The sequence below is a fragment of the Noviherbaspirillum sp. FW303-A3 genome, assembly GCF_058788695.1.
In genome coordinates this window covers 395,543-849,709 of sequence record NZ_JBYTAZ010000001.1, presented here as the reverse complement: position 1 = coordinate 849,709, position 454,167 = coordinate 395,543, and the positions used below count along the sequence as shown (strand labels likewise).

449 protein-coding genes, 7 tRNA genes, 3 rRNA genes and 1 pseudogene (2 of these 460 only partly in view) are annotated in these 454,167 nt (G+C 59.9%); 257 read left to right on the top strand and 203 right to left on the bottom strand.

What is annotated here, in order from left to right; translation table 11 throughout:
- The 5 genes in view from thrC to crcB are tightly spaced (at most 31 nt apart) and all read left to right on the top strand, a layout consistent with a single transcriptional unit that may run on beyond the window.
- Nucleotides 1-40, top strand: the 3' portion of a protein-coding gene (gene thrC, locus AC3WOY_RS04165) for a threonine synthase (RefSeq protein WP_492421097.1). Its footprint begins 1,421 nt before the window's first position; 40 of the gene's 1,461 nt are visible here — the last part of the coding sequence; its start codon lies beyond the left edge, outside the window; the stop codon is at nt 38-40.
- Nucleotides 41-71: 31 nt separating this feature from the next.
- A complete protein-coding gene (locus tag AC3WOY_RS04160; RefSeq protein WP_492421096.1) occupies nt 72-1,298 on the top strand; it encodes a molybdopterin molybdotransferase MoeA in 1,227 nt (408 codons plus the stop codon).
- 2 nt (nt 1,299-1,300) lie between these two features.
- Entirely contained in the window at nt 1,301-1,558 is a 258-nt protein-coding gene (gene moaD / locus AC3WOY_RS04155) for a molybdopterin converting factor subunit 1 (protein ID WP_492421095.1), read from the top strand.
- A 7-nt stretch (nt 1,559-1,565) separates the two neighbouring features.
- Nucleotides 1,566-2,045 carry a molybdopterin synthase catalytic subunit MoaE gene (gene moaE / locus AC3WOY_RS04150; RefSeq protein WP_492421094.1) on the top strand — a complete coding sequence of 160 codons (480 nt, stop codon included), beginning with the start codon at nt 1,566-1,568 and terminating at the stop codon, nt 2,043-2,045.
- A complete protein-coding gene (crcB, locus tag AC3WOY_RS04145) occupies nt 2,042-2,413 on the top strand; it encodes a fluoride efflux transporter CrcB (RefSeq protein WP_492421093.1) in 372 nt (123 codons plus the stop codon). The genes moaE and crcB overlap by 4 nt, the downstream gene beginning before the upstream one ends.
- On the opposite strand, the gene AC3WOY_RS04140 is transcribed toward crcB, so the two are convergent.
- Nucleotides 2,410-2,949 (bottom strand): hypothetical protein, encoded by a 540-nt coding sequence (locus AC3WOY_RS04140; protein WP_492421092.1) that lies wholly within the window; start codon nt 2,947-2,949, stop codon nt 2,410-2,412. The genes crcB and AC3WOY_RS04140 overlap by 4 nt on opposite strands.
- A gap of 97 nt (nt 2,950-3,046) precedes the next feature.
- On the opposite strand from AC3WOY_RS04140, the gene clpB reads away from it, so the two are divergent.
- On the top strand, nt 3,047-5,635 hold the full coding sequence (gene clpB / locus AC3WOY_RS04135; protein ID WP_492421091.1) for an ATP-dependent chaperone ClpB: 2,589 nt from the start codon (nt 3,047-3,049) through the stop codon (nt 5,633-5,635).
- Nucleotides 5,636-5,692: 57 nt separating this feature from the next.
- On the opposite strand, the gene AC3WOY_RS04130 is transcribed toward clpB, so the two are convergent.
- On the bottom strand, nt 5,693-6,484 hold the full coding sequence (locus AC3WOY_RS04130) for an AraC family transcriptional regulator (protein WP_492421090.1): 792 nt from the start codon (nt 6,482-6,484) through the stop codon (nt 5,693-5,695).
- 112 nt (nt 6,485-6,596) lie between these two features.
- Here AC3WOY_RS04130 and AC3WOY_RS04125 point away from each other — a divergent pair, with 112 nt between their 5' ends.
- The 4 genes from AC3WOY_RS04125 to AC3WOY_RS04110 all read left to right on the top strand — a co-directional run bounded on the left by AC3WOY_RS04125 (nt 6,597) and on the right by AC3WOY_RS04110 (nt 9,417).
- Nucleotides 6,597-7,832: an MFS transporter gene (locus AC3WOY_RS04125; RefSeq protein ID WP_492421089.1), complete on the top strand. Its 1,236-nt coding sequence runs from the start codon at nt 6,597-6,599 to the stop codon at nt 7,830-7,832.
- 107 nt (nt 7,833-7,939) lie between these two features.
- Entirely contained in the window at nt 7,940-8,434 is a 495-nt protein-coding gene (gene rraA / locus AC3WOY_RS04120; RefSeq protein ID WP_492429183.1) for a ribonuclease E activity regulator RraA, read from the top strand.
- Nucleotides 8,431-9,141 (top strand): Crp/Fnr family transcriptional regulator, encoded by a 711-nt coding sequence (locus AC3WOY_RS04115; RefSeq protein WP_492421088.1) that lies wholly within the window; start codon nt 8,431-8,433, stop codon nt 9,139-9,141. Before rraA ends, AC3WOY_RS04115 begins: the two co-directional genes overlap by 4 nt.
- An 84-nt stretch (nt 9,142-9,225) precedes the next feature.
- Nucleotides 9,226-9,417, top strand: coding sequence for a YgaP family membrane protein (locus AC3WOY_RS04110; protein WP_492421087.1), 192 nt, complete (start codon nt 9,226-9,228; stop codon nt 9,415-9,417).
- On the opposite strand, the gene AC3WOY_RS04105 is transcribed toward AC3WOY_RS04110, so the two are convergent.
- Complete coding sequence (locus AC3WOY_RS04105) at nt 9,418-10,476, bottom strand: DMT family transporter (protein ID WP_492421086.1); 1,059 nt, start codon at nt 10,474-10,476, stop codon at nt 9,418-9,420. It abuts the gene before it with no gap.
- A gap of 403 nt (nt 10,477-10,879) precedes the next feature.
- Here AC3WOY_RS04105 and aceA point away from each other — a divergent pair, with 403 nt between their 5' ends.
- Nucleotides 10,880-12,196 (top strand): isocitrate lyase, encoded by a 1,317-nt coding sequence (gene aceA / locus AC3WOY_RS04100; RefSeq protein WP_492421085.1) that lies wholly within the window; start codon nt 10,880-10,882, stop codon nt 12,194-12,196.
- An 82-nt stretch (nt 12,197-12,278) separates the two neighbouring features.
- Here the strand turns inward: aceA and AC3WOY_RS04095 are convergent, their stop codons facing one another.
- Entirely contained in the window at nt 12,279-12,938 is a 660-nt protein-coding gene (locus AC3WOY_RS04095) for a cation efflux transmembrane domain-containing protein (protein WP_492421084.1), read from the bottom strand.
- Between the two features lie 80 nt (nt 12,939-13,018).
- Between AC3WOY_RS04095 and cadR (AC3WOY_RS04090) the strand changes: the two genes are divergently transcribed.
- The 5 genes from cadR (AC3WOY_RS04090) to AC3WOY_RS04070 all read left to right on the top strand — a co-directional run bounded on the left by cadR (AC3WOY_RS04090) (nt 13,019) and on the right by AC3WOY_RS04070 (nt 17,974).
- Nucleotides 13,019-13,456 carry a Cd(II)/Pb(II)-responsive transcriptional regulator gene (gene cadR, locus AC3WOY_RS04090; protein WP_492421083.1) on the top strand — a complete coding sequence of 146 codons (438 nt, stop codon included), beginning with the start codon at nt 13,019-13,021 and terminating at the stop codon, nt 13,454-13,456.
- A 49-nt stretch (nt 13,457-13,505) separates the two neighbouring features.
- On the top strand, nt 13,506-14,423 hold the full coding sequence (locus AC3WOY_RS04085; RefSeq protein ID WP_492421082.1) for a 23S rRNA (adenine(2030)-N(6))-methyltransferase RlmJ: 918 nt from the start codon (nt 13,506-13,508) through the stop codon (nt 14,421-14,423).
- A 147-nt stretch (nt 14,424-14,570) separates the two neighbouring features.
- On the top strand, nt 14,571-15,863 hold the full coding sequence (locus tag AC3WOY_RS04080) for an EAL and HDOD domain-containing protein (RefSeq protein WP_492421081.1): 1,293 nt from the start codon (nt 14,571-14,573) through the stop codon (nt 15,861-15,863).
- 78 nt (nt 15,864-15,941) lie between these two features.
- The gene (greB, locus tag AC3WOY_RS04075) at nt 15,942-16,496 is read left to right on the top strand and encodes a transcription elongation factor GreB (RefSeq protein WP_492421080.1); all 555 of its coding nucleotides are present in this window, start codon (nt 15,942-15,944) and stop codon (nt 16,494-16,496) included.
- A gap of 137 nt (nt 16,497-16,633) precedes the next feature.
- Nucleotides 16,634-17,974, top strand: coding sequence for a DUF3422 family protein (locus AC3WOY_RS04070; protein WP_492421079.1), 1,341 nt, complete (start codon nt 16,634-16,636; stop codon nt 17,972-17,974).
- Between the two features lies 1 nt (nt 17,975).
- Here the strand turns inward: AC3WOY_RS04070 and AC3WOY_RS04065 are convergent, their stop codons facing one another.
- The 4 genes from AC3WOY_RS04065 to AC3WOY_RS04050 are packed head-to-tail and all read right to left on the bottom strand — an operon-like array spanning nt 17,976 to nt 22,094.
- Nucleotides 17,976-20,249 (bottom strand): RelA/SpoT family protein, encoded by a 2,274-nt coding sequence (locus AC3WOY_RS04065; protein ID WP_492421078.1) that lies wholly within the window; start codon nt 20,247-20,249, stop codon nt 17,976-17,978.
- 37 nt (nt 20,250-20,286) lie between these two features.
- Nucleotides 20,287-20,490 carry a DNA-directed RNA polymerase subunit omega gene (gene rpoZ / locus AC3WOY_RS04060; RefSeq protein ID WP_420477120.1) on the bottom strand — a complete coding sequence of 68 codons (204 nt, stop codon included), beginning with the start codon at nt 20,488-20,490 and terminating at the stop codon, nt 20,287-20,289.
- Between the two features lie 22 nt (nt 20,491-20,512).
- Entirely contained in the window at nt 20,513-21,157 is a 645-nt protein-coding gene (gmk, locus tag AC3WOY_RS04055; RefSeq protein WP_492421077.1) for a guanylate kinase, read from the bottom strand.
- Between the two features lie 43 nt (nt 21,158-21,200).
- Nucleotides 21,201-22,094: a YicC/YloC family endoribonuclease gene (locus AC3WOY_RS04050; protein WP_492429181.1), complete on the bottom strand. Its 894-nt coding sequence runs from the start codon at nt 22,092-22,094 to the stop codon at nt 21,201-21,203.
- 91 nt (nt 22,095-22,185) lie between these two features.
- Between AC3WOY_RS04050 and AC3WOY_RS04045 the strand changes: the two genes are divergently transcribed.
- The 11 genes from AC3WOY_RS04045 to rrf all read left to right on the top strand — a co-directional run bounded on the left by AC3WOY_RS04045 (nt 22,186) and on the right by rrf (nt 33,165).
- Nucleotides 22,186-23,193 carry a serine/threonine protein kinase gene (locus AC3WOY_RS04045; protein ID WP_492421076.1) on the top strand — a complete coding sequence of 336 codons (1,008 nt, stop codon included), beginning with the start codon at nt 22,186-22,188 and terminating at the stop codon, nt 23,191-23,193.
- Nucleotides 23,194-23,204: 11 nt separating this feature from the next.
- Entirely contained in the window at nt 23,205-24,137 is a 933-nt protein-coding gene (locus AC3WOY_RS04040) for a PP2C family protein-serine/threonine phosphatase (protein ID WP_492421075.1), read from the top strand.
- Nucleotides 24,138-24,148: 11 nt separating this feature from the next.
- Complete coding sequence (rph, locus tag AC3WOY_RS04035; RefSeq protein ID WP_492421074.1) at nt 24,149-24,880, top strand: ribonuclease PH; 732 nt, start codon at nt 24,149-24,151, stop codon at nt 24,878-24,880.
- A gap of 66 nt (nt 24,881-24,946) precedes the next feature.
- A complete protein-coding gene (gene rdgB / locus AC3WOY_RS04030; protein ID WP_492421073.1) occupies nt 24,947-25,531 on the top strand; it encodes an RdgB/HAM1 family non-canonical purine NTP pyrophosphatase in 585 nt (194 codons plus the stop codon).
- Nucleotides 25,528-26,757 (top strand): radical SAM family heme chaperone HemW, encoded by a 1,230-nt coding sequence (gene hemW, locus AC3WOY_RS04025; protein WP_492421072.1) that lies wholly within the window; start codon nt 25,528-25,530, stop codon nt 26,755-26,757. Before rdgB ends, hemW begins: the two co-directional genes overlap by 4 nt.
- Nucleotides 26,758-26,861: 104 nt before the next feature.
- A tRNA-Ser gene (locus tag AC3WOY_RS04020) sits at nt 26,862-26,951 on the top strand.
- Between the two features lie 1,053 nt (nt 26,952-28,004).
- A 16S ribosomal RNA gene (locus AC3WOY_RS04015) occupies nt 28,005-29,535 on the top strand.
- A gap of 63 nt (nt 29,536-29,598) precedes the next feature.
- Nucleotides 29,599-29,675 (top strand) — tRNA-Val (locus AC3WOY_RS04010).
- 31 nt (nt 29,676-29,706) lie between these two features.
- Nucleotides 29,707-29,782 (top strand) — tRNA-Gly (locus tag AC3WOY_RS04005).
- A 243-nt stretch (nt 29,783-30,025) separates the two neighbouring features.
- Nucleotides 30,026-32,900 (top strand): 23S ribosomal RNA (locus AC3WOY_RS04000).
- 152 nt (nt 32,901-33,052) lie between these two features.
- Nucleotides 33,053-33,165: ribosomal RNA gene (rrf, locus tag AC3WOY_RS03995) — 5S ribosomal RNA — on the top strand.
- Together the 16S, 23S and 5S rRNA genes with 2 tRNA genes alongside form the textbook arrangement of a ribosomal RNA operon.
- A 156-nt stretch (nt 33,166-33,321) precedes the next feature.
- Here the strand turns inward: rrf and AC3WOY_RS03990 are convergent.
- On the bottom strand, nt 33,322-34,032 hold the full coding sequence (locus AC3WOY_RS03990; RefSeq protein ID WP_492421071.1) for an IclR family transcriptional regulator: 711 nt from the start codon (nt 34,030-34,032) through the stop codon (nt 33,322-33,324).
- 122 nt (nt 34,033-34,154) lie between these two features.
- Between AC3WOY_RS03990 and AC3WOY_RS03985 the strand changes: the two genes are divergently transcribed.
- From AC3WOY_RS03985 to AC3WOY_RS03965, 5 genes are all read left to right on the top strand, one after another.
- Complete coding sequence (locus tag AC3WOY_RS03985; RefSeq protein ID WP_492429179.1) at nt 34,155-35,357, top strand: CaiB/BaiF CoA transferase family protein; 1,203 nt, start codon at nt 34,155-34,157, stop codon at nt 35,355-35,357.
- Nucleotides 35,354-36,205, top strand: a complete 852-nt coding sequence (locus AC3WOY_RS03980; RefSeq protein ID WP_492421070.1) for a citryl-CoA lyase — start codon at nt 35,354-35,356, stop codon at nt 36,203-36,205. Before AC3WOY_RS03985 ends, AC3WOY_RS03980 begins: the two co-directional genes overlap by 4 nt.
- A gap of 232 nt (nt 36,206-36,437) precedes the next feature.
- The gene (locus AC3WOY_RS03975) at nt 36,438-37,313 is read left to right on the top strand and encodes a LytR C-terminal domain-containing protein (protein ID WP_492421069.1); all 876 of its coding nucleotides are present in this window, start codon (nt 36,438-36,440) and stop codon (nt 37,311-37,313) included.
- A gap of 346 nt (nt 37,314-37,659) precedes the next feature.
- Nucleotides 37,660-40,245, top strand: a complete 2,586-nt coding sequence (locus AC3WOY_RS03970) for a bifunctional aconitate hydratase 2/2-methylisocitrate dehydratase (RefSeq protein WP_492421068.1) — start codon at nt 37,660-37,662, stop codon at nt 40,243-40,245.
- Nucleotides 40,246-40,565: 320 nt separating this feature from the next.
- Entirely contained in the window at nt 40,566-41,348 is a 783-nt protein-coding gene (locus AC3WOY_RS03965; RefSeq protein ID WP_492421067.1) for a PRC-barrel domain-containing protein, read from the top strand.
- A 14-nt stretch (nt 41,349-41,362) separates the two neighbouring features.
- On the opposite strand, the gene AC3WOY_RS03960 is transcribed toward AC3WOY_RS03965, so the two are convergent.
- Nucleotides 41,363-41,569 carry a hypothetical protein gene (locus tag AC3WOY_RS03960; protein ID WP_492421066.1) on the bottom strand — a complete coding sequence of 69 codons (207 nt, stop codon included), beginning with the start codon at nt 41,567-41,569 and terminating at the stop codon, nt 41,363-41,365.
- Nucleotides 41,570-41,711: 142 nt separating this feature from the next.
- Nucleotides 41,712-42,545, bottom strand: coding sequence for an AraC family transcriptional regulator (locus tag AC3WOY_RS03955; RefSeq protein ID WP_492421065.1), 834 nt, complete (start codon nt 42,543-42,545; stop codon nt 41,712-41,714).
- A 176-nt stretch (nt 42,546-42,721) separates the two neighbouring features.
- Between AC3WOY_RS03955 and AC3WOY_RS03950 the strand changes: the two genes are divergently transcribed.
- Nucleotides 42,722-44,341, top strand: a complete 1,620-nt coding sequence (locus AC3WOY_RS03950; protein WP_492421064.1) for a methyl-accepting chemotaxis protein — start codon at nt 42,722-42,724, stop codon at nt 44,339-44,341.
- Nucleotides 44,342-44,598: 257 nt separating this feature from the next.
- Here the strand turns inward: AC3WOY_RS03950 and AC3WOY_RS03945 are convergent, their stop codons facing one another.
- A complete protein-coding gene (locus tag AC3WOY_RS03945; protein WP_492421063.1) occupies nt 44,599-44,877 on the bottom strand; it encodes a winged helix-turn-helix domain-containing protein in 279 nt (92 codons plus the stop codon).
- 236 nt (nt 44,878-45,113) lie between these two features.
- On the opposite strand from AC3WOY_RS03945, the gene AC3WOY_RS03940 reads away from it, so the two are divergent.
- The 15 genes from AC3WOY_RS03940 (at nt 45,114) to AC3WOY_RS03870 (ending at nt 64,745) form a co-directional block, all read left to right on the top strand.
- The gene (locus AC3WOY_RS03940; RefSeq protein ID WP_492421062.1) at nt 45,114-46,139 is read left to right on the top strand and encodes an SDR family oxidoreductase; all 1,026 of its coding nucleotides are present in this window, start codon (nt 45,114-45,116) and stop codon (nt 46,137-46,139) included.
- Nucleotides 46,140-46,197: 58 nt separating this feature from the next.
- Nucleotides 46,198-46,590 (top strand): TraR/DksA family transcriptional regulator, encoded by a 393-nt coding sequence (locus AC3WOY_RS03935; RefSeq protein WP_492421061.1) that lies wholly within the window; start codon nt 46,198-46,200, stop codon nt 46,588-46,590.
- A gap of 102 nt (nt 46,591-46,692) precedes the next feature.
- The gene (locus tag AC3WOY_RS03930; RefSeq protein ID WP_492421060.1) at nt 46,693-47,706 is read left to right on the top strand and encodes an adenosine deaminase; all 1,014 of its coding nucleotides are present in this window, start codon (nt 46,693-46,695) and stop codon (nt 47,704-47,706) included.
- A gap of 105 nt (nt 47,707-47,811) precedes the next feature.
- Nucleotides 47,812-48,396, top strand: coding sequence for a DUF4126 domain-containing protein (locus AC3WOY_RS03925; RefSeq protein ID WP_492421059.1), 585 nt, complete (start codon nt 47,812-47,814; stop codon nt 48,394-48,396).
- Entirely contained in the window at nt 48,396-50,897 is a 2,502-nt protein-coding gene (locus AC3WOY_RS03920; RefSeq protein WP_492429177.1) for an ABC transporter permease, read from the top strand. The genes AC3WOY_RS03925 and AC3WOY_RS03920 overlap by 1 nt, the downstream gene beginning before the upstream one ends.
- Nucleotides 50,898-51,472: 575 nt before the next feature.
- The gene (locus AC3WOY_RS03915; RefSeq protein WP_492421058.1) at nt 51,473-52,600 is read left to right on the top strand and encodes a polysaccharide biosynthesis/export family protein; all 1,128 of its coding nucleotides are present in this window, start codon (nt 51,473-51,475) and stop codon (nt 52,598-52,600) included.
- Nucleotides 52,601-52,742: 142 nt separating this feature from the next.
- Nucleotides 52,743-54,995 (top strand): polysaccharide biosynthesis tyrosine autokinase, encoded by a 2,253-nt coding sequence (locus tag AC3WOY_RS03910; RefSeq protein ID WP_492421057.1) that lies wholly within the window; start codon nt 52,743-52,745, stop codon nt 54,993-54,995.
- A gap of 222 nt (nt 54,996-55,217) precedes the next feature.
- The gene (locus AC3WOY_RS03905; protein WP_492429175.1) at nt 55,218-56,594 is read left to right on the top strand and encodes a phosphomannomutase/phosphoglucomutase; all 1,377 of its coding nucleotides are present in this window, start codon (nt 55,218-55,220) and stop codon (nt 56,592-56,594) included.
- A 162-nt stretch (nt 56,595-56,756) separates the two neighbouring features.
- Nucleotides 56,757-58,406: an FAD-dependent oxidoreductase gene (locus AC3WOY_RS03900; RefSeq protein ID WP_492421056.1), complete on the top strand. Its 1,650-nt coding sequence runs from the start codon at nt 56,757-56,759 to the stop codon at nt 58,404-58,406.
- A 131-nt stretch (nt 58,407-58,537) separates the two neighbouring features.
- Nucleotides 58,538-59,566, top strand: coding sequence for a UDP-glucose 4-epimerase GalE (gene galE / locus AC3WOY_RS03895; RefSeq protein ID WP_492421055.1), 1,029 nt, complete (start codon nt 58,538-58,540; stop codon nt 59,564-59,566).
- Nucleotides 59,567-59,587: 21 nt separating this feature from the next.
- Nucleotides 59,588-60,442: a glycoside hydrolase family 16 protein gene (locus tag AC3WOY_RS03890; RefSeq protein WP_492421054.1), complete on the top strand. Its 855-nt coding sequence runs from the start codon at nt 59,588-59,590 to the stop codon at nt 60,440-60,442.
- 146 nt (nt 60,443-60,588) lie between these two features.
- Nucleotides 60,589-62,430, top strand: coding sequence for a glycoside hydrolase family 16 protein (locus AC3WOY_RS03885; protein WP_492421053.1), 1,842 nt, complete (start codon nt 60,589-60,591; stop codon nt 62,428-62,430).
- Nucleotides 62,431-62,729: 299 nt separating this feature from the next.
- Entirely contained in the window at nt 62,730-63,638 is a 909-nt protein-coding gene (locus tag AC3WOY_RS03880; protein WP_492421026.1) for a glycoside hydrolase family 16 protein, read from the top strand.
- A gap of 152 nt (nt 63,639-63,790) precedes the next feature.
- Complete coding sequence (locus tag AC3WOY_RS03875; protein ID WP_492421052.1) at nt 63,791-63,988, top strand: hypothetical protein; 198 nt, start codon at nt 63,791-63,793, stop codon at nt 63,986-63,988.
- A gap of 64 nt (nt 63,989-64,052) precedes the next feature.
- Nucleotides 64,053-64,745 (top strand): gamma-glutamylcyclotransferase, encoded by a 693-nt coding sequence (locus AC3WOY_RS03870; RefSeq protein WP_492421051.1) that lies wholly within the window; start codon nt 64,053-64,055, stop codon nt 64,743-64,745.
- A gap of 14 nt (nt 64,746-64,759) precedes the next feature.
- Here AC3WOY_RS03870 and AC3WOY_RS03865 read toward each other — a convergent pair whose 3' ends face one another.
- Genes AC3WOY_RS03865 through AC3WOY_RS03855 form a run of 3 tightly spaced genes read right to left on the bottom strand, consistent with a single transcriptional unit; the run spans nt 64,760 to nt 65,968 of the window.
- On the bottom strand, nt 64,760-65,197 hold the full coding sequence (locus tag AC3WOY_RS03865) for a DUF6691 family protein (RefSeq protein ID WP_492421050.1): 438 nt from the start codon (nt 65,195-65,197) through the stop codon (nt 64,760-64,762).
- Between the two features lie 10 nt (nt 65,198-65,207).
- Nucleotides 65,208-65,639 (bottom strand): YeeE/YedE family protein, encoded by a 432-nt coding sequence (locus AC3WOY_RS03860; RefSeq protein WP_492421049.1) that lies wholly within the window; start codon nt 65,637-65,639, stop codon nt 65,208-65,210.
- Nucleotides 65,636-65,968, bottom strand: a complete 333-nt coding sequence (locus tag AC3WOY_RS03855) for a metalloregulator ArsR/SmtB family transcription factor (protein WP_492421048.1) — start codon at nt 65,966-65,968, stop codon at nt 65,636-65,638. Before AC3WOY_RS03855 ends, AC3WOY_RS03860 begins: the two co-directional genes overlap by 4 nt.
- Nucleotides 65,969-66,076: 108 nt before the next feature.
- On the opposite strand from AC3WOY_RS03855, the gene AC3WOY_RS03850 reads away from it, so the two are divergent.
- Nucleotides 66,077-66,826: an MBL fold metallo-hydrolase gene (locus AC3WOY_RS03850; protein ID WP_492421047.1), complete on the top strand. Its 750-nt coding sequence runs from the start codon at nt 66,077-66,079 to the stop codon at nt 66,824-66,826.
- A 120-nt stretch (nt 66,827-66,946) separates the two neighbouring features.
- On the opposite strand, the gene AC3WOY_RS03845 is transcribed toward AC3WOY_RS03850, so the two are convergent.
- The 3 genes from AC3WOY_RS03845 to rhlE1 form a co-directional block, all read right to left on the bottom strand.
- Nucleotides 66,947-67,453 (bottom strand): hypothetical protein, encoded by a 507-nt coding sequence (locus AC3WOY_RS03845; protein WP_492421046.1) that lies wholly within the window; start codon nt 67,451-67,453, stop codon nt 66,947-66,949.
- 201 nt (nt 67,454-67,654) lie between these two features.
- Entirely contained in the window at nt 67,655-68,059 is a 405-nt protein-coding gene (gene arfB, locus AC3WOY_RS03840; RefSeq protein ID WP_492421045.1) for an alternative ribosome rescue aminoacyl-tRNA hydrolase ArfB, read from the bottom strand.
- The gene (gene rhlE1, locus AC3WOY_RS03835; protein WP_492421044.1) at nt 68,056-69,285 is read right to left on the bottom strand and encodes an RNA helicase RhlE1; all 1,230 of its coding nucleotides are present in this window, start codon (nt 69,283-69,285) and stop codon (nt 68,056-68,058) included. Before rhlE1 ends, arfB begins: the two co-directional genes overlap by 4 nt.
- Nucleotides 69,286-69,574: 289 nt before the next feature.
- Here rhlE1 and AC3WOY_RS03830 point away from each other — a divergent pair, with 289 nt between their 5' ends.
- From AC3WOY_RS03830 to AC3WOY_RS03820, 3 genes are all read left to right on the top strand, one after another.
- On the top strand, nt 69,575-69,748 hold the full coding sequence (locus AC3WOY_RS03830) for a hypothetical protein (RefSeq protein ID WP_492421043.1): 174 nt from the start codon (nt 69,575-69,577) through the stop codon (nt 69,746-69,748).
- Between the two features lie 30 nt (nt 69,749-69,778).
- On the top strand, nt 69,779-71,971 hold the full coding sequence (locus tag AC3WOY_RS03825; RefSeq protein ID WP_492421042.1) for a DEAD/DEAH box helicase: 2,193 nt from the start codon (nt 69,779-69,781) through the stop codon (nt 71,969-71,971).
- 442 nt (nt 71,972-72,413) lie between these two features.
- A complete protein-coding gene (locus AC3WOY_RS03820) occupies nt 72,414-72,602 on the top strand; it encodes a hypothetical protein (protein ID WP_492421041.1) in 189 nt (62 codons plus the stop codon).
- 297 nt (nt 72,603-72,899) lie between these two features.
- Here the strand turns inward: AC3WOY_RS03820 and AC3WOY_RS03815 are convergent, their stop codons facing one another.
- Complete coding sequence (locus AC3WOY_RS03815) at nt 72,900-73,271, bottom strand: hypothetical protein (RefSeq protein ID WP_492421040.1); 372 nt, start codon at nt 73,269-73,271, stop codon at nt 72,900-72,902.
- Between the two features lie 371 nt (nt 73,272-73,642).
- Here AC3WOY_RS03815 and AC3WOY_RS03810 point away from each other — a divergent pair, with 371 nt between their 5' ends.
- Nucleotides 73,643-74,416: a BON domain-containing protein gene (locus AC3WOY_RS03810; protein ID WP_492421039.1), complete on the top strand. Its 774-nt coding sequence runs from the start codon at nt 73,643-73,645 to the stop codon at nt 74,414-74,416.
- 46 nt (nt 74,417-74,462) lie between these two features.
- Here AC3WOY_RS03810 and AC3WOY_RS03805 read toward each other — a convergent pair whose 3' ends face one another.
- Entirely contained in the window at nt 74,463-75,182 is a 720-nt protein-coding gene (locus AC3WOY_RS03805) for a Crp/Fnr family transcriptional regulator (protein WP_492421038.1), read from the bottom strand.
- Between the two features lie 172 nt (nt 75,183-75,354).
- Between AC3WOY_RS03805 and AC3WOY_RS03800 the strand changes: the two genes are divergently transcribed.
- Nucleotides 75,355-75,594, top strand: a complete 240-nt coding sequence (locus tag AC3WOY_RS03800; protein WP_492421037.1) for a hypothetical protein — start codon at nt 75,355-75,357, stop codon at nt 75,592-75,594.
- A 307-nt stretch (nt 75,595-75,901) separates the two neighbouring features.
- Here AC3WOY_RS03800 and AC3WOY_RS03795 read toward each other — a convergent pair whose 3' ends face one another.
- Complete coding sequence (locus AC3WOY_RS03795; protein WP_492421036.1) at nt 75,902-76,684, bottom strand: pseudouridine synthase; 783 nt, start codon at nt 76,682-76,684, stop codon at nt 75,902-75,904.
- A 48-nt stretch (nt 76,685-76,732) separates the two neighbouring features.
- Entirely contained in the window at nt 76,733-77,764 is a 1,032-nt protein-coding gene (locus AC3WOY_RS03790; RefSeq protein WP_492421035.1) for an AraC family transcriptional regulator, read from the bottom strand.
- A gap of 162 nt (nt 77,765-77,926) precedes the next feature.
- Here AC3WOY_RS03790 and AC3WOY_RS03785 point away from each other — a divergent pair, with 162 nt between their 5' ends.
- Nucleotides 77,927-78,700, top strand: a complete 774-nt coding sequence (locus AC3WOY_RS03785; RefSeq protein WP_492421034.1) for a crotonase/enoyl-CoA hydratase family protein — start codon at nt 77,927-77,929, stop codon at nt 78,698-78,700.
- A gap of 189 nt (nt 78,701-78,889) precedes the next feature.
- On the opposite strand, the gene AC3WOY_RS03780 is transcribed toward AC3WOY_RS03785, so the two are convergent.
- Together AC3WOY_RS03780 and katG are read right to left on the bottom strand one after the other, a co-directional pair.
- Nucleotides 78,890-80,275, bottom strand: a complete 1,386-nt coding sequence (locus AC3WOY_RS03780) for a KAP family P-loop NTPase fold protein (RefSeq protein WP_492421033.1) — start codon at nt 80,273-80,275, stop codon at nt 78,890-78,892.
- 207 nt (nt 80,276-80,482) lie between these two features.
- The gene (gene katG / locus AC3WOY_RS03775) at nt 80,483-82,741 is read right to left on the bottom strand and encodes a catalase/peroxidase HPI (protein WP_492421032.1); all 2,259 of its coding nucleotides are present in this window, start codon (nt 82,739-82,741) and stop codon (nt 80,483-80,485) included.
- Between the two features lie 182 nt (nt 82,742-82,923).
- Between katG and AC3WOY_RS03770 the strand changes: the two genes are divergently transcribed.
- Nucleotides 82,924-83,256, top strand: coding sequence for a hypothetical protein (locus tag AC3WOY_RS03770; RefSeq protein WP_492421031.1), 333 nt, complete (start codon nt 82,924-82,926; stop codon nt 83,254-83,256).
- Nucleotides 83,257-83,488: 232 nt separating this feature from the next.
- On the opposite strand, the gene AC3WOY_RS03765 is transcribed toward AC3WOY_RS03770, so the two are convergent.
- Nucleotides 83,489-83,968 carry a cache domain-containing protein gene (locus tag AC3WOY_RS03765; RefSeq protein WP_492421030.1) on the bottom strand — a complete coding sequence of 160 codons (480 nt, stop codon included), beginning with the start codon at nt 83,966-83,968 and terminating at the stop codon, nt 83,489-83,491.
- Nucleotides 83,969-84,198: 230 nt separating this feature from the next.
- Here AC3WOY_RS03765 and AC3WOY_RS03760 point away from each other — a divergent pair, with 230 nt between their 5' ends.
- Entirely contained in the window at nt 84,199-85,482 is a 1,284-nt protein-coding gene (locus tag AC3WOY_RS03760; RefSeq protein WP_492421029.1) for a phospholipase D-like domain-containing protein, read from the top strand.
- 98 nt (nt 85,483-85,580) lie between these two features.
- The gene (locus tag AC3WOY_RS03755) at nt 85,581-86,651 is read left to right on the top strand and encodes a flavodoxin family protein (protein WP_492421028.1); all 1,071 of its coding nucleotides are present in this window, start codon (nt 85,581-85,583) and stop codon (nt 86,649-86,651) included.
- Between the two features lie 34 nt (nt 86,652-86,685).
- Here AC3WOY_RS03755 and AC3WOY_RS03750 read toward each other — a convergent pair whose 3' ends face one another.
- Nucleotides 86,686-86,985, bottom strand: a complete 300-nt coding sequence (locus AC3WOY_RS03750) for a DUF504 domain-containing protein (RefSeq protein WP_492421027.1) — start codon at nt 86,983-86,985, stop codon at nt 86,686-86,688.
- 292 nt (nt 86,986-87,277) lie between these two features.
- Here AC3WOY_RS03750 and AC3WOY_RS03745 point away from each other — a divergent pair, with 292 nt between their 5' ends.
- Both AC3WOY_RS03745 and AC3WOY_RS03740 read left to right on the top strand, forming a co-directional pair.
- Complete coding sequence (locus AC3WOY_RS03745) at nt 87,278-88,186, top strand: glycoside hydrolase family 16 protein (RefSeq protein WP_492421026.1); 909 nt, start codon at nt 87,278-87,280, stop codon at nt 88,184-88,186.
- A gap of 267 nt (nt 88,187-88,453) precedes the next feature.
- A complete protein-coding gene (locus AC3WOY_RS03740; RefSeq protein WP_492421025.1) occupies nt 88,454-89,656 on the top strand; it encodes a glycoside hydrolase family 16 protein in 1,203 nt (400 codons plus the stop codon).
- Nucleotides 89,657-89,730: 74 nt separating this feature from the next.
- Here the strand turns inward: AC3WOY_RS03740 and AC3WOY_RS03735 are convergent, their stop codons facing one another.
- Entirely contained in the window at nt 89,731-90,675 is a 945-nt protein-coding gene (locus AC3WOY_RS03735; RefSeq protein ID WP_492421024.1) for a LysR family transcriptional regulator, read from the bottom strand.
- Between the two features lie 98 nt (nt 90,676-90,773).
- Here AC3WOY_RS03735 and AC3WOY_RS03730 point away from each other — a divergent pair, with 98 nt between their 5' ends.
- The 3 genes from AC3WOY_RS03730 (at nt 90,774) to AC3WOY_RS03720 (ending at nt 94,193) form a co-directional block, all read left to right on the top strand.
- Nucleotides 90,774-91,865 (top strand): tartrate dehydrogenase, encoded by a 1,092-nt coding sequence (locus AC3WOY_RS03730; RefSeq protein ID WP_492421023.1) that lies wholly within the window; start codon nt 90,774-90,776, stop codon nt 91,863-91,865.
- Nucleotides 91,866-91,989: 124 nt separating this feature from the next.
- The gene (locus tag AC3WOY_RS03725) at nt 91,990-92,895 is read left to right on the top strand and encodes a Bug family tripartite tricarboxylate transporter substrate binding protein (protein ID WP_492429173.1); all 906 of its coding nucleotides are present in this window, start codon (nt 91,990-91,992) and stop codon (nt 92,893-92,895) included.
- A gap of 14 nt (nt 92,896-92,909) precedes the next feature.
- Entirely contained in the window at nt 92,910-94,193 is a 1,284-nt protein-coding gene (locus AC3WOY_RS03720; protein WP_492421022.1) for a glycerate kinase type-2 family protein, read from the top strand.
- A gap of 58 nt (nt 94,194-94,251) precedes the next feature.
- On the opposite strand, the gene AC3WOY_RS03715 is transcribed toward AC3WOY_RS03720, so the two are convergent.
- Nucleotides 94,252-95,115 (bottom strand): PEP-CTERM sorting domain-containing protein, encoded by an 864-nt coding sequence (locus AC3WOY_RS03715; protein WP_492421021.1) that lies wholly within the window; start codon nt 95,113-95,115, stop codon nt 94,252-94,254.
- 490 nt (nt 95,116-95,605) lie between these two features.
- On the opposite strand from AC3WOY_RS03715, the gene AC3WOY_RS03710 reads away from it, so the two are divergent.
- Nucleotides 95,606-96,730: a glycosyltransferase family 4 protein gene (locus AC3WOY_RS03710; RefSeq protein ID WP_492421020.1), complete on the top strand. Its 1,125-nt coding sequence runs from the start codon at nt 95,606-95,608 to the stop codon at nt 96,728-96,730.
- A gap of 61 nt (nt 96,731-96,791) precedes the next feature.
- The gene (locus AC3WOY_RS03705) at nt 96,792-97,586 is read left to right on the top strand and encodes a polysaccharide deacetylase family protein (RefSeq protein ID WP_492421019.1); all 795 of its coding nucleotides are present in this window, start codon (nt 96,792-96,794) and stop codon (nt 97,584-97,586) included.
- Here the strand turns inward: AC3WOY_RS03705 and AC3WOY_RS03700 are convergent.
- The 13 genes from AC3WOY_RS03700 to AC3WOY_RS03640 all read right to left on the bottom strand — a co-directional run bounded on the left by AC3WOY_RS03700 (nt 97,564) and on the right by AC3WOY_RS03640 (nt 113,603).
- Complete coding sequence (locus AC3WOY_RS03700) at nt 97,564-99,585, bottom strand: acyltransferase family protein (protein ID WP_492421018.1); 2,022 nt, start codon at nt 99,583-99,585, stop codon at nt 97,564-97,566. The two genes, AC3WOY_RS03705 and AC3WOY_RS03700, sit on opposite strands and share 23 nt — an antisense overlap.
- Nucleotides 99,582-100,349, bottom strand: coding sequence for a WecB/TagA/CpsF family glycosyltransferase (locus AC3WOY_RS03695; protein ID WP_492421017.1), 768 nt, complete (start codon nt 100,347-100,349; stop codon nt 99,582-99,584). Before AC3WOY_RS03695 ends, AC3WOY_RS03700 begins: the two co-directional genes overlap by 4 nt.
- Nucleotides 100,339-101,508: a glycosyltransferase gene (locus AC3WOY_RS03690; RefSeq protein WP_492421016.1), complete on the bottom strand. Its 1,170-nt coding sequence runs from the start codon at nt 101,506-101,508 to the stop codon at nt 100,339-100,341. Before AC3WOY_RS03690 ends, AC3WOY_RS03695 begins: the two co-directional genes overlap by 11 nt.
- Before the next feature lie 33 nt (nt 101,509-101,541).
- The gene (locus AC3WOY_RS03685) at nt 101,542-102,756 is read right to left on the bottom strand and encodes a glycosyltransferase family 4 protein (protein ID WP_492421015.1); all 1,215 of its coding nucleotides are present in this window, start codon (nt 102,754-102,756) and stop codon (nt 101,542-101,544) included.
- 178 nt (nt 102,757-102,934) lie between these two features.
- Nucleotides 102,935-103,840, bottom strand: coding sequence for a glycosyltransferase family 2 protein (locus tag AC3WOY_RS03680; protein ID WP_492421014.1), 906 nt, complete (start codon nt 103,838-103,840; stop codon nt 102,935-102,937).
- Complete coding sequence (locus AC3WOY_RS03675; RefSeq protein ID WP_492421013.1) at nt 103,837-104,598, bottom strand: glycosyltransferase family 2 protein; 762 nt, start codon at nt 104,596-104,598, stop codon at nt 103,837-103,839. Before AC3WOY_RS03675 ends, AC3WOY_RS03680 begins: the two co-directional genes overlap by 4 nt.
- A 9-nt stretch (nt 104,599-104,607) precedes the next feature.
- A complete protein-coding gene (locus tag AC3WOY_RS03670; RefSeq protein ID WP_492421012.1) occupies nt 104,608-105,840 on the bottom strand; it encodes a glycosyltransferase family 4 protein in 1,233 nt (410 codons plus the stop codon).
- A gap of 11 nt (nt 105,841-105,851) precedes the next feature.
- On the bottom strand, nt 105,852-107,345 hold the full coding sequence (locus AC3WOY_RS03665) for an oligosaccharide flippase family protein (protein WP_492421011.1): 1,494 nt from the start codon (nt 107,343-107,345) through the stop codon (nt 105,852-105,854).
- Complete coding sequence (locus AC3WOY_RS03660; RefSeq protein ID WP_492421010.1) at nt 107,332-108,750, bottom strand: O-antigen ligase family protein; 1,419 nt, start codon at nt 108,748-108,750, stop codon at nt 107,332-107,334. The genes AC3WOY_RS03665 and AC3WOY_RS03660 overlap by 14 nt, the downstream gene beginning before the upstream one ends.
- Before the next feature lie 185 nt (nt 108,751-108,935).
- Nucleotides 108,936-109,901, bottom strand: a complete 966-nt coding sequence (fcl, locus tag AC3WOY_RS03655) for a GDP-L-fucose synthase (protein WP_492421009.1) — start codon at nt 109,899-109,901, stop codon at nt 108,936-108,938.
- Nucleotides 109,902-109,941: 40 nt separating this feature from the next.
- Nucleotides 109,942-111,111: a GDP-mannose 4,6-dehydratase gene (gene gmd / locus AC3WOY_RS03650; RefSeq protein ID WP_492429171.1), complete on the bottom strand. Its 1,170-nt coding sequence runs from the start codon at nt 111,109-111,111 to the stop codon at nt 109,942-109,944.
- Nucleotides 111,112-111,120: 9 nt separating this feature from the next.
- On the bottom strand, nt 111,121-112,065 hold the full coding sequence (gene galU / locus AC3WOY_RS03645; RefSeq protein ID WP_492421008.1) for a UTP--glucose-1-phosphate uridylyltransferase GalU: 945 nt from the start codon (nt 112,063-112,065) through the stop codon (nt 111,121-111,123).
- 131 nt (nt 112,066-112,196) lie between these two features.
- Nucleotides 112,197-113,603, bottom strand: coding sequence for an undecaprenyl-phosphate glucose phosphotransferase (locus AC3WOY_RS03640; protein ID WP_492421007.1), 1,407 nt, complete (start codon nt 113,601-113,603; stop codon nt 112,197-112,199).
- A gap of 472 nt (nt 113,604-114,075) precedes the next feature.
- Here AC3WOY_RS03640 and AC3WOY_RS03635 point away from each other — a divergent pair, with 472 nt between their 5' ends.
- From AC3WOY_RS03635 to AC3WOY_RS03620, 4 genes are all read left to right on the top strand, one after another.
- Complete coding sequence (locus AC3WOY_RS03635) at nt 114,076-114,477, top strand: group II truncated hemoglobin (protein WP_492421006.1); 402 nt, start codon at nt 114,076-114,078, stop codon at nt 114,475-114,477.
- A gap of 52 nt (nt 114,478-114,529) precedes the next feature.
- Nucleotides 114,530-115,960, top strand: a complete 1,431-nt coding sequence (locus AC3WOY_RS03630; protein ID WP_492421005.1) for a DNA recombination protein RmuC — start codon at nt 114,530-114,532, stop codon at nt 115,958-115,960.
- Between the two features lie 104 nt (nt 115,961-116,064).
- Nucleotides 116,065-117,378 (top strand): hemolysin family protein, encoded by a 1,314-nt coding sequence (locus AC3WOY_RS03625; protein ID WP_492421004.1) that lies wholly within the window; start codon nt 116,065-116,067, stop codon nt 117,376-117,378.
- 203 nt (nt 117,379-117,581) lie between these two features.
- The gene (locus tag AC3WOY_RS03620; RefSeq protein ID WP_492421003.1) at nt 117,582-119,585 is read left to right on the top strand and encodes an acyl CoA:acetate/3-ketoacid CoA transferase; all 2,004 of its coding nucleotides are present in this window, start codon (nt 117,582-117,584) and stop codon (nt 119,583-119,585) included.
- Here AC3WOY_RS03620 and moeA read toward each other — a convergent pair.
- The 5 genes from moeA to AC3WOY_RS03595 form a co-directional block, all read right to left on the bottom strand.
- Nucleotides 119,582-120,859: a molybdopterin molybdotransferase MoeA gene (moeA, locus tag AC3WOY_RS03615; RefSeq protein WP_492421002.1), complete on the bottom strand. Its 1,278-nt coding sequence runs from the start codon at nt 120,857-120,859 to the stop codon at nt 119,582-119,584. The two genes, AC3WOY_RS03620 and moeA, sit on opposite strands and share 4 nt — an antisense overlap.
- A complete protein-coding gene (gene mobA, locus AC3WOY_RS03610; RefSeq protein ID WP_492421001.1) occupies nt 120,856-121,443 on the bottom strand; it encodes a molybdenum cofactor guanylyltransferase MobA in 588 nt (195 codons plus the stop codon). Before mobA ends, moeA begins: the two co-directional genes overlap by 4 nt.
- Before the next feature lie 2 nt (nt 121,444-121,445).
- On the bottom strand, nt 121,446-122,561 hold the full coding sequence (moaA, locus tag AC3WOY_RS03605) for a GTP 3',8-cyclase MoaA (protein ID WP_492421000.1): 1,116 nt from the start codon (nt 122,559-122,561) through the stop codon (nt 121,446-121,448).
- A 30-nt stretch (nt 122,562-122,591) separates the two neighbouring features.
- Nucleotides 122,592-123,923: a chromate efflux transporter gene (gene chrA, locus AC3WOY_RS03600; protein ID WP_492420999.1), complete on the bottom strand. Its 1,332-nt coding sequence runs from the start codon at nt 123,921-123,923 to the stop codon at nt 122,592-122,594.
- 95 nt (nt 123,924-124,018) lie between these two features.
- A complete protein-coding gene (locus AC3WOY_RS03595; RefSeq protein ID WP_492420998.1) occupies nt 124,019-126,778 on the bottom strand; it encodes an Rne/Rng family ribonuclease in 2,760 nt (919 codons plus the stop codon).
- Between the two features lie 287 nt (nt 126,779-127,065).
- Here AC3WOY_RS03595 and AC3WOY_RS03590 point away from each other — a divergent pair, with 287 nt between their 5' ends.
- From AC3WOY_RS03590 to AC3WOY_RS03570, 5 genes are all read left to right on the top strand, one after another.
- Nucleotides 127,066-127,218: a hypothetical protein gene (locus AC3WOY_RS03590; protein ID WP_492420997.1), complete on the top strand. Its 153-nt coding sequence runs from the start codon at nt 127,066-127,068 to the stop codon at nt 127,216-127,218.
- 264 nt (nt 127,219-127,482) lie between these two features.
- A complete protein-coding gene (gene rluC / locus AC3WOY_RS03585) occupies nt 127,483-128,490 on the top strand; it encodes a 23S rRNA pseudouridine(955/2504/2580) synthase RluC (protein WP_492420996.1) in 1,008 nt (335 codons plus the stop codon).
- A 53-nt stretch (nt 128,491-128,543) separates the two neighbouring features.
- On the top strand, nt 128,544-129,203 hold the full coding sequence (locus AC3WOY_RS03580) for an HAD-IA family hydrolase (RefSeq protein WP_492429169.1): 660 nt from the start codon (nt 128,544-128,546) through the stop codon (nt 129,201-129,203).
- A gap of 7 nt (nt 129,204-129,210) precedes the next feature.
- Complete coding sequence (locus AC3WOY_RS03575; RefSeq protein ID WP_492420995.1) at nt 129,211-129,582, top strand: Rieske (2Fe-2S) protein; 372 nt, start codon at nt 129,211-129,213, stop codon at nt 129,580-129,582.
- 29 nt (nt 129,583-129,611) lie between these two features.
- On the top strand, nt 129,612-130,619 hold the full coding sequence (locus AC3WOY_RS03570) for a S49 family peptidase (RefSeq protein WP_492420994.1): 1,008 nt from the start codon (nt 129,612-129,614) through the stop codon (nt 130,617-130,619).
- Between the two features lie 289 nt (nt 130,620-130,908).
- On the opposite strand, the gene AC3WOY_RS03565 is transcribed toward AC3WOY_RS03570, so the two are convergent.
- Both AC3WOY_RS03565 and AC3WOY_RS03560 read right to left on the bottom strand, forming a co-directional pair.
- Complete coding sequence (locus AC3WOY_RS03565; RefSeq protein ID WP_492420993.1) at nt 130,909-131,661, bottom strand: SAM-dependent methyltransferase; 753 nt, start codon at nt 131,659-131,661, stop codon at nt 130,909-130,911.
- Between the two features lie 6 nt (nt 131,662-131,667).
- Entirely contained in the window at nt 131,668-132,282 is a 615-nt protein-coding gene (locus AC3WOY_RS03560; protein ID WP_492420992.1) for a Maf-like protein, read from the bottom strand.
- Nucleotides 132,283-132,387: 105 nt separating this feature from the next.
- Between AC3WOY_RS03560 and AC3WOY_RS03555 the strand changes: the two genes are divergently transcribed.
- The 30 genes from AC3WOY_RS03555 (at nt 132,388) to AC3WOY_RS03410 (ending at nt 155,783) form a co-directional block, all read left to right on the top strand.
- Entirely contained in the window at nt 132,388-132,885 is a 498-nt protein-coding gene (locus AC3WOY_RS03555) for a YceD family protein (RefSeq protein WP_492420991.1), read from the top strand.
- A gap of 81 nt (nt 132,886-132,966) precedes the next feature.
- On the top strand, nt 132,967-133,149 hold the full coding sequence (gene rpmF, locus AC3WOY_RS03550; RefSeq protein ID WP_057293158.1) for a 50S ribosomal protein L32: 183 nt from the start codon (nt 132,967-132,969) through the stop codon (nt 133,147-133,149).
- A 147-nt stretch (nt 133,150-133,296) separates the two neighbouring features.
- Nucleotides 133,297-134,388 carry a phosphate acyltransferase PlsX gene (gene plsX, locus AC3WOY_RS03545; protein ID WP_492420990.1) on the top strand — a complete coding sequence of 364 codons (1,092 nt, stop codon included), beginning with the start codon at nt 133,297-133,299 and terminating at the stop codon, nt 134,386-134,388.
- Entirely contained in the window at nt 134,385-135,371 is a 987-nt protein-coding gene (locus tag AC3WOY_RS03540) for a beta-ketoacyl-ACP synthase III (RefSeq protein ID WP_492420989.1), read from the top strand. Before plsX ends, AC3WOY_RS03540 begins: the two co-directional genes overlap by 4 nt.
- A 24-nt stretch (nt 135,372-135,395) precedes the next feature.
- On the top strand, nt 135,396-136,328 hold the full coding sequence (fabD, locus tag AC3WOY_RS03535) for an ACP S-malonyltransferase (protein ID WP_492420988.1): 933 nt from the start codon (nt 135,396-135,398) through the stop codon (nt 136,326-136,328).
- Nucleotides 136,325-137,071, top strand: a complete 747-nt coding sequence (gene fabG / locus AC3WOY_RS03530) for a 3-oxoacyl-ACP reductase FabG (protein ID WP_492420987.1) — start codon at nt 136,325-136,327, stop codon at nt 137,069-137,071. Before fabD ends, fabG begins: the two co-directional genes overlap by 4 nt.
- A 122-nt stretch (nt 137,072-137,193) precedes the next feature.
- Nucleotides 137,194-137,433 (top strand): acyl carrier protein, encoded by a 240-nt coding sequence (gene acpP, locus AC3WOY_RS03525; RefSeq protein WP_040041346.1) that lies wholly within the window; start codon nt 137,194-137,196, stop codon nt 137,431-137,433.
- A 30-nt stretch (nt 137,434-137,463) separates the two neighbouring features.
- Nucleotides 137,464-138,711, top strand: coding sequence for a beta-ketoacyl-ACP synthase II (gene fabF, locus AC3WOY_RS03520; RefSeq protein ID WP_492420986.1), 1,248 nt, complete (start codon nt 137,464-137,466; stop codon nt 138,709-138,711).
- A 60-nt stretch (nt 138,712-138,771) separates the two neighbouring features.
- Entirely contained in the window at nt 138,772-139,275 is a 504-nt protein-coding gene (locus AC3WOY_RS03515) for a protein YgfX (protein WP_492420985.1), read from the top strand.
- A 91-nt stretch (nt 139,276-139,366) separates the two neighbouring features.
- A complete protein-coding gene (rpoE, locus tag AC3WOY_RS03510; protein ID WP_057293164.1) occupies nt 139,367-139,969 on the top strand; it encodes an RNA polymerase sigma factor RpoE in 603 nt (200 codons plus the stop codon).
- Between the two features lie 70 nt (nt 139,970-140,039).
- Nucleotides 140,040-140,633, top strand: coding sequence for a sigma-E factor negative regulatory protein (locus AC3WOY_RS03505; RefSeq protein WP_492420984.1), 594 nt, complete (start codon nt 140,040-140,042; stop codon nt 140,631-140,633).
- 5 nt (nt 140,634-140,638) lie between these two features.
- Nucleotides 140,639-141,616, top strand: coding sequence for a MucB/RseB C-terminal domain-containing protein (locus tag AC3WOY_RS03500; RefSeq protein WP_492420983.1), 978 nt, complete (start codon nt 140,639-140,641; stop codon nt 141,614-141,616).
- Between the two features lie 18 nt (nt 141,617-141,634).
- The gene (locus tag AC3WOY_RS03495; RefSeq protein WP_492420982.1) at nt 141,635-143,110 is read left to right on the top strand and encodes a DegQ family serine endoprotease; all 1,476 of its coding nucleotides are present in this window, start codon (nt 141,635-141,637) and stop codon (nt 143,108-143,110) included.
- Between the two features lie 162 nt (nt 143,111-143,272).
- On the top strand, nt 143,273-143,527 hold the full coding sequence (locus tag AC3WOY_RS03490; protein ID WP_492420981.1) for a glutaredoxin family protein: 255 nt from the start codon (nt 143,273-143,275) through the stop codon (nt 143,525-143,527).
- A gap of 171 nt (nt 143,528-143,698) precedes the next feature.
- Nucleotides 143,699-145,492, top strand: a complete 1,794-nt coding sequence (gene lepA, locus AC3WOY_RS03485) for a translation elongation factor 4 (RefSeq protein ID WP_492420980.1) — start codon at nt 143,699-143,701, stop codon at nt 145,490-145,492.
- Nucleotides 145,489-146,400, top strand: coding sequence for a signal peptidase I (lepB, locus tag AC3WOY_RS03480; protein WP_492420979.1), 912 nt, complete (start codon nt 145,489-145,491; stop codon nt 146,398-146,400). The genes lepA and lepB overlap by 4 nt, the downstream gene beginning before the upstream one ends.
- A 21-nt stretch (nt 146,401-146,421) precedes the next feature.
- Entirely contained in the window at nt 146,422-146,811 is a 390-nt protein-coding gene (locus AC3WOY_RS03475; RefSeq protein ID WP_492420978.1) for a DUF4845 domain-containing protein, read from the top strand.
- Between the two features lie 24 nt (nt 146,812-146,835).
- Nucleotides 146,836-147,804: a ribonuclease III gene (gene rnc, locus AC3WOY_RS03470; protein WP_492420977.1), complete on the top strand. Its 969-nt coding sequence runs from the start codon at nt 146,836-146,838 to the stop codon at nt 147,802-147,804.
- Nucleotides 147,801-148,703, top strand: a complete 903-nt coding sequence (gene era, locus AC3WOY_RS03465; protein ID WP_492420976.1) for a GTPase Era — start codon at nt 147,801-147,803, stop codon at nt 148,701-148,703. The genes rnc and era overlap by 4 nt, the downstream gene beginning before the upstream one ends.
- A 44-nt stretch (nt 148,704-148,747) precedes the next feature.
- Nucleotides 148,748-149,599: a DNA repair protein RecO gene (recO, locus tag AC3WOY_RS03460; protein WP_492420975.1), complete on the top strand. Its 852-nt coding sequence runs from the start codon at nt 148,748-148,750 to the stop codon at nt 149,597-149,599.
- Between the two features lie 27 nt (nt 149,600-149,626).
- Nucleotides 149,627-150,394 (top strand): pyridoxine 5'-phosphate synthase, encoded by a 768-nt coding sequence (gene pdxJ / locus AC3WOY_RS03455; RefSeq protein WP_492420974.1) that lies wholly within the window; start codon nt 149,627-149,629, stop codon nt 150,392-150,394.
- Nucleotides 150,391-150,783 (top strand): holo-ACP synthase, encoded by a 393-nt coding sequence (acpS, locus tag AC3WOY_RS03450; RefSeq protein ID WP_492420973.1) that lies wholly within the window; start codon nt 150,391-150,393, stop codon nt 150,781-150,783. Before pdxJ ends, acpS begins: the two co-directional genes overlap by 4 nt.
- Nucleotides 150,780-151,838, top strand: coding sequence for a beta-N-acetylhexosaminidase (nagZ, locus tag AC3WOY_RS03445; protein WP_492420972.1), 1,059 nt, complete (start codon nt 150,780-150,782; stop codon nt 151,836-151,838). Before acpS ends, nagZ begins: the two co-directional genes overlap by 4 nt.
- A gap of 9 nt (nt 151,839-151,847) precedes the next feature.
- A complete protein-coding gene (uvrC, locus tag AC3WOY_RS03440; protein WP_492420971.1) occupies nt 151,848-153,713 on the top strand; it encodes an excinuclease ABC subunit UvrC in 1,866 nt (621 codons plus the stop codon).
- 78 nt (nt 153,714-153,791) lie between these two features.
- Complete coding sequence (gene pgsA, locus AC3WOY_RS03435; protein WP_492420970.1) at nt 153,792-154,376, top strand: CDP-diacylglycerol--glycerol-3-phosphate 3-phosphatidyltransferase; 585 nt, start codon at nt 153,792-153,794, stop codon at nt 154,374-154,376.
- A 61-nt stretch (nt 154,377-154,437) separates the two neighbouring features.
- Nucleotides 154,438-154,513: transfer RNA gene (locus tag AC3WOY_RS03430), tRNA-Gly, on the top strand.
- 91 nt (nt 154,514-154,604) lie between these two features.
- Nucleotides 154,605-154,680, top strand: a tRNA-Gly gene (locus AC3WOY_RS03425).
- 107 nt (nt 154,681-154,787) lie between these two features.
- Nucleotides 154,788-154,861, top strand: a tRNA-Cys gene (locus AC3WOY_RS03420).
- A gap of 66 nt (nt 154,862-154,927) precedes the next feature.
- Nucleotides 154,928-155,020 (top strand) — tRNA-Leu (locus tag AC3WOY_RS03415).
- A 163-nt stretch (nt 155,021-155,183) separates the two neighbouring features.
- Nucleotides 155,184-155,783, top strand: a complete 600-nt coding sequence (locus AC3WOY_RS03410; protein WP_492420969.1) for a hypothetical protein — start codon at nt 155,184-155,186, stop codon at nt 155,781-155,783.
- A gap of 143 nt (nt 155,784-155,926) precedes the next feature.
- Here the strand turns inward: AC3WOY_RS03410 and AC3WOY_RS03405 are convergent, their stop codons facing one another.
- From AC3WOY_RS03405 to AC3WOY_RS03380, 6 genes are read right to left on the bottom strand one after another with little or no spacing between them, the layout of a single operon-like run.
- Nucleotides 155,927-157,438, bottom strand: a complete 1,512-nt coding sequence (locus AC3WOY_RS03405) for a terminase large subunit (protein ID WP_492420968.1) — start codon at nt 157,436-157,438, stop codon at nt 155,927-155,929.
- Nucleotides 157,438-157,899: a TerS protein gene (locus AC3WOY_RS03400; protein WP_492420967.1), complete on the bottom strand. Its 462-nt coding sequence runs from the start codon at nt 157,897-157,899 to the stop codon at nt 157,438-157,440. The genes AC3WOY_RS03405 and AC3WOY_RS03400 overlap by 1 nt, the downstream gene beginning before the upstream one ends.
- Nucleotides 157,896-158,303 (bottom strand): HNH endonuclease, encoded by a 408-nt coding sequence (locus AC3WOY_RS03395; protein ID WP_492420966.1) that lies wholly within the window; start codon nt 158,301-158,303, stop codon nt 157,896-157,898. The genes AC3WOY_RS03400 and AC3WOY_RS03395 overlap by 4 nt, the downstream gene beginning before the upstream one ends.
- Nucleotides 158,257-159,498 (bottom strand): phage portal protein, encoded by a 1,242-nt coding sequence (locus tag AC3WOY_RS03390; RefSeq protein ID WP_492420965.1) that lies wholly within the window; start codon nt 159,496-159,498, stop codon nt 158,257-158,259. Before AC3WOY_RS03390 ends, AC3WOY_RS03395 begins: the two co-directional genes overlap by 47 nt.
- Complete coding sequence (locus AC3WOY_RS03385) at nt 159,498-160,043, bottom strand: HK97 family phage prohead protease (protein ID WP_492420964.1); 546 nt, start codon at nt 160,041-160,043, stop codon at nt 159,498-159,500. Before AC3WOY_RS03385 ends, AC3WOY_RS03390 begins: the two co-directional genes overlap by 1 nt.
- 13 nt (nt 160,044-160,056) lie before the next feature.
- On the bottom strand, nt 160,057-161,283 hold the full coding sequence (locus tag AC3WOY_RS03380) for a phage major capsid protein (protein ID WP_492420963.1): 1,227 nt from the start codon (nt 161,281-161,283) through the stop codon (nt 160,057-160,059).
- A 560-nt stretch (nt 161,284-161,843) separates the two neighbouring features.
- Between AC3WOY_RS03380 and AC3WOY_RS03375 the strand changes: the two genes are divergently transcribed.
- Entirely contained in the window at nt 161,844-162,017 is a 174-nt protein-coding gene (locus tag AC3WOY_RS03375; RefSeq protein ID WP_492420962.1) for a hypothetical protein, read from the top strand.
- Nucleotides 162,018-162,195: 178 nt separating this feature from the next.
- Here AC3WOY_RS03375 and AC3WOY_RS03370 read toward each other — a convergent pair whose 3' ends face one another.
- From AC3WOY_RS03370 to AC3WOY_RS03340, 7 genes are all read right to left on the bottom strand, one after another.
- Nucleotides 162,196-162,588, bottom strand: coding sequence for a hypothetical protein (locus tag AC3WOY_RS03370; RefSeq protein ID WP_492420961.1), 393 nt, complete (start codon nt 162,586-162,588; stop codon nt 162,196-162,198).
- Nucleotides 162,575-162,874, bottom strand: a complete 300-nt coding sequence (locus AC3WOY_RS03365; RefSeq protein WP_492420960.1) for a helix-turn-helix domain-containing protein — start codon at nt 162,872-162,874, stop codon at nt 162,575-162,577. Before AC3WOY_RS03365 ends, AC3WOY_RS03370 begins: the two co-directional genes overlap by 14 nt.
- Before the next feature lie 9 nt (nt 162,875-162,883).
- Nucleotides 162,884-163,114 carry a helix-turn-helix transcriptional regulator gene (locus AC3WOY_RS03360; protein WP_492420959.1) on the bottom strand — a complete coding sequence of 77 codons (231 nt, stop codon included), beginning with the start codon at nt 163,112-163,114 and terminating at the stop codon, nt 162,884-162,886.
- A 140-nt stretch (nt 163,115-163,254) separates the two neighbouring features.
- Nucleotides 163,255-163,794, bottom strand: coding sequence for a hypothetical protein (locus AC3WOY_RS03355; RefSeq protein ID WP_492420958.1), 540 nt, complete (start codon nt 163,792-163,794; stop codon nt 163,255-163,257).
- Between the two features lie 46 nt (nt 163,795-163,840).
- Nucleotides 163,841-164,146: a hypothetical protein gene (locus AC3WOY_RS03350; protein ID WP_492420957.1), complete on the bottom strand. Its 306-nt coding sequence runs from the start codon at nt 164,144-164,146 to the stop codon at nt 163,841-163,843.
- 3 nt (nt 164,147-164,149) lie between these two features.
- The gene (locus AC3WOY_RS03345; RefSeq protein WP_492420956.1) at nt 164,150-164,413 is read right to left on the bottom strand and encodes a hypothetical protein; all 264 of its coding nucleotides are present in this window, start codon (nt 164,411-164,413) and stop codon (nt 164,150-164,152) included.
- A gap of 55 nt (nt 164,414-164,468) precedes the next feature.
- Entirely contained in the window at nt 164,469-165,788 is a 1,320-nt protein-coding gene (locus AC3WOY_RS03340; RefSeq protein ID WP_492420955.1) for a tyrosine-type recombinase/integrase, read from the bottom strand.
- Between the two features lie 414 nt (nt 165,789-166,202).
- Between AC3WOY_RS03340 and AC3WOY_RS03335 the strand changes: the two genes are divergently transcribed.
- Nucleotides 166,203-167,423 carry a tyrosine-type recombinase/integrase gene (locus AC3WOY_RS03335; RefSeq protein ID WP_492429167.1) on the top strand — a complete coding sequence of 407 codons (1,221 nt, stop codon included), beginning with the start codon at nt 166,203-166,205 and terminating at the stop codon, nt 167,421-167,423.
- Nucleotides 167,424-167,513: 90 nt separating this feature from the next.
- Here the strand turns inward: AC3WOY_RS03335 and AC3WOY_RS03330 are convergent, their stop codons facing one another.
- From AC3WOY_RS03330 to AC3WOY_RS03320, 3 genes are read right to left on the bottom strand one after another with little or no spacing between them, the layout of a single operon-like run.
- Nucleotides 167,514-168,269 (bottom strand): hypothetical protein, encoded by a 756-nt coding sequence (locus AC3WOY_RS03330; protein ID WP_492420954.1) that lies wholly within the window; start codon nt 168,267-168,269, stop codon nt 167,514-167,516.
- Nucleotides 168,266-168,928 carry a hypothetical protein gene (locus tag AC3WOY_RS03325; RefSeq protein WP_492420953.1) on the bottom strand — a complete coding sequence of 221 codons (663 nt, stop codon included), beginning with the start codon at nt 168,926-168,928 and terminating at the stop codon, nt 168,266-168,268. The genes AC3WOY_RS03330 and AC3WOY_RS03325 overlap by 4 nt, the downstream gene beginning before the upstream one ends.
- Complete coding sequence (locus AC3WOY_RS03320) at nt 168,925-169,488, bottom strand: hypothetical protein (protein ID WP_492420952.1); 564 nt, start codon at nt 169,486-169,488, stop codon at nt 168,925-168,927. Before AC3WOY_RS03320 ends, AC3WOY_RS03325 begins: the two co-directional genes overlap by 4 nt.
- Nucleotides 169,489-169,719: 231 nt before the next feature.
- Here AC3WOY_RS03320 and AC3WOY_RS03315 point away from each other — a divergent pair, with 231 nt between their 5' ends.
- Entirely contained in the window at nt 169,720-170,037 is a 318-nt protein-coding gene (locus tag AC3WOY_RS03315) for a hypothetical protein (protein WP_492420951.1), read from the top strand.
- Nucleotides 170,038-170,048: 11 nt separating this feature from the next.
- Here AC3WOY_RS03315 and AC3WOY_RS03310 read toward each other — a convergent pair whose 3' ends face one another.
- From AC3WOY_RS03310 to AC3WOY_RS03160, 31 genes are all read right to left on the bottom strand, one after another.
- The gene (locus tag AC3WOY_RS03310; protein WP_492420950.1) at nt 170,049-172,823 is read right to left on the bottom strand and encodes a conjugal transfer protein TraG N-terminal domain-containing protein; all 2,775 of its coding nucleotides are present in this window, start codon (nt 172,821-172,823) and stop codon (nt 170,049-170,051) included.
- 31 nt (nt 172,824-172,854) lie between these two features.
- Nucleotides 172,855-174,294 (bottom strand): conjugal transfer protein TraH, encoded by a 1,440-nt coding sequence (locus AC3WOY_RS03305; RefSeq protein ID WP_492420949.1) that lies wholly within the window; start codon nt 174,292-174,294, stop codon nt 172,855-172,857.
- A gap of 11 nt (nt 174,295-174,305) precedes the next feature.
- Nucleotides 174,306-175,160: a conjugal transfer protein TraF gene (gene traF, locus AC3WOY_RS03300; RefSeq protein ID WP_492420948.1), complete on the bottom strand. Its 855-nt coding sequence runs from the start codon at nt 175,158-175,160 to the stop codon at nt 174,306-174,308.
- Between the two features lie 11 nt (nt 175,161-175,171).
- A complete protein-coding gene (locus AC3WOY_RS03295) occupies nt 175,172-175,549 on the bottom strand; it encodes a hypothetical protein (protein ID WP_492420947.1) in 378 nt (125 codons plus the stop codon).
- Nucleotides 175,546-179,376 (bottom strand): type-F conjugative transfer system mating-pair stabilization protein TraN, encoded by a 3,831-nt coding sequence (gene traN, locus AC3WOY_RS03290; RefSeq protein WP_492420946.1) that lies wholly within the window; start codon nt 179,374-179,376, stop codon nt 175,546-175,548. The genes AC3WOY_RS03295 and traN overlap by 4 nt, the downstream gene beginning before the upstream one ends.
- A 2-nt stretch (nt 179,377-179,378) precedes the next feature.
- Nucleotides 179,379-180,149, bottom strand: coding sequence for a type-F conjugative transfer system pilin assembly protein TrbC (gene trbC, locus AC3WOY_RS03285; protein ID WP_492420945.1), 771 nt, complete (start codon nt 180,147-180,149; stop codon nt 179,379-179,381).
- A complete protein-coding gene (traU, locus tag AC3WOY_RS03280) occupies nt 180,136-181,146 on the bottom strand; it encodes a conjugal transfer pilus assembly protein TraU (protein ID WP_492420944.1) in 1,011 nt (336 codons plus the stop codon). The genes trbC and traU overlap by 14 nt, the downstream gene beginning before the upstream one ends.
- On the bottom strand, nt 181,143-181,781 hold the full coding sequence (gene traW / locus AC3WOY_RS03275; RefSeq protein WP_492420943.1) for a type-F conjugative transfer system protein TraW: 639 nt from the start codon (nt 181,779-181,781) through the stop codon (nt 181,143-181,145). The genes traU and traW overlap by 4 nt, the downstream gene beginning before the upstream one ends.
- Nucleotides 181,782-181,784: 3 nt before the next feature.
- The gene (locus AC3WOY_RS03270; RefSeq protein ID WP_492420942.1) at nt 181,785-182,123 is read right to left on the bottom strand and encodes a hypothetical protein; all 339 of its coding nucleotides are present in this window, start codon (nt 182,121-182,123) and stop codon (nt 181,785-181,787) included.
- Nucleotides 182,124-182,134: 11 nt separating this feature from the next.
- Complete coding sequence (traF, locus tag AC3WOY_RS03265; protein ID WP_492420941.1) at nt 182,135-182,740, bottom strand: conjugative transfer signal peptidase TraF; 606 nt, start codon at nt 182,738-182,740, stop codon at nt 182,135-182,137.
- Entirely contained in the window at nt 182,737-183,093 is a 357-nt protein-coding gene (locus AC3WOY_RS03260) for a hypothetical protein (RefSeq protein WP_492420940.1), read from the bottom strand. Before AC3WOY_RS03260 ends, traF (AC3WOY_RS03265) begins: the two co-directional genes overlap by 4 nt.
- Complete coding sequence (gene traC, locus AC3WOY_RS03255) at nt 183,090-185,657, bottom strand: type IV secretion system protein TraC (RefSeq protein ID WP_492420939.1); 2,568 nt, start codon at nt 185,655-185,657, stop codon at nt 183,090-183,092. The genes AC3WOY_RS03260 and traC overlap by 4 nt, the downstream gene beginning before the upstream one ends.
- A gap of 22 nt (nt 185,658-185,679) precedes the next feature.
- Nucleotides 185,680-186,315, bottom strand: coding sequence for a TraV family lipoprotein (locus AC3WOY_RS03250; RefSeq protein ID WP_492420938.1), 636 nt, complete (start codon nt 186,313-186,315; stop codon nt 185,680-185,682).
- A complete protein-coding gene (locus tag AC3WOY_RS03245) occupies nt 186,312-187,142 on the bottom strand; it encodes a DsbC family protein (RefSeq protein WP_492420937.1) in 831 nt (276 codons plus the stop codon). The genes AC3WOY_RS03250 and AC3WOY_RS03245 overlap by 4 nt, the downstream gene beginning before the upstream one ends.
- Nucleotides 187,129-188,502, bottom strand: coding sequence for a TraB/VirB10 family protein (locus AC3WOY_RS03240; RefSeq protein WP_492420936.1), 1,374 nt, complete (start codon nt 188,500-188,502; stop codon nt 187,129-187,131). The genes AC3WOY_RS03245 and AC3WOY_RS03240 overlap by 14 nt, the downstream gene beginning before the upstream one ends.
- A gap of 2 nt (nt 188,503-188,504) precedes the next feature.
- Nucleotides 188,505-189,305: a type-F conjugative transfer system secretin TraK gene (locus tag AC3WOY_RS03235; protein WP_492420935.1), complete on the bottom strand. Its 801-nt coding sequence runs from the start codon at nt 189,303-189,305 to the stop codon at nt 188,505-188,507.
- Nucleotides 189,302-189,859: a type IV conjugative transfer system protein TraE gene (gene traE / locus AC3WOY_RS03230; RefSeq protein ID WP_492420934.1), complete on the bottom strand. Its 558-nt coding sequence runs from the start codon at nt 189,857-189,859 to the stop codon at nt 189,302-189,304. Before traE ends, AC3WOY_RS03235 begins: the two co-directional genes overlap by 4 nt.
- An 18-nt stretch (nt 189,860-189,877) precedes the next feature.
- Nucleotides 189,878-190,177, bottom strand: coding sequence for a type IV conjugative transfer system protein TraL (gene traL / locus AC3WOY_RS03225; RefSeq protein WP_492420933.1), 300 nt, complete (start codon nt 190,175-190,177; stop codon nt 189,878-189,880).
- 33 nt (nt 190,178-190,210) lie between these two features.
- A complete protein-coding gene (locus tag AC3WOY_RS03220) occupies nt 190,211-190,567 on the bottom strand; it encodes a hypothetical protein (RefSeq protein WP_492420932.1) in 357 nt (118 codons plus the stop codon).
- A gap of 68 nt (nt 190,568-190,635) precedes the next feature.
- On the bottom strand, nt 190,636-191,346 hold the full coding sequence (locus tag AC3WOY_RS03215) for an OmpA family protein (RefSeq protein ID WP_492420931.1): 711 nt from the start codon (nt 191,344-191,346) through the stop codon (nt 190,636-190,638).
- Nucleotides 191,343-191,891, bottom strand: a complete 549-nt coding sequence (locus AC3WOY_RS03210; protein ID WP_492420930.1) for a lytic transglycosylase domain-containing protein — start codon at nt 191,889-191,891, stop codon at nt 191,343-191,345. The genes AC3WOY_RS03215 and AC3WOY_RS03210 overlap by 4 nt, the downstream gene beginning before the upstream one ends.
- Before the next feature lie 187 nt (nt 191,892-192,078).
- Nucleotides 192,079-192,582: a hypothetical protein gene (locus AC3WOY_RS03205; protein ID WP_492420929.1), complete on the bottom strand. Its 504-nt coding sequence runs from the start codon at nt 192,580-192,582 to the stop codon at nt 192,079-192,081.
- A gap of 494 nt (nt 192,583-193,076) precedes the next feature.
- Nucleotides 193,077-194,372 (bottom strand): type II restriction enzyme NmeDI-related protein, encoded by a 1,296-nt coding sequence (locus AC3WOY_RS03200; RefSeq protein ID WP_492420928.1) that lies wholly within the window; start codon nt 194,370-194,372, stop codon nt 193,077-193,079.
- Between the two features lie 129 nt (nt 194,373-194,501).
- Nucleotides 194,502-194,858, bottom strand: coding sequence for a PilZ domain-containing protein (locus AC3WOY_RS03195; protein ID WP_492420927.1), 357 nt, complete (start codon nt 194,856-194,858; stop codon nt 194,502-194,504).
- 182 nt (nt 194,859-195,040) lie between these two features.
- On the bottom strand, nt 195,041-195,391 hold the full coding sequence (locus AC3WOY_RS03190) for a copper-binding protein (protein WP_492420926.1): 351 nt from the start codon (nt 195,389-195,391) through the stop codon (nt 195,041-195,043).
- A gap of 22 nt (nt 195,392-195,413) precedes the next feature.
- Nucleotides 195,414-195,854 carry a DUF411 domain-containing protein gene (locus AC3WOY_RS03185; protein WP_492420925.1) on the bottom strand — a complete coding sequence of 147 codons (441 nt, stop codon included), beginning with the start codon at nt 195,852-195,854 and terminating at the stop codon, nt 195,414-195,416.
- Nucleotides 195,855-195,860: 6 nt separating this feature from the next.
- Nucleotides 195,861-196,373: a cupredoxin domain-containing protein gene (locus AC3WOY_RS03180; RefSeq protein WP_492420924.1), complete on the bottom strand. Its 513-nt coding sequence runs from the start codon at nt 196,371-196,373 to the stop codon at nt 195,861-195,863.
- A 40-nt stretch (nt 196,374-196,413) separates the two neighbouring features.
- A complete protein-coding gene (locus AC3WOY_RS03175; protein WP_492420923.1) occupies nt 196,414-197,811 on the bottom strand; it encodes a multicopper oxidase family protein in 1,398 nt (465 codons plus the stop codon).
- A 15-nt stretch (nt 197,812-197,826) separates the two neighbouring features.
- Nucleotides 197,827-199,248 (bottom strand): TolC family protein, encoded by a 1,422-nt coding sequence (locus AC3WOY_RS03170; RefSeq protein ID WP_492420922.1) that lies wholly within the window; start codon nt 199,246-199,248, stop codon nt 197,827-197,829.
- Between the two features lie 2 nt (nt 199,249-199,250).
- On the bottom strand, nt 199,251-199,580 hold the full coding sequence (locus AC3WOY_RS03165; protein ID WP_492420921.1) for a hypothetical protein: 330 nt from the start codon (nt 199,578-199,580) through the stop codon (nt 199,251-199,253).
- A gap of 96 nt (nt 199,581-199,676) precedes the next feature.
- A complete protein-coding gene (locus tag AC3WOY_RS03160) occupies nt 199,677-200,327 on the bottom strand; it encodes a hypothetical protein (RefSeq protein ID WP_492420920.1) in 651 nt (216 codons plus the stop codon).
- 149 nt (nt 200,328-200,476) lie between these two features.
- On the opposite strand from AC3WOY_RS03160, the gene AC3WOY_RS03155 reads away from it, so the two are divergent.
- The 14 genes from AC3WOY_RS03155 to AC3WOY_RS03090 all read left to right on the top strand — a co-directional run bounded on the left by AC3WOY_RS03155 (nt 200,477) and on the right by AC3WOY_RS03090 (nt 209,874).
- Nucleotides 200,477-200,683: a heavy-metal-associated domain-containing protein gene (locus AC3WOY_RS03155; protein WP_492420919.1), complete on the top strand. Its 207-nt coding sequence runs from the start codon at nt 200,477-200,479 to the stop codon at nt 200,681-200,683.
- A gap of 156 nt (nt 200,684-200,839) precedes the next feature.
- A complete protein-coding gene (locus AC3WOY_RS03150; RefSeq protein ID WP_492420918.1) occupies nt 200,840-201,244 on the top strand; it encodes a hypothetical protein in 405 nt (134 codons plus the stop codon).
- A 157-nt stretch (nt 201,245-201,401) separates the two neighbouring features.
- The gene (locus AC3WOY_RS03145) at nt 201,402-201,695 is read left to right on the top strand and encodes a DUF2933 domain-containing protein (protein WP_492420917.1); all 294 of its coding nucleotides are present in this window, start codon (nt 201,402-201,404) and stop codon (nt 201,693-201,695) included.
- The gene (locus AC3WOY_RS03140; RefSeq protein WP_492420916.1) at nt 201,692-202,360 is read left to right on the top strand and encodes a methyltransferase family protein; all 669 of its coding nucleotides are present in this window, start codon (nt 201,692-201,694) and stop codon (nt 202,358-202,360) included. The genes AC3WOY_RS03145 and AC3WOY_RS03140 overlap by 4 nt, the downstream gene beginning before the upstream one ends.
- A 15-nt stretch (nt 202,361-202,375) precedes the next feature.
- The gene (locus tag AC3WOY_RS03135) at nt 202,376-204,754 is read left to right on the top strand and encodes a heavy metal translocating P-type ATPase (protein ID WP_492420915.1); all 2,379 of its coding nucleotides are present in this window, start codon (nt 202,376-202,378) and stop codon (nt 204,752-204,754) included.
- A gap of 30 nt (nt 204,755-204,784) precedes the next feature.
- A complete protein-coding gene (locus AC3WOY_RS03130; protein WP_492420914.1) occupies nt 204,785-205,252 on the top strand; it encodes a hypothetical protein in 468 nt (155 codons plus the stop codon).
- 92 nt (nt 205,253-205,344) lie between these two features.
- On the top strand, nt 205,345-205,638 hold the full coding sequence (locus AC3WOY_RS03125; RefSeq protein ID WP_492420913.1) for a hypothetical protein: 294 nt from the start codon (nt 205,345-205,347) through the stop codon (nt 205,636-205,638).
- A gap of 39 nt (nt 205,639-205,677) precedes the next feature.
- On the top strand, nt 205,678-205,869 hold the full coding sequence (locus tag AC3WOY_RS03120; RefSeq protein ID WP_492420912.1) for a hypothetical protein: 192 nt from the start codon (nt 205,678-205,680) through the stop codon (nt 205,867-205,869).
- On the top strand, nt 205,866-206,369 hold the full coding sequence (locus AC3WOY_RS03115) for an L-2-amino-thiazoline-4-carboxylic acid hydrolase (protein ID WP_492420911.1): 504 nt from the start codon (nt 205,866-205,868) through the stop codon (nt 206,367-206,369). Before AC3WOY_RS03120 ends, AC3WOY_RS03115 begins: the two co-directional genes overlap by 4 nt.
- A gap of 32 nt (nt 206,370-206,401) precedes the next feature.
- Nucleotides 206,402-206,692, top strand: a complete 291-nt coding sequence (locus AC3WOY_RS03110; protein ID WP_492420910.1) for a hypothetical protein — start codon at nt 206,402-206,404, stop codon at nt 206,690-206,692.
- A 134-nt stretch (nt 206,693-206,826) separates the two neighbouring features.
- On the top strand, nt 206,827-208,536 hold the full coding sequence (locus AC3WOY_RS03105; protein WP_492420909.1) for a DUF3141 domain-containing protein: 1,710 nt from the start codon (nt 206,827-206,829) through the stop codon (nt 208,534-208,536).
- Nucleotides 208,537-208,639: 103 nt separating this feature from the next.
- Entirely contained in the window at nt 208,640-209,137 is a 498-nt protein-coding gene (locus tag AC3WOY_RS03100; protein ID WP_492420908.1) for a protein-disulfide reductase DsbD N-terminal domain-containing protein, read from the top strand.
- Between the two features lie 41 nt (nt 209,138-209,178).
- A complete protein-coding gene (locus AC3WOY_RS03095; protein ID WP_492420907.1) occupies nt 209,179-209,595 on the top strand; it encodes a DUF411 domain-containing protein in 417 nt (138 codons plus the stop codon).
- Nucleotides 209,596-209,874: a hypothetical protein gene (locus tag AC3WOY_RS03090; RefSeq protein ID WP_492420906.1), complete on the top strand. Its 279-nt coding sequence runs from the start codon at nt 209,596-209,598 to the stop codon at nt 209,872-209,874. It begins immediately after the preceding gene.
- A gap of 188 nt (nt 209,875-210,062) precedes the next feature.
- Here the strand turns inward: AC3WOY_RS03090 and AC3WOY_RS03085 are convergent, their stop codons facing one another.
- The 8 genes from AC3WOY_RS03085 to AC3WOY_RS03050 form a co-directional block, all read right to left on the bottom strand.
- Nucleotides 210,063-210,275 carry a GDCCVxC domain-containing (seleno)protein gene (locus AC3WOY_RS03085; RefSeq protein ID WP_492420905.1) on the bottom strand — a complete coding sequence of 71 codons (213 nt, stop codon included), beginning with the start codon at nt 210,273-210,275 and terminating at the stop codon, nt 210,063-210,065.
- A 5-nt stretch (nt 210,276-210,280) separates the two neighbouring features.
- Nucleotides 210,281-210,559, bottom strand: coding sequence for a cation transporter (locus tag AC3WOY_RS03080; protein WP_492420904.1), 279 nt, complete (start codon nt 210,557-210,559; stop codon nt 210,281-210,283).
- Nucleotides 210,560-211,091: 532 nt separating this feature from the next.
- Nucleotides 211,092-211,604 carry a DUF2846 domain-containing protein gene (locus AC3WOY_RS03075; RefSeq protein WP_492420903.1) on the bottom strand — a complete coding sequence of 171 codons (513 nt, stop codon included), beginning with the start codon at nt 211,602-211,604 and terminating at the stop codon, nt 211,092-211,094.
- A gap of 68 nt (nt 211,605-211,672) precedes the next feature.
- A complete protein-coding gene (locus tag AC3WOY_RS03070) occupies nt 211,673-212,041 on the bottom strand; it encodes a hypothetical protein (RefSeq protein WP_492420902.1) in 369 nt (122 codons plus the stop codon).
- Nucleotides 212,042-212,097: 56 nt separating this feature from the next.
- Complete coding sequence (locus tag AC3WOY_RS03065; RefSeq protein WP_492420901.1) at nt 212,098-215,202, bottom strand: efflux RND transporter permease subunit; 3,105 nt, start codon at nt 215,200-215,202, stop codon at nt 212,098-212,100.
- Between the two features lie 10 nt (nt 215,203-215,212).
- Nucleotides 215,213-216,334 (bottom strand): efflux RND transporter periplasmic adaptor subunit, encoded by a 1,122-nt coding sequence (locus AC3WOY_RS03060; RefSeq protein WP_492420900.1) that lies wholly within the window; start codon nt 216,332-216,334, stop codon nt 215,213-215,215.
- A 12-nt stretch (nt 216,335-216,346) separates the two neighbouring features.
- The gene (locus tag AC3WOY_RS03055) at nt 216,347-216,913 is read right to left on the bottom strand and encodes a hypothetical protein (protein WP_492420899.1); all 567 of its coding nucleotides are present in this window, start codon (nt 216,911-216,913) and stop codon (nt 216,347-216,349) included.
- A complete protein-coding gene (locus AC3WOY_RS03050) occupies nt 216,910-218,301 on the bottom strand; it encodes a TolC family protein (protein ID WP_492420898.1) in 1,392 nt (463 codons plus the stop codon). Before AC3WOY_RS03050 ends, AC3WOY_RS03055 begins: the two co-directional genes overlap by 4 nt.
- A 133-nt stretch (nt 218,302-218,434) precedes the next feature.
- Here AC3WOY_RS03050 and AC3WOY_RS03045 point away from each other — a divergent pair, with 133 nt between their 5' ends.
- From AC3WOY_RS03045 to AC3WOY_RS03030, 4 genes are all read left to right on the top strand, one after another.
- Nucleotides 218,435-218,614 (top strand): hypothetical protein, encoded by a 180-nt coding sequence (locus AC3WOY_RS03045; RefSeq protein WP_492420897.1) that lies wholly within the window; start codon nt 218,435-218,437, stop codon nt 218,612-218,614.
- 487 nt (nt 218,615-219,101) lie between these two features.
- A complete protein-coding gene (locus tag AC3WOY_RS03040) occupies nt 219,102-219,380 on the top strand; it encodes a metal/formaldehyde-sensitive transcriptional repressor (RefSeq protein ID WP_492429165.1) in 279 nt (92 codons plus the stop codon).
- 18 nt (nt 219,381-219,398) lie between these two features.
- Nucleotides 219,399-220,367 carry a CDF family Co(II)/Ni(II) efflux transporter DmeF gene (dmeF, locus tag AC3WOY_RS03035; RefSeq protein WP_492420896.1) on the top strand — a complete coding sequence of 323 codons (969 nt, stop codon included), beginning with the start codon at nt 219,399-219,401 and terminating at the stop codon, nt 220,365-220,367.
- Between the two features lie 104 nt (nt 220,368-220,471).
- Nucleotides 220,472-221,071 carry an ISAzo13 family transposase gene (locus AC3WOY_RS03030; RefSeq protein WP_492429163.1) on the top strand — a complete coding sequence of 200 codons (600 nt, stop codon included), beginning with the start codon at nt 220,472-220,474 and terminating at the stop codon, nt 221,069-221,071.
- A 6-nt stretch (nt 221,072-221,077) separates the two neighbouring features.
- Here AC3WOY_RS03030 and AC3WOY_RS03025 read toward each other — a convergent pair whose 3' ends face one another.
- The 4 genes from AC3WOY_RS03025 to AC3WOY_RS03010 all read right to left on the bottom strand — a co-directional run bounded on the left by AC3WOY_RS03025 (nt 221,078) and on the right by AC3WOY_RS03010 (nt 223,331).
- Nucleotides 221,078-221,419: a YnfA family protein gene (locus tag AC3WOY_RS03025; RefSeq protein WP_492420895.1), complete on the bottom strand. Its 342-nt coding sequence runs from the start codon at nt 221,417-221,419 to the stop codon at nt 221,078-221,080.
- A 56-nt stretch (nt 221,420-221,475) separates the two neighbouring features.
- Nucleotides 221,476-222,096 (bottom strand): class I SAM-dependent methyltransferase, encoded by a 621-nt coding sequence (locus AC3WOY_RS03020; RefSeq protein WP_492420894.1) that lies wholly within the window; start codon nt 222,094-222,096, stop codon nt 221,476-221,478.
- A 102-nt stretch (nt 222,097-222,198) separates the two neighbouring features.
- Nucleotides 222,199-222,858 carry a DsbA family protein gene (locus AC3WOY_RS03015; RefSeq protein WP_420473665.1) on the bottom strand — a complete coding sequence of 220 codons (660 nt, stop codon included), beginning with the start codon at nt 222,856-222,858 and terminating at the stop codon, nt 222,199-222,201.
- A complete protein-coding gene (locus tag AC3WOY_RS03010) occupies nt 222,855-223,331 on the bottom strand; it encodes a disulfide bond formation protein B (RefSeq protein WP_492420893.1) in 477 nt (158 codons plus the stop codon). The genes AC3WOY_RS03015 and AC3WOY_RS03010 overlap by 4 nt, the downstream gene beginning before the upstream one ends.
- A gap of 138 nt (nt 223,332-223,469) precedes the next feature.
- On the opposite strand from AC3WOY_RS03010, the pseudogene AC3WOY_RS03005 reads away from it, so the two are divergent.
- Nucleotides 223,470-223,568 (top strand): annotated as a pseudogene (locus tag AC3WOY_RS03005) (hypothetical protein); the annotation flags it as partial.
- Between the two features lie 293 nt (nt 223,569-223,861).
- Here the strand turns inward: AC3WOY_RS03005 and AC3WOY_RS03000 are convergent.
- The 10 genes from AC3WOY_RS03000 to AC3WOY_RS02955 form a co-directional block, all read right to left on the bottom strand.
- Nucleotides 223,862-224,026, bottom strand: a complete 165-nt coding sequence (locus tag AC3WOY_RS03000; RefSeq protein ID WP_492420892.1) for a hypothetical protein — start codon at nt 224,024-224,026, stop codon at nt 223,862-223,864.
- Nucleotides 224,027-224,196: 170 nt separating this feature from the next.
- A complete protein-coding gene (locus tag AC3WOY_RS02995) occupies nt 224,197-224,418 on the bottom strand; it encodes a hypothetical protein (protein WP_492420891.1) in 222 nt (73 codons plus the stop codon).
- A gap of 22 nt (nt 224,419-224,440) precedes the next feature.
- Complete coding sequence (locus AC3WOY_RS02990) at nt 224,441-224,836, bottom strand: c-type cytochrome (protein WP_492420890.1); 396 nt, start codon at nt 224,834-224,836, stop codon at nt 224,441-224,443.
- A 29-nt stretch (nt 224,837-224,865) separates the two neighbouring features.
- On the bottom strand, nt 224,866-224,991 hold the full coding sequence (locus AC3WOY_RS02985) for a hypothetical protein (protein ID WP_492420889.1): 126 nt from the start codon (nt 224,989-224,991) through the stop codon (nt 224,866-224,868).
- A gap of 46 nt (nt 224,992-225,037) precedes the next feature.
- Nucleotides 225,038-228,163: an efflux RND transporter permease subunit gene (locus AC3WOY_RS02980; RefSeq protein ID WP_492420888.1), complete on the bottom strand. Its 3,126-nt coding sequence runs from the start codon at nt 228,161-228,163 to the stop codon at nt 225,038-225,040.
- A gap of 12 nt (nt 228,164-228,175) precedes the next feature.
- The gene (locus AC3WOY_RS02975) at nt 228,176-229,804 is read right to left on the bottom strand and encodes an efflux RND transporter periplasmic adaptor subunit (RefSeq protein WP_492420887.1); all 1,629 of its coding nucleotides are present in this window, start codon (nt 229,802-229,804) and stop codon (nt 228,176-228,178) included.
- Nucleotides 229,801-231,072 carry a TolC family protein gene (locus tag AC3WOY_RS02970; RefSeq protein ID WP_492420886.1) on the bottom strand — a complete coding sequence of 424 codons (1,272 nt, stop codon included), beginning with the start codon at nt 231,070-231,072 and terminating at the stop codon, nt 229,801-229,803. The genes AC3WOY_RS02975 and AC3WOY_RS02970 overlap by 4 nt, the downstream gene beginning before the upstream one ends.
- Nucleotides 231,073-231,220: 148 nt before the next feature.
- Nucleotides 231,221-231,631: a hypothetical protein gene (locus AC3WOY_RS02965; protein ID WP_492420885.1), complete on the bottom strand. Its 411-nt coding sequence runs from the start codon at nt 231,629-231,631 to the stop codon at nt 231,221-231,223.
- Between the two features lie 270 nt (nt 231,632-231,901).
- Nucleotides 231,902-232,204: a hypothetical protein gene (locus AC3WOY_RS02960; RefSeq protein ID WP_492420884.1), complete on the bottom strand. Its 303-nt coding sequence runs from the start codon at nt 232,202-232,204 to the stop codon at nt 231,902-231,904.
- Between the two features lie 68 nt (nt 232,205-232,272).
- Entirely contained in the window at nt 232,273-232,521 is a 249-nt protein-coding gene (locus tag AC3WOY_RS02955) for a hypothetical protein (RefSeq protein WP_492420883.1), read from the bottom strand.
- 416 nt (nt 232,522-232,937) lie between these two features.
- Here AC3WOY_RS02955 and AC3WOY_RS02950 point away from each other — a divergent pair, with 416 nt between their 5' ends.
- A complete protein-coding gene (locus tag AC3WOY_RS02950) occupies nt 232,938-233,258 on the top strand; it encodes a DUF4148 domain-containing protein (protein WP_492420882.1) in 321 nt (106 codons plus the stop codon).
- 47 nt (nt 233,259-233,305) lie between these two features.
- On the opposite strand, the gene AC3WOY_RS02945 is transcribed toward AC3WOY_RS02950, so the two are convergent.
- The 5 genes from AC3WOY_RS02945 to cadR (AC3WOY_RS02925) form a co-directional block, all read right to left on the bottom strand.
- Nucleotides 233,306-234,772, bottom strand: coding sequence for a heavy metal sensor histidine kinase (locus AC3WOY_RS02945; RefSeq protein WP_492420881.1), 1,467 nt, complete (start codon nt 234,770-234,772; stop codon nt 233,306-233,308).
- The gene (locus tag AC3WOY_RS02940) at nt 234,769-235,455 is read right to left on the bottom strand and encodes a heavy metal response regulator transcription factor (RefSeq protein ID WP_492420880.1); all 687 of its coding nucleotides are present in this window, start codon (nt 235,453-235,455) and stop codon (nt 234,769-234,771) included. The genes AC3WOY_RS02945 and AC3WOY_RS02940 overlap by 4 nt, the downstream gene beginning before the upstream one ends.
- Before the next feature lie 300 nt (nt 235,456-235,755).
- Nucleotides 235,756-236,097, bottom strand: coding sequence for a CzcE family metal-binding protein (locus AC3WOY_RS02935; RefSeq protein WP_492420879.1), 342 nt, complete (start codon nt 236,095-236,097; stop codon nt 235,756-235,758).
- 865 nt (nt 236,098-236,962) lie between these two features.
- The gene (locus tag AC3WOY_RS02930) at nt 236,963-238,018 is read right to left on the bottom strand and encodes a porin (RefSeq protein ID WP_492420878.1); all 1,056 of its coding nucleotides are present in this window, start codon (nt 238,016-238,018) and stop codon (nt 236,963-236,965) included.
- Nucleotides 238,019-238,357: 339 nt separating this feature from the next.
- On the bottom strand, nt 238,358-238,813 hold the full coding sequence (gene cadR, locus AC3WOY_RS02925) for a Cd(II)/Pb(II)-responsive transcriptional regulator (RefSeq protein ID WP_492420877.1): 456 nt from the start codon (nt 238,811-238,813) through the stop codon (nt 238,358-238,360).
- A gap of 92 nt (nt 238,814-238,905) precedes the next feature.
- Between cadR (AC3WOY_RS02925) and AC3WOY_RS02920 the strand changes: the two genes are divergently transcribed.
- The 8 genes from AC3WOY_RS02920 (at nt 238,906) to AC3WOY_RS02885 (ending at nt 251,045) form a co-directional block, all read left to right on the top strand.
- The gene (locus AC3WOY_RS02920) at nt 238,906-241,386 is read left to right on the top strand and encodes a heavy metal translocating P-type ATPase (protein WP_492420876.1); all 2,481 of its coding nucleotides are present in this window, start codon (nt 238,906-238,908) and stop codon (nt 241,384-241,386) included.
- A 149-nt stretch (nt 241,387-241,535) separates the two neighbouring features.
- Entirely contained in the window at nt 241,536-242,300 is a 765-nt protein-coding gene (locus tag AC3WOY_RS02915) for a transglutaminase-like domain-containing protein (RefSeq protein ID WP_492420875.1), read from the top strand.
- Between the two features lie 13 nt (nt 242,301-242,313).
- Nucleotides 242,314-242,661, top strand: coding sequence for a cation efflux protein, CzcI family (gene czcI / locus AC3WOY_RS02910; RefSeq protein WP_492420874.1), 348 nt, complete (start codon nt 242,314-242,316; stop codon nt 242,659-242,661).
- Between the two features lie 87 nt (nt 242,662-242,748).
- Nucleotides 242,749-244,041, top strand: coding sequence for a TolC family protein (locus tag AC3WOY_RS02905; protein WP_492420873.1), 1,293 nt, complete (start codon nt 242,749-242,751; stop codon nt 244,039-244,041).
- A 9-nt stretch (nt 244,042-244,050) separates the two neighbouring features.
- The gene (locus AC3WOY_RS02900; protein WP_492420872.1) at nt 244,051-245,601 is read left to right on the top strand and encodes an efflux RND transporter periplasmic adaptor subunit; all 1,551 of its coding nucleotides are present in this window, start codon (nt 244,051-244,053) and stop codon (nt 245,599-245,601) included.
- Between the two features lie 18 nt (nt 245,602-245,619).
- A complete protein-coding gene (locus AC3WOY_RS02895; RefSeq protein ID WP_492420871.1) occupies nt 245,620-248,793 on the top strand; it encodes a CusA/CzcA family heavy metal efflux RND transporter in 3,174 nt (1,057 codons plus the stop codon).
- A gap of 77 nt (nt 248,794-248,870) precedes the next feature.
- A complete protein-coding gene (locus tag AC3WOY_RS02890; RefSeq protein WP_492420870.1) occupies nt 248,871-249,302 on the top strand; it encodes a hypothetical protein in 432 nt (143 codons plus the stop codon).
- 156 nt (nt 249,303-249,458) lie between these two features.
- Nucleotides 249,459-251,045: a tetratricopeptide repeat protein gene (locus AC3WOY_RS02885; RefSeq protein WP_492420869.1), complete on the top strand. Its 1,587-nt coding sequence runs from the start codon at nt 249,459-249,461 to the stop codon at nt 251,043-251,045.
- A 151-nt stretch (nt 251,046-251,196) separates the two neighbouring features.
- On the opposite strand, the gene AC3WOY_RS02880 is transcribed toward AC3WOY_RS02885, so the two are convergent.
- From AC3WOY_RS02880 to AC3WOY_RS02850, 7 genes are all read right to left on the bottom strand, one after another.
- On the bottom strand, nt 251,197-252,189 hold the full coding sequence (locus AC3WOY_RS02880) for a porin (RefSeq protein WP_492420868.1): 993 nt from the start codon (nt 252,187-252,189) through the stop codon (nt 251,197-251,199).
- 594 nt (nt 252,190-252,783) lie between these two features.
- Nucleotides 252,784-253,719, bottom strand: coding sequence for a cation diffusion facilitator family transporter (locus AC3WOY_RS02875; RefSeq protein ID WP_492420867.1), 936 nt, complete (start codon nt 253,717-253,719; stop codon nt 252,784-252,786).
- 83 nt (nt 253,720-253,802) lie between these two features.
- Nucleotides 253,803-254,165 (bottom strand): hypothetical protein, encoded by a 363-nt coding sequence (locus AC3WOY_RS02870; protein WP_492420866.1) that lies wholly within the window; start codon nt 254,163-254,165, stop codon nt 253,803-253,805.
- 1,332 nt (nt 254,166-255,497) lie between these two features.
- Nucleotides 255,498-255,761 carry a hypothetical protein gene (locus AC3WOY_RS02865; RefSeq protein WP_492420865.1) on the bottom strand — a complete coding sequence of 88 codons (264 nt, stop codon included), beginning with the start codon at nt 255,759-255,761 and terminating at the stop codon, nt 255,498-255,500.
- Between the two features lie 63 nt (nt 255,762-255,824).
- Complete coding sequence (locus AC3WOY_RS02860; RefSeq protein WP_492420864.1) at nt 255,825-256,103, bottom strand: hypothetical protein; 279 nt, start codon at nt 256,101-256,103, stop codon at nt 255,825-255,827.
- 545 nt (nt 256,104-256,648) lie between these two features.
- Entirely contained in the window at nt 256,649-257,440 is a 792-nt protein-coding gene (locus AC3WOY_RS02855; RefSeq protein WP_492420863.1) for a hypothetical protein, read from the bottom strand.
- A 199-nt stretch (nt 257,441-257,639) separates the two neighbouring features.
- On the bottom strand, nt 257,640-260,012 hold the full coding sequence (locus AC3WOY_RS02850; protein ID WP_492420862.1) for a TonB-dependent receptor: 2,373 nt from the start codon (nt 260,010-260,012) through the stop codon (nt 257,640-257,642).
- Between the two features lie 550 nt (nt 260,013-260,562).
- Here AC3WOY_RS02850 and AC3WOY_RS02845 point away from each other — a divergent pair.
- On the top strand, nt 260,563-260,751 hold the full coding sequence (locus AC3WOY_RS02845; protein ID WP_492420861.1) for a hypothetical protein: 189 nt from the start codon (nt 260,563-260,565) through the stop codon (nt 260,749-260,751).
- 251 nt (nt 260,752-261,002) lie between these two features.
- On the opposite strand, the gene AC3WOY_RS02840 is transcribed toward AC3WOY_RS02845, so the two are convergent.
- From AC3WOY_RS02840 to AC3WOY_RS02830, 3 genes are all read right to left on the bottom strand, one after another.
- Nucleotides 261,003-261,368, bottom strand: a complete 366-nt coding sequence (locus AC3WOY_RS02840) for a hypothetical protein (protein ID WP_492420860.1) — start codon at nt 261,366-261,368, stop codon at nt 261,003-261,005.
- Nucleotides 261,369-261,608: 240 nt separating this feature from the next.
- Nucleotides 261,609-262,001: a bacteriohemerythrin gene (locus AC3WOY_RS02835; RefSeq protein WP_492429161.1), complete on the bottom strand. Its 393-nt coding sequence runs from the start codon at nt 261,999-262,001 to the stop codon at nt 261,609-261,611.
- A 4-nt stretch (nt 262,002-262,005) separates the two neighbouring features.
- Complete coding sequence (locus tag AC3WOY_RS02830) at nt 262,006-262,200, bottom strand: ATP-binding protein (RefSeq protein WP_492420859.1); 195 nt, start codon at nt 262,198-262,200, stop codon at nt 262,006-262,008.
- A gap of 1,010 nt (nt 262,201-263,210) precedes the next feature.
- On the opposite strand from AC3WOY_RS02830, the gene lgt reads away from it, so the two are divergent.
- Nucleotides 263,211-264,008, top strand: coding sequence for a prolipoprotein diacylglyceryl transferase (gene lgt / locus AC3WOY_RS02825; RefSeq protein ID WP_492429159.1), 798 nt, complete (start codon nt 263,211-263,213; stop codon nt 264,006-264,008).
- 102 nt (nt 264,009-264,110) lie between these two features.
- On the opposite strand, the gene dsbG is transcribed toward lgt, so the two are convergent.
- The 5 genes from dsbG to AC3WOY_RS02800 all read right to left on the bottom strand — a co-directional run bounded on the left by dsbG (nt 264,111) and on the right by AC3WOY_RS02800 (nt 270,356).
- Nucleotides 264,111-264,992, bottom strand: a complete 882-nt coding sequence (dsbG, locus tag AC3WOY_RS02820) for a thiol:disulfide interchange protein DsbG (RefSeq protein WP_492420858.1) — start codon at nt 264,990-264,992, stop codon at nt 264,111-264,113.
- A gap of 315 nt (nt 264,993-265,307) precedes the next feature.
- Nucleotides 265,308-266,345, bottom strand: coding sequence for a phosphate ABC transporter substrate-binding protein PstS (gene pstS, locus AC3WOY_RS02815; protein WP_492420857.1), 1,038 nt, complete (start codon nt 266,343-266,345; stop codon nt 265,308-265,310).
- Nucleotides 266,346-266,638: 293 nt separating this feature from the next.
- Entirely contained in the window at nt 266,639-267,151 is a 513-nt protein-coding gene (pal, locus tag AC3WOY_RS02810) for a peptidoglycan-associated lipoprotein Pal (RefSeq protein ID WP_492420856.1), read from the bottom strand.
- Nucleotides 267,152-267,329: 178 nt separating this feature from the next.
- Entirely contained in the window at nt 267,330-269,018 is a 1,689-nt protein-coding gene (locus AC3WOY_RS02805; RefSeq protein WP_492420855.1) for a SulP family inorganic anion transporter, read from the bottom strand.
- Between the two features lie 90 nt (nt 269,019-269,108).
- Nucleotides 269,109-270,356, bottom strand: a complete 1,248-nt coding sequence (locus AC3WOY_RS02800; protein WP_492420854.1) for a peptidase M48 — start codon at nt 270,354-270,356, stop codon at nt 269,109-269,111.
- Between the two features lie 337 nt (nt 270,357-270,693).
- On the opposite strand from AC3WOY_RS02800, the gene AC3WOY_RS02795 reads away from it, so the two are divergent.
- The 5 genes from AC3WOY_RS02795 to pbpG all read left to right on the top strand — a co-directional run bounded on the left by AC3WOY_RS02795 (nt 270,694) and on the right by pbpG (nt 273,742).
- Nucleotides 270,694-271,083, top strand: coding sequence for a hypothetical protein (locus tag AC3WOY_RS02795; protein WP_492420853.1), 390 nt, complete (start codon nt 270,694-270,696; stop codon nt 271,081-271,083).
- A gap of 1 nt (nt 271,084) precedes the next feature.
- Nucleotides 271,085-271,342, top strand: coding sequence for a DUF5985 family protein (locus tag AC3WOY_RS02790; RefSeq protein WP_492420852.1), 258 nt, complete (start codon nt 271,085-271,087; stop codon nt 271,340-271,342).
- Nucleotides 271,343-271,464: 122 nt separating this feature from the next.
- Entirely contained in the window at nt 271,465-271,698 is a 234-nt protein-coding gene (locus AC3WOY_RS02785) for a hypothetical protein (RefSeq protein WP_492420851.1), read from the top strand.
- 121 nt (nt 271,699-271,819) lie between these two features.
- Nucleotides 271,820-272,509 (top strand): hypothetical protein, encoded by a 690-nt coding sequence (locus AC3WOY_RS02780; RefSeq protein WP_492420850.1) that lies wholly within the window; start codon nt 271,820-271,822, stop codon nt 272,507-272,509.
- Between the two features lie 132 nt (nt 272,510-272,641).
- On the top strand, nt 272,642-273,742 hold the full coding sequence (gene pbpG / locus AC3WOY_RS02775) for a D-alanyl-D-alanine endopeptidase (RefSeq protein ID WP_492420849.1): 1,101 nt from the start codon (nt 272,642-272,644) through the stop codon (nt 273,740-273,742).
- Nucleotides 273,743-273,802: 60 nt separating this feature from the next.
- Here pbpG and AC3WOY_RS02770 read toward each other — a convergent pair whose 3' ends face one another.
- Complete coding sequence (locus tag AC3WOY_RS02770) at nt 273,803-274,606, bottom strand: DUF3014 domain-containing protein (protein WP_492420848.1); 804 nt, start codon at nt 274,604-274,606, stop codon at nt 273,803-273,805.
- Nucleotides 274,607-274,991: 385 nt separating this feature from the next.
- On the opposite strand from AC3WOY_RS02770, the gene AC3WOY_RS02765 reads away from it, so the two are divergent.
- From AC3WOY_RS02765 to AC3WOY_RS02745, 5 genes are all read left to right on the top strand, one after another.
- A complete protein-coding gene (locus tag AC3WOY_RS02765) occupies nt 274,992-275,651 on the top strand; it encodes a response regulator transcription factor (protein WP_492420847.1) in 660 nt (219 codons plus the stop codon).
- Nucleotides 275,651-277,039 (top strand): ATP-binding protein, encoded by a 1,389-nt coding sequence (locus AC3WOY_RS02760; RefSeq protein WP_492429157.1) that lies wholly within the window; start codon nt 275,651-275,653, stop codon nt 277,037-277,039. Before AC3WOY_RS02765 ends, AC3WOY_RS02760 begins: the two co-directional genes overlap by 1 nt.
- A gap of 891 nt (nt 277,040-277,930) precedes the next feature.
- On the top strand, nt 277,931-279,118 hold the full coding sequence (locus AC3WOY_RS02755; RefSeq protein WP_492420846.1) for a cation:proton antiporter: 1,188 nt from the start codon (nt 277,931-277,933) through the stop codon (nt 279,116-279,118).
- 4 nt (nt 279,119-279,122) lie between these two features.
- Nucleotides 279,123-280,241 carry a YbdK family carboxylate-amine ligase gene (locus AC3WOY_RS02750; protein ID WP_492420845.1) on the top strand — a complete coding sequence of 373 codons (1,119 nt, stop codon included), beginning with the start codon at nt 279,123-279,125 and terminating at the stop codon, nt 280,239-280,241.
- A gap of 354 nt (nt 280,242-280,595) precedes the next feature.
- Complete coding sequence (locus tag AC3WOY_RS02745) at nt 280,596-281,729, top strand: hypothetical protein (protein WP_492420844.1); 1,134 nt, start codon at nt 280,596-280,598, stop codon at nt 281,727-281,729.
- A gap of 76 nt (nt 281,730-281,805) precedes the next feature.
- Here the strand turns inward: AC3WOY_RS02745 and AC3WOY_RS02740 are convergent, their stop codons facing one another.
- Complete coding sequence (locus AC3WOY_RS02740; protein WP_492420843.1) at nt 281,806-282,846, bottom strand: AI-2E family transporter; 1,041 nt, start codon at nt 282,844-282,846, stop codon at nt 281,806-281,808.
- A 387-nt stretch (nt 282,847-283,233) separates the two neighbouring features.
- Nucleotides 283,234-283,695 carry a fasciclin domain-containing protein gene (locus tag AC3WOY_RS02735; RefSeq protein ID WP_492420842.1) on the bottom strand — a complete coding sequence of 154 codons (462 nt, stop codon included), beginning with the start codon at nt 283,693-283,695 and terminating at the stop codon, nt 283,234-283,236.
- Between the two features lie 158 nt (nt 283,696-283,853).
- On the opposite strand from AC3WOY_RS02735, the gene AC3WOY_RS02730 reads away from it, so the two are divergent.
- A complete protein-coding gene (locus tag AC3WOY_RS02730; protein ID WP_492420841.1) occupies nt 283,854-284,570 on the top strand; it encodes a DUF2062 domain-containing protein in 717 nt (238 codons plus the stop codon).
- 46 nt (nt 284,571-284,616) lie between these two features.
- Here AC3WOY_RS02730 and AC3WOY_RS02725 read toward each other — a convergent pair whose 3' ends face one another.
- The 3 genes from AC3WOY_RS02725 to AC3WOY_RS02715 all read right to left on the bottom strand — a co-directional run bounded on the left by AC3WOY_RS02725 (nt 284,617) and on the right by AC3WOY_RS02715 (nt 287,375).
- On the bottom strand, nt 284,617-285,945 hold the full coding sequence (locus AC3WOY_RS02725; protein WP_492420840.1) for a hemolysin family protein: 1,329 nt from the start codon (nt 285,943-285,945) through the stop codon (nt 284,617-284,619).
- Between the two features lie 244 nt (nt 285,946-286,189).
- On the bottom strand, nt 286,190-286,939 hold the full coding sequence (locus AC3WOY_RS02720) for an MBL fold metallo-hydrolase (protein WP_492420839.1): 750 nt from the start codon (nt 286,937-286,939) through the stop codon (nt 286,190-286,192).
- Nucleotides 286,940-286,958: 19 nt separating this feature from the next.
- Nucleotides 286,959-287,375: a hypothetical protein gene (locus AC3WOY_RS02715; RefSeq protein ID WP_492420838.1), complete on the bottom strand. Its 417-nt coding sequence runs from the start codon at nt 287,373-287,375 to the stop codon at nt 286,959-286,961.
- A 169-nt stretch (nt 287,376-287,544) separates the two neighbouring features.
- Between AC3WOY_RS02715 and AC3WOY_RS02710 the strand changes: the two genes are divergently transcribed.
- Nucleotides 287,545-287,895, top strand: a complete 351-nt coding sequence (locus AC3WOY_RS02710) for a metalloregulator ArsR/SmtB family transcription factor (RefSeq protein ID WP_492429155.1) — start codon at nt 287,545-287,547, stop codon at nt 287,893-287,895.
- Between the two features lie 121 nt (nt 287,896-288,016).
- Here the strand turns inward: AC3WOY_RS02710 and AC3WOY_RS02705 are convergent, their stop codons facing one another.
- Nucleotides 288,017-288,373 carry a carboxymuconolactone decarboxylase family protein gene (locus AC3WOY_RS02705; RefSeq protein ID WP_492420837.1) on the bottom strand — a complete coding sequence of 119 codons (357 nt, stop codon included), beginning with the start codon at nt 288,371-288,373 and terminating at the stop codon, nt 288,017-288,019.
- Complete coding sequence (locus tag AC3WOY_RS02700) at nt 288,370-288,597, bottom strand: YgaP family membrane protein (RefSeq protein WP_492420836.1); 228 nt, start codon at nt 288,595-288,597, stop codon at nt 288,370-288,372. Before AC3WOY_RS02700 ends, AC3WOY_RS02705 begins: the two co-directional genes overlap by 4 nt.
- A gap of 121 nt (nt 288,598-288,718) precedes the next feature.
- Here AC3WOY_RS02700 and AC3WOY_RS02695 point away from each other — a divergent pair, with 121 nt between their 5' ends.
- Genes AC3WOY_RS02695 through AC3WOY_RS02680 form a run of 4 tightly spaced genes read left to right on the top strand, consistent with a single transcriptional unit; the run spans nt 288,719 to nt 290,298 of the window.
- Nucleotides 288,719-289,072 carry a metalloregulator ArsR/SmtB family transcription factor gene (locus AC3WOY_RS02695; protein WP_492420835.1) on the top strand — a complete coding sequence of 118 codons (354 nt, stop codon included), beginning with the start codon at nt 288,719-288,721 and terminating at the stop codon, nt 289,070-289,072.
- Between the two features lie 11 nt (nt 289,073-289,083).
- A complete protein-coding gene (locus AC3WOY_RS02690; protein WP_492420834.1) occupies nt 289,084-289,515 on the top strand; it encodes a YeeE/YedE family protein in 432 nt (143 codons plus the stop codon).
- Between the two features lie 10 nt (nt 289,516-289,525).
- Nucleotides 289,526-289,963: a YeeE/YedE family protein gene (locus AC3WOY_RS02685; RefSeq protein ID WP_492429153.1), complete on the top strand. Its 438-nt coding sequence runs from the start codon at nt 289,526-289,528 to the stop codon at nt 289,961-289,963.
- Nucleotides 289,964-290,007: 44 nt separating this feature from the next.
- Nucleotides 290,008-290,298, top strand: a complete 291-nt coding sequence (locus AC3WOY_RS02680; protein ID WP_492420833.1) for a hypothetical protein — start codon at nt 290,008-290,010, stop codon at nt 290,296-290,298.
- A 170-nt stretch (nt 290,299-290,468) separates the two neighbouring features.
- On the opposite strand, the gene AC3WOY_RS02675 is transcribed toward AC3WOY_RS02680, so the two are convergent.
- Nucleotides 290,469-290,900: a helix-turn-helix domain-containing protein gene (locus tag AC3WOY_RS02675; protein WP_492420832.1), complete on the bottom strand. Its 432-nt coding sequence runs from the start codon at nt 290,898-290,900 to the stop codon at nt 290,469-290,471.
- Between the two features lie 87 nt (nt 290,901-290,987).
- Here AC3WOY_RS02675 and AC3WOY_RS02670 point away from each other — a divergent pair, with 87 nt between their 5' ends.
- Genes AC3WOY_RS02670 through AC3WOY_RS02660 form a run of 3 tightly spaced genes read left to right on the top strand, consistent with a single transcriptional unit; the run spans nt 290,988 to nt 292,353 of the window.
- Nucleotides 290,988-291,482, top strand: coding sequence for a DUF2938 domain-containing protein (locus AC3WOY_RS02670; protein WP_492420831.1), 495 nt, complete (start codon nt 290,988-290,990; stop codon nt 291,480-291,482).
- On the top strand, nt 291,479-292,129 hold the full coding sequence (locus tag AC3WOY_RS02665) for a flavodoxin family protein (RefSeq protein WP_492420830.1): 651 nt from the start codon (nt 291,479-291,481) through the stop codon (nt 292,127-292,129). The genes AC3WOY_RS02670 and AC3WOY_RS02665 overlap by 4 nt, the downstream gene beginning before the upstream one ends.
- Entirely contained in the window at nt 292,126-292,353 is a 228-nt protein-coding gene (locus tag AC3WOY_RS02660; RefSeq protein WP_492420829.1) for a DUF2798 domain-containing protein, read from the top strand. The genes AC3WOY_RS02665 and AC3WOY_RS02660 overlap by 4 nt, the downstream gene beginning before the upstream one ends.
- A 190-nt stretch (nt 292,354-292,543) precedes the next feature.
- Here AC3WOY_RS02660 and AC3WOY_RS02655 read toward each other — a convergent pair whose 3' ends face one another.
- From AC3WOY_RS02655 to AC3WOY_RS02635, 5 genes are all read right to left on the bottom strand, one after another.
- Nucleotides 292,544-293,167 (bottom strand): IncC plasmid conjugative DNA transfer DtrJ family protein, encoded by a 624-nt coding sequence (locus tag AC3WOY_RS02655; protein ID WP_492420828.1) that lies wholly within the window; start codon nt 293,165-293,167, stop codon nt 292,544-292,546.
- On the bottom strand, nt 293,164-295,065 hold the full coding sequence (gene traD, locus AC3WOY_RS02650) for a conjugative transfer system coupling protein TraD (protein WP_492420827.1): 1,902 nt from the start codon (nt 295,063-295,065) through the stop codon (nt 293,164-293,166). The genes AC3WOY_RS02655 and traD overlap by 4 nt, the downstream gene beginning before the upstream one ends.
- The gene (gene mobH / locus AC3WOY_RS02645) at nt 295,059-296,849 is read right to left on the bottom strand and encodes a MobH family relaxase (RefSeq protein ID WP_492420826.1); all 1,791 of its coding nucleotides are present in this window, start codon (nt 296,847-296,849) and stop codon (nt 295,059-295,061) included. The genes traD and mobH overlap by 7 nt, the downstream gene beginning before the upstream one ends.
- Nucleotides 296,850-296,942: 93 nt before the next feature.
- Nucleotides 296,943-297,566, bottom strand: a complete 624-nt coding sequence (locus AC3WOY_RS02640; protein ID WP_492420825.1) for a FlhC family transcriptional regulator — start codon at nt 297,564-297,566, stop codon at nt 296,943-296,945.
- A 12-nt stretch (nt 297,567-297,578) separates the two neighbouring features.
- Nucleotides 297,579-297,881 carry a hypothetical protein gene (locus AC3WOY_RS02635; RefSeq protein WP_492420824.1) on the bottom strand — a complete coding sequence of 101 codons (303 nt, stop codon included), beginning with the start codon at nt 297,879-297,881 and terminating at the stop codon, nt 297,579-297,581.
- A gap of 651 nt (nt 297,882-298,532) precedes the next feature.
- Here AC3WOY_RS02635 and AC3WOY_RS02630 point away from each other — a divergent pair.
- From AC3WOY_RS02630 to AC3WOY_RS02620, 3 genes are read left to right on the top strand one after another with little or no spacing between them, the layout of a single operon-like run.
- Entirely contained in the window at nt 298,533-298,811 is a 279-nt protein-coding gene (locus AC3WOY_RS02630; RefSeq protein ID WP_492420823.1) for a hypothetical protein, read from the top strand.
- Between the two features lie 41 nt (nt 298,812-298,852).
- Nucleotides 298,853-299,575, top strand: a complete 723-nt coding sequence (locus AC3WOY_RS02625; protein ID WP_492420822.1) for an autoinducer binding domain-containing protein — start codon at nt 298,853-298,855, stop codon at nt 299,573-299,575.
- On the top strand, nt 299,572-300,561 hold the full coding sequence (locus tag AC3WOY_RS02620; RefSeq protein WP_492420821.1) for a fatty acid desaturase: 990 nt from the start codon (nt 299,572-299,574) through the stop codon (nt 300,559-300,561). Before AC3WOY_RS02625 ends, AC3WOY_RS02620 begins: the two co-directional genes overlap by 4 nt.
- Nucleotides 300,562-300,592: 31 nt before the next feature.
- Here AC3WOY_RS02620 and mnmH read toward each other — a convergent pair whose 3' ends face one another.
- On the bottom strand, nt 300,593-301,636 hold the full coding sequence (gene mnmH, locus AC3WOY_RS02615) for a tRNA 2-selenouridine(34) synthase MnmH (RefSeq protein WP_492420820.1): 1,044 nt from the start codon (nt 301,634-301,636) through the stop codon (nt 300,593-300,595).
- A 145-nt stretch (nt 301,637-301,781) separates the two neighbouring features.
- On the opposite strand from mnmH, the gene AC3WOY_RS02610 reads away from it, so the two are divergent.
- Complete coding sequence (locus tag AC3WOY_RS02610; RefSeq protein WP_492420819.1) at nt 301,782-302,699, top strand: site-specific integrase; 918 nt, start codon at nt 301,782-301,784, stop codon at nt 302,697-302,699.
- Between the two features lie 159 nt (nt 302,700-302,858).
- Here AC3WOY_RS02610 and AC3WOY_RS02605 read toward each other — a convergent pair whose 3' ends face one another.
- The 5 genes from AC3WOY_RS02605 to AC3WOY_RS02585 form a co-directional block, all read right to left on the bottom strand.
- Nucleotides 302,859-303,923, bottom strand: coding sequence for a DUF932 domain-containing protein (locus tag AC3WOY_RS02605; RefSeq protein ID WP_492420818.1), 1,065 nt, complete (start codon nt 303,921-303,923; stop codon nt 302,859-302,861).
- A gap of 264 nt (nt 303,924-304,187) precedes the next feature.
- Nucleotides 304,188-305,201 carry a DUF7146 domain-containing protein gene (locus AC3WOY_RS02600; RefSeq protein ID WP_492420817.1) on the bottom strand — a complete coding sequence of 338 codons (1,014 nt, stop codon included), beginning with the start codon at nt 305,199-305,201 and terminating at the stop codon, nt 304,188-304,190.
- Nucleotides 305,201-306,817, bottom strand: coding sequence for an ATP-binding protein (locus AC3WOY_RS02595; protein WP_492420816.1), 1,617 nt, complete (start codon nt 306,815-306,817; stop codon nt 305,201-305,203). The genes AC3WOY_RS02600 and AC3WOY_RS02595 overlap by 1 nt, the downstream gene beginning before the upstream one ends.
- 77 nt (nt 306,818-306,894) lie before the next feature.
- The gene (locus AC3WOY_RS02590; RefSeq protein ID WP_492420815.1) at nt 306,895-307,206 is read right to left on the bottom strand and encodes a hypothetical protein; all 312 of its coding nucleotides are present in this window, start codon (nt 307,204-307,206) and stop codon (nt 306,895-306,897) included.
- Between the two features lie 73 nt (nt 307,207-307,279).
- Nucleotides 307,280-307,858 carry a hypothetical protein gene (locus AC3WOY_RS02585; RefSeq protein WP_492420814.1) on the bottom strand — a complete coding sequence of 193 codons (579 nt, stop codon included), beginning with the start codon at nt 307,856-307,858 and terminating at the stop codon, nt 307,280-307,282.
- 469 nt (nt 307,859-308,327) lie between these two features.
- Between AC3WOY_RS02585 and AC3WOY_RS02580 the strand changes: the two genes are divergently transcribed.
- The 14 genes from AC3WOY_RS02580 (at nt 308,328) to AC3WOY_RS02515 (ending at nt 326,515) form a co-directional block, all read left to right on the top strand.
- The gene (locus AC3WOY_RS02580) at nt 308,328-309,113 is read left to right on the top strand and encodes a DUF1845 domain-containing protein (RefSeq protein WP_492420813.1); all 786 of its coding nucleotides are present in this window, start codon (nt 308,328-308,330) and stop codon (nt 309,111-309,113) included.
- Between the two features lie 339 nt (nt 309,114-309,452).
- Nucleotides 309,453-310,520, top strand: a complete 1,068-nt coding sequence (locus tag AC3WOY_RS02575) for an ABC-three component system protein (RefSeq protein ID WP_492420812.1) — start codon at nt 309,453-309,455, stop codon at nt 310,518-310,520.
- A complete protein-coding gene (locus AC3WOY_RS02570; RefSeq protein WP_492420811.1) occupies nt 310,508-311,002 on the top strand; it encodes an ABC-three component system middle component 2 in 495 nt (164 codons plus the stop codon). The genes AC3WOY_RS02575 and AC3WOY_RS02570 overlap by 13 nt, the downstream gene beginning before the upstream one ends.
- Nucleotides 310,999-312,825 carry a hypothetical protein gene (locus AC3WOY_RS02565; protein ID WP_492420810.1) on the top strand — a complete coding sequence of 609 codons (1,827 nt, stop codon included), beginning with the start codon at nt 310,999-311,001 and terminating at the stop codon, nt 312,823-312,825. The genes AC3WOY_RS02570 and AC3WOY_RS02565 overlap by 4 nt, the downstream gene beginning before the upstream one ends.
- A gap of 1,017 nt (nt 312,826-313,842) precedes the next feature.
- On the top strand, nt 313,843-314,094 hold the full coding sequence (locus tag AC3WOY_RS02560; protein WP_492420809.1) for a helix-turn-helix transcriptional regulator: 252 nt from the start codon (nt 313,843-313,845) through the stop codon (nt 314,092-314,094).
- Between the two features lie 221 nt (nt 314,095-314,315).
- Nucleotides 314,316-315,233 (top strand): tyrosine-type recombinase/integrase, encoded by a 918-nt coding sequence (locus tag AC3WOY_RS02555; RefSeq protein WP_492420808.1) that lies wholly within the window; start codon nt 314,316-314,318, stop codon nt 315,231-315,233.
- 37 nt (nt 315,234-315,270) lie between these two features.
- Complete coding sequence (locus tag AC3WOY_RS02550) at nt 315,271-316,548, top strand: DUF1173 family protein (RefSeq protein WP_492420807.1); 1,278 nt, start codon at nt 315,271-315,273, stop codon at nt 316,546-316,548.
- 255 nt (nt 316,549-316,803) lie between these two features.
- Nucleotides 316,804-318,204, top strand: a complete 1,401-nt coding sequence (locus tag AC3WOY_RS02545) for a recombination directionality factor (protein ID WP_492420806.1) — start codon at nt 316,804-316,806, stop codon at nt 318,202-318,204.
- 56 nt (nt 318,205-318,260) lie between these two features.
- Entirely contained in the window at nt 318,261-319,553 is a 1,293-nt protein-coding gene (locus AC3WOY_RS02540; RefSeq protein WP_492420805.1) for a metallophosphoesterase family protein, read from the top strand.
- An 86-nt stretch (nt 319,554-319,639) separates the two neighbouring features.
- On the top strand, nt 319,640-322,096 hold the full coding sequence (locus AC3WOY_RS02535) for a sbcc family protein (protein ID WP_492420804.1): 2,457 nt from the start codon (nt 319,640-319,642) through the stop codon (nt 322,094-322,096).
- 18 nt (nt 322,097-322,114) lie between these two features.
- Complete coding sequence (locus tag AC3WOY_RS02530) at nt 322,115-322,372, top strand: hypothetical protein (RefSeq protein ID WP_492420803.1); 258 nt, start codon at nt 322,115-322,117, stop codon at nt 322,370-322,372.
- A 353-nt stretch (nt 322,373-322,725) separates the two neighbouring features.
- On the top strand, nt 322,726-324,252 hold the full coding sequence (locus AC3WOY_RS02525; RefSeq protein ID WP_492420802.1) for a Fic family protein: 1,527 nt from the start codon (nt 322,726-322,728) through the stop codon (nt 324,250-324,252).
- A 38-nt stretch (nt 324,253-324,290) separates the two neighbouring features.
- Complete coding sequence (locus tag AC3WOY_RS02520) at nt 324,291-324,716, top strand: hypothetical protein (RefSeq protein WP_492420801.1); 426 nt, start codon at nt 324,291-324,293, stop codon at nt 324,714-324,716.
- 95 nt (nt 324,717-324,811) lie between these two features.
- On the top strand, nt 324,812-326,515 hold the full coding sequence (locus tag AC3WOY_RS02515; protein WP_492420800.1) for a hypothetical protein: 1,704 nt from the start codon (nt 324,812-324,814) through the stop codon (nt 326,513-326,515).
- A gap of 400 nt (nt 326,516-326,915) precedes the next feature.
- Here the strand turns inward: AC3WOY_RS02515 and AC3WOY_RS02510 are convergent, their stop codons facing one another.
- On the bottom strand, nt 326,916-327,500 hold the full coding sequence (locus AC3WOY_RS02510) for a JAB domain-containing protein (RefSeq protein WP_492420799.1): 585 nt from the start codon (nt 327,498-327,500) through the stop codon (nt 326,916-326,918).
- Between the two features lie 359 nt (nt 327,501-327,859).
- On the opposite strand from AC3WOY_RS02510, the gene AC3WOY_RS02505 reads away from it, so the two are divergent.
- The 10 genes from AC3WOY_RS02505 (at nt 327,860) to AC3WOY_RS02460 (ending at nt 335,031) form a co-directional block, all read left to right on the top strand.
- Nucleotides 327,860-329,617 (top strand): PRTRC system ParB family protein, encoded by a 1,758-nt coding sequence (locus AC3WOY_RS02505; RefSeq protein ID WP_492420798.1) that lies wholly within the window; start codon nt 327,860-327,862, stop codon nt 329,615-329,617.
- A gap of 79 nt (nt 329,618-329,696) precedes the next feature.
- The gene (locus AC3WOY_RS02500) at nt 329,697-330,155 is read left to right on the top strand and encodes a PRTRC system protein E (RefSeq protein WP_492420797.1); all 459 of its coding nucleotides are present in this window, start codon (nt 329,697-329,699) and stop codon (nt 330,153-330,155) included.
- A 391-nt stretch (nt 330,156-330,546) separates the two neighbouring features.
- Nucleotides 330,547-330,717, top strand: coding sequence for a hypothetical protein (locus AC3WOY_RS02495; RefSeq protein WP_492420796.1), 171 nt, complete (start codon nt 330,547-330,549; stop codon nt 330,715-330,717).
- Between the two features lie 250 nt (nt 330,718-330,967).
- Entirely contained in the window at nt 330,968-331,174 is a 207-nt protein-coding gene (locus AC3WOY_RS02490) for a PRTRC system protein C (RefSeq protein ID WP_492420795.1), read from the top strand.
- Nucleotides 331,125-331,394 carry a hypothetical protein gene (locus AC3WOY_RS02485; RefSeq protein ID WP_492420794.1) on the top strand — a complete coding sequence of 90 codons (270 nt, stop codon included), beginning with the start codon at nt 331,125-331,127 and terminating at the stop codon, nt 331,392-331,394. Before AC3WOY_RS02490 ends, AC3WOY_RS02485 begins: the two co-directional genes overlap by 50 nt.
- Nucleotides 331,391-332,398 carry a PRTRC system protein F gene (locus AC3WOY_RS02480; RefSeq protein ID WP_492420793.1) on the top strand — a complete coding sequence of 336 codons (1,008 nt, stop codon included), beginning with the start codon at nt 331,391-331,393 and terminating at the stop codon, nt 332,396-332,398. Before AC3WOY_RS02485 ends, AC3WOY_RS02480 begins: the two co-directional genes overlap by 4 nt.
- A 15-nt stretch (nt 332,399-332,413) precedes the next feature.
- Nucleotides 332,414-333,157: a PRTRC system protein B gene (locus AC3WOY_RS02475; RefSeq protein WP_492420792.1), complete on the top strand. Its 744-nt coding sequence runs from the start codon at nt 332,414-332,416 to the stop codon at nt 333,155-333,157.
- Nucleotides 333,147-333,845, top strand: a complete 699-nt coding sequence (locus tag AC3WOY_RS02470; RefSeq protein WP_492420791.1) for a PRTRC system protein A — start codon at nt 333,147-333,149, stop codon at nt 333,843-333,845. The genes AC3WOY_RS02475 and AC3WOY_RS02470 overlap by 11 nt, the downstream gene beginning before the upstream one ends.
- Nucleotides 333,833-334,660: a PRTRC system ThiF family protein gene (locus AC3WOY_RS02465; protein WP_492420790.1), complete on the top strand. Its 828-nt coding sequence runs from the start codon at nt 333,833-333,835 to the stop codon at nt 334,658-334,660. The genes AC3WOY_RS02470 and AC3WOY_RS02465 overlap by 13 nt, the downstream gene beginning before the upstream one ends.
- Nucleotides 334,661-334,713: 53 nt before the next feature.
- Nucleotides 334,714-335,031, top strand: coding sequence for a hypothetical protein (locus AC3WOY_RS02460; protein ID WP_492420789.1), 318 nt, complete (start codon nt 334,714-334,716; stop codon nt 335,029-335,031).
- Nucleotides 335,032-335,223: 192 nt separating this feature from the next.
- On the opposite strand, the gene AC3WOY_RS02455 is transcribed toward AC3WOY_RS02460, so the two are convergent.
- The gene (locus AC3WOY_RS02455) at nt 335,224-335,739 is read right to left on the bottom strand and encodes a hypothetical protein (protein ID WP_492420788.1); all 516 of its coding nucleotides are present in this window, start codon (nt 335,737-335,739) and stop codon (nt 335,224-335,226) included.
- 105 nt (nt 335,740-335,844) lie between these two features.
- Between AC3WOY_RS02455 and AC3WOY_RS02450 the strand changes: the two genes are divergently transcribed.
- A complete protein-coding gene (locus AC3WOY_RS02450; RefSeq protein WP_492420787.1) occupies nt 335,845-336,123 on the top strand; it encodes a hypothetical protein in 279 nt (92 codons plus the stop codon).
- On the opposite strand, the gene AC3WOY_RS02445 is transcribed toward AC3WOY_RS02450, so the two are convergent.
- From AC3WOY_RS02445 to AC3WOY_RS02430, 4 genes are all read right to left on the bottom strand, one after another.
- A complete protein-coding gene (locus AC3WOY_RS02445) occupies nt 336,083-336,460 on the bottom strand; it encodes a hypothetical protein (RefSeq protein ID WP_492420786.1) in 378 nt (125 codons plus the stop codon). The genes AC3WOY_RS02450 and AC3WOY_RS02445 overlap by 41 nt on opposite strands.
- A gap of 625 nt (nt 336,461-337,085) precedes the next feature.
- Complete coding sequence (locus AC3WOY_RS02440; RefSeq protein WP_492420785.1) at nt 337,086-340,412, bottom strand: hypothetical protein; 3,327 nt, start codon at nt 340,410-340,412, stop codon at nt 337,086-337,088.
- A 185-nt stretch (nt 340,413-340,597) separates the two neighbouring features.
- Entirely contained in the window at nt 340,598-341,272 is a 675-nt protein-coding gene (locus AC3WOY_RS02435) for a GGDEF domain-containing protein (RefSeq protein ID WP_492420784.1), read from the bottom strand.
- 54 nt (nt 341,273-341,326) lie between these two features.
- Nucleotides 341,327-342,472: an integrase domain-containing protein gene (locus tag AC3WOY_RS02430; RefSeq protein ID WP_492420783.1), complete on the bottom strand. Its 1,146-nt coding sequence runs from the start codon at nt 342,470-342,472 to the stop codon at nt 341,327-341,329.
- A gap of 1,137 nt (nt 342,473-343,609) precedes the next feature.
- Here AC3WOY_RS02430 and AC3WOY_RS02425 point away from each other — a divergent pair.
- From AC3WOY_RS02425 to AC3WOY_RS02355, 15 genes are all read left to right on the top strand, one after another.
- Nucleotides 343,610-344,656 (top strand): PRTRC system protein D, encoded by a 1,047-nt coding sequence (locus AC3WOY_RS02425; RefSeq protein WP_492420782.1) that lies wholly within the window; start codon nt 343,610-343,612, stop codon nt 344,654-344,656.
- Nucleotides 344,653-344,931, top strand: coding sequence for a hypothetical protein (locus tag AC3WOY_RS02420; RefSeq protein WP_492420781.1), 279 nt, complete (start codon nt 344,653-344,655; stop codon nt 344,929-344,931). Before AC3WOY_RS02425 ends, AC3WOY_RS02420 begins: the two co-directional genes overlap by 4 nt.
- 17 nt (nt 344,932-344,948) lie before the next feature.
- Nucleotides 344,949-345,404, top strand: coding sequence for a CFI-box-CTERM domain-containing protein (locus AC3WOY_RS02415; RefSeq protein ID WP_492420780.1), 456 nt, complete (start codon nt 344,949-344,951; stop codon nt 345,402-345,404).
- The gene (locus tag AC3WOY_RS02410) at nt 345,394-345,957 is read left to right on the top strand and encodes a PD-(D/E)XK nuclease family protein (protein ID WP_492420779.1); all 564 of its coding nucleotides are present in this window, start codon (nt 345,394-345,396) and stop codon (nt 345,955-345,957) included. The genes AC3WOY_RS02415 and AC3WOY_RS02410 overlap by 11 nt, the downstream gene beginning before the upstream one ends.
- A 524-nt stretch (nt 345,958-346,481) precedes the next feature.
- Complete coding sequence (gene gcvH, locus AC3WOY_RS02405; RefSeq protein WP_492420778.1) at nt 346,482-346,862, top strand: glycine cleavage system protein GcvH; 381 nt, start codon at nt 346,482-346,484, stop codon at nt 346,860-346,862.
- A 66-nt stretch (nt 346,863-346,928) separates the two neighbouring features.
- Entirely contained in the window at nt 346,929-349,796 is a 2,868-nt protein-coding gene (gene gcvP, locus AC3WOY_RS02400; protein ID WP_492420777.1) for an aminomethyl-transferring glycine dehydrogenase, read from the top strand.
- Between the two features lie 86 nt (nt 349,797-349,882).
- Nucleotides 349,883-351,262 carry an L-serine ammonia-lyase gene (locus AC3WOY_RS02395; RefSeq protein ID WP_492420776.1) on the top strand — a complete coding sequence of 460 codons (1,380 nt, stop codon included), beginning with the start codon at nt 349,883-349,885 and terminating at the stop codon, nt 351,260-351,262.
- A 35-nt stretch (nt 351,263-351,297) separates the two neighbouring features.
- Nucleotides 351,298-352,422: a glycine cleavage system aminomethyltransferase GcvT gene (gene gcvT, locus AC3WOY_RS02390; RefSeq protein ID WP_492420775.1), complete on the top strand. Its 1,125-nt coding sequence runs from the start codon at nt 351,298-351,300 to the stop codon at nt 352,420-352,422.
- Nucleotides 352,423-352,500: 78 nt separating this feature from the next.
- On the top strand, nt 352,501-353,439 hold the full coding sequence (lipA, locus tag AC3WOY_RS02385) for a lipoyl synthase (RefSeq protein ID WP_492429151.1): 939 nt from the start codon (nt 352,501-352,503) through the stop codon (nt 353,437-353,439).
- A 409-nt stretch (nt 353,440-353,848) separates the two neighbouring features.
- Nucleotides 353,849-354,133 (top strand): hypothetical protein, encoded by a 285-nt coding sequence (locus tag AC3WOY_RS02380; protein ID WP_492420774.1) that lies wholly within the window; start codon nt 353,849-353,851, stop codon nt 354,131-354,133.
- A gap of 168 nt (nt 354,134-354,301) precedes the next feature.
- A complete protein-coding gene (locus tag AC3WOY_RS02375) occupies nt 354,302-354,721 on the top strand; it encodes a DUF1178 family protein (protein ID WP_492420773.1) in 420 nt (139 codons plus the stop codon).
- Nucleotides 354,722-354,857: 136 nt separating this feature from the next.
- The gene (locus AC3WOY_RS02370) at nt 354,858-356,054 is read left to right on the top strand and encodes an acyl-CoA dehydrogenase family protein (RefSeq protein ID WP_492420772.1); all 1,197 of its coding nucleotides are present in this window, start codon (nt 354,858-354,860) and stop codon (nt 356,052-356,054) included.
- Between the two features lie 13 nt (nt 356,055-356,067).
- Nucleotides 356,068-357,207, top strand: coding sequence for an acyl-CoA dehydrogenase family protein (locus AC3WOY_RS02365; protein ID WP_492420771.1), 1,140 nt, complete (start codon nt 356,068-356,070; stop codon nt 357,205-357,207).
- Between the two features lie 18 nt (nt 357,208-357,225).
- Entirely contained in the window at nt 357,226-357,681 is a 456-nt protein-coding gene (locus AC3WOY_RS02360) for a MaoC family dehydratase (RefSeq protein ID WP_492420770.1), read from the top strand.
- Between the two features lie 30 nt (nt 357,682-357,711).
- The gene (locus AC3WOY_RS02355; protein ID WP_492420769.1) at nt 357,712-358,167 is read left to right on the top strand and encodes a MaoC family dehydratase; all 456 of its coding nucleotides are present in this window, start codon (nt 357,712-357,714) and stop codon (nt 358,165-358,167) included.
- Nucleotides 358,168-358,224: 57 nt separating this feature from the next.
- On the opposite strand, the gene AC3WOY_RS02350 is transcribed toward AC3WOY_RS02355, so the two are convergent.
- The 5 genes from AC3WOY_RS02350 to AC3WOY_RS02330 all read right to left on the bottom strand — a co-directional run bounded on the left by AC3WOY_RS02350 (nt 358,225) and on the right by AC3WOY_RS02330 (nt 362,940).
- The gene (locus AC3WOY_RS02350) at nt 358,225-358,917 is read right to left on the bottom strand and encodes a glutathione binding-like protein (protein ID WP_492420768.1); all 693 of its coding nucleotides are present in this window, start codon (nt 358,915-358,917) and stop codon (nt 358,225-358,227) included.
- Nucleotides 358,918-358,981: 64 nt separating this feature from the next.
- On the bottom strand, nt 358,982-360,244 hold the full coding sequence (locus tag AC3WOY_RS02345) for an acyl-CoA dehydrogenase family protein (RefSeq protein ID WP_492420767.1): 1,263 nt from the start codon (nt 360,242-360,244) through the stop codon (nt 358,982-358,984).
- Between the two features lie 53 nt (nt 360,245-360,297).
- Nucleotides 360,298-361,356, bottom strand: a complete 1,059-nt coding sequence (locus AC3WOY_RS02340) for a phosphotransferase (RefSeq protein WP_492429149.1) — start codon at nt 361,354-361,356, stop codon at nt 360,298-360,300.
- 103 nt (nt 361,357-361,459) lie between these two features.
- Nucleotides 361,460-362,164, bottom strand: a complete 705-nt coding sequence (locus AC3WOY_RS02335) for a histidine phosphatase family protein (protein WP_492420766.1) — start codon at nt 362,162-362,164, stop codon at nt 361,460-361,462.
- A complete protein-coding gene (locus AC3WOY_RS02330; protein WP_492420765.1) occupies nt 362,161-362,940 on the bottom strand; it encodes an oxepin-CoA hydrolase, alternative type in 780 nt (259 codons plus the stop codon). The genes AC3WOY_RS02335 and AC3WOY_RS02330 overlap by 4 nt, the downstream gene beginning before the upstream one ends.
- Nucleotides 362,941-363,084: 144 nt before the next feature.
- On the opposite strand from AC3WOY_RS02330, the gene AC3WOY_RS02325 reads away from it, so the two are divergent.
- Entirely contained in the window at nt 363,085-363,732 is a 648-nt protein-coding gene (locus tag AC3WOY_RS02325) for a glutathione S-transferase family protein (protein ID WP_492420764.1), read from the top strand.
- Between the two features lie 17 nt (nt 363,733-363,749).
- Here the strand turns inward: AC3WOY_RS02325 and AC3WOY_RS02320 are convergent, their stop codons facing one another.
- The 3 genes from AC3WOY_RS02320 to AC3WOY_RS02310 form a co-directional block, all read right to left on the bottom strand.
- Complete coding sequence (locus tag AC3WOY_RS02320) at nt 363,750-364,901, bottom strand: HD-GYP domain-containing protein (RefSeq protein WP_492420763.1); 1,152 nt, start codon at nt 364,899-364,901, stop codon at nt 363,750-363,752.
- A 181-nt stretch (nt 364,902-365,082) separates the two neighbouring features.
- Nucleotides 365,083-366,264: a pyridoxal phosphate-dependent aminotransferase gene (locus tag AC3WOY_RS02315; protein ID WP_492420762.1), complete on the bottom strand. Its 1,182-nt coding sequence runs from the start codon at nt 366,262-366,264 to the stop codon at nt 365,083-365,085.
- A gap of 42 nt (nt 366,265-366,306) precedes the next feature.
- Nucleotides 366,307-366,756 carry a PIN domain-containing protein gene (locus AC3WOY_RS02310; RefSeq protein ID WP_492420761.1) on the bottom strand — a complete coding sequence of 150 codons (450 nt, stop codon included), beginning with the start codon at nt 366,754-366,756 and terminating at the stop codon, nt 366,307-366,309.
- A gap of 36 nt (nt 366,757-366,792) precedes the next feature.
- Between AC3WOY_RS02310 and yaaA the strand changes: the two genes are divergently transcribed.
- Entirely contained in the window at nt 366,793-367,569 is a 777-nt protein-coding gene (gene yaaA, locus AC3WOY_RS02305) for a peroxide stress protein YaaA (RefSeq protein ID WP_492420760.1), read from the top strand.
- Nucleotides 367,570-367,611: 42 nt separating this feature from the next.
- Here yaaA and AC3WOY_RS02300 read toward each other — a convergent pair whose 3' ends face one another.
- A complete protein-coding gene (locus AC3WOY_RS02300) occupies nt 367,612-368,409 on the bottom strand; it encodes an outer membrane protein assembly factor BamD (protein ID WP_492420759.1) in 798 nt (265 codons plus the stop codon).
- A gap of 84 nt (nt 368,410-368,493) precedes the next feature.
- Between AC3WOY_RS02300 and AC3WOY_RS02295 the strand changes: the two genes are divergently transcribed.
- Together AC3WOY_RS02295 and pgeF are read left to right on the top strand one after the other, a co-directional pair.
- A complete protein-coding gene (locus AC3WOY_RS02295) occupies nt 368,494-369,495 on the top strand; it encodes an RluA family pseudouridine synthase (protein ID WP_492420758.1) in 1,002 nt (333 codons plus the stop codon).
- A gap of 9 nt (nt 369,496-369,504) precedes the next feature.
- On the top strand, nt 369,505-370,260 hold the full coding sequence (gene pgeF, locus AC3WOY_RS02290) for a peptidoglycan editing factor PgeF (protein WP_492420757.1): 756 nt from the start codon (nt 369,505-369,507) through the stop codon (nt 370,258-370,260).
- 41 nt (nt 370,261-370,301) lie between these two features.
- Here the strand turns inward: pgeF and AC3WOY_RS02285 are convergent, their stop codons facing one another.
- Entirely contained in the window at nt 370,302-370,541 is a 240-nt protein-coding gene (locus AC3WOY_RS02285; RefSeq protein WP_492420756.1) for a hypothetical protein, read from the bottom strand.
- Between the two features lie 57 nt (nt 370,542-370,598).
- Here AC3WOY_RS02285 and phaC point away from each other — a divergent pair, with 57 nt between their 5' ends.
- From phaC to AC3WOY_RS02260, 5 genes are all read left to right on the top strand, one after another.
- The gene (phaC, locus tag AC3WOY_RS02280; RefSeq protein ID WP_492420755.1) at nt 370,599-372,320 is read left to right on the top strand and encodes a class I poly(R)-hydroxyalkanoic acid synthase; all 1,722 of its coding nucleotides are present in this window, start codon (nt 370,599-370,601) and stop codon (nt 372,318-372,320) included.
- Nucleotides 372,321-372,569: 249 nt separating this feature from the next.
- Nucleotides 372,570-373,127, top strand: coding sequence for a polyhydroxyalkanoate synthesis repressor PhaR (gene phaR, locus AC3WOY_RS02275; protein ID WP_492420754.1), 558 nt, complete (start codon nt 372,570-372,572; stop codon nt 373,125-373,127).
- Nucleotides 373,128-373,223: 96 nt separating this feature from the next.
- Nucleotides 373,224-374,582, top strand: a complete 1,359-nt coding sequence (gene rimO, locus AC3WOY_RS02270) for a 30S ribosomal protein S12 methylthiotransferase RimO (RefSeq protein ID WP_492420753.1) — start codon at nt 373,224-373,226, stop codon at nt 374,580-374,582.
- The gene (locus tag AC3WOY_RS02265) at nt 374,582-374,980 is read left to right on the top strand and encodes a hypothetical protein (protein WP_492420752.1); all 399 of its coding nucleotides are present in this window, start codon (nt 374,582-374,584) and stop codon (nt 374,978-374,980) included. Before rimO ends, AC3WOY_RS02265 begins: the two co-directional genes overlap by 1 nt.
- A gap of 16 nt (nt 374,981-374,996) precedes the next feature.
- Nucleotides 374,997-376,187, top strand: coding sequence for a cystathionine beta-lyase (locus AC3WOY_RS02260; protein WP_492420751.1), 1,191 nt, complete (start codon nt 374,997-374,999; stop codon nt 376,185-376,187).
- Nucleotide 376,188: 1 nt separating this feature from the next.
- Here the strand turns inward: AC3WOY_RS02260 and AC3WOY_RS02255 are convergent, their stop codons facing one another.
- Genes AC3WOY_RS02255 through mfd form a run of 3 tightly spaced genes read right to left on the bottom strand, consistent with a single transcriptional unit; the run spans nt 376,189 to nt 380,890 of the window.
- Nucleotides 376,189-376,551 carry a DUF4870 family protein gene (locus AC3WOY_RS02255; RefSeq protein ID WP_492420750.1) on the bottom strand — a complete coding sequence of 121 codons (363 nt, stop codon included), beginning with the start codon at nt 376,549-376,551 and terminating at the stop codon, nt 376,189-376,191.
- A gap of 15 nt (nt 376,552-376,566) precedes the next feature.
- Nucleotides 376,567-377,409: a phosphoserine phosphatase SerB gene (gene serB / locus AC3WOY_RS02250; RefSeq protein ID WP_492420749.1), complete on the bottom strand. Its 843-nt coding sequence runs from the start codon at nt 377,407-377,409 to the stop codon at nt 376,567-376,569.
- A gap of 34 nt (nt 377,410-377,443) precedes the next feature.
- Nucleotides 377,444-380,890, bottom strand: coding sequence for a transcription-repair coupling factor (mfd, locus tag AC3WOY_RS02245; RefSeq protein ID WP_492420748.1), 3,447 nt, complete (start codon nt 380,888-380,890; stop codon nt 377,444-377,446).
- A 143-nt stretch (nt 380,891-381,033) separates the two neighbouring features.
- On the opposite strand from mfd, the gene ispD reads away from it, so the two are divergent.
- Together ispD and ispF are read left to right on the top strand one after the other, a co-directional pair.
- Nucleotides 381,034-381,732 (top strand): 2-C-methyl-D-erythritol 4-phosphate cytidylyltransferase, encoded by a 699-nt coding sequence (gene ispD, locus AC3WOY_RS02240; protein ID WP_492420747.1) that lies wholly within the window; start codon nt 381,034-381,036, stop codon nt 381,730-381,732.
- Nucleotides 381,729-382,220, top strand: coding sequence for a 2-C-methyl-D-erythritol 2,4-cyclodiphosphate synthase (ispF, locus tag AC3WOY_RS02235; protein WP_492420746.1), 492 nt, complete (start codon nt 381,729-381,731; stop codon nt 382,218-382,220). Before ispD ends, ispF begins: the two co-directional genes overlap by 4 nt.
- On the opposite strand, the gene AC3WOY_RS02230 is transcribed toward ispF, so the two are convergent.
- Together AC3WOY_RS02230 and AC3WOY_RS02225 are read right to left on the bottom strand one after the other, a co-directional pair.
- Nucleotides 382,217-382,417, bottom strand: coding sequence for a hypothetical protein (locus AC3WOY_RS02230; protein WP_492420745.1), 201 nt, complete (start codon nt 382,415-382,417; stop codon nt 382,217-382,219). The genes ispF and AC3WOY_RS02230 overlap by 4 nt on opposite strands.
- A 119-nt stretch (nt 382,418-382,536) precedes the next feature.
- Nucleotides 382,537-383,694 (bottom strand): iron-containing alcohol dehydrogenase, encoded by a 1,158-nt coding sequence (locus AC3WOY_RS02225; RefSeq protein WP_492420744.1) that lies wholly within the window; start codon nt 383,692-383,694, stop codon nt 382,537-382,539.
- 43 nt (nt 383,695-383,737) lie between these two features.
- On the opposite strand from AC3WOY_RS02225, the gene AC3WOY_RS02220 reads away from it, so the two are divergent.
- From AC3WOY_RS02220 to AC3WOY_RS02200, 5 genes are all read left to right on the top strand, one after another.
- Nucleotides 383,738-383,992 (top strand): hypothetical protein, encoded by a 255-nt coding sequence (locus tag AC3WOY_RS02220; RefSeq protein ID WP_492420743.1) that lies wholly within the window; start codon nt 383,738-383,740, stop codon nt 383,990-383,992.
- Nucleotides 383,979-384,401, top strand: coding sequence for a rubrerythrin family protein (locus AC3WOY_RS02215; protein ID WP_492420742.1), 423 nt, complete (start codon nt 383,979-383,981; stop codon nt 384,399-384,401). The genes AC3WOY_RS02220 and AC3WOY_RS02215 overlap by 14 nt, the downstream gene beginning before the upstream one ends.
- 76 nt (nt 384,402-384,477) lie before the next feature.
- Entirely contained in the window at nt 384,478-385,815 is a 1,338-nt protein-coding gene (locus tag AC3WOY_RS02210) for a heterodisulfide reductase-related iron-sulfur binding cluster (protein ID WP_492420741.1), read from the top strand.
- 8 nt (nt 385,816-385,823) lie between these two features.
- A complete protein-coding gene (locus tag AC3WOY_RS02205; protein WP_492420740.1) occupies nt 385,824-386,126 on the top strand; it encodes an encapsulin-associated ferritin-like protein in 303 nt (100 codons plus the stop codon).
- Between the two features lies 1 nt (nt 386,127).
- On the top strand, nt 386,128-386,706 hold the full coding sequence (locus tag AC3WOY_RS02200; RefSeq protein ID WP_492420739.1) for a DUF3501 family protein: 579 nt from the start codon (nt 386,128-386,130) through the stop codon (nt 386,704-386,706).
- Between the two features lie 2 nt (nt 386,707-386,708).
- Here AC3WOY_RS02200 and AC3WOY_RS02195 read toward each other — a convergent pair whose 3' ends face one another.
- Nucleotides 386,709-387,752, bottom strand: a complete 1,044-nt coding sequence (locus tag AC3WOY_RS02195) for a GlxA family transcriptional regulator (RefSeq protein WP_492420738.1) — start codon at nt 387,750-387,752, stop codon at nt 386,709-386,711.
- Between the two features lie 70 nt (nt 387,753-387,822).
- Between AC3WOY_RS02195 and AC3WOY_RS02190 the strand changes: the two genes are divergently transcribed.
- Together AC3WOY_RS02190 and AC3WOY_RS02185 are read left to right on the top strand one after the other, a co-directional pair.
- Nucleotides 387,823-388,263 (top strand): acyl-CoA thioesterase, encoded by a 441-nt coding sequence (locus tag AC3WOY_RS02190; protein WP_492420737.1) that lies wholly within the window; start codon nt 387,823-387,825, stop codon nt 388,261-388,263.
- A 13-nt stretch (nt 388,264-388,276) separates the two neighbouring features.
- Nucleotides 388,277-388,657: a DUF488 domain-containing protein gene (locus AC3WOY_RS02185; RefSeq protein WP_492420736.1), complete on the top strand. Its 381-nt coding sequence runs from the start codon at nt 388,277-388,279 to the stop codon at nt 388,655-388,657.
- Here AC3WOY_RS02185 and AC3WOY_RS02180 read toward each other — a convergent pair.
- Together AC3WOY_RS02180 and ompR are read right to left on the bottom strand one after the other, a co-directional pair.
- A complete protein-coding gene (locus AC3WOY_RS02180; protein WP_492429147.1) occupies nt 388,650-390,002 on the bottom strand; it encodes an ATP-binding protein in 1,353 nt (450 codons plus the stop codon). The genes AC3WOY_RS02185 and AC3WOY_RS02180 overlap by 8 nt on opposite strands.
- Before the next feature lie 16 nt (nt 390,003-390,018).
- The gene (gene ompR, locus AC3WOY_RS02175) at nt 390,019-390,786 is read right to left on the bottom strand and encodes an osmolarity response regulator transcription factor OmpR (RefSeq protein ID WP_492420735.1); all 768 of its coding nucleotides are present in this window, start codon (nt 390,784-390,786) and stop codon (nt 390,019-390,021) included.
- A 206-nt stretch (nt 390,787-390,992) separates the two neighbouring features.
- Here ompR and AC3WOY_RS02170 point away from each other — a divergent pair, with 206 nt between their 5' ends.
- The gene (locus AC3WOY_RS02170) at nt 390,993-391,352 is read left to right on the top strand and encodes a hypothetical protein (RefSeq protein ID WP_492420734.1); all 360 of its coding nucleotides are present in this window, start codon (nt 390,993-390,995) and stop codon (nt 391,350-391,352) included.
- A 4-nt stretch (nt 391,353-391,356) separates the two neighbouring features.
- Here AC3WOY_RS02170 and AC3WOY_RS02165 read toward each other — a convergent pair whose 3' ends face one another.
- The 11 genes from AC3WOY_RS02165 to dapC all read right to left on the bottom strand — a co-directional run bounded on the left by AC3WOY_RS02165 (nt 391,357) and on the right by dapC (nt 402,207).
- The gene (locus AC3WOY_RS02165) at nt 391,357-391,911 is read right to left on the bottom strand and encodes a gamma carbonic anhydrase family protein (RefSeq protein WP_492420733.1); all 555 of its coding nucleotides are present in this window, start codon (nt 391,909-391,911) and stop codon (nt 391,357-391,359) included.
- 32 nt (nt 391,912-391,943) lie between these two features.
- Nucleotides 391,944-392,786, bottom strand: coding sequence for a Rossmann-like and DUF2520 domain-containing protein (locus AC3WOY_RS02160; RefSeq protein WP_492420732.1), 843 nt, complete (start codon nt 392,784-392,786; stop codon nt 391,944-391,946).
- An 18-nt stretch (nt 392,787-392,804) separates the two neighbouring features.
- Complete coding sequence (locus tag AC3WOY_RS02155; protein WP_492420731.1) at nt 392,805-393,368, bottom strand: GNAT family N-acetyltransferase; 564 nt, start codon at nt 393,366-393,368, stop codon at nt 392,805-392,807.
- 41 nt (nt 393,369-393,409) lie between these two features.
- Complete coding sequence (locus AC3WOY_RS02150; protein ID WP_492420730.1) at nt 393,410-394,498, bottom strand: CaiB/BaiF CoA transferase family protein; 1,089 nt, start codon at nt 394,496-394,498, stop codon at nt 393,410-393,412.
- A gap of 27 nt (nt 394,499-394,525) precedes the next feature.
- Nucleotides 394,526-396,508 carry an ATP-binding cassette domain-containing protein gene (locus tag AC3WOY_RS02145; protein ID WP_492420729.1) on the bottom strand — a complete coding sequence of 661 codons (1,983 nt, stop codon included), beginning with the start codon at nt 396,506-396,508 and terminating at the stop codon, nt 394,526-394,528.
- Complete coding sequence (prmB, locus tag AC3WOY_RS02140) at nt 396,505-397,395, bottom strand: 50S ribosomal protein L3 N(5)-glutamine methyltransferase (RefSeq protein ID WP_492420728.1); 891 nt, start codon at nt 397,393-397,395, stop codon at nt 396,505-396,507. Before prmB ends, AC3WOY_RS02145 begins: the two co-directional genes overlap by 4 nt.
- Before the next feature lie 71 nt (nt 397,396-397,466).
- Nucleotides 397,467-398,594, bottom strand: coding sequence for a succinyl-diaminopimelate desuccinylase (gene dapE / locus AC3WOY_RS02135; protein ID WP_492420727.1), 1,128 nt, complete (start codon nt 398,592-398,594; stop codon nt 397,467-397,469).
- Between the two features lie 3 nt (nt 398,595-398,597).
- A complete protein-coding gene (locus AC3WOY_RS02130; protein WP_492420726.1) occupies nt 398,598-398,951 on the bottom strand; it encodes an ArsC family reductase in 354 nt (117 codons plus the stop codon).
- A 3-nt stretch (nt 398,952-398,954) separates the two neighbouring features.
- Nucleotides 398,955-400,088: a PilT/PilU family type 4a pilus ATPase gene (locus AC3WOY_RS02125; RefSeq protein WP_492420725.1), complete on the bottom strand. Its 1,134-nt coding sequence runs from the start codon at nt 400,086-400,088 to the stop codon at nt 398,955-398,957.
- Between the two features lie 60 nt (nt 400,089-400,148).
- Entirely contained in the window at nt 400,149-400,976 is an 828-nt protein-coding gene (gene dapD / locus AC3WOY_RS02120; protein ID WP_420475082.1) for a 2,3,4,5-tetrahydropyridine-2,6-dicarboxylate N-succinyltransferase, read from the bottom strand.
- Between the two features lie 25 nt (nt 400,977-401,001).
- Entirely contained in the window at nt 401,002-402,207 is a 1,206-nt protein-coding gene (dapC, locus tag AC3WOY_RS02115; RefSeq protein ID WP_492420724.1) for a succinyldiaminopimelate transaminase, read from the bottom strand.
- A gap of 193 nt (nt 402,208-402,400) precedes the next feature.
- Here dapC and smc point away from each other — a divergent pair, with 193 nt between their 5' ends.
- A complete protein-coding gene (gene smc, locus AC3WOY_RS02110; RefSeq protein WP_492420723.1) occupies nt 402,401-405,931 on the top strand; it encodes a chromosome segregation protein SMC in 3,531 nt (1,176 codons plus the stop codon).
- A gap of 57 nt (nt 405,932-405,988) precedes the next feature.
- Here smc and AC3WOY_RS02105 read toward each other — a convergent pair whose 3' ends face one another.
- Nucleotides 405,989-406,339 (bottom strand): hypothetical protein, encoded by a 351-nt coding sequence (locus AC3WOY_RS02105; RefSeq protein ID WP_492420722.1) that lies wholly within the window; start codon nt 406,337-406,339, stop codon nt 405,989-405,991.
- 436 nt (nt 406,340-406,775) lie between these two features.
- Here AC3WOY_RS02105 and AC3WOY_RS02100 point away from each other — a divergent pair, with 436 nt between their 5' ends.
- Genes AC3WOY_RS02100 through def form a run of 4 tightly spaced genes read left to right on the top strand, consistent with a single transcriptional unit; the run spans nt 406,776 to nt 411,642 of the window.
- Nucleotides 406,776-407,840: a cell division protein ZipA C-terminal FtsZ-binding domain-containing protein gene (locus AC3WOY_RS02100; protein WP_492420721.1), complete on the top strand. Its 1,065-nt coding sequence runs from the start codon at nt 406,776-406,778 to the stop codon at nt 407,838-407,840.
- Between the two features lie 3 nt (nt 407,841-407,843).
- Nucleotides 407,844-410,237, top strand: a complete 2,394-nt coding sequence (gene ligA / locus AC3WOY_RS02095) for an NAD-dependent DNA ligase LigA (protein WP_492420720.1) — start codon at nt 407,844-407,846, stop codon at nt 410,235-410,237.
- Entirely contained in the window at nt 410,234-411,109 is an 876-nt protein-coding gene (gene galU, locus AC3WOY_RS02090) for a UTP--glucose-1-phosphate uridylyltransferase GalU (RefSeq protein WP_492420719.1), read from the top strand. Before ligA ends, galU (AC3WOY_RS02090) begins: the two co-directional genes overlap by 4 nt.
- On the top strand, nt 411,106-411,642 hold the full coding sequence (def, locus tag AC3WOY_RS02085) for a peptide deformylase (protein ID WP_492420718.1): 537 nt from the start codon (nt 411,106-411,108) through the stop codon (nt 411,640-411,642). The genes galU (AC3WOY_RS02090) and def overlap by 4 nt, the downstream gene beginning before the upstream one ends.
- Here def and AC3WOY_RS02080 read toward each other — a convergent pair.
- The 3 genes from AC3WOY_RS02080 to map are packed head-to-tail and all read right to left on the bottom strand — an operon-like array spanning nt 411,639 to nt 415,797.
- Nucleotides 411,639-412,385, bottom strand: a complete 747-nt coding sequence (locus tag AC3WOY_RS02080) for a pseudouridine synthase (protein WP_492420717.1) — start codon at nt 412,383-412,385, stop codon at nt 411,639-411,641. The genes def and AC3WOY_RS02080 overlap by 4 nt on opposite strands.
- Before the next feature lie 20 nt (nt 412,386-412,405).
- A complete protein-coding gene (locus AC3WOY_RS02075; RefSeq protein ID WP_492420716.1) occupies nt 412,406-414,958 on the bottom strand; it encodes a [protein-PII] uridylyltransferase in 2,553 nt (850 codons plus the stop codon).
- 5 nt (nt 414,959-414,963) lie between these two features.
- A complete protein-coding gene (map, locus tag AC3WOY_RS02070; protein WP_492420715.1) occupies nt 414,964-415,797 on the bottom strand; it encodes a type I methionyl aminopeptidase in 834 nt (277 codons plus the stop codon).
- A 241-nt stretch (nt 415,798-416,038) separates the two neighbouring features.
- Here map and rpsB point away from each other — a divergent pair, with 241 nt between their 5' ends.
- The 16 genes from rpsB to AC3WOY_RS01990 all read left to right on the top strand — a co-directional run bounded on the left by rpsB (nt 416,039) and on the right by AC3WOY_RS01990 (nt 431,502).
- Nucleotides 416,039-416,788: a 30S ribosomal protein S2 gene (rpsB, locus tag AC3WOY_RS02065; protein WP_492420714.1), complete on the top strand. Its 750-nt coding sequence runs from the start codon at nt 416,039-416,041 to the stop codon at nt 416,786-416,788.
- 128 nt (nt 416,789-416,916) lie between these two features.
- Complete coding sequence (tsf, locus tag AC3WOY_RS02060) at nt 416,917-417,798, top strand: translation elongation factor Ts (protein WP_492420713.1); 882 nt, start codon at nt 416,917-416,919, stop codon at nt 417,796-417,798.
- A 245-nt stretch (nt 417,799-418,043) separates the two neighbouring features.
- Nucleotides 418,044-418,760, top strand: a complete 717-nt coding sequence (gene pyrH, locus AC3WOY_RS02055) for a UMP kinase (protein WP_492420712.1) — start codon at nt 418,044-418,046, stop codon at nt 418,758-418,760.
- A gap of 33 nt (nt 418,761-418,793) precedes the next feature.
- A complete protein-coding gene (frr, locus tag AC3WOY_RS02050) occupies nt 418,794-419,354 on the top strand; it encodes a ribosome recycling factor (RefSeq protein ID WP_492420711.1) in 561 nt (186 codons plus the stop codon).
- A 163-nt stretch (nt 419,355-419,517) separates the two neighbouring features.
- The gene (uppS, locus tag AC3WOY_RS02045) at nt 419,518-420,276 is read left to right on the top strand and encodes a polyprenyl diphosphate synthase (protein ID WP_492429145.1); all 759 of its coding nucleotides are present in this window, start codon (nt 419,518-419,520) and stop codon (nt 420,274-420,276) included.
- Complete coding sequence (locus AC3WOY_RS02040) at nt 420,276-421,094, top strand: phosphatidate cytidylyltransferase (RefSeq protein WP_492420710.1); 819 nt, start codon at nt 420,276-420,278, stop codon at nt 421,092-421,094. The genes uppS and AC3WOY_RS02040 overlap by 1 nt, the downstream gene beginning before the upstream one ends.
- Nucleotides 421,095-421,107: 13 nt before the next feature.
- On the top strand, nt 421,108-422,277 hold the full coding sequence (ispC, locus tag AC3WOY_RS02035; protein ID WP_492420709.1) for a 1-deoxy-D-xylulose-5-phosphate reductoisomerase: 1,170 nt from the start codon (nt 421,108-421,110) through the stop codon (nt 422,275-422,277).
- A 16-nt stretch (nt 422,278-422,293) separates the two neighbouring features.
- Entirely contained in the window at nt 422,294-423,655 is a 1,362-nt protein-coding gene (gene rseP / locus AC3WOY_RS02030; protein WP_492420708.1) for an RIP metalloprotease RseP, read from the top strand.
- A 59-nt stretch (nt 423,656-423,714) separates the two neighbouring features.
- The gene (bamA, locus tag AC3WOY_RS02025; protein WP_492420707.1) at nt 423,715-426,054 is read left to right on the top strand and encodes an outer membrane protein assembly factor BamA; all 2,340 of its coding nucleotides are present in this window, start codon (nt 423,715-423,717) and stop codon (nt 426,052-426,054) included.
- Nucleotides 426,055-426,091: 37 nt separating this feature from the next.
- Complete coding sequence (locus AC3WOY_RS02020) at nt 426,092-426,616, top strand: OmpH/Skp family outer membrane protein (protein ID WP_492420706.1); 525 nt, start codon at nt 426,092-426,094, stop codon at nt 426,614-426,616.
- Nucleotides 426,617-426,633: 17 nt separating this feature from the next.
- A complete protein-coding gene (gene lpxD / locus AC3WOY_RS02015) occupies nt 426,634-427,683 on the top strand; it encodes a UDP-3-O-(3-hydroxymyristoyl)glucosamine N-acyltransferase (protein ID WP_492420705.1) in 1,050 nt (349 codons plus the stop codon).
- Nucleotides 427,683-428,153 carry a 3-hydroxyacyl-ACP dehydratase FabZ gene (fabZ, locus tag AC3WOY_RS02010; RefSeq protein ID WP_088709003.1) on the top strand — a complete coding sequence of 157 codons (471 nt, stop codon included), beginning with the start codon at nt 427,683-427,685 and terminating at the stop codon, nt 428,151-428,153. The genes lpxD and fabZ overlap by 1 nt, the downstream gene beginning before the upstream one ends.
- On the top strand, nt 428,153-428,941 hold the full coding sequence (gene lpxA / locus AC3WOY_RS02005) for an acyl-ACP--UDP-N-acetylglucosamine O-acyltransferase (RefSeq protein ID WP_492420704.1): 789 nt from the start codon (nt 428,153-428,155) through the stop codon (nt 428,939-428,941). The genes fabZ and lpxA overlap by 1 nt, the downstream gene beginning before the upstream one ends.
- A gap of 13 nt (nt 428,942-428,954) precedes the next feature.
- The gene (lpxB, locus tag AC3WOY_RS02000) at nt 428,955-430,091 is read left to right on the top strand and encodes a lipid-A-disaccharide synthase (protein WP_492429143.1); all 1,137 of its coding nucleotides are present in this window, start codon (nt 428,955-428,957) and stop codon (nt 430,089-430,091) included.
- Entirely contained in the window at nt 430,088-430,717 is a 630-nt protein-coding gene (gene rnhB, locus AC3WOY_RS01995; RefSeq protein ID WP_492420703.1) for a ribonuclease HII, read from the top strand. The genes lpxB and rnhB overlap by 4 nt, the downstream gene beginning before the upstream one ends.
- A complete protein-coding gene (locus tag AC3WOY_RS01990; RefSeq protein ID WP_492420702.1) occupies nt 430,714-431,502 on the top strand; it encodes a TrmH family RNA methyltransferase in 789 nt (262 codons plus the stop codon). The genes rnhB and AC3WOY_RS01990 overlap by 4 nt, the downstream gene beginning before the upstream one ends.
- A 4-nt stretch (nt 431,503-431,506) precedes the next feature.
- On the opposite strand, the gene AC3WOY_RS01985 is transcribed toward AC3WOY_RS01990, so the two are convergent.
- Nucleotides 431,507-431,878 (bottom strand): hypothetical protein, encoded by a 372-nt coding sequence (locus tag AC3WOY_RS01985; RefSeq protein ID WP_492420701.1) that lies wholly within the window; start codon nt 431,876-431,878, stop codon nt 431,507-431,509.
- A gap of 162 nt (nt 431,879-432,040) precedes the next feature.
- The gene (ppsR, locus tag AC3WOY_RS01980; RefSeq protein ID WP_492429141.1) at nt 432,041-432,889 is read right to left on the bottom strand and encodes a posphoenolpyruvate synthetase regulatory kinase/phosphorylase PpsR; all 849 of its coding nucleotides are present in this window, start codon (nt 432,887-432,889) and stop codon (nt 432,041-432,043) included.
- Nucleotides 432,890-433,131: 242 nt separating this feature from the next.
- Here ppsR and ppsA point away from each other — a divergent pair, with 242 nt between their 5' ends.
- From ppsA to AC3WOY_RS01965, 3 genes are all read left to right on the top strand, one after another.
- Nucleotides 433,132-435,489: a phosphoenolpyruvate synthase gene (gene ppsA / locus AC3WOY_RS01975; RefSeq protein ID WP_492420700.1), complete on the top strand. Its 2,358-nt coding sequence runs from the start codon at nt 433,132-433,134 to the stop codon at nt 435,487-435,489.
- Between the two features lie 234 nt (nt 435,490-435,723).
- The gene (locus AC3WOY_RS01970; protein WP_492420699.1) at nt 435,724-436,179 is read left to right on the top strand and encodes an NfeD family protein; all 456 of its coding nucleotides are present in this window, start codon (nt 435,724-435,726) and stop codon (nt 436,177-436,179) included.
- 14 nt (nt 436,180-436,193) lie between these two features.
- Nucleotides 436,194-437,120: an SPFH domain-containing protein gene (locus tag AC3WOY_RS01965; RefSeq protein WP_492420698.1), complete on the top strand. Its 927-nt coding sequence runs from the start codon at nt 436,194-436,196 to the stop codon at nt 437,118-437,120.
- Nucleotides 437,121-437,129: 9 nt separating this feature from the next.
- Here the strand turns inward: AC3WOY_RS01965 and smpB are convergent, their stop codons facing one another.
- On the bottom strand, nt 437,130-437,579 hold the full coding sequence (gene smpB / locus AC3WOY_RS01960; RefSeq protein WP_492420697.1) for an SsrA-binding protein SmpB: 450 nt from the start codon (nt 437,577-437,579) through the stop codon (nt 437,130-437,132).
- 67 nt (nt 437,580-437,646) lie between these two features.
- Here smpB and AC3WOY_RS01955 point away from each other — a divergent pair, with 67 nt between their 5' ends.
- On the top strand, nt 437,647-438,078 hold the full coding sequence (locus AC3WOY_RS01955; protein ID WP_492420696.1) for a type II toxin-antitoxin system RatA family toxin: 432 nt from the start codon (nt 437,647-437,649) through the stop codon (nt 438,076-438,078).
- Nucleotides 438,071-438,364: an RnfH family protein gene (locus AC3WOY_RS01950; RefSeq protein WP_492420695.1), complete on the top strand. Its 294-nt coding sequence runs from the start codon at nt 438,071-438,073 to the stop codon at nt 438,362-438,364. The genes AC3WOY_RS01955 and AC3WOY_RS01950 overlap by 8 nt, the downstream gene beginning before the upstream one ends.
- 34 nt (nt 438,365-438,398) lie before the next feature.
- Here AC3WOY_RS01950 and AC3WOY_RS01945 read toward each other — a convergent pair whose 3' ends face one another.
- Nucleotides 438,399-438,902, bottom strand: a complete 504-nt coding sequence (locus AC3WOY_RS01945) for a DUF4124 domain-containing protein (protein WP_492420694.1) — start codon at nt 438,900-438,902, stop codon at nt 438,399-438,401.
- A 152-nt stretch (nt 438,903-439,054) separates the two neighbouring features.
- Between AC3WOY_RS01945 and guaB the strand changes: the two genes are divergently transcribed.
- From guaB to ldcA, 8 genes are all read left to right on the top strand, one after another.
- Nucleotides 439,055-440,515 carry an IMP dehydrogenase gene (gene guaB / locus AC3WOY_RS01940; RefSeq protein ID WP_492420693.1) on the top strand — a complete coding sequence of 487 codons (1,461 nt, stop codon included), beginning with the start codon at nt 439,055-439,057 and terminating at the stop codon, nt 440,513-440,515.
- 33 nt (nt 440,516-440,548) lie between these two features.
- Complete coding sequence (locus AC3WOY_RS01935; protein WP_492420692.1) at nt 440,549-441,568, top strand: sensor domain-containing diguanylate cyclase; 1,020 nt, start codon at nt 440,549-440,551, stop codon at nt 441,566-441,568.
- 16 nt (nt 441,569-441,584) lie between these two features.
- On the top strand, nt 441,585-443,165 hold the full coding sequence (guaA, locus tag AC3WOY_RS01930; protein ID WP_492420691.1) for a glutamine-hydrolyzing GMP synthase: 1,581 nt from the start codon (nt 441,585-441,587) through the stop codon (nt 443,163-443,165).
- Nucleotides 443,166-443,278: 113 nt separating this feature from the next.
- Nucleotides 443,279-443,914: a 7-carboxy-7-deazaguanine synthase gene (gene queE / locus AC3WOY_RS01925; protein WP_492420690.1), complete on the top strand. Its 636-nt coding sequence runs from the start codon at nt 443,279-443,281 to the stop codon at nt 443,912-443,914.
- Between the two features lie 5 nt (nt 443,915-443,919).
- Nucleotides 443,920-444,369, top strand: a complete 450-nt coding sequence (gene queD, locus AC3WOY_RS01920) for a 6-carboxytetrahydropterin synthase QueD (protein ID WP_492420689.1) — start codon at nt 443,920-443,922, stop codon at nt 444,367-444,369.
- Nucleotide 444,370: 1 nt separating this feature from the next.
- Nucleotides 444,371-444,865, top strand: coding sequence for a tRNA adenosine(34) deaminase TadA (tadA, locus tag AC3WOY_RS01915; protein WP_492420688.1), 495 nt, complete (start codon nt 444,371-444,373; stop codon nt 444,863-444,865).
- A gap of 170 nt (nt 444,866-445,035) precedes the next feature.
- Nucleotides 445,036-445,947 carry an alpha/beta fold hydrolase gene (locus tag AC3WOY_RS01910; protein WP_492420687.1) on the top strand — a complete coding sequence of 304 codons (912 nt, stop codon included), beginning with the start codon at nt 445,036-445,038 and terminating at the stop codon, nt 445,945-445,947.
- Between the two features lie 233 nt (nt 445,948-446,180).
- Nucleotides 446,181-447,098: a muramoyltetrapeptide carboxypeptidase gene (gene ldcA / locus AC3WOY_RS01905; protein WP_492420686.1), complete on the top strand. Its 918-nt coding sequence runs from the start codon at nt 446,181-446,183 to the stop codon at nt 447,096-447,098.
- Here the strand turns inward: ldcA and AC3WOY_RS01900 are convergent.
- Genes AC3WOY_RS01900 through AC3WOY_RS01890 form a run of 3 tightly spaced genes read right to left on the bottom strand, consistent with a single transcriptional unit; the run spans nt 447,081 to nt 450,596 of the window.
- Nucleotides 447,081-447,977, bottom strand: coding sequence for an aldose 1-epimerase (locus AC3WOY_RS01900; protein ID WP_492420685.1), 897 nt, complete (start codon nt 447,975-447,977; stop codon nt 447,081-447,083). The genes ldcA and AC3WOY_RS01900 overlap by 18 nt on opposite strands.
- 9 nt (nt 447,978-447,986) lie before the next feature.
- Nucleotides 447,987-448,859, bottom strand: a complete 873-nt coding sequence (locus AC3WOY_RS01895; protein WP_492420684.1) for an SMP-30/gluconolactonase/LRE family protein — start codon at nt 448,857-448,859, stop codon at nt 447,987-447,989.
- A 15-nt stretch (nt 448,860-448,874) separates the two neighbouring features.
- The gene (locus AC3WOY_RS01890; RefSeq protein WP_492420683.1) at nt 448,875-450,596 is read right to left on the bottom strand and encodes an IlvD/Edd family dehydratase; all 1,722 of its coding nucleotides are present in this window, start codon (nt 450,594-450,596) and stop codon (nt 448,875-448,877) included.
- A gap of 94 nt (nt 450,597-450,690) precedes the next feature.
- Between AC3WOY_RS01890 and AC3WOY_RS01885 the strand changes: the two genes are divergently transcribed.
- The 4 genes in view from AC3WOY_RS01885 to AC3WOY_RS01870 are tightly spaced (at most 59 nt apart) and all read left to right on the top strand, a layout consistent with a single transcriptional unit that may run on beyond the window.
- On the top strand, nt 450,691-451,476 hold the full coding sequence (locus tag AC3WOY_RS01885; RefSeq protein WP_492420682.1) for an SDR family NAD(P)-dependent oxidoreductase: 786 nt from the start codon (nt 450,691-450,693) through the stop codon (nt 451,474-451,476).
- A 28-nt stretch (nt 451,477-451,504) separates the two neighbouring features.
- Entirely contained in the window at nt 451,505-452,413 is a 909-nt protein-coding gene (locus AC3WOY_RS01880) for a 2-dehydro-3-deoxygalactonokinase (protein WP_492420681.1), read from the top strand.
- A gap of 6 nt (nt 452,414-452,419) precedes the next feature.
- Nucleotides 452,420-453,052 (top strand): 2-dehydro-3-deoxy-6-phosphogalactonate aldolase, encoded by a 633-nt coding sequence (locus AC3WOY_RS01875; protein WP_492420680.1) that lies wholly within the window; start codon nt 452,420-452,422, stop codon nt 453,050-453,052.
- Nucleotides 453,053-453,111: 59 nt separating this feature from the next.
- Nucleotides 453,112-454,167 carry the 5' portion of an ABC-F family ATPase gene (locus tag AC3WOY_RS01870; RefSeq protein WP_492420679.1) on the top strand. The gene runs 543 nt beyond the window's last position, so the window shows 1,056 of its 1,599 coding nt (coding positions 1-1,056); its start codon is at nt 453,112-453,114; the stop codon falls past the right edge of the window.

The following is a 454,167-nucleotide window of genomic DNA, read 5'->3' as shown; positions in this document are numbered from 1 at the left end:
GAAGATGAAGGCGTTCATCGCAAAACACACCGGTTTGTAACCAGATCCGCGTTTCGAGGCCCCGGTTGAGCATGACTGAAAAGAAACCCATGTTGAGCGCGCCGGAAGCGCTCGATATCCTTCTCTCTGCGGTCCGGCCGATCGCAGGGACGGAAACCCTTCCGACGCTGGAGTCGAACGGCCGCGTGCTGTCGGCAGACCAGACCTCGCAGCTCAACGTTCCGCCGATGGACAACACCCAGATGGACGGCTATGCGGTCCGCGCCGAAGACTGCGCCAGCGGCACTGTGCAGCTGAAGGTGTCGCAGCGTATCCCCGCCGGCCATGTCGGCACGCCGCTGCAACCCGGCACGGCCGCGCGCATCTTTACCGGCGCAATGATCCCGGATGGTGCGGACGCCGTCGTCATGCAGGAGCAGTGCGAGGCGCAGGGCGACTCCGTCATTGTGCGCCATGCGCCCAAGGCGGGCGAGTGGATCCGCCGCGCAGGCGAAGATATCCGGGCGGGCAACATCATCCTTTTCCGGGGAACGCGCTTGCGCGCGCAGGAGCTGGGACTTGCCTCGTCGGTCGGGCTTGCCGAACTGCCTGTGGTGCGCCGTCCCCGCGTGGCCGTCTTTTTTACCGGCGACGAGCTGGCGATGCCCGGCGAACCGCTGAAACCCGGCGCCATCTACAACTCCAATCGCTTCACGCTGCGCGGCCTGCTCGAGAACCTGGGCTGCGAAATCACCGACTACGGCATCGTTCCCGATTCGCTCGACGCCACCCGGACCACCTTGCGCACGGCGGCGGCGGAGCATGACCTGATCATCACCTCGGGCGGCGTGTCGGTCGGAGAAGAGGATCACATCAAGCCGGCGGTCGAGGCGGAAGGCCGCCTGAACATGTGGCAGATCGCGATCAAGCCCGGCAAGCCGCTTGCGTTCGGGGAAGTCGATCGCGGTGAAGGCGGCAGTGCATTTTTCATCGGACTGCCGGGGAATCCGGTTTCCAGCTTCGTGACTTTCCTGCTGTTCGTCCGGCCGTTCATCCTGCGTTTGCAGGGCGTGGCGGAAGTGGCGCCGAAGGCATTTGCGATGCGCGCCGATTTTTCCTTGGCGAAGGGCGACCGGCGCAATGAATTCCTGCGAGCGCGCATCAATCCGGCAGGCGGACTCGACCTGTTCTCCAACCAGGGGTCCGCAGTATTGACTTCGACCGTTTGGGGCGACGGACTGATCGACAATCCGCCCGGGAACGCGATTTCCCCCGGTGACGCTGTACGCTTCCTTCCTTTCAGCGAACTGCTTTTCTGAACATGAACATCCAACTCCGCTTTTTTGCAAGCGTGCGCGAGGCGCTCGGCACCAGCCAGGAAACCGTCGCCTTGCCCGGCAACGTCGTCACGGTGGGCGACGTTCGTGCCTGGCTGCGCGAGCGCGGCGGTGCATGGGCCGAGGCGCTGGCCGAGGGCAGGGCGTTGCGCATGGCCTGCAACCAGCAGATGACCGATGCCGGCACCCGTATCAGCGAGGGCTGCGAAGTCGCCTTTTTCCCGCCAGTGACCGGAGGCTGAGGACAATATGGCGATCCGCGTCCAGACCCAGGATTTCGACCTCGGCGCCGAGGTGGCGGCACTGCGTGCAGGGCAGGCGCAGGTTGGCGCCGTCGTGGCCTTTGTCGGCACCGTGCGCGACATGAATGAAGGCGCCGGCGTCAGCGAGATGGAGCTGGAGCACTATCCCGGCATGACCGAGAAGGCGCTGGGGGACATCGTTGCGGAGGCGAAGACGCGCTGGACCATCCTGGATGCGCTCGTAATCCATCGTGTCGGGCCGTTGAAGCCGCAGGACCAGATTGTCCTCGTCGCCGTGACCTCTGCCCACAGGGGCGAAGCGTTTTCCGCCTGCGAATTCATCATGGATTACCTGAAGACGCAGGCGCCGTTCTGGAAGAAGGAAGTCACGCCGCAGGGCGCGCGCTGGGTCGATGCCCGCGTGACGGACGACGAGGCGCTCGCCAAGTGGGGGATCAAGTCCTCCAACTCCGGCACACCCGCATGAGCTGGCTTGCCGTAGGCCTAGGCGCTGCAATCGGTGCATGGCTGCGGTGGGGACTCGGCATCATGCTGAATGCGCTCCACCCGCAGTTGCCATTGGGAACTATTCTGGCAAACCTCGGCGGAGGCTACCTGATCGGGATCTCGGTCGCATTTTTCTCCGCCTTGCCGAGCATTTCGCCCGAGTGGCGGCTCTTCATCGTGACAGGCTTCCTTGGCGGGCTGACGACCTTTTCCACCTTTTCCGCGGAATCCATGCAGCTCCTGCAGCGGGGTGACTATGCCTGGGCGCTTGGGCATTCCGTCCTGCACCTGATCGGGTCAGTGGTTCTGTGCATCGCGGGTTTCGCGACCTACAAAGCGCTCGCCTAATTCAATACCAACGAGGCCGGGGCAGCCAATGTGCCACCGGGCGGCGCCAGATCCAGCCCCCACTCGGCCTTGGCTGCGGCTTCCTGCAACAGGGAAGTGAACCCATGCAGCACCTGCTGCGCAAAGGCGATCTCGAAACCGTTCCCCTCGTTGGGTGAAAGGCTCAACCGGACAGGCTGGCCAGCGCCGAGGCTGAAATTCGCGTTGGTGATCAGGATGGGCGTTTCCCCAAGCGGAAAGCCGCGGATGTCATCCTGATAGACGCTGTCGAAGCTGCCGCTGTCCCGGATCGCCTCGACACTCGCATGATGTTCCATTTCGACAACATGGCCGCTGGCATGCGCCGCCAACGGGTTGTCCAGCGCGACCTGTCTCTCCATTGCTTCCAGCAGGGTTGGCCACAGCGCCTTGATCATCCGGCGCGTGAACCAGGCTCGGATTTCCTGCAGGTCGCCGTCTTCCGCGACGAAGGAGGCACGGCAAAGAATCCGGTCTTCTTCGGCTTGGTAAGTCACCTGAATTTGATGTAGTTCCATCGTCAATTGATTCTGGAATAACCAGAATCAAACATCCATTCTTGAAATGTGGTTTTGCGTCCCTACTTAATCATCAACTCGAATACTGGAGGGTCCCATGCGCCTCGACAAGCTGACAACCAAATTGCAAGAAGCCCTTGCTGACGCCCAAAGTCTGGCAGTCGGCAATGATAACCAATACATTGACCCGGTGCATATCCTGAGCGCCCTGCTGAGCCAGGACGACGGCAGCGCCAGATCGCTGCTGCAGCGCGCAGGCGTGAACGCCGGCGGGCTGTCATCCGCCCTGAAATCGGCGATCGACCGCCTGCCCAAGGTGTCGGGCACCGGCGGAGAAGTGCAGATCGGGCGTGAGTCCGTTGCCTTGCTGAACCTCGCCGACAAGGAGGCACAGAAGCGCGGCGACCAGTTCATCGCCAGCGAAATGGTCCTGCTTGCCCTGACCGACGACAAGTCCACGGCCGGGCAGCTGGCGCGCGACAACGGCCTGACCCGCAAGGCGCTGGAAGCGGCCATCACGGCGGTGCGTGGCGGCGGCAATGTGAATTCGCAGGATGCCGAAGGCCAGCGCGAAGCATTGAAGAAGTACACGCTCGACCTGACCGAACGCGCACGTTCCGGCAAGCTCGATCCGGTGATCGGCCGCGACGACGAAATCCGCCGCGCGATCCAGGTCCTGCAGCGCCGCTCCAAGAACAATCCGGTGCTGATCGGCGAACCGGGCGTGGGCAAGACCGCCATCGTGGAAGGTCTCGCCCAACGCATCGTCAACGGCGAAGTGCCGGACAGCTTGAAGTCCAAGCGCGTGCTCTCGCTCGACATGGCCGCCCTGCTGGCGGGCGCGAAGTACCGCGGCGAATTCGAGGAACGCCTGAAGGCCGTGCTGAAGGAGATCGCGCAGGACGAAGGCCAGACCATCGTTTTCATCGACGAGCTGCACACCATGGTTGGCGCGGGCAAGGCCGAGGGCGCGATCGATGCCGGCAACATGCTCAAGCCGGCGCTGGCGCGCGGCGAACTGCACTGCATCGGCGCGACCACGCTGGATGAGTACCGCAAGTACGTGGAAAAGGATGCCGCACTGGAGCGCCGCTTCCAGAAGATCCTGGTCGACGAGCCGAGTGTGGAGGCGACCATCGCCATCCTGCGCGGTCTGCAGGAAAAGTATGAAGTGCACCATGGCGTGGACATCACCGACCCGGCCATCGTCGCCGCGGCGGAGCTGTCGCACCGGTACATCACCGACCGCTTCCTGCCGGACAAGGCCATCGACCTGATCGATGAAGCCGCATCGAAGATCAAGATCGAGATCGACTCCAAGCCGGAAGTGATGGACAAGCTCGACCGTCGCCTGATCCAGCTGAAGATCGAGCGCGAGGCGGTGAAGAAGGAAATGGACGAGGCATCGCAGAAGCGCCTGGGCCTGATCGAGGAAGAGATCCACAAGCTCGGGCGTGAATATGCCGACCTCGAAGAAGTGTGGAAATCCGAGAAGGCAGCGGTGCACGGCACACAGCACATCAAGGAAGAGATCGAGAAGATCCGCCTACAGATGGAAGAAGCCAAGCGCAAGGGCGACTGGCAGAAGATGTCCGAACTGCAGTACGGCAAGCTGCCGGAACTGGAAGCGCAGCTCAAGCAGGCAGATATCGGCGACACCAGGGCGGCAGAGCGCAAGCTGCTGCGCACCCAGGTCGGCGCCGAGGAAATCGCCGAGGTGGTGTCGCGCGCGACCGGCATCCCTGTGTCGAAGATGATGCAGGGCGAGCGCGACAAGCTGCTGCACATGGAAGACGAACTGCACAAGCGCGTGGTCGGCCAGCACGAGGCGATCGTCGCGGTGTCGGATGCGATCCGCCGTTCGCGCGCGGGCTTGAGCGACCCGAACCGTCCGTACGGCTCGTTCATGTTCCTCGGCCCGACGGGCGTGGGCAAGACCGAGCTGTGCAAGGCGCTCGCATCCTTCCTGTTCGACACCGAGGAGGCGCTGATCCGGATCGACATGAGCGAGTTCATGGAGAAACATTCCGTGGCCCGCCTGATCGGCGCGCCTCCGGGTTATGTCGGCTATGAAGAGGGCGGCTACCTGACCGAAGCCGTGCGCCGCAAGCCGTACAGCGTGATCCTGCTCGACGAAATCGAGAAGGCGCACTCCGACGTTTTCAACGTGCTGCTGCAGGTGCTGGACGATGGCCGCATGACCGACGGGCAGGGCCGTACCGTGGACTTCAAGAACACGGTGATCGTCATGACGTCGAACCTGGGCTCGCACAAGATCCAGTCGATGGAAGAAAGCGATCCGCAACTGGTGAAGCTGGCGGTGATGGCCGAGGTGAAGACGCATTTCCGTCCGGAGTTCGTCAACCGCATCGACGAGATCGTGGTGTTCCATGGCCTCGACGAGAAGCACATCGGTTCGATCGCGCGCATCCAGTTGCAGGTGCTCGAGAGCCGACTGGCGAAGATGGACATCAAGCTGGAGATTACCGACGGCGCCCTGCAGAAGATTGCGGAAGCGGGATTCGATCCGGTGTATGGCGCGCGTCCGCTGAAGCGTGCGATCCAGCAGGAGATCGAGAATCCGCTGTCCAAGCGCATCCTCGAAGGGACGTTCGGTCCGAAGGACGTGGTGTCCGTCACCGCGCGCAACGGCGAACTGGTGTTCGAAAAGGCCGGCACGTTCTGACGGGTAGGTGTTGGCAAGGGAAAAGGCCGCTTCGCGCGGCCTTTTCCCTTTTCCGGATCAAGGCGCCCGGCGCGCGAAAAATGCGCTGGGCGATTGTCCGAAGGTTTTCTTGAACATCGAAGAGAATGCCGACTGGCTTGCATAGCCGAGTTCGCTGGCAACGTGTGACAGGGGTATGCCGCGTGCAATCAGCGGCGCGGCGTGCGCGAGGCGGACTTGCTGGCGCCACTGTCCGAAGCTCATGCCGAGTTCGCTTTCGAACAGCCGGGCGAGCGTCCGCGCGGACGCGCCGACACGCACAGCCCATTCGTCGAGGGTCAGCGCCGAGGCCGGTTCGGCAATCAGCATCTCGCACAAGACCTTGAGCCGCTTGTCATCGGGGAGGGCGACGCGGATGGGCATCGTTGTGGAGCGTGCAAGTTCGTCCAGCATGAGGGCAGAGATCATCGATTCCCGCGTCCCGCCCGCATCGGCCATGGCCAACGCGACGACGAGTTCGCGCAGCAGGGGCGATACCTCCAGCACTTCGCAATCCGCGCCGGGAAAAGGGGAGGCGTCTGCGTGTACGTAGAGCGCCCGCAGACGCGCCTGTTCCAGCGTCGCAACCTCATGCAAGGCCCTTGGCGGAATCCAGATCGCACGCTGCGGCGGCACGATCCACGTACTTTGTCCCACCGTCACGCGCACCACGCCCTCCAGGGCGTAGGTGACTTGTCCCCACTCGTGGCTGTGCGCCGCTAACAACTCCGACGCCTTGAGATCGCGGGCAACCAGGCGCACCGGTCGGTCCGGGGTTGGGGCGCGGCCGGGAAGATTCAGGCGGGTATGGGTGACGGGGACGGTTGCCATGGGGCCTCTCGGATGCGTTGGCGGGATTTCGATAAAACTTGTCGTTCTATCTTAAAACAGACGATGCGCTTTTGCATACACTCATTCCATCGTTTGTCCCCCGGGGAGTCCCATGAGCACTGCAGTTCCCACTCTTCGCCAGGACGCGCAGGTCATTGGCCTGGTCGGCGTCGCGCACGGCGTTTCGCATTTTTTCCATCTGATCCTTGCGCCGCTGTTTCCGTGGCTGAAGGACGCCTTCAGCCTGTCCTACGCGGAACTGGGGCTGCTGATGACGGTATTCTTTGTCGTGTCCGGGATCGGACAGGCGCTGGCCGGCTTCGTCGTCGACCGCGTGGGAGCGCGCGCCGTGCTGTTCTCCGGCATCGGATTCCTCGGCTTGTCCGCGCTTGTCCTGTCGCAGGCAAACAGCTATGCGATGCTGCTCGCCGGCTCCATGCTCGCGGGCATGGGTAACAGCGTGTTCCATCCGGCCGATTTCACGCTGCTCAACAAACGGGTATCGACGCCGCGCCTTGGGCATGCGTTTTCGGTACACGGCATCTCCGGGAACCTCGGCTGGGCGGCAGCGCCGGTCTTCCTCACGTTGATGGCGGGATTGTTCGACTGGCGCACCGCCTTGCTGGCTGCGGCGCTCATTCCGTTTGCGGTGCTTGCACTGCTCTTTGTGTACCGCGACCTGCTGCGCACGGACGAGGTCAGTGCCGCGGTTGCTGCGCCGAAGAAGGACGATGCCGGCAACGCACATATCCTCGACTTCATGCGTCTGCCTGCCGTCTGGCTGTGCTTTGCCTTCTTCTTCATCACGGCGATGGCGCTTGGCGGTATCCAGAGCTTTTCGTCGCAAAGCCTGCGTGATCTGTACGGCATGTCGCTGGCGTCCGCCACTGCCGGGTACACCGCCTACATGCTGGCGTCGGCTGCCGGCATGGTATGGGGCGGTTTCCTGGCATCGAAAGCCACGCGCCACGACCGCACCATTGCGTTTTCCTTCACCGCTGCCGGCCTGTTTGCCCTTGTGATCGCCGCCGGCATCGTCCCGCCGCTGGTCGCGGTGGCCCTGATGGGGGCGATCGGTTTCGGCGCGGGCGTTGCGGGGCCGTCGCGCGATTTGCTCATCCGCGCCGCTGCACCGAAAAATGCGACCGGACGGGTGTACGGCGTCGTGTATTCGGGGCTGGATATCGGGCTTGCCACCGGGCCGGCGCTGTTCGGCGCGCTGATGGATGCGGGGCATCCGTCCTGGGTGTTCGTCGGCATCGGGATCTTCCAGTGCCTTGCAATCCTGACCGCGGTCAGCGTCGGCAGCAATACGGCCAGGAACGCCGCACGCACGCAGGCGGCATGAGCAGGGCATTGATGTAAACCGGACGCATGGTCGCCGGCGTACGATTTCGCACGGTCGATCGCTTACAATCCTGAGTTATTTGCCTTATTTCATCTCGGGAGGAAATGATGACCTTTGCGACCTGCGACATCTGTGACGCCAACGAAGACAAGATTGCGGCCGGCACGCTTTCCGTGCTGCCGCCGGTATTCCAGAAATTCGGCAAGCGCACGGCATTCTCGGGCCAGGCTGCGACCCTGAAGGTTTTTGAAGACAACGTGCTGGTGCGTTCGGCGCTCGAAACCCCGGGCAACGGCCGCGTGCTCGTTGTCGATGGCGGCGGCAGCCTGCGCTGCGCGCTCGTGGGCGGCAACCTCGGCGTGCTCGCCGAGAAGAACGGCTGGGCCGGCATCATTGTCAATGGCTGCATCCGCGATTCCGAAGAAATCAATGGCTGCGACATCGGCGTGCGCGCGCTGGCCACGCATCCGCAACGCAGCATCCGCAAGGGCGTCGGGGAGCGCGAGCTGCGCGTGACGATCGCCGGTGTCGCGGTCAATCCCGGCGACTGGATCTACGCGGACGCCGACGGCGTTCTGGTATCCGCCCAGAAGCTCGATTGACCACGGGCCCCGCCATGACGGTAGCAGCGGACGACCCATCCTTCTCGACGCAACCGATCCTGCAGTCGCTGCCGCCGTCCGTAGCGAAGCAGCTCGCAACGCTGCCGGTGATGGAACTTCCCGGCGGCATGCAGGTATTCGAAACGCGGATGAAATGCGCGGGCTTCCCGATCATCCTGTCGGGGACGGTGCGCGTGTTCAAGTACCTTGCCAACGGGCGGCGCATCGAACTCTACCGGGTCACGCCGGATGAAGCCTGCATTCTCTCGCTTGGCTGCCTGCTGGGCGACGGGCAGTACCCGGCCACGGGCATCACTGCCGGTCCCACCCGGATCATCGTCATGCCGCCCGCGCTCTTCAACGAATGCCTGGCATCCGACGAGCGTTTCCGGACATCGATCTTCCGCGCGCTTGGCGACCGCCTGGTGAATACGATGGAACTGGTGGAAGAGGTGGCGACCCTGCGCCTCGATGTACGTCTTGCGTCGGCCCTCCTGGTGCACGAAAAGTCGGCCAAACCTGCGCCGGACGGCCGCCGGTTTGTCGCCATTACCCATCAGGAACTTGCCGACGAACTGGGCACGGTGCGGGAAATGATCAGCCGCCTGCTGGATGACTTTGAAGCGCAGGGCATGGTGGAGCTTGGGCGAGGACGTATCTGCATTTGCGACGGTGCGAAGCTGAGATTGCTTGCCGCGACGCGTTAGCGCCAGGTTATGTAACCGGGGTTACATACTTCTGCCGGCGCGGAGGCTAACCTGACACAGTTCATTCAACCAATGGAGAGCGTCATGAATGCAAATGTCGGTTCCGTCGACAAGATCATCCGCCTGGTTCTCGCGGCAATCCTGTTCAGCTTGTTTTTCATTCTTCCAGGCGACCAGAAGTGGTTCGGCCTGATCGGCTTTGTGCCTCTGCTGACCGGACTCGTCAACTGGTGTCCGCTCTACATGATCTTCGGGATCAATACCTGCCGTAGATAACTAATGCCGGTGACGATGGTGTATGTCGGGGAAATGGGGGTGCGCGTGCGTCAGCGGCACGTGCTTGTGCGGATGCACATGCGGCTCCTTCCCGTCCCACGGAAAATCATGTGAATGCTGATGGTGCGCATCATGGTAATGGGGGTGCGCATGCAGCATCTTTTCGTGCGTATGCACATGGTCGTGCGATTCCGTCACGTGCAGCCATATGCCGAGCAGCATCAATGCCGCGGCAATCCAGAATGCCGTTCCCGGCTGCTCGCCGGGCAGTGCCAGTGAAATCGCGGCACCGATGAATGGCGCTGCCGAGAAGTACGCCCCGGTACGCGCCGTGCCCAGGTGGCGCAGCGCAAGGACGAACAAGACCAGGCTCAACCCGTATCCGCAGAATCCGACCAGGCCGGCTGCCACGAGCCGGCTTGCATCCGGCAGTGTCGCGCCAAGCCAGCCGAGCGCGAAAGCCAGGTTGACGCAGCCCGCAACCAGTCCCTTGATCGCCGCGATCTGCGTGGCATCGCTCGCCGATACCTTGCGCGTCAGGTTGTTATCGATCGCCCAGCACAGGCAGGCGGCAACAATGCATAACGCGCCCCACGATATGCCCGTGCCGGACTCTTCAGACGGGCTCATTGAAAGGACGACGCCGCCCGCAATGATCAGCAGCATGCCGATGAAGATACGGCGGTCGAACTGTTCCCGGAAGACGAACCATGCAAGCAGCGCCGTCAGTACGCCCTCCAGGTTGAGCAGCAGGGAGGCAGTCGATGCCGTCGTCAGGCTGAGCCCTGTCATCAGGAATACCGGTCCCAGGATCCCGCCGCTCAATACCGCGCCCGCCAGCCAGGGCAGGTCTCCAGCGGTCAGGGAAGCTTCAGCCTTGATGCCGCGGCGTAACAGTGCCCTCACCACCAGCCAAGCGCCGAGGCCGAGCCCGCTGCCGGCATAAAAAATGCCCGCAAGCAGTACAGGCGGCATGTTGCCGACCAGAAGCTTGGCAAATGGCGTACTGGCTCCAAAAAGGACTGCCGCCAGGAGTGCATGTACGATACCTGTGCGCATTGGGAGGGAACTTGTTACGGTTTCACCATGTTCGCATGGACGAATACGAATTTCGAGCTGGCTGGGACAAAATACCCCGCGTGCCGTTCCCCTTTAAGCCGGGGAGAACGAATGCAAGTGCCAGCGGTCGTTAGCACTAATGATTTGAACAAGCTTTACCCCTCCAAATTCCACATCTCGAAATTTCCGTTTTGCAATGTGAAAAAATCGTGCGATACGCACTGTAATAATTTTTCATTTTGAGAAAAAACATTCCGTATCGCGAAATTTAAATATTAAGTATATGAAAAATAAGGAAATAATTTTACTTATATGTCTTATATAAGACCTTGTTGCCCTGCAAAAAACGGCATATGATTCACCCATCGAGTTTTCTTTTTTCTTCATCGTTTTAACCAGGAGAATGACCATGGCATCTCGCGAACAGCAAATCAAAGACTTGGAAAAGGATTGGGCCGAGAATCCGCGCTGGAAGGGCGTCAAGCGCAACTACACGGCAGAAGACGTTGTCCGTCTTCGCGGCTCGAAGCAAATCGAGTACACCCTGGCCAAGGAAGGTGCAGAGAAGCTGTGGAACAAGGTCAACGGCGCAGCCAAGAAGGGCTACGTGAACGCCTTCGGCGCGATCACCGCAGGCCAGGCAATGCAGCAGGCCAAGGCCGGCCTGGAAGCTGTCTACCTGTCCGGCTGGCAAGTCGCCGCCGACGGCAACACTTCCGAAACCATGTACCCCGACCAGTCGCTGTACGCATACGACTCCGTCCCGACCATGGTTCGCCGCATCAACAACACCTTCAAGCGCGCTGACGAAATCCAGTGGTCCCGCGGCATCAACCCGGGCGACGAAGGCTTCATCGACTACTTCCTGCCGATCGTTGCCGACGCAGAAGCCGGTTTCGGCGGCGTACTGAACGCCTTCGAACTGATGAAGAACATGATCTCCGCCGGCGCGGCAGGCGTGCACTTCGAAGACCAGCTGGCTGCAGTGAAGAAGTGCGGCCACATGGGCGGCAAGGTTCTGGTGCCGACGCAAGAAGCCATCGAGAAGCTGACCGCTGCTCGCTTCGCTGCCGACGTCATGGGCGTGCCCACCATCGTCCTGGCACGTACCGATGCTGAAGCTGCCAACCTGATCACCTCCGACCATGATGCGAACGACAAGCCGTTCCTGACCGGCGAGCGCACCAACGAAGGCTTCTACCGCGTCAAGAACGGTCTGGAGCAAGCCATCAGCCGCGGCGTCGCATACGCTCCGTTCGCTGACCTGGTGTGGTGCGAAACCGGCACGCCGGACCTCGGCTTTGCACGTGAATTCGCGCAAGCCGTCCACGCCAAGTGCCCGGGCAAGCTGCTGTCCTACAACTGCTCGCCGTCGTTCAACTGGAAGAAAAACCTCGACGACAAGACCATCGCCGAATTCCAGGAAAAGCTGTCCGAACTGGGCTACAAGTATCAGTTCATCACCCTGGCCGGTATCCACATCAACTGGTACAACACCTTCCAGTTCGCACACTCCTACGCTCGTGGCGAAGGCATGAAGCACTACGTGAACATGGTGCAGGAGCCGGAATTCGCAGCACGCGAAAAGGGCTACACCTTCGTGTCGCACCAGCAGGAAGTGGGTGCCGGTTACTTCGACGAAGTCACCACCGTCATCCAGGGCGGCACGTCTTCCGTGAAGGCGCTGACTGGTTCCACCGAAGAAGAACAGTTCCACTGATCCGCTTCCGCGGTAGGGAATGGAATGAAAAACCGCACTTTCGGGTGCGGTTTTTTTATGCGCAGAAGGAAATGCCGGATTGTCAGTGATGATGCCCTTCATGCGAGTGCGCATGACGCAATTCCGGGCTTCCCCTCATCTCGCCGCGCGCCTGGCGGATCACGCTGAATGACGCATTCAATGCAAGCGCACCCATGAGCAGCGCAACCAGCCAGTCCGGCCAGCCGCTGCCGGAGCCGAATACACCTGCGGCGGCAAGCATGACCGCGACATTGCCGATCGCATCGTTGCGCGTGCACAGCCATACCGAACGCATGTTGGCGTCGCCGCTGCGGAAGGCATACAGCAGCGCGGCGACACCGAGGTTCGCCGATAGTGCGAGCAGGCCGATTATGCCCATCGTCACCGGTTCAGGCACGACACCGGCCGCGACGCTCCATGCGGTCTTGCCCAGCACGAAAACGCCGAACGCCCCCATGCACAGGCCCTTGAACAGCGCCGCCCGGCTGCGCCAGATGGCGGCCATCGACAGGACCATCAGGGATACGCCGTAATTCGCCGCGTCACCGAAGAAATCCACGGCATCTGCAAGCAAGGAAGTGGAGGCAGACTGCAAACCGCCAAAAATCTCGACCCCGAACATGAGTGCATTGACAACAAGCGCAATCCACAACGCACGCCGGTAGCGCGGGTCCTGTGTGGCCTTCGGGGTGCAGGAATGGGCGCAGCAATGGTCAGACATGAAACTTCTCCTTCATCAATGTTTGCCTATTACAGACCCTGTAGCTACTATAGGGTCAAGCATTGCGTGAAAGGATGAGGATGAAGATCGGCGAACTGGCCAGGCATACCGGTTGCGAAGTGGAAACGATCCGCTACTACGAACGGGAAGGGCTGATCCCGACACCGCCGCGCACCGAGGGCAACTACCGCAGCTACAGCGAGCAGGATGCGGAACGCCTGTTGTTCATCCGGCATTGCCGTTCGCTGGGGATGTCGCTCGACGACATCCGTACCTTGCAGCATTTCCAGGCCAGGCCAGAACTGGCCTGCGATGAAATCAATGCCATGCTTGACCGTCATTTGCTGCAGACCGAGCAGCAGATCGCGTCGTTGCAACGCTTGCAAAAACAGCTGCAGACCTTGCGCAGCACCTGCCATTCCCAGCTTGATGCGCAGCACTGCGGCATCCTGCAGAACCTCCAAAGTGCGGCCAGCAGCAGCGAATGCGTATGCCATGACGGGCATGGGCATAGCTGATGCTTGGTAGAATGGGCACCCTTTTCACCATACTCCCCCGGACATCCCCATGCTGAGTTACCGCCACGCCTTCCACGCGGGCAACCATGCCGACGTGCTGAAACATGTCGTGCTGATCCAGTTGCTGCGTTACCTCGGCCAGAAAGACACGCCGTACATGTACATCGACACCCACTCGGGTGCAGGCGTGTACGCGCTCGATACCGGCTATGCCGACAAGAGCCGCGAATATGAAACCGGCATTGCGCGCCTGTGGGACCGGAAGGACCTGCCGGAACCGGTCGCGGAGTATATGCAGCTGATCAAGGACATGAACCCGAGCGGCAAGATGCGCTATTACCCCGGGTCGCCTTACTGCGCCGATAAAGTTGCACGCGAGCAGGACAGAATTCGGCTGTTCGAACTGCATCCGAGCGATGGCAAGCTGCTGGAAGACAATTTCCGCAAGCTCGAGGCGCACGCTGCGGCCCAAGGTCAACGCGGCGGCGTGCGGGGCAAGCGCGTCATGATCAACAAGGACGACGGTTTCACGGGATTGAAGGCATTGTTGCCTCCGCCATCGCGCCGCGGACTGGTGCTGCTCGATCCGCCCTATGAGGTCAAGGACGATTACCGCAAGGTCAAGGACACGCTGGCCGATGCGCTGACCCGCTTCCCAACGGGGACCTATGCAGTCTGGTATCCCGTCCTGCAACGCATGGAATCGCGCGAGCTGCCGGACAAGCTCAAGCGCCTGCAAGGCAAGGACTGGCTGAATGTCACCCTTTCCATCGGCGGTCCTTCGCCGGATGGATTCGGCCTGCACAGCAGCGGCATGTTCATCATCAATCCTCCATGGACGCTCGAACCGATGCTGCGCGAGATGATGCCTTTCCTCGTCAAGGCGCTGGCGCGTGACGAACAGGCGCGTTTTACATTGGAAACCGGTGCGCCGGTTACCGGCATGGGCAGCACGCGAAGGGCGTAACAGGGCGAGGCGGGAATTCCTCCCGCTATCCACTGTCGCACAAATGTATCAGTTTGAAATCGGTGAATCCGCAGGAGATCGCCGATCGTACAATCATTTGCAGACACGTTCTGCGCGTCGCCGTCTACTGCACAACGGTAAATCGCCATGGAGAATCTCGCCCGCGTTTTCTCGCAAGAGGCTGCCGCCCATGCGCATCGCGCGCGGGACTTCTTTCTTGCGCGTCAGCCGATCCTGGACCGGAACCAGGAGCTGTTCGCCTATGAGCTGCTTTTTCGCGAGGCCGAAGCAGACTCTGCGAATGTCACCAATGACCTGTCCGCTACAGCCTCTGTGATTGCCCACGCGGCCGAACTGGGCATGGCCAATGTGATCGGGAGTTCGCTCGGATTCATCAACGTCGATGCGGCAGTGCTGCTGAGCGACTTCATTCACTTCCTGCCCAGGGACCGGGTTGTCCTCGAAATCCTCGAGACGGTAGAAGTGGACGAACGCATCATTGCGCGTGTCGCAGAACTTGCTGCGGCCGGCTACGCAATCGCGCTCGATGACGTGGTCGCGGAGTCGGCCAATGTGCAGAAGCTGCTGCCGCTGGCGGACATCATCAAGGTCGACATCAGCGAACTCAACCAGGACCGGGTGACCCGCCTCGCAGGAAAATTCAAGCAGGCCGGCAAAAGACTGCTCGCCGAGAAAGTCGAGACGCTCGAGCAGTTCCGGCATTGCCTCGATCAGGATTTCGATTATTTCCAGGGCTATTACTTCGCAAAGCCCACCATCCTGGCGGGCAGGAAGCTGACGCCATCCCAGATCGCAATCATGCGCCTGATGACGCAACTGGCGTCGGACGCCGAACTCACGGCAATCGAAAGCAGCATCAAGCACGATGCATCGCTAGGCATGAGTCTGCTGCGCCTTGTTAATGCGCCAGGCGCCGGCGTTCCCGAACAGATCCATTCCCTTGGGCACGCAATGAAGGTGCTCGGGCGGCAGCAGATCCAGCGCTGGCTGCAGATCCTCCTTTATGCCGAGGCGGAAAAGGGCAGGGCCGCAGCTTCCCCGCTGCTGGCACTTGCGACGACACGCGGCAGGCTGCTCGAACTGATCGCGGACGCAATGCACCCTGGAGACCGCCGGATGGCAGGAATCGCGTTCACGGTCGGCATCCTCTCGCTCATGGATGCGCTGTTCGGCCTTCCGATGGAAGAAATCCTCCGCCATCTCTCCGTCGCGGCCGAGGTGAGGGAGGCTCTGCTGGAGCGCCGCGGCATATATGGCGACATGCTGCGGCTGGTCGAATGCATCGAGAAGATCGACACTGCCTGTCCGCAGCTCGCCCCCTTGCTCGACAAGCTGCATTTGTCATCGGAGCAGCTCTACGCGCTGCAGGTTGCCGCTTTCGAATGGAGCGACGCGGTTTCCGCTGGTGGCGTCAACTGATTTTGTTTCCGGAAGTAAATATCGTGAATCATTCCGGTGTTATTACCGGCACGCGGCGCCACCGCTACAATATGCCTCATGAATAAGGCATTCGTAAAAGAATCGGACGGCGATGACGACGACTTGGAAGGCGCAGTTCCCGCCATTCCGGCCGGTTCGAAAAATTACATGACACCGCAGGGGCACCAGCGCATGAAGGATGAGTTGCTGCGGCTGATCGATGTCGAGCGTCCGGAAGTCGTCAAGGTCGTGTCGTGGGCGGCATCGAACGGCGACCGCTCCGAGAACGGCGATTACATCTACGGCAAGCGCCGGCTGCGCGAGATCGACCGCCGCATCCGCTTCCTGACCAAGCGGCTGGATCTTGCCGAAGTCGTGGACCCCAGCGTGCACCATGGCAGCGACCAGGTCTTTTTTGGTGCGACAGTGACCTACGAAAACCAGGCCGGCGAAGAACATACCGTCACGATCGTCGGCATCGACGAACTCGATCCCCTGCATGGAAAGATCAGCTGGATTGCCCCGGTGGCGCGCGCGCTGACCAAGGCGCGTGAAGGCGATTCCGTCGTGCTCAAGACGCCGGCAGGACTGGATGAACTCACCATCCTCGAAGTCAGCTACCCGGCGAAATAGCTGCTCCGCCGCTTGAATCCGGCCGGAATGTCCGCCGGCCGCGCATCGCTGTCGCAATTCGTCAATGTACCGTCACATTTCCGGTACAAAATTTGCAAGAAGAAAAATATCCTGTAAAAAAAATGCCAGACGATTCCATGCCGATTATCTATTCCAGCCTCAACCATGCGTTGCGCGTTCCCCTTGCCGCCGAAGTGCATTCCCGGCCCTTCCTGCGGCTGGAGGCACCGGAAAGCCTGACCCACATCGCCGTCTATGCACGCGAAGAGGGCGATCCCACGACATCCAACGCGGCCGTGCAGCATGCATTCCTCGCCGCCTTGTGTACGCACTTCGGCGTGACGCCGCCGCTGCAGGAAGCGAAATACTTCTTTCATGACTTCGGACGCTTCCGCCTGAAGTGGGAGTGCCACACCGAGTTCGCCACCTACACCTTTGCGGGACGACATGAAGCCGGTACGGTTGCGGAGGCGTTCGAGCGTGTGCCGCTGTTCCAGTTGCCGCAGGAGTGGCTGCTGGGCCTGAAGAGCAAGATCATGGTGGCGGCGCACGTGGTGCTGGACAAATCGAACGGCTCAGCCGAATCCTTTGCCAATGGTCTGGAACGGGTGTTCGAAGGCAGCATGCTGGTCGGCAGCCATGTGCTGCAGGGCGGTGAAGTGTGGACGGATTTCCTCATCCAGTCCGATGGTTTCAGCCGCTTTGTCGTGCGCGACGTCGGCCTGCATGAACAACAGGCGGGACGTTTGGTACAGCGGGTGCTCGAAATTGAAACATACCGGATGATGGCGCTGCTCGGATTGCCGCATGCGCAGCAGGCGACGCCGGTGCTGAATGCGATCGAAGGAGAGCTGGCAACATTGACCGCGGCGATGGTGAACACCGATACCTCGAACGGCAGCCAGCTTCCCGACACGGACGATGAACAAGTCCTGCTCGGCACGATCACCGGACTGGCCGCGCGCATCGAAAAGCTCTCGCTTGCGAACAGCTATCGTTTTTCTGCGTCGCAGGCCTATTTCAGCCTCGTTCATGCGCGTATCGAGGAGTTGCGCGAGACCCGCATCGAGGGCTTCCCTACTGTAGGTGAATTCATGGATCGCCGCCTCACTCCGGCGATGAACACCTGCCAGGCCATCGCGCGCAGGCAGGAGGCGCTCGCCGAGCGAATCGCTCATTCCAATGATCTGCTTCGTACGCGTGTGGGCATCGTGCAGGAGCGGCAGAACCGTCAGATCCTGCACTCCATGAATACCCGCGCGGCCCAGCAGTTGCGACTGCAGCAGGCTGTCGAAGGCTTGTCGGTCGTGGCGATTTCGTACTACACGGTGGGATTGCTCAGCTATGTGGGCAAGGCTGCCAAGGCGGCAGGATGGCCGGTGAATCCGGACATCGCTACCGGCCTGTTACTGCCTCTGATCGCGGGAGGTGTATGGCTGGGTTTGCGGCGGATGCACAAGAGCATCCATACCGCATGAACTAGCCGCGCTCGCGCAGGATCCGCGCCACGCCGGGGATCTTGCGCACGTTGCGGATCAGGCGCGCAAGGTGGATGCGGTCTTCCACCTGCACGGTGAAATGCAACTGCTTCATCAGGTGGTCGCGGTCGTCGTCCATCCCGACATAGGTGATGTTGGCATCGGACTCGCCGATCTCCGCGGCCACGCGCGCAAGCACACCTTTTTCGTTGTCGACCAGGACCTTGATGCGGCAGTCGAAGCGGCGGGTTAGTTCGGCATCCCATACCAGTTCGATCCAGCGGTCCGGCTCCTTCGCATGCTGGCGCTTCGCCACTTCGCAGTCGGTGGTGTGGACAACGATGCCCTGGTCGCGCTTGAGCTGGCCGGTAATGCCGTCACCCGGGATGGGCTGGCAGCATTGCGCAAGCTGCACCGACACGCCTTCGTTGCCGTTGATGGCAACGGGATCCAGCTTGTTGCTCTTCTTTTCGCTGTCGAGCGGCGGCAGGGCAGCCGTCGGGTCGCTCTCCATCAGCGTACGGATATGGCGCGCGACGAGCGTCGCCATGCGCTTGCCTACACCGATATCGGCGTAAAGCTCATCAAGCGACTTCGCGCTGGACTCGTTCAGCAGTTTTTCCACCAGCTCCTGCGGCAAATTCGGATCGATATGCATCGCCGTCAGCGACTGGGCCAGCAGGCGCTTGCCAAGCTCGGTCGATTCGGCGAGGTTGATGGTGCGCAGATGGTGGCGGATCGCCGAACGCGCCTTGCCGGTTCGGACGAAGGTCAGCCAGTTCGGGCTGGGGCGTGAAGTCGGGGCAGTGACGATTTCCACGATGTCGCCATTGCGCAGTTCAGTACGTAGCGCGGAGTGTTCATGGTTGACGCGGGCACCGATTGCCTGATCGCCGATATCGGTGTGGATCGTGTAAGCGAAGTCGAGTACGGTCGCGCCGCGGGGCAGGGCAATGATCTTCGACTTCGGCGTGAAGACGTAGACCGAATCGGGGAACAGATCCACCTTGACGTGTTCGAGGAATTCGGCGGAATCACCCGTCTGCTTCTGGATGTCGAGCAGGGATTGGAGCCAGGCGTGCGTGCGCTGCTGCAGGTCCGTCAGGCTGGCATCGGAATCCTTGTACAGCCAATGCGCCGCCACACCGGCTTCTGCGACGTGGTGCATGTCCTGGGTGCGGATCTGGAATTCGACCGGTGTGCCGTAGGGGCCGATCAGGGTGGTGTGGAGCGACTGGTAGCCGTTCAGCTTGGGAATGGCGATGTAATCCTTGAACTTGCCCGGCATCGGCTTGTACAGCGCGTGCAGGGTGCCAAGTGCGACGTAACAGTTGGCGAAGCTGTCGACGACGATGCGGAAACCGTAGACGTCGAGCACCTGCGAAAAGGACAGGTGCTTGTTGCGCATCTTGCGGTAGATGCCGTACAGCGTCTTTTCGCGGCCGTACACCTGAGCCTTGATGCCGGTAGCGGCCAGCGTGTTGTTCACTGACTCAAGGATCTTGCTGACCACTTCACGCCGGTTGCCGCGTGCCGCTTTCACGGCCTTGGACAGCGTCTTGTAGCGCACCGGAAAAAGGTGCGAGAACGCCAGGTCCTGCAGTTCGCGGTAGATATTGTTCAGGCCGAGGCGATGCGCGATCGGCACATACACTTCCATCGTCTCGCGCGCGATGCGGCGCTTCTTGTCCGGGCTCATGAAGCCCAGGGTGCGCATGTTGTGCAGGCGGTCGGCGAGCTTGATCAGGATGACGCGCACGTCGCGCGCCATGGCCAGCAACATCTTGCGGAAGTTTTCCGCTTGTGCCTCGATCTGGCTCTGGAATTCGATCTTGTCGAGCTTCGACAAACCGTCCACCAGCGTGGCGACGGGAGCGCCGAAGCGCTCGATCAGCTCTTCCTTCTTGACGTCCTGGTCTTCCATGACGTCGTGGAGCAGGGCGGCCATGATGGCCTGCGCGTCAAGCTTCCAGTCGGCACAGATTTCCGCAACGGCAATCGGGTGCGAGATATAGGGTTCCCCCGACTTGCGGATCTGCCCGAGGTGCATCTCATCCGAAAAGCGATACGCTTCCTTCACCTTCTTCATTTCGGAAGGCGTGAGGTAGTCGCCCAGCTTGTTCATCAGCAGGGTAACGGATGCGACACCCGCGTTCTGCGCGGTGTTCGGGTCGTGCTTCAGAGGGGAATCGGGATTCTTGGATGCCGGGCGATCGGACGATGCCCGGTTATTCGGAGCGATTGATAGTGCTGAATCTGGTTGGGTCAGGTTCATACAATAAGCTTATCAGTCGCATGGCCGGTGGCGCTACTTAGCTCGGGACTTTTTTCAGCATTTCGATACCGACCTTGCCGGCAGCGATTTCGCGCAGCGCGATAACCGTCGGTTTGTCCTTGGCTTCGACTTTCGGGGTATGGCCTTGCAGGAGCTGGCGGGCGCGGTAAGTGGCGGACAAGGTCAGCTGGAAGCGGTTCGGGATCTGTTTGAGGCAATCTTCGATGGTGATACGGGCCATAAGTGCTCCTGAAAATACGGTGTCAGCTTAGATTAGCGTGAATACCCAGTTGGGCAAAAAGGGAAGCGTTGCGCGCGGCCTGTTGCGCGAAGCGGCAACGGGATGCTTTGACGATTGCAGTCAATTCCGACAAAGCAGTCGCAAACTCTTGATTAATAATAACATATTCGGACTCCGGGGCGTGCGCGATTTCTCCGCCGGCCGCCAGAATCCGGCGCGTAATCACATGTGGCTCATCCTGCCCGCGCTTCTTAAGCCGCTCTTCCAGTGCGGCGATGGACGGCGGCAGGATAAAGATCTCGACGGCGGTCGGAAACTGCTTCTTGACCTGCTGCGCGCCCTGCCAGTCGATTTCGAGCAGTACGTCGCGGCCGGCTTTCATCTCCTTTTCGATCATCAGGCGCGATGTTCCATAGTAATTACCGTGGACTTCGGCCGACTCCAAAAATTCCCCGGCTTCGCGCCGCTTGAGGAAATCCTCGGCAGTCGTGAAGTGGTATTCGCGTCCGTCCTGCTCGCCCGGGCGAGGCTGGCGGGTGGTGAAGGAGATCGACAGCTTGATGGCGGGTTCCTGCGCCAGCAGGGCGTTGACCAGAGTGGACTTGCCGGCGCCCGAAGGGGCGACCACCATGAACAGGCTGCCGGAAGGGTTGAAGGCTTCGGTCATAGAAGGGATATTGGGTTATGATGTGAAAAAGACAATGCCGGGGTCATTCGAGATTCTGAACCTGTTCCCGCATCTGCTCAATCAGCAGTTTCATCGCCATGGACGCGTCGGACAGCTCCTTCAGCGCGGCCTTGGAGCCAACCGTGTTCGCTTCGCGGTTCAGTTCCTGCATCATGAAATCGAGGCGCTTGCCGACCTGGCCGCCTTTTTTCAGGATGTAACGTGTTTCGCCGAGGTGCGCGGACAGGCGCGACAGTTCTTCCGCGACGTCGATGCGGATACCGTACAGGGTCACTTCCTGGCGGATACGCTCCAGCGCCTCCTCGCGCGACACGGTGGTCGGACCGCCGTTCGGCGCTGCGATGCCCAAGGCTTCCTTCATGCGGTCGGTCGCTTTTTGCTGGAACTGGGCAATTGCCTGAGGGATGAGCGGGGTGATGCGCTGGACGATTGCATCCATCTCGTCGACGCGCGACAGCAGCATTGCCTGCAGGGCTGCACCTTCGCGTGCGCGGGTTTCGACGAAGGCATTCAGCGCATCGCCAATCAGCGCTTGCACTTCTGTCTGCAAGGCTTCCTGGCCGGCTTCCGCATCGGCGACGACGCCCGGCCAGCGCAGGAGTTCGTTGACCGTTAGGGTGGGCGCGTCGGGGAAGCGCTGGAGCACTTCATGTTGCATCTTCGATAATGTGTCGAGCAGCTCACCGTTCAGGTTCTGAACTCCGCCCGCCGCCGCCTTGCGTCCGAAACTGAGTCGGCACTCTACCTTGCCGCGGCTGATGCGTGCCATGATGGCTTCGCGCAACACCGGTTCGAAGCTGCGGAATTCGTCATTGATGCGGAACTGGAGGTCGAGGAAGCGCGAGTTCACGCTTTTCAGTTCGACGGTCAGGGTGCCCGCATCGGTTTCGCGCGTGGTGACCGCGTAACCGGTCATGCTAGAGATCGTCAAAATGTTTCCTTGCTTTACAAATCAGTGATTTATCCACACAATCCTAAGCAACTCTCAGGGAAGCCGCCTCGAAAATATGGCATCGCAAAACAACGCTCCATTGCCGGATGGACTCGAAATTGCTGGATATCGCATTGTAAAGAAGATTGCGTCCGGCGGGTTCAGTATCGTCTACCTTGCCTATGATGAAGATGGCAACGCGGTGGCGATCAAGGAGTATCTGCCAAGCTCGCTGGCACTGCGCCAGCCCGGCGAACTGGTTCCCGCGATTTCCGCCGAAAACCTGCCCGTATTCCGCATCGGCCTTAAGTGCTTCTTCGAAGAAGGCCGCGCGCTTGCCCGCATCTCCCATCCCAACGTTGTCAGCGTCGTGAATTTCTTCCGCGCAAACGACACCGTCTACATGGTGATGGCCTATGAATCCGGGCGTTCGTTGCAGGATCACATCATCCGTCGCCGCGACAAAGGCGAACGGCCGCTGGTGTCGGAGCGTTTCATCCGCAAGATGTTCAACCAGGTGATGAACGGCCTGCGCGAAGTGCATGCCAACAAGCTGCTGCACCTTGACCTGAAGCCGGCAAATATCTACCTGCGCATGGATGGCACGCCGATCCTGCTCGATTTCGGTGCCGCCAGGCAGACACTCAGGGCCGACCAGCCCAAGCTCTATCCGATGTACACCCCCGGCTTCGCGCCGCCCGAGCTGTATGTCAAGAATGGCAACCTCGGCCCGTGGACAGACATCTACAGCATCGGCGCATCGATGTTCGCCTGCATGGTCGGCGCACCGCCGCAACCGGCGGACCAGCGCAAGACGAACGACCGCATGGAAGACCATTTCCGCAAACTGGAGAGCATGTATTCGCGCGAACTGATCCAGGTAATCCGCTGGTCGCTGCGCCTCGAGCCGCTCGAACGGCCGCAGAGCGTGTTCGCACTCCAGAAAGCCCTGCGCGAACAGGTGGTCGAACAGAAGGAACCCGACCTGATCGAGAAGGTCACTGCAAAGCTGCGCAACATGTTCAGCGGTCTCGGCAAGGGCTCGCAGGTCGGCAACACCACCATCCATAACAACACGCGCTAGGCGACAGTCACATGCGATTTTCCGTCTATCAGGAAAGCCACATCGGCGGCCGCAAGAACAACCAGGACCGCATGGGTTACAGCTTCACCCGTGATGCGCTGCTCCTGCTGCTGGCCGACGGCATGGGCGGACATATCCAGGGCGAGATGGCGGCTACGATTGCCTTGCAGACCATCGGATCGCTGTTCCAGCAGAACGCCAACCCTTACATCAAGAAACCCGAGAAGTTTCTCGAGGACAGTTTCTTCTCCGCACATCGCGAGATTCACCGTTACCGCGCAATCAACAATCTACCAGAGACACCGCGCACGACCATCGTTGCCTGCATCATCCAGCACAACAGCGCCTACTGGGCGCATTGTGGCGATTCGCGCCTCTACTGGATGCGGCAGGGACAGATTCTTGCTCGTACGCGCGACCACTCGCGCATCGAGACACTGATCGCACAAGGCAAGGTTGCACCCTCCGAGCGCGATACCCATCCCGACCGCAACAAGCTGTTCAACTGTCTCGGCGCCCCGAACTTGCCGATAGTGGAACTATCTCGCCGCGCCAGCCTGCAGGCCGGAGACGTCATCCTGCTATGTTCGGACGGCCTCTGGTCGGTATTGCCCGACCACGTGCTCGCGCAAAGCCTGCATACGCAAACCGTCGTACGCGCCGTGCCGGAACTGCTTGCGACCGCGACCGGCATCGCCGGCAAAACAAGCGATAATGTCACCGCCCTTGCCATGATGTGGGAGGGCACCAGCGTGCTGCAGGATTCGCCGTCAACGATCACCACGCACACCTTGCCGATCGGCAGCGTCACGACCACCATCCAGGCGCCACGTCATGCCGATCTCGAGCAGGCCGATGCGTTCAATGACAGCGAAATCGAAAAAGCAATCGAAGAAATCCGCGAAGCGATCGAGAAGACCGCTCGCGTTACCTCCAAAAATTAAGAGCCCATCCTATGCAGTTTGAAAAACGCCCGAGCGGACGTGCCGCCGATGTATTGCGCCCCGTACGCCTGACCCGTAATTACACGAAGCATGCAGAGGGTTCCGTCCTCGTCGAATTCGGCGACACCAAGGTCATCTGCACCGCCAGCATCGAAGAAAAAGTGCCCGGCTTCCTGAAAGGAAAGGGGCAAGGCTGGATGACAGCCGAGTACGGAATGCTGCCCCGCTCCACGCACAGCCGGATGGACCGCGAAGCGGCAAAGGGCAAGCAATCCGGAAGGACGCAGGAAATCCAGCGCCTGATCGGCCGCTCGCTGCGCGCCGCGTTCGACCTGAACGCATTCGGCGAGCGTACGCTGCATCTGGACTGTGACGTCATCCAGGCAGATGGCGGCACGCGTACGGCTTCGATCACCGGTGCGATGGTTGCGGCTTACGATGCTTTTTCGAAACTCGCTGCGGCCCAGGTCATTCCAGCTATCCCGGTAAAGCACTTCGTTGCTGCAATCTCCGTTGGCGTTTTCCAGGGGATGCCGGTGCTCGACCTGGATTATGTCGAGGACTCCGACTGTGATACCGACATGAACGTCGTGATGACGGATGCCGGTCATTTTGTCGAGGTGCAGGGAACGGCCGAAGGCGCCGCATTCGACCGCCCGACAATGAACAGGCTTCTCGATCTCGCGGAAGCGGGAATTGCCGATCTCATCAAGCTGCAGAAGGGCACGCTCGGCCTGGCATAACAGGATTTTTCGCAACATATGCGGCGCGAGCAGCAGTGCTGGCGCCGCTTGTCTTTTCAGTATTCCATGACTCGCAAACTCATACTCGCATCCAACAACGCTGGCAAGCTGAAGGAATTCCGCGAGCTGCTCGCCACCGTCGGCTTCGACGTCCACGCCCAGGGTGAATTCAATGTGCCCGAGGCGGAAGAACCTCACATCACCTTCGTCGAGAATGCGCTCGCCAAGGCGCGTCATGCCGCACGCCTGACCGGCATGCCGGCGCTCGCGGACGATTCAGGCGTGTGCGTTACAGCCTTGGGTGGCGCACCCGGCGTGTACTCGGCACGCTATGCCGGCGAGCCGAAATCCGACGCGCGCAACAATGAAAAATTGATCGCCGACCTGGAACCGCACGTCGACAAGTCAGCCTACTATTACTGCGCGCTCGTATTCGTGCGACACGCCGACGATCCGCAACCGGTGATTGCCGAAGGCCGCTGGGATGGTGAAATCATTGCCGAGGCCCGCGGTGAAGGCGGATTCGGCTACGACCCTTATTTCTGGCTGCCCACTCTCGGCAAGACCGTTGCCGAACTGACTGCAGAAGAAAAGAATGGCCTGTCGCACCGGGGCAAGGCACTACGCTCGCTCGTTGAAAAATTTCGATGATTCCAATCAAGCCCATCCATTCCGGCAGTAGCGCAGCAACGCCTGTGGACGCCGCAAGCGCCTTCCTCAAGCCAGGCGCGCTGCACCTGACGGCCTTGCCTCCGTTGTCCCTCTACATCCATTTTCCCTGGTGCGTGAGGAAGTGCCCGTACTGCGATTTCAATTCGCACGAGGTCAAGAACGGTTTTCCGGAAGACGAATATCTGGCCGCATTGCGCAGCGACCTGGAAAGTGCATTGCCGCTGATCTGGGGGCGCAAGGTCTATACGGTGTTCATCGGCGGCGGCACACCCAGCCTCATGTCGGCAGCGGGGCTCGACCGGCTGATGTCGGATATCCGCACATTGCTTCCGCTCGACGGCGCAGCCGAGATAACGATGGAAGCGAATCCGGGCACATTCGAAGCCGAGAAGTTCAAGTCTTACCGTGCAAGCGGCATCAACAGGTTGTCGATCGGCATCCAGAGTTTCAATTCCCGCCATCTTCAAGCACTTGGCCGCATCCATGACGACAGCGAGGCCAGGCGTGCCGTCGAGATCGCGCATGCCAATTTCGACAATTTCAACCTCGACCTCATGTATGCATTGCCGACGCAATCTCTCGACGAGGCTCGCAAGGATGTCTCCACCGCGATCGGCTTCGCACCGCCGCACCTGTCGCTCTACCACCTGACGCTCGAGCCAAACACCTATTTCGCGAAGTATCCGCCGGTAGTTCCCGATGACGATGCAAGTGCCGAGATGCAGGACATGATCCAGCAGATCACGGAGGAGGCGGGCTATCAGCATTACGAGGTATCTGCATACGCGAAGCCCAGGCGGCATGCGCGGCATAACCTCAATTACTGGGAGTTTGGCGACTATCTGGGCATCGGCGCAGGCGCGCATTCCAAGATTTCCTTCCCTCATCGCATCGTGCGCCAGATGCGCTACAAGCAGCCGAAGGCTTATCTGGAGCAGGTGAAACTTGGAGGCCAGATTCAGGAGGAATTCGAGATCGGACGTGGCGACCTCGGATTCGAGTTCATGCTCAATGCGCTGCGACTGAATGGCGGGTTCGAGCCGAATCTGTTTGCAGAGCGCACCGGCCTGACGCTCAACGCAATTGAAAAGTCGCTCAACGAAGCCGAGGCAAAAGGATTGCTGTATCGCGATCACAAAATCATCCGTCCAACGGAACTGGGCCGACGTTTCCTGAACGACTTGCAGCAGATGTTCCTCAACTAAATTTCCCGGCGGGCAGGGCAGTGCAGGGGGAGTCAGGTATAATCCGGTCTGCATCGATCAAGGCAAGTTCTTTGCCGCCCCGCATATCGATGCATTCCCAGACCGGAGGTGTGGCCGAGTGGTTTAAGGCACTGGTCTTGAAAACCAGCGAGGGTTTACGCCCTCCGTGAGTTCGAATCTCACCGCCTCCGCCAAATCTTTTCCAAGCACCGATCGACTTGGCTCTCTTCGTTCTCAAGGTGAAAGCAGCATGCTTCGCCTGAAACTGCACTTTTCATGGCATCTCACGTTGTTCCGGCAACTCGAAGTTGAAATCTTTCCCTCGCAAGCCCTTGTTCGTCATGAATGTGGCCATACATGTGTTCGTATAGTTTGGGGGTAAAAGTTATGGGAAACAACGTCACACATCGAGCCAAGGTGTCACCAGGAACTTGGAGCACCGATGAATACATTCGGCGCTGGGCGCGCAACCATGGAATGTCGTCTGGAGAGTGCGTCGTCCCACTGCAAAGTCTGCATGGCCTATGGGTGGCACGGATTAACTTTGGCCAAGCAGGAGAACCTGTGGAGCGCGTTGCCCCGGACGCATTATGCGATAGTCGTCCGTAACGATCTTTGCGGAGTGAGTTGTGCGAGTGAAAGTGGAAACTGGCCAATCGTTTCATTGATCGCAAGTCCCCATTCAGAAGCCGTTCAGAAGCCGTTCAATAAAGGCTGAGCATTCACGACATGCAGACTGTAGGGGCAAGTTATGTTCCTTCATAGGGGACTATTGCAGTGCATACATGGTCGAGAGGGCATCGTATGTCTTGTTTTGCAATCGATGGGCGCGGATTTTCTGAGTTGTCTTTATGGAATTTAATTTGGGTGACAGAAAAAAACCTTGCACACTCCCGAACGGCTTGCTATAGTTCGCCTCCCGTTGAGCAACACGCAGCAACGAAGCGATTCAGACGAGTCGGTTCCGAGAGCGAAAACGGTCTTGAATTACCGCCGCATAGTGATTAATCACAACGCATTAATCAGGTGGAGAAAATGGTAAGGCAAGTGAAATGAGTTCTTTAAAAAATAACAGCCGATAAGTGTGGGCGCTTGGTGGAAGTGCGGCGCTGGGGTGACTCAGCGTAGAACTTAAAACATTAAGTGCTCACAAAAAAAATATAGGTAAGTTCACAAGAACATACCTGTCAGTATTTTGAGTGAGCGACGGTTCTTCGGAACCTGGCAGCAATGCCACAACAGAGATTGAACTGAAGAGTTTGATCCTGGCTCAGATTGAACGCTGGCGGCATGCCTTACACATGCAAGTCGAACGGCAGCGCGGGAGCAATCCTGGCGGCGAGTGGCGAACGGGTGAGTAATATATCGGAACGTGCCCTGGAGTGGGGGATAACTAGTCGAAAGACTAGCTAATACCGCATACGATCTACGGATGAAAGTGGGGGATCGCAAGACCTCATGCTCCTGGAGCGGCCGATATCTGATTAGCTAGTTGGTGGGGTAAAAGCCTACCAAGGCGACGATCAGTAGCTGGTCTGAGAGGACGACCAGCCACACTGGGACTGAGACACGGCCCAGACTCCTACGGGAGGCAGCAGTGGGGAATTTTGGACAATGGGGGCAACCCTGATCCAGCAATGCCGCGTGTGTGAAGAAGGCCTTCGGGTTGTAAAGCACTTTTGTTCGGAAAGAAATCGCCTGGGCTAATACCCTGGGTGGATGACGGTACCGGAAGAATAAGCACCGGCTAACTACGTGCCAGCAGCCGCGGTAATACGTAGGGTGCAAGCGTTAATCGGAATTACTGGGCGTAAAGCGTGCGCAGGCGGTTGTGCAAGACAGATGTGAAATCCCCGGGCTTAACCTGGGAACTGCATTTGTGACTGCACGGCTAGAGTGTGTCAGAGGGGGGTAGAATTCCACGTGTAGCAGTGAAATGCGTAGATATGTGGAGGAATACCGATGGCGAAGGCAGCCCCCTGGGATAACACTGACGCTCATGCACGAAAGCGTGGGGAGCAAACAGGATTAGATACCCTGGTAGTCCACGCCCTAAACGATGTCAACTAGTTGTCGGGTCTTAATTGACTTGGTAACGCAGCTAACGCGTGAAGTTGACCGCCTGGGGAGTACGGTCGCAAGATTAAAACTCAAAGGAATTGACGGGGACCCGCACAAGCGGTGGATGATGTGGATTAATTCGATGCAACGCGAAAAACCTTACCTACCCTTGACATGGTCGGAATCCTGGAGAGATCTGGGAGTGCTCGAAAGAGAACCGGCGCACAGGTGCTGCATGGCTGTCGTCAGCTCGTGTCGTGAGATGTTGGGTTAAGTCCCGCAACGAGCGCAACCCTTGTCATTAGTTGCTACGAAAGGGCACTCTAATGAGACTGCCGGTGACAAACCGGAGGAAGGTGGGGATGACGTCAAGTCCTCATGGCCCTTATGGGTAGGGCTTCACACGTCATACAATGGTACATACAGAGGGCCGCCAACCCGCGAGGGGGAGCTAATCCCAGAAAGTGTATCGTAGTCCGGATTGTAGTCTGCAACTCGACTGCATGAAGTTGGAATCGCTAGTAATCGCGGATCAGCATGTCGCGGTGAATACGTTCCCGGGTCTTGTACACACCGCCCGTCACACCATGGGAGCGGGTTTTACCAGAAGTAGGTAGCCTAACCGCAAGGAGGGCGCTTACCACGGTAGGATTCGTGACTGGGGTGAAGTCGTAACAAGGTAGCCGTATCGGAAGGTGCGGCTGGATCACCTCCTTTCTAGAGTTCGCATCCAAATCAAGCGTTCACACTTATCGGTGTGTTATCAAAGACAGCCGCAGTAGGTCTGTAGCTCAGCTGGTTAGAGCACTACCTTGACATGGTAGGGGTCGTTGGTTCGAGTCCAATCAGACCTACCACTTCGCGGAAAAATCAAACCTAAGTTTCAATGCGGGAATAGCTCAGTTGGTAGAGCGCAACCTTGCCAAGGTTGAGGTCGAGAGTTCGAGACTCTTTTCCCGCTCCATTAATTTAGGTTTGATCTTTTACGATCAATAGGCTGTTTTGTTCTTTAACAATCTGGAAGAAGTAGTAAAGAATTTATCAGTTGTAGCTGATGCGTTGTGATGACGTGTTGGTTGCGACTGGTGGGTTGTGATTGTATCAATCATATGTATGAAAGAGTTCTCGCAGCAATGCGAGTAGTCTGGAATACGGCACGCAAACTCAAGCTCTATAGCGTTTCTCGCAAGAGAAGCTAACGTTATAGGGACAAGCGAATAAGTGCACATGGTGGATGCCTTGGCGATATCAGGCGATGAAGGACGTAGTAGCTTGCGATAAGCTGCGGGGAGTGAGCAAACACACTTTGATCCGCAGATTTCCGAATGGGGAAACCCGGCCCTTTGGGTCATCCCACACTGAATACATAGGTGTGTGGAAGCGAACGCGGCGAACTGAAACATCTAAGTAGCTGCAGGAAAAGAAATCAACCGAGATTCCCAAAGTAGTGGCGAGCGAAATGGGAACAGCCTGCAAGATTTAGCATCAGCGATAGTGGAACGCTCTGGAAAGTGCGGCCATAGAGGGTGATAGCCCCTTACACGAAATCCCTGGTGTGGAACTAAGCTTGCGACAAGTAGGGCGGGGCACGTGAAACCCTGTCTGAACATGGGGGGACCATCCTCCAAGGCTAAATACTCGATATCGACCGATAGTGAACCAGTACCGTGAGGGAAAGGCGAAAAGAACCCCGGAAGGGGAGTGAAATAGAACCTGAAACCGTGTGCATACAAACAGTAGGAGCCTCGCAAGGGGTGACTGCGTACCTTTTGTATAATGGGTCAGCGACTTACATTCAGTGGCAAGGTTAACCGCATAGGGAAGCCGTAGAGAAATCGAGTCCGAATAGGGCGTTCAGTCGCTGGGTGTAGACCCGAAACCAAGTGATCTACCCATGGCCAGGATGAAGGTGCCGTAACAGGTACTGGAGGTCCGAACCCACTAACGTTGAAAAGTTAGGGGATGAGCTGTGGGTAGGGGTGAAAGGCTAAACAAACTTGGAAATAGCTGGTTCTCTCCGAAAACTATTTAGGTAGTGCCTCAAGTATCACCATCGGGGGTAGAGCACTGTTATGGCTAGGGGGTCATCGCGACTTACCAAACCATTGCAAACTCCGAATACCGATGAGTGCGAGCTTGGGAGACAGACGCCGGGTGCTAACGTCCGACGTCAAGAGGGAAACAACCCAGACCGCCAGCTAAGGTCCCAAAGATTGGCTAAGTGGAAAACGAAGTGGGAAGGCTAAAACAGTCAGGAGGTTGGCTTAGAAGCAGCCATCCTTTAAAGAAAGCGTAATAGCTCACTGATCGAGTCGTCCTGCGCGGAAGATGTAACGGGGCTAAGCCAGTCACCGAAGCTGCGGATATGCGTAAGCATATGGTAGGAGAGCGTTCTGTAAGCCTGCGAAGGTGTCTTGTAAAGGATGCTGGAGGTATCAGAAGTGCGAATGCTGACATGAGTAGCGATAATGCGGGTGAAAGGCCCGCACGCCGTAAGCCCAAGGTTTCCTGTTCAACGTTCATCGGAGCAGGGTGAGTCGGCCCCTAAGGCGAGGCAGAGATGCGTAGCTGATGGGAAGCAGGTTAATATTCCTGCACCGTCGTTAGATGCGATGGGGGGACGGATCGCGGAAGGTTGTCCGGGTGTTGGATGTCCCGGTTCCTAACTCAAAGAAGGCGCTTAGGCAAATCCGGGCGCGTAATTCAAGGGGTTGGGACGAGCGGCTTTATGCCGCGAAGCAATCGGAAGTGGTTCCAAGAAAAGCCTCTAAGCTTCAGTCTAACGAGACCGTACCGCAAACCGACACAGGTGGGCGAGATGAGTATTCTAAGGCGCTTGAGAGAACTCGGGAGAAGGAACTCGGCAAATTGGTACCGTAACTTCGGGATAAGGTACGCCCTTGTAGCTTGACTGGCCTGCGCCAGGAGGGTGAAGGGGTTGCAATAAACTGGTGGCTGCGACTGTTTAATAAAAACACAGCACTCTGCAAACACGAAAGTGGACGTATAGGGTGTGACGCCTGCCCGGTGCTGGAAGATTAAATGATGGGGTGCAAGCTCTTGATTGAAGTCCCAGTAAACGGCGGCCGTAACTATAACGGTCCTAAGGTAGCGAAATTCCTTGTCGGGTAAGTTCCGACCTGCACGAATGGCGTAACGATGGCCACACTGTCTCCTCCCGAGACTCAGCGAAGTTGAAGTGTTTGTGATGATGCAATCTACCCGCGGCTAGACGGAAAGACCCCATGAACCTTTACTGTAGCTTTGCATTGGACTTTGAACCAATCTGTGTAGGATAGGTGGGAGGCTTTGAAGCGGTGACGCCAGTTGCCGTGGAGCCAACCTTGAAATACCACCCTGGTTTGTTTGAGGTTCTAACCTTGGTCCGTTATCCGGATCGGGGACAGTGCATGGTAGGCAGTTTGACTGGGGCGGTCTCCTCCCAAAGTGTAACGGAGGAGTTCGAAGGTACGCTAGGTACGGTCGGACATCGTGCTAATAGTGCAATGGCATAAGCGTGCTTAACTGCGAGACTGACAAGTCGAGCAGGTACGAAAGTAGGACATAGTGATCCGGTGGTTCTGTATGGAAGGGCCATCGCTCAACGGATAAAAGGTACTCTGGGGATAACAGGCTGATTCCTCCCAAGAGTTCATATCGACGGGGGAGTTTGGCACCTCGATGTCGGCTCATCACATCCTGGGGCTGTAGCCGGTCCCAAGGGTATGGCTGTTCGCCATTTAAAGTGGTACGTGAGCTGGGTTTAAAACGTCGTGAGACAGTTTGGTCCCTATCTGCCGTGGGCGTTGGAAGTTTGAGGGGGGCTGCTCCTAGTACGAGAGGACCGGAGTGGACGAACCTCTGGTGTACCGGTTGTCACGCCAGTGGCATTGCCGGGTAGCTAAGTTCGGAAGAGATAACCGCTGAAAGCATCTAAGCGGGAAACTTGCCTCAAGATGAGACTTCCCGGAGACTTGATCTCCCTAAAGGGTCGTTCGAGACCAGGACGTTGATAGGTCAGGTGTGGAAGCGCAGTAATGCGTTAAGCTAACTGATACTAATTGCCCGTGCGGCTTGTCCCTATAACCTTAGCAAGGTATAGGCAAGTAAGCGTGTGAATGACTGTTCAATCACACCCGCCAATTTGTAGTACCCCTAACTACTGCTTCTTCCCAGATTGAGTTGTTTGTATCCGCCAGCAGCAACGGCAATACATGCAACGCTACAAGTTATGCCTGATGACCATAGCGCGTTGGTCCCACCCCTTCCCATCCCGAACAGGACCGTGAAACGACGTCGCGCCGATGATAGTGCTGCAACCAGTGTGAAAGTAGGTAATCGTCAGGCTTGTTATTCGCATGAGCCCCTCCTTCGAACGAAGGCGGGGCTTTTTGCTTTGCAGCGATGAAATTTATTTCCGCCATTCCACGATGGCGAAATCATCGCTCTGCCGCCAAGGGGCGCACGGGTTTGTGCCTCTTCAATGCTACCTTGGTTGTGTGACTACACTTGCTCGGCTGGGTACACGCCGGGGTTGCCACCGAACTGACGCGTCAGGTCGCGTGCATGCTTGTAGAGGACTGGCAGAATTTCTTCCACCGTCATTTCTTCGATGCGATAGCGCGGGCCGGACACTGTGAGCGCTCCCGCAAATTCCTGGTGAATGCCAAACACGGGGCATGAGACCGCTGCTGTTTCCGGGTCGCGCTCTCCGTATGATGCGGCGTGCAGGGTCTGCCGGATCTCGTCGTAACGTCGTCCTGAGTGGCCGCCAAAGGCAAGGATCACATGCCCCGATGCACCTACGTCGATTGGCAATCGGTCTCCTTCGCTGATCGCATCGCGCACCGCCCGCGGCGCATCCACGCGGTGCAGGCACACGCGCTTGTCGCCATCCCGGACAAAAAAAGAGGCGCTTTCACGCAGTTCCCCTGCAATTTCCCTAAGTGCCTTCGGCACGCAGTCGGCGGTGCGGAATTGGCGCTGGTAGAGCGTGCCGAGATAGAGCGGCTTAGCCCCAAGCTTGTAGTACCCCTCGTCGTCACGGCGCAGGTAACCGAATTTTTCCAGCGACTCGGCCAAGCGCAGGGCGGTGCTCTTGTACAGGCCGGTACGGCGCGATATTTCGCTCAAGGTCAGGCCACGGTCATCGGCTGTAAAGGCGTCGAGGATCGTCAGCGCCCGGTCGACGGCCGCAACACCGTCATTATTCATCGGATCTCCATCTCGTTTCGTCCATTGTTCGTGTCGTAGTGGCAACCGGTTGAAGTCGCCAGACCGATGGTGAATAATAGAACACTGTTCTGTTAGACGCTACATTTTTGGAGGTTTCCTTGATGACGAACGCAATGCAGGGAATACGCGTGCTGGACCTGACCAACGTCCTGGCCGGGCCATTCTGCGCATACCAGCTGGCGCTGCAGGGCGCGGATGTGATCAAGGTCGAGATGCCACTTGACGGAGACCTCGCGCGCCAGCTGGGTGCTGACACGACGCTGAATGCAGAGCGGATGGGAGCCTCCTTCCTCGCACAGAACGCTGGCAAGAGGTCGATGACCATCGACCTGAAATCGGAATCCGGAAAGGAAGTATTGCGCCGACTAGTCGCTACGGCCGACGTGCTTGTCGAGAACTTTCGGCCCGGCGTCATGGCAAGACTTGGGCTCGGATATGAAGCGTTGAAGAGGCAGAATCCGCGGCTGGTCTACTGTGCGATATCCGGTTTTGGCCAGGATGGCCCACTCAAGGATGCGCCGGCCTACGACCAGATCGTTCAGGGCTTGTCAGGCGCCATGAGCATCACCGGCGACGAGGACAGTGCACCGCTGCGGGTGGGGTATCCGGTCGCCGATTCGATTGGTGGCCTGACGGGGGCGTTTGCCATCGCGTCGGCGCTGCTTCGGCGGGCAACGACGGGCGAGGGGGCGTTTATCGATGTGGCCATGCTGGACGCGACTATTGTGACAATGGGATGGGTCGTGTCGAATTACCTGGTGGCGGGGCAAGTGCCACGTCCGTTTGGCAATGACAATTTCACTGCCGCACCTTCCGGCGCCTTCCGCACTGGGGAGGGCTTGCTCAACATTGCTGCCAACAAGCAGGAGCAGTTCGTGGCGCTGGCGAAAGCGATTGGTCGGGAGGATCTCGTTTCCGATGCGCGCTTTTCCGAACGAGAGGACCGCAAGCGCTATCGGGCTGCACTTACCGAAGAGATCGAACAAGGATTGGCTAAGCGGACGGCCGAGGAGTGGGAGGCGGTGCTCAATCAGGCGGGCGTGCCTGCTGGCCGCGTGCTGACCGTGCCGCAAGCCCTTGCGCATCCCCAGGTGCAGCACCGGAGGCTGCTGCGCACATTCGAGGAGGTACCGGGAGTCGGACGTCCGGTGACCCTGGCGCGCGCCGGGTTCAGGATGGATGGGATGGATTCCGGCTCGGCACTTCCGCCGCCGCGCCTGGGCGAACATACCGAGACGTTACTGAAGGAGCTCGGCTATTCCATCGACGAGATCGAAACATTGAAAAAGGCAGGTGCGGTATGAGTGCGAAGACAGCCGAACAATTGTTGCAGGAAGCATCGTCCTGGTGGACGACCGGGATCATCGACATCCATCCTGGCAAGATCAACATCCGCGGCTATCTGATCGAGGACCTCATTGGGGAAATTCGCTTTCCGGAAATGATCTGGCTGATGCTGCGCGGGGACCTGCCTACGCGGGCACAGGCGGCGCTGCTGGAAGCGGCATTGGTCGCAAGCGTGGATCACGGGCCGCAAGCACCGTCGATCGCGATTTCGCGCATGGCGGTCACTTGCGGGCTGCCCCTGAATGGCGCGATGGCGTCGGCCATCAATGCGCTCGACGACGTGCACGGCGGGGCAGGGCAGCAGTGCATGCAGATTTACCAGCAGATAGGCGCCTTGACCGAGAGTGGGATCGACCTTGCCGCTGCGGTCGATTCCGTACTCGACGGCTACATCGCCGAACATGGCAAGATCATTCCCGGCTTCGGCCACCGTTTCCATCCCATCGACCCGCGTACTCCGAAGCTGCTGCACCTGGTAGAGAATGCGCGTAACGATGGAGCGGTCGGCGGACATTACGCTCGCATCGGGTTGGCGGTGGAAGAGGCGCTGGCTCGGCGGACCGGCAAGCGTATCCCGATGAACATCGATGGTGCGACCGCGGTTGTCTTCTCCGAACTTGGCTTTGCCGCTGAGCTCGGGCGCGGGCTGTTCGTCCTGTCGCGTGCCGTCGGCATCCTCGCCCATGCCTGGGAACAACGGATGCAGGGCGGGCGGATCAAGGGACCGATGCCACCTGCTATTCCTTATGCCTATACCGGCATGGACAGGCGCAGCTTGGGGCCGGGAGAGCGTGACGGCGGCTGACTCCGCGCTTGCCAGCCATTTCCGAATTCCTTGATTCCGGCTATTGTAATGTTGCAGTACGGCATCCATAATGGCCGGCGCCAGGCGTTTCCTCCGTCCCGCCACAGGGGAAGCGATCCCCGCATCGCGCGTTGCCTGATAACCGCAACGCACGGCTCCTTCTATTGACTTCAGTCCGGATGCTGTCACCCTAGCCAGGGACGGCGTTCGCCGGCAGGGCAAACAGGTACGCATGTTCGACGACCGATTGACCGCGACGCGCCGTGTCGGCTATACGCCGGCGGCAGGCCGTATCCTGCTGCGCCGGCGGTTCAACAGCATGTTCGGCGACCGGATAGCCCGAACACTTTCAACAACAGGTGTAACCATGAAATCGACGACCGCAACGGCGAGTGCCAAACAGAACTGGACAGCCTTCGAGCTGCTCATGCTCGCACCTTTCGGGCTCCTGCTCTGGTATGTCGGCACCCAGCCGCTTGTTTTACCCGCTGCGCCTCCAGCAAGTGCACTCGTGCCGGTCGCCGCGGCTGCTGTCCCGGCCGAACAAGCCGTCACTACGCCTGTCGCGACCGTAGCCGATCCGGATGCCCCGGTTTTTGTCACGGCTGGCTCAACTGTCCTCCAGCGCATTGCTCCAGTTGCCAGGCTGACGCTCGAAGTGCAGGAAGCGGCGGCTGCGCTTCAGGATGCGGCACCGATGCAGGTTTCCGAAGCTCCGCCAGCGGCCGCGCCGGCTGCAGCTCCCGTCGAGCAGGCGCCGGTGGCACCTCAGGCTGCGGCAACCATGCGTATCGAGATTACGGACGGCACAGGCGTTGAGGGATTTGTCAAAGACGTTACTTCGCAACTGGAGAAATCCGGCGTGACCGTGTCCAGGACTACAATCATGACGCCCGGTGCGCAGCGCCGTACCGTCATCCTGTACCGCGACGGTTTCGAGCAAGATGCCGAACGTCTGAGCAAGCTGTTCGCGCATCCGCCCGCGCTGGTCAACAATTCGCGGTCGCGCAATGCGTCCGATGCATCGGACGTAAGGCTCGTGCTCGGCAGCGCAGCGGTGCGCGAAAAGGGATTCCAGGCGCCACGGGTCGCGGCATCCGGCATGTAACTCATCCATTTCCCCGCGCCGCGATCCTGCGGCGCATTCTCGTCATTCCCCGTTCAAACTGATCGAATTCCGCCCCAGCACAATAGGCTGGAGGCGGCTTTGCCATTTACGCTTCAAAAGTGTTGATGCCTGGAACTTTCCCGGCTGCGCGAATCGAACATGGCCGTTGCGAGGAGCCGGCAAATTGCCGCTTTGGCAATGCTTGGTCCGATCTTCGAAAAAAATTCCCGACTTTCTTGTTAAGTCTTATGTCTTATAGAAGAGTTGTTCGAGTACAATAACGCCAGAACAGGCAGGTCAGGATTTTTCCTTATCTTTTCAATAACCAAACTGGAAGAGCACACACATGCTAGCAGCGTACCGTAACCATGTCGCCGAACGGGCGGCCCTCGGCATTCCTCCGCTCCCGCTATCCGCGGCGCAGACCAAGGATCTGGTGGAACTCCTGAAGAACCCGCCGGCAGGCGAAGAGCAGTTCCTCGTTGACCTGCTGACCAACCGCGTCCCCGCCGGTGTGGACGATGCCGCCAAGGTCAAGGCTGCCTTCCTCGAAGCGGTTGCCAAGGGCACCGAGAAGAGCCCGCTGGTTTCGCGCGAACTGGCTACCAAGCTGCTGGGCACCATGCTCGGCGGTTTCAACATCAAGCCGATGATCGACCTGCTGGGTGATGCAGCTGTCGGCGGCGTCGCTGCCGAGGGCCTGAAGAAGACCCTGCTGATGTTCGACTACTTCCACGACGTCAAGGAACTGGCCGACAAGGGCAATGCCAACGCCAAGGCCGTGCTGCAATCCTGGGCCGACGCCGAATGGTTCACCTCCCGTCCGGAAGTCCCGCAGAGCATGACCCTGACCGTGTTCAAGGTCTCCGGCGAAACCAACACCGACGACCTGTCGCCCGCTCCGGACGCGACTACCCGTCCCGACATCCCGATGCACGCGCTGGCGATGCTGAAGAACGCACGCCCCGGCATCAACCCGGACGAGCCGGGCAAGGTCGGCCCCATCAAGCAACTCGAAGCACTGAAGACCAAGGGCAACCTGGTCGCCTACGTCGGCGACGTGGTCGGCACCGGTTCTTCCCGCAAGTCCGCGACCAACTCCGTGCTCTGGTTCACCGGTGAAGACATCCCCTTCATCCCCAACAAGCGCTTTGGCGGCGTCTGCCTCGGCAGCAAGATCGCTCCGATCTTCTACAACACGATGGAAGATGCCGGCGCGCTGCCGATCGAACTCGACGTCAACAAGATGGAAATGGGCGACGTCATCGAACTGCGTCCGTACGAAGGCAAGGCCCTGAAGAACGGTGAAGTCATTGCCGAATTCAAGGTCAAGTCCGACGTGATCTTCGATGAAGTCCGTGCCGGCGGCCGTATTCCCCTTATCATCGGCCGTGGCCTGACCGCCAAGGCGCGCGAATCGCTCGGCCTGCCGCCGTCCACGCTGTTCCGCCTGCCGCAGAACCCGGCCGATTCCGGCAAGGGCTTCTCGCTGGCGCAGAAGATGGTCGGCCGCGCATGCGGTCTGCCGGAAGGCAAGGGCGTGCGTCCAGGCACCTACTGCGAACCGAAGATGACCACCGTCGGCTCCCAGGACACCACCGGCCCGATGACCCGCGACGAGCTGAAGGACCTGGCTTGCCTGGGCTTCTCCGCCGACCTCGTGATGCAGTCCTTCTGCCACACCGCAGCCTATCCGAAGATCGTCGACGTCAAGATGCACCAGTCGCTGCCGAACTTCATCTCGACCCGTGGCGGCGTTGCGCTGCGTCCGGGCGACGGCGTGATCCACTCTTGGCTGAACCGCCTGCTGCTGCCCGACACCGTCGGCACCGGCGGCGACTCGCACACCCGCTTCCCGATCGGCATCTCCTTCCCGGCAGGTTCCGGCCTGGTGGCGTTTGCTGCCGCGACCGGCGTCATGCCGCTCGACATGCCGGAATCGGTGCTGGTCCGCTTCAAGGGCGACCTGCAGCCGGGCGTCACCCTGCGTGACCTTGTCAACGCGATCCCGCTGTACGCGATCCGCCAGGGCCTGCTGACTGTCGAGAAGAAGGGCAAGAAGAACATCTTCTCCGGCCGCATCCTCGAAATCGAAGGCCTGCCGAAGCTGAAGGTCGAACAGGCGTTCGAACTGTCCGACGCGTCCGCCGAGCGTTCCGCTGCCGGTTGCACGGTCCACCTCGACAAGGAGCCGATCGCCGAATACATGACGTCCAACATCACCCTGATGAAGTGGATGATCGCCAACGGCTACCAGGACAAGCGCACCCTCGAGCGCCGCATCAAGGCCATGGAAGCATGGCTGGCCAAGCCGGAACTGCTGAAGGGCGACGCCGATGCCGAGTACGCTGCCGTCATCGAAATCGACCTGGCCGACATCAAGGAGCCGATCGTTGCCTGCCCGAACGACCCGGACGATGTGAAGACCCTGTCCGAAGTCGCCGGCGACAAGATCGACGAAGTGTTCGTCGGTTCCTGCATGACCAACATCGGCCACTTCCGCGCGGCGTCCAAGCTGCTGGAAGGCAAGAGCGACATCCCGGTTCGTCTGTGGATCGCTCCGCCGACCAAGATGGACCAGCAGGTGCTGACCGCCGAAGGCCATTACGGCAACCTCGGCCGCACAGGCGCCCGCATGGAAATGCCGGGCTGCTCGCTGTGCATGGGCAACCAGGCACAGATCCGCAAGGGTTCCACCGCGATGTCGACCTCGACGCGTAACTTCCCGAACCGTCTCGGCCTGGATACGCGCGTCTACCTCGGCTCGGCTGAACTTGCGGCGGTCTGCGCGATGCTCGGCAAGATCCCGACCAAGGAAGAGTACATGGCGAATATCGGCGTGATCGACAAGAACGCGTCCGACATCTACCGCTACATGAACTTCGATCAGATTGCCGAGTTCCGCGAAGTGGCGGACGGCGTGCAGGTGTAAACGCTACCTTGCGCGGTCCTGCCGCGCAGTCGGCGAGAAGGGGCTTCCTCACGGGGACGCCCCTTTGTTTTTCGTCGCCTTTCAGTTCACCAACGGAATTGTTGATGAATCTCAATACCATTGAGATTTCAGCTTATTAACATCGCGGCATACATACTTTTCTAAGAAGAACAAGATGTAAGTACCGGAGCCGGCGGTAGATAAAGGTACCGGCACCAATTCCAGGCCCTCCCGATGCGGAGGGCTTTTCATTTGCAGCTGGAACCTTTGAATTGGCCGGGAACCTAATTTCTTATCCATAGCACACGCTCGAGGTCATCATGCTGCACAGTGCCAATGCGCTTCGCGGTTTCGCCATTGCCGCCACCGACGGGGAACTGGGCAGCATCCGCGATGTGTACTTTGATGATGCCGAGTGGGTGATCCGCTACCTGGTCGTCAATACGGGCGGCTGGCCCAACGGCTTCGATGTCCTGCTGTCGCCAATGTCGGTGCTGGACGAGGAGTGGGACCGTCGCGCGCTGCGCGTCGACCTGACAATGCAGCAGATCCGGAACAGCCCGAGCATCGATACTGCCAAGCCCGTCGAGCGCCAGCACGAGGAAGAATTCAATACCTACTACGGCTTCCCGTTCTACTGGGCGGGGCCGCATCGCGGTTCAGCCGTGTATCCCGGTGTGATCGAGAAAAAGCCAATGGAGCCGGCCGATGTGCTGGCGATCCGGAAGCGGCTGGAGGAGGAGCATACCCGCGCTGATCCGCACCTGCGCAGTTGCAGCGAAGTGGTCGGCTACCACATCCATGCCACGGACAAGCAGATCGGGCATGTCGAAGACTTCTTGTTCGACCACATCGACTGGTCTATCCAGCTTATGGCGGTAGATACGCGCAAATGGCTGTTGGGCAAACATGTGCTGATTGCGCCGAACCAGATCGACCGTGTCAGCTGGGAAGACCGGACAGTGTTCGTGAACGCCTCGAAGGACCAGATCGAACACAGCCCGGAATACGATGAGATGCACCCGCCGGAAAGCGGAGCGGAACTGGAGTTGTATCGCATCACCGGGCAGAGTGCGAAACCGCCAACACGGCCCGCCCGGTAATCCCGGAGCATCCGTCAGTTCTTCATTGGCTTGACGTCATGCAGGTAGGAAAAACGCGGACGCTGTTCTTCCTCCGTCGGTCGGCGATCGGCATATTCTTGCTCTTCAACCACATCGATGTACTGGCTGCCGTCAAGCGGACGGCCGGCAAACGGACTGGCGGGGACATCCTTCTGGACGGCCTTTTTCACATCGCCCTTGCGGGAGGCTTGGCGTTTCATGACTGGTCCTTTCCGGTTCCGTAAGTGACTGGAAGCGGCAGATGCGACAGCGAAGCACGTCTTGCCTGCAGACAACGCAGCGGCCGTCGCGCCTTGCCCTTGATTGCCATGAGACCAGTATAGACAGATTTCCTCGCGGCGCTCAGGCCGGAGCGGTTGCCTGTTTCATCCACTCCGTTGGCGCCACGCCGAATCGCGCGGCGAAAGCGCGCGTGAACGCGGGCTGGTTGGCATAGCCGATCGCACGCGCGACATCCTTTACCGAGCGCCGATCTTTCAGGTACGTCTGCGCCAGGTCCAGTCGCCAGTTCTGCACGTAGTCCGCCGGCGTTGTGCCTACGACCGCCCGAAACCGGGTGATAAAGCCAGTTCGCGAAAGACCGGCCAGCCTGGCCATCGCCTCTACCGTCCACGGACGGGCGGGATTGGCGTGCACTGCCTGCAATGCCGCTGCAAGCCTGGGTTCGGACAGGCCTGCCAGCGTTCCGGTCTTGACGTGCCCGGATTCCAGCGCATGACGGATGACATGAATGACCAGCACGTCGCACAACCGGTCGAGGATGAAGTGCCGGCCGAGCGCGTTCTCGCCCGCGCTTTCCTCGAACATCATCAGCAGCGTGGGGCCGAGTCCCTTGATGGCGTCCAGCGGAATCCGGATGACGTCGGGCAGCGAGGTAGCAAGGGGATTCCGTTGTGGATGGCGGAACACCAGGTTGGCGCACAGCAGTTCGGCGCGGGAGTCCGGCGGCACGACCAGCCGGTGGTCGAGCGGCCTGGGATAGAAAACGAGGGCAGGCGTATCGACTTCGATCGGCGGGCGATCTCCGTGGTGCATGATGACGCGTCCGCCGCGCACGAGGTGGAGCTGGCCGTAGCCATCGGAAGCGCGGAATTCGTTGGCACCGCAGAACTCGCCGCGAAAGAACAGTGTCGCGGTGAAGCCGAACTGCGTGAGCAGCGGGGAAAAATGGTCCATGTCCTTGATCGGAATGCGACTTGTACGAAGGGATACGTGTTTTGTCCGATTTAGTATCGCTTTTGAACAACACATATCGAAACGTACCGGAAGGCAGTTTAGCATTTCTCATCGGAAAACGTTTTTTCGCCAGTTTTTTCCTGGGCATCGCCCGGTCAACTTTTAACGACATCATCATGCCCTTTCATTCGAACATGCAGATAGGAACCAAGCTGGCGCTTGGTTTTGGCTCGGTCGTGCTGTTTATCCTGGCCCTGGCCATTCTTGCCGTCGTGCAGACGGAACAGGTCGCCGGCGTCATCCGCGCGCAGAACGCGGTGCGGGTCGAAAAGCTGGAGCGTCTGTACGTTGCCCGCGAAGCCCTTGCGCAGACAGGCCTGGCAGCGCGCAACGCCCTGGTCTTCACCAACGAGGCCGATGCTCGCCGGGAGCTGGACATCCTCGACCAGCAAAAGGCGGTCTACCTCGACGCGCTGGCTGTGCTGGCGCCGCACTTCCAGGGCAACGCCGACTTCGAGCGGACCCGCGACGGCCTGTTGAAAATGGCCGAGGAGCTGAAGCGTCCGCGGCTCTATCGCGAGGCGCAGAAGATGCAGGAGTTCGGAGAATTCCTCGTCAACGAATGCAGCCCGCTGCGGCGGAAAATCGTCGCCGACATCGACATCGTTCTCAAGTCGGCGCAGAAGGATGTGGACGAGCAAAGCAAGCGTGCGGAGGAATTCGCCGCGCGTTCGGAAGTGGTCGTGGCGGCGGTTGCGGGGATTGCCATCCTGATCGGTGCCGTCATCGGCATCCTCATCACGCGCGGCCTCCTGGCGCAACTGGGCGGCGAACCGCATGCGGTGCGCGACATTGCGCGCCGCATCGCCGGACGCGACCTCATGGTGGACGTCGTCACGAAGCCGGGCGACCGCGACAGCCTGATGGCGGCGATGAAGGACATGCGCGACAGCCTCGTCGAGATCGTCAGCCAGGTCCGCGCCGGCACGGACGCCATCGCAACGGCCTCCGGCGAGATCGCGAACGGCAACCGCGACCTGTCGGAGCGCACCGAGCAGCAGGCCGGTTCGCTGGAGCAGACCGCGTCCTCCGTGGAGCAGCTCACCGCAACGGTGAAACAGAATGCCGACAACGCCCGTCAGGCCGACGTCCTTGCCGCGTCGGCCTCGGAGGTTGCGATCAAAGGTGGCAGTGTCGTGGCGCAGGTGGTCGATACCATGGATGCCATCCAGGGGGCATCGCGCAAGGTGGTCGAGATCATCAGCGTGATCGACGGAATCGCCTTCCAGACCAATATCCTCGCGCTCAATGCCGCTGTCGAGGCTGCCCGGGCGGGAGAGCAGGGCAAGGGGTTTGCGGTCGTCGCGGCGGAAGTCCGCTCGCTTGCCCAGCGTTCGGCGAACGCGGCGAAGGAAATCGCGGCGCTGATCGGCGAGTCGGTGGAGCAGGTGGAGTCGGGCTCGAAACTGGTGACGGAGGCCGGCGATACGATGCGGGAAATCGTCGACAGCATCAAGCGGGTCACCGACATCATGGGAGAAATTGCTGCCGCCAGCCAGGAGCAGACGCTCGGCATCGGCCAGATCAACGGCGCGATTTCCGCCATGGACAAGGGAACGCAGCAGAACGCGGTGCTCGTCGAAGAGGCCGCCGCCGCTGCGCAAAGCCTGCAGGATCAGGCCGCGAAGCTGGCAGGGCTGGTTGGCATGTTCAGGATCGAGGGCGCAGCAGCCGGCGTGGCACCATTGATATCGGTCAACTCAGGCCGCTTCCGCCGCCTCGGTGAGGCGGCCTAGGTATAGCGCAGCGATCAGGCTTCCTCGAGTTCTGTGTCGAATTCGACGGTGACGATCGCGCGGCATTGTTGAACACGAAGGCGACTGCCAGCAGGCGCGTACGCGTTCGATGCCGCTGACGGCCATGGGACGGGGCAGGACGCCCCGTAGTACATCGAAAAACCTGGTCAATCAGTACTCCGTTGACGAAAGCTGGCCAAAGGAGGCGAGTCTACACGAAATGCACTTTTTTGGTGCGCGGCGGGTGGGGCTTGGCGTCAGGCCTTGAGATAGCGTTTGACGCCGTTCTTCTTCAGCACCTCGCCCCAGGATTCGATGCGGTAAATGTCGCCCACCTTGTGCAGGACGACACCGAACTCTTCCCGCAAGCGTTGAACCTCGGCGTCGATGGTTTCCCGGTCATGGCCGGTCAGGTCGGCGATGGCGGAGACGGTCGGTCGTTCGAGGAGGTCGATGGCGGACAGGAGGACGAAAAGGCGGCGCGCATCGTGGCCGGGGTATTGCGGTACGCCGAAATGATTTCTCGGAAAGTTCATTGCGATTCTCCTGCCTTATGCCGGAAACGGTCCGGATGGGGCTTCTTATTGCATTGCGCTTGCCGTACTGACTGATTGTAGTACCGAATCGGGAAGACGGGTGGCGATGAAAAATCGCGCATGCACGCGGTAAAAATTGCAGCGGCAAGGCCGGTTTTCCGTGCTTGCACCGGGAGCAACCAGCCTGCGATGCAGGCATGTTTTTCGCTGTGGCGATAGCGGAAAGGAGCGCCGACATGAAATTGCAGCTGAAAAGGATTGCAGAACAGGTCATCGTGATCACCGGTGCCACGAGCGGCATCGGACTGACGACCGCGCGCAAGGCAGCCCGGCGCGGCGCAAAGCTGGTGCTCGTGGCGCGTAACGAGGATGCATTGCGGCAGCTCGCGTTCGAACTCACCAGGCGCGGCACCGAGGTGGTCCATGTCGTTGCCGATGTCGGGATCGAGGAGGATATGCACAAGGTGGCGCAGGCGGCGATTGATCGCTTCGGCGGATTCGATACCTGGGTGAACAATGCCGGCATCTCGATCTTCGGCAGGACCGAGGATATTTCCATGGAGGACCAGCGGCGCCTGTTCCAGACCAATTTCTGGGGTGTGGTGCATGGCTCGCTGATTGCGGCCAGACATCTCCGGCAGCACGGCGGGGCGATCATCAATATCGGCAGCGAAGTGTCCGACCATGCCTTGCCGCTGCAGGGCATGTACGCTGCTTCCAAGCATGCGGTCAAGGGCTTCACGGATTCCCTGCGGCTGGAGCTGGAAGAGGACAAGGCACCGGTGGCAGTGACGCTCATCAAGCCGGCAGCCCTGGATACGATGTTCGTCGAGCATGCGAAGAACTACATGGAAGTCGAGCCGCGCCTGCCGCCGCCAGTGTATGCCCCCGACATCGCCGCCGACGCGATCCTGTATGCCGCCGAGAATTTCAAGCGCGATATTTTTGTCGGCGGGACCGCCCGGCTGGCGTCCTCGACGGCGCACTACGCACCGCGCACGATGGACAGCTACATGAAGCGCTTCATGTTCCGCCAGCAAAAGAGCGGAACGCCGGCGAGGGATCGTACCCAGAACAGCCTGCACCACCCGGGGCCGGATCTGCTGGAACGCCAAGGCCTTCCCGGCCCGGTTTTCGAATCAAGCCTGTACACGAGCGCTGCAATCCGGCCGCGTATCGTCACCGCCATCATGTTCGGCGTCGGCCTTGCCCTTGCGGCATGGTGGCGCCTGAGGCAGCAGCCCGGTATGCGGCCCGGCTGAAAGGACCATGCGCCGCCCCCGGCGGCATTGATCAATTCGTCATTCCAAGAGGCACGCCATGTCAAACCTGAGCAATGGGCAACTTGCCGAACTTAAACAGATGCTGAATGAGCGCTTCAAGGAACTCAGCGCAGAGCTGGATCGCGAGGTGAGCGACCAGGACGATTACCTCGATGTCGCGACGGAAGCGCCGGACCCCGGCGACTCGTCCTTCGCCAACCTCGCGGTCGATCTTGGCAATGCGGCGATCACGCGCGACATCGTCGAGCTGCGAGCGATCGAGGCGGCACGCATCCGCCTGGAAAACGGCACCTACGGCGATTGCGTTACCTGCGAAACGGAAATTCCGTACGAGCGGCTGAAGGTGCAGCCGACCGCCGAACGCTGCGCGCCGTGCCAGGAGGCATGGGAGAAGACGCACGCAGACGGAGGCCGGGGCGCGACCATGTAAGGGCATCCGTGTGGCATTGCTGCGCGCTATTGGCAGTTCCCGCATCCGGCCTGTGTTACCGTACAATCGCAGCATAATTCACGGTAAAAGGAGGACGGGAAAATGGATGCTGTACTACGCGAGATCCTCAAGCAGATGCCCAAGGCCGAGCTGCACATGCATATCGAAGGCTCGCTCGAACCTGAACTGATTTTCGCCCTGGCCGAGCGCAACCAGGTGAAGCTGAACTACACCTCGGTCGAGGATCTGCGGCGCGCCTATGCGTTCACCGACCTGCAATCTTTCCTCGACATTTACTATGCGGGCGCGAGCGTGCTGCTGAAGGAGCAGGATTTCTACGACATGACATGGGCTTATCTGCAACGCGCGCGTGCCGACAATGTCCGCCACACCGAAATCTTTTTCGATCCGCAGACGCATACCGACCGCGGCGTTCCCTTCGCGACCGCCGTCAACGGTATCCATCGTGCGCTCAAGGATGCACAGGCCGAATGGGGAATGAGTTCGGCGCTGATCATGTGTTTCCTGCGCCACCTGTCGGAAGAGGCGGCATTCGAAACGCTGGAGCAATCCATGCCGCACCGCGACAAGTTCATCGGTGTGGGACTGGATTCTTCCGAGCGCGGCCATCCGCCGGAAAAATTTGCGCGTGTCTTCGCACGCTGCAAGGAACTCGGGCTGCGCCTGGTAGCGCACGCGGGCGAGGAGGGACCGCCGGAGTACATCCGGACGGCGCTCGACCTGCTTAAGGTCGAACGCATCGACCACGGCGTGCGCTGCCTGGAAGACCAGGCACTGACGCAGCGCCTGGCGCGCGAGAAAATGCCGCTGACCGTTTGCCCGCTGTCCAACATCAAGCTGCGCGTGTTCGACAAGGTTGCCGACCACAATATGCTGAAGCTGCTGGATGCCGGTCTTGTTGTCACCGTCAATTCCGACGATCCGGCATATTTCGGCGGTTATGTGAACGAGAATTTCCTGCAGATGTTCGAGGCTTTGCCGTTGGACAAGAATCATGCGTACCAGCTGGCGCGCAACAGCTTTGCGGCGTCTTTCCTCGACGCGCAGGCCAAGCAGAAATTCCTGGATGAAGTGGACGCATTCTTCGAGCAGTAACCTACCCTGAAGAGGGTTCGATGAAAGATGCCGCATTGCTTGTTGTATTCCGGCTGCCGGGGATTTCCCGGCGGCGGATCTTCCTGTGTTGCGACAGGAGGGGCAATGGCTGAGACGCTTTCCGCCGCTGCGCTGGCCAGCGGCCTTTCCTGGGCCAGCGGCATCCGGTTGTACATGACACTGTTCGTCGCGGGCTGGTTCGGCCGCGCGGGGTGGATCGATTTACCGCCGGCGCTGGAAGTGCTGCAATCGCCATGGGTCATGGCGGTCACCGGCGCGCTGCTGCTGGTGGAGTTCCTCGCCGACAAGGTGCCTGGCATCGATTCCGCGTGGGACGCAATCCAGACCTTCATCCGCGTGCCCGCGGGCGCAGTGATCGGCGCTGCCGCGCTGGGCGAAATGGGCACGGAGTGGACCGCCATCGCAGCACTTCTCGGCGGCACCTTCGCCGCGGGCGCGCACGTGACCAAGGCGGGGAGCCGTGCGCTGATCAATACCTCGCCTGAACCGTTCAGTAACTGGGCGGCCTCCTTCACGGAAGATGTTGCCGTGCTTGGCGGCTTGTGGATGGCCTTCTTCCACCCGCTCTTGCTGTTCGCCTTCCTGATTGTATTTTTCCTCATTGCATTGTGGCTGATGCCGAAGCTGTGGCGCGGCCTGCGATGGCTTTTCAGAAAGTTGAGTACCTGATGCTGAAACAGGCATTGCTGATGACCCGCCGCGACTGGCGGGCGGGAGAGCTTCGTTTCCTGCTGGTGGCGATGATCGTGGCGGTTGCCTCGCTGTCGTCGGTGGGATTCTTCGTCGATCGCATGCGCGCAGGCCTGAGCCGCGATGCGCACCGCCTGCTGGGCGCGGATCTCGTCATCAACGCCGACCAGCCGGTCCATCCTGCATGGCGCGAGGAGGCGCAGAAGCGCGGCCTCACGCTGGCCGACACGGTAACCTTTCCCAGCATGGCGCTCGCAGGCGAAGGAGACAATACCCGTTCGCAGCTCGCCTCGGTGAAGGCGGTTTCTCCGGGATACCCGCTGCGCGGCGCGCTCAGGATCGCGGACGAGCAGGAAGCGCCGGATGCCGAAACGCGCGATATTCCCGTTCCAGATACGGTATGGGTCGATGCGGGAGTATTGCAGGCGCTCGATGCCGGTATGGGGGAAGCCATCAGGCTCGGCGACAAGACCTTCCGCATCGCCAAAATCATCGCAATCGAACCGGATCGCGGTGCTGGCTTCATCAACTTTGCGCCGCGCGTCATGCTGCCGCTTGCGGACCTTCCGGCCACCAACCTGATCCAGTTCGGATCGCGCGTCATCTATCGCTTGCAGGTGGCGGGCGATGCGGCGAAGGTGACGGCGTTCCAGCGCTGGGTGCAGGACCGGATCGAAAGCGATGCCGTCAAGGGCGTGCGTATCGAGTCGCTGGAGTCGGGACGGCCGGAAATGCGGACAACGCTGGATCGTGCCGAGCAATTCCTGTCGCTCGTCGGCCTGCTTTCCGCGATGCTCGCGGCTATCGCCGTCGCCATGGCAGCGCGCCGCTTCATGCTGCGCCACATCGATGCCTGCGCGATGCTGCGCTGCCTCGGCCTGACGCAGAACCAGGTGACGACGATGTACCTGATCGAATTCGTGACGGTCGGTCTTGTCGGCAGCCTGCTGGGTGCGGTGGTGGGATTTGCCGCGCATTTCGTGCTGCTGGAGTGGCTGGCCCGCCTGGTGACCAACACGTTGCCGTCGGCGAGCATCATCCCGGCGGTGCAGGGCGTGGTGACCGGCCTGGTGCTGCTGGTCGGATTTGCCATCCCGCCCATCCTGCAATTGCGCAATGTGCCGCACAACCGCGTGATCCGGCGCGAGCAGGATGCGCCGCAACCGGTGACGGTGGCAACGTATGCGCTTGGACTCACCGCATTCATCGGATTGCTGCTCTGGCAATCGGGCGATCCGAAACTCGGCCTGCTGACGGCAGCGGGCTTTCTTGGCGGATTCGCGGCGTTTGCGCTTGTCGGTTTCCTTGGCCTGAAGTCCCTGCGCTTCCTGCGTCCCGCGCTCAACCACCCGGGCTGGCGTTTTGCCGTGACCGCATTGCAGCGCCGCACCGGCGCAACCGTGGTGCAGGTCGTGGCCTTGTCGCTCGGCCTGATGGCATTGCTGCTGCTGACCGTGATCCGCGGCGACCTGGTGAACGCCTGGCGCGACTCCACGCCGCCCGATGCGCCGAACCGCTTCATCATCAACATCCAGCCCGAGCAGAAATCCGATATCGAAAAACAGATCGCGGAAAACAGTCGCGGACGCAGCATGCTCTATCCGATGATCCGCGGACGCCTCGTGCAGGTGAACGACAGGGCGGTCACGGTGGACAGCTACGCGGAGGACCGCGCGCGCCGCCTGGTGGACCGCGAGTTCAACCTTTCCACGATGAGGGACATCCCTGAGCAGAACCAGGTATCCGCCGGCCGCTGGTTCGACGACAGCAGGCCCGAGGCATCGGTGGAAGAGGGGCTGGCGAAGACGCTCGGCCTGAAACTCGGCGACCGCCTGCAGTTCGATATCGGCGGCCAGCGCGTCGAAGCCACCATCACCAGCCTGCGCAAGCTCGAATGGGGATCGATGCGCGTCAACTTCTTCGTGATCCTCAATCCGTCGATCATGAAGAACATGCCGCAGACATGGATCACCGCCTTCCACTTGCCCGCCGACAAGATGGGGTTCGTCAACCGGCTCACGCGCGACTATCCGAACCTGACGGTGGTCGATGTCGGCAGCATGATCAGGCAGGTGCAGGGTGTGGTAGACCAGGTGATCTCGGCGGTCGAATTCCTGTTCCTGTTCACGCTGGCGTCGGGTGTGCTCGTGCTGTATGCGGCGCTCGTCGGCTCTCAGGACGAGCGCATCCGCGAATCGGGGTTGCTGCGCGCGCTCGGTGCGACACGTACGCAACTGTCGCAGTCACAGTGGATCGAGTTCGCGCTCGTTGGCGGTCTTGCCGGCATGCTCGCTGCGAGCGGCGCTGCAGCGGTCGGCTGGGCGCTGGCGAAATTCGTGTTCAACTTCGAGTGGACGTTCAGTCCTGTGGTATGGCTTGCCGGATTGTTCGTCGGTTCGCTGTGCGCCTTTGTCGGCGGCTGGGTCGGACTGCGTAATGTATTGAGCCAGCCTCCGCTGCAAACCTTGCGCGGAACCTGATCCCCGCTTGCCGCCGGAAAACTTCCGGCGTGTTCCCCAATGGCATCTCCTCCAAGTGAAGGGACTTAATTTCGATTAAGTCCCTTCGCGTTTCTGCGTGCTTTTTCGCAAGGTTGCATGTGCGCCTTGCTCCTATCTTCATTGCTGTAGAGGTGGTGCATCAATGTAACGAAACCTTTCAGTATTCTGTATTGATTCGCATGCATGTCACGCGACGCTCGCTATGAAAAACGCATCGATGAGAACAAAACAACGCTTTGATTCATGCGCATTTCATATGTGGGTCGCCGTTGATGAGTGTCAAAACAGGCAGGAAGGGTAAACGTAAAGTTGTACATAAGATAAGCCTAGTCAACCGGCAATGAAAGAGATGGAGCGAGCCACTCACCACGTGCCAGCGCGGCAAGTACTTGCCGGTGAATGTCGAAGACAGCGGCCCGCACGACGCCATCTCGAAGACGCATCTCTCAGCAATAGCCAAACGGTCTTCATGGCCGGATCGTACTACTCAGTGGGGTAATCATATGCACTTCAAGTCCAAGGCATCTCTCAAGAGATGGAGTATGGTTGTTGTCATGCCATGGATCGCGGCGGGCTGCGCTTCCGTCGCACCGGGTCTGCACTTCAACGGATCGAATTACAGTTCGGGCAGCAGCGCGCCCGATTCGACTGCCGCTTCCGGCGCCGAAAACATCAATCCTGTCTTGCGGCAAATCACGCCGCAACTCGTGAAGACCGAACGCGAGACACGCGAAAAGCAGGTGACCCAGGACATCAGCAAGCTCCTCGGCAAGCCGGGCCCGTACACCATCGAGAGCGGCGACGTGCTGTCCATCGTCGTCTGGGACCACCCCGAGCTGTCGAACAGCGCCACCGTGGCAGCGGGCGGCCCGGTGGGCCTCGGCTCCGATGCATCGACTTCGGCCACTACTGCGCCGCCGGCGGGCTTCATGGTCGACCATGAGGGCATGATCCAGTTTCCGTACGCAGGCCCGCTGAAAGTCGCCGGCCTGACGCAGGACCAGGCGCGCAACCTGCTGTCGAACAAGCTGTCCAAGTACCTGAAGCAGCCGAAGGTCACGCTGCGCGTGCAATCTTTCCGCAGCAAGCGCGTGTATGTCGATGGCGAAGTGAAGAACCCCGGCCTGCAGGCGATCAACGATATCCCGATGACCCTGGTCGAGGCCATCAACCGTGCGGGCGGCGTGCTCCCGACCGGCGACCAGAGTCAGATCATCGTCAACCGCAACGGCACCAATTACTTCATCAACCTGCCGCAGCTCGTGCAGCGCGGCGTCAATCCCTCCAGCATCATGCTGACCAGCGGCGATGTCGTCCGCGTGCGCTCGCGGGACGAGAGCAAGGTCTTCGTCTCCGGAGAAGTGGTCAGCCCGCGTGCGCTGCCGATGCATAACGGCCGCCTGACGCTGAACGAGGCGCTCGGCGAATCCGGCGGCATCAACCCGACCAGCGGCGACGGCAGCCAGATCTATGTGATCCGCAAGCAGGGCACCGAACAGGTGGTCTACCAGCTTGACGGGCGGTCTCCCGGCGCACTTGCCATGGCCGAGGGCTTCGAGCTGTCGCCCAAGGACGTCGTCTTCGTCGCGGCCACGCCGCTGGCGAACTGGCACCGTTCCATCAGCCTGATCCTGCCGGGCGCGTTGTCCTCGGCAGTCGGCGCGGTCGGTCCCGCGCGTTAGCAGTGATGCCGTGCCGAGGGTGAAGGATGCCCGCCGGATGAATCGGGCATCCAGCCCGGATCGTGCCAAGGCTGCGACGGTTCGACAGGAAAGTTCAATCCCGCTCAGCAAGTCACCGTACTAACAACAAGCGAAGAATCCTATGATGAATCAATCCATACCACTGCTGACCGGCCCGGCCCGTCCGCAAGAAAACGAAGCCGAGCTCTCGACGTATCTCGACGTCCTGTGGGAGAACCGCTGGCTGATCGCGACCATCACGCTGGTCGCCACCTTGCTGGGTGCAGCATACGCCTTCCTCACGACGCCGGTCTACCAGGCGAACATGCTGATCCACGTCGAGGAAGAGGGACCGTCCAAGTCGCAGAACATCGTCGGCGACCTGCAGTCGATGTTCGACGTCAAGACCTCGGCGCTGGCGGAGATGGAACTGCTGCAGTCGCGCCTCGTGGTGTCCCGCGCGACGGATAACCTGCGCCTGTACATCAACGCCGGACCCAAGCGCCTCCCGGTGATCGGCAACTGGCTGGCGGAGCGCAACAAGCAGCTCTCCACGCCGGGCCTGTTCGGCTGGGGCGGCTATACCTGGGGTTCCGAGAAGATCGACGTGGCCGTGTTCAACGTGCCGGAATCGTTGCTGAACCGCGAATTCTCGCTGATCGTGCAGCCCAACAACGAATTCCGCCTGCTGCAGAAGGAGCAGGGGATCGACCTCAAGGCGCGTGTCGGCGAGACTGCGATCTTCGAACTGCCGAAGGGCACCATCGAGATTCGCGTCAACCAGCTTGAAGGCAAGCCCGGCGCAGAATTCCTGATGTCGCGCAGCTCGCGCCTGGCCACCATCGAAGGCATCCAGAATGCGATGAAGGTGGAAGAGCTCGGCGGCAAGCAGTCCGGCGTGATCGGCGCCAGCCTGCGCGGCGACGACCCGCGCATGGTGCATACCGTGCTCAATGAGGTCAGCAAGGAGTATGTACGCCAGAATTCCGCGCGCAAGACCGAAGAAGCCGAGAAGTCGCTCGCCTACCTGAACAAGCAGCTGCCCGAGATCAAGGGCCAGCTCGAGCAGGCCGAGGCGAAGTACAACGCCTTCCGCAACCAGAACGGCACGGTGGACCTGGGCGAAGAGTCCAAGCTGACGCTGCAACAGTCTTCCGCCGCAAAGCTGAAGAAGATGGAACTGCAGCAGAAGAAGATCGAACTGCTGGCACGCTACACCGACGAGCATCCGGCAGTGCAGGGCATCGATGGCCAGCTCAAGGAAATCAACGGCCAGATCGCTGCGATGAATGACCACATCAAGCAGCTGCCGTCGCTCGAGCAGAACCTGCTGCGCCTGCAACGTGAAGTGAAAGTGAATACCGAGCTGTACACCGCGCTGCTGAACACCTCGCAGCAACTGCGCCTGATCACGGTGGGCAAGGTCAGTAACGTGCGCCTGGTCGACTCGCCGATGCTGCCGGAAAAACCGGTCAAGCCGAACCGCCCGGTGGTCTTGGCGCTGTCGCTACTGGCAGGTCTGTTCCTCGGTGTGGTTGCCGCATTCTTCCGCAAGTCCCTGGCTGGTGCTGTCGATTCGCCGGAGGAAGTGGAGCAGATCGCGGGCATTCCGGTCTATGCAACCATCCCGCACAGCAAGAAGCAGCGCGAGCTTTACCAGCAGGTCAATGCCAAGCACCAGAAGGTGCCGCTGCTGGCGAACGTGTCGTCCACCGACGTCGCGGTCGAGAGCCTGCGCAACTTCCGCACGGCGCTGCAGTTCTCCATGCCGCAGTTCAAGAACAACATCGTGCTGATCACCGGCGCCACGCCGGGCATGGGCAAGTCCTTCGTCTCCGCCAACCTTGCGGCAATCATGGCGGCCACCGGCAAGAAGGTGCTGCTGATCGACGCCGACCTGCGCAACGGCCTGCTGCACCTGTACTTCGGCTTCGGCCGCCATGACGGCCTGTCGGATGCGATCGCCGGTGCGCGCCGCCTCGACCAGGTGATCCACCATGGCGTGATCGAGAACATGGATTTCATCACCACCGGCACCTTGCCGCAGCATCCGTCCGAGCTGCTGCTGCGCCCGAACTTCGGTGCCTTCCTGCAGGAGCTGTCGGCACGCTACGACCTCGTGCTGATCGACGCACCGCCGATCCTGGCGGTCGCCGACACCATGATCATCGGCGCGCATTGCGGCGCGATCTACATCATGACCCGCGCCGGCGTCACGACACCGGGCGAGATCAACGAGTCGATGAAGCGACTTGCACAGGCGGGGCTGGAAGCGAAGGGTGTGCTGTTCAATGACCTGAAGGTGCGGCCTGGCCGATATGGATACGGCTATACCTATGGTAAGTACGGCTACAACCAGCGGCCGGGGAATACGCCGTTGATCGAGGCGTCGTGACGTTCCATAGCGGTATGCGGGCGAGCGTCTGAAGTGATGCTCATCCGGACGTAATTCGTCATCTCCGCGCAGGCGGGAATCCATGGTGAGGCAGTGATAGCCGACTCCCTATGGGTTCCCGCCTGCGCGGAAACGACGGGGAAAGCGCGTTTCGACTTCGAATCCGGAACCCGCCAGCAAGCAATTCCAAACATTTCCCAGTTCATCTTCAGCCTACCCATCGTGCTCCCCATCTCCCCCAGCATCTTCAAGGCCTACGACATCCGCGGCATCGTCGGCAAGACCCTCGACATCGGCGTTGCGCGCCAGATCGGCCAGGCCTTCGGCACCGCCGCCCGCATCAAGGGTGAGCAGACCGTCATCATCGGCCGCGACGGCCGCCTGTCCGGGCCGGAACTGTCCGCCGCGCTCGCCGCCGGCCTGCAGCGCGCCGGCATCAATGTGATCGACCTCGGCGTGGTCGCCACCCCGATGGTCTATTTCGCCACCCAGGTGCTCGACGCGAAGTCCGGCATCATGGTCACCGGCAGCCACAACCCGCCCGATTACAACGGCTTCAAGATGGTGCTGGCCGGTGAAGCGATCTACGGCGACGCCATCCAGGGCCTGTACCAGACCATCGTGCGCGGCGACTTCGCCACCGGCAACGGCAGCTACGGCACGCACGACATCAGGCAGGCCTATATCGAGCGCATCGCCGGCGATGTGAAGACCAGCCGCAAGATGAAGATTGCGGTCGATTGCGGCAACGGCGTGGCCGGCGCCTTCGCGCCCGAGTTGTACCGCGCGATGGGCTGCGAGGTGATCGAACTGTTCTGCGAAGTCGACGGCAATTTCCCCAACCACCATCCCGACCCGGCGCATCCGGAAAACCTGCAGGACCTGATCCGCTGCCTGAAGGAAACCGACGCCGAGATCGGCCTGGCCTTCGACGGCGACGGCGATCGTCTCGGTGTGGTGACCAAGGATGGCCAGATCATTTACCCGGACCGCCAGCTGATGCTGTTTGCGAAGGACGTGCTCACGCGCCATCCGGGCAAGGAAATCCTGTACGACGTCAAATGCACGCGCCACATCGGTCCGTGGGTGAAGCAGCATGGCGGCGTGCCGCTGATGTGGAAGACCGGGCATTCGCTGGTGAAGGCCAAGCTGCGCGAGACGGGCGCGCCGTTGGGCGGCGAGATGAGCGGGCACGTCTTCTTCAAGGATCGCTGGTACGGCTTCGACGATGGCCTGTATGCCGGTGCGCGCCTGCTGGAACTGCTCACGCGCATGGACGATCCGTCGGCGGAACTGAATGCCTTGCCGCAGGCATCGAGCACGCCGGAGCTGCACCTGCACCTGGAAGAGGGCGAGAACGTAGCGCTGATCGGCAAGCTGCAGAAGGAAGCGAAGTTCCCGGATGCGGAGCAGATCGTGACGATCGACGGATTGCGCGTGGAGTATGCGGACGGCTTCGGCCTGGCGCGTTCGTCGAACACGACGCCGGTGGTGGTGATGCGATTCGAGGGCGAATCGCCCGAGGCGCTCAAGCGCATCCAGGACGATTTCAAGAGAGCGATCCTTGCCGCCAAACCAGATGCGGCGCTGACGTTCTGAAGGCGAAATGCGTTGTTTATGCGCGGCATTGTGACGGCTTTCTAATGCACATCAAAACGGCGTAAGCATTTGCCAACTATCTTCAATACATCTGGTTGCGTGCTGTACATGCGCATTGGTAAATGAGGATGACTTTTCTCACTGTAGGGAAGCAGAAGAATAATGTTTATTGACACTCGAAGGGTCGAACAGGGGTCCGTCGTTCAATCGACGGTGTGCATCATCGGCGGGGGCGTCGCAGGCATCACCCTCGCGATGGAGCTGGATAAACAGGGGATCGATGTCTGCCTCCTCGAAAGCGGCGGCTTCGCACCCGACGACGGCACGCGCGATCTCTACCGCGGCGAGGATGTGGGCGAGTGGCGCTACAACTTCGCCGACGGCAGTCGCAGCCGCTTCCTCGGGGGCAGCAGCAACTGCTGGGGCGGATGGTGCAGGCCGCTCGACCCGTGGGACTTCGAGAAGCGCGACTGGGTCGACCACAGCGGCTGGCCCTTCGGCCTGAGCGAACTGGCGCCCTACTACGACCGCACCCATGCGCTGCTCAAACTGGGGCCGAACAACTTCGACCCGGATTTTTGGGAGCGATCGATCGGGCGGTCCGACGTCCGCCGGATGCCGCTTGTGACCGGGAAAATCCGCGACACCATTTCCCAGTTCAGTCCGCCGGCACGCTTCGGAAAACTGTACCGCGAGACGCTCAAGCACTCCCAGCGCATCCGCGTCTACCTGTATGCGAACGCCACCAATATCGACACCGATCGCTCGGGCCAGAACGTGACGCGCATCCAGGTTGCCACCCTGACGGGCAGGTACATAGAAGTCGTCGCAAAGCACTATGTGCTTGCCACCGGCGGCATCGAGAACGCGCGCCTGCTGCTTGCTTCGAACAAGGTCCTGCCGTGTGGGCTGGGCAACGGCAACGACCTCGTCGGCCGCTTCTTCATGGACCATCCTCGCCTGATCACGGGCAGCATCCGCTTCTCCGATGAATGGGCGCGCAACAAGCTGTCCGACGTGAAGTACCACTACATGAATGCCGCCGTCGCCGCGCATGGTACGCACGTCGCGCACCAGTTCGCGCTGACGCCCGAGGTGCTGCAGGAGGAGGGCATCCTCAATGCCCGCGTCTGGTTCAACTCCATCTTCCCGGGCGAGGGCAGCGAAGGCGCGCAGGCGCTGTTCCGCATCAAGCAGGCAATGCTGCAGAAGGACCAGGAAGACTGGAACCTGGGCAAGGACATCCTGACCATGGTGACCCATCCGCTGGATACGCTGGGTTACGGCTACACGCGCCTGTTCCAGCCGCGCTGGCTGATCAAGGGCGTCAAGTTCCAGCTCATCGTGGAACCGGAACCGGATCCGAACAGCCGCGTCATGCTGTCGCCGTCGCAGAAGGACCAGCTCGGCATGAACCGCGTGCGCGTCGACTGGAGGCTGACTTCGAAGGTGAAACGCACCTTCGACCGCACGCTGGCATTGCTGGCCGAAGACATGCGCAAGAGCGGCGTCGCCCAGGTGGAGCTCGACACAGCGTTCGAAGGCCGCAAGTGGCCGTCCGACCTGGAAGGCACCTGGCATCACATGGGCACCACGCGCATGCACGATTCGCCGAAATACGGCGTGGTCGATCGCAACTGCCAGGTGCATGGGATGTCCAACCTGTTCGTCGCCGGCAGCTCCGTCTTCCCGACGGCCGGCGCGAACTTCCCGACCATCACGCTTGCCGCGCTTGCGTTCCGCCTTTCCGAACACCTGGTCAGGGAGATCCGCAACTCCAGCAGCAGTCCTTTGGCGATGGAGGCGGCATGACGATAGCCGGATAGGACACCGGGCGCGACAACGGAGCCAGCAACGGGCAGCGGCAATGGTCTGCTGCCTGCGGAGCCGTTCATCCTTTCGGGAAGCGCCGCATCCACCTCTTATGACCGGAGCACCGTCGCATGACCATTCCCAAGACCATCCTCGTGACCGGCGCCGCCGGCTATATCGGCTCGCATACCTGCGTCGAGTTGCTGTCGTCGGGTTATGCCGTCGTCGCGCTCGACAATCTCTGCAACAGTTCGATGGAATCTCTGGCGCGGGTGGAACGCATCACCGGGCATGTGATCCCGTTCTATGAAGCCGACGTGCGCGACAGTGCGGCATTGACCGCCATCCTGAAAACGCACCGCATCGATGCAGCCATTCATTTCGCCGGACTGAAAGCCGTCGGCGAATCGGTCGCGCGGCCGCTCGATTATTTCGAAAACAATGTGGGCGGCTCGGTGACGCTGCTGCAGGCGCTTGGCGAAGCCGGGGTGAAGAAATTCCTGTTCAGCTCTTCCGCCACTGTATACGGCGATCCGGAAACGGTACCGATCACGGAATCGGCTCGCCTGTCAGTCACCAATCCCTACGGACGCTCCAAGCTGATGGTCGAGCAGGTGCTGGAAGACCTCGGCCAGTCCGACCCGGAATGGGCGATCGGCGCGCTGCGCTATTTCAATCCGGCGGGTGCGCATCCCAGCGGCCTGATCGGAGAAGACCCGCGCGGCATTCCCAACAACCTGATGCCCTACATTGCGCAGGTGGCCGTCGGGCGGCGGGAGCGGCTCTCGGTCTTCGGCAACGACTACCCGACGCCGGACGGTACCGGCGTGCGCGACTACATCCACGTGGTCGACCTTGCGCGCGGGCACCTTGCGGCGCTGGCCGAATTGTTCCGCTCTGGGCGCGGTTTCACGCTCAACCTCGGCACCGGCCGCGGCTACAGCGTGCTGGAAATGGTGCGTGCGTTCGAAGGGGCAAGCGGACGCAGGATTCCGTACCAGATCACGGCGCGCAGGCCGGGAGATATCGCGGTGTGCTATGCGGACCCCGGCAATGCCTTCCGCGTGCTCGACTGGCGCGCGCGCCTCGGACTGGCGGAAATGTGCGCGGACCATTGGCGCTGGCAGAGCATGAATCCCGACGGTTTCCATTCATCCTGATCGACGCAGGATTGCACGCACATGAAGCGATTACTCCATCTCGTGTTGACATGTACCTTCGCCGTGGCCGGCTTCTCGGCCTGCGGCGAAGAGCCCGCCTTCGACGCACAAAAGGTAGCGGCGCTGGCGGCGAAGTCCAAACGCGGCGAGCCCGCTGCGGCGAAGACACCGTACGGGCAGAAAGCTTCCGACTACGTGCTGACCTTTGCGGAGGAATTCGACAGCTTCAATCCGGCTATCTGGAACGACCACATCTGGTACGAGAAGCCGAACCCGACCCGGAACTTCACGGTCGAGAAGGGCGTGCTGAAGATCTGGCCGCAACGCGACGCAACCGGAAAGTTCTTCAACCGCACGCTCGATACCGATGGCAAGTTCGAACAGAAATACGGCTATTTCGAAATGGAGGCAAAACTGCCGCGCGGGAAGGGGACATGGCCGGCGTTCTGGCTGTTTGCCCACCCCGGCAACCGCCGGCCGGAAATCGACATCATGGAGGCCTATCCGGGCGGCATCGATCCGTGGGGGTATACGGACGATGCCGGCGTATCGCGCCCGACCGCTTATGGCGCGACCGTGTGGCTGGATGAAGGCGTCTCGGCGGGGACACGGCAGTTCGACGCCCGCACGGACCTCTCCGCGAAATTCCACAAGTACGCCGCGAAATGGGAACCGGGCAAGGTTACGTTCTACCTCGACGGCAAGGAAACCTATTTCGTGGAAGCCAACATGAACGACCGGATGTACATCCTTGTCGATCTCTGGTTCGGCAGCTCCAGCGGAGAGCCCGATGAAAGCACGCCAACGGGGAAGGGAAATTCCTTCGAGGTGAACTACATCCGCGCCTGGCAATTCAAGAATCGCGAACCAGGCTGATTACATGTTTGCATGCCATTCCGCAAACGAAGAAATACGCCCGGAAAATCCCCTACTTCCTGAGGAACCATTTCCGAAGGGCAATGCTCTTAAGAAACTCTTGCCGCCCATAAACAGTGGCGGTAATCGTTTCCTTAGGGGCTATCGTGTCGAACTATTCACATCACCACTTTCCCGTGGCCGCGCTGTCGAGCGCCTGCGCCGCGGTGCTTCTTGCCGCCTGTGGCGGCGGCTCCACCGAACCTGCCGGCAGCGTCATGTCCGCCGAGGCGGGGGCCGGCATCATGATGCCGGACACAACGGTCGTTACCGATTGGACCCGTTGTGCGGTCGAATATGGCACATGCAACTTCACCGGCACGCGCGAGGTGCGCTACGGCCTCGGCGACCGCTGGGCGACGCGCACTGCCACCGATTCCATTGCATGCAACAACTCTGTCTTCGGCGATCCGTACGTCGGCGCGAGCAAGGTGTGCGAGTATGCGACGACTACCACTGTGCCGGCCCCGGCACCTGCTCCGGCACCTGCTCCGGCACCCGCGCCGTCGACGTCCTGGCAACGCTGCGCGTCCGAGTACGGCACATGCAGCGTCCCCGGCACTACCCAGGTTCGTTATGGCCTCGATACGCGCTGGGCAACGCGCACGGTGACCGGCTCTGTCGCCTGCAATAACACAGTCTTCGGCGACCCGTATCCGGGCGCGAACAAGGTGTGCGACTACGAGGTAACAACCACCGCACCTGCACCTGCACCGTCCTCCTGGACACGCTGCGCGAGCGAGTACGGTACCTGCACGTTCACCGGTACTCGCACGGTGCGCTACGGCCTCGGCGACCGCTGGGCGACCCGCACCGCGACCGGTTCGATCGCCTGCAACAACACCGTATTCGGCGATCCGTATCCGGGCGCAAACAAGGTGTGCGAATACGGCAATACGACCACCACCCCTGCACCCGCACCGGCTCCCGCACCGGCGCCTGCTCCTGCGCCGGCACCGTCCTCCTGGACCCGTTGCGCCTCCGAGTATGGCACCTGCACCTTCTCCGGCACCCGCACGGTGCGCTACGGCCTCGGCGACCGCTGGGCAACGCGTACGGCGACCGGTTCGATCGCCTGCAACAACACCGTCTTCGGCGACCCGTACCCGGGCGCAAACAAGGTGTGCGAATACTCCAGCACCACGACGACGGCACCCGCACCCGCACCGGCACCGGCACCGGCACCGGCTCCTGCACCGGCTCCTGCACCGGCTCCTGCACCGGCTCCTGCACCTGCACCCGCGACTGTGAGCCCGTATGGACAGGATGCCAATGCCTATACGCTGACATTTGCCGACGAGTTCAACAGCGGCTTCAACACCAGCATGTGGAACGACCACATCTGGTACGAGACCTCCAACCCGACCAAGAACTACACGGTCGAAGACGGCAAGCTGAAGATCTGGCCGCAGCGTGATGGAAGCGGCAGGTTCTTCAACCGTACCATCGACACCGACGGCAAGTATTACCAGACCTACGGCTACTTCGAGATCGAAGCCAAGCTCCCGATCGGCAAGGGTACCTGGCCCGCGTTCTGGCTGTTCAACCACATCGGCGATCGCCGTCCCGAGATGGACGTGATGGAAGCGTATGCAGGCGGCGCAGCGCCGTGGGGTTTCAACGATGCCAACGGCATCCCGCATCCGCAGGCATACGCACCGACAGTGTGGAAGGGCCCGGACGAGCTGGTCGGCACCCGCCAGTACGACACCGGCCTGGACCTGTCCGCCGGCTTCCACAAATATGCAGTGAAGTGGGAACCGAACAAGCAGACCTATTACTTCGATGGCAAGGAAGTGCTGGTGCTGAACACCACCTTCAGCGATCCGATGTACCTGATGCTGGACCTGTGGTTCGGGTCTGCTTCCGGCACGCCTGACAATACGACCCCGCAAGGCAAGTCGAACTCTTACGAGGTCAACTACATTCGTGCGTGGCGATTCAAGTAATCAAGCATGACGCGGGCCTCGCCGGTATGGCGAGGTTCGCAAGGTTCGAGCCTCCGCCTTGTGCGGGGTGTGTTTGAGGTCAGCGGAAACGCTGGCCTTTTTTTTTTGTTCTTTCGCTACTGCATTTTTCCGGTTTCATGCACGAACGCCAACGAAACCGTTAACCCTTGCACCACAGAACGAAAAAACTCTCCTGAATTTCGGTGATTTCCGGAACCATTTTCCGAAGCGCAAGCTCCTACCCCCGCTTGCCATGAAGAACGATTGGCTACCATCAATACGAAACAGGAGAAACAATTTTGGCTAACATCGCTTTCCACCGATTCGCTATTTCCACACTGTGTTGCGCCTCCGCGACGGTCTTGATCGCCTGCGGCGGCGGGGGCGGCGGCACCGACACCACGGCAGCCGCGCAAACGACCGCAGCCGCCCATGCCGGCGCCCAGGCCGGCGCCACTCCCGCAACCACCATTCCCGAGGCTGTTCAGGCACCGGCGGCAGACAGCAAGACGCCGTTCGGCCAGGATGCCAGCCAGTATGCGTTGACCTTCACGGAAGAGTTCGACAGCTTCAACAGCAGCCTCTGGAATGACGCCATGTGGTACGAGACCTCCAATGCGACCAAGAACTACGCGGTCGAGGAAGGCAAGCTCAAGATCTGGCCGCAGCGCGATGCATCGGGCAAGTTCTTCAACCGCACGCTCGACACCGACGGCAAGTATTACCAGACCTACGGTTACTTCGAGATCGAGGCGAAGCTGCCGGTGGGCAAGGGCACCTGGCCCGCGTTTTGGCTGTTCAACCATATCAACGAACGCCGTCCGGAGATGGACGTGATGGAAGCGTACGCCGGCGGCGCAGCGCCGTGGGGCGTGAACAAGAATGGCGTGGCGCACCCGACCGCGTATGCACCGACGGTATGGAAGGGCGACCGCGAAGGCCAACTGGTGGGCACGCGCCAGTACGACACCGGGATGGACCTGTCGGAAGGCTTCCACAAGTATGCGGTGAAGTGGGAACCGAACAAGCAGACCTACTACTTCGACGGCAAGGAAGTGCTGGTGGTGAACACGACGATGGGCGATCCGATGTACCTGATGCTGGACCTGTGGTACGGCAGCGCGTCGGGCACGCCGGACGATTCGACGCCGCAGGGCAAGCAGAACTCGTTCGAGGTCAACTACGTGCGTGCATGGAAGTTCAAGTGATGCAGCGCATGTGAAGCACAGCCTTCACGCACCTGCAGGGGCCGGCAGCGATGCCGGCCTTTTTGCATTTGCGCAGGAGAACTGGAAATGGTCATGTGCCCGGAGAAATCTGATTTATGATGACCATTCACGCAGGCTGAAAGGGGAATGTGATGGCAAAGAAAGAAAAACTGGATCCGGAAACCGAAGCGCTTATCCAGTGGTGCACGGCAGTGGAAGGGTTTCTGGTTGCAGGTGGCGCGACACTTGCGCAGGCGCAGGAACATATCGAGGAACATGTCGAGTGGTTTACTGACATGTTCTATGATGGATTGACTCCGGAGCAGGCCGCGAAAGAGGCGTTGGCCTGAAAAGACAGCGGGAATGGATTTCACCGTGCACTTTCAAGCGGAAGGCTGATTGCCGATGCGACGCATGACATTGACCTCCGAACTGGTCTCCCTGGTTCACCGGCCCGTTGATGATCCCGGCCCGCTGCTGGGCGTGGACTACCAGACGGACGGCGATTACGACCGGATGGTCGACGGACTACTGAGCACGCACCCTTCCGGAGAAGACGCGTGGCTGTTCGCGTTCGGCTCGCTGATATGGAAGCCGGAATGTGAACACACGGAGGAGCAGGCGGGCATCGCACCCGGATGGCATCGTTCCTTCTGTTACCGCATCCGGCGCTATCGTGGCACGGAGGATTGCCCGGGCCTGATGATGTCGCTCGACAGGGGAGGGCAGTGCAAGGGCATGCTGTACCGGCTGCCTGGCACTACGCTGCATCAGCAGTTGCATAAACTCTGCAGGCGCGAAATCACGGTCAAACCGCAGAACACCCAGGCCCGCTGGATTACTGTCGTCAGCAATGGCGTGCCGTGCCGCGCGATCGCGTTCGTGATGAACCGGCAGTCGCGTGCATACGTCGGCAGGCTTTCCCCCGAAGAAGTCGCAGGTACCCTGTCAAAAGCATGCGGCCATTGGGGATCGGGGGCCGAGTATCTTTTCAATACGGTGCAAAAACTCGAAGAGCGCGGGATTCACGACCGGTATTTGTGGAAGCTGCAGCAACTGGTGGCGGAACGCATTGTGCTCGACAATCGCTTGTCCCGCCAGGAGTAAGTGCCGCATCTGCATCATCCGGCAGGAATTTTCAGCCGTCGCCGGCTTCGCTCGATGGCTGAGAACAATGCCATGCCGGCCAGCATGGATGCGACAAACAGCCAGGCAGCGCCTCCGCCGTGGAACAACGCCGTCAAGGCAGGCCCCGGGCAGAATCCGACAAGTCCCCAGCCCATGCCGAATGCAAGACTTCCCATCACCAGCCGCCGGTCGATATGGCGTGCAGTCGGAAGCCGCATCGCCTCACCGAGAACAGCCTTGGGACGCGCCACAATGAAAGGGAAGGCAATGACGCCGATGAGCAATGCGCCACCCATGACAAATGCCAGGGACGGATCCCAGTTCCCGGCCAGGTCGAGGAAGCCAAGCACCTTCGCTGGGTTGGCCATGCCGGAAACGAGCAGTCCGATACCAAACAGCAAACCGGACAACAGTGCAATCAATAGTCTCATTGCGTCTCCTTCACGCAGCGACATGGCGAATAAGGTACACGGTGAGAAACCCGGCAATCATGAATGCGGTAGTGGCCGCGAGCGATCGTGGCGATCGTCGCGACAGGCCGCAGACACCATGGCCACTGGTGCAGCCGGAACCGTAGCGGGTACCCAGTCCGACCAGCAACCCGGCGATCGCAATGACCGGCGCGCTGGCATCCACCTGCACTGGCGGCAGGGATGCGAACAGTCCGTAGACGATCGGCGACGCAATCAGGCCAACCAGGAACAGCGTCCGCCAGGCAATATCGCCCTTGAGCGGTTCCATCAATCCGCCGACAATGCCGCTAATGCCGGCGATCCTTCCGTTAAAGAGCAGGAGCATGACACTGGCAAGGCCGATGAGCAGACCGCCGGCCAGGGAAAGCCACGGGGTAAAGTGGAGCCAGTCGATCGTCATTTGATGTATCTCCCTTCCTTGGGGCAGTAGAGCCCATACAGCACTTGCAGAACCGCCAGTGCTTCCTGGCTGGCGATACTGTAGAAAATCTGCTTTCCGTCGCGCCGCGTATTCACCATCTTCTCTTCGCGCAGCACTGTCAGTTGCTGTGACAGCGTCGGTTGCCTGATGCCGGTGAGGCTTTCCAGTTCGCCGACCGAAAACTCGCCCTGGGTCATCTGGCACAGCAATAGCAGGCGGTCCGGGTTGGCCAGCGCCCTCAACAAGCCGCAGGCCCGGCCCGCTGCGGCTTTCAATACGTCCAGATCAATTTGCTGTGCAGCTTCCATCTCGCTTTCCTGAAAAACGCCTTTACATCTATATTATATTAAAACATAATATGTGAATCAATATTATTTGACCCGTACATTGTGCAGTTAGCGTTGGAGGAGGACGTCATGATTTTTCGTCAGCTTTTCGAGCCGCTATCCAGTACCTATACCTACTTGCTGGGCTGTGAGCAGACCGGCCAGGCCGTGCTGATCGATCCGGTAGTCAATTCCATGGACCGTGACCGGGCCGAGATCGCGCGCCTCGGCCTGACGCTGGCCTATACGATCGATACCCACATCCATGCCGACCACATCACCGCCGCGCGCGAACTCAAGCAGGCCGCCGGCAGCAAGATTGCAACGCCGGCGCATGACAGGCTTCCCTGCACGGATATCGGGATCGAGGAGGGCAAGCCTTTTCAGATGGGAAGCATTGTGCTGCAGCCGTTGCATACGCCCGGGCATACCGACGGCCATTTCTCCTACCTGTTGAATGACCGGGTCTTTACCGGGGATGCGCTGCTGATCGAAGGATGTGGCCGCACCGATTTCCAGAATGGCGATACCGATGCCTTGTACAAGAGCGTGCGGGAAAAGCTGTTCGCTTTACCTGACGATGTGCTGGTCTATCCCGGGCACGACTACAAGGACCGGCGCGTGTCGTCCATCGGTCAGGAAAAGAAGCGGAATCCACGCCTGGGCGGTGACCGGACGCTGGAAGAGTTTCGGGAAATCATGGCCAACCTGGACCTGGCGTATCCAAAATTCATTGACTACGCCGTGCCCGGCAACCGGCAGTGCGGAGTCTGTCCGCCCCACTTGCCGGAAAACCTTGAAAACTACTGCCGCCAAATGACCGAAAGCCCGCAAGGCTGAATCTCTTTGTCCCCAGCGCAGCAAGCCGGGATGGGCTTTCAACGGAAGCAGCCGGCCAGTCCCTGACGCACCCGAAATGCCTGGTGCAAAGCCGGCCCTTCCTGGATAAAGCCGCCTTGATTATTGTTTGCTGCCGGTCGCGTTGTGCGCCTGGTTATTGCCGCCGCCGAGCGTGCCGGAGCAGGTAAGAACCGTTCCTCCACCCGAAGCAATGATCAGGCTGACAGTGTCCGGACGCCCAGGCTCCGCGACATCTGTGATAGTGAAACTCACCGTCGCCGGCTGGGCATTAAAGCGCCCGTCGCCGCTACCCGTGATGCTGCTGATGCTTGCTGTCGGTGTAGTGGTTGGCGGCGGGAAGCATTGCGCGGCAGTCAGGTCGGTCAGGTGGAAATGGTCTCCATGTGAAAAATTGATCTGCAGGTTGTTCGGCTCTGGTGGTGACGTTGCTCCATCTGTCTTGCAATGCAATGTATATCCGAAGGTTACTTTGTAGGTGGCGCCGCCGTAATCGCAAGTCAGGAAACCTCCGCCTGTGAATCGGCCAGGTGGATGCGCGCTCACTGAAGTTGCAAATGCGGAAAGCAGCGCAATCGCAACGAGTCGTTTTGTTGCTCTCGGTACCATGATCAAGACTCCTTGAAATGAGACACTGCCATGCAGCAGTGTCACTCTCATTATCTAAACGCCCATAGGGGAAACAGGCGAAGCTTAAGGAGGTTTGTGGGAGATCAAACGCTTCGTTGCGTTTATGTTCTGGCTGGCAGATCCGGGATGCAGGGCGCAGGCCGGTCCGATTCGGCAACGGCGCCCGCCGGCATGCAGCGTTCAATCCGGGATTTTTCCCCGCAGCGCCTTGATTTGTCCACGCATGCTCTTCTTCTCAAGGCGCTTGCGCTGTGAACTGCGGGTTGGCTTTGTCGCACGTCGCGCGCGCGGGACCACAGAGACACCGGCCACCATGTCCTGCAAACGCTGCATCGCCTCTTCCTTGTTCTTTTCCTGGCTGCGGTGCGTCTGCACCTTGATGACGACGACGCCGTCCTGCGTCACGCGCTGATCGCTCACTCCGAGCAGCCGCTCCTTGATATGCTCCGGCAGCGACGATGCGCGGATGTCGAAGCGCAAGTGGACGGCGCTCGACACCTTGTTGACGTTCTGCCCGCCCGCGCCTTGCGCGCGAATCGCCGTGAACTCGACCTCGTGCGCAGGAATGACCGGAACGCGGTTCATGTCGCAGTTGCCGCCTTCGCAAGCTTCGACTTCTTCGGTTTCTTGGGTTTCTTCAGCACCTGCCCGCGCGCGTCCGTCATGGGAACGCGATGCTCGGGTTCGAACCCGGGTTCTTCAACGCGGGACAAGGTCTTCTGCAGCAATCCCTCGATGGCCGACAGCAATTGCACTTCGTCCGCGCACACCAGCGATACCGCTTCACCCGTTGCCCCGGCGCGGCCGGTGCGGCCTGTGCGATGGATGTAGTCCTCGGCGACGATTGGCAGGTCGAAGTTGACGACATGCGGCAGGTCGTCGATGTCGAGACCGCGAGCCGCCACATCGGTCGCCACGAGGATGTCCACTTCACCCGCCTTGAAACGGTCCAGCGCACGCAGGCGTGCCGGCTGCGGCTTGTCGCCGTGGATGGAGTCGGCCTGATAGCCGCGCGCCATCAAAGTTTCAACCAGTTGATCCACACCGTTGCGGGTCTTGACGAAGACCAGTACCTGCCGCCACCCGTGCTTCTTCAGCAGATGGATGAACAGATCGGTCTTGCGCTTCTTGTCGACGGTGACCAGCCACTGCTCGATGCTTGCCGCAGTGGTATTGCGCGGGCTGGCATCGATGCTCAAGGGGTCGGAAAGCAGGTTGGCCGCGAGTGCGCGAATCGGGTCGGAGAACGTGGCAGAGAACAACAGGGTCTGCCGGCGCTTGGGGAACAGCGCGAGCAGCGCGTCGAGTTCGCGCGAGAACCCGAGGTCGAGCATGCGGTCGGCTTCGTCCAGCACCAGTGCCTGAAGCTGCGTGAACTTCACCGCATTCTTGCTGTGCAGGTCCAGCAGGCGGCCCGGCGTGGCGACCAGGATGTCGAGGCCCTTGCGCAGCTTCATCATCTGCGGATTGATGCTGACGCCACCGTAGGCCACATGCGTCCGCAACGGCAAGTGGCGACCGTACGCCATGATGCTCTCGTGCACTTGCACGGCCAGCTCGCGGGTGGGAACGAGCACGACGGCGCGCACCGCATTGCTCGCCACCTGCGGACCTTCGGTAACCAGCCGCTGCAGCAGGGGCAGTGCAAAACCGGCGGTCTTTCCGGTGCCTGTCTGCGCCGCCGCCATCAGGTCCCGCCCGGCGAGGATTGCGGGTATGGCTTGCGCCTGCACGGGCGTGGGTGTCTTGTAATCGAGTTCGTCCAGCGCGCGCAGCAGGGGAGCGGCCAGACCGAGGGAAGAAAACGTCATGGGAATACCAAAGCTTGAAATAAGTGCAAAGTGTAACGTCTTGCAGAGCGGACGGATGGATCTATCCAGCGCCAAGAGAAAAGCATGACATTTCGATAACTTTCCGTGCTCTTGCGCAATAAGCCTGTATGCTTCGCCTGCGCCTTCACATGGCGCACGATTTAACCATCCCGAGTGACGCGATCCGCTCCTCCCTGGCGTCCGCTCATCAAACACTGCAGTCGCCCGGATCCATCATTTCAACGATCTGGCACCGTCCCGCCGACTGGTGTACCGTTGCATAGAAAGCATGCTGAATGTCGACGATGTGGCGGACTACCGCCGCTCGCTGGCGCTGCTGTATGGCGCCGGCATGCAGGGCAGTGCAATGCACCGACGTTGCTGGCGGCGTACGACAGGCTGTTCGCGCCGTCCGTCGAAATGGCGGCCTGATCCGCCTGATGCAGCAATTCGTGTCGCGTAGCGCGAAGCGAAATCAATAGTGAGAGATACCATGCCCGAAACTTCCTTTCCCTCTTTTTCCGACCTGAAGCTGGGCGCGGCCTTGCTGCGCGTCCTCACGGAGCTCGGCTATGAAGCGCCGTCGCCCATCCAGGCGGCGACGATTCCGCTCCTGCTGCAGGGGCGCGACGTGCTCGGCCAGGCGCAGACGGGGACCGGCAAGACGGCCGCCTTCGCGCTGCCCATCCTTGCGGGAATCGACATACGGCCAGGGGCGCCGCAAGCACTGGTGCTGGCGCCGACGCGCGAGCTGGCGATCCAGGTTGCCGAAGCCTTCCAGCGCTACGCCACGCACATCCCCGGATTCCACGTGCTGCCGATCTATGGCGGGCAGAGCTACGGCCCGCAACTGAGCGCGCTGCGAAGGGGCGTGCATGTGGTCGTGGGCACGCCCGGTCGCGTGATCGACCATCTGGAAAAGGGCTCGCTCGACCTGTCGCAACTCAAGTCACTGGTGCTGGACGAAGCGGACGAAATGCTGCGCATGGGTTTCATCGACGATGTCGAGGCCATCCTGCAGAAGACGCCGGAAGAACGCCAGACTGCGCTGTTCTCCGCCACCATGCCTTCCGTCATCCGGCGCATCGCCCAGACCTACCTGCGCGATCCTGCCGAGGTCACCATTGCCGCAAAGACCGGCACGGCGGAGAACATCCGCCAGCGGTACTGGGTCGTCAGCGGCATGCACAAGCTCGATGCGCTCACCCGCATCCTGGAAGCGGAACCCTTCGACGGCATGATCATTTTCACGCGCACCAAGCTGGGCACCGAAGAACTGGCCGGCAAACTGGAGGCGCGCGGATTTTCCGCCGCAGCGATCAACGGCGACATGGCGCAGCAGCAGCGCGAGCGCACTGTCCAGATGCTCAAGGACGGCAAGATCGACATCCTCGTCGCGACCGATGTCGCCGCGCGCGGCCTTGACGTGGAACGGATCAGCCACGTGATCAACTACGATGTGCCCTATGATCCGGAGAGCTATACGCACCGCATCGGCCGGACCGGGCGGGCAGGGCGGAGCGGCGAAGCGATCCTGTTCATCACCCCGCGCGAAAGGAACCTGCTCAAGGCTATCGAGCGCGCCACGCGCCAGCCGGTGTCGACCTTGACGCTGCCCAGCATCCAGGAGGTCAACGATGTGCGCATCGCCAGGTTCAAGGACCAGATCACCGACACGCTGGCGGCCGGAGGGCTGGAATCCTTCCAGTCGCTGATTGAAGACTACGAAAGAGAGAAAAACATCCCCGCGATTGAAATCGCCGCCGCACTCGCGAAGCTGGCGCGTGGCGACGTGCCGCTCCTGCTGGAGAAAAAACACAGGGAGCCGCAGGAGGATGTCCGGCCCGACGCAAGACCGCTTCGTCCGGAGCGCAGCAACCGTACGTTCGAACCGCAGGAGCGGTTTGAACGCCACGAGCGCAAGGAGCGCATCGACCGCGCGCCGGAGTCAGGCATGCAGACCTTCCGCATCGAAGTGGGGCATGTCCACGGCGTCAAACCAGGCAACATCGTGGGCGCGATTGCCAATGAGGCCGGACTGGAAGCGAAGTACATCGGCCGGATCGATATCCACGACGACTACAGCATGATCGACCTGCCCGACACCATGCCGGACGACATCCTGGGCCACTTGAAGAAGGTATGGGTCGCGGGGCAGCAGCTGCGCATTCGACGCGAAGGCGAGAGCGATGCGGTGCATGGCGGCCATGCCGGCCTGAACGAGCGTCCCGCTGCAGCCAGGAAGGACAAGGGCCAGCGCAAGCCCGATCTCGGCATGCGGATGTACAGGATCGAAGTCGGACGCGTGCACGGCGTCAAGCCCGCCAATATCGTCGGTGCGATTGCAAATGAAGCCGCGCTCGATGCCAAGTACATCGGCCGCATCGACATTCACGACGACTACAGCACCGTGGACCTGCCTGACGGCATGCCGAAAGACGTATTCGAACAATTGAAATCGACGGTCGTTTCCGGCCAGCCCTTGCGCATCAGTGTCGCCGGAGATGGCGATCATGGCGCCGGTGGTTTTGCTGGAAAGGGCGTGCCCCTGTCGGCACCGAAAAGGGGCGGCGACAGGCGGGTGGAGGAGAAGCAACGCGCGGACAGAAAACCGTTCAAGGGAGACGCCGGCTTCGGGGCGGCCAAGCCGAAGCCGCACCGGAAAGGACCGGGCGGGAAGAAGTAGCGATAGCTCTCCAACCGCTTCACGAAGGTTTCCAGCAGAGCATCCAGATGAGTTTGATAGGCTGGCGCTGGCATGCTGAACCGTTTCCTCCCCCTGCAAGGGGGAGGAACCTGGTAGCGACGTTTCGAATTCCCCGTGCGTATTTCAGTGTTTGGCGGCAGCGTGTTCAACGTCTCCCGCAGTCAGTCCGGTGCTTATCATCGCCGGTTGAATGGATTGTTATGCAGATCCGGTCGTCTTCCTCCTTTACCGATCCCGCGCATGATTCGACAATCCGACCTGGCAGAAACTGCATGATCAACGATGGAAAGTGGGTCCCGCAGCCTTCAATGTATGCTTGCGCACAGACAGAACAGGCACATGGGGAGATGCTATAGAGGCGTGAAACCGAGACCGGTTCGCGCGAGGTGTCACAACGACACCAATCGAAAGGAAGTTCACCATGGACACTCTACTCAAACCAGATACTAGGTCCGCGACGACGGGCAAGGCATGGAAATTCATGAATATTCGCGAAAAAATGCTTTTCGCAACGAAAGTCGGAATTATGATCGCCAGCTTCGGATGGATTTACGGAAACGCGATTGCGCCCGATGTAGTAAAGCGGCAAACGGATCAGAACACAGTGTAGATGCGTGCGAGTTAGGCAATCAACGCGATGACCGCGGCACCGCTCTTGCTCCGTACTTAGAGCAAGAGCGTGCGGCGCGGTGATAAAGTCGGTTTTATTTTGCCATCAGATGGTGACGCGATCTGCGGCGATCTGCGTACAAGATCTGCGTACAAGATGTCAAACCGATTCATCTTCTGTTTCCAGTCGTGCGCCATACGACGCCACTCCGCCATAATGTTGCGCAGGGCAGACCGACTTGATGGCTGCGTCATCGCTGGGGACGTGACTGCGGGTCTTGACGATCCTGCGGAAAATTCAAGACAGGTTCGACTGAAATGAATGAGTCGAACCATTGTCACGGTTTCGCAACTTTGCATAGTTCACTGCGTCAGCACAGCGTTCATACCGATAGCTTTCATAGCGAAAGTATCTTCCATCGAAACCAATCCCTAACGCCGCCATCTCGCACTGCTCCTGGTCCGTCGGTTCGACCGTCTTTTCCCAGGCAGAGCCATTGATCACCTTCGCCTGATATTGCGGCTTTACTCGATCCAACTTTGCGTAATTGACCGCATCGCTGCATCGTTCGTAGCGAAACGTCCTGTACCGATAAAAGTGTCCGTCAAATCCGACACCCATTGAAGCGCGCAACTCGTTCCCTTTGTATTCGAGTGTAGGAATGGACATGATGAATCCTCCGCATTGGAATGTCGGATGATTGACTCATCCCGGCGAAAGCCGAGCCCTAGAATCCAGCCATGTGACGAAGGATATATCGCTCCTTTCAATGATCTGTCACAACGGACCTGTTATCGGTGCGGAAGCGAACATAGCCGCAAAATGAACGCGGCGGGAAGGCAAAATGGCCCGTCGCAATGTCTCGTCGCTAGCGAACGTTCCCGTCTGCCACGCCGCTATGTTCGCTGACACACAGACGCGGACCTGCTACCGGACCATGCTGCTTTAATGGCGCTGCGCACCCTGCTCGGGGCGCTCCAGTTGCTATTGATCTTTGTTGCGCCAACAGTCTCACTGAAGTCCACAACGGAAAGAGATGTATGTACCACTATCAAACGGCCTTTTGGCCCCAAAGCAACCCGTATTTCGCAGCCTTTAAGAAATCGGCCAAATCGCCGGACGACTCTCCTGTCGTTGTTGATCCGGGCGCAAAGCCTGCAATCGTCACTCGAACGGATATGCAGATTGAGCAGGACGTGAGGGACGAGTTGGAAATGGAGTCTTCGGTTCGCGCCGCAGCGATTGACGTTCAGGTCATTGACGGCGTGGTGACATTATCCGGTCTCGTTGATGGAGAGGGGGAGCGGTGGTTGATCGAAGCCGCAGCAAAACGCATTGCCGGGGTGCGAAAGATATTGACGCGGATGACGGTTTTCGCTCCTGATATCACTCCTGCCGACGACGATATTGCGCATGACTGCGAACGCGTGCTGAGTCATTTGACGCCGAAGGCCGATTACACCATCGCGGTGCAGGTGTCAAAAGGCTGGGTGACATTGTCAGGGGAGGTTGCCGAAGGCTATGAGCGCCGCATTGCAGAAACAGAGGTTAGCAGCTTGCTGAGCGTGCTCGGAGTCAACAGCCAGATTAGAGTACGGTCATCCATTGCAGCGGGCGATACTGCGGCGAATGGCGTCTCATCCATAAGGAAGCCATACGAATTGAAATCGGGCAGCTATGAGTTCTCTCCCGATAACGATCGCGTTACCTGGGCCAGCACGGTGCTCTCATGGAATCAACATCGGGACAGGCTTTCCGCAGCCTGGTCATCATCAAGCACGAAACGTGCAATTTACGGCATTCGGTTCACCTGATTATCCGGAACGCCAGAGAGGGCACTTCCTTGATGACGGAAGCTGCTCATACCGCCATAAGATTGGGCAATAACCGCTCAAATTCTTTTTTTACGACTTGATAGCATTCACAGGCTCGCGCTTCCAGTCCGGCCCGATCAACCACGGTGATGTGTCCGCGACGATAGTGAATCAATCCGGCGCTTTGCAGTTTTCCTGCCGCCTCGGTTACGCCCTCACGGCGTACACCGAGCATGTTGGCAATCAGCTCCTGCGTCATGAACAACTCGTTCGTCGATAGTCGGTCAAGGCTCATTAGCAGCCAGCGGCAGAGCTGTTGATCGACACTATGGTGACGATTGCACACGGCGGTCTGTGCCATCTGCGTAATCAGGGCCTGCGTATAGCGAAGCAACAAGTGCAGCATCGGACCGGCTCGGTTGAATTCGTTCCTGAGCAACGCGCCCTGCAGCCGGAAACCGTGTCCGGCACTTTGCACGACGGCGCGACTTGGTGTTGTTCCCCCTCCCATGAACAGCGCAATGCCCAGTATCCCTTCATTTCCGACCACGGCAATTTCCGCGGAAGCGCCATCCTCCATAACGTAGAGCAAGGACACGATGCTGGTTGTCGGAAAGTAGACGTGCTTCATGTGGCTGCCCGACTCGTAAAGAACTTCTCCAAGGGGCATTGAGACCAGTTCCAGATGCGGCTCCAGGCGACCGAACTCCTCCGGAGGCAGGGCCGCCAAAAGATGATTCTGCTGTGGAGTATGCAAGACAGGCATTCTACTTTCTGTAGCGTCACAAGCTGGTGCAGGGTTGGGTCATTATGTGCGTCTGGACACAGACAAGACCACTGGTTTGATCAATGATTAGTGTGTTGGTCATCATTGATGCATCCCGCCAGCATCTGTCGATCATGCGGGAGGCTCAATGATTTTACGAAGGAATGTCATCATGAACAAATACTATTTAGCGGATCCCCGCGAGGAAGCAAGCTTGCAGCAACGCAAGGAAAGCATGCGCGAGCAGGAGCGTCGTGATACCGCCCTGGACGAAGCATTGGGCTTCACTTTTCCTGCCAGTGATCCAGTCGCGCTCAACTGTTCGGCTACCGCATTTCTCGCCCCAAAGCAGGAGCAACTTCGAGTAACCATTGACTTCTTTAAGCACGCCTGGGCGAAGAGGCGGATGTAAATTAGCATTCGATATCGGGACAAGGTCACCCTCCGTTTATTGACGATCAGTCGGCGAAAGAGGACGGTCAACGCTGAGCGGCGGTTCGCTTTAATCAACGTTTTTTCGATCAACGCTCGGCTGCAATAAGCGTAGCGGTGTTGATAGTGGTGACCAAGTGATTGCGGTGTCGAAATGGTACTGATGTCGTCAGAATCACCACCTGCGCACGATGTTGGAATTGGTAAAGGTGAAGACGAAGTAGTGGAATGGCTGCGGGACTAATCTGACTGGGTGATGACAACGGACCGTTACATGCACCCCGCAATCATCTGAACGTTCTGCTACCCGAAAAGCCATTCCCAAACACAGACAGCACCTGCAGAAAACTCGCTTCCGGCTCCGCGTTCAGCTGCAACAGCTCACCAGTGGCCGGATGCGGGAACGCGATGCCGATGGCTGCAAGCATCAACCGCCCCTGCCCGAAGCGTTCCGCAAAATAGCGATTGTGACGGCCTCTCCCGTGATTGGCATCGCCGATGATCGGGTGGTTGATATGCTTCATGTGCCGTCGCAACTGGTGCTTGCGTCCCGTCTCGGGATACAGCTCGACCAGGCTGTAGCGGCTGGTCGGATGGCCTTCGATCTCCACCGGGATTTCCGTTGTTGCGAGGCGGCGGTACCGCGTGCGTGCATCACGCACAGCTTGAGGCTCGTCCTTGCGGCGTTTATCCTCCGGCTCGTCACGCAGCGGATGATCGATGATGCCCTGTTCCGGCGTCCACCCGCGCACCATCGCGAGATAGGTTTTACTCACTTCTCCAGCCATCATCGTCTTGCCCAATGCACTCGCGGTGTGCGGATCGCGCGCAAAGACCAGCAAGCCGGAGGTGGGGCGATCAAGCCGGTGTACCGCGTACACATGCCCGCCGCCGTTCATCGCCCGCGCGTATTGCAGCGCGAACTCGGTTTCATGCGGGTCGATCGGGCTGCGGTGCACCAACAATCCTGCCGGTTTGTGCACGACGAGCAGGCACTCGTCGCGATAGATCAGCGTGAGCGGATTCTTCGCCGGCAGCGAAAGGGGATCGGGCTGAGGGCCGTTTGACATCGGATATTCTTTCCTTGTGGCCTGCCATTATGCATGGCAATTCCAGGCCTATCCCGGACGGGCTCCCTTTCGGTAAGCCGTCGGCGTGCTTCCGGTCCAATCCTTGAACGCACGGCAAAAGGCTGCGGGGTTGGAGAACCCAAGGTCGAGGGCCAAGCTGGTCACCGGAATGTCTGAATGCGTCAGCCGATGGATGGCGATGTCGCGTCGTAGCGCATCCTTGACCAGCTGGAAATGCGTCCCTTCTTCCTCGAATTTCCTGTTGAGTGTCCGCACCGAGAGATGCAGGCTCTCACCGAGCTCCCTGATCGTCGGCGCCTGGTCCAGGTGCTGTTCGAGATACTCGCGCGCCCTCGCGCTCATGGAGCCGCGATTGAAGGAACTGAAGGTCCAGTCTTCCGGCGCTCTCTTCAGGAACGACCATAGCTGGTGCCGCTGGCGCTCGAAGGAAGACGCACAGTCGCGGTCGGAAAGATAGATGCAGCTTTCGCTCGCGTCGAAACTGACCTCCGCCGGATAGAGAAAAACATAATCGTCCGCATGCCGGGGCCGCGGAAAGGCAAGTTCGACACGGAGGATGGCGATCTCGCGTCCGAGCAGCCACGAGGCAATACCGTGGACAAGTTTCATCATGAGCTCATGGCCGAGCTGCCTGACCGCGACGTCCGGCTTCCTCTTCACCAGCGCAATCCTGACCCATTCGTTCCTGCGAGACATGTGGAGCCGGTAGTCGTCGAGCAGCAGGTTCCAGAACCTGACGAAACGGTTGAGTGCGATCAGGATCGTCGGCGCGTCCAGCAGGCTGAGCATCAGGTATTTCAGCGTTCCGCCTCGGATGGGCCGCGACCAGAGTCCGAGCATTTCGTCATCCAGCGCCGCGGCGACGCTCTTGTACAAGGCAACGAACTGGGGACGCGTGATCCGGGCATCGGGCTGGACAAGCAAGGAGGCCGGAATGCCGGCATCCGCAAGCGCCGCGTCGACAGCACTCATGCCGTGCCGGCTTTTCATGAAGGCCAGCATTTCATGAATGAAATGGCTGGAGACGGTAATGGAAGCTTGCGGAGCGGCTTTGGGCATGCCGCAAATTATGGCGCATTTTGCATATCTCTTGGCGCAATCGGCCAACTTTGGCCGAAGGTGCAATCTACACTTCCTCTGGCAGCGCATATCTTTTCATTCATCAGGGAAAAGGTGTTGACGCATTTTGGCAAATTGACAGACAACGGCATGGAGCGAGCAATGACCTATCAAACATTGGAAACGCGGATGGATGGACCTGTTGCAGTCGTGTTTTTGAACCGTCCGGAACGCCGCAATGCACTGGACGAACTCGCGGTGGCCGAGATCGAACGCTACTTTTCCTCACCGCCCGCGGAAGCGCGTGTCATTCTTCTCGCTGCCAAGGGGCCGCATTTCTGTGCCGGGCTGGACCTGAAAGAGCACCATGTCAAGGAGCGCAGCCCTGCCGAATTCATGCGGGTATGCCAAGGCTGGCATCGCGCGTTCGACCGGATCCAGCACGGCGGCATTCCGGTCGTTGCCGCGCTGCAGGGGGCGGTCGTCGGCGGCGGGCTGGAACTGGCGAGCGCGGCGCATGTCCGCGTCGGCGACAAGACCACGTATTTCGCGCTTCCGGAAGGACAATGGGGGATCTTCACCGGTGGCGGCGCCACGGTACGGACGTCGCGGCTCGTCACCCCGAACCGGATGATCGAGATGATGCTGACCGGGCGCGTGATGGATGGCGAAGAGGGCATGCAAAACGGTCTGCTGAATTACCTGACGGAAGAAGGGGGCGCGTTCGACCAGGCCATGTCGCTTGCACGCAGGATCGCCGGCAATGCCCCGCTCTCTAACTACTCCATCGTTGCTGGCATCAACAAGATATGGGACATGTCGGCAACCGACGGGCTTTTTGCCGAGTCGCTCCTGGCCGCCCTTGTCCAGACCAGTCCGGAAGTGCAGACCCGGCTCAGCGCGTTTGTGGAAAAGCGCGCGGCAAAAGTCGCGTAGGGATCGCTATCGGTGTTGCGGACAAACCTCAGGCAGCGCATCTTTGCATCAAGACGCGGCCCGGCTGCAGTCGGGCTGCTTGCAGAATGGCCGCCTCTGTTTGCACGTGGGTTGGCCGGAATCGCCGAGTGAACTGGTCGAACGAGCCCATGGCGTCTGTATTACGTTGGATTAAATTTGATTGGCAAGTCAATTCGTTCCGTCAATTCTTTCCGCCAACAATTGAAACAATCTCCGCTGTGCATCCCACAACTCTTCGTACTGCAAGTCGCGCCCCAAGAGTGGCTCTCCTGACCTTTGGTTATACTCCCTTAGCAGAAGAGTGAACGTTTCACCGATCATTGAAAATCCATTGATATGCCCTTCATGCCATTCCATTAAAAGCGCCAGATAACGGTACGGCTGCGAAATCGTGGTTCTTGCGCGTATCGATTTAAGATAATCCAGCGCTTCCCGATGCGCGTTGAGGTCTTCCCCGTTTCGCAGGCGCCGAAAGAGGTCTGGTTTTCCGATTTTCAGCGTGATCACGTAGGCCAACAGGTAGTTGTGCTGTTCGACCGGATACGCGAAGGCGTACAACGCGACCGCTCGTTCAATGTCGCGCATAGACAAGTTGAACCAAGCGGCCGTCCAAGTGAAGAAGGTCTTGAAAATTGCCGGGCCGCCGGAATCGTCAAAGTCGTAGCGATTCAAGACATGTTCTACATATTCTGCAACGTGGTTGCTGCCCAGGGCGTCGCCGTAGATCCTCTTCGGCAGGGCAAAGAAAAAGTTAACGAATTTACCCAGGTAAGTCGCCGCGTCGGTATCGAGGCCATACATTCCACCGATCGCCTGGTGCAGTTGATCCCGACTGATCAACAACACGAAGACCAGGTTCGGCACGTCGAAAAAGTGCTTCAGCCGCTCGATGAGCTTGAGCGCGAACATCGGCGGGCACCTATCCAGTTCGTCGATGAACAACACCACCGATTTTGGCTGACTTGCAGCAAACGCTGCCAGTTCGGTTCGGAAATGCTGAAATGACGCCTTTTCATTCGCATGATTTTCCAGTTTCTTTTCGATCCATTTGCCCGCTTCGTCCGCTGCGCTCTCACCAGCGACCTCGGCTGCTTCCTGAATATCCGCAGACAAGTCGGCCGATCCCGGCATCCATCGCCCGGCAATATTGATTACGGTCCTGGTCTCGACGGGCAAAATCGCCTTCATCACGCTGGCCGCTTTCTCGCGTAGCCCTCGGACGGACCCTGGACCGTTATCCAGTACATCGGCAATTTCCGCCGCCATGAGCAAAAATGGATCCTCGACGTCGTCTTGCTCAAACGCGTCGATAAACGCGACCTGATGTCCCGCCTCTTGGAGATAGGCTGCCCAATTCCGGCCGAACCAGGTTTTTCCATCGCCCCAGGGCGCATCAATCGCTAACACAGCACCTTCTCGCAGCCGCTCAAGATAACCAGTCAAGCGTTCGGCATGCTGCTTTCGCTGGAACAAATCGCCCGCAAATGCTTGCCCATTGACGAAGTCGGTTCTTGGAAGTGCTACTGGCGGCGACGTCTTGATTTGCTTGTCCATCGATGTCTCGCTCATTCGACAAACCTGATGCGGCCGCAGGTCGCCAGGCGAACCGTCGCAGGAACATGGCGAGAGGCGCCCGGCGGCATAGGGGACACCGCACCGGATGTTCTGTTCGTCGTTCCACTTCCGTGTTCCCGCGCAAGCAGGCGCAGGCGCCCCTCGAGAGGATCGCCTGCGTTTGTGGCTGCGGTACTGGTAACGCGTTCAGCAGATCGCCTTGGCCGCAGCCGCGCGTCGGCTGTTCCCCCGGATCAGGTCGAAGCGATCAAGCTCCATGACCTTGTTCCATGCCGCCGCGAAGTCGCGCACGAACTTCTCCTTCGCGTCGTCGCACGCATAGACCTCGGCCAGCGCGCGCAGTTGAGAATGCGCGCCGAAGACGAGATCAGCGGCGGTCGCGGTCCACTTCGGCTTGCCCGTAGCGCGATCGCTGCCCTCGTACACATTCTCGTCCGAGGCGGAGGGTCTCCATGCCGTGCCGATGTCGAGCAGGTTCACAAAGAAGTCGTTGGTTAACGTGCCGGGCCGGTCGGTGAACACGCCGTGCTTCGTTTGCCCGTGGTTCGCATCGAGCACGCGCATGCCGCCTACGAGAACCGTCATCTGGGGCGCGGTCAGCTTCAGGAGGTTGGCCCGGTCCAGGAGACGGGTCTCCGGCGATAGCGGGTCTTCCGCTCGGAAATAGTTGCGGAACCCATCGCCGGTCGGTTCGAGCACATCAAAGATATTCTCATCCGTCTGCTCCTGCGAGGCATCGGTGCGGCCCGGCGCGAACGGCACGGTAATGTTGTATCCCGCCTTTCTGGCCGCTTCCTCGACGGCAGCGCACCCGCCGAGGACGATCAGATCGGCAAGCGAAACCTTCTTGCCGCCGCCGGATTGCGCGCCGTTGAAGTCCTTCCGGATCTGTTCGAGGGTTGTCAGCACCTTGGCCAGCCGGGGTGGCTCGTTGGACTCCCAATCCTTTTGCGGAGCCAGGCGGATCCGCGCGCCGTTGGCGCCGCCACGTTTATCGGTGTCACGGAAGCAGGCAGCGGCTCCCCAGGCCGTGGAAACCAGCTCGGGGACAGACAGACCCGATTTGAGGACCGTGCCCTTGAGGGCGGCGATATCCTGCTCGTTGATCAGCTCATGATCGACAGGTGGTACCGGGTCTTGCCAAAGCTGCGGCTCCGGAACCCAGGGGCCCAGATAGCGTGAGCGGGGACCCATGTCGCGGTGAAGCAGCTTGAACCAGGCTTTGGCAAACGCGTCCTCGAGCTGGTCCGGGTTGTCGTGGAAGCGCTTCGCAATCGGCCCGTAGATCGGATCCATACGCAGCGACAGGTCTGTCGTCAGCATCGTCGGCGTATGCCGCTTCGACGGGTCGTGCGCATCCGGCACGGTGTCTTTCGCCTCAGGATTCTTGGGTTTCCACTGCTTCGCGCCCGCGGGGCTCGTCGTCAACTCCCACTCGTACTTGAACAGGTTCTCGAGGAATCCATTGTCCCACCTGGTCGGATTGTTGGTCCATGCGCCTTCGAGGCCGCTGGTGATCGCATGCGGTCCCTTGCCGCTGCCGAACTTGTTCTTCCAGCCCAGGCCCTGCTCCTCGATGGGAGCGCCCTCGGGTTCCGGGCCGACATTCTCAGCCGCCGGCGCAGCACCATGTGTCTTGCCGACCGTATGGCCGCCGATGATGAGCGCAACAGTCTCTTCATCGTTCATCGCCATACGGCTGAAGGTCTCGCGGATATCCCTGGCGGCAGCGAGCGGATCGGGGTTGCCCGCAGGCCCTTCCGGATTCACGTAAATCAGGCCCATTTGCACGTTGGCGAGTGGTTTGGCGAGTTCCCGGTCGCCGCTGTAGCGCTCGTCGCCCAGCCAGGTGTCCTCGGGGCCCCAGAAGATGTCCTCGGGCTCCCAGGCGTCGGGCCGGCCGAAACCGAAGCCGAACGTCTTGAAGCCCATCGATTCATAAGCCACGTTGCCGGCCAGGATCAGCAGATCCGCCCAGGAGATTTTCTGGCCGTACTTCTGCTTGATAGGCCAGAGCAGCCGGCGCGCCTTGTCGAGATTGGCGTTGTCCGGCCAGCTGTTAAGCGGAGCAAACCGCTGCTGGCCTTCACCGCCGCCGCCGCGGCCATCGGCGATGCGATAGGTGCCGGCGGCATGCCACGTCATGCGGATGAGCAACGGCCCGTAGTGGCCGTAGTCGGCCGGCCACCAATCCTGGGACGTGGTCATTGCCTTGATGAGATCCTGCTTCAGCGCCTCGACGTCAAGGCTCTTGAACTGTTCGGCATAGTCGAAGTCCTCTTCCAATGGGCAAGACAAGTGCGAGTGCGTGTGAAGCATCGAAAGGTCCAGCTGGTTCGGCCACCAGTCCCTGACCGTCCTCGGCCGGCTGACCTTTGGCGTTGGGGCGGGGATGGCCGGGTTTTCGCTTTCGCTGACACTTCGGGTGTGTTGTTTGTCGGACATATTGATTCTCCATCGGTTACGCGGCACTTCTTTGGAGTAGTTTCTGCCGGAAGAAAGTCAAGCATAGGCTGCAGTAAATTCAAGCGTAGGCAAGCGCAGGCTGCTGTCAATGACTGCCCAATAAATTTTTTTCAATTGACGTGATAGCGCGAGTAACTGAAGGCATCCCAAACCGATTGCACGTGACGAGCGCGACTCGCGCCCATGATTCACAGACCGACATTGTCCGGCGACATTATCTGTTTCCGGAACGGTTGCAGCGAGCATTGAAACAGACGGAAGTGCAAGCAGGCAGTGGCAAGCAAGTCAGTATTCATACCTTGCGGCATAGCGTCGCTACTCATTTACTGCAAGCTAATCGAGTAGGCTGTCATTCGTCGATTTTCACCATGCAAGCATATGCGTCGGAGGCTGTGAAAAAGCTTTTTGCCGTCATTCCCGCGAAGGCAGGAATGACGAGGGAGGGTTTTAGACGCCAACTTGTCTTCCCGCATGTGGGCGTCGACGAAAAATAAAGAGTGACAGACCACTAGACATCCGTACCGTCCAAGAGCAATTGGGCCACAGCGATGTGAGCACCACGATGGCCTGCATCCAAAAAGAACAAAGCCACGTGACCGTGGCTTTGTTCTGCTATTCGTGGCGATTGCCCTTAAATCGTCAACGCGCCCCCTAATCGCCCCGCGATGTAACGGGCCGTTTTGCGGGAGCGATAGCCGACGATGGTCACTACACCTTCGACCGAAATTACTTGTACACGCCGCAGCTGAGGACCAGCGGTTCGATTCGCTTGGTGAACGTGGTCTTCGGCTCGATCGCCTTGGTCACCGGGTTGGGCCACTTGTAATCGGTCCAGCCTTCGCCCGACTTGCTCGATGCGATTTCGGCCATGCGCTTGACGAAGGCGAAGCCGTCCGCATCCTTCAGGTCGGTCATGTCCTTGCCGACCAGTTTCGGATTGGCGCCGTGGGCGAGGGTGATGGTGCGGTCCTTGTTCGAATCCCAGTTCGGAACGTGGTCGCTGGCGAAGAGGTAGATCTCGCCGTGGGAGAACTGGCCTTTGGGATTGTTGATTTCGGCGAGGGTTTTGTCCTTGCCGTTGGCGGCGAGGAATTCACCCGCCTTTTTCACCATGCTCACGCATTCCTGCTTGTTGTCCGCCGCGCCGGCGCTGCCGAATGCAATAGCCAGGGCCGCCGTCACTGCTGCTTTCATCAATGTTGCCATGTGTGTCTCCGAGTGTGGATAAAAACGAACGAGCGTATTTTTATTGCTTTAAGGAAAGGTATCAGCGCGGGGCGAAATCCGTCAAGGTTTGTTTCCCCCGGTGTTGCGGGATCTTGACTGTGGATAATTCCGGCGTCCGGCGATGGCACGGCCTTTTGCTTTTCGACAGGGCTTTCCCTTGCGCGATGCCTATACTTTTTTCATTTCGCCAATGTTGACGGAGTCGCATCGTGAACTCTTCGTTCTGGGACATGCTGGCATCCGTGCTCTGGCTGCCGCTGCTGGCCGTCGTCGTCTTGCTGGCGCTCAGCATCTGGTCGATCCGCCGCCATCGCAATCCCAGACTCAACATCGACTGCGACACGCCGATCGAGGAGATGATCGCCTCGCTGGCCGGCCTGACGCACGGCACGGCCCTTGATGGCAATGCGGTCGAGATCCTGGAGAACGAAGACTTCTTCGACGCGCTCATTGCGGAGATCCGCTCCGCGAGGAAAACGGTGCACTTCGAAACCTTCCTCTGGCAGGAGGGCGTGCTCGGGCAACGTGTCGCCGACGCCCTGTCGGATGCCGCGCGCCGGGGGCGGACGGTGCGCGTCATACTCGACGCGATCGGCGCCAGGAAGGTGGGACGCAGCGTGCGCCGGCAGATGGAAGAGGCGGGATGCAGCGTCGTGTTCTTTCATCGCAAGGGCTTCCACAACATTGGCGTGCTGAACGACCGCGACCACCGCAAGCTGGCCATCATCGACGGCCGGGTTGCCTTCGTCGGCGGTCACTGCGTCAAGGACGAGTGGCTGGGCAGTCCGGACGACGGCAAGCACTATGGCGACATCAGTGTCCGCTTGCACGGGCCGATCGTGCGCAACATCCAGTCCGCTTTCGCCGAGAACTGGATCGCCGAAACGGGCATGCTGTTCGTGGGCGACGAGGTCTTCCCGCCGCTGGAGCCCGCCGGCGATGTGCTGATCCACGCGGCCTTCGTCAAGCCGGAAGGCTCTGCGCCGGCCGTGAAGATCCTGCACCACGCCGCGATCTGCGTCGCGCGAAAACGCATCTGGATCCAGAATCCGTATTTCATCCCCGAACCGGAAACGATCGACGCATTCGGAGACGCCGTGCGGCGCGGTGTGGATGTGCGCGTCATCCTTCCGGCGACCAGCGCTTCCGACAATCCGCTGGTGCAGCATGCCAGCCACCGCAATTTCGAAAAGCTGCTGAAGAACGGCGTTCGCCTGTTCGAGTACCCGGATACGCTGCTGCACCAGAAGGTGATGACGATAGACGGCGTGTGGAGCGCGGTGGGCTCCAGCAACTTCGACGATCGTTCGTTTGAAACGAATGACGAGATCACGCTGGGCATCTGCGATGCGGCGACGGCGCAGCGGCTGGACGCCATCTTCGAACGGTATGCGCAGCGATGCAGGGAGATCGGCCTCGACCAGTGGCGCAAGCGCAGTCCCTGGCACAAGCTGGTCGACCATGCCTGTTACCTGCTGAATGAAGTCCTCTGAGCGGGAACCTTTTGCCGGAATGCCAATCCTCTATTCATCCTGTCAACATCGCTTCGCATTGCATGCGCGCAACCACTGCCGCAGGAAGGACGACCGGCATGACCAAGCCACGCAAGGGCCAGTATGGCGGAATGCTGTCCCGCGACGAGTTCCGCCTGCGTTTTTACGGATCGTTCGGGCATCCCGGCTTCGAGTCAATCAGCGATGCCGTCGCCCAGGTGGAGGAAGTGGCCTGGGACATCTACATCAATACGAAGAAGACGGCCCATACCATCAAGGCGGGAAATGAATTCGCGGATCCCGCGTACGATTTGTCTTTGGACTGGAAGCATGCGCGCGACAGGCTGATCGCCGCCGAGGCGCGGCAGAAAGATCCGGGCACGCCTTCACGCGTTCTCCTGATCTGCGGCGCCGACCGCAACGACGGAACCTGTCCCGGCGAGATGTCGAAGAGTTTCCGGCTGATGCACATCGCGCGCGAGGTTCTCGATACCTCCAAGTTGGAAGTGGATGTCCTTGACCTGAGCATGCTCGTGTCCGACTACGACAGGCACATCTACCCATGCAAGGGATGTGTGTCCACCGCCATGCCCTTGTGCCATTGGCCCTGCAGCTGCTATCCCAATCATGCCCTGCGACAGACCAACGACTGGATGGGGGAGATCTACGAAAAGTGGGTTGCGGCCCATGGTGTCATCATTTTCGCCCCTGTGTACTGGTACCAGTCGCCGAGCGCGCTGAAGCTCATGATCGACCGCCTGGTCTGCGCAGATGGCGGCAATCCCGATCCCACCATGACATCGGGGAAGGATGCCGAAAAGGCGAAGGCTCTCGAAGAGGCGGGATGGTCTTATCCCAAGCACCTCGCCGGACGCACGTACGGCCTCGTCATCCATGGGGATGTGGCGGGCATCGAAGGGACGCGGCGTGCCCTGTCGGACTGGCTCGACTGGATGGGCCTGATCGATGCAGGCACCCAGGCACGGCTGGACCGCTATATCGGCTATTACGAATCCTATGCCAACAGCCACGAGACGCTCGACCGCGATGTGGCTGTGCAGGAAGAGGTGCGCAATGTCGCCCGTGCGGTCAAGCGCGCCATCGACGAGGTTCGGCTGAACAGCTTATCCGCGCCCGATCGCGGCCTGCAACGTCCGCGTCCGAAATAATCCGCACACTTCCCTTCAATGGAGCGGCACCTATCTATATAGGACCGCTCCGTTTTTCTTTTGCCGGGCTTGCATCCCGGTCCACCTGTCGCTGCCAGATCAGTTCACCGTTGCGCCAGACTTCGCGCACACGATGGAAGGGGACCATGTGCATCGTGCCATCTTCTGCTTCCACATCGAATGAAAAGTGCTCGCCGCGCGCGAGATGCACTTTGCGAAATGGCACGCGCAGGATCTCCCTGGCCACGCGATCGTAATAACCGATCATGAATGCGCCCTTGCCAAATTCCTCATCCCACTGGATGCGATGAAGGATGTCCTGGATCGGTGTCACGGCGACGCGCTTGCTTCCTTGTTTGAATTGCCTCTTGCTTGCTCCGTTGTTTGACATGGCTTCGGCGGAATCCGCACGCGAGGCGATTGCCGTTTCTTCAATGGCATAAAGAAAAGCGATGGGGCGTCTTTTGCACGAACGCCAACGAAACCGTTAACCCTTGCACCACAGAACGAAAAAACTCTCCTGAATTTCGGTGATTTCCGGAACCATTTTCCGAAGCGCAAGCTCCTACCCCCGCTTGCCATGAAGAACGATTGGCTACCATCAATACGAAACAGGAGAAACAATTTTGGCTAACATCGCTTTCCACCGATTCGCTATTTCCACACTGTGTTGCGCCTCCGCGACGGTCTTGATCGCCTGCGGCGGCGGGGGCGGCGGCACCGACACCACGGCAGCCGCGCAAACGACCGCAGCCGCCCATGCCGGCGCCCAGGCCGGCGCCACTCCCGCAACCACCATTCCCGAGGCTGTTCAGGCACCGGCGGCAGACAGCAAGACGCCGTTCGGCCAGGATGCCAGCCAGTATGCGTTGACCTTCACGGAAGAGTTCGACAGCTTCAACAGCAGCCTCTGGAATGACGCCATGTGGTACGAGACCTCCAATGCGACCAAGAACTACGCGGTCGAGGAAGGCAAGCTCAAGATCTGGCCGCAGCGCGATGCATCGGGCAAGTTCTTCAACCGCACGCTCGACACCGACGGCAAGTATTACCAGACCTACGGTTACTTCGAGATCGAAGCCAAGCTGCCGGTGGGCAAGGGCACCTGGCCCGCGTTCTGGCTGTTCAACCACATCAACGAGCGCCGTCCGGAGATGGACGTGATGGAAGCGTACGCCGGCGGCGCAGCGCCGTGGGGCGTGAACAAGAATGGCGTGGCGCACCCGACCGCGTATGCACCGACGGTATGGAAGGGCGACCGCGAAGGCCAACTGGTGGGCACGCGCCAGTACGACACCGGGATGGACCTGTCGGAAGGCTTCCACAAGTATGCGGTGAAGTGGGAACCGAACAAGCAGACCTACTACTTCGACGGCAAGGAAGTGCTGGTGGTGAACACGACGATGGGCGATCCGATGTACCTGATGCTGGACCTGTGGTACGGCAGCGCGTCGGGCACGCCGGACGATTCGACGCCGCAGGGCAAGCAGAACTCGTTCGAGGTCAACTACGTGCGTGCATGGAAGTTCAAGTGATGCAGCGCATGTGAAGCACAGCCTTCACGCATATGCAGGGGCCGGCAGCAATGCCGGCCTTTTTGCATTGTGGATTCCACTCTTGCATCGATAGCGCCTTGCATGTTGCGAAGTGCGTATTCCAAATGCATACCGCATGCAAGTGATCACAAGAAATATTTCCCCATGTGTAGTTTTTTTGCGGAACCATTTCTGAGGGGCAATGCTCTGATGAAAGCTTGCCGATGAGAATGATCGGCCCAACTTTCCGAATAAGGAGATCCCCACATGCAAACCTTGTCACTCCAGCGCTTCTCGATGTCCGCACTTTCCTGCGCAGCTGCCGCAGTCCTTCTCGCCGCATGCGGCGGTGGCGGCTCCGGCACCGATGCCGGCACGGGTACGTCCACCAACTCCGCAGGCGTAGAAGCGTCGGCAGCACAAGGCACCGGCACGACCTCCGTAGACGGCACCAATAGCACAGGCTCCAGCTCGTCCTCCTCGACGACCACTACCACGACTGGCACCTCGACCGTGGCACCGGCATCCGCCTGGTCGCAGTGCGCGACAGAGAACAGCACCTGTACGTTCGAGGGTACGAAGGAAGTGCGTTACGGCGCCGGCGACAAGTGGGCCACGCGTACCGCGACCGGTTCGATCGCCTGCAACAACACCGTCTTCGGCGATCCCGCATTCGGCACCCAGAAGACGTGCGAAGTGTCGGGCGCCGCATCCACGCAGCAGCAGGCAGCAACCACCCCGGCAGAAGCACCGGCCAGCGGCACATCTCCGACGCCTTTCGGGCAGAGCGCGAGCGCCTATGAGCTGACTTTCGCTGACGAATTCAACAGCGGCTTCAACACCAGCGTGTGGAATGACCACATCTGGTACGAGACCTCCAACGCGACCAAGAACTACACGGTCGAAGACGGCAAGCTGAAGATCTGGCCGCAGCGCGATGCATCCGGCAACTTCTTCAACCGCACCATCGACACCGACGGCAAGTACTACCAGACCTACGGCTACTTCGAGATCGAAGCCAAGCTCCCGGTCGGCAAGGGCACCTGGCCCGCGTTCTGGCTGTTCAACCACATCGGTGCAGAGCGCCCCGAGATGGACGTGATGGAAGCGTACGCAGGCGGTGCAGCACCGTGGGGCTTCAACGACTCCAATGGCGTCGCTCATCCTACCGCGTATGCGCCGACGGTCTGGAAGGGCCCGAACGAGCTGGTCGGCACCCGCCAGTACGACACCGGCATGGACCTGTCGGAAGGCTTCCACAAGTACGCAGTGAAGTGGGAGCCGAACAAGCAGACCTACTACTTCGACGGCAAGGAAGTCCTGGTGCTGAACACCACCTTCAGCGACCCGATGTACCTGATGCTGGACCTGTGGTACGGCTCCGCCTCCGGCAACCCGGACGATTCGACCCCGCAAGGCAAGTCGAACTCCTACGAGGTGAACTACATCCGCGCATGGCGCTTCAAGTAATCATCGCGTGATGCTGTAGGAAGCAAGGCCACCGGGCACAACCGGTGGCCTTGTCGTTTCCGGGTACTGCCTGTTCATCCGCTCCAGGACCACTTCGCCACTTCCTTGCTGAGCGGCGTCGACTCGGAAAAGGCCGCCGCCACGAAATCGACGAACGCGCGCACACGCGCCGCAGTCTGCACCTGGTACGGAAACACCGCATAAATGTCCGCGGGCGGCGTCTGCCAGTTGGGCAGGACCTGCCGCAGCCTTCCACTCTCGAGATACTTCGCGATATCCCATTCGGCGCGCATCAGGAGCCCGTGTCCTTCGAGCGCCCATTGCACGGCGATGCCGCCATCGTTGGTGCTGAGTCCGCCGCGCACCTTCACCGTTTCCGTCCGCTGGCCCGCCGTCAGGTGCCAGATGCCATAGCCTTCCTCGCCCTGGCGGATGCCGATGCAATTGTGCTGCGCCAGGTCATTGGGCACGCGCGGCGTGCCGTGCCGCTCGAGATAGGCGGGGGCGCCGCAGATGAGGCGGCGGTTCGATGCGATGCGGCGGGCGATCACGCGGGTATCGGGCGGCTCCCCGAACCGGATGCAGACGTCGTACGCATCCTCGACCAGCAGCGGCGGATCGACGGTGAGCTGGAGCTGCACCTGCACGTCCGGATGACGCTTGATGAAGGCGGACACCAGCGGGGCGATGTGGCTGCGGCCGAAACCCAGCGTGGCGTTCACGCGCAGCAATCCCTTCGGCGCTTTCACCGCGCCGCTGATCATCTGCTCCATGTCGTCGATCTCGGCCAGGATGCGGCGCGCATTGGCGAGATACATCTCGCCTTCGGGCGTGAGGCCGATGCGCCGCGTCGTCCGGTGAAGCAGCTGGGCGCCCAGCCGCGCCTCCATCTGGCTCATCCGCTTGCTGACGGCGGCGGTCGTCACATTCATCTCCCGGGCAGCCGCGGAGAAGCTGCCGGCGCGCACCAGCAGGCTGAAAAAGGCCATCTCGGAAGGGGCGGTCGCGGGCGTGGACATTGTTAATCCAAAGTTAAATATGGCTCAACTTTATGTCCATTTATTTCTCCGTGCAAGTCTTATAGTGGGCTCCACTTCAACCTCACTGAGACGACACCATGAAGACCTACAAGATTGCATGCATCCCCGGCGACGGCATCGGCAAGGAAGTGATTCCCGCCGGGCAAGCCGTACTGGAGGCGCTGGCTTCCACGCAGAATGCCTACCGTTTCGAGTTCACTTCCTATGGCTGGGGCGGGGACTGGTACCGCAAGCACGGCGAGATGATGCCGGCGAACGGCCTGGATGCCTTGCGCGACAAGGATGCGATTCTCTTCGGTTCCGCCGGCGATCCGGATATCCCCGACCACATCACGCTCTGGGGACTGCGCCTGAAGATCTGCCAGGGCTTCGACCAGTACGCCAACGTGCGCCCGACGCGTATCCTGCCCGGCATCGATGCACCGTTGAAACGTTGCAAGCCGGAAGACCTGAACTGGGTCATCGTGCGCGAAAACTCCGAGGGCGAATATGCCGGCGTCGGCGGCCGCGCCCACCAGGGACATCCGATTGAAGTCGCCACCGACCTCTCGGTGATGACGCGTGCGGGCGTCGAGCGCATCATGCGCTACGCATTCAGGCTCGCGCAGTCCCGTCCGCGCAAGCTGCTGACGGTCGTCACCAAGTCGAATGCGCAGCGCCATGCGATGGTGATGTGGGACGAGGTCGCGCTCCAGGTTTCCAAAGAGTTCCCCGATGTGAAGTGGGACAAGGAACTCGTCGATGCCGCCACCGCGCGCATGGTCAACCGTCCCGCGTCGCTGGATACGCTGGTCGCCACGAACCTGCATGCGGACATCCTCAGCGACCTCGCCGCCGCGCTGGCCGGCAGCCTCGGCATCGCCCCCACCGGCAACATCGACCCGGAGCGCCGCTACCCGAGCATGTTCGAGCCTATCCACGGTTCCGCCTTCGACATCATGGGCAAGGGCCTCGCCAATCCCGTCGGCACGTTCTGGAGCTGCGTGATGCTGCTGGAACACCTGGGCGAAGCGCAGGCTGCACGCATGCTGATGGACGCCGTCGAGCAGGTCACGGCCAACCCGTCGCTCCATACCGGCGACCTCGGCGGCAAGGCCACGACGGCACAGGTGACAGAAGCAGTGTGCAACCGCATCCGTGCCAGCGCCCCGGGCGCCAAGGCAGCGTGAGAGCAACCTGAGCCAGAGAGCTCAACGACCAAACCAGGAGACAAGCATGCGCAAGACTATTCCCCAGATCACTTCCATTCTTCAGGCAAGCATCCTCGCCATCGGCCTGGCCGGCGGCAGCGCCATGGCGCAAACCTGGCCGGCCAAGCCGATCAATATCATCGTTCCGTTCGCGACCGGCGGCACGACCGACGTGCTGGCACGCGCGGTCGGCCAGGAATTGTCCAAGGCGATCGGACAACCGGTGATCGTGGAAAACAAGGGTGGCGCGGGGGCAACCCTGGGTGCGGACTACGTGGCCAAGGCGAAGCCGGACGGCTACACGCTGCTGGTCGGCGCGGTCCATCACACGATTGCGACCAGCGTCTACAAAAAGCTGCCCTACGATTTCCAGAAAGACCTGACACCCGTGACGCTGCTGGCATTGGTACCCAATGTCCTCGTGGTGAATCCGAACATGCCGGCCAAGAACGTGACGGACCTGCTGGCGGCGGCCAAAGCTTCTCCCGGAAAGTTCACCTACGGATCGAACGGCAACGGCACCGGCCAGCACCTGATCGGTGCGCAGTTCGAACGCATGGGCGGCGTGCAGCTGCTGCACGTGCCCTACAAGGGCAGCGCGCCCCTGACCATCGATTTGCTGGGTGGGCAAGTGGATATGTCGTTCGACACGATTCCGCCGGTGCTGTCGCACATCAAGGCGGGCAAGCTGCGTCCGCTGGCGGTCACCACGGCCAAGCGTTCTGCCGCTCTGCCCGATGTACCGACGCTGGACGAGGCGGGCCTCAAGGGATTCGACCTCGGTACCTGGTTCGGCGTGCTGGCGCCTGCGGCGACGCCCAAGGACATCGTCACGCGCCTGAACACCGAGATCGTGAAGATCGTCAAGTCGCCGGAGTTCAAGAAGAAGATGGAGGAGATGGGCGCAGAACCGATCGGCAGCACGCCGGCGCAGATGGCTACCCAGATCAAGGATGACACGGACCGCTTTGCGAAACTGGTCAAGGAAGCCAAGGTCACGATCGAATAAAGCGATCAACAGTGATGGAGATCTCGTCCCAACAAGCCCGGAAGCAGCTGCGCGCCATGTTCGATGCGGCGATCGCAGCGGCACAGCCGGCCCGCTGCCTGCCGCAGCATCTGCCGGCGCGTCCGGCAGGGCGTGTCATCGTCGTCGGCGCCGGCAAGGCATCCGCGGAAATGGCGAGGGTCGTCGAGCAGCACTGGGACGGCGAGCTATCCGGGCTGGTCGTCACGCGTTATGGCCACGGTGCGCGGTGCAGCCGCATTGAAGTCGTGGAAGCTGCGCATCCCGTGCCCGACCAGGCCGGCCATCGCGCGGCCGAACGCATGCTGGAGATGGTGCGCGGGCTCAGCCCGGAAGACCTCGTGCTATGCCTGATCTCCGGTGGTGGCTCGGCGCTGCTGTCGCTTCCCGCTCCAGGCATCAGCTTCGCGGACAAGCAGGCAGTCAACCGGGCGCTGCTGGCGAGCGGCGCCACCATCTCGGAAATGAATTGCGTACGGCGCCACCTGTCCGCCATCAAGGGCGGACGCCTGGCTGCGGCGTGTTATCCGGCGAAAGTCGTGACGCTGCTCGTTTCCGACGTGCCGGGAGACGATCCGGTCGATATCGCGTCGGGGCCGACAGTCGGCGATCCGACAACATGCGCGGATGCGCTCGCCATCATTCATCGCTATGGCATCGAGGTCCCGGCCAGCGTGCTGGCGCTGCTGCACAGCGGAGACGCGGAAACGGTCAAGCCCGGCGATGCGCGTCTGGCCGGCATACAGACACGCATCATCACGAATCCGCAGATTGCACTGCAGGCCGCCGCGGCGGTGGCGCAAAGCGCCGGGCTGCCGGTGCATATCCTGGGCGACAGCATCGAGGGAGAGGCACGCGATGTCGCGAAGGTCATGGCCGGCATTGCGCATCAGGTCGTCCGTCACGGCCAGCCGTTTTCCGCGCCGTGCATTTTGCTGTCGGGAGGCGAAACGACCGTAACCGTGCGCGGTGCCGGACGCGGAGGACGCAACGTCGAATTCCTGCTCGCTCTGGCGCAGGCCCTCAATGGTCAGCCAGGGGTGTATGCGCTGGCCGGCGACACCGACGGCGTGGACGGTCAGGAAGAGATTGCCGGCGCGATCATCGGTCCTGACACGCTGGCTCGCGGCTGGGAAATGGGCATGCGTCCATCCGAGCGCCTCGCGCAAAACGATGGGCACGGATATTTCGAGGCGCTTGGAGATTCGGTCATCACCGGGCCGACCCTCACGAATGTGAACGATTTTCGAGCCATTATCATCACCGCCGGCCAGTTCTGAGGGCGGAAAAAACAAACCCGCCATGAAGGCGGGTTGAATTGGACGAGGGGAAAAAACCTTACTGGTATTTTCTCCGCATGAAGCCGAGTGCCAGCAGGCCGATGCCGAGCAACAGTACCGTTCCCGGCACGGGCACCACGGTGGTGGTGTTGAGCGGGTCGCGTGCCCACAGGCTCATATGCGAAATGGCTTTGCCGTCGAAGTCATCCGTGTTCCACGTCCCTGTGAAGGAGTAGGGCTGCGTCAGGTCGAATGCTCCCGGAAACGCGTTCAACAGTGTGTTGAAGTTGAAGTCATAGATGGCCCAGCCGCCGTCCTTGTCGTTGGCGCCGCTGCCTGCCTTGAAGACGAATGCAAGCTGGTCGAAGAAGCTGCGGTCGAACAGGCCGGCGTTGGTCAGCGTATCGACGATATCGGCGTCGATCTGCAACGACCAGGTGCCATTGAGATTCATGTTGAACGTCAGCACGGAATCGATATCCAGCGTCGTGCTGCCGTTGGTGACGGTGTAGCCGTTCATCGTCCCGAGGCTGCTTTCCATCTTGCCCAGCATGATCCAGCCCGGGTCGACAGCGCTGTTGGGATCCTGCAGCGGCTGGTAGGTCGATCCGTCGACCAGGAAGACGCCGGGGTCGACATACTTCTGGACGTTTCCATCCTTGATGATGCCGCCGTTGAGAAGACCGTCGCCGAGGTAGCCCAGGTTGGGGCTCGGGGAGTTGGTTCCGCCCTGTGCATCATTGCCGGCAATGACGCCAAAGCAATGTGTCGAGTTGATGCCGCCCGGCGGAAGCGGGACGGCCGTATTGGTGATGCTGCTGGTCATGGTGCTGATCACGACCGAATCCAGCGTACACGTTCCCGTGTTGGTAATGGGGGTGGGGGACGATGGCGGCGGCGGTGCTGCATGGGCGGATGCCACGGAAAGCCCCAAGGCCAGAGCTGGAAATAATTTATACAGAGTGTTCATAATTGTTCTTCCTGAAAGTCGGTTTTCCAGCAAGCATTTTCCGGGCCTGTAATGGAAACTTGTTTTATTTCAATCCCTTATGTTTCTTATGGGCGATTTTTCGGGACCAAGTGTTAAATTTTCCGACAAGATGTCTAACTGGAAATAGGGGTGTTGCATAAGAGAAATGTTACTTCCGGTTTCGTTGTGGCGGCATTTTTCGACTTGGCGCAGGCGGCTGCGAAAACATGACTTGCGTCAGCACCCCTTGTTTCGCCACCTATACACTTCCTGAAGAAGGAGGCCTGCGAAACGTTGGCCCGAGGTAACTTGCCGCCGATGATGCTGCGCAGGCGCGACACTCCTTGTTCGCCATGACCGTTCCGGCTCCTGTTTGACTGCGTTCCGGGCCTTTTATGATTTTCGTCATCTTTCGGCCGGCTGCACCCAATAAGATTAGCCCATGACAAGACTCGCTATCGTCACGAATGAGCCGCCGCCGTATCGTATTCCCGTATTCCAGAGAGTGGGGCACATGCCCGGGATTACCTTGCAGGTCATTTTCTGCGCGCGGCGCGAGCCGAACCGGAAATGGGACCTGCCACCGTTCGACTTCGACCACTGCTTCCTGCGCGAGCGCATTTCCACCGTCAAGGGGCGCTACATCCACAACAACCCGGATGTCGTCCTGGCGCTGAAGCGATTCGCCCCGGACGTGATCGTCAATGATGGATTGAATCCGACGCAGCTGTATGCGTTTGCCTATGCATGGTTCAAGGGGATTCCGCATGTGCCGTTGACCGACGGCACCTATCAGTCGGAGTTGCGCTTGAGCAGGGTGCACAAGCTGGTGCGCCGCATGGTGTATGGACGGTCGGCCGCGTTCCTTTCCGCCAGCATGGGAGGACAGGCGCTGTTCGAGAGCTATGGCGTGCCGGCGGAGCGGTGCTTCAAGTCCTACCTGTGCATCGACAACGATGCCTACCAGGATGCGGAGGGACCGGCCGGCGCGAAGTTCGACTTCATCTTTTCGGGCCGCATCGTTCCAGAGAAAGGACCGATGTTCGCGCTGGAAGTGGCGCGGGCGACGGCACGCAGGCTGGGACGGAAGACCAGCATCCTCTTCGCCGGCTCCGGCAGCGAAGAGGAACAGGTCAGGGAAGCGGCGGCGCGGATGGCCGGTGCGGTGGATGCGCATTTCCACGGCTTTGCCCTGCAGAAGGAATTGCCGGGGCTGTACCGTTCGGCGCGCATCTTCCTTTTTCCGACCCATGCCGATGTGTGGGGCGTGGTCGCAAACGAAGCATGCGCCGCCGGACTGCCGGTGCTCGTGACGCCGCATGCCGGCGTGGCCGGCGAACTGGTGGTCGATGGCGAGAACGGCCATGTCTGCCCGCTGGAGGCGGACCTCTGGGCGGAACATGCGGCGGCACTGCTGTCGCAGCCGGACAAGTGGGATCGTTTTTCGCGGCGCAGCCTTGCGCTCGTCCGGAAATACACCTTCGATAACGCGGCGCAAGGCGTGGTGGATGCCTGCCGCTTCGCGCTCGCCCCGGGCGAGCAGGGAAAGATCCGCGAAGCAGCCTGATGCCGATGCTCAGGCATGGACTGCGCCGACAAGACGGATACCAGGAACAAGAGTGGAGTGAATGATGGGCCCAGTATTTACGTGCTCGATCGACGATGGTCACCCTTCGGACATGCAGACCGCCGACCTGCTGCACAAGCACGGGCTCAATGGCACGTTCTTCATTCCGATCCGCAATTGCGAAGGCGACGCGGTCATCAGCGACGCGCAGATTCGCGAACTCGGCCGGCGCTTCGAGGTCGGCTCGCACACCTATGACCATCGCTACCTGAAGAAGGTCGATATCTGGCAGGCCTACCACCAGATCGCCGACGGCAAGCGGCGGCTGGAAGATCTGCTTGGCAGCCATGTGAACGGCTTCTGCTATCCAGGCGGCCGCTACAGCCGCCGCGACGTCGAACTGGTCAAGGCCTGCGGCTTCGGCTATGCGCGCACGACGATGAATCTCTGCTTCGATGCCGGCAGCAAGCCGTTCGAGATGCCGACCACGTTGCAGTTCTATCCGCATGATCGCGCGGTCTACATCCGAAATTTTGCCGGCTCAGGCTGCTGGCACCGGCGGATCGAAGGGTTGCGTCTCGCGATGGCGCACGACAACTGGATCCAGCGCATGTACGCGATGTTCGATTACGCCTGCCGGCACGGCGGGACGTTCCACCTGTGGGGCCACTCGAAGCAGATCGATGAACTCAATGCCTGGCATGACCTCGATGCCTTCTTTCGCCATGTCGCAAGCCGGATCCCGATGCCGGACCGGCTGAACAACGAGCAGCTTGCCGCGCGAACGCTGTGGGCGCCGGGGCCGCTGCATCATCGCAACTACGGCCAGGCGTTTACCGGCTCGGACGCTCGCTGACGAAGGGATTGCCCACGCGGGAGACATACCAGTCGCCGAGCATGTGCGAGGCGCGCGTATTGAGGTGGTTGGCGTCCTTGTACAGCGCCGTGTTCCCGGTGTAGGTCATGCATTCCTTCTCGTTGCACATCACGCGCCTGGGATCGATGATGATCGTCTTCGGATGCGCGGCCTTCATGCGCTCGATGATCGCATCGTATTCGGCTTGCGCGTCCGCTGCGATCCGGTAAGGGATATGGCAGTCGGCGCCGGCTTCCATCCAGCCGCGCTTGCGGTAGAGGATGCAGCGCGATAGGTCGGGTTCATGGAACGGGTTGTCCTTGAAAATGACCGGTGTCGCACCGGCAGCGACAATCGCGTCGACTACGTAGCGCAACTCCTTTTCCAGTTCGCGTTCCGGTTCGGACGCCCAGAATCCGGCCAGGACGACGTAATCGAAATGGCCCGCCAGTTTGAGCAGGTCCGCGTTGCGCCGCTGGCAGGTGTCGGGGCCGCGTTCCGGTTGCCTGTCCGTGACCTGCAGTTCCGTCGGGAAGCAGCCACCCTGCACGTGGTACACCGCCTTCAGCCCCGCATCGCTGGCCAGCTGTTCCACGAAGGGCCTGAAGTGGTGCGCGTGGGAATCGCCCATCAGCATGACGCTGGCTTTTTCCGGAGCGGTTGCGCCAAATGCGCAGTGGGCATGCAGGTAATCCAGCGTCACTTCCTTGTAGTCCTCGGCGCGTATCGAGCAGGAGCGCGTCAGGTCGCGTTCGAAGGAGTAGCTCGAAATCAATGCGCGAAGATCGCCGGAAAAGCGTTGCGGCGCACCTTCGGTCACATAGGAAAACAGCCCAATACCCATGAACAGTGCCGCCGGCAGCACATACAGGCGCAGCAAGGCCGGACGGAAGCCGAGGGCGGCATTGTGGCGGGGCGGGGTTTCGATGAACTTCCACGTGACGTAGGCCAGCGAAAACGCCAGCGCCATCGCTGCCGCGCCGACCGGAAGCGTCATCTCCACCTGCCGGTATTTCAGGTAGGCGAAGATCGGCCAGTGCCAGAGATAAAGCGAGTACGAGAGAAGCCCGACCGCCACCAGCGGCTTCGCGCGCAGGGCCGCGGACACCATGTTGTCGCCCCTGCAGCCGGCGATCAGCAGCGCGGTTCCCATACACGGAAACAGCGAGTTGATGCCGGGGAAAGGCAACTCCTTGTTGATGAACAGGAAGGAGCCAAGCACCAGGAGCATTCCCGAAATTGCGAGGGTTGCCGGGACAAGGCCGGGCAGTAACGGATAGCGCCGCAGGACGAAGAACGTGAGGGCGCCGATGATCAATTCATGCGCCCGCGAACCGAGAAGGAAATATGACTTGATCTCCCCGGTCTTCATTTGGGAAAAGATGGCAAGGCCGATTCCGGCAATTGTCAGTGCTGCGGCCATGTGCCTGCGGCAGTAACGGTACAGGCCGATCAGCACCAGGGGAAAGAGAAAGTAGAACTGCTCTTCCACGGACAGCGACCAGGTGTGCAGGAGGGGAAACTCCTCCGTCCGCTGGCCGAAGTAGCCCCAGCTCAGCATCGAAAAGAAGATGTTGGAGACGAAGGCCCAGGACGCCGCCAGCGAGGTTGTGTAAAAGATGTAGTCGTTCGGAATCAGCAGCCACGAAGACACGGCCAGCGTCGCCAGGGATACGGCGATGTAGGCAGGGAAGATGCGCTTGATCCGACGGCTGTAGAAATCGGCGAAGCTGAAGGTGCCGTTCTCCAGTGCATTCAGGATCAGGCCGGTGATGAGGTAGCCCGAGATGACGAAGAACACGTCGACGCCTGCGAACCCGCCCGGCACGAGCTGTGCGTTGGCATGGAAGGCGATGACGGCCAGCACGGCAACGGCGCGCAAGCCGTCGATGTCTTCACGGTAGCGTTGCACCGCGCGGTGCGGCACCAGGCGCAGGGCAGGCGCTTCGCCGCTGCCCTCCGGAGTCCGGTCGCGGGCCGGCGCCTGACTCGTGCTCATGCTTCGCTGAGGGCCAGCTTCGTGTTGACGATTTGCCGGAGAAACCCGACCACGAAGAGGGTGTTCGTCACCATGTAGCGCTTGAACAGCCGGCGCGGCTCGGAACCCAGCCGGTACAGCCATTCGAGCCCGTTGCGTTGCCACCAGAGCGGCGCCCGCTTGACGACGCCGGCATGGTAGTCGAATGCCGCACCCACTCCTACCATGACGGCGCGGACGCGGCCGCGGTGCTCGGCCATCCATTTTTCCTGCTTGGGGCAGCCCAGTCCGACGAAGACCACGTTGGCGCCCGAGGCGTTGATCATGTCCACGGTCTGGTCGTCCTCCTCGCGCGACAGCGGACGGAAGGGCGGCGAATGCATCCCGGCGATGCGCAAGGCGGGAAACTGCCCGTTCAGGGCAACACGCAGGCGTGCCAGCGTGCTCTCCGTACTGCCATGGAAGAAGACGGACTGGCCGAGGCGTTCGGCCTCCGCAAGGTACTTCATCATCAGGTCCGGACCGTTGATGCGTTCCTGGGCGGGATGTCCCAGCCGCCGCAATGCCCATGCGATGGGAGCGCCGTCCGGCGTGGCCATGTCCGCATTGTTCACCGCGATCTTGAACTCCACGTCATTCGTTGTCGTGACGACGGAATGCACGTTGCAGATGCACACGTAACGCGACTCGCGCGCAGCAGCCCACTGCGTGATCTGCCCGAGCGCATCCTCCCACGTCAAGGCATCGATGAAGGCTTCGAGAACGGCCTCGCCCTTACGCGGCATGACGTTCTCTGTGTAGGGTTGCAATTGCGTCATCATATATGTCCATCAGCATTTCATAGTTGCGTTCGGGGGTGTATTCCGCTTCATACTCGGCGCGCGCCGCCTGTCCCATGCGCACCATCTGCTCGGGATGCGCCTCGGCCCAGACGATTTTCTCCGCCAGGTCGGCCGGGTCGCCCGGCTGGAACAGCAGCCCGGTCACGCCGTCCCGCACGAGGTCGGCAAGGGCGCCCAGCCTGCTGGCGATCACCGGCAGGCCGCAGGAAAAGGCCTCCACGATGGTGCGCGGGGAATTCTCGTAGCAGATGCTCGGCAGCACCAGGTATTGCGCGCGCGCCATGCGCGCCATGATTTCTTCCAGCGGGCGGAAGCCGAGATAGCGTTGGCCAAAGCTGTCTTGCGCGAGCATTTCCAGGGGGCCGCTGCCGATGACGTCGACATTCGGCGCAGCGCCATTGCGCGCTGCCGCCGCCAGCACTTCCAGTCCCTTTTCCGACGACAGCCGGCCGACATACATGCCGCCCCGGCGGCCGCTCCATTCCGGGATGCTTGTTGACGCAACAAAGTTCGGCTTGATCCGGAACCGCTCGGCGGGCAGGCCGCCCTCGATGTACTTGCTCCGGGCGAAGCGATTGAGCGCGATGTAGCGCGTGACGCGGTCGCGGTAAGTGCCGATGGCGCGGTGCGTGGCGAGCATGGTGGTGATGACGGCCGACTGCACCGCCGATTCGCGATAGCATTTGCGTGTGACGGAACGCCACGGCAGCTTGCCCACGCAGTCCTCGCAGATCTTGCCGTCGCGCAGGAAGATGGCTTGCGGGCACAGCAGGCGGAAGTTGTGCAACGTCTGCACGACCGGCACGCGCAGTGCATCGGCCATCCAGTACAGCGACGGCGAAATCAGCGGGAAGGTGTTGTGGACGTGGATCACGTCCGGATGGAAGCGATTGCACAATTCCTCCACGTCGACGGCCGCGTCCTGCGACCAGATCGCCGACACGGCGGCCTTTGCGCGGGACATGTGGTGCAGCGCATCGTTGTGCTGGCGATAGACCTTCACGTCGTGTCCGTAGCGGCGCAGGAGGTCGACTTCGGCCTCGACGACGATATCTTCGCCGCCGCGGTGCTGGTAGGCATTGTGTGCGATAAGGATCTTCATTTCCCGCGGCTCTCGTGATGGATGATCATGCGGCTATCCCCATTTCCGCCCTGCTGGGTCCAGCTTTCCCGAATCATGCTCGCCAACCGCATGGCGGCAGGCATCGATGATGCCCCCGGCAGCCTGCTTGAAAGTGTAGTTGCCGACGATGGAGAGGCTGCGGCGGGAGAATCGTTCATACAGCCGGTCGTTGGTCAGCAGCAGGGCCACGCGGTCCGTCCAGGTCTTCAGGTCGAGTTCGCAGACGAAGCCGTTCTCGCCGTCCACGACAAGTTCGCCGGCGACGCCGGCACGGGGCGACACGATGGTGGGCAGCCCGGCCGCGCTTGCCTCATTGGCTACCACGCCCCAGGCATCGTGCACCGTGGGGAACATGAAGATGCGGGCCGAGGCGTACAGCGCGGGCAGTTCCTGTTGCGACGCATGGCCGTGGAAGGTCGCTTCCACCAGGTCGGACCTGCGTGCTGCCTCCCGCCGCACTTTCTCTTCCTGCTCGCCCGTGCCGACATAGAGCAGCCGTACGCGGCGTCCGAGACGATGGGCTACCGCTTCCGCAACGTCGAGCGTGAAGACGGGATTCTTTTCCTGGACGATACGTCCGCAAAAAATCAGGTCGTAGCGCTTCTCCGCATTACGCGCGGTGAAGGCGTCGTTGTCCGTGCAGAGGCAGGACTGGAAGCAGCTCGCCGCATCGATGCCGTAATTGTCGTACAGACGCAATCCCCCGTAACTGGCGGCGATGAAGGCCTGCGAGCGTGCATACACAAACTTCCGGATCGTCTTGTGCAGGCCAGAGAGCACCTGCTCCGACACGTCGGTGCCGTCAGTCATCGGCACATGCGGAATGCCGCGCAGCTGCGCGTAGCCGAATGCATACAGGTGTGTCGGATTGAAGCCGGTCGTGACGATGACATCCGGCCGCATCTGCCTGAGCGTGCCGAAAACATCCGGATTGTTGTGGATGAAGTTCGAGCCGCGCTGCACGAACCGTTCCTTCAGGAAGGCGTGCGGAAACCGCATGGGAGGAAGGTCCCACTGGCGGTTCGGCTCGCGCGGGCTGCAGAAGATGGCATGGAGTTCGACCCCCGGCGTCTTCGCCACCTCGTTGTAGATCGGAATCCGGAACGGAGGCGGATGGTTGGTGACGAGTGCAATGCGCAACATCGGCGTACCTTTTTCCCAGCCGTCACACGGCCGAAGCGGCATGACGGGTGCGAGGGGGCGATTCTTGTTTGTCGGTTGGTTCATCGTGTCGGTTCAGCTTCTGTCGGGCGGCGCGCATGTTCCCGTTCCCTTGGTGAGGAAATTGTGAATGCTGCACCGTGCCGCATTCCGTGCTAGATCAAAGGAAGGGAAGGTCGGACGTGCAGTTTTGTAACAATTGTTGTCGGCCTTCCGCGTCACTGCCGGCATATGCCGGCAGGACTTACATTTCCTTGATCGCTTCGCTCGCGGCCGGTGCCTTGGCATGTCCCGCCGCATGCTTGCGCCGCCAGGCGATAAAGCCGTCCAGCCGTCCGCGCAAGGTGGCATAGCCAAGGATGAGTTCGGCGCCGAACGATCCCTTGAGCAAGGGCCGCAGCATCGGCGCCGCCAGTCCGCGCAGGATGACCCAGCCGGGAAGGCGATGCTTGGCGTAGAGCGCACCCGTGCCTCGTGCCCTGTGCCGTACGGCGGTACAGGTGGCGGTGTCGGCGCGCGGCTTCTCTGCGTTGACTGCGTGATGCACTTCACCGAGCGGTTCGTAGGTGATGCGTGCGCCGGCTCGCAGGGCGCGCAGAGCAAGGTCGGTTTCCTCTCCCGCACCGAACCACTGCCCGACCCCCAGCCGTCCGTCGAATCCGCCGATCGTCTTGAACAGGTCGCGGCGGCAGAACAGGGTGATCGAGCTGACCGGGATGTCGCGGAAGGCGCGCGATCGTTCCCATGACAGGTCGGCGGCGGATGTCGGCTGCTCATCCTGTTCCACCCATCGCACGATGACGCCGCTCGGCTTGTCGGACCTGGAAAAGCGCGCAACGACGCGCTCCAGCAGGCGGGGGGCGTACCAGCAGTCGTCGTCGGGGAACCCGATCCACTTGCCGCGCGCAGCCTCGATGCCGGCGTTGCGGGCATTGGCCAGGTTGGGCGGGTTGTGCTTCAGGTGACGCACGGTGACCCCCAGGTAGCGCGCGCGCTCCAGGTGCGGCAGCAGGCGGTCGTCGCTGTTCTGGTCCACCACGATCACTTCGAACCGCACGAAGGTCTGTGCCGCGAGGGAGTCGAACAGGCGGCCGAGTTCATCGGTGCGTCCGACAGTAGCCAGGATGAGGGAGACGTCGGGTTTCCTCATGCATGCCCTTTCGCCTGGATGACGCGGCGGCGGCGCACGAAGTAGCGCGCATAGTGCCCGAGACGTTCGATCGGATTGCTGCCTGCATAGGCCAGGCGCACCCGGAAGTCCTCGGCCATCGCGGCCAGCCGCGTGCGGGAAGAGCTCGACAGGCTGCCTTCATGCTCGCGGAAGGCAGCGAGCGGCTCGTCCAGCTGGACAGGCGGTCCTATCTTCGCCAGTTTCAGCCAGAGGTCGTAATCCATCGCGTACTTGAGCGAGGTATTGAAGCCGCCGGCCTTCAGCATCAGGTCGCGCCGCACGAAGGTCGCGGGATGGGGAATGAAGTTCCCTCGCAGCAGGCTGGCGTAGCTGAATCGCGGAGCGACGTAGTTGTCCGGATGGAGCTTGCCGTCGACCAGCGCCATCGTGCGGCCGAACAGCCAACCCCTGCCGCTGGTTTCCAGGTGGCGGGCGACGCGCGAGAGAACGTCCGGATACAGGTAGTAATCGTCGGAGTGAAGGTAGGCAATGACGTCCCCGCGCGCCGCGCGCAGGCCTTCATTCATTGCCCGGCTGACGCCGCCGCGCACGTTCTCCAGCAGCTGAAATGGGCGCTGAATCCCCCGGATCTGATCGAGCGTGCCGTCCGTGGAGCCGCCATCGACAAAGATGTATTCGATGTCCGGATGGTCTTGCGTCAGCACGGACGCAACGGATTCGGGCAGGTAGGTTGCACTGTTCCAGGTACAGGTAATGACAGATATCGTAAGAGCCATGGCTAGGTCCTAAATGCGATGGTGGCCGCCCGGAGGCGAGCGGTAGATGCCGAGCAGCTGTTGTGCCGCCCGGTCGGCGCAGCCGAGGCCTTCAGCGGCAAAGCCGAAGCGTGTTTCTGGGTTGAAGGTAACGAGGTCGGAAACCAGGGACGCCATGTCGTCGTGCAGGCGCAGCTGCCCGGGGCCAGCCTCATAGATGGCCAGTTCGGGCGTGCCGCCGCGGCGCAGCGCGAAGGTCGGTTTGCCAAGGAAAAGGCCTTCGAGCACGGTCGTCGCGCACGGTTCTTCCCATACAGAAGGAACGACAATGGCATTTGCCACCGAGGCCAGTTTCAATGTCCTGTCCGGATCGCACCAGCCGAGAAATTCGATTTGCCTGCCAGCGAACCGCTCGCGCATGCGCTTCTCGTCGGGCCCGTCTCCTGCGATCGTCACGACCATGTCCTTCGGCAGGCGCGGGGCAAGCGCATGCAGGAACTGCTCGACGCCCTTGGCGGGGTAGAGCTTGGCCGCGATGAACACATGGAAGCCCTGGCGCGGAGGCAGGAGCGAGGCGGCATGCCGGACCTTCTCCAGCGCATTGCGGTCGACGAAGTTGTGCACCGTCGTTCCCCACGGACCAGGACCTGCGCAGCGCGCAAAATTGCGGGCGAGCAGGTCGGAAACGAACACTGTCTTGTGCGCACGGAAGCTTTGCGCCACGTCGCGGCGGAAGCGGACGACGGCGGCTTTGGATACCGCCCGCTGGACCGCGTTGGGCGCCGGGTTGATGCATTTTGCGCATTCCGCCGGGTCGACCGAATCGCAGATTTCTCCATCGCGGAAGCGCGTGTGGCGGAAGCAGTCGCCGCCCTGGTCATGCCGTGTCTGCACGAAGTTGATGTCCGGCGGCAGATAGCGCGCGACGTTCGGAATATGTCCGTGGTAATGGATGACGTCGTAATTGGGCGCATGCCGCATGATGATCTTCGCAAAGTTGCGGGCGATGGCGGGGCGCTTGGGCGGCATGAACATGCCGAAGCTGATTTCCTTCCATCCGGCGTGATGGCCGTTCAGTTCGCCGATGAAGCGTCCGCCGAACTTGCCTTCTTCGCCGCAGACATCGATTGGATGCTCGTCGCAGCCAAGCAGGTCCACCTGGTGTCCCGCGCGCACCAGCGCCCGGGCGAGGTTGAGCGCGTGTTTGGCGAGTCCGCCCATGTTGGGATACGGAATGTCTTCACTGACAATGAGTATGCGCATGAAAGTTCTCCTCAAGGCCGCAGGCGGCGCGCCATTGCCATCATTGCGTTCCGCTCGTCGACGCCGACGATGAAGAACAGGCCGGCCAGGCCCAGCGACAGGACCGCCGCCGATACCACTGCAACGGTTCCGACCAGGCCTGCCGGGATCAGCCATTTCACCGGCAGCAGGATGCAGATGACGAGGAAGCCGACACCGAGGCTGCGGCCGAAGCCCTTGCGCAAGGTTTCGCTGAAGGCGATGGGAACCGTGCGCCCATGCACGAAAAGAAGAAAACTGACACCGAGCACGAGCGAGGACAGCAGGTGTCCCGCCGCCGCACCCACGATGCCGCCCATGGTCGTGCCAAGGTAGACCATGGCCACGCCGCCCAGGCCGTTGGCAAGCGCAAACCGCCCCGTGATGCGCGGATGGCCGAGCGCGTCGTTGACCAGCGAAGGAATGTTGGTCAGCGAATCCGCGAGCAGGGCCAGCGTCATCAGGACCAGCACCGGATAGCCCTGCTGCACGAATTCCTGCCCCACCCAGCGGCGCAGGAACTCGTCGCCGGCGAGCACGATGATGCCCAATGCGGCAAGGTTGATGTAGGTGACGTAGCGCATCACGCCCAGATACACCGGATGCAGTTCGGCAATCTTGCCGGCGCCGGCCAGTGCGGAGGCGCGGGGGTAGATGACGCTCGACAGGCGATAGGTCAAGCCGAGGATGCGTCCCGCCAGCGTGACCGGAACGGTATAGAAGGTCAGGGCGACCGGACCGGCGATGGCGCCGACGATCAGCTTGTCCGCATGCTGGTGCAGCGTGGAGGCAATCTTGCTCAGGTAGGCATAGGCGCTGAACGAGGTGAGCGCAGCACGCACGTCCTTGCCGGGACGGCATGGCGCGAGGCCGAGGCCGAAACTGTGGATCATCCAGGCGAGGTAGAGGACATTGGCCGCGGAAACGCAAAGGCGGGCAACGATCACGCCGATGATGCCGGTGCCGGCAAGCGCCGCGGCCACGGATGCGAGGTTGACGACCACGCCGAAGAAGGCTTCGCTCTGCGCCGACCGGTCGTAGCGTTGCAGCGCTTGCGGTACGACCAGCAGGTAGCTTTGTGCCTGTGTCAGCGCGAAGCCGAGTGCACCCAGCTGGAAGGCGGTGACGGTCGCTTCGCGCATTTCTTCGGACACTTCGAAGAATCGTCCGACCAGCATCCCGGATGCGAAAAAGATCGCAGTGGCGCCGAGCAGCCCGAGCGCGCCATAGAACATCGCCCCGAACCAGAACGTCTCGGAAAAGCGTCGACGGTCGCCCGAAGCATGATGCTCCGCCAGGTACTTGATCGCGCCGGAGCTAAGATTGATGTCGAGCACGCCGAAGTAACCGATCACCGAGCTGACCATGGTGACGATGCCGAAACCTTCGACGCCGAGCGCGCCGATCAGCAGCGGGACCGTCGCCAGCGCGACGACCATGGGGATGGCGGAACCGCTCAGGTTCCAGAGCGAATTACGCAACAGCATAGTTCTGATCGTATTGAGTACGGCGTACCTGGTAGCTGCGGATGCCGACAGCGATGAACGGCATGGCCAGCGTCAGGCCGAGCAGGAGCATGGTGCGAAACTCGATGATCGGCGTGCCGATGAGCAGCGTCGGAACCCAGAACAGGAAGCCGGCGAAGCCCGCGTCGGCAAGGAGCCTGGATTCCCCGGCCAGATAATTTCGGTGCCGCATGTAAAAGGCGACGTAGGCGGCGAGCAGGCCGCAGAAGATCAGCAGTCCGACGATGCCTGTTTTCAACAGCACATGGCCGAATCCGCTGTGCACGAAACTGAAGTCGTCGCCATGGTAGGACAGGCGGTCCCGGTCTCCGGTGAAGGTGCCCCAGCTCCCGCGCCCGAAGAGCCAGTTGCCGTCCATGCTTTGCGCCGCTGCATACAGTTCGTAGAAGCGGCTGTTGCGGATGCCGCGGTCGGGCGCGATGTCATAGATCAGCGATGACAACATGCTTTCGTTGTTGTTGAACTGCAGCCTGTGTTCATAGAAGACCGATGCCACCACCGCCAGCAAGGCCGCGCCGAGAATGGCGAAGAGGAACTTCCGTTTTCCCGGCAGGCGCAGGAAGAGAAAGACGAACATCAGTCCCAGTCCGATCAGCGAAGAGCGCCGGAAGGAGAGGGCGACCGCGGCGATTTCCAGCACCAGGAAGCCGAACAGCAGGCTGCGCTTGAACCAGGACTGGTTCGATTCGGGCGCCGTCAGCAGCCAGGCCGCACAGAAGGCGCCGAGGCTGGCCACAAAATTGTCGCTGATGTCGAAGTAGAAGATCTTGATGTTCAGGCCTTCGAAATTGCGGTACGGATTAGCGGTGTCGCCGTCGAACATGAAGTAGCGCACCGCGCCGAAGATGCCGCGGATGGCGGCGAGGATGATGATTGTCCACAACAGCTTGCGCGACTCCTTCTCGCTGTCGAATGCCATGATGGCGAGGTACATGAACACCATCATGTTGATCACATTGAGGATCCCGTTGTAGCCGAGGATGACGTTGAGGTCGATGCCTTCCATCAATCCGATCACGATGTGGCCGGCGACCAGGAACACGAAGGCGGCAAAGTATTTCGCCATCGGCGGTGCGAGCTGTACGGCCTGCGGATTCGCGAGGCGCTTGAGCAGCGCGGCAAAGCCCGCCGTCAGCAGCACGAGGTTGAGCAGGGAAAAGTAGAACATGCCGGAGCCGCGCGAATAGATCGTGGTCTCGGTGGTCAACTGTCCCCAGGTGGAATCCGAAAACGAAAACAGGACGCCGATGAAACCGAGGGCGACCAGCTGCGGCGCCTTGATGACGAAGCCGAAGACGATCGGGATCAGGAACAGTGCAGCCAGAAGATTGGTCGTCACTTCGGCAGGTGTCAGGGCAGGTGTCATGGCTTTGCTCGAAGAAAAAACACGGACTCAGGAGACCGACATGGGGGATGCTGTCCGGGAAGAGGCTGCCGGCGCGTCATTGCGCCGGTGTGCGCTTCAGGGTGCGCTGCACCCCTTCCAGGTTCAGACAGTGGAATGCGCCACTGGTATCCAGCGGCGCCAATCGAAAGGATCGAACTGCCGCGTCAGGACTGATACTCCGCCTTGAAACATTCATAGGTTTCCTTGATGCCTTCGCCGAGGCGCATCCCCGGGCGCCATCCCAGCGAAGTCAGCTTGGCGGTGTTCATCAGCTTGCGCGGTGTGCCATCGGGCTTGCTCGAATCAAATTCGATGTTGCCGCCGAAACCAACCACTTTCCTGATAATTTCGGCAACTTCCCTTATTGTGACGTCCTCGCCTGTGCCTACATTGATATGGGACAACATGGGTGTCGTGTGCTTTTCATAGATGGACCGTTCGAGGTTCATGACATGCACGCAGGCATCGGCCATGTCGTCGACGTAGAGGAACTCGCGGCGCGGCGTTCCCGTTCCCCAGATGACGACCTTGTCTGCACCGCTCAGTTTTGCCTCGTGGAAGCGCCGGATGAGTGCAGGGATGACATGGCTGTTTTCAGGATGGTAGTTGTCTCCCGGTCCATACAAATTGGTCGGCATGACGCTGCGGAAATCCGTGCCGTACTGGCGGTTGTAGCTCTCGCACATCTTGATGCCTGCGATCTTGGCGATGGCGTAGGGCTCGTTGGTCGGTTCCAGCGCGCCATTCATCAGGTACTCCTCGCGGATCGGTTGCTCCGCAAGGCGGGGGTAGATGCAGGACGAGCCGAGGAACAGCAGCTTTTTCACGCCGGCGCGCCACGCCTCGTGGATCACGTTCGACTGCACCATCAGGTTGTCGTAGATGAATTCGGCGGGATAGGTATTGTTCGCATGGATGCCGCCCACGCGTGCCGCTGCAAGGTATACCTCGTCGATCTGTTCGGCCGCGAAGAAATCGCGAACCTGCTGCTGGTCCGTCAGCTCCAGCTCCGAATGGGTGCGGGTGACAATGTTCGTGTAATCGCGCTTGCGCAGCGAGCGGACGATGGCGGAACCGACCAGACCGCGATGGCCGGCGACATAGATACGTTTATTCAGGTTAGCTTTCATGTGCATCCTCTGTGATGATGGGAGCCGTCCGGCTGGCCGGTTATTCGTGATAGGCGTGCGGCGCGCAATCGTGCTGCTGGAACATGTGGTCGCGCGCCGCTGCGTCCAGGTCGCACTGCACCATCTCGCGCACCAGTTCCTCGAATGACACCTTGGGCTGCCAGCCAAGCTTGTCGCGCGCCTTGCTCGCATCGCCCACCATGCAGTCGATATCCGTCGGACGGAAATAGCGCGGATCGACACGGACGATCACCTGGCCTTCGCGAACATTGTTCTGGGGACCGGGATCGGCAACGGTCGCGGTTTCGTCGACGCCGTGGCCGGCCCAGCGCAGCGTCATCCCGAGTTCGGCAGCGGCCGCATTGACGAAGTCACGCACGCTGCGCTCGATGCCCGTTGCGATGACGAAGTCTTCCGGCGTCTCCTGCTGCAGCATGCGCCATTGCATTTCGACGTAATCGCGTGCATGGCCCCAGTCGCGTCGCGCATCGAGGTTGCCGAGGTAGATGCAGTCCTGGTGCTCCAGCACGATGCGGGCAAGGCCGCGCGTGATCTTCCGGGTGACGAAGGTTTCTCCGCGCAGGGGCGACTCGTGGTTGAAGAGAATGCCGTTGCAGGCGTACATGCCATAGGCTTCGCGGTAGTTCACCGTGATCCAGTAGGCATAGAGCTTCGCAATCGCGTACGGACTGCGCGGCCGGAAAGGCGCGTCTTCCGTCAGCGGCAGCGTCTGCGATTGCCCGAACATCTCGGCGGTCGACGCCTGGTAGAAGCGCGTCTTCTTTTCCATGCCGAGCTGGCGTACTGTTTCGAGGATGCGCAGCGGCCCGAGCGCATCCGAATTGGCCGTGTATTCCGGCTCGTCGAACGACACGGCAACATGGCTTTGCGCCGCGAGGTTGTAGATCTCGTCCGGCTGCGTTTCCTGCAGGATGCGCATGATCGACGCCGAATCGGTCATGTCGCCGTGGTACAGGATGAAACGGCGTTCGTCTTCCTGCGGCCCCTGGTAAAGATGGTCGATGCGCTCGGTGTTGAAGCGCGACGAGCGGCGTTTCAGGCCGTGCACGATATAACCTTTGTTCAGGAGGAATTCGGCAAGGTAGGCACCGTCCTGTCCACTGACGCCGGTAATCAGTGCAACCTTGCGGACAGATCCTCCCGCCGGCTTCTCTTGAGCCGGACTCTGCCTGGTCGAAAATTCCTTCATGTTCATGTCTCAGCTCGCGAGTGCAACACGTTCGGTAGCGACGGGAATCGCCGGGGTGGACTGACGCTGGCGGCCGGAATGGCCGAACGGCAGGTTCTGCAGGAAGGCGCGGAATTCATCCCGTACTTCCGGATGCCGCAAGGCAAACTGCACGGTGGCCTGCAGATAGCCGAGCTTGCTTCCGCAGTCGTAGCGGATACCTTCGAACTGGTAGGCGAGGACGGTTTCCTGGGCAAGCAACGACGCAATGCCGTCGGTCAGCTGAATCTCGCCGCCGGTGCCCGGCTGCAGTTCGCGCAGGTGCTGGAAGATGGCGGGTGTGAGTACGTAACGGCCGACGACGCCGAGGGTGGACGGCGCCTTTTCCGGCGCAGGCTTTTCGACGATGCCGTTCAGCTTGATCAGGCGTTCTGCATAGGAGGCACCTGCAACGACGCCGTAGGAGCGGCTCTGCTCGCGGGCGATGGTCTCCACGCCGATCACGCTGTAACCATGCTCCTCGTAGAGCTCGGTCATTTGCTGCATGACCGGCGTCTGGCCGTCGAGCAGGTCGTCGGCCAGCATCACCGCGAAGGGTTCGCCGTTGACCAGGCGTTCCGCGCACAGCACGGCGTGACCAAGGCCGAGGGCTTCCGCCTGGCGCACATAAAAGCATTCCACGTTGTCGGGCTTGATGCTGCGGATGACATCGAGCAGCGCGGTCTTGTTGCGCGCCTCCAGTTCCGCTTCAAGTTCATATGCCTTGTCGAAATGGTCCTCGATGGCGCGCTTGTTGCGCCCCGTGACGAAGATCATTTCGGTAATGCCCGCGGCGACGGCTTCTTCCACTGCGTACTGGATCAGCGGCTTGTCGACGATGGAAAGCATTTCCTTCGGGCTGGCCTTGGTCGCGGGGAGGAAACGAGTGCCGAGGCCAGCTACCGGAAAGACGGCTTTGGTGATTTTCTTGCGCATGGTTTTCTTTTCAGGTTTCGGTTAAGAAAGCAAGTCAGCCCGGCATGGATACACCGGCGGCGGTCCTTGCGCATGTGGCCTTATTCGGCCCTGGGAAAAGGCGTTCGTGGTTTCATCGCCATGTCCGCATCTCAGTAAGCGTTTGTGCCGGTCCAGCCCCGGAAGGCGGTCCAGAGGATGATCCGCACGTCCATCCAGAGCGACCAGTTCTGGATGTAGTGGAGGTCGAACTGGACGCGCTTGGCCATCTTGTCGACGGTGTCGGTCTCGCCCCGGTAGCCGTGGATCTGGGCCCAGCCGGTGATGCCCGGCTTCACGCGATGGCGCAGCATGTACATTTCCAGGAGGTCCTTGTACATCTCGTTGTGCTGGAGCGCGTGCGGACGCGGGCCGACAACGGACATGTCGCCCAGCAGCACGTTGATGAACTGCGGCAGTTCGTCCAGGCTGGTACGGCGGATGAAGGCGCCGATCGGCGTGACGCGCGGATCGTTGCGCGTGGCTTGCGTCACCTGGTCCGGTTCCTGGTGCACCTTCATTGAGCGGAACTTGTAGACGTTGAACTGCCGTCCATTCAGTCCGAGCCGTGGCTGCTTGAAGAGCACCGGCCCCGGCGACGATTGCTTGATCAGGATGGCGAGAACCAGGAACAGCGGCGCGAGGAGAATCAACGCGACGATGGCGAATGCCTTGTCGAAGATGTCCTTGATGATGCCGTTGAAGCCGCTGGAGATCGGCTGGTTCAGGTCCACTACCGGAAGGCCGAGGAAGTTACCCATCTTGTTGCTCAACATCTGCAGGCCGAGGATGTCCGGCACCCACCGGATATCGACCAGCGTGTTGCGCAGGATGTACTGAAGTTCCTGCAGGCGCGGCGACGCCATCAGCGGTAGCGTGATCCAGATTTCGTGGATGTGGTTCTTCACCACATAGTCGTGGATTTCCTGCAGGTTGCCGATGCGCGCGATGGACGGGTCCTGGATCTTCGCGGCATCGTCGCCTTCGGCATACACGGCCTTGACGTCATAACCGGTCCAGTCCTGCTGCAACGCGCGACGATGCATCTCCTGTCCCGTGCTGCCGTATCCGACGAGCACCACGCGCTTGTTGTTCAGTCCTTTCGCTCGCAGGTAACGCAAACCGTAGTAAACACCGATGCGGTAGACAGCGAGGATAGTGACGCCGCTCGCATACCAGTAGAACATCCACAGCCGCGACACATTGCCGACATGATGGATGAGGAAGCTGAAGAACAGTCCGACAAGCAGCACGAGACCCCAGGATGCTGCAAGCCGCAGGAACATGTCGGCCAGCGAACGTCCGCGCCACGAACCGTACAGCTCGAGTTGCGGGAAGAGGAGGAAGGCAAGCGCGCTGCAGAAATGCAGCAGTACCGTGTGGATAGGAGGCGTCTCGCTCAGCGGTATCTGAAAGTGAATCAGGCCGGCAAGACCACCGGCAAGTTCGAGCGCAAGGACATCCATGACGCGCATCGAGAATTCCAGCCGGGATGAATTTGTAATGATCAAGTCTCGCATGGCATCTCTGCGTGTGGTCGTATGCACCAGGTTCAAGCTGACGACGCACGATTGCGCTATGCTTTCGTGATGTCGTCCTGCTGCATCGAATGCATCGCGTTGCAGCGCTTGGGTAACAACAACTCTTGCACTTCTCCGGTCTGTTTTCGTTGTCGCATTGCGACTGAAAACCGTGCTTCGCAGGCCAAATTTGTTATTACCTTTTAGGCAATAGTAATCATTAAAGAACAACAGAATTTGCTAAGTAGTGTTTGCTTGCGACCGCTCAAACAGCGAATTGCATCGAGTCAAACTTGCTGTTGTGTAGAATCCACCGCCCGCTGAAACAGCATGAAATCCCCCTCTGATTTCCGAGTGTCATCGAGTTCGTTCGAACGTGTTGAACGGTTGCCGATGCATTGATCGACATGGTCGATGCATGAGGTCTGCAACTTGATTCCGTGCGGACATTCGATGCGCTATCATTCGTTTCATGACAGCAAACGACACACCACAGCAGACTGCATTCGAGCTTGTCGGAGGGGAAGAAAAACTCCGCACGCTCGTCGATCGTTTCTATGACCTGATGGAACTCGAACCCGAGTTCGCCGGGATTCGCGCAATGCATCCCGAGTCCACAGACGGATCGCGCGACAAACTATTCTGGTTTCTGTGCGGATGGATGGGCGGCCCTGATTATTTTGTCGAGCGCTTCGGACATCCGCGCTTGCGCGCACGGCATCTTCCCTATGCGATCGCATCCGATGAAAGGGATCAGTGGCTGCGTTGCATGGCATGGGCGATGCAAGACGTCGGTATCCCGGAGGAATTGCAGCAGCGCCTGATGCAATCTTTCTACCAGACTGCGGACTGGATGCGTAATCAGGCAGGCTGAATGCGCCCTTGCTTCCTGCGGAAATAATTTCTCCAGGCAACCCGGGAGGATCATGAACACCATCGAACTCGTCATGCTGCTGCTTGCCCTTGCAGTAGTCCTCTTGCAGATCGTCATTCTCTTGCGTGGACGCAGGATCGACACAGCGGAATTGCAACGTCAGTTGCAGCAGGGAAGCGAACGCGTTGAACGCGAACTGCGTGCCGAAGTGCAATCCAGCGCGCGAGGAACGCGACAGGAATTGAGCGGGAGCCTGGGCCAGTTCCAGCAGGCACTTGTTGCCCAGCTGACCAGCGTGGCGACCATACAGAACAACCAGATCGATTCTTTTGCGCAGCAGCTTGCCAAGCTGAACGAGGCCAATGCACAGCAACTCGAATCGATGCGGCTTGCCATCGCGACGCAAGCACAGGCGGGCAGGGAAGAGCAGGCGGTTGCGCTGAAAAGGTTCGGCGATACGCTCAACCAGGCGCTGACGGCGCTGAGCGAATCGAATGCGCAACGCATGGGCGAAGTGCGCGGCACCCTGGAAGCGAAGATACGCGACCTGCAGGAAGACAACGGCAAACGGCTCGAGGAAATGCGCAGGACAGTGGATGAAAAGCTCCACGCGACGCTGGAGCAGCGGCTCGGCGAATCCTTCAAGCTGGTTTCCGATCGTCTTGAGAAAGTGCACCAGGGGTTGGGCGAGATGCAGCAGCTCGCGATCGGCGTCGGCGACCTCAAGCGCGTGCTCACCAATGTGAAGACGCGCGGCACCTGGGGCGAGGTGCAGCTCGAGATACTGCTCGAGCAGGTGCTGACGCCCGACCAGTACGCGAAGAATGTGGAAACCGTGCCGGGCAGCGGCGAGCGTGTCGAGTTCGCGATCAAGCTTCCAGGACAGGAGGATGGCGGCCGTCCGGTATGGATGCCGATCGATGCCAAATTCCCGAAAGAGCAGTATGAACGTCTCGTTGAAGCTGCCGAACTTGCCGACAGCGATGGTGTCGCAGCGGCCGGCAAGGCGCTCGAACGCGCGGTGCATGCCGAGGCCAGGACCATCGCCGAAAAATATTTGTCGCCGCCCCTGACGACCGACTTCGCCATCCTCTTCCTGCCAACGGAAGGCTTGTATGCCGAGGTCATGCGCCGCCCGGGTCTGGCCGACGAGATTCAGCGCGTTTGCCGCGTCACCATTGCCGGCCCTTCGACCTTGTCCGCGCTGCTCAACAGCCTGCAGATGGGGTTCCGCACACTGGCGCTGGAAAAACGCTCGTCCGAAGTCTGGCAAGTGCTCGGCGCCGTCAAGACCGAGTTCGGCAAGTTCGGCGATGTGCTGGCTGCGACAAAGACTACGCTGGAGCGTGCCGCCAAGAATATCGAGCAGGCCGAAACCCGCACGCGCCAGATGACGCGCAAATTGAAGTCCGTCGAAGCACTCCCGTCGGAAACGGCACAACTCCTGCTCGGTGCGGATGCGCCCGAACCGGGAGAGGAATGAACGAACGCCGGCCATCTTCCGGCGGCACTGCGCTGCATTTGTGATAACTTGTCCGGATGATTCACTGTTCCGACAACACTCACGGCTCCCGGTCTGCGTAAACTATGGAAATTGCGATACTGCTTGGCTTGATCATCCTGAACGGCGTGTTCGCCATGTCGGAGATTGCATTGGTGACCGCGCGCAAGGCGCGGCTGCAAAAACTGGCGGAAGCAGGCGACTCTGCTGCGGAGGCGGCGATCAAGCTGGGGGAAGATCCGAACCGATTCCTCTCCACGGTCCAGATCGGCATTACCTCCATTGGCGTGCTCAACGGTATCGTGGGCGAAGCGACGCTGGCGCATCCGTTCGGCGTATGGCTCCACCGCGTCGGCGTCGACAGCCCCTGGGCCGAATACACCGCCACCGGCCTCGTCGTCGTCAGCATCACCTATTGCACCATCGTGCTGGGCGAACTGGTTCCCAAGCGCCTTGGCCAGATGAACCCCGAGGCCATTGCAAGGCTGGTGGCGCGGCCGATGCTCTGGCTCGCAGCACTTACCAAGCCCTTTGTCCGCCTGCTGTCCGGTTCGACGCAGCTTGTCCTGCGCAGCTTTGGCGTCAGCGAACGGATAGAGCCGAGCGTCACGCAGGAAGAAATCAACCTGATGCTCGCCGAGGGGTCGAGCGCCGGCGTGATCGAGCAGCATGAGCACCAGATGGTGCGGAACGTGTTCCGTCTCGACGACCGCCAGATCGCCTCGCTGATGGTGCCGCGCAGCGACGTCGTCTATTTCGATGTCAACGAGCCGCTGGAGGAAAATCTCAAACGCTTCGAGGAAAGCGACCATTCGCGCTTCCCCGTCGTGCGGGGCGGCTGGGAAGAAGTGCTGGGCGTGGCCAATGCGCGCCAGCTGCTGGCGCAGTCCCTGCGTGGAGAGAAGCCGGACCTGATGCAGCATCTGCAGCCGGCCGTGTTCGTGCCCGAATCCTTGACCGGCATGGAACTGCTCGAAAATTTCAAGACCTCGGGTGTGCAGCTGGCATTCATCATCGACGAGTACGGCGAGGTGCAGGGCATCGTCACGCTGCAGGACGTGATGGAGGCCATCACCGGCGAGTTCAAGACGCACCGTGCAGAAGACGCATGGGCGGTGCAGCGCGAAGACGGTTCATGGCTGCTCGACGGCCTGATTCCGGTGCCGGAACTGAAGGACCGTCTCGGCCTGCGCGGCGTACCCGAAGAGGAGCGCGGCCGCTACAACACCCTGAGCGGCATGCTCATGCTGATCCTGGGCCGCCTGCCGCAGACGACCGATATGTGCCATTGGGAAGGCTGGACTTTCGAGATCGTCGACCTCGATGGCAAACGCATCGACAAGGTGCTGGCGACACCGAAAGTTGCCGAGGCGCCGGATGCTTCTTCCGAACCGGCATGACGACGGAAATGCCATCCTTCCGTCACATCCTTTGACCAGCGTCATTGCGCTACGTATCCGTGGACGAGGCCTGCAACGTATTGTCGCGTCGATAGTCCGAGGATGATCCCGAAGGGCGGCGGCATCTTTAAAAAAACGGTGCCGCGACTTCGGGCATAATTTCCGCCACGCAGCATGTGCAAGGCTCAGTCACGGAGGAAGTCATGGTGCATCGCATTCCCGATCCAATGGCGGGCGGGTCCCGTCCGTCGCATCGCCACAAGATCGTCACTGCCGCCGAGGCGGTTCGCCTCATTCATGACGGCGACACCATCGCCACCGGTGGCTTTGTCGGCATAGGATTCGCGGAAAACATTGCCGTCGCCCTTGAGAAGCGATTTCTCGAAAGCGAGGAAGAAATGCTCGGCAAGGGCTCGCCCTCCAACCTCACGCTCATCTATGCGGCCGGGCAGGGCGACGGCAAGGAACGCGGCCTCAATCATCTCGGCCACGAAGGCCTCATCAAGCGCGTCATCGGCGGACATTGGGGGCTGGTGCCCAAGCTGCAGCAACTGGCAATCGCCAACAAGATCGAAGCCTACAACCTGCCGCAGGGCGTCATCACCCACCTGTTCCGTGACATTGCCGCCGGCAAGCCCGGACTACTGTCCAACGTCGGCCTCGGCACCTTCGTCGACCCGCGCCATGGCGGCGGCAAGATCAACGAGAGGACGAAGGAAGAGCTTGTCGAGCTGCTGACGGTCGGCGGCAAGGAATACCTGTTCTACAAGGCGCTGCCCATCAATGTCGGCATCATCCGCGGTACGACTGCCGATCCGGAAGGCAACGTGACGATGGAAAAGGAAGCGCTGACGCTGGAGGCGCTCGCTATCGCCATGGCCGCCCACAATTCCGGCGGCATCGTCATCGTGCAGGTCGAGCGCATCGCCGAGAGCGGTTCGCTCAATCCCCGGCAAGTGAAGATCCCCGGCATCCTCGTCGATTGCGTGGTGGTGGCGGAAAAGCCGGAATACCAGATGCAAACCTTCATCGAGCCCTACAGCCCGGCATTCGCAGGCGAGATGCGCGTGCCGATGTCCTCCATCCAGCCGATGGAAATGAGCGAGCGCAAGATCATCGCGCGCCGCGCGCTGCTGGAAATCAAGCCGAACAACGTGGTCAACCTCGGCATCGGCATGCCGGAAGGCGTGGCCAGCGTGGCGGCGGAGGAGAAGGTGCTGGACCTTGTGACCTTGACTGCCGAGCCGGGCGTGGTGGGAGGCATCCCCGCGGGCGGCCTCAACTTCGGTGCGGCGACGAATGCGGCGGCGATCATCGACCAGCCTTACCAGTTCGATTTCTATGACGGCGGCGGGCTGGACGTGGCCTTCCTCGGCCTGGCGCAGGCCGATAGGCACGGCAACCTGAACGTCAGCAAGTTCGGCCCGCGGCTGGCAGGCGCCGGTGGCTTCATCAACATCAGCCAGAATGCGAAGAAGGTCGTGTTCGTCGGCACCTTCACGGCAGGGAACCTTGAAGTGGCGATCACGCAGGGCAAGCTGCACATCAAACGCGAGGGATCGGCGCAGAAGTTCGTCGACGCGGTCGAGCATCGCACCTTCAGCGGCGAGTACGCGATGCAGCGCGCGCAGACCGTGCTCTATATCACGGAACGGTGTGTCTTCAGATTGATTCTCGAAGGCCTGGAAGTGATCGAGATCGCGCCGGGCATCGATCTCGAGCGCGACATCCTCGGCCAGATGCGATTCCGTCCCGAGGTGAGCCCGCAGCTCAAGCTGATGGATGAGCGGATCTTCCGTCCCGGACCAATGGGCCTGCGCAACGACATCCTGTACTTGCCGCTGGAACAGCGGCTCACCTACAACGCCAAGCGCAATGTCTTCTTCGTGAACTTCGAGGGTTTCGAGGTGAAAAACGTGGCGGATATCGAAGCCATTCGCGACCAGGTGGAAGCGATCCTGCAGCCGCTGGGGAGGAAGGTGCCTGCCGTGGTCAACTACGACAACTTCTCGATCACGCCGGAATTGCTCGACTCCTACGTGGACATGGTGCACGACCTCGCGGAACGCTTCTACGTCCGGGTAACGCGCTATACGAGCAGCGCATTCATGCGCAGCTATTTCGGAACCGCCTTCCGGCGGCATCAGACGGAGCCGGCCTTATATGCGAGCAGGGAAGAAGCATTTTCCCACCTGGGCGATCACTAGCAGAGACCTTCGAACAGCACGATACCCACTTCATCGCCGGCATCGACGTTGCCCTGTCCATGCGGCAGGACGATCATGCAGTTTGCCTCGGACATGGAGCGCAGGATTCCCGAGCCCTGCGATCCTGTCACGCGTACTTGTGCCCGGCCATCCGCACCGTGCGACAGGATGCCGCGCTGGTATTCCGTGCGCCCGGGTTTCTTGCGTATCGACGATTGCGATGTGACATGCAGTAGCGGCAGCGGTTCGCTTTGCGCGCCCATCATCTGCAGCAGCGCCTCGCGGGCAAAGAAGTAGAAACTCACCATCACGGCAACCGGATTGCCGGGCAGGCCGAACAGGTACGCACTCTTGCCGTTCGAAGCGATCTTCCCGAAGGCCATGGGGCGGCCGGGGCGCATTGCAAGCTTCCAGAAATGCACGTCGCCAAGCTTTTCCATCATTGTCGTCGTGTAGTCGGCATCGCCGGCCGACACACCACCCGAGGTCACGATCGCATCCGCACTCTCGCAAGCCGTGCGCAGGGCTGCTTCAAGCGAAACGGGATCGTCGCGCACGACACCTATATCGATGACCTCGCATCCCAGGCGCGCGAGCATGCCGAACACGGTGTAGCGGTTGCTGTCGTAGATGCAGCCTTCATCCAGCGTTTCGCCGATGGAACGCAGTTCATCGCCCGTGGAAAAGAAAGCGACGCGCAGCCGGCGCATCACGGGTACTTCGCCGATCCCGAGCGATGCCAGCAGTCCGAGATCCGCCGGACGCAGGATTTTTCCCTTGCGCAGCGCGGGCGTCCCAGCAGCGAGGTCTTCGCCTTGCCGGCGGCGATTGTCTCCCGCCTTGATAATGCCGGGCGGGATGGTCACCGACGTATCGGTGTGCACGGCGACAAGCTCGTGCGGAATGACGGTATCGCAACCGGACGGCATGACGGCGCCCGTCATGACGCGTACGCATTCTCCCGCGCTGACTTCACCTGCGAAGGGATGTCCTGCGAAAGCAGTGCCGGCGACTTTCAGTGCGACCGTCTCTGTCCCGAGCTCGCTGCCCTTGAAGGCATAGCCGTCCATCGCAGAATTGTCGTGCGCGGGCACATCGATGGGGGAGATGACGTCGGCCGCGAGCACCCGTCCGAGCGCCGCTGCAAGCGTTTGCGTTTCGACACCGTCGACAGGCGCGACATACCCGCGGATGATTTCCTGTGCCTGTCCTGCTTCCAGTGCATCCGGATTGAATCTGGCGATCCGTCCTGCGATATCGTCGAGCTTGGTCATGGGGTATCGAGCTGGTTCAGTTCTTCGCGTGTATTGATGTTGCGGAACGCGGATTCGTCGGGAAAATGGACTTCAACCGCATCCTGAGAACGCATCCATGCCTCCATCCGCCGTCCGCCTTCTTCCAGGTAGCGGACCAGGGGCTCCAGGCACGTCTCGACCTTGAGGATGCAGAAAACGGGATGCGCCTGCTGCGTTTCACCGTGCCCGGTCGCTGCAAAAGCGACATGCGCGCCGCGCTCCTCGAGAGCATCCTTCAGACGCGCTACCAGGTCCATAGGCAAAAAGGGGGAGTCGCAGGGGGCCGTGACAAGGTAGGTGGTGTTGCACCCAAGCAGTCCGGTGTGCAGCCCCGCCAAAGGGCCCGGAAAGGCCTCCATCCGGTCCGGCCAGACCGGATGGCCGAAAGCGCGATAGATGTCGTGGTTCTGGTTGGCGTTGATCGCCAGCTTGTCCACCTGCGGTGACAGGCGCTCAAGGACATGGGCTGCCATCGGTTCGCCGCGAAATGTCTGCAGCCCCTTGTCGACGTTTCCCATGCGGGAGCCACGGCCGCCGGCCAGGATGAGTCCGGTAACGCTCAAGTTCAGCCTCCGATATAGGACATTTCGACCTTGCGCACCGCCATGTCCGGCATTGAGGTGTTTGCGGTTCTCAGCTCCGAGTATCGATCCGTGCGGCGGCGCCAGATATGTGCAATGGCGGTCGCCAGTTCGGCATCGTTTCGTCCGCCGCGGATCAGCGCACGCAGGTCGTGTCCGCTCGTGGCGAACAGGCAGGTGTAGAGCTTGCCCTCGGTGGAAAGCCTCGCGCGGGTACAGTCGCGGCAGAACGCGCGGGTAACGCTCGAAATGACGCCGATCTCGCTGCTGTCGTCCTTGTAGCGCCAGCGTTCGGCGGTTTCGCCGGTGTAGTTGGGTTCGATTTCCTCCAGCGGCATTTCGGCGCCGATGCGGCGGATGACTTCGGCGGACGGCACGACTTCGTCCATTTTCCAGCCGTTGCTGGCACCGACATCCATGTATTCGATGAAACGCAAGATGAAAGGAGAGCCCTTGAAATACCGCGCCATGGGCAGGATTTCCTGATCGTTCATGCCGCCCTTGACCACCATGTTGACCTTGATCGGACCCAACCCCGCTGCATGCGCGGCATCGAGCCCCTTCAGGACATCCGAAACCGGGAAGTCAACATCGTTCATGCGTTTGAATACGGCGTCGTCGAGCGCATCGAGGGATACGGTCACCCGGCGCAGGCCGGCGTCCTTCAGTGCACGCGCCTTCCTTGCGAGGAGAGAGCCGTTCGTGGTCAGCGTGAGGTCGACGGATTCGCCTTCCGGTGTCGTCAGCGCAGCCAGCATCTCGATCAGGCGCTCGACATCCTTGCGCAGCAGCGGCTCGCCGCCGGTCAGGCGGATCTTGCGCACGCCGTGTGCCACGAAAACCTTCGCTATCCGTGTGATTTCCTCGAAGGAAAGCAGCGAGGAATGCGGCAGGAAGGCGTAGTTTTTGTCGAACACTTCCTTCGGCATGCAGTACACACAGCGGAAATTGCAGCGGTCTGTGACCGAAATCCGCAGGTCATGCAGAGGACGCGCGAGGGTGTCCTGCAGGAGGCCGTCCGGCTCCTCAAGTGCATCGGGAATGTCTGGAGCGGCGGCAAGCAGTCGGTGGTCCGCAACGGGGATGATTCTTTCGGCCATGCTGATGGTGCGGTCGATATGGTGTGAGTTCTAAGATACCACGAGACCAATCAGCGCACAGGCGCCGATCAGTGCAATTGTGCCGGCCTTGAAACGGAGCAGGGCAATGGCTGCCGCAACGGCAATCGCCATCGACAGGAGATCCCATTCGGCAGCCGGTCTCTCGAGGCGGAAGACATGTTCGGCGAAGAAGACTGCGAGACTGACAATGACCCCGACGACGGCGGCGGAAATGGCGGTAAGTGGTGCGGTCAGCTTGATGTTTCCCCGGGTGGACTCCACCATCGGCCCACCGGCCAGGATGAAGATGAATGACGGCAGGAAGGTGAAGAAGGTTGCCGTACATGCGCCGGCAATGCCGGCAAGCAGGAGGGAATCCGGCCCGAACACCGCCTTCGCCCACGCCCCGACAAAGCCGACGAAGGCAACGATCATGATCAGCGGGCCCGGCGTCGTTTCTCCCAGCGCAAGGCCGTCGATCATCTGCGCGGGCGTCACCCACTGGAAGTGCTCGACCGCGCCCTGGTACACGTAAGGCAATACCGCATAGGCGCCACCGAATGTCAGCATTGCCGCTTTCGTAAAGAACCACCCCATCTGCCCCAGAGGGCTGGATGCGCCATAAAGCGCCGCCAGCGCCACCCACACGATCCCGCCCAGCGCAATACCCGCCACACTGACGATCACCAGTTTTGGCCACGAAAAGCGGGCATGAACGGGTGTCGGCGTGTCGTCATCGATTAGGGCGGGGCCGTAGGACTTTTTTCCGGCGCTCGAATGCGCGCCGCCGATATGGAATTTTGCAGGAACAATCCTGCTGCCGAGCAGGCCGATGGCACCGGCTGACAGCACGATGAGCGGGAAGGGAACGTCAAGGAACGTGATTGCCATGAACGCCGCAACAGCAATGCCGACGAGCAATTCGTTCTTCAACGACCGGCTTCCTATGCGCCACGCGGCGGCGAGCACGATCGCGACGACCGCGGGCTTGATTCCATACAGCAGCCCGGCGACCACCGGTGTGTTTCCGAATACGACATATACCCAGGACAGGCCGATCAGGATCAGCAGCGAAGGCAGGACGAACAGGGTGCCGGCGATAATTCCACCCCATGTCCGATGCATGAGCCAACCGATATAAACCGCAAGCTGGGTCGCTTCCGGGCCGGGCAAGAGCATGCAGTAATTGAGCGCATGCAGGAAGCGGTGCTCGGAAATCCAGCGGCGCTTCTCGACGAGATCGGCGTGCATGATCGCAATCTGTCCGGCCGGACCGCCGAAGCTGATGAAGCCCAGTGTGAGCCAGTACCAGAACGCCTCGCTCAGGTGCACAGTCTTCGGTGGTTGCAGTTCGGTTTTCATGCGTAAATGGATGTCGGGGAAACAAAAAGGGAGCATATGCTCCCTTTTTGCATTATTGCCATGAAACCCTGTTCAGGTCATGGCGCCCCAGGCGCCTACCGGCGGGTTTCCACCTGGATCAGCGGTTCGTTCGACACCGGAGGCAGCGGCTTGCGAACGCGCGGCACGCGTGGTGGCGGCACGATACGTTCAGCGGCTTCCTGGGCTGCGCGCAGCTTTTCAGGATCGGTCACGGCCAATGTCAGGCCGGCTGCAGCCAGCACGTCACGCAGTTGATCCAACGGCATCGGAGCAGGCGCAACGGATGCAGACGGTGCGGCAACAGGCGCTGCCGGGGCGCGCGGCGTTTCCACGGCGGTGAAAACAGGCACGACGGCAGGAACGGGTTCAACCACGGTTTCCGCAACGGGGGCGGTATCGATGGCAGCCTCAGCCACTACTGCTTCCGCAACTGCCGGCACTTCCGCCGGAGCGGCGACTTCCGCGATTTCCAGTTGTACGGCCTGTTGCACCGCTACACCTTCTTCAGTCGTGTCCTGTTCGGAATCGGCAATGGCCTCGCCGGTTTCGCGATCGCGGCGGTTGCGATTGCGCCCACCGCGACGACGGCGGCGACGGCGCTCTTCGCCTTGCTGTTCGCCTTCACCTTCCGTGCCGGGAGCGGCATCCAGTGCGGTCTCTTCCTCTGCGACAGGAACCTGTTCTTGCGCAACCAGCGCAGGTACCGCGGCAACGGCCGGAATTGCCTTCAGCAAATCTTCTGCCGGTGCGGCTTCCTTGCGCTCTTCGCGCTGACGCTGCTGGCGCTCGCGGCGCGATTCGTTGCCTTCGCGAGGTTCGCGCGGCTCACGTGTCTCGCGTGCTTCACGCGGTTCGCGCGGTTCCCTGGTCTCGCGCGGCTCACGAGGCTCGCGCGGAGGACGGGGCGGACGCTGCGGTTGCGGTGCATCTGCAGCCGGTGTTGCCGCCTGCTTCACGGTCTCTTCGCGGGCGGCGGTATCACGCTCTTCACCACGGTCGCGGCCGCCTCGGCCACGGCGGCTGCGGCCACGGCCATTGCGGTCGCCGCGCTCGCGTGCCTGAACCGGCTTTTCTTCCACTACCGGTGCTGCCGGGGCGACAGGCGCCACAGGCTTCTTGCGGAAGAAACCGAATACGCGGCTGAGGAAACCTTCTTCCACGACGGGAGCGGCCACCGGAGCGGGGGCGGGAGCAGGTTCGACCGGCTTGCGTTCCACGATCGGCGCCGGTTGGTCCGGGGTAATGCCCTTGACCACCGCTTCCTGGCGCGGACGCACTTCTTCCTTCTGGCGCTTGTTGTAGCTGATGTCGGTATCCGCTTCCTCGGCCATGTCGTAGCTGGCTTGCGGTTCTTCCAGGCGCGGATCGTCGTGTTTGATGCGCTCGAGCTTGTAATGCGGCGTCTCGAGGTGCTTGTTCGGGATCAGGATGACCGTCACGCGGTGGCGCGTTTCAATCTTCAGGATTTCGCCGCGCTTTTCGTTCAGCAGGAAGGCGGCCACGTCGACCGGTGCCTGCACGTGGATGGCGGCGGAGTTTTCCTTCATCGACTCTTCCTGGATGATGCGCAGGACTTGCAGTGCGGAGGATTCGGTATCGCGGATGTGGCCGGTGCCGTTGCAGCGCGGGCAGGTCACATGGCTGCCTTCGGACAGCGACGGACGCAGGCGCTGGCGGGACAACTCCATCAGGCCGAAGCGGGAAATCTTGCCCATCTGCACGCGGGCGCGGTCGTAGCGCAGCGCATCCTTCAGGCGGGTCTCGACTTCACGCTGGTTCTTCGCGTTCTCCATGTCGATGAAGTCGATCACGATCAGACCGCCCAAGTCGCGCAGGCGCAACTGGCGGGCCACTTCGTCGGCGGCTTCGAGGTTGGTATGGAGCGCGGTGGTTTCGATGTCGCTGCCGCGGGTGGCGCGGGCGGAGTTGACGTCGATGGAAACGAGGGCTTCGGTGTGGTCGATGACGATGGCGCCACCGGAGGGCAGGGGGACGGTGCGGGAGTAGGCGGTTTCGATCTGGTGTTCGATCTGGAAACGCGAGAACAGCGGCACGTCGTCGCGGTAGCGCTTGACCCGGTGCACCATGTCCGGCATCACGTGGCTCATGAACTGCTGGGCCTGTTCGTAGATGTCGTCGGTGTCGATCAGGATTTCGCCGATGTCAGGCTGGAAATAGTCGCGGATCGCGCGGATGACCAGCGAGGACTCCTGGTAAATCAGGAAGGCGCCCGGTGCTGACTTGCCGGCACCTTCAATGGCGCGCCACAGTTGCAGCAGATAGTTCAGGTCCCACTGCAGCTCTTCCACGTTGCGGCCGATGCCTGCAGTACGGGCAATGACGGACATGCCGGACGGGATTTCCAGCTTGTCCATGGTTTCGCGCAGTTCCTGACGGTCTTCGCCCTCGACGCGGCGGGAAACGCCGCCTCCGCGCGGATTGTTCGGCATCAGGACCAGATAGCGGCCGGCCAGAGAAATGAAGGAGGTCAGTGCCGCGCCTTTGTTGCCGCGCTCTTCCTTCTCGACCTGGACCATGATTTCCTGGCCCTCGCGCAATGCGTCCTTGATGGAGGCGTTACGGACGTCGATGCCTTCCTTGAAGTAGCTGCGCGCCACTTCCTTGAAAGGAAGGAAGCCGTGACGTTCTTCGCCGTAATTGACGAAGCAGGCTTCCAGCGACGGCTCGATGCGGGTAATGACACCCTTGTAGATATTCGACTTGCGCTGTTCGCGGCCGGTCGTTTCGATGTCGATGTCGATGAGTTTCTGCCCATCAACAATGGCCACGCGCAACTCTTCCTGCTGCGTGGCATTGAACAACATACGTTTCATTTTTATTTACTCCGTGACTCTTGGGTCAACTAGACCGCGAACGACGGGCTTCGCCGCCGCGGCAACTGGTACAGGGATGTACGCGAGGTCGGAGTGCTTGAGGGAGGGAATTGCCTTAGTGTGCGGAAGCGCAGTACATCAGCGCGGGAACCGCAACGGGGCGCGGACGTGACTGAAACGGATGCCGAGTGCGCGCAGCATCCGCATCGCGCATTCCGACCGGGGCGTTATGGGCCGGGTCGGGCGCAGCGTCAGGCAGCGAGCATTGTGATGGAGCCAGGTGAATCATGGCATTCAGCGAAATCGGCAAACAGGGGTCAATCACATCAACCAGCGAGCAACCTTATTCAGGCATGCTCGCCAGACATATCCTTGGTATTCAAGCAATCTTGTCCAGCGTCGATGCGCGCTATCCGATTGCAACTGCGGTGCAACCCTGACTCGCACAAGGACGATGCATACACGTCTTTCGGGTACCTGGAAAACAACCGGGCGCCCGGACCGGGATTGGCGGGGCGCGACGCACTCCTGTGCATCTTCGCTCCTCTGACCCTGGTCCTGGGCACTCTTGTCATTTTCGTGGCGCCCTGTCCATCGAATTTGCAATTCGGCGAGGCTGATGGACACGCCCCTGTGTAGAATGTGCTTTTTATTCTCACACGCGCGCCGGTTTGTAACCGACACGAAACAATTATATCTGCAAAATGAAGGACTTAGCGAGATTTTCTGGAGGGCGGACTGATTCGGCTCCAATTGAACAGTCCACTCAGGCATCCGCTCAGGTTCGCCTCGTGACCATTTCCGAAGATGAAGCAGACCAGCGCATCGATAATTTCCTGCTACGTGTTTGCAAAGGCGTCCCGAAAAGCCATATTTACCGCGTGCTTCGGTCCGGCGAGGTGCGGGTCAACAAGGGGCGAATCGACCAGACGTACCGCCTGAAGGAAGGCGACGTCGTGCGCATCCCGCCGATCCGGGTTGCCGAAAAGTCAACGCAATCGGTGCCGGGGGCGGAGTTCAGCATCCTGCTCGAAGATGCCCATCTGCTGGTGATCGACAAGCCTGCCGGGGTCGCCGTCCATGGCGGTTCGGGTGTCAGCTATGGAGTCATCGAGCAGCTTCGCGCTGCTCGCCCCGAGGCCAAGTTCCTCGAACTGGTCCACCGCTTGGACAGGGAAACGTCCGGCGTATTGCTTTTGGCCAAAAAACGTTCTGCCCTGACCGATCTCCATGAGCAGATTCGAGAGGGGGAGTTGGACAAGCGTTACCTGGCACTGGTGCAAGGTGAGTGGAAAAACGCCCGCCAGCACGTCAAGTTGCCGCTATTTAAATACACGACCCCCGATGGCGAGCGCCGCGTTCGCGTGCAGGCCGATGGCCAGGCTTCTCACACGGTCTTTAACCTCGTTCGGCGGTACGGCGACTTCGTCCTTCTGGAGGCGGAGCTGAAAACTGGGAGAACCCATCAGATCCGCGTCCATCTCGCCTCCAGCGGTTTTCCGATCGTTGGCGACGACAAGTACGGTGATTTTGGCCTTAACAAGGCATTGCAAAAGGCAGATGGCGACCGCGTCGCGCTCAAGCGCATGTTCCTCCACGCATACCAGGTGACGTTTCGCCATCCCGGTACCGGGGCGCAAGTCACGCTCAAGGCACAGCTTCCCCAGGAATGCGAACGCTTCCTGAAAAGCATCGAGAAGAAAGCCGCTTGAGCCGCCCCCTCGATTCCGAATTCAATAAAACTCGCAGCAGTGCTGCCCTGATAATGGCAAAAAAGAAATTTGACCTGATCGTATTTGACTGGGATGGAACATTAATGGATAGCACGGGCACCATCGTGACGTGCATCCAGGCTGCGGCAAAAGACCTCGGACTACCCGTCCCCGACGACAAGCAGGCCGCCTACGTTATCGGCCTTGCCTTGCCCGAAGCGATGCAGGCGGTCATTCCCGGGTTGGAGCCCAGGCATTATCCGCATATGGTGGAACGTTACCGTTACCACTACCTCGCCAAGGACCAGGGGCTGACACTGTTCGGCGGCGTCAGGGAAATGCTGGCCGATCTTGCCCAGGATGGGTACTTCCTTGCAGTGGCGACCGGGAAGAGCCGGGTAGGCCTGAATCGTGCCCTTGATGCGGCCAATCTGCTGTCTGTCTTCGATGCGACGCGCTGCGCCGATGAAACCTTTTCAAAACCCCATCCGGCAATGCTCCAGGAGTTGACGCGCGAACTGGGTCAGGACATGCGGCGTACGCTGATGATCGGCGACACCACGCACGACCTGCAAATGGCGGCCAATGCCGGTGCGGCGGGCGTGGGCGTGCATTACGGAGCGCATTCGGCACCGGAGTTGCAAGCATTGGAGCCTTTGTTTATCGCAAGTTCCGTAGCAGAACTGCACACATGGTTGCGCGAAAATGCATAATCCCCCCATGGATGAGATCGCAATTCCGGTTTGCGCATCCTCGGCGCTGCAAGAGGGCGGAAAAGGCGTTCGGTTTCCCGTCACCGCAGGCGGCGAAGATAGTACAGGGTTTGTGGTTCGCTACGACAGCGCTGTCTATGCCTACCTGAACCGCTGTGCCCATGTGCCCATCGAGCTCGACTGGAATGAGGGCGAATTCTTCGAGTCCAGCGGGTTGTACCTGATGTGTTCGACGCACGGCGCGCTGTACACGCCGGAAACCGGGCGCTGTGCCGGCGGGCCTTGCCGGGGAGGTCGCCTGCGGGTGATCAACGTGTTCGAGCAAGATGGCCAGGTCTTTTGGCGCCCCGACGACTACATCAGGCCGGCGAGGGCCTGACGGAAATGAAAAACAGTGAGTAATGAGCGATGATTGAAGATAACTTCGAAGAGCAGAACCAGATACGCAACTCGGTGCCGTCGCCCGAACCTTCCCGCAGTGCCGGTTGGGAGCGGGAGGTCCTCGAGAAACTGGCGTTCGCCACCTTGCGGGAGCAGCGCGCTGCGCGGCGGTGGAATATCTTCTTCCGCTTCATCACGCTTGGCCTGATCGGATTCGGCATGTGGATCGCATTCGGTTATGGCCCGCAGGATACGGAGGTTGTCGGTCCGCATACGGCGCTGATCGAGATCGAGGGCACGATTGAATCCGGCTCAACCGGATCCGCGGATGCAGTGATCCAGGCGCTCAACAGGGCTTATTCGGATGACAGCTCTGTCGGCGTCATCCTGCGCATCAACAGTCCGGGCGGCAGTCCCGTGCAAGCGGGGATGATCAATGACGAAATCATCCGCCTGCGCCAGGAATTCCCGAAGAAGCCGTTGTTCGTCGTGGTGGATGAGATATGCGCCTCAGGGGGGTATTACATCGCTGCGGCTGCCGACAAGATATTCGTCAACAAGGCGAGCATTGTCGGCTCCATCGGTGTGCTGATGGATGGTTTTGGCTTTACCGGCCTGATGGACAAGGCAGGTATCGAGCGCAGGCTGATGACCGCCGGCGAAAACAAGGGGTTCCTCGATCCGTTCAGCCCGCAAAGTGCCAAGCATCGCAACTATGCGCAGGACATGCTCAATGAGGTGCACCAGCAGTTCATCGACGTCGTGCGCCAGGGGCGCGGCAGCAGGCTGAAAGAAACGCCGGAAACCTTCTCTGGCCTTTTCTGGAGCGGATCGAAGGCGGTCGAAATTGGCCTGGCGGATGGTTTCGGCACCGTCGATTCCGTTGCGCGCGACGAGCTCAAGGTGGAGGATATTGTCGACTATACCCAGCACGAGGGCCTGTCCGAGAAGTTGCTGAAAAAGTTCGGCGGGGCAGTTGGAACCGCTGCGATGAATTCGCTCTGGAGCAGTTCGGCACGTCCTGCGTTCCGATAAGTTTTGCTCGTAAGCCGGCCTATTGTGCTGCTTTGCGCCATAGGGATTTTTCAAGACGCAGAGCCGCACCAGGCCTTGAATCCTGCCCCTTGCGGCTTATACTGCAGATGTCTGGTGCCGGTTTCGATCCTGTATCGCACAAGAAGCACGCTACAGGAAAAACTCTCGGACCAGATGTCAGGCGCCGCGTCTCGGACGCGGCTTTGAGAGGCTTGATGGCCTTCTCAATAACTGCCCGATAGGGCATGCAAAACGGCGGCGCAATACCGCCGTTTTGCGCGTTTACGGTCTACTGCGCCAGCATGAGGAATACGGTCGGGCGCTTGTGAAGATGGTCGGTTTTCCCTGCTGCAATGTCATTTTTCCACTTCGCGGCGGTCTGGGTCCGGATCGTTTCGGAGGGGAGCGACAAGTCGGTCGCGCAGCACACCAGCGTGCTTGCCTGACACGTTGTCGTGATCGCCTCCAGCAAGGCGGAATTCCGGTAAGGCGTCTCAATGAACAGCTGTGTCTGCCTTTCCTGGCGCGAACGCTCCTCCAGAGACTTGATCCGCTTCGTTCGTTGCGCCGCGTCGGTTGGCAGGTAGCCATTGAATGCAAAGCTTTGGCCGTTCAGCCCGCTTGCCATGACAGCGAGAAGCAGGGATGACGGACCGACGAGCGGTCGCACCAATATGCCCTCGGCATGTGCAAGCCGGACAAGATTGGCGCCGGGATCGGCAACCGCCGGAACGCCGGCCTCCGAAATCAGTCCGCCATCCCGGCCTTCCTTCAGCGGTGCGAGAAGCAAGGGCAGCGACTTTTCATCAGTATTGACGTTCAGCTCGCTGATCTGGATTTCCTGGATCGGTTTGCATAGAGGGTGCCCTGATCCGATGCGCTTCAGGTGCGCGCGCGTTGTTTTTGCATTTTCGGCGATGAAGTAGTCGAGGCGTGATGTGATTGCCCGGACCTCGTCAGGGATGACAAGATCCAGCGCCACTTCCTGGTCGCTGCTCAGTGCGCCAAGTGTATTGGGAATCAGGTAAAGAATGCCGGTCATGCGGAGTCACGCGCGAAAGAAGGGTACGCCTGCCTGGCGCAACATTGAACACAAGGCGATCATTGGCAGGCCTGTCAAAGCGGTAGGGTCGGTGCTTTCAATGCTTTCGATGATGGCAATACCCAGCCCCTCATTCTTTGCGCTCCCGGCACAGTCGTAGGGTTGCTCGATTCGAAGGTATGCATCGAGTTCGTGGTCGGGAAGGTCGCGAAACGAGACGAAGGTCCGGACGTTCTCGATTTGCATCTGTTCTCCGGCGTTCGAAGTGCGGCTATCCCACAGGCACAAGGCGGTATGGAAAACAACTTTCCGGCCGCGCATTTTTCTCAGCTGGTTCAACGCATTTTCGTGCGTCCCAGGCTTGCCGATCTGTTCTCCATCCAGGGTCGCCACCTGATCGGAGCCGATGACAAGGGCATCCGAGGTGCCGGCAGCGATCGAAAAAGCTTTCTCCTTTGCAAGGCGGAGTGCAGTCTGTTCCGGTGCTTCATCGGACAGCGGCGTCTCGTCGATATCCGGCACGGCGGTCTCGAAAGGCAAATGCAAGCGCGACAACAATTCCTTTCGATACCGGGAACTGGATGCCAGGATCAGGCGGGGGAAGGCGGCTGGGGAGGGCATTTGGAAATCTTTTTTGAATGATCGCTCAACAAAAGCGGCCTAACACTTTGACGAATAAGGGAAAAGCCTGTTATTATCGCAGGTTTTCCGGGTTCGGCTCGACGTATGAATGCTTTTGTGATCGACGCCTTTGAATTTTGTCGGCTCAAAGAGCGTCGCGAGGGGGAAATCCCCGTCGCCGACTTGCCCAGGTTGGCAGAAGAGTCGGTCGACAAGTCCGGCGCCATCCGCTGGGTCTTGCAGGGTGGCAGCGACATGCGCGGGCATCCGCAGTTGAATCTGGCGGTGTCCGGTGCATTGAATCTGATGTGTCAGCGCTGCCTGACGCCGTTCGCGTTTCAAGTCGAGTCTGACGCAACGCTCATACTTGCGCAGGACGAGAGCAGTGCAGATGAAATTGACGCGCAACTCGCTGATGAATCCGTCGAAGTCATCGTGGGTAGCCACAGTTTCGATGTGGCGCAAGTCATCGAGGATGAAGCGTTGCTGACGATCCCGTTGTCGCCGAAACACGATGTCTGTCCGGATTTGGCGGGGAAGGCGGTGCCGCAAGAGGTCGAGAAGGAATCGCCGTTCGCGGTGCTGAAGAAACTCAAGCAGTAGAAGTACACAAGGATTCCCGGGGTGCAAGAGTTTGCAGGCCGGATATGTTAAAATTTCAGATCTTAAGGTTTAGGAGTCATCATGGCCGTTCAACAGAATAAGAAGTCCCCGTCCAAGCGTGGTATGCACCGCTCGCACGATCACCTGAGCGTTCCGCCGCTGGCAGTCGAGCCGACCACCGGCGAAACCCATCTGCGTCACCACATCAGCCCGAATGGCTACTACCGTGGTCGCAAGGTCCTCAAGACCAAGAACGACGAGTAATTGCAGTCATTGTTCGAAGGCGAAAAGCGGCGCGACGAGTTTGACTTGGCGCCGTTTTTTCATATGCTGAAAAAGTGCATCGCGTCATTTTGAATCACGCCGGATCTGGCCCGCTAGTTGGTTAGAGCGAGGTACTGAGTCAAAACAATGACAATCAAAATTTCCATCGACTGCATGGGTGGCGATCACGGCCCATCGGTTACGATTCCCGCAGCCGTCTCCTTCGCTAATCACGAACCTGGCGCCGAATTGATCTTGGTCGGTCTTGAGGATGTCATTCGAGCCGAACTGAAAAAGCTTCACGCTTCCTCGAATCCACGTCTCTCCGTTGTCAATGCAACAGAAGTCGTCACCATGGACGACCCTGTTGAAGTGGCGTTGCGCCGGAAGAAGGATTCTTCCATGCGCGTGGCCGTCAACCTTGTCAAGGAAGGCAAGGCCGATGCGTGCGTATCCGCTGGCAATACCGGCGCACTCATGGCCGTCTCGCGCTATGTCCTGAAGACGATTCCCGGAGTCGACCGTCCTGCAATTTGTTTCCCGATGCCGAACCAGACCGAGACGCCGACCTACATGCTGGACCTCGGTGCCAACGTCGACTGTGAGCCGCAGCATCTTCACCAGTTTGCATTGATGGGCTCCGCGCTGGTATCGGCCCTCGAGGACAAGGCCAAGCCGACAGTGGGCTTGCTGAATATCGGCGAAGAGGACATCAAGGGCAACGAAGTCGTCAAACAGACCGCTGCACTGCTGCGTGCCGACCACGAGAAGGGGATCATCAACTTCTATGGGAACGTGGAAGGCAATGACATCTTCCTGGGTACCACGGATGTTGTCGTCTGCGACGGCTTCGTCGGAAACGTCGTGCTGAAGGCTTCCGAAGGTCTTGGGCGCTTCCTGAAGACCGTATTCAAGAACGAGTTCAAGAGCAATCCGGTTAACATGCTTGGCGCCTTCATTGCGCAAGGCGCCCTCAAGGCCATTTCTCAACGCATGAATCCATCCCGCTATAACGGCGCGAGCTTCCTCGGTCTACGCGGCCTGGTGTTCAAGAGCCATGGCGGCGAGGATGCCTACGGCTACGAATGGGCGATCAAGCGTGCGTACGATGCTGCAAGCCACGACCTGCTGTCGCGCATTACGAAAACGATTGCGGAGCTGATGCCGCAACAGGAGGCGGCGAAGGCAGTTGCAGCGCCGGGCGACGTCACAGAACTAACTCACCAGAAGACGGCATGACGCTCTATAGCAAAATTATCGGCACCGGAAGTTATCTGCCTCCCAAGCGCGTAACAAACCAGGAGTTGGCAGTCCAGTTGGCAGAGAAGGGGATCGAGACCTCTGACGAATGGATCGTCTCTCGCAGCGGTATCTCGGCACGTCACTATGCCGAGCCAACAGTGCAGTCCAGCGATCTTGCGGTTGAGGCTGCAAAGCGCGCGCTGCAGGCGGCCTGCCTGACTCCGGGCGATATCGATCTGATCATTCTTGCGACATCCACGCCCGATCATTTCGGTGGATTTCCTAGCACGGCCTGTGTCGTGCAGCGCAAGCTTGGCATCACCAACGGCGGCGCTGCCTTCGATGTGCAGGCAGTGTGCAGCGGCTTCGTCTACGCGATGTCCGTCGCCGACAGCTTCATCAAGTCCGGCGCGCACAAGAACGTGCTCGTCATCGGCGCCGAAGTATTCTCGCGCATCCTGAATTTCGACGACCGCACGACCTGCGTGCTCTTCGGTGACGGCGCGGGCGCCATTGTCATGTCCGGCTCGAACGAGCCCGGCATTCTTGCAACCAGGCTTCACGCTGACGGCAGTCATGGCGATATCCTGTGCGTTCCCGGCAGCGTCACTGGTGGCGCCATCGAAGGAAGCGCCTTCCTGTACATGGATGGACAGGCCGTATTCAAGCTTGCCGTGTCGGTTCTGGAAAAGGTTGCCAATGAGGCGCTTGAGGCTGGCGGCCTGGAGTCGAGCCAGATCGATTGGCTGGTACCGCATCAGGCCAACATCCGAATCATGCAGGGCACGGCAAAGAAGCTCGGATTGCCTCTCGAAAAAATGATCGTTACTGTCGACCAGCATGGCAACACATCGGCAGCCTCCATCCCTCTTGCGCTGGATACCGCAGTACGCGACGGCCGTATCAAGCCAGGACAGAATGTCATGATGGAAGGCGTCGGTGGCGGATTCACCTGGGGTGCGGTCCTCGCACGCATGTAACTACCTAAAAAATCAAGATAGCGCATGACCAAATTTGCATTTGTATTTCCCGGGCAGGGATCGCAAGCCATCGGCATGTTGAATGGATTTGCCGATAATCCCGTTGTTCAGCAAACCGTTGCCGAGGCATCGGATGCGCTGCAATTCGACTTGGGCAAGCTGATTGCCGAAGGCCCGAAGGATGAGCTCGACTTGACGACGAACACCCAGCCCGTCATGTTGACCGCAGCGGTAGCCTGCTATCGCGCCTGGATCGCTGCCGGCGGCAAAGTGCCTGCGATTGTCGCCGGTCACAGCCTTGGCGAGTACTCGGCGCTGGTCGCTTCCGGCGTCATTCTGTTCAAGGACGCTGTTCCCCTTGTGCGTTTCCGCGCCCGGGCAATGCAGGAAGCCGTGCCCGTGGGGCAGGGGGGCATGGCTGCGATTCTCGGCTTGTCGGACGATGATGTGCGTGCCGCATGTGCCGAGGCGGCGCAAGGCGAAGTGGTCGAAGCGGTCAATTTCAACGCCCCCGCGCAAGTTGTGATTGCAGGCCACAAGGCCGCAGTGGAGCGGGCATGTGAAGCGGCGAAGGCAAAAGGTGCAAAGCGCGCGCTTCCGCTGCCGGTCTCGGCGCCGTTCCACTCCTCGTTGCTGAAACCCGCTTCCGATCGTCTCCGTGACTATATGTCCGGTCTCACGTTCTCTGCTCCCAAGTTGCCTTTGATTAACAACGTAGACGTTGCCATTCTGCAGGATGTCTCAGCTATCAAGGACGCTCTGGTGCGCCAGGCCGCCAGCCCTGTCCGGTGGGTCGAAACCGTTCAGAAAATGGCCGCCGAAGGTGTCTCGCATGTTGTCGAGTGCGGCCCCGGCAAAGTCCTGGCCGGTCTGACCAAACGCATCAACGGTGATCTGGTTGGCGAAGCGATATTCGATCAGCCTTCTTTGGATAAAGTACTGGAGCTTCTCAAGTGAATCTGAACAATCAAGTAGCCTTGGTAACCGGGGCATCGCGCGGTATCGGTCGAGCGATCGCGCAGGAACTCGCCAGGCAAGGTGCCAAGGTCGTGGGTACTGCAACCAGCGAATCGGGAGCGGCAGCGATTTCGGAATACCTAGCGGCGATCCGTCCTGAATGTGGCAAGGGCGCAGTGCTCAACGTCACCGATTCCGATGCATGCAATGGCGTGATCGAAATGGTGCAGAAGGAATTTGGCGGACTATCCGTTCTCGTCAATAACGCCGGCATCACTATGGATCAGCTGGCGATGCGGATGAGAGACGAGGAGTGGGACGCCGTTATCGCCACCAACCTGACTGCCGTCGGCCGTCTCTCCCGCGGTGTTCTGCGCGGCATGATGAAGGCGAAGTACGGACGCATCATCAATATCACGTCCGTGGTTGGCTCCTCCGGAAATGCGGGGCAAATGAATTACGCCGCGGCAAAGGCGGGCGTGGCCGGCATGAGCCGTGCGCTTGCGCGCGAGATTGGCAGCCGCAACATCACCGTCAACTGCGTCGCTCCGGGGTTCATCGACACCGACATGACCCGCGAACTCGGCGAGCAGCAGACGGCTGCGCTGATGCAGCAGATTCCGCTCGGGCGCTTCGGCCAGCCTGAAGATATCGCCACCGCAGTTGCGTTCCTTGCCTCGCCACAAGCCGGTTACATCACGGGCACAACGCTGCACGTGAATGGCGGAATGTACATGAGTTAAGTAGCTCTTGGGCGCTTTTGGCCGAAGATCAAGCATTATTGAAAACAAAAGCCAAAAGTGAATTTTCACTGCGCAAACCTGATAAAATGCGCGCACTTTCTGTAATCCACTGGAGGGATAATATGTCCGATATCGAACAACGCGTTAAGAAGATCGTCGCCGAACAACTGGGCGTCGCCGAAGCCGACATCAAGAATGAGTCGTCTTTCGTTGATGACCTCGGTGCCGACTCGCTTGACACGGTTGAACTCGTGATGGCACTCGAAGACGAATTCGAAATGGAAATCCCTGACGAGCAGGCCGAAAAGATCACGACGGTGCAACAGGCGATCGATTACGCCAAGGCACACGTCAAGGCTTGATGCTGTTTTGATTCAAACCAGGAGTACCGCTTGAGCCGCTCTCGTGAACGTCGAGTCGTAGTGACCGGCCTCGGTTGCGTTTCTCCCGTCGGCAATTCGATTGCCGATGCGTGGGGGGCGCTGATCGAAGGCAAGTCAGGCATTGCGACCATCACCAAGTTTGACGCCACGCCTTTTTCGACCCGCTTCGCCGGCGAGGTCAAGGGCTTCAATATCGAGGACTACATCCCCGGTAAGGAAGCGCGTCACATGGATGACTTTATCCACTACGGGATGGCTGCTGGCATCCAGGCGATTCAGGACAGCGGCCTGACCGCGACCGAGGAAAATGCCGAGCGTATCGGCGTCATCGTCGGTTCGGGTATCGGCGGGCTTCCGATGATCGAGGAAACGCACGCAGAACTGACCAACCGCGGCCCGCGCCGCATCAGTCCGTTCTTCGTGCCGGCGTCGATCATCAACATGATCTCCGGCCATCTCTCGATCAAGTACGGTTTCAAGGGGCCCAATCTCGCATTGGTGACCGCTTGTACGACCGGCTTGCATTGCATTGGTGCAGCTGCCCGCATGATCGAATACGGCGACGCAGACGTCATGGTTGCTGGCGGTGCGGAGTCGACTGTATCGCCTCTCGGCGTCGGCGGCTTTGCCGCAGCGCGCGCACTTTCAGCACGTAACGATGATCCGGCAACAGCGTCCCGCCCATGGGACAAGGATCGTGACGGCTTCGTGCTGGGCGAGGGAGCCGGCGTGATGGTGCTGGAAGAGTACGAGCACGCCAAGGCACGCGGCGCAAAGATTTATGCGGAAGTTCTTGGCTTCGGCATGAGTGCCGATGCGTACCACATGACTGCTCCGCGCGAGGACGGTGACGGTGCACGCCGCTGCATGGTCGCCGCGTTGAAGAACGCGGAGATTAATCCGGAGCAGGTGGATTACGTGAATGCCCACGGCACCTCGACGCCACTCGGCGATCTCGCCGAGACGGTCGCCATCAAACGCGCACTGGGCGAGCACGCGGGCAAGGTGGTTGTGAATTCGACCAAATCCATGACTGGTCACCTGCTTGGCGGTGCCGGTGGTCTGGAGTCGGTATTCACGGTGCTGGCAGTGCACAACCAGGTATCACCGCCCACAATCAATATCTTCAACCAGGATCCGGAGTGCGATCTGGATTACTGCGCCAACACCGCACGGCAAATGCCGATCAATATCGCGGTCAAGAATTCGTTCGGCTTTGGCGGCACGAACGGAACACTCGTTTTCGGCAAAGTCTGAATCGGCGTTCCCCTCTCATCGCAGAGGGGAACGTCAGGCACTCGCCAACTTCCCAATTCCATGTCCATTGCGGTATCAACCGTCGTGCATCCATCGCGCGTTCTTTTCGCGCTTAATGGCGCGATGGCGTCGATTGCTGTAGGCGTCGCGATTGCCATCGGCGCAGGGTATATCGGCGACCTGCCTATCCCTGTCCGTGCACTCCTTTCCTCGCTGGTGTTTTTCCTCGCCTCCTTTGGGTTTTATCATGGCATGCGGAGCCGAAAAACCATACAACTTGATATCTCCGGCACAGGTCAGATCCGGCTGCTGAAGGCAGTGGGACAGCCCTCTTGTACTGCCGCGATCAGGCCGCATGTAAAGGAGATAGGCGAGGTTGTTCGTCTGATGAAGGACTCAACGATCTGGCCGCATATGCTTGTGCTTCGCCTGCAGTCGGAAAGTGGACGAACGACAGTTGTGCCGGTTTTCCCTGACAGCGTCGATCGGGAGGCCTTTCGGGCCCTGTCGGTTGCATGCCGGTGGATTTCTGTGCAGAACGAAACGCACCCGGAAATTTTCTGAAAAATTGTTCGACTCAAATTGAACTTATTGCATTTCCCACAGTCAACTACTCTAGCCGCGTGTATGTTGCAAAGGGACAAGGGATCGGGGATTGACGACAGAACGCGACATTGATCAACTGCTTGTCGAGCGTGTTCAGCGCGGCGATAAAAAAGCGTTCGAGCTATTGGTGTCCAAGTATCAACGGAAACTGATGAGGCTCGTATCGCGGCTCGTGCGCGACCAGGCCGAGGCCGAGGACGTCGTGCAGGAAGCGTTTATCAAGGCGTACCGGGCGCTGCCGCAGTTCCGCGGCGACTCCGCGTTTTATACCTGGCTGTATCGGATCGGTATCAATACTGCGAAGAACTACCTAGTGACGCAGGGAAGGCGCGCGCCGACGTCGACGGAAGCAGATGCTGAAGAAGCGGAAACATTTGATGACGGCGAGCATCTAAGGGACATCAATACCCCTGAATCGATGCTGGCCACGAAGCAGATTGCGGAAACAGTGAATGTGGCGATGGATGCACTGCCGGATGAGTTGCGGATAGCAATTACATTGCGTGAAATCGAGGGCTTGAGCTACGATGAAATAGCGGAAGCGATGGGATGTCCGATAGGCACCGTACGCAGCCGTATCTTCCGCGCTCGTGAAGCTATCGCAGAAAAACTGAGACCGTTGCTGGGCACTGCGATCGACAAGCGCTGGTAGGTGCAGGGATAGGTGGAACGAGGCTTTTCAAGCAAAAAACAGGGTGTGGCGCATCCTGAACGAGGTAGTTATGAATACGAAAGACATGACCCGGGAACAGATTTCCGCACTGGCAGATGGCGAGTTGCCGGGCGAGCACATCGACGTTGCGCTTGCCGCACTGCGCAATAAAGAGGGGAAGGCGGACTGGGACATTTATCACCAGATTGGAGATTTGTTGCGGTCCGACGACATGGATGTGAACTTGAGTCCCGGTTTTGCCAGTCGCCTTTTCGCGCGTCTTGATGCCGAGCCAACGGTCATGGCACCAGTTCTTGCGCCCCTTGGAGAGCGCACTGCCTCAGCCGCATCTGCTGGCAAGGCGAGGCGCTGGGCTCTGCCGAGCATGGCCGCCGCCACTGCGATGGCGACTGTCGCCTTCTTTACCACTCCTCAATTAATGGTCGCTTTGAACGGAGAGGCCGAGTTGTCCGAACCGGCAATCAAGATGGCATCCGGTACGGAATCTGCAGGGATGGTGGCGGCGTCTGCGCCGGACGGAGTTGTGCTCCGCGATCCCCGCATCGATGATTACCTGATGGCGCACCAGCGCATTTCTCCCTCGGTATACAGCACGGCACAATTTGCGCGATCTGCGAATTTCGCCACCGATTCGAATAAATGATTCATATGCGGCAAACACTCGCTTTACTCAAGTTTGTCGTTGCCACGTCGTTTTTTTTCCTTGGATGTTCTGCCTCGGCTGAAACTTCCGACGCTCAGTCGTGGTTGAAAAAAATCCAGTCAGCGGCACAGAAACTCAACTATTCCGGTACGTTCGTCTATCAGCAAGGAAGCCAGATGCGCACTTCCCGCATCACGCATTTGCTGGAAGGCCGAAACGAGATTGAAAAGCTCGAGGTACTCGATGGCAAACCGCGCGAGTACATCCGGACCAACGAAGAGGTCATCTGCTACGTCCCTGAGGCCAAAACGCTGCTGGTCGAAAAGCGCGTGACCAATGACGTTTTTCCGGCAATCCTTGCGGCGAACCCGGCGGACATCGGCGAGTTTTACAATGTGCGGATGGATGCCGTCGGCCGGGTGGCAGGCCGCGATTGCCAGGCAATCGTTCTCGAACCGAAAGACAACATGCGGTATGGCTACCGTCTGTGGGCCGACAAGGCGACGGGGCTGCTCTTGAGGGCGCAGACGCTGGATGACAATCGGCGCGTGATCGAGCAGATCGCGTTCACTCAGATTGCTATTGGAAGCGTTGACCGGGCACGCGCACGACCAAGCTATGGCGATACAAGCGGCTGGCGCGTCGAAAATGCGGTCATGAGCCAGGCAAGCCTGTCGGGCTGGTCCGTGAAGTCACTGCCGCCGGGCTTCCGCAAGATTCGTGAAGTGAGGCGCCTGGTATCCGATACGGCGGGGCAGTCCGCTCAGCGCGAAGTCTCGCATATGGTTTTTTCTGACGGGCTCGCAGCAATTTCCGTTTTCATCGAACCCGGCTCGCAAAGCAGAACGGAGGGTTCGATGCAGCAGGGGGCATTGAATATCGTTGGTAAGCGGCATGGCGATTTTTGGCTTACCATCGTAGGGGAAGTACCATCGGCGGCAATCAGGCAAGTCGCCAATTCGATTGAATTCAAGTCCAAATAGCTAGAATAATCAGACGATATGAAAACAATCCGTTTCGCTCGAAATCTCATTCTTGCATTTGCCGTCAGCACGCTGAGCGCAAGTCTGCTTCACTATTCCGGGATTGCCGGTGTCGCGCACGCTGCATCCGTTGCCGGCTTGCCCGATTTTGCTGATCTGGTCGAAAAAACCGGCCCTGCGGTTGTCAATATCCGGACTACCGAACGGATCAAGCCGGGACAGGGCGGAGGAGTTCCCGGCGCCGAAGACGAGGAGATGCAAGAGTTCTTCCGCCGGTTTTTCGGCGTACCCATGCCACGCCAGCAACCGGCCCCGAGGGGGCGGCGTCCTGCGCCGCAGCAGGAAGAGGAAGTGCCGCGCGGTGTCGGATCGGGATTCATCATTTCCGCGGACGGATTCGTATTGACCAATGCGCATGTGGTTGACGGCGCTGACGACGTTTATGTGACGCTGACCGACAAGCGCGAATACAAGGCCAAGATTATCGGCGTGGACAAGCGGACCGATGTCGCCGTCGTCAAGATTGAAGGCAGCAACCTTCCACGCCTGACCATTGGCGATCCGAACAAGCTGCGCGTCGGCGAGTGGGTCATTGCCATCGGCTCTCCGTTCGGCCTGGAAAATACAGTGACAGCGGGGATCATTTCGGCCAAGGCGCGCGACACGGGTGATTACCTCCCGCTGATCCAGACCGACGTCGCGGTCAATCCCGGCAATTCCGGCGGACCGTTGATCAATATGCGCGGCGAAGTCATCGGCATCAATTCCCAGATATACAGCCGCTCCGGCGGTTATATGGGAATTTCGTTCGCTGTCCCGATCGATGAAGCCATGCGTGTCGGCGAACAGCTCCGTGCGACCGGTCGGGTTACCCGCGGCCGTATCGGAGTGCAGATTGGCGAGGTGACCAAGGATGTCGCCGAATCGCTTGGGCTGGCACGCGCGCAAGGCGCCCTTGTCCAACGCGTTGAGCCGGGCGGCCCTGCCGAAAAGGGCGGGCTGGAAGCCGGCGACATCATCCTCAAATTCAATGGCGCAAACATCGAAAAATCGAGCGATCTTCCGCGTCTCGTTGGCGCAACCCGGCCAGGGACGAAGGGCACGCTTACGGTATGGCGCAAGGGGGCGGCGAAGGAAGTTGTGTTGACGATTGCCGAACTGGAGCCGGAAAAACTGGTACGAAAGGACGAGAAGAAAGGCAAGCCGGAGCAGCCTCCCAACTCGCTTGGCCTCGTTGTCAGCGACCTGTCCGAGACGCAGAAGAAAGAGCTGAAAGTTGACGGCGGTGTCATCGTCGACGCGGCTGAGGGCGCTGCCGCGCGGGCAGGACTGCGTGCGGGCGACGTGATACTTCGGCTGAACAACAATGATGTCAGGGATGCAAAGCAATTTAACGCCCTTGTCGCCAAGCTCGAGCCGAAAAAGCTTGCGGTCGTACTTGTGCGTCGCGGAGATGCGTCGCAATTTGTGCCTATCCGGCCCAACGGGCAGTAAGCAGCCGGAATGATTCGGCCGGAAGCCTGCCGGTGCAGCTTCCGGCGCATGCTGTAACGCCTTGGTCGATTGAAAATAAGACACTATACTGATCGAGGTGCTGTTGCCGGTCGGCTCAGTCCCTGACGCCGAATCAGAAAAACTTACCGTTGGCGGCTTGCCGTGGTCCATTTCACCCTCTATACACGATCCTACTGCCATTTGTGTGACGACATGCTTGAAGCCTTGCAGGCATTGAGCGGTGAATATCCGTTTACCGTCGAGATGATGGATGTCGATGCTGACGAAGCGCTGGTGGCGCAGTTTGACGAACTGGTGCCCGTCCTGTTCGGAAAGAAAGGCAATGCTGACTCGGTTCAGCTATGCAATTATTTTCTGGATGACGCAAAAGTTCGCACATTCCTCGAGGCTGCATAGCGAAGCCATTTCTGTCACCATGCCGGCATAGCATCAAACCGAGGCGATTTTACGGGCTTTCCCCTCTGAAATCCGGTAAAATGCCGCCTATCGAATAACCTTCAGTCTATAAGGCGCTCGTTGGGGGAACCCCCTGTTCAGAGCGCCTTTTTTGTAATTGCATCTTAGCTAATGGACAACATTCGGAATTTTTCCATCATTGCCCATATCGACCACGGCAAATCCACGCTGGCTGATCGCATCATCCAGATCTGCGGCGGGCTGTCGGACCGCGAAATGGAAGCACAAGTGCTGGACTCGATGGATCTTGAGCGCGAGCGCGGCATCACGATCAAGGCACAGACGGCCGCCCTGTCGTACAAGGCGCGCGACGGCAAGATCTATAACCTCAATCTCATCGATACCCCTGGTCACGTTGACTTCAGCTACGAAGTCAGCCGGTCGCTTTCTGCATGCGAAGGCGCATTGCTGGTAGTCGATGCATCCCAGGGCGTCGAGGCGCAAACGGTCGCAAACTGCTATACCGCGCTCGACCTGAACGTGGAAGTCGTCCCTGTCCTGAACAAGATTGACCTGCCTTCCGCCGATCCCGAGAATGCCATTAGTGAGATCGAGGATGTGATCGGTATCGATGCCGGTGACGCCGTGCGTTGCTCCGCCAAGACCGGCCTGGGGGTCGAGGACGTGCTGGAAGCATTGATCGCCAAGGTTCCGCCGCCGAAGGGCGATCCCGATGGACTGCTGCAAGGCCTGATCATCGATTCCTGGTTCGATAACTACGTCGGCGTTGTCATGCTGGTTCGCGTCGTCAATGGTACGTTGCGTCCGAAGGACAAGATCTCGCTGATGGCAACCGATTCACAATACCTGACTGAAAGCGTTGGCGTATTCACGCCGAAATCTCAGGCGCGTGAAGCGCTTTCGGCCGGTCAGGTCGGCTTCGTCATTGCCGGCATCAAAGAATTGAAGGCCGCGCGCGTCGGCGACACCATTACGCTCGCAGCAAAGCCCGCCGCCGAGCCGTTGCCGGGGTTCAAGGAAGTGCAACCGCAGGTGTTTGCCGGCCTGTTCCCCGTTGAGGCAAACCAGTACGACGCACTGCGCGACTCGCTGGAAAAGCTGAAGCTCAACGACGCTGCACTACAGTATGAGCCTGAAGTGTCTCAAGCGCTCGGCTTTGGCTTCCGCTGCGGCTTCCTCGGGTTGCTGCATATGGAAATCGTGCAGGAACGCCTCGAGCGCGAGTTCGACATGGACCTTATCACGACGGCGCCGACAGTCGTGTACGAAGTCGTGCAGCGCGACGGCTCGGTGATCATGGTCGACAATCCGTCGAAGATGCCGGACCCCGCGAAGATCGACGAAATTCGCGAGCCGATCGTGACCGTCAATCTGTATATGCCACAGGAGTATGTCGGCTCTGTGATCACCCTCTGTACACAGAAGCGCGGGGTGCAGATCAACATGACCTACCACGGCAAGCAGGTGATGCTTACCTATGAGATGCCGATGGCTGAAATTGTGCTCGATTTCTTCGACAAGCTGAAATCGACTTCGCGCGGCTATGCATCGATGGACTATGAATTCAAGGAGTATCGTGCGGCGGATGTCGTCAAGGTCGATATGCTGATCAACAGCGAAAAAGTCGACGCACTTGCGATCATCGTGCACCGTGCGAACAGCCAGTACCGCGGCAGGGCAGTGGCGGCGAAAATGCGCGAACTGATTCCGCGCCAGATGTTCGATGTGGCCATCCAGGCGGCCATCGGTGCGAATATCATCGCGCGCGAGAACGTCAAGGCGATGCGTAAGAACGTGCTGGCCAAGTGCTATGGCGGCGATATCTCGCGCAAGCGCAAGCTGCTTGAGAAGCAGAAGGCGGGCAAGAAGCGCATGAAACAGGTGGGTTCGGTTGAGGTGCCCCAAGAGGCATTCCTGGCGATTTTACAAGTGGACGATAAATGAGTTTGCAAGCGATTCTCGGCAACTTCGCATTAATCCTTTTCATTCTCACCGTCGGCACCGGAATCATCTGGTTTCTGGATGTCTTTCACTTTGCAAGGCAGCGCAGGGCGCGAGCCGATGCGGCACTCGCCGAGTATGACGCCCGGCGTGCTCGCTTGCAGGCGGATGGCCTCAAGGTCGACGAGGTCGATCGGACAAAGATCGAGGCAGACATCCTCAGGCAGCCGACATGGATCGAGTACTCGGGCAGCTTTTTCCCCGTAATTGCCCTGGTCTTCTTCCTGCGTTCCTTCCTGTACGAGCCATTCAAGATCCCGTCCAGTTCCATGGTCCCGACGCTTGTCATTGGCGACCTCATCCTTGTTAACAAGTTTACATACGGGGTTCGCCTGCCCATCATTAACAAGAAGATCATCGACATCAATGATCCGCAGCGTGGCGACGTCATGGTCTTCAAATATCCGAAAGATCCTTCGCTCGACTACATCAAGCGTGTTATTGGTGTTCCTGGTGATAAAATCGTCTATAAAAACAAACGTTTAACGGTAAATGATAAAGAAGTTTCTTATGAGTCGCTGCCGGATTACCTTGATGAGGAGCACCTGAGCTATTCAAAGCAGTACCGGGAAGGCCTAGCAGCGGTTCCGCACAGAATTCTGAACGATGAAAAGGCTCCGGCCTATGTCCAGAATCCGGACCCGTTCCCGAAGCGGGAGTTGTGCAGCTATAACCTCGAGGGTTTCAGTTGCACCGTCCCCTCTGGACATTACTTCATGATGGGGGATAATCGGGATAACAGCCTCGATAGCCGCTATTGGGGATTTGTTCCTGATGAAAATATTGTTGGAAAGGCATTTTTTGTCTGGATGAACTTGGGCAATCTGAGACGCATTGGCGGTTTTCAATAATTAGAAATAGGGAGTGTGCGCATGAAGTTGCGGAATTGTTCCGGAAACAGTCAGCGTGGTCTTTCAATGGTGGGGTTCTTGTTTGGCATCATCATTGTCGCGTTGCTTGCGGTACTCGGGATGAAGGTTGTGCCGACGGTTGTTGAGTATTCGGCAATCAAAAAAGCGATTGTCAATGCGAAGAACTCGGGAACAACAGTCAAGGAAATCCAGGTTTCCTTCGACCGGCAGCGTGAAACAAACTATGTCGAGTCAGTTAGCAGCAAGGATCTCGAAATCACCAAGACCGGTGATGGCTTTGATGTGAGCGTGTCGTACGAAAAGAAGATCGCACTGTTTGGCCCCGCCAGCCTGTTGCTCGAATACCATGCAACGACGGCAAGCGGCTTTGCAAATAAATCGAAACCTTGATGGTGTGGCAAGGCGCGAAACAAGATGGATTTCAAGTTATTACAGGATCGGCTGAGTCATACGTTCAAGGATGCTGCATTGCTGCAGCAAGCCTTGACGCATCGCAGCCATAGCAGCCTGCATAACGAACGTCTCGAATTCCTTGGCGATTCCGTCTTGAACTGCGTCGTGGCTTCGCTATTGTTTGAACGCTACAACAAGATCGACGAGGGCGATCTTTCCCGTTTGCGTGCGAACCTCGTAAAGCAGCAATCCTTGTACGAAATCGCCCAACGCCTCGAGCTTTCCCAATTCCTTCGGCTTGGGGAGGGAGAGTTGAAGTCAGGCGGATTTCGCCGGCCCTCCATCCTGGCCGATACCCTTGAGGCCCTGTTCGGAGCCATTTTCCTGGACGCAGGATTCAATGCTGCACGGGACGTCATCCGTTCCCTGTATATTCCGATTCTCGATACGGTCGATCCAAAAACGCTCGGCAAGGATGCGAAAACCCTGTTGCAGGAGTTTTTGCAGGGCAAGAAAATTGCCTTGCCTCAGTACAACGTCGTTGCCACCCACGGCGCTGCGCACAATCAGGAATTCGAAGTCGAATGCCTGGTGCCCAAATTAGACATCCAGGTCTTTGGCACCGGCGGCAGCCGGCGGGCTGGTGAACAGGCAGCAGCCAAACTGGCTCTCGAGGCCGTACAAACTGCATTATCAAAATCGTCTTCATCGAGCAGGAAGAGCCGTCCTCGTGCCTCCCAGCTCAAGCTTGCCGGTATCGCCACCATCCAGCAGGATGTTCCTGCCGAAGATGAGCCCAAGAAAACGGCCAAATCCTCAAAAGACGATGGCAAGCAGGAGGGCAAAACCGATTCTGCCCAGACCAGACTGGACTTGAAACCCGAGCAGCAACAAGCTCCGGAAGCGCCATCAAAGACAACCGGCGGAGCCGCCCCGGTGGCGGAAGCTGCTGGGCAGGCAGCAACTTCCACCCACTCGAAAACTGCATGACCTCACCAGACTCCAGCGAAGAATTTCGCTGCGGATACATCGCAATCGTCGGCCGTCCCAATGTCGGAAAATCGACTTTGATGAACGCGCTTATCGGCGCCAAGGTAAGTATCACTTCTCGCAAGGCGCAGACCACGCGTCATCGTATTACCGGAATTCAGACGACTGAACACGCCCAGTATGTCTATGTCGATACGCCCGGATTCCAGACCAGGCACTCGAACGCACTCAACAAGACGCTGAACCGGACGGTCACAAACACACTTACTGCCGCAGACGTCATCCTTTTCGTGATCGAGTCCGGCACATTTGGCCCGGCGGACAAGCAGGTGCTTGACCTGATTCCGAAGAACGTTCCTTGCATCCTGGTGATCAACAAGGCCGACCGAACGAAGGACAAGGCCATCATGATGCCGTTCGCCCAGAAGGTCGCCGCTGAACATGATTTCGCGTCAATTGTTCCGGTGTCGGCAAAGCAGGGTTTTCAGCTCGAAGCTCTCGAATCGGAGATCCGGAAATTCCTTCCCGTGAATCCGCCGATGTTCGAAGAAGACGACATTACTGACCGCAGCGAGCGTTTCCTGGCTTCCGAAATTGTCAGGGAAAAAGTCTTCAGGTACGTTGGTGACGAGTTGCCGTACACCAGCACTGTCGTGATCGAACAGTTCGAGCAGGAGGGCAACCTGCGTCGTGTTTTCGCCGCTATCCTCGTGGACCGCGACAGCCACAAGGCCATGGTGATCGGGCAGAAGGGGGCGAAGCTCAAGGAGATTTCTACCCAGGCTCGCCTCGACATGGAAAAATTGTTCGGTGGTCCGGTCTATCTGGAGATCTGGGTCAAGGTCAAGTCCGGCTGGGCGGACAATGAAGCCGGTCTGCGCGCCTACGGCTACGAATAGAACGGGCCTCGGGTCCGGGCTTTACGAGGGCGACACGTTCCTACATGGCGTTTCCGCTGACTAATGAAGAGCAAGGGCTGGCAGACAGCCCTGTGCTGCCGCCGGCTGATACCGGCGCTGTCACGCCCCGTCCGCCCAAAGGACCGCACAGGCGTGGAAATTCCCAATCCACTCTCACGGAGAAGGACTACAGGGTTTCCTCGCAGCCCGCCTTCGTCCTGCACAGCTATCCGTACAAGGAAACCAGCCTGATCGTGGACGTGTTTTCGCGGGACTATGGGCGCATTGCCCTTGTCGCAAAGGGAGCGAAACGCCCGCATTCCAAATTGCGTGCCGTGCTCCAGACGTTCCAGCCATTGACGGTGAACTGGAGCGGTAAGGCGGAAGTGCGCACCCTGACGTCGGCGGAATGGATCGGAGGGTTGTTGCCTCTAGAGAAATCCGCGCTGCTCTGCGGCTTCTACCTGAACGAGTTGCTCGTGAAACTCCTCGCGCGCGATGATGCCCATCCCGCCTTGTTTGATCATTACATCGCTACGCTTAACCAGCTCGCACATGATGAGCCGCCGCCGATTGTCCTGCGGAAGTTCGAGCGCGCACTGCTGAAGGAAACAGGGGTCGGAGGCAATTTTTCGGTATGCACAGCGACAGGATCGGCTGTGGAGCCGGAACAGATCTATGTCGTTGACCCGGAGCGCGGCCCCCGTCCGGCTCACCCCGCGGACAATACGCCACGCGTGCATGGCAAGACGCTACTGGACATGGAACGGGAGGACTACGGCGACAGCACGACCCAGATGCAGAGCAAATTCCTGATGCGGTTCCTGCTCGCGCATCATTTGGGCGGAACACCGCTCAATACCCGGCAGATTCTGATAGATTTGATGCAGTTATAAGCCATTTCGCGACCAATACAAAAAGCCATGAGCCTCCTACATCCAAATACTCCGGTTATCGACCTTGGCGTCAACATCGACCATGTGGCCACCCTGAGAAATGCGAGGGGCACGATTTACCCCGACCCGGTGCAGGCCGCATTGCTGGCGGAAGAGGCTGGCGCGGATTGCATCACCTTGCATTTGCGCGAAGACCGCCGGCACATCAGGGATGCGGATGTGGAGGCCATTCGTCCGCAGCTCCGTACGCGGATGAACCTGGAGTCGGCGGTGACGCGCGAAATGCTCGATTTCGCATGCCGTATCCGCCCTCAGGATGTTTGCCTCGTCCCGGAGCGCCGCAATGAGGTGACGACGGAAGGCGGACTCGACGTCGCGGGGCATTTTTCCGATGTCCAGGCGGCGGTACGGCAGTTACAGGCGGAAGGCATCCGCGTCAGCCTTTTCATTGACGCCGATCCGGTGCAGATCCGTGCGGCGGCCGAAGCAGGTGCACCGGTGGTTGAAATCCATACCGGGCGCTATGCCGACGCCGTGAACGAGAGTGAGCAGCAGCAGGAGCTGGCCCGCGTCCAGGCTGGCGTCCTCGAGGGCGTGAAACTTGGACTGAAAGTGAATGCCGGCCACGGCCTGCATTACACGAATGTGCAGGCCATTGCCGCCATTCCGGAAATTGCCGAGCTCAACATCGGTCATGCGATCGTTTCCGAGGCTGTCTTCGTCGGCTGGAAGAACGCCGTGAAGGAAATGAAGGCGATCATGGTCGCTGCGCGCCTGGGACTCCACAAGAAATGATCTACGGCATCGGCACCGACATCATCCAGATTTCGCGAATTGAAGAGGCGCTCGCACGTCATGGAGACCGGTTCGCCGAGAAGATTCTCGGCCAGGAAGAACTGGATAAATATCATCGCCGCAAGTCAAAGGTAGAGGCACGAGGTATCCGTTTCCTCGCCTCGCGTTTTGCAGCGAAAGAAGCATTTTCCAAGGCCATCGGATTGGGCATGCGCATGCCCATGACATGGCGTGCCATGCAGACACTGAACGCGCCAAGCGGCAAGCCGGTCGTGGCGACCAGTGGAGCACTGAAAGAATTCATGGAACAGAACGGGCTCGCTGCGCAGGTTTCGATTACCGATGAAGCCGACTACGCGGTGGCCTTTGTGATAGTGGAGAAAAAATGAACAACGTGGCGGTCAACGCTAGGCAGCAACTCGGTCCGGTGATGCTGGACGTGGTAGGAAAGACCTTGTCGGATGACGATATCAGGCGGATTCGGCATCCGCTGACCGGTGGCGTCATCCTCTTTGCGCGGAACTATGAAAACCGCAAACAGCTTGTGGAATTGACCAGAGCGATCCACGACGTGCGGCCGGGTGTTCTGATCGCAGTCGATCACGAGGGGGGCCGTGTGCAGCGTTTCAAGACAGATGGGTTTACCCGTTTGCCAGCCATGCGAAAGCTCGGTGAGCTGTGGGACAGCGATGTGCTTCAGTCGATCAAGGCGGCGACGGATATCGGCTTCGTCCTTGCGGCAGAACTGCGTGCTTGCGGCGTCGACCTGTCTTTTACCCCTGTGCTCGACCTCGACTATGGCGAGTCAGGCGTCATTGGCGACCGCGCGTTCCACCGCGATCCGCGCGTGGTGAGTGTGCTGGCCAAGAGTCTCAACCATGGCCTGGCGCTCGCGGGCATGGCGAATTGCGGCAAGCATTTTCCGGGGCACGGATTTGTCAAGGCCGATTCCCACGTCGATATCCCGGTCGACGAGCGCAGCCTGAAGGAAATTCTTGCCGACGATGCGGCACCATATGGCTGGCTCGGACTCGGGTTGGCTGGCGTCATGCCCGCGCACGTGATCTACCCCAAGGTCGACAAGAGCCCGGCCGGTTTTTCCAAGAAATGGTTGACCATCCTCAGGCGCGACTATGGCTTCCAGGGAGTGATCTTCAGTGACGACCTGAGCATGGAAGGGGCCAGTGTTGCAGGCGGTGTGGTCGACGGCGCAAACGCCGCCCTTGCTGCCGGCTGCGACATGGTGTTGATCTGCAATTCGCCCGATAAGGCCGACGAGCTGCTGCAAGGCTTGAAAGTCAAGATGACTCCTGCTTCGAAGGCTTCGGCTTTGCGTGTTGCCGCGCTCGTGCCGCAATCTCTTCCCATGGCGTGGGAGGAGTTGCAGGACGATCCACGATATTGCGCGGCAAAGGCAACGGCAGAGTCGTTCGCGGGAACGTAAAGACGCAAGATGTCCGAAACCGTTGTTACAGAAGCGCCGGATCCGCGCGCGGCCATTCTTGAAACCGTCGCAAAGCTTCCGCACCTGCCAGGTGTCTATCGCTATTTCGACGCCGACGGCAAGCTCCTGTATGTAGGCAAGGCACGCGATCTCAAGAAACGCGTCTCCAGCTATTTCCAGAAAACGCTCACCAGCCCGCGTACGGCGATGATGGTGGAACGGATTGCGCGCCTGGAAACAACGGTCACCCGCAGCGAGGCGGAGGCGCTGCTGCTCGAGAACAATCTCATCAAGACGCAGCAGCCGCGCTTCAATATTCTCTTCCGTGACGACAAGTCGTATCCCTACCTGAAAATCACAGGACAGGACGTACCGCGCATGGCTTATTACCGGGGCGCGGTCGACAAGAAGAGCCAGTACTTCGGTCCGTTCCCGAGCGCCTGGGCGGTAAAGGAGTCGATCCAGATCCTGCAGAAGGTATTCCAGCTGCGGACATGCGAAGACACCGTGTTCGCGAACAGGACGCGCCCCTGCCTGCTGCACCAGATTCACCGCTGCAGCGCGCCATGCGTCAATGCCATCAGCCGCGAAGATTATGCGCACGATGTCGAGAACGCGGCCAAATTCCTGCGCGGCCGCCAGAAGGAAGTGCTCGACGAGCTCGAGGGCAAGATGCATGCGTTTGCCGCGGAGCTCAAGTTCGAGCAGGCGGCGGCCGTGCGCAACCAGATTTCGGCACTGTCGCGCGTCCTCCATCAGCAGGCCATGGAGACGGTGGGAGACGCGGATATCGATGTCATCGCCGTCGTTGTTCAGGGCGGTCGTGCCTGCGTCAACCTCGCGATGGTCCGGGGAGGACGTCATCTCGGAGACCGTGCCTATTTCCCCTCGCACGTCGACGATGCACTTGCCGAAACGCAGGCAGGTGTCGAGGCCGAGGTCCTGAAGGCATTCCTCGCGCAGCATTACATCGAAACCTTCGTGCCGTCGATCATCATCCTCAACGTGGAGCTGGACGAGCCTGCGCTGATGATGGCGCTGATGGAGCAGTGCGGCCATCGCATCTCGCTGGTGTTCCAGCCGCAGGGGCAGCGCCGCCAATGGCTCGAAATGGCCCAGAAGGGCGCCGAAATCGCACTGGCGCGCCTCTTGTCCGAACAAGGTTCGCAGAAGGCACGTACGCGTGCGCTGGTGGACGCGCTGGCGCTGGATGCCGCCGACATCGACGCGCTGCGCATCGAATGCTTCGACATCAGCCATACGCAAGGCGAGGCAACCCAGGCATCCTGTGTCGTGTTCCATCATCACGCGATGCAGAACGGAGAATACCGGCGCTACAACATCAACGACATCACGCCAGGCGATGATTATGCGGCGATGCGCCAGGTGCTGACACGCCGTTACGAGAAGGTGGCGAACGGCGAGGGTGTCATGCCTGACATCGTGCTGGTTGACGGCGGCAAGGGGCAGGTAGAAATGGCCCGGCAGGTTTTCAGCGAACTTGGCCTGGATATCGGCCTGATTGTCGGGGTGGCCAAGGGCGAGGGCCGCAAGGTTGGGCTTGAGACGCTGATTTTCGCCGACGATAGAGCGCCTCTTGAACTGGGCAAGGAGTCGGCGGCACTGATGCTGGTTGCACAGATTCGGGACGAGGCCCATCGCTTCGCAATCACTGGAATGCGGGCCAAACGCGCAAAGGCGCGCCAGAGTTCCAGGCTGGAGGACATCGAAGGCATTGGCGCCAAGCGTCGCCAAAAGCTTCTCGCACGCTTCGGCGGGCTGCGTGGAGTGGCTGATGCAAGCATCGAGGAGCTGGCCTCCGTGGAAGGCATTTCGCGCAAGCTTGCAGAAGAAATTTACAAGCAACTGCATTAACAGCAGTCTGCATTGCACCACGATTTGCGGGGAATGCAGTTTCCACGCGATAATCGGGATTATTCTCAGGCGCCGACTATGCCCTTCAATATCCCAATCCTGCTTACCTGGCTGCGCGTGGCACTCATACCGCTTGTGGTAGGAGTGTTCTACCTGCCGGACACCTGGCTGTCTCCTTACTCGAAAGGGATGGCGTCCACGGCGATTTTCATCGTCGCGGCGGTGACAGATTGGTTTGACGGTTTCCTGGCGCGCCGCTGGAACGAAACGTCTGCATTCGGTGCATTCCTGGACCCGGTGGCCGATAAGCTGATGGTGGCTGGCGCCTTGCTGGTTCTCGTCGAATTCGACCGCGTCAACGCCGTCATCGCTTTCATCATCATCGGCCGCGAAATCGCCATCTCTGCATTGCGCGAGTGGATGGCGCAGATCGGAGCGTCGAAATCGGTTGCGGTCAGTTCTATCGGCAAGATCAAGACGACCGCGCAAATGATCGCTATCCCCATGCTGTTGTATAGCGATACGCTGTTTGGCGTGATCGATACCCGCATGTGGGGCTCCTGGTTGCTGGTGATCGCCGCAGTACTGACGGTCTGGTCCATGTTTTACTATCTCCAGAAGGCTTGGCCGCTGATCAAGGAGAAGGCTGGATCTCGTGCCTGAAAGGCATCTGCGCTTGACAAAGAATCGCAGGTGTCTATAATGTGCGTCTGTTGTGAACGACGCGGGAATAGCTCAGTTGGTAGAGCGCAACCTTGCCAAGGTTGAGGTCGAGGGTTCGAGACCCTTTTCCCGCTCCAAGATTCTGAAAGGAAGCTTACACAAGCTTCCTTTTTTATTTCGCCAATTTGGTGTTGTTCGCCGGGTTTGTGAAAACGCATGCAGGATAGTGCGGGAATAGCTCAGTTGGTAGAGCGCAACCTTGCCAAGGTTGAGGTCGAGGGTTCGAGACCCTTTTCCCGCTCCAGTTTCAGTTGGAAGCGTCTCTGCTTTTAGGCTGGTCCGGTGTGAGGCTGAATCGTCGAACGACGGACGCAGCACTGTTTCAGTTTTGTGGTTAAAATACCCTCCCGTGGCGGGGTAGCAAAGTGGTTATGCAGCGGCCTGCAAAGCCGTCTACGCCGGTTCAATTCCGACCCCCGCCTCCAGTTTTCCAAAAAAAGCGCCGCGTGCGCTTTTTTTACTTGTGCGACCGGTCTATCGATACCGCACAGGCCCGAGTGGTGAAATTGGTAGACACAGCGGACTTAAAATCCGCCGCTTACCCGAGAGGGGGCGTACCGGTTCGATTCCGGTCTCGGGCACCAGTAAGACTTTCCGACGAAGTGCTCACTAATTTTTGGCTGAATTTCCAAAAATAAGTATTTTCTTGGTGGCTGGTGCGGTGGCAGTTCGAGTTGCGCCGGATGAATCCGCCGAACTGAGCAGTTTCGGTTACGATTTCCCAGTGTAACCAACTCCCTTTCCAACATGAAGAAATTGACGGCTCTCGTCAAATGGATCCTGCGCGCGTGGCCAATTCTTGTGCCGATGTTCTTCGGCCTGATTCACTGGCTGCTTTTTTCCATTGCCAAGCATCCGGATACGAATAAATTTTTCGCCGCGGCCCTCCAGGTAATTGGTGGAGCCATCGTCCTGTTTTCGATTAACGACAACATGGGCCTTTTCCGCAAGCATGGGCTTCCGACAGCAATCAAGAACTATTTCCTGGAATTTCCGCTACTAAAACGCAAGCCGATTTCGGCCACAGTCAGTGCCGAGTTAGGAGCGGCGTACGCTATTGGCTGCGCGGCCACGATCAGCAATCCGGCTTCCAGTATCGAGGACCGAGTTGCGGCATTGGAAAAGGCACTTTCGGAATTGCGCCATCAAATCGAAGAAAGGGAAAAGGCTCTGAACCTCCGAATTGATTCGGTACAGTCGGAGGCGCGAAAGGACAGCGAAGAACATCGACGGGGAATAAGAGAACTGGCGGACAGGCTCGAACGCACGGTGGTAGGCGGCGTAAAGCTGCAAGCGTTCGGCGCGATACTTGTCGCATACGGCGCAGTCCTGAGCGTTTATCTGTGACAGTATGAAACGCCGGCCGCGCAGGTGGAAAGAATTGCAAAGGAGTCGCCTGCCGCCGGCTGTCGGTGTTTTTCGATGAACGGGCACTTTCCGACTTATCCCGCGAGCACTATCCCTTTCGGGCCGGGTGCTCTCCGGTCCCGCTAAACAAACATAAATTCGCCGCTCTCGTATGCGCTCGCTGTTACCTCTTCCGCGCGCGCAGCTACACCGATAGCCATTGCAAGAGCTTGCATGCCGTCTATGCGCCCCGTGGCGCGGCTTTTGTCCAGCTTCCGCGCGCCGGTCGGGTCTTTCGTTACGACGGCGTTAGCGGCGCAAATCGTTAGAACCGGGTGCATCCCATGTGCGATCCGGCCATTCAGTAATTCCGCTTCCAGGGCATCGAGGGAAGGAGCCATGTCCTTGTATCCTTGGCCCCATTCCACCAGGGGAAGGTCTGCGCCGATTTTCTCCAGCTCCTTGCGCAGCAGGTCGATGCGCCAGCGGTCATAGGCAACCGCCTCAATTCTGAGGCCGTCAAGAATGGTCGCCATGTCATGCGCAACGTGCTCATAGTCGACGGTCGCGCCTGGTGTCGTCCGCAGGTAGCCCTTCGAATGCCACATGTCATACGGCGCGCGATCGCGCTTTGAACGCTCCGCCAGTCCTTGTGCCGGCGTCCAGAAGTGCGAGGCAACCTGCCACACTCCGTCGACCTTGCCGACGAGCACAAGGGCGGTTAGGTCGGTGCGCGCCGATAGATCCAGGCCGGCATATATCGGGCAGTCGTCATCAAAGGGCAGGACCGCGGCGCCGCAGGACTTCCACACTTCCGGCGACACGAACGGGCTTTCAGTCGATACCCGCTGATTCAGCAGCAGATTGCGCGCGGTGTTCTCCATGCTCGGCATGCGCTTCGCCTGTGTCATCTGCTCGCGCAAGTCGTCCTCGCTGCGGAACAAACCCAGCGCCGGATTAGCGGCTTGCCATGCTTCACGGTCGAGCAATTCGCAGCCTTCAGGCGCGGCGTACAGGTGAGACACGATGCGCGGATCATTACTGACCTTCGCATCGTCCAGCCAGACGGATAGCAGGTCGGCGTCGCTGGCTGCCTGGGTGGAAATGGCAATCAGGAGCGGTTCCGCGTGCGCGCCTTGGCTGGTGGTGATCGCGTCGACAAAATCCGATTGCGGTCCTCGAACTTGGCCGATTTCGTCCAGGATGGCCAGGACAGGGGAAAGGCCGTGCGCAGTCTTTCCATCGGCGGCCAGTGCCTTGTATTCGGTATTCAGGGGTAGTCCCAGCAGACGCTTGCCGCTCGGGATGATGCGCACGATTTCCGACAGTCGGGGCGATAGCTGCACCATCTTGGCCGCGAGATTGAAGACGAGCGCCGCCTGGTCTCGGCTCATTGCGCCGGATACGATCTGGCTGTTTTGCTTCGCCTCCGGTCCTACCAGGTGCGCCAGCAGCAGGCCGGCAATCAGACCGGATTTACCGTTCTTCCTTGCGATGGACAGGTATGCGCGCCGCGTGCCGGCCGGGTTGTCGTAGACCTCGCGAATAAACTGCTTCTGAAACTCGGCCAGCACAATGGGCTTGCCAACATGCGCGCCGTCAGGCGTCAGGCAGTATTTCTCAATGAAGGCAATGACAAGGGCGGCACGGCTCATCACTTCACCATGCGCAAGGTCGGAATCAGATCATCGTCGTCCTGGTCGCGCGCATTGCGCTCGAGCTCCAAGGCCTTGGCCGCGTCTTCAGACTTGCCGACGGTTGCTTCCGCATGGACATGGAGCACACGCTTGAGAGCCACCGCGCGCCGGCTCAACGTCTCCACGATGGCGGCGAGCGGGTGCGGTTTATCGCCCAGCATATAGCCGGCGGCGTCGAGTTGGCCGTATAGTTGCTCAATGTCGGCTTGAGTGCGTGCCAGGGTGGCGGCTGTAACCAAGTCAACTTCGGTCCAGGTGTCACGCGCGCGGGCCAGCATAATCGCGTTCCAGAAGGGGCGATCGATCTCCCGCAGGGTGACATGGGCAGGCGGTTCTAACGGCCCCATAGCGGCGGCTTTCGCGGCTTCTATGGCCGCTGCCGCGCTGTCGGATCGCTTTCGGCGCGGGGTCACTTTCATGGCTCGTTTTTTCGGTTAGCGTTTGCGCGAGGGGAACCGGTCGGTTTGTGCGGCTCAGCTTCTGGTGATTTTTCGAGGTTCCAAGGATGGCGCGGATCGAGCGGCATTCCGTCGTCGTCGCAGCCGTAGGTCACGCGTCGCCCCATGTCGGCATTGGTTTTGCGCGAATGACATTCATGACACAACGACTGGAGATTTTCCCGGCTGTTGTCGCTCGGGTCGTCGTTGATATGGTCGACGTCAGTGGCGGGAGTGAGCTGGTTAGCTGCCCGGCAATGACGGCAGAGCGGCTCTTCAGATAGTACGGAGGCGCGCAGCTTGCGCCACGCAGCACCATCGAGCGCAAGAGTGCGCCCGTTACTTTCCCGCTTTTGCTTGAGGGTCTTGATCCCTCGTGCCTTCATCGGGTCCAGCACCTGCAGCCTTGGCTTGAGGGGCTGGAGCTTCGGTCGTTTGTTTGCGTTGGTCATCTGTCATCCTCGGTAAGTTTTCAAGTTTCCGGACCTCGTCAGGGAACAGCCAGCCATCGGCAATCCCCTTGCTGTAGAAGTCCGCCCGGTTGGTGCTGTCGCCGCGTAGCAGCGCCTCAGTCAGATGCTCGGCGAAGTAGATACGCCGTCCTGCTTCGGTCAACAGTGAGCGGCTGATTGCTTGTTCCCACATCGCCATGTGTCGGCGCAGGGTGTGGACCACGAACACACGGTTCATCTCCACGCTGTTGCTGTAGTTGCCGTGTCTCAGATCCCCGATGATGGTCGGCGGTACCCGAAACAGTCGGGCTATCTCTTCGACAGAGAACTGCCTTGCTTCGAGCCATTGCGCATCCTCCATGCTCATCGATACGGTCTGATACTCCACACCTTCGGACAGGATCGCGGTCTTACCCGCATTCGCGCCGCCGGCGTGCTGGCTGTTCCAGCTCTCGCGCAGTTTGTTGGTCTGCTCGACATTTAGCTTTGCGGGAAACTTCAGAATCCCGGACAGTCGGGCCCCATTGGTGAACGTACTGTTGCCGTGGTCGCGTTCAGCCAAGGCAAGTTGTACCGTCTCCCGGCTTGCCGTAATAGGTGCCACGCCCACCAATCCATTCTCGGAGCGGTGCCGCAGGTGGAACACTTCCTCTTGCAGCAGGCGTCGGACCTTGCCTTTACCGTCTGATACGTCATAGGCCATGCGGCCGTTCTCGAGCTGGAGCGTGGTGATGCGATCGCCAGGGATGGGGATCAGCGCGCGCACTTGGCCGTCATAGCCACGCTTGATTTCAGCGTGAGCATTGCCGCGCAATAGCACCATGGCCGTCATCATTTCGCGGAACTCCAGCGCCGTTTGCAATTCGTTCGGCTGATCGTGGAGCACCTTGTAAAGCGGATGATCGCTGGCACGCTCGCGGCCTTCATCATCGGTCCTGCGATAGAGGATCAGGGGCAGGGAGGCGATGGTCTCCGAGATGGCAGAGACGCAGGCATAGACCGCTGAAAGACTTTCCGCGCGGCCTGGAGTGAATCCGCCAGAGCGCAGATACTGCGCGCCTTGCCATGATGGGTCAGCAGCGCGTTTTTCGATGCCGATCAGGCTGAGAGCTCGGGCAATGATGTTCATTAGACCGTCTCCAGCCAGAGGGATTGCAAGGAGCGGTCAGCGGCGAAGTTCGGCATGTTCCGCTTTGCCACGGTGGTGTCCATGTAGGCCGGGTCATCGGTCAGCGTGATCTCGACCAGTTCAACGTCCAGCAGCTCGCGCACCAGGCTTGCGCCGCGCTGTTCCCAGCGGTCGCCGCCGTCGCGCACGCGGAACCCGAATGAGCAGCCGGCCACATCGCCGCGGTCCACCAGGATGGAGAGATCCTTGCCGATGCTCGTGCCCGGCAGATCCAGCTCAAACCCCAGGCCTTTACGGTCTTCCCACAGGCGCAGGGTGCCGGCTTGGGTGGTGCCCAGCAAGGCCTTACCGTCATGCTGCCAAAGCGCCCGGATGTTGTTTCCGGCCGCAAGTGATGCCTTGAACGCGCCACGCCGGATGATTTCGACGAAGCCGCCCAAATCCCGGCTTTCCGAGTTGAACACTGCGGAATAGCCGGTCAGGACATTGGCGGAGGTGGCGCGCAGATCGCCGCCCGATCGTATCTCGAAAGTATTGGTCTTCATGCGCGCCGCTCCATTAGATCGCTACGTCGTCAGCCACCACGAAGGCGTTCGGGTGGCGGATCGCTACGTCACAGGTAGCCATCGCGCGGACCAGCACGCCGCCACGAGCGTAGGCGGTGGAGTCGTAGGGGTTGACCAGGATGTCCAGCTCACTCCAGATGCCCAGCAGAACCTGCGTGAAGTCGCCCAGGATCAGGCGACCGGTGTCAGGCGTCGGGGTGGTGTTGAGCGGAACCTGGTTGGTGCTGTACAGCGGCAGCTCTGCCATGCGTCCGCCTTCGGACATGTAGCCAGCAATACCGGACGCCTTCAGGGTGCCGGTCAGCTTGGTTTTGACTTGCGGGGAGGTCAGCCATGCGCCGGCGGTCCCGTTGACGAGTTCGACCTTTTCCAGCATTGCCAGGATGTTTGCCCAGCTGAGAGTCGCGAGGTTCGCCGTCTGGATGCCAGTCGTTGCAAGGATGCCGGTCGGCTCGTTCGTGCCGCCGCCCAGAATCATTGCGCTGTCGATCGCCTTGGCGAGAGCGTAGGCCATGTCATCGCGCAGCAGTTGCTCGATGTCAGGCGAGGATTGCTGGATCAATTGGCGGGACATTTCAGCCAGGGAGCCGACGTGCTTCGGGCTAAGAGTCTTTTGTCCGAAGGTCATGCCGGAAGGGGTAAGGGAGCCGTTCTCTGCCACCCATCCCGAAGACACACCGGAACCATACGCAGGAATCGACACGTCGCCGGACAGGCCGGTCAGCACGCGCGCGCCGAGTTGACGGGCAAGCAGCTTGTTGCGGAAGGGTTCGATGTACTGATCCGCGCGGTGATCAGTCGGAACGAGCTCGCCAGCGGTCGAGGTGGTGTTCACGCGCTTTTCGAGAGCAGCCAGCGGAACGAACACGCCAGCAGCTTTGCGGCCGGTGCGGCGCTCGGTCTCCTTGCTGTATTCAGCAGCGGCGCCGGTGAGGGAGCGGCCTTCCATGCCAGCTTGGAGGACTTCCAGCAGCGACACGTTGCTTTCAAGTTCGGCGTGGGCCTTGTCGACCGGGGTGCCGGTCATGCGGCGTTCAGCTTCGGCCAGGAACGCGGCGCGCTGCTCTTGCGCTTCGAGGTCCGTTACCTTGGCTTTCAGTTGATCGAACTTTGCCGTCTCTTCAGCGGAGAGGGAACGCTTCTCTGCTTGGGCCTTTTCGACCATGCTGCGCATTTCGGCCACTGCCAGAGCGCGCTGCTCTTTGATGTTGTGGATCATGTTTTTCCTTGCAAGGAAGTGGATGTAAAACCACTTATAGCAATGGAAAAACCCGAAGGGCGAGCGCAGAGAAAGATAAAACTGCCATGAACAATCATGGACAAATGATGTGGCTCAGGAGGGCCTTAGAAGGGGCTTGCAAGGGCCTCGCGAGGAGTCGCGAGCACTCGCGAATATTCTCGAACGCGAACAGGAAACCCGTGGGTTTCGTTTGGGTTTGCGGTGGGTTAGCACTGGGTTTCGAAAGGCTTTCGGTAAGGCTTTCGAAAGGGTTACCGAAACGGTAACCGGGGTTACTGAATCGGTAACGGTGAAGTAACGCCGTGAGCGTTACAGGTGCTGTTGCTGGCGGCACCTGTGGCATGGTCTGTGACAGAGTCTGTGAGGACTGCCGCGACGCGTCAAGCGCGCGCCAAGGCTCTCCAAAAGTGGGGCGTCCGGATTCTGTCCGCATTTTGTCCGCAAGCGATGCGGACATGCGCGCCGGCACGTCCATACTGGACCGTGGTAATTCAATGCCTTAGGGCATAATGAAATTCCGTCACCACTAAGGAAACGAAATGAGACAGGAATTTCTGACGCCGGCCGCGATACTCGCACAGTCCATCCTTAAGTCAGTTGAGAAGCACCACAGTACCTTTACAGCTGACATTGTGGCGTCCGCATTCTTGGAGGCCTATCGCGCTGTTGAGCAAGCCGAACTGGAAGAAAAGAAGACCAAGGGCAAGCCTTGATTCAGGCATATGGTTACTTCTATAAAGGACTACAGAATCTGAAGTAGAGAAACGGGAAAAACGGCCAGCATAGCTACAAAAACTGTAGCTATAGCGAATTAATGACTTCAGAAACTGTAGCTATGCGGTGCGCCCTTACTACAAAAACTGTAGTAAGGGGCTCAATTTGAAAAGGGCGTCATGCTACTTCCAGACGCGCCCATGCGCCATAGGGGAAGCCGCCGGGCCCGACGTCAAGCTTCGGATCCGGATTGAGCGGTTGCCAGGTCAGGCCGTAGAGGCTGCAAAGATTCGGCCGCTTTCCCTTGCGAGTTTCGGCAATGAAGCCGGCGGCCAGCAGCTCCTTTTTCGCTTTGTCCAGTGTCGCTTCTGAGTTCCATCCCTTTGGGTGCATCACCTTCCAAGCGGCGCACAGGTCGCCATTGTTCTTGCCGTTGTATTGGCTTCCAATGTCGATCAAGAGCTTTACGCCGCTTGGTGAGAGCGCCCGAAATTTCGGACTGTTCAGCAGGGCATTGGGCAGAAGCAAAAACCCGCCGGCGAAGGCGGGTTTCGACTTAGCTCTGCGCATGCGATAGACCGATGTAGCGGTAGCGCTTTACGTGAACCTCTTTTCCAAAACGAGTCGGAACCCACTCCCACTCGTCATGGAAAAGATGCCCCTTGTTGCGCAGGGTGGCGATTGTCGAATGCAAGCAATGATCGCCCAGGCGCTCGGCTTCAAACCTGTTCAGACTTTGGCCGGCCCGAAGGATTGCGAGGATCATCGATTCCTTGGTATCCTTTGCTTGCTGCATTTTGGAAGGCGCACTCTCTTGGTCGGGGGCTGCGCCTTTCGTCATATTGAGGTTGTCCATTAGAGCACCTCACAGCGCGACAAAGCCTTGATCGTGCTCCCAGAACGATTTTCCGTTCTGCGCCGTCTCCGCTTCCATCTTCGCGCGCCATTCGGCAGCCGCTTCGGCGCTGATAAGGGTGCGGCGTCCGATTTTCATCAGACGCGGACCTTTTCCTTCTTTGATGAGTTTGTAGAGGAAGGCTTTCGACAGGTGGTGGTCGCTGCAAAAGCCTGGGATGGTGTAAGCCGGTTTGTTCATATAAGCCCTTTCCATTTGTGCTTTGTTGGGCTTCGGTGGATTACCGTCGCCGTGGAAAGAAGCTTATTTGTCCGACCTCGTTAAATCTTTATGAATCTTTGGGGCTGGATTTATTCTTAAAATGCCAGCCTTGAATGATTCTAAGATTCGCCTCGGTTACTTAGAAACTTGCGCGGAAGGCCGGTTTTTGATTCGATCGCTTTTTTGATCTCGTAATAGTCAGAACGCGCGGTCTCGTATGAGACGTTGTGCTTTTGAGCCATTTCGGCAATTAGGCTTGTCGTGTTGGCTTCGGAGTCCGTATTCAGAGCATTCGTAATTCCGCAATATATGTCCATTGCACGTTCCCCCTTGGGAGTGAAAAAAGGAGCCTCTTCCACATCCCAAGGAAGGCGCATGATGTCGGGCCACGGAACTCCGCCAAGTGCTTGAAGCAGCTTCTCAGCTACGTAGTTTGCAGCCCAGAAGGAAATTTTTGACGGGTCGCCGCCGCTCTTGAATACTGACTGACAGAAGAGGCCGTACACGCGAGCGGAAAATTCTTCCTTCTCCTCGTCGCTCATATCTCCCGAGTCGAAGCGCGCGAAGTAGTCCTCAAAATCGAAGGACATATCTGATAGATGAATCAGCTCATCTTCCGGGAGGCCTTTGGTCATGCGCAGTTGTCGTTCCTTGTCCATTGCTTTCCTTTCGCCGCCGGTTTCCCGGCGGTGGTTGAAATGGTTATTATTCGGCCTCGTCCGCCATGGGAAGAGCCCAAGCCTGGTCGTACAGACGATCTTTCGCCGCCATTACTTCACTGAGATATTTTTTCGCGGCGTGGATCAATGACTGGGCCATGCCGGAATCAGCCTGAGCTTGGTCGACTGAATAACCCTCGCCTCCAATGTCGTCTAGCTTTTCCCAGGTAAGGTCAAGCATCGATTTCAAATGAAAGGTGGCGGCTTCCAGTTCGGTCGCAATATCGGCCAACGAACTGCGGGTAACCGTTGTTTCAACAGGGTCGGGGCGGGTGGCGGTTTTCGCGTCCATGATTTAAGCCGCCTCCACATTGAAGCCAGCCTTCATGGCACGCTCGCGGATAACGTCGATTTCGTTTCCTTGAAGTTCGGCTTGTAGCGCGCCGTGCTCGCAAAGTTTTCTTACGTCCGGATCGTCCGTGAGACGTGCAATTGCGCGAAAGAGCGCGCGCATCGCGTCAGCCTGCTCGTACGTGATATTTGCAGCATCCTCAATATCGGCAACGGCTACCGGTTCGAAGCCGTTGATTATCTTGCGTGTAGAATCGCTTTTAGCCATGGCTACTGGTCCTTTCAGTGGTTGTGGTTAGGCCGGCAAGGATGCTGCAACATCCTTACTGGCCGCTTTCCGCGGGTTGCGCCGGGTCGGTTTGCTGCTTAATCCCTACTTGCTCGCTCAGGTAGATTTCCCAGATCGAAAGCGCCTCGCGTTTCTCCGGAAGATACGCCCACATGTCGTAATGCCTCCTTTGGACGCCGGATTTCCGGCCATGGGAAAGCAGGTGGGCCCGGATTTCTTCCTTCAATCCGAGAGAGGCTAAGCGCGTCTCCGCTGTCCTCCGCAAATCGCCCAAGCGGTAATCGCTGCCGTTGGGGCGGGCAATATTGCGGACGACGCCGGAAAGGTGCTCCACCGTGATCGGAACTCCCCAGCCGTTCGAAAAAATGTAATCGTGCTCGTGGTCGATTTCATCGATGAGAGATGCTACCCAGTCGCTGATTGGCAGGATGTGTGTCCTGGGCCCGCCAATGCCTTTGGTGTCAGTCAGGAAGAGTATCCGCTGATCTTTGTCGTAGGCGCTCCATCGCGCCATGGTCAACTGCGTAATCCGCTGGCCGCCCAAGAGGATCGCAGCGTGGAGTGCGTTGCGGATGGTGGTCGAGTGACGCCGGGTGACCTCATTCCAGAGGTGGAGCAATTCGTCATCCGTGAGAATGCGCGTGTCGGCTGTATCGAAATGGGTTTGTCTGGGAACGATTGACACGGGATTTGTCAAGAGGCCGAATTTCACGCTTTCAGTAGCGACACGGGCAGGATCTAGGTCACCGCTCGCCCCGTAGGCGAAAGCCGCATGCAACATGGCGCGAATAATATTCGTGCGGCGGGTAATGCCTTTCCGGATCATCTTCGCCAAGATCCGGGAAATGTCATCCGGTGTTATTTCTTTGGCCTTCAACTTGACGAGGTCCGGCCATTCATTTGTCACGTGAAGTTCGAGACTGTCTTTCGTGTCCTTGGCTGAAGCTTTCTCGTCTTTCTCGAGCTGTTCGACATATGCGTCGATCAACTGTTGGAACGTCCCTTGCCGACTTTCGATCTCGAATTTCCGGCGATTTTCCTTGTTTTTTTGCTCTTGTTCGAGCTGCTTCAGTTTCGGATCGCCATGTTCGCGCTTGTCGTCCTTGAACTCAGCCGCCTTTTGGCGGGCGTCCTTCAGGGTAATTCCGCCGTCGTCCGGGCGCTGCTGGTGCCGGCCGATCTGGAGATAAGTGCGTTTGCCCTCGACAAAATACCGGTAGAAGAACCAGCGGGAGCCGTTGGGCTTTACCCGGACCACAAGCGCTCCTTCTCCGCGCTTGTTGGCGTCCGTCAGCTCATATACCTTGTCCTTCGGCAGGGCGGCCCGTAAAGAGCTCTCCGTCAGCATCGTCATCCTATCCCCTAAGCCCAAATTAGTGGCAGTTGTGGTGGCAGTTCATTGATGGAGAAAAGTGTAGCTTAGCGGACGTGGAAAGACAATAAAAGAATTAAATCATTGATTTTTAAAGGGGTGGATGTGCCACTTATCGCATTTCTGCCCTACGGCTTAGCGGACTTAAAATCCGCCGCTTACCCGAGAGGGGGCGTACCGGTTCGATTCCGGTCTCGGGCACCAGTTCTCGGATTCAACAAGTCCCATACCGTCTCAAAACCCGCATGGCACCTAGCTTTGTGGGTTTTTTATTGTCTTGTCACGTTTCTCGCAGTAGCATGAGATACCAACAAATTGATGGTATTTTTGTTGGTACTTTTAGCCCTGTTGGTACTTTCTTCAAACCAACCGCAAACAGCGACACCGGAGGGTGGCATGGGACTGACCGATACCTTCGTTCGACAGGTAAAGCACAGCGGCGCCGCGGCCGGCGACAAGCACACCGATGGGCAAGGCCTTTTTCTGCTGGTGAAGGCTGCCGGCAAATACTGGCGCCTCAGTTACCGCTTTGGCGGCAAGCAGAAAACGTTGGCGCTGGGCGTGTATCCGACCGTGTCGCTGGCCAAGGCCAGAAAGCGGCGCGATGCGGCGCGCGAGCAGTTGGCAGAAGGCATCGATCCGGGGCAGGCCAAGCGCGACGGCAAACAGTCCCAAGCCGTCGCAGCCACACAAACGTTTGAAGCGGTCGCGCGGCAATGGTTGAAAAAAACGGCGGCAAATCGTGCTGCCAGTACGCAGGAAAAGGTCTCGACCTGGCTCGAAAAAGACGTGTTTCCGCTCCTCGGCGGCAGGTCGATTTCCGCCATTGGACCACGCGACGTGCTGGTGACCGTGCAAAAAATGGAGTCGCGTGGCGCGATCGACTCCGCCCACCGGGTCAAGCAGATATGCGGGCAGGTTTTCCGGTATGCAGTGGCGACCGGATTGGCGGAACGCGATGTTACCGCGGACCTGAAGGGGGCCTTGTCGGCGATTCCGAAATCGAATTACGCCGCGATTATCGAGCCGAAGCGGGTTGGTGACTTGATGCGCTCCATTCATGCCTATAGCGGACATGCTTACGCGGCAGCGGCACTGAAGCTGTCCCCGCTGGTATTTGTGCGGCCCGGTGAATTGCGTTCGGCTGAGTGGGCGGAAATTGACCTGGACGCGGCAGCATGGCGCATCCCCGGCAGCAAAATGAAGATGGGGGTGGATCACATGGTGCCGCTTTCGACACAGGCAGTTGAGATCCTGCGTGCGATGCAGGCGCTGACCGGGCACGGCAAATATGTCTTTCCCAGCATCCGCACCAGCGAACGCTGCATGAGCGAAAACACGGTCAACGCCGCGCTGCGCGGCATGGGCTACAGCAAGGAGGTCATGACTGCGCATGGATTCCGCGCGATGGCGCGGACCATCCTGGATGAAGTGCTGGGCGAGCGCGTCGACTTGATCGAGCATCAACTCGCGCACGCGGTGAAAGACCCGAACGGCCGCGCCTATAACCGCACGGCGCACCTGCCCGCACGGAGGGAAATGATGCAGCGCTGGGCGGATTATCTGGACAAGCTGCGCAAGGGCGCAGACGTGGTACCGTTTCGGGCAGCGGATTGAAATGACTATGACGTCTTTCACTGGACGCGACGGCCCCACTTGTTGCGGGGCCGTCAACAGCACTTGCCAACGAGGACTTCACCAATTCGGTTAGACAGGACGCACGGGGAACGCCAACGCCTCGCGTGCCGCCGCAATCACGTCCAGCTCCTCTTCCACTGCGTCCCCCATTCCTTCCTGTCCTGTTGCGGCCGTCGGTTGCGCGCGGAGTAATACTTCGTGGATGTCCAAGGCGAGTGCCGCCGCCCGCCGGTATAACGGTTCGTCCAGGTGCGCCAGGTCTTGCCAATTGACTCGGAACGTCGCGCGCAGCAGGCGCGGGAGGTAGGTGTTGCGTCGTTTCCATTGACCAACCGGGGCGGCCACCATGCCCGGTTGATGTGCAGAGGAGGCGAATTTTTTCAATTTGGCTTGAAAGGCTTTGGCGCAAAATACGGCGGCGAGCCATTGTCGTGCATCGTGTTCCCTGTCCAAACTCGTATGTATGCTCGCCACAGCAAAGCCGTCACCGGGATCGACGGCCAGCCACATCGGCGCCCGTGACCGAATCAAGGAAACGATCGTAGGGGAAACGTCCATATTCGGGTTGCGGACATCGCTGACCCGCTGCCACAGCGCCGGCAAGTACAGCGACCAACGCGCGCGCAACGGGAGAGAGCGCTTGACGGCAAGGTGTTCCATCAGATACGCGTGCTCGAACATATAGCCCCGGGAACGGGCGACCTGCTCACGGAGCGACGCGAGGTAATCCGCAGGCACGCCAGCTGCCGATAACGAGGCGACGGCAGCGTAGGAAAAGACAAACCGATCGCATTCGGCATTCACGACTTTTCTGGATTCGGTCATGATTTTCCGTCCATTGAGGGAATCACGGGCCTCTTCTCGAGGACGAGTATGCGCGCCAGTGCCGCCGACTTCAACAGCCGCAAGAGCGGCGGCAAGCGCTGCCGCAGGAAATCGTCTTCGATCCATCGCACCAGGGCCGCGCCATTCGCGTCTGTGATCCGGTGCGGCCAGAATGTGCACAGATCGTGCGGCAGCGTGCGTTCCAGGCACCCGTAAGGCAGGTCGGAAGTCCAGTACTCTTCAAAAAGCCAGGGACCGAACGGGCTATGGGCGGCCTGTGCGATGCAATCGAATACCGGAATCGCCGCTACCTGCAGCAACTTGGGCACGGATTCGAGCAGGCGTTGCGCCTGCGCGAACTCCTGCCACAGCGCGACCGGTACGAAGCGCCAGGCGACCGGAGCACTCTTGCCCTCGTCGATGTACCAGCGCGGCATGGACGGGATGACCCAGCCCCAATCGAAACGATAGCCGGCCGCCTCCTGAAACTCGTTCTGCAGCGTCACTGAGAAGGGGCCGTTATCGGTCCAGCTCTCGCCGATCGGATCGGCAACCGACTTGCCGTGCAGGGCAAGCAGTTGCGCTAACACTCCCGGCACGCCACAGGCCGACAGCGGTTGGCTCATCAACGTCGCGGGCAAATGCAGGGTCGCGATCATGGGATGCCTCCTTCCGGATGCGGCTCGATAAGCCACCGTTCGCGCCGCCATTCCAGGAGCGCGGTCAGATAACCCTGGTAGGAAGCCAAAACGTGCGGCAAGTCGTGCGGCAGGAATTGCCGTGCGATCCAGGCACGCGCTTGCCGCGCATCTTCGATGCACAGGGTGGTGAGGGTGGCCAGTTCGACGCGCGAGCTGCCCTGGATATAGACCGATGCCGGAACCGGTGTGTCGAGGCATTGCACCGTGTAATGCCAGAGATTGTCCAGCAGATGGTACAGATGCCAGCCGCTGGCACGAACGCGCGGCAAGAGATCGCGCCAGACGCTCGAAGGAATGATCGTCCAGGATAGCCCGGTGTATCGCTCCGTGGCCGGATCGAGCAAAGGGCTGGCCGATTCCAGCAACCGGCCCCACGAGAAGGAATAGACGACGGGCGTACCGTAGGCGTCATAGAGAGACGTCGTCAGCTCGCGCTGACGGCGCAATGGCTGCGCGGCGCCGGCGCAAAAGCCGGCAAGCGTTTGCACGTCGGCGGAAGACGGAAACGGTAATAACATGGTGAGGTTCCTTTGCATGGCAAATGCTCCGTTGCAGTCAAACGGAGCGCAATCAATGCGGTCATCCTTGTTATCCACGGCAGCCAGACCGGAACGGCTGCCCTGTGCGGGCCGACGTGTCGCTCCGGTGCTACCCGCCAAGCGAATGCCAGAGCCCGACAAGCCGAACGTTTCATCCGCCTTGATGTCACAATGGCAGTAACGCCCCTGCTTTGCAGAACGGGATTTCGAATGAAAAAACTACCTCTTTTGGTCGGAATGGCAGTCGGTGCGCTCATCGGTCTGTTCACGTCAATCCCTGATGGGGTGGGCCTGAAGATCGTCATGATGTCCATTGGCGCGCTTGCTGGAGCGGCAGTTGGAGGCGCTATCGCTCGCATTGGCAAGAAGGGCCGCGCACTTAAAACCGCCGATGATGCGCTCGCCGGTCTTGGCGTCACACCAGAAGATCTCGCGCGGAATTACTGGCGGGATAAAGGCCGCCCACCGCTGACGAGCCCGCTGGAGCCGGAGCATGGGCATCACCAATTCGATCCAGATAAGCTGTAGTGTCGGGCCTCCTACTTTTTATCCAACAAATCCTTCACAGCGTCTTTGGCATTGTCGAAGGTAGCGCCGGCATCTTGTGCTAATTGCTTCCCCGATCGCTTAAGCAATGACTTCCTTGACGCGAGTGTTCCGTCAGGAGTCTCGACAATTTCCGCTTTTGCATCAAATTTTTGACTGTCGGAATCAGTCTGCTTTCGAATTTCCACGCCGTGCGCTTGGATATCGCCACGAGTTTCAGAGGGCTGTGTTGAGCCGGGAATACTCGCAATGGATGTGTTGAAGCGCGAGATTTGTCTGCGATGTTCGCGATCGATCGCCGCCGTATCGGGATTCAAGTGCGGATCATTAGCGTCTTGGCCGTGCCGTGCGCGTATGTCATCGAACGAAGTCGGTAGCGCGGTGCCATCCGAGAAAACGCGATTCGGACGCAAGCCCTGGCGTGCCAGTTCCGCATCGAACAGCGCAAATGCCGCAGCACTATTGCCGCCGTATTGTTCTGCATAGCGCATGAACATCTCGACATTATGCGGATCTTGCGCCATGTCGATCGAAATCGTCTCCCCACGTTCACGAGCAGAAACAAGCCGTTCAGCAAACGCCGTCCGTTGGGCGAGCGTAGCATCCGCACGTTCGGACCTCGAGATTGCGGTAGCAAGACGCGCTGACATATCCTTCGCCTCCCTGGAGTCGAATCCGATGGCATTGATGAAGCTCGTATCCCGGGATACGCGGTCACCAAATTGCTTGAATTCAGCGACCTGATCGGCGCTCATTGATCCCAGTACCTTTTGCTGTTCGCCCGAGAGCGTGGACAGATACGTCTTTCCGGCGCTCGCCTTGATTTCCGCTCCCGCGAAAGTACCTGACGCTCCGACATGGCCCGCTGCGCCAAATGCAATCTGGGCAACTTGTGACTGCGATAGCCCGGTTTTCTCGGCGACTCCTTTGGTAATCTGATCCAGGCGATTCAGATGTTCACCCACCTGCTCGAAACTGCTCGACGACGTTCCGCCACTGGTGCGTGACGACCGGACCTTGGCGATGCCCTTGTTCAGCGCATCCGCCAACACGGCCGAGCTTTCTGTGTTGGCAGCGATCGCTTCGCTGCGCGCGGAATTGGCCTCTTTGTTGGCTTCGGTTACATCCTGTTCCGATACCCGCATCGATACCACGCGAGAAGCAAAGCCCTGGTTGCGCAACAAACTGACTGCAGTGCGGCCATTGAGCGCATTCGACGTGACGGTATTTCCGGTGAGATCGCTTTGCATGCTGCTCATGAATGCCGAGGTGCGGTTGGGCGCGAGTTGCATTTGGTCCATCGCAACGTTGCCCATATTGACGTTACCGACGGCTGAAGAACTCGTCGACGAGGTAATCGCGGATTGCAATCCTGATAGTCCGCCGACAATGCTGGTGCCGAAGTTCTCCATGCGCTTCAATGCCGCCCAGGCAATAAAGGGAATGCTGATGGTCATGTAGCCGACCACCGCTTCGGAAGAAATGGCGTTCGCGTAAATGGAGGAGGCCGTCAGCAGCGACAACGTTTTCAATCCACCGCCCACATTGGCTGCGGCCGACAGCTCGGAGGCGGCATAAATGCTCGCCATATAGTTGAGGATCGCGTACAGGGGCGGCCACATCTGAATCCATATCAGCACCGCAATGTAGTTCTTGAGCGCCATCATCGTTTCGCGGCCGCTGGTGAGAAACAATAGGAGTACCACGATCGGGAACATCGCATAGGCAAGGGCCTCAACGACGTTCCGCACCACCGGCAACGCTTGTTCGGCAATTTTGCCGTTGTTGATCCATGCCGCATTGGTCTGGGCGACTGCCTGCGCACGGCCGACCGCCAGCATCATCGACGCCGGATCGTTGGTCTTTTGGCCGATGATCCGGCTGGTATCGTTGATCGCATTGATCACGGCATTCTGCCGAATGATGTCGGCGGCAGTCGCCGCGGCGCTGGCAATGCCGTTCTTCAGGTACGCCTGCTGGATTTGCGTGGCGATCACGGCGGCGGCTGCGGCGCTAGGCAGGGTCGGATTCAACTGGCCCGCGAGCTTGTCCTGGATGCTGTTGATCTGTGCCGGAATCCGGCCGTTCAGATCGTTGTAGGCGTTGGGGCAGGTATCGATGTCTACCGTGCCGCCGGCTCTAGTCAGCGTGGTAAAGCGAGCGGGGTTCGGGTTGGACATCATGCTCCAGACATCATCGGAGCGCGAAAAGACCGTCGGGTCGATCGTGCCGTCGATCAGGTCATACATCGTGCAGTTATGGATGAAATTGATCAGATCGGTGCGGAAATTCGGGTCCTGGAAGACCACGTTGCCTGACTCCCGGATCAGGCGATTCCCGAACATCAAGCCGTTCTTTTGATAGGCCAGTTCGGTGGGCAGGCTGCCGCTACCAGGAATCACCTGGAATGCCATCTCGAATAATTCGGTGAGCGTATTGCCGATGGTGCTGGTGAGACCGCCGAACAGGGCGAGGCCAAAGGGAACGTTATCCACGATCCTCACCGGCGCGCCGCCGGTCTTGTCGACAATGCCGATGGTCACGCGCGGCACGAACAGGATCGAGTACACGAGCACGACGGAAGCCAGCCATTGCCAGCCTTGCAGCTTTTGCGGTGCGAATGCGTAAGCGAGGAGGGCGGCGATGAATCCGCAAAACACCACTCCGGCAATGGCGCTGAGGTAGGTGTCCGCGCCCCGAATGGCGGCGATCGCATTGAAGATGCCAAACAGACTGTCCGAATTTTGGTAGGCAAAGATTTCCCACATGATGTCGCCCCATGCGATGCGATCACAGCGTTCACCGGCCGATTGCGGCCGCCTGTTGCCCCAACAGGTCCATCACGTGCTGCGGCATGCTGCTGCGGAGCTGACGCTCCAATTGTTCGAGATGCGATGTCACCGCGCGGAACGAGCCGACCTTTTGGTAGAGCAGGTTCTTTTCCTGCGCGATCTGAAGGAGCAGCGCTTGTGCGCGTTTGCGGATGTTGGCGGACTGCTCGCGCTGCGTGTTGGCCAGCAGGTAGTCCTTGTCCAAGGCCGCCATACCGACGCGCAGATTGCGTTCCAAGAAGACATACGCGTAGTCGGCGGCGATGACGTCCCGGTATTGCGTAATGAGGCTATCCGCCAAGCCCGAACCCGGAATGGTGGATCCGATCGAGAGCATCTTGTAGACGGGTTCCGTGGTCTGGTTGACGAAGCCGACCTCGGCGGAGTTGTTGGGGATCGGGGACCGTGTCGCGATCCGCGAGGCGATGGAACGCATCATGTTCTCGACCCGCGTCGTAAACGGCGTGTGCACGTACGTGGTGTCGATGGTCACAGCATCGCAGTCGGTGTAGTTGTTGCACCTGAGCAGGTGCTGGGTGACGTTGCCAGCGGCGGCAGTCGCCTGGCCATACAAGAGGTGGCTGATGGAGGTCAGGGTGGGCGCGATCGGTGCGGGCGCCTGGCCGGATTCGTCTGGATAGAAAATGACCGTGCCGACCAGGCTCATGATGAGTTCGCGTTCCGCGTCGTCGAGGTAAGTCCCGGTCAGTTGCAGCGCTTTCCAGGTCAGGTTGCCGACGAAGGGCGCCTTGTTCCGGACATTCGGATCGGTCGATGCGCGTGCGCCGGCCAGGATGGCGGCGCGGTCGGAGGCGCAGCGCCGCCTGGCGGCATCGCGGTCGGTTTCCAGGCCCATCTCGATGGCGATGTCGGCACACGCTTCCTGCGAGCTGTACCCGATCGATTCGGCAGCGGTGCTGACCAGCGCCTTCGCTGTCTCGCACGAATTGATGCGCGCGTTGTTGATCCAGGTTTCCAGCCCTTTCGCCCACTTCGTCAGCCCGCCGAGCAAGGGCGATACCGATTCCAGCGCGAGCTGGAACGCGATGCCCGGCAGTGCAGCGGTAATGTTGCGCAACATGTTCCTGAACTCGGTCGCGGAGATGTGCGAGAACGAACCGCCGAATACGTCGATGCCGCCGCAGCCGGCCTTGGCGCTGGGGAACTGGATCGCGGCCAATTGGTACACCTTGTTGGGTGCCCGCAGGAACAGACTGCCGCCCGCATAGGTGTTGAACGTCTGGCCCCGGAAAGCGCCGGGCACCGTGTAATTGCCGATCGCGCCAAGGCTGTTGAACATATTGTCGACTTCTCCATTCAGATCGGCGGCACGTAGCGATGGCCGCGCCAGCATCAACGACCAGGCGGTGATGATGGCGACAGCATTTCTGGCGGGCTTGGTGGACATGGTGTGGCTCCTCAATGCGGCGGACTCTGCAACGGGATTTGTTTGGCGGTATGCGGCGCCATGGCGTCGGATGACGGATTCGACACCACGGCAATCCGCTCGAGCAGTTGTGACTCCGACAGCACGCCAAAGCCGATCGGTGAAATCTTTCCGGTGAATGGCTGGGCCAGGAACACGGCCGGCACTTGGGTGACATGCAGCGTGCGCGCGATGCCGTTGTCGCGCCGCGGGTTGGGGAAGCCCGGAATGCCGCCGCCGTCCATGGTGATGGGGACGACGGTAATGCCGTGCCTCGCCTGAAAGGCTTCCAGCGTCGGCGCGAAGGCGTGGCAATACGGGCAGTCGCTTCGGAAGAAAAAGAACAGGACGTGATCCTTGGCCAACACAGCGACCGAGCGTGAACGCGCCTCCAGTTGGCCCAGCTCGAAGACTTCCAGCGCCTTCGCGTTGACTGGGCGACCGTGCAGCGTCGGGTCGAGCTCTGGCGTCGCCCAGGCCACCCGTTGTGCGACGTCGGCGAAGCGCGAGGCCTGGCTCACGATCCGCGCTTCCAGTTCCATGTAGCGGCGCACGTTCGCTTCGCTCGGGTTGATGATTGCGACGTGGCGGTATTCCTCCAATGATTTTTGGAGGTGCTCGAACTGGACGATTTCCGGCGGCTTGTGCGGTTCGGCCCTCGCCGGCGCCGCCTTTGGCAGGGGCGGTGCAACGGGTTCCGGCTCCGGATCTTCGTAGAAATGCCATCCACGCTGTCTATCGGCCCAGTACGAGGATGTTGGCGCGCGGACAGCGGTCTGCGGAGCCAGAGTTTGCGCGGTCGCGGCAGCAGCGCATACCGCCGTTACCGCCGCTACGAGCGTTTTCACCGCGTTCACTTTCATGACAAGGAACGCGGGGGCTGTCCGTCGCGGCAATAATTGATGCCGAACTCGATCGTCTGCGTACGCGGCGTTGTGGCGCCGGGAAGGTGTACAGCGTCTTGCCAGAACCGCAGCTTCAGGCGGCTGCAGCCAGCCTGCGCAAAGCGCTTTTCGGTGGTCACGTCGATCAGGATCGGCGTGGTGGCGTTGAATTTCCGGTTGATCACGTCGGCGGTGTCGCCCGTCAGCACCCCATGCGCTTCACCGGTGGGCGAATCGATGGCGGCGACGAGCAAGGGGCGCGGATCCGTCACCGGTGTGCGCAGGACGGCGGAGGCCTGGGCGTTGGCAGCGAGCGCGACAACGAAGGAGGCGGCGACATAGCGTGGCTTCATTTGAAACTCCAGGCTCTGACGTAGTTGATCTCGTAGGAATTCGCTTTTCCGGTCGGCGTCGAGTCGTCCGGCTCGCCGCTCTCGCTGCCGTACCAGAGATCCAGCATCAGATACATTGGATCGGGCATGGCGACGTCGAGCGTCAGCACTTCCTGGCCGTCGAAATAAAAGGTTTGCTTGTTCGGCTCCCACTTCACCGCGTACTTGTGGAAGCCGGTCGACAGGTCCATGCCCGTGTCGTATTGACGCGAACCGACCAGTTGGCCGTCGTAGTCGCCCTTCCACACCGTCGGTGCATACGCTTGCGGATGCACCACGCCATTGCTGTCGATGAAACCCCAAGGGGGCCTGCCGCCGGGGTAGGCTTCCATCACGTCGATTTCCGGACGGCGGTCACCGATATGATTGAACAACCAGAACGCTGGCCACGTTCCTTTGCCCAGCGGCAGCTTCGCCTCGATTTCGAAGTAGCCATAGGTCTGGACATATTTTCCGTCGGTATCGATGGTGCGATTGAAGAAGCGTCCGCTGGCGTCGCGTTCCGGCCAGATTTTCAACACGCCATCCTCGACCGCGTAGTTTCTCGTCGGATTCGACGCTTCGTACCAGATCGTGTCGTTCCAGAGACCGGGATCCAGGCCGTTTTCGAATTCCTCCGCGAAGGTCGACGTATAGAGCGACGGGTCTTGCCCATACGGCGACACATTGCCGTTCGTGGGCGGTGGTGATGGGCGCGGTCCGGGCGTCTGTCCAGGCGGAAGCGGTGTCGGTCCTACCGGTGGCGGGGGCGTTTCGACACGCGGCGGCGCGGCCGGCCGCATGTGACGGGGATCCGCGACAAACTGGGCGACGCGGGTGGCAGCCGACGAGCGAATGCGCGCGATATCGGGCGTGTCGGGAACGATGGACGCATAGAACTCGGACAAATCCATCGCCGCAAAATCGAGCGTTTGCAGTTGCGCTACCGTGAATCCGGAGCAATCGGGACTTTCCGCGCTGCCCCAATCCTTGCCGACCTGGATGCGGCCTTGCTCGTTGACGATGCGCGACAACACGGAGTTGAAGCAGCATTTGGATGTCGTGCGCGTGATGCAGGACACGCATCGCCCGAGGACGCGCAGGCAGGAGGAGCAATAGGTGCCGACCGCATGGCACAGGCGCGCGCCTTCTTTCATCGCAAGCTTGCCTTCCTCCTCGTCGCAGGAGATCGCCGACGTGACGGCAACCATGATGGCTGTGACCGCCAGCGACCAAGGATCGAACGCGATGGCGATGCTGTCGCCGGTAAAGAGGGTGACGGAACCGGCGGGCAGTGCGGTACCGTTGACCGCGACCGTCACCCCGTACGAGCTGAAACTGCCATTGAAGCCGGCGTCGGTCAGCAGCGCCCGGATGCCTTGGTAGAGGAATTGCCGGTTGTCCGAGTTCATCAGCACGTCGTAGACCAGGCGGGATCCCATGCCGAATACCGAACGGTTGGTCATGCCGGCGCCCGCGCTGTCCGACGTGCAGCAATTGGTCAGCAGGCGGTCCCGGCAGCGGTTGCGTTCGCCTTTGAAGACTTGCATGCGGTCGGTGTCGAGATACACGCCGGCTTCGCGCGCCGCTTCCATGTACGTCATCGAACGGGCGAAGTCGGCATCGCTGGTATAAGCGGTATTGAAACAACTGTCGCCGAGGCAAAACACGTTGCTGGGACAATTGCTCGCCGATGTTGTCGTCTGCGCCGGAACCGGGCAGTGGTAGGTGTCCTGGAACACTTCGCACACGCCGGTCGCTGCATTCATCTGCTGGCAGGACGACGCGGCGGGCGTGCATCCGGATGCGGCCAGCGGCGCGCATTCGTTGATCGGCATGCCGTCGTTGCACGATAGCGTACGCTCGTAGCGCCAGCACGGGCGAGTCACGTCCCGGCCGTCGATGCGCTTGGTCGACGGTCCATCGGCACACACATCGGCGGTCGCCAGCGTACAGCGTCCGCCGGAGGCCAGTATCGGGCATTGATCTTCCCAGCGATCGCCTTCCGTGACCTGCATGGCAGGCTTGGTGTAGCTGAGCGTCATCTCGGGAATCGGCAGCGGAAATGCTGGATTCCTTTGCCAGCCGGTTACGGCGCGCTGGCCCGCGGCAATCCAGTACGAAGCCGAAAATGTTCCGGTCGTGTCGGTGCCGGCGAGCGCGGTCGGGGTGGACGATGGCAGGTAGCATCTTGATTCGTCCAGCGTGGCGGTCGTGGAGCCGGAACCGGATAGGTTGGGGAACAGGCTGGCAAACGTCTCGGCGGCGTACTTGCCTTTCATCTCGTAGACGGCATCGGAGGGGTGCAGCCCGTCCGGCGCAATCGTGTAAGGGCTGCGGCCCGCCAGATAGCTGGTCAGATAGGCGTACTGGTCAATCACCGGCACTTGCTCCTGCGAGGCGACGTCTCGCATCGCCTGCACGTAGATGTCCAGGCCGCCCGGGCCGCTATCCCTGGTCGGATTCGGCGTTTCGAAGATGACTTGCTTGCCGTGTTGTTTCGCGACTTGCGCGAGCTGGGCGAGACACGAGCGGTAATCGGCCAGGCTGTCTTTCCACTGATCGTTGATGGCGTGGTTGATGATCACGAATGACGCGGTGGACGCGGCCATTTGCCGGTCCCACTGCTGGTGCCTGCCGTCGGCGCCGCGCAGCAGTTCGCAGGCGGTGGAACCGCTGACGCCTTCGTTGCGTACGTCGAATTGTGCGGTGGCTGGCAGTTCATCGACGAACACGGCCGGCGCGGGCCGAGCCACCTGGCCGCCGCTGCCGCTCGCATAGCCCCATACCGTCGAGTCGCCGTAGTAGTCGATCACGATGGGCGTCGCCGTGGGAACGGGCTGCGCTTCGGGTGACCCTGACGTGCGCCGGATCGCTCCCCCGTGCTGTTGCCCGGACGGACATGCGGCAAAGACGCGGTTGAAGGGTTCCGTTGTGCTGCAGGTCGATCCGGAATCGCCGCCGCCCGTGCATGCTTCATGGCGGTCGGGCGCGATGAGTGCGGTTGCCGTGCATGTCGTCGACGTGCACGAAGTCCCGGCGATCCATACCCAATTGTGGGCGGGCGCTCCCGTCGTACCGGCGCCGCCGATAGCCCCAAGGTCGGCCACGCGTTCCGGGAACACTCGGGGCACCGTCAAATCGGCATCAAAAAAGACGACGGGGTCGCCTGCCTGCGTAATGCGGAAATGCTGTGCCGTGTCAGGCCGCTCGGGCAGGCACTGGACGTCAAAGCCGGAGTTGCCGGCGCCGGCATGGGCAAACCAGTCGCCCGGACTGCAATTCGCATTGCGTTCCATGCCGACGGTCAATGTCCGCGCGCATTGATAGGTGCTGACGCCGGCGGTGCGACGGCAAATGCGGGGCTGGGTTGTTGCCGGGGCGGTGACATCGGTGGTGGTGCAGCCGGCGTAGTACGCCGCGAGACTGCCGAGCGCGAGGGAAGGATTGCGCGCGATGTCCTTCGCAGTCGCAATGCCAGGATCGTAAGCGGTGATGGCCTCCCTGGGCGTATTGGCGGAACGGATCGCCCCTAGCTGTGCTTCGCACACGGGATCGCCCGGCGTCAGCGCGCAATTGGCAATACCCGAATTCGCCTGCCCAGACAAGTTCGGCTGGCCGTAATACGTTCTTTCCGGCGGCGTGGCGGTGTAGCCCGGTACCACGCTCTCCGCGCTGGCACCGCCAACGGTGCCGCGACTGAAGGCATTGGCCGCATTGCCGGCGGCGATGCCGTCTTCGTGCGGACCGGCGAACGCCGGCGGCTGCGCGCAGTACAGGAGGACGAGGGTGACGATCAATCGGCGCATGGCTAACCCCGGATTTTTTTCAGATAGCGGCGAGCATCCTTGGCGAAGGGCGGCGCCTGGCGCGCGATGAATTCGAGCGCATAGTCCAGGCTCACGTCGCCGGAGGTCGTGGCGAAGGCACCAGCAGGAAAGCACAGGCCGGAATCGCAGGCTTGGCCCTGAGCGCCGTCGCGCACCAGCACGAAGGTCGGCGTCTTCACGACCGCGAAGCGGTCGAAAGCTTGCGGATCAATGTGGACGGCGACCTGCCGGTTGCCGATTAATCCCTGCGCGTGCGCCACGGTTTTCTGCAACGATCCGTTGACGAAACCGCGGACGATCAATGACGCTTGCGCCTTCTCAGCCTGATCGACGAGTCGCCGCAACGTCGGTTCAGGCATCGAGAAGCTGACAAAGACCAGCAATCCGGGGCCGGATTGGATTGCCCTTGCCGCAGCCATGCGGTCGGCATTGGCTTGATAGCCTCTTGCCAGGGATTCCAGGTCGATCGCACGGGATGAACCGGGCGCTGGAAGCACGTCGAGCATAGGTGATGCTATGGCAGGGCCCTGAAGAAGCTCACCGTCGGACGGCATCCGGTGCTTCTTCTGCGCCCGCTCGATGTCGTCGTCGGTAATTACCGGCTGGATGCGAGCCGCCCGCTCGACATCGGTATCGGTGATGACGGGGCTGGCTTGCGCCAACGCGTCTGGAATGCAAGCGGTAGTCGTCATGAGCGCAAGCGCACAAAGCGCGGCGCGAAACCCGTGTGAGAAGTGGTTAGTAGCCGACACAGCAATTCCTTTTTCTGAACAACATGAATGCGAAGTCTTCGCCGCGCACCGGATATTCCTTGCCGGCGCCCCACAGCACGGTGGTGCGACCGAACGGCTGGCAGCATTTGCCGTCGATCTTGTCGGTGTTGGGAATGGGATAGGTCAGCTGTGTCTTGTACGCGGTCTTGTCCATCACGGGCTGGAAGTACGGCCCGCATAGCCCGGCCCTGCCATGCCAGCCCCACGCCAGCAGTTCGCGGTGCAGCTTGGCGGTCAGCCGTTGCGTCAGCAGCGCCGCGGTACGCACGCCCCCCATGTGGTAGGGGACGTGGCCATCGAGCGGATAGATGCTGCCCTGGCAGCCGGCACACCAGAACAGGTCGCGGATGCCAAAGCCGACGGATGCGGCGACGCAATCGGCGGCACAGGCGGCGATTGCGACCGGATTGGCGAACAGCACCGCATCCGGGTTCAGAATCAGCGTCAGTTCATCGTCGTTCCACAGCGGATCGACCTCGGTCAGGTAGGCCAGGTCGAACGAGCCTTGCTCCATGCACGGAAAATCCGTGATCACGCCCAGCCAGTACATCACCGGATTCACGTAGTAGTGCGCCTGGTAGAAGCTGCCGCCGTCGCCATCGCCTTCGGAGCGGGTGAAGCGGGCTGCTTCCGGCGCCGGGATGCCGGGGTCGAGGTCGATGCCGCCGAGCGATACCAGGCAGAACGGCTTGCGGACCACCTCGACATGGCGCGCCGGCTCCCAGTAGCCGATCGACAAGCCGATGGTCGGATTCACGCCGCAGCTGCAGACGGGGCTGGACGGGTTGTCGATGTCTTCCTGTCCGCCGAAGTTGGCGATGCGGGCGCCGCCGATGGAAATCGGCAGGATGCAGCTCCAGCAAATGTCGGTGATCGGGTTCGGGAACTTGCCGGTGCAGGTCGCGATTTGCGCGTGTACGCCGCCAAACGGCAGCACCAGGACAAGGGCGAGAAGGAGGTGGGCATATGTTTTCATGGCAGAACCAATTCATCGATACGAAGGCGCAGGCCGTCCTGCGAGACGATGGCGGGCACCCGCGTGATGCCCAGGCGACGCGTCAGCAAGCCTTGCTGGTCGTAGTACACCGGCGTGCGCCAGGATTGCATCAGGTCGAGGTAGGAGCCGCCCACCAGGATGGGTTTCACGTGCACCTTGCGGCCCCGGTAGAACGCGATCAGCTCTCTGGCTCGCGTCACCTGCCGCTGGTCGCGCGCATCGTAAAACAGCAGGTGCTTGGAAAGCGCGATGACTTCGAGCGGGTTCTTGCGCGTCCCGGCAGCGAACAGCAGGCTCCCCTTGTCGTCAAGAACATTGCGGTCCAGCGTGAACGTCGGATCGAAATAGAAGGTGCGGGCCGCTTCCGCCGGCTTGATGCCCGCGACCGGTTTCGGATGGGCGACGGCGTCGGCACCGCGTGCGCGCGCTTGTTCTTCCAATTTCTTCAGTTCGCCGCTGCGTTCCTTCTCCTGCAGGCGCTGCCGGATGAAATCGAGCAGATGGGGCTCCGCGATCGGGTAGACCGGGCCGATCACGCCCAGATCGGTGGCTTGCGCAAGACCGCAGACGGCAAGTGCACCGGCGAGCATGAACAGGGAGACGCGATGCGCCATGGTTCACATCCTCCGTGCACACGAAATGCCGTCGGCCAAGCGCCGAAGCTTCAGGGTGTCGCGCTGGAAGGCGGCAAGTACCATCGCCATCAGCACCGGATCGCCAGATCCATCCGCGAATGCCCTGCGCAATTCGACCGTCTTCAGGGGCCGTCCGCAGCGCTGCCGGAACGCAGCCAGGTAGACGTCGGCCCCCTCGCGCGCCGCCGGTGCGATCCGTTCCAGCGCGTCCAGATAGGCGGCCAGCGGGATATCGTCTTGCATTGGCGCCGCTGCCCCGCTCCCGGCCAGCGCGGCAGCAGCGGGGAAGAACAGCGCGATCAGATGGAATGTCCTGCGCATGATGGGCTCCGTTAGAACAGAGGAAGAACCTTGCCGATGACCTGATCCGCACGCACGAGGCCGCTTTCGCGATAGCGCGAATCGAAGCTGTCGGGATGGGTGCCCTGCACGTAGAAGTAACCCGGTGGAATCACCGTTTCTGCGATTGGAGCGAGCGGGCGGCGATCGAAGGTGACGGTTTTCGCGAAGCCCACAGGCACGCCGTTCACGAATACCTGGCGGTCGACGACGGTCACGCGCTCCCCCGGCATGCCGCGGATCCGCTTGAAGAACGGCTGCGCGCGCAATCCCGGATACATGCGCTGCGCTGTGCCGTCGAACTGGTAGACGATGAAATCGCCGCGCTTGAGCGGTTGCTGCTGTCGGTACTGCACCAGCGCGACCGTGTAGGGAACGCTGGCCGTCCAGTTGAAGAGAATTGGCACGCGCGGCATCGGATCGACGAACACGCGCACGAACGCCAGTCCCCAAATGGCGAACACCAGCGTATAAAGAACCCAGTGGCGACGCGCGTGGCGCAGGGAATCTTCGAACAAGCGGGCAAATGCGCGGAACGTGCAGCGCAACGGATTGCCGCCCGCCGTCCGCGGTCCGAGCGTGGAGGGATCGACGATCATGGCAGACTCACCTTGCGCTTCAACAGCGCGGTCAGATCGACCGAGTGCGGCGGCGTGCCGGCAACCGAGGTGCGCACGAGCACCAGGCAGCGGCAGTCGCGCGGCAGCTCCTCCAATGCCAGGGGAAGCCGTTGCGCAAACCGGCGCGCCATCTCCAACGCTTTCTGACGCTCATCGTCCGTTGCGGTCTTGGTGAGCTGCTGCGTGAACTCGGCTTCCTTGTCCCGGTAGACCTCGCCCACATCGACGATACCGACCAGCTGCGCCGGGCGCGCCACCAGACGGTCGTATGCGAGCAGCGCGACCGCAACCAGGAACAGGGTGGCAGCGGAATGGATGATGAGCGTCCTCATAGCGTATGCCCCCGTTGACGCAGCAGTTCAGTGATCGCGTCATCGATGCTGTAGCCCTGTGCGCGCAGCTCGTCGATCGGCGCGTTGTCTTCCAGCTTGTTCGAGAACAGCAAATGGGTGGCCGGATCGAGGATATTGCGGGCCACGCCTTCACCCACGGGCGACGAGATATAGACTTCGGAGAACACGCCGGGCTCGGTGCGCAGGGAATTGAGCAGGCGCTTTTTCGATTCGTCCATCGTCAGCCGGCCCTTGCGGTCCAGCATCTCGATCGATTCCTTTTTCTGCCGTAGCAGGAACACCCAGTCGGAGCAGTTGAACGCGGCTTCCATTTGCGCCGAGCCGTAGTAGTCGTCGGCGCTTTGCGTCGCGGTGCCCAGAGCGCCGCCATATTTGCGGGCGCGGCGTGCCGCTTCCTCGACCACCGCCGCCTTGACCGGATCGTTGGCGCCGATGTCGCCGAGCTGCTGTTTCAGTTCGTCGATGAACAGCACTTTCTTGCGGTTGCGCGTCAGGTACATTTCGCCGGTGATCTGGTACAGCAGCAGGATGTTGACCACCGCGTGCAAGTCCGGCCTGCGCTTCAATTCCTCGTTCTCTATGACGATGAAGTCGTTGGAGAAATCGATGCTGCTCCTGCCTTCGAAGAAGCGCTCGTACTGGCCGCCCTTCGCGTAAGGGTTCAGCATGATCGCCAGATCGCGAATCCGCGGATCGTTGACGACGCCGAGTTCGGCGATCGTGCCGGTCTTGAACGCGTCGCGCAGGGCGGTCACCGTCAGGTCGCGACCGTATTCGCGGTACAGCTTCAGGCTCATTGCCGAGATGGCCTTGTATTGCACTTCTTCGAGCGTGTGCTGCATCGACGCCATCTTGGCGATCGCCGGCACCAGCATGTCGATGTCCTCGTTGATGTCCTGCACGGTCGAGAACGGGTTGAGGCAAATGTCATTATCCGGTCGGAATTCGATATAGGTGCCTTTCGCCTTGCGGCACAGTTTCTCGAACGAGCGCCCCAGGTCCAGCATCCAGATCTTGGCGCCGATCGCCCGGTACGACCACGCCATCTCGTTCATCAGCACCGACTTGCCGGAACCGGGCGCGCCGATGATCGCGAAGTTGTAATTGCCCAGGTCGTTGTCGTACAGGTCCAGCGTCATCAACTGGCCGCGCCGTCCGCCGAAGACGAGCGTGGGCGTGCGCGTGCCGCGCCATTCGGCGATCAGGGGCGCAAGGTGGATTGCGTTCGCCATGGTCTTGCGCGTGACGCGCCGCATCTTCTTCAGGTCCCGATGGAACCGTTCCGACAAGGTCATCGGCAGGCTGGCGATCAATGCCTGGCGGTGCATGTATACATCGGCGTTCAGTTCGAATCCGCGCGCGCGCCAGATCGCTTTCGCGGTTTCCTCGACCGCGACCGCCTTGCCGGGCGGCGTGAAGAGCGCAAGCTGGTGATACATACTGACCAGCGCTCCGCCGACATCGATCGCGTCGGCCGCGGCGTTCCAGTCTTTCAGCTTCTTATTGACGTCGGGCATGACCGCCGCCATCTTGCTCTGCGCATTCTGCGTCGCCCGCACGTGGTTGGCGGTGACCGCGGTTTTTGTGAGGTTGGGGTCGAGCACATGGACGCCCATGGTCAACAGGAATGGTGCGTTGTATTGCAGCGCCGGCTGCATCAGGTCGCCGATCAGCGCACCCATCTGCCATAGCGCGAAGCGCTCCGGGAAGGATTTGATCGAATAGAACCGCGCTTCCAGCGCACAGGAGTCGCCTTCCTTCCACAGGCGCAGTCCGTTGGCATGGGCATCCTGGATCGTGTCGAAATCGACGAGCTGGTCGCGGATCTCGCGGCCGTCGTCGTAGTGCAGCTCCGGCGTGCCGGTGCGCGAGATGCGGTCCGGATTGGTAAACAGCGAGCACCAGTTGATCAGGTCCGCCGCGTCGCAGGTGCGGTTGGGCAGCGACGCCGCGCGCAAGGTGGTGGCCATGGCTTCGCGCAGCGCGATCAGTTCGTCGCGCCGGTTCATGTCTTCGGAGTTGCCGGGCAGCGCGACGCTCATCATCAGCCGGAAATCGCGAACGGTGTAATGGAATCCGGCGGTCATCGACGTTTGCGCGCCGTGAAGCAGATGGGCGACGCGCTGGCGCGCGAGCCGGCGAAACAGGTTGTCGTTGCGTGCCGGGCGGCCCCAATGCCTGGCTTTGTCGGCCTGGTCCTCGTCTTCCGTGCGCAGGTTGGCGTAGCGGCGCAGCAGGTTGCGCACGTGCGGCGCGGCGAACAGGTGGAACTGGATGCCCGCGCCCTTGGGGCAGGTCGCGTACAGTGAAATCAGCACTTCGACCATGCGTTCGTCCGCGCCGGACTGCGGCATGATCTCCAGCATGAAGCCGAGGCTGTCGCGGTTGACGAAGATGGCCTCGTCACCGATATAGGCCGAATATGGCAGCCAACTGGCGAATTGCTCGGCCGGCGATTCGTCGCGCTCGTCCAGCCCGAATAAACTGCCGATGTGCGCGCCGCCGGCGGCGTCGAGCAATCCTGCGCGAAGGGATTCGAACATGGTGATTTCCTCGCTCGTGGAGTCATTGGCCGTCGCTGTCGGGCAAGTTGGCTGTCCCGGGCAGTGGCTTTGGTGCAGTGGCGGACGGGCCGGAATGGCTGCCGGGCGTACCGCTGCCGGAAAGACGGGGATCGGCTGGCTTGGTTGGCGCGGCGGATGGCAGCGCCGCCGAGCGCGGCGGCAGAATCGGCGCATAGGCATCGCGGATGCGCTGCTGCACATGGTCGATCAGCCAGCGGCCGTTATCGATCTGCACGTATACAAAGCCCTGGTCATACAAATCCCGGTCGGCGTCTTCCCACGGTTTGAACCAGAGCCGCAGCACGCGGGCCTGGGCGCGCAAGGGAGAGGCGGTGTCCGTCGTCGTTTTCCCGAGCGTTGGGGCATTCGTCGCTGCCGCAGATTCCGCATGCACTGCCGGCGTGCGTGGGTTGAGATTCGATGCGGCATGCGCCTCGCGACGTTCACGTTGCGACGGCAGATTGTTCTTGAGCGCGTTGTAATAGTTGCCGGAGACCGATTCGCAGCGGACGCCTTGCGGAGCCTTGCAGCCATACTCGCTGCTGCCGCCCAAACCGCTGATGTTGGCGCATGCCGAGATCGACAAGCAGGCCATCAGCATGCTGATGGCGCGTGTTGAATAGAAGGGGCGTGTCATGGCTGCACCTCGTTCGATTGCGCGTTGGCGGCCGGCGCGGGCGCATGCACGAGCGCGAGGCGGGCTTCGATGTCGGCGGCAGGAGCGTAGCCGGCGCTGCGGCGGCCGTCCGCGTAGAAAATCGTCGGCGTGCCGCGCACTTTCAGCCGCTGCGCGAGTGCGAGATTGCGTTCGAGCGGATGGGCACAGGGAGCGGTAGACGGGGGCGACGAGGCTGCAAGCAAGCTCTGGTCGCCTTGCACCATGACCCGATGCCAGGCTTTCTGCCGGTCCGCCGCGCACCAGATGGCGGCGGGCAGCGCAGCGCCTTGAAACGGCACCAGGAACGTGTAGATCGTGACGTTGTCGAGCTTGTCGAGTTCGGGTTCCAGCCGCTTGCAGTGGGGGCAGGCCGGATCGCTGAAGACAGCCAGGAGGCGCTCGCCGTTGCCGCGCACGGTCTTGATGGCGTCAGCCAGCGGCAACCGCTCGATCGGGATGGCCAGCGCGGCGTTTTCCCGTTCTTCGGTTTCCTCGTGCACGCGTTCCGCTTCCGCGAGTTTCGGCCCGGTCAGATCGGTCATGGTCTTCGTATCGAACACGCGGCCGAAGACCAGGTAGCGCAGGTTGTTTCTGGAGACGAAGGCCAGGTTCGGGCCCATCCACACTTCATACAGCGCCGGGATGGGGGTGCGGGACACGCCGGTGAACTGCGTGCCGGGATGGGCTTTCCGCAGGGCCGCCAGCAAGCGCGTTTCGTCGGCCGTCGACGGGGAAGCCGCGGCGTTGAAGCAGGCGCCCATGCAGGCAAAAGCGGCGACAAGCAGTGCGCGATCAATAGTCTTCATCGTTGACTCCTTTCAGGGTGCGTTCTTCGGACGAAGGCCGTAGCGAGGCGACATTCGCTGTCCCACGGGATGGGGCAGGGCCGTCGATGCGCACGCCCTTGGTGATGACGACGTCGATCTCGCGCCCGGCGTCGATCTCGACCACCGGAAAGGTCTGTTCGGCGAGCTTGATGTAGTACTGGGCCAGCCGGTCCAGCGCGCGGCCGACGCCGCTGCCGAGCCCGGAGCGATAGGCGTCGCCGCCCGAGGTATGGGCGACGGTGCCGAGCGCCGACGTGCTGTAGTCGGTGGAGGACGAAGACAAGCCTTGGCCGATGCCGCTGGCGATGCCAGAGAGCAAGGCGTTGGCCAGCATCTGACCCTGTTTGGTGACCAGGCGGCCGCGCAGGCCGACCTTGCCGTCTTCGCCGTACACGCTGCCCTGGATCTTGACTTCGAGGGTGGAACCGTCGTCGCGCACGCAGGACAGGTTTTCGGTGCGCAGATACGCGCGCTCGGAGCCGATGTCGCCGTAGCCGGCTGCGACCACAAAACACTCCCGGTATTCGCCACGGAACTTGTTGGGCAGCACGGCGTTATCGGACAACCGGATCAGCACCGGGTGCGGGTTCGACTGCGACTGGCCGCCGGTCGGCGCGTCCAATCCACCCAGCAAAACACCGCGGGTAAAGCTGACCGGCAGATAGCTGGCGATCGTGTCGGGACGACCGCCACTATCCGGCGCAGGCTCTGAAGAAGAGCTTGGGGATTGCCGGGTTTTGCCAGGTTCGGCCATGGATACGTGCACCAACCCCGAGGCCATTGTTTCCGTGCTCGCGCCGGCAGGCATGGCTCCTGCCGTACCGGAGCGACCGGGCGGCGGAGGCAGGTCGCCAGGCAGCGCGCTGGAAGGCGGATACTGCGTCGGCGCGGGTGGAGGTGCTGGGGGCGCGGCCGGCGCCGGCTGCGGTTTCACAGGCTCGGGTTGCGTCTTTCCTGCAGCGGTGAGCCGTTGCTCCAGTTCGCCGAAGCGCTGCATGGTCTTGTCTTCGAATTCCTTGCGCTCTCGGTTGATGCGGGATTGTTCCTCGCGCTCGTGCTCGTAGTGCGCGAGCTTGCGGCCGGCGGTGCCGACCCATTGATCGACCGGATTGACCTGCTGACCCGGTGCCATCACGCCGATGTTGGTCGGGGCGGCAGCGCCGGTGGAGGCGGACTGCGGGGAATGGGAAATCTTCGTCCCGCTATCGGTGAAGGCAAACACGGCCCACAAGGCGCCGACACCGGCTGCCATGATCGCCGCGAAGGTCGCGACCTGCCGTTGTTTCGGCGTCAGGCGTTCGACCATGCCCTTGACTTGCGATGTGTCGAATGCAGCCATGATCAGCTCCCCAGCCGGATGACATAGACGCTGGTGGACTCACCGGGGCGCAGATTCAGGTTCTCGATGGCCACGCCGACGACACCGCCATCGGCTCGGTCGAATTCCTGTTCCGCCAGCACCATCGTTTGATCGCTGACATTGGTCAGCAGGTACTTTTCGCCAACCAGGCCGCGCCCTTCGACGATCCGCATCAGCGAGAACCTGGCTTCGTTCCAGAGCGGGATCGGGCGGTTGATGTCTTCCACGCGCATGTCGGGCGCGGCGCGGTCGGTCGCCATGGCCACCAGCAGCGCTTTCATGCCGCGGATATGGTTGGCCGACGGCCCGAGCGGACTTCGGCGAGAGGCCGACAGGTCGGCTTGCGTGCTCCGGTCGCGAATGACGATGGTGTCGGACGGCGTGTCCGAACGTCGCAGCAGCAGTGTGTAGGTGGCGTTTGCCGACGAGACGAACAAATTGACCGGTTTGGCCGAGGCGCCGACGGGGCGGACATAAATTTCACCCTTGTCCCGGTCGCATTCCAGGATGATTTCACCGGTCGGATTGACGGCGGGGGCCGGAGGAGCGGTGGCGCCTGGCCCTGCTGCAGCGGCAGGCTGGCCGCAATTGCTCGAATGGATATTCCCGAAGACATCGGTAATCGGTGCGTTCTCGATGCGGATGCGGGTCGGCTCCTTGAGCGAGATCACCGCTTCGACAGCGACCCCATCGCGCGCTTCGACCATCTGCAGCGCATGGGAAGGCAGGTAGACGAGTGCGAACGGCGCCGCTAGCAGCGGCAAAAGCCATGGCTTGTTCATTGGGAAGTCTCCTTGAAGGCTTTCAGATGCATGCGGCCGCCGGCGTACCGGAACTCGGCGAGGTAGGCCTTGGTTTCCGTGGCCGTGTCCTGGCCGTTCACCTGCGTGCGCAGGCGGCCGCGGATGACGACGGTCTGTTTGTCTTCGTGCGGCACGAGCTGCTGCGGCAAAAAGGAGGTGCTGGCATTGATGCGGCGGATCCGCTCCGCTTCGATTTCCTGGCGTGACTTCATCGCGCCATGCTCTTCAGGGGCGACGTAATTGAGCAGGATGTCTTTCTTCCAATCGATTGATGCCGGTGACACATCCAGGATCAGCCAGGCGATGAAGCTGCCCATCTGCTCCAGATACTCGCGGCTGGCGCGGTCCTTGGTAACCCAGAACGTCTTCTCGATCGACGGCGGCACGACGATCGTGCGTTCCGAGCCGATCAGGTTGAGGATGATCACCAGGCAGAGCAGCAACGCGAAGATCAGGCTACTGACGGTCAGGCCCAGGCTCCGGTTGCGCTTGCGCATCTCCTTCAGATCGTTATCGAGCTTGGTAAAGTCCATAGCAGGCTCCTGTGCGCTTCAGCCGACCATGCGGCGCAAGTGGGAAGGCGGCGTGACCCGCATCGCCGTGAGCGGGTTGGGCGGCAGGCACCAATAGACCCAGTGCATGGCGAACGCCGGGTGCTTGTCCGCCTTGATGCGGGAGAGCCAGCGAGAGAGGAAAATGCCGATCGCCATGCAGGCGGCGAACGAAGCCTTGGTGCCGGCGAGATAGCCCACGAAAAAGAAGAACAGCACCGGGGCGGCGACATCGATGTCCCAGAATCCGATCTTCCACTGGTCGTCAAGGCGCCGGGGAATGTAGGTGTCCGCTTGCATGGCACGCTCCCGCTGGTGACAGAGGGCCGATGCTCAGAGAACCGCGCCCATGATCGCGCCGGCGATCACGAGGCCGACCGCGGCAAAGATCGCCAGGCCGACGTAGAACAGCACGGGACCGAAGTTGCGCAATGCGGACAGCGAAATCAGGGCGACGACGAAGCCGACGAACCCGACCAGCGCCTTGATGCCCGGCCCCAGTGCGGAAATTTGGGTGAGCGCCGACGTCAGCGGACCGGTGATGCCGGTGAAGGCCACGAGGTCGAGCGCATAGCCCGGGAAGGCGACGCACAAGCCGGCCAGGAGCAAGAGGATCAGGATTGCTGCCGCCAGTGGTTTGCGGTGCGGGGAACGGCGGATCGGGGCGACAGTGATCAGGGCGGTGTTCATGAATTTCTCCATAAAAGTGGAAGGGGATATGCGTTGGCGTGACGGGCGAGCAGGTTGGAAATCAAGCGTCATGGCACCACCTGCCCGGAAGCGCTGAAGACGACCTCGACACGCCGGTTCTGCCGTCGGCCCTTGGGCGTGTCGTTGGATACGGTGAAGCAGCAAGCGCCCTGCGCATCGAGCGTGAAGGCGTGGCTGGGATGAGAGGTCAGCTTGGTGCGCAGGTAATCGCGCACAGTGCGAGCACGCGCCAGCGCAAGGGTCTGGTTGGCGCGCTTGCTACCTACGTTGTCGGTGCGGCCGATGACGACGATGCGGTCGCTTGCGCGCGCGCTGGAAGCGGCTTGGTCGAGCGCAGCGCGGGCGGCATTTGAGAGCGTTGCGCTGCCGGAGGCGAAATACACGATGACCGACACGCGATGGTTCTCGGCCGGCGAGACCACTGGCTCGCTGGTGCTGCGCTGGACTTTCAACACCACTTCGCCGGGATCCAATGTTGTCGCGATATCGACGGATGGCGGGGCGGCATTGGCGGCGGCCATCGGTTGTATGGGCAGCGTTTTGCGGGTGACGGCGGGGCAGGCCGGTTCGATGCAAACGGCAAACGACGCGTCGCGACCGAAATGGAGCTGCGCGATCTTCCTGGCAGGACGAACTTGCTTCGACTTGGGGAGATCACCTTGTTCGACCTGCAGGGGCAGGCTGCATGCCGTCGCGAGCAGCGCGGTTCCCGCTGCGATGCTGACCGCGGAAAGGAATCGGATCGCCTGCGACATCATGGCGACACCCGCGCGGAAAACGCGAACGGCGGCAAACCTTGCGTGGTCGATCGAGAATGTGCGTCCTTCGTCGATGCCGTTTGCCGTTGCAAGGCTTGTTGCGACGGGAGCTGGCGATAGACTAGCCATGCATATTTGGCGCGGGCCTTCTGGCAGGCCGCTCCTTTGAGTCGGCTGCACGCAGCGTTGTAGGCGCCGACTCCTTCCCACGTGGTGCCGTGGCGCGCAAAGCTGTGCGCAAGTAGCCAGGCGCCGACATGGATGCTAGTGCACGGCTGATAGAGATCGCGTTCGTGGATGTCGTGCCGCGCAAGCGTGCGCAAATTCGAGCTGTTGATTTGCATCAGTCCGATGTCGTATGAGCCGGTCCGCTGACGGTGCGAGAGGTTGATCGCCTGCGGATTGCCACGTGACTCGACCCGCGCAATCGCGTAGAGCAGTTCGGCTGAGACGCCGTAGCGTTGCGCGGCTTGCTCCCAGCAAGCCTTCGCATACGCGGGAGCGCATAGCAGAAGAAGCAATCCAGCGGTTGGAAGACGTCGCATCGCTCACCCCAATGAAGACAGCGCCCCGCGCACCATGCACGGGCATGTCGGTCGAGACCGGATATCCGGCCGTGGTCGGGTTCGGGTGAGCCTTGGCGACGAGGGCCCAGACGGGGTGGTACAGCAGCGGGTGTATTAGCGGGTGAGGGTGGCTGGCACCGTTACAGATTTCGCTTGCCAACCGGATTCAACCGGTCAGATGCGATTCCTTTCTTTGGGAAATGCGTTCCGCCGTGTTGATGCGCGCCTGCCGCAGGACATTCGCGCCAGACGGATCGGCCTGACGGCTCAACGCGACACAGGCGGTCGTGAACTGGTCGAGTTGAAACCGTGGATGCGGATGCATATTCGCCGGCGACTGTTGCACTGCCAGCAGCAGTTCGTACTGTGCCATCCACATGGATTCGCGGCGGCGTGGATTGTGCGGCATGCGCAATACGAGCTCGGTGCCGAGGAATTTGAAGATGCGTAGCGCCGCATTTTCTTCGGCGAACACCAGGGAGACGCAGGCGCTGATCAGGTCGGGGAGGCGGAACGTTGGCGAGACATTCTGTTCGCTCTTGAATAACGCATACAGCCAATCGTGTTCTTCTAAACACAGCCGGGTTTCGATGATGTCGCCCGTGTAGTCGACGACGAACTGCGTTGCGAACGGGATGGCATGTTGCTCGGTCAAGATAGCGGTTTGCATTGACATTTTCTTCCTTCAATCAGTGTGTGCCGTAGTGAGTGCAACTGATGAGTGAAGAATATCGATCCAAAGTGTGGAAGTCTCCGAGGATTAAGCTGCTTTATATGGCTTTTTCGCGATTGGCATGAATGGTTACGAGCTGTCGCCATCCAAGTTAAACCGGCAGCCGGCTTTTGGATAACCTCTGCCCGGCACAATGCCAAGCCGACCGTTCCAGATAGGCATAACTCCATCTATTGCTCACGACCAAAAACCGGGTGCCAGCCCTGTTGTTCTACTTCGAACAGGCTCGTTAAATCTGTTGGGACGAGTCCGTTGTTTGGCGGCGTTGTGCCGCATCGCCTGCTCATCTCACGCACTAGCGTTTTTCGCTATGAATTATTGGCCACGCAATTCCTGAAGGCGCATAAGGTCGGATGTGCCTGCGCGTTGGTCGCATTTATGCGGTTAAGGGAAGCGAGCCGGTTTCGGTTGGCGTCTCGTATATTAACTGATTAGACCTGCTGTCCGGGGGCCGCGCCTTTCCTCCGCAACTCCAGTGAAATCTCAAGTAATGGCTTGGTTCCAGAACCGAATCTGGCAATAGCGTTTCGATGTTCCTTCAACCCGCTGTAGGGGAGGTAGCGGATGTTCAACTCGGCGACCCGGGAAAACGCTGGACGGCAAAGCTGCTGCTCCACCTCGCCGCGGCGATTGTCGGGCGCGACGAGGAACAGCGTGCTCTTTTCTCCCACTTGAGTTCCGAGGGCCAGATCCAGCATGCGCACGATGCCGGAATAAATGGAGGTTGAGTGCTCGACCTCGAAGGCTGCTGCAACTTCATGCGAACCTGGCGTAATCCATACGACATCGATGAGGCGGACAGAATCCATGCCAGCGGTGATACCCTCGGGGAGCTGGGAAAGGCATCTGTCGCCCAGCTTTCCAGAACCATATTCTCTCCCGCGATCATTCGCAGCGATCCACACGTCGAAGCCCAACGCGGTTCCCAAATCTCGCAGCCAGCCCTGGATTTCTGTATGCGTCGCGTCACTTTCGCGCGCGGCTTCCAATTGCCGTTGCGCTGCGGCCGACTCTTCCCGTACACGTTGCAGGTCACTTTCCCAGGAAGAGACAGCGCTGGGGTCGTCCGCGCGCGGTGGCGGGGCATAGCGCCCAGTCCCGACGTCGAACATCAAGCCGGCAATTGCGCCAAGATCGTTCGAAAGAGCAGTCCTGTATTCGGCGTTCAGACGGATCAAGCCTTCACGCATGGACAGGTAATGATCCCATCGCCCGAGTTTTACGTTGCTGCCCGTGACGGCATTGAAGCCTTTCACGATGGCCGTGTTGAACGGCGGCACAAGGGTCGGATGGATAAAATACAGAAGGTTCGCGACGGCCGGCCCCAGTCCTTTGATTGCCAGCGCATCGATACGGTGGATCGCGGCAATGATGTCCTCCGCAGAGTCGCAGCAGTCGCAGTGGTGAAGCAAGCGTGCGAAGGCAGCCTGGTTGGCCGGATTTTCGTAAATATCCGGAATCCGCAGTTTCGGCTTCCACAGGAATGCGTGGTCGGCCCCCTTGAAGATCTGCCGTTGCTCGGCAATCGAGCCAACGACTGTTTCCAGCGACGATCCCCGATACGCATTGCCAAATGTGCCGGATTCAATGTCGCGCACCACTTGCCCGATGCCACGGCGGATTGAGCGGAAGTTCTTCAGCCGCTCTTCCCACAGGAACCACGTGTTGTAAGTGCTATTCGTGTCCGCCTTCCAGTGCGCAATCAGCCGTCCCAGTGCTTCACCCATATCGTCCGTTCGGTTGTGATGTTTGTCTTGATGATATTTTAATTACTCACGAGCAAGATGAAAACAACACAGGCACAACTGTCAGGATGGCCCGCAGGACCAGTGAGTTGGGCGTGCCATGCGGCGGCCTCAATGCATCAGCGTTATCGGCAAACCCGCACGTTGCAGTCGTCTTAAATGAAAGGAACTGCAGGAATCCATGTCGACGAAGACGAGACCGACATAAAAGTTGCCCTGGTCTTGTCGGCAGTAGACGACCTTGCCCCACGCATTGATTCGAGCCGGATGGCTAGACGCAGGAAGGGCGATCGACAGCATGCGTTCGTCGCCGGCCTGCAGCAAATGTGGAACGTGCAGTGCAATGCCCGCTGCAGAAACATTCAACGATGCAGCCTTTATGGTGCTTCCGTCCAGTGCCAGTATTTTGCATTCTGCTTTGACCGCAATGCGTTCGAAGCGCCGACGATCTTGTCGTCCGCCTTCCATATTTATATCCTCCATCGATGATTGCCGGGGCACTGGCACTTGCCGTACTTAATTGAACACCGCAGGGCGGCAGTCCTATTCTCGGGCAACGCATGCACGGAACGGCCGCGTGCATGCGCTACCAGAGTCTGGCACTACTCACGGATGTCGACAAGGCGTGCAGGGCTAGCAGCGAGCAGACATTATTTCCTCATTTCAATCGACGTTACCGTCAACTGGCCGCCGACCTTATCTGCGATAAAGCTGATCTTGTCGCCGGCCTTGACCTGGTCGAGCATCGCCGGATCCTTTACCTGGAAAACCATGGTCATCGGCGGCATGCCGAGGTTTTTCAGGTCCCCGTGCTTGATCGTGATTTTCTTGGCGTCCTTATCGACCTTGCGCACTTCGCCATCCGTCATTTGGGCGGCAGCATCCGCCGAAGTCATCTGCATGCCTCCGTGATGCGAGTCATGCGATGACGCCGCTTGTACAGTGAAGGGCATCACGATCAGGCAAGTCGAGGCCAGGGTGAGTTTGGCAAGTGTGTTCATTTGAGCTCCTTTCAATTCAGTTTCAGTTGTAATGCCGGTAGACCGAGTAACGGTCATCGGCGTGGACCAGTAGTACGTCGAACGGGTCTTTGCGCGGTCCTTCCATGCCGGGCGAACCCAGCGGCATCGACGGAACGGCCAGTCCCTTGGCCTTCGGTTTCTCCGCCAGCAGGCGCTTGATGTCGTCGGCGGGGATATGCCCCTCCAGCGCGTAGCCGGCAACCATGCCGGTATGGCAGGAGCCGAGCGCCTGCGGCAGACCGAACTTTTCACGGTAGTCGGAGGGGTTCGCGACGTTCTGCGCCTTCACCGTGAACCCGTTGCGCGCCAGATGCTTGACCCATTCGATGCAGCACCCGCAGCTCGCGCTCTTGTAGACGTCAATGACAGGAGCAGCCGCGCCGGCAGCCAGATGGACGCCGAGGGCTCCGGTCAGGAGGGACTGCACCAACATGCGTTTCATCTTCATTTATCCTTTCAAAACCTTGATTTTTCCGAGCATCCCCGCCTCGAAATGACCGGGGATCAGGCAGGCAAAGTAGAACTCGCCGCCCTTGGTAAACTGCCAAACCAGTTCCTGCTTCTTGCCCGCGCCAACGTGCGCCATATAGGGTTCGTCATGCTCCATCCCGGGATGCTTCTTCATCATTTCGGCGTGTGCCTTCAGCTCATCCATGGTGCCGATCACCATTTCGTGCAGCATTTTTCCCTTGTTGGTAACCACGAAACGGATGGTTTCTCCTTCCTTGACGGTGATTTCAGACGGGCCGAAGCGCATCCTGTCGCTCATGTCGATGGCGATGGTGCGGGTTACATTCTTCGGATCGCCTTGCTTGCCGAATCCGTGCTCTTCGGCCGAAATTTCCGCGTTCGCCTTGGCTACGGAATCGGTCTCACCGTGGGCTTGCACTGCAGCGGGCAGGGCTGCAGACAACGCGACGAAGATGGCGGCGGCAAAAATGTGGGTAGATGCTTTCTTCAATTGGGTCCTCCAAAATGTGTATTTCTTTCCGATTCGGCAATTAATGGCCGCCGTGGCCGGAAGGCTTGCGTGCCTTCAGTTCAACGCCGTCCGGTTTGTTCGTCGGTGCCGTCAACTGACCGCCTGGTGACTTGCTGCGTGTCGGCTCGGGTACGGGGCCTTTCCACTCGTACGCCACAGTCCCGGCCGGATGCTTGTACCAGCCCGGATCCTTGTAATCCCCGGGCTTCTGGTCCTTGCGCACCTTCACCACCGTGAACATGCCGCCCATTTCGACGCCGCCGAACGGCCCCTGGCCGCCCATCATCGGCAGCGTGTTGTCCGGTAGCGGCATTTCCATCTCGCCCATGTCGGCCATGCCGCGCTCGCCCATCACCATGTAATCAGGGACCAGCTTGTTGATCTTTTCCACGACGCCGCGATGGTCCACGCCGATCATCGTCGGCACATCGTGGCCCATTGCATTCATTGTGTGATGCGACTTGTGGCAGTGGAAGGCCCAGTCACCGAGATCGGTGGCATCAAACTCGATGGCGCGCATCTGGCCGACGGCGACATCGACCGTCACCTCCGGCCAGCGCGAAGCCGGATTCGTCCAGCCGCCGTCAGTGCCGGCGACAACGAATTCATGACCGTGCAGGTGGATCGGGTGGTTCGTCATCGTCAGGTTGCCGAAACGGATGCGCACCCGATCCTTCTGGCGCACGACCATTGGATCGATGCCGGGGAAGACGCGGCTGTTGAAGGCAAACAGGTTGAAGTCGAGCATTGTGTTCACGCGCGGCGTGGCGCTGCCAGGCTCGATGTCAAAGTTGTTGAGCAAGAAGACGAAGTCCCGGTCGACCTTCATGAAGTTGGGGTTCTTCGGGTGCGTGACCCAGAAGCCCATCATCCCCATCGCCATCTGCACCATTTCATCGGCATGCGGGTGGTACATAAAGGTGCCGGGACGCTTGGCGATGAACTCGTAGACGAAGGTTTTGCCGGACGGGATACCGGGCTGCGTGAGGCCGGTGACGCCATCCATGCCGTTGGGCAGGCGCTGTCCGTGCCAATGGATGCTGGTGTGTTCCGGCAGCTTGTTCGTCACAAAGATGCGCACGCGGTCGCCTTCGACCACTTCGATCGTCGGCCCCGGGGACTGGCCGTTATAGCCCCACAAATGCGCCTTCATCCCGGGCGCCAGTTCGCGCACCACGGGTTCTGCGACCAGGTGGAATTCCTTGACGCCGTTGTTCATGCGCCAGGGCAGGGACCAGCCGTTGAGCGTGACGACTGGGTTGTACGGCCGCCCGGTGGACGGCATCAGTGGCGGCTGCGTGGTCGCATCGCTCATCAGCGGCGCTTCCGGCAGCGAGGCGGCGCCGGCCTTGCTGACCAGGCCGGCTCCCAATGCCACCGCACCGGCGCCCATAAAGAAATCTCTACGTGAAACCATTCCTGTTCCTTTCCTTCAATGTCCGCCGCCGGCCTCGGCAGTCGCGGCACTGCCGCGCATTGGCGCGGGCGCGCCGCCATTGCCGTTGATCGCCATCTGCAGGTCGGTGTCGGCTATCCAGTAGTCGCGCTGGGCTTCGATCGCGGCATTGACGCTGTTGACCTGGGTGCGCGCATCGGCTAGCAGCTCGAAGACGCCGGCGAGCATGCCGTTGTAGCGCAGCAGCATCTCATCCGAGATCTTCTTTCGCAGGGGCACGATTTCATCGCGATAGTGCTTGGCAAGGTCATACGAGGTCCGGTAGGCGGAGTAGGCTTCCCGTACTTCAGAACGCGCGCGGATCGCCGTGTCGGCGGTGCGGTGCACCGATTGCATGTAGATTGCTTCCGCCTTCGCGGTCCTGGAACGTCCCCAGTCGAAAATGGGCAGTTCCAGTTCGATCTCGTAGCCGTTCGCGCGCGGCGCGTCGGTCTCGCTCTTGTTGGCGTAGCCGGCGTGCAGCACGTTGATAAACCCGGTTGCCTTTGATAGGCCGAGCGCCGCCGCGGTCATCTCCGCGTCGCGCTTGGCCATCTGGACATCCAGCCGCTGCTGCATCGCCTGTGCCTCGATATCGGACACGTCCTTCGATGCCTTCGGCAAATCTGGCAAGCGATCGGGCAGTTGGTAGGCGGTTCTGTTTCCCGACAATCCCAGCAGGCGTGTCAGCTGCTCCCTGGCCGCGGTCGCATTGTGGCGCGCGCGGGCGGACTGCGCGACCGCATCGGCATAGAACGCCTGTTCGCGTGCCTGATCCAGCTTGCTCCAGTTCCCAACCTTGGCCATGCGCTTGGCCAGCTCGGCGCCGGCCTCGGCTGCGGTCAGCACCTGTTCCATGTACTGCACTGTTTGCTGTGCCGCGACCGCATTGAAGTATGCCTTGCGGGCATCGGCGGCCAGCCGTACCGCCTGCGACGCGGCCTGTAGTTTGGCTTGCTCGAACCGGCGGCTCTCGATATTGGTGCGCAGCGGGATCGTCAACAATCCGACCAGGTCGAACATGATGCTGCGCTCGATCTCGACGTCATGTCCTTCCCGCAGCCGACTGAACGAAAAGCTGGGATTGCGCATGCGACCGGCTTGTACCAGGTCGGCTTCGGCGATTCCCAGCTCCGCCAGGGAGGACTGGAAACCCTTGTTGTTCAACAATGCAACTTGCACGGCCCCGTCGGGCGTCAAGGGCTTGCCGAGCAGCTCGGTGAGGGGCTTATCGATTGCGGTCGTATCGGCATCCGTCTTTGCCTGGAGCACGCTTTGACCCGTGCGCTCTTTGGTGAGCGCGGAGACGGTATCGAGGCCGCCATCGCTGGAAAACGTCGCGCAGCCGCTCAATAGCACCGCCGCCAAGGCGAGCACGACCGGCTTCAGGCGCTGTGTGTGTATACCGGGTAGGCGCATCCTTACTTTCCTTTATTCTGATGGTCCATGCCGTGGTGTGCTTGCCCGGGTGGCGCGGGGTTGACGCGATCCGCCGCAGCCTCGGTACCTTCCAGGTGGCCTGCGTGACCGCCGAGCTTTCCCATCTCATCGTTGGCGGCACGCCATGCTTGTGCCGGAGATTCTTCCGTCTCCAGCATCGGTTGGTAGCAGCTGAATGCCGATTCGTAGCGATAAGGGGCAGCGGCGGCAGTCGGGTCGGCCGGATCCGCTGCACGGGAGTTTTCTTGCGCGGTCGCAGCGACAGATGCGGCAACCAGCATGGCAATCGCCATCCAGCGTCCAAGTGACATGGTTTCCTTTGAATCTCAAACAGGCGCGAGATTGCGCGGTTCATCAATACGCCGAGCGACAGCCACTGCAGGCTTTGGCCAGGGCAAACCTAGAGATCAGACGGCGATGGGGCGGGGTGGCCGTTCGGGGCCGGGGGGAATGAAGCCGTTAAATGAAGAAACAGATGCGATGACGGGTGCAAACGCGCTACTGCTAGACGGCGTCCACTCGAGCACCGCCGGTGTGACGGCGGCACCGATGCAACAGGCAGCACAGGCGCTGCAATAGGAACTCTTGAACTTGCTGGCCACGTCCGCGGAGTCCGAACTGGACATCTCCTCGCTCGCACCAGCCATATCGTGATGATGACGCGCATGATCAGCGTCAGGCTCGTGATGGGAATGTGGTAACTCGGCCGTACTCTGCGACGGGGTGTGCGAACCGGGGCCGCAAGTCATCTTGACCGAGGACGCAATAACCTGGGCCGGGAGCATGACGGCCAGCATCCATATCAAAAATGTCTTGAGGAAACGGTTCATTAATTTGATCCAGCAGACGATCGGAAGCTGGGCCTGCAGGTAAGACGAAATCTCTACGGGTTTATGGGGTTCGACAGCCTTCCGGCGTGGGAAGGTTCCGACGTGCTCAAGGCATTTGCTTTCCCTAAAGTGTATCGAAAGAACACGTCCGTAACCTGACAGTTTGATTACATCTTTGTAATGTTGGGCTGAACCGGGAAAAATGCGGATAGTGTAGCGGTCGTTCAAGGCACTCTCGTGGGCGTAGCACGATGACGGAATGCTTGGCGGAAGGACTGCGCGCACCAGCACATCTCAAGAAAGGTCTTGACCTTCCTTGACCTTCCCATAGCGGGAAGGTCTAACGTATAGATACAGTCAACAAGGGAGAACCTGCGATGTATGAACTTCAAGTGGAAAAAATGACGTGCGGAGGCTGTGCTTCGCGTGTGAGGAGGGCAGTGCTCGCTGTCGACGATACTGCGAAGGTGAACGTCGACCTCAGAAACAAGACCGTACATGTGGAAAGCGATCTTGACGTCGACGCGGTCGCATCGGCCATCACGCAAGCCGGCTATCCGGCGCGTGCTTGCGTTCGAGATTAACCTGACGCCATCGACACAACAATTGCCGGCCGCGCTGGGTAAGCCAGACCGGCAACGTCTGGAAGGTACAGGGCATTTGGAGAACCTTGATGCAAGTCAAACAACTTTTCGAATGCAATCCGTAGCATAAACACGAGGACAACCGGTACATACACCATGCTCGCCTTCGCAAAAATCCGCCAGTATCGTTCCGCTGCAGTATTCGTACTGCTGGGCTGGATTTTTGCTCTCACCGTTGGCAGCGCTTACGGATGCATCCCGGCCGCTATGGACCACCACGCAGGCGGCGCCGTCATGGCAATGGACAGCGACGGCGACGGGCACGTAGCGGGGCATGCCGGCGACGGCCATGAGCCATGCCAGGCTGCTTGCGACTTGCAGGCTTCCCCTATGGTCAAGGAAGCATCCGGCCAGGCGCCGGACATGCAGTTCCTGACGTACTTTATCGCCGCCTATTTTCCAGTCTTCTATCCTCCTGACGAGCACGCGCTGCCCGTCTCCAAAGACGAACGTCTTCCCGTCCAGGCGCAATCCCTGCGCACCACACGTCTGACCCTATAGCACGCGAATCGCCACCGGAGCGCCGTGCAAAGGGGGGTATCCGTACCCGCCATTACACGACGAATCCGGGCCACGGCAATCGTCGTTCCTCGCCGCCCTGTCATGCACATGCATTGCGCAAACAGGGCAGACCTGAACCGTGCAACGGGAGCGTCACATGGCACACCACGACCAACACGAAGGCAAACCGGGGCTTTCAAGCCGGACGAAATGGATACTGATCGGCTTTCTTGCGGTCGGCGGTTTCTTTCTGATTACTGAGCATCGCGCGCATCTGTACGGCGCACTTCCATACCTGCTGATTCTTACGTGCCCATTGATGCATCTGTTCCACGGGCATGGCGGCCATGGTGGCTCGCACCGGCACGGTGATACGCGCACGGATCCGGGAGCGGCAAACGTCAGCAGCTTCCCCTCCGATAAGCATGATCATGGAAAGGAGCAATCATGAACGCCGCCCATGACGCAGCACCAGCCTACGGATTGTGGACGCTGGTCATCCTCAATTCTCTGGTCTTCATCATCTTTGCCTTCAGTTTTGCCAAGCCGCAGAGCCCGCGTGACTGGCGTTCGTTCGGCGCGTTCTCGGCATTCCTGGTGGCCTTGTTCACGGAAATGTACGGCTTTCCGCTGACCATCTACCTGCTGATGCCATGGCTGACAAAAACCTTCCCAGGTATCGACTTCCTCTCGCACGACGCTGGCCACCTGCTGGAAACCATGTTGGGGTGGAACGTCAATCCGCACTTCGGGCCGTTCCACCTCGCCAGCAACATTCTGATCGCGGCAGGCTTCCTGCTGTTGGCAGCTTCCTGGGACGTGCTGTACAAGGCGCAACGCGCGCATCAATTGGCTGTTGCCGGCCCCTATACGCGGATCCGCCACCCGCAATACATCGCCTTTGTGATGATCATGTTCGGTTTCCTGCTGCAATGGCCGACGCTGGTGACCCTGATCATGTTCCCGATCCTGCTGGTTGTATACGCGCGCCTTGCCAAACGGGAGGAGCAGGATATGGTCGCGGAATTCGGCAGGGAGTATGAAGCGTATCGGCAGCGCACGCCGGCATTCATCCCGGCCATCGGGAGGACGGGCACGAACGTCAGCCCTCGGTAAAAAATGGAGAACAACATGGACGACAGGACCCGCCCGCATGATGCTCACCACGAACATCATCACGACCACCATGTGCATGGTGAAGCCTGCGACGCCGCAGCGCCGGTGAAGGCCGACAAGCCATACACCGATCCGGTGTGCGGCATGAAGGTGGCCGCCAACCCGGAAAAGACCATTGAGCACGACGGCGCCTCGTATCACTTTTGTAGTGCCAAGTGCATGGACACATTCCGCGCCAACCCGCAGGCATACATTGCCCCGGCCCCGGTGGCGCATCCCGAGCCCGTTCCCGAGGGAACGATCTATACCTGCCCGATGCACCCGGAAATCCGCCAACCGACGCCGGGCAACTGTCCGAAATGCGGGATGACGCTGGAGCCAGTGATGCCGGCATTGGACGAAGAAGAAAATCCCGAGCTGACCGATTTCCGCCGGCGCTTCTGGTGGACGCTGCCGCTGACAATTCTGACCGTAATCATTGCGATGTTCGGCCACAAGCTGATGCATGGCGGCTTGCCTGCGCAAAGCTGGATCGAGTTCGTCATCGCCTCACCGGTCGTGGTCTGGGCGGCGTGGCCGTTCTACGTGCGCTGGCTGGCATCGCTGAAAAACCGCAGCCCGAACATGTGGACATTGATCGGTACCGGCGTGGGCGCCGCGTACGCGTACAGCGTCGCCGCAACCATTGCGCCTGATCTGTTCCCGTCCGTTTATGCCGCTGAAGGACGGATTGGGGTGTACTACGAAGCGGCAGCCGTAATCGTGTCGCTGACCCTGCTCGGGCAAATCCTGGAGCTGAAGGCGCGCTCCCAGACGTCGGCAGCGATCAAGGCGTTGCTTGGCTTGGCGCCAAAGACCGCGCGGCGGATCAACAGCGACGGCAGCGAGGAAGACGTGCCGCTTACGCACGTGCATATTGGCGACACCCTGCGCGTGCGCCCGGGTGAAAAAGTGCCGGTCGACGGCGCCGTGCTCGAGGGGGAAAGTGCGGTCGACGAATCGATGCTGACCGGCGAACCCGTTCCGGTTACCAAGCGTGCGGACGACAAGCTGATCGGCGCGACCATCAACACCAGCGGCAGCCTCATCATGTGTGCGGAAAAGGTCGGTTCGCAGACCATGCTGTCGCAGATCGTGCAGATGGTTGCCAACGCGCAGCGCTCGCGTGCACCGATGCAGCGCTTGGCCGATGTCGTTGCTGGCTACTTCGTGGTCGTCGTGGTCGGTATCGCGCTATTGACGCTGGTCGTCTGGGGGCTGTTCGGTGGGCAATCCGGCTGGCTGTTTGGTTTCCTGAACGCTGTAGCGGTCCTGATCATTGCCTGCCCGTGCGCGCTCGGACTGGCCACGCCAATGTCGATCATGGCCGCCACCGGCCGCGCGGCAACGCAAGGCGTGCTGTTCCGCGACGCCGCCGCGATCGAGGGGATGCGCAAGATCGATACCCTGATCGTGGACAAGACTGGCACGCTGACAGAAGGAAAACCCGCATTTGACCGCGTGGTCGCCGCGCTCGGCTACCGCGACGAAGACGTGTTGCAAATTGCGGCCAGCATCGACCAGGGCAGTGAGCATCCGCTGGCGCATGCGATCGTCGACGAAGCACGCCGGCGCGGCATTGCCCTCGACAAGCCAGATACTTTCGAGTCATCGAGCGGCATCGGGGTGCGCGGGATGGTAGCCGGCCGCCGCATTGCGCTGGGTAACACCGCCTTGATGGACACTGAGAAAGTCGACTGGCGCATGCTGGTAAAGCAGGCGGAGACGCTGCGCAATGAGGGCGCCAGCGTGATGTACCTCGCCGCTGACGGGAAACTGGTCGGGCTCATCGCGGTGTCGGATCCGGTCAAAACCACCACTCCGGAGGCTTTGCGCGTGTTGAAGGAAGCCGGCCTGCGGGTGGTCATGGCGACCGGTGACGGCGTCACCACCGCAAAATCGGTCGCCATGCGCCTCGGCATCGACGAGGTGCATGGCGAAGTGAAACCGCAGGACAAGCTGGTGCTGGTGGAACGCCTGCAGAAGGAAGGGAAAGTGGTGGCGATGGCTGGCGACGGCATCAATGATGCGCCGGCGCTGGCCAAGGCGAACGTCGGCATTGCGATGGGAACCGGCACCGATGTGGCGATCAACAGTGCCCATGTCACGCTAGTCAAGGGCGACCTGCGGGCGATCGCTCGCGCGCGCAACCTGTCGGTCGAGACGGTGCGCAATATGCGGCAGAACCTCGGCTTTGCTTTCGTCTACAACGCGCTCGGGATTCCGCTTGCCGCCGGCTTGCTGTACCCGTTCACCGGGCAGTTGCTGTCGCCCATCGTGGCGGCGCTGGCCATGAGCTTGAGTTCGGTGTCGGTCATCGCCAACGCGCTTCGTTTGCGTGGCACCAAAGAGTAGGGAAGGTCAACGCGACACAAGGAGAGGATCATGGCTATGCACACATTACGTGGTTCCGGCCGTCCAGTTGCGCTCGGTGTCGGTGTCGGTGCCCTGTTACTTGCCGTGTACTTCGGCACGCTGTCGATCCTGTCCGGCTGGGATTTTGCCATCGATCAGTTCGGGCAGTTCTGGTTCTACGTTTTGCCGCTTGCCGCCGGTTTTGCGCTCCAGGTGGCACTTTTCATTCGGTTGCGCGAAATCGTGAACCTGTCCAAGGATGCCGGTGCCGTCGTCGCCACCTCGGGAACCACGTCGACGGCCGCGATGATTTCCTGTTGCGCACACTATCTCGCCAATGTCGCGCCGGTCTTGGGTGCAAGCGGGCTGGTCGCGTTCGCCGCACAGTATCAGGTGGAGTTTTTCTGGATTGGCCTGCTGCTGAACCTGGCCGGCATTGGCTATATCGGAAGCAAGGTTTTCAAGGCAACCAAGGAGCATGAACAATGTCTCGCATAATTCGCGTAATCGTCCTATCCACCGCAATCGCGGCATGCGCTTCCGTGTTGGCGGCACCTCCGCTTCCGATGTTGAGCAGTACCCAATCTGCAGTGACGGTCAAGGCGACGCCACGCGGCCTGCAGGGCGACGTATGGGAGTTCGACGTGGTGTTCGACACGCACTCGCAAGAATTGAAGGATGACCTGATGAAGAGTGCCGTCCTTGTTCCGGCCGGAGGAACGAGTGTCAGCCCGCTTGAATGGAAGGGAGATCCGCCAGGCGGCCATCATCGGGAGGGCGTATTGCGGTTTAACGCAATTCAACCGATACCTGCGGGCCTCGAATTGCGCATAGACCGGGCGGGCGAATCAAAGCCGCGCTCGTTCAACTGGTCGCTGAAATAGGGCGTTCTGGACAGTACACCGGTGACAGGACAACCAGCCATGCAAGCGGCGATGGCACACGTAAAACTCGATCCCTGGCGGGAAAAACGGCGCCGGCTGATGATTCTTGCCGGTGTTGTGCCACGTCTGCTCAGCGATGTCCTTGGACCTTTGCTTGGCTGGCGCCGCGTGCCGTTTATCGTCGGCATGCTGGTTGCCGCGCCCCATTACCGGAAGCAGTTTGCGCGGTGACCGACGACGACGGGTTGCGAGAGGTGAAACGGACGTTCCTGCTGGTTGGCGTACTGTACAACCGCCTGCGCGATCGATTCGGGGAAGAGGTCGCATACCGGGCAGCGCACGATTTCATTTACGGTCTCGGTAATGCCGTGCAACGGCAAGCATACTTTCCGCCGGCGGGCGTACCGCGCAAATGGGAGTGGTTTCATCAGGAGCATGAAGCCCAGATCCGTGAGGGCTTTATCCGGAACAACGAGAACGACGGAATCCTGTACAGCGAGAACCAGGTATCGCTGCATATCACGCGCTGCCGGTTTTTCGAGGCGTTTCGCGACATGGGGAATGCAAAGCTGGCGGAGGCATTCTGCGCGTCCGACGAAACGGTTTTCAATGAATATTCACCGGAAATGCGGTTTCACCGCGGGACTGAGGTGCCGAATACGATTGCGCGCGGTGCCCGCCGGTGCACGTTCGTCTATGACCGCAGGTTGCAGGACGGTGGCAGGCGATAACAGGGGATTGAACAAGAATGAGGGAATCGAATGTGAATCAGGACCGAATCAAGCGGATGGACTTGCTGGGCGGGCTGGGGGCGGGGATTCTCGGAGGCGGGCTCGCGTTGCTGTTCGCCCGCTGGCTCGAATCGTTTGCCGTGCCGGCGCTGCTACTCGGCATCGCAACGCATGGATGGGCAATGTACCAGAAAGGCCGACTTGAGCGGACCGAGGGGCTGGACGAACCGCGATGGGCGATCGTGGCGGAGGGCGTGTGCTGGGTCTTGCTCGCGATTCTGGTTCTTTACATCGGCTACCGGATCGTGGTGCCGGCAAGGTAGGGCATGCCAGGAATGGCATGCCGCAGCGAGACAGGAGGTCACTAATGCGAACCGATAGCCGGCCGGCGGACGGCACGACAAAGCGCAGCGTGAGCAGGCTGCGGGCAACTGTGCGGCCGCGTGATGCCGTGCGGATGGCAGCACGCCGCACAGATGCGCAAACTGCCCCTCTCGACAAACAGGCTCAACCGCAACCTCAACCCCTGTGGGAGCAGGCGTGGCGCTATCAGATCGACCGCTGGCAGCGAAGCGTCTTGTTCCTGGAAACACTGCGCGAACGCGCCAACAACATGCTCGCGCACGAGGAGGCCGGCATGCCGCCGCTGCTCGACTTCGACTATGAAACGATCCTCGATGCGCGCCGGTTTTCGAGGCCGGCGAACTATGCGTTGCTACGTATTACTGGCTGCCACGGTAACAGAGCGGCCGATTGCATTGACGACAAAAAGCCGCCAGTGGTCATCGTCGATCCTCGCGCCGGCCATGGCCCCGGCATTGGGGGATTCAAGCGCGAATCCGAGGTGGGCATGGCGTTGCACGAGGGGCACGCGACGTACTTTGTGGTTTTCTTCCCAATGCCGGAGGCTGGCCAAACGCTGGCCGACGTGCTTTACGCATTACGCCGCTTTGTCGAAGCGGTCAGCGAACGCCATGGCGGAAAAGCCCCGGTCCTTTACGGCAATTGCCAGGCCGGTTGGGCGGTCATGTTGCTGGCGGCCGGCTGCGAGGGCCTGGCTGGCCCAGCGGTGCTCAATGGATCGCCATTGTCGTACTGGGCAGGGCAGTCCGACGTGAATCCGATGCGGCTGGCGGGCGGCCTGACCGGTGGCGGATGGCTTGCCCATCTACTGGCCGATCTCGGAAACGGACGGCTGGACGGTGCCTGGCTCGTCCAGAACTTCGAGAACCTGAATCCGGCAAATACGCTGTGGGATAAGAATTACCAGGTGTTTACGCATATCGACACCGAGCGCGAACGTTTCCTTGAATTCGAGCGATGGTGGTCCGGGTATTACTTCCTGAGCCGGGACGAGATCCTGGCCATCGTCGAGAATCTTTTTATCGGCAACAAGCTGGAACGCGGTCTGATGAAGATTTGCCACGGGTGCTATGTGGACCTGAAGCGGGTGCGCAATCCGCTGGTGATCTTTGCGTCCGGCGGCGACAACATCGCGCCGCCGCACCAGGCCCTGAACTGGATTCCGACCGTCTACCCGACGACAGCTGAGCTGGAGGCCGCCGGCCAGCGCATCGTCTACCTGCTCAATCCTCACGTCGGGCATCTGGGCATCTTCGTTTCCGCGGCGGTCGCGCGGCTGGAACACCGGGCAATACTCGAGAGTATTGGGGAACTGGAGGCGCTGCCGCCGGGCTTGTACGAGATGAAGATCGAGAACCCGACCGGAGATCCGGACTGCCGCAAACCACAATACTCGGTGCGATTCGAGGAGCGGCAGGTCGAGCAGATCCGCTTCCCTTATCCGGTGCATGCGTTTGAAAATGTCTACGCCGTCGCGCAATGGAATGAATTCTGGTACCGCCTGATGCTCAGTCCCTGGATCACGGCGGCCGCCAATCCCCTGAGTGCCGAAATGCTCAAATGGATGCATCCGATGCGCACGCGCGTCCTCATGTTCTCCGAAAAACTCAATCCCGCAATGCAGCTCGTCAGGTTAATGGCACCCTTAGTTGAAGCTGCCCGAAATACGGCCGATGAGGACAATTCGTTCGTTACGATGGAGGGCAGGGCGAGCGAAGCGATTTCCCAATCTCTGGACAGCTATCGACGCTTGAGGGATGCAGTCTCCGAACAAATGTTTACGATCGTCTATGGACGCGACTGAAAGGAGTACGCTTTACTGACATCCTCAACCTTGCCCATATGGAGACGGCATGCTTATTGCATGACCGTAATATGTAGCCTGAATAGCTATCGGAGTTCTCAGAATGAAGAAACCATTTGCGATTGCCACCCTGTCCGTACTGATGCTGGCGCAAGTCTCATTGACGCATGCGCAGCAAACTAACGCTCCTGCAACGAACAAGGGGCTGGCCTCCTTGTTCTCCAGTGCTAGCGAGGAGGAATTGATTGAGCCGGACCTGGCGTTTCAGATGAAGGTGACGGTCAAGGGACCGAATACGGTGTTTGCCGAACTGGTACCGGCCAAGGGATATTACCTGTACAAGGAAAAAATCCGCTTCTCGTTCAAGAATAGCAGCGGCGTGTCGGTGAATTCGGTGAAGCTGCCCAGCGGTGAAATGAAGAATGACCAGATATTCGGCAAGACTGAAGTCTACAGAAAGGCCGTGCCGGTCGAACTCACCGTGAACCGCCCGCCGAAGACAGGCAGTGTCACGTTGGTCGCTGCGTACCAAGGGTGCCATGAAAAACTGGGCGTTTGTTATCCGCCTATCGAAAAGACGGTGAACCTCGCGTTGCCCTGAAGGTCAGTGAGGTGAGGTATTTGATTTTTTTAGGAGCTGAAATGAAGAAGTGGATGTTGACTGCACTGCTGGCCGCGACTTACGGCGTCGCCTATGGCGCAGGCGAAGCGATCACGGTTTACAAGGACAAGAATTGCGGTTGCTGCGAAGGCTGGGTGGACCACCTGCGCGCATCGGGTTTCCAAGTCAAGGCGATCAATGCGGACGACATGTCTGCAGTCAAGAAGCGGCTGGGTGTTCCTGAGTCGATGGGCTCGTGCCATACCGCGGTGGTGGACAAGACCGGGCAGGTAATCGAAGGGCACGTCCCAGCCAACGCAATCAACAAGCTGATCGCGCGCCGCGATGTCAAAGGCGTTGCAGCGCCGGGCATGCCAATGAATTCTCCTGGCATGGGCAAGCTGGACGGTACGTTGATTACCTATGATTTCGCGGGGAAGTCGTTCTCAAGAGATTGATTGCAGCGCTTTCCTCGGGCTTGGAATTCCCGTGACGGCATTGCCGACACCATTCTGGCCAGAGTAACGAGTGGATCGGTACGTCGCATCCGTAAGCTTTACGGAATCTGCGCCTCTGTATCCGGCTGTATTTTGGTTTCGACCTCGGCCGCCAGCTTATGCTGGCGCGAGCTTTACTTCCAGCTTATCGCCGGTCGGCAGCAACAGCAACAGCAACAGCAACAGCAACAGCAACAGCAACAGCAACAGCAACAGCAACAGCAACAGCAACAGCAGTGAGGCGGAAGCATCCGCCCGAGGGATACGCAAACATCACGTTGTCTTGAAGACTCCAACGGCCACCGCGTGGCGGATAGCCAGCGCGAACAGGTTAATTGCTTCGTCCGCGTAAGGTCCAAGGCAATGCGCGCCTGGTACTTGGTCGATCGTCTCATCGACCATCATCCCGGCGGGCTGCAACGGCTAACTTAACTGCAACATCCTCGTTGTTCCTGAATCGGCGGGCACTTCACTGAACCATAGGAACAGTATACGCAACAGTCGCCGGATAGCGGGCGAAGCACCTTTTTGCAGTTCTCGCATTGGTAGTAGAACTGACAAGCGTCGGTTGGCATGGTTTCCTTCTTGGCGAATCCACAATGGGGGCAGGTCAGGACCGATTCGAGAGTCACTGTTGTCATGACGATTACCTGCGAGGCGTGGATAGGAAGCCGGCATCCGTTTTCGCTTCAACCAGGGCGGCCACTTTTGTCTTGTAAGCATCATATTTCACCGGGACGGTCTTGGAGGAGTAGTCGATCACGGCATCATCGACGCCCGGCACCTTTTGGAGTGCTTTCTTTACGGTCATCCCACAAAGCGAGCATGTCATGTTCTGAAGGGCCAGAACGGCAGACTGCGTGACAGCAAACGCCGTTGCCACAGGAAGAAGTGTAAGAGCCACCAGTTTGCAAATCCGTCGCATCGAGTTTCCTTTACATAAAAAGAGGTACGGCTATCGGAACCGCGAGGAGGCACATCATAAACACAGCCACTGGCCAAAAAATGAGACGCTAGCGCGACAGCACAACCGGTTCGGTACAGACGGAACCAGGTGTGCAGACTTGCTTGGCGACGTATAAGCGGCGGAACGCCAGTCCGAAAAACAGCAGGCTTGGACAGGCAGTGCGAAATTGGGAATCAACAAGGCAACTGCCCAATTAATCGGTCCCTCTTGCAGGGCGACATTTAGCTTCAGGTTCAGATGTTCCTGCTTGAGTGTGAACGGCAGATTTAGAGCGCGAGGCTGGCCGTTTGATTTTGGTCGTTGTGAGTCTGTTTGGTTATCCGCGTTACCTGTAGCTATAGGTCGCCTTTCGGTTAATCACCACTGATGAAGCAAACGGAACACTCACTCACAAGCCGGCGCACAACCGTCCGCAAAGCGGACATTCTCGATTCTGAAAGCGAGTCTTTTTTACCTCACCTGAAGGTAACCGGTAAGTTGGAGCATTCGTTCAAGGCGACAATGCGACCCGCTTCGTTGCCATCACTTTTTGCTGGCCCGCATTCTCATCGAGAAGCTTCATCTCGCCGGTTACCGTGTTAAACAGAAGGTTTAACTGGTACTGGACATAGTGAATCTCGCCCTTCCGGACATTCAGTTCAAAATCAGAATTTACGTCCGTGTTTACGGAAAGCCGATGCTTACCAGGGCTCACGTCTATCACCGCATAAGTCAGAGGGCCAAGTTGCGCGACTGGTTTGCCGTCAACGAATACTTCGGCTTTGTCCTTCTGCGAAGCAGTGTATGGGCGGACGAGATAAATACGCGACGTTCCGTCGGACGGCGGAAGAAATGCTTTCGCGCTTTTGTCTTCTTCGACGGACGCCATGGGCACGGCAACGCATTCTTGCATACGGGTGAAGCGCCGGCACGCTATGGTGTCACTGTTGCTCGGCACAGCACTACACCCGATTGCCGCAAGCGGTAGCAGTACGACGATTAGTGCCTTTTCATATGTCTTCATACCTACCCCCAGATTGGAATTGGCGGCGACGTTTGCACGTGGCATCTGTCGCCGCAATTAAAGGAAATTTACTTTACCGAGAAGCGCACATTGACGGTTTTCTTGTCAGCAAACGTCATGAATGCCACTGCCTTGGAGCCCTTTACAAGCTTAGCGTCGCCATTGGCTACCATCGTATTTTCTCCAGCAGCCTCCAGCACTACCTCCGTTTTTTCTGCACCGTTCAAGACCGTCAGCTTTCCGGTCGCGCCACTCGTTGCCTTCGGTTTGCCATGGTCTTCAACGTAAATCGCCGCTTTGCCATCCTTGGTGACCAGTTCAAAGTTCAAATCGCTTGCGCTGCTCATGACGCCGCCATGCTTCGGCTTGTCACCGTGCGCCAGGGCATTTCCCGATACTGCTACTGCCATTGCCACGAGGGCCATCAGTCTTTTCATTGCTTTCTCCATATGGGCAGCGGCTCTGTTTTGGGCGCCGCTGCAACAGCCCATGCTTAATAAGCTTCCTTCGATTCGCCTGCAACAAGTGCGTCCAGCGGCCTGCGTCCCACCAGCCAGAAAATCAGCGGCGTCAACAGCGAATCAAGTATCGTCGAGCTGACCAGCCCGCCGAAAATCACCACAGCCACCGGATGCAGGATTTCCTTGCCGGGTGCATCGGCGGCCAGCAGCAACGGCACCAGCGCAAACGCGGCAACCAGTGCCGTCATGAGCACAGGGGTCAGCCGCTCCAGCGAACCGCGCACGATCATCGGCATGCCGAAGGTTTCGCCTTCGAACTTGCACAGGTTGATGTAATGGCTGACCTTCAGGATGCCGTTGCGCGTCGCAATGCCGGCCAGTGTAATGAAGCCGACCATCGATGCGACGGAAAGCGACACGCCTGCAATCCACATGGCAATGACGCTGCCGATCAATGCAAATGGAATGTTCCCCATGATGACCAGGGCAAGGACAGCGGACTTGTAGCGGGAGAACAGCACCAGGAAGATCATTGCCAGCGAGACCAGCGACAGGCTGATAATGAGCTTTGTCGCCTGCTCCTGCGCCTGGAACTGTCCCTCGATACTGACGAAGTAGCTTCCCGGAAGCCGGGTCGCGGCAATCGCCTTGCGGACGTCCCCGATGATGCGGGACATGTCGGAACCATCCGTGTTGGCATAGACCACGATGCGCCTGCGGCCGTTCTCGCGTCCGATCTGGTTCGGGCCATCGCCTTCTTCGACGGTGGCAACCTGCGACAGCGGAATTCTTCCTGCGGGAGTGTCGAGCATGACCCTGGCCAGATCCTGCGGAGAGCGGCTCTCGTCCGGCATGCGCACCAACAAGTCGAAGCGGCGTGGACCGTCGACCACCTGGGTCACGCGCTCGCCTTCCGACAAGGTCTGCAAGGCACTCAACACCTGTCCCGGCGCGAGTCCAAACTGGGCAGCCTTTCGATAATCGACACGCACCTTGACCTGCGGGATAAGCACTTGGCGTTCGACCGACAGGTCGACCAGTCCTGGAACGGTTGCCAGCCTGCCGCGCAGGCTTTCGGCGAGGCCGCGCAGGGTATCGAGGTCGTCGCCATAGATTTTCAGCGCGATCTGCGCCCTCACGCCAGAAAGCAGGTGGTCGAGCCGGTGTGAAATTGGCTGGCCAATCGCAATCGATGCAGGAATTACAGCAAGGCGGGAGCGGATGTCCGCCATGATTTGTTCGCGGTCGCGCTCGGAACGCTTCAAGTCGACGTCGATTTCCGCTGAATGGACACCTTCCGCATGCTCGTCAAGTTCCGCGCGGCCGGTGCGGCGGCCGACTTTTTTCACTTCCGGCACTTCCTGGATCAGCGTTTCGGCCAGCGCGCCCATACGGTTCGCCTCCGCCAGCGAGGTTCCCGGGGTGAAAGTCATCCCCATCACCAGCGAACCTTCGTTGAAGGCTGGAAGGAACGCACGCGGAAAGAACGGCACGCTGGCTGCGGCCGCAACCACCGCCACGGCGGCAACTGCCAGAATGCCTTTCGCCCTCGGGAAGGACCATTCCAGGATGCGGGTATCCCATGCCTTCAGCCGTTGCACGACGGGGCTGTCGCCGTGCGCAAGCTGCTTCATGTCGGGCAGCAGGTAGTACGCAAGGACCGGAGTGACCGTCATGGACACCAGCATCGAGGCCAGGATGGAGACAATGTAAGCCACGCCAAGCGGAGCGAACAGCCGGCCCTCGATACCGGGCAAGGCAAACAGCGGCACGAACACCAGCACCACGATGATAGTGGCATAGACGATGCCGGACCGCACCTCGACGGAAGCTTTCCAGATTGTTTCGAGCACCGATAAAGGATTGGCTTCACTACGCCGCTGCTTCAGGCGGCGCAGGATGTTCTCCACATCCACGACCGCGTCATCGACCAGTTCGCCGATCGCAATCGCCAGCCCGCCCAGGGTCATGACGTTGATCGACTGCCCGAGCAGGTGAAAGGCGACTGCGGTCACCGCCAGCGACAGGGGAATCGCAATCAGAGAAATCGCCGTGGTGCGGAAGTTCAGCAGGAACGCGAACAGGACGATGGCAACCAGGATCGCGCCGTCGCGCAATGCTTCCACCACGTTGTCGATGGACGCCGCGATGAAGTCTGCCTGCCGGAACAGGACTTCGGGCGTCGACAGGCCGGCGGGAAGTCCCTGCTTGAGTTCCGCCAATGCATTCTCGATGTCGCGCGTCAGCTTCACAGTGTCCGCGGCCGGCTGCTTCTGCACGCTGACAATGACCGCTGGCTTGCCGTTCATGCCTGCATCGCCCCGCTTGAATGCCGGCGCGTACCTGACGGAAGCGACCTGCTCGAGCAGGATGGGCGTGCCGTTGCGGAACGCCACAGCCAGTCCCTTCACGTCATCGAGCCTGTTGGTCCGGCCAAGATTGCGGATCAGGTATTCCCGGCTGTTCAGGTCGATGAAGCCGCCGCTGGTGTTGCCGGCGAAGCCGCGTACCGATGCCTCCACCTGGTCGAGCGTCACGTTGAACTGCGCCATGCGTGCGGTATCGGGCTCGATGCGCAATTGCCGTACGTCGCCGCCGATCGGAATGACTTGCGAGACGCCGGAAATAGACAGCAGACGCGGGCGCAGGACAAAGTCCGCGTATTCCCGCGCCTGCATCGGGCTGGCTTTCGACACGTCGATCGGCAGCGCAATCAGCATGATCTCGCCCATGATGGACGACACCGGCCCCATGACAGGCGTGATGCCGCCGGGGAGCTGCTCCCTGACCAGGGTAAGGCGTTCCGACACCTGCTGGCGATTGCGGTAGATGTCGGTGCCCCAGTCGAATTCGGCGTACACGATCGACAGGCCGACACCGGACACCGACCGCACGCGGGTCACGCCGGGCATGCCGTTGAGCGATGTCTCGATCGGGAATGACACCAGTTGCTCGACTTCTTCCGGCGCCATGCCTCCGGCTTCCGTCAGGATGGTGACCAGCGGCTTGTTCAGGTCCGGGAAGACATCGACCGGCGTGCGGGTCGCCATCAGCGCGCCGTAGACCACCAGCATCGCTGCCGCCGCCAGCACGAACAGCCGGCTGGTCAGGCTGAAACGAACTATCCAATTGAACATGTGTGCGCCCCTATCTGATCTGGTTGACCAGCGAGGCGCCGGAGACGACAACGCGGTTGTCCGGTCCCAAACCCTTGACGACGACGATCGTTTTCGCGTCCAGCGGCTTGACCTCGACCGGTTGCGCAATGAAGCGTTCCGCACCGGACTTGATCCACACGACGGGCTCGTTGTTCGGGTTGCGGACCAGTGCCTCCGCGGGCAGCGCGATGCCCTTCACCTTCTCGTTCAACCTGGCGACCACCGTCACAGGCTGCCCGACGGCAAGCGCGGCATCCTTCAGGTTTGCCCTGAAAGTGAGGGGCAAGGCGCCGTCACGCAGGCTTCGTCCACCGCCGATGAAGGACAGCTCGGCGCCCGGGTAGCCGGCCAGTCCCGCATTGGCGATCCTGCCCGTGAGCGATGCGTCCGGGGTTGCCGCTTCAACCACCATGCGGGCCGGGTCAACGATGTCGAACAGCACATCGCGCGCTTCCACGATCTGCCCCGCCAGGATGTTTGCGCTGGCAATGACGCCGGAGGCCGACGCGGTGACGGCTTCATTTCCGCTTACGCTTGCCGCCACCGCCCGTTCACGGCCGATCAGGCTGTTCAGCTCCGCATGCGCCGCTTCGATTTCCTTTTGCGGCACGGTTCCTTCCAGCGCCTCGAGACGCTTCACGCGTTGTTCTGCCAACTGGCGGTTGGCACGGATATCGACCAGCTGCGCCTGCTGGTTGCCGCGCTCGACGGCGCTGGCAATCGGCAGCACGTACGCAAGGACCTGGCCTTTTTCGACCCGCTGGCCCGCAACCGGGAGCCCTTTGGGTCCGGCTTCGATCCGTCCGGAAAACGGCGCCTGCACCCGGCCGCCTGCGTTCGGGTCGATGCCGACGCGCCCGTTCAATTCAACCGTGAACGGGTGCTCGTCTTCATGGCCCTTCACCGTACGGATGGCCATGCGGCGCTGTGCCTGCTTCGGCACATTGACGCTGCCGTCCGGGAGACGCGCGAGGCCGGTGGCGTTGCCGGATGCAGGGGCATCGAGGTGTTCGCCGTTGGGGCCGTGGGCGCCCGGTGCGGCAAGGGCGACAGGCGAGAGCGCACCTGCCATCAAAAGAGAGAAAACAATGGTCTTGTATTTGTTCAGCATGATTTTTTCCTGTCAGGGCTTGCGACGCAACTGGCGAATGACGATGGCGACAAGCAGTACCGCCAGCAGCACGCCGGCGATCACCCAAGTGGTCAAGTTGGTGTGCGAATGGCCGTGTTCGTCTTCGTGAGAGTGACCGTGTGTGCCGGCGTCGGCTTTCACTTCCAGTGTTCCTTCGAGAAGGTCGCTGTCGGCTTCCGCAGTCAATGTGAACAGGAGCGCGTGTTTCCCAGGTTTGGCCAGGGCTTTCAGGAAGTTTTCATCATCGACGGCATAGTCGCCATGGTCGGCGTGGAACCTGGCAGGCGCCTTCATGCCGTTGAACTCGACTTCGAGCTTGCCGTTCAGGACAGGCTCGTTGGTGTCGTAGCGGTCAATCAACATGGACAGCTCGCCATCCTGCAGATGGCCGACCAGCTCGAATGATTCCGTGAAAGTTTCAATGCGCGGTCCGGCATCGCTGTGGACATGGCCACCGGGTACATCCAGATGTTCGCCGTTCGGGCCGTGCGCACCGGGCGCCGCAAGGGCTGCCGACATCGTCACTACGTAAAAGAGGAAGATTTTGAGGACGTTCATGGAGTGATTCCTAAAGCTTGATTCAGTCGGGCGTGCGCAAGGCCTACTGCCACACGCTGTTGGCTTTCAGCGAACTCGGCGTCGTGCAACTGGCTTTGCGAGCGCAGCAACTCCGCCAGTCCTCGCTCGCCAAGGCGGAACGCCTTTTCAATGAGTGTCATGTGCTCGCGTGCCAACGCCAGGCGGGACGTGGCTGCCTCCAGCGCCTGCTGGGAAGCGGTGAGCTGCAGCTTTGCCATGTTGATGTCCACCTGAAGTGTTGCCTCGGCTTGCGCTAACTCGGCGGTAGCGGACGCGATCTGCGTTTGTGCTGCCGTTTCCAGCGGACGGTTTCGGGCATTGGTGCCAATCGGGATTTGGACGACCAGACCCACGCTTGACGCGGCACTGGTTGCACTATCCTTCTCCCGTCGCATCAGCAGACCAACTGTTGGCGGTTCGCTTCGCGTGCGATTCACCACGTCCAGCGATGCCTGCGAGCGCTTGAGGGCCGTGCGAGCGGCCAGTATCCGCGGATGCGGGTCGCGCATCCCGGCGGCGATCGGTTCCGGCTCAGTGGAAGGGATATCCGGTTGGCCAGTCAAGGTCGTGTACCGTGCCTGCGTTTCCTGCAGCTTTGCCCGGGCAGACGCCACTGCTCCCCTGGCTGCCAATACTTCCTGCTGCGCAAGGATGCCGTCAATCCGCGCCAGGTCGCCGGCCGCGACCCGACGCATCACTTCGTCAGCAATGGATTCGAGGTGGTCTTCGTGATCCTCGGCCTCGTCAAGTACTGCGCGCGCTGCGGCGACTGCCCAAAGCCGCTCGCGCACTTCGCCGGCAATAGCCAGCCGGGCATTGGCGACCTGCGCTTCCAAATCCTCTGAACTGCTTTCGGCCAGGCTCTGCCGCGCGGCTTTCTGGCCAGGCAGCCAGACTGGTGCGGAAAGCGACACCTCCGTTTCCCTGATGCCGTTTTGGTCGGTCCAGCGATCACTCCTCTGCGCAAGGCCAACGGTTGGCGAACCGGCAATCCAGGTATCCGCTGCATCACGGCCGGCAAGCATCTCGTTGCGGCGAGCTTCCAGAGTGCGGCCTTGTGACGACCGCTGCCAGGCCGCGTCAAACGCAGCGTTCAAGCCGGGCGGACCGGCTTGTGACAACGCCATGGGCGATACCAACGCCACGGCGGAAAACAAAATACTTAAATAATATGCACGCATGCAATCTCCATTCGGTATGAAAAAGCCAAAACCGAAGGCAAATACAGCCGGCGCGACAGGTCGCGCGGACGGACTCAGTGAAAGTGAGGATGAGTGCTGAAGTGCCCTCGGTGGATTAACCGAGGGATTGAGGCGGCCGTTGTGGCCGTTCAGGAACAGGATTGGGAATAAAGTGACCGAGGTCACCACGGGCGACCTTGAACGGCTCGTTCGTCAGAAATGGGACTGCAACGGACGGCAATGCAACGCAAGGGTGAGACGCGGAATGCTCAGCGAAATGCTTTGCCGACTCCCCCGAGTCGTCATAGTGTGTTGCGCCATGCTCATCATGGTGATGGCTCACCCCGTCGACATGTTCAACTTCGTGGGCGATGTTAAACATTTCCTCAAGCCCAAACGTGCCGCCTTGCGCAGCAAAACTGTGCAAGGGAAGCAGGAGCATCAGGAAAATGCAGAGAAAGCGACGCACGGGGAAGTCGTTAAACGGGTTGGGCAATGATTATACCAATGACGCCATGCTTAGCGGGAAACCATTGTCGTTCCGGGAACCCTATCGAATACGGTTGACTTGAAACAAGGTTTTTATTGGTTGTTAAAACGATAGTGAATCTCGCAACGTATGAAATGAAACTGCGGGAATTGGGCTGCTGGCATTTCTGAAGACTCCCGCACCTCGCGGCCCATACATCGTCCCGGTTTGATGGTCGATGATTGGCGGAGAGGCATCGTTTCTGCAAGGAGCGCCGCCGCCTAATTGCAGCCGGACTCTTTGGCGTAGCCATGTTGGTGCGGCGGCAGCCGCGAAGGTCTCGAACTGCTACGGTCTATGGAGGCAATTCAAGTCGGTCAAATCCGGGCTAAAGCCGCCCGCACGTGGACGGTTGGTTATGCACTACAGGACTGGGCACGACTTGAACGGCTTTCTTCTCGCGCGCCGGCCTCGTGGTACTATACCGGGGTATAGTATTTTGATTCTCAAGGCAAAGATGGGACACACTGTTCGAGATAAGGGCAAGTTGCTCAATCGCGTGCGCAGGATCAAGGGCCAAGTTGACGCAATAGAGCGTGCGCTCGAAGGTGAACAAGGCTGTGCAGAAGTCATGCAATTGATCGCCGCAACGCGTGGCGCAATGAACGGATTGATGGCGGAAATCATCGAAGGCCACGTTCGGGACCATGTCGCGAGCCCGGACATCAGCAGCGCCGCGGCCCGAGAGGAAGGTGCTGACAAGCTGGTCGAGGTCCTTCGCACCTACCTGCGCTAATCAAGTCAAGGAATTTTCATGTCACTTCATCACGCCCACGAGGATCGCTCCGCCTGGATGCATGATCACGTCTTTGACGAAGGCAATCAATCGGCTCAACGCGGCACGCGTGTAGTCATGTGGATTACCGCAGCGATGATGATTGTCGAGATTGCCGCCGGATGGTGGTTTAACTCGATGGCACTGCTTGCCGACGGCTGGCATATGAGTTCTCACGCGCTGGCCATCGGACTTTCGGCATTTGCCTATGCTGCAGCACGTCGGTATGCCCGTGACCCGCGTTTTGCCTTCGGCACCTGGAAGATTGAAGTGTTGGCGGGCTTTACAAGCGCCGTACTGCTGATGGCTATCGCGGCGCTGATGATCTTCGGTTCGGTAGAGCGTTTTTTCGCGCCGGAGCCGATCCACTATCAGGAGGCGATTCTCGTTGCGGTTACCGGACTTGTTGTCAATGTTGTTTGCGCATTCATTCTCGGAGGAGCACACCATCGCCACGGGCATGACCAGCCTCACCATGAGGTTCATGACCATCACCACAGCCATGAACATCATCACGACTTGAATCTCAAGTCGGCCTATGTCCATGTAGTCGCCGACGCTGCGACCTCTGTTCTGGCCATCGTCGCCTTGTTTGGTGGATGGCTTTACGGCTGGTCCTGGCTTGACCCAGCGATGGGACTTGTAGGAGCAGTGTTGGTTGGGGTATGGGCGAAAAACCTTATTCGTGACACTGGAAAGGTATTGCTGGACCGGGAAATGGACCATCCGGTGGTCGAGGAAATCCGGGAAGCAATCGAATCAACTGAAGAGAATAAGCGCACGAGGATCACAGACTTGCATGTGTGGCGAGTCGGAAAGCAGCATTTTTCCTGCGCCGTCTCCGTTGTCACATCGGACCCATCGCTAACTGCGGCCGACTTGCGCAGCAAGATTGGCGTCCATGAGGAGATTGTCCATACTACGATTGAGGTGGTTCACGCGCACTGAGGCGATTGCTACCGCAGCCTGCTCTTGGCCGCCAAGCGTCCAATAACAAGAGGGCAGAATGCGATCCTTGCCGAGTTACGGCCGTCAGTGCCTTCATATTGCTGGTGCACGACTGGCCGCAGGACGCCGTCGCTCAGGCGGTGCCGTATGGCGTCTATGATGTCGGCGCCAACCGCGGCTACGTCTGCGTGAGTGACTGCTTTGACATACCGCGCTTTGCCGTTGATGCCATTGGCCACTGGTGGTGCGACGGAGACTGCCGGCGCTATCGCCAGGCGCAGCGGTTATTGATCTTGGCGGATGCGGGCGGGTTCAACAGTTGCCGTTCGCGGGTATGGAAGGCGCAGTTGCAGGAGCAATTGTGCGATCGATGCGGTCTGGACGTGACAGTATGCCATTACCCGACGGGCTGTTCGAAATGGAATCCGATCGAGCATCGGCTGTTCAGTCAGATCAGTCTGAATTGGGCTGGTGTGCCGCTGCGTTCGTTCGAAACCGTGACGCGCTATATCGAAGGCACTGAAACGGCCACTGGACTGCGCGTGAAGGCGGTGCTCAAACGCGGCGGCAATGAGCTTGGCGAGCGGGTTTCGGATGAGGAGATGCAGCACCTGCGCATCCAGCCGCACGCCATCCGTCCAGCGTGCAATTACACGCTGCATCCGCACGAGGACTGCGCGACAAATCACCAGCTTATTTCGTGACAAATCCTAAGCCGGACGATGTCCAAGTGCGATGACACCCGCCCCGACGAGAGCAAGGCCGACACCAACATAATCATTCCAGGTCGGACTGACTCCGTCGACAATCCATAGCCATCCAAGCGCCGTGGCAATGTAGATCGCACCGTAGGTCGCATATACCCGTCCGCTCGCTGTGGGATGGAGCGTTAGCAACCAAACGAAGATAATCAAGCTGCACGCTGCCGGAATCAGGAGCCACGCAGCGCCTTTTCCAGTCATCCAGAGAAGTGGCAGATAACACCCGACCAGTTCGGCAATCGCGGTTACAACAAATAATGCAAAGGCGCGGGGCAAATCGGACCAGTCCATTCTCAGTCCTGTTTCAACTCAGTTGCGAGATTTTCTCGTGTGCACGATCAGTTCGTTCAGGAGGCGATACGGCGGCAGTAGCAGTAGACAAACTTCTGAACCGTGCCAAACGGGGTGTGATGCTCTTCGCGTTCGTGCTTGAGCAACGTGAATGGTGTACCGAACTCGGCGTGAAGTTCAGGCGCCGAATAGCGCCGAACCGGCAGGCCACTGCACTGAAGCGGGCCGTCTTCTGCAAACGTGGCGACGATGACGTGGCCACCCGGCTTCACCGAACGCAGCACGGTCTGCACGTAGGCTTTGCGATCCTCCTCCGAAGTCAGGAAGTGGAATACAGCGCGGTCGTGCCACACATCGTAAGCATGCACCGGAAGGTTGGCGGAAGTGATATTTGCCTCAAGCCATGTCACGTTCCAGGCTTGATCGCCAAGGCGAGCTTGGGCGGCCGCAAGTGCTGCGTGGGAAATATCGAGTACCGTGAGCGAACTATAGCCTTTGCTAAGCAGGTCGTCGACGAGTGTCGAGGCGCCGCCACCGACATCGATGATCGACGCATTCAATGGGACGCCGGTTCCGCCAATCAGTTCCAGCGACCGATCCGCGTGCTCCTGGTACCAGCTCACGCCGTCAGTCGGCTTCGTGGAATACACTGTTTCCCAATGATCTTTCTGCTGCATGCATCCCCTCCGGAAGAAAGCTGTGGCTCGATCGTATTTTGAAAAAGATTATGCCACTGATATTCCTTGGTGCCGGCGACAGCATTCCTCTATCTCACTCCCTTATCCGCCTTTTGACGTTTTCTCCAGTTCTTCCCGAACAAGCTTCAGCAGTTCCTGATCGCCAAACGAAGGCAGGGGACGGCCATTGACAAAGAACTCAGGCGTCTTCTTCACATTCAGCGTCTGCAGGTCCGCCATATCCTGCTGGACTATACGGGCAATTTCTGGAGACTGCATATCGGTCTTCAGCCGTTCCACATCGAGGCCAAGAGGTGCGAGGTACTGCCAGACGAGCTCAACTCGTGCGGTATGGTGCTCAGTCCAGCCTGATTGCGCAGCGAATAGCGCTTCCAAGGCTTGCCAATACTTGCCTTGCTTGCGGGTCGCCTCGAGCACCTTGACTACGTCTTCCGACCCCTTATGGAATGGTGCGTACCGCACCGAGAGGCGGATCTTTCCCGGGTGGGAGGCCATGATGTCCTTGACGAACGGGTAAAACGCGGCACAGCCTTCGCACGCTGGATCCAGGAACTCAACGATATGGACCGGTGCTTCCGCGTTCCCGGTGGTGGGCGAGTGGAAGCGGACAAGGGCCTCCCGATTTTGAGTGACGACTTGCGTTGCCTGTTCTGTTTGATTGCCGCGGTACAGCTGCGTAGCAGCGCCGAACGCCACTGCCAAAATCACGATGGCCGCGATAAAAATGGTCTTCTGTTTCATTTCCGGGTCTTCAAATAGGTAGTAATCAGCAAGGCATTTATCACAGAAAAGGCCGCGACGGAGAGTAGCGGGATCGTCACAAACCCCAACCATTCCACCTCTACCTGTGAACACGGAACACCTTGCTGGCAAGGTGTCATGGTTTCCGGGATAACGCCTTCAATAAGCAGCAGGTGATATGCCGCGACGAGCCAGCCCGCGATCGACAGTGGAAGTGCATAGCGCACCCCCTTCACGTCCAGAGGAAAAAGCCCGACGGCGAGCACAAAGGCCAACGGGAACATGAATATCCGCTGGTACCAGCACAGTACACACGGTGCGAATCCCATGACCTCGCCAAGGAACAACGCGCCGAGCGATGAACTTGCGGCGACGAGCCAGGCCACGAATACCACCGCCCAAATGTTCTCGTGTGTGCCTCTACCGCTATTGAGACGGCCAAATGCGGGTCTGCCTGTTTCAATCTTGTTCATTGTCGTGATTCCCATGTTGGCCGGGTAACCGTTATATACAGTTACTCGCAGCCGAGCGTCGCCGGCAGCGAGCATCCGTGAGACGACACGTGATCAATACTGCCCTCTCTGGCGGTATTCAGCTAATTTGACAAGCAAGAAGCTGAAGGAAGTGGGCTATGTGGCGAGATGACAGTCGCAGCAATAGCCGGTGTGCCCGCACTGACAGCGGTTAATGATAGTTTGCAAAAACCTTAGTCAGCTTTTACTGGCGGCGAGTTTGTAGAAGTTCCTTGTTCGGCCGAAGCGGTAATAGCATGGTGGGCCACCTTGGCGACATAAGTTCTTGGAGGCGTATGATCGAGGCGGTAAATTTAGGGTTTCGGAAAAACTATTTGCTGCAACGGGTATTTGCCGCCCGAAATTTACGAGTCGATACGTTACTTATTTTGCGTCACGCGGGCTGTATGTGCCTATGTAATGCACGTTCGGCTCGGTGCTCTTTTCTCCCAGTTATACGGACAGTGCTAAAGGAGACGGGGAGGGCAGTACTAGCTATTCCAGAACGCTCCGACAATGCCGGAAATGGCAACCAGTACACCTAGTCCGCTCGCGACAATTCCATAGGTGGTGATCTCGATAAACAGGAGCACAGCACCGAGGAGCGCCGCTCCAATCCCGATGCAGACCATCACCAAGTACTCACTGTATTCCATCAATTTGACCCGATAGTTTCAACGGCTGGAATTAAACACTAAATAGTGGCAAATTAACTCCCATACTCATGGGAAATTACTGCAAATCCGAGGACACACTTACGATCAAGCGAATCGACGTATCTCTTGCCTGGCTAGCTCCCTGTAGTTAGTCTCCAGAGAAACGACTACTACCGCATCTTTTTGCTGCCACGACTTTTTGCAACCTTCTGGTTTCGGCGCTCTGGCGGCAACTGCTTCGCCTTTGCCCGCATCCGATACAGCAAGAGGCCAATAAAGACGGCGGCGATCAACCATAGCACCAGGATCAGGTTCATGAGTTCCGGGGGAACCCAGCGTCCGTTAAAGTTCATCACCGCCGTCCTTGCGTACTGCACGTGTTCGTCGGCCACGCCTTCGCAGTGGCCTTGCTGTCTACTGAATCCCTACCTTGCGCTGCTCAGCTCGGATGAATGCGGTAATGTGCGCAACATCATCGGGGGTGACCGCTGGCACCGGAGCCATGTCACCGAATTGCCAGTGATGGGCGCGCACCCCGCGTGCCGCCGCAAGCTGGAAGGCGACGTCGCCGTGGTGGGACGGCTCGTAGACCTTGTGCAGCATCGGAGGCCCCTTGTCGCCGCCTTTCAGATCGGCACCATGGCACGACGCGCAATGCGTGGCGAACAGTCCTTTTCCTCTACCGGGGTTGGGCATCAAGCCTTCGCTCGGCTTCGGAATTTTCATGGATTGGGCCTGCGCAGCGGCGCCAATGGACAGCATCAGAAATGCCGCCGTTGCTGCGAAGGTATGCACCCTTACTCGTTTCATGTCAGGTTTCCTTAAGGGTTTCACTATTCTCAGTGCTGGTGAATGTGCGCGCTGCTTCCGCGTGCGGGTACGCTTCCCTTCGTCGCTTCGCATCCTGTTAACGAGACGGCGACGACGGTAAGCGCAATTGCGGCGATGGCTTTCAACGTCCACATACAAGTCTCCAGATGAAGTTGAAAAGCAGTGGCGTTCAGGTCCTCGTCATGACTCGCGCCCCTTGTTCAGTCGCCATTGCTTGACCAGCGCGTACAAAGCTGGAATCACGCCGAGCGTAAGAACCGTCGACGAGATCATGCCGCCGACCATCGGCGCGGCAATGCGGCTCATTACCTCGGACCCGGTGCCGGTGCTCCACATGATTGGCAGCAGGCCGGCCATGATCGCGACCACGGTCATCATCTTTGGACGGACCCGCTCGACCGCCCCTTCCATCACTGCCTCATACAGGTCGGCTGCGGTTGGCTGTCGACCTTCGCTGCGGGTCTTTCTCTTCACGTCTTCCCATGCATGGTCGAGGTAAATCAGCATCACCACGCCAGTCTCCGCGGCCACGCCGGCAAGTGCGATAAAGCCGACCGCCACGGCGACCGACATGTTGTAGCCGAGCAGCCACATCAGCCAGACACCGCCGACGAGGGCAAACGGTACCGACAGCATCACGATCAGTGTCTCGGTCAGCCGCTTGAAATTCAGGTACAGCAGCAGGAAGATGATCAGCAGCGTCACTGGAACGACGACCTTCATCTTCTCGATCGCGCGTTCCATCGCCTCGAACTGACCGCTCCAGGTTGCGTAGTAGCCCGGGGGGAACTTGGCCTGCTCGTTGACTGCCTTACGCGCATCGGCTACGTAGCCACCAATGTCCCGGTCGCGGATGTCGACATAGATGTAGGCCGACAGCAGAGCGTTCTCGGTACGAATGCCCGGTGTGCCCTTGGCAATCTCGATGCGGGCCAATTGGCCGAGCGGGATCATTGGGCCGTCCATGGTTGGTACCAGCACTTCGCGCGCGATCAGTTGCGGGTCGCTGCGCATCTCGCGCGGATAGCGTACGGTCACTGCAAAGCGCTCCCGGCCTTCCACTGTCGTCGTTGCCATTTCGGCACCAAGCGCGGTGGCGATCACATCCTGCACCTCGCCGACAGTCAGGCCGTAGCGCGCGAGCTGCGCGCGGTCCGGTTCGATGTTGAGGTAGAAGCCGCCGGTAATCCGCTCGGCGAAGGCCGACGTCGTTCCCGGGACGGTCTTGACCACTGCCTCGATCTGTTTGGCCAGCTTTTCCATCTCGTCCAGGTCCTTGCCGAACACCTTGATGCCAATCGGTGTGCGAATGCCGGTCGACAGCATGTCAATGCGCGCCTTGATCGGCATGGTCCAGGCGTTGGAGACGCCGGGGAACTGAAGCGCCTTGTCCATTTCGGCAATCAGCGCATCCATCGTCAGGCCGGCCCGCCATTCGGATTCCGGCTTCAGGTTGATGACAGTCTCGAACATCTCGGTCGGCGCCGGATCGGTGGCGGTGTTGGCACGTCCTGCCTTGCCGTAGACCGATGCGACTTCCGGGAACGACTTGATGATCTTGTTCTGCGTCTGCACCAGTTCAGCCGCCTTGGTCATCGTCATGCCCGGCAGGCTGGACGGCATGTAGAGCAGGGTACCTTCGTTCAACGTCGGCATGAACTCGCTGCCGATCCGGGAGGCTGGATAGATGGTGACAGCAAGGACCACCAGCGAAAGGAAGACCGTGGTCTTCTTCCAGCGCATCACGCCCTTGATGATCGGGCGGTAGATCCAGATCAGGAAGCGGTTCACCGGGTTTTTCGCTTCGGGCATGATCTTGCCGCGGATGAACAGCATCATCAGCACCGGCACCAGCGTGATCGACAGGATCGCCGCGCCGGCCATCGCGAAGGTCTTGGTGTATGCCAGCGGCGAGAACAGGCGGCCTTCCTGCGATTCCAGCGTGAACACGGGGAGGAATGACACTGTGATAATCAGCAGCGAGAAGAACAGCGACGGGCCGACTTCCTTGCAGGCAGCAAGCATCGCGTCGACGCGCGATTCACCTTCCTTCAGCCGTTCGAGATGCTTGTGTGCATTCTCGATCATTACAATCGCCGCATCGACCATGGCACCGATGGCGATCGCAATGCCGCCCAGGCTCATCAGGTTCGAATTCATCCCCAGCACGCGCATCGCGATGAAGGCCATCAGCACGCCGACCGGCAGCATCAAAATCGCCACCAGCGCGCTGCGCACATGCAGCAGGAACACGATGCAGACCAGGGCGACAATGATGCTTTCCTCGATCAGCGTATGCTTCAGCGTGTCGATCGCGCGATGGATCAGCTCGGAGCGGTCGTACACCGCTTCAATGCTGACGCCTTCCGGCAGGCCAGCGCTGATTTCGGTGATCTTGGTCTTGACGTTGTGGATGACCTCAAGTGCGTTCTGGCCGTAGCGCGACATCGCAATGCCGGAAACAACTTCGCCTTCGCCGTTCAACTCGGTCATGCCGCGCCGCTCGTCGGGGGCCAGCTCAACGCGAGCGATATCGCGCACCAGCACTGGCGTGCCGCGTTCGGATTTCACTACCAGGCCTTCCAGGTCAGCCTTGCCGCGCAGATAACCTTTGCCACGCACCATGTACTCGGTCTCGGCCATCTCGACCACGCGGCCGCCGACGTCCCGGTTCGACTCGCGGATCACTTGCGCCACCTTCATCAGCGGAATGCCGTACGCGCGCAGCTTGACCGGGTCGACGGTGACTTGGTAGGTCTGCACGAAGCCGCCCACCGACGCCACTTCGGCCACACCGGGTGCTTTGGCCAGCTGGTAGCGCAGATACCAGTCCTGCAGCGTACGTAGTTCGGCCAGCGTCTTGTCCTTGGCCAGCACCACGTACTGGTAGACCCAACCCACGCCGGTCGCGTCCGGACCGATCTGCGGGGTGACGCCCTTGGGCATGCGTCCCGCGGCAAAATTCAAGTATTCCAGGACGCGCGAGCGCGCCCAGTAGATGTCGGTGCCATCTTCGAAAATGACGTAGACGAAGGACGCGCCGAAGAAGGAAAAGCCGCGCACCACCTTGGACTTCGGCACCGACAGCATGGCCGACGTGAGCGGATAGGTCACCTGGTCTTCAACCACCTGTGGCGCTTGCCCCGGATACTCGGTATAGACGATGACTTGCACGTCCGACAGATCGGGCAGCGCATCAATCGGGGTCTTGATCACCGCATAGACGCCGGCGACCGTGACGAAGAGCGTGGCCAGCAGGACCAGGAAGACGTTCCTGCCGGACCATTCAATGAACTTGTTCAGCATGATGGCTTCCTGTTAACGATGGCCGGCGTGCGGATCAGCAACCGGAGCGGGCGCCTTCCTGACTGTCGCTGGAGCCGGCTGGAATCCGGTGATCACCCACTCCCCCGGTTGGCGCTCGACGAACTCAAAGGTCACCGGGTCACCCGGCTTCATGTTTTTGAGCAATGCGTTGTTGGCGACCTTGAACTCCATGGTCATTGCCGGCCATTTGAGGCTGGCGACTGGACCATGGTTGACGCTGACCGTGCCCGATTTCGCATCGATCTCATCGATCGTGCCTTCCGCCTTGTGGCCCGCGCCAGTCGATTTTGCAGCGCCAGCATCCTGACCAGACGGCTGCGCGCCGTGCCCGGCGTGGCCGCCGAAGCCGCCGACAGCCGCCTTGAGGTTGCTTTCCGCATCGATCAGGAAGTTGGCTGCAACGACTACGTCCTCGCCATCCTGGACACCCTCCAGCACCTCGACGTAGTTGTCACTACGCGCACCCAGCTTGACTTCGCGCGGCTCGAACCGGCCTTCCTTGAGCTGCACCAGCACGATGCGGCGCGTGCCGCTATCGATCACCGCCGACAACGGTACCGTGACTGCTGTGCTGCGCGGGGCCGCCGCCAGTTCGACATTGGCAAACATGCCCGGCTTGAGCAGCTGGCCCGGATTGGCAAGTTCGACGCGAACCTGTGCGGTGCGCGTGTCGGCATTCAGGGTTGGGTACACATACGTGACGTTGCCGTCGAATTCCTTGTCTACGTACGCGTTGATCCGGACTTTGGCTTTAGTGCCCGGCTTGACCAGGCTGATATCCTGCTCAAATACATCGGCAAACACCCAGACCGTGGAAAGATCGGAAATCTGGTACAGCATTTCGCCCGGCATGAAGCGCATGCCCTGGATGGCTTTCTTTTCGGTCACGATACCCGATACCGGCGAGCGGAAGGTCATCGTGCGTTTCGCGTCACCGGACTTCGTCAGTGCCTTGATCTGTTCGTCGGAGATATCCCAGTTCCGCAGACGAAGCAGGCTGGAATCGGCCAATTGCTTCATTCCCGACTGCACATCGCCATCGGCTCCCTTGAGCGACTGCAATCCTTGTGCGGCGATCGCGTATTCCCGTTGCGCCGAGACCAGTTCAGGGCTATAGACTTCGAACAGCGGCTGTCCCTTGCCGACCAGCTGTCCGGTTGCGTTCACATGCAGACGCTCGACATAGCCTTCGAATTTCGGCGAAATGACGAACACGCGCCGCTCATCCGGTTCGATACGGCCGGCCGCGCGCACGACCTTGTCGATTGCCCGCTGCGCCGCTTTCTCGGTACGCACGCCGAGCTTTTGCACCTTCTCGGTACTGATCTTGATCTGGTTGCCGGAAGACGCATCGGCCTCTTCCTCGCCTTCATAGACCGCTATGTAATCCATGCCCATCGGGTCCTTTTTCGGCACCGGTGAGGTATCGGGCAGTCCCATCGGGTTGCGGTAGTACAGCAGCTTGCGCTCTTTTTTCACCGTGCCTTCGGCTTGTCCGGCTGCGGGCACGCTTGCGGTAACCCCGCCAGCCGTTTTTTGCGAACCGACCAGGTAGCCGCCGCCAGCGGCGACGACGGCCGCGACGACGGCCACGATCGCAATGTTTGCGGACTGTTTCATAGTTCTTCTCCTAAAAGTCGTTCGATTTCCGCCAGGCGGGTCTGGGCGTCAGCCTGCGCCTTGATCTGGCCTTGTCTTGCCTGGCGAATCTGGCGCTGGGCATCGAGCAAGGTCGCGAAATCAACCTTGCCGTTTTCATAGCTGGCCAGGGCTGCCTTGTAGGTCAGCTCCGCCTGGGGCAGCAAGCTGCTGGTGATGATGGATTCGGTGCGACGGGCGGCTTCCAGGGCGGAAAGGCTCTCGGCCAGTTCCGATAACACCTCATTGGCGGTGGCCTCCTTGCGCGCGCGCGCGGTGGACAGCATCGCTTCGGACTCACGCTCCATCGCGCGGCGCGACGATTGCTGGATCGGAATGTTCATCTCGAACATGACTTCCCATTCCTTCACCGATTTGCCGCTCTGCATAGGCGCAAAGCCGACAGCGAAATCCGGATAGCGGTTCTTGTACGTCAGGTCCCGGCTTTTTTCCGCGGCGCGCACGCGTGCGTCGTCGGACGACAGCCGTGGGTTGCGGCCGCGCACGCGATCGGCAAGGGCGGCGTACTCGAGGTGTGCAGGGGGCGGCAACTGGCGCAGGCGTTCCGGATCGGCCAAGGGCGCGTTGGGCGGACGGGCGATCAACATGTTCAGCCGCGCATGCAGCATGCGCTTTTCGTTGTCGAGCATCACGAGCTCGTTTTTCATATTGGTCAGCTCGACCTGGGCGCGGATGGCGTCCGATTGTGCGGCCAGGCCGCCGGCATAGCGAACCTGGGTGACGCGCTCCAGGCGTGTCATCAGGTCCAGGATTTCCTTGGTCAGGCGCTCGTTTTCGTGGATGTAATAGAGCTGCGCGTAGCCGGCCTTGATACGTGAGGCAAGATCGGCCCACATCGCGTACGCCTTGCCCTTGGCCCCTTCGGCCTCCAGCGTGGCGACCTCGCGTTGCAGGTCGCGCTTTCCGAACCAGGGCAGTTCTTGCATGATCTGGTACTTCGCCTGGCCAACCCGGCTGGGCGACAAGGTGGGATTCTGTTCACCCATCTTCGTGATGTCTTCGAGTTCGACCCGGAGTTTCGGGTCGGGCAGGGCGCCGGCCGATGCCGACCGCTCGCCTGCCGCTTCGGCTTCATAACGCATGGACGCATACTCGGGATTCCGTTCTCGGGCGAATTCGAGAAGGCTTTCGACCGAGGCGCCGATTTTTTGGTCATCGAGAGCGTTCGCCAAAGGCGCACCCAGCGTTAGCGCGACCGCCAGAGCGCAGGCACGTAATGTGAATTGCATTGCTGTCTCCGAAGAGAAAATGAAGTATCGGAATTGCTTACCGCAGAGGCGCGCGACGCTGACCTACGGATCTACGCAACGATTGCGAAGGCGTAACGGCATGCCGGCGCGCACCGGCGGGAGCGCGGTTCAGGCAACAGGCGTGGGGTCAAATCCGGAAGCAGCAGTTCCGAATCGACAGGGGAGGGGAAGAAGTGCGGGTCAGCCAGAAGCTGGCGGCTTGTGCGTGGATGGGACGGTAGGCAACATCCGCGTTGCCCACTTCGGGGACCAGGATGATCGCAACCGATGGCGTCAGGTTCGGCGGCTGCGGCCGGTCCCCCGACTGATTGTCTCCCTGGCAGTGCGTGCGGCACAGCGACGACTGCATGTCATCCATGTCCTCGCAATCCGAAGCGTTATGGTGCTCGCTCATGGCTTGCATCATGGCCAGCGGTGGCTGTCCCTGCCCATCAGCGACGCTTGGGCAGACATAGGCCGCGACGGCGAGCTGGCTGAAAAGCACGCTCACCATCACAAGCAAGGCTGCAATAAAGCGAAGATGTTTAGGCAGTTTCATTACGCGTTTAGGGTTTGCGGCGCCAGTGCGTTGAGATGCACCCATAGTGACGCTTTTATTCTACGCAATCAAGGCACGCATTTTTATTGACTCAGATCAATCGAATCAAGATCGGTCCCTGAGTGACAGACGTAATGATAAACAGTTGCAGGCCGAAGTTCCGTAGATTACAGACATGTAATCTTGACGACGGTGGTCCGCAAGGATGCTTTCAAAGGGGGAAGCCCGGCGTGAAGACTAAGGGGCTGCACGCCGGACTGACTACGAACGTCAGAAGTTAATGTTGTTGTTTGCGGTCTGCGTCGGATTTACGGTAGACGTGATGCCACTGGCGAAAGCGACGTTGTTCCCGTTATTGTTCTCGACGTTCTGCACCTGGCCGATGGATTGGGCCGCGTTGAATTTGAAGTCGCCGTAGGGCAGGCCGACTTGGGGCTTACCGTAGGATGGCGAGCAGTATGCCGGCATGTAGCTGGACGGCGGTGTGTAGCAGGTGCCGCCGCGGACAGCGGACATTGCTACGGCGTCCAGTTCGGTTTCGGCGGAAAGGTCTTTGATCAGTAGTGCGGTCATGATGGATCTCCTGAAGTGGAATGTGCAGTTCGACGGATGCCGGTTTTGGGCCCTTGTCGATTTTGGTGTTACACGGTTGGGACGCCTCCGAGTGCCGGAACGCCGACGAACGCGGCATTGTTGCCGTTGTTGTTGACCACGCTCTGGCTCTGGCCAATGAATTGGGAAGGATTCAAGGCAACGTCGGTTTGCGGCAAGCCCAGAAAGGGCATCCAGAAGGCCGGCATGCCTTTGAACATGCCGCCGTGGACTGCCGACATGGCAGCGCCGTCGAGGTCCTTGGCATGGGATAGATCGATGATCGTTAATGTAGTCATGGTGTGTTCCTGAAAAGTCGGTTGGTTGGATGAGCGGTTTGTCGGGCTCGCCAGATCTACAGCAGGGACCGTACCAGTATCGAGACGGATTGAGCGACAAGTCGCTAACTACTTGAAAAACAAGGAAAATACGCGCGGGTGGCGGAGCGTGCCAGTCGCGAAGTGAAGGCCGCTGCCGCTGAAGTGACGGCACCCACCCCACACCTAGATGCATGGTGTTGTCATGGCCGCGACAGAGGCCGTAGATCAGGTAGCACCTCTGCATGTACAGAGCGACTACCGCATCGTTCTATATAACGCGCCTGTAATTTCTCTGTCACGTTTCTGTCGGGCAGCCCATCCTAGACTGCAAGCATGGATCAGCGATGTCGCGATCCGATTGCAACGACGCTCAGTCACTCATCAAGGGGTACATCATGAAAGCACGCAAACTTATTCTTCTGGCCGCAACGACTATGGTGGCCATGTCTGCAACGATCGCTTCAGCAAACGACAAATGGTTGGGAGATCGTGGCGACAATTGGCAAGAGCACATCAAGTCGACCAAGACACGGGCCGAAGTGATCGCGGAGTTGAACGAGGCACGCGCGCAAGGCTTGATCCGGGGGGGCGCGGAGCACGATTATCCGCACCAGCCGGTGGCGAAAAGCACACGTACGCGTGACGAAGTGCGCGCCGAGATGATCGACGCCGCGAAAAATGGCACACGGACGGTGGATTACACCAGCGGTCGATAACGCAAATACACTGGCGGCGCAGCGACGAACCGCTGTGCCGCCAAGCGCTATTCACTGGCGCCCGTGGAGACTGCAGGAATTCTTGATTGAATTGAATGAGGCGCGGTCCAGTTGCCGTCCTGAACGCGATTCGGCGGCAAGCGCAGCTCGAAGCACGTCACGCTGTCCCGGGACTCGACACTGATCGATCCACCATGCAGCAAGAAGATTGACTTTGTGATGGCCAGTCCGAGCCCGGCGCCTTCGGCGGAGCCATGCCTTGAACTATCGGCACGGTAAAAGCGGTCGAACAACCGCGGGATATGCTCTTGTGCGATGGTATCTCCGCGGTTCGTAATGCGGATGGCAAGGGCGCCATCGTCCAAGCGTTTCAAGTTCACGACGACTTCGCCCTCCGCACTCGAATGTCGGATGGCATTTGACAAGACATTGCTGATCGCGCGACGCAGCAGCATCCGGTCACCGTGGACATGACCTTCGCCGCCCAGTACGAGCGCGAGGTTCTTGCCGTCGGCGAGCACTTCAAAAAAGGAAAACAGGTCGCGGACTTCCTGGCCAATGTCAACGGTTTCATTGAACGGTGCGACCAAGCCATGCTCCGACTTTGCTAGAAAGAGCATATCGGCGATCATCCTCGACAGGCGCGTGAACTCTTCCATGTTCGAATACAGGATCTCTCGGTATTCGTCCGCGCTTCGCTCCTTCGAAAGGATGACTTGCGTTTGCATCAGCATGTTGCTGACTGGCGTGCGCAGCTCATGTGCAAGATCCGAGGAATAGTCGGACAGTCGCTGGAACGACTCTTCCAGGCGCCCCAGCATCATGTTCAGGGTATGAACCAGCTCCTCCAGTTCGACGGGTACCGTATCTGCCCGCAGGCGCTGATCCAGGCGGTTTGCGGTTATCGCGGACGCGGCATGGTTGATTGCGCGTAGCGGCTCCAATCCCTTCCTGACCGCGAAGCGTCCCAGGATCCCGCTGACCACTGCCGCGAGAATGACGATGAGCCATAGTGCGAACTGAAAGTTCGAGATGAAATGCTCGTGATGCGAAATATCGAGCGCGATATCGACAATTGCCGGTGGCGCTTCGGAGAACCCAAGGGGGGCGGTCGCAGCCATCCGCAGATACGGCTTGTCGTCGTTACCCGATTGCCATACGGGCGTGGCGTCGTCACGCACCCGGGTCTGCATGAGCTGCTTGGCCGGGGAGTCCTCGCCGCTGACGGTAATCAATGTCGCCGCATCCGGCCACCGGATCACCAACGCCATGCCAGGGTGGCCAACCAGTGCAGCATTCAATTGCTGCGGCAACGTCTTCATGTCGGCTCTCGATCGGACTTTGGCGAGCGTATTGCGCGCAAGTTCAAGCTTTCCGGTCAATGCCTCAGTGTCGAGTTCGGCAAAATGGCGCTCGACAAGGGAGTTGACCACCAGTCCGAGTCCGAGCAACATCGCGGCCGATGTGAGGGCGAACAACAAGGTCAGTCGATTGGTCAGGGAGAGGCGTTTCATCGATCCCGCCCATCCGAATCCAGCACATACCCCATGCCGCGTACTGTGTGAATCAGTTTCACCGGGAAGTCGTCATCGACCTTCGCCCGCAGCCGGCGTACCGCGACTTCGATCACGTTGGTGTCGCTGTCGAAGTTCATATCCCAGACCTGGGACGCAATGAGGGAGCGGGGTAGCACTTCACCCTGGCGCCGTAGGAGCAGCTCAAGCAGCGAGTATTCCTTGGCCGTCAAGTCGATGCGCGTGCCACCGCGGGTAACCCGGCGTCGCAGAAGGTCCATTTCAAGGTTGGCCGCCTGCAGGATTTCCGGTCCCCGGCTCTTGCTTCCACGCCGTAACAGCGTCCGTACCCGGGCCAGCAGTTCGGAGAAAGCGAACGGTTTGACCAGGTAGTCGTCGGCGCCCATTTCGAGTCCCTTGACGCGGTCGTCTACGTGGTCGCGCGCGGTCAGGAATAACACGGGGATTTCCTTGCCGGCCCTGCGCATCGATTGCAGGATCTGCCAGCCATCCATTCCGGGCAACATGACATCCAGGATTGCCAGGTCGTATTCCCCGTTCAATCCCTGATGCAAGCCGTCAATCCCGTCGCGGACCAGGTCGACCACGAAACCGGCTTCATCGAGCCCCTGTTTCAGGTAGTCACCCATCTTGCGTTCGTCCTCGACAACCAGGATCTTCATTTTCTTTCCTCATGCGTGGCGGTCGAGTCAGGATTATCCGTGAGCCGCCTGCCGACGCCAACAACATTACAAAAATGTAATCGTTGCCAATTGAGATCGTGCGGACGCGGCTCTAACGCGATTCTGCATATGGACGCGCATCGCGCAATCAAGTGGCTGCCCATTAAACAAAGCAAGGGCGCCTGTACAGCGCGGCGCCCTTGACTGGGGTGTCCACTTGCAGGCAGACGTCGACGCGGAGGGGAGTGACGCTACCCGCTGTTAGTGACATCTATCCGAAGTGGAGCAAGGCCAATGCTGCTAGTTTGCGCCTCCCGCATACGTTCTGTCCGGGCTTATATACACCCTGACATTGCCGACATCCACGTCTTTCGGTGCAATATCGGACAGGTTGAAGACCGGAAGTCCAAACGTGTCAAAATTCCACGCGAAGGCCTTGCCTTTCGCGACAAACTTTAATGTCTGCCCCTGCTCAATGTTGAGATAGCGTGTTCCCGGTTGCAGTTCGATGGTCTGTTGCGATCCCGAAACAGGGACCGGGTTGCCTAGCGGCGCAGCCTGATTTGCTGCCAGTGTGGACGCGCTGGCAGATGTAAGGAGTGCAGCCAGCATTAAGGCGTGGAGTCGTGGTGTCAAGTTCATGATTCAATCCTGATTGAAGTAATTACAGTTACTAGGGATGCGTGGTCTACGGCGCCGCCTTTTCACGGGGCGCGCCGAGTGAGCAATCTATTCAGGCGCGCGGAACCTGGTGCGCATTGCCTGCAGCCGCGCGTAGGCGCGGAGCGAGTCAGTGTGGGAGCAATGCGGGGTCGCGACGTCCGGCACAGATGCCAGTTGGATCAGACGCGGTGTGCCCATTTCGGGCGTTCAGGCGGAGGCAAGGGAGAATCCGGGAGAAACGCTAACGGGGTCGCGAACTGTGGGCTCGCGCTATTGGGAACGTGAGTAGATAACTCGGCGGGGGCAATCAACGATGTGCCGACTTGGCACATTCCGCAGTCGGCATGCGCTGCCTTGGGCAGGGATGTTTTATCGGAACCCGGCCCATCCCCTTCCAGATGTTGATGCAGGTGATGGCCGAAATGACGGGCCGACTGGTCAATTTCGTGCCGGCAGTACGTTCCCACTGCCGCCCATGAGAGCTGCAGCGATATCAGTACCAGCAAGAAGAATGCGAAGACTCTGCGCATGTGCGGAATTCTAGCAGCTTCGATGCCGCGTTGCGTCGGCGGGGCGACGTTCAATGATGTGCGCGGCAAAAAAATTGCGCACGGTAGCAGTATCGATCACTTGATCCCGGTCTAGGTGAGATGAAGTCCCCGCAGGTCCGACCAGACGTACCGCACCCAGCAAATGGTGAGTGTTTCGATTGCGTCGAACAACCGGATATCATGCGGACGGCCGGCATCATCACGCATGACGACAATGGCGCGCGAGTCTTGCGCCGTGCGCGGTGGAAAAGCAAAGGCGACGGTTGGCGCCTTTGCTGCAGGGTTGGGGGCGATTAGAAGCGGTGCTGGACGCCGAGCGCAACACCGGTCTGGCTGGTGCCGAAGCCGGCATCGTCACGCGACAAGCTGACCAGCCGGTCGTTCTTGCCGCGTACATGGCCAGTGGTCGCGTACAGGAAGGTACGCTTGGATAATGCGTACTTGGCTTGCAGCACGAGCATGGTCGGATCGGCGTCGGTGCCGCTGGGGACATTTTTGATGTTCTGGTGGTACAGTGCCGCCGTCAATGTCACGGTCGGTGTCGCACTATAGTTCACGCCGCCCCAGTACAGGTCGCTGCGCAAATCGGCTGCGCCGGAGGCGAGCGATCGCTTGTAGTTGCGGTAGCCGCCTTTCAGATTGATGCTTTTCGACAGTTCATACGCGGCACCGAGATGCACGGTATCCGTCTTGTCATAGGCGCCACCGGCGACAATCGTACCGTTCGCGCGGTCAACGACGGCCGCGACGCTGAAGGGGCCGGTCGCGTAGCCGGCACCCAGTACCAGGCGCGCACTGTCGGTCGTGCTCCCGGCGGCTTCGCCGAAACCATAGCTGGCACCCAGCTTGACGCCGTTGAACGTGCCCTGGTACTTGATCAGGTTCGACACGCCGGTCAGCATGCCATCCCTGCGGCCGCCGGTGGCGTTGCTCGAGGTCGCCCATGAGTACAGCGGCGCATAGCCCATCGGGTCGAACGGCAACAGGAAATCGTAGGTCGTGCTGTAGGAGCGGCCGGCAATCACGCGGCCGAAGCCGCCTTCCAGTCCGACGTTTGCCTGGCGGCCGAACAGCGCGCCGTCCGACGCACCGGTGTCGAGCAGGATGCCGCCTTCCAGCTGAAACAGCGCCTTCAGCCCGCCGCCCAGATCTTCGGTGCCGCGAAAGCCGATGCGCGAGGTGTTGGTGCCTCCGGAGCTTTGTCGGAGCAGGCTGTCGCCGGCCGCATTGGCATCGCTGACATATTCAACGCCCGCGTCGAGCAAGCCGTACACCGTGACGTTCGATTGCGCGTGCGCGGCGGTGGCGGCCATGGCCGACAGCGCGAGCGTAAAGGCGGTTTTTTTCATGTAATCCTCCAACTGATTTTGTTTGATGATGGCGGCAGTGACGCGCGTGACGCCGCGCCGCGGTTCGAGCGAAAATGGCGTGCATGGTCGCTGCCCGAAGCTTGACGGATGGAGGCTGTCAGTTAGCTTTCAGTGACAGACAGCTGAGCGGCGCAGTCTGCGTCTTGTTGTTAATTTGCAACGCGGAGAGCAGTGTCGCGTTGGCCACGGTGTACACGGCGCACGACGTATGGATGGAAGGATCAGTCGCATTTTCCGAGCAAGCCGGGCCGGCGATGCTCGATCACGTATGCTCAACTGTAAAGGGGCGCACTGATGCTGCCCGACGCGGACCTGCCGTCAATGACAACCGCCGCCGTGGGTGCCGAGCTTGGCCGCGGCGGCGGGTTCCCCATGTGCCAATCCTTGCAGGATCCCGCAGTCCTTCGCCGCCTGCGCTGTCTGGCACTGGTTGCGCAGTTCAGTCAGTTGCCGTTGCAGTGCCGTCAATTCTTCGATACGGTGCGCCACGTGCTCGATATGTTTGTCGAGCAGCATGTTGACCTCGCCGCAATTCGTTTCCGGTGCATCGCGGAAGCTGAGCAGGCTGCGGATTTCGTCCAGCGTCATGTCCAGCGAACGGCAGTGACGGATGAATTGCAGACGCTCCACATGTGTATCGTTGTATAAGCGAAAGTTACCTTCGGACCGCGCCGGCGTGGGCAACAAGCCCTGTTGCTCGTAATAGCGAATTGTCTCAACCAGGCAAGAAGTTTTTTTTGCCAAGTCGCCGATTTTCAATGGCGATGTCGTCATATTTCCTTAATTGCAATCAAATCCAGGCCTTGACTCTATAGTTGCTATAGGGTGTGTAATACGCATTATAGAAATCCTGACCGGAGTTCGCCATGAGCAATTGTTCTAACCTGGCGTGCGGCTGCAGCAGCCAACCGACGGCCGTCGCCAAGGCTGTGCCGGCCGTCGATGTGCTGACACTGAGAATCGACAAGATGAATTGCCCAACCGAAGAGGCGCTGATCCGGAACAAGCTCGGCGGGATGGCCGGCATCGACCAGTTAAGTTTTAACCTGATGCAACGACGTTTGGTCGTGCAGCACCGACTGCCCGATCCGACACCGATCATGGCCGCGATCGAGGCGCTGGACCTGGCGCCGGTGGTCGAAGGGCGCACCGCAGAAGCGTCCGCGCAGCGCGCAGTGTTCCGCATTGAGAACATGGATTGCCCGACCGAGGAAGCGCTGATTCGCAACAAGCTCGCCGCGCTGCCCGGGATCACTGGGCTGGAATTCAATCTGATGCAGCGAAAACTCGCGGTCAACCACAGTTTCGATGACGCGGCGCCGATCTTGGCGGCCTTACAGGCGATCGGGATGAATGCGGTACCGGACGCGTTGCCCGGGGGCGCCAAGCAAGAAACGGTTGCGCCTGGTGTGTCGCGCAAGCAGTGGTGGCTGATGGGCGCTGCCGGCGTGGCTTCGCTGGCGGCGGAAGCGCTCGCGTTCGCCACCGGCGATGACGCGTCGCTGCCGGTCGTTGCGCTGGCGCTGATCGCAATTGGGACAAGCGGTCTAGACACCTACCGCAAAGGCTGGATCGCGCTCAAGAACCGCAACCTCAATATCAATGCGCTGATGTCGATTGCGGTGACCGGTGCGGTATTGATCGGGCAGTGGCCGGAAGCGGCGATGGTGATGTTCCTGTTTGCGCTGGCCGAGCTGATCGAAGTGCTGTCACTGGACCGTGCCCGCAATGCGATTCGCGGCTTGATGGCGATGGCGCCGGACAAGGCCACCGTGCGACAGGCGGACGGTAGCTGGCGCGAGGTCGACGCCAAGCAGGTGGCAGTCGGCAGCGTGGTGCGTGTGCGGCCGGGCGAGCGCATCCCGCTCGATGGCGTGCTGGTGGCCGGCCAGTCGGCGGTGAACCAGGCACCAATTACCGGCGAAAGCATCCCGGTGGCCAAGGCGGTGGGCGATAACGTGTTCGCCGGCACCATCAATGAAAGCGGATCGTTTGAATTCCGCGTGAGTGCGGAAGCGACGCAGTCGACCATTGCGCGCATCATCCACGCCGTCGAGGAAGCGCAGGGCAGCCGGGCACCGACGCAGCGCTTCGTGGACCAGTTTGCGAAGGTCTATACGCCGGCCGTATTCGCGGTTGCGCTGCTCGTGGCCGTCGTGCCACCCGTGGTGTTCGGCCAGCCGTGGTCGGACTGGGTCTATAAGGCACTGGTGTTGCTGGTAATCGCCTGCCCGTGCGCACTGGTGATTTCGACGCCGGTCACCATCGTCAGCGGGTTGGCGGCTGCGGCACGGCGCGGCATCCTGATCAAGGGCGGCGCTTACCTGGAACAGGGCCGCCTGCTGAAGGCGCTGGCACTGGACAAGACCGGCACCATCACGCAGGGCAGGCCGGTGGTGACGGACGTCATTCCGCTGCGGTCCGCCGGCACCGAACCCTTGGCGCTGGCAGCGAGCCTGGCCGGACGCTCCGACCATCCGGTGTCCGGGGCCATCACTGCTCACTGGAACGAGCAGCAGTCCACAGCGCGTATCGTCGAGGTCGCCGATTTTGAAGCGATTACGGGACGCGGTGTCAAGGGGCGCATCGACGGTCGCTGGTTCTACCTGGGCAACCACCGTCTGGTGGAAGAACTGGGTATCTGCAATGCAAAAACAGAAGCGGTGCTGTTCCGGCTGGAAGGAGAGGGCAAGACCGCGGTGGTGCTGTGTGACGACGTGTCGCCGATCGCCGTTGTCGGCGTTGCCGATACCGTGCGCGAGACCAGCCGGCAGGCGATTGCGGACTTGCACGCGCTCGGCGTGCGCACCGTGATGCTCACCGGTGACAACCAGAAAACCGCGTCCGTCATTGCGCAGAATGTCGGCATCGATGATGCACGCGGCAACCTGCTCCCGGAGGACAAGCTGGCGGCGATCGAAGCCGAACTGGCCGCACACGGCACCGTCGGCATGGTCGGCGACGGTATCAATGACGCGCCGGCGCTGGCCAAGTCGAGTATCGGCTTGGCGATGGGGGCGGCGGGTACCGACACCGCAATCGAAACCGCCGACGTCGCGCTGATGGACGACGACCTGCGCAAGATTCCGCAATTCATTCGCTTGAGCCGCCGGACGGCGACCATCCTCCAGCAGAACATTGCGCTGGCGCTTGGCATCAAGGGCGTGTTTTTCGTGCTGGCGTTCATGGGCAAGGCAAGCCTGTGGATGGCGGTGTTCGCCGACATGGGCGCGAGCCTGATCGTGGTCGCCAACGGCCTGCGCTTGTTGAAAGCCGGTGCCACAAGCGCAAGCGATGCCGGCGCCGCTGCGGCACCGGCGGTGCAGGGGGCGCCGGCACGGCGCTGACAGGACGACGGCCGGTCGGCGAGGTGTTGTCATTTTGCTCAACGACTCAGAGCGGTACGTCCTTGACGCGATGGCGGCGACAGCGCTTTCAGCGGGAGTCAACGCCCAGCAATTCATATCGACGAGATAAATGCGGCAAGCAACCCAACATGGAAAAATACCTAGAACCCACACCGTTAATGGACTATGAAGTGCCGGCGATCCGCACGCTGCTGGCGGCGCGCGGCTGGGATGCGATGCCGTCGGAATTTGAAAAAATACGTGCTGCCTATGACTTCGTGCGCAATGAGATCCGGTTCGGCTATAACGCGTTGGATGACCTGCCGGCGTCGCGCGTACTGGTCGATGGTTACGGGCAATGCAATACCAAGACGACTTTACTGATGGCGCTGCTGCGGGCACTCGGGATTCCGTGCCGCTTCCACGGAGCGACCATCGACAAGGAATTGCAGCGCGGCGCGGTCACCGGTCTCTGGTTTACGCTGGCACCTGCCGAAATCCTGCACAGCTGGGCCGAGATCTGGTTCAACGGGAAATGGGTCAAGCTGGAAGGGGTGATTCTGGACAATGACTACCTCGGTGTTGTCCAGCAAGCAGCATCCAGGTCGTCGGTGCCGGTGACCGGATTCACGGGTTACGCCATCGCAACGAGAAACATTGCGCAGCCCGACGTTGAATGGAAAGGCTGCGATACCGCGATCCAGCAGGAAGGCCTTGCGCGAGATCTTGGCATCTATGATTCGCCGGACGAATTTTACGCCGCGGACGGCGTCAACATGACGCCGCTAAAACGGTGGCTTTTTTCAAAGTTTATTCGTCACCGGCTCAATGCACGCGTGGAACAAATTCGCAGAGGTGAAGTAACTTTTGATCAGGGAACAGGGTGCGCCGCAAAAAACGCGCGCGTTCAATGATATGATTCCGCCCGTGAAACGACTCTTGCTCATCTTCCTGCTTGCATTGCTGCCGCTCCAGTTCTCCTGGGCTGCGGCCGCTGCGTATTGTCAGCACGAGGGCGAGAACACGGCACAGCATTTCGGCCATCACTCGCATCAGCATGACGCGCAACCCGATTCGCCGGACGACGCTGATCCGACCGCCAAAGTCCATGCAGACTGCGCGTACTGCCATTTGGCGTGCCAGGCATCGTTCCTGACCACGGCGCCCGACATCGTTGTGCCGCATGGCTCGACCTATGCCGAGCTGCCCGCTCGACCCTATTCCTCCCATATCCCCGACGGCCTGCAGCGGCCCGACTGGTGCATCGTCGCATAGCACGACGAGACGCTCGCGCCTTTTTTGTAATCCTATAATTTCTGACGTCGTCTCGTCGAATTCTTTTCCATTCATCAGGAGAATTCGATGTACCGTTTGTTATTGTCGCTGAGTCTGGCGACAGTCATCGTACCCGCGGCCGCGCAAACCGCTGCCGCGCCCGGACACACGGCCTTGCCGGCCGCGTCCGGCCAGCCTACCCGCATGATCGAAGGCACCGGAGCACTCTCGCTGTCAGCGGCACTGCGCATGGCGCTCGATACCAATGCCGAGTTATCTGCCGCCAGGCACGAACTGCAAGCAGTCGAAGCAACCGTCCTGCAAGCCGGCGTCTTGCCGAATCCTGCGCTGGAAATGTCGGTGGAAGACCGCCGCCGCGAGGCGCGCGAAACGACGTTCGTGCTCAACCAGCCGATCGAGCTGGGCGGCAAGCGCGGTGCCCGTATAACTGCGGCGGAGCGCGGCAAGGATGCCGCCGTTGCCGAATTCCAGGCCAAGCGTGCGGAGGTACGCGGCGCCGTCATCACCGCATTCTTTGATGTACTTGCTGCCCAGGAGCGCCTGCGTTTGGCGGAAGAATCGGCTCAGCTCGCGCAACGCGGGACCGACGTCGCAGCCCGCCGCGTGACTGCCGGCAAGGTCTCGCCGGTAGAAGAAACCAGGGCGCGGGTCGCTGAATCAAGCGTGAGACTGGAACTGAGTCAGGCCAAGGTGGAACTGGCAACTGCACGCAAACGACTGGCGTCAACCTGGGGCAACCCGGTTCCGCAGTTCGAGCGCGCCGACGGCCGGCTCGATGCATTGCCCGAATTGCCAGACCTGAAGGATCTGACAGGACGGGCGGCGTCAGCCCCGGCGATGCTGCGAGCCCGTTCCGAACTGGACCGCCGCCACGCGTTGGCACAGCTTGAAAGCAGCCGCCGTATTCCCGACCTGACCGTTAGCTTAGGCGTCAAGCGCTCCGAAGAGCTGGGCCGCAACCAGGCGATTGTCGGTGTCTCCATTCCCCTGCCACTGTTCGATACCAACCGCGGCAATGTACTGGAAGCCCTGCGTCGCACCGACAAGGCGCGTGACGAGCTGTCGGCGACCGAGGTCCGACTGGACGGCGAGATCGCACAAGCCTACGAGCGTCTGAACATTGCGCGCCAGGAGGCCGAGGCCTTGCAAAAGGAAATCCTGCCTGGCGCGCAAAGCGCGTACGAAGCGGCGACCAAGGGTTTCGAGTACGGCAAATTCGGTTTCCTCGACGTGCTTGATGCACAACGCACCTTGCTCCAAGCGCAAGCCCAATACCTGCGCACTCTGTCCGAAGCGCACCGTGCCGCCGCTGACATCGACCGCATTCTCGGCGAACCTCTGCACGCCACAAAGCAATAAGAGTTACCCATGAAAATCAACCTGACCAAGAAACAAACCCTTTCCATCGCCACCATTGTCATCATTGGCGCGCTGCTGGGCTCCCTGATCCTGACTATGGACAACGCCAAGCCGGCAGGCGATGGCCACGGTGGCCACGGGGACTCCCATGCCGAAGCAGGTCATAGCGAAGACAAGCACGGCCACGATGAGCACGAAGGCCATGAAGATGAACATCAAGCGAAAGGCCCGCATGGCGGCAAGCTGTTTGCCGAGGAAGACTTTGGCTTGGAGATCCTGCTGGCCGAGGAAGGCGGTGAACCACGCTTCCACGTCTACCTGTTCAACAAGGACAAGCCCGTGCCACCCAATAGCGCCACGGTATCGGTGACATTGACCCGTCCGGACGGCGAGCAGCAGGAAATCGCGTTCAAGCCGGAAAAGGACTACCTGAAGAGCACCACGCCGGTCGCCGAGCCTCATGTTTTTGAGGCGACAGTAGCGGCACAGACGGCGAGCGAACCGTTCCTGTTCAGCTTTGCGGAACAGGAAGGCAAGATCGAGCTGGGTGACGCGCAGGTCAAAGCGGCCGGTGTAACGATCCAGACGGCCGGTGCTGCAAAGATCAAGAGCGCACTGACTCTGCCGGGTGAAATCCATTTCAACGAAGACCGCACCGCTCACGTCGTGCCGCGTCTCGCCGGCGTTGTCGAGAAGGTCCATGCGGATCTCGGGCAGAAAGTGAAAAAGGGGCAGGTACTGGCCGTGATCGCCAGCACCGACCTGTCGGAACAGCGCAGCGAGTTGTTGGCCGCGCAAAAGCGCCTCGCACTGGCAAAGACGACCTACGAACGCGAAAAGAAGCTCTGGCAAGACAAGATTTCGGCAGAACAGGACTACCTGCACGCGGAGCAAGCGATGCAGGAAGCCGAGATCTCGGTACGCAACGCACAGCAGAAGCTGACCGCCCTCGGCGCAAGTGCCGGTGGTTCTGGTGCGCTCAACAGCTACGAAATCCGGGCGCCGTTTGATGGCATTGTGGTGGAAAAGCACATCTCGCTCGGCGAAGCGGTGAAGGAAGACGCGAGCATCTTTACGATTTCCGACCTGTCCACCGTCTGGGCCGAACTTGCCGTGCCGCCGAAAGACCTAGGTTTGGTGCGCGTCGGCGAGAAAGTAACTGTGAGGGCTACCGCGTTCGATGCCAAGGCACCGGGAACAATCAGCTACGTCGGCTCGCTGCTCGGTGAGCAGACTCGGACCGCGAAGGCCCGCGTGACGCTGAACAATCCGCAGATGGCGTGGCGTCCCGGCCTGTTCGTCAATGTCGAGGTGGTATCGAACGAAGCCGACGTGCCGGTTGCCGTCTCCACCGAAGCGATCCACACCGTCAATGACAAGCCCACCGTATTCGTCCAGGTGCCAGGCGGCTTCCTCCCTACACCGGTGACGCTTGGCCGCAGCGACGGCAAGCTGGTCGAGGTGGTGAACGGCATGAAGGCAAGCAGCCGGTATGCAGGCCAGGGTAGTTTTGTCATCAAGTCGGAGCTGGGCAAGGCCAGCGCCGAACATACCCACTGATGCGAGAGGCACAACATCATGTTTGAACGCATCATACGTTTTGCCATCGAGCAGCGATGGCTGGTTATGCTGGCCGTGTTCGGCATGGCAGCGATTGGTATCTTCAGCTACCAGAAGCTGCCGATCGACGCTGTGCCGGACATTACCAATGTGCAGGTCCAAATCAACAGTGAAGCGCCCGGCTATTCGCCACTGGAAACCGAGCAGCGCATTACGTTTCCGCTTGAAACCGTGATGTCGGGCTTGCCGCATCTTGAACAGACCCGCTCGCTGTCGCGCTACGGCTTGTCGCAGGTAACGGTGATCTTCAAGGATGGCACCGATATTTACTTCGCCCGCCAACTGGTGAATGAGCGGATTCAGGAAGCGAAGGAACGCTTGCCGGCCGGTATTACGCCTGCAATGGGGCCGATTTCAACCGGTCTAGGCGAAATCTACATGTGGACGGTGGAAGCCAAGGAAGGTGCGAAGAAACCGGACGGCACGCCGTACACGTCGACCGATTTGCGCGAAATCCAGGATTGGATCATCAAGCCGCAACTGCGCAACGTTCCCGGTGTCACCGAAATCAATACCATCGGTGGCTATGCCAAGGAATACCAAGTCGCACCGAGCCCGGAACGGCTCGCCTCGTATGCCTTGACCTTGCAAGACATCGTCACCGCGCTGGACCGCAATAACAACAATACCGGCGCAGGCTATATCGAAAAGCGTGGCGAGCAGTTGCTGATCCGCGCACCCGGCCAGGTGCAGTCGATGGAAGACATCCGCAACGTCATCCTCAGCAATGTGCAGGGGGTGCCGATCCGTATCCGCGATGTGGCCGACGTCGAGATCGGACGCGAGTTGCGCACTGGTGCCGCCACCGAAAACGGCCGCGAAGTCGTGCTCGGCACGGTTTTCATGCTGATTGGCCAGAACAGCCGCACGGTGTCGCAGGCGGTCGACAAGAAAATGGTGGAGATTAACCGCACCTTGCCAGAGGGCGTGCAGGCCATTACCGTCTACGACCGGACGATCCTGGTCGACAAGGCAATCAGCACGGTGAAAAAGAACCTGCTGGAGGGCGCGGTGCTGGTCATTGCGATCCTGTTCCTCTTTCTGGGCAATATCCGGGCGGCAGTCATCACCGCGCTGGTGATTCCGTTGTCGATGCTGTTCACCTTCACCGGGATGGTCGGCAACAAGGTCAGCGCCAATCTGATGAGCCTGGGTGCGCTCGACTTCGGCATCATTATCGACGGCGCAGTCGTGATCGTGGAGAACTGCGTGCGCCGCCTGGCCCATGCGCAAGCGCTGCACGGCCGGCCGCTGACGCGGGCGGAGCGCTTCCACGAGGTGTTCGCGGCGTCGCAGGAGGCGCGGCGGCCATTGCTGTACGGCCAGCTCATCATCATGGTCGTCTATCTGCCGATCTTTGCGCTGTCCGGGGTCGAAGGCAAGATGTTCCATCCGATGGCGTTCACCGTCGTCATTGCGTTGATCGGCGCGATGATCCTGTCGATGACCTTCATTCCGGCGGCCGTGGCTCTGTTCATCCGTGGCAAGGTCGCGGAAAAGGAAAACATTCTGATGCAGGGCGCCAAGCGCTGGTATGCACCGGCGCTCGACATGGTTATGGGGAACAAGTCGGTCGTGCTGACCTTCACGGCTGTCGCCGTGATCCTGTCCGCCTTGCTTGCCACCCGCATGGGCAGCGAGTTTATCCCGAGTCTGAACGAAGGGGATATTGCGCTGCACGCTTTGCGTATTCCGGGAACCAGTTTGTCTCAATCGGTGACGATGCAAAGCGAGCTTGAGCGGGCGATCAAGCAATTTCCGGAAGTGGAGCGCGTGTTCGCGAAGATCGGGACCCCGGAAATTGCTTCCGACCCCATGCCGCCCAACGTTGCCGACAATTTTGTGATGCTCAAGCCGGAGTCGGAATGGCCGGTGCCTAAACGCAGCAAAGCCGAGCTCACAGCGGCCATTCAAGCGGCGGTCGCCAAAGTGCCTGGCAGTAATTACGAGTTCACGCAGCCTATTCAGATGCGTTTCAACGAATTGATTTCCGGTGTGCGTAGCGACGTCGCAGTCAAGTTGTTTGGCGACGACATGGACGCATTGAACGACACTGCCGCGAAGATTGCTGTGGTCCTCGGACGGATTCCCGGTGCCGATGCGGTCAAGGTAGAACAAACCACCGGACTGCCGATGCTGACCGTGAACATCGACCGCGACAAGACTTCACGTTATGGCTTGAATGTCGCCGATGTACAGGAAACCGTGGCGACAGCGATCGGCGGCAAGGACGCCGGCGCATTATTCGAAGGGGACCGCCGTTTCGACATTATCGTGCGTATGCCGGAACGCCTGCGCACTGATCTCGAAGCAATCAAGCGCCTGCCCATCTCGCTGCCGCGTGGGGAAAACGGCAATGGTCGTACCGCCTTCATCCCGCTGGGTGAAATTGCCAGCCTGGAACTGGCGCCTGGCCCGAACCAGATAAGTCGGGAGGATGGCAAGCGCCGCATCGTCATCAGCGCCAATGTGCGCGGGCGCGACATCGGTTCGTTCGTGTCGGAGGCCGAAGCGCAGATCCGGCAGCAGGTGAAAATCCCAGCCGGCTACTGGACCACCTGGGGCGGCCAGTTCGAGCAGTTGCAGTCGGCCACCCAGCGTCTGCAGGTTGTGGTGCCGGTCGCGTTGCTGCTGGTCTTTACCTTGCTGTTTGCGATGTTCGGCAACATCAAGGACGGCCTTCTCGTCTTCAGCGGCATCCCGTTCGCGCTGACTGGGGGCATTGTCGCGCTCTGGCTGCGCGGCATCCCGCTGTCGATTTCTGCCGCGGTCGGCTTCATTGCGCTGTCCGGCGTGGCAGTGCTGAACGGCCTCGTGATGATCTCGTTCATCCGCACCTTGCGTGAGGAAGGTCGGTCACTGGAGCAGGCGATTCGGGAAGGTGCGCTGACGCGCCTGCGCCCGGTGTTGATGACCGCATTGGTCGCGTCGCTAGGCTTCGTGCCGATGGCAATTGCCACGGGAACCGGCGCCGAGGTTCAGCGTCCTCTGGCCACGGTTGTCATCGGCGGCATTCTGTCGTCGACGGCGCTGACGCTCCTGGTGCTGCCGCTGCTGTATGGGCTCGCCTATCGGAAAGACGAAGAGGCAGAAATCGCTTTAGAAGAAAAGCCAGTTTCCGTGCCTGCTTGACCATAGCCACGTGTGCTCGAGAGCTCACATGGCTTCATCAAATTTCCGTTATTGCTATCTAACCTGAAGGAGAAACCATGAAATTGTCGAAGCTTTCCGCTGCACTGTTCGCTGCCCTCGCTCTATCTGTATCGCACGCCGCTTTCGCTGCCGATGACCACAAGGGACACAACCACGACGACAAGAAGGGCGGCGAGCATGCGCACGATGTCAAGCCGCAGTACGGGGGCGTAGTCTCGGTCGTGAAGGACGTGAACTACGAGCTGGTCGCCAAGCCGGACAGCATCACGCTGTACGTCAATGACCACGGCAAGCCTGTCGACACCAAGGATGCGTCGGCGGCACTGACACTGTTGTCGGCCTCCGGAAAGACCGATGTGAAACTGGCACCCGTCGGCGAGAACAAGCTGGAGGCCAAGGGGAATTTCAAGGTGCAGCCGGGTACCAAGGTGGCCGGCAGCGTGAAACTCGCTGGCAAGACGCAGAACGTGAAGTTCACGCTGAAGTGACGATGGCCGGCGCCGCCACGCATGGCCGGCAGCAACACGTAGCGCCGCTGATGTTGGCCTGCGTGCTGACCGTGAGATGGGCCGCCGGTGCATCATCATCGAGAGCGGTAGCCGAAATGGAATGACCACGTAGAGGATATGGCAACAAGAAAAGAAATGGCCTTGATCCAGGCCGCGCGTGCGGGCGATGCGGCCGCCCAGCTGGCGCTGGGCAAAGAGTATCTGGGCGGCGGTGTGAGCTTGCCGCGTAATCTGACGACTGCGCTGTACTGGCTCGAACGCGCCGCACCGCATGAATCGGAAGCCGCCGCGCTGATTGCCGACCGCATTCCGTTTGAGGTTGCGCTGCAGGCGCAGCAACCCGTGCATGTGCGGCAATGGTATGAACGGGCATTCGATGCCGGTCACCTACAGGCCGGCGTCGTGTTTGCCAAACTGGCGTTTAGCGAGCGTGGCGGCGCGCAGGATCCGCTGGTACGCAGCAAGGCGGTCGCCGCGCTCGAGGCCGCCGCGCGTGGCGGCATCGTCGAGGCGCAGTTGCTGCTGATGCAGCAGCTAGGCGTGAACAGTTACTTTCCGTCTGGCGCACCGGCAGCAGCTGGTGCGCCGCCAGTGTCGGCCAATGAGCGGCAGGCCGCACTTGACTGGGCTGCGCGCGCTGCTGAAAATGGCGCGGTGCAGGCGCAGCGCGCGCTGGCCGTGCACGCATGGTCGACCGGCGACCGGGGGACTTTCCTGCGGTGGGCGCTGCCAGTGGCGCGTACTATTGCCGCGGGCATTCGCGGCACAGCATCCGCGGCACCGCTTGCCGCCGAAGACGTACTGCTGCTTTCGCGCTGTGCGCAGGCGCTGCACGCCAGCGGCGCATTCCAGCCGGAAGAAGTGGAACGCTTCTGGACCTTGGCCGCGCGCGGTGGCGACAGGGAGGCGCAGTTTGCTTTGGGCCTCTGGCTGGCGCGCGCGGACGCCAGTGGCAACTGGGCCGAGAATGCTCCCAAGTACAGTGATTACAAGCAGGCGATCCACTGGCTGACCCAGGCCGGCGAGCAGGGGGTGACGACTGCCTGGACAGCGTTGGCAAAGATCCTGCGCCGTCCAAATGCCGGGCAGCATGGCTGGAAGGAAGTGCAGCACTACCTTGAGCGGGCTGCCGAAGCGGGCGACTGCGCCGCGCAACTGGAACTGGGCACACACGCATGGCGCGCACGCACGGAGGACGAAGAGAATGATGTGCGGGCCGCGTACTGGCTGCACAAGGCGGCGGCCCAGGATAGCGCAGAGGCACACCGGCTGTTGCGCAAGATCGCGTCGCTGCCGGTGCCGGCACCGTGGGCGGTGAGTGCACAACGCCAGCTCGACGCCGACGTGATCAGAAACCACCCTTTCCTGGTCGCCCGGATTGAACTGGCAACACTGTTCGGTCTCTCGTTTCCGGAGGCGATCCTGCTCGACGTCAACACCGCGGACCGGCGTCACTGCCTGCTAGTCGATATCCGCGGCACCTACGGGCGCAGCACGCGGCGCCTGGTACTGCTGCAGACCATCGATGAACGCCGCGCGCTGTCGCGGATCGTCCGCCTGTTTGCGAACATCGACTGCAGCGCGAGCGGCCCGGAGGGGGCGTATCAGAAGCGGCTTTACCTGTTCCGCAAGCTGGTGGCGCTGAGCGAAGAAGACGCGGAGGCCATGTTCCGCCCGCAGATCCGGCGGCTCCCAACGGCTGCCCATCTCGTGCGGGGATAATACAAGCGGTGAACTGGCAGCCGGTGTGACGGGTCACGGGCAAGAAAAAAGCCGCATCGTTGCCGATGCGGCTTCTTTTATCCTGCCCACGCCACGATGTAGCGCAGGAGGGAGATGCATCTACAGCAGGGAGCTTACGCCCCCCAGCTGATTAGAAGCGGTGCTGAACGCCAACGTTGAATGCCTTGTTGGTGGTGCCGCCTTCGGTTGCGTTACCGACGGTGAAGCCTGCGCCATTGTCGTTCTCGATACGGGCGATCGAGGTGTACAGGTTGGTACGCTTGGACAGGTTGTGCACGTAGCCCAGAGCGATCTGGTCTGCGTCGCGGTTCAGCGCGGAGCGGTCGTTGCGGCGGAGGTAGGAAGCCATGAAGCTGCCGCTGCCCACCGGAGCGGAGGCGCCCAGCATCCAGTCACGTGCGTCCAGTGCTGCGTTGTCCTTTTCGGACTGGAACCCAGCGTGCAGCTTGGCAACGCCGAAATCGAACGTGCCGCCCAGCAGGGAGAGCTTGGTCTTGTTGGTGTCGGTTGCGTTGTTCGCGTTGTTGTGTGCGAAGGTAACCATCACCGGGCCGTTCGCGTAGTTCAGGCCGAGGCCGAGGGTGCGCGATGCGGAGGTGTTACCGGCAACTTCACCCAGACCATACAGCACGTCGGCATTGAAGCCAGCGATATTGGCGCTGCTGTACTTGATCGAGTTGTTCACACGCACGGTGGTGCCAACCAGGTTGGTCAGAGCGCCAGCCAGGCCGGTGCCGAACGGATCGATCGAGTCTTGCGCAACGAAGATCGGTGCATACTGACGACCGAAGGTGACCGAACCAGCAGTCTTGCTGGACAGACCGACGTACGCCTGACGACCGAACAGCAGGCCGCCTTGGCCCAGTGCACCGGTGTCAGTGGTGAAACCGTTTTCCAGTTGGAAGACGGCGGACAGGCCGCCACCGAGGTCTTCCGAACCCTTGAAGCCCAGGCGGGAACCGTTGCGCACGCCGCTGGTCAGCTTCCAGGTTGTGCCAGCACCGGTGCCGAATTCGCGCACGAGGCCGGCATCGACGATACCGTAGATCGTGACGTTGGTTTGTGCATTAGCAGCACCTGCGAACGCACCCAGAACTGCCAGTGCCAAAAGCGATTTTTTCATTGAATAATCCCCAAAGGTTATCGAGCTAAATTGTTTTTAGACCCTTGGCGCTGCGCAGGTAAGCGTCGCGCCAAACAGCTTCTTGCGTAATTTGCTAAGAAGCTAGGCGTAATTTCATCAAAGTCCGGCGTGGACGACAAAGTAATTTTCGTGTTTTCACCGAATAACGCAGATTTTGTCTCGTCCTTACAACGATTCGGCGACTTTGTCCGGCTCACTAATTGAGCGGCGGAAAATTTAGCCGGCGGGCGGTAACGGGGCCAAAAAACATCGCATGTGACGGGGGCAAAATGCATATGGTCATCGTGTCGGGTGGTTAAGCAAGGTAATGGCAATGCGGGAGATGAGATGAAACGACTGCTTGTGGTTATTTTGGCAATAACCTTTGCCGGTGGTTGTGCCGGGCTGCGTATGGGCGGGACGGACGACTCGGCTGCCGCCCGCGCCGAGTGACAAAAAGAGCGCGAAATGTACGGCGGAGGCGCGCGTTGACAGCGTTGCTTTGGCACGAGTCGGCTTTCCAAAGGACGGTGTCGTGTAGCCGTTTGCGGCGCATGCCGCAACGCCGTTGCTGTTCGGGCAACCAGCGTGCGGTCAGTGCGGGTGAGCGGGCTGTGCCTCGGCAGAATGGTGAGCGGGGCCGATTACGCACAACTCGCCTTCCAGTTCGACATCGACCGTCACGTGTTCGAACACGTCCGCATCCAGGAGGCTACGTACCAGGCTTTTGGCGGCGATCATTTCCTCTCGGGTTGCGCTACGGTCTAGCACCAGGTGGGTGGTCAACACATGCACCTCGCCGTCGACGGTCCAACAGTGCGTGTGGTGGATGGACAGCACTTTGGGGTGGGTCAGCACTGTGCGTTCAAATGCATCAAGGTGAAACGCTTCTGGCACCATCTGGATAAACACATTAAAGACCTTGCGCAGGTTGCGAACGACGTTCCACAGGACGAAGAGGGAAATTCCGACCGAAAGCAAGGGGTCGATGAGCGGCAAGTCCCACACCGCCATTACGCCTGCGCCGATAAGCACCGCAATCCATCCGAGCGTATCTTCCAGGAGATGCCAACTGACCACCTGTTCGGTCAGCGAGGAGCCGCGCCTGACCTTGAGCACGGCGGCACCGTTAAACAGTACGCCGACTACAGCCAGCACCATCATTCCCGGCGCGTTCACCTGTTGCGGTGCGATTAGGCGGGCAACGGCATTCCACAGGATGAACCCCAGGCCCACGATCAGGACAAGTCCGGTGATTAAGCCGCCCAGCAGTGCGTAGCGTCGGTACCCATAGGTATGCCTGGCGGTTCGCTCGCGCCGTGACAGGCGGTCGAAGTACCACGCCAAGCCGAGCGACATCGAGTCGCCGAGGTCGTGGACTGCGTCGCTCAAGATGGCAACGCTGTTGGTCCACAGCCCCCCAACCACCTCGATCACGGTAAAGGCGAGATTGAGCAGGAAGGCGACCTGCAGGTTGCCGCTGCTGCCGTGCGCGTGGGCGTGGTCTCCATGTCGATCACCGTCGGTCATGGGCGCTCTCTAGGTGGTCACGCCGCCGACTGCGTCATGCGTCACGCGTGTTACCCTGCATTGTCGACGCTTGTTTGGTATAACTAGGTTCCGGCCGGGAGAGCGACTTTGCGCGACTGCCGTACGCTTGCCTGGGCGGTGTCCGCCGGGACGACGGAAAGCTTGCCCGTTGTCGTATTGAACAGCAGGTCTAGCTGGTAGCTCAGATAGATGGTGTCAGTGGCGTTCACGTCGAGCGCCGCTTCCCGGCTGTCGCCGGTTTGCACCTGCAGCTGGTGCCGGCCCGGCGCGACATCGAGGACCGCGAAGGTAAGCGGCGCCAGTTCCGCTACGGGTTTCCCATCCAGTACAACACGGGACACTTTAGTGGGTTCCTGGGTGTACGGGCGCACAAGGTAGATGCGGATCTTCCCAGCCGGCGCAGGTGCAAACCGTTTTGCGTCCACATCTTCCTCCGGTGAGGCCAGCGGAACCACAACGCACTCGTGCATCCTGCCTAGCCGTTTGCAAGGCTGAAACCCTTCTGCTACTTTCGGCGGTCACAGGCGCTGAGCGCGCCGATCACGGAAAGCAGGAGTATCCCCAAGGTGACGACTCTTGGCGCTCGCGGGGACCGTTTGGGGGCATGAGGGATGCAAGTAGGCATGATCATCGAAGGGGGCGTGCGGAAAGTCGCATAAACAAGTATATCTCGCCCGCGGACTTGTTACACCCTTATTCGGATGTCGGTGCCGCACTCTGCCTACCCGCGTGCTAGCCGCGGTCGTCGAGCGATGCACCACGATGTATGCGCGGAATAAGCTGGACACTGAATACATGCAGCACGCTTCATGCGAGGTCGATGCCGTTGCAGCAGATTGAGTTTTTAGGCGGGGCAGCGCACCGACACCGCGCAATCATGCATGCTCACCACTTGGCACCAAGGTTCCGACAGCGACCTGCAGTGTGCACGAATGGTTGCGGTCATTGCTCGTCCGAAGGCCGCTGCCAGAAAAAAGCCCGCGGCGCATGCACGGCGGGCCAACTCCGCACTAGGATTTGCGAGGAGATGACTACAGTGTAGCGCGTGGGCGCGGCATTACCATGACAACTAGGGGGCAGCTGCAACTTTCCTTACGAATGAGTGCCGCCAGCCTCAAGTGTGCAGTCTGAGACGGTTATTGCCACGGCGACATTATCTCCCACTGCCCTGTTTATACAGGTTGTCTTGCCCGCTGGCATGGGAGCCCGTGTTACCCGTTCCACTGGAACCCGTTGTATCCATGCCGGCGCAGCCAGCTAGGACGACGATCACTGCAGCCAATACGACTTTGCTCATTTCGTTTCTCCTGATATCTGTAACTCAGGCAATGCGGGCCAATGCTGTGCACTGCATTTCCACCCGACTCCCCCACCTGTTCTTGGCAAGTCACCTACGTCAGCCTGAAGGCGAACGATTGACGACCTATGGATGGGACGATTCATGATGCCACATTCTGACTGCGGCCTGCACTTACTGACTTATCATGGCCGCAAATGTTCCAGTCAAAGCTCTGATTGCTTCCAATAACAGAGGACGGATTGGGGACTGGTGTCAACTGGTTGATGCCGGATGTTCGTGGTTCGGGACAGGAACAACGTTCACCGTGAGGGCTGCACAGGCCGGCAATACGGCCGCTGCCTAAAGAATATCGAGGCCGGTCCACCTGCGGACTCATATTGTGCACGGCCTTGCAGGCGTGCGCCGGTGTCCGACGCAACTTCTATCTGGGGCGACGAGCCGCCATTGCTCGCAGGGGTCAGAGGAAGGTGCCGGTGTTTGCCCATTGACTGGGACTGACATCCAGCTTGAGCGGACCGAAGCCGGCGCCGATGATGCCGACGTTGTTCAGGGCATTGACTTCGACGTTCTGCAGTTGCGTGATGTTCTGGTTGACACCGACGTTGATATTGGCAATCGGGCCGAGACCTTGGAGCCAGGAATTGCCGCCGCGGATGCTGGCCAGCGCCGTGCGGTCGAGTTCGACATTATGCGTAAGGTCGTGAATCATGATGGTCGACATAGTGAGGTTCCTTGTGTTCGTTTATGGCAGGTGGGGGCGGCACCGCCCCCAACCGTGTGCTGGTTAGATGCCGAAGTTGATGGTGTTGGCGCCGGTCTGTGTCGGCGAGACCGTGGAGCTGATGCCGCTGGCGAACGCGACATTGTTGCCGTTGTTGTTCAGGACGTTTTGGGTCTGGCCAAGCATCTGCGATGCGTCGAACGAAACGGCGGACGGTTTGGCGTAGGGCTTCGGCATGCCATAGGTCGGGGCGCAGGACGAGCAGCCGCCGCGCACGGCAGCCATCGCCTTGCCGTCAAGTTCTTCGGTCATTGCCAGGTCTTTAATCATCAGGGTAGTCATTGCAGTATTCCTTATGGGTGAAGTAGGGGGTGGATTGCGAGCTTTTCTTTGGGGCTCGACAGACCTATTGCAGGGGGCGTGCCAGCGCGCAGTCCCGGCCATGCGAAATCTCGTAACGCGTTGAATTTAAACGTTGTTTTTACGGTGTTGAGACGCAACCCGGTATGGGTCTAACGACGCGCTGGGCGTGCAAGTGATGGGGGCGTTCCAACAGGTTTAAGCTGCTGTACGCGGCAGTCCGACAGTACGTACAAGTGGACTGCGGTCGTGTGTCTACCAGACAGAGTCCGGGCGTATGCTGGTAATCGAACCGCCGGGCATGCGTTGCACTGCGAACTTGGAGTGCCCGGCACATCGCACGTCGCCTGCGAAAGGGGCGTGACAACCATCGCCGTGCGCTGGCTCAACCACGATGGTTAAGTGCGACGCGCGGTCGCGCATGCAGCGCGCCGCGTGCGTCATCTTATCCATGTTCTCCACGTCGTCCGGGGACGTTGGCGGTACACGGTTGTAGCCGGTGTGGGCGCCGGCGGTACTTGCGATCGCTACTTGAACGGATGCTCGATGGACAGATAGAGAAGGACGTTGCGCTCGCCGGAGGAAGACCCAATACCGCGCGGGAAGGAAAGTCCTGACACCACCTGCATGCCCGACGCGAAATTGCTTGCAAAGCGGACGCCCGGATTAATCAGCGTCGTTCTTTCACGCTGCCGGCTGCCGTCCGCCTGCACGACGCCCGCCGAAGTTCGCACGGCTTCAAGCAATAGGTTCAGATTTGCCGTTGCCAGAAAAACCACGCTTGCGCCGACATTGGTTGCAGTCGTGTCTGCCTTCGTGCCGCCGGGCTCCCGGCTTCCCGGTGTGTAGGTCGCGCCCAGATTGAAATGCGAGACGAATGTGTCTGATAGCTCAACGCTGAGCGGAAGATTGATTTGGTAGCCGAGCGCGCCGCTTCCCAACCCCTTCTTGTATTCGCCGGTTGGCAAGATTACCGAAAAGCGTGGCGCAAACGCGATCTGCTCCCGCAAGATCGCCTGATACCGATAGTTCAGTGCGAGGTCGCCCATGCCGGTCGTGCCAACATGGGTCACCGGCAGCGTATAGGAGAGCTGGTGCGTTTCGTCCGGCACCGGCCATTCCTGCGTGAATGTGTAGAACCAGTCCTTGCTGCGACGGTTATACATGGCGCTTTGAATGTGCTGGACGACGCCAGCCTCCTGGTTGTACGCCTCTTCCAACAGAAAGGAATTGTCCTGAATTTTTTTTACGTCTTGCGCGCCACTGGTCGCTGGAACAAGCGTTGCAAGTAGCAGCGCCCACGTCATTTTGTTGAACATATTGTTTCTCCCTGGATATATCACCCTGTATTCTAGTACGTGGCACGCTGATATTCGCGCGATGCGCGTAGCGAAATTAATCGGGATGATGAAGGCTGGCTTGGATGGCTAGACTTGCAAGTCTGTCGCCGAACGAATCGGTATCACGTGGTCGGCGGTGGATCAGAGAGTGAGGACATTGGCCTTGGCGAATGTCCACTCAGAAGCTGTATCTCACTCCAAGGAACACCGACCGCGACGCGCCAGGCGCAACGAAACGCGTGTTTTCAGGAGCACCTGTTGCTACATGCGGCTGAACCAGTTCGCCATTGGGGAAAAAGCTTTCAGCCAGCACGCCATAGGTTTCGTATTCCCGATTCAGCGCATTGTTCATCCGGACGAAGAACTCAAACTGCCTGGTCGGCTTGTAGCTTGCACGGAGGTGGAGCAAGGCATAGCCGCTTATCTTGGCGTTACCGGTTTCCAGCGGCGCACCCCGCTCGGGGTCTTCAAGCAAGCCATCCTCGTTGCCTTGTGTGAACAGACTTGAGACGGCGACGATATCGCCGCCAAGGCTCCACTGCGGCGCAAACTTCCAGTCCATGCCGAGTTTTAACGTATGTTTCGGCAACCCCGCAATGCGCATACCGGGTGTGACTGCGATCGTCCGTTCACCCGCAAACAGGTTTCCTGTCGCCTCGTATGTCGCCTTGAGATAGCTGTAATTCAGCCGCAGGGCGAGATTGCCGATGTCGCGACGGCCGGACAAGTCCACGCCCTGATGCCTGGTTCGGTCGAAGTTGGAAAAATAGCCGAGTTGAGTGGCTCCTGCTCGCAGGAAAAGGATGTCGTTCTTGTTGATGGACTGATATATCGACGCGGTGTACGCGCTGTTATTGGCACCTCTGTAGCTCACTCCGGCTTCAGCCGTACGCGAGACGACTTGCTCAAGGAAAGGATCCGCCTGCAAGCCCGTCGGCAGTGCGCACGGTTGCAATGGATCTGCACAGCCCAACTCGATCACCGTCGGCACGCGGGTACTTTGCGACACGTTACCGAACATGCGGAACCCATTCGCCAGCTTGTGGGTCACTCCCACCGCCGGATTGAGCTTTTTATAGTCGAACGATTCGGTGGGCTGCTGGCCGCGATTATTGGTCAGGGTATTGGTGACCTTTGCCAGGTTATACCGGGTCGATGCAGTCAGGTGCGTACTTGAGGACAGTGCAAAGGTGTCTGATCCGTACAGTGCGATGTTCCAGGAACTGCCAGTAACAGCCGCGTCGAGTTGACGCGACGATGCAGGATCGGCGATGACGCCACGGCTCGCATCAAAGGCGCCGAATTGCGACATCTGTGCATAGTCGGCTTTGCTTCGGTCGGCAGTGATACCGAAATCCAGTTTGTGTCCATCAGCTTCGTGCGACAGATTCATTCCTACGCCATAAGCAGTCTGCCTGCTGTGCGTTTGGTTCAGCACGGCAGGGGATATTGCAAAGCCTTCATCTCGCGTCACGGAGCAATCATCGTCAAGCGAGTTGCCGGTTGCGTTAAACCCATCTTCACAAGCTTCCGCATAACTTTCGTAATCCGGATTCATGTCGCCATTGACGGTATTGCGCTTGCTCTTGCGGATGTAGGCAAGCGCGGATAGTTCGGTGTCGCCGCTTAACGCATGTAACAGATTGACCGAAACCTGCTGTACTTCATTCTTCGTCTGGTCCGGATGCGTGTACACCGAGCGGCGATTGCTTTCATACAGGTCGTCCGGAAGCAGACCATTGCCGATCAATGTGCTCGATCCTGACAACAAGGACATGTCCAGGGTGGTTCGTCCAAGATCGCGTCCGAATTTGGCGAACACATTGCCAAGTCGGCCGCTGGAAGAGTCGCGCCATCCGTCTTCGTTAAACTTCGTGCCCGCGACGAACGCATGCCATCCGTCATTCAGACGCTTGCCCAAGGCGATATCCAGCCGCCTGCGGCCAAAGCTGCCTACGGTGAGCTCAGACGTGAAGCCGGGATGTGTCTGACCTGATTTTGTCGTGAACGCAAGTGCGCCGCCCAAGGTATTCAATCCGTAAATAGGATTGGATCCGGGCACTAATGTGATATTGGCGATCGCTGCTTCCGGCAGCATGTCCCAGTTGATGACGTCGCCGAATCCTTCGTTGATGCGCACACCATCCAGGAATACCGAGACACCTTGCGGTGTGCCAAGTAACGAGGAAGCACGGTAGCCGCGAAAGGTGATGTCGCTTTGAAACGGACTGCCTTGCACTTCATTGATATTGACGCCGGTGAGGTTCTGCGACATGAAATCGCTGATGTTGGCGCTATTGGACTGCTTGATCACCCTGTCATTTGTCGTCTGGACCGGATATGGCAACAAATCGCGCGAAACGCCTAGGCCGGGTAGCGGAGTCGTGCCGACGACTTCGACAACCGGCAGCGTCTTGGCTTCTTGGGCCGCAACGGGCGCTGCGATGGCAAGTGCAAATGCAGCTTGCGCCAATGTTGTCACTTTACCGACGTCTACCTTAGGCTTGTTCGGTGTAGTAGACTGAAAATCCGAGACTGTCAGGTGAATCATGCATGTGTCTCCTTGTATTCTGTAATTCGGTGCATTGCAAAGCAGCAAGGAGCATGCCAATTGGTACGTACCAGTATTTCAAGTCCAAGTGCTTTGCTAGTGACGGCACTGCTCAACTGCGCCGATTCGCACAATCAACGACGGCCATGTTTTGGATGCCTTCACTGTGTCACAAAAATTTCATTAATGAGACACATCTGTTCAATAATGGAGCAGGTGGATAGGGTGTAATCTGCTTCAATATGCTGAAAATGAGCAAGAGATCAGTCAATTTGAGATTTGCTCAGGTTTTCAGCACCAGCTCCAAGGCGGATCACTCCAAGCTGTTGATCGCTTCCTGTCACTACTGTCCGGTGATTGTCGGTTGCTCCTGACTCTTGGTGACAGCAGAAATCCAGGCATCCAGCGGCTGTTCGCCAGCCAAACACCGGGTGCCGTGACAGTCGATGCAGTTGATCTACATGATCCGGTAGTTTTTGCGCAGTCCCTGAGATTGGCCAACGCGACCCATTTCGATGCATCGCTGACTGTGTGCAGGAACTAATGACTAATGAGCAACGTCGGCGCCGCCGATCTCATTCGGGTGTCGGCATCACAATGCCCGTCGCGACGTGGCGCGGCGCGAAACGAGCCGTTTGACATCGAAATGGTCATCTTCACGTTCCAGGCAGAGCGCCGTTATCAGTGCGGGCAATCAGCAAGGATTAAAGTGTCAGAGTTTTCCGTCCGTTCCCCCTGATTACCATACCGCGTGGGTTGACCTTACTTGGCAATACATCGATCCTTTGGTCTGGACGTGGAGCGGCTACAGACAGACGTGTAATCGCCAGACATTGCCCGCATCGTCCAGCAGGATGTCGCAGATTTGAACGGCCTGAGTGTAAGCAAGACGCCGGAGTTCTTCCTCAATGGCCGGCCTTTGCTCAAGTTCGGAGACCAGGAGCTGTTGAAGCTCGTGAGGGAAGCGCTGGAAAAATCGCCCCAAAAGAATTAACGGCAAATCACCGGTGCATGTACTGCGCATGCAAATACATGGCATGCTTGAAAAATGACGGCGTCGCCTATCCACATGTCACGGTACATCCCTCTCCTGGAGCCGAAGTCGATGATCTCGCCTACGAACAGCCCTGCATCAGCCTCTGCGCCGACTTTCACCGTCAACGTTTCCTCGTCTCGTCTCAATGTGACGACGTCGCCAACCTCGATTTCGCGTCGTAAGCACGCGCGTGACGCAGGAAGAGAGGGTTGAAATTCGATGTCCACATGCTTGTTTCGCTCGCAGAGGGTAAGCGCGTTATGTACTGTCTGCTCGCGGCGATTGTCGCCGGGCTCGGTGATGATGCTGTTTGCGGTCATGGCGGCACGGTGTCCACGCGTGCATTGTGCAGCACAAGGACTGTTTTCTTCAACTAGGGAAGGTGTCCGGAAGCGGAAAAAGCAAAGCCCGCACGAGTGTCAGGGAAGTATGCACGGGCCTTTCGCGACGTCATCGGGGGAAACGGGCTAGCGTGATTATAGGCCGTTCGGACTATGCTTGCAGTGCGTAGATTTACGGTATTCCAACAGTTAAAGGCTTGCAGCCCTATGGATCCGTTCCTACCTGCACTTGCGTACAAAGTAAACGAAAGCCATGTCTGTCGTCGTGATGTGATTTCGCAGCCAGCGGCGCAGGAAATACGAAACATTGCTTCGTTTTATGGGACGGCCATCCATAAACTCGCGGTGCATGCTCCGCACGTGTTGAAGCAATATGGCGTGCTCTAGCTGGTGCTCCTTGATCGCCGGAAAATCGAGGCTGCGCATGAGTTCTTCCTCCCTCTGAAAGTGCTTTTCTGCATAGATGAGCAGCTCGGTTATAGTACGCCCTACGACGATTGCTTCCCGTCCCAATATGCTGGCGTTGCGTAGCTCCTCAGCTAAAGAAAATATGTGCATGTGGTCTGCATCAATCGCTTTGTGGCTGCAATGCCTCACCTTTGGCGGAGTCATGTCTTCAACTGTTGTCACGATAAAAGCGGTCGAACAACCGCGGGATATGCTCTTGTGTGAAGGTATCTCCGCTGTTCGTAATGCGGACGGCAAGGGCGCCATCGTCCGTGCGTTTTAAGTTCACGGCTACTTCGCCCTCCGCACTCGAATGTCGGATGACATTCGACAAGACATTGCTGATCACGCGGCGCAGAAGCATCCGGTCACCATGGACATGACTTTCGCCGTCCAGTGCGAGGTTCTTGCCCTCGGCGAGGACATCAAAAAAAGGGAAAACAGGTCGCGGACTTCCTGGCCGATGTCGATCGTTTCATAGAACGGTGCGACCAGCCCGTGCGTATGCCCTAGCCCAAGGACTGTCGCAACAGCGTCGCCGCAAAGTTGGCTTCTTCGGAGAAACTCGACTCCCAACGAAGGGGAGTCTGTATGTCACCCTAGGCATGCGGCAATTAAAAGGGAGTGCTAGATGGGCACTGCACCTGAGTGGAAGTCCCTGGATTTTAAACGGCGATGGCCCATAAGGTGAAAACGGGCACGACGGCTGCGCAGGGAAGAACTGTTGTTGATGATGGATGCGGTCATAGATCGTACGCGAGCCGCGCGGTGGCCCGACCAGCGCACATCCTGCCACACTTGTTTGTGTGAGCACCCTGAGCGAGTATATCCAATTCTCTCGCGGTTCACGTTTCTTCTAGGCCTGCAATCTCAAGCTTGTGGGCGGGAGATACTTCAGCAGCGTGCAGCAGTTGTTGGGAGCAATTCACGCGTATGCATTTCCTTTCATCTGTAGGGGCGGCGTACGCAATCCTCGGGAGGGTCACAACCGGTCAGGAAGCAGTAGCGCCAGTCTTATGTTCCGCGTTAAATAGGATGTCTGGTTGAGTGATCGAGTCCATGTGATGGCGGACGCGGTGGAATTGCTATTCGTAGCAACACGCTAATCGCGTACGGCAGCATCGTTGTTGACCTCTAGCAAACTGGCGTCCTGAGTCGGGCAGCGTTGCGATCGAAACACCTTTCATGCCACTGTGCTTGTGTACAGTGCGAAGTCCCCTACGGGCATATATTTCTCGTTGACCTCGATGTACATAGATTACCCTTGTACAACAGTCTGTTTCTAACTGGAAGCGTTCTCGCGCCGTGTGCAGGACGCCAACGGACCCTGCGGCGACACCCGCACTCCTCGACCTTTCTTGAATGAAAAAAACGATGCTGATTCACCCCCTTCCTGATCCGATTGCGTTTTCGCTTGGCCCCGTGTCGGTGCACTGGTACGGCCTGATGTATCTGGTTGCCTTTGTACAGTTCCTGATGCTCGGATGTGTACGGATCCGGCAACCGCACATCGCCGCCGCCAGCTGGACTGTGGCGGACCTGGACGACATGCTGTTTTATGGGGTGCTGGGCGTGGTGGTGGGTGGAAGGCTGGGCGAAGTACTGTTTTACATGCCTGACTATTACTTCTCGCATCCGCTGGAAATCATAGCGGTATGGAAGGGCGGGATGTCGTTTCATGGCGGCTTCCTCGGCGTGATGCTCGCGATGGCACTGTGGGCACGTAAGAAGCAGCGCAGAGTCATGGAAGTGCTCGATTTCATCGCGCCACTGGTGCCACTCGGGTATGCCGCCGGCCGCATTGGAAACTTCATCAATGGCGAATTACCTGGTCGCGTCGCCGACGCGGGCTTGCCTTGGGCGATGATCTGGCCGAACGTGGACCTGCTGCCGCGTCATCCGTCGCCCATCTATCAGGCATTGGTTGACGGCGTTCTGCTGTTCTGTGTCCTCTGGCTGTATGCACGCAAGGCGCGGCCGATGATGGCAGTGAGTGGCGTTTTTACGCTTGGCTATGGGTGCGCACGCTTTTTTACCGAATACTTCCGCACGCCAGACTACACCGTATCGCTGGCAGGGCTGACGATCTCAGCTGGCCAGATGCTGTCACTACCCATGATTGCCCTAGGGACTATCGTGTTACTGGCCGGATACCGGCAAAGGAGTCGTTAGCGCCGTGCTGATCTGTAGCGACCAGCGGTACATAAGCTGGCCGCTCGCAGCGCTTACCGAGTAACGTTGCCAGTCGATGCAGGGAACGACTGCATGTTGCCTTCACTTAAAGCGAGCGAGGTCCGGATCGGTGATCGGCTGACGCGGCAAGCCGGTAATCGTCGCCAACGCCGTTAGTCGCGGCATCCCGCTCTGGACGTGCACTTTCCCTGTGCGGTCTAGCCACACAATCCCCGGTACGCTGTTGATAGAAAACGCATCCATTAACGCAGTATTCTTCCTGATCTTTTGCACCGAGTCGGCATCGGCATCGATCGAATCTGACAAGGATTGCGCGAAGGCGCGCAATCTGCCACTTGCAACGTCCTCCTTGAGGAACACGCTGGTGCCTGTATCGTCGAGCATGGCCACGGCCTTGGGCATTCCGGTGGAACCCGGCGGAACCACTGGGATCCAGCGCACCTGCAGGCCGACCCTTTGGTAGGGCTGCAATGCTTTCCACAGCAAGTAACTATTTGTTTGGGCGGGATCTGCAAAGACGTACAACACGCTTTTGGGGGCCTTGGCGACCCCTTCGATGACGTAGGCGGAGTGCCCCAACTGATCGAATAGTGTGGCGCGGTTTGGTCTCGGGAAATACTTCTCCGCGTAGCGGTCGGTGAGGTTTTCGCCCTTCTCGTTGATTAGGGTGCCGATGATAAGCGTGCGCTTATCCGGCGTGGTGTACGCGACAGAATAGGTCCCATGCTCGTTGAGTATCCAACCAGTCAGGCCTGACGCCGCCGCAAACGTCTTCTCGACCTTGACCCCGTTGACGACCGCATCCCGGATTACTTTCGGCAGAGCAGGGCGCCCGGCATGCGCATGCGGCAGGAGAGCCAGTAAGAGAATGCCGCCAAATGCATGGTAGATGGCATGGGTCGAAATGGTCATGAGGCGTGAAGCAAAATCAAACATGTGAATATCGGGCTCAGCGAGAAACAATGGGCGTGCTGGACTTGGAAGCAATCAGTCAGCTGGAAGTAAGGATACGACAAATTGACGCGAGATTCTGGACAAAAAAGCGAGTTACTCGATTGATAGTGGCAGCAACCCGTGGGAGGTAAATGCGGCGCGCGCGCCAGTGGTGCTTGCGACGCCGAGGCACTGAACTTCGGACGCCGGGCCAGCGCTGCGCGTGCATCGGCGTGTGGGAGGGAAAGGGGTGTTGAATGCAAAACAGGAGGCGTGCGCCTCCTGTATCTCAGTCAGTCCGTGTGACGCGCGCATGGGGCGCGAGCACGGAGGATGGTGGAGGGGTTACCACACCGCCTTGCCGGCCCCATCCTTGAGCTGTGCTTTCCAGGCATCCTGCACCAACTTTACGACAGGTGCAGGCATCGCCACATACTCGAGTTCGGTCGCCATCGCTGCCCCATTCTTGTACGCCCAATCAAAGAACATCAGCGCTTCCTTTGCCTTCATGGCATCAAGCTGCGCTTTGTGCATCAGGATGAACGAGGCGCCGGTGATCGGCCAGCTCCCCTTTCCGGGCTGGTTGGTGAGAATGACAGCAAAGCCGGGTGCCTTGGCCCAGTCAGCTCCCTCGGCCGCCGCCTTGAAACTGTCATCGTCCGGTTGCACAAAGTGGCCGTCGCGATTCTGCATCTGCGTATGCTGCATGTTGTTCCGCTTTGCGTACGCATATTCGACATAGCCGATTGCGCCCTTGATACGTTGTACATTGGCGGCCACGCCTTCGTTGCCCTTGCCACCGACACCAACCGGCCATTTCACCGCAGTGCCGGAGCCGACGGTGGTCTTGAACTCCGGGCTGACCTTGGACAGATAGTCAGTCCACAGGAACGATGTGCCGGAGCCATCTGCGCGGTGTACCACCGTAATATCGTCAGCCGGCAGCACGACGCCCGGGTTCTGCGCGGCGATATCCGGGTGCGACCACTTGGCGATCTTGCCAAGATAGATGTCGGCAATCACACGGCCTGTCAGTTTCAGCTGTCCGGGCTTCACGCCATCCAGGTTCACCACCGGAACCACACCACCCATGACTGCAGGGAACTGCATTAGGCCATCCTTTTCCAAGTCGTCGGCACTCAGGGGCATGTCAGATGCGCCGAAATCGACAGTCTTGGCCTTGATCTGCTTGATTCCGCCGCCGGAGCCAATGGATTGGTAGTTCATGCCGGTACCGGTCGCCTTCTTGTAGGCATCCGCCCATTTCGCATAGATCGGATAGGGAAACGTTGCCCCAGCCCCAGTGATATCCGCAGCTACCGCGGCGGTCCCAACGATTGCGACGCCAGCGGCGACGGCCAGTGATGTGAGAAAGCGCTTCATTCGTACAACCCCTCCCTTGTGGTTTATTGTTCAAGAAGGTCGACTGTAGCGAACGTTTGTGACGCCGACGTGACACTGCGGTCAGCAGTCAGCGATCGGAAGGCGTGAGTGGTGCGGCAGAACAAAACAAACGGCAACGCTCGGGTAGAGCGTTATTGAAGAGTGCGGATTTTTCGTCTCGCACGCAGTTTTCATGCCGCGAAAGCGTATGTAGTCGGGACACCTATTTCGGCACGGTGCATCCATTGTGCCGAAATAGGCAGCGGCCGGTCTCACCGGCAAGCTTCATGCGTTCAATAGGCAATATCGGCACGGCGGTTTTCCGCCCATGCGGCTTCATCATGTCCGGTAGCCTTCGGCTTTTCCTTGCCGAACGACACTGCTTCCATCTGCACGTCGGGAACGCCCAGAAGCGACATCGATTTGCGCACCGCTTCGGCACGCTTCTGGCCGAGGGCCAGGTTGTACTCGCTGCCGCCGCGCTCGTCGGTATTGCCTTGGATGACGATCTTGCGGTTCTTGTTGGCCGTCAAGTACTTGCCGTGCGTTTCCAGCACCGGCTTGCCATCATTGCGCACAATATAACTGTCGTAGTCAAAGTACACGCTTCGCTTGGCCAATGCACCTTTCGGGTCGTTCAGCGGATCGCTGCTTGCTGTAACGGTGGCGACCGAACGGGCGTCAGCCGTCGGAGTTGCAGCCGGGGCAGCTGCACCGGCTGCCTTGTCATTCAGCGGGGTGGACGAGCAAGCGCTCAGGAGGATGGCGCCAAACGAAACGGAGGCAAACAATTTCAAGGACTGCATGGTTGATTTTCCTTACAAATTAAAAGGGCGAACGAAATGCTGATTGGTTTTGGTTTGAACGCCAGCGCGTTCAAGTTGCGTATGGTGCCGTATGGATTTCCTATTTTCAATGTCCTCCTGATCTACTTATCGTTGCTCGTTTTTAAAAAGACAACAGAACATCCGGTGTATCGGCACGCTAGCTATGGGCAGCTTGAAAGGCAGCAATTGCCGCCGCGTCGGTCGCGAAGAACCTCTCCTTGCCAATCATTGCGACCAGGTCGGCGCGCTCGAGCATGTCCCAGACTTGAATCTTCACGGCCGACAAGTGCAGTGCGACACCCTCGTGCTTCAGGTTGCTGTGCATCCGCTCCAGGCAATCGATGCCGGTACCGTCAACATCGTTAATGCCGCTGCAGCAGAGCAGCACGTTTTTGATGTGCGAGCCGCGACGGCACTGATCGATGATGAAATGTTCGAGCGCGACCGCGGTCAGGAAGTTGAGCGCCGCATCCATCCGCACCGCAAGCAAGTCCGGGGCGATCGGCGGCAGGTCGAAGCGGGCGCGGTCTCGCAGTGTGCCATCGGGATGCTGGCCCACTTCGATTACGCGCGGCGCGGTGCGGCGATACAGGAAGGCCGCCATCGTGAGGCCAACGCCGGCGACGATGCCCCAGTGCAGTCGCGGGATGGAAAACAAGGTGATCGCAAACGTGACCGCGGCAATCACGCCGTCGATCCTCGAAATGCGGAACAATTTGCGAAACGCGTTGACGTCGAGCAGGCTCAGTACTGGCACGATCACGAGCGCGGCCAGTACCGAGCGCGGAAGGGCGGCGAGCAGGTCGGTCAGGTAGAGCAGGCTGATGAGCACGCATACTACGGTCACCAATGTCGACCAGGCGCTGGTGGCTCCTGCGTAGAGATTCAGGGCCGAGCGGGAAAAGGAGCCGCTGACGGGGAATGCGCCACTGAAGCCGCTAGCGACCTTGGCCAGTCCTTGCCCAATCAGCTCCTGGTTTTCATCCCATCGCTGATTGGTCTTGCGTGCCAGCACGCGGCAACTGGACATCGCTTCGGTAAAGCTAATCAGCGCAAGCACAATGGCTGCCGGCCATAGCTCCTGATGGCTGGACAACGGAATGGCCGGCGGCAGCACGAACTGTGGCAATCCGGCCTGCACCGTGCCAACGGTCACCCCACCAAGACCTGCATAATCAATAAAGGTGCTGAGCGCGATGGCACCGAGGGTCACGATCAGGACGCCCGGTGCGCGAGGCAGATAGCGCTTGACCGCGACGAGCAACAACAGCGCGGCACATCCGACTGCACCCGGCAACACTGCGGCAAACGGTGCCTGCACCCATCTCTCGCCAAATGCAGCGACCGCGCCGAGCGAGAGCTCCTCGACCCCGACCAGGTCCGGTAACTGCGAAACGATGATAATGAACGCTGCGGCATTGATGAACCCGGTCATGACTGGTTGCGAAACCAGATTCGCGATACGCCCCAACCGGAACGCGCCGAGGGCGAACTGAATAATTCCGGCGTAGATCGCCAACCAGATTGCAAGTCCAACCCAGGACGTACTTCCAGGTATGGCGAGTGGCGACAGTGATCCGAACGTGAGCAGGCTGGTCAGCGCCACTGGCCCCACCGCTAGAAGTGCCGACGAACCCCACAGCACCCCGACCACACTCGGCACCAATGCTGCGTATAGCCCAGTGACTGGCGGCATCCCGGCAAGACTGGCATAGGCGATTGCTTGCGGGATGAGCACCAGGCCGACGCTCATCCCTGCCCACACGTCGCGGCTGGCTGACTGCCAAGTCGGTCGCGGCCAGTTTAGGAACGGCAGCAGGCGGACGATGGTGACTGGAAATCGCATAGGTGAAAGAAGAATCGTGTAGTCAGCGCGAAGGCACAATTGCCCCGCGACATATACGCCGAGTCGGCACCGGTGCACTAGCATTGATGGCTAAGGGATTAATGGCCGTCGCAGCTTCCTTTGATAAGCAATGTTTTCGGTAATCCGCTGCATGACCGACAAACGATATGCGGTGGCGGGATGTAATGCAGTGTGATCGTCTTTGCGCTCAGCGGGATATTGCGTTGCCAGCCGTTTCCAGAATACGGTGGCGCCATCGACGTCATATCCGGCCCGGGCAAGCAGGTAGAGCGACAACTTGTCGGCCGTTGCGTCCAGCACGGGAGTGTAGGGGGACGGTGCATCGAGGTGGCTCGGCGATGCCGACCCGGGCAGTCGAATGTGGTCAATACGCGCTGCCATCCGGGGCCGGGCACCTCGAGCGAGTACGTTGTGCGCGATCTCCTTCGCAATCACATAGGCGATTTCCTGGTCGGTGCGCGCAAAGCCAAGCATGCCTTGGGTTAGCATCACCCGGTATCCGTCCGCAAAACTGTTCACAGTTAGGCTATGGCCAAGCTCAATGACAAATGCGCACGCGCGCGTGAGCGGAACGAGGACATCTAGTTGTTCCTTGTCACGCTGCAAGGACAGGCGTACGCTGCTGCGGCCATTCATTGCCGCAGCAATCATGGCGACAGCCCTGTGCTCCGCCCGTCGCCCTTCGGGGACTCGCTTGCCCTCCACTGCGACGAGAATATCACCAGCAGTAATACCGCTTTGCACGGCACCGCTTCCGGGAAGAACGTCCATCACCTGCAATGCATTCCCCAGTCCAAGCGCCAACTCCGCAGCGTCGACAAAATCGTCGCCAAACGAAAACCTGTTCTTGGCAGTGAGACCGAGCAGGTGTCCTGCCTTCTTTTGGCAAAGGTCCGCATTCTTAAGTAAAAGTGGTGCTGCCACTGCATACAGTCGCCGCTGCTGCTCGACCGCAGCATGCAGGCTGACCGCCCGCTCCCGAACCACCTCGGGTGGTAGTGCAAGCTCCGTCTGGGGCGCGGCGGGTTGGATGGATGGCTCGTCAGTCTGCACGACAGAATGGCTGGCAATCGGTTCTCCAGCTCTGGTTGGCGGTGCCGCGGGCGGGGGGGCGCTGCAGGCGGCCAGAATAACCGCCGGCACGAGGAGCGTGGCGCGCCCCAGGTAACGCATGCGACGATGGAGTCGAGATGGATGCGCCGCATATGGCCAAACGATGGAAATGGCAAGGTAAAGAATGACGAGTGTGACCAGGAGGCTCATGCAATAGCAGGCAAATGCACTGACATGATTGGTCAGTGGCGGTGTGTGGATCAAAGGCGACCGCGCAGTGTAACGAAGTTACCTTAGAACAAGCTTAAACGGGCGAAACGCCATGTCGAAGACCCGTTGTGAAAATCAGACACTGTCGCTGATTTCTGCGTTTCGACGCTGGCGACCCTTGTTTAAGGTTCTTCTAAGCTATGTCGTGCATCATGACGGCAATTTTCGGCGCAGACCACCGAGGCTTGTGTTCGCACTGTTCGGATCGACTGATTCAGCCAACATGTTGCCAGCGGATGGTCAACTTGATGAGTCGCATCATTAAGAGATCCACGGACAGTCGGTAGTTGACGTTGGCGCCAGCAGCGAATCGTACAAGTAGCAGAAAGTGATGGGTTTGGAACACCTCGCCGATGATGTAAAACGCTTCCTCCTGACCAGCGTGCCATCGGTGCCGTTTTTGGAAGCGATGCTGTTAATGGACCGTGAGCCATCCGTGGAGTGGGACAGCACTCGACTCGCCAAGCGCCTCTACATGAGTGAGAAAGCGGCGAGCAAAGTGTTGCTCGAACTGCGCGACGCGGCAATGCTCCTCCCAGTGGAAGGCGCGGGTACGCGCTACCACTATGCACCGGCATCTTCGTCGTTGCGCGAACTGATTCCCCGCATCGCCGACGCCTACGTGCACCACCTGGTGGCGGTTACGAACCTGATCCATAGCTCCACCCGCATTCATGAAATCAAGCAGTCTCGCCCACTCGACGGAACGCGAAAGGAATGAAATGGCTGCGGTGATCTATACATTCTGCACATTCTCGGCTTTCGTTTGTAGCATGCTCTTGTTACGCGGGTACGCCCGGCGCGGACACGAGATCTTGCTGTGGAGTGGCTTGTCGTTCGTCGGGTTGACCGGCAGTTATCTCTTGCTGGTTGTCGACCGGCTGGTGTTTCTGCAGGTGGACATATCCGTCTGGCCGGCGCTCAGCGCAATGCTTGGGCTATTACCGCTGCTATATGGCTTGATTTGGGCCGAGCATTAACCTGTGTGCCGAAAGAAAATGGGGCGGGCAGCATTAACCCTCCGGTACGGACTGTGTCCGCACCGTGGCTACACGTCCCGAGATGGGCTATATAACGTAGCGGCCTGAGATTTGGGGGTGGAATGGAAGCAGTGTTGTGGGGCTTGGCTTGGTTTGGACTCGCGTTTGGCGGCACGGCTGCCGCACTTGCAGGCGGTGCGCTGGCACTCCGCGCGCTGCTCCCCGAGCATCATCCCGGTCGCGTTCGCCTGCTGTCCCTGGCACACAAGGCACCTGATATCGCGGCAACGATTCTGAATGTCGTGCTGTGGGGCCTTATGGCCGCGTTCGGCGTGCTAACAGTTGTGCTTTCCTAATACGCGGCTGGTCCGGTATGAAGGGAGGGCGCAGGCTGTGCACCGGCTGCATAGAGGTGGTACTGCATGGCAAATATAAACGTGAGATTGAGGGTGGCGCAGGTCGCGTCGCAAACATGGAATGAGTTCAGATAACGAAAGAGAAGCGGGTAATAACGGACGCTATGACGTTCCTCGCGAACGGCGCCAATGGCTGCCGTTCAGCCTCGCGGTGCTGGTCCATGCAGGCCTCGCCGCGGCGTTCTGGTGGGGCGCGCACGGACATGCGGACGCGACTGACTGGAGCTTGGCGCCGACGATCGGTCAGGACATGAAGACGAAGGCTGTGCCTGCAGTACAGCCTGCGATCAAGCTATCGACATCTGACATGCCGGCTATTGACACCCTACAGTTCCGTGCGCAAGTGCCGCAACCCGCACAGACATTGCAGACGGCGCTAGCCGCCCCTGAACCCACTGTCGAACGTGCTCTCGCGCCCAAACCTGCAACTGCGGTCAAGCGGTACGCTTCAACGCGACCACAGGAAACCATGAGGAGTGCGGTAAAGCCATCCGCAGGCAAAAAGCAGTTAGCTCAGAAAGCACAAGCTGCCCCTAAGAGGGAGCGCACCCAGTTGGCCAAACGCGATAGGGAGGCGACGAGCAAGTTGACGGTCGCAGACAAGAAGCGACAACAGCGAACGACTGCGAACGCACGGCAATTAGAGCAATTACGTGAGGCGGAAATGCGACGTATCACCTCCGGCAGCGTAAGCGCCGGATCCGGCCACTCGAGAGCGGTCCCGCGCACCGATCGTCAGGCAGCAGGATAAAAAAAGGCGGCTTCCAAGGCTAGAATAAACATTAATTAATTATTGTAAGTCATTAATTTTACTTGATAATGAGCATGATTTTGCTACACTGCAAGCCTGAGATTTTCAGGTGTAAAACAGGAGTAGTTATTCATGCTCGGGTACGTGCTCGCAATTGTGATTGTGCTGGCGCAGGTGCTGCTAACGCCTACTGAAGCGTGGAGCAAAAGCGCTACTAGGGACGGTGCGACGGCACGCTCCGTCAAGGCACAAAAGGCAGTTGCGACCAAGCGGGCTTCCATTCGGCGCGTCCCTAGGAAAGCCGTGCGCGAGAACCCGGCGCCGCGCGTGAAGGCGACAAGGGCAAAAACCGGCAGAACTGTCGCGGTGAAGACAAAAGCCGTGCGCGTACAGCGTCAAACAGTTCATCGGCATGCGACGCGCGCAACACTTGCCCGACCTTGGCGATCGCAAGTGGTTGTGCGTCCAAGGGCTACCATGAGTGCGACGGACCCACCGAATCTCAGTTCAAACTCCGCATTTATTTTCGATCCCCAGCGTTCCGAAGTCCTATTCGAAAAGAATGCGGACGAAGTCATGCCTATCGCGTCGATTACGAAACTGATGACAGCACTGGTCGTGGTCGAAGCCGGGCAAGATATGGATGAAGTGTTGACCGTGACCGCAGCCGATGTCGACCGTCTTAAGCACACGTCGTCGCGCCTACGCGTTGGCGCGCGGCTGACACGCGCCAACATGCTACAGATCGCATTGATGAGCTCGGAGAACCGTGCGGCATCCGCATTGGGGCGTCATTATCCGGGCGGATTGCCGGCGTTTGTTGCAGCCATGAACGCAAAGACGAAGGCGCTAGGCATGCTCCATACGCGGTATGTGGAACCGACCGGACTGTCTAGCCAGAACGTATCTACCGCCAACGACCTGGCAAAACTAGTGATGGCGGCACAGGCGTATCCGGTTATCCGCCGCTATTCTACCCAGCGCGAATATGCGGTGGCTCCGGGCGGCCCGATACTACAGTATCGGAACTCCAACCGACTTGTCGCAAGCTCACAGTGGGACATTCTTCTGCAGAAAACCGGTTATATCGCCGAGGCAGGGCGCTGCCTGGTAATGAACGCGAGAATCGATGGACGTGCGATCGTGATGGTGTTTCTTGACGCTAAGGGCAAGTTTTCACGGGCAACTGACGCCGGGCGCGTCCGTCAATGGCTGGAACGCCCGCAGATGTGAGATTACAGACGGCCGGAGACAACGCGGGAATGCGTCTTCCTCTCGCCGGCTATGCTACCGTCAGCGGACTTCGGGCGATGAGCCTGCTTGTTTTGACACGGCGATTAGGCGGGTGCGTACCTTCTCTAACTGTGTCTTCACGCGTTTTGCGTTTTCCGGCCCCATGCGCATCATCAGCTTATGGCCGGCCGATGCCTGTTGCAACTCACGGTCGGCAAACTCATACAGCACGCGCGGTTGCACCACGCTTATCCGGGCGTCCGGTTCCGGCGCGGCAAGCAGGTGATCGATTACATTGACTAGGCGATCATTGAAGTATTGCGTCGGATATCCGAGTTCCTGGTACGCCTTCTGAAACAATGGGTAAAACTGGAGGTAGATGGCGACCAGGCGATCCGGATCGATAGTTTCAAGCGCACGTAAATAGGAGTGGTAGCGTCGCTCGTTGTTCGCCGAGATGCTGAGCTGCTGTCCTTGTGTCGCTGTTTGGAACGCGCCTGGCACTGGCTTGATCGGACGCATCCGTTCAGATACCTCTTCTCTGGGCAGATTGTCGACTGTCACGACGATGTTCCTGACAATCCGTTCCGCGCGCATTATTTGTCCTAGACTTTGTTGCAGCGTCAATACCTCGGTCCAAAAGCTGTCATCGCTCTGGTCCAATTCCGGCAGGGTGACCGCAGGGGCGGCAGGTACCGGCAACGGGTACGCAATCGCGGGACCAGTCCTTTTCTCCGGTTCGCTGACAGGTTCGGAAGTCACCGATTCTAGTAATTGCGGTGGAATGTTTTGCTCCCAAAGCAGCGCAATTGCCCCAATTGCAATTATGCTCAGGCTGATAATCCAAAGAAAGACACGTTTCATGGTGGTCCCACTGTCCGGTAACGCGATTAAATCCCTGCTTTCTGCTTATGCCGGGTGGACGATCTGTCGAGGACAGCGGCACCAGGTGTGCTTGCGGCAAAATGTGCACCGAGCCAAAGTTGCATTCCAGTCGGAATCATCTGCCAAGACTACATGCCCTAAACCGACTTTCGGATGTTGTGAATGAGCCAATACCATAGCGTAGCGGAGCCTTCTTAGAGGAACCTTAATTTGCCGAATAACAAAGCGGCCGCTTGGAATGCGCGGGGCCGACCTGCGTATGCGCGGAAGTTCTTCCAGCTTGCAGCGCCATGCGTCCAGCGTACAATCCCCACACCTTAAGGCCGCCTGGCGGACACCCAATCCTTACACAACGTGACTGGTGATGAAGATCTTATTGGTTGAAGACGATCAGATGATTGGCGAGAACATTCAAATTGCCTTGGAGCGAGAGGGTGTCGATGTGCATTGGGTAGAGGACGGCGTTGCGGCAGAAGATGCATTAAGCGCCGGAAGCTATGAGGCAATGCTGCTCGATCTTGGACTGCCATCGAAGGATGGACTGGAAGTATTGCAAGGCGTGCGTGCGCGCGGAAGCAATATCCCAGTCCTGATTATTACCGCACGCGACAGCGTGGCCCATCGAGTGCTTGGGCTCCGAAGTGGAGCGGACGACTATCTGGTCAAGCCATTCGACTTCGAGGAGCTGGACGCCCGGTTGCAGGCATTAATCCGGCGCGCGCGAGGTGGCGGTGACCTAATTTTTCGTGCAGGAAACGTTGTAGTTAACGCGATCACGCGGGAAGTCATGGCCGATGGCCGCCAAGTAATTCTTTCCGGACGCGAATGGGCATTGCTCGACGCACTCATTGCACGTCCTGGGGCCGTTCTGTCGCGGCAGCAGCTCGAGGAAAAGTTGTATGGTTGGTCTGCCGAGGTGGAAAGCAATGCGGTCGAAGTGTATGTGCACGGTCTGCGCAAGAAACTCGGCACACAGTTCGTGGTCACTGTGCGCGGCGTCGGCTACAAGGTCGACAAGTCGTGATGCCGTCACTGCGGCTGCGGCTGCTGTTGCTACTCGGGACTGCCATTCTCGCTGCCACAGCGCTTCAGTTTATTGTTTCGCTGCGTGCAGCCACACAGCAGGCTGACAAGTTATTTGATTACCACATGCAGCAAATCGCGTTTGCGTTGCAAGACAGTGGTTTCGACCAACGCAGCGCGTACGCTGTACAAGGCGCCGAACAAATCGGATTCGATTTCGTGATTCAGATATGGACCGAGGATGGTGCACGCGTGTACCAGTCACGGCCATACCGCGCGCTGCCGACACAAGGGCAGCTCGGCTATTCGAACGTACTGCTCGACAACGGGGAGTGGCGTGTCTATGGCACCAAGAACGACAAACGAGTGATCCAGGTCGCGCAAAAGCTTGATACGCGGAGGCAGCGCGCGGTGTCGATCGCACTTAGTTCAGCTTGGCCAATTGTGCCCATCGCGTCACTGCTCGTCATGGCTGTATGGTGGGTGATTACCTCTGCGCTGCAACCACTGAACAGGATCGGTCGTGAGCTTGCGGGCCGTGATCCGCGTTCTCTCGCACCCATTTCAACCGATGGAGTGCCGCGGGAGGTGACCTCGTTAGTTGCGGAACTGAACTCACTGTTGGAACGGACCGGGCAAGCGCTACGGTCACAACAGGAATTTGTGACCGATGCCGCGCATGAACTTCGCTCGCCGCTGACCGCACTGAAATTGCAGTTGCGAACTTTGGCGACTTCCCGAAACGACATTGAACGAGAACAAGCGATTCTACGGTTGCAAGGCGGGACCGAACGCGCAGCACGGCTGGTTGAACAACTGCTGACGCTGGCGCGCCAGGATCCGCTTGCCGAGCCAATCAGTCATGCCCCAATCCAGCTGCAGCGCTGCGTTGGATTGGCCCTTGCTGACGTATCGGCGCTTGCGGCGGCTAAAGGTGTGCAAATTGCCTACGCACCCGGACCAGACGCAGAGGTACTGGCCGAGGTGGAGGATTTGCGTGTGCTCGTGCGTAACCTTGTCGACAACGCCGTACGCTACAGCCCGACGAATAGCACGGTACGCATCGACGTCGATCGTGATGAAAGTCACGCGACATTGCGCGTCACCGACGCCGGTCCCGGGATTCCTGCTCAGTGGCGGCCGCGCGTCTTTGATCGATTTTTTCGGGTCCCCGGTACTGCGCCAACGGGCAGTGGGCTAGGGCTGGCGATCGCAAGAGCGATCGCGGAGAGACATCGATCGACGTTAGCGTTGTACGATGCGCGCGGCGGCGGCCTGGAAGTACGGGTTACTTTGCCACTGTATCGGCACGCTGCGCATCTTCAAGTCGTTGCCGCTAATCTCGTGACCGAGGCAGGGAAAAAACACCACCCGCGAGAAAGCTCTTAAGGTTTATCTAAGGAAACTAGGGCATCATGGGATGCATAATCTACGGGAAGCGGACTTGGAGCGCGTTCGCGCTGATGCAAGTCAGAGTCACCGGTATCGTCAACGCTGGTTGATGCAGTCAGCGACGCCGATTTGCTAGTGCGCCCGGTTGGCATCTCGTTTCCCGAGGCTTGGTTCTCCCTGGGGTCCATTCCTATTTACCCGCCGGGAGTGGACCCCGTTTTTGGGGGGGGGGCAGCGCAAAGTTGTTCAGGTGATAGGAATCGCTGTTCGGCCCCGCGCCCGGACGGCGTTGTTGTAAGTCGTGCGCGCGGATTTCACTGAAGCCTCAAAGTCGTAACGTGGTCACGATCAGACCTTTTTCAGCCCCCATACCAATGGGGGCGTTTTTTTATGCGTCGCGTTTGTACTTGGCCCAGGGTTGGTTGGAGGCGGTGCCGCGCCTATTCTCAGTAAAGCAGTGAAAAAAAGCCCGCGCCAAAAAATGGCGCGGGCTTCGCTTGTCTCCCCCCACGTCAAAAGGGTTGGATTCTTCTTTTTTATTGCCAGTGCATTTTGCAACAATTAACCAAAGATGGGAAGGGTTGCACGTTGCCGAATGCGGTACTGCATACCGCGGACGAACCGTTCACTGTGCTGGGGACCCGCTTCCATATGCCATTTAAGCGGTCATTAAGTTTGACCGGGCATTATGCTCCCCGCTCCGTGTTCGTCGGGTTCCGTCGCGCGCTGTGCCGCTGAACTCACGAGTTCGTAGTGAACTTCGATCTGCGTCACGATCTCCGCTGGCGAATGTGGTTTGATCAACACGGCGCATGCATTCTTGTTTCTGCCGTGCTGTCACGTGGCAGCATGCCCAAGCAAGAACAATGATTAAGTAATGGAGTGCGAATGCCTGATTTTTACCGTGACGCCGAACTTCTTGTCTGGCCACTTGCGATTGCACTTGCATGGGCGATCGGAGAAGTAGGACACCGCTGGAGCGGCGTGCCACGCATTAGTATCTATAGTTTGGTCGGTTTCATGTTCTCTCACGCGCAAACCGGCGTTCTGCCGCGGCCAAGTGATGCAACGGTCAGTCTGCTTGCCAACATTGCATTCGGACTGATCCTGTTCGAGTTCGGATACCGCATCAATCTCAAGTGGCTTCGATTGAATCCGTGGATAGGTATTACTGCTGCTGTTCAAGCAGCGGCGATTTTTTGCGCAGTGTACTTCTCTGCCAGCGCAATGGGAGTGGCGCCGCTAATCGCGATGCTGCTTGCGTCCCTGGCAATCGCGTCGTCGCCGGCCGAGTTGCTGCGCGTCGTGAATGAACAGCGCAGCGGGGGGCAGGCTACCGAACGGACGCTGCATCTTGCAGCGATCAGTTGTTTTGCAGCGACCTTCGCATTCAATATCGTCGTTGGACTGTGGACCTTCCAGACTTCGGGAAGCCTGTGGCAAGCGGTATCGAGCAGCCTGCTCGTGCTCATACTGTCGGCGGCAGCCGGCATCCTGTTTGGGATGGCAGTGCCTGCGGCGCTGCGTCAGCTTGGTGCGATCGAGCACAACGGAACGATCGCGTTCGCGCTGGCCGTGATACTGCTTACCGCGGTTACCCATACGCTTAAGGGGGCGCCGATCCTCGCTGCATTGACCTTTGGCGTCGTCGCTCGTCACCGCCGTCTCTTACTTGGGCAAACACAGAGAAACTTCGGCGTTCTCGGCGACATTCTCGCTGTCCTGCTGTTCGTCTTTATTGGCGCCAGTCTGTCGTGGACACGCATCGCAAGCGGATTGGACATAGCGCTGGTATTGCTAGGCGTGCGGTTTCTGGTGCAGGTAGCAGGCGTGACACTGTTTGCGCGAATCGGAGGCACCACCTGGCGCAAGGGGGCACTGACAGGACTTGCACTATCGCCGATGTCGGTGTTTGCAGTGGCGATACTGGTGCAAACCCGGCATGCAGGCATCAACTTGATGGATCAGCTGGCGCCGCTCGCCGCAGCCACGTTTCTATCTGCAGTCGCCGGCCCGGTTCTGGCGCAATGGGCGTTCAAGCTGAGCGGCGAGACTACCACTACCACCACACACTGACGCGATGCCACTACAACCTTTTTCTCAGTCGCGGCCGCTGACACTCGGTGTCGAGCTGGAATTGCAGCTAGTTAGCCTAAGCGATTTCGACCTGGTCGAAGCAAGCCCGGACATGCTCGATCTCCTGGGCCGGAAACCTTTTCCTGGCAATGTCGTCCCCGAAATTACGGAGAGCATGATCGAGGTGTCGACCGGGATCCATGAGAGTCACGCCGGTCTGCTTCAGCAACTGCACGATATCCGTGACGCTTTGGTGCGCGCGGGCGATTTGTTGAACGTTGCGGTATGCGGCGGCGGCACCCATCCATTTCAGCAGTGGTCCGAGCGCAGGATCTTTTCCAAACCACGCTTTCAGCAGGTGTCGGCCTTGTATGGCTACCTGGCCAAGCAATTCACTATCTTCGGGCAGCACGTGCACGTGGGTTGCGCGTCTGGCGACGAGGCACTGTTCCTCCTGCATGCCTTGAATCGCTTCGTACCGCACTTCATTGCACTGTCTGCGTCATCGCCTTACGTCCAGGGGCGCGACACGCTTTTCAATTCGGCTCGGCTTAATTCCGTCTTCGCTTTTCCACTAAGTGGGCGTGCGCCATTTCTGTTGCGCTGGGACGCGTTCGACCAAGGGTATTTCAGCCGAATGGAAGACACCGGGATCGTGAAAAGCATGAAGGACTTCTATTGGGATATCCGACCCAAGCCGGAATTCGGAACCATTGAACTGCGGGTGTGCGACACGCCACTCACAGTGGACCGCGCTGCGGCACTCGCCGGTTACCTTCAGACACTGTGCGCGTATCTGCTTGATCGCATGGAGCCGATGCCGGAAGAAGATGACTATCTCGTCTACAACTACAACCGGTTCCAGGCTTGCCGTTTCGGCCTCGAGGGCAGCGTGGTGCATCCGAAGAGCCATGAAGGCATCCTGATTCGCGACGATATACAGCGCACAATAGCCTGCCTGGAGCCGACAGCAGCCCGGCTTGGCAATGAAGCTGCTCTTGAGCAGATACGCGCGATCTGCGCGATTGGCTGTGATGCCACCTTGCTACGCGACGCACAACTCGAGACCGGCAGCGCTGAAGGTATGGTAGCGGTTGCGATCGAACGCTTTCGTACTAGCTAATGAGCGGGCATGCAAGGGAGGACCGCCGTCCTAAGTTTCCGCTAAGTTCAGGCTAAGCTTACTCTAAGCCAACGACGGTATATTGACTGCGACGTGCGAGCAATATTGAGTTCCACGGAGGAGCCTTATGTTTCAGTACATTGTAGCGACCGTTGCATGCCTTGTTTGTGGTTCAGTCCATGCGGATGCGCCGGAGCGCAGTACGAGGGTGTACTACACGTATGCAGCGCCAAAGAAGCCAGAACCTGTGGCAGCGGAAAGGGCGGTTGCAAAGCAAAGCGGCAATCGCCAACCGGCACGCACGAAGCAATCCGCACCTAAGCCGGGTGGTACGCTGCAGCCACGCTGACGGCCATGACTGTGCATGCACTTCGTGCCATAGCACCGTTAAGGAAAGCAGGAGCTTTTCTGAGCGGTGCGTGTTTTCGAAAAATCGCCGTGGGCGGCGCTGCCGCCGTGCTATCGGTGTCCTGCTGGTGTTCGTCATCCGTTGATTCGGTCGACCATGAACGTAACCTGGCGCGATCATTGCCATCGCTGGCGGAGCCCGATTCGGCATCGCAAGACAGCCAGTTTATCTTGAACGAGAATCAACTGGAACTGGAACTGGAACACAGCACCGATATCGGTATATGGAGTGCTGCTTTCGCCTTTGCTGACCCGAATGCCTATGTTGTCGAGGGAAATTACGGCTTCACGCTTTCCCACAGGCGCGCCCGCGGGTTGCACTTTGCGTACGGACAGCATCGTCAGGAAATTGTGCTCAGCGAAGCATTTTCCCTTGGACGTACAACAATGCTTCGGCTAATGCTCGGGCATGCTCGGGAGGCGGATGAACTTGGAGGCGACCGTTCAGCGGAACCTTCCGTGCGCCAGATCCGCGCTGTGGAGGCAAAGCGATGGATGGCGATTGGGACGCACGCTTTGGTTGCGACATTGGCAGCACATGGCGGCGAAACTATGTCATACGTTCAAGAGCTAACGGACGGCATGCCGTCACTCTTGGAGCCCGCGTCGCCGGATACACTGGCAAGCCCGCGCCAGGGAGCCGCGGCGACGTTGTCCTTCGTACCGCGCACGCAGGCATTCCGGGTGGATGTCGGACTAGCTCGTCAGAAATACGAGGATCTCGACGGGCATGATGGCCGGTTTTCAACAAATATCTACTACTTGCGCGCGGCGAAAACGCTGCGTCAGTGCCGAAGCCTTGACATTGAGTTTCGCAGAAGAGAAGGTCATCATGACTTCGCAGTCCTGTTTAATACTCAGGGCTGGCGCCTCGGCCTAACCACTGCCCAGGCCGCGGGACAGTCGCGTCCGGATATGGCAGTCATGGTGGCGGTCGAGCTTCCGCTCGATCAGAAAGAACACGTGGCCACTTGCGAAGAGCGACAGCCAATACAACTTGAAAGAAGGGATTTGATCGATGCGGTGCGGGTGTCACCGGTTTCTTTTTCTCTTATCCGGCATTCACAGTCGACTGCCTAAACGCGGCAGGGAACACGTCGTCCAGTCTGGATATTTAAACACGCTACGATGCAAATCCTTGTTTCGTCCTTCCGACTTAGGCGTCATCTACGTTTTTGTCCTGCAAAATGTCCTCGACATACCACATCTTTGTCATGACCATGACGGCTGCCGTCAGGGGCGTTGCCATAATGACGCCGAGTGCACCGGCCAGAAATCCAAAGAGTACTTGGGCGGCGACGGTCAAGGCGGGGGGCAAGTCGACCAACCGTTTTTGCAATAACGGAGTGAGGATATAGCTTTCCAGAGTTTGGATTGCTGCATAGAGGCCGAGCACAAGCATGACTTGATCAAATCCGCCAACCAACGCAATGAGCACCGCAGGAATGACGGAGATGATTGGGCCGAAGTTCGGAATGAAGGATAGGAGCGCGGCAATAATCCCTAACACCAGCGCAAGGTCAATGCCGATTAGCCAAAGGCCAATCGTCGTCAGAACGCCTATGGCAAGCATTTCGACCAGTTTTGCAATGAGCCAGGATGCGAGAGTTGAACGGGTCGTCTCAAGAACTTCCTTCGCTCGGGTACGCCCTTGTGGCGGAACAAGATAGACCAATCCACTTACATAAACGCGAGGAGTGATTGCGAGAAATATCCCGAGTGCCAATGCAAACACAAGGTTGCCTATCGCGCCGAAGGTCGAAGAAAAGAGCTTGCCAAACACACTCACAGCTTTTGAACCGGATGGAAGGGCATCCTCCAACTGTTTTTTCTGGTCAAGAACTCTGTTTGCCCATTCGTGCTGAAGTAACTGTTGCTGAAGGTCGCGAATTGCCTTAGGAACCCGTTCCGCCAATTCGCTGGCCTGATTCGATACATCGGGTGCGACCAGCCAGATAAACACGCCGAGCAGCAGGAAGGGTGAAATAATTGCAGTGGCTCTCGACCACTTCTTTGATAATCCAGTCTTGTCATGAAGCCATTCGCTCATTGCATGAAACAGAATGGCGAGTAGCAGACCGGCAAATATCAGCAAAAAGACCTCGGCAGCATAGAGAATCAGAAGCACAAGCAAAACGACTACGGCGACGACGCTGGTCTGAATCAGTGTCTTAACGGCGAGGTCCCTTCCGTTCACTGCATGCCTCCTTTTCGATATGCACGAAACAATACGATAGTGGTCTGTTCGATGTGCGCTCTACTAGCCTTGATACTTTAATGTTCTCCCGCAAAAACATTGGTTGCTAGCACCATTCGCCGTTTTCTCCTTACAGTCGGAGACTATGCTTTATGTTCTGGCTATACACCATTTGATATTCAATTAAAGAGATTTGAGCGCGCGCTGAGCATGGTCGGTGCGGAGTGATTGTGCAAACATCTAAAGTCCGCAAACCAATGATGCTGAGGCGGCTCTCGTCCTTCACAAGCAACTCTTTTCTTGTCGCAGTTCTGGCTCGCTAGAAGGCTTTTTGCCTGCTCAGCGACCAGAACAAATCCTGCTAGGCTTGACGACCAGGGATCAGCCTTATCTGGACGGCTTGACCAACGCGTCGACCACATGGATAACTCCATTATCCGCTGCAATGTCGCTGAGGATGACAGAAGCGTTTTCCACTTTCACCAGACCGTTGTCGGACTCCAAGGAGATCTCGCTGCCGTCAATGGTTTCTGTTTTTCCCGGCTTGATTTCAGAGACGACGAGTTTGCCAGGCACGACATGGTCGGATACGGTATGCCTTGCGGTTATCTTGTCGGACATCAGCCGATCTCGTTCTTCGCCCGAAAGCGACAGAAAGGCGGAGTTCGTCGGGGCAAATACGGTGTACGGGCCTCCTTCTTTCAGCACATCGTCCATTTCGGCTGTCTGGACGACTTGCAAAAACGTGTGTATTTCTCTGGAGTCCCCTGCGACGTCGACCAGGTCCTGGGCAGTGGCAGAATTCAGGCCGGCGACCAGAATGAGAAAAAGTGAAATCGTGAACTTCATGGCTACTCCATGTCGTCAAGTCGCAGAAAGAGAACCAAAAGCAAGGTTGCAAGTTTTGGATCCAAAGTACTAGCCGGTACATTGAAGAAGGTCGTTCGTTTTTGAACGAGCTTAAGCTCCTTCGTTCCCCCAACCTTGCAAAATGACAAGAAGGCACGTTGACTTTCCGCGCCAAGAGCCAATTTGTTGAAGCCGTCGCAGCCACTTGGCACGCTTTTGTTGCAATGATTTCTGAGCAATCCGGTCAAACAGACTCATCACACGTATTTGTGAAGAATCGGGAGATGAAGCAACGACGAGTACATCATTGGTGGACCAAGTATCTGCCGACACAGGAAAGTCTTGTCACCTACCGTTTCCTGAGTCCGTTCCGCCACGTTCTCGACCATGAAGGACTCTGGCAGTTCAATCAGCGTTCGGTCGCCGGTGGTGTGGCGATCGGGTTGTTCTTTTCCGTCGCCTCTCCGGTCGCACAGATACTGCTAGCGGCGATCACCGCGGCTTTACTCAAGGTAAATCTTCCGGTTGCCGTGTTCGGAACATTTTTTTCGAATCCCCTGACGACGCCTGCGATTCTGTTTTTCGCATTTCATCTTGGCGCACGCCTTGTCGGCCACGAAGCGCCTGCCGAGGAAGTCGTCGCCACGACTGACATTTCATCGTCCGAAACAGGTTACCTGGAAGGAGTCGCAGAGTGGGTGCTCCATTCCTTTGCGTGGATTCAGTCGGCAGGATGGCCGCTCGTGGTTGGCCTGGGTATCTTGTCCGTCTTGCTGAGTGCAGCCGGGTACATTCTCGTCAGTGCCGTGTGGCGAATACAGGCAGCGTTACGCTGGCGTGCCCGATGCAAGGCGCGCAACGACAAACGGGGCTAGGCAAACGTAGCGTTCACCCAGTTCTGTCCTCTCGAGCACAAAACGTCTATTCAGTCGCCGCCCCCGGTTCTGCGACGGTTTCCAACCTTGCAACAAGCAACCGGTCGATTCTGTGCCGATCCATATCCATCACCTCGAACCGGTATCCGTTCCACGCAAAATGCTCGGATACCGTAGGGATATGGCCTAGCTGGGTGAGTACAAAACCCGCCAGGGTATGGTACGCGCCCGCGGCTTCCTCGGGAAACTGGAGGTCCGTGTTAAACAGATCGCGGAAGCGGTCAAGGGAGATGCCGCCATCAATGAGCCAGGACCCGTCTTCGCGCTGCACCGCATCGGCTTCATGCGCTTCATCATCGACCATCGATACATCGCCTACCAGCGCGCCCATCACGTCGCTCAAGGTGACCATACCTTCGATCTCCCCGTACTCGTCAACGACAAGGGCAAGTTCGGCACGGTTCTTCTTCAGTGTCTCCAGCAGGTCCATCGCACTGACAGACTCCGGTACGTAAAGTGCCGGCTTTACCGCTTTTTCGATATCGACGCTGGAAATGGATTGTCCGCGAATCGCTTGTTCAAAGAGGTCGCCCGTGTGAACAATGCCGATCACATTGGAACGGTCGACGCGATAGACGGGCAATCGGCTAAAGGGGCTGTCTGCGATCCTCGTCAAGGTCTGTTCGAGCGAATCATCCAGATCAATGAACTCCAGATCTGTGCGTGGCGTCATCAGCGCGCCCAGGCGCTGGTCATCCAGGCGCAACGCACGTGTAACGATGTCATGCTCGGTGCGCTCGAACACGCCTGCATCCGTTCCTTCCCGGATCATGCCGGTGATTTCTTCCTCGGTCACCGAAGCATCCTTCGGCTGATGCAAGCCGAGCAGGCGCATGATCGCTTCGGTTGTGACCGTCAGGACCTTGACGAAGGGCGATACGATGCGCGACAGCCACTGCATGGGCGCAGCGATCATGGTCGCTACTGTTTCGGGATACTGCATCGCAATCCGCTTCGGTACCAGCTCGCCGAGGACGATGGAAGCAAAGGTAATTCCGATGACAACTACACCAAGCGCGATCTCTCTGGCGAATTCGGCCAGCATCGGAACAGTCTCGATTTGCGGGGCCAAACGGGCAACCAGGGAGGCTTCGCCGAAAGCACCGTTAAAAATGCCAATCAGCGTGATGCCGACTTGTACCGTGGAGAGGAACCGGCTCGGGTGGTCGGCGAGCTGGAGTGCGGCAGTTGCGCCACGACTCCCATTATCGGAAAGGTTTTGCAGTCGGATGCGCTTGGACGAGACAACCGCCAACTCGGACATGGCGAACACGCCATTGAGGAGAATAAGTCCAAGGATAATTAATATATCCACTCTTGCAGAACGACACGGTTTTCCCGTCGGTTCCTGTAGTTAGAGGACCAATATTGTACTCCGGGCAAAGCGATGGAAGGCGATTGGGACGCATACGCTGGTCGCGACGTTGGCAGCCCATGTTGACGACGCCATTTCATACCATCAAGAGCTAATGGACAGTATGCCGTCACACTTAAAGCCCATGTGTCGGGTGCACTAGTACAGCTGCGGCGGGGGCATAGGTGCCATCTTGTCGCTAACTTCAGCCCTGTGGGCTTTCCGTCATTTGCTGGCAGTATTTCTCCAAATTCTCCAGTAGGTCACTTGGGCAAACACCACATTGTTTGTTGCCGGGAACCGCAAAATCTATAAACTTCGGATATGGAAGGTTCAGGTTTTTCATGATCTCCCTGAACTCGTCAATCGTTTTGTCGCCTCCGAGACGGGGATTGCGCTTTTTTTCCTGCGCAATCGTCGACACGAAGCGATCTTTGTAGTCGTGACCCGGGTACACAAGTGTGTCCGACGGCAAAGTGAACAGCTTTTCCCGTACGCTCTTGTACAGGGCATCGGCATCACCCTGCTGGAAATCGGTTCGTCCACAACCTTCTATCAGCAACGCATCGCCAGTAAATACACGATCCTGGAACACATACGCGAAATGTCCTGCAGTATGGCCCGGTGTATGGAGCGGATGTATAGCGATGCCCCCGACCTGCAGCGGTTTGCCTTCTTCCAGATGGAGGTCTGCACAGGGCACTTGTTCCGCCGACGGTACCGCAATCCTGCTTCCGACCCGGTTTTTCAGTTCTCTTGCCGCGGTAATATGGTCAGCATGCACGTGGGTATCGACACTGTAGGCCAGTGTCAATCCTAGCCTGTGCAACTCCGTCAGGTCGCGTTCCATCGAGGCAATCACGGGGTCGATCAAGATCGCCTGGCGTGTTTCATCGCATCCCAACAAATAGGTATAGGTGCTGGACAGCGGTTCGAACAACTGTCGGAATATCATTCCTGTCCTTCCAGAACTGTCATCTGTGTTCCAATAAGTCCTTCAGCGCATACTTCTCACGATCGATCTCGCCGCGAGTGCGCACGCCAAAACGGCGCAGTACCGGTAACGGCGGACACCATCCTTGCAACCCGTGTTGCAAAAGAAACGGGAGAACCACGCCAGGCAGGAAGAACCACTTGCGGTTGACGGCCAACCCCATTACCAGGCCGGTCAAGGCGAGCGAGGACGCATTCACCTCCAGCACGCGCTCCACATCCCACTCTTTGTCCAACGCCTCGATCCGCCGAATAATATCTTCTCGGCTCCGGTGGCAATGCTGAGTGATACTGGCATCAATTTCGCTGTCGATCTTCTGGTTGAGCTCAAACGCCGTTGAACGGCGGACCCGGTCGGCGCTGGCGCTGGTGGGATCCTCTGCGTATGCAACACCCATTTCAGGCTCCAATCTGGCCTAGTTGATGTTAAATTCCATATAATATTTTTTGTTTATCTGATGAGGCACCCTGACAAAAGTTCAGGCCAATCCGATCCTGTAAATATTGCGCAACCTGATTACAGGCGCATTCCTCATCCGCAATTTGCCAGCCAATAAGTTAACCAAAATGAATACCGTATTGCCCGACGAGCAGATCGACCTTGAAGCCTTGCAAAAAGCAGCGGGAAAGGCCTGCGCACTATTGAAGATCCTGGCCAATCCTGATCGCCTGTTGTTGCTTTGCCAGATGAGCCAGGGAGAATATGCGGTCGCCGAACTGGAAGCACTGACTGGCATCCGTCAACCGACCCTGTCTCAGCAATTGACGGTACTGCGTCAGGAACAGCTGGTCGCGACTCGCAGGGAAGGCAAGCAAATCTTTTATCGCATCGACAGCATGGAGGCGCTGGCGGTAATGAAAACCCTGTACGAGCTGTACTGCGGCGATAAGGGGAGCCGCAAGGGCCGCCGAATCTAACAGCGCAACTGCCCCTCCGGCTCACCTGATCCCTCATTGCTTGGCGTTGCAAAAACAGCCCCCTTCATCCCACTCAGCGATAACGCAGGTTGACGCAATCGCAATTAGAGGCTGCAATTCGCTAGCTGGCGGACGAGAACTGGTCAAATGCAGCAATCGCATTGGCCGAGTACATCAGCGACGGTCCGCCGCCCATATAGACGGCCATCCCGAGCGCCTCTTCCACTTCCGCCTTGCTCGCGCCGAGTTGGACCAGCGCTTTGGCGTGGAATCCAATACAGGCGTCGCAATGCGCGGCCACACCAAGGGCAAGCGCGATCAGTTCCTTGGTCTTTTTATCCAAGGCTCCATCCTTGGTCGCCGCACGCGCCAGTTCATTGAATCCTTTCATTACGTCCGGAATGTCGCTGCGCAAGGTGGCGAGGTTCTGCGAGACCGACTGGGTCAGTTCGCGGTAGTTTGGAGGAAATGTGCTCATGTTTTTCTTTCTCGATGTACGTCTAAGACTACTTTAGTTGCGTGTTTTGCAAGTGCGAATGCCAAACGGCAATACGCCGGGCAAAAGCGGAAGAGACCGGTTGCTAATGGAATGGCACCGATCCAACCCCAAGGGCCAATTTGCTCCAGCAGTGTCGCGACGATCAGACCTGCGCCAACGGTAATGCGAGCAACACGGTCGATGCTGCCGACATTGGTTTTCATAATTTTCCTTTCATAAAAGAGATATTTGTCCGTGTGTTGAGTGGCTCAACAACGCGCCAGTCATTTCGGTGTGCCAAACGCTCTATTGAATTATATATTCAATAAATATATAATGTAAAGCATGAACACGAAGATGGCGCAGGAAATGATTTCTGACACTGAACAAACCAATATCAAGGATCTGCAGGACACGGCAGAGAAGGCATCTCGCCTCCTAAAGGTGCTGTCCAACTCGGACCGGTTGCTGTTGCTATGCAGGCTGAACCAGGGAGAGCTGTGCGTAGGGACGCTCGAGACGGAAACAGGTATCCGTCAGCCGACGCTATCGCAACAGTTGACGGTGCTCCGCGAGGAGCAGCTTGTGGCCACACGGCGCGCCGGGAAGCAGATTTTCTACCGTATCGAAAGTGAAGAGACGCTGGCCGTCATACAGGTGTTGCACCGGCTGTATTGCGGCGACAGTGAAAAGGCGTAAGGAGGCAGGAAATGACGATTGACTGGACAAACTTCACACCGTGGTCTTCCCTTGCTGGCGGACTGCTGATCGGGTTGGCCTCAGCCATGTTCCTCCTGTTCAACGGCCGGATTGCGGGCATTAGCGGCGTTCTTGGGGGATTGCTGCGGCCGGCTTCAAAGGACGTGGGATGGCGGGTTGCGTTCCTGCTCGGCCTGGTTGTTGCGCCATTCGCATTCACCCAAATTGGCACCTTGCCCGACGTGCAGGTGGACGCAAGCTCCGGACTCCTGGTGGTAGCGGGGCTATTGGTCGGGCTCGGCACGCGGTATGGTTCCGGCTGCACCAGTGGGCATGGCGTTTGTGGACTGTCACGGCGCTCGCCCCGTTCCTTAGTCGCCACCGCGGCGTTCATGCTGACTGGATTCGTGACGGTCTATGTGACGCGTCACCTGATTGGATGAGGAGAACAGAATGCACATTGTGACGTCTTTTGCCGCCGGCCTGGTCTTCGGTCTTGGCCTGATACTTTCCGGCATGACGAATCCGGCCAAAGTGCTTGGTTTTTTAGACCTGGCCGGGAGCTGGGATCCTTCGCTTGCCTTTGTCATGGGCGGTGCGCTCCTGGTTGGGAGCATTGCCTTCTACTTTGCACAGGGGCGCGGCAAAACATGGATTGGTGAAACGATGCGCCTGCCAACAGCGATGCAGATCGATCGCCGTCTTGTCTTGGGCGGCCTGACGTTCGGCATCGGTTGGGGACTAGCTGGCTATTGCCCGGGGCCCGCATTGGCATCCATCGCCCAGGGCGGTGCCAAGCCGATGATTTTCTTCGGCGCCATGCTTGCCGGGATGGCGGCATATGAACTGCTGGAGCGAACTGGCGACTCGCGTTTGCACAAGGCAAACTGAACCATGCTGCACGGAGCATTCGGTTCGTACATGGAGTTGGAACGATGATCGAGGCGGTATTGGGGATTGCGATCGGCATCATCATGGCGTTTACCGGGACAGGCGGCGGCATCCTTGTTGTTCCTTTGCTCGTTCTCGGCGCACAACTCTCTTTTCCGGAGGCGGCGCCGGTCAAGCGTCTAACCCTTGGCATCGGTGCAGCAATGGGAGCGATATTGGTCTTAATGCCGGCATCGTTCGCTGCAAGGCTGAAATGGTCATGCCTGCCGCAGGAGTACTGTTCGTCTTGCTCAGAGTCGACTGGGCCAAATCAAGCCGTCCAGTCGACAGTCTGAGCGAGCCAAACGCGCGGTTCCCCGTAGCCACTATTCCTGGCGGGTTTGGCAAAGAGAAGACGTTGGCGAGAATATCTTGAGTGGCTTCTGACGTCACGCAGAGTCATGTCGCAGCTAGCGTGACTTTGCAAGAGCGCTATCGCGTCGCGTTCTGACAAACATACTGGCATCTATACACCGGTCCGCTGAATGTTCTTGCTCTGCCGCCGGCTATCTAGAGCGCCCGACGCTGCCGCCCTGAGCAGCCGCTGAAAGGTCGGACACTCCGCGTGGCTGGGCGCCCCGCATGCCGCGGCGTGCCGTAGTCCTCGACTCACCGCTCGCAGCTGCTTGATGGTCTGGTCGATATCATCGGCCTTGGCTGTGAGCAGTTGCCGATTGATTGCCGGCCTGCCATTGGGCGACAGCATGGAGCCGATTTCGTCCAGCGACAAGCCGGCGGCTTGGCCAAGGGCGATCAATGCCAGCTGATCCATTACACCCGGGGCAAAGCGGCGCCGCGCGCCTTGCCGGCCAACTGACGCGATCAACCCCTTCTTTTCGTAGTAGCGCAATGTCGAAGCAGGAACGCCCGTGCGCTTGGCGACTTCAGCAATATCCATGGCAGTAATCACCCCTTGACTTGAAGTTGACTTCAACTTCTATAGTGTGCTCATGAACATCATTAGTCAACCAAAAGGAGTGCTGTCATGTCAGTCGCTGAAACCATTGCACGGGTCGTTCTCGTTGGAGTCGGAGCCACCGTTGTCATGGATGCCTGGCTCATGCTGTTGAAGCGAATGGGTGTCCAGACGCTCAATTTCGCGTTCATCGGCCGATGGGTGGGACATCTCTTTTGCGGCACGTTCGCCCATCATTCTATTGCGAAGGCTCAATCCATTCCTGGTGAACTCGCTTTGGGCTGGATGACCCATTATGCGGTCGGTGTTGCGTTCGCAGGCATGCTCGTCGGACTGAATGGTGTCACGTGGATGCAGAATCCGTCGGTTCTGCCTGCCCTCGCCGTGGGCTTGTGCACGGTTGCCGTCCCATTGTTCGTGATGCAGCCGGCCATGGGCCTGGGCTTCGCGGCATCCAGAACGCCGGCCCCTTTGAGGAGTTGCATGCGCAGTTTGACCAATCACATGGTCTTTGGCCTAGGCCTCTATCTCTCCGCGGTCGTCATTGAATGGATTTCCCGATGACGACGCTGGCCCCTTTCATGGAAATCGAAACCTTGCATGGAACTGGAACAATGAAAAAACTCGCCATCATCTACCATAGCGCCCACGGGCATACCGAACACATTGCAGCGCACGTCTTCGAGGGGGCGACGAGCGTCTCGAACACCGAAGTGCACCTGCTGAAGGCCGAAGAACTTGTGAAGGCGCCCGAGACGTTGCTCGACTACGACGGCTACTTGTTGGGATCACCGACCTACCTGGGGGGCGTATCAAGCCAATTTAAGGCATTCATGGACGCTACCGGCCGTCTATGGCGCTTGCAACAACTCAAGGGCAAGCTGGCAGCCGGCTTTACCGTATCTTCGCTGCCGGCCGGAGACAAGCAGTCGACACTGTTATCGATGTTCGTGTTTTGCATGCAGCATGGCATGCTCTGGGTAGGCAACCCCATCCTCCCGGAGCAGCATTCCGGCGTTCCGTACGACGAAGCCGCCAATCGGCTCGGTTCGTGGTCGGGCCTGATGGCGCAGGCTGGGCACGGCGCCTCTGCCGACTCTTTCGTCGCGGGCGACACCAAGACGGCGCGGATGTTTGGGAAGAATTTCGCGGAAACACTGCACCGGGTTGCCGTTGTCGCCACCTACGAGCCCCGGGAGGTCTTCGCATGATCCCCGAGAAGTATGGTCCTGTGCTGTTCGGAGCGATTCTTTCCGGACTCATGTCCCTGCTGGTTTCCGGCATCTCGACGTACCGTGCTATCGGTCCGGCAACCAGCTTCCTGCCGCTTTGGGTTAGTGTGTGGCTGTCCGCCTGGCTAGTGGCGTTTCCGGCCGTCCTACTTATTGCACCGCTTGCCAGAAAGGTGGTGCAAAGCTTGACCGCAAAAGATTGACGGAAGTCCGGCAGTCTTGAAGACTCGCTTTCGAGCATTTCAATGTTTGTCGTGGGCAAATGGCGGCCGACTGAATCCGGTAGCGCGTCGGGTTTCGGCTGTTTGTATTCGTTTAACCAGGAGCCGTCTATGGTCGCTCCTCTTTTGTTTCAACCGTGCGGTGCCCGCGCAAATGGTTCGATATGCGAATTTAATCGCGGCGATGAAAATCGGCGAGTGCCCGGCTGGCGAACATGCTGATCATCACCGGTGCGGCCGACAACATTAGCGGATGCAGCGTGACGGGGAGTACGAGCGCCAGCACCGCCGCGCAGGCGGTCATGATGGCGGCGCAGATATGCAAGGCAAACACTTCCGGGTTGTGCTGCACGAACACCTTGGACTTGACGATGCGCATCAGGTAGCCATCGAATAGGGCCGCCAGCATGAACACCAGCAGCGCCGGCAGCGACTCGACCAATACGGCCAAGCGGTAGGTCGCCAGCGCAAGCAAGGTATCGATCGAGCGAAAGTAGGGATTGTTGAACAGACGATGGTTGACGTCTGCCATCTGATTTGCCACCGTCACGTCGACCGGACCGGGCGCGGGTGCATCCGTTGCAATGGGGATCGGACTGGCCTGTTTTGCCGTCGCTTGCCAATCGAGCATGCGGGACAGGATACGCAGCGCATGGTCGTGCCCCCAGAATTCGACCGTCAATGCATGTTCCGCGCGCAAGCGATCGATGAAACTTTCCGACGGATACTCAGATGGCAGGTACAGCACCAGGAAGAGCAGCGCCACCAGCGACGCGGTCGAGACAATGCGGATCATGCCGGCACTCCGCCAATTGGTTTATCGTGATCGGGATCCAGGATCGGAAAGCGTCCCTTGATGATGCGCCCGCCCGATACCGACGCGAAGTATTGCAGGTTCGGCAGCTTTCCCAGGATGTCGGCCGGGATGAGTTCTTCCATGCTTTCTGTCAGCTGCGATGAGTAAGCAGCGGTAAAGTCGCCCAGATGCGCATCCGACGCATTGTTCAAGCCGACACGCAGCGTATGGATCGCGGTTTTGCCGAAAGTCTCGACAATGAAATCCTGCGTAGGGCGATCCTTGGAACGCAACGCGATCAGGTTGTTAAGGTTGCCCAAGGCCATGCGCGCAGCATCCTCGCTGCCTAGCCGCTTGGCCAGGTCGGCCAGCGTCTGCATTGCGCAGGTGGTGAAGATTCCGCCTTCCGCGCCCTTGTTGAGGATCTCGATCAGCGGCTGGTTGATCACGTTCGACACCTCGTCGACAAACAGCGCAATGCGCCGGTAGCCGCCCAGGTTGTAGCGCATGCCGGCACGCGCGGCCAGGTCTGCCAGAGACAGCGCGCCGATCGCCGACGCCACTGACGGATCAGGAAGCGAGTCGAGGCACATGTAGAGCACATGGCCGCCGCGCTCGATCTTCTCGAAATTCATGATCGCCCGCGCATCGCCGGCATCGAACGGATCGGGAGACAAGCTCATGCCCAGATCGCCGGAGGTCAGCATCGACAGGATCGGCAGCAGGTTGGCGGTGATCTTCTGGTAATGCTCGCGGTTGTGGCGGAACGTGCGCACTTGCGAGTCGATGACCTTGTTGCGCTGGTTTTGCGGCACATGGTGTTCATAGAATGCGACGAAGGCAAGCAGGTCGATGCTGGCCGCTTCCGACGGGCGCTTGAGATTGCCGCGTTGCGCATCGCTCAGCAATTTCTTCATGTCCGGCTGATCGCGCCAGGCCGACCCGATGATGGCGTCGAAAAAGCGGCGCAACGAGGCTTCCAGCACCGGCTCGATGCCGCCTTCGATGTATTTTGTCAGCTTCATCAGATTCGGCCGCTGCTCCAGTTCGACCAGTCCCTGGACAACGACGTTGACCGCGTCCCAGCCGAATGCGGAAAACGCGCCGGCGGTGTCGGGCGGCATGATCGACTGAATGCGCGACGCGATCTCGGTCGGCTTTTGCCAGTTGAAGGTGAAGTCCAGGCGCACGCCCATCTCAGGGAACGCCGGGTGGAATTCCAGGAAGGCATGCGGATCCCGGTAATCTTCACAGGCCCGGATGACCGCGCGTTTCAGGCGACGGCTGTTCTTCGGGTCGATCACGACCACGACATCGCCGCGGCGGACCGCTTGCGTGATCAGATTGGCGAGCGCGACGCCCTTGCCGGATTGGGTCGTGCCGACCAGGAGCGTGCCGCCTTCGAAGTTCTGCAATGGGCGGTAGAGCGCTCGCTCTCTCGGCTCGACGCCGTGGATGTAGGGCAGGCCGATCTCGCTGTCGGGTTGCGGATTGACTTCGATACCCAGGCAGCGCAGCAAGGCGGGCGATACGGCATAGTCGCGGTAATTCACCTTGGCAAGTTCATACAGGCGCTGCGAATGGAGCGGCGTCCATTCGAAGCCGAATCCCAGAAACACTTGTTCGGGCTGCTTGCACAGCTTGTTCAATTCCCTCGTGGTGACGACCTGCATTGCCCGTCCCGACAGCGAGGCGTGCACGATCAATATCCGCAATGCCTGGTGCATGCGCAGACCGGCCATCCACAAGCACAGCATCGCCACGGGACCGGTGAAGCGCCATGGTAGTTCATCCCGGACCGCGACGATAACGAACACGATCAGGGCGATCAACCAGGCGGCACTGGCGTAGGACTCGTACGCGCGGCGCCAGGGCATCTCGTATTTGCGGATCAGCATGTCGCACCGTCGGCGTCTGGCACGTCGAAATTGGCGGGATCGAGTCCAGCGACGAAGCAGGGGTTGAGCAGCAGGCCGACCTTCTGTTCGCCGCCGAAATCGCGGGTCATGGTGTGCGACTGGGTGCCGGCAGGTCGCACCAGCATCCTCACCTCGGTTAGCGCGCGCAGTGCCAGCGAAGGTTCGATGTTGCGCCGCTCGAACTCGGCGAGCGGGATAAACAGGCCGGAGGAAACCGTGCAGGTAGCGATGTCGGGGCCGACTCGATTGAGCGTGTCGACGATTTGTATCAGCGCATCGCGCACCATAGGGTTCAGCCGCATGGGGGCATCGAGCCTGAATTCGGGTATCGCTAACGCCAGTTGGGCAGGCGCAGCGTCATTGGCGGTCGGAACACGGGTTGCGGCGTTGTCCGCGTCACGTGGCGGCGGCGCTGCGGCAGCTTGCTCGGTCATACCGGGTTCCGCCTGCGGCTCCGGATTTTGTTCGATGGGCAGCGAAAGTTGTGGCGACGTGGAGGGTTTCCGGCTAGTGGTGGCCGGCGGCTTCGCCGGCTCAAGCGGACGACACAACGCGATGGCAAGCGGTAGCGGGACCGGATCGAGACCGGCGAACAGGATCGCGGACGACGACAGCTTGACGGCCTCGATCGTCGCCTTGCTTTCCGGCGGAACGATCTGCCACGTCGCTTGGGCAGCATCCTTGGGCTCGAACACGCCGGCCGCCACCAGAATTTCCAGCATCGTTTCAGGCGCTTTCGGAATTCCGGGCAACTGGTCGGATTCCAGAAGCTGGCGGATTTCCGCTGCCGCGTTCGGCCAGACCAGGAACACGCCGTCGCTGCCGAACCAGACGCGCGAGCGTTCTGCGTTGGGGCGCCAGGCCGAGTTGCTGACAACCAGCCGGCGCACTGCGTCGACCAGGTAGCGCTCCAGATGCGAACCGAGTTGCGGTGTGCCGTAACGGTCGGCGCTTGCCTGCAGATAGCGATCGATGACGAGTGCCACCGAGCGGCGCACCAGCTCGTCGAGGATATTGTGTTCCCGATAGAGCGGCATGCCGGAAATGCTCGCCATCATGTGCGGCACGATGACGGAATTACCGGTGGCAAGGTGCTGCAATACCTCGCTCGGGACCACATGCGGCAAGGCGAATAGCCCCACGGTGCGGGTTTCGTGGACGTTGGGCCGCCACTTCAGAAAATAGCGTGCGACCTGGTGCCGGGCCAGCCAACCCGACAGCGGCAGCAGGTAGGGCTGCCATTCATCGCCGTGCTCATTGGTGACGATGACGTGGCACAGGGTCCGATGGATTTCGCAGCATAGCCCGGCAATGAAGGTGGCATGCCGCCAGCGCGGCTCCAGGTGGCGGCGCGTCGTGATCGTGGAGCGGCCGGAAAAGATATGGCCGTCCGTGCCCTGCAGGCTGAAGAACGCCACTTCCAGGCCCATGCGAAGCAGTCCCCCGGGCGCGTTGAAGTAGTTATCCGGCGTGGCGGGAAGCAGGTGGACGAATGCCGCATAGCGGCGGATCAGGGAAAGGAGATCCTCCTCAAAGTTGGCGCGGTCCATGCCGTAGCACACCTTGATACGGTCGATCAGCTCTTGATGCGCGCCGAGCACTTCATCGATTGGCTGGGCAGGAATGCCGGGATCGACCGGCGGATAGGCGGCAACGTGCGCGTGCGCGCGGTTATCCGCGGAAGGCGGCGGGTTGGCGTTCGCAACGGGCCCGGCCATGCGCTGCAGGCCGAGGCGGCCCAGAAGGAAATCGAAACCATGCATGCGTGCCCCGGAGCCTGATGGAAGTTCCGATTCTTGCGCGGAGCAGACCGGGCGTCCAACAGAAATGGGCCGCTTGCAATGCCCTTTTCGTCATCAGTCTTGTTTCATGTGCTTCGACAGCGCGAACACGCACGATGGAATGGTAGTGATGTCGGGTAGCGCGCTGACTGGAAACGAGGTCTGGAGCCGCGGATCGCGCCGGAAACGGTGGACCAGTTTGCAAAACGGGCAATCGTGATTCGTCGTCGGACGGACGCTGACGGCGGCGACATACTGGCTGGTGCACGCCGGGCATGTGACGAGCGAGAAGCTCGGCATTCTTACAGTCCACAATCCATCCATATGCGAAGCCAGGTCAAAGGCGCGATCGAAATGGACGCGCGGATGAGCGTGGCACACTGTCAGATAGTGCCGGTAACCTGTGACGAGTGCGTCGGTCGGGCCGAAGCCAAGTTCTCGAATGCGCCGGTAGATCGAGAGGAAGATCGAGGCTTCCGTCCGGTTGAGCAGATTGGCGCTGTGATACCACTCCGGCGAATCCGGCGCCCGACCGCGTTGCGCCAAGGTGCAATCAGAATAAAACAGATGGGTGAGTTGCCCGTGCGGCAAGCCGGTCACGTAGCCAACGGTACGGATGCGCGCGCCGAGTGCGACGCATTCCTTGGCCAGGGCCAAGGCACGTATATGACGCTCGGCATGGCTGAGTCTGGTCACCATGGTGTCGCGTCTTCAATGCGAGGAGGCCGCCCTGTGCGGCGGATGGACCGACGCAATCGGCCCGGCCAGCGGTGCCGGCAGTTCAAGAAGCCTCAGCAGGTCCTGCCGTGGCAAGAGCAGGCACTCCTGGCCGACATGGACTACGGTGACGAGGATCTGATCGAGTGACAGCCCGCTGATGGAATACGCCTGATCTGCCGACAAGCCGAACTTGCAGCAGGCAGCGGTCAAATCATGCTGGATGCTGTCGCGGATGGTGAGCAATGCAGAGAGGTTGAGAAGCTGTACATCGGAAAGCTGAACATTGCGCATCATTACTCCTCACTGTATGTCCAATAGGGGGGCATCGCTTGGCGCAAGCGCGACCACCGTCCCTATGAAAAGCAACCACAACTTGGGGTAGGGTGCTTCGCTTGCCGATATCAATCCTAGAGATATCGAATCGAAACGCAATCGGCAATGTCAGACACTGGTCGAGTGTCGCAAGAAAGGATGCCGATTTCGGATGATTTTCAGGGGGCGGTGTATCTCGTCCTCGACATAAAGGGCGAATCCCGCGTCATTACGCGTCCGGCAAACGCTCGCGCAATGCAGTGCGCTTCTTCCGGAATCTCGTTTCCCTGCAGGCGGTATACGTCCTCATGCGCGAATGCCTGCCACCCAGTCCAAGCGATGGATGTAGTTGCTTTTCAGAATCGTGGTTAAAAATGCAACATCGCTGTACACTTATCCCGCCTGTCGTTGACGGGCCGGTCACATATGCCCCGGCTATATCGTGTCTGGGTGTGCGCCGTGTGGACGGTTCTGCGCTTAATCGGGTTTTTTTGCATCCGATGTGGATCCGTCCACTATTTTTAATTCGCAGGGGCAGGTTGTTTTCCGGCAAGGGATGGCCAACGCAGATGCTGCAATGTGTTTGCGATTGTTCGGTGCGCGTTGCCGGCTCCTATTGGTCAATGGGCGGCGATGAAAATTACTACAGCGACGGTCATGGAAACGCATCTGCACGTCGGGCGAGAACGACTCGCGCTACGCCTTGTTGCAGAAGGGGACGGATTACTGTTGGAGCGGACACTGCAGGATCCGTTGCAGCGCACGCAAACGCAGGTCTTGTGTATTGCAAATCTGCAAGAACTCCATGAGTTCATGGCAAGCGATCCCTATTATCCGCGCTTTCGCGGGGATTTCGATCGTGTCTTCCGCCGTGCTGCCGAACTGTACGCAAAGCGGGGGCAGGCAGAATGACCGCAAAGCACGGAAGTCGGGGAGACGTCGACGTCATGGCTATGATCGAGGCCATCAAGACCTTGAAGAGCGAATCCGAGGTGATCGCGTTGACACGACAGTGCGTCGAGGCATTGAGCGCGAAGTATTTCGTCTATACGTCGTTTGTGAGCGATCATGCGCAGCCGGTGCAGGAAAGCCGGCGCTTTTTCATTGGCTGCTCGCCTGCCTGGTGCCAGCTCTACAATGCCCGAAAATGGTTCGAGACGGACCCGTTCGTCCTGTACGCCCAGAACAATAATACGGCCCCGGTACTGGGCTCCGAAATCGCACTGCAATCGGCGGGGCAGTCGGAAATGCTCCAGACCGCCGGCGAATACGGCTTCAAGTCATGCATGGTCATTCCTGTGCACACGGGGAATGTTTGTCATATGGGACTCCTCTATGTCGGATCGCCGGAAGCGCCCTGTGTCGGCGAGCCCAAGCTGATGCGAAACCGGGGTTACTATCGGCTGCTTGCTGCGGAACTGCTCGACTGGTGGGTGCGCCGTATCCGCGAGGAGGCGCTTGAGATATACAAGCTTGACCCGCTTGAAGTGGCGGTGCTGCAGCTCGAACTGGAAGGGTTTGCGGCCAAAGAGAAGGCCAGCGAGTTAGGGATCCCCCTCCATTCCGTGTACGCGATGTATCGCAAGATCAAGGCAAGATTCGACGTCGATAGCGTCCGAGATGCGGCACGCATCGCGCAATCTCGCGGCATTCTGCACAACACGGGGATGGCATGATGTGGTCGTATCTACTTGCCTTGTCCGTGCCGGTTGGCGCTGCGTTGGCTGCCGCTTGGGGGCAAACGGGATGGTTCTTGCTCGGGTTTGCGTTGGGGGTGCCAATGCTTGATGCTCTCATCGGGCGAGAAGGTGATGCTGCGCGTCCTCTGCAAACCAATGTGGTCGTGCTTTACCTACCCTATGTCTATATTCCGCTGTGGCTTCTGGCAATCTGGATCATTGGCCGCAGCTTGCATTCGGCCGGTGTCGCGGACTTCGCGCTGTTGAGCATCAATGTCGGCTTGATGGGCGCGTTTGCCGCTGTTCATGGGCACGAACTCATGCATCGAGGTTCGAATGGGGCACATTGGCTTGCCGACCTCATTTTCTCGATGATCGGCTATGGTCACTATACGACGTCCCACCTGCTGCACCACGCGCATACTGGGGATATGACGTTCGGTTCTGCCGCCCACAAGGCGCAACCCCTATGGGCGTATTTGCCTGCATCGGTGACCAATGGACTGGTGGAGGCGTGGCGGGTGGAGCGAGACAGGCATGGGGTGAATCCCGGCCGGAACCGCGTGTTGCGGCAGGCGCTGATGACGCTGGCCGGCGTTATGGTATTCGCGTTGCTGTGGGGGCCACGAGGAGTTGTACTGTTTGCTGCACAATCGATCATTGCCATACTGCTGATTGAAACGGTCGGGTATATCCAGCATTACGGCTTCACCCGTGCTCCGGGGAAGCCGACGGCCGAGGAATTGTCCTGGGATGGCGACTTCTGGCTATCGAATCGGCTGTTGATCAACAACCCCTGTCATGTCGAGCATCACCGACGGCCGGCAAAGGTGTTCAGCGAATTGTCGCCTGCGGGGCAGTCCTTGCCGGCAGGTTACTTCGTGTTGCTCTGGATGGCGATGATACCACCGCTCTGGTTTTCGATCATGGACCCAAAATTGGAGCAGGCCAAGGTATCGACGAGTGGTGCGGATCGGGGGTGACGTGACGGCAGTCGCGCGCAAGTGCGTCGTTTCAGACTGGGCGCTCGTCTGGATGTTGGGCAATTAATGCTTGTGCCGCGGCTTGCAGCGCAACGGGGGATAGATCGGGCAAGTCAATGGTCGGGGCGTCGACCAGCTTGGGATAGTGGTGCGCCGTCGAACGAATATAGGTCGGATCGTAATGGACGACCATGATGCGTTCAAACAATTCAGGCATGCGGCGTTGCGCCGCCATTTCCTTCCATGCGTCAAACTCCTGGTTGCCTATGTGCTTGCGCAAATGCTCAAGGCGGGCAACAAATGCCTCCGGATCTTCTTCGAAATGCTTGTAATCCTCACGCCAGAGGATCACACGTTGCTCCATCGGAGCATTGATTCGGAGAATTTTTCCGCGCACATGCATGGTTTCAAGCAGCGCATCCGGCAAGCGCACATTGCCGATCTTCTTGGACTCGGCTTCCACCCATACCGGCTTGTCGGGACTGACGGTCGACAGTTTCTGCAACAGCAAGCTGTCGAAGGATTTTTGTGTCGGCTGCATTTTGCCGGGCAGCGCGCCGATGACTGATCCGCGATGCGACGCCAGCGCCTCGAGGTCAAGGACTTGCGCGCCCAGCGCATCGAGTTGGGTCAGCAGGCGTGTTTTTCCGCATCCGGTCGGTCCCGAAAGAACGATATAGGTAAACCGGCGCGGAAAGACGGTCAGTTCGTCATTCACCCAGCGGCGATAGCCTTTCCAGCCGCCATCGAGTTTCTCCACCTTGAAGCCGATGGTATCCAGTGCGTCAAACCACAAGCGGCTTCGCTTTCCCCCGCGAAAACAGTAAACCAGGATCCGGGTGCTTTTCGGAAGGCCGGCAATGACCGTATCAAGATGGCGCGCAATATTCTTGAGGGAATAGGACACGCCAATGAGGTATGCGCGCATCTTGTCAGTCCGGTGCAGGGTCCCGACTTCGGCATATTCATCGTTCGTGGCAACCGGGAGGTTAATTGCTCCAGGGATATGATCCTCGGCGTACTCACGCTCGCTCCGCGCGTCGATGATCAAATCGTAATGGGCGAAGCGTTCCATGAGGCAAGGTTGATGAAGGAAAGCTTGATATTTTCGCACAGATGCACGCAGCCGAGTTCGCTAAAAATTGCCGAGATTTAGCACCTGTTGATGATTAAGATTGTGCGAGGAAACATCGAAACGATCATCAGAGGAAGGCATAGCGATGGACGCAGACTCGACCCTGGTTTCGATTGCCATGCTCGACAAGATCGCGGCTGGCGAAACCTATGATGCCGTGGCCGCACAGTATGGCGTAACCCGCAGCACTGTCGAACGGCGTATCAAGGCGATGGCGCTGCGGCTCTATCGGGAAATCGGCATTGACGGCATCAACGAAGAGGGACTGGCGTTCGCCTGCAGACTCAGGGCATGCCGATCGGCGATCAACGCGGCGGCCGAGCAGTACCAGACACGGCGGTCGCAGGACCGGCGTGGCGATCGCATCTTGACTGACAACGATATTCAGCTTGCCGTCTATCGAACACGGACCCGCAGTCCCTGTCCCCAACGCGATGTCGCATTGCTTTACGTACTGTTGACAACCGGCGCGCGGCCATTGGAAATCGCGCGTCTGGAGGTGGGGGACTACCTGCATGTAGATGGCCGGATCCGGGAAGAGTCGGAGTTTCGCGCCGACGCGGCGGTCAATCGAAAGAATCGGCCTTTATTGTTCACCAATGCCAGGACGAATGCATCGCTCGATGGCTATCTTGCCGAACGTCTGCGCAAGGGCTTCGGCGTCACCGGGCATAGCGAGTTCCGCGGGCTCGACCCGCGCAGCCGGCTGTTCTTGACCGAGGCGGGTGCACCGTTCGAGATCGTGAGCCATGGCGCACAGGGGCAGCGACGCTTTCTTTGCCGGGGCATCCTCGGCACCTATCACAAGATATTCCAGCGGATCGGCATTCCTGGTGTGTGCGCATTGAGTGTGCGGCGTACGGTGGCCGCGCGCATGTTCAGACAGGGGGCCAGAGAGGAACAGATCGGCAAGATACTGGGTATCAGCGAGAAGAAAACGGTACGCGACCTGCTGCCTAACCGCGATCCCCACCTGCCATCGGTCGTGCGCGAACTGGTATGAGCTTGTCGCAGCGATGGCGGGCTTCGCGATGGCACGGCGAGCAATGCTGCCGTCACCGGTAAAATCGGGGCCATCCGCGGTACGGATGGCCCGATATACCGGAGCGGGACGACAGAGCATCGTCCCGCTGTCCGCGTATGACAAGCGGTGCCTGATGGATTAGACCGCTTCCACAAGTCCTTTCCATTCACCGGCGGCCAGTTCGATCAACTTGCCGCCCAGTGCTTCAAACTCGGTCGCCCGGTCGTAATCCTCAATTTCCTGCGAGTAATGGGTGACCGCATTGACCAGACCATAGCCCGACAGGTCGCCTTCGACGATCAGGTGCCGCAGTACGCCGGCGCGTTCGGTGTCGTTGAGCGCATAGCGGTTGGCCAGCACCTCGACGGTCTTGACCGGATCGCCGGTCAGCGTGATCCCGATCGTCCGCCGCATCTTCTCGGCGACCTGACGAAAACTTGACTCCGATACTGCCGCTTGCACCACATCCCGCACCTTCAGGAAGAAGGCCTGGTCGTCCGCCGCCAGCGTATCGTCATGGAAGAGGGTGATCGCCTCCTCGTCCGACGGCAGGAGGCGCCCGACGTGCGTCTTGCGCAATCCATGGTCGAACGCGATCAAGCCGTTCTTACAGAGCAGGCGGTAGAGCAACGGCTGCACCGACAGCGTACCATGGCCGACCTCGGAATTCATGATCACGATGCCGGCCTGCAGCAGATCGCCCGGCGCCATCTCGGCCTGGATGCGCGGCGTGACCGCCTTGATGTACATCTTCGTCTCGGTCAATTCGACCGACTCGAAGCGCACATCCGGCAGCCGCTGCAGGATCGGCAGCACCGCTTCCGCCAGATTGACGTTATCCAGCCGCCGGTAGCGGTCCGACAGCACGGCCCGCACCTTGCCGTCGAGCGTGCGGATCATGCGCCGCTCGCGATCGTCCTGCAGCCAGGTGTTGATATTCTGGTCGAGCAGGCCTGGTTGCTCTTCGCGCATGCGTTCAAAGTACGCGAACGGGATCTTCAGCTTTTCAGCCAGTTGGCGGCGTGCCAGGCTGGTGATGCCATACTTGCCGATGCCGTCATGTTCTTCGATGAACAGCTTGCAACTACCGAGCTCATCGGTATGGCAGCGCATCATGGGCGAGGGCACAATCATGTCCCGCTTGCTGGCGAGCTGCCGCTCGAGTTCTTGCGCCAAATTCACGAGAGAACGTCCGTATTTCATGGGAAACCTCCAAAGAAGTGCGGGGACGGCATGACCCCTTGGCGGGATGTACGTCCCCGCGGGGTCAATGACTGGCTCGACACGACGAGCCGGCTCAGTGCGACGGATGTCGCGTGGTGAGGCAAGGGCTGCCTTCGATGCGCGTGGAACGCGGATCCTGGTATGGCAGCGACCAGTGGTGAAACCTTGTCCCCGGCGCTTTGGATAAAGGGCCGTGGAAAAGGCGGGTGCGATCGCCGACCTTGCGCGATCGCACCCCAAGCACTATGCCGCTTGCTGCATGTTCTCGAGTCGGGAACACCAGACATCGGCCCAGTCGCATCCCGCCTGCCGCGGCACGAAAACCTCGACGCGCCGCTGCCCGGTTCTTTTGTCTTCCTTCTTCAAGCGCCGCGCCAGCGCAAATGCGCAGGCCTGCCCGTCGTACTCGGCGTGGGCGTCGTTGTCGCTATAGATGCAGATGCGGCGTACCGTGTCCGGCAGCCACAGCTTCTCCATGTTGCCCGCGTTGAGCGCCGCCCATACCGGCTTGCCGGTGGACAGGTGGATGGCGAGCGCGGTTTCGATGCCTTCCGCGATCGCCAATTCCTCGGTAGCCTCGAACAGCCTGGCCGCCGCACCGATGATCCCGGCCGACAGCACTTTCTTTGCATCGCGTTGCTGCAACTTCTGACCGCCTTCCAGATAAGTGCGATGCAGCGTGACCGCGTGCCCGTCGCTGCCCTGGATGCAGGCCAGCATGGCCGGATACTCGGCCACCTTGCGCGATGTGCCGGAACCGTCCTTTTCGTAATAGCCAAGCGCCGGATGAAACCGCAATACCCTGGGATACGCGGCGAGCGACAGGCCGCGACGGCACAAATAGCGATCGACTTCATCGCCCGGCGTCACCGGGCGCGCTTCCTCCCAGATCCGCTTTGCCAGCTTCTTCATCCTGTCGGGGGGCGGTTCGTGCGACCACAGGTGCGCTTGTGCCGGTATCGGCATGCTGCCAACGCATTCCTCGATGCGCTTCAATATCGTCACGAAATCCCAACCGTGCACGCCCTGCAGCAGCTTGAGGCCGCCGCCCGGGCCGCAGCCACGGCAATGGTAGTTGCCTTCGCCATACTTGTCGGAGTACTGGAAACGGTCCGTTCCACCACACAGCGGGCAAGGCTGGTTGCGCTTGTTGAGAATTTTCTCGTCGACGCCAAGCGACAGCAGCAGCTCGGTCCAGCGGCCATGGGCGCGCCGCTTGATTTCGGCGACACGCGCTTCGAACGCATGGCTGTCCATCACGACCTCCCTGCAGCCGGTGCCGCATGTGCCGCGATGAGTTCGACCGCATGCTCGCCACGACCGCGTCCCACCGTCAACTGGAACGTCTTGCCGTGCAACAGTGGGTATTTTTCCAGCTTCAACTCCCGCAACAGCGAGTCGAGTGTCGCCTGGGGATCGACCGAACGCAGCCGGGGGATCAAATCCGCCAGCGCGTCGCGATCGAGGTCGCAGTCTTCTTCCAGAAACCGATCGTTCGAATCGATGAAGTCCGAGGCCTGCCGCACCGGCTCGCCGGAACATTCGCCGATGGGTACGAAGATCATGTCGTCGTGATAGACACCTTCGTCTTTGAGAGTGACGCCATCGTCGCCAGCCGTGATCGCCACGGCATCGCACAGAATGACCCAGGGCCAGATCCAGCGCCCTTCGAGCTTCACCCGGCATTGTTCGCCGACAGCAAGGACACCGATCGCTTCGTCATCGATGGTGCGCACATAGGGCTGGACCCAGTGATCGCGATGCAGCGAGGCCGGCGAAAAGACCAGGTAGCCCTTCGCTTTGGCCAGCATCCAGCAGGCGGCGTTCTCGCTGTTCACGGCATCGAGACTGACCAGGACGACACTACCGTCCTCAATCGCGCGGCGCGACAGGGAATGTTCTATGGGGGCCAGATAGTCGCACTCTTCGTAACCCTCTTGAATCGGATAGCCGACGATGCGCTCGCACACCTTTGTCGGTAAGAGCGGAATGGCATTGAGCAGGTCGAGATGACCCCACCCGCGCATCGCATCGAAGTAGGTGTCGACGAACGTTTCCGCGTCCATCCTTTCTTTTGCTTCGAGCAAGACCTGCCGCCATAGCGACTTCAGGCAGGCATCGATGCGCCTCTTCTGATCGTCCTCGTCGATCAGCTTGTCGCGGTCGGGCAGGCGTGCCACGAATTGCCTCGAATCCAGATGCACGACATTGACATGGCCGTCATCGAAATACGATGGCCGCATCACGCACAAGCCTTGCAGGAAGACCAGCGTCTGCGAAGCGTGCTTGCCGTTGCCCGTGCCGGACAGGTAAACCAGCCCGATATCGGTCGGCAGGAACGGCAACTGACCGATCGCGTGCATTCTTGGCAGCGCGCTGCCGTTGAACCAGACCGCGACCGGAAAGCCGCTGCACATCGTTTGCAGGCGATGCGCCAAACCCGGCAAGCGGACATCGTGCAGTTCGACGGCCGTATGCAGGTGGTGTTCGAACTCCACGACCTCAATCGGCTTGCGCGCGAGCGCGTCCCCGGTCAAAAAGTCGATCTTCCGGTGGCGTGACGCGACGATGCAGCGCGACGCGGAATACAGGCATTTCGAAAAGCCGATCCCGAACGGGCGCTCTTCGTCGCACGTATCCGGGTCCCAGCCGGACTCGTTGAACGTCAGCAGCTTCTGAAAATCCGTGATGCCGCAGCCGTCGTCGACGACGCGCAGCATGCCGGGCGCTTCGTCGTAAGTGATCTCGATGCGCCGCGCGCCGGCGCGCCGGGCGTTTTGCATCAGCTCGGAGATGAGCGTGAATCTGTCGGTGAAGGCATAGCGCTGATTGCGCAGCGCGCCTTCCTCATGGATGCGCACTTGTACTTGCATGTCTGTGCTCCTTGAATGCGGGCGGAGCACTGCCCCAAGCGGGACCATGCCCGCCTCGGGTTGAACTAGGGGCAACCTCAGGGGTTGACCGGGGATGTAAACAGCTGTCCCGCACGCAGCGCTTCGCCCAAACTGTGCGCATCGAACTCCGCTGGGAGCATGGTCAGCGTGCAGATGGGGTTGCCCTCGCGGTCGAGACGTTGGACCTGGTAGCCGTCCGGATGCCATAGAATCAGGTAGACGAGCCGGTCGGCGCTGGTGATGACGAACTTGCGTCCGAACCGGCCAGTCATGACCTCGCTTTCCTTGACCAGGAATTCAATGTCTTCGGCCGCCCGCACGGGGACCATCGCGCCAAGCTGTTGGCTGTTGTGTATTGCAGTGGACATGACGACCTCCTTGAAAGGCGCGCCCAAGCGGGCTCGCAGGGAAAGGTGACGCCGATAAATCGGGCGACGCCGGTTACGCAAACAAGTCGCCTTGCGCGGACAGCTTCTTGATTTGCTCGTTGATCCACTGCGGGTTTTTCGCCAACCGGCTTTCGACCCACTCGGGATGGTGGAGAACGGCGTCGCGCACCCAAGGCGGATAGCGCTTGAGCGTGGCGTTGAGCCAAGCCTTGACCTGGCTGCGGATCGCGTCGCGGATTTCCTCGGCATCGACGCGCCCGAAATAGGGTGTGGGCGACAAGGGACTGCAACCCACGACTTTCAGGCAATTGACGAACGAGAACGGCCGACTCTCTTTCTCGCGCTCGGTAAAGATCCAACGCAGGGTGTCGAGCTTTTCTTCGAGCGGCGTTTCCGGATCGGCGAGATCGCTCACTTCCTTGAGAAGACGCCAGTGCAGAAACACGATGTCTTCTTCGTCCCATTCGACGGCTGAGTCGTCATCGAGCGTGCCGGGCAGGGCTATGCTTTCGGGACCGGGCCGGATCGGCTGCAACGGGGTCGCATGGCCGCACTCGGACCATGCCCTTCCGCAGAGCACTTCCGGGAAGGCGGCCGATGGCGTTGGGAATGAACTCGCGTTCAACATCATTACCTCCAGAAAAAAATGGAGGCAATCCGCGCCACGGACGGGGGAGAAATGCCCCCGTGGGGTGGAACGACCGGTTGGAACCGGTGCTAACAGGACTGGCTTGACGACAGGGCGGGTGGACCCGCTTGACCGGTGTGCCAGCGACCGATCGGAGAAAACTTTCGGCGCGAGAGGGTTTTCCCGCTGCGAAAGGCATCTTCGACGACGGCGCAAGGCTGCGCGCGGCGGGTGCCGACAACGCATGCTTACATCACAACGAGTTGGACTCCAGGGCTTGCCTGACTACTTGCAGGGCCAGCTGCTGCATAAGGTCAAGTTAATTCGCTGTTCAGGGCACGTCAATGCCATATTGATGACGATCCCGGGCTGATGCCGAAATGGCGCTTGCCGGCGCCCGTTTTCTCGTGGCGGATGCGATGACGGCATCCGAAGATGGGCTTCAATCACGATTAACCGGTGGAGTTCCAACATGGCAGAGTCCCCCATCGTCCGCATGGATGAAGGCGCCGTCAATGCGCGTATTCTGGCCAAGGAGGTCAAGGTTGATTTCCGGCGCGTCGAGGCAGCCAGCGTGAAAATGATGGCGCGCTTGACGAGCGCCGAAGCGAAACGGCAGTTCGTACGCTATTTCAGCACCTTGCAACTCAATGCCCATTTTGTCTCGGTCATTGCCCGCACCAGGCTGCAACCCGAGGACATCGCGCGCGTCGAAGCCTTGCTGCGAGAACAACTCGTAACAGTGGCCGACGAGCTGAACAAGGGAATCGACGGTGCCGAAGCCTTGTTCAAGGCGCACGGCATTACCCGCGTGGCGACCTACGATACGCTGCCGCTCGAACTGGAAGTGGGCATTATTTCGTCCACCGGCAGGCGCTATTTCGAGATCATCAACAAGCTGGACCAAGTGATGCCGATGCTGCAAACGCTGGAGGTCCATGAAGTGATCACGACGGAGGAAGTCGATATTCAGCGCGCCCATTTCAAGCGCTTGATTCGCAATCTGGCGAGGAGCGCGCGCAATTTGGCGAGCGGATTGCGGCGGCGCATGAATGAGCTCGACGCCTTGAAGGCGCAACGGGAGCGCTTGCCGAGCGCGCAGGGCAATGACGTTGCGGATTCGATGGGGGATTCAGCGGTCACGGCCGCCGGCGCCGAACCGGATCGCGGCAACGAAGCAGTGCCGGCGTTGGCCGGTGCTGCTGTCGGTGCAAACGTGTTTCATGCAAGCGCGAGAGAACCGGAACATCTGGATTGAAAAATGGGCAAAGTCTGCAGGTGCTGGTGCAATTTGACCGCCGAGCCGGGCCATCCTAACTTTATTGCAGTCCGACATTGACCAATGCTGCCGGTGTTTCCCAGTCAAGGAGTTGACGAAAGGCTGTCCACGGCTCTTTGTCGGCTATTAGGTCGCATATTACTTCGTCCAGACGTGGGAATCCGTATTGTGATGAAGGATAAACCCCTTGCCTGGTCGCACGTTTATTGCGACACAGAAATATAATATTATGTAATTATGTGCAACGAACTAAGTGGGGCGCGCCTCTACCCGACCCATTAGGTTCCGAATTCCTCTACAACGTCCAACAAATACGGAATGTCTGTCCAAGCGAAGCTTAGAAAACCAAAGGCCAATCGCCTGGTAGTGAAGCGAGGTACGGTTCCACCGTCCGTCTTCCTGCACACGGTCTCCGACAAGGAGTGGGAGGAGTTCATCGCAGCTGCATGTCGCCAGCGGACGATCGGTTCCGCCAAGTACGTCTCCGTCAAAGTGCTTGGAAACGCCGGCGATAAAGGGCGCGACGTCGAAGCGCGGCTGCAAGCCGCTTTGGTTGCCGACGGCTGGGACTTGTATCAGGCCAAGCACTATGAACATCGCCTGACGCCAGGCAATGCCTATCCTGAGCTCGTGAAGTTCTTCGGCCATCTGCTGGCCGGGAGCTTCCCTGTGCCCAGAAAATACTACTTCTGTACACCGAAAAACGTCGGCCCCGAGTTGCACGACCTCCTGGCCAACTCTAACAATCTGCGTACGTGCCTTCTTCGCGCCTGGAAGGACGGCACCCATGGCCTTAAAGACCATGTCGCTAAGCTGACACCCGCAATGGAAGCGTTCATCAATGCGTTCGACTTCAAGCGTTTCGAGGAGTGCCAGGTTGTGGATCTGCTGGATTGGCACGCGCAAGACTCCATTGCTCACTGTGGTCTGTTCGGGATCGAGCCGGAACGTGGCGACGATCCGGCCGTGCCGGCGCAGGCCCAGCTTCATGAGATGACCTACGTCGAGGAGCTCATTCGTGCATACGTAGAGACTGAAAGCGCGCCGACGGATCTGGCCAAGGTGCTAGAAAATGAGGTTTATCGCGAGCATCTCGCCGCAGCTCGTGAAGCCTTCTATGCGGCTGAAGGACTTAAGCGCTTTAGCCGCGACATTTATGTTGAGGACGAGTTCGCGAAGTTGCTCGAGATGGTCAGAAAAGGGATCAGGCTCAAGGTCAACAGCCCGCTCCTGAAGACCGGTCTTCAGCGGCATGACGCAGCCATCGACGCTGCCCAGGGAATCACTGTGACGGACAGCGTGTTGCACACTCGACTGCGTGGCGGCGATTTGCCGGGCACCTGCCATCACCTAGTCAACGAGAAACACTTCACATGGGTTCGATGAGCCGCAAGCATCCGGAGCTGTTCAATACCTCGTTCGAGCTCGGGTTACGCATGGTCTACCTGCTGTTCGCGCTCAGGCCGGGTGGCGCAGACCTACAAAAGCTCGTGCTGCTTGACTATGCGATCGTCTACTCCCAAGACGTTGGCGGCCCCGCCAGCCTTCACACACCGGTGCCATACCGAAACGCAGAGCTGTTCAGCAGGCGTGAACGGATTGAGCAGGGCCTTTACATCATGAGCACACGTGGTCTGGTCGACGTTGTCCTTGACGATAGAGGTATGACGTACATCGCCGGCTCGAGCAGCTTCACTATGGTCGGTTCTTTGTCGTCGAAGTACTGGCGCGATTTGCAAGAGCGCTGTGTCTGGGTGGCCAAGCAGTTCGGCCGGGCCAGCTCGACCGAACTTCTGAGCCTCTTTTCCGAAAGCGGGCACCTTTGGGGCGCGGAATTGGAAACCGTTAAGCAGCCGTATCTCCTATGACAGTCAAGCTCGTTTCGCTGGCCGCTACTGGCCCTGATAAGCCCGAGGCTCGGGTCGATTTCCGTGATCCTGCGATGCTCGTGCGCGGTCCAAGCGACACGGGAAAGTCGTATATCCGCGACTGCCTGTGGTACCTACTCGGGGGAGACAAGCTGCCAAAGAAGATTCCCGAGGCGTCTGGCTACGACCTGCTCACACTGGAGCTTGAAGTCGATGGCGGCAAATACGAAGTACGTCGCGCTCATGCGGGAGGCGATTCGAGCCTGATCAAGATCCGCGTGGGTGAAGATGGCGAGCCAGTGCGCGAGATCATTGAGGAAGATATCGGCGACTTCCTTGTGCGTCACGCCGGTGCGGCTGGCAAGCAATTGCTCAGATCGCGCTCCAAGCGCGGCGTTGTTACCGGGGGGGATCTGCGCCATTGGTTCCTGCTGTCCCAGCCAGCCATGATCAGCGAAGACGCGACTGCCGGTCAGGTCGCTAATGCGACCCAGCGGATCGCGGCCTTCCACATGTTCCTCACCGGCACGGACGACTCCGCCATCGAACTGGTCAAAACGTCGAAAGAGCTGGATCGCATCGCTGGACAGATCCTCGGAGTCGAAGAAGCGCTGCGACGCGTCCGTGCAGATCTGCCCGACGACCAGACCAAGGAAGATGTTGCCGATGCCCTCGAGCGCGTAGACGTTGCGCTGGGCGCGATGACGAGTCACTACGAGACCCGGGCCAGCTCGCTCAAAAACGTCCGCTACGACATCCTGAGAAAGAGCGCTGAGCTCCAAGCTGTCGAGCAAGAACGGAATCACAGCCTCTCCATGATTGAGCGGTTTGATTTGCTCAATGCGAAGTACGAGAGCGACAGCGAACGTCTTGGGGCCACTTGGGAAGGCGTTGCGATGTTCCAGGCGCTTGAGGAGGTTCCATGTCCGCTATGCGGGACTCCTGCCGAGGCGCAGGTCGATCCGCGGCAACTGCGCCAGGGCGCTCAGGACAGCTACCGAAAAGCATTGAAGGCCGAGCTTGAGAAGATCGTCGTGTTGCGACAAGGGCTCGCCGGGGCGCTTGCTCGCGAGCAGGACCGTTCCGCTCGCTTAGGGCAGGCCGTCCGGGATATCCGTGCGGAGCTCAATGAGCTTGAGGCGACCGAGAAGGCGCGTGTGAACGAAACGCGCTACGAGTTCTCCGGCGATCCCAAATCCCTCGCCGTCCGCCGCAGCGCCCTATCCGAGCAACTGGCCAAGTTCGACGACGAAGCTCAGCTCATAGCTGAGCTTACCCGGCTGACCAACGCCAAGAAGCAAAAGAAAATCCCGCTAAGTCGAAATGTTGGCGACGCGGCAACCCAGGTCGCGGCGCACGCCCATCGCTACCTGCATGCCTGGGGCTTCACCGGCATCCAGTCGGTGCTGCTCGACGCCGATGCCTGTGACCTCATCCTCGACAGCCGTGCTCGCCTAGACTTTGGTGCTGGTAAGCGTGCGATCTTTCTAGCGGCGTTGACGATTGCTGTCATGGAGCATGCCGTCGGCAATGGTTACCCGCACCTGGGCTTCGTCGTCATCGATTCGCCACTCAAGTCCTATGCCGACCCGAAGAGCAAGGAGCAGCGGGACGTCGAGGTGTCGACCGTCACAGATCGATTCTATGCATGGCTTGCCCAGTGGGAGGGCCCTGGTCAGCTCATCATTCTGGAGAATCAAGAAATCAAGATCGAATCGAAGGCGTTGTTGAAGCCACTCGAGTTCGTCGGGGATGGTGATGATGAAGGTCGTCGAGGCTTCTACCCCGGAATGCCCAAGGACACCAACGAGGCTTCGGCCTAGTACGCTAACGGCGGCCGTTTCGCCAGCGTTGATCATCGCGCCACTGTTGGCGACGACAAATCGCACCATTTCCGATCAGTCCGAACAGCATCAATAGGACAGCTCCAGACTCGGGCACTGAGGCAATCTCGGATGTACTGAATGAGGGCTTCAGTCGCGCAGAGCCGCTGATTGTAACTGTCAGGAACCCTCCAACCCCGAAATTGGCGTTCCTTATTAGAGGGACGCACCCGCGCGATCGTCAGCCACGACAATTGTCGTGAGTGACCGCTCGTGGACGGGGCTGGCATGTCGGTCGCGAAACCTTTCTGTCAGCTCCCGCCGCAGAGCAGCTTGTCATTCGAAAGTCTTCTCTGTCCACCCCAAGCCGATTTTTTCCGGTGGTCGAAGTGGTCAACGCCGGCGAGGTATCGAAAAATCAGTGGAAGAGTGCCGAAATAGGTGATCATGTGACCCGATTGCGCACTCCACCGTAGAGCAGCATGGGCCAGCCGAATGGACTACGCGCTGGATCTGTCATGTCATGCGGGCGGGGCGAAGACATTGCAACACTTCGCATGGTTGCTCCTCTGAACGACGTACGCAGCAATTGAATTCCGGGGGCGTGATGCGCAGCCAGTCGAAATGCACTCAAGCGTGCAGTGCTTTTGCCATTGCACCGAGCATTGTCCATTTCGGATATTGAATTTGTCTTACGTCTGATTTACCGTGTCAGCAAGTCGCATGCAGTCGCGGCCTCGTCGCAGTCGTTACCTGCCCATTCATCGCCTCCGGTCCGCGCCTGTACCAAGCCGGTACAGGCTGAGGGGCGCGACTAGTCGCCTAGAGCGCTGCTTTCATTGATCGTGCCGTTCGCATGGCTTTTTCATGTGGGTACGCACGCCATTTTCCATTCACACCGATCGGCCGGGAATGCCCTGGTGTGATATCGCGTTTATTTATCCCTAGCGGCCCTGCGAACCTGACCTAGCATGGCCGCGACCGAGCGGGTCACCTTTATTCATCCGGCGCATGCCGATGAAAGGTTTGATCATGTCTACAACGCTTTCGACCAGCATTACCCTTCCTGCAACCGGCTTTCTGCGGCAGCCGCAGGTATTGGCCTTCATTCCCATTTCAAAATCAACCCTATGGCGACGCGTGGATGCCGGGACATTTCCGTCGCCGGTCAAGCTTTCGCCGCGTGTGACGGTGTGGCGGGTGGAAGACGTGCGGCGCTGGATTGCGGAGCAGGGCAATAGCAAGGGCATCCATATGGATAGCGAATGACCGGTGCAGACCAAGGCTATCCACGCATGCGCATAGTTCCGAGCCATCGCGCAAATTTTGATCACGGTGTGTTGAAGACTGGTCCGATGTTTTCGAGGCCGTCACGCGGCGGATGCCATGACTAATGCCGAAATCACCGCATTTAACGATCGATTATGCTTGGCAGGTAAGGCGCCGACCCGCGAACATGGGGCGTACCGTTTGCAAGGAGGGCGCCCAACATGGAACCAGACACCACTTTGATATCGATAGCGATGCTCAAGGCCGTCATCGCCGGAAAAACCTACGATGCCGTAGCAAACGACTATGGTGTCACTCGATCTGCCGTGGAACGGCGCATCAAGCTTCTTGCACGGAAATTGGCCAAGGAAGTCGGCATCGACGGGATCAATGAAGGCGGGCTCGCCTTCGTTCAGCGCCTGAGAAACTGTCAGGCGGCCGTGACCGCCGCGCTCGAACGGTACACGCCCGACATGGCGCGCGAGCGGCGCGCCGCACGGATCTTGACCAACGACGACATCGCGTTCCTGGTGCAGCGGACACGCGCGCGCAGCACTTGTCCCGGCCGGGATGTGGCGCTGCTGTACGTCTTGTTAAGCACGGGCGCGCGGCCGCTGGAAATCGCCCGCCTCGAGGTGCGCGACTATCTGAACGAAGACGGCAGCGTGCGGGAACAATCGGAAATGCGCGCGGAAGTCGCCGTCGGTGGCAAGGCCAGGCCGCTGTTTTTCGCCAGCACCAAGGCACAAGAGGCGATCGATCGCTATCTGGACGAGCGGGTGCGCGGTCACGCGGGCATGGAAAAATTCGCCGATTTTCGGGGGCTCGATCCGTGCGGCCGGCTGTTCCTGACGGAGGCGGGAGAACCGTTTGAGATCGTGCGTCACGGCGCGACCGGACAGACGCGCTTTCTGTGCCGGGGCATTCTGCATGCGTACCGCAAGATATTCCGGCGCACGGGGCTGGAAGGCGTGTCCGCGCTCAACGTGCGGCGCACGGTGGCCGCTCGGCTGTTCGAACGCGGTGCCGAAGAGGACCAGATCGGCGAGGTATTGGGAATTGGCGAGATGAAGTCGGTGCGGGAATTGCTGCCTAAAGTCCGCCAACCGCTGCAGGCGGTGGTGCGCGAACTGGTGTGAGGACGGTCTTGGCGTGTGACCGCGCGAAAGGCGAAAGATGGAAGAACAGCGCTTTTTCATCAAGGGAGCCACTTACTCTGCGACGGATGCACGCTTGCAGGAGGCGCTCGCGCGGATCTACGAGACGCCGGAACGGCCGCGCTGCCTGTGCATTCGCGGCGGCGTCGACATGTATGTCGCCAGGCATCGGCTGTATGTGGTCAAGCGCATGCCGGGTACAGGCAGCCGGCACCATCCGGCCTGCACGTCCTTTGATCCCGAGTTTGGGCAATCCGGGCTGGGCGAGCTGATGGGCGACGCCGTGATCGAGCGCTCGCCGGATTCGGTCGAGTTGCGGGTGGATTTCCCGTTGGCCAGGGTGCCGGGGAGGGCCATTCTGCGCGGGGAACCGGTACCGCCTGCGGAAATCAGTGCGCCGCGGCATCGAATGAGCCTGCGGGCAGTGATGCACTACCTGTTTGAGCGCGCCGGGTTCCATCGCTGGAGCCCGGCGATGGAAGGCAAGCGCACCCAGGCGGTAATCCACAAATACCTGATGGAAGCGGCGGCGGAGATCGAGATGAAGGGCGCGCGACTGTCGGAGCGGTTGTACGTGCCGGAACAGTTCAGCGAGGAGCGCAAGGCCGAGATCGCCGAGCGGCGCCGCGCCAAGCTGTCGATCCTGCTGTCGCCGGCTGAAGAGGCGCAATTCAAGATGGCGCTGGTGCTGGGCGAACTCAAGGGGACCGAAGCGGCGCCCTTCGGCAGAAAGGTGTGGATCAAGCATATGCCCGATGCGCCGCTATTCATCGACAACAAGGCGTGGGAGCGCATCGAGAGAGCGTTCGGCGCCCTGCTTGAGGCGCGCGACGCGGATACGAAATCCAGGCTGCGGGTCGTGATTGGCGCACTGGTGTATGCGAAGCGGGAGCGTACGTATCAGATCGATACCGCCAGCCTCATGCTGGCAACCGAACACTGGATTCCGATCGAGGGCATGCACGAAGTGGGCTTGCTGGAAGCGCTGACCGGAGAGAAGCGGCGGTTCTTGAAACCGCTGCGCTATGATGCGCGTAGCGCGGCGCCATTTGCCAATGCCTTGTTGCTCGACACGGGCGACACGCCCACCCCGCTGCATGTCGTCAGCAGCTTCATGGATGCCAAAGAGCGGGCGGCAAAGGAAAAGGCGGTTAAAGCCAACAACGCCGACGTTTGGGTATGGTACACGGACGAGCCCATGCCGGCGTTCGCCAGACCGTACCAGCGGGACGAAGCGCAGCTTGCACGGCGAGGCGTTGACGAAGGTCTTGGAACTGCTTCCACGGACAACCGATGAACGCATTGAGAAGCGGTCACGTGCGGCGTTTTGCGCGTGCACAGGTTTGCGTCCGCAGCAGCATCCTTACTACAGGTCAGATGCTTCGCCAATGATAGGGGCGTTCTGCGGGGTTGGCTCGAAGAGGACTAATCTACGCATTCCGCGCAAGTTGATGTAGCAGGCCGAGCCGACTACTGACTACTGACTTGAAAGAGCGGAGTCAAGCGAGATCCTGGTAATGCGAAATACATCGCATTGCATAGGAGCCTCGGCATGACAAACGCCATCGTTACCATCAACGGATCAAGACCGTCCGTACCGTCGATTCTCGGAAGCCGGACCGTTCGCATCCCGACCGCCGGCAAAATCCGGGCCGGCATCAAGGTTCTCACGAAGCGAGCGGCGGACAATCCCACTGCCAGGGATATTTACGAACGCGGCGTCGCCCAGAACCATTCGTTCGACGAGATCGAGCATGCCATCACCCAGGCGGTGCCGGACCTGAAAACGCCGCTCGTTCCAAAAAACGTCGCCTGGTTCACGGTCCGGCCCGGGGACTTTCCCAATCCCGAGATCGCCAGACAGATCATCGATAACTTCGGCGAGGACAGGGGCGACGGCATCCGGCGCCTGTATCGCTTTCCCGTGATCTTCCCCGCCGATCACTGGCAGGCAGTGATGCCGCACGAACTCGTCGTCTGGGGCGCGCACGAAAAGAAGTTCTGGAGCGAATATGCGCCGGATGGGCAGGTTCGCTACTGCAAATGTTACGCACCGGTGCCGATGGATCAGAGCGGCAAGCGCGCCGTGCGCCTGTTCGGCGGGCGCAAGACCATGCTGCGGCAGGAGAACGGCGGCACTTGCAATCCCGAAAGCTGCCCTGAATTCCAGAACAGAAAATGCAACTTGGCGGGGCGGTTCATTTTCTTCATTCCCGGCATCAAGTCGATCGATGCCTTCGAGCTGCAGACCAACAGCTTCTACGCGATGAGCCGCGCCATCGAGCAATTCAAGACACTGGCATTTCTGCGCGGTGGCCGGATTTCCGGGTTCCTGGACGGGAAGCAGACACCGTTCTATCTCACCAAAACGCTGCGCGAAGTCCCGCATCTCGACGACGAAGGCCGGGCCGTGCGATCCGCGCATTGGATCATCGAACTGGAAGCGCCGATCGACATCACGGCCTTATTGCGTGCGCAGGACGATGAAACGGCATTCGTGAACGCACGAGCTGCCGCGCATGTGCTGGAAGGTGCAACCATCGACAGGGACGTGGCAGAGGAGCGTTCCGATCCGCTCGGCGCGCCGGCGAGCGATGCGGTTGCAGCGAGTCAAAGCGGAAGTGATGTCGAGACGCCAGCACCGATGCCGCAATCCCGCTCAACATGGGTTGCGGCAGGAAGTCTGGCCGCCGGCGCCACGCACGGCAGAGCGACGCGGTCGCCAGGCGCGAATGACGTCAGCGAGGAGCAGGTGATCGCGGCCGTCGGCGAGTTCGGACTCGAGGCGACGCGCTACGCAGCCTACGCCGCCAAGCGCTGGGGGCCTGGCTGGAAGTTGAATGCCAACGGCCGGCGCCGTGCGCTGGATGAGCTCGATCGCTACCGGAACGACCCGGAGGGCTTGGCCGACAAGATCGACACCGAATTGCGCACCTCCCACACCGACACTTGAACAGCCGCCGTCACCGGCGATGCTGGTCTGACAGCGAGCGAAAGGAGAAATCGAACATGATTTGCGGAGCCCATTTTTCAGACATCCATTACGCGGGTGCGACATTGGAAGAGGTGGACCGGTGCTTCAGCTTCGCGGTCGATGCCGCGATCGGCAGGGGTGTCGAGTTCGCGGTGATTTCGGGCGATTCGACCGATCACGCACTCGATATCCATACGCCGGCGGTCGATGCCTTGGCGCGCAACATCCGGCGGCTGGCGGATCATTGCCCGGTGCTGATGCTGCAGGGGACGTTTTCCCACGAACCGCCGGGCACGCTGAACCTGTTTCGGCTGCTGGGCGGCCAGTACCCGGTTCACGTCGTCGATCGCCTGCAGCAGGTGGCGCTGCTGCCGGACGGCGTTTGGCAGGCTTCGGACGACTGGCGCTTCGACGCCGTGCCGGAAGGTGCCCGGGCGCTGTTTTCCTGTGTGCCGGTCGTCAACAAGGCAGTGATCGCCGCTGCGGTCGGCGCCACCGAAGCGGCGCGTGCGGTGGGCGAGCAACTGTCGCTGCTGTTGCGGGGTCTTGCGGCGAGCAATGAGGCGGCGCGCAGGCGCGGCATCGCGACCATTGGGGTGTCGCACGGCACCGTGTACGGGTGTCTGACCGAACACGATGTGCCGATGGCTGGCTTCGACCATGAATTCACGACGGGAGCGCTGTTTGCCGCCGGAGCTACCGCATTCATGCTTGGCCACATCCACAAGCACCAGGCATGGATCGGTAACGGCAGGGTGATTGCCTATGCGGGATCGATCGGCCGCTTGCATTACGGGGAACAGGGCGACAAAGGGTTTCTGTTCTGGGAAGTAGGCGCCGATGCCGCGAGTTATGCGCTGGTGCAGACGCCGGCCAGGCGCACCATCGACATCACGTTCGACGGCATGCCGGATCTCGAGCGCCTGCGGCAAATCGTGCGCGAGACCGAGCTGGCCGGCGCGTTCGTGCGGGTGCGCTGGACAATGCCGGAAGAGGATAGCGATGGCGTCGACCGCGCCGCGATCGAGCGCCTGTTTGCCGACGCAGCGCAGGTCAAGCTGGTCGCTCGCGTGATCCCGGTGATGCGCACGCGCGCGGCCGGGATTTCGCACCTGGCCAGCATGGCGGCGAAAGTGCGCGCCTGGGCGGACGTCACCGACGCGCAGGCGGCGCCGCTGCTGGCGTGCCTGGAGGCGTTGCAGATGCACACGCCCGAGGAAATTGCCGCCGCGATCCTGGCACCGTCGGCGCCAGCCGCTCCCGCACCGCCGACGAACAAGACGGAACCGGCTGGCGTTGCCGATCGGGCCGTGAGCGCACCGTGTTAGGGGCCGGCTTGACCGGTGTGCCCGCCCCGCGATACTGAGCGTGGTGCATGGGTGATACCCGTCAATCAATGAAATGGAGGCGGACGATGAAACCGATATTATTGACGTTGAAGGGATTTCGCGGCATCCGGGACGGCTTGGGGCGCGACGAATTGACGCTTGATTTCGAGCAGCTTGGCGGCAATGCGCAGTTGATCGCGATCGTGGGCAAGAACGGGCGCGGCAAGACCACGGTGATGGACAACATGACGCCGTACCCGGTCATGCCGTCGCGCGCCGGGGCCGACGGATTGGGGGGCTTTTCGTATTACGAGCACGTCTTTCTGCCGGAAAGCGTCAAGGACCTGGTGTGGGAGCACGACGGCGCGCGCTACCGATCGCAGATGGTGGTCAGGCTCAACGGCAAGAAAAGAACGGAAGCCTACCTGCACGCGTCGAAGGCGGACGGATGGGTACCGGTGACCCTGCCGGACGGGACGGTATCGGATGGCAAGCTGGACACCTATCTGCGCTGCGTCGAAGCGATCCTCGGCAGCGCCCAAACCTTCTTCACATCGGTGTTCGCCGCGCAAGGTCGGCGCCAGTTGTCGGCATACCGGAATGCGGAAATCAAGACCCTGCTGGCCGATCTGCTGGGACTGGAAGAAATCCGCGCGTTGGGCGCCAGGGCGTGCGAGACCGCCAAACTGTTGAAAGCCGGGCTGGCCACTATCCGCCAGGATCGCATGGGACTGCAGACGGACGCCGGCCAGATTGCCAGCGAGATCGCGCGGCTTGGCAATGCGCCGCAACGGATCGCGGTGGCGCAGGCAGCCAGAACCGCGTGCCAGGGCGCGGTCGATGCGGCGAAGGATGCCTTGGCCAAGGTCATGGCGAACCAGGAAGTGGCGACGCATGCCGAGGCGCGGCGCGCCCAGCTGCAAACGGAGCGGCGCGTCATCATCGAGGACGGCAAGGCCGCATTGGCGGCGCTGGATCAGCAGGACCAACGCGAAGCCGACCGGACTACTTCGCTCGAAAGACGCATTGCGCAGCGCGCGTCGGAGCGGCAAAGGAAGCGATCGGCGCTCGTGCAGCAGCGCAACGGATATTTGGAGGTCATCCGGGACGACAGGCGGATCGAATGCGCGACGCGCCGCCTGCCATGGGCGCAGCAGATCGCGTCGGCGCGGGAGGCCGGGATGCTGCCGCTGCGCGGCGCGGTCGAACGATGGAACGCGCTGCTGGCTAGCGAAACGCTGGTGCAGGAAAAGATGGCGGGAATCGAGCGTGCGGCGGGGCAGGCGGCGCTGAAAGCGCAGGAACTCGCGCGGCGCGTTGGATTGACGGCAGCCGTGCCGTGCGCCGGCAGCGACTTGCAGCGCCAGTGCAAGCTGCTGGGCGATGCGCGCGAGGCGAAAAGCCTGATGCCATCCGCGGATCGGCAACTGTGGCAGCTCGAAGAGGATCGCCGGCAGTTGGCGCAGCGCTTGGCAGAAATACGGGAACAGGCGACGCAATTGGCGGACACGCCCGCGCAGTTGGCGAGGGCGGAGGAAAAACTCCAGCGGTCCAGGACGGCGGCGTCGGCCCTGGCGATGCGGGCCGCGCGGCGGGGCGAATTGCAGCAGGCGAGAGCGGCACTCGCCGCCATCGAGGCCCAAATCGCCGCATTGCAGGCAGTCGGGGAGGGCGACACCGAGGAAGAACGGGCGGAGCGCGCCGCGATGGCCGCCGCCGTACAACAAATTGCGGCACAGCGAGCCGCCCAGTCGCGGCGCTACCGGGAAGCGCTGGATCGGGTCGAGATGGCGCTGGCGGGATTGCCAGCGCCCTTCGACGCGTCGCACGTCGCCCAGGCGCAGCAGGCGGTGGCTCAGACACAGCGGGCCATGGCCGACGCGGAGACGGCATACATGGCAGCGGTGCGCGATCAGCAGCGGATGGAAGAATTCCTTGAACGTCAAGACGCCGTGGCGCACAAGCTCGCCCAATGGGACGCCCGTTGTACGGACATCGAGCAGGCGCTGGGCGCTTGGATGCTGTTTGCCCGCTGCATGAGCAACGACGGATTGATTGCCTTGTCGATCGACGATGCCGGGCCCACGCTGTCGCGGCTGGCAAACGACTTGCTGCTGGCCTGCTACGGGCCGCGTTTCACGGTGGCGATCAAGACGCAGGTGGAAACCGGCAAGGGCGAAGCGCGGGAAGGCTTCGATATCGTCGTGCACGACGCGGACGCCGGCGGCAGCAAGAGCGTGACGGCGATGAGCGGCGGCGAGCGCGTGATGATCAATGAATGCCTGACGCGCGCCATCGCGCTCTACCTCACGCATAATTCCGGCCGGCGCTATGAGACGCTGTTTTCGGACGAGGCCGACGGCGCGCTTGATCCGGAGCGCAAGCGGATGTTCATCGCGATGAAGCGTGCAGTCCTGCGCATCGGGCGCTATGCCCGTGAATACTTTGTGTCGCAGACGCCGGAATTGACCGCGATGGCCGATGCGGTAATCGATCTGGGACAGTACGGCGCGCGTGAAATGGGCGTGGAATGTGCCGCATAGCCTGTCGAGAGGAAAAACATGAAGGGCATTTCTTTTGATCAGCTTCCGGTGGGGACCGACTTTTACTGCTTCGGGGGCAAGTGGAACAAGGTATCGGACGAGGCGGCCCGTCTGGTGCGCGCCAAGCGGCGGCCGCGGAAGCCGCGCCGTTTCGCTGCCGACGAACAGGTATTGCCGGTTGGTGGGGTGAAGGAATTTATGCTACGCCAGATCCCTCTTGATCCTATCGACGATGATGAAAGCATGGACCGCGCCGGTGAGCGCGTCTGGTCCTAGGATTGGGGAAACCATGAGCGGAGGGTAGGGATTGTGCCAGCGCCGTGGAAATGACAAGCCAACACTCCCAGGAATGCCTGAGGCGCCTCGAGGATTGGGGCGCAGGTCAAGACCCGTCAAAAGACGAACCGGGCGAATCGCGTAGGTAACGGGCCACAGTTTGCGGGCGTGATTTCGCTCGAACGGAACACCGCGCAGATTGGCGCCGCTATTCAATCCAAGGAAAATGCCACAACGGCGACGCTTCCGTCAGTTGTAAATGAGAACTTGTAATCGTTTTATTGACGATTTCGCCAATTCTAATCAAAATCTCTGAGAATTAATCAAATTTGATCACTCTCACGGGATTCTACATGGCCGATTGGATCGGGTATCGGTGGCTGGCGCAGCACTATGGGGTTGCGCCGGTGCAGCCTTTCCGCATCGACAGTCAGGTGGCAAGGTCGCGCGCGACCGTGCGCGAGCATGGCCATGTCCATGAATTTTACCTGCCCAGCGCGCGTCCGGCCGACACCTTGGCCGGACACCTGACTTTCGCGCTCAAGCATGAAGGCATCCATCTGGAGTTTCTGGCGCGCCTGTTCGCGCAGCTGCCGGCCGATGAACTGGAGCGCTGGATCGCGTCCGAGCCGACCGGCCAATATGCACGTCGCGCGGGATTTTTTTACGAGTTTCTCACCGGACGGCAGCTTGCCTTTCCTGGCGTTACTGCTGGCAATTATGTCAATGCCCTCGATGAAGACGCGTATCTGACGTCTGCCATTTCTGATAATAGCCCGCGCTGGCGGATTCGAAACAATTTGCCGGGACCGCGGGAATACTGCCCGATGGTGGCGCGCACGGACAGCGTGCGTAGTGCCGAGCAGTACGATTGCACGCAACGTCTGCACGCCCTCGAAACCGAATTCGGCGCGGATCTGCTGTTACGCAGCGCGGTTTGGCTGACGGTCAAGGAAAGCCGCGCCAGTTTCGCCATCGAGCACGAGGAACAACAGGTCGAGCGGGTCAGGCGCTTCGCGGCGGTCATGGAACAGCGCTGCGGCCATTATGACAGCCCGCTGGACGAGGCGTCGATCACCGCGCTGCAGCGGGAGATTCTTGGGCCGCGCGCGACCCGCTACGGCATGCGCCGCTCGCCGGTCTTCGTCGGCGAAGTCGACGGCTTCATGCAGGTCGTGCATTACATCGCGCCGCACTGGAACGACGCCCCCGGCCTGCTGGCGGGATTGCGCGAATTCGCTGCCCGGACGGCGGGCCGCTCCTCGCTGGTGCGGGCGGCGGTGCTGTCGTTCGGATTTGTCTATATCCATCCGATGGCTGACGGTAATGGGCGCATCTCCCGCTTTCTGATCAACGACGTGCTGCGCCGCGATCGCGCGGTACCCGAACCCTTCATCTTGCCGGTGTCGGCGACCATCACCAGCACCACGGTCAACCGCCGCGGCTACGACCAGGTGCTCGAATTGTTTTCCAGGCCGTTCATGCGGCACTATGCGAACGCGTACCGCTTTGTGGACGAGCGCATCGCGGACGATGGCGTGCCCTACAACCTGGAATTCGATGCCTACGACGACGCCTTGGCCGCATGGCGCTATCCGGACCTGACCGAGCATGCGGAATATCTCGCCCATGTGGTAGAGGTGACCATCGAACAGGAGATGCGCAAGGAAGCCGGCTATCTGCGCAGCCTGCGTGCGGCGCGTGAACGCGTGAAACAGGTGATCGAAGGGCCCGACGCCGACATCGATCGCATCATCCGCTCGGTACGGGAGAACGGCGGGCAGCTGTCGAACAAGCTGAAGAAAGCCTATCCGCAACTGGTCGACGCCGACGTCGGTGCCGAAGTCATTGCGGCCATCCATGCGGCCTTCCAGCCCTGATCAACTAGGAAACCTGAGAACCGATGCCAATGAATCGATTGCATACCGCTTCCACCGGCGCTGATGAGGACGCCTTGCGCAGCGCATTCCAGTGCTGCGGGACCTTGCTGCAGTCGCGCGGCAGCACGGTGATGGGCTTGGCCATCCATAGCAAAAACAATCTGGATGGCGTGTTGCGGGATGTGTTTGGCGTCGACGTCATTCGCGTGCTGGATCGCGACAACAAGCTGGATTTGAAAGGCATCACGCTGCATTTGCTCACCGAGAAGATCCAGATGCGCAAACTGGAGGGGCCCGTGCTCGCCGCCTTTGTCAATCCCGACAAGCTCGACAAGATCGTTGCTTGCGCTGGGGTGACTGACGTTGTGTTCGTGCCTTGGGTTGCGGAGGAGCTGGGCGCCTATCTGACCAAGCACCCGTCGTCGACGGAGATTTTCCGGTCGCCGACTCTTGATGTCCCATAACAGAAACGTGCATGGCGCAGAGGCGCAGACCGGCATTGGCTGGCGGGATGCCGGCTTAACCAAACCACCGCCGCCCGATGTTGTGGGAGGGGAAAGTGGCTGAGCATTCTGTGCTATCGACAATACCTTGCGTGCGCTACCTCGACCAGGCACAACAGCAGTTTGATGGCCTGGTGCGCAGACATCCCGCACCGTTTTCCGGCAGCGGGTCGATCGATGATCTGTTGAAAGGGAGGTTCGCCGAGCAATATGCAGAGCTGCTGGAGCGGGGCGCACAGGCGAAGCGCACGATTCGCGTCGTTAGCCAGGAGCATGCGCGGCGGCTGGCACTGCCGTGGTGGCGGCGCCTTTTCACGTATTGGGAAATCCGGGCGCTTGCCAAGACGATCGACGACGCGTCGCAGGTTGATCAGGCAGTGCAAGCGGAGCAGCAACGCGCATGGACGTTGTTCTCGGAGAATTCGCAACACCGCGAAGCGGCACAGCACACGCTCGACCTCCAGCGTCAGCAGAGGCAGAAACATGTTGCCGCGACTGCGTTCCGGGAACGGGCCACCGCGCTGAAGCAGCAGCTTGCGATGAAAGTGGGGCGATACGCAGCCATCATCGACCGCCATGCGCCGCGAGCCGATCATGCGCCTTCAATTGACACCAAAGCCGGACTGGCAGCGGTCCTTCACTATTTCGACCAGCTGGAATCCTTCCTGAAGGATCGGCTCCCCGCGTTGGTCGCGCGCTATGCGGCGCTGGCCGAGGCAGAAAATGTGCTGCGGGAACTATTGGACGATACTCCCAATCCCATCGGTGATGCAGCGCAAACGTTTGAACTGGCGACAGCGAGGGCACTGCACGCACTGTTGACTGCCTCACCGTACCCGCAATTGGAACCGCTGACGGCCTTGTTGACGCGCTGCACCGATCCGCACGCGTTTCAGCGTCATGAAGCATGGCTCATTTTCTGGACCGCGGTATCCGCCATCACCGGGTATGCGCGCAAGAGCCTGGACAGCGCCAGCGCCGAGGATCCGAAGGCCGACTGGTGGTGCGCGCAATGGGAGGCGCAGATCAAGGCATGGGGGGCGACAACGCTGTCTGCGCTGGGTCTTGACCGGCAGGCGATCCGGACTGCGCGGCTGCATCTGCAAAATACCAAGGCGGAGACGGCTATCGGCGGCGACGTGCTGCTGATGCTGTGGGTGGTGCTACCGGATCGACAGTACTGCCGTGTTGCCAATATCCAGTTCAAGCGCGCGATGCATGACGAAAAGACGGTCGATGTCTTTCAACATGGCTGGCGCCAGTTCGATACGCTGGTCAGCCTGCATCGGGAATCCACGGGGCGCTGGCTGGGCTTGCATGCGTTGTTGCGCAAGCAGCTCGATGGCTTGGCGTCCGTGCCGGCGCTGTTGGCGCCGATTTCGCTGGACGTGCTGGGACGGCAGGTCAGCCAAGGCAACGACGCCAGCGGAAGGCAGGCTCGAAGCGGATCTTCCGCGATCAACTGGGAGTCGTACGGCGAGTCTCTGGCGACAGCGTTGGCTGGTGGCCTGTGTGGGACGACCGGGACAGCGTTCGCCAGTTTCCAGGACGCGTTCGACTGGGTGGAAAGCCAGGGCAGCGTGGGACTCACCGAATACATGCTGATTCAGTCGGTTGGCGGCGATGCAGACCACTTGAATTATGCGATGCGGCGGGCGCAGGAATGGGCGCGCCGGCACGGACATGACTATTCTCGTTCCGCCGGCTTGAAGCACTTTCTCGGTCGAGAGGCGGAACACGACCATGGACCTAGTCTCTGAGAAAAAATCGAGAAGGTGCGTGAGAGCGGGGCGAGCCGCTCCCACGCATGCGCTTACTTGAACTTCACTTTCGCCACAAGTTCTTTCAGCGCCGGCGCCGGGCGGGGAGCGCGAACGAAATCTTCCCGGCGCAACAGGCATGGAACGGCATTAACCTGGATGACGTTCCCGAGCTGATTCAGTCGATGAGGTTCGTTGGACTCTCCAACGGCGCGTGCGGTGAAAATCGATGCCGCAATCGCGGCAACGGAACCAGTTCAGGCCGCCAAGACTACCGAGTAATCGACCGAATCCTGGACAGGCAGGACAACGAGGCGCATTCATTTCATCTCCTTTCGGAAAAACGGAAGGGAGCCGCCCGCAAGAGTGGCCCCCTCGGGGTTAGCAATGGATAACTCGCCTACAACAGACCCTGTTGTGCGAAGGACAGGATGCTGTCGCCTGCGACAATGAAATGGTCCAGCACGCGGACATCCACCAAGGCCAGCGCCTGTTTCAGCGCTTGGGTCAATGCGCGGTCGGCGGTGCTGGGCTCCGGGCTGCCTGAAGGATGGTTGTGCGCGAGCAGCAGCGCGGCCGAATTCCGGGCCAGTGCGGACTTCACCACTTCACGCGGATAGACGCTGGTGTGGGTGAGCGTCCCCCTGAAAATTTCTTCGTCCCCGATCAGGCAGTTGCGCACGTCGAGGTGCAGCACGATAAATACCTCGTGTTCCAGCACGGCGTAGTGCAATTTGAGCCAGGCGCGGACCACATCGGGCGAGTTCAAGGCCGGACCGGACTGCATCTGATTGACCAAGTCGCGCAGCAGGATCTCGCGCGCCACCGCAAGCTTTTGGCGGACAAGCGTGGCGCTGGGGGCAAGCGTCGGTGAACCGTTGGGTGACAGGTATGCCGCCGACGCATCTGCAACGGCCGCCGCAGGAGGCGGCGCGAGCAGTTCGCAAATGAGTTCGGCGCGCGACATGACTGAGAGTTTGCTCATGGCGTTCTCCAAATAAAAAAAGCGGGAACGCCGCGCCCGAGGGGAACGAGGTTCCCGCACGGGATGCACGCATGGCGCGTGCGTAGCTAGAGGGCAGGTAACGACTGCGACGTCTGACCGTGGTCAGAACCTCCTGACGGAGGGGATCGATCGGCGGATCGGGAATGCAGCTTCAGTGTCGCATCCGCCGCAGCTGGTCGCAACCATCCACGGCACTCGCCATGTCAATGCGCCGCTGCGGCGGTCCTGTTTCGGTGGCGGTCACATCGGTGAAACGGAAACAGCGGGGTTGAGAGCGTAAACGCCGTTGAGACCATGTTCTTACGCCTGGCGAAGGCACACAGAACATGGAGGCTTTTATGCAAGAGACGTTACCGCTCTCGCGGATCGTGCAAGGCAAGAATCCGCGCGAATATTTCGACCCGCAGGAAATGGCGGAATTGGAAGAGGGCATCCGCGCCTATGGTGTACTGCAAGCGATCCTGGTCCGCCCCATCGATGGCTCCGACCTGTACGAAATCGTCGCCGGTGAACGGCGTTGGCGCGCAGCCAAAAACGTTTTTGGCGACGACTACGACATGCCGGTGAAAATCCTTGAAGTGGGCGACACCGACGCCGATGCGATCGCGCTCATCGAGAATTTCCACCGCGCCGACATATCGGTCGCGGAGGAAGCCAAGGCCGCGCAGCGCCAGCTTTACCGCAACAACGGCGACAAGGAAGAGACGGCGCGGCAGATTGGCTGGAACGTCACGCTGCTGGAACGCCGCCTCGCGCTGCTCGCCTGTACGCCCGCCGTGCTGGTGGCATTGACCAAGCGGCAGATTCTGGTCGGCCACGCCGAACTGCTCGCCGGGGTGCCGCCCGCCACGCAAGACAAGGTGCTGACCGGCGTCGTCGCCCATCGGGTGCCGGTCGCGGTATTGAAGAAGCAGCTTGGGCAATATGCGCGGCGGCTCGCCGACGCGATCTTCGATACGGCGCAATGCGCGGGATGCATCCACAATTCGGCGCGGCAGGCCGGATTGTTTGCCGAATCGCTCGGTGAGGGCTATTGCCAGCACCCGACGCATTTCGACGAACTGACCATGCAGGTGATCGAGGCCAAGGCCGTGGCGCTCAAGGAGGAATATCAAGTCATCCGGATCGTGAAGCCGAGTGACGGTTTTCAAGCGTTGCACGTGACGGCCGAGGGCGAACTTGGCGTCGGCGCGCAACAGTATTCCGCCTGCGAGGGGTGCCGCTCGTTCGGATGCGCCGTATCGGCGATGCCGGGTTCGTATGGGTATGTGACCAAATCCCTCTGCTTCGACGCCGTATGCAATACGAAGAAAGTGGCCGACTGGCGAAAGGCGGCGCGCAAGGACGTGCAGGCCGTGGCCGCGTCCGCCAGCGGCAGCACACCAGCCAACGCGAACCGATCCAAGACCGTCAATCCGAAGCCGTCGAATCAGACACCGCAGCGGGTTTTGCAGTATCGCGTCGAACAATGGCGGCGCTGGGCGGCGAACGAATTAATGGCGCACCCGGAACGCAACCAGCGGGCGCTGATTGCACTGACCTTGGCCGGGCGCGGGGCAGACATGCGCGCCGCGCAGTATGAAAAAGCGGTCGGCAAGGTGATCGGGAACGAACGGTCGAATGCCACCGGATTCCACGGCCATCTCGAACGGGTTGTCGGCTTCAGCACGGATCAGCTTCCCTGCCTGGTGCAGGCGGTCGCCGCGTCGGCGGCCTTCGGCGTGGACGAAACCAATCTCGGCGTGCTGCTGAACTATCTGCAAGTCGAAGAAGAGCGGCACTTTCAACTGAATAAAGCCTTCCTCGACCTGTTCACGATGAGCGAGTTGGAAAGTTTGGCCACGGAACTCGGCTTGCGCAAGGCGATGGGCGAGCGTTTCAAGACGGCGCGTGCCGGAAAAAAGGACGCTTTCATCGATGCGCTGCTTTCGGTTAAAAATTTCGCGTATCAGGGCGCTGTCCCGCAGGTGATGCGCTATCCGCGCAAGCCGCTACGCCGTGCGGCGGTGACGCAAGAGGCAGAAGGCATCGTGAATGGAAGCGGATCGGAACACGAGGCGCACTCTCAAGAACGCGAAGAATCGGTTTCGGCGTAATCGCCGGATAGGAGCCTGGACAGGCGATAGAACACCCGTAACATGGCTCATAGGGCTTCCCTCGAAAGGAGAATCAACGATGACGATGTTTACAGAACTGTATGCGCTGGCGACGACCGCCACGCTGACGATGGTCGTGAATGCGGACGAGAAGGGCGGGCGGCTGACCATCAGCGTATTGCCGAAGCCGAAGAAGGATGTGGGCGAACCGGCGCTCGCCAAAGACCTGACCTTGACGGCAACGCCGGAGGAATTCGATGCCGGATTCATCGCGGCGCTGCGCGGGTATCGGGAAAAGCGCGCAAGCCTGATGGAACAGGCCGAGGCGACCAGCGAGGTATTGGAAGCGGCCAAGTCCCACCACGCGAAGAAGGCGACCGAGGTGATGACGACGGTCGCCAAGCCACCGCAGGCCGCAGAATCGCCGTCCGCCTCTACCGCACCGGAGGAAACAGGCACTGACGGCACGGCAGAACAGGGCGGCGGCAACGCAGCCTCGCATCCTGCGCCCGGTGAATCACTGGCTTTGTTTGGATAACGAGTGAATTGGAAATAATCCAATCGTCCGTGGCGGCCTCGGGTGGCCATGGGCGTATCCGATAGCGCGTGACAATTTCACGTGACGCCGATGCCGTCATGTGCAGCGGCTATATTACAGATCACCACGTAGCGGCAATCTTGGACGGCCCTCCTTGTCAGGCCGCTGCGTTCTTCATCCCCCCTCACATTCCGGTGTTTTCAAAACCATATTCCGTGCAATCGTGCCGGAATTTGTCAAATTTGACATATATGACCCCGCGAAGTTACTGGCAGGATAGCGATACGCCTTGCAACTGGCACGCTCGGAATTACGGCAGTTTGCCCGGTTTATCGCGACGTCGAATTGCCGTTGCTCGACGATACTTCGGTTATCGCCCATTGCGGAGTTCATGATGCAGTCGAAAAAACATGTCTTGGAATTTTTTCGGAAAGATCCGTGGCCCGTTCGCTTGGGCGTGCTGGTCATTTGGTTGATCTTTTTGCTGGCGCTGGCGGGTTTGATCATGGAGTCCGTTGGTAAATGGCCGTTACTGTCGTTTTTCCTAAAGAGATTTGGTTGACTTGCTAAGCACCATGCATATGCGGCGCAGCTCTGCCACCAATTGTTGGGCAAGCGCTATTCGCTCCTTTTTTGGGGCATAGGAGTCCCGCCGAACCCTGTCCTTGCATTTCAAGCAAGCCAATCTTTTGTGCCCATAAAGACCTGGCGCTGGTTCGTTGCCGCTCCAGTTGAAGGCAGGTCTGTCGCCGGGAGAATGGTTCCTATCGATGCCGGAACGGATTCCGGCGATTGTTGAAAAGGAGCGGCCAATGGCGATCGAAGTGAGCGAAGTGCAACGGTCATACCGTTACAACGGCATCCAACTACCCGACGTGCCGGGGCTGGATGCGCGGGAAATCCGCGACTTGTACAGTGCGCAGTACCCGGAATTGGTGAGCGCGGAAATCGAGATAGGAGAAATTCGCAATGGCGTCCAGCAAATCACCTTCAAGCGGGCGGTCGGCACCAAAGGATAAGCACCGGCTCGCGGCGTTTTCGGCGTATGTCGAGACGCTCGCGAACGGTGAAACCCCGGCCACCGACATGGCGCTGGTGCGCGCTTTGAACAAACGGAACGTGATGCAATGCTCGACGCTATGGAAAATCTTCTGTCAACAGGTGAGCGGGGCGACCGATCGTCAACAGTCGTCGGCTCGGGTATTGCCGCCGTCGCAGGCGCTGCCGCCTCTGCCGTGAATCATGCGCTGCCATTGCCGCGCTTGGCAGGGGCCATTCCGCTGTCGGTGGTGCCGTGCCAGCTTGCGGCGGCGAACGCAGCCGTGGCGCGCTTCCTGATCCAGGCGGGAGCGGTGCGCGAGGGCGACATTCCGCAGGCATGGGACGACGCGTTGGAGGTATGCGAACGGGCGCTTGATGCCTGGGTCAAGCGCGAACTCGGCACGTTGCATTGCTTGCGGCCGTATTTCAGCTTGGTGGCGGTGGACGAAGCGGGCGGTTATCCGTCCGTCTCGCGCAAGGAGCCGGTGCGCTATCACAAGGTCGATATCAGCTGGGGCGAGTGCCGCGAGCGGCAATGGGTGGTCGGCGACACCTTGGAGGCTTTGGAGCGGCAGCAGGCCGGATTCGGTGCGGCGGTGCTCGATGTGTTGCGCGAGAAGAGCCGTTTCGTCTATCCGCTGTTCACGCCCGATCTTGCGTGCGATGTCGCTTCGTATATCTATTGGTGCGGGGACGAGAATGAAGAAGTCGCGCTCGACATGGAATGCGGCGACGACGAAGAAGAGCGGGAAGCGATGCGCGAGGACATGGTGACGCGCAAAAAGCTGGACGAGGCATTCCCGGCATGGGCCATCGCCACGCCGCGCAAGCGTTTCTTGTCGCGTGCCGCACTGGCACGGCTGGCGCAGGGGGCATCCGATTCCTTGGGACGTGACATTGCGGCCGACGTGCTGGCGCTGGCCACATTGCGCATCGAGGACGAATTTCGCTCCGATGTCGATGGCGAATATATCGGCTTTGGCGCGGTGCTGTCGTGGCGCGAGGATGACCCGACCGTGCGCATCTACGACGACTTGCTGCAATTGGCGCATCAGTCCGAGTTTTGCGACCGCATGGGGGAGTTGGAGATCGCCCTCGACGCACCGCAAGCCATGCGGGGATGGCAGTGCGCGATGCGCGTGCGGTTCAGGGCGATCCGGCTGCTCGACCGCTTGATCGACCGGCTATCGGCGGGAAACTGAAGCTGGAGGTGAACCATGAATCAGGCGGAATTTCGGATTCGAACGCAGACCGATGGCATCTTGCGGCTCGATTCTGCGGTATTGATCTACCGCGGCGCGTCGGACAGTGCATTGGCAACGGTACATCAGGTGGAACACGTGGATGGCGAGCCGGTCATCCTGGCCGGGCAGGCGATGACGCCGCGAGCGGCCATTCAACTGGCACGCGCCTTGGCCAAGGGCGTCGCGCATGGCGGCTTTTTGCCGGAAACGGTGCTGTACATGGATGGCGATCTGCTGCTGTGGTGGGTGCCGCCCGGCAAGCGCCATATCGTCTTTCGTGCGCCGGAGTTGGGCGCACCGGAGCGCGGCGAGGCCGTGCCGCATCCGGGATTGGTGTTTGCCGCATCGAGCAGCATCTGGAAGGTATGGGCGGTCAAGGGCAAGCGTCGCCCGACGCTGGGGACGGCGCTGTTCCAGTCCCCGTATTTCAACGTATGGGAGGGTGGCAACATTTGCCGGGGCAATGTGCAGGTGCCGGATGGAACGACCGCCGAGAAGATCGATGCCTGGAATGCCGCCTTTTTCGGGTCGTTCTTTACGCATCCGAATGCCAAGGGCAGGCTGGTGCGCTACCGGGGCCATGATGGCGGCGGCGCGCATGCCTTCTGGCGCGACATGTTGGACGGCAAATTCAAGACCTTTCCCGAGCGCGTCTTGGTGAACGCCAACACGACGCTCGGTCAATTGCTGGGAATGGGAGAGCCGCATGATCAGTGACCCGCGAGACAGCGCATTGCAGAGTGCCTGCCCGGTATTGGCGGCGCCTCGCTTCGGCGCGTTGCCCGATATGCAAAACGGACAGCGGATCGTGATCGCGGTCAACGGCGTGTTCGTGCAGGTGAAGCTCGACTGGCTGGATTGCATGCTGCTCATTGCCGAACTGCCTTCGGTTCCACCGTTGCCGTACGGGACCGTTGAGGCACGTATTGCCTTCGCGTTCGGCGTCATCCCGGTGCGGCTGCTAGAAGCATTCGTCGAGGCCGGGCGAATGAAATTGCCGGACGAGATTGCGGGCGGGCTGATTTACTCGCGTCGTACCGGGAAATTACGCATGCAGGTGTATGACGCATTGCAGGCGGCGCCGGACGGCATCGCGTACCGGATGCCGCAACTGGAGGAAGACGAAACCATCGCCATCGACCTGCATACCCATGGCCGGTCCCGCGCCTTTTGGTCGCCCATCGACAACGGCGACGACCTGGGTATCAAGGTTGCCGGCGTATTCGGGCATCTTCATCTCGGCAAGCCGAGCGCCGCCTTCCGATTGGCGGTGAACGGCTTCTACCAACCGTTGCGCCATCCGTGGGAACAGTCAGAGCTGACGAGCGGCGGTCTTGCAGCGGGGCCACGGCGGTCGATACTGAGCTGGTTGGGTTGGGAAAGAGGGCGGATATGGAACATGTGATCGATGCAGGCCTGCTGAACAAGCGGATAGTGGTGCATTTGATTGGCGTCGGCGGCAATGGTGCGCAGATGGCGGCATGCCTGGCGCGGCTCGATATTGCGATGAAGGCACTGGGGCATCCCTATGGGCTGCATGTGACGGCGTTCGACGGCGACCGCGTCGCCGAGGCGAACGTTGGCCGCCAGCTTTACAGTCCGGCCGATGTCGGGCGGTTCAAGGCGGTCGTGACGATCCATCGCCTGAATCAGTTTTACGGTCTGGACTGGATTGCGCAGCCTTACCGGTACCAGGATTGCCAGCGCCCTACCTTGCTTGGTTCCCACGCCGATCTGGTTGTCAGTTGCGTCGATAGCAGGGCGGCGCGACGGGAGATCCATGCTTGGATGTTCGACAGTAATAACAACTACCACTATTGGCTCGACCTCGGCAATACCGACGCCACGGCGCAAGTGGTGCTGGGCGAAGTGCCGTCATGCAGGCGGCAGCACCCATCCCCGCGCCTGCCGTGCGTGACCGAACTGTTTCCTGAACTGCTGGATGAGTCGGTGCCGGACGACAATGCGCCTTCATGCTCGGTGCGCATGTCGTTGGCTGCGCAGGGCTTGTTCATCAACGACGTGGCGGTGCGCTATGCAGTCCAACTGCTGTATGAACTGTTTTCCAAGGGGCGGCTCACGCAGCATGGCGTGCTGGTCAACCTTGCTTCCAAGCGCAGCGGTCCAATCGATATCGATCCGGTGGCATGGCGCCGATTCGGTTATGTGTTTGATGACACGGAGAAGGGGGCTGTTGCGGAATTGCCGCACGCCGCGTGATTGACCGTTGAAAATGTCAGCGCAGTGACACTCTGATGTGATTGGAGAAACGGGTGAAAATGTTCTTGAAAACAGCGCGAAGAGGTGAAGACAAACGGATAAAACAGCGCGAAAATCGTTGGTGCATCAGCATGTTGACATGGACGACGATGATCCGCCTCGGCAACCACATTCGACTAACCGGAACCGAAATCGCACGGTTCACCAAGATCACCGGGTTTGCTCCCGGTGACGTGAAAACGCTCGATGACCTGGACGCGTACATCCAGCAATGCAAGCGGCATTATTGGGGTGTTTCGAAAGAAACCCGATTTCTACACTGGCTGATGGATCGCGAACGTGCGCGTTGCTGTGGCAGCAAGTCGGTGTGATTTGGACTCAATGCTAGCGGGGACATGAAGTACGTCGAGGGGAGGCGCTTTTGAAGCGTGACTAAAACTTGCGGGGGCGTCGATGGTTACGAAAGACCGCATCCCGGATACCTGGGACGGAGCCGCAGGTATCGCTATGGGATACGGTTAAAAACCTTCGGTCTGCCTCTATTCGAGGGAGTGACCTGCGCATCATCCTGCATTGCCTGTTTTCGAGGCAGGCGAGGATGGTTTCACCGTGCTTTCAGTGTTGGGCTGCCGCGATGCGGACGCCGCCGTCTGACTGTCGAACGCCGATTGCGCTTGCGCGAATTCGGTTTCTTGCGCCAAGCCCCGGACTTGCCGTACGGCCGGCTCCTTGCGCACCTCGGGCAGACATTCGACGGCGAGTTCGCCGCTTTGACGCAACAACTTTCGGATCGCGATGACCGGCGTCACAAACAGGGCGGCGGATAGCATGCGAACGAATTGACCGATGCGTTTGTGACGCGCCTGCCGCGCTTTCTGCGCGCGCAAGGTTTCCTTGCAGCGCAGATAGAGGGCGAGGTGCGCGCGCTTCATTTCCGGATCGGATTCAAGTTGGTTCATCACTTCGGTGGCAATGGCGGGATGGCCGACACGGCGGTAGAAGCTGATCCAGGCTTTCTCCTCCTCGACATCGACGCCACTGCGCCGGGCACGGGAACGATGAATTTTCTCTTGGGACATGGGGTTCTCCAAATAAAAAGGGGAACGCCATCCCCAATGGGGAAACGGCGAAGTTTCCCCTGGGTTGCGGCGACGGTAAGCGCTGCTACACTACTCTGCACTTACATGGAAGCCATCACGATGCTCCGTTCAGGCAACTCACTCCGGTTCACGGCCAGGGAAATCGAAGAACACCATGGGCTGGGTGTCGATCTCACTTGCGTGAAAACGCTGGGCGATTTCGCCGATGCGCTCGTTCCTTGGATCGAAGCGTTGGGCGAAGTACGACCGGATCTTCTGGACAAGCTGGCGCAGGATCTGGCAAGGGCGAAGGGGGTGAAACTGCCGCCCCGGCTCGACCTCGTCAACGTTGACCCTTCTTCAAATTGTCCCGAGCAATCTTGATCCATTGGCGGGCGATGCGATCGATGTGAACCAATTCATCGGGCGCGATCTCGCCTGACCGCGTCAACTGCCCGATCTTCTCCAGAACGAGTTCCGGATCGTCCTTTGCCATCTCGACGACGAGGGCCGACACCCGTGTGTGATACAGGTCATGGCGATCGGCCTCCCACGGCGCAGCGGCCACCTCCATCGGCGTCGACCGCGATGCACAGAGGCCGTCGGGCTTCAACAGGACGCCGACATCCGGCTTAATCTGCTCGACGATGCGGCGCATGCCGGAACCGCCCAGCAGCACACTGATGGGACGTGCCTGATTACTCAGACTTGCTGCGAACATGGTGTTCTCCTTCCATAAAGAAGGGGAACACCCCTCCCCGGCAGGGAACGATGTCCCCCGCTAGGGATGCCTGTGGCTATGGCGGACCAAAGGCGCTTGGTGAGCGCACGCGCATGGTAAGCATCGTGCGCAAACACAAAAGGTCCGCAGTCCTTGCGAACTGGGGCCGGCTTCTAACACACATCTCAATGACGAACATCGGCCACGCACCAGGCGCAGACGAACGCTCGGCATCCGACACCGGCAGACCCGAAGGTCGTCCGGCATGCTTCATGTTCAGTGTATGAAACTGAACGGATACGACGAGCCACTTGCGTGACTGGATCGGAACGGGTTCCGATAACTCCGGGGCAGGTAACGACTGCGACGCCGACATGGATGGCCGGACTTCACGCAAGGCCTGACGACAGGACAGCGTGAAGGCTGTGTAGGTTCGATACCCACAATAAGCGATTTGAGTATTGCACTTGGTGCAGTCGCGTTCAAGGGGGCGACGCGGATTGTGGCGTTATACCATGCGAAAATCCGTGCTCGTGGAGGTGTTTCGGATGGCCGTATGGAGGCGAGCAATCACGTCTGATACTTCGATGAAAAGTGTTTTCGCCCTGTCGTCGCGAAGGCACGGTTACGCGTCAGAGTGTCTCCGTTGCCTTAACGTCCTGATCCGTTCCAGTGCATTTTTTACCGGCGGGTCCGACACGGTCGCCGGGACAATCGGATCATCATCTTCCTGCAAGACCATCATATCGAGATCATTTTCAGTGATTTGCCAAGCTGGCCGGATGTCGAGCTGGCGCCTGAATAGGCAGAGGTTGTAATCGGGTGTAGGTGGCGAACCTGCTTGCGCCGAAACGAGAAAGAATCCGCCGTATCGGCGATAAGCTGCAAGAAAGCGTTCGAGATTGTGCGACGTCATTGGCTCCATGCGATTGATGCGGGAGACTGCCACAAATGTCTTTGCATGAGATTGCTCGAACTGGGTTAGGTTCGGCCCCACCGTGACGGCATAGTGAGCAGGGTTTCTGGCCGAAACGCCGGTAATAATCGCCACACGCAAGGCATCGTCCACACCTCCCTTTGCCCAACGGTCGCGCCATGCACTGAAGATGGCTTGGCCAGCCTGGCCATTTTCAAACATGATGCCCAGAATGGGCGGCGTTCCCTCTGCTTCGGCGAAAAGCGTTCCACACCATTTTGCGCGGTCCCATAGTTCAATATCGATGGGTGATCCAATGTGCCGATCGGTGTGCTTGAGTCGGCTCGTATCCACGAGGTCGGGAGGCGGCGGGCCAGAACCGAATTTAAGGGGGTGACCCGAATCCGGGAACGCTACAGTGTCCGCTACCTTGGTGTCGCGCCAAGGCCGAGGCCGCAGTCGTTCATAGACCTTGTCGTTATCGTCTATCCAGTCGGCAAGTTGGAATTTGAACTGCTCGCCGAAAATATTGCGATCGAGCGTCAACGCATCGCCAAGTATCAACGCACGGGAAAAGGCGCGTTCCTGTCCGGCGATTTTGTCGAGCCAAGTCTGGATGTCGCGAATGACGAATATCCGGGCGAGGAGGGTAATGATCGCCTCCTGTAACCAATTCGAAAAATTGTGGAAGTCTTCCGGACCCGAGAAGCGCAGGTCGACTGGGTGCAGAATTTCGATGCGAGTGATGCCGTCATCCGAGAAATGAATCTCCGGTATGCCCACGACATGGTTGGAGGCTTGGATAACGATAGTGGTAAGTTCTCGATGCGGAAGCAGATCGCCTTCGTCGCTCGTGGCTGCGAAAGCCTCAAGCGCCCCCAGCAGGGATTCGGCGACGCCAAAGGAGACGGGATTGCTGGGCGTTTCGAGCACAATTTTCGAGCCGAGAATGGTCGACCTCAAGAAACTCGTCGATCCATCCACTAATACCGGATACGCTGAAATGTCCTTTGCCGCGGGCTGATCGTGCCACCGTTCAAAAAAGGACTGGAGTTTGTCTTCGTTTTCGTCGGCAGGAAAGTAATGTTCGTCGTAAATTGCCTGTACTTGTCCCAAGGCATAAAGCAATGGCAGTCGGGCGTTTGTTAGGCCAAGCCGTTCGAGAACATCCGGGAGTCGCGATACTGAAGGTAAGTCACCATAGGGAATATTGAGAAGATGGATGCCAAGCACCGCTTCTTGCATCATCACTTCGTCTTGGTGGGCGGCTTGGCGCTCTTCGGAAAGCTTGAGATGCGCGGCAACAACTGCCGCCATGGTCATGACGTTCAGAACATGAGGAATACGCCCGAGTTGAAGTTCGGTCCATACTAGCTGCTGAAGTGCTCGCAGCGCTGGTAGGATAAATTCCCCTTCTTGCAACAAAACTGCGGTACTACGTTCTACGGCGACCAGGATCTTATTGCGCGCTGCCCAGATCAAACCGACACGTTCGTAGGCGCAACTGCTGCCAGCCAGCGCCAGGACGAGTTCGGCACGGTACTCTTGTTTGATCAGAAGCTCTTCGGCCCGGCCAAACCATTGGATGGCCTCATACGGCTTGTCTTGCTGGAGCTTTTGCGTGCCGCGCGTACTATAAGCTTTCCCTGCTTCGCCTTCGCTCCGGCGTTGTCGGACGACATCAACTACCTTTTCATACAAGGCGTCGAATGCCGCGCTATCGACGTGTTTGCCGATTACTTGGAGCAAATCCGATAGGCGCTCGATCGGATAGATTCCCAATCCGGTTGACGCGTCCACGATTTGAGAAAACTCGTCCCAAACGGCATCCCGCTGCCCGCCTGCGCCATCGCGATAGGCTTGAGCGGCCTTGATTAAGGCAAGGCTAGTGCGGGCTTCCAGGGCATTGTTCGGTCTGGCAGAGTCGGCGGCAATGGCCAGCAGCATTGCCTCCAACCGCGCGCGACGATCTTCGACCTTGGCATCTTGTGCACTGAGCCGGCCGGCCGCCACGGCAGGCGGCAGGAGTTGCCAAAGATTCAGCAGGCGTTCGACTTCTCCGGCTTGAGAGGAATCTTCGAGGTACCGTTCGACTTCATCGTAGAACCGATTGAAGGAAGGGAAGTCGTTGTACCACCAATGAGCGGTCCATGCCAGATTGTAGGCGACCCGCATCTGCTGTTGGCGGAAGCCCAACTGCTGAGCGATCCGCTCGGCTTGCGCAAACCGGTTTTCTACTTCGTCGCGAGAGCGCTCCAGGCTCCGCGCCAAGATCGCACCACGCAGACAATCCTCGACCAACTGGTAGCGAGCGCAGTGATATCGATTCTGGTCGGTGATCTGCCTATCGAGCTCTTCCAGTTCTGCCAATCTGGCTGCATCGCGGGGGCCAGGCGCGCGGAGGCTTTCGCTACCTGCGCCCTCGATCGCGAGGGTTGAGGCGGCCAAATCCAGGTGCCCATTCTCGTAGACCTTCTCGACAATCCAGGCTCGATCGACAATGTGCACAGGAATGCCGGCTTGCTTGGCGAGCCCGTCTTCCTGTTTGGACCGCTCCTTATCGCTGATGAACTGGTTTGAAAAAAAGTAAATACGCTTGTAGTCACGGCCGGTGGAGAGAATGTTGGCGATGTCGGCCTTAATCTTCGCCTTCCAAGCTTTTTTTGCACTGAAGGCAAACGCCCAGCGTTCAGCCCCAGCGTTCGCATCTCCAACCCACCATCGTTCAGCGATCTCTGCTGCAACTGGATAGGTTTCCGTATCCACTTTACTATCGCCGCCGCCGGTCGGCCCGGTCTGTACTCGCAAATTGGGACAGATTTCCTTCTCTGCAAGCTTCCGGCAGAAGTGCTCGAACTCATATTCCTGTTTGCGGCTTGTGAGCGTCTCTAAGTGGTATTCGAAAACGGCTCGCGGAAGGAGGGGGGCTTCGCTGGCACGGGTATCCGAAAACAAGTCCGGATGCATGGTGCGCATCAATTCGCTTGGACTCGGAATGTGATGCATGTTGCGGGGCTGGTCGTTCGTCTGATTCATTACCGGGACATGTTCGGAGACGCGAATGATGTCCGATTATGCCAGCATGTCGTGAGGAAATGATCGACAACAGGCCGAATTTGACTCGCTTTCTCAAGTGCCGACGACGTCCCGAACGGACATTGAAACGCCACGTGGGCCGCGTCCGTTCGCCGCGACTTGCCCCGTGACCGGAATTTGTCGCTTCAAGGAGAGAGCAATACCTTGCTTTTCCCGTTGCGCTTAGCATGGAGCAGGATGGCGTCAGCGCGGCCGAGCTGCTCGTGCACGGATTCCGCGGGACGCAACTGGGCGACGCCGGCCGAGAAATGCAAAATGTGGAGTTCGGTGTCCGTGACCAGCGGACGCGCCGCCAGCGCGGCGAGGAGCCGGGTGAGGATATCCATCGCATCGGCTGCCGTCGCATCGGGCAGGAGGAGGGCGAACTCGTCGCCGCCGACCCGTGCGGCCTGATCGACCGGGCGCAGGTTCATGCGCAGTACGTCGGCGAACTGGCAGAGCGCACGGTCTCCAGTCGCGTGACCATGCCGGTCGTTGATGGTCTTGAAATTGTCGAGGTCGATCATCGCGCACGCAATGGCGACGCCATGCCCGGTGGCGCCTGCCGACAGGAGCGTGCACGCCTGCTGAAAACCGCGCCGGTTGAGCAGGCCGGTCAGGCTATCTTCATGCAGCAGCGAGGTGGCATGCAGCAGGTCGCACTCGAGTTCCCGAATGCGGCGCTCGTAGAGGGCAATCTGCTGGCGGATGGTATCGGGTGTGCGCATCGCGATGCTCCTGGGAGAACAGGATTCCAGCCTAGCGGTCGGCACGCCGCTCCACCATGAAAAATGCGGTGCGATCACGCCGCTTTTTGTCATCAGCTCCCGATCCATCCTGCCGTTCCGTGGTTGATAACCGGAATTATGTCGCGCTCATTTTTCGGTAGGGGGCGCATCGCCCTGTTTTCGCCGATGGGCGATGACGCCGCCGAGGTAGGCATTGGAGGCACGTTTCCTGGAATGACCGGCAAGCGTCGCCACTTCCCGCCGTGCCGGCGCGTCGATCTCCTGCGGCAGCTTGGCGCCCCCTCTCACTGGCGCCGCCTGCCCGGTCATCGCCTCGAACTGTTCGATCAGCACTTCGTGCCGCAGCCCGTGCGCGGTTACGCCCAATGCATTCTGGGTGACGCCGAATTTCTCCAGCACATAGTTGAACCGCCGCAGCGCCTGTTGCAGGCTGTGCGCCGGATGCCCCATGTGGCCGTCGGCGGCGCTCACCACGGTCTGTGCATGCTCGATCGCGGCAAGACGTTCCGCAGTGTCCAGTGCGACAAAGCGTTCGCGCCCGCCCTTGCTGCCGGCCTTGATGCGCGCATAGCGGTCGGCGCGCCGTTTGTGCAGCGGTAGCCCGGTCGCCTCGAAGGCAATGACGCACAGGTGCGGCCGGAACATGACCGCCTCCTTGCGGCGCAGACCCAGCGCACGCACCAGGCGCATGGCCGCGCCCACATGCTGATCGAAGCGGCAGATCTCCCCGATCAGGCCATCGATGTCGATGCCTTGCGCGGACCAGCTCTTGTCGCGCTGCGCCGCTTCATGGCGTTGGTACTCCTCGGGTTGCAATCCGTAATACTGGGGCAGCCGCACCAGGCCGGGCTTGCCGATCCAGTTGGCAAACCCGCGCAGGAAACTGAGATACGTCTGGATCGTCGCCGGCGCCAGCCCCTGAGCTTGCCAATACTTCACACCCGCCTTGATGTGACGCTCACCCACGTTGCGCGGATCGGGCGGGGGGATGAACGCCAGCTCGTTTTCCAGGACGCCGAAGAAGCGGTGCAGGAACTCCGCGCGCTCCTCGCGCGTCTTGAACGACACTTCCTTGTGTTTGGCCGTGTGCTGCTTGTTGAACAGGGCGAGCAAGACGTCGAGCACGTCGTGCGGCGGCGTCTTCCAAGCCGGATACAGGGCTAGGATTTCCCGTGCGGAGAGGCCGTTCCAATCCTGGCGGCGGCGCGGTTGATGGACGAGCGAGGTCGCCGCACGCCGGGTGCAGGAGCGTTTCTTTGCTTTGGACATCATGTCCTCCGTGATCGACCGTCCGCGGCTCGATAGGCGGGCGGGGTGTCAAACGTGGAATCGCTTGCGGATGGACCGGGCGGCGGATTCCGTTGCCGCACCCGTCCTGTGGTCAATGCAAACCGCAGCGCGCGGCCACGAGCGTCGCTGCGTTTACCCAAAGATGCGCCGGCGCTCTTTCTGAGCGCCGGCTCGGTCAGCCTTAAAAACGTTTCAGTGGATCCGCCCCGCTGTGCATTTCTGCGCCGCGCGGGGTTGGGGGATGCTGCCCGACCTCCTGGGTCGGGGCAGGGCATCAGCGTCGAGATCGAGTCTCGCGCTCTTGGGGATCCGTTTCTGGATGTCGTCGCCCCACCAGCATGGGTCCGCCCCTCACCGAAAGTCCGGGGCAGTGTCAGGTGTTCGAGCGAAAGCGCATGGGGAGCCGAAATTGGCCAACACAGCCATGCGTTGCGGGAGCCGCGTGCTCAGAACGGGCGACGAAAAGCGGTGGCCTGGCATCGGGTGCCGGCCAGATCAACTGCGGTGCCTTGCGGCTTTCTCGAGGAAAGCCGGCGTCATCGCTGACGCGTCACAAGGCGAATTGCACTGCGAGGGTGATACCACGGGCGCGACCTCGGGGGGCGCGCCAACACCGATTCAGGATCGGCAACGTCAGGGGCAGGTAACGACTGCGACGCCTTTTCGTTCCCCGAGATGGGAACAGGGCAAGGAGCCTTCGAGCATGATCAGTTGACACCAGTCGGCGCTGGGCGTCAAGCGCTTTCCGGCGTTTACGGGTGGCGTCGGAAAGCGCGCTTGATGCGCGTTTATCTTCCGGTCCGGACGCAAAGCACGGTCGCATGCGGGCTTGAAGGCTGCAAAAGTGGCCTCTGGTTCCCGTTCTGAATCGACCGGCTGCGGCATGCCCTTGACGCGCGCATTTCTGGTGTGACTGTCGTGATACGCAACTCAGCGTCGAACCACATGCGCGCCTATCGATGTGATTCCAGTGACACCGGCGTGATACCGGAGTCGCCATGGGACGGGGCCTGATGTCGAAATGCGGCCGCCATCATGGGCATTGCGCGTGGCGCGGCGGTGTCGCATCGCCGATGCTGGTGGTCAGCTATCGACTTGAACTTCATGAAGGAGGGAAATATGGAAATAATCGTCAGAGCGGTAGATGTGGGATTTGGCAACACCAAGTACGTGACGGGTGGGGCGGGCGATGACATCCGTTGCGCCTGCTTTCCATCGGTGGCGTATCCGAGCGCGCGGGATCTCTCCACGGTCCCGGCCGCCGAGCGGCGCAAGACGATCGCCGTGCCGATCGACGGCTTGTTCTACGAAGTCGGCCCCGAGGTCAGCCTGGCGGCGGAGTCGTTTCGCGCGACGCAACTGCATGACCGCTACACCGAGACGCCCGAGTATGCCGCCTTGCTGCGCGGCGCGCTCGGCATGATGAAGGTTGCCGCCATCGATTTGCTGGTGGTCGGGTTGCCGGTGGCCGCGTTGGCCGCGAAAAAGGCGGTATTGGAAAAGGCGATGACCGGTAGGCATGAGGTCGGCGGCGGGCGCACGGTGACGGTGCGCAAGGCGCTGGCCATCGCCCAGCCGCAGGGTGCGCTCGTGTACTACGCATCGCTGCACCAGAAACTGAAAGCGATCGAGCAGGAGCAAAGCCTGATCATCGATCCCGGCGCGCGGACCTTCGACTGGCTGGTCGCCAAAGGCATGCGCCTGGTGCAAAAGAAAAGCCATTCGCTCAACCGCGGCATGTTCGATGTGCTGCAGGCGATCGCCAACGAGATCAGCGCGGACATCGGCACGCCGTATCGGGATTTCGATGCGATCGATCTCGCGCTGCGTACTGGCAGGAGCCCGATGATTTACCAGAGGCCGTACGACATCGCGCCGCTGATGCCGATGGCCAGGACCATTGCGCAGCAGGCGGTGTCGTCGATGATGCAGTGGATCGATGCGTCCTACAGCTTCCAGAACATCATCCTGGTTGGCGGCGGCGCCTTCGTGTTCAAGAAGGCGGTCAAGGAGGCTTTTCCGAAGCACAAGATCCATGAGGTCAAGGAGCCGATGTATGCCAATGTCAAAGGGTTTCAGATCGCCGGCATGAACTATGCCGCCAGCATGCTCGACAAGGCGCCGCGCGCCGACGACGACGGCCGCGCTGCGGGAGAGACGGCATGAACGATCCGACTTCCGTTTCGTTTGAGCCGATCCGGCTCGTCTTCCAGTTGGAGCGCGCCGATAATCCGCGCCTGTACGATGACCTGATCCGTTTCAAGAAGGGAGCGAAACGGGTGAATCGGTTGCGCACGCTGGCGCAGGAGGGCTTGCTGGCTCAGCAGTGGTCGATTGGGTTGGGCAACCCGATGATGCAGACCAGGGAGGATGCGATGCCCCGCGATGTGGGTGACGCTGCCATTACAAACCAGGTGTTTGATGCGCCGATCGCGGAATAGCGATCAGCGACAAGGCCATGAAAAGAAAATTCCGGAACAAGGCAAAGGCCGTGCGTGCCTCCGAACTGGCGCAGATGGGGGTGTGCGAACGGCTCGTCGTGTTTGAGCATCGCTATGGAAAACGCCATACCGCCGCGCAGCGTACGGCGATCCGGTGCGGATTGCAAGCGCATGAGCGGTTTTTCCGGGACGGCATCCGGATGACCGAGACGAGGGGGCGCTGCTGCCTTGCGACGCTGGTGTTCGGCGCGGGGCCTGAGACGGTCGTGCTCCGGGAGTTCCGTGACCGGATATTGCGTTCGCATGCAACGGGACGGTGCTTGATCCTGGTGTATTACAAGACCGCGACCGCGGTCTGCGCGGTGTTGACGCGCTGGCCATGGCTGCGGCCGTTGGCGCGGACGCTATTGCGGCCGATGGTGTGGCTGGCCGGTCGCGCCCGCCATGATGAGGAAAGCGGTCATGTCGATTAGCGCACTGGTGCTATCGGGGCTCGCCGCCGTCGCGCTGCTGTGCCTGATTCGTTGGGGATACCGCCTTCGTCTCGTCGATGTGGACAAGGCATGGCTGCCGGTGGAATTGCGACACGCCAAACTGGTGTATATAGAGCGGGTATTCCGGGCAAGGGCGCCAGTGCCGATCGTGGCCAGGCTGGATCGCGGCTATCGGAATGCGGACGGCGTCATTATTCTGGTCGAACTCAAGACGCGGCGCCTGAGCCGCTCCTATCGTTCCGACGTCATCGAGTTGTCCGCGCAGCGCTTCGCGGTGCGGGCGCAAACCGGGGAACGGGTTGCCGACTATGGGTATGTGGTGCTCCAACAGCCTGGACGCCAGCGCAAGACCGTGTATCGTGTTGAATTGTTGCCATATGAGCAAATTATGACATTGGTGCGCAGACGGGAGGCGATATTGATGGGAGAGGCGTTGCCGCAGTACGCGGCGACCGAACGTGTGTGTACGCGGTGCGCGTTTCAACGCCAGTGCGATCGGCCCGACAGTGCGCAGCGGGGATCGAACCGGTGACATTTCTGTATTTGTTGGTACTTTTGTTGGTACTTTTTAGTTTCCAACAAGAAAGGCCGATATTTTATAAGGCCTCCGGGCTAGTATTCGATTCCGGTCTCGGGCACCAGTTACGACCCATCTTTACTTCCTTTCGGAACGTCCTGCCTTGCCTGCGTGTCTCACGCAGGTGTATTCGCTTCGCCTTCCAAATCGCTTCCATATTTCCCCGATTTTCAGATCAAAAATTCGCAGGTGGGCTGTGCTTTTTATATTGAAAATTTCAGCTTTCAAATTTTTATAAATAATCAAAAACACTCGCAAAAATTGAAAAGTTAAATGTTTGACGTGTTCAATTGAATACAATAAAAACAGGGAAGCCTCTAGAATTTTGCCGCAAGAACAAGCTGCTCCGATAGCGGCCGCGGCGCTCCTGAAGGAGGACGGTATGCGGCCTCGGAAAGCGGCGTACCATCGCTGCAGGAGACCGATTTTCCCCTATTGCCCCTGGCATTTTGATCAATCAATTTTGAGGAGATAAAAAGATGAGCAAGACCATGTACACGCAGGAACACGAGTGGCTGCGCATTGAGGAGGATGGTCTGGTTACCGTCGGGATCACCGACTACGCTCAGGATCATCTTGGCGACCTGGTGTTCGTGCAGTTGCCGGAAGCCGGCAAGGAGCTGGCCAAGGGTGAAGAAGCGGCTGTCATCGAATCGGTGAAGGCTGCGGGCGAAATCAACATGCCGGTCACAGGCGTCGTGGCCGAAGTGAACGCCATCCTGGCGGACGAGCCGGGCAAGGTCAACGAAGACCCGATGGGCGCCGGCTGGTTCTTCAAGTTCAAGGTCAGCCAGGCAAGCGACCTGGACGGTTTCATGGATGAAGCCGGCTACAAGGCTTACGTCGAGTCACAGGGCTAACGGCCACTGGCGACCGCGCCGCGTTGTGACGCGGCACATCACATTTTTTCGTATTGAGAGGTAACCATGGTTCAGAAACGGGCTGCTTACGAGGATTTGCAGCAGCATACGGATTTCATCGACAGGCACATCGGACCCGGCGAGGCTGACAGGAATGCCATGCTGGCAACGCTGGGCTTTGAGTCGATGGACGCCTTCATCCGGAAGGTGATTCCCGACGCGATTCACTCCGAAGTCCCGCTGAACCTGGCCGGCGCGCGCAGCGAGCCGGAAGTGCTCGATGAGTTGCAGAAAATCGCTTCGAAGAACAAGGTCTTCAAGTCGTACATCGGCATGGGGTACTACAACACGTACACACCGACCGTCATCTTGCGCAACCTGCTTGAAAATCCGGCCTGGTACACGGCGTACACGCCTTACCAGCCCGAGATTTCGCAGGGACGCCTCGAAGCGTTGCTGAACTTCCAGACCATGATTTCCGATTTGACGGGGCTGGAGATCGCCAATGCGTCGCTGCTCGACGAAGCAACCGCGGCGGCGGAAGCGATGACCTTCTGCCAGCGCCTGTCGAAGAGCAAGAGCAAGGTCTTCTTCGTATCGCAGGACTGCTTCCCGCAGACGATTGACGTGGTGCGCACCCGCGCTGAGCCGATCGGCGTGGAAGTTGTCGTCGGCGATCATCGCAAGGACCTGGACCAGATCGAATGCTTCGGCGTATTGCTGCAATACCCGGCACTGAATGGCGAGATCAACGACTACGCCGATACGGTAGCGAAGGCGCATGCGAAGAACTCGCTCGTCGTCGTCGCGGCCGACCTCCTGGCACTCACCGTGCTGAAACCGCCCGGTGAATTCGGCGCCGACGTGGCGATCGGTTCGGCACAGCGTTTCGGCGTGCCGCTTGGCTACGGTGGCCCGCACGCCGCGTACTTCGCGACCAAGGATGAGAACAAGCGCGTGATGCCCGGCCGTGTGGTCGGCGTTTCCATCGACAGCCATGGCGACAAGGCATACCGCCTCGCAATGCAGACGCGCGAACAGCATATCCGCCGCGAAAAGGCGACCAGCAACATCTGCACCGCGCAGGTCTTGCTCGCAAACATCGCCAGCATGTACGCCGTCTACCACGGCCCGCAAGGCCTGAAGACGATCGCACAACGCGTGCATCGCGTCGCCGCGACCCTGGTTGAAGGCTTGCGCAAGCTGGACCTCGAAGTGCCAACCGCTTCGTTCTTCGACACCATCACCGTCCGTACCGGCGCGCGCACGCAAGAGATCCATGCCGCTGCACGCGGCTGTTCGATCAACCTGCGTGAAGTCGATACGACTACCGTTGGCGTTTCCGTCGATGAGACGACCACGCGCGAAGACATCGAAACCCTGTGGACGATTTTCGCCGGCGGCAAGCCTGCGCCTTCCTTCGCCACCTGCGAAGCGGATGCTGCGGAGCGCATTCCGGCGGCTCTCGCGCGTACCAGCGAATACCTCGCGCACCCGGTCTTCAACAGCCATCATTCCGAAACCCAGATGTTGCGCTACCTGCGCACACTGGCCGACAAGGATCTCGCGCTCGACCGCACGATGATTCCGCTCGGTTCCTGCACGATGAAGCTGAATGCGACGACCGAGATGATCCCGGTGACCTGGAAGGAATTCGGCGACCTCCATCCGTTCGCGCCACGCGACCAGGCACAGGGCTACCAGCAACTGATCACCGAACTGGAGCAGATGCTCGTGGCCTGCACCGGCTATGACGCCGTCTCGCTGCAGCCGAATGCCGGTTCGCAAGGCGAATACGCCGGCCTGCTCGCGATCCGCGCCTATCACAAGAGCCGCGGGGAAGGACACCGCAACGTCTGCCTGATTCCGAGTTCCGCGCACGGTACCAATCCGGCGACTGCGCAGATGGTCGGCATGCAGGTCGTTGTCGTCGCTTGCGACGAACGCGGCAATGTCGATGTCTCGGACCTGAAGGCAAAGGCCGAGAAGCATGCGTCCGACCTCGCCGCGATCATGATCACCTATCCTTCGACGCACGGTGTGTTTGAAGAAGCAGTGCGTGAAATCTGCGAGATCGTGCACACGCACGGCGGCCAGGTGTATATCGACGGCGCAAACATGAACGCGATGGTGGGCCTGTGTGCGCCTGGGAAGTTCGGTGGCGACGTGTCGCACCTGAACCTGCACAAGACCTTCTGCATTCCGCACGGCGGTGGCGGTCCGGGCGTCGGCCCGGTCGCAGTGAAGTCGCATCTTGCGCCTTTCCTGCCAGGCCATCGCGCGATGGAAAACCACGTGGCACCAGTTTCCGCTGCGCCCTGGGGCAGCGCCAGCATTCTGCCGATCAGCTGGACCTACATCAAGCTGATGGGCCGCCAGGGCCTGAAGGAAGCGAGCCAGGTGGCGATCCTCAACGCCAACTACATCGCCAAGCGCCTCGCGCCGCATTACCCGATCCTGTACGCAGGCGAGAACGGTATCGTTGCGCACGAGTGCATCGTCGACCTGCGTCCGCTGAAGGATGCGACGGGAGTCACCGTGGATGACGTTGCCAAGCGCCTGATGGACTTCGGCTTCCATGCGCCGACCATGTCGTTCCCGGTTCCGGGCACGCTCATGATCGAGCCGACCGAAAGCGAAGCCAAGGATGAGCTGGATCGCTTCTGCGACGCGATGATCGCGATCCGCGAGGAAATCCGCGAAGTCGAAAACGGTATGGTGACGGCGGAAGAGAGCGTGCTGCGCTACGCACCGCATACTGCGGCCGACATCATCTCCGGCGAGTGGAATCGCAAGTATTCGCGCGAACAGGCGGCATTCCCGGTTGCTTCGCTGCGCGACAACAAGTACTGGCCGCCGGTCGGACGCGTCGACAACGTCTATGGCGACCGCAATCTCGTCTGCTCCTGCCCGCCGATGGCGGATTACGAGTAAGGCCGGGACGGGCTGCCGCACAAGTTCGACGGCCCGTATTTGAACGGTATTTACTGCTGTGCCCGCGGGCCGGCAAGGCGGTTGAAATGGCCATCAGTGTTTTCGAGTTGTTCAAGATTGGCATCGGGCCGTCGAGTTCTCATACCGTGGGACCGATGCGCGCCGCGTTGCAGTTCACCACCGGCCTGAAGGAAACCGGTCGGCTGGAGCAGGTCGCGCAGGTCAAGGCGGAGCTGTACGGCTCCCTTGGCGCAACGGGCAAGGGGCACGGCAGCGACAAGGCTGTCATCCTTGGCCTGCTGGGCGAGGCGCCCGACCTTGTCGATACCGACACGATCGATGCGAGACTGGCGCAGGTCAGGGGCGCGAAGCGGATTGCCCTGCTGGGTGAAGTCGAGATTTCCTTCGTCGAAAGCGATCACCTGCTGCTCTACAAGCGGCAATCCCTGCCGCATCACCCGAACGGCATGCGTTTCACCGCCTATGACGGCAGCGGCACCGAGATCGAGAGCAAGGTGTATTACTCGGTCGGCGGCGGATTCGTCGTCAATGAGGATGCGGTCGGCGCAGACCGCATCGTGCCCGATACCACGCCTGTCCCATATCCCTTCAAGAGCGCGGAACAGTTGCTTGCGACGTGCCGCGACAAGGGGATGTCGATCAGCCAGTTGATGCTGGAGAACGAAAAGGCCTGGCGCCCCGAGGAAGAGACTCGGCGTGGCTTGCTGCGCATCTGGCAGGTGATGCAGGAGTGCGTCAGGCGCGGATGCGAGAAGGAAGGTACGCTGCCCGGTGGACTGAAGGTCAGCCGGCGTGCGGCGGAGCTGTACCGGAAGCTGTCGAGCCAGCCGGAAGCCAACCTGCGCGATCCGCTGACGACCTTGGACTGGGTCAACCTCTACGCCCTTGCCGTCAATGAAGAGAATGCGGCTGGCGGACGCGTCGTCACCGCGCCGACGAATGGCGCCGCGGGCATCGTTCCCGCGGTGTTGCACTACTACCATCGCTTTGTGCCGGGGGCGAGCGAAGAAGGCGTGATCCGCTTCCTGCTGACAGCCGCCGCCATCGGCATTCTGTACAAGGAAAATGCGTCGATTTCCGGTGCCGAGGTCGGCTGCCAGGGAGAGGTCGGCGTGGCGTGTTCGATGGCTGCAGGTGCGCTGGCCGAAGTCATGGGCGGCACGCCCGAGCAGGTCGAGAATGCGGCGGAAATCGGCATGGAACACAACCTCGGCCTGACCTGCGATCCGATCGGCGGCCTGGTGCAGGTGCCGTGCATCGAGCGCAATGCGATGGGCTCGATCAAGGCGATCAATGCGGCAAGGATGGCATTGCGCGGCGACGGACACCATTTTGTCTCGCTCGACAAGGTCATCAAGACCATGCGCGAGACCGGCGCCGACATGAAGATCAAGTACAAGGAGACTGCGCGCGGTGGGCTCGCGGTCAATGTGATCGAGTGCTGATTCGATCTTTTGCGATTCAATAAAAAAGGAATGGAATGATGGAAACCACGCAAGCTCTTGCCCGTACGCCGTTGTACAACCTGCATGTCGAACTCGGCGCGCGCATGGTTCCGTTCGCAGGGTATGAAATGCCGGTCCAGTACCCGACAGGCGTGCTGAAGGAGCATGCGCATACCCGTACGCAAGCAGGCTTGTTCGACGTGTCGCACATGGGCCAGGTCCGCTTGTCCGGGCCGGATGCCGCAGCGGCTCTGGAGTCGCTGATGCCGGTCGATATCGTCGACCTTCCGGTCGGGATGCAGCGTTATGCGGTGTTCACTAATGAACAGGGCGGCATCCTGGATGACCTGATGGTATCCAATGGTGGCGACTACCTGTTCGTCGTCGTCAATGCGGCGTGCAAGCAGCAGGATGTGGCGCACCTCAAGAAGCATATCGGCAACCGCTGCAAGGTCGAGGAGCTGGCCGACCGTGCGCTGCTGGCGCTGCAGGGACCAGCAGCCGGCGCGGTCATGGCGCGGCTTGCGCCCGAGACAGCGAAGATGGTCTTCATGAACACGGGCACGGTGAACCTCGTTGGCGTTGAATGCTTCATCAGCCGATCCGGTTATACCGGCGAGGACGGTTTCGAAATCTCGGTGCCCAACGACAAGGCGGAGGAATTGGCGCGCCTGCTTCTCGCACAGCCGGAAGTGGCGGCTATTGGTTTGGGTGCACGTGATTCGCTGCGCCTGGAAGCAGGACTGTGCCTTTACGGGCACGATATGGACACCGGTACGACGCCTGTCGAAGCCAGCCTCGGCTGGGCCTTGTCGAAGGCTCGCCGCGCGGACGGTACCCGTCCCGGCGGTTATCCGGGGGCTGACATCATCATGCGCCAGCTGGCAGAAGGTATTGCGCGCAAACGCGTTGGCCTTCTCGTCAAGGACAGGATGCCCGTGCGCGAAGGCGCCGACCTGGTCGATGGCGAAGGTCGCACGATCGGCAAAGTCACCAGCGGCGGATTCGGTCCGACCGTTGGCGGCCCCATCACCATGGGATATGTGGAGACCGCGCATGCGAAGATCGGTACTGCACTGCAGGCGATCGTGCGTGGCAAACCGGTTCCGGTGGAAGTGGCGAAGACGCCGTTCACGCCGCAACGTTACTACCGCGGCTGAGTAAGTGCGATGAGCGATCCGAAGACCTTGGCGGACACCCAGCCCGCGCAGCAACGCAGCGTGAAGACTGGCGAGAAAATGCGCGGCGCCGACAAGATGGCCCGCATCCCGATCAAGATTGTTCCCACGGAGCCGTCGCAGTATTTGCGCAAGCCGAAGTGGATTCGCGCGGAGTTCACCGGCTCGCGCGAAGTGCAGCGTCTCAAGGCAGTGCTGCGCGAGAACAAGCTGCATACGGTATGCGAGGAAGCGAACTGCCCGAACCTCGGCGAATGCTTCAAGAGCGGGACGGCGACCTTCATGATCATGGGCGATATCTGCACGCGGCGCTGCCCGTTCTGCGACGTGGGCCACGGCCGTCCCAATCCGCTGGATCCGGACGAGCCGAAGAACATGGCGGAGACGATCAAGGCAATGGGTCTCAAGTACGTCGTGATCACGTCTGTCGATCGCGATGACCTGCGTGACGGCGGTGCGGCGCATTTCGCTGCCTGCATCACGGAGACGCGTCGCCTGAATCCGGGGATCGTGATCGAGATCCTTACGCCGGATTTCAGGGGGCGGGTCGATACCGCGCTCGCCATCCTCGACGAGGTGCCGCCCGATGTCTTCAACCACAACCTCGAAACGGTGCCGCGCCTCTACAAGCAGGCGCGCCCGGGAGCGGATTACGATACGTCTCTCGATTTGCTGGAGCAGTTCAAGCAGCGGCATCCGTCAGTGCCGACCAAATCGGGCCTGATGCTTGGGCTTGGCGAGACGATGGAAGAAGTGGAAGCAGTCATGCGCGATATGCGCGCGCATGGCATCAACATGCTGACACTCGGACAATACCTGCAACCGAGCGCGCACCATTTGCCGGTGTCCCGCTATGTCACACCGGAGGAGTTCGAGCAGCTGCGGGTGACCGGGGAGAAGATGGGTTTTACCCATGTTGCGTCGGGACCGATGGTGCGCTCCTCCTATCACGCCGATCTGCAAGCGAAGGGAGAGTTTTCTCCGGCGGTTCGTGACTAAGAAGCAGATGTCGGGTGAACTTGCCTATTGGAATCGCCCTTGAGTTTTTTTGTTTGAAATCAGGAGGATGCGAGACTATCAACAGGGTTATCAACAAAGTTCTTCACAGTTGCCGTGGATAACTTTTGATCGATCCTGTACCTGATGTTTTTTCCGGTGAAGATCATTGCGTAATCGCAAATACGCGGCCCCTCGGCGTAACTATGATGAAACCGGTCCCTTAAGCCTCCCAGGAAGTATTTGCCCGCCTTGTCGCGGGCATTTTTTTGTCATTCCTGACAAGAACCTTTCTTCGTTACACCTTCTTACATGTGCGTTGAGATTTCTCAATCATTCCCTGTCGCAAATTCAGCATACTTGCAACTCAGAAAATTCCTACCTCCCTCCACCCACGAGTAAGCGCCAGGCCATGAAAAAGAAGCTTGATACCGACGACGTCATTGAGAACTTGATCGCTGCCACTCTTGATGAAGATGCAACATCGCGACAGCGGCATCTCTTTCGCGAAAGCCTGCGAAGCCTCGTCCGCCTTGCGAAGTCAGAACAGGTTGTTGAAATCAAGACAAACGTACGCCGCTTGACCGGTGCATTGGAAGTGCATTCCGCGCGCCGGCGAGCAAAGGCAGTACTGCTGGCGCAGCGGTTGCCTGGACTGCTTGACCAAGGGCAACAGCAGTTCGAATTCAAGCAGTAAGATTGCCGCTGCCGCAGTGCGAATTGCGGCAGTGGAATTGCCTCCTCGTACCGACTGCCATGTCGGTATGCCGAGCGGATAGAATTGGAAGGCAGTAGAATGTATTCAACGATTGTCCGCGCGTCAGCGGCAATCGCAGGCACTGTTCCCATTTATTCGCTGCACAGCATGAAAGTCTATAACCTCATTTGCGAGCACGATCACCGTTTCGAAGGCTGGTTTTCCTCGGAAGACGACTTCAAGGCCCAGAGTGATGCGCATATGATCCAGTGCCCGGTGTGCGAAAACCACGTCGTACGAAAGCTGCCGTCGGCGCCGCGTCTCAATCTCTCCGGTGCGCAGGAAAGCAAATCCGACGTCGAGCAGGTCCAGAAGCAGTTCCTTGAAATGGTCCGCAAGATCGTCGCCAACACCGAGGATGTCGGAGAGCGATTTGCCGAGGAAGCCCGCCGCATCCATTACAACGAAGTGCCGGAACGCGCCATCCGCGGTGTTGCATCGGTGAAGGAATTCGCAGAGCTTTCGGAGGAAGGAATCGATGTTCTTCCGCTGCCTGTTTCCGACACACTGAAGCGGCCGCTCCAGTAGCTCCTCGACTTCCACTGCATTGACAAGTCGTCAATGCATTTCCCTATACAAGTTTTATTCGCCACATATTGCAAAAATCCGCTGTATAATATTTTTCGAACGGTCGTGCTATTAGCCGGGACAACAAGGAGACAGCATGGATTTGAACTATTCTGCGGAAGATTTGGCCTTCCGCGACACGGTTCGCGCCTTCCTCGAAGCGAACCTTCCCAAAGACCTGCAGCAGAAGGTCCTCAACCACAAGCGTTTGTCGAAAGAAGACTTCGTTCGCTGGCACAAGATTGTGGCCAAGCAGGGATGGGTCGGTACCGGATGGCCGGTCGAGTACGGTGGAACGGGATGGACGCCGGTGCAGCGTCATATCTGGGAAGAGGAGTGTGCGCATGCCGGTACCCCGGCGATCCTGCCCTTCGGCGTGAACATGGTTGCGCCGGTCATCATGGCCTTCGGCAATGATGCGCAAAAGCGCCATTACCTGCCGCGCATCCTCAACTGCGACGACTGGTGGTGCCAGGGGTACTCCGAGCCGGGTTCCGGTTCCGACCTCGCATCGCTCAAGACCCGCGCAGAACGCCAGGGCGATCACTACATCGTCAACGGCCAGAAGACCTGGACCACGCTGGCGCAGCATGCCGACATGATCTTTTGCCTCGTGCGCACTGATTCGAATGCACGCAAACAGGAAGGCATTTCCTTCCTCCTGATCGACATGCATACGCCGGGCATTACCGTGCGTCCGATCATTATGCTCGACGAAGAGCATGAGGTGAACGAAGTCTTCTTTGACAACGTAAAGGTGCCGGTGCAGAACCTGATCGGAGAGGAAAACAAGGGCTGGACCTACGCGAAATACCTGCTCGGCCACGAGCGCACGAACATCGCCGCGGTTGGCCGCGCCAAGCGTGAACTGGTATTCCTGAAGCGTCTCGCCGCCAAACAGATGAAGGGTGGCAAGTCCTTGCTGGAAGATCCGGTGTACGCCGCTAAGGTCGCGAGCCTGGAAATCGAAATCATGGCGCTCGAGATGACCGTCCTGCGCGTGCTATCCCAGGAAAGCTCCAAGCGCGGCCCGGGCCCGGAAGCATCCATGCTGAAGGTGAAAGGCACCGAGGTGCAGCAGACGTTGACCGAATTGATGGTGGAGGCAGTCGGCCCGTACGCGATGCCGTTCGACCCTGCCTATCTCGAAGGCGAGCAAGAACACAGCATCACGCAGGACGATGACGCCGCACCGCTGGCGCCATACTACTTCAATTTCCGCAAGACATCGATCTATGGCGGTTCCAACGAAATTCAGAAAAACATCATCTCCCAGATGATCCTGGGACTGTGAGGCGGAGACGACAATGGACTTCAACTACACACCAGAGCAGCAACAATTCCGCGATGCGCTGCGCCGATTCATCGACAAGGATTACACCTTCGAGCATCGCAACAAGATCGTCCGTTCCGAGCAGGGCGTTTCCGACGAGGCATGGGCAACGCTGACCGAACTTGGCATGACGGCGTTGCCGGTCCCGGAAGAGCAGGGCGGCTTCAACGGATCCGCCGTGGACATGATGGTGGTGATGCAGGAGCTGGGGCGTGGCATTGTGATCGAGCCGTATTTTGCTACCGTACTGGGCGCGCAATTCCTGAAACTCGCCGGCGGCAATGGCGAATTGCTGGAGCAGGTGGCCGGCGGCGCATTGAAGCTGGCAGCTGCGCTGGGTGAAAAGCAATCACGGCACGAACTGTTCGACATCGCTACTAGCGCCAAGGCGGATGGCGACGGCTACGTCCTCAACGGGACAAAGACCGTGGTGATCCACGGCGCGCAGGCGGACAAGCTCGTGGTGTCTGCTCGTACCGGCGGAGGCCAGCGCGATACGGACGGCATTTCGCTGTTCCTTGTGGATGGCAATGCCGCTGGCGTGACGCGCAAGGACTATCGCACCATTGATTGCCAGCATGCTGCAGACATTGCTTTTGCCAACGTACGAGTTCCTGCGTCCGCCCTGCTGGGCAAGGCCGGCGCCGGCTGGGAAATCCTCGACGCTGCGACCGACTACGGTGCCGCACTCCTGTGCGCGGAAGCCGTCGGCGCGATGGACGCGCTGAATGCCGCCACGCTTGAATACCTGAAAACCCGCCAGCAGTTCGGCGTGCCGATCGGGAAATTCCAGGCGCTGCAGCACCGCATGGCGGAAATGTTCATGCAGGCCGAGCAGGCGCGCTCGATGGCAACGCTGGCAGCGGTCAAGGTTTCCTCATCCGACGCGAACGAACGCCGCCGTAACGTGTCCGCCGCAAAGGCGCGCGTGGGCCAGGCATTGAAGTATGTCGGCCAGCAGGCAGTGCAGTTGCATGGCGGCATGGGCGTGACCAACGAACTGCCGGCGGCGCATCATTTCAAGCGCCTGACCATGATCGAACTGACCCTGGGCGATACCGACTATCACCTGGCACGGTTCGCTTCTTTGCCTGATTTCCGGAAGGCGGCTTGACTCAAGAGGGGGGCGACCATGTCGCAACTGAAGTGGTACTTTGAAGATTTCGAAGTTGGCAAGACCATCGATGTGGGATCGCGAACAGTATCCGAAGAAGAGATCGTCGAGTTCGCAACGAAGTATGACCCCCAGCCTTTCCACGTCGACAAGGCGGCGGCGGAAAAGTCGATGTATGGCGGCATCATTGCCAGCGGCTGGCATACCTGCGGGATGATCATGCGGCTGATGGTCGATGGTTTCCTCAAGGAAGCAGCCAGCCTCGGTTCGCCGGGCGTCGACGAGATCCGATGGATCAAGCCGGTGCGTGGCGGCGACACGCTGCATGTGACGACTACCGCGCTGGAGGTGAAACCCTCCGCCAGCAAGCCGGATCGCGGTGTCGTCGTGACGCAGTGGCAGGCCAGGAACCAGCACGGCGAACTCGTGGCGACGATCAAGGGCATGGGCATGTTCCATCGCCGTCCGAAGTAAGCCGCAACATATAACAAGTATGGAGACAGCATGCGACATATCGCATCGGTAGCAGAACTCAGGGAGCTGGTCGGCAAGGAAGTCGCCGTGACCGAGTGGTTCACCGTCAATCAGGAGCGCGTCAACCAGTTCGCCGACGCAACCGGGGACCATCAATGGATCCATCTCGACGTCGAGCGCAGCAAGAAAGAATCGCCGTATGGAACGACCATCGCGCACGGATTCCTGACCTTGTCCTTGCTGCCCATGATCATGCAAAGCGCCGTGTCCATGCCGGAGGCGAAGCTGAGCGTGAACTACGGGCTCAACAAGGTGCGTTTCCCGGCACCGGTACCCGTGGGCAGCAGGGTGCGCGGGCGAATGGCGCTGAAAGATGTCGAGGATATCGAAGGCGGCGTTCAGGTCACGTGGGCGGTGACGATCGAACGTGAAGGCGGCGACAAGCCGGTGTGCGTAGCGGAGTCGATTGCACGGCGCTACGAATAAGCCCGCCTCGAAAAAAATGCGCCTCCCCACCTTGCCGGTGGCGGAGGCTTTTTTACGTCAGTGGCGCTGGTATTGCGTGGCGCCGAAGAGCATTTCACGCGCCTTGTCGTCCGTGATCGGTTTGTTGTCCGAGGCCAGCACGGCTACACCGCGCTCGACAGCAGGGCGGGCTGCGATTTCATCAAACCAGCGTTTCGCATGCGGATAGTCAGCCCAGTCGATTCCCTGGTTCTTCCACGAACGCAGCCACGGGAAAGTCGCGATATCGGCGATCGTGTATTCGTCACCGGCGAGGTAGGCGCTATGCGAGAGCTGCTTGTCGATCACGCCATACAGGCGCTTCGCTTCGTTCGTGTAGCGATTGACCGCGTAGTCGATCTTCTCTGGCGCGTAGATGCGGAAATGGTGGGTCTGGCCAAGCATGGGGCCGACACCACCCATCTGGAACATCAGCCACTGCAATGTGGTGAACTTTTCGCGATCCGTCCTGCCGAGGAATTTGCCAACCTTGCTGGCGAGGTAGACCAGGATCGCGCCGGATTCGAACAGCGAGATTGGTTTGCCGTCAGGACCATCCGCATCGACGATGGCGGGAATCTTGTTGTTCGGCGAGATCGCGAGGAAGTCCGGGTTGAACTGGCCGCCTTCACGGATATTGACGTGGCGGATGCGGTAGGGGAGGCCGCATTCCTCCAGCATGATATGGACCTTGTGGCCGTTGGGCGTCGCGGCCGAATAAACATCGATCATTATTGTTCTCCTGAGCTGGGTTCAAAACCGCTGCACGATTATGCAGCGGTTTTGATTTCCATGCTCAGGAACGCGTGATCGGCAGTTCCAGGTCTTTCTTCGGGATCGGGATGTGCTTGGCCAGTTCCAGTTTGGCGATGGCGTTGCGGTGTACTTCATCCGGACCGTCGGCGAGACGCAGCGTGCGGTTGCCGGCCCACTGGCCGGCCAGCGGGAAGTCGTCGCAGACGCCGCCGGCGCCGTAGGCCTGGATCGCCCAGTCGAGCACCTTCTGCGTGACGTTGGGGGCCAGCACCTTGATCATGGCGATCTCTGCCTTCGCATGCTTGTTGCCGACCGTGTCCATCATGTACGCGGCTTTCAGCGTCAGCAGGCGCGCGGTGTCGATCATGATGCGCGATTCGGCGATGCGCTCGTGCCAGACGCTTTGTTCCGACACGCGCTTGCCGAAGGCGACGCGGCTGTTCAGGCGCTTGCACATCAGTTCGAGCGCACGCTCGGCCACGCCGATGGCGCGCATGCAATGGTGGATGCGGCCGGGGCCGAGGCGGCCCTGCGCGATCTCGAAACCGCGGCCTTCACCGAGGAGAATGTTCGATGCCGGCACGCGCACATCTTCGTACAGGATCTCGCAATGGCCGTGCGGCGCATCGTCATAACCAAAGACCGGAAGCGGACGCTTGATCGTCACGCCCTTCGTATCGGTGGGAACGAGGATCATCGACTGCTGCGAATGGCGGGGCGCCTCCGGATCGGTCTTTCCCATCAGGATGAAGACCTTGCAGCGCGGATCGCCGGCGCCGGAGATCCACCATTTGCGGCCGTTGATCACGTACTCGTCGCCGTCGCGCTGGATGCGGGTTTCGATGTTGGTGGCGTCGGAGGAGGCGACGGCCGGTTCGGTCATCGCGAAGGCCGATCGGATTTCACCGCGCAGCAGCGGCTCGAGCCACTGGCGCTTGTGCTCTTCCGTGCCGTAGCGTTCGATCGTTTCCATGTTGCCGGTGTCCGGTGCGGAGCAGTTGAACACCTCGGGCGCCCAAGGTACGCGTCCCATGATTTCGCACAGCGGAGCATAGTCGAGATTGGACAGCCCTTCCGGTGCACGGGCGGACTTGGGCAGGAACAGGTTCCACAGGCCTTTGGCGCGCGCCTTGGGCTTGAGGTCTTCGACGATCCTGGTCGGAATCCAGCGGTTGCCTTTTTCGCGGCCGTTGCGGTCGACTTCTTCCTCGAAGGCTTTCTCGTTCGGATAAACGTGCTCATCCATGAACTTGAGCAGCTTTTCCTGGAGTTGCTTGCAGCGGTCTGAGTATTCGAATTCCATGTTGTCTCCTCGTACTGTCGGCAATGCGTTCTAGTGGTTGCCCTGCGATCGTTCTATTCGCCGGAAGCGTATTTCCAGCCCATCTCCGCCATCGGTCGCGCCGCCTTGCCAGCCTTAAGCGCCTGCTCGCTGGATGCGGTGCCGTCGACATAACGCTTCATGATGCCCTGCAGGATGCCGGCCATGCGGAACATGTTGTAGGCGAGATAGAAGTTGAAGTCTTCCTTGCGAATCGTCTTGCCGGTGCGCTCGCAGTATTTCGCGATGTATTCCTCTTCGCTCGGAATGCCTAGGGATTTCCAGTCGAGTCCGCCGATGCCGCGGAACTGGCCCGGAGGAATGTGCCAGCTCATGCAGTGATAGGAGAAATCGGCCAACGGATGGCCCAGCGTCGACAGTTCCCAGTCCAGCACCGCGAGCACGCGCGGCTCGGTCGGGTGGAAGATCATGTTGTCGAGGCGGTAGTCGCCGTGGACGATACTCGTGTCGTCGCCGGGAGGAATATTGTTCGGCAGCCATTCGATCAGGTTATCCATCGCCTCGATCTTCTCGGTCTCGGAGGCCTTGTACTGCTTGGTCCAGCGGTCGATCTGGCGGACGAAGTAGTTGCCCGGCTTGCCGTAATCGGAGAGTCCGATGGCGTTGTAGTCGATGGTGTGCAGTTGCGAAATGACGCGGTTCATCTCGTCGTAATGCGCGGCCCGCTCGGCTTGCGTCATGCCCGGCATAGATTGGTCCCACAGGACGCGGCCCTGCACAAACTCCATGATGTAGAAAGCGCGGCCGATGATGGATTCGTCGAGGCAGAGGGAATACTGTTTCGCTGCAGGGAATCCTGCCTTGTTGAGCGCGTCCATCACGCGGAATTCGCGGTCGATCGCATGGGCGGAGGCGAGCAGCTTGGCGGCGGGACCCGGCTTGGTGCGCAGCACATAGCTCTTGCCGTCGGCCGTCAGCTTGAAGGTCGGGTTGGACTGGCCGCCGTTGAACTGCTCGACAGCCAGCTCGCCGCTGAAGCCTTCGACATGCTGGCGCATGTAGTCCTGCATTGCGCCGACATCAAACTTCTGGCGATCCGATACCGGACGCGTGCCCATGAATTCTTCGAACATCATGTCTCCTTTGCGAAAACGAGCGAAATAGTTATCGCCACATTCTACAACAGAAAAACGTACGGTCGTGCGATTCTATGGGTTTTATGCGTTCCGGCCAGGGTTACAGTCCGCGGGACTTCTTGTACTGGTCGAGCAGCACTTCCATGGTGGTGTGCCGCGTCTCGCCCTGGAGCTCCGAAATCGGCGAATAGTTGACGATCCGGACGACCCAGTCGGCATGCGCCTCGCCCACGTCAATGGCATTGATGCAACCCGCAGTCTGGGCGAGGTTGCCAAGGAAAAGCCGCTGATTGGTGAGCGCATACGACAGGATGGCGCGATTGACGCCGCCATGCAGCACGAGCAGCACCGTGTCCCACGATTTGTCCTCGCGGAGACGGTCGATGCATGGGTGGACACGATCCATCAACTGTCCGATGGTTTCGCCTCCCAGGAATTGACGCTCCTCCGGTACGAGGCCGTCGAAGGCGCCGACAAATGCTTCTTTCAGGCTTTCATCGGGGATCGCCGACAGCTTGCCGCCGCGAAGTTCTTCCAGGTCTTTCCAGCGTTCGAGTTCGATATGCTGGCCGGTTTCGGCAAGCACGCGCGTTGCTGTCTCCACCGTGCGCGGCAGTCCCGATACGATGACGCGGTCGAACTTCAATCCAGCCTGTGCGAAGACTTTGCCCGCGGCTGTCGCTTGTGCACGACCGAGTTCGTTCAGCGGGACTTGTTCGGGAAGGAAGGGTTTGCCCTGGTCGTCGAAATAGGTGACGCTGCCATGGCGCATCAGGTAGACGCGCCGTCTCTTGTGTTCTGTCATTTGTATTGCGGTTTTCTTTTCTCAAGGAATGCCGAGATGCCCTCGAGGGCATCCCGGTCGTGAAGGCTTTCGACGAAGTGCCGCTTTTCCGATTCGAAATGCTGTGCCAGCGAATTCATCTGTGCCTCATTTGTCAGAGACTTGATTCGCTCCACGGCGTTCGGTGAAAGCGCGGCAAGGTCGTCCGCCCAGGCGAGCGCACTGTCGAGCGCGGCACCGTCGGCGACAACACGGTTGACGATGCCGAGGTCGTGCAGGCGCGGTGCAAGGACAGGCCTGCCTTCAAGCAGGATCTCGGTAGCGAGTTGCCGGGGAAGGGCGCGGGTGATGAACCAGGAGGCGCCACCGTCCGGTGTGAGGCCGACCTTGACGTAGGACATCACAAATTTCGACGAAGCGCCGGCAACGATCAGGTCGCAGGCCAGCGCGAGGGAAAAGCCGGCACCGGCGGCGGTGTCTTCCACTGCGGCGATCACGGGCTTCGGACAGTCGCGGATGGCCTCGATCCAGCCATGCAGGTTGTCGATCGATTCCGCCTGGACGGCTGGAGGTTTGCTGCGGTTTTCCAGCAGGCGATTCAGGTTGCCTCCCGAGCAGAACACCTGGTCGGCGCCGGTGATGACGACGGCACGTACCGACTCGTCGCGTTCCGCGGTCGAAAGCGTTTCGATTGCTGCGGCATACATGTCGGGGTGCAGGGCATTCCTCGCACCGGGATTGGACATCGTCAGGATCAGCGTGGCGTCCTGGCGTGACGCTTGGAGTTCGGCGGACATGGTCTGGTTATGTAAATGGAATCAACCCCTATTATTGCCGAAATGCGTCGTGGAGGTTGTGCATTGCGCATTTCCTTGTGCTGCGCCACTTCGCTTCCTGCGGTAAGCTTTCGCCACCACAAGCATAAAATCACAGGAGACAGCATGCTCAAACTTTGCGGATTCGCCGGAAGCAACTACTACAACAAGGCCAAGCTTGCCTTGATGGAAAAGGGCGTGGCGTTTGAAGAAGAACTGGTCTGGACAGATCGCTCGCCGGAACTGCTGGCACGTTCGCCGCTCGGAAAGGTGCCGTTCATCGAAACCGAACAGGGCTACCTGTGCGAGTCGCAAGTCATCATGGATTACATCGAGTCCGCTTATCCGGACAAGCCCTTGCTGCCCAAGGATCCGTTTGCCGCTGCCAAGGTGCATGAACTGATCACCTTCATGGAGCTTCACCTCGAACTGGTGGCGCGTGAACTGTATGCGGAAGCATTCTTCGGCGGGAAGGTGTCCGACGAGATCAAGACGCGCACGCATAAGCTCTTGTCGCGCAACGCGAAGGCGTTTGCGAAGCTGGCGAAATTTTCTCCGTATGTTGGCGGTGCGGAGTTCACGATGGCCGATTGCGCCGCGCTGGTCCATCTGCCGGTGGTCAGCCTGACCTCCAAAGCCATTTACGGGGAAGATGTGCTCGCCGACCTCCCGGTGCGCGAGTACACGAAGATGCTGGGCGAGCGAGCGACGGTGCAACGCATCAACGCTGACCGCAAGGCAAATCAGGAATTGATGATGAAGCGGATGAAGTAAGGCATCACGCCTAAGGATCAGAGCGCGGCTTCTTCGCCCCAGAGCTGCTGCATGCTGAACGGAAGCATCGCCTGGTCACTCGCGAGGGCTTCCCTGATGGCATACAGTTCCTTGCTTGTATCGCGCTGGATGGGAAATGACAGCGGCGCACCGCGCGGACCGATAAAGGCGTGCACGACCGGCGTGGCAGGTGCCGTGCCGCGTCGTGTCACAACGCCGATTTCACCATTCTGCAGCCGTACGCAGGATCCCGGCGGTGTTGGTCCGAGTTCCTTGATGAAGTAGGCGGCGAGCAGCGGATCGGCCGGTTTTCCTCCCGTGATCAGGACATCGCGCAATGCGGCGCTCGGGAGCAGCGACTTGCGGTATTTGCGAGTCGATACGGAAGCGCTGTAGCGGTCGGCATAAGCAAGGATGCGGGCATTCTGCGGGATCTCCTTCACTTCCTTGCCGAGCGGGTAGCCGGAACCGTCTTCGTTTTCATGGTGCAGAAGGATGTAGGAGAGCCAGTCCGGATTGGCGATACCGACTTGTTTCAACACCTCGATCCCCTGCGCCGGATGCGACCGGATCAATTCGGTTTCCCGTTCGGACAGCGGCTCCTGCTTGGTCAGCAGCACGTCCTGCTGGCGCAGCATGGCGATATTCATCGTCAGGGCTGCTGCCATGATGATTTGCGTTTCCTCGGGAGCCTTTTTCATCGCCCGCGCGATCAGGGATGCCACCAGCGCGGAATCGATGCAATGCCGGACCGCATACTTTCCCGCAGCCTGGTTCAGGAAGAGGCTCGCCAGGACGACATCGGAATTGATGTTGGCGGCATACTCCAGTGCCTTCACGACTTCCAGTATCTTGGCTTCTGCCTCGGGTTCATTTCCAAGGTTGTACAGCAGGCGCTCAAGCCGTTTGTTGGCGAGATTGATGAAGCGAAGGGCAGAGGGGATTTCGCGCGTTGCCGCATGTTGAGCCTCCCTTTTTGCCTGGGCGGCACGTTCGGCCTGGCTGGCGTCAATGAAAAGGCCGCGCTCGACGAGCTCTTCAGCCTGGCGTGTCGACGCCACTATCTGTCCGCGTCGTAGCAACAGCTTGTTGCCTGCCCCATACACATCCCAAGGCAACGGCTCGCCAATGACAATGTCTGCAATGCTCAGGCGCCGCTGATCAACCATGCTGCCTCTCTCCTCTAACAGGCCTGCAATGATGGGCGTTGCTTGAATTGTTGCTGTTATGTTATCGGGCGCTCACGCTCGCCCGAATTGCATCCAGATTGCGGCGATGCAGTCGCCGTCGACGTATAGATTGGATATCGGTTGCGCCGTCTGAAACCTTGAATTCAGGATAAGAAAGTTTTCAAAGTGTTGCAAGTCTTTCAATTGCCTTGCGTAGCGTCTCGTCCTTCTTGGCGAAGCAGAAGCGTACAATGCCGGACTCCTTCGGCTGGTTGTAGAACGCGGAAACAGGAATGGCGGCCACGCCCATTTCTGTCGTCAGCCATTTCGCGAACTCAGCTTCAGGCAGGGATGAAATCGCCGAGTAGTCGACGCACTGGAAGTAGGTGCCGTCGGAGGGCAGCAGCTTGAACTTCGTTCCTGCCAACCCTTTGCGGAACAGGTCGCGCTTGTGCTGGTAGAAGGCGGGCAGTTCGGTGTACGGCGCCGGGTTCGTCATGTACCTGGCAATGCCATGCTGCACTGGCGTGTTGACGGTGAAGACATTGAACTGGTGGACCTTGCGGAATTCCGCAGCCAGCGACGCAGGCGCGGCGACATAGCCGATCTTCCATCCGGTGACGTGGTAGGTCTTGCCGAAGCTCGAAATCACGAAGGAACGCGAAGCGAGTTCCGGATAGCGGCACACGGATTCGTGGCGCGCACCGTCATACACCATGTGTTCGTAGACTTCATCGGAGACGATGAGGATGTCCGTCCCGCGCACGATGTTTTCGAGGGCATGGATATCGGCTTCCCGCAGCACCGAGCCGGTCGGATTGTGCGGCGAGTTGATCATGATGAGGCGGGTCTTCGGCGTGACTGCTGCGGCGACTTTCTGCCACGGCACCGAGTAGCCTTGCGGGCCGACTTCCATCTGTACGAACACGGGTGTGCCGCCTGCCAGTTCGATCGACGGGACGTAGCTGTCGTACACCGGCTCGATGACGATCACTTCATCTCCAGGATGCACGCAGCAGAGGATGGCGGTGAGGATGGCTTGCGTGGCGCCGGCCGTGACGGTGATTTCCGTGTTCGGATTGTAGGCATGGCCGTAGATCGCCGCGACCTTGGCGGCGATCGCTTCGCGCAGGGCCGGAACGCCCGTCATCGGCGGATACTGGTTGAATCCATCCTTCATCGCCTGGGTGACTGCGTCCACCAGCAGCGGATCGCAATCGAAGTCAGGGAAACCTTGTCCGAGATTCACCGCTCCTTTTTCGGCAGCCAGCGCGGACATGACTGTGAAAATCGTCGTGCCGACGTTGGGCAGGCGGGATGGGAGCGCAGCCAGTTGCGCGGCGGTGGAAAGAGCAGGGGACATGGGCGTATTCATGCGCGATGAAATCGGGACAAAAAAATCATTTTATACAAGCCCGGGGTCGGGTGCCCATTTGTCCGGCGGAATGATGGAGAACAGGCCGGCCCGGGCAGTTTTCCGCGCCAGTTTCAGCAAAGCCTTGTCCTTCGTGATGAGGAAAAGCGCGCCGGCGTCGCGGGAGAGTTCGAGGAATTTCTGGTCGTCGGGATCCTTGCACACTGGCAGAGGAATGTCGCCGCGCGGCAGCAGGCTTTCGGGAGGGAGACATTCGACCAGCGCATCGAACTCCGCTTGCACGCGCGGCCTTGAATCTTCATCCAGCGGCAGGTGCGGGTAGCCGAGCACGATCAGCCATTCCGTCCGGCAGTCGTGGCGCGTGACGGCTTTGACGCTGCCATCCCTTAACGCGGCGAGCAGCGCCGTCCAGCGTGGATCGCGAAAGACGAACAGGTCCAGGCAGACGTTCGTGTCGATGACGATGCGTTTCGGTATCATTGCCGCAAATTTTCTTTCTGCCGGACTGCTCCTGACATGCTGATTGTTCTTTCACCCGCGAAAACGCTCGACTATGACACACCTTTGACGACCGACGAACATACGCTTCCGGATTTTATCGAGGACTCCGCCGAACTGGTTGGCGGGCTGAAACAGCTCTCGCCGGCGGACTTGTCGAACCTGATGGGCATTTCGGACGCGCTGGCCGTCCTGAACGTGACCCGCTTCGCGGAATGGTCGAAGAAGTTCACGAAAAAGAACGCAAGACAGGCCATCCTTGCCTTTAACGGCGACGTTTACGAGGGCTTCGATGCCGGCTCGCTCACGGCGAAGCAGCTTGCGTACACGCAGTCGCATGTGCGCATCCTTTCGGGGCTGTACGGTGTCCTCCGTCCGCTCGACCTGATGCAGCCATATCGTCTTGAAATGGGTACCCGGTTCGTCAATGCACGGGGCAAGGATTTGTACGCATTCTGGGGCGGGCAGGTGACCGAGGCGCTGAACAAGGCGCTGGCTGCGCACAAGCGCAAGGTACTGGTCAACCTGGCATCGGAAGAGTACTTCAAGGTGGTGCGGCCGAAGCTGCTGGATGCCGAGGTGATCACGCCGGTGTTCGAGGACTGGAAAGGTGGCCGGTACAAGGTGATCTCGTTCCATGCAAAACGCGCCCGGGGGATGATGGCGCGCTTTGCGGCGGCAAAGGGCATCACCCAAGTCGAGAAGCTGAAGGAATTCGAAGTCGAAGGCTATGCTTACGATGAGCGGGCCTCTACGGAAAACCACTGGGTTTTCCGCCGCAAACTCGAAGCCTGAAAAGTAAAAAGCCTCCGTGTTCCGGAGGCTTTCTTTCTGGATTTACCAGATCTTCCACCACGGCGTGCTGGCCTGCGGGCCGCCCCTGAAATAGGCGCTGTTCGGGAAAGTCGCCTTCAAGACGCGTTCGGCGTCGTTGCGCAGGTCGGGCAGGCCCATTGCGTCATACGACTTCACCATCACGTACAGTGCTTCTTCAATTGCCGGGGCATCACGGTAGTCGGCAACTGCCTGTTGCGCCCGGTTGGCGGCGGCAACGTAGGCTCCGCGACGGAAGTAATAATTGGCGACGTGCACCTCGTACTGGGCCAGCGCGTTCACCAGATACTTCATGCGCTCGATCGCATCCTTGGTATAGATGCTGTCCGGGAACCGTTCAGCCAGCTGCTTGAACGAGTCAAATGCGTCGCGCGCCGCCTTCGGGTCACGCTCGGCGGGGTCCTGTTTGGACAGGAAATCCAGGAAGCTGATCTTGTCGTTGAAGTTGATCAGGCCGCGCAGGTAGTACATGTAGTCCACGTGCGGGTGGTTCGGGTGCAGCTTGATGAAGCGTTCCACCGCTGCCAGCGCCTGCGGAGCGTCTCCCTGGCGATAGTGAGCGTAGGCAATTTCCATCTGCGCCTGCTGCGCATAGGTGCCGAACGGATAGCGGGATTCCAGCTTTTCGAAGTACTGGATCGCCTTTTCGTATCCGCCGGCCGCCATTTCATCGCGTGCCTCCGAGTATAATTTCGACGCTGACCAATCCTTGGTTTCGTCGACCTTCTCGGGGAACAGGCCGCACCCGGACAGGGACAAAGCAAGGGCGATGGCAGCCAACTTCAACGAACTTTTTTGCATGACGTTTGCGCGAGCACTTCGGGACAAGGCCACGATTATAGCCGATGGTGCATTGCTGCAGCGATACCACACGAAACGCCTATTTTGACCACCACCCTGCCAGAAACCGATATCGACGACGGCGACGAATACGAAGGCGCCCCGGCCGATTCGTCACCGCTCACCCTGAAACTCACGCCTGAATTTTGCGGCGTGCGCCTGGACAAGGCATTGTCGCAGCTGTTGCCGGAGTTCTCCCGCAGCCGCCTGCAGCAATGGATCGACTCCGGCCACGTCACCGTGGACGGACAGCCTGCACGCGGGAAGAACACCATGCTGGGCGATGAAACCATCGTCGTCGAACCGCAGGCGGTCCCGGAAGAGCAGGCCTTCAAGCCTGAGGAAATGACGCTGGCGATCGTCCACGAGGACAAGGCCATTGTCGTTCTCGACAAGCCGGCCGGCCTTGTCGTGCATCCGGCCGCCGGAAACTGGACGGGCACGCTGCTGAATGGCTTGCTGCATCATGCGCCGGCACTGGCCAGCGTGCCTCGTGCGGGTATTGTCCATCGGCTGGACAAGGAAACCAGCGGATTGATGGTCGTGGCAAAGACATTGCAGGCGCAGACCGACCTTGTCCGCCAGTTGCAGGCGCGGACGGTCAAGCGCGAATACCTTGCCCTTGTCTGGGGGCAGCCCCAGGTAAGCGGCCGGATCGAGGCTGCGATCGGACGGCATCCGCGCGACCGCATCAAGATGGCGGTGTCGCATCACGAAAGCGCCAAGCCGGCGGTCACCCACTACAACCGGCTCGCGACGGGCACGCTCGACGGCCGTCCGGTCAGCCTGATCAAATGCAGGCTGGAAACGGGGCGCACGCACCAGATCCGCGTGCACATGCAATCGATCGGGTTCAGCCTGGTCGGCGACCCTCTGTACGGAAAGCCGCATCTCGCGTCGGCTTTTCCGCGGCAAGCCTTGCATGCTTTCCGGTTGGGGTTGGTGCATCCGGCGTCGGGAAAGGAACTTGAATGGATGGCCGACCTGCCGGCCGATTTCGCCGGCCTGCTCGATCGGGCGGGATTCGGCGGTGTTAACCTGGACTAGGGAGGCGGTGTGGAACTGATCGTTCCCGAATGGACCGGTGCCCCGGACAACATCGGTGCGCTTTCCACCACGCGTCGCGGTGGCCGGAGCGACAGTCCCTACGGTGATGGCGATGGCGGCGGCGGCCTGAACCTGGGTGTCCATGTGGGCGACGATCCGGAAAACGTTCGTCGCAACCGGGCATTGCTGAAAACGATCCTGCCATCGGCGCCTGCCTGGCTATCCCAGGTGCATGGCGCCCGGGTGGTCGATGCGGCGTCAGTGGGCGGCGTGCCGCCGGAGGCCGATGCGAGCATTTCGGCGGTGCCCGGCATCGTCTGCGCGATCCAGACCGCGGACTGCCTTCCCGTCCTGTTCTGCGATAGCGGAGGCCGTGTGGTCGGGGCCGCCCATGCCGGCTGGCGTGGATTGGCCGGCGGCGTTCTCGAAAATACGGTGGCGGCCATGCGCCATGCCGGCGCATCCGACATCCTCGCCTGGCTCGGACCGGCTATCGGCCCGCAGTGCTTTGAAGTCGGGCAGGACGTGTTCGATGCGTTTGCCGCGAAAGATGGGGAAATGGCCGCGGCCTTTACCCCGATTGCCGGGAGTGCAGGGAAGTATTTCGCCGATATCTGTGCGCTGGCTCGCCGGACGCTGGTCCTTGCAGGTGTCACGCAGGTATCGGGCGGGGGGATGTGCACCGTCACGGAGCAAAAGCGTTTTTACTCCTACCGCAGGGACAAGGTAACCGGCCGTATGGCCTCGTTGATTTGGCTCAAGTAAGCCCGGGCGCTAATCGGCGATGATTTGCGTCAACATCGCCATTAGCCTGCCTCACTGTCTTTCACCGATGCTGCCGCCTCTTCCTTTGCCGCCTCCGAACGCCGCATTTTTTCGGCCTGCTGCCGGTTCCTTTTGCGTTGGGGCGCGCCCATCAAGTATAGAATGATTGTCAGAGGCAACACGCCATACAGCAGGAAGGTCATGACCCCGGCCACAACAGAGTCCTCGGTGATCGACATCATGAGGACGACATAAATCCATGCGATGGCGACGATGTACATAAGAAATCTCGAATTCCGATCCAACCCGTAACCTTACGCGAAAACAGAGAGTCCAGCATGAATATGTTCCCGCCTCAGACCGGCGCTAGTGCCGCGTGGATGAACCAGTTCGTCGATCCCAACGCATGGCAGGCATGGCTGATCAAGAAGCCGCCGATCGATACCAAACCGATTACCAATACGGTGAAGGAGTTCGGCGCCACGATCGATCCCACAGTCGTCGCCCAGCTGCAGAACGACTACATGCAGCAGATGACGACGCTCTGGCAGGAAATGCTTGGATCGAAGACGCCGGCGGTTGCGGACAAGCGATTTGCAGCACCCGAATGGCAGTCCAATCCGCTGCACGCGTTCAATGCGGCGGCCTACCTGCTCAACGCCAGGTTCCTCATGTCCATGGCGGATGCGGTCGAAGCGACGCCGCGCGCCAAGCAGAAGATCCGTTTTGCCGTCCAGCAAATGGTCGATGCCCTGTCGCCGGCAAACTTCCTCGTGTCCAACCCGGAAGCGCTCCAGAAGATCATTGACACCAAGGGCGAGAGCCTGACCAAGGGCATCACCCACATGCTGGAGGACATGCAGAAGGGGCATATCTCGCAGACCGACGAGTCGGCATTCGAAGTCGGCCGGAACGTCGCGACGTCGGAAGGCGCGGTGGTGTTCGAGAATGAACTGTTCCAACTGATCCAGTACAAGCCGCTGACCGACAAGGTCTACCAGCGCCCGCTGCTGCTGGTGCCGCCCTGCATCAACAAGTACTACATCCTCGACCTGCAGCCGGAAAACTCGCTTGTGCGCTATGCCGTCGAGCAGGGGCATACGGTGTTCCTCGTCTCGTGGTGCAATCCGGACGAGTCGCTCGGCCAGGCGAGCTGGGACGACTACATCCTGAATGGCGCCGTCAAGGCGATCAACGTGGTGCAGGAAATCTCCGGACAGGACCAGATCAATGCGCTCGGTTTCTGCGTCGGCGGCACCATCATCTCGACTGCTCTTTCCTTGCTGTATGGCAAGGGCGAAAACCCTGTCGCCAGCCTGACCCTGCTGACGACATTGCTGGACTTTTCCGATACCGGTGTCATCGACGTGTTCATCGACGAAGCCCAGGTGGCAATGCGCGAGCAGTCCATCGGGAAGGGGGGGCTTATGCCCGGTCGCGATTTTGCATCAGCATTCTCGAGCCTCCGTCCGAACGACCTGGTCTGGAACTATGTGAAATCCAACTACCTGAAAGGCGAGGACCCGCCGCCGTTCGACCTGCTGTACTGGAATGCCGACAGCACGAACCTCCCGGGACCGATGTTCTGCTACTACCTGCGCAATATGTACCTCGAGAACAACCTGGTATCGCCGGGCAAGGTGAAGGTGGCGGGCGAGAAGATCGACCTCGGCAAGGTGGATGCGCCGGTATTCATCTACGGCTCCCGGGAAGACCACATTGTCCCGTGGAAGGCCGCTTACGAATCGACCGGACTGCTCAATCCGAAAAAGCGCAACCGTAACCGCTTCGTCCTTGGTGCTTCCGGCCACATTGCAGGCGTTATCAATCCTCCGGCGAAGAAGAAGCGCAGCTACTGGACGAATGACAAGGCGGTGGGCGATGCCGAGGAATGGCTCGCGGGCGCAAAGGAAAATCCCGGCAGCTGGTGGCCCGAGTGGGCGGAATTCCTTGCGGCGAATGCCGGCAAGCAGGTGGCGGCACCGCGCAAGTACGGCAGCACGAAGTACAAGGAAATCGAACCCGCGCCGGGACGTTACGTGAAGGTGAAGGCGGAATAACAGGGAGCGAAATCGGACGGGAAAGCCGTGCCGGTTTTTCTAGGCAACCAACTATTACTTTGTCAATAAAACGGGAAAATCGAATCTCGGTTTTCCCGTTTGCATTGCAAAACACCTATAAAAAGCCTCTTAAAAGTTGCGTAAATCTTTGTTTTCTCGCACTATAATAAGTGGAGGAGACGGCGAACGTGCGTTCGCTTTTTTACAAATCGGCACATATGCGTTGCGACGCAATAACTGGAATATTCGATGAATAGTGCAAAAAAGAATTCAGAGCGCTTGATCAAGAAGTATCCGAACCGCCGCCTTTACGATACGCAGACAAGCTCTTACATCACGTTGTCGGACGTCAAGCAACTGGTACTCGATAACGAAGAGTTCACCGTCGTCGACGCAAAGACCGATGAAGACCTGACCCGCAGCATCCTGCTGCAGATCATTCTCGAAGAGGAAGCGAACGGCACGCCGATGTTCTCCAGCAGCGCGCTGTCCCAGATCATTCGTTACTATGGCCATGCCATGCAGGGCATGATGGGTTCGTACCTGGAAAAGAACATCCAGGCGTTCATCGACATCCAGAACAAACTCGCCGAAAGCTCGAAGGGCTTCTACGAAGGCAAGCCGTTCAGCCAGGAGATGTGGACCCAGTTCATGAACGTGCAGGGCCCGATGATGCAGGGCATGATGAGCAACTACATCGAGCAGAGCAAGAATCTGTTCATGCAGATGCAGGAGCAGATGCAGAGCCAGACCAAGAACATGTTCGGCACTTTCCCGTTCACCCAGAACGACAAGAACAAGAAGTAAGGCCGTGTCATAACGACAATGCTTCCCTCCGGCGTGCCGGAAGGAAGCACAATGAGAGGTACAATAGCGGATTCAGCTTTTGTACCTCTTTTTGTTATGTCCAACGCTTCACAAAATCCCAAAGTCGGCTTCGTTTCGCTCGGCTGTCCCAAGGCCCTGGTCGACTCGGAACAGATTCTTACCCAGCTGCGCGCGGAAGGTTACGAGACCGCCAAGTCCTACGACGGCGCAGACCTCGTCATCGTCAATACCTGCGGTTTCATCGACGCCGCTGTGCAGGAGTCGCTGGATGCGATCGGCGAGGCGTTGAAGGAAAACGGCAAGGTGATCGTCACCGGCTGCCTCGGCGCCAAGAAAGACGCGGCCGGCAACGACCTGATCCAGGGCATCCACCCGAAAGTGCTGGAAGTGACCGGGCCCCACGCCCTTGGCGAAGTCATGACCGCCGTCCACAAGCACCTGCCCAAGCCGCACGATCCATTCATGGACCTGGTGCCGGCGCAGGGCGTGAAGCTGACGCCCAAGCACTTTGCGTATCTGAAGATTTCCGAAGGCTGCAACCATCGCTGCAGCTTCTGCATCATTCCCTCGATGCGCGGTGATCTCGTGTCCCGCCCGATCGCCGACGTCATGCTGGAAGCGGAAAACCTGTTCAAGGCCGGCGTGAAGGAATTGCTGGTGATTTCCCAGGACACGAGTGCGTATGGCGTGGACGTCAAATTCCGCACCGGCTTCTGGAACGGCAAGCCGGTCAAGACCCACATGACCCAGCTATCCACCGCCCTCGGCGAACTGGCCTCTCAGTACGGGGCATGGGTGCGTCTGCATTACGTCTACCCGTATCCGCATGTCGACGACGTCATTCCCCTGATGGCGGAGGGCAAGATCCTGCCGTACCTCGACGTGCCGCTGCAGCATGCCCACCCCGATGTGCTCAAGCGCATGAAGCGTCCGGCGAGTGGCGAAAAGAACATCGAGCGTATCCAGGCCTGGCGCAAGCTCTGCCCGGACATCACTATCCGCTCGTCCTTCATTTCCGGTTTCCCCGGCGAGACGGAAGCCGAATTCCAGTATCTGCTCGACTTCCTGAAGGAAGCGGAGATCGACCGCCTCGGCTGCTTCGCCTATTCGCCGGTTGAAGGCGCGACGGCCAACGAGCTGCCGGATGCTGTTCCCGAAGAGGTGCGCGAGGAACGTCGTGCGCGCGTGATGGAGCTGCAGGAGGAAATCTCGAAGAAGCGCCTGCAGGCCAAGGTCGGCAGGACCATCCGCGTCCTGCTCGACGAAGTCAGCCCTAGCGGCGGTGTTGGCCGGTCGATGGCCGATGCACCGGAAATCGACGGCGTCGTGTATGTGAAACCGCCGTACGAGCCGCATCGCAAGCTGAAGGTTGGCGAATTCGTCGATGTGAAAGTCACGGCGGCCGACGCGCACGACCTGTGGGCGGAAGCGTAATGCTGCGGTTCGCCGCGGCAGCCATGCTCTCCCTGTCGCTTGTGACCGGCGCCCATGCCGCCGGCAAGATGCTGTTCGTGAAGCCGGTGGCCCTGCGCGGCACGCTGGGCAGCGATCAGATCCAGATGAACTTGCGGACCAAAGAGGAATTCGAGGACGGCATCGAAGGCGATTACTTCCTTTTCGGCAGTTCGCAGAAGGTGTTGCTGGCGGGAGAAATCGAGGGCGAGGATCTGTTTCTCGAGGAGTCGGTGAACGGCACCGATGTATCCGGCCAGTGGGAGGGCAAAATGGCTGGCGACGTGATCAGCGGCGAGTGGCAATCGGCGGACGGCAAGGTCAGCAAACCGTTCCAGGTCCGCATCGTCCCTCCTGCCGGAAAGCCGTCCAAACAATAATCGCGCGGAGGCCTGCGTGTCCGACAGCAAATCGCTTCAAACTTCGCTTATCCATTTCGACTACACGCCGCCCGAGGGCTTCGGCGCATTTCCGGTCCCGGTGCATCGCGCATCCACTATCGTCTTCAAGAACGTCGAGGCGATGCGTTCACGCGACTGGCGCGAAAAGACGGGCTACACCTACGGGTTGCACGGGACGCCGACCAGCTTCACGCTGGAAGCGCGCCTCGCGGCCATCGAAGGCGGTGACCATTGCCTGCTGGCGCCAAGCGGGCTGGCGGCGATCTCCATGGTCAATTTCGGATTGCTCAAAGCCGGCGACGACCTGCTGATTCCCGACAATGCCTACAACCCGAACCGCGAACTGGGACGCTGGCTGGCGCAGGATTACGGCATTTCGACGCGGTTCTACGATCCCCTGATCGGCGAAGGGATTGCCGCACTGATCCAGCCGAATACGCGCCTGGTGTGGACGGAAGCGCCCGGCTCGGTGACGATGGAAGTGCCCGACATCCCCGCCATCTGCAAGGCGGTCAGGGACCGTCGCGCAGCGGGGCAGGACATCCATGTCGCGCTGGACAATACCTGGGCCGCCGGCCTTGCCTTCCGCGGTTTCGAACATGGTGTAGACATCGTGATGCAAGCCCTCACCAAGTACCATTCGGGCGGCTCGGATGTACTGATGGGGGCCGTGATCACGCGCGACAAGGAACTCAACCATCGCATCGGCATGGCCCATATGCGCATCGGCTTTGGCGTCGGCATGGATGATGCCTATCTCGTGCTTCGCGGCCTGCCAACGATGAAACTGCGGTTTGACGCACATGATGCGAGCGCGCGCAAGGTGGCATCCTGGCTGAAAGCGCGACCGGAGATTGTACGAGTGCTGCATCCGGCATTCGAGGATTGCCCCGGCCATGCGACATGGAAGCGTGACTTCACGGGGGCGGGTGGCCTGTTCTCGGTGGTATTCGACGACCGCTTCACGCAAGCGCAAACGGATCGCTTTGTCGACAGCCTCAAACTGTTCAGCATCGGGTTCAGCTGGGGCGGGGCGCACAGTCTATGCGTCCCTTACCATGTTCAGGGAATGCGCAAGAACTGGGCCGGCAAGGGGCAGTTGGTCCGCTTTAATATCGGCCTGGAAGACCCGGACGACCTGATCGCGGATATAGGGCAGGCGCTGAACGTATTGTCTCAGGCCTGAATCAAACCGGCATCGGCTTGTTGTCGTTCAGGTCCAGCAGGCCTTTCAGCAGGCGGTAAGCCTTCCACACCCAAGCGCCCATCCAGACAAGCCAGGCCAGCGGGATGCCGATCACGGTCAGGAACAGGATACCTCCGATCACCATCCAGAACAGGTACCACCAGAAGGAGCGGATCTGCCAGCGGTGGTGGCTGTAGACGAAGGTGCCGGTGGCATCGTCTTTCTTGATGTAATTGATGATCAGTGGAATGAAGGAAAACGCCCCCAGCGAAAACAGGAAACTGAGGCCGTGCATGATGTAAAGCCACCAGGCAAGACTCTTGGTGATTTGCAACCTCGGATCAAGTACGAGTTCCTGTGCCATTCCGCCTCCTTGTGGTCACGACAACAAAGGTAGGACTCCGTCGAGGCCGACAAAATTCAGTGCGACATCGGCTTGCGCCCGCACCACAGGCTTGGCGCGGAAGGCGACCGACAGGCCGGAGATGCCCATCATCTTCAGGTCGTTGGCGCCGTCGCCCATCACGATCGCTTGCTTTGTGGAAATTCCGATCTCCGCGCACACGCGTTCCACCGTGGCCTTCTTTTCATCCGCATCGACGATGACACCGGTGACGCGTCCGGTCAGTTTGCCGTTTTCGATTTCAAGCACATTGGAATGGGTGAAATCGAGACCGAGGCGCGCTTTCATGCGGTCGGTGAAATAGGTGAAGCCGCCGGAGACCAGCAGGGTCTTCAAACCGGCCGCCTGGACTGCAGTCAGCATCTTTTCGGCACCGAGGGACAATTTCAGGCGCTCGTCGTAAACCCGCTGCAGTGCGGAGGCATCGAGGCCCTTCAGCAGCGCGACGCGGCGGGCCAGGCTTTCGCGGAACTCGATCTCGCCGCGCATTGCTGCCTCGGTGATTTCCGCCACTTGCGGCTTCAGGCCCTGCATGTCGGCGATCTCGTCGATGCACTCGATGGTGATGAGCGTCGAGTCCATGTCCATGGCCACGAGTTTGAAGTCGGCCAGCTTGCGCGTGCCGTCAATGAATGTGTAATCCAGTTGCGCTGCAAGGCATTCGGCATCGACGCGCGCCGCGATCTCGCCGGATTGCTGCACGCCTTCACAACGATAGGCATTGGCGTGGATGGGGACAACGCGTTCCGCGTGCGCCAGGGCGGCGATGCGGTCGATGGCGTTGCGGTCGGTGGTCAGGCCTTGCAGGATCAGGTTCATGTCGTGCTGCGATGTGCAGGATTGTGATAAAGGATTACGGTACGAGGGAGCGGATCGTTGCCTTGACTTGGGACACGCGCGCCCCCAGGTCGGGCATGCTGGCCGTGATGCGCAGTTTGTCTTGCCCATGCAGCTTGATATGCCGGTTCTTCTGGATCAGTTCGATGATGCGCATGGCGTCAATCGGCGGATTCGGCTGGAATTGCAAGACCGCCGATTCCGCATGGGCATCGATTTTAACAATGCCCACCGGCATCGCGGCAATTCTCAGGCGATGCGTTTCAATCAGGGCACGTGCGGCGTCCGGCATCTTGCCGAAGCGGTCGATAAGCTCTTCCTGCAGGTCGTCAATCGCGGTCTGCGATTCGCAGTTCGCGAGCCGCTTGTACAGCGACAGGCGTTCGTGCACGTCGCCGCAGTAATCCTGCGGCAGCAAGGCGGGGACGTGCAGGTTGATTTCGGTGGTGGTCGACAGCGGTGCGGCAAGATCAGGCTCCTTGCCGTTCTTCAGCGCCCGCACCGCTTCGTTCAGCATGTCGGAATAGAGCTGGAAGCCGATTTCCTGCATTTCGCCGGACTGGTTCTCGCCAAGGACTTCGCCGGCGCCGCGGATCTCCAGGTCGTGCATCGCCAGATAGAAGCCGCTGCCGAGCTCTTCCATCTGCTGAATCGCTTCAAGGCGGCGCTGGGCCTGCTTGGTCAGTCCATGCACATCGGTCACGAGCAGGTAGGCGTAGGCCTGGTGGTGCGAGCGGCCGACGCGGCCGCGCAACTGGTGCAACTGCGCCAGTCCGAACTTGTCGGCGCGGTGCATGATGATCGTGTTGGCGGTCGGCACGTCGATGCCGGTTTCGATGATCGTCGTGCAGAGCAGGATGTTGAATCGCTGCGAGACAAAATCGCGCATGACCTTTTCCAGGTCGCGCTCGTGCATTTGGCCGTGGGCGACGGCGATGCGCGCTTCAGGCAGCAACTCTTCCAGCATCGCCTTGCGGTTGAGGATCGTCTCGACCTCGTTGTGCAGGAAGTACACCTGTCCGCCGCGCTTGAGTTCGCGCAGGCATGCCTCGCGAATGACCGACGATTCCTCGGTGCGCACAAAGGTCTTGATCGCGAGGCGTTTCTGCGGCGCGGTAGCGATGACTGAAAAATCGCGCAGCCCTTCGAGAGCCATGCCCAGCGTACGCGGGATGGGCGTCGCGGTCAGCGTCAGCACGTCGACTTCCGCGCGCAAGGCCTTCAGCGCCTCTTTCTGGCGTACCCCGAAGCGGTGCTCTTCGTCGATGATGACGAGCCCGAGGCGCGAGAACTTCACGTCATTCGACAGGAGCTTGTGCGTGCCGATGACAATGTCGATCGTGCCCTCGGCCATTCCCTTGACGGCTTGCGTGATTTCCTTTCCGGTCCGGAAGCGCGAAAGCTCGGCGATCTTGACCGGCCAGTCGGCGAACCGGTCCGCGAACGTTTGCGCATGCTGTTCGGCCAGCAGCGTGGTCGGTGCGAGGATCGCCACCTGCTTGCCGCCCATGACGGCGACGAATGCGGCGCGCAATGCCACCTCGGTCTTGCCGAAGCCGACGTCGCCGCAGATCAGGCGGTCCATGGGCTTGCCGCCGGTCATGTCCTTGATGACGGCGTTGATGGCGGCGCTCTGGTCGGGCGTTTCCTCGAAACCGAAACTCTCGGCAAAGGTTTCGTAGTCGCGCGCGGAATACTCGAAGGAGTGGCCCTGGCGCGCGGCGCGGCGCGCGTACAGGTTGAGCAGTTCGGCGGCGGTGTCACGGATCTGCTGGGCAGCTTTCTTTTTGGCCTTTTCCCACTGGCCGGAGCCGAGCGTGTGCAGCGGCGCATCTTCAGGCGAAGCGCCGGAATAGCGTGAGATCACATGGAGCTGCGACACCGGGACGTAGAGTTTCGTTTCCTTCGCATATTCGAGATGCAGGAACTCCGTCTCGCCCTCGCCGAGGTCCATGCTGAGCAGGCCCATGTAGCGGCCGATGCCGTGGTTGACGTGCACCACCGGGTCGCCGACCTTCAGCTCCGACAGGTCGCGTACCATCGACTCGACCTGGGTAACCGCTTCCTGCTTGCGGCGGCCGGCGCGGCGGCCGGTGCCTGCGTACAGTTCTGTCTCGGTGATGAAGGCGAGCCCGCCAAGCTCGGGCGACAGCTCGAATCCCGCATGCAGCGGCGCTACGCCGAGCATTACCTTGGCCGATGCCGCGGCAAAGTCCGCGAAGCCCTCGCATGGAGCGAGCGGCAGGTCATACTCATTGAAATACTGCTGCAGCGTTTCGCGCCGGCCGCTGGATTCGGCGCAGATCATCACCCGCTTGCCGGTCTGGAGCAGGTAGGAACGCAGGTTGACGAGCGGGTCGTCGACGCGGCGGTTGACGGCGATATTCGGAATGGGCGCGGAGATTTCGGAGGCGACGTCGCCTTGCTGGATCACCCAGCGGCCGAACGGCTTGGCGAGCGTGAAGAAATCTTCGTCGGTGAGGAAAAGCCGCTCGGGCGGCAGCAGGGGGCGCTCGCGGTCCGTCTTCAGGAATTTGTAGCGGGACTGGGTATCGCTCCAGAAACGCTTGATCGCGCCTTCGATGTCGCCGACCAGCGCGAAGCTCGTGTCCTCGGGCAGGTACTGGAACAGCGTTGCCGTGTCGTCGAAAAACAGCGGCAGGTAGTACTCGATTCCGGCCGAAGCGATGCCGTTGCCGATGTCCTTGTAAATCGCCGATTTCGATGGATCTCCCTCGAATTCCTCGCGCCAGCGGCCGCGGAAGGCGGTGCGCGCCGCTTCGTCCATCGGGAATTCGCGCCCCGGCAGCAGGCGGACTTCGCGCACGGGGTACAGGGAACGCTGCGTGTCCGCGTCGAAGGTGCGGATGGTTTCGATCGTATCGCCGAACAGGTCGATACGGTAGGGCAGGACGGAGCCCATCGGGAACAGGTCGATCAGGCCGCCGCGCACCGAGTATTCGCCCGGCGACATGACCTGGCCGACATGCGTGTAGCCGGCCAGCGTCAGCTGCGATTTCAGCCGAACTTCATCCAGGGTTTCGCCCTGCTTGAAAAAGAAAGTGTAGGCCGCCAGGAAGGAGGGCGGCGCCATGCGCAGCAAGGCGGTCGTCGCCGGCACCAGCAGCACGTCGCATTGCCCGGTGCTGACTTCATGCAAGGTCGCGAGGCGTTCCGACACCAGGTCCTGGTGCGGCGAGAACGCATCGTAGGGCAAGGTTTCCCAGTCCGGCAGCAGGTGGCAACGCAGTCCCTGCTCGTCCTTGCCGCTGAACCAGGGGATTTCCTGCAGCAGGCGCTGCGCGTCGGTCGCGTTGGCGACGACCACGGCCAGCATGCGTTTCTGCTGCTTCAGTTCGAGCCCGGCCTGCGCCAGGGCGAAGGCATCGGCGGAGCCATGCACGGCGGGGAGGGCGAAGCGGCTGCCTGCCTTGGGGAGGGACTTTTTCAGATCAAACGACATAGGGAATGTCAGGTTGCGGGAAATGCCCCAGCAAGCTGCATGTCGGGGACTGCGACTATGAGAAAATATGGCGAGATTATAAACCAAGCCCCGTCGCGGCCCGTTTGCATGCAAGTGCGGCCGCGCGGCTCAATCTTGTCAGAATGACTCCATCCCGCCACTTTGCCCTGATTCCAGCCGCCGGCGTCGGCGCGCGCATGGGCGCGGACTGCCCCAAGCAATACATGCCGCTGGCCGGCAAGCTGATGCTGGTGCACGTGCTCGATACCTTTGCCTCCTGCGATGCCATTGCCCACACCTACGTGGTGGTCAGCAAGGAAGACGGCTACATCGATGAAGCGCTGGCCGGCGCGAAGCATCTTGCCGATCGCGTTACCGTCATCCACGAAGGCGGCGCGACCCGGCATCAGTCCGTTCTGAACGGGCTGCATGCGATGCGCGGCGAGGCCGGCGATGAGGATTGGGTGCTGGTCCATGATGCCGCGCGCCCGGGCCTGACTGCGGAATTGATTGAACGGCTGATCGCTGCGCTGAAGGCCGACCCGGTAGGCGGCCTGCTCGCACTGCCGGTTGTGGACACCCTCAAGCGCAGCGATGCGGAAGGACGCGCCGAGGCCACAGTGCCCCGCGACCGCCTGTGGGCCGCGCAGACGCCGCAGATGTTCCGGTATGCCTTGCTGCGCACCGCGCTGGAAAAAGCGGCCGAGGTGACCGATGAAGCCTCCGCCATCGAAGCGCTGGGCCTGAGGCCCAAGCTGGTCGAAGGCAGTCCGCGCAATTTCAAGATTACGCTGCCGCACGATGTGGCACTCGCAGAAATGCACCTGAAAGGAAAACCATGAGCATTCCGTCCTTCAGAATCGGTCAGGGATATGACTGCCACGCGCTGGTTCCCGGGCGGGAGCTCATCGTGGGCGGCGTCACGATTCCGCACACAGCCGGCCTGCTCGGTCACTCGGATGCCGATGTGCTGCTGCATGCGATTACCGATGCCATCCTTGGAGCGGCAGGGCTGGGCGATATCGGACGCCACTTTCCCGACACCGATCCGCAGTTCAAGGGGGCGGATTCCCGCGCCTTGCTGCGCGAGGCAGGGAAGCGCGTCGCCGCAGCCGGCTACCTCGTCGGCAATATCGACGCCACCATCATTGCGCAGGCGCCGAAAATGGCGCCGCACATCGCAGGCATGGTGGCCAATATCGCCGCCGATCTCGATATCGGCCCGGGGCAGGTCAACATCAAGGCAAAGACCAACGAACGCCTCGGCTACCTCGGGCGCGAGGAGGGCATGGCAGCAGATGCCGTTGCGCTCGTCTATCGCCGCGCCTAGCCTCCGCCAATGCCGCGTATCACGCGGCCGGTCCCTTCGCAGGCCGGACACTCGCTGCCGTCTTTCCGGACGCCGGTGCCGCCGCAGTCCTCGCACAGGTCTTCACCTGTTCCCGGCGTCCCCGCCGCGGCTTCATCTCCAGGTTTAAGGTGGGGCGGCTGCTTGCCGGGCGTTCCGGTGGATGGGGATGTGGGCATGTCACCTCCTGAAAGAAAAACGGCATGGAAGGATTTCCATGCCGCTAATTTCACTTGCTCTGCCTGCCGGCATGTCGCTTGGGTAGATTGCCGGTCTTTCAGGAAGTTCAGGCTTCAGGTCAGATGCTGAGTTCGAGCACTTTCCTGCTGACCTCGAGGGTCACATCGCGCTGTTCGCCCAGCATCACCATGCGATGGCTTTCCAGGTGTTTCAGGATGGCATCGATGTTCTGCCCACCCAGTTTGTAGTCGCCCAGGCGTGTCTTGACGCCCATCATCTCGAAGAAGTCCTGGGTACGCTGGATCGCCTGTTCGATGCGTGCATCCTCGCTGCCTTCAGTGATGTTCCAGACGCGGGCTGCGTACTGCAGCAGCTTGGCGCGCTTGCCTTCCTTGCGTACGCGCAGCATGCTCGGCAGGACGATGGCCAGCGTCTGCGCATGGTCGAGTCCATACAGCGCGGTGAGCTCGTGCCCGACCATGTGCGTCGCCCAATCCTGCGGCACGCCGGCGCCGATCAGGCCATTCAGTGCGAGCGTGGCGCACCACATGATGTTGGCGCGGGTGTCGTAATCCTCGGGATTGGCGAGTGCCTTCGGGCCTTCCTCGATCAGGGTCTGCAGCAGGCCTTCGGCAAAGCGGTCCTGTACCGGGGAATTGACCGGATAGGTCATGTACTGCTCCATCACGTGGGCATACGCGTCGACGACGCCGTTACCGATCTGCTTGACGGGCAGACTGAAAGTCTTGGTCGGGTCGAGGATGGAGAACTTGGGGAATACCAGCTTGCTCGAAAACGCCACCTTCGCCTGCAGCGACTTGCGGGTGACAACGGAGCCGTCGTTCATCTCCGAACCGGTTGCAGGAAGCGTGAGGATGGTGCCGAAGGGGAGTGCCTGGGTGATATTGCGGCCGCGCTTTTCCAGGATCGCCCATGGATCGCCTTCAAAGTTCACTGCAGCGGCAACGAATTTTGTGCCGTCGATGACCGAGCCGCCGCCGACGGCCAGCAGGAAGTCGAGCTTTTCCTTGCGCACCAGTTCGACGGCCTGCATCAAGGTTTCATAGCTGGGATTCGGTTCAATGCCGGCAAACTCGAACACGGTACGGCCCGCCAGGCCTGCCATCACCTCGTCGAACACGCCATTGCTCTTGATGCTGCCGCCGCCATACAGCACCAGCACGCGGGCCGCCGCCGGAACGACCTTGGACAGGTCGGCGATGCGGCCTTTGCCAAACAGGATCTGGGTGGGATTGTAGAAATCGAAGTTCAGCATGTTTTTCCTTTTGTCTGGTTGTCGTTGTCTCCCGCCGGATTGTATGACAAGCGCGGAAATCGCGTTGACGGCAGCCCGGGCCGATGGTTTTGATAGGAATTGGCTTTTTTTGCGCAGCAGTTCATTGGATTTACCAATGCGGCAAATTGAAATTGCCAATTTGAGCTTTCCCAAGGTGCCGCCGACAATGAGTTTGCACCACCCGATTCGCGGGGCGTTTCATGCATCCGCAGCCATCATGCCGCATGTATTTCCACCGATGTATAACAAGGAAGGAAACTCCCATGGCAAACCTTAAAGGCTCCAAGACCGAAGCCAACCTGAAAGCCGCATTCGCAGGGGAATCGCAAGCCAACCGCCGCTATCTTTATTTCGCCAACAAGGCGGATGTGGAAGGCCAGAACGATATTGCCGCACTGTTCCGCTCGACGGCAGAAGGCGAGACAGGACACGCGCACGGGCATCTCGAATACCTGGAAACCGTAGGCGATCCGGCCACCGGCCTGCCGATCGGCAGTTCGCGCCAGAACCTGCAGGCGGCGATCGCGGGCGAGACGCACGAATACACGGACATGTACCCCGGCATGGCAAAGGCCGCGCGGGAAGAAGGCTTTGACGAAATCGCGGACTGGTTCGAGACCCTGGCCAAGGCGGAGCGTTCGCACGCCAACCGTTACCAGAAAGCGCTCGATTCGCTGGTTGATTGAATCGCGCGCAGCCGGCTGAAGCCTCCCGTCGACCGGGAGGCCGGATGCCGCACGCCGGTTTCAGCAGAGACTCGCCATGTCCAACCGCGAAGGCAACCTGGAAGCTCCGACCCGCCATCCCCTCGACTGGAAAAGCGACGATTTCCATGACGAGGAATCCCTGCACAAGGAGATGGAGCGGGTGTTCGACATCTGCCACGGCTGCCGGCGCTGCGTGTCCTTGTGCGGCGCATTTCCAACCCTGTTCGACCTCGTCGACAACTCGCCGACGATGGAAGTCGACGGCATCGACAAGAAGGATTACGGCAAAGTCGTCGATCAGTGCTACCTGTGCGACGTGTGCTACATGACCAAATGCCCGTACACGCCGCCGCATCCGTGGAACCTCGATTTTCCACACCTGATGCTGCGCGCCAAGGCAGTCAAGTTCCGCAAGGGCGAAGTCGCCATGCGCGACAAGTTTCTCTCCAATACCGACGGGCTGGGGAAATTTGCCGGCATCCCGATTGTTACCCAGACCGTCAATGCGGTGAACAAGACCCGTGCGGCCCGGGGGATGATGGAAAATGTGATGGGCGTGGACAGGAATGCCTGGCTGCCGGATTTCGCGACCAGGAAGTTCCGTTCAGGCGCGGCCGAATCACGTCCGTATGCCGTGAAGAACGGCACCCTCACGCCGGGAAAGGTTGCCGTCTATTCGACCTGCTACATCAACTACAACGAACCGGGCGTCGGGCATGATCTGCTGGCCATCCTCGACCACAACGAAATTCCGTATGTCCTGCTCGAAAAGGAGGCCTGCTGCGGCATGCCGAAACTGGAGCAGGGCGACCTCGCCGGCGTCGAGGCGAAAAAGAACATCAACATTCCACATCTCGCAAAACTTGCCCGTGAAGGATATGCGATCCTGACCCCGATTCCTTCCTGCACGCTGATGTACAAGCAGGAGTTGCCGCTGATGTTTCCTGACGACCTGGACGTGCAGATGGTGCGGGACGCGATGTGGGATCCGTTCGAGTATTTCGTGCAGCGCAACCGCGACGGCTTGCTGAAACGCGATTTCAAGCAGCCGCTGGGAACGGTGTCCTATCACGTGCCTTGCCACCTGCGCGTGCAGAACATGGGCAAGAAGACGGCCGAAGCACTGCAGCTCGTGCCCGGCACGAAACTCAATGTCGTGGAACGTTGCTCGGGACATGCCGGCACCTTCGGCGTCAAGAAGGAATTCCACGCCACGGCCATGAAGATCGGCAAGCCGGTATTCAAGGCCATGGCCAACAGCGAACCGGATTACATTTCCTCCGATTGCCAGCTCGCCGGGCATCACATCGAGCAGGGCATGGAAGAAGCCGGACTGAAGAAAACGCAACTGGCCCACCCGCTGGCATTGCTGCGGAAGGCCTACGGTATCTAGGAGAATGCATGGCAAGTGAAGGCTTTCACGAACCGCTGGAAAAACTGTCGGCGGCGACGATGGACATGCACCGGGCAATCATGTCCCTGATGGAAGAGCTGGAAGCGGTGGACTGGTACAACCAGCGCGTCGATGCCGCGACGGACCCGGAGCTGAAACGCATCCTCGAACACAACCGCGACGAGGAAAAGGAGCATGCGGCCATGGTGCTCGAATGGATCCGCAGGCACGATCCGAAGATGGACACCGAACTGCGTGAAGTGCTGTTCAAGGAAGGCGATATCGCCGGCCACCACCACGACGAGGATTGACGTGCTCAAACCCCATCATCTCCTGACGCTTGAAGCTTATGCCAAGGCACGTCCTGCGCTGCGTGCGGAAATCATCCAGCACAAGAAGGTGCGCAGCGTCCATCTCGGCAACCATGTGACGCTGCTGTTCGAGAACGAGCAGACGGTGCGCTACCAGGTGCAGGAGATGCTGCGCATCGAACGCATCTTCGAAGAGGACGGGATACAGGCCGAACTCGACGCCTATAACCCCTTGATCCCGGATGGCAGCAACCTGAAGGCGACCATGCTGATCGAATATGCGAACGAAGCCGAACGCAAGGCCGCGCTGGCAAAACTGATCGGCATCGAGGATCGCCTGTTCATCCAGGTGGAAGGGCAGCCGCGGGTGTATGCGATTGCCGATGAAGACCTGGATCGGGAAAACGAGGAAAAGACGTCAGCGGTGCACTTCGTGCGCTTTGAACTGACGGATTCGATGAAGGTTGCGCTCAAGGGCGGCGCGCAGATAATGATCGGATGTGACCATCCGAACTATCCCGCGCACGTGGAAGAAGTGGGGGAGGAAACCCTGGCATCCCTGGTGCAGGATCTGAACTGACTTCAGGCGGCAGCCTTGTCCGCCTCTGTCCCGGCGGGCAGGGCGATGCGCATTTTCATCCTGTACGCCTGTGGCGTCATGTCTGCCAGCTGCTTGAAGACCTGGCGGAAGTAGGCGGCGTCGCGATAACCCACCTCGTCCGCAATGCCTTCGATACTGAGCGCGGAATGCTCCAGGCGGTGCTTCGCATGCTCGATGCGCAGACGCTGCAGGTATTCGTTCGGCGTGTCGCCGGTCGCCTTCTTGAAGCGGCGCTTGAAATTGCGTTCGCTCATCGCCGCGATTACCGCCAGGTCCATCACATTCAGGTTTTCGCGGAAATGCGACTCCATGTGGTTCTGCGCCTTCAGGACGGCGTTGTCGCCATGCCGTTTCTGGAATTCGAACAGCGAATAATCCATCTGCTGCTCACGCCAGCCATTCAGCACCAGGGCGCGCGCCAGTTGCTCCGCCGTCTTGTAGCCGCACCAGTGTTCCACCAGGTACAGGCACAGCTCCGCGTAGGCATTGATGCCCCCGGAGCAGAAAATGCTGCCGTCCTGCGTCAGCATGCGCTCGGGCCTGACATCGACATCGGGATACAGGTCGCGGAACATCGGGACGAATCCCCAATGGGTCGTCGCCACGCGGCCGCTGAGAAGGCCGGCCTCGGCGAGCACGAAAGCGCCGGTGCAGATGCTTGCAATCCGGGTGCCCTGGCGGTGCAGGCGGACGAGATGGGGGACCACCGTTTTAGCCCACGTCTGGCGCTCGGCGACGTTGGCCGAGGTTACGATCAGCAGGTCGGCGTCGTCTACGTCGGCCAGTGCACCCTGGGACGCGATCTTCATGCCGTTCATGCAGGTCACATCATCGCCATCGATGCTGACGATGCGAACGCTGAAACGGGGTGTCGGGTTGGCGGCGCACAGCCGCTCCCACAGTTGGCCCGCCTGGGTAAAGACATCCATCGGGCCTGCCACAGTCGTGGGCAGGGTGCCGGGCATGGCCAGGATCACGGTGTCGACCGGCTGCATCTTGGCCTGATTACCTGCTGTACTTGGCACGTCGTCCTCTCCCCCGGATGCGGTTGCTGAAGTAGACTGGCTGCACTGCAACGAAGAGGAGTGCAATCAGATGGAACAGATCGAGTATCAATATCAATATACCGTAAGCTGGTCGGACCTGGACGCCAACGTGCACTTGCGCAATACCGGTTACCTCGACTATGCGGCCCAGACGCGCTTTCTCTACATGAAGGACAGCGGTTTTACGCCCGCGCACTTCAAGGAAGCCGGCATGGGACCGATCGTGTTTTCCGAGCAGATTGTCTACCACAAGGAATTGCATTTCCTTGAGAACTTCTCGGTGACGATGGAACTCGGCGGCATCAGCGAGGATGGCGCCAAATTCATCATGGTCAACCGCTTCCGTAAGGCGGACGGCAGGCTTGCCGCCGAAGTCATCACCCGCGGCGCCTGGTTCGACCTGGCTGCCAGGCGGGTCAAGGCGCCGCCGCAGGCGCTGACCGATGTGCTGCTGCGCCTGCCGCGGACAGATGGTTTCGAGTCGCTATGACAGGGAAGGCGGGATGACAACCACCATCAAGCTGAAATGGGTGTACGAGCCGGCATCGCCCGAGGACGGCAGGCGTATTCTCGTCGATCGCCTGTGGCCGCGCGGCATGACCAAGGAGCGGCTGGATATCGTGTTCTGGGCAAAGAGCGTGTCGCCGTCCAATGACCTGCGCAAGTGGTATGGACACGACCCGGAGCGGTGGGATGAGTTCCGGGACCGCTATTACAGCGAACTGCATGGCAATCCGGAGGGCCTGCGCGACCTGCTGTCGCACCTTGAAGCCGGGGAGGTGACCTTCCTCTACAGCAGCAAGGAACACCGGATCAATAATGCAGTCGCTTTGCGCGACTACGTACTCCCGATGTTGCAGCCCGGGAAACGTCGGGTCAGCTGAGTGCCCCGGTGACGGGAATCGAGACCCGCACCCGCAAGCCGCCGCCGCTCTTGTTCGACAGCCGGATGGCGCCGCGATGCCGCTTCACAATGCGGTCCACAATGGCAAGCCCCAGGCCTGCGCCATTGGCCTGGCTGCGCGCGGTATCGAGGCGGGTAAAGGGGCGCAGCAGGCGTTCCAATTCCTTGTCCGGGACGCCGGGACCCTTGTCCGAGATTTCGATGACCGCGTGGCTTCCCTCGGACTTGCAAGAGATCTCGATGTCCGCGGTATTGGTGTTCGGCGTCTTGCCGTAACGGCGCGCGTTCTCAACGAGGTTGCTGACGATGCGCTTGAGGTCGGTTGCGTGTCCGAAAACATTGACGTTCGGCGCAATGCTGCTTTGCACATGCACGTCATGCAGGCGTCCGGCTTCGCGAGCGCAATCGGTCAGCAATGCACTCAAGTCCACGCTTGCGCCATGGACGTTTTCACTTGGCCGCGCGTATTCGAGGAACTGGCCGATGATGGCGTCCATCTGGGCCAGGTCCGACTGCATGCCCAGCCTGGCCTCATCCGGCAATTGCGCCATTTCGACCTCCAGCTGCATCCGTGCCAGCGGGGTGCGAAGGTCATGGGAAATGCCCGCCAGGATCACGGCCCGGTCGCTCTCCACGCGATTCAGGTCGGCCACCATCTGGTTGAAGCTGCGGTTGGCATCCTTGATCTCGGTCGGGCCGCGTTCCGGCAAGGGCGCCGGCCATATGCCCTTGGCGATCGCCTGCGTTGCCGTGGCGATACGCGACAGCGGCTGGTTGATCAGGCGGGAAATGAACACTGCCCCCAGCAGGGAAAGGGTCAGGGCCGTTGTCCCGAAGCCTAGCCACTGGATGTTCGACACACCTTCGATCCGCTCGCGATCCAGCCGCAGCCAATATTCATCGTCCTCGATCTTGAAGCTGACCCAGAAACCGCCGACGTCGTTGACACGTCCGGCAAACTTGGTATCCGAACCAAGCCTGGCTTTCACGTTTGCTTCGAGTACCAGCATCAGTTCGGTGTCGGGCGCCGGTCCTACGACATCGGTATCCTCCAGCGGATAGATGCGTATGCCTTCATTGCTGGCGAGGTCGAACAGGAGCTCGCGCCGCAATTCCGGCGCCGAGTGGGTAAGGGCGGCGCGCGTGATCGTGACAATGGAAATGACTTGGGCGGCCATCTGCTGGGCGCGCGGCGTGCGCTCCACAATGCGAAAGCTCGTTACCCAGGCCAGGATGCTCGCAGTAATGAGGAAGGCGAGCAGGAAGAAGGTTCGCCAGAACAGGCCGCTTTTCAGCCAGCCAAGCCGGTTTCCTATGATGGGGATCAAGGTCCTTTATGCCTCAGCGCGGTTGGCCTTCCGGAATGAAGACATAACCCAGGCCCCAGACCGTCTGGATGTAGATCGGATTGGAAGGGTCGGGCTCAATCAGCTTGCGAAGGCGCGAGATCTGCACGTCGAGGCTGCGGTCGAACACTTCATATTCGCGTCCGCGCGCCAGTTCCATCAGCTTTTCGCGGGAAAGGGGCTGGCGGGCATGGCGGGCAAAGACTTTCAGTACCGAAAATTCGCCGGTGGTCAGCGAGATCGTCTCGCCGTTCTTCTTGAGTGTGCGGGTACCCAGGTCGAGGATGAAATCGCCGAACTGGAAGGTTTGCGGCGTCTCGGACGGCGCGCCGGGAATCTCGTCCGGTCCCTTGCGGCGCAGGACGGCATTGATGCGGGCCACGAGCTCGCGCGGGTTGAACGGCTTGGGAAGGTAATCATCCGCGCCCATCTCAAGGCCGACGATGCGGTCGACATCCTCACCCTTGGCGGTCAGCATGATGATCGGCGTCTGGTCACCCGCGCCGCGCAGGCGGCGGCAGATCGACAGGCCGTCTTCGCCCGGCAGCATCAGGTCGAGCACCAGCAGGTCGTAGCGTTCGCGGATCCAGAGCTTGTTCATTGCCTGCGCGTTCTCGGCGGTGACGACGTTGAATCCCTGTTCGGCAAGGTAACGGCGCAGGAGGTCGCGCAGACGCTGGTCGTCATCGACGACGAGGATGCGGGCCTGATGGCCACTGGGCGTCTGTCCGGGCGTAAGTGCAGTCGGGTTGGTCATGTTCATGGCGCTATGGTAACGTCAGAAAAATCCTGATCAATGTCTCTGGCGCAAAGCATTACAAAGTGTTACAAACTTTACCTTAAACGGGTTTAGTGCACCTCAAGTGACGCATACACTTCCACATTATCAGTCAGCCTTTTGCTGTAAGCAGTCTACCGCAAGATGCTGGCCCTGACGGCATACATGCCAAGGCGAAGTGGTTTTACAAAATGCGATTCCATCGATTCGGTTCCTTTCTACTTCTGGTTTTCGGTGCGGCGAGTGTGTTCGCCGACCCGGGCTACAGCCGGCGCGACGCGCGGGATGCTGTACGCGCATACCACATCCAGAGTGTGACCATGGATCGCAATTTGCCGCGTGAACCGGTCCAGAATATTCCGCCGGAGCGCCGCCGTGAAGGTGCGGGCGTGCCGGAAAGCAGCGGATACGGCTCATCCGGCGATGCGCAATCCAACAGCCAGCAGGCGGAAAACATGCGCCGCCAAGGGCGCATGACCCCGGAAGAGCGGCGCGCCCTGCGCCGCCAGATCGACGAAGCCGGCCACGACATCTACTCGCCGAAACGGTGAGCCCTCATCCTGCCTCGGGAATGTCCGGGGCTTCTTCCATGTAGTTGTTCTTTACCCGCATATAGTGTTCGGCGGAGTAGCGCAGGTAGGCGATTTCATCCGGCGTCAGCGGCCGGATTGCCTGGACAGGGCGGCCGACATAGAGCATTCCGCTTTCCAGCACCTTGCCCGGCGGGACAAGGCTGCCTGCGCCGATCATCACACGGTCCGGGATCACGGCATCGTCCATGACGATCGTCCCCATGCCGACCAGGCATTCATTGCCGATTTTGCAGCCATGCAGGATGACCGAATGGCCGATCGTCACGTAGTCGCCGATGACGAGCGGCGAACCATCCGGTTTGGCAGGCGTCTTGTGCGATACATGGCACATCGTGAGGTCCTGCACGTTGCTGCAGCGGCCGATGCGTATGTGGTTGACGTCGCCGCGCACGACTGCATTGCACCAGACCGAACTGTCCTCGCCGAGGATAACGTCGCCGATGACCTGCGCGGAGGCGTGAACATAAACGCGTTCCCCGGCGCGGGGAAAATTGCCGAGGTAGGAAGAGAATGACATGGTGGAGCCCCTGATTGTCGATAGAGGAGATATCAGTCGGGCTTGCTGCCCTTGCGTTTTCGTGCCGCGATGGCTGCGGTGAACTTGCCGAGGCGTTTGTACAGCGCACCGACACGCCTGTCCCAGGCGGTCACCGCGCGGTATTGCCTGAGCACGGTCGCGACGTCGCCGCGCGCGATCGGGCCGGTGAGCGCATCCGTCGTGCCGAGGCGGAAGACGTTGTCGACCGTTCCTCGCACCAGCGGTTCCATCAGTTTGAGCGCATCATCGCGCGGAACGCCGGCCTTCGCGTAGGCTTCGACGGCGACGTCCAGCAGCGTGACGAGGTAGTTTGAGGAGAACACCGCCGCCGAATGATAAACGCTCTTGTATTCGGGATTGATCCGGACCAGGCGGGCGCCGATGGCCGAGAATGCGAGCGAGAGGTATTCGACCGCGCCCTGGTCTCCCTCGATGCCGCACCAGGTTCCCGGGAAGCTGGCAGCAATGCCTTCTGGGCCGGCGAAGTTGCGGATAGGATGCACGCTTGCGATCGAAGCGCCGCACGCCTTTGCCTTGTCGAGTACATCGGATGGCAGGGCTCCGCTGCAATGGAATACCGTGGTGCCAGGCCGGAGAATACCGGAGCGTGCCACGCCGGCGCATGCGGTCTCGATCTGGTCGTCCGGTGTCCCGATCAGGACAGCGTCGGCCGGGCGCAATTCTGCCCAGTCCACGACAGGTCGGCCGGTGCCGACAAAATCGGCAGCGGCAGTGCCACTTTCCTGCGAGCGGTTCAGGATGTCCTGTATGCGGAACGTACCGCTTTCCGTCCACAGGCGTCCCAGCACCTTGCCGACATTGCCGCATCCGATGATGTTGAGGGTCGCAATCAAAGCGCGCCTTTTCGAGGGTTATTCGCGCTGGCGCAGCGTGTGCCAGTCATGCTGCAGCAGGGAATAGCAGTTGAGGTCATGGAAGCGTCCGTCCCAGTATGCCTGCTCGCGGTGGACTCCTTCGAACCGGAAGCCAAGCCGTGTCGCGAGCCCGATTGAGGCCTGGTTATCTGGATGTGTTTCGGCCTGTACCCGGTGCAGGGACATGACATCGAACCCGTAGTCCAGGATGGCGCTGACGGCTTCGCGCATATAGCCTTGCTGCTGGTGCGCGCGCTTGATCTCGTAGCCGATCACGCAATTGCGCCAACTCTTGTTCCATCGGAACAGGCCGCAGGTGCCGATCAGCTGCCTGTCCTGCTTGCGCTCCAGGGCCCAGCGGAAGCCGGTGCCTGCGACAAACCAGCTTGCAAAAAGGTCGGCAAGGTGCTCGGCTTCGACGAGGCTGGTGATCGGGTCCACTCCATACCACTGCATCCATTCCACATCCGAATGGATGGAAAACAGCGCCGGCGCATCGGCCGGCACGATCTGGCGCAGGTTGAGCCGGCGGGTATGGAGAAGAGGGAATGCGTGTGGCATGTCTATCGATCATCCGGCCTTGCCCGGGCGGGGAAAGCGCCTTACCCGTGGAATCTTACCGCAGGACCGGTGGACCAGTACTCGCCCTCGGTCGGGTGATCCTTGCGCTCCACCATGCCGCGCGCCTGGAAGAGGGGGTGTGCGACGGCTTCATCCGCGCGCAGGATCGGCGTCACGCAGCAGTCAGCCCTGGCAAACTTGTCTGTCCAGGTCGCGAGCGTCTGCCCTGCGAAGATCGCATCGAGTTCCGCCTTCACTGCCATGGCGTCTTCGCCACCGACTTCCTGGCCCAGGCTCCAGTGGCGCGCTTTCAGGTCCGGGCGTTCGAGGACATCGCAGCAGCTTTCCCAGAACTTCAGTTCCAGCGCACCCACGGCCATGAAGCGTCCGTCGGCGGTGCGATAGACGTTGTAGCAGGGAACGCCGCCGGTGAGCAGGTCGCGGCCCGGTGGTGCCGGCCGGCCGAAGTTGTTGACGGCGACGAGCGGCATGATGTTGTGCGCGAATACCGCGTCGGTCATGGAAACGTCGACAAAACGGCCCTTGCCGCCGGCCTTGGCGCCGACAAGGGCCGCGAGGATGCCTTGCACCGCCGCCTGTGCGCCGCCGAGCAGGTCGCCGATCTGGAGGTTGGGCAGGGCGGGAACGCCGTCCGGTCCGACATTCTGTTCCAGCATGCCGGCGAGGCCGATGTAGTTGATGTCGTGTCCGGCGAGCTGTGCGAATGGTCCATCCTTGCCATAGCCTGAGATGGCACACATCACCAGGCGCGGATTGCGTTCGCGAAGTGTTTTCCAGCCAATGCCGAGCTTGTCCATCACGCCTGGCCGGAAACTTTCCACCACCACGTCGGCCGTCTCTACCATGCGAAGGAAGGTATCGCGCTGGGCGGCATCCTTGAGATCGAGACGCATGCCTTGCTTGCCGCGATTGACGGCAACGAAGAACTGCGACACCTCCTTGCGGACGTGGCCCATGGTGCGGGCATAGTCGCCAAGGCCGGGATCTTCGATCTTGATGACCTCAGCGCCCATGTCGGCCAGGTGCATGGTGGCGACCGGTCCGGGCAACAGCCGGGTGAGGTCGAGCACGCGGATACCCAGCAAGGGACGGTCGACAGCGTCGTTCATGCGTTTCCTCCTGTTTGTTGATGTTTGTCAGCCAGACAGTTTTTCCAGCGCGTCCTGTTGTTCCAGCCACTCGGTTTCGAGTTGTTCCAGTTCCTTCGCGATGTAGGCCTGGTCGAGGATCAGAGCCTTCAGTTCTTCCTTGTTGGCGTCGTCGTAGATGGACGGATCGGACAGGCGCGCATCCACTTCCCCCTTGCGCACGTTCAGCTTCGCCATTTGTTCATCGAGACGCTTGATCCTCGATTCGATGGGCTTGCGCAGGGCGGACAGGCGCTGACGTTCCTCCGCCTCCAGCCTGCGGCGTTCCTGGCGGTCTTCGCGCGATTCCGACGTTGTCGCGGTATTCTGTTGGGCGGACGGCTTTTCCGGGTCGACTGCGGGGGTGTCGCCTTTGCCCAGTTTTGTCTTGAACAGCCAGTCGCGGTAGTCGTCGAGGTCGCCGTCGAAGGGTTGCAGCTTGCCTTCTGCCACGATCATGAACTGGTCGGTAGTAGCCCGCAGCAGGTGGCGATCGTGGGACACGAGCACGAGCGTGCCTTCGAATTGCGCAAGCGCCATGGTGAGCGCTTCCCGCGTTTCGAGGTCGAGGTGGTTGGTGGGTTCGTCGAGCAGCAGCAGGTTGGGGCGTTGCCAAACGATCAGCGCGAGCGCGAGCCGGGCCTTTTCACCGCCGGAAAACGGGGCGATCTTGCTGGTGACCATCTCTCCGCCGAAATTGAATCCGCCGAGGAAATTGCGCAGTTCCTGTTCGCGCGTCGTCGGCGCAATGCGCGACAGATGCCACAGCGGCGATTCGTCGTGCCGCAGCATTTCCACCTGGTGCTGAGCGAAGTAGCCGATCGACAAGCCTTTGCCGAGCCGCATGTCGCCTGTCAACGCCTTGATTTCCCCGGCGATGGTCTTGACCAGGGTCGACTTGCCGGCACCGTTGACGCCCAGCAGGCCGATACGCTGCCCCGTCTGGAGGGAGAAGTTGATCCGCGAAACAATCGGCTTGTCGGTGACTTCGTGCGTGGACGGATCTTCCACGCGGTAACCGGCGACCGCATCCTCCATCACCAGCAGCGGATTGGGCGCACTGAGCGGCTCGCGGAACTCGAACGAGAATTCCGCCGCGGCGCGCAGGGGAGCGATTTCCTCCATCTTCGCCAGCATTTTCATCCGGCTCTGCGCCTGCCGTGCCTTGGTGGCCTTGGCCTTGAAGCGGTCGATGAAGGATTGCAGGTGGGCGCGTTGCCTCGCCTGCTTCTCGTAGGCTGCCTGCGTCAGCGCAATCTGCGCGGCGCGCTGCGTTTCGAAAGCGGAGTAATTGCCCGCGTAGCGCTTCAGCTTTCTGTCGTCGATATGCACGATCACATTCACGACGCCGTCGAGGAAATCGCGGTCGTGCGAAATGATGATCAGCGTGCCCGCATAACGCTTGAGCCAGTCTTCAAGCCAGATGATGGCGTCGAGGTCCAGGTGGTTGGTGGGTTCGTCCAGCAGCAGCAGGTCGGAAGGACACATCAGGGCCTGTGCGAGATTCAGGCGCATCCGCCAGCCGCCGGAAAAGCTCGCCACGGGTTGCTGCATCTGGTCCTGCGAGAAGCCAAGACCGGTCAGCAATTGCTCGGCGCGCGAGCGCACGGTATAGGCGTCCGCGTCAGCCAGCGCAGCGTGCAGTTCAGCGATGCGGGTGCCCTCGACATGGCAGCCCGATGTTCCTTCGAGTTCGGCCAGTTCCGCTTCAAGCCTGCGCAGGTTGGCGTCGCCGTCGATCGCGTATTCGATGGCCTGCCGGTCAAGCGCGGGCGTTTCCTGCGCCACGTAGGCCATGCGCCACTTTGCGGGGAAATCGACTTCCCCGAGGTCGGCATGCAGTTCGCCGCGCAGCATGGCAAACAGGCTGGACTTGCCTGCCCCGTTTGCACCGATGAGGCCGATCTTTTCTCCGGGGTTCAGCGTCAGGTCGACGCCTTCGAGCAGCGGCTTGATGCCGCGGGTCAGGCTGACTTGCTGGAAACGGATCATTGCGCGGTCAACTGGTCTGCGGTCAGCAGGAACACGGCGTCATCGCCGGCGCTGGTGGAAAGCCAGGTCAATTCAAGGTCGGCAAAGGCCGCCTCGGCGAATTCCCTTTCGTTGCCGATTTCAACGACCAGTACGCCATTGGGCGTGAGCCGTTCGGCGGCGCCCGCGACGATCTTGCGGACGAGATCCATGCCATCTTCTCCGCCGGCAAGTGCGATCTGCGGTTCGCGCAGGTATTCCTGCGGCAGCTTGCCCATCGACGTGGCGTTGACGTACGGCGGGTTGGTGACGATCAGGTCGTATTTCTTCTTGGGAACCTTTGCGTACAGGTCTGACTCGATCAGCGTGATGCGGTCTCCCAGTTCGTACTCGTCCACGTTGCGTTGGGCAACGGCAAGCGCGTCAGGGGAAATGTCGACGGCATCCACGGACGCATTCGGGAAGGCGTCGGCCAGCATGATGGGCAGGCAGCCGGAGCCGGTGCACAGTTCGAGAATGTTCTCGACCGATTCCGGATCGTCCACCCACGGCGAGAAGTGGTCGGGAATCAGTTCTGCAATGAAGGAGCGCGGGACGATGACGCGTTCGTCCACATAGAAACGATAGTCGCCCAGCCAGGCTTCGTTCGTGAGGTAGGCAGCGGGGACGCGGTCGGTAGCGCGGCGCTCGATGACTTTCATTACGGCGGCTGTTTCATCCGGCAGCAGGCGCGCATCGTAGAACGGTTCCAGCTTGTCGAGCGGAAGCTGGAGCGTATGCAGGATCAGGTAGGCCGCTTCGTCGAATGCGTTGCTGCTGCCATGGCCGAAAAACAGCTTGGCGGTATTGAACCGGGTGACCGCATAACGAAGCAGGTCGCGGATGGTGGTGAAGTCGTTTGGAGTCATGAGGAGGTTTGTGTCCGGTGCGGCATCGAGTGCCAGGGCCCTCTCCCGAAAGGAGAGGGCGGGGGAGGGTGTTACAGCAGGAGGTTTTCCAGGGTACGGCGATAGATGTTCTTCAGCGGATCGATGTAGCGCAGTTCGATGTGCTCATCGATCTTGTGGATGCTGCCGTTCGGCGGGCCGAACTCGATCACCTGCGGGCAGATCTGGGCGATGAAGCGTCCGTCCGAGGTACCGCCGGTAGTGGAAAGATCGGCATCCAGTCCCGTCTCGGCCTTGATCGCGGTCGTGAGCGCATCGCTCAGCTTGCCCCGCGGTGTCAGGAAGGGGCGGCCGCCGATGGTCCACTTGATATCGTACTCAAAGTCGTATTTGTTCAGGATCGCATGCACGCGCTTCTGCAGTCCGTCGACCGTGCTGGCCGTCGAAAAGCGGAAATTGAAATCGACCACGACTTCTCCGGGAATGACGTTGGTCGCGCCGGTGCCTGCATGGATGTTCGACATTTGCCAGGACGTGGGCAGGTAGTACTCGTTGCCATCGTCCCATTTCTCGGCGGCGAGCTCGGCCAGCGCGGGCGCGGCAAGGTGGATCGGGTTCTTCGCCAGTTGCGGATAGGCGATGTGCCCCTGGACGCCCTTGATGGTGAGCTTGCCGGACATCGAGCCGCGGCGGCCGTTCTTGATCACGTCGCCAAGCTGGTCGGTGGAGGTCGGTTCGCCGACGATGCAATAGTCGAGCTGCTCGTTGCGCGCCTTGAGCATGTCGCACACGATGACGGTGCCATCCGTCGCCGGACCTTCCTCGTCACTGGTCAGCAGGAATGCGATGGAGCCCGGGTGGGAAGGGTGGGCTGCGGTGAATTCCTCGACGGCGACGATCATCGCGGCAATCGACGTTTTCATGTCCGCGGCGCCGCGCCCGTAGAGTTTGCCGTCACGCTGCGTCGGGACAAAGGGATCGGATTGCCATTGGTCGAGCGGTCCGGTAGGCACGACGTCCGTGTGGCCGGCGAAAACGGCCAGGGGCTGGGTGGTGCCACGGCGCGCCCAGAGATTGGTCACGCCGCCGGATTCGATGGTTTCGCATTTGAAACCGAGCGGTTCCAGCAGTTCGATCAGGCGGCGCTGGCAGCCCTTGTCGTCCGGCGTTACGGAGGACAGGGCGATGAGTTCTTCGGTCAGCGCAAGTGTTTTGCTCATGGATTACTTGTTGAAAATCTGTTGGTAGTTGGCGTCGGAAAATCCGACGTGCGTCTGGCCGTTGTACTCCAGGACGGGGCGCTTGATGACCGAGGGCGATTCCAGCATCAATGCCGCGGCGCTGGATGCGTCGGCGACGGCGGTTTTGCGTTCATCCGGGAGGGCGCGCCAGGTCGTTCCCTTGCGGTTGACCAGCACATCCCATTCCACCTGCTTCAGCCAGCCGTCCACATGCGCCGGCGTGAGTCCGGCTTTCTTGAAGTCATGGAAGGTGTACGCAACGCCGTTCCGGTCCAGCCAGGTTCTTGCCTTCTTGACCGTATCGCAATTGGGGATGCCGTAGAGAGTGACTGTCATGGATCAAACGTTCAGCGTGAATTCAGTAAAGGTGGGACCTTCGTCCTTCTTCGGCTCCGGTTCCGGCTCGGCTTTCTTGCCCTGCGAATTGTTGATCAGCCAGTAGAGGTTGGTGGCCGAGTCGGCATTGGCCAGTGCCTCTTCCTGCGTGATCACGCCATCCTGGATGAGCTGCATCAGCGCCTGCTCGAAGGTCTGCGAACCAGGGGCCATGCTCTTCTCGAGTGCTTCCTTGATCTGGCTGATTTCGCCTTGCTCGATCAGTTCGGCGACATGGCGCGTATTCAGCAGCACTTCGACCGCGGCACGCCTGCCGCCATCCTTGGCCTGCACGAGGCGTTGCGAAATGATCGCCTTGATGGTGACCGAGAGGTCGACGAGCAGGGAGGGGCGTGTCTCCAGCGGATAGAAGTTGATGATGCGGGTCAGCGCCTGGTAGCTGTTGTTCGCATGCAGCGTCGCCACAACGAGGTGGCCGGACTGCGCATACGCCAGCGCGTTGCCCATGGTCTCCTTGTCGCGGATCTCGCCGATAAGGATGCAGTCGGGGGCCTGGCGCAGTGCGTTTTTCAGTGCAATGTGCAGGCTGTCGGCATCGGTGCCGATCTCGCGCTGGTTGACGATGGATTTCTTGTTGACGAACAGGAATTCGATCGGATCTTCCAGCGTCAGGATATGGCCGGTCTTGCTCGTATTGCGATGGTCGAGCATGGCCGCGATGGTGGTGGACTTGCCCGAGCCCGTCGAGCCCACGACAAGGATCAGGCCGCGCTTTTCCATGATGACTTCCGCCAGGACGGGCGGCACGTTCAGGTCGGCCAGGCGCGGAATCTCTCCCGGGATGAAACGGAACACGGCGGAAATGCTGCCCCGCTGGCGGAACGCGGAGAGACGGAAGCTGCCCACACCCGGCACGGGGATACCCATGTTGAGTTCGTTGTGGTCTTCCAGCTCCTGCATCTGCTTTGCGGAAGTGACTTCCGCCAACAGCGACTTGATGGTCGCGTTGTCCATTTTCTGCTGGTTGACGGGAAGCAGGTGTCCGTTGATCTTGATATGGATCGGCGAGTTCACGGTGATGAACAGGTCCGATGCCTTCTTGTCCTTCATCAGCTGGAACAGGCGGTCCATTGCCATGATGCTCTCCTAGGTGGCCAGATGAAAAAGGCCGCCGTCAGGCGGCCTGCCATCACACGATCAGGCGTCGCGCAGCAGTTCGTTGATGCCCGTCTTGGCGCGGGTCTTGGCGTCCACGCGCTTGACGATGACGGCGCAGTACAGGCTGTACTTGCCGTCGGCGGAGGGCAGGTTGCCCGAGACAACCACGGAACCGGCGGGCACGCGGCCGTAGGTGACTTCGCCGGTGGCGCGGTCATAGATCTTGGTCGACTGGCCGATGTACACGCCCATCGAAATGACCGAATTTTCTTCGACGATCACGCCTTCGACGATCTCGGAACGCGCGCCGATGAAGCAGTTGTCTTCGATGATGGTCGGGTTGGCCTGCATCGGCTCCAGCACGCCGCCGATGCCGACGCCGCCGGACAGGTGGACGTTCTTGCCGATCTGTGCGCAGGAACCGACGGTGGCCCAGGTATCGACCATTGCGCCTTCATCGACATAGGCGCCGATGTTGACGTAGGACGGCATCAGCACGACGTTCTTGCCAATGAAGCTGCCACGGCGGGCAACAGCCGGCGGTACCACGCGGAAGCCGCCCTTGGCGAAATCCTCGGCGGTGTAATTGGCGAACTTGGTCGGAACCTTGTCATAGAACTGCATGCTGCCGCCGGCCGGCATCGGCACGTTGTCTTCCAGGCGGAAGGACAGGAGCACCGCCTTCTTGATCCACTGGTTCACCACCCAGCTGCCGCTGTCCTTCTGCGCCACGCGCAGCGTGCCTTGGTTGAGCTGCTCCAGGACGTGGGCGACGGCGTCGCGCACTTCCGCGGGGGCGGACTTCGGAGAAAAATTGGCGCGGTCTTCCCAGGCCTGGTCAATGATCTGCTGGAGTTGTTGAGTCATTTGCTTTGCTTCTCAAGTTGATGGATCAGGATAATTTCTTGGTGAATTCGACGATGCGTTGCGCTGCTTCGAGGCATTCATCCACCTCGGCCACCAGCGCCATGCGGATGCGATTCTGTCCCGGGTTGATGCCATGCGCTTCGCGCGCCAGATAACTTCCAGGCAACACCGTCACATTATATTCGGCGTACAGGCGCTTCGCGAACTCGGTATCGGACATGCCGTTGTAACGGTCGACCTTGGCCCAGAGGTAGAAACTGGCATCGGGAAGGCGTACGTCGAGCACTTCTTCCAGCAAGGGTGTGACCTGGTTGAATTTTGCGATGTACTTCGCGCGGTTTTCCTCGACGTGCTGTTCGTCATTCCAGGCAGCGACCGATGCGGCCTGCACGGACGGGCTCATTGCGCTGCCGTGGTAGGTGCGGTAAAGCAGGTATTTCTTCAGGATTTCGGCGTCGCCCGCGACGAAGCCGGAACGCATGCCGGGAACATTCGAGCGCTTGGACAGGCTGGAGAACGACACCAGGCGCGGATAGCCGGTGCGGCCCAACTTGTGCGCTGCTTCCATGCCGCCCAGCGGAGCGTCGGACTTGAAGTAGATCTCCGAGTAGCATTCGTCCGACGCAATGACAAAGCCGTATTTGTCCGACAGGTCGAACAGTTCCTTCCAGTCGTCCAGGTTCAGGACGGCGCCGGTCGGGTTGCCGGGCGAGCAGATATAGAGCAACTGGACGCGCGGCCAGATGTCGGCGGGCACGCTCTTGAAGTCCGGTGCGAAGTTGCGCTCCGGATCGGAATTCACGAAGTACGGCTGCGCGCCGGACAGGTAGGCCGCGCCTTCATAGATCTGGTAGAAGGGATTCGGACACATCACCAGCGCATCACCCCCGGTCGGGTCGATCACCGTCTGCGCCAATGCAAACAAGGCTTCGCGCGATCCGTTCACTGGCAATATCTGTGTCGCAGCATCAATCTTCGGCAACCCGTACCGCCGTTCGAGCCAGCCCGCGATGGCTGCACGCAATGCATCGGAGCCCGCAGTCGTCGGATAGCTTGCCAGTCCGACAAGATTGTCGGTCAAGGCTCTTTTGATCAGCGCCGGCGTCGGATGCTTCGGCTCCCCGATGCCGAGGCTGATGGGCGCATAGGCGGCATTCGGTTTCACGCCCGCGAACAGTTGCTTCAGTTTTTCGAAGGGATAGGGTTGTAATTTGTTTAACAGCGGATTCACGGGGAAGGGCTCGGCTGGAAAGAGGTGGGATGCAAAAAGACCAAAGGCGGCATTATACCGTCGGCGTCCCACCTGCGCCGGAGGGATTTCCCTAGGCAAAAGTGATGATCCAGGGATGTGAAATGTTATGATAGGCCCCTTTCCCGGGGCGGCATCAAGCGCCTGCTTCAACTAGCCAGGAACAGTCGATAAAGTGCGTCTAAATTCCATTAAATTATCCGGATTCAAGTCCTTCGTCGATCCGACCAACTTCCAGGTGCCGGGCCAGCTGGTAGGTGTGGTGGGGCCGAACGGTTGCGGCAAGTCCAACATCATGGACGCGGTGCGCTGGGTGCTGGGCGAATCCAAGGCGTCCGAGTTGCGCGGCGAATCGATGCAGGACGTCATCTTCAACGGTTCGACCAGCCGCAAGCCTGCGGGCCGCGCTTCCGTCGAACTCGTCTTCGACAACAGCGACGGCCGCGCCGCCGGCCAATGGAGCCAGTACGCCGAGATCGCCGTCAAGCGCACACTCACCCGCGACGGCACCTCGACGTACTACATCAACAACCAGGCGGTGCGCCGCCGTGACATCCAGGACATCTTCCTTGGCACCGGTCTCGGTCCGCGCGCCTACGCGATCATCGGCCAGGGCATGATTTCGCGCATCATCGAGGCGCGTCCGGAAGACCTGCGCATCTTCCTCGAAGAGGCTGCGGGCGTGTCCAAGTACAAGGAACGCCGCCGGGAAACAGAAAACCGCCTGCACGATACCCGCGAGAACCTCACACGTGTCGAGGACATCCTGCGCGAACTCGGCACCAATCTCGAAAAGCTGGAAGCCCAGGCCGCCGTCGCGCAGAAGTTCCGCGAGCTGCAGGCCGACCAGGACGAGAAGCAGAAGCTGCTCTGGCTGCTGCGCAAGAACGAAGCCAAGTCGGAGCAGGAAAAGTACTTCCGCGACATCGAGCGCGCGCAGACCGAACTCGAAGAGCAGACCGCAAAATTGCGCCACGTCGAAACGGAGCTGGAGCATATGCGCCAGGCGCACTATGCGGCCGGCGACCGCATGCACACGGCGCAGGGACACCTGTACCAGACCAATTCGGAAATCGGCAGCCTCGAGGCGCAGATCAAGTTCGTCATCGAATCGCGCAACCGCCTGCAATCCCAGCTGAATTCCCTGACCGCCCAGCGCGACCAGTGGCAGCGCCAGGGCCAGCAACAGCAGGAGGAACTCGAGGAAGCGGAAATGCACCTCGAGGAACATGGCTTGCGCGTCGAACAGGCGCAACAGGCCGCGCAGACGCAGCACGACAACTTGCCGGCGCTTGAGCAGGCATGGCGCGAGGCTCAGTTGGCGACCACCGAGTCGCGCGGCAAGATCATGCAGGTCCAGCAGCAGATCGAACTGGAATCGGCGCACCAGCGCAATGCATCCAGCATCCTCGCCAACCTGGCTTCCCGCAAGGAGCGCCTGCAGCAGGAAAAGAACGGCATGGCCATGCCGGACACCGCGCACCTGAGCAACCTGAAGATGCAGCTTGAGGAAAAACAGGCGGCACTCGAGGAAGCCAGGGAGCAACTCGAATCGGCGCAGGAGCAGCAACCGCAGCTCGAAGAAGAACGCCGCGCCGCACAGCAGCAGCTGAACACCGAGACCGCCAACAACGCGCAGCTCGAGGCACGTCTCGCCGCGCTGAAGCAGCTTCAGGAAAATGTGCAGACGCAGGGCAAGGTCCAGCCCTGGTTGAAAAAGCACGAGCTCGGCGAGCTGCCGCGCCTGTGGCAAAAGCTGCATATCGACCAGGGCTGGGAAACTGCGCTGGAATCCGTACTGCGCGAACGTACTTCCGCGCTGGAAATGTCGAATCTGGATTGGGCAAAGGCTTTCTTCAACGACGCGCCGCCCGCCAAGCTGGCATTGTTCACGCCGAATGCCGCGGGTGCGCCGACGCCGGTCGAGGCGCCTGCCGGCTTGAAGCCGTTCATCGGCCTGCTGCAATTGAACGATCCCGGATTGCGCGCGCTGATGCAGGACTGGCTGCACAACGTCTTCATTGCCGAGGACACCAATTCCGCATTCGTCGACCGCGCCAAGTTGCCGGTCGGCGGCTACTTCGTCACGAAGCAGGGCCACGTCATCGGCAAGACCAGCGTTCGTTTCTATGCCTCCGATTCAGAGCAGGATGGCATGCTCGGGCGCCAGCAGGAAATCGAAAACATCACCAAGCAATTGCGCGCGCAGCAAATGCTCGCCGACGAGGCAAAATCGCGCGCCGTTCGCGCAGAATCCGCGCTTACGCAAGCGACGCAACGCCTCGGCGAACTGCGCCAGCGCGTCACCCAGCTGACGCAGACGGTGCATGGACTTCAGCTCGAAGTGATGAAGCTTTCCGAGGTGCAGGACCGTTTCAACCAGCGCAGTACCCAGATCGACTCCGACCTCGCGGAAATTGCCGCGCAGGAGGCTGAACAGCAACAGACGAAGGCGGAATCCGAAGAGAAGTTCGAGCAGCTCGACATCGAACTGGCCGAACTGCAGGAAAAACACGAGACCGGCCAGACCGATTACCTTGCCAAGGAGCAGCAGCTCAACGATGCCCGCTTGCGCCTGCGCGAACTTGAACGCGCTGCGCAGGAAGCAGAATTCGCCGAAAAGGCACATCGCAACAAGATTGAAGAGCTGAAGCGCAGCATCGCAACGGCGCTGGAGCAGTCCGCCCGGCTGTTTGCGAGCATGCAGCAGGGAAGCCTGGAGCTTGAGAGCCTCGACGACCAGGCAGCGCAGGCCGGTCTGCAGGATCTGCTCGAGAAACGCAGCGACCAGGAGCGCGCGCTTGCCGATGCGCGCCATGAACTTGACCAGTTGACCCAGCAGCTGCGCCATGCGGAAGAGTCGCGCCTGCAAGCCGAACGCAGCCTTCAGCCGCAACGCGACAAGATCATGGAACTGCAACTGAAGGAGCAGGCGGCACGCCTGAACCAGGAGCAGTATGCGCAGCACCTCATTGAAGCGCAGGCGGATGAAGCGGCGCTCGCAGAAAAGCTGAACAGCGATCTTCGTCCTTCCTATCTGCAGGGCGAAGTCACACGCCTGACCAATGCGATTGCCGCGCTCGGCGCCGTGAACCTTGCGGCGCTCGACGAGCTTGCCGAAGCCTCGGAGCGCAAGAAGTTCCTCGATTCCCAGCATGCCGACCTGACCGAAGCGATCACGACGCTGGAAGATGCGATCAACAAGATCGACAAGGAAACGCGCGAATTGCTGCAGGATACCTTCGACAAGGTGAACAAGCATTTCGGAGAACTGTTCCCGGTCCTGTTCGGCGGCGGCCAGGCGAAGCTCATCATGACCGGCGAGGAAATCCTCGATTCAGGCGTGCAGGTGATGGCGCAACCCCCGGGCAAGAAGAACGCGACGATTCACCTGCTGTCGGGCGGCGAAAAGGCGCTCACCGCGACTGCGCTCGTGTTTTCGATGTTCCAGCTCAATCCGGCGCCGTTCTGCCTGCTGGACGAGGTGGATGCGCCGCTGGACGACGCCAATACCGAGCGCTTCTGCAACATGGTCAAGCGCATGTCGTCGCAGACACAATTCCTCTTCATTTCGCACAACAAGATCGCCATGGAAATGGCCCAGCAACTCATCGGCGTCACGATGCAGGAACAGGGCGTATCCCGGATTGTCGCGGTGGATATGGAAGCGGCTGCGAATTTTGCGGCGGAGGCGCAGGCAGCCTGATGCGTGGAATTGTTTGCGTGCGTCCGTCGGATGCACGCAAACATCAATGCGGCCGGTTTAATTGCGTGCGGAGCGCGCCAGTGCGGCGCGTTTTTGGTAGTAGGCAACATTCATCTGCGCTTCCCGTGCTCGCTGCTGTTCCACGTCGGCGCAGATCAGGTAATGCTGCTCGGCGCGTTGCAACCACCAGCGCTGGATTGATCGCACAATCGGACTGATGGACATCATTGCGAGTTGCTGGAATTTGAATTCTTTCGGAGTGGAAATGTCGAAGCCTGAGTTGGCGGAGCGCATGTTCATTCCTGTTGTATTGCCTGACTGGCGCTGGGTGCTGCCTGGGCGCGCGTGGGCTTCCTCGCTGGCATAGGCACGGGCCATGCTCGCGCTTGTTCCATATTGAGATTCCATGCAATCCTCCAGATAAGAAAGGAATTTCCTGGTGTTTCGGCGTGGAGGCCGAAACGTGGTTCAGCAATGACAGTGCGCGCGCTTTGCTACTGAAAAATGTCGCTGCGGAATAGTTGTTATTCTATTGTTCACGACATTCCGCCTGTATTGATGAACGTCAACGGGCCGGAACCGATGTTTCGGCAAGGATCAATTCCTGGTGAACATTTTTAAATGGACCGCAAGAAAGACTGCATCGCGTTGCAGCCTGTCTTGCTTGACAACTTTATTGACCGACACTACTCTCAGCCCGGTACCGGCGAGGGTAGTATCCTCGCCCCCAAGCCATTCTTCGCCCATGGCGCGCGGTTGGCTTCTACCTGGATGCACAAATGACCCGATCACTGATTTCCGGATGGCATGGTTTCCATCCTTTCCCCATTGAGGTACGTGAGGCATGACGGAACTGCAAATGAGCCTCATGGCCATCGGCGGCACGATTGTCGTTGGCGTGATCAGCTATAACAAGTGGCAAGAGTACAAGGCGCGGAAGAGTGTGCAGCGTGCCTTTTCCTCGGAGCATGACGACGTGCTCATGAATCCTTCGGACGTTCCTTCCGGCACAAGGCAGGAACCGACGCTGGCGCCCGGTGCGGAAGCTGTTGCCGGGATGCCGGCCGCTGCCCATGAGGACGAACAGATCGAGGCGCTGGTTGAAGTGCCGCAGAAAGAACTGCCGGTGGACGATCTCATCGACTGCTCGATTTCGCTCACGCTTCAGGCGCCTCAGCGCGGGGAGAAGATCCTGCAAAAGCTGCAGTCCCTGCGGCACGTCGGGAACAAGGCGGTTCATTTCATCGGCCAGCGCGAAGACAGCAGCTGGGAGCCTGTTGCTCATGGCGGACAGTACTACGGACTTTTCGCCGGCGTGCAGCTGGCGAACCGCAGCGGTGCGCTGAATGAAATTGAATACTCCGAGCTGATCACGCGCTTGCGCCAGCTCGCTGACGAACTGGACGCGGACCTCGACGTCCCCGACATGGCGCACGTCATGGCACGGGCGCGGTCACTGCACCAGTTCGTCGCCGAGTACGACGCGCAGCTAAGTGTCAACGTGCAATCGAAAGGCGCGCCATGGGCGATCAATACCCTGCTTGCGGCACTCGAACGCCAGGGTTTTGATCTGCGCCCCGACGGCCGGCTTGTCATGCCCGACGGCGATGGCGGCATCCTCTTCTCTCTTTCCACCAATGTGACGCTCGCGGCCGAAACGACGTCACGCCTGACCTTGTTGCTGGACGTGCCCCGCGTGGCGCCGCAACGTGACGGTTTCGGTGCGATGACGGCGTGTGCGCGCATGCTTGCCTCCCGGCTGGACGGCGTGGTCGTGGACGACGGCAACCAGCCCCTGGCAGAACCTGCGCTGGCTGAAATTGCCGAACAGGTGACAGCGTTCTACAACCACATGGAAACCGCGAACATCCCGGCAGGATCCACGCGCGCATTGCGCCTGTTCAGCTGACGAATGCAACCCGACCTGTTTCCCGGTTCCCCCGGGACAACCCATTGGCAGGAGCGGGCCGCTTGGTTGCGGGCCGAGCTGCATCGCCACAACCATGCCTACTACGCACTCGACAATCCGACCATTCCCGATGCGGAGTACGACAAGCTGTTCCGCGAGCTGGTCGAACTGGAGCAGGCGCATCCCGAACTGATGACGGCTGACTCGCCGACGCAGCGCGTCGGCGGCAAGCCCCTGCCGCAGTTCGAGCCGGTACGGCATGCGATACCGATGCTGTCGATCCGTACCGAGACCGATACCACCGAAGCCGGTGCCATTGCGTTCGACGCCAGGCTTAGGCGCGAACTCGCACTGGACGCCGAAGCGGCGCAGCTCGAATATGCCGTGGAGCTCAAATTCGACGGACTGGCGCTGAATTTGCGCTACGAGAACGGCATCCTCGTCAGGGCAGCAACGCGTGGAGACGGTGCGACCGGCGAGGATGTTACCCAGAACATTCGGACGATCCGCCAGATTCCGCTGCGCCTGGAGAATTGCGAGGCTCCCGTGCTTGAGGTGCGCGGCGAAGTCTATATGCGCCGCGATGCATTCGAGCGCATGAACGAGCGCCAGCGTGAAAAAGGCGAGAAGACGTTCGTCAATCCCCGCAATGCAGCCGCGGGAGCCGTCCGCCAGCTCGATCCGGCGATTGCCGCACAGCGTCCCCTCAGTTTTTTTGCCTATGGCCTTGGGGACGTACAGGGCTGGCAGACACCCGAGACGCACAGCGGTACCCTCGATGCCCTGGCAGCAATGGGCATGCCAGTCAATGCCGAGCGCAGGGTCGTCGCCGGCGCATCGGGCCTGGCAGAGTTCTACAAGTACGTTGCCGCCATTCGCGACACGCTTCCCTTCGACATCGACGGTGTCGTCTACAAGGTCAACAGCTTTGCCTTGCAGCGTCGCCTCGGGTTTGTATCCCGCGAGCCGCGCTGGGCCGTGGCGCACAAGTATCCGGCGCAGGAGCAGATGACGGTGGTGCGCGACATCGATGTCCAAGTGGGGAGGACGGGCAAGCTGACGCCGGTGGCCAAGCTGGAGCCGGTATTCGTCGGCGGCGTGACAGTGACCAACGCCACGCTTCACAACGAGGATGAAACACGCCGCAAGGATGTTCGCATCGGCGACACAGTGATTGTGCGCCGTGCGGGCGATGTCATCCCCGAAGTTGTCTCCGTCGTGCTGGAGCGGCGGCCCGCTGCGGTCGGCCAGCCGTTCGACATGTTCCAGCGACTGGAAGGCAAATGCCCGGTGTGTGGCAGCCATATCGACCGCGAGGAAGGCGAGGCGGACTGGCGGTGTACCGGCGGCCTGGTCTGCGCCGCGCAGCGAAAGCAGGCGATTGCGCATTTTGCCGGCCGCCGCATGATGGATATCGAAGGGCTGGGCGATCGCTACATCGAGAACCTCGTCGACCTTGGTTACGTGCACAGCATCGCCGACCTGTACCGGCTGACACTGGACGATCTCCTCGAGATGAAGCGCCGCGCCGACGAGCGTGATGGCATCACGCCGGAAACGGTGCAAAAAGGAAAGATTGCGACGAAGTGGGCAGAGAATCTGATCGATGCCATCGAGGCGAGCAAGAACCCGCCGCTGGAGCGGCTGCTGTTCGCCCTTGGCATCCGCCATGTCGGCGAAACGACGGCCAAGACGCTCGCGGACTGGCTGGGCAGCCTGGCCAACATTCGCCAGGCGCCGGTCGCCTTGCTCCGTGTCCTGCCTGACATTGGCGACACCGTTGCCGAATCGATTTCTGAATTCTTCGCCGAGGAGCGGAACCAGCAGGCAATCGACAAATTGCTGGCGGCGAATGTAAAGCCGCGTGACGAGCATCCGCCCAGTGCAAAGTTGCGCGAAAAGCTGGGACAGGCGGAATTGCTCGCGGCGTTGCGTATTCCGAAGTTCACCGAAACGCGTTGCCGCCAGGCTGCGGAACAGGGGGCGGATATCTCCTCGCTTGGCGAGATTCCGGTTTCCGACAGCATCGATCTGCCAAAGAACATCAAGGAGTCGATCGCCATGTGGATTGCCGAGAGCGATCATGCTGCGCAGGTCGCTCATTTGGATGCCGTTCGTCGAAACCTGCTTGATCAGTTGCCTGCAGGCGCGGCGGCCGAGGAGGGACATCTTGCCGGCAAGACCTTTGTGTTGACCGGCACGCTTCCCGACCTGACGCGCGACGAGGCGCAGGCCCGTATCGAGGCAGCCGGCGGCAAGGTGTCCGGTTCGGTATCGAAAAAGACATCCTTCGTCGTCGCCGGCGAGGAAGCGGGAAGCAAGTTGACCAAGGCCCAGGACCTGGGTGTCCCGGTGATCGATGAAGCTGCATTGCTCAGGATGCTGGAAGAAAAATGACACGAGTACGGAAAGCCGTCTTCCCGGTTGCAGGACTTGGCACGCGCTTCCTTCCGGCGACGAAAGCCCAGCCGAAGGAAATGCTGCCGGTAGTGGACAAGCCCTTGATTCAATATGCGGTCGAGGAGGCGGTCGCCGCCGGCATTACCCAGATGGTCTTCATCACCGGGCGCAACAAGCGCGCCATCGAAGACCATTTTGACTCTGCCAACGAGCTTGAACTGGAGCTGGAAGCAGGGGGCAAGACAGAGCTGCTGGACATCCTGCGCAATGCCGTGCCGAAGGACATCCATTGCATCTACATGCGGCAGCCGGCGCCGCTCGGGCTCGGACACGCCGTGCTTTGCGCCCGTCCGGTCGTCGGAACCGAACCCTTTGCCGTCTTGCTGGCGGACGACCTGATGGACGTGGACACCGGTTGCAAATCGGTTCTTGGCCAGATGCTCGATGCTTATTCCAGCGAAGGGGCGAGCATCCTTGCTGTGCAGGATGTGCCGCGAGAAGAAACCAGACAGTACGGCATCGTCAGTACGAGTCCCTGCAAAGAACGATTGGCGCTGGTGCGCGGCATCGTCGAAAAGCCGGCTCCGGAACAGGCGCCATCCACGCTCGGTGTCGTCGGGCGCTACGTCCTGAACAACAGTATCTTTGATTATCTCGAACGCATCGGAAAAGGCGCCGGCGGCGAAATCCAGCTGACGGACGGTATTGCGCAGCTCATGCAGCATGAGCGCGTGATGGCATATCGCTTCGATGGCCGGCGGTATGACTGCGGGTCGAAGCTCGGCTACCTGCAGGCGACCGTAGCCATGGGGCTGAAACATCCCGAAATGGGGCCCGCGTTCGCACACTATCTGGAACAACTGAAATGACTGTCCGCGAAATCCTCAAGATGGGCGATCCGCGCCTGTTGCGCCAGGCGGAAGCCGTGACGCAGTTCGACACTCCGGAGCTGCATGCATTGATCGCCGACATGTTCGATACGATGCGCGCGGCTAACGGGGCCGGGCTTGCCGCGCCGCAGATTGGTGTCAATCTGCAGCTGGTTATCTTCGGCTTCCAGCAGAATGTGCGCTACCCGGATGCACCCCCGGTGCCGGAGACGGTCCTGATCAACCCGGTCCTCAAGCCGTTATCGGACGAGATGGAGGAGGGCTGGGAGGGCTGCCTTTCCGTTCCCGGCCTGCGCGGCGTGGTGCCGCGCTGGAACCGGTTGCACTACGCAGGCGTAGACCAATACGGCGCGGCGATCAGCCGTGAGGCGGAAGGATTTCATGCGCGTGTAGTGCAGCATGAATGCGATCACCTTGCCGGGATTCTTTATCCAATGCGGATCAAGGATTTTTCACGGTTCGGCTACGTCGATATCCTGTTCCCGGGACTGGATGCCAGCGCCGACGACTAGAATTGCTCGTCGCTGCCGAGATAGCGCCACTGGCCAACTGGCAGTTCGCCCAGCTTGACGCGGCCGATCCGCACGCGCTTGAGCCCGAGGACCTTGAGGCCGACCGCTTCGCACATGCGCCGGATCTGGCGCTTCTTTCCTTCCCGCAGCACGAAATTCAACTGGTCGTCATTCTGCCACCGCACCTTGGCCGGCAGCAGCTTCTTCCCGTCGAGCGACAGGCCGTGGTTGAGCAGCTTGAGGTCGGAATCCGGAAGCTTGCCCGGCCTGGTGTACTGGACGCGCACAAGGTATTCCTTTTCGATGGAGGTGTCCTCGCCGATCAACTGCTTGGCGATGCGCCCGTCCTGCGTCAGCACGAGCAGGCCGACCGAATCGATGTCGAGCCGTCCCGCAGGCACGAGGCTGCGCAAGTGGCTGGGATGGAACTGGATCGGCGCCTTGTCTTCCTTCCACCGGCTGTCGGCGGAGACGATGGTCACGGCCGGCTTGTAGCCATCTTCTGCCTGTCCGCTGACGAAGCCGACCGGCTTGTTCAGGAGCACCGTGACGCGCTTCGCTTGCTGCGCCGATGCCTGGCGTTCGATCGTGATGCGCTGGTTCGGCAGGACTTTGCTGCCGAGTTCGGAAATGATTTTTCCGTCGACGCGCACCCATCCGCGTTCAATCCATTCATCCGCCTCGCGGCGTGAGCAAAGCCCGAGCTCGGACATGCGTTTGGACAGGCGTACTGGTTCGTTCATGGTGATGCAGGGGAAAAGGGTTAGATGCGAAGCGCGTCCAGCAGGTCGGTTTCGAGCTGGATCTGGCTGCGCGCATTATGGAGCATCGGCCCGTCTACCAGGAACACGTCTTCCACGCGCTCGCCCAAAGTCATGATCTTCGCGGTGTGCAGGTTGACGCGGTACTTCGCCAGGACATTGGCAATGGAATACAGCAGGCCGTTGCGGTCGTTAGCGGACACGGACAGAAGGTAGTATTGCCCCTTTTCATCCGGACGAAGGTCAACGGTCGGCGTGATCGGGAAGGTACGCGAAAGCCGCGACAGGCGGCCCTTGGTCGGTGGCGGCAGCGGTGTACTCGATTCCAGCAGTTCGGTCAGTTCGTGTTCGATGAGGCTGATGATGTCGCGGTAATTGTTCGCAAACGCCGGTTCGGTCACAAGGAACGTATCCAGCGCGTAGCCGTGTCTTGTCGTATGGATCTTGGCGTCGAGGATGCTGAAGTTTTTCTTGTCGAAGTAGCTGCAGATGCGCGCAAACAGATCCGGCTGGTCCTTCACATAGACTGCCACCTGCACGCCTTCGCCGATCGGGGCAAGGCGGGATTTCACGACCGGCGTCGGGCTATCCATCTTGTTGTAGAGCGAGCGCGTCTGCCATGCAATGTCGGCGGCATCGTGACGCAGGAAATAGGCGACGTCGAGCTGTTGCCAGAGCCGTTGATGCGCATCCTGCGGCAGGCCATACAGGCGGAGCGTCTTGAGTGCCGCTTCCTGGCGGTTGTGCAACTCATGGTCGGTCGACGGATCTTCGCCGCCGAGCACGCGCAGCGTCATCTTGTAAAGGTCTTCCAGCAGCTTGCCCTTCCATGCATTCCACACTTTCGGGCTGGTGCCGCGGATGTCGGCAACCGTCAGCAGATAGAGCGCCGTGAGGTGCCGCTCATCCTTCACAAGGGTTGCGAAATTGCGGATCACATCCGGGTCGGACAAGTCCTGCTTCTGCGCGACCTGGGACATCGACAGATGGTGTTCGACAAGGAAGACCACGAGTTCGCAATCCTCTCTCGAGAGGCCGTGCTCCCTGGCGAACTTGCGCGCATCGGCCATGCCGAGTTTCGAATGGTCGCCGCCCCGGCCCTTCGCGATGTCATGGAAGAGGGCCGCGATGTACAGCAGCCAGGGCTGCGCGAAGTTCGCCATGAGCTGGCTGCAGAACGGATACTCGTGCGCGTGCTCCGTCATCGTGAAGCGGCGCACGTTGCGCACCACCATCAGGATGTGCTGGTCGACGGTGTACACGTGGAAGAGGTCGTGCTGCATCTGGCCGATGATGCGGCGGAAGTTCGGCAGGTAGCGGCCGAGGATGCTGGTCTGGTTCATCCCGCGCAGTGCGTGGGTAATTCCTTGCGGCGCTTTCAGGATCTGCAGGAAGAGGGCGCGGTTCGCCGGATCGCGGCGGAACTTGCTGTCGATCTTGAAGCGGGCGTGCCAGAGGGCGCGCAAGGTGCGAGCCGTCATTCCTTTGAGCTCCGAATGCTGTGCGATCAGCAAAAACACTTCCAGCATCGCAGACGGCGTTGCCTCAAAGGTGTCGTCACGAGCGATATCGATGAGACCGTGGATTTCGTTGAAGCGCTCGTTGATCGGCTGGGGGGAGCCGGGCTGCGGAAACAGTTGCGCCTCGATGTTCTGCAGCAGGATGGTATTCAGCTGAGTGACGGCCTTGGCTGCCCAGTAATAGTGCTGCATCAGATATTCGCTGGCACGGCGCGTTTCCGTTGTCTCGAATCCGAAGGTTTCGGCGATTGGCGTCTGGACGTCGAAGACTAGTCGGTCTTCCCGGCGGCCCGCATGGATGTGCAGGCGGATACGGATGTCCTTGAATGCACGCTCCTTCTGCGTCAGTTGCCGTGCTTCCGTGGGGGTGATCAGCCCGCGTTCCGCCAGTTTGCGCCACGAATCCCCAAGGCCTGCCGCCTTGGCCACCCAGAGGATGACCTGCAGATCGCGCAGGCCGCCCGGGCTTTCCTTGCAGTTTGGTTCGAGGCTGTAAGGCGTGTCCTCGTACTTGACGTGACGCTGGCGCATCTCGAGCGTTTTCGCCTGGAAGAAGGCCTGTGGATTGATGGCCGCAGTATGGCGCTCCTGCAGGAATTGGAACAGCTTGCGATTGCCAGTGACGAGACGGCTCTCCAGCAGGCTGGTTTGGACGGTAATGTCGGCCGCGGATTCCGTCAGGCACTCGTCAACCGTCCGGATGCTGTGGCCGATTTCGAGGCCGATATCCCAGAAAAGCTGAACCAGTTCCTCGAGCTTTCCCTGAAGCGCAGTGTCCGGCGCGGCATCGAGCAGGATGAGAACGTCGACATCCGAATGCGGAAACAATTCGCCGCGGCCATAGCCACCGACAGCGACAAGCGCCGCACTCGAAGGAAGCATAAAGCTCTGCCACGCGTGGATGAGCGCTGCGTCGACATTCTGGCGCAGCTGCGTCAGCAGCTTTTCCGGTTTTCCGTCTGCCCGGAATGCCGCTATTGCTGCCTGGCGCTCTGCTTTCAACTGCTCCTTGAGCGTCATTGCAAGAGATGCCATGTACGCTACGCAGTAACGGTTTGAGCCGGGTTTGCTTGCTGGATGAAAGCGGGTGGGGGCGGCATGCCGGCGGACACGGTGAGCACTTCGTAGCCGGTCTCCGTCACCAGCACGGTGTGTTCCCATTGTGCGGAGAGGCTGCGATCCTTGGTCTTGATGGTCCAGCCGTCGCCCATCTCGCGGATTTCCCGGCGTCCGGCATTGATCATCGGCTCGACCGTAAAAATCATGCCAGGAAGCAATTTTTCAAGCGTGCCCGGCCGGCCGTAATGAAGAACTTGCGGCTCTTCATGAAAAACCTTTCCGATTCCGTGGCCGCAGAATTCACGAACGATACTGTAGCCGGCCTTCTCGGCGTGCTGTTGAATGACGTAGCCGATATCGCCCAGATGAGCCCCGGGCTTGATCCTGGAAATGCCGAGCCACATGCATTCGTAAGTGATTTCCGTTAATCGTTTGGCAAGAATGGAGGGCTCGCCCACAAAAAACATGCGGCTCGTATCGCCGTGATATCCGTCCTTGATGACCGTAATGTCAATATTGATGACATCGCCGTTCTTGAGCGCCTTGTCGCCCGGAATGCCATGGCAGACCACATCGTTGACCGAGGTGCAGATTGCCTTGGGATAGGGGGTATAACCCGGCGGGCAGTAGTTCAACGGCGCAGGGATGGTTCCCTGGACATTGGTCATGTATTCGTGGCAGAGACGATCAAGTTCGCCGGTCGTGACGCCGGGTTTGACGTAAGGTGTAATGAAATCAAGTACTTCGGCAGCCAGGCGCCCGGCTACGCGCATGCCCTTGATGTCGTCTTCGGTTTTGATAGTGATGGAACCCATGGCAAGCAACGATACGCCAGAAAGCGTAAATAATAGTCAATTGGGAATTATAGACGACGCACGTTTCGCCCGCTTGGGAATAGCGTTCCCCAGCTTGAATAATTCATTGAAATTAAGGTAGAATCTCGGGTTAGCTTGAAATGACTTCAAGTGAAACCGTTTGAAAATCGCGAATCCGGTCCCAAAGGGTGCCCAACCAAGGGTGACTGATCGGATTCCAGACCTAACCCTGGAGAAATTCATGTCCGTTACCATGCGCGAAATGCTGGAAGCCGGTGTCCATTTCGGTCACCAAACCCGCTTCTGGAACCCCAAGATGGCCCCGTATATCTTCGGTCATCGCAACAAGATCCATATCGTCAACCTGGAAAAGACCCTGGGTATGTACCAGGAGGCGATGAAGTACATTCGCCAACTCGCTGCCAACCGCGGCAACATCCTGTTCGTCGGCACCAAGCGTCAGGCGCGCGAAATCCTCGCTGCTGAAGCCCAGCGCGCAGGCATGCCCTACGTCGACCAGCGCTGGCTCGGCGGCATGCTGACCAACTTCAAGACCATCAAGACCTCGATCAAGCGCCTGAAGGACATGGAAGCGGCAATCGAAGACGGTTCCGTCGAGAAGATGAGCAAGAAGGAAGCGCTGATGTTCCAGCGCGAGATGGAAAAGCTGCAGAAGTCTATTGGCGGCATCAAGGATATGGGTGGCATTCCTGACGCTATCTTCGTCATCGACGTCGGCTACCACAAGGGCGCCATCACCGAAGCCACCAAGCTGGGTATCCCGGTCATCGGCGTGGTCGATACCAACCACTCCCCGGAAGGCGTGACCTACGTCATCCCGGGCAATGACGACTCCTCCAAGGCGATCACACTCTACGCTCGCGGCGTGGCAGATGCGATCCTGGAAGGCCGTGCCAACGCCACTACCGAAGTGCTGGAAGCAGTCAAGGGCGGCGCCGACGAATTCGTCGAGGTCAACGAGCAGGCCTAAGGCCCTGTGCCTGAAGTGTCGGGCTTCAAAGAAGGGGCAACAGCGGTTCGCCCCTTTTTTTTAGCCGGCTTGAACGTATTTTGATTGAACGCGTCCGAACAGACGCTCACTGAATTGAGGAGAAAGACATGGCGGCAATTACCGCAGCGATGGTAGGCGAACTGCGCGCAAAGACCGACGCGCCGATGATGGAATGCAAAAAAGCACTGACCGAAGCCGACGGCGACCTGGCCCGTGCTGAAGAGATCCTGCGCGTGAAACTGGGCAGCAAGGCATCCAAGGCTGCTTCCCGCATCACCGCTGAAGGCGTGGTTGCAGTTTCGATTTCCGGTGGCGTGGGCGCCATCATCGAAGTCAACTGCGAAACCGACTTCGTGACCAAGAACGACGAATTCATCGCACTGGCCAACACCGCAGCCAAGCTGGTCGCCGAGAAAAATCCGGCCGACGTCGCTGCGCTGTCCGCGCTGCCGGTCGACGGCAAGCCCCTGGAAGAAGTGCGCGCTGCACTGGTTGGCAAGATCGGCGAGAACATGTCGTTCCGCCGCTTCAAGCGTTACGACACCGGCTCCAAGCTGGTTTCTTACCTGCATGGCACGCGTATCGGCGTGCTGGTCGAGTACGACGGCGCGGATGAGCAGGTTGGCAAGGACGTCGCAATGCACATCGCAGCGATGAAGCCGGTTGCCCTGTCGTCCAACGACGTTCCGGCAGACCTGATCGAGACCGAGCGTTCGATCGCTGCACAGAAGGCAGCCGAGTCCGGCAAGCCGGCCGACATCGTCGCCAAGATGGTGGAAGGCAGCGTGCAGAAGTACCTGAAGGAAGTCTCCCTGCTGAACCAGGCATTCGTCAAGAATGACAAGCAGACCGTCGAGCAGATGCTGAAGGCAACGAACACCACCGTGAAGTCGTTCACGATGTTCGTCGTCGGCGAGGGCATCGAGAAGAAACAGGATGACTTCGCGGCAGAGGTTGCCGCACAGGTTGCAGCAGCCAAGCAGGCGTAAGCAAGAAAAGCGGGCCGAAAGGCCCGTTTTTCTAGGTGTATCGAATCACCAGCAGTGTGTGTACTTGTGCATGAGTCATTTCATGCAATTATTGCCAAGGAACATTGTTTTACGTTTCGTCAATAGACAAGTACACCGAAAATCCCGATTTTCAACTAATCTTAAGCCTGCGGAGGCTGGGTGCTGTTGAAATCGGGGATAACCGAATTTCAAGCAGAACCGGACATTACTAGGAGTCTTTGCCCATGACAAAACCAGCTTACAAGCGCGTCCTCCTCAAACTCTCCGGTGAAGCGCTGATGGGCGACGATGCATACGGCATCAATCGCGCAACCATCGAGCGCATGGTCGCGGACGTTGCCGAGGTGGCAGGGCTGGGTGTGGAGCTGGCAATCGTCATCGGCGGCGGCAACATTTTCCGAGGCGTCGCTCCCGGCGCGCAGGGAATGGACCGCGCGACAGCCGACTACATGGGTATGCTGGCTACCGTCATGAACTCGCTCGCGCTGGCCGATGCCATGCGCCAGGTCGGCATTACCGCCCGCGTCATGTCGGCGATCAGCATCGAACAGGTCGTCGAACCGTACGTGCGTCCCAAGGCACTGCAGTACCTTGAAGAAGGAAAGGTCGTGATCTTCGCCGCCGGCACGGGCAATCCGTTCTTTACCACCGACACGGCTGCAGCACTTCGTGGATCGGAGATCGGTGCGGAGATCGTGCTGAAGGCAACCAAGGTCGACGGCGTCTACAGCGCCGATCCCAACAAGGACCGTAATGCCGTACGCTACGCGACGATCAGCTTCGACGAGGCGATTTCCAAGCACCTGCAGGTCATGGATGCCACCGCGTTCGCACTTTGCCGGGACCAGAAACTGCCGATCAAGGTCTTTTCCATCGTCAAGCCGGGTGCCCTGAAGAATGTCATCATGGGCGAAGACGAAGGCACGCTGGTTCATGTATAACTAAGTCGTACCGTAGCAAAACAGGAGAGCAGAATGACAGTCGTTGACGTCAAGAAAACCGCCGAACAAAAGATGCAGAAGTCGATCGAGACGCTGAAGGCGGATTTGTCGAAAGTTCGTACCGGCCGTGCGCACGTGGGTATCCTCGACCACGTCCACGTCGATTACTATGGCACCCCGACGCAAATCAGCCAGGTCGCCAACCTGACCCTGCTCGATGCACGCACCATCGGTGTGCAGCCGTGGGAAAAGAAAATGGTGGGTGTGATCGAGAAGGCGATTCGCGAGTCGGACCTTGGCCTGAATCCGTCGACCCAGGGCGACCTGATTCGCGTGCCGACGCCGCCGCTCACCGAAGAGCGCCGCAAGGAAATCGTGAAGGTCGTGAAGGGTGAGGGCGAAGACGCCAAGGTTGCAATTCGCAATATCCGCCGCGACGCGAACGAAGCGCTGAAGAAGCTCCTGAAGGACAAGGCATGCTCGGAAGACGATGAGCGCCGCGCGCAGGACGATGTGCAGAAGCTGACCGACAAGTTCGTGGCTGAAGTCGACAAGCTGATTACCGAAAAAGAAAAAGAGCTTTTGACCGTTTGACGGCAGTTGGACGCGTTCCCCGGCGGTGGAACGCGTGCGCCGGAACCCGCCACCTCCGCACCGGTTTTACGCATCATGGTCGCGGCGTGAATTCGATGACAAATATCTCGGCTGCCGGGCGGCCGGGTTCCTCGCGATAACTCTTTTTCGTACCGGGCTAATCATGACGCATACCAGTTCAACGCAAGACATACCTTCTGCCTCACCGGTTCCGCGCCATGTTGCCATCATCATGGATGGCAACGGACGTTGGGCAACGAGGCGCTTCTTGCCGCGCGTGGCGGGTCACAAGAAAGGTGTCGAAGCAGTGCGCGCCATGGTCGAGGCGTGTGTTGAGCGCGGTATCGAGTACCTGACGCTGTTCGCATTCAGCTCCGAGAACTGGCGCCGCCCTGCGGAAGAAGTCTCGCTTCTGATGCGCTTGTTCATGACGGCACTGGAGCGTGAAGTGGCGAAGCTCCATGTCAACGGAGTACGCCTGAAGATTGTCGGTGACCTGAGCCGTTTCGATGCCAAGCTCCAGGAACTCATCGCCAGTGCCGAGCGCCGGACAGCCAACAACACGCGGTTGACATTGACGATTTGCGCGAACTACGGTGGCCGCTGGGACATCATGCAGGCCGTCGGCAAAATGATGGCAGCAAATCCCGGTGTGACGGACTTCTCCGAAGACCAGTTGGCGCAGCATCTCTCCATGGCCTATGCGCCTGAGCCGGATCTGTTCATCCGGACTGGCGGCGAGGAGCGGATTTCCAATTTCCTGCTCTGGCAGCTTGCCTATACCGAGTTCTATTTCACCGAAACCTTCTGGCCGGACTTTGACGGCCCGGCGCTCGATCTTGCCATTGAATCCTACCAGCAGCGCGAGCGGCGCTTCGGACGTACCAGCGAACAGCTGATAGAACAGAAAAAGGCGTCCTGATGCTGAAAACGCGCGTCATCACGGCGTTGGTATTGCTGGCAATCCTGCTTTCAGTCCTGTATTCGAAATCCCTGGTTTTCTTTCTTCTGGTGACGGCGGCATTCTTCGGTGCCGCCGCCTGGGAAGCCGCACGCCTGTTTCGCGCGACACAGCCGGTTGTCGGCGCAGCGATCTGGACAGCGGTCTTCGTGCTGGCGGTCTATTTCGCAGATGCGGGCAGCGTGCGCCTGCTGTTCGTGCTGTGCGTGGCGATCTGGGCGATCCGGCTTGCGCCTTCGCTCGCACTGGGTTTGCCGGCCGCCGGATCGGTAGGGAGCAGGCTCCTGGGCGTAGTCTATGGAATCGCCGTGTTTGGCTGCTTTGTCGCCATCGTCGCGCTGTTCCAGCACTCCCCCTTGTATCTGCTTTCGGTCATGGCGATTGTCTGGATTGCCGATATCGGCGCTTATTTCGCCGGCAAGGCGTTCGGAAAGCGCAAGCTTGCGCCATCGATCTCGCCAGGTAAATCATGGGAGGGCGCGATTGGAGGCTGGATCGCCGTTCTCGTTCTGGCAGGCCTGTCAGCGCATTACCCGCCGCTTGCGGATACCTTTGCCGCAGACGTCCTTGCTGGCTGGGGATGGGCTGGGTTCGCCGGTGTGATGACATTGATGGTCGCCGCCAGCATTGTCGGCGATCTGTTCGAGTCGCAGCTCAAGCGCCGGGCGGAGATGAAAGACAGCAGCAACCTGCTGCCGGGACACGGCGGCGTCCTGGACAGGATCGATGCCTTGATCCCGACACTCCCGCTCGCCGTCTTGATCGGCTCATGGCTTTGACACGGATGTAGCAATGCAGCGAATTACGATTCTTGGGTCAACCGGTTCCATCGGGGTTTCAACATTAGACGTGGTGGCACGCCATCCCGATCGTTACCAGGTGTACGCACTGACAGCACACAGCCGCGTCGATGAACTGGCTGCCCAGTGCCTCCAGTTCCAGCCTGAAGTTGCCGTTGTCGGCTCATCGGACGCCGCGTCCTCGCTCGCTCGCGCGCTTAAGGAAAAGGGCGGCAAGACGGAGGTGGCGTACGGCGAATCTGCATTGTGCGAGGTTGCGAGTGCCGCACGGTGCGATTCTGTCATGGCTGCCATTGTGGGTGCCGCCGGCCTTCCGCCAACTTTGGCGGCTGCGCGTGCAGGCAAGAAAGTATTGCTTGCCAACAAAGAGGCCTTGGTGATGTCCGGCCGTCTCTTCATGGATGCCGTCAGCGCAAGCGGAGCCGCTCTCTTGCCCATCGATAGCGAGCACAATGCTATCTTCCAATGCCTGCCCATAGGTTATGGCCGGGAGCCGGAGAGGCATGGTGTTTCGAAAGTGCTTTTGACCGCTTCCGGCGGTCCCTTCCTGAAGCGGGATGTCGATACCTTGGAGTCGGTAACGCCGGAAGAGGCCGTGGCACATCCGAACTGGGTCATGGGCCGGAAAATTTCAGTGGATTCGGCCACCATGATGAACAAGGGGCTGGAAGTCATCGAGGCGCACTGGCTCTTCGGCGCATCCGCCGAGCAGATCGAAGTAGTCATCCATCCGCAAAGCGTCATTCACTCCATGGTGTCCTATGTGGATGGCTCCGTCCTTGCCCAACTGGGCAACCCGGATATGCGGACGCCGATTGCCTACGGACTTGCTTATCCGGACCGGATCGCTTCCGGTGTGGCGGCGGTCGATCTGGTAAAGATTGGCCAGCTCTCATTTTTACAGCCGGATTTCGTCCGCTTCCCCTGCCTCAAACTGGCTTATGATGCCTTGTTGGCCGGTGGTACCGCGCCAGCTATACTGAACGCAGCCAATGAAGTTGCTGTCCAAGCATTCTTGGACAGGAGAATCGGTTTCCGCGCCATTGATCGCGTCATTTCAAGCGTCATGGATGCCGTGCCCTGTGTCGAGATGACCTCGCTCGATGATCTGCTGGAGCAGGACAGGCGAGCCAGGGAGAAAGCGCTTTCCTTCATTCAATGACTCTGTCGGGTAAACAATGACTCTGCTGCATACCGTAGTCGCGTTCCTTGTTGCACTTGCCCTGCTGGTTGTCGTGCATGAGCTGGGCCACTATCTGGTTGCCAGATGGTGTGGCGTCAAAGTCCTCCGCTTCTCCGTCGGCATGGGCAAGATTGTCTATTCCCGCCGGATCGGGCCCGACCAGACGGAATGGGCACTGTCGGCGCTCCCCTTCGGCGGTTACGTCAAGATGCTCGATGCTCGCGAGCAAGACCTCAGCACTATCCCCCCGGAAGACCTGAAGCGGGAGTTTACCCGGCAGTCCGTGTGGAAGCGGATCGCCATTGTGGCTGCGGGGCCACTCGCCAATTTTCTGCTTGCCATCGCTGTTTTTGCCGGCTTGTACAACTACGGCATTCCGGAACCGGCAGCCCGTCTGCGGGCAGTGCCGGAAAAGACATCCGCCTATGAAGCCGGTTTGCGTGGCGGTGAGCTCGTCACCACGGTCAATGGCGAGTCGGTAAAGATCTGGACCGACTTGCGCTGGAAAGTGATGCAACTGGCGCTCGAAGGTACGCCTGCCCAGCTCGGTGTACAACGTACAGTCGAAGGAAAGGGCACTACGTCTGAAACCGTCAGCGTGCGTCTGGACAGCTTGACCCCGGGCGACCTTGAAGGGGACTTTCTCGCAAAGATTGGGATCGATCTGGCACGCCCGAAGGCGATACTCGGGAAAATTGTTCCGGATGGACCAGCCATGCATGCCGGTCTTCAAGAGGGCGATGTCATTCAGGTGGTCGATGGACGGCCTGTGCTCGACGGTCTTGCCTTTGTGGAAATCATCAGGGCATCCGCCGGTAAATCTATTCGCATTGATGGCCTCCGTGCCGGCGAACCTTTTACTCTCGCAATCACACCCGAATCCTATGAGAACAACGGGCAGACGGTGGGAAGGATCAAGGCGGAAGTGCCGCTCGCACCGGAAATGGTCGTTGCCCAGGAATCGCTCTTGCCCGCCCTTACCAAGGCCGTCGGCAAGACCTGGGACACCAGCGTACTGACTCTCAAGATGCTTGGTAAAATGCTCATCGGCGAAGTTTCCTGGAAGAACATCACAGGGCCCATTACCATCGCCGACTACGCCGGGCAGACTGCGCGAATCGGAATCATCAGTTACCTGACCTTTATCGCGTTCATCAGCATCAGTCTGGGTGTCATGAACCTGCTTCCCATCCCGGTTTTAGACGGGGGGCTTTTACTGTATTATTCGCTGGAACTTTTGACCGGGCGGGCGATCCCCGAACGGATCGGAGAATTGGCCCAGCGAGCAGGCGTGGGCATTCTGATGACCTTGATGGCGGTAGCCGTCTTCAACGACATCATCCGGCTCATGTCCTGAGTCCCTGCCAGCCCCGAGCGGACCGCCGGCGGGCAGGGATATTGATAATAAAATAACCGATGAAATTATATTCCGAGCGTTCTCCCCAGTCTTTCTTTTCCCGCCGACTTATCGCTGTTGCCGCCTTGGCTCTCTGTGCCGGACATGCGCTGGCGGTGGATCCGTTTACGATCAAGGACATCCGCGTCGAGGGTATCCAGCGCACCGAGGCGGGAACCGTATTCAGCTACCTGCCGGTACGTGTCGGAGAAACCTACAACGATGAAAAGGGCGCCGCTGCCATCAAGGCGCTCTACGCCACGGGTTTCTTCAAGGACGTCCGCCTTGAGGTGGAAGGCAACGTGCTCGTGGTCTCGGTAGAAGAACGCCCGGCGATCGCAGGCGTCGATTTCTCCGGCACCAAGGAGTTCGACAAGGAGCAGTTGACGAAGGCGCTCAAGGATATCGGCCTGGGCGAATCGCGCATCTTCGACAAGGCATTGGTCGATCGCGCGGAGCAGGAGCTGAAGCGCCAGTACCTTTCGCGCGGCCTGTACGGCGTGCAGATCACGACCACCGTCACGCCGGTCGAGCGCAATCGCGTCAACATCAGCTTTGCCGTGGACGAGGGCGAAGTATCCCGCATCAAACAGATCAACATCATCGGCAACAAGGCATTCCCGGAAAAGGATCTCCTTGGATTGCTGAACCTGCGCACCCCCGGCTGGTTTACCTGGTACACCAAAGCCGACCAGTATTCCAAGCAAAAGCTGACCGGCGACATCGAATCCCTGCGTTCCTTCTACCTGAACCGCGGCTATCTCGAAATGCAGGTCGAGTCGACGCAGGTGTCGATCACCCCGGACAAGCGCGACATTTACATCACGATCAATATCAACGAAGGTGAAAAGTTCACCGTCGGCGACGTCAAGCTGGAAGGCGAAATGTTCGGCCGCGAAGATGAACTGCGCGGCCTGGTCGAACTGAAGAGCGGCGATGTGTACTCGGGCGAAAAGCTGGCGGAAAGCGTCAAGAAGATTTCCGAGCGCATGGGCAATTTCGGCTATGCCTTTGCCAACGTCAATGCCAATCCCGAAATCAATCGCGAGAAGAAGGAAGTCAGTTTCACGGTACTGATTGATCCGGGCAAGCGTGTGTATGTTCGCAGGATCAACATCGCCGGCAATACCAAGACGCGCGATGAAGTGGTCCGCCGGGAATTCCGGCAATTCGAAAACTCCTGGTACGACGGCGAGAAGATTCGCCTGTCCCGCGACCGTGTGGACCGCCTTGGCTATTTCAAGGAAGTGAACATCGAAACGCCGGAGGTTCCGGGTACCACCGATCAGGTGGACGTCAACATGACCGTGGCCGAAAAGCCGACCGGCAACATCCTGCTGGGTGCCGGTTTTTCGAGCAGTGAAAAGCTCATGCTGACTGGCTCGATCCAGCAGGCCAATGCCTTCGGCAGCGGCAATACGCTTGGCATCGACGTGAACACGAGCCGCCGCAACCGCACCATTGCGCTGTCGCAGACGACCCCGTATTTCACCGATGACGGTGTCAGCCGCAGCTATGAAGTCTTCCTGCGCACGACGCGGCCTCCTGAAGTCAACACGGGCGATTACGTCGTCAAGACTACCGGCGCGAACATCAAGTTCGGCGTTCCGTTCTCCGAGGTGGATACGGTGTTCTTCGGTGCCGGCATCGAACGGACCCAGGTCCAGACCTATACGGGAGTGCCGGGTTTCAACGACAGTCCCGAGCTGTACAAGCGTTACGTCTCCGACTTTGGCGATGGCACGGATGCGACCACCACCAGCTTCCCGCTGACTGCGGCATGGCAGCGGGATAACCGCGACAGCGCACTAGTACCGACGGTTGGCCGCTATCAGCGCGTCAATGTCGAGTTCGCGCCGGCTGGCAGCCTGAAATACTACCGTGCCATGTACCAGCACCAGTGGTTCCGGCCCTTGTTCCGGGCGGTAACGCTGGCGCTCAACGGCGAGATTGATTACGGCCGCGGCCTGGGCGGACGTCCGTATCCGATCTTCAAGAACTTCTATGCAGGCGGCATTGGTTCCGTTCGCGGCTATGAAGGCTCCTCCCTCGGTCCGCGCGCACTGAACGGCGACCCGTTGGGCGGCACATCGCGTATCATCGCCAATGCCGAACTCCAGTTCCCGTTCCCGGGTTCCGGCAACGACCGGACCTTGCGCTGGTTTACTTTCTTTGACGCAGGTAATGTCTTTGCAGAGGGCGCGAAGATGGATGTGTCCGACCTTCGCTATGCCGTCGGCGCCGGTATCAGCTGGGTGTCGCCGATCGGTCCGTTGAAGCTGAGTTATGGCGTGCCGCTGAATTCGAAGGCAGGCGACCGCAAGCAGAACTTCCAGTTCCAGCTCGGTACCGGCTTCTAAGCCGTCAATGGCATAATGGTAATTTGATCTGCGGAGAATGACCTTGAAGTCTTTAACACCCAATTTTTCGCCGCTTAAGTGCTTCGCCCTGATCGCGGCGTTCCTGCTTCCGATTGCGGGCGCGCAGGCTCAGGAATCGAAAGTCGGTTTCGTGAGTACCGAGCGGATTTTCCGTGAAGCCGCGCCGGCGAAGGCTGCGCAGGCGAAGATCGAACAGGAGTTCTCTAAGCGCGACAAGGAGCTGCAGGATCTGGCAAGCCGCCTGAAGTCCATGTCCGACAAGCTCGACAAGGATGCCGCAGTCCTCTCGGAGTCTGACCGCGTCAAGCGCCAGCGCGAACTGGCCGACCTGGACAAGGATTTCCAGCGCAAGCAGCGCGAGTTCCGCGAAGACCTGAACCAGCGCCGCAATGAGGAACTGGCACTCGTCCTGGAGCGCACGAACAAGGTGATCAAGCAGATTGCGGAAAGCGAAAAGTACGACATCGTATTCCAGGAAGCTGTCTATGCCAGTCCGCGCATCGACATCACTGACAAAGTGCTCAAGGCGCTCAACAAGTAACTTTTCAAAGGGCCGCAATGAGCACTCGGCTGGGTAAATTGGTCGAACGCTTGGGAGGCCAACTGACAGGCGATGCAGAGATCGAAATCTCCGGCATCGCACCCCTCGACGCGGCAGGCGCGTCGCACATCACGTTTCTCTCCAATCCGAAGCTGAGGTCGCAGGCTGCGCAGACAAAGGCGGCAGCACTCATTCTTTCGGCAGCGGACGAACCGGTCATCAGCGCCACGTACAAGGGCGCTATGATCGTCACCGACAACCCCTACGCATACTTCGCAAGGACGGCACAGTATTTTGCCGAGTTGGAGGCTGTCCCGGTTGTGCCAGGCATCCATGCGAGTGCCTCCGTGCACCCGGATGCCAGGGTCCATGCCGGCGCAACGGTCGGGCCGCATGTAACCATCGATGCCGGTGCCGACATTGCGAATGGCGCAATCATCGATGCAGGCTGCTTTGTCGGCCGCAATGCGAAGGTCGGGGAGGGCACGCATTTCTTCGCCAACGTTTCCTTCCTTGCTGGATGCGAAATCGGCAGGCGCGGGATTGTTCATTCTGGCGCGGTGATCGGTGCGGACGGCTTTGGCTTCGCCCGCGAGAAAGGTGTTTACATCAAGATTCCGCAAACGGGCCGCGTGGTCATTGGCGATGACGTGGAAATCGGCGCCAATACGACGATCGACCGGGGGGCATTGGCCGACACGATCATCGAGGACGGGGTCAAGCTGGATAACCAGATCCAGATCGGTCACAACTGCCATATCGGCGCGCATACCGCCATGGCTGGCTGCGTTGGCGTTGCCGGCAGTGCAAAGATCGGGAAGTACTGCACGTTTGGCGGCGCCGCGATGGTGCTTGGTCATTTGACAATAGTTGACAATGTCCACATCTCGTCCGGCAGCATGGTGTCGCGTTCCATTCTCGAACCGGGGCAATATACGGGCTTTTATCCTTTGGCAAAGAATGCCGAATGGGAAAAATCCGCCGTCATCGTGCGCAATTTGGGAACAATGCGTGAGAAAATCCGCGAGCTGGAAAAAACCATCAAGTCGCTCACTGAAAAAAAGTAATGAAAACGCTCGATATCAATCAAATCAAAGAATATCTGCCGCATCGCTATCCGCTGTTGCTGGTTGACCGTGTGCTGGAATGGGAGTCCGGCAAGACGATCACCGCGATCAAGAACGTCACTGTCAACGAAGAATTCTTCAACGGACATTTTCCTCACAAGCCGGTGATGCCGGGCGTGTTGATGATCGAGGCGCTTGCCCAGACTGCCGCGTTGCTGTCCTTCCTGACGATGGGACAGAAACCCGATGAAAACAGCGTGGTCTACTTCGTCGGCATCGACGGTGCGCGCTTCAAGCGCCCGGTCGAGCCGGGGGACCAGCTCAGGATGCAGGTCGAAATCTTGCGCCAGTCGCGCGGAATCTGGAAATACAAGGCACAGGCAACGGTCGACGGTCAGGTGGCAGTCGAGGCTGAGTTGATGTGCACGATGCGCAGCGCGGCCGACGCAAGCCAGCCAGCGGGGCAGTAATGACAGTCATCCATCCAACCGCGATCGTCGATCCCAATGCGGAACTCGACGATTCGGTCGAGGTAGGCGCTTATTCGATCATTGGGCCCAACGTGAAAATCGGGGCCCGCACGAAGATCGGGCCGCATGTCGTGGTCGATGGCCATACGACCATCGGTTGCGACAACCGATTCCTGCAGTTTTCTTCGATCGGCGGCCCGCCGCAGGACAAGAAATACGCAGGCGAACCGACGCGGCTGGAAATCGGTGATCGCAATCTCGTGCGCGAGTTTTGCACGTTCAACCTGGGCACGGCGCAGGACGAAGGCGTCACACGCCTCGGCAATGACAACTGGATCATGGCCTATGTGCATCTCGCCCATGATGTTCAGGTCGGCAACAACACCATTTTCGCCAATAACGCAGCCCTCGCCGGGCATGTGCATGTGGGCGACTGGGTGATCCTCGGCGGTTTTTCCAACGTGCACCAGTTCTGCAAGATTGGTTCGCACGCCATGCTGGGAATGAGCACGAGCCTCACGCAGGACGTCCCTCCCTTCGTCATGCTGAACGGGAATCCGGCAGCGGCGCATGGCATCAATGTCGAGGGGCTCAAGCGGCGCGGCTTTTCCCGGGAACAGATCTCCGATATCCGCAACGCTTACAAGCTGATCTACAAGTCCGGGCTGACCCTGGAAGAGGCGAAGGCGTCGCTGGTCAAGCTGGAAGCGGATTCTCCCGGCTCGGCCGGCCATGTTCGCATGATGCGCGAATTCCTCGACACGACGACCCGTGGCATCGTCCGCTGAGCTTTCCATTGCGATGGTCGCTGGGGAAAGTTCCGGCGACCTGCTCGCCAGCCGGCTGCTTTCCGGATTACGCCCGCAACTGCCCGATGCCAGGATCCATGGGATCGGTGGCCATCGGATGGCGGAGTATGGTTTCCAGAGCCACTGGCCGATGGAAAAGCTGTCGGTGCGCGGCCTGTTCGAGGTGCTTGCGCACTACAGGGAAATCAAGGGTATACAGAATGCGCTGCGCGACATGCTGCTCGCCGAGACGCCGGCCGCATTCATCGGCGTCGATGCCCCCGATTTCAACTTTGGCCTGGAAGCGCCGCTGAAGCAGGCCGGCATCCCGACCATGCATTTCATCAGTCCGTCCATCTGGGCCTGGCGCGGCGGGCGCATCAAGAAAATTGCAAAGGCTGTCTCGCACATGCTGGTCGTTTTCCCGTTCGAGGAAGAGATCTACCGCAAGGCGGGAATACCTGTGACGTATGTCGGATATCCGTTGGCAGAAGTGATTCCGATGGCGCCCGATGTGGGTGCCGCACGGGCATCGCTTGGCCTTCCCTTGAATGTGAAAGTCGTGGCCATCCTGCCCGGCAGCCGCATGTCGGAACTGAAGTACAACGCGGTTGCCTTCATCGAGACGGCAAAACGCCTCGTTTCCCGTGATCCGTCGATCCGCATCGTCGTGCCCATGGCGGGCGACCGGCAGCGTGCCTACTTTACCGAGCTGGTCAACAAGGCGGGACTCGCCGATGTCGCGATCGAGCTGCTCTCCGGGCGCTCCCATGAAGCCATTGCCGCCGCGGACGCCGTTCTCGTGGCATCAGGCACAGCGACACTGGAGGTGGCCCTGTTCAAGAAGCCGATGGTGATTGCCTACAAGATGATGCGCGCGTCGTGGGAAATCCTTCGGCACATGGGATACCAGCCTTGGATCGGTTTGCCGAATATCCTGGCGCGTGAATTCGTGATTCCGGAACTGCTGCAGGACGCGGCTACGCCGGAGGCAATGGCCGATGCACTCTGGACCCAGCTCACGGACGAGCCGCTTCGCGCTCGCCTGTACCAGCGGTTTACCGAAATGCACCACACCCTGCTGCGCGACACGGCACGTGAAAGCGCACAAGCGGTAATGCAACTGATCGGAAGGAAGGCCGGCGTATGACCAGGAAGAATGACAGCCTGTCTCTTTTCAGCTTTGACGACGAACTGGTGTGCGGCGTGGACGAGGCGGGGCGCGGGCCGCTTGCAGGCGCAGTATTTGCCGCAGCCGTCATCCTGGACCCAGTCAGGCCGATTGACGGTCTGCGCGACTCAAAGAAACTGACGGAAGCAAGGCGCAACGAGCTCGCCGTCCAGATCAAGGAGAGGGCGCTCGCGTGGGCAATTGCGTCTTGCTCGGAGAGCGAGATCGATGCATTGAATATCCTTCAGGCCTCGATGCTTGCCATGCGGCGGGCGATCGAGGGACTGTCGCCCGTGCCTACCCTGGCGCTGATTGACGGCAACCGCTGCCCGGTGATGCCGATCCGATCGGAAGCCATCGTCAAGGGGGACGACAAGGTGGCGGCAATTTCCGCTGCCTCGATCCTGGCGAAGACGGCGCGTGACGCGTCGCTCATGAAGCTGCACGAGCAGTTTCCGCATTACGCATTCGACCAGCACAAGGGCTATCCCACCGCCTTGCATCTCGAACGTCTGCAGCTGCACGGGGTTTCGCCGGTGCACCGCAAGTCGTATGCACCAGTTCGCGCCCTGCTGGATCGCCCGGTAGCGCTGGAGGGAAAATGAAGGCGATTTCCTCCCGGGACAATCCTCTGTACAAGGATCTCAAGCAGCTTGCGACTAGCGCCCAGGCGCGGCGCAAGGCTGGACGGTCGCTGCTCGATGGCGTCCATCTGTGCGAGGCTTACCTGGGTCAAGTCGGGAAGCCGCCGTTCTGCGTGGTGAGCGAGAACTCGACGGCGAATCCGGAAGTCGCAGCGATCGTGCAGGCCTGTGAGGCATCACGCGTTACCTGCATCGCCCTGACCGAACCGCTATACCAGGCGATCAGCCAGGTGGAACATGGTATCGGTCTGATGTTCGTGGTCGATACGCCACAGGTTCATGCGCCTGCGGTGCTGACGGAATCCGCGGTTCTTCTGGATGGTCTCCAGGATCCGGGAAATCTTGGATCCATCCTTCGCTCGGCTGCGGCTGCAGGCGTGCGGCATGTGCTGTGCAGCAAGGGAACGGTTTTCTCCTGGTCGCCGAAAGTCTTGCGCGCGGGGATGGGCGCGCATTTCACCCTGACGATTGCGGAGAACGTGGATCTTGCCGCCGTGATCCGGTCGTCACGCATCCCGGTGCTCGCCACCAGTTCGCACGCCAGCCGGCGTATCTATGACATGGATCTCACCAAGCCCACGGCTTGGCTGTTCGGGCATGAAGGGCAGGGAGTCTCGGAGGAGTTGCTCTCCATGGCAACCGAGTCGGTGTCCATACCGCATCTTGGACCGGTGGAGTCACTGAACGTTGCGGCAAGCGCCGCTGTCTGTCTTTTCGAACAGGTCAGGCAGCGTACTATCGGCTAGCGTCTCACCCGGCGCTTTTCTCCTGCAGACAATTCGGATTGCATTCCTGGTACACCAGACCGGGAGCAACGCATCGCTCGTCGGCCTCCAGCCGCATTCCGGAATCCGGCGGGCAGACCCGGTCGAATTGATAGGTAAGGCCGTGGATGACGGCGTACCGGAAAATCTGCGTGTCGCGATAGCTGCCGATCAATTCTTCGACGCGTTCCGGGCGCTCAAAGCGAACCGGTCCGCTTTGCGCCATCATGTGCCTTCCATTGGGAACCAGTCCCATGGATTCGATATCCGATTCGACGTGGCTGAGGCCTTCCTTCAGCGCCCAGAAGAAAAACAGCAAGCCAGCCCAGCATACGAGCTCAAGCAGTACGAGATCCATTTTCGTCTCCTCCGTGATCCTTACTCTCTTTATAATCGATCCATAAGAAGAATGTAAGTTTCGCGTAAGTTTCGAAATTTTGTTGTCAGGTTGATAAAGTTAAAAAAGAAAAGCGCCGCGCTGGCTGGCCTGCGCGGCGCTTTGAACCGATGAAAATACGGTTTAGTAGGCCCGTCTGTCGGATTTGATCTCTTGCAGGATCATGGTGGCGATTTCTTCAATGGATTTCGCCGTGGAAGACATCCAGCGTATGCCTTCGCGGCGCATCATCTTCTCCGCTTCGTTCACCTCGTAACGGCAATTTTCCAGGGCTGCGTACTTGCTGCCCGGGCGTCGCTCGTTGCGCACCTCCGAAAGACGGTCTGGAGCAATCGAGAGTCCGAACAATTTTTTCCGGAACGGCACGAGGCCGCTGGGCAGTTTCCCGCGTTCGAAATCTTCGGGGATCAATGGATAGTTCGCCGCTTTTACGCCGTACTGCATGGCAAGGTAAAGGCTGGTCGGCGTTTTTCCGGAACGTGATACGCCGACGAGAATGACATCGGCAGCGGCAAGGTTCTGGTCGGATTGGCCGTCGTCATGGGCGAGCGAGAAATTGATCGCCTCGATCCGGTTCTTGTAATCCTCGGAATCGGCGATGTTGTGGCTGCGGCCAATGGTATGCGTCGACTTGACACCCAGTTCCTGTTCGAGCGGCTCCACGAAGGTCTGGATCAAATCCATGTGCATGCCCTTGGACTGGCGCACGACGGTCGACAGCTCGGACTTGACCAGGGTGGAAAAGACGATCGGACGCTTGCCGTCGCGGTCAAAGGCTTCATTGATCTCGCGCACAGCCTCATATGCCTTGTCGAGCGTGTCGATGAAGGGCAGCCTTATTTGCTTGAAACGCAGTTCGAACTGGGTGAGTACAGAATGCCCGAAGGTCTCTGCAGTAATGCCGGTACCGTCGGATACAAAGAAGACCGTACGGTCGGCAGGGGGCAAAAGGTGGGCAGGCAGGTCTGGCATAATGTTGATCAACTATAAATCATGAAAAGTTCTAAATTGTGTCCGGCAAGTTGCGGCGGCACACTGTAGAATGACAGGCAATTTATGACACATCGCGCCCCTGAAGAATAACAAAAAGAGCGTGGCGGCGAGGACACATATGCAGATTTTCCATCATCAAAATAGGTGTAGTTATGTCCAACGCAGTATCTACCGGGGCAACCCAGGGGGCTACGTACGTAGCGTCATTTGAAAACCTGAGAATGACGGACGTCGAGTCCGTCGGCGGCAAGAACGCATCGCTCGGCGAAATGATCAGCCAGCTGGCTGGCGCCGGTGTTCGCGTTCCCGGCGGCTTTGCCACCACCGCACAGGCCTTCCGGGATTTTCTTTCGCATGCCGGCAGCAATGGCACGTCGCTGGCGCAGCGTATTGCCGACCGCCTCGCCTCGCTGAACATCGATGATGTCCGTGCGCTCGCACAGGCCGGCGCCGAGATTCGTCAATGGATTATCGATACGCCGTTCCAGCCGCGCCTCGAGCAGGAGATTCACGAGTTCTACCAGCGCCTCGTCGCCGACTCGTCGGCAGAGGTGTCGTTCGCAGTCCGTTCGTCTGCAACGGCTGAAGACTTGCCGGACGCGTCCTTTGCCGGCCAGCAGGAGACCTTCCTGAACGTCGTCGGCATCGACAACGTCCTCGAGGCGATCAAGCATGTGTTCGCGTCGCTGTACAACGACCGCGCGATTTCCTATCGCGTCCACAAAGGCTTCACCCATTCCGAGGTGGCCCTCTCCGCAGGTGTTCAGCGCATGGTGCGTTCGGACGTCGGTGCAGCGGGTGTCATGTTTACCCTCGATACAGAGTCCGGATTCAAGGACGTCGTGTTCATCACGTCCAGCTACGGCCTGGGCGAAACGGTGGTGCAGGGTGCCGTCAACCCGGACGAGTTCTACGTGCACAAACCGATGCTCGAACAGGGCAAGATGCCGATCATCCGCCGCAATATCGGCTCCAAGCTGATCAAGATGGAATTCACCGGCGAGGCCAAGGCCGGCCGTTCCGTGAAGACCGTGGACGTGCCGATCGAACTGCGCAACCGCTACTCGCTGAACGACCAGGAGATCGTCGAGCTGGCGAAGTACGCCGTCATCATCGAGAAGCACTATGACCGCCCGATGGACATCGAGTGGGGCAAGGATGGCCGCGACGGCAAGCTGTATATCCTGCAAGCCCGTCCGGAAACCGTGAAGTCGCAGCAGAAAGCCACCGATGCGCAGCAGCGCTTCAAGCTCAAGGGCAGTGGTACGGTGCTCGCTTCCGGCCGCGCAATCGGCCAGAAGATCGGCGCCGGTCCCGTTCGCGTGATTCATGATCCATCCGAGATGGAGCGTGTGCAGCCGGGTGACGTGCTGGTGGCCGACATGACCGATCCGAACTGGGAACCGGTGATGAAGCGTGCATCGGCGATTGTCACCAACCGTGGCGGCCGTACCTGCCACGCCGCAATCATTGCGCGTGAGCTGGGAGTCCCCGCAGTGGTTGGTTGCGGCAATGCCACCGATATGCTGAAGGATGGCACGCTTGTGACGGTGTCCTGTGCCGAGGGCGACGAAGGCAAGATCTACGACGGCCTGCTCGAAACCGAAGTGACTGAAGTGTCGCGCGGCGAACTGCCGACGCTGCCGCTGAAGATCATGATGAATGTGGGGAATCCGCAACTTGCCTTCGACTTCCAGTCGATTCCGAACGGCGGCGTGGGTCTTGCGCGTCTTGAATTCATCATCAACAACAACATCGGCGTGCATCCGAAGGCGATCCTGGAGTATCCAGGCATCGATGCGGACCTGAAGAAGGCGGTTGAGTCCGTTGCCCGCGGCCATGCCTCGCCCCGCGCGTTCTACGTCGACAAGCTGGCCGAAGGTATCGCCACTATTGCTGCCGCATTCTGGCCGAAGCCCGTCATTGTTCGCCTGTCAGACTTCAAGTCGAACGAGTACAAGAAGCTGATCGGCGGTTCCCGCTACGAGCCGGACGAGGAAAACCCGATGCTCGGCTTCCGTGGCGCCGCACGCTACCTGGCTGCCGACTTCGCCGAAGCGTTCGAAATGGAATGCCAGGCCATGAAGCGCGTGCGCAATGACATGGGCCTGACCAACGTCGAAATCATGGTGCCGTTCGTCCGGACGCTCGGACAGGCGGAAAAGGTCGTCAACCTGCTTGCCAAGAACGGTCTGAAGCGCGGCGAGAACGGCTTGCGCCTGATCATGATGTGCGAAGTGCCGTCCAACGCGATCCTGGCGGACCAGTTCCTCCAGCATTTCGACGGCTTCTCGATCGGTTCCAACGACCTGACCCAGCTGACGCTCGGTCTGGACCGCGACTCGGGCATGGAGCTGCTCGCAGCGGACTTCGACGAACGCGATGAGGCTGTGTGCGCACTACTGTCGAAGGCGATTGCCGCATGCCGCGCCCAAGGCAAATACATCGGTATTTGCGGCCAGGGGCCATCCGATCATCCGGATTTCGCTGAGTGGCTGATGAAGGAGGGTATTGCATCCATTTCGCTCAATCCGGACACGGTGATCGATACCTGGCAGAAACTGGCTTCGGCCGGTTGAGGGCTTCAGGTCTGGTCGAAAGTTGTTTCGGAGTGGAATACCTGTTGTAAGTCGGCAAAAAACTGACTTGAAACATTTGATGCGTCGGGGTTTTCGATTAGACTTGAGCCAACTTGTTACCGAACAATAACCAACAAAAACAGCAGTACCTCTGTATTGCGCCCCCGTCGCCCTTTGGGCCGCGGGGGCTTTTTGTTTTCTGCGGTCCACGGATAAGGGGTTGAACAGGAGCACATGATGACTGATTGGATTGCCTGGTTTGTCCTGGCGGGAGTGCTCGTCGTGCTGGAAATGTTTACCGGCACGTTTTACCTGCTGATGATCGCTCTCGGCTTTGCTGCAGGCGGGGTGGCGGCGCTTGCGGATGCGAGCGCCGCGGCGCAGCTCGCCGCTGCCGCGGTTGTCGGCGTCATCGCCACCTATGGACTTCGGCGCAGCAAGTGGGGTAAAACTGCAAGGCGGGATGCGCAGCGCGACCCGAACGTGAATCTCGACATCGGGCAAACGCTCGTTGTCGACGAATGGTCGGGAGAGCAGGGGAGTATACAGACTGCCAGGGTCATGTATCGCGGCGCCATGTGGGACGTGGAGCTGGACGCCGGTGCGCGGGCAAGGCCTGGCGCCTATGTCATTCGCGAGGTGCGCAGCAATCGGCTCGTTGTCGCGGAGCCCGGCACAATCAATCAATAAGAACGGAGGACAAGATGGATTTCGGTTTCGGCAGTGTCAGCCTGGTTCTGTTTATCGTCGCGGTGGTATTCGTCATCAAGACCATCAATGTCGTGCCGCAGCAGCATGCATGGGTTGTCGAACGGCTGGGAAAATATAACGCGACGCTTGGCCCCGGGCTCAACATCGTGCTGCCCTTTATCGATCGCGTGGCGTACAAGCATTCGCTGAAGGAGATCCCGCTCGACGTACCCAGCCAGGTGTGCATCACAAAAGACAATACGCAGCTGCAGGTGGACGGCATCCTCTATTTCCAGGTGACCGATGCAATGCGTGCCTCCTATGGTTCATCGAACTATATCGCGGCCATCACGCAGCTCGCACAGACGACCCTCCGTTCCGTCATCGGCCGCATGGAACTCGACAAAACCTTTGAGGAGCGGGAGCACATCAACAAGGCGATCGTATCCGCCATCGACGAGTCGGCGGCGAATTGGGGCGTGAAAGTGCTGCGCTATGAAATCAAGGACTTGACGCCGCCGAAGGAAATCCTGCACGCCATGCAGGCACAAATCACCGCGGAACGGGAAAAGCGTGCGCTGATTGCCGCGTCGGAAGGCCGGAAGCAGGAGCAGATCAATATCGCCACTGGTGAACGCGAGGCCGCGATCGCGAAATCCGAGGGTGACAAGCAGGCGGCGATCAATCGGGCGCAAGGCCAGGCGGCGGCCATTCTTGCGATCGCCGAAGCGAGCGCGGAGGCGCTTCGGAAAACCGCCGCTGCGATCCGTGAACCGGGCGGTTCGGATGCGGTCAACCTGAAAGTTGCCGAGCAATACGTGAGTGCATTTTCGCAGCTGGCAAAGACCAACAATTCCCTGATCGTGCCCGCCAACATGAGCGATATCAGCGGACTGATCGCTGGCGCGATGCAGGTGGTGAAATCGCAGAAAGGGGCGTGATCGCCGCGGTCAGCGGCGGTTCTGTTTCAGGATCGATTGCTGTTCGCGTTGCCAGTCGCGCTGCTTTTCGCTCTCGCGCTTGTCATGCTGTTTCTTGCCCTTCGCGAGGCCGATTTCGCATTTGATGCGGCCGCGGGTGTAGTGCAGGTTCAGCGGGACGAGGGTATAGCCTGCGCGCTCGACCTTGCCGATGAGCTTCTTGACCTCGTCGCCATTCAGCAGGAGCTTGCGCGTGCGGACGGGGTCGGGATGAATGTGCGTGGAGGCGGTAGGTAGCGGACTGATATGCGCGCCGAACAGGAACACTTCTCCCTGGCGCACGATCACGTAGGCTTCCTTCAACTGCACGCGGCCCGCGCGGATCGACTTGACTTCCCACCCCTGCAACACCATGCCGGCTTCGTAGCGCTCCTCGATGAAATAATCATGGAAGGCTTTTTTATTATCAACAATGGTCATGTGTATGGGAAACAGTGCGGGTCAGTTAAAATTCGAATCTCGTATTCTAACAAACGGTTAATTTTGCATGGCTGTCGTTCATAAGTCGGTATTGCTTGGATACAGTGCGGAGCAGATGTTTGCGCTGGTCGACAATATCGAGGACTATCCGAAGTTCCTGCCGTGGTGCGGCGGAACGGAAGTTCGCCAGCGCGATGGCGAGAAGGTCATTGCCACGCTGCAGATCAACTACCATGGCGTGAAGCAGACATTCTCCACGGAGAACCTGCATGTGCGGCCGGTATCGATCACGATGACCTTGCTGGAAGGCCCCTTCAAGCACTTGCATGGCACCTGGACATTCAAGGCCTTGCGCGAGGATGCGTGCAAGATCGATTTCGACTTGCATTACGAGTTTTCGAGCCGAGTCCTGGAGCAGGTGATCGGGCCGGTGTTCAACATGATTGCGAACAGTTTCGTCGATTCCTTCTGCAAACGGGCGGAGGCCGTGTATGGCTGACATCTCCGTGCAGGTTTGTTATGCGCGGCCGGACCGGCAGATCCTCCTTGAAGTGAAAGTGGATGCTGGCGCGACGATCCAGGCTGCGATCGAGCGGAGCGGCATGTTGTGTGAAGTGCCGGAGATCGACCTTGAGCACTGCAAGGTCGGGGTGTACGGAAAACTCAAGCCGCTTGATGCCGGCTTGCGCGAACGAGACCGGGTCGAGATTTATCGGCCCCTGGTTGCCGATCCGAAGGAATCCAGGCGCAAGCGTGCGGAAAAAAAGAGTGAAAAAGCCCGGTGAAAACCGGGCTTTGTTGTATCTGGGTGAGGGCGGCTTACTTGCATTCGGCGATGATGCGCCTGTTATCCCGGGTTTCCTGTGCGCGTTGTTCATCTGATAAGTAGGCGCGTTCGCCATTCTTGTCCGTGCGGAAGATGCGCTCCCCCGACTCAAGCGACCGCTGGTATTCCCGTGCGCGTTCGCAGTTTTTTGCGTTCTCTGCTGTGCGGGCGGCTTCTTCCGCGGCCTTCTTTTCCTTCTCGGCCTGTTCCGTTCGCCGCTTCCGGAAGTCGGCATTCTTTTCCGCCATCGTCGGCTCTGCCTTCGCCGGCGCGGCCGGCTTGTCCTCGCCGGCCTCCTGTGGAGCGGCGGGGGGAGCTCCTCCCGGCTGCTTCAGGATCCGGCTGCGCGGCACCGACGGCGGGGGCGGCATGTCGGAGAACTGCTTTGTTCCCTTTTCGTCAAGCCAGATGTACTGCGCCAGAGCCGCGGGCGGCAAGAGGAGGGCAGGCAGTGTCAAAGAGATGGCCAGGATGTTCAGCAACGGCACACGCTTCATCGGATTCCTTCGATTAAGGGGATAGGGGGATTTCGCCATGCTTTATCCAGGCTGTCAATGAAACGGCGCCCTTGTTATTCCTGGATTGCATGTAAAAACGACGTACTGGATGGATTACTGTATAATCCGCTTTTGCGCCTATAGGAATCACTATGCGTCTACTCCAGAAAGCACTCACGTTCGATGACGTGCTGCTCGTCCCCGCACACTCGGACATCCTCCCCAAAGACACTTCCCTGAAAACGCGCCTGTCGCGCAATATCACGCTGAACATCCCGCTGCTGTCCGCCGCGATGGATACCGTGACCGAGGCCAGGCTGGCGATCGCGATGGCACAGGAAGGCGGCATTGGCATCGTGCACAAGAACCTGAAGCCGAAGGAGCAGGCCCGGGAAGTGGCGAAGGTGAAGCGCTTTGAGTCCGGCGTGCTGCGCGACCCGATCACGATTCCGCCGACGATGCGCATCCGTGACGTGATTTCGTTGCGTGAGCAGCATGGCATCAGCGGCTTTCCGGTCGTGGAAGGCAAGACGGTAGTCGGCATCATCACCAACCGCGACCTGCGCTTCGAAGAGGACCTGGACGCCGAGGTGCGCGCCAAGATGACGCCGCGCGAGAAACTGGTGTACGTGAAGGAAGGCGCCGACCTCGCCGAAGCCAAGCGTCTCATGAACAAGCACCGCCTGGAGCGTGTCATGGTGGTGAACGACTCGTTCGAGCTGCGCGGCCTCATCACTGTCAAGGATATCCAGAAGGCGACCGAACACCCCAATGCAAGCAAGGACGAGCACGGCAAGCTGCGCGTGGGCGCGGCAGTCGGCGTCGGTCCCGATAACGACGAGCGCATCGACCTCCTGGTCAAGGCCGGCGTCGACGTCATCGTCGTCGATACCGCGCACGGCCATTCCAAGGGCGTGCTGGACCGTGTGAAGTGGGTCAAGGCCAACTACCCGCAAGTGGACGTCATTGGCGGCAATATCGCGACGGCCGCTGCTGCGATCGCGCTGGCAGAGCATGGCGCGGACGGTGTGAAGGTCGGCATCGGCCCGGGATCGATCTGCACCACGCGTATCGTCGCAGGCGTCGGCGTTCCCCAGATTACTGCGATTTCGAACGTTTCCGAAGCGCTCAAGGGCACAGGCATTCCGTGCATCGCCGACGGCGGCATCCGCTTCTCGGGCGACATTGCCAAGGCGCTTGCGGCAGGCGCATCGAGCGTCATGATGGGCAGCATGTTTGCGGGCACCGAGGAGGCGCCGGGTGAAGTCATTCTTTACCAGGGGCGTTCCTACAAATCCTACCGCGGCATGGGCAGCCTTGGCGCGATGTCGGAAGGTTCGGCAGACCGCTACTTCCAGGATGCGGCGAACAACGCCGACAAGCTGGTTCCCGAAGGCATTGAAGGCCGCGTGCCGTACAAGGGCAGCGTCCTGGCGATCATTTACCAGTTGGTAGGTGGCGTGCGTTCCTCGATGGGCTACTGCGGTTGCGCGTCGATCGATGAGTTCCGCGAAAAGGCGGAATTCGTGGAAATCACATCGGCCGGCATGCGCGAGTCGCATGTGCACGATGTGCAGATCACGAAAGAAGCGCCGAACTACCGTGCGGACTGATCGTTCCGGTCCGATTGCCGAAGGAGCGGTTTGATGACGGCGGAGAGCCCCGCACGCGTTGACGCAGTCGCATTGGCCGGCCAGTCGGAGTGCGATGGCGACCCGCAGCTGCAGCGTATCCGCCGATTGGGCAAGAAACTCTTCGACGTGTCGAACTGCATCATCGTCTTTGGCGGCACGCCGCCTGCAGCTGAAGTGGCAGGCTCGATGGCCGAGATCGAAACAACGTTCTGTCACGAGATCTCGGCATCCGAAGATCCGGTGATCGTGGCTGATACCCTCGTGCATCGGTCCCTCGGGCAGCACCGGTATGTGGCGGGAAACCCGCACATCCGGTTCTATGCGTCCCATCCGGTCTACAACCCGGACAAGTCGCTTGCGGGGAAGATCTGCCTCGTCGATTATTCCCCTCGGCCGGTATTCAGGGAAGGCGAGAAGCAGTCCTTGGCTGACCTGGCGGCGCTGGTCGAGCGCGAGCTTGAGTTGCGGGTGATGAACGAGTCGCAGCTCGCTTTGGAGAAGAAGAACAAGAATTTGCGCCGCAAGTCGTTGATCGATCCGCTGATCGGGACGTGGAACCGCGGAGCGATCATGCGAATCCTGACGATCGAAGCGATCCGGTGCGACAAGGCCAACGTCCCGCTGTCGTTGATTGTCGCGGATCTGGATTACTTCAAGAAGATCAACGACACCTACGGGCATCCCGCAGGCGACGCGGTCCTTGTGAAGGTGGCGAGCAGGTTGCGCTCCTGCATTCGTCCGCAGGAAGCGCTGGGGCGGTACGGCGGTGAGGAATTCCTGATTGTGTTGCCGGGCTCCTCGCACAAGACGGCAACGGCGGTGGCCGAGCGCATGCGGGCGACGATTGCCGCGCAGCCGGAGAGTATCAACGGCGTGGCGCTGAACCTGACCATCAGTGCGGGCATTGCGTCCACGGACCTGTTTCCATCGGCGACCACCGAAGAATTGATCAGCAGGGCCGATATGGCCCTGTATGCGGCGAAAGATGCGGGACGCAACCGCGTCATTACCGCGACACCAGATTTATCCTGATAGCAGAAGCACATCCATGCACTCCAAAATTCTCATTCTCGATTTCGGTTCCCAGGTTACCCAGCTGATCGCCCGGCGCGTTCGCGAAGCCGGCGTGTTCTCCGAGGTGTATCCCTACGATGTCAGCGACGACTTTGTGCGCAGTTACGGCGCGTCCGGCATCATTTTGTCCGGCGGCCCGAACTCGGTGACCGAGGGCGACACGCCGCGCGCGCCGAAGGCGGTATTCGAGGCCGGTGTGCCGGTCCTCGGTATCTGCTACGGCATGCAGACCATGGCCGAACAGCTCGGCGGCAAGGTCGAGATGGGCAAGGTGCGCGAATTCGGCTACGCCGAGGTGCGTGCACGCGGCCATACCGCGCTGCTGAACGGCATCAGCGATTTCGTGACCTCCGAAGGCCACGGCATGCTCAAGGTCTGGATGAGCCACGGCGACAAGATTATCGAGATGCCCTCGGGTTTCAAGCTGATGGCATCGACCGACAACTGCCCCATCGCCGCGATGGCGGATGAGGAGCGCAAGCTGTATGCGGTCCAGTTCCATCCGGAAGTGACGCACACGGTGCAGGGCAAGGCCATCCTCGGGCGTTTCGTGCATGAAATCTGCGGCTGCAAGTCGGACTGGAACATGCCTGACTACATCTCCGAAGCCGTCGAAGCGATCCGCAAGCAGGTGGGCGACGAGGAAGTGATTCTCGGCCTGTCCGGCGGCGTCGACAGCAGCGTGGCGGCGGCACTGATCCATCGTGCGATCGGTGACCAGCTGACCTGCGTGTTTGTCGATCACGGCCTGCTGCGCCTGAATGAAGGCGAGATGGTCATGAACATGTTCGGCAAGAACCTGGGCGTGAAGGTGATCCATGTGGACGCCACCGAACAGTTCATGGGCAAGCTGGCCGGCGTCACCGACCCCGAAGCGAAGCGCAAGATCATCGGCCGCGAATTCGTGGAAGTCTTCCAGGCAGAAGCCGGCAAGCTGAAGAATGCGAAGTGGCTGGCCCAAGGCACGATCTACCCCGACGTCATCGAAAGCGCCGGCAAGGGCAAGAAGACGGCGCACACCATCAAGAGCCATCACAACGTGGGTGGCTTGCCCGAGACCCTGAACCTGAAGCTGCTGGAGCCGCTGCGCGAACTGTTCAAGGATGAGGTGCGCGAACTCGGCGTGGCGCTCGGCCTGCCGCACGACATGGTGTACCGCCATCCGTTCCCCGGCCCGGGCCTGGGCGTGCGCATTCTTGGCGAAGTCAAGATGGAATACGCCGACCTGCTGCGCCGCGCCGATGCGATTTTCATCGAGGAACTGCGCGCAACCGTCGACGAGGAAGGACGTTCCTGGTACGACAAGACCAGCCAGGCATTCGCAGTTTTCCTGCCGGTGAAATCCGTCGGCGTGATGGGCGATGGCCGGACCTACGACTACGTGGTGGCGCTGCGCGCCGTGCAGACGCAGGATTTCATGACGGCGCACTGGGCGCACCTGCCGCATGATTTGCTGGGCAAGGTGTCCAACCGCATCATTAACGAGGTGCGCGGCCTGAATCGTGTCGTGTACGACATCTCGGGCAAGCCGCCTGCAACGATTGAATGGGAATAAGCATTCCCGCCCCGGCCTCCGGCCGGATTTGAACAGTATGGAAAGGAGCCGTGCGCGGGCGAAAGCCGGTGTCACGGCTCGCGGCATGTGCCGCTTCCGCGTCTGGAATCGCCATGACCTACAGCGTCAAAGAAATTTTCTACACCTTGCAGGGCGAAGGAACGCATGCGGGACGTCCCGCAGTGTTCTGCCGGTTTGCAGGATGCAATCTGTGGACTGGCCGGGAGAGCGACCGTGCGTCGGCCATCTGCAAATTCTGCGACACGGATTTTGTCGGCACGGATGGCGAGCGCGGCGGGAAGTACGCGGACGCCGACCTCCTCGCGAACCAGATCGATGCCCTCTGGCCTGCGTCATACGCCAAGAGCAAGTTTGTCGTCTTCACGGGCGGCGAACCCCTCCTGCAGATCGACGAAGCGCTCATCGCCGGCATGCATGCCAGGGGATTTGAAATCGCAATCGAAACCAACGGCACGATCCCCGTCCCGGAAGGTGTGGATTGGGTGTGCGTGAGCCCGAAGGTGGGTTCCGAGCTGGCGGTGCATCGTGGAAACGAACTGAAGGTCGTCATCCCGCAGGCGAACCAGAACATCGCCGATTACGAATCGCTCGACTTCGAGCACTTTTACCTGCAGCCGATGGATGGCCCGGATGCGGAGCGCAACACCCGTCTCGCCATCGAGACGTGCCGCAACAACCCGAAGTGGAAACTGAGCCTGCAAACTCACAAGCTGCTGCACATACCCTGAATACCATGTTGACCATTACCCGCAAGCTCGAATTCGATGCCGGCCACCGGATTCCCGACCACAAGAGCCAGTGCCGCAACCTGCACGGCCACCGTTACACGCTCGAGATCACCCTCGTCGGCGATATCGTCCGCGAGGAGGGCAGCTCCGACAACGGCATGATCATGGACTTTTCGGACGTGAAGGCACTGGCGAAGCAGCATCTGGTCGACGTCTGGGACCACGCCTTCCTTGCCTATGCAAAGGACACGGCGGTGCGCGAGTTTCTCGAAAGCATTCCAGGCCACAAGACCGTGATCATCGACAGCATTCCAACCGTGGAGAACCTTGCGCAGACCGCGTTCAACATTTTGCGCGCCGTTTACAAGGACCACTACGGCACAGGATTGCGCTTGCACAAGCTGGTCCTGCATGAAACCCCGAATTGCTGGGCCGAGATTACGGCGGATGACTGACATGCACGACTCCATCTACATGCACCAGGCGATTTCCCAGGCGCATAATGCCTGGGCATTGGGCGAAGTGCCGGTCGGCGCGGTGGTGGTGAAGGATGGAGAGATCGTCGCGACAGGATTCAACCAGCCCATCGGGACGCACGACCCGACCGCGCATGCCGAAATCATGGCGCTGCGCGCAGCGGCGGAAATCCTCGGGAATTACCGGCTGCCGGGCTGCGAGCTCTATGTGACGCTTGAACCCTGTGCCATGTGTGCCGGCGCCATGATGCATGCCCGGCTTGCAAGGGTTGTTTTTGGTGCGCCCGATCCCAAGACGGGTGCGTGCGGTTCCGTGGTCAACCTGTTCGAGCAGGAAAAGCTGAACCACCATACGGAAGTGACCGGTGGAGTGATGGCTGAGGAATGCAGCACCTTGCTGAAGGAATTTTTTGCCGAACGGCGACGGGCGGCTCAAAAGCTGATCGACCAGGCTGTTGGCAGCAAGCAGGATTGAGCGCAGCGTCGCAGGGAAATTTTTCCATCGGCGCGTGCTGAAATTACACGCGTGCTGCCATTAGCCCTTCCGGCATCGCTCATTCCGGCTCGGCATGGGGATTGCAGCCCCCCGCTGACTGCCGCACCAGGCGAATGCAGCAGCAACGCAACAACCGTGAAGGAACACCTTTGCCATTCACTGAAGCTAACGGCATCAAGCTGGCCTACGACGTACAGGGTGACCCCAAGGGGGAGCCCATCCTGCTCATCGCGGGGCTGGGACTGCAGCTCATTTCATGGCCGGATGCGTTCTGCAAGGGGCTGACTGACGAGGGATTCCGCGTCATCCGGTTCGACAACCGCGACAGCGGGTTGTCGAGCAAGATGGAACACTTCGGCAAGCCCAACCTGCACATGGCGTTCTTCAAATCGCTGTTCCACATGCCTCTGTTCAGCGGGTATACGCTGTACGACATGGCGAAGGATGCAGTCTGCCTGCTCGATGCCATCGGTATCGAAAAGGCCCATATCGTCGGCGCGTCCATGGGCGGCATGATTGCGCAGATTATCGCGGGTCGTTATCCGGAGCGCGTCCTGACCCTGACTTCCATCATGTCAACCAGCGGTCGTCCGGGCTTGCCCGGTCCTGCCATGACGGCCAGCCATGCGATGTTTTCGCGGCCGAAGAACCCGCGCGACATCGACAGTGTGATCGACCATAACATGGAGCTGTTCCGGGTGCTCGGTGGAAGCCGTTATCCGGTGCCGGAACCGGAATTGCGCAGGCGTGTGGCCGAAAGCGTGCGTCGAAAGGTGAGCGTGAGCGGAACCGCGCGCCAGATGATGGCCGTTGCGTCCTCCGGGGACCAGGGGGCGCTCCTGCGCACGATCAAGGTGCCGACCCTGGTCATCCATGGTACGGACGATCCGCTTGTGCCGCTGGCATGCGGCCGCGACGTTGCGCATCTGGTACGCGGCTCGACGCTGAAAGTCATCGAAGGGATGGGACATGATTTCCCTCCCGCGCTCGACGCTACCTTGTCAGGCATGATCACTGCCCATTGCAAGCTTGGCCGCGAACCGGAAGTGCGTAGCGCATAGCGGGGATTCAACGGTTGCCGATTTCAAGGAAGGAGATGAATCGTTGGCCCAATTGCTGAATTTTTCGGAGGCGGTATCCCGCATCAAGTCGCTCCGGGGAACCGCAGGTGTGAACCCCCTACCTCGCCCCGGCGCGTGGGCAGCGCTTCGGCGTTTTCTGATCCGCCAGCGTCGGCAGGACTTCCGGCTTGCTCTACAATAGCCTTTTCGAGGCAAACCGAAAGACTCCGGAGATGGACAGGACCAATATCGGCGTTGCAATCGTTGCGCCGAGCGGCTATGCGCCCGACCCATGCAGTTATGCGCGCGGCATTGAACGACTGCGCGCGCACGGATGCACCGTGCACGAGTTCTACGACCCGGAGAGGAAGCACCAGCGATTCGGGGGCACCGACGACGATCGACTCCGGCAGATGCATGCGGCGGCATCGGATCCGGAGGTGCAGGTCGTGATGGCGCTGCGTGGTGGCTACGGCCTGTCTCGCATCCTTCCCGGTATCGACCTTTCACTACTTGCGTCCAGCGGCAAGCTGTTCGTCGGGCATAGCGACTTTACGGCGCTGCACATGGCGCTGCTGGGACATGGCGGGACGCCCAGCTTTGCCGGCCCCATGGTCTGCATCGATTTCTCGAGGGATGATCCGAGCGATTTCACGATGGAGCAATTCTGGCGCTGCATCGAGGGACCGTCCCACACAATTGCATTCGAGGCAGAGGGCAATCCTGAACTGGACGTGTCCGGGGTTCTGTGGGGCGGCAACCTGACCATGCTGACGCATCTGGTCGGAACGCCTTATCTCCCCCGTATCGACGGCGGCATCCTCTTCATCGAGGACGTCAACGAACATCCGTACCGGATCGAGCGCATGCTGCTGCAGATGGAATACGCCGGGCTGCTGGACCAGAAGGCGGTGGTGTTCGGGGATTTTTCGAGCTATGCGCTGACCGAATACGATAACGGCTATAACTTTGAGTCCATGCTCGCCTACCTTCGGGGACGCCTGGGTGTGCCGGTCATTTCCGGGCTGCCTTTCGGGCACGTCCGCGACAAGGCAACGCTGGCCGTCGGAAGCCACGCGCGCCTGCAATCCGATGGTCGCGCCTGCACCCTGGCCATGAGCCGTTACCCCTCGCTAACCGCCCTCGACTGAAGGGCCGACCAGGAACTTCGCCCGCAGGGCAAAGCTGTCGCCGTGCGTCAGATAGGCAAGGCCGGGCTGGTTCGGCAAATGGAATGCGTCGATCGGGTGGGTGATCGGTTCGAGGCAGAAAAAGTCCTTGCCTGGCGGCCGGTAGAACAGCGTGTAGCCGTTGCAGTCGGGCATGACCATGGTGATCGACAGTCCGCGATCCGGGTAGTCGATGACAGCCTTGCCGTTCCATCCTGTATAGCAGGCGTCGATCATCGGCCCTTCCAGCGCAGCGAAGCGGTTGTAATCCCAGCTGGCGGGGAACGAGGTCGTGTGTTCGGTCGGAATCGGCTCTTCGCCATACAGCCAGGCGCCTTCCGCCTTGAACATCAGGCGGGTTTCCTTGTTCCGCGTGAAGTATGGGTGGAGGCCAAGCCCGAAGGGCATGGTCTTAGTGCCCAGGTTGGTGACCGTCAGGTCGATCTGCAGGCCATCCGGCAGCAGCAGGAAGGTTTCCGTGCTGCGGTAGTGATAGGGCGTACCGTCAAAGCCGCGTGATTCCAGCGCTAATTTGATGCGCCCGTCCTCGCGCTCGGCGACCTTCCATGGCAGCAGCCAGCCGCTGCCATGGATCGGGTAGTGTTCTTCCGTGCGATTGGCGTGGATCTGGTAAAACTTTCCTTCGAACTCGAATCCGCCCCCGGTAATGCGGTTGGACCACGGCACGAGAGGGAAGCATGCCAGCGTATAACGGTCGCCGGAGCCGCCATCCCACGGCCGGAACAGGGGCTGAGCCTGTCCGCCGGCCTTCCAGTCCCATGCGGTGACGCTGCCACCCATCTCCGGCGCAAGTTGCAGGAGTTGCGTTTCATTTTCAAGGGTAATGATTGCAGCCGTCATCTGCGTGCCTCATCCTCGGAACTGGTTGGCCGGGAGGCCGGCGATATTGATTTCCAGCGCAAATAGACCGCCGGCCAAGGGTTCGCGTTCCAATTGCCCGGGGGACAGGCCGTTCGCTGCCGAGGTGATGTAGAGCGTCCGGAAGCCCGGACCGCCGAAAGCGCAGCTGGTGATCTGGCTGCAGGGAAAATCGATGGTGTGCTGCACATTGCCTTGCGGATCGTGACGCGTCAGCTTGCCCGTCCCCCAGTGCGCGATCCAGAGGCCGCCGTCCGCATCGGTCGTCATGCCATCGGGCGAGCCATCCTCCTTGCTGAACTGGAGGAAGAGACGCTTGTTGGCAATAGCGCCCGATTTCAGGTCGAAATCGAAGGCATACACCCGGCCATTGGCGCTGTCGTTGTGGTACATCGTGCTGTAGTCGGCCGACCATGCCGGACCGTTGGTGACGACGTAGCCGGAATCCATGCGTTCACAGCGCAGGTCCGGCGAGAGGCAGTAAAGCGATCCGGTGGCCTGCTCGCAGTCGAAGTCCATCGTGCCTGCCCAAAAGCGTCCGAGCCGGTCGCATTTTCCGTCGTTGAAGCGGTTGCCTGGAATGTCTGTTTCAAGCTCAAGCAGGGGGACGAGCTTCTCGGTTTTCGGATCGAAGCGGGCGAAGCCGTGGCGGCGCGTGATGATCAGATCATCGGCTTCCGCCCGTTCGGTGACGGCGGTCACTTCCTCGTCGAACTGCCATGTGTGTTGTCCTTCGGACGGCGAGTAGCGGTGCAGGCGGTGGCCCAGGATGTCGACCCAGTACAAGGCCTGTTCGCGGACAGACCACATCGGGCCTTCTCCGAGCTGCGCATGCGCGTTCCATATGCATTCCGGTGTATTCATCCGCGGCCTCCGCCATCAGTGCGATTCACGCGGCACGGGAGCACCGCTCTTCCCGACAAGGAAGTCGAGGTCTGCGCCGAGATGGGCTTGCTGCACATGGTCCACATACAGCTTCGCATAGCCGCGTGCGGGCATGTCCGGGGCGACCCATTCCGTCTTGCGGCGTGCCAGTTCCTCGTCGCTCACCTCCAGATGCAGACTGCGTTCGCCGACGTCAAGCTGGATCATGTCGCCATTGCGCACCAGTGCAAGCGGGCCGCCCACTGCGGCTTCTGGCGAGGTATGCAGAACGACCGTGCCATACGCCGTGCCGCTCATGCGCGCATCCGAAATGCGCACCATGTCCGTGATGCCCTTTTGCAGGATCTTGCCCGGCAAGGGCATGTTGCCGACCTCAGCCATGCCGGGATAACCGCAGGGGCCGCAATTCTTCAGCACCATCACGCAGTTCTCGTCGATGTCGAGCGCCGGATCGTCGATGCGCGCGCGAAAATCCTCGATCGACTCGAACGCGACGGCACGGCCACGGTGCTTCAGCAGATGCAACGATGCTGCCGACGGTTTGATGACCGCGCCGTTGGGCGCGAGGTTGCCCTTGAGGACGGCAATGCCCGCCTTGGCCTTGAAAGGCTCATCGATGGTCTTGATGACGTCGCGGTTGTAGCAGGGGGCGTCTTCGATGTTCTGGCCCAGCGTCCTGCCGTTGACCGTCAGTGCATCGAGGTGGAGCATGGCCCGGATCTCGCGCATGACTGCCGGCACGCCGCCCGCATAGTAGAAGTCCTCCATCAGGTAATGGCCGGAGGGCTGCAGGTTGGCAAGGCAGGGCATCTGGCTGCCGATCTTGTCCCAGTCCTCGAGCTTGAGGTCGATGCCGATGCGGCCCGCAATCGCCAGCAGGTGCATGACGGCATTGGTCGATCCGCCGATGGCGGCATTGACGCGGATGGCATTCTCGAAGGCTTCGCGCGTCATGATCGTTTCCATGCCGAGGTCTTCCTCGACCATTTGCACAATGCGGCGGCCGCTCATTTGGGCGAGACGGTTGCGGCGCGTGTCCGGCGCGGGAATCGCCGCATTGCCGGGCAGGGACATGCCCAGCGCCTCGACCATGCTGGCCATCGTCGAGGCCGTGCCCATGGTCATGCAGTGGCCGGCAGAGCGGTTCATGCACGCTTCCGCGTCGGTGAATTCCTGCTGCGTCATCAGCCCGCCGCGCACCATCTCCGACATCATCCATACGCCGGTGCCGGAACCGATGTCCTTGCCGCGGAATTTGCCGTTCAGCATGGGGCCGCCCGAGATGCCTATTGTCGGCAGCCCGCAGCTCGCCGCGCCCATCAGCAGCGCCGGCGTCGTCTTGTCGCAGCCCATCAGGAGCACGACGCCATCGATGGGATTGCCGCGGATGGATTCCTCGACGTCCATGCTCGCGAGATTGCGGAACAGCATGGCTGTCGGCCGCAGCTGTGTTTCCCCGAGAGACATCACGGGGAACTCCAGAGGGAATCCGCCTGCCTCAAGTACACCGCGTTTGACGAATTCGGCCAGTTCGCGGAAGTGGCTGTTGCAGGGAGTTAATTCGGACCAGGTATTGCAGATGCCGATGATCGGGCGACCGTCGAAGGCATCGGGCGGATAGCCGGGTTTCTGCGTCCAGCTGCGATGGACGAAGCCGTCGCGATCCTGCTTTTCGAACCATGCCTGGCTGCGGCGTTTCTTGATGGGGTGGGTCATGGGATTCTCTTCGGATTCTTTGATCGGCGGCGGGAAGGTTTCGACTCAGCATCAATATTGATTTGCGGTGGGATCGAAAGTTCAGGAGAAAATCATGTCGGCACTGGGCAAGAAGGAAGGACTCGCGCGCTACTACAGCCTCAGCGGCAAGCGTGTGTTCGTCACTGGCGGTGGTTCGGGGATCGGCGAGGCAATTGTCGGTGCGTTTGCCGAACAGGGCGCAAAGGTTGCATTTATCGATATCGCTGCTGATGCCAGCCTGGCGCTGTGTGAACGGCTGGCTATCGAGGGTGCCGAAAAGCCCGTATTTCGCCAGTGCGACATCCGCGATATCCCGGCGCTGCAGGATACGATCCGCACGCTTGCCGACAGCATGGGCGATTTCGATGTGCTGGTGAATAACGCCGGCAATGACCAGAGGCATGCGCCGGAGGATGTCACGCCGGAGTTCTGGAACAACTGCATCGCCATCAACCAGCGGCCGATGTTCTTTGCCGCGCAGGCTGTCGTCGACGGCATGAAGCGGCAGGGCGGAGGCGCCATCATCAATCTGGGCTCCATCAGCTGGCATCTCGGGAATGGCGGCTATTCCGTGTACACGACGACCAAGGCAGCCGTGAGCGGCCTGACGCGCGGGTTGGCGCGTGATCTCGGCCCATTCAACATTCGCGTCAACACCGTCACGCCCGGATGGGTGATGACCGAGCGCCAGGTCAGCCTGTGGCTGGACGAAGAGGGCGAAAAGCTCATCGACCGCAGCCAATGCCTGAAGCATCGCCTCATGCCCGACCACATCGCGCGCATGGTGCTCTTCCTGGCATCGGACGATGCCTCCATGTGCACTGCGCAGGAGTTTATCGTCGACGGTGGCTGGGCATGACGAGCGCGCGCATTTCAACAGGAAGACCATGACAGGACAATCGACCACACGCCTCGGCATCGACTGGGGAACGAGCAACCGCAGGGCATATGTGCTGGATGACCGGTGCGGATTGATCCGCCAGCACGAGGACGACTGCGGCATCCTGAACGTGAAGGAAGGATTCGAGGCCTCGCTGAAGGCACTCCTTGAGGCGCTGGAGATCGACAGGGCGGATGTCGTCATGTCCGGCATGGTGGGCAGCCGGAATGGATGGAAGGAAGCGCCGTACCTTTCGGTCGAGCACCCGCTGTCGCGCCTGTCGGAAGCAATGATCCCGGTGCAGGTATCCATGCCCGGCACGCGTGTGCGTATCGTTCCCGGATATCGCTACATCGATCCGCACGGCCTGCCCGACGTGATGCGCGGCGAGGAGGTGCAGGTGCTGGGCGCGCTCGAGCTGAGCGCATCCGGCGGCTGGTTCCTGCTGCCGGGGACGCACAGCAAGTGGGTACACGTCGACAAGGGCCGGATCACGGAATTCATGACGTTCATGACCGGCGAACTGTATGCGCTGATGTCGCAGCATGGGACGCTGTCCAAGGTCATTTCGTCGCAAGAGTCCGTGCAGGAGGCGTTCGCAGCGGGGCTGCGCGCGGCGCGGCAGGGAGGTTTTACGCATACGGCGTTTTGCTGCCGTGCGATGGTCGTGTCCGACATGATGCCTGCTTCGCATGCGGCTTCCTATCTTTCCGGGCTCCTCATCGGCACGGAACTGTTTGAGATCGTCAAGAAAGCGGGCGACACCATATCGGCGCCTGTGCAGGTGATCGGCAGCCCGGCGCTTTCGTCGCGCTACCTGTGTGCGCTGGAGCTGCTCGGCCTCAAGGCCCGGGCATGGCAACCGGATGGTGTGTATATGGCTGCCTTGCGCGCCTTGTTCAATATGTGCGGGTGAATCACCATGGACCTGTTCAAACCATCCCCTTGTCCGCTTGTTGCCATCCTGCGCGGCCTGACGCCCTCGGAAGCGCCGAAGGTCGGCCAGATCCTGTTCGAGGCCGGCTTCCGCATGCTGGAAGTGCCGCTGAACCGGCCGGGCGCGATCGATGCAATCCTCGCCTTGCTGCGCAACGCCCCTGACGATGCACTGATCGGCGCCGGCACCGTGCTGTCGGTGCAGGATGTCGATGCAGTGAAGGAGGCGGGCGGGCGCCTGATCGTGTCGCCACACTGTGCCCCGGAAGTCATCAGCCATGCGGCAAAGAACGGGATGGTCGCACTTCCCGGCGTCGCCACGCCCACCGAGGCTTTTCAGGCGCTAGCGGCAGGGGCGCACGGCCTGAAGCTGTTCCCCGCCGAAATGATCCCGCCCGCCGCGGTGAAAGCCATCCGGTCAATCCTGCCGGAGGATGCGCCGTTGTTCCCGGTCGGCGGTATCCAGCCGCAAAACATGGCTGCTTACGTCGCCGCGGGCGCCACGGGATTCGGCATCGGAGGCTCGCTCTACCAGCCGAGGGTTGATGAAATGGCAATGCGGCGCGCGGCCGAGGCCTTCATGAATGCGCGGCGGAATCTGCTGAACGAGGCGTCTTAGGTGGTGCGGGGTGTTAAAATGGCGGGTTATTCCCGAATCATCCGCAAAAGGTTTTACCCGTGCTTTCCACCGCAAACATCACGATGCAGTTCGGCCCCAAGCCGCTGTTCGAAAACATCTCCGTCAAATTCGGCGACGGCAACCGTTACGGCCTCATCGGCGCGAACGGCTGCGGCAAGTCGACCTTCATGAAAATCCTCGGCGGCGACCTGGACCCAAGTGGCGGCAACGTCATGCTCGATCCCAACGAGCGGCTGGGCAAATTGCGCCAGGACCAGTTCGCCTTCGAAGACAAGCGCGTGCTCGACGTCGTCATGATGGGCCATAGCGAGATGTGGGCAGCCATGACGGAACGTGACGCGATCTATGCGAACCCGGACGCGACCGACGACGATTACATGCGCGCCGCCGACCTCGAAGCGAAATTCGCCGAGTACGACGGCTACACCGCCGAGGCGCGTGCAGGCGAACTGTTGCTTGGCGTAGGCATCCCGCTCGACCAGCACCAGGGCCCGATGAGCAACATCGCTCCCGGCTGGAAGCTGCGCGTGCTGCTGGCGCAGGCCCTGTTTTCCAATCCGGACATCCTGCTGCTGGACGAACCGACCAACAACCTCGACATCAATACCATCCGCTGGCTGGAGGACGTGCTCAACGAGCGCAACTCCACCATGATCATCATTTCGCACGACCGCCACTTCCTGAACCAGGTGTGCACGCACATGGCCGACATGGACTACGGCACCCTGAAGATCTACCCGGGCAATTACGACGACTACATGCTGGCGTCGTCCCAGGCCCGCGCGCAGGTGCTGGCGGCCAACGCCAAGGCCAAGGAACGCGTGGCCGAACTGCAGGAATTCGTGCGCCGCTTCTCGGCCAACAAGTCCAAGGCGCGCCAGGCGACGTCGCGCGCCAAGCAGATCGAGAAGATCAAGGTGGAAGACATCAAGCCGTCCAGCCGCCAGGAGCCGTTCATCCGCTTTGAAGGTGAGAAGAAACTGCATCGGCTCGCCGTTGAGACGCAGGGCCTGACGAAGTCCTATGACCGCACGATTTTCAAAAACTTCAACATCATGGTGGAAGCCGGCGAGAAGATCGCCATCATCGGTGCA

Coding starts and splice junctions, on each gene's coding strand:
- AC3WOY_RS02535 (WP_492420804.1), top strand. CDS start 319,640: ATGAAACCGATATTATTGACGTTGAAGGGATTTCGCGGCATCCGGGAC.
- AC3WOY_RS02695 (WP_492420835.1), top strand. CDS start 288,719: ATGAACACGAAGATGGCGCAGGAAATGATTTCTGACACTGAACAAACC.
- AC3WOY_RS03065 (WP_492420901.1), bottom strand. CDS start 215,202: ATGTTCAATTGGATAGTTCGTTTCAGCCTGACCAGCCGGCTGTTCGTG.
- guaA (WP_492420691.1), top strand. CDS start 441,585: ATGCACTCCAAAATTCTCATTCTCGATTTCGGTTCCCAGGTTACCCAG.
- AC3WOY_RS03150 (WP_492420918.1), top strand. CDS start 200,840: ATGCTCGCCTTCGCAAAAATCCGCCAGTATCGTTCCGCTGCAGTATTC.
- AC3WOY_RS02415 (WP_492420780.1), top strand. CDS start 344,949: ATGAAAAGAAAATTCCGGAACAAGGCAAAGGCCGTGCGTGCCTCCGAA.
- ompR (WP_492420735.1), bottom strand. CDS start 390,786: ATGAACATGACCAACCCGACTGCACTTACGCCCGGACAGACGCCCAGT.
- dapD (WP_420475082.1), bottom strand. CDS start 400,976: ATGACTCAACAACTCCAGCAGATCATTGACCAGGCCTGGGAAGACCGC.
- AC3WOY_RS03270 (WP_492420942.1), bottom strand. CDS start 182,123: ATGCGCAGGACATTCCATCTGATCGCGCTGTTCTTCCCCGCTGCTGCC.
- AC3WOY_RS01965 (WP_492420698.1), top strand. CDS start 436,194: ATGGATTTCGGTTTCGGCAGTGTCAGCCTGGTTCTGTTTATCGTCGCG.
- AC3WOY_RS03620 (WP_492421003.1), top strand. CDS start 117,582: ATGGTGCATCGCATTCCCGATCCAATGGCGGGCGGGTCCCGTCCGTCG.
- rpoZ (WP_420477120.1), bottom strand. CDS start 20,490: ATGGCCCGTATCACCATCGAAGATTGCCTCAAACAGATCCCGAACCGC.
- AC3WOY_RS03595 (WP_492420998.1), bottom strand. CDS start 126,778: ATGAAACGTATGTTGTTCAATGCCACGCAGCAGGAAGAGTTGCGCGTG.
- AC3WOY_RS03235 (WP_492420935.1), bottom strand. CDS start 189,305: ATGAACAAGCCATGGCTTTTGCCGCTGCTAGCGGCGCCGTTCGCACTC.
- AC3WOY_RS02455 (WP_492420788.1), bottom strand. CDS start 335,739: ATGTCCCAAGAGAAAATTCATCGTTCCCGTGCCCGGCGCAGTGGCGTC.
- AC3WOY_RS02130 (WP_492420726.1), bottom strand. CDS start 398,951: ATGACAGTCACTCTCTACGGCATCCCCAATTGCGATACGGTCAAGAAG.
- AC3WOY_RS02980 (WP_492420888.1), bottom strand. CDS start 228,163: ATGCTGAACAAGTTCATTGAATGGTCCGGCAGGAACGTCTTCCTGGTC.
- AC3WOY_RS02395 (WP_492420776.1), top strand. CDS start 349,883: ATGGCCATCAGTGTTTTCGAGTTGTTCAAGATTGGCATCGGGCCGTCG.
- AC3WOY_RS04070 (WP_492421079.1), top strand. CDS start 16,634: ATGCCGATTATCTATTCCAGCCTCAACCATGCGTTGCGCGTTCCCCTT.
- AC3WOY_RS03820 (WP_492421041.1), top strand. CDS start 72,414: ATGGACACTCTACTCAAACCAGATACTAGGTCCGCGACGACGGGCAAG.
- AC3WOY_RS03565 (WP_492420993.1), bottom strand. CDS start 131,661: ATGACCGGCATTCTTTACCTGATTCCCAATACACTTGGCGCACTGAGC.
- AC3WOY_RS01880 (WP_492420681.1), top strand. CDS start 451,505: ATGACAGGACAATCGACCACACGCCTCGGCATCGACTGGGGAACGAGC.
- AC3WOY_RS02560 (WP_492420809.1), top strand. CDS start 313,843: ATGAAAGGTTTGATCATGTCTACAACGCTTTCGACCAGCATTACCCTT.
- AC3WOY_RS03215 (WP_492420931.1), bottom strand. CDS start 191,346: ATGATGTCGCAGGCGATCCGATTCCTTTCCGCGGTCAGCATCGCAGCG.
- AC3WOY_RS03045 (WP_492420897.1), top strand. CDS start 218,435: ATGCTCATCATGGTGATGGCTCACCCCGTCGACATGTTCAACTTCGTG.
- AC3WOY_RS04065 (WP_492421078.1), bottom strand. CDS start 20,249: ATGAACCTGACCCAACCAGATTCAGCACTATCAATCGCTCCGAATAAC.
- AC3WOY_RS03805 (WP_492421038.1), bottom strand. CDS start 75,182: ATGCCTGTCTTGCATACTCCACAGCAGAATCATCTTTTGGCGGCCCTG.
- smpB (WP_492420697.1), bottom strand. CDS start 437,579: ATGACCATTGTTGATAATAAAAAAGCCTTCCATGATTATTTCATCGAG.
- AC3WOY_RS03190 (WP_492420926.1), bottom strand. CDS start 195,391: ATGAACACACTTGCCAAACTCACCCTGGCCTCGACTTGCCTGATCGTG.
- gcvP (WP_492420777.1), top strand. CDS start 346,929: ATGGTTCAGAAACGGGCTGCTTACGAGGATTTGCAGCAGCATACGGAT.
- AC3WOY_RS02620 (WP_492420821.1), top strand. CDS start 299,572: ATGATGTGGTCGTATCTACTTGCCTTGTCCGTGCCGGTTGGCGCTGCG.
- AC3WOY_RS02410 (WP_492420779.1), top strand. CDS start 345,394: ATGTCGATTAGCGCACTGGTGCTATCGGGGCTCGCCGCCGTCGCGCTG.
- rseP (WP_492420708.1), top strand. CDS start 422,294: ATGACTCTGCTGCATACCGTAGTCGCGTTCCTTGTTGCACTTGCCCTG.
- AC3WOY_RS02320 (WP_492420763.1), bottom strand. CDS start 364,901: ATGGTTGATCAGCGGCGCCTGAGCATTGCAGACATTGTCATTGGCGAG.
- AC3WOY_RS02475 (WP_492420792.1), top strand. CDS start 332,414: ATGAATCAGGCGGAATTTCGGATTCGAACGCAGACCGATGGCATCTTG.
- AC3WOY_RS04085 (WP_492421082.1), top strand. CDS start 13,506: ATGCTGAGTTACCGCCACGCCTTCCACGCGGGCAACCATGCCGACGTG.
- ppsA (WP_492420700.1), top strand. CDS start 433,132: ATGACGGACGTCGAGTCCGTCGGCGGCAAGAACGCATCGCTCGGCGAA.
- AC3WOY_RS04040 (WP_492421075.1), top strand. CDS start 23,205: ATGCGATTTTCCGTCTATCAGGAAAGCCACATCGGCGGCCGCAAGAAC.
- AC3WOY_RS02960 (WP_492420884.1), bottom strand. CDS start 232,204: ATGACCGCACTACTGATCAAAGACCTTTCCGCCGAAACCGAACTGGAC.
- lpxD (WP_492420705.1), top strand. CDS start 426,634: ATGAGCACTCGGCTGGGTAAATTGGTCGAACGCTTGGGAGGCCAACTG.
- arfB (WP_492421045.1), bottom strand. CDS start 68,059: ATGAACCGCGTTCCGGTCATTCCTGCGCACGAGGTCGAGTTCACGGCG.
- AC3WOY_RS02840 (WP_492420860.1), bottom strand. CDS start 261,368: ATGACCGCAAACAGCATCATCACCGAGCCCGGCGACAATCGCCGCGAG.
- pstS (WP_492420857.1), bottom strand. CDS start 266,345: ATGAAGCGCTTTCTCACATCACTGGCCGTCGCCGCTGGCGTCGCAATC.
- AC3WOY_RS02105 (WP_492420722.1), bottom strand. CDS start 406,339: ATGGAATCTCAATATGGAACAAGCGCGAGCATGGCCCGTGCCTATGCC.
- cadR (WP_492420877.1), bottom strand. CDS start 238,813: ATGACGACATCGCCATTGAAAATCGGCGACTTGGCAAAAAAAACTTCT.
- ligA (WP_492420720.1), top strand. CDS start 407,844: ATGCAACCCGACCTGTTTCCCGGTTCCCCCGGGACAACCCATTGGCAG.
- AC3WOY_RS02165 (WP_492420733.1), bottom strand. CDS start 391,911: ATGTCATTCTCTTCCTACCTCGGCAATTTTCCCCGCGCCGGGGAACGC.
- AC3WOY_RS03540 (WP_492420989.1), top strand. CDS start 134,385: ATGACGCTCTATAGCAAAATTATCGGCACCGGAAGTTATCTGCCTCCC.
- AC3WOY_RS03830 (WP_492421043.1), top strand. CDS start 69,575: ATGCTGAATGTCGACGATGTGGCGGACTACCGCCGCTCGCTGGCGCTG.
- AC3WOY_RS03405 (WP_492420968.1), bottom strand. CDS start 157,438: ATGAGCCGTGCCGCCCTTGTCATTGCCTTCATTGAGAAATACTGCCTG.
- AC3WOY_RS03890 (WP_492421054.1), top strand. CDS start 59,588: ATGAAGCGATTACTCCATCTCGTGTTGACATGTACCTTCGCCGTGGCC.
- AC3WOY_RS02375 (WP_492420773.1), top strand. CDS start 354,302: ATGAAAGTCTATAACCTCATTTGCGAGCACGATCACCGTTTCGAAGGC.
- traD (WP_492420827.1), bottom strand. CDS start 295,065: ATGCTGATCCGCAAATACGAGATGCCCTGGCGCCGCGCGTACGAGTCC.
- AC3WOY_RS03250 (WP_492420938.1), bottom strand. CDS start 186,315: ATGACACGCCCCTTCTATTCAACACGCGCCATCAGCATGCTGATGGCC.
- AC3WOY_RS03845 (WP_492421046.1), bottom strand. CDS start 67,453: ATGGTACCGAGAGCAACAAAACGACTCGTTGCGATTGCGCTGCTTTCC.
- AC3WOY_RS03010 (WP_492420893.1), bottom strand. CDS start 223,331: ATGAACAAGATTGAAACAGGCAGACCCGCATTTGGCCGTCTCAATAGC.
- AC3WOY_RS03570 (WP_492420994.1), top strand. CDS start 129,612: ATGATTGAAGATAACTTCGAAGAGCAGAACCAGATACGCAACTCGGTG.
- AC3WOY_RS02550 (WP_492420807.1), top strand. CDS start 315,271: ATGGAAGAACAGCGCTTTTTCATCAAGGGAGCCACTTACTCTGCGACG.
- AC3WOY_RS02170 (WP_492420734.1), top strand. CDS start 390,993: ATGCGATTCCATCGATTCGGTTCCTTTCTACTTCTGGTTTTCGGTGCG.
- AC3WOY_RS03875 (WP_492421052.1), top strand. CDS start 63,791: ATGGCAAAGAAAGAAAAACTGGATCCGGAAACCGAAGCGCTTATCCAG.
- pgsA (WP_492420970.1), top strand. CDS start 153,792: ATGCCCTTCAATATCCCAATCCTGCTTACCTGGCTGCGCGTGGCACTC.
- AC3WOY_RS03945 (WP_492421063.1), bottom strand. CDS start 44,877: ATGAACTTTCCGAGAAATCATTTCGGCGTACCGCAATACCCCGGCCAC.
- AC3WOY_RS03765 (WP_492421030.1), bottom strand. CDS start 83,968: ATGGCAACATTGATGAAAGCAGCAGTGACGGCGGCCCTGGCTATTGCA.
- AC3WOY_RS02580 (WP_492420813.1), top strand. CDS start 308,328: ATGGCAGAGTCCCCCATCGTCCGCATGGATGAAGGCGCCGTCAATGCG.
- AC3WOY_RS03380 (WP_492420963.1), bottom strand. CDS start 161,283: ATGATCCACAACATCAAAGAGCAGCGCGCTCTGGCAGTGGCCGAAATG.
- AC3WOY_RS03310 (WP_492420950.1), bottom strand. CDS start 172,823: ATGTGGGAAATCTTTGCCTACCAAAATTCGGACAGTCTGTTTGGCATC.
- AC3WOY_RS03105 (WP_492420909.1), top strand. CDS start 206,827: ATGGCAGCACGCCGCACAGATGCGCAAACTGCCCCTCTCGACAAACAG.
- AC3WOY_RS03825 (WP_492421042.1), top strand. CDS start 69,779: ATGCCCGAAACTTCCTTTCCCTCTTTTTCCGACCTGAAGCTGGGCGCG.
- yaaA (WP_492420760.1), top strand. CDS start 366,793: ATGCTGATTGTTCTTTCACCCGCGAAAACGCTCGACTATGACACACCT.
- AC3WOY_RS03920 (WP_492429177.1), top strand. CDS start 48,396: ATGCTGAAACAGGCATTGCTGATGACCCGCCGCGACTGGCGGGCGGGA.
- uvrC (WP_492420971.1), top strand. CDS start 151,848: ATGTCCGAAACCGTTGTTACAGAAGCGCCGGATCCGCGCGCGGCCATT.
- AC3WOY_RS03940 (WP_492421062.1), top strand. CDS start 45,114: ATGAAATTGCAGCTGAAAAGGATTGCAGAACAGGTCATCGTGATCACC.
- rnc (WP_492420977.1), top strand. CDS start 146,836: ATGGATTTCAAGTTATTACAGGATCGGCTGAGTCATACGTTCAAGGAT.
- AC3WOY_RS03080 (WP_492420904.1), bottom strand. CDS start 210,559: ATGCGACGGATTTGCAAACTGGTGGCTCTTACACTTCTTCCTGTGGCA.
- frr (WP_492420711.1), top strand. CDS start 418,794: ATGACAGTCGTTGACGTCAAGAAAACCGCCGAACAAAAGATGCAGAAG.
- AC3WOY_RS03755 (WP_492421028.1), top strand. CDS start 85,581: ATGACCAAGCCACGCAAGGGCCAGTATGGCGGAATGCTGTCCCGCGAC.
- AC3WOY_RS02630 (WP_492420823.1), top strand. CDS start 298,533: ATGAAAATTACTACAGCGACGGTCATGGAAACGCATCTGCACGTCGGG.
- AC3WOY_RS02700 (WP_492420836.1), bottom strand. CDS start 288,597: ATGAAAACCAATGTCGGCAGCATCGACCGTGTTGCTCGCATTACCGTT.
- AC3WOY_RS03790 (WP_492421035.1), bottom strand. CDS start 77,764: ATGCCCAAAGCCGCTCCGCAAGCTTCCATTACCGTCTCCAGCCATTTC.
- moaE (WP_492421094.1), top strand. CDS start 1,566: ATGGCGATCCGCGTCCAGACCCAGGATTTCGACCTCGGCGCCGAGGTG.
- AC3WOY_RS03925 (WP_492421059.1), top strand. CDS start 47,812: ATGGCTGAGACGCTTTCCGCCGCTGCGCTGGCCAGCGGCCTTTCCTGG.
- AC3WOY_RS03140 (WP_492420916.1), top strand. CDS start 201,692: ATGAACGCCGCCCATGACGCAGCACCAGCCTACGGATTGTGGACGCTG.
- AC3WOY_RS02665 (WP_492420830.1), top strand. CDS start 291,479: ATGACGACGCTGGCCCCTTTCATGGAAATCGAAACCTTGCATGGAACT.
- AC3WOY_RS03980 (WP_492421070.1), top strand. CDS start 35,354: ATGAGTGCGAAGACAGCCGAACAATTGTTGCAGGAAGCATCGTCCTGG.
- AC3WOY_RS02530 (WP_492420803.1), top strand. CDS start 322,115: ATGAAGGGCATTTCTTTTGATCAGCTTCCGGTGGGGACCGACTTTTAC.
- AC3WOY_RS02635 (WP_492420824.1), bottom strand. CDS start 297,881: ATGATGCGCAATGTTCAGCTTTCCGATGTACAGCTTCTCAACCTCTCT.
- AC3WOY_RS02760 (WP_492429157.1), top strand. CDS start 275,651: ATGCCGTCACTGCGGCTGCGGCTGCTGTTGCTACTCGGGACTGCCATT.
- AC3WOY_RS03120 (WP_492420912.1), top strand. CDS start 205,678: ATGCAAGCGGCGATGGCACACGTAAAACTCGATCCCTGGCGGGAAAAA.
- AC3WOY_RS02075 (WP_492420716.1), bottom strand. CDS start 414,958: ATGGCATCTCTTGCAATGACGCTCAAGGAGCAGTTGAAAGCAGAGCGC.
- era (WP_492420976.1), top strand. CDS start 147,801: ATGACCTCACCAGACTCCAGCGAAGAATTTCGCTGCGGATACATCGCA.
- aceA (WP_492421085.1), top strand. CDS start 10,880: ATGACCATGGCATCTCGCGAACAGCAAATCAAAGACTTGGAAAAGGAT.
- phaC (WP_492420755.1), top strand. CDS start 370,599: ATGAATATGTTCCCGCCTCAGACCGGCGCTAGTGCCGCGTGGATGAAC.
- AC3WOY_RS03930 (WP_492421060.1), top strand. CDS start 46,693: ATGGATGCTGTACTACGCGAGATCCTCAAGCAGATGCCCAAGGCCGAG.
- AC3WOY_RS02425 (WP_492420782.1), top strand. CDS start 343,610: ATGGAAATAATCGTCAGAGCGGTAGATGTGGGATTTGGCAACACCAAG.
- AC3WOY_RS03810 (WP_492421039.1), top strand. CDS start 73,643: ATGTACCACTATCAAACGGCCTTTTGGCCCCAAAGCAACCCGTATTTC.
- AC3WOY_RS02655 (WP_492420828.1), bottom strand. CDS start 293,167: ATGATCCGCATTGTCTCGACCGCGTCGCTGGTGGCGCTGCTCTTCCTG.
- AC3WOY_RS03500 (WP_492420983.1), top strand. CDS start 140,639: ATGCGGCAAACACTCGCTTTACTCAAGTTTGTCGTTGCCACGTCGTTT.
- AC3WOY_RS02890 (WP_492420870.1), top strand. CDS start 248,871: ATGAAATTGTCGAAGCTTTCCGCTGCACTGTTCGCTGCCCTCGCTCTA.
- AC3WOY_RS03505 (WP_492420984.1), top strand. CDS start 140,040: ATGAATACGAAAGACATGACCCGGGAACAGATTTCCGCACTGGCAGAT.
- AC3WOY_RS02570 (WP_492420811.1), top strand. CDS start 310,508: ATGGGTTCGATGAGCCGCAAGCATCCGGAGCTGTTCAATACCTCGTTC.
- AC3WOY_RS03390 (WP_492420965.1), bottom strand. CDS start 159,498: ATGAACATCATTGCCCGAGCTCTCAGCCTGATCGGCATCGAAAAACGC.
- pal (WP_492420856.1), bottom strand. CDS start 267,151: ATGCAGTCCTTGAAATTGTTTGCCTCCGTTTCGTTTGGCGCCATCCTC.
- fabZ (WP_088709003.1), top strand. CDS start 427,683: ATGAAAACGCTCGATATCAATCAAATCAAAGAATATCTGCCGCATCGC.
- AC3WOY_RS02950 (WP_492420882.1), top strand. CDS start 232,938: ATGAAAGCACGCAAACTTATTCTTCTGGCCGCAACGACTATGGTGGCC.
- AC3WOY_RS02420 (WP_492420781.1), top strand. CDS start 344,653: ATGAACGATCCGACTTCCGTTTCGTTTGAGCCGATCCGGCTCGTCTTC.
- AC3WOY_RS02690 (WP_492420834.1), top strand. CDS start 289,084: ATGACGATTGACTGGACAAACTTCACACCGTGGTCTTCCCTTGCTGGC.
- AC3WOY_RS02335 (WP_492420766.1), bottom strand. CDS start 362,164: ATGACAGAACACAAGAGACGGCGCGTCTACCTGATGCGCCATGGCAGC.
- AC3WOY_RS02125 (WP_492420725.1), bottom strand. CDS start 400,088: ATGGCAATGGACCGCCTGTTCCAGCTGATGAAGGACAAGAAGGCATCG.
- AC3WOY_RS03360 (WP_492420959.1), bottom strand. CDS start 163,114: ATGAACAAACCGGCTTACACCATCCCAGGCTTTTGCAGCGACCACCAC.
- AC3WOY_RS03900 (WP_492421056.1), top strand. CDS start 56,757: ATGTTTATTGACACTCGAAGGGTCGAACAGGGGTCCGTCGTTCAATCG.
- AC3WOY_RS02850 (WP_492420862.1), bottom strand. CDS start 260,012: ATGATTCACCTGACAGTCTCGGATTTTCAGTCTACTACACCGAACAAG.
- AC3WOY_RS01900 (WP_492420685.1), bottom strand. CDS start 447,977: ATGACGGCTGCAATCATTACCCTTGAAAATGAAACGCAACTCCTGCAA.
- nagZ (WP_492420972.1), top strand. CDS start 150,780: ATGAACAACGTGGCGGTCAACGCTAGGCAGCAACTCGGTCCGGTGATG.
- AC3WOY_RS03015 (WP_420473665.1), bottom strand. CDS start 222,858: ATGAAACAGAAGACCATTTTTATCGCGGCCATCGTGATTTTGGCAGTG.
- AC3WOY_RS03095 (WP_492420907.1), top strand. CDS start 209,179: ATGAAGAAGTGGATGTTGACTGCACTGCTGGCCGCGACTTACGGCGTC.
- ispF (WP_492420746.1), top strand. CDS start 381,729: ATGAGCATTCCGTCCTTCAGAATCGGTCAGGGATATGACTGCCACGCG.
- AC3WOY_RS02430 (WP_492420783.1), bottom strand. CDS start 342,472: ATGATGTCCAAAGCAAAGAAACGCTCCTGCACCCGGCGTGCGGCGACC.
- AC3WOY_RS02585 (WP_492420814.1), bottom strand. CDS start 307,858: ATGATGTTGAACGCGAGTTCATTCCCAACGCCATCGGCCGCCTTCCCG.
- recO (WP_492420975.1), top strand. CDS start 148,748: ATGGCGTTTCCGCTGACTAATGAAGAGCAAGGGCTGGCAGACAGCCCT.
- rimO (WP_492420753.1), top strand. CDS start 373,224: ATGTCCAACGCTTCACAAAATCCCAAAGTCGGCTTCGTTTCGCTCGGC.
- rluC (WP_492420996.1), top strand. CDS start 127,483: ATGAAGGACTTAGCGAGATTTTCTGGAGGGCGGACTGATTCGGCTCCA.
- AC3WOY_RS03910 (WP_492421057.1), top strand. CDS start 52,743: ATGATGAATCAATCCATACCACTGCTGACCGGCCCGGCCCGTCCGCAA.
- mfd (WP_492420748.1), bottom strand. CDS start 380,890: ATGTCGTTTGATCTGAAAAAGTCCCTCCCCAAGGCAGGCAGCCGCTTC.
- lepB (WP_492420979.1), top strand. CDS start 145,489: ATGAGTTTGCAAGCGATTCTCGGCAACTTCGCATTAATCCTTTTCATT.
- galU (WP_492421008.1), bottom strand. CDS start 112,065: ATGCGCAAGAAAATCACCAAAGCCGTCTTTCCGGTAGCTGGCCTCGGC.
- AC3WOY_RS03660 (WP_492421010.1), bottom strand. CDS start 108,750: ATGACACCTGCCCTGACACCTGCCGAAGTGACGACCAATCTTCTGGCT.
- ispD (WP_492420747.1), top strand. CDS start 381,034: ATGACTCCATCCCGCCACTTTGCCCTGATTCCAGCCGCCGGCGTCGGC.
- AC3WOY_RS02880 (WP_492420868.1), bottom strand. CDS start 252,189: ATGAAAAAATCGCTTTTGGCACTGGCAGTTCTGGGTGCGTTCGCAGGT.
- AC3WOY_RS02895 (WP_492420871.1), top strand. CDS start 245,620: ATGTTTGAACGCATCATACGTTTTGCCATCGAGCAGCGATGGCTGGTT.
- AC3WOY_RS02605 (WP_492420818.1), bottom strand. CDS start 303,923: ATGAAATACGGACGTTCTCTCGTGAATTTGGCGCAAGAACTCGAGCGG.
- AC3WOY_RS02145 (WP_492420729.1), bottom strand. CDS start 396,508: ATGATCCGTTTCCAGCAAGTCAGCCTGACCCGCGGCATCAAGCCGCTG.
- AC3WOY_RS04050 (WP_492429181.1), bottom strand. CDS start 22,094: ATGACCGGTTACGCGGTCACCACGCGCGAAACCGATGCGGGCACCCTG.
- dapE (WP_492420727.1), bottom strand. CDS start 398,594: ATGAGCAAAACACTTGCGCTGACCGAAGAACTCATCGCCCTGTCCTCC.
- AC3WOY_RS01875 (WP_492420680.1), top strand. CDS start 452,420: ATGGACCTGTTCAAACCATCCCCTTGTCCGCTTGTTGCCATCCTGCGC.
- AC3WOY_RS02680 (WP_492420833.1), top strand. CDS start 290,008: ATGATCGAGGCGGTATTGGGGATTGCGATCGGCATCATCATGGCGTTT.
- AC3WOY_RS02225 (WP_492420744.1), bottom strand. CDS start 383,694: ATGCTGAACTTCGATTTCTACAATCCCACCCAGATCCTGTTTGGCAAA.
- AC3WOY_RS02500 (WP_492420797.1), top strand. CDS start 329,697: ATGACGATGTTTACAGAACTGTATGCGCTGGCGACGACCGCCACGCTG.
- AC3WOY_RS02355 (WP_492420769.1), top strand. CDS start 357,712: ATGCGACATATCGCATCGGTAGCAGAACTCAGGGAGCTGGTCGGCAAG.
- AC3WOY_RS02485 (WP_492420794.1), top strand. CDS start 331,125: ATGGCGTCCAGCAAATCACCTTCAAGCGGGCGGTCGGCACCAAAGGAT.
- AC3WOY_RS02935 (WP_492420879.1), bottom strand. CDS start 236,097: ATGAACTTGACACCACGACTCCACGCCTTAATGCTGGCTGCACTCCTT.
- AC3WOY_RS02155 (WP_492420731.1), bottom strand. CDS start 393,368: ATGCCACACGCATTCCCTCTTCTCCATACCCGCCGGCTCAACCTGCGC.
- AC3WOY_RS02020 (WP_492420706.1), top strand. CDS start 426,092: ATGACCTTGAAGTCTTTAACACCCAATTTTTCGCCGCTTAAGTGCTTC.
- AC3WOY_RS03240 (WP_492420936.1), bottom strand. CDS start 188,502: ATGGCTGCATTCGACACATCGCAAGTCAAGGGCATGGTCGAACGCCTG.
- AC3WOY_RS03635 (WP_492421006.1), top strand. CDS start 114,076: ATGACAGCAAACGACACACCACAGCAGACTGCATTCGAGCTTGTCGGA.
- AC3WOY_RS02985 (WP_492420889.1), bottom strand. CDS start 224,991: ATGTGGACGTTGAAAGCCATCGCCGCAATTGCGCTTACCGTCGTCGCC.
- AC3WOY_RS03970 (WP_492421068.1), top strand. CDS start 37,660: ATGCTAGCAGCGTACCGTAACCATGTCGCCGAACGGGCGGCCCTCGGC.
- AC3WOY_RS02525 (WP_492420802.1), top strand. CDS start 322,726: ATGGCCGATTGGATCGGGTATCGGTGGCTGGCGCAGCACTATGGGGTT.
- AC3WOY_RS03960 (WP_492421066.1), bottom strand. CDS start 41,569: ATGAAACGCCAAGCCTCCCGCAAGGGCGATGTGAAAAAGGCCGTCCAG.
- AC3WOY_RS03730 (WP_492421023.1), top strand. CDS start 90,774: ATGAAGACCTACAAGATTGCATGCATCCCCGGCGACGGCATCGGCAAG.
- AC3WOY_RS02490 (WP_492420795.1), top strand. CDS start 330,968: ATGGCGATCGAAGTGAGCGAAGTGCAACGGTCATACCGTTACAACGGC.
- AC3WOY_RS02380 (WP_492420774.1), top strand. CDS start 353,849: ATGAAAAAGAAGCTTGATACCGACGACGTCATTGAGAACTTGATCGCT.
- AC3WOY_RS04160 (WP_492421096.1), top strand. CDS start 72: ATGACTGAAAAGAAACCCATGTTGAGCGCGCCGGAAGCGCTCGATATC.
- AC3WOY_RS02795 (WP_492420853.1), top strand. CDS start 270,694: ATGGGTTTGGAACACCTCGCCGATGATGTAAAACGCTTCCTCCTGACC.
- clpB (WP_492421091.1), top strand. CDS start 3,047: ATGCGCCTCGACAAGCTGACAACCAAATTGCAAGAAGCCCTTGCTGAC.
- rhlE1 (WP_492421044.1), bottom strand. CDS start 69,285: ATGACGTTTTCTTCCCTCGGTCTGGCCGCTCCCCTGCTGCGCGCGCTG.
- AC3WOY_RS01945 (WP_492420694.1), bottom strand. CDS start 438,902: ATGAAGCGTGTGCCGTTGCTGAACATCCTGGCCATCTCTTTGACACTG.
- AC3WOY_RS03560 (WP_492420992.1), bottom strand. CDS start 132,282: ATGCCCTCCCCAGCCGCCTTCCCCCGCCTGATCCTGGCATCCAGTTCC.
- AC3WOY_RS03630 (WP_492421005.1), top strand. CDS start 114,530: ATGAACACCATCGAACTCGTCATGCTGCTGCTTGCCCTTGCAGTAGTC.
- AC3WOY_RS02470 (WP_492420791.1), top strand. CDS start 333,147: ATGATCAGTGACCCGCGAGACAGCGCATTGCAGAGTGCCTGCCCGGTA.
- rph (WP_492421074.1), top strand. CDS start 24,149: ATGCAGTTTGAAAAACGCCCGAGCGGACGTGCCGCCGATGTATTGCGC.
- AC3WOY_RS03375 (WP_492420962.1), top strand. CDS start 161,844: ATGAGACAGGAATTTCTGACGCCGGCCGCGATACTCGCACAGTCCATC.
- traE (WP_492420934.1), bottom strand. CDS start 189,859: ATGGACTTTACCAAGCTCGATAACGATCTGAAGGAGATGCGCAAGCGC.
- AC3WOY_RS02285 (WP_492420756.1), bottom strand. CDS start 370,541: ATGTACATCGTCGCCATCGCATGGATTTATGTCGTCCTCATGATGTCG.
- AC3WOY_RS02805 (WP_492420855.1), bottom strand. CDS start 269,018: ATGCGATTTCCAGTCACCATCGTCCGCCTGCTGCCGTTCCTAAACTGG.
- rpmF (WP_057293158.1), top strand. CDS start 132,967: ATGGCCGTTCAACAGAATAAGAAGTCCCCGTCCAAGCGTGGTATGCAC.
- rpsB (WP_492420714.1), top strand. CDS start 416,039: ATGTCCGTTACCATGCGCGAAATGCTGGAAGCCGGTGTCCATTTCGGT.
- AC3WOY_RS02845 (WP_492420861.1), top strand. CDS start 260,563: ATGAGCAACGTCGGCGCCGCCGATCTCATTCGGGTGTCGGCATCACAA.
- AC3WOY_RS03795 (WP_492421036.1), bottom strand. CDS start 76,684: ATGTCAAACGGCCCTCAGCCCGATCCCCTTTCGCTGCCGGCGAAGAAT.
- AC3WOY_RS02715 (WP_492420838.1), bottom strand. CDS start 287,375: ATGGGTGTTGCATACGCAGAGGATCCCACCAGCGCCAGCGCCGACCGG.
- AC3WOY_RS02210 (WP_492420741.1), top strand. CDS start 384,478: ATGTCCAACCGCGAAGGCAACCTGGAAGCTCCGACCCGCCATCCCCTC.
- AC3WOY_RS03555 (WP_492420991.1), top strand. CDS start 132,388: ATGAATGCTTTTGTGATCGACGCCTTTGAATTTTGTCGGCTCAAAGAG.
- AC3WOY_RS03350 (WP_492420957.1), bottom strand. CDS start 164,146: ATGGACGCGAAAACCGCCACCCGCCCCGACCCTGTTGAAACAACGGTT.
- AC3WOY_RS02300 (WP_492420759.1), bottom strand. CDS start 368,409: ATGCAAAAAAGTTCGTTGAAGTTGGCTGCCATCGCCCTTGCTTTGTCC.
- AC3WOY_RS02510 (WP_492420799.1), bottom strand. CDS start 327,500: ATGAGCAAACTCTCAGTCATGTCGCGCGCCGAACTCATTTGCGAACTG.
- AC3WOY_RS03260 (WP_492420940.1), bottom strand. CDS start 183,093: ATGAGGACGCTCATCATCCATTCCGCTGCCACCCTGTTCCTGGTTGCG.
- gcvH (WP_492420778.1), top strand. CDS start 346,482: ATGAGCAAGACCATGTACACGCAGGAACACGAGTGGCTGCGCATTGAG.
- AC3WOY_RS02310 (WP_492420761.1), bottom strand. CDS start 366,756: ATGATACCGAAACGCATCGTCATCGACACGAACGTCTGCCTGGACCTG.
- AC3WOY_RS02770 (WP_492420848.1), bottom strand. CDS start 274,606: ATGAAACGTGTCTTTCTTTGGATTATCAGCCTGAGCATAATTGCAATT.
- AC3WOY_RS03135 (WP_492420915.1), top strand. CDS start 202,376: ATGGACGACAGGACCCGCCCGCATGATGCTCACCACGAACATCATCAC.
- AC3WOY_RS01885 (WP_492420682.1), top strand. CDS start 450,691: ATGTCGGCACTGGGCAAGAAGGAAGGACTCGCGCGCTACTACAGCCTC.
- rdgB (WP_492421073.1), top strand. CDS start 24,947: ATGACTCGCAAACTCATACTCGCATCCAACAACGCTGGCAAGCTGAAG.
- AC3WOY_RS01990 (WP_492420702.1), top strand. CDS start 430,714: ATGAAGGCGATTTCCTCCCGGGACAATCCTCTGTACAAGGATCTCAAG.
- katG (WP_492421032.1), bottom strand. CDS start 82,741: ATGTCCGACAAACAACACACCCGAAGTGTCAGCGAAAGCGAAAACCCG.
- guaB (WP_492420693.1), top strand. CDS start 439,055: ATGCGTCTACTCCAGAAAGCACTCACGTTCGATGACGTGCTGCTCGTC.
- AC3WOY_RS03060 (WP_492420900.1), bottom strand. CDS start 216,334: ATGCTGAACAAATACAAGACCATTGTTTTCTCTCTTTTGATGGCAGGT.
- lpxA (WP_492420704.1), top strand. CDS start 428,153: ATGACAGTCATCCATCCAACCGCGATCGTCGATCCCAATGCGGAACTC.
- AC3WOY_RS02675 (WP_492420832.1), bottom strand. CDS start 290,900: ATGGATATTGCTGAAGTCGCCAAGCGCACGGGCGTTCCTGCTTCGACA.
- pbpG (WP_492420849.1), top strand. CDS start 272,642: ATGCTCGGGTACGTGCTCGCAATTGTGATTGTGCTGGCGCAGGTGCTG.
- AC3WOY_RS02755 (WP_492420846.1), top strand. CDS start 277,931: ATGCCTGATTTTTACCGTGACGCCGAACTTCTTGTCTGGCCACTTGCG.
- AC3WOY_RS02340 (WP_492429149.1), bottom strand. CDS start 361,356: ATGTTCGAAGAATTCATGGGCACGCGTCCGGTATCGGATCGCCAGAAG.
- AC3WOY_RS02505 (WP_492420798.1), top strand. CDS start 327,860: ATGCAAGAGACGTTACCGCTCTCGCGGATCGTGCAAGGCAAGAATCCG.
- galU (WP_492420719.1), top strand. CDS start 410,234: ATGACACGAGTACGGAAAGCCGTCTTCCCGGTTGCAGGACTTGGCACG.
- AC3WOY_RS02150 (WP_492420730.1), bottom strand. CDS start 394,498: ATGAACGACGCTGTCGACCGTCCCTTGCTGGGTATCCGCGTGCTCGAC.
- AC3WOY_RS02100 (WP_492420721.1), top strand. CDS start 406,776: ATGACGGAACTGCAAATGAGCCTCATGGCCATCGGCGGCACGATTGTC.
- AC3WOY_RS02855 (WP_492420863.1), bottom strand. CDS start 257,440: ATGTTCAACAAAATGACGTGGGCGCTGCTACTTGCAACGCTTGTTCCA.
- AC3WOY_RS03590 (WP_492420997.1), top strand. CDS start 127,066: ATGGCATTCAGCGAAATCGGCAAACAGGGGTCAATCACATCAACCAGC.
- AC3WOY_RS03355 (WP_492420958.1), bottom strand. CDS start 163,794: ATGGACAAGGAACGACAACTGCGCATGACCAAAGGCCTCCCGGAAGAT.
- AC3WOY_RS03200 (WP_492420928.1), bottom strand. CDS start 194,372: ATGGGTGAAGCACTGGGACGGCTGATTGCGCACTGGAAGGCGGACACG.
- AC3WOY_RS02915 (WP_492420875.1), top strand. CDS start 241,536: ATGGAAAAATACCTAGAACCCACACCGTTAATGGACTATGAAGTGCCG.
- mobH (WP_492420826.1), bottom strand. CDS start 296,849: ATGCATGGTTTCGATTTCCTTCTGGGCCGCCTCGGCCTGCAGCGCATG.
- lepA (WP_492420980.1), top strand. CDS start 143,699: ATGGACAACATTCGGAATTTTTCCATCATTGCCCATATCGACCACGGC.
- AC3WOY_RS03170 (WP_492420922.1), bottom strand. CDS start 199,248: ATGCGCCTACCCGGTATACACACACAGCGCCTGAAGCCGGTCGTGCTC.
- moeA (WP_492421002.1), bottom strand. CDS start 120,859: ATGACCAAGCTCGACGATATCGCAGGACGGATCGCCAGATTCAATCCG.
- AC3WOY_RS02360 (WP_492420770.1), top strand. CDS start 357,226: ATGTCGCAACTGAAGTGGTACTTTGAAGATTTCGAAGTTGGCAAGACC.
- AC3WOY_RS02685 (WP_492429153.1), top strand. CDS start 289,526: ATGCACATTGTGACGTCTTTTGCCGCCGGCCTGGTCTTCGGTCTTGGC.
- AC3WOY_RS02595 (WP_492420816.1), bottom strand. CDS start 306,817: ATGCAAGTACAAGTGCGCATCCATGAGGAAGGCGCGCTGCGCAATCAG.
- AC3WOY_RS03705 (WP_492421019.1), top strand. CDS start 96,792: ATGATGGGCCCAGTATTTACGTGCTCGATCGACGATGGTCACCCTTCG.
- AC3WOY_RS02945 (WP_492420881.1), bottom strand. CDS start 234,772: ATGAAACGCCTCTCCCTGACCAATCGACTGACCTTGTTGTTCGCCCTC.
- AC3WOY_RS03865 (WP_492421050.1), bottom strand. CDS start 65,197: ATGAGACTATTGATTGCACTGTTGTCCGGTTTGCTGTTTGGTATCGGA.
- AC3WOY_RS02495 (WP_492420796.1), top strand. CDS start 330,547: ATGATGCAGTCGAAAAAACATGTCTTGGAATTTTTTCGGAAAGATCCG.
- queE (WP_492420690.1), top strand. CDS start 443,279: ATGACCTACAGCGTCAAAGAAATTTTCTACACCTTGCAGGGCGAAGGA.
- AC3WOY_RS03385 (WP_492420964.1), bottom strand. CDS start 160,043: ATGAAGACCAATACTTTCGAGATACGATCGGGCGGCGATCTGCGCGCC.
- AC3WOY_RS02440 (WP_492420785.1), bottom strand. CDS start 340,412: ATGAATCAGACGAACGACCAGCCCCGCAACATGCATCACATTCCGAGT.
- AC3WOY_RS03975 (WP_492421069.1), top strand. CDS start 36,438: ATGTTCGACGACCGATTGACCGCGACGCGCCGTGTCGGCTATACGCCG.
- AC3WOY_RS03130 (WP_492420914.1), top strand. CDS start 204,785: ATGGCTATGCACACATTACGTGGTTCCGGCCGTCCAGTTGCGCTCGGT.
- AC3WOY_RS03295 (WP_492420947.1), bottom strand. CDS start 175,549: ATGAAGCCACGCTATGTCGCCGCCTCCTTCGTTGTCGCGCTCGCTGCC.
- pyrH (WP_492420712.1), top strand. CDS start 418,044: ATGACAAAACCAGCTTACAAGCGCGTCCTCCTCAAACTCTCCGGTGAA.
- AC3WOY_RS03950 (WP_492421064.1), top strand. CDS start 42,722: ATGCCCTTTCATTCGAACATGCAGATAGGAACCAAGCTGGCGCTTGGT.
- AC3WOY_RS02325 (WP_492420764.1), top strand. CDS start 363,085: ATGCTCAAACTTTGCGGATTCGCCGGAAGCAACTACTACAACAAGGCC.
- AC3WOY_RS03915 (WP_492421058.1), top strand. CDS start 51,473: ATGCCATGGATCGCGGCGGGCTGCGCTTCCGTCGCACCGGGTCTGCAC.
- AC3WOY_RS02900 (WP_492420872.1), top strand. CDS start 244,051: ATGAAAATCAACCTGACCAAGAAACAAACCCTTTCCATCGCCACCATT.
- AC3WOY_RS02370 (WP_492420772.1), top strand. CDS start 354,858: ATGGATTTGAACTATTCTGCGGAAGATTTGGCCTTCCGCGACACGGTT.
- galE (WP_492421055.1), top strand. CDS start 58,538: ATGACCATTCCCAAGACCATCCTCGTGACCGGCGCCGCCGGCTATATC.
- AC3WOY_RS01890 (WP_492420683.1), bottom strand. CDS start 450,596: ATGACCCACCCCATCAAGAAACGCCGCAGCCAGGCATGGTTCGAAAAG.
- uppS (WP_492429145.1), top strand. CDS start 419,518: ATGACGCATACCAGTTCAACGCAAGACATACCTTCTGCCTCACCGGTT.
- AC3WOY_RS03725 (WP_492429173.1), top strand. CDS start 91,990: ATGGCGCAAACCTGGCCGGCCAAGCCGATCAATATCATCGTTCCGTTC.
- AC3WOY_RS03305 (WP_492420949.1), bottom strand. CDS start 174,294: ATGTCCACCAAGCCCGCCAGAAATGCTGTCGCCATCATCACCGCCTGG.
- AC3WOY_RS03075 (WP_492420903.1), bottom strand. CDS start 211,604: ATGAAGACATATGAAAAGGCACTAATCGTCGTACTGCTACCGCTTGCG.
- AC3WOY_RS03040 (WP_492429165.1), top strand. CDS start 219,102: ATGGGACACACTGTTCGAGATAAGGGCAAGTTGCTCAATCGCGTGCGC.
- fcl (WP_492421009.1), bottom strand. CDS start 109,901: ATGAAAGCTAACCTGAATAAACGTATCTATGTCGCCGGCCATCGCGGT.
- AC3WOY_RS02885 (WP_492420869.1), top strand. CDS start 249,459: ATGGCCTTGATCCAGGCCGCGCGTGCGGGCGATGCGGCCGCCCAGCTG.
- AC3WOY_RS03165 (WP_492420921.1), bottom strand. CDS start 199,580: ATGTCACTTGGACGCTGGATGGCGATTGCCATGCTGGTTGCCGCATCT.
- AC3WOY_RS03990 (WP_492421071.1), bottom strand. CDS start 34,032: ATGAATAATGACGGTGTTGCGGCCGTCGACCGGGCGCTGACGATCCTC.
- AC3WOY_RS02975 (WP_492420887.1), bottom strand. CDS start 229,804: ATGAAACAGTCCGCAAACATTGCGATCGTGGCCGTCGTCGCGGCCGTC.
- AC3WOY_RS03175 (WP_492420923.1), bottom strand. CDS start 197,811: ATGGTTTCACGTAGAGATTTCTTTATGGGCGCCGGTGCGGTGGCATTG.
- AC3WOY_RS03145 (WP_492420917.1), top strand. CDS start 201,402: ATGGCACACCACGACCAACACGAAGGCAAACCGGGGCTTTCAAGCCGG.
- AC3WOY_RS02265 (WP_492420752.1), top strand. CDS start 374,582: ATGCTGCGGTTCGCCGCGGCAGCCATGCTCTCCCTGTCGCTTGTGACC.
- AC3WOY_RS01895 (WP_492420684.1), bottom strand. CDS start 448,859: ATGAATACACCGGAATGCATATGGAACGCGCATGCGCAGCTCGGAGAA.
- crcB (WP_492421093.1), top strand. CDS start 2,042: ATGAGCTGGCTTGCCGTAGGCCTAGGCGCTGCAATCGGTGCATGGCTG.
- rnhB (WP_492420703.1), top strand. CDS start 430,088: ATGACCAGGAAGAATGACAGCCTGTCTCTTTTCAGCTTTGACGACGAA.
- AC3WOY_RS01950 (WP_492420695.1), top strand. CDS start 438,071: ATGGCTGACATCTCCGTGCAGGTTTGTTATGCGCGGCCGGACCGGCAG.
- fabD (WP_492420988.1), top strand. CDS start 135,396: ATGACCAAATTTGCATTTGTATTTCCCGGGCAGGGATCGCAAGCCATC.
- AC3WOY_RS02555 (WP_492420808.1), top strand. CDS start 314,316: ATGGAACCAGACACCACTTTGATATCGATAGCGATGCTCAAGGCCGTC.
- AC3WOY_RS03985 (WP_492429179.1), top strand. CDS start 34,155: ATGACGAACGCAATGCAGGGAATACGCGTGCTGGACCTGACCAACGTC.
- ldcA (WP_492420686.1), top strand. CDS start 446,181: ATGGACAGGACCAATATCGGCGTTGCAATCGTTGCGCCGAGCGGCTAT.
- AC3WOY_RS02860 (WP_492420864.1), bottom strand. CDS start 256,103: ATGACTACCCTGATGATTAAAGACCTGGCAATGACCGAAGAACTTGAC.
- AC3WOY_RS03210 (WP_492420930.1), bottom strand. CDS start 191,891: ATGCGACGTCTTCCAACCGCTGGATTGCTTCTTCTGCTATGCGCTCCC.
- AC3WOY_RS01970 (WP_492420699.1), top strand. CDS start 435,724: ATGATGACTGATTGGATTGCCTGGTTTGTCCTGGCGGGAGTGCTCGTC.
- AC3WOY_RS02610 (WP_492420819.1), top strand. CDS start 301,782: ATGGACGCAGACTCGACCCTGGTTTCGATTGCCATGCTCGACAAGATC.
- AC3WOY_RS03665 (WP_492421011.1), bottom strand. CDS start 107,345: ATGCTGTTGCGTAATTCGCTCTGGAACCTGAGCGGTTCCGCCATCCCC.
- AC3WOY_RS03070 (WP_492420902.1), bottom strand. CDS start 212,041: ATGAAAAGACTGATGGCCCTCGTGGCAATGGCAGTAGCAGTATCGGGA.
- AC3WOY_RS01955 (WP_492420696.1), top strand. CDS start 437,647: ATGGCTGTCGTTCATAAGTCGGTATTGCTTGGATACAGTGCGGAGCAG.
- AC3WOY_RS02450 (WP_492420787.1), top strand. CDS start 335,845: ATGGAAGCCATCACGATGCTCCGTTCAGGCAACTCACTCCGGTTCACG.
- AC3WOY_RS03685 (WP_492421015.1), bottom strand. CDS start 102,756: ATGAACCAACCGACAAACAAGAATCGCCCCCTCGCACCCGTCATGCCG.
- AC3WOY_RS02765 (WP_492420847.1), top strand. CDS start 274,992: ATGAAGATCTTATTGGTTGAAGACGATCAGATGATTGGCGAGAACATT.
- AC3WOY_RS03000 (WP_492420892.1), bottom strand. CDS start 224,026: ATGGAATACAGTGAGTACTTGGTGATGGTCTGCATCGGGATTGGAGCG.
- AC3WOY_RS02600 (WP_492420817.1), bottom strand. CDS start 305,201: ATGGACAGCCATGCGTTCGAAGCGCGTGTCGCCGAAATCAAGCGGCGC.
- AC3WOY_RS04140 (WP_492421092.1), bottom strand. CDS start 2,949: ATGGAACTACATCAAATTCAGGTGACTTACCAAGCCGAAGAAGACCGG.
- AC3WOY_RS02345 (WP_492420767.1), bottom strand. CDS start 360,244: ATGGAATTCGAATACTCAGACCGCTGCAAGCAACTCCAGGAAAAGCTG.
- def (WP_492420718.1), top strand. CDS start 411,106: ATGACTGTCCGCGAAATCCTCAAGATGGGCGATCCGCGCCTGTTGCGC.
- queD (WP_492420689.1), top strand. CDS start 443,920: ATGTTGACCATTACCCGCAAGCTCGAATTCGATGCCGGCCACCGGATT.
- AC3WOY_RS03860 (WP_492421049.1), bottom strand. CDS start 65,639: ATGACGATCGACTGGCTCCACTTTACCCCGTGGCTTTCCCTGGCCGGC.
- AC3WOY_RS02670 (WP_492420831.1), top strand. CDS start 290,988: ATGTCAGTCGCTGAAACCATTGCACGGGTCGTTCTCGTTGGAGTCGGA.
- AC3WOY_RS03690 (WP_492421016.1), bottom strand. CDS start 101,508: ATGAAGATCCTTATCGCACACAATGCCTACCAGCACCGCGGCGGCGAA.
- AC3WOY_RS02565 (WP_492420810.1), top strand. CDS start 310,999: ATGACAGTCAAGCTCGTTTCGCTGGCCGCTACTGGCCCTGATAAGCCC.
- dmeF (WP_492420896.1), top strand. CDS start 219,399: ATGTCACTTCATCACGCCCACGAGGATCGCTCCGCCTGGATGCATGAT.
- AC3WOY_RS02190 (WP_492420737.1), top strand. CDS start 387,823: ATGGAACAGATCGAGTATCAATATCAATATACCGTAAGCTGGTCGGAC.
- traW (WP_492420943.1), bottom strand. CDS start 181,781: ATGGCGCATCGCGTCTCCCTGTTCATGCTCGCCGGTGCACTTGCCGTC.
- lipA (WP_492429151.1), top strand. CDS start 352,501: ATGCGCGGCGCCGACAAGATGGCCCGCATCCCGATCAAGATTGTTCCC.
- AC3WOY_RS03800 (WP_492421037.1), top strand. CDS start 75,355: ATGAACAAATACTATTTAGCGGATCCCCGCGAGGAAGCAAGCTTGCAG.
- chrA (WP_492420999.1), bottom strand. CDS start 123,923: ATGAAAACCGAACTGCAACCACCGAAGACTGTGCACCTGAGCGAGGCG.
- AC3WOY_RS02940 (WP_492420880.1), bottom strand. CDS start 235,455: ATGAAGATCCTGGTTGTCGAGGACGAACGCAAGATGGGTGACTACCTG.
- AC3WOY_RS03735 (WP_492421024.1), bottom strand. CDS start 90,675: ATGTCCACGCCCGCGACCGCCCCTTCCGAGATGGCCTTTTTCAGCCTG.
- AC3WOY_RS02905 (WP_492420873.1), top strand. CDS start 242,749: ATGTACCGTTTGTTATTGTCGCTGAGTCTGGCGACAGTCATCGTACCC.
- AC3WOY_RS02590 (WP_492420815.1), bottom strand. CDS start 307,206: ATGTCCACTGCAATACACAACAGCCAACAGCTTGGCGCGATGGTCCCC.
- AC3WOY_RS02640 (WP_492420825.1), bottom strand. CDS start 297,566: ATGGTGACCAGACTCAGCCATGCCGAGCGTCATATACGTGCCTTGGCC.
- AC3WOY_RS03575 (WP_492420995.1), top strand. CDS start 129,211: ATGGATGAGATCGCAATTCCGGTTTGCGCATCCTCGGCGCTGCAAGAG.
- AC3WOY_RS03815 (WP_492421040.1), bottom strand. CDS start 73,271: ATGTCCATTCCTACACTCGAATACAAAGGGAACGAGTTGCGCGCTTCA.
- AC3WOY_RS02315 (WP_492420762.1), bottom strand. CDS start 366,264: ATGTCCCCTGCTCTTTCCACCGCCGCGCAACTGGCTGCGCTCCCATCC.
- rraA (WP_492429183.1), top strand. CDS start 7,940: ATGACCTTTGCGACCTGCGACATCTGTGACGCCAACGAAGACAAGATT.
- AC3WOY_RS04125 (WP_492421089.1), top strand. CDS start 6,597: ATGAGCACTGCAGTTCCCACTCTTCGCCAGGACGCGCAGGTCATTGGC.
- AC3WOY_RS03625 (WP_492421004.1), top strand. CDS start 116,065: ATGGAAATTGCGATACTGCTTGGCTTGATCATCCTGAACGGCGTGTTC.
- AC3WOY_RS04130 (WP_492421090.1), bottom strand. CDS start 6,484: ATGGCAACCGTCCCCGTCACCCATACCCGCCTGAATCTTCCCGGCCGC.
- AC3WOY_RS03315 (WP_492420951.1), top strand. CDS start 169,720: ATGAAAAAACTACCTCTTTTGGTCGGAATGGCAGTCGGTGCGCTCATC.
- cadR (WP_492421083.1), top strand. CDS start 13,019: ATGAAGATCGGCGAACTGGCCAGGCATACCGGTTGCGAAGTGGAAACG.
- AC3WOY_RS03680 (WP_492421014.1), bottom strand. CDS start 103,840: ATGAGGAAACCCGACGTCTCCCTCATCCTGGCTACTGTCGGACGCACC.
- ispC (WP_492420709.1), top strand. CDS start 421,108: ATGCAGCGAATTACGATTCTTGGGTCAACCGGTTCCATCGGGGTTTCA.
- AC3WOY_RS04105 (WP_492421086.1), bottom strand. CDS start 10,476: ATGCGCACAGGTATCGTACATGCACTCCTGGCGGCAGTCCTTTTTGGA.
- AC3WOY_RS03195 (WP_492420927.1), bottom strand. CDS start 194,858: ATGGAAGGCGGACGACAAGATCGTCGGCGCTTCGAACGCATTGCGGTC.
- AC3WOY_RS03695 (WP_492421017.1), bottom strand. CDS start 100,349: ATGCCGCGTAAGGGCGAGGCCGTTCTCGAAGCCTTCATCGATGCCTTG.
- AC3WOY_RS02465 (WP_492420790.1), top strand. CDS start 333,833: ATGGAACATGTGATCGATGCAGGCCTGCTGAACAAGCGGATAGTGGTG.
- AC3WOY_RS03850 (WP_492421047.1), top strand. CDS start 66,077: ATGATTTTTCGTCAGCTTTTCGAGCCGCTATCCAGTACCTATACCTAC.
- AC3WOY_RS03580 (WP_492429169.1), top strand. CDS start 128,544: ATGGCAAAAAAGAAATTTGACCTGATCGTATTTGACTGGGATGGAACA.
- AC3WOY_RS03370 (WP_492420961.1), bottom strand. CDS start 162,588: ATGCGCAGAGCTAAGTCGAAACCCGCCTTCGCCGGCGGGTTTTTGCTT.
- AC3WOY_RS03740 (WP_492421025.1), top strand. CDS start 88,454: ATGCAAACCTTGTCACTCCAGCGCTTCTCGATGTCCGCACTTTCCTGC.
- ppsR (WP_492429141.1), bottom strand. CDS start 432,889: ATGCCAGACCTGCCTGCCCACCTTTTGCCCCCTGCCGACCGTACGGTC.
- AC3WOY_RS03085 (WP_492420905.1), bottom strand. CDS start 210,275: ATGACAACAGTGACTCTCGAATCGGTCCTGACCTGCCCCCATTGTGGA.
- AC3WOY_RS02445 (WP_492420786.1), bottom strand. CDS start 336,460: ATGTTCGCAGCAAGTCTGAGTAATCAGGCACGTCCCATCAGTGTGCTG.
- gcvT (WP_492420775.1), top strand. CDS start 351,298: ATGATGGAAACCACGCAAGCTCTTGCCCGTACGCCGTTGTACAACCTG.
- map (WP_492420715.1), bottom strand. CDS start 415,797: ATGGGTTCCATCACTATCAAAACCGAAGACGACATCAAGGGCATGCGC.
- AC3WOY_RS02220 (WP_492420743.1), top strand. CDS start 383,738: ATGACAAGCGCGGAAATCGCGTTGACGGCAGCCCGGGCCGATGGTTTT.
- AC3WOY_RS03515 (WP_492420985.1), top strand. CDS start 138,772: ATGTCCATTGCGGTATCAACCGTCGTGCATCCATCGCGCGTTCTTTTC.
- AC3WOY_RS03325 (WP_492420953.1), bottom strand. CDS start 168,928: ATGATCGCGACCCTGCATTTGCCCGCGACGTTGATGAGCCAACCGCTG.
- moaD (WP_492421095.1), top strand. CDS start 1,301: ATGAACATCCAACTCCGCTTTTTTGCAAGCGTGCGCGAGGCGCTCGGC.
- AC3WOY_RS03020 (WP_492420894.1), bottom strand. CDS start 222,096: ATGCAGCAGAAAGATCATTGGGAAACAGTGTATTCCACGAAGCCGACT.
- phaR (WP_492420754.1), top strand. CDS start 372,570: ATGAATAGTGCAAAAAAGAATTCAGAGCGCTTGATCAAGAAGTATCCG.
- serB (WP_492420749.1), bottom strand. CDS start 377,409: ATGAACCTGATCCTGCAAGGCCTGACCACCGACCGCAACGCCATCGAC.
- prmB (WP_492420728.1), bottom strand. CDS start 397,395: ATGACTCCAAACGACTTCACCACCATCCGCGACCTGCTTCGTTATGCG.
- AC3WOY_RS02575 (WP_492420812.1), top strand. CDS start 309,453: ATGTCTGTCCAAGCGAAGCTTAGAAAACCAAAGGCCAATCGCCTGGTA.
- AC3WOY_RS03340 (WP_492420955.1), bottom strand. CDS start 165,788: ATGACGATGCTGACGGAGAGCTCTTTACGGGCCGCCCTGCCGAAGGAC.
- AC3WOY_RS03155 (WP_492420919.1), top strand. CDS start 200,477: ATGTATGAACTTCAAGTGGAAAAAATGACGTGCGGAGGCTGTGCTTCG.
- AC3WOY_RS04110 (WP_492421087.1), top strand. CDS start 9,226: ATGAATGCAAATGTCGGTTCCGTCGACAAGATCATCCGCCTGGTTCTC.
- AC3WOY_RS03205 (WP_492420929.1), bottom strand. CDS start 192,582: ATGCAAACCGCTATCTTGACCGAGCAACATGCCATCCCGTTCGCAACG.
- AC3WOY_RS02735 (WP_492420842.1), bottom strand. CDS start 283,695: ATGAAGTTCACGATTTCACTTTTTCTCATTCTGGTCGCCGGCCTGAAT.
- AC3WOY_RS03365 (WP_492420960.1), bottom strand. CDS start 162,874: ATGGACAACCTCAATATGACGAAAGGCGCAGCCCCCGACCAAGAGAGT.
- AC3WOY_RS02350 (WP_492420768.1), bottom strand. CDS start 358,917: ATGATCGATGTTTATTCGGCCGCGACGCCCAACGGCCACAAGGTCCAT.
- AC3WOY_RS03220 (WP_492420932.1), bottom strand. CDS start 190,567: ATGAACACCGCCCTGATCACTGTCGCCCCGATCCGCCGTTCCCCGCAC.
- mnmH (WP_492420820.1), bottom strand. CDS start 301,636: ATGGAACGCTTCGCCCATTACGATTTGATCATCGACGCGCGGAGCGAG.
- AC3WOY_RS03700 (WP_492421018.1), bottom strand. CDS start 99,585: ATGAGCACGAGTCAGGCGCCGGCCCGCGACCGGACTCCGGAGGGCAGC.
- AC3WOY_RS03335 (WP_492429167.1), top strand. CDS start 166,203: ATGGGACTGACCGATACCTTCGTTCGACAGGTAAAGCACAGCGGCGCC.
- AC3WOY_RS02625 (WP_492420822.1), top strand. CDS start 298,853: ATGATCGAGGCCATCAAGACCTTGAAGAGCGAATCCGAGGTGATCGCG.
- AC3WOY_RS02965 (WP_492420885.1), bottom strand. CDS start 231,631: ATGAAACTGCCTAAACATCTTCGCTTTATTGCAGCCTTGCTTGTGATG.
- acpS (WP_492420973.1), top strand. CDS start 150,391: ATGATCTACGGCATCGGCACCGACATCATCCAGATTTCGCGAATTGAA.
- AC3WOY_RS03025 (WP_492420895.1), bottom strand. CDS start 221,419: ATGGACTGGTCCGATTTGCCCCGCGCCTTTGCATTATTTGTTGTAACC.
- AC3WOY_RS02875 (WP_492420867.1), bottom strand. CDS start 253,719: ATGACCGACGGTGATCGACATGGAGACCACGCCCACGCGCACGGCAGC.
- tadA (WP_492420688.1), top strand. CDS start 444,371: ATGCACGACTCCATCTACATGCACCAGGCGATTTCCCAGGCGCATAAT.
- AC3WOY_RS03055 (WP_492420899.1), bottom strand. CDS start 216,913: ATGAACGTCCTCAAAATCTTCCTCTTTTACGTAGTGACGATGTCGGCA.
- AC3WOY_RS02185 (WP_492420736.1), top strand. CDS start 388,277: ATGACAACCACCATCAAGCTGAAATGGGTGTACGAGCCGGCATCGCCC.
- AC3WOY_RS04045 (WP_492421076.1), top strand. CDS start 22,186: ATGGCATCGCAAAACAACGCTCCATTGCCGGATGGACTCGAAATTGCT.
- AC3WOY_RS02750 (WP_492420845.1), top strand. CDS start 279,123: ATGCCACTACAACCTTTTTCTCAGTCGCGGCCGCTGACACTCGGTGTC.
- AC3WOY_RS03640 (WP_492421007.1), bottom strand. CDS start 113,603: ATGCGAGACTTGATCATTACAAATTCATCCCGGCTGGAATTCTCGATG.
- AC3WOY_RS03720 (WP_492421022.1), top strand. CDS start 92,910: ATGGAGATCTCGTCCCAACAAGCCCGGAAGCAGCTGCGCGCCATGTTC.
- gmd (WP_492429171.1), bottom strand. CDS start 111,111: ATGAAGGAATTTTCGACCAGGCAGAGTCCGGCTCAAGAGAAGCCGGCG.
- AC3WOY_RS02990 (WP_492420890.1), bottom strand. CDS start 224,836: ATGAAACGAGTAAGGGTGCATACCTTCGCAGCAACGGCGGCATTTCTG.
- pdxJ (WP_492420974.1), top strand. CDS start 149,627: ATGAGCCTCCTACATCCAAATACTCCGGTTATCGACCTTGGCGTCAAC.
- AC3WOY_RS02745 (WP_492420844.1), top strand. CDS start 280,596: ATGACTGTGCATGCACTTCGTGCCATAGCACCGTTAAGGAAAGCAGGA.
- AC3WOY_RS03670 (WP_492421012.1), bottom strand. CDS start 105,840: ATGCGCATACTCATTGTCAGTGAAGACATTCCGTATCCCAACATGGGC.
- AC3WOY_RS02720 (WP_492420839.1), bottom strand. CDS start 286,939: ATGATATTCCGACAGTTGTTCGAACCGCTGTCCAGCACCTATACCTAT.
- AC3WOY_RS04080 (WP_492421081.1), top strand. CDS start 14,571: ATGGAGAATCTCGCCCGCGTTTTCTCGCAAGAGGCTGCCGCCCATGCG.
- lpxB (WP_492429143.1), top strand. CDS start 428,955: ATGGTCGCTGGGGAAAGTTCCGGCGACCTGCTCGCCAGCCGGCTGCTT.
- hemW (WP_492421072.1), top strand. CDS start 25,528: ATGATTCCAATCAAGCCCATCCATTCCGGCAGTAGCGCAGCAACGCCT.
- AC3WOY_RS03785 (WP_492421034.1), top strand. CDS start 77,927: ATGACCTATCAAACATTGGAAACGCGGATGGATGGACCTGTTGCAGTC.
- AC3WOY_RS03955 (WP_492421065.1), bottom strand. CDS start 42,545: ATGGACCATTTTTCCCCGCTGCTCACGCAGTTCGGCTTCACCGCGACA.
- AC3WOY_RS03185 (WP_492420925.1), bottom strand. CDS start 195,854: ATGAAACGCATGTTGGTGCAGTCCCTCCTGACCGGAGCCCTCGGCGTC.
- AC3WOY_RS02865 (WP_492420865.1), bottom strand. CDS start 255,761: ATGTCGACCATCATGATTCACGACCTTACGCATAATGTCGAACTCGAC.
- AC3WOY_RS02930 (WP_492420878.1), bottom strand. CDS start 238,018: ATGAAAAAAACCGCCTTTACGCTCGCGCTGTCGGCCATGGCCGCCACC.
- AC3WOY_RS04095 (WP_492421084.1), bottom strand. CDS start 12,938: ATGTCTGACCATTGCTGCGCCCATTCCTGCACCCCGAAGGCCACACAG.
- AC3WOY_RS02540 (WP_492420805.1), top strand. CDS start 318,261: ATGATTTGCGGAGCCCATTTTTCAGACATCCATTACGCGGGTGCGACA.
- AC3WOY_RS02230 (WP_492420745.1), bottom strand. CDS start 382,417: ATGCCCACATCCCCATCCACCGGAACGCCCGGCAAGCAGCCGCCCCAC.
- AC3WOY_RS02790 (WP_492420852.1), top strand. CDS start 271,085: ATGGCTGCGGTGATCTATACATTCTGCACATTCTCGGCTTTCGTTTGT.
- traU (WP_492420944.1), bottom strand. CDS start 181,146: ATGAAAACATATGCCCACCTCCTTCTCGCCCTTGTCCTGGTGCTGCCG.
- AC3WOY_RS03100 (WP_492420908.1), top strand. CDS start 208,640: ATGAAGAAACCATTTGCGATTGCCACCCTGTCCGTACTGATGCTGGCG.
- AC3WOY_RS02080 (WP_492420717.1), bottom strand. CDS start 412,385: ATGAACGAACCAGTACGCCTGTCCAAACGCATGTCCGAGCTCGGGCTT.
- AC3WOY_RS02205 (WP_492420740.1), top strand. CDS start 385,824: ATGGCAAGTGAAGGCTTTCACGAACCGCTGGAAAAACTGTCGGCGGCG.
- AC3WOY_RS03410 (WP_492420969.1), top strand. CDS start 155,184: ATGAAGAAATTGACGGCTCTCGTCAAATGGATCCTGCGCGCGTGGCCA.
- AC3WOY_RS02435 (WP_492420784.1), bottom strand. CDS start 341,272: ATGACAAAAAGCGGCGTGATCGCACCGCATTTTTCATGGTGGAGCGGC.
- AC3WOY_RS02365 (WP_492420771.1), top strand. CDS start 356,068: ATGGACTTCAACTACACACCAGAGCAGCAACAATTCCGCGATGCGCTG.
- AC3WOY_RS02780 (WP_492420850.1), top strand. CDS start 271,820: ATGAGTTCAGATAACGAAAGAGAAGCGGGTAATAACGGACGCTATGAC.
- AC3WOY_RS03345 (WP_492420956.1), bottom strand. CDS start 164,413: ATGGCTAAAAGCGATTCTACACGCAAGATAATCAACGGCTTCGAACCG.
- moaA (WP_492421000.1), bottom strand. CDS start 122,561: ATGGCCGAAAGAATCATCCCCGTTGCGGACCACCGACTGCTTGCCGCC.
- AC3WOY_RS02660 (WP_492420829.1), top strand. CDS start 292,126: ATGATCCCCGAGAAGTATGGTCCTGTGCTGTTCGGAGCGATTCTTTCC.
- AC3WOY_RS02710 (WP_492429155.1), top strand. CDS start 287,545: ATGAATACCGTATTGCCCGACGAGCAGATCGACCTTGAAGCCTTGCAA.
- bamA (WP_492420707.1), top strand. CDS start 423,715: ATGAAATTATATTCCGAGCGTTCTCCCCAGTCTTTCTTTTCCCGCCGA.
- AC3WOY_RS03965 (WP_492421067.1), top strand. CDS start 40,566: ATGCTGCACAGTGCCAATGCGCTTCGCGGTTTCGCCATTGCCGCCACC.
- AC3WOY_RS03710 (WP_492421020.1), top strand. CDS start 95,606: ATGACAAGACTCGCTATCGTCACGAATGAGCCGCCGCCGTATCGTATT.
- AC3WOY_RS03495 (WP_492420982.1), top strand. CDS start 141,635: ATGAAAACAATCCGTTTCGCTCGAAATCTCATTCTTGCATTTGCCGTC.
- traC (WP_492420939.1), bottom strand. CDS start 185,657: ATGTTCGAATCCCTTCGCGCAGGATTGCTCGACGCCGCCGGCGGCGCG.
- AC3WOY_RS01985 (WP_492420701.1), bottom strand. CDS start 431,878: ATGGATCTCGTACTGCTTGAGCTCGTATGCTGGGCTGGCTTGCTGTTT.
- tsf (WP_492420713.1), top strand. CDS start 416,917: ATGGCGGCAATTACCGCAGCGATGGTAGGCGAACTGCGCGCAAAGACC.
- AC3WOY_RS03675 (WP_492421013.1), bottom strand. CDS start 104,598: ATGGCTCTTACGATATCTGTCATTACCTGTACCTGGAACAGTGCAACC.
- AC3WOY_RS03855 (WP_492421048.1), bottom strand. CDS start 65,968: ATGGAAGCTGCACAGCAAATTGATCTGGACGTATTGAAAGCCGCAGCG.
- AC3WOY_RS03330 (WP_492420954.1), bottom strand. CDS start 168,269: ATGACCGAATCCAGAAAAGTCGTGAATGCCGAATGCGATCGGTTTGTC.
- AC3WOY_RS02835 (WP_492429161.1), bottom strand. CDS start 262,001: ATGACTCCGCCAAAGGTGAGGCATTGCAGCCACAAAGCGATTGATGCA.
- traN (WP_492420946.1), bottom strand. CDS start 179,376: ATGCGCCGATTGATCGTCACCCTCGTCCTCCTGTACTGCGCGCAGCCG.
- gmk (WP_492421077.1), bottom strand. CDS start 21,157: ATGACCGAAGCCTTCAACCCTTCCGGCAGCCTGTTCATGGTGGTCGCC.
- AC3WOY_RS02545 (WP_492420806.1), top strand. CDS start 316,804: ATGACAAACGCCATCGTTACCATCAACGGATCAAGACCGTCCGTACCG.
- greB (WP_492421080.1), top strand. CDS start 15,942: ATGAATAAGGCATTCGTAAAAGAATCGGACGGCGATGACGACGACTTG.
- AC3WOY_RS03475 (WP_492420978.1), top strand. CDS start 146,422: ATGAAGTTGCGGAATTGTTCCGGAAACAGTCAGCGTGGTCTTTCAATG.
- acpP (WP_040041346.1), top strand. CDS start 137,194: ATGTCCGATATCGAACAACGCGTTAAGAAGATCGTCGCCGAACAACTG.
- AC3WOY_RS03395 (WP_492420966.1), bottom strand. CDS start 158,303: ATGAAGGCACGAGGGATCAAGACCCTCAAGCAAAAGCGGGAAAGTAAC.
- AC3WOY_RS02330 (WP_492420765.1), bottom strand. CDS start 362,940: ATGTCCGCCGAACTCCAAGCGTCACGCCAGGACGCCACGCTGATCCTG.
- plsX (WP_492420990.1), top strand. CDS start 133,297: ATGACAATCAAAATTTCCATCGACTGCATGGGTGGCGATCACGGCCCA.
- traL (WP_492420933.1), bottom strand. CDS start 190,177: ATGCAAGCGGACACCTACATTCCCCGGCGCCTTGACGACCAGTGGAAG.
- AC3WOY_RS02955 (WP_492420883.1), bottom strand. CDS start 232,521: ATGACTACATTAACGATCATCGATCTATCCCATGCCAAGGACCTCGAC.
- AC3WOY_RS02970 (WP_492420886.1), bottom strand. CDS start 231,072: ATGCAATTCACATTACGTGCCTGCGCTCTGGCGGTCGCGCTAACGCTG.
- AC3WOY_RS02785 (WP_492420851.1), top strand. CDS start 271,465: ATGGAAGCAGTGTTGTGGGGCTTGGCTTGGTTTGGACTCGCGTTTGGC.
- AC3WOY_RS03320 (WP_492420952.1), bottom strand. CDS start 169,488: ATGTTATTACCGTTTCCGTCTTCCGCCGACGTGCAAACGCTTGCCGGC.
- traF (WP_492420941.1), bottom strand. CDS start 182,740: ATGATCGTCGATCCCTCCACGCTCGGACCGCGGACGGCGGGCGGCAAT.
- lgt (WP_492429159.1), top strand. CDS start 263,211: ATGCTGATTCACCCCCTTCCTGATCCGATTGCGTTTTCGCTTGGCCCC.
- AC3WOY_RS02920 (WP_492420876.1), top strand. CDS start 238,906: ATGAGCAATTGTTCTAACCTGGCGTGCGGCTGCAGCAGCCAACCGACG.
- AC3WOY_RS02040 (WP_492420710.1), top strand. CDS start 420,276: ATGCTGAAAACGCGCGTCATCACGGCGTTGGTATTGCTGGCAATCCTG.
- AC3WOY_RS03870 (WP_492421051.1), top strand. CDS start 64,053: ATGACATTGACCTCCGAACTGGTCTCCCTGGTTCACCGGCCCGTTGAT.
- AC3WOY_RS03780 (WP_492421033.1), bottom strand. CDS start 80,275: ATGGACAAGCAAATCAAGACGTCGCCGCCAGTAGCACTTCCAAGAACC.
- AC3WOY_RS02215 (WP_492420742.1), top strand. CDS start 383,979: ATGGCAAACCTTAAAGGCTCCAAGACCGAAGCCAACCTGAAAGCCGCA.
- AC3WOY_RS02705 (WP_492420837.1), bottom strand. CDS start 288,373: ATGAGCACATTTCCTCCAAACTACCGCGAACTGACCCAGTCGGTCTCG.
- AC3WOY_RS02255 (WP_492420750.1), bottom strand. CDS start 376,551: ATGGCACAGGAACTCGTACTTGATCCGAGGTTGCAAATCACCAAGAGT.
- AC3WOY_RS01935 (WP_492420692.1), top strand. CDS start 440,549: ATGACGGCGGAGAGCCCCGCACGCGTTGACGCAGTCGCATTGGCCGGC.
- AC3WOY_RS03935 (WP_492421061.1), top strand. CDS start 46,198: ATGTCAAACCTGAGCAATGGGCAACTTGCCGAACTTAAACAGATGCTG.
- AC3WOY_RS02830 (WP_492420859.1), bottom strand. CDS start 262,200: ATGCTTCTGCGCCGCGTGATCAGCAATGTCTTGTCGAATGTCATCCGA.
- AC3WOY_RS03400 (WP_492420967.1), bottom strand. CDS start 157,899: ATGAAAGTGACCCCGCGCCGAAAGCGATCCGACAGCGCGGCAGCGGCC.
- AC3WOY_RS03245 (WP_492420937.1), bottom strand. CDS start 187,142: ATGAAGACTATTGATCGCGCACTGCTTGTCGCCGCTTTTGCCTGCATG.